Consider the following 461,373-nt stretch of genomic DNA (forward strand, 5'->3'; position numbering starts at 1 on the left):
CCGTAAAGAACTGGTATACAGTAGTAAAAATTTTAAACTTTTGTTTAATTTTTTCAGCTTTTCTTTCCAGAATTACGGTTTACTGTTTTATTTCAGTGTATATAAGGCTTAAAAACTCCGCATAAGATTTTTCTAATCCTATAATATCACCGGATTTCAGATTTAAACCGCCAATTCCGGAAGTATCGGATTTTACCCTCAACGAGGAGACCTGAAAGTATAGGTTTTCTTTATCTGATTTAGGCTGAACTTTAATTGTGGAGCCTAAAAACTTCTTTGTTGATATAATAAATACATCTCCGGAAATAATATCCCGGGTAAGGTAAGACCTTGGTGCCAGTAAATAGTCTTTTTTATTTATACTAATCTTCTGCTCTTTATCTGAAGAAGCAAAAATGTATAATTTACCCTCCTGATATTTTAATTTCCCGTTTGGGGTATAGTAAAGAGCTATCTTATAATTAGACGGATTAAAAGGCTGAGGGGTACCATCTATATTTTCAAATGGTTTAAATGAAAAAGTATTGGCCCCTATTTCTTTTGCTTTCTTATATATGAGAGAAAAAACAGCTGCATCATCTTTTGAGAATCCCTGAACCTCAATTTCTCCAAGATATTCTGCATCAGTTATGGTTTCTGCTTTTTTATAGAGAAATTTATCCGTATTGTCGTTTGTTTTCTCAACTTTTGAGAGATATACATTCTGTGCATTACATAGATGGATACAGAATATGGAAATGGCAACTGCCAGGTTCTTGATCATATTATTGCTGGGTTAGTATTTTGACAGAATCTTCGAGACTGTTTTCCCAATGTTTGGGTTCTATTTTATATACTTCTTCTATTTTATCTAAAGACATGGTGCTTCTGGCAGGTCTTTTCGCAGGGGTGGGATACTGATCCGTCGTCAAAGGGTTTAGTTTCACTGAAGAGTTTGAAAATTCAGCAATTTTTTTAGCAAATTCAAACCAGGTGGTTTCGGGGTAATTTGAGAAGTGAAAAATACCGAAGGTTTTGTTCGGGGCTTCGATAATATTCATGATTGCTTCTGCAAGATCGTTTGCATTGGTAGGCTGCCCAAACTGGTCGGCAACAATTCCAAGCTCGTCTTTTTGAGAGAACAGGCTAAGCATTGTCTTAACAAAATTTTTATTAAACTCTGAATACAGCCATGAGGTTCTTAAAATAATGGTTTTGGGATTAATTTCCAGGGCAAGTTCTTCTCCTTTTCTTTTTGATTCGCCATATACTCCGGTCGGATTGGTAAAATCGTCTTCTGAGTATGAAAGATTGGTGTCACCATCAAAGACATAGTCGGTGGAAACATGAATAAGTATACATTTATGATCTGCACAGGCCTGAGCGAGATGGGCAACTCCGTAAGCGTTTACAGCAAATGCCTTGTCTTTTTCTTTTTCGGCTAAGTCAACGGCTGTGTAAGCGGAAGCGTTGATACAGTAGTCCGGTTTGTTATCATAAAAGAAGTCATTAACCTGTTCTTCATTGGTAACGTCCAGAGTCTGGGAGTCTGTAAATATGAATTCGTAAGTATTTTCGAAATCGGGTGCAATTTTCCTGATACAGTTGCCTAACTGTCCGTTGCCTCCTATTACTGCTATTTTCTTCATATGTGATTCTTTAATTTTTTATTATGAATTTTTTGCGTTCTGAGACCTAAGGAACTTCACTCTGGACTGGAAGTCTTTCTGCTCAAGATCTACATAGAACTTATGAAATGTTTCTTTTATATCTTCGGGATGAATTTCGGATTTCCTTGTTTTAAGGTTGAAATAAATCACTGTAACCCATAGAACCGCATGTACGGTTTTTTCGTCGAGGCTTTTCATAAGTATTTCTACTTTGGCCGTCCTGTCCTGAATTTCTATTGTTTTGCTGCTGATCACAACCTGGGTATTGTATCTTACTTCTCTCAGGTAAGCAATTTCATTTTGAATGGCAATCCAGGTGCATCCCGTTTTCTTGGTATATTCTTCGTATGTGAATCCATAAAATGTTTCTACGTGGTCTTCTCTGGCGTTGAACATATAGTCCAAATATTTTACATTATTCAAATGTCCTATCGGATCACAATCGCTGAACCTTATTTTTACGGTTGTTGATACTTCTTTTTCCATAGCGCAAAAATAAAAAAACCGCCTCTAAAAGAGACGGTTAATTTATAAAACTTTGTTAATTTATTAGTTGATTCCTAATTCTTTCTTAACAGCAGCTGTAGCGTCTGCACCACCTTTGTATACAAGCGCACCAGCGTTTGCATCAAGGATGAAGTCGTAACCGTTAGCTTTAGCAACTTTCTCAATCGCGTCGTTCAGCTTTTTCTCGATAGGTCCGAAAGCTACATCCTGCTTAGCCTGAAGATCTTTCTGAGCTTTTTCCTGCATTTGCTGGATTTCTTCTCCTAATTTCTTCATTTCTGCTTCTCTAGCTGCATTTTCATCAGCTGTCTTTTTAGGAGCTTCAGTTTGATATTGCTGGAATTTAACCTGAGCAGCATCTGCTTTTTTCTTAATTTCAGCTTGTTTTGCGTCTAAGAAAGTTTTTATATCAGTGTCTGCTTTTTTCTTTTCAGGCATTGCATTAAGAACCCCCATTAAATCTACAGAAGCTAATTTTTGAGCTTTCGCCATACTTACCGATACAACCATTATTACCGCGGCAAATAATACACTTAATTTTTTCATAATTGGTAAAATAAATAATTTAATTTGTTTTTAGATTTTAATTTTAAGCAAAAGTTAATTTATATATTAATTTTTACTTTTACTGCTTGTCTTTTCTTTTTTATCAGATGGAGCAGATCCTTTTAATAAGATCGCTAATACTTTTTCTGTATAATCATATCTTGGCAGAAGGAAAAGCACATTGTTATCGGATTTATCAAGAACCGTGCCCAATCCGTTTTTCTCAGCCATTGTTTTAACGGCGGTCCAGATCTGATCCTGGAACGGTACAACCAGATTGGTTCTCAGTTTTGTAATCTCGCCATTGGCTCCAAAACGTAAGCTTGTTGTGGTCTTGATGTTTTTTTCAAGGTCCATTACTTCTTTTTCTCTAAGCTTCAGCTGGTCTCCTATCAACAATACTTTCTCACTTTCAAATGCCGATTTTTTCTTTCGTATTCTGACTGTAGGTTTTGAAGTTCTGACTGCCAGGTATCGATCTGAGAATTTAATCTTGCTTCTGCTTCTTTGTATTGAGGCAGTTTGTCTAAAATATAGCCTGTATCTACAATTCCAATTTTCTGTGCGTTTGAAAATCCGAAAAGCAGGAACAATACAAATGTGAAAATGATTTTAAGGTTCTTCATATGTGTGATTATAATGATTGGTTCATCAGGAAGTGTGTTTTCCATCCAGAAGGCTCTGTTCCGGAAACTGTTCTATCGAATCCGTAAGCAAAGTCAAATCCGATCAGACCAAATGCTCCCATATAAACTCTTACCCCAACTCCTACAGATCTTTTCAGCTGGAATGGGTTGTAGGTGCTCCATGAGTTCCATACGTTACCCCCTTCAGCAAAGGTAAGTGCATAAATTTTAGCGGTCTGGTTCATTGAGATCGGGTATCTTAATTCCAGTGTAAATCTGTTGTAGATTGTACCTCCCCCTCTTTGGGTAATGTCATCTATTTCTCCTCCATATGTTGAAGCATTTTCGTAGCCTCTCAATGGAATCAATTCACGTCCGTCATATCTACCTCCAAATAAACCTGTACCTCCTACGTAGAATCTTTCGAATGGCGGAGCTCCAAGCTTTTTGTTATATCCGTCCATGAATCCCATTTCAGCGGAAGATCTCAATACCAATTTTCCTACGACTTCGTTATACACGTCGGCTTTGAACTTGATTTTGTAGAATTCCATCCACTTATATTTGTCAACCGGCGACATTGTAGAGTAATCTTTGTTGCTGAACAATGAATATGGCGCGGTTAATTTCGCAGAAAGTTCAATATTCGAACCTGTTGTCGGGAAGATAGGGTCGATACCTGCTGAGTTTCTGCTTAAACCTAAGTTAAGACTTAAGTTGTTTGCATCTCCATAGTATTCTGTAGTATCTCCGAACTGGAATGGATAGTTACTGAATTTATAATTCTGGAACTGGATTCCTGTATATAACGAGAAATAGTCATCCGGCCAGTTCAATAGTCTGTTCAGACCCGCTGATGCGGAGAAGATATTAAGCTTCTGATCATTTCCACTGCTGTCGTTATATTTTACTCTCGAGGTGTTTACACTTACAGAAAGGGAAGTTTGTCTTGTTCCGAATAACCATGGTTCAGTAAATGAAATCCCATAATTCTGGAAATACTGTCCTGCCTGTGCCTGGATGGATAAAGTCTGGCCGTCACCCTGAGGTACCGGTTTAAAATCCTTAAATTTAAGGAAGTTCTTTAAAGAGAAGTTATTGAACGTAAGTCCTAATGTCCCGATAAAGCTGTTACCTCCGTAACCTGCCTGTAACTGTACCTGAGAAGATCCTTTTTCAACAAGACTCCAGTTTACATCTACCGTATTGTCCTGCGGGTTAGGATTAATGTCATATTTAATTTGCTGCGGATCAAAGAAAGACATCCCTGCAAGATCGAAATAGGTTCTTTTGATTTCTGTCTTTTTGAAAAGCTCTCCCGGTTTGGTTCTCAGGGCTCTAAGCACAACGTGGTCATGGGTTGTTGTATTCCCCTGCCATGTTACTTTGTTCCAGGTTGCCTGTTCTCCTTCATTAACTCTGATTTCCAGGTTTACAGCATCTCCCGATACGGATTTCTCCACAGGAGTTACATTAGAGAAAAGGTAACCGTTATTCATGTACACAGATTTGATATCTGAATCATCCTCTTTACCTCCGTCTTCTCCAACTTTTTTGTTAAACCCGACAGCATCGTAAATATCTCCTTTCTTATATCCTAATAATCTCTGTAAATATTCTGTAGAGTAAACGGTATTTCCGGTGAATGTAACGTCTCCGATATAATACTTTTTACCTTCATTAAGTTTTACGTTGATTTCGTAATTATTTCTTTTGTTTCTCCATACGGAATCTGAAACAATCTTAGCATCTCTGTAACCCAAAGAGTTATAGTAGCTGATAAGACTCTGTTTGTCTTCCTGATATTTTTCTTCAATGAATTTTGAAGATTTCAGGATTCCACCGATACCAAATCTTTTTTGTTTGGTTTCTTTGAATGCTTTTTCCTAAGCTTTGCATCTGTAACGCTTTGGTTGCCTTCAAATTCGATATGGTCAATTTTTACTCTTTTACCTTTTTCCACATTGATGGTCCAGTCTACCAAAGACGGATCGTTGGCATTTACTTTATCCTGAATGGTGATTCTGGCATCAGCATACCCTTTTTTCACATAATCCTTAGGGACTTTTGTTTTAAGGCTGGAAATAAGGTTTTGAGTAATCTTTGTTCCTGGCTTCAGATTGTTGTCTTTTGCCATCTTTTCGTTTTTAGACTTACCAATCCCTTTACCTGTGAATTTTACTTCTCCAAGTTCTTTAAGGTCTTCCAGGTAGAATCTTAAAATTACAGTCTGCCCTTCAATACTCTGAACATACACTTCAACTTCTGAAAACGATTGGGTATCCCAAAGCTTTTTCACGGCGTTGCTGATTTTTTGTCCAGGAATATCTACAGCTTCTCCTTTAGTTAATCCCGTAAATCTTAAGATCTGTGCCGGTGTATATTTTTTTACCCCATCTACAACAATGTCTTTAAGAGTGTAAGTTCCTGCTTCATTTTCTGCATGTACAGCATTATTTACTTTAGTGCTGTCCTGAGGAGTTACTTGTCCATAAAAATGTGCCGAAGCAGCAAACATGATGATGGGTAATAGTCTAAACTTCATTTTATCGAGTCTTTCTTTTCTTTAAATTTATTGGGCATTTATCTGGTCGCCAGTTAAACCGTATCTTCTTTCTTTATTCTGGTAATCTACAATACACTGGAAGAAGATATCTTTTGTAAAATCCGGCCAAAGGACATCTAAAAACTGTAATTCCGCGTAAGCAATCTGCCAAAGAAGGAAGTTGCTTATTCTGATTTCCCCGCTGGTTCTGATCAGCAGGTCTACAGGCGGAAAGTCTTTGGTATAAAGGTAATTTTCGAATAATTTTTCATCAATATTCTCAACATCAACTTTTCCTTCTTTCACATCGGAACTGATGCTTTTTACAGCGTTCAGTATTTCGTTCTGTGAGCCATAGCTTATTGCCAGTACTAAATTGCCTTTTGTGTTTTCTTTTGTAAGCTCTACTACACGTTCAAGCTGTTCTCTCACCAGGGGAGGCAGCTTTTCTAAATTCCCTATAACATGCATTCTGAGTCCTTTGCTAAAAATCTCTTCAGCTTCCAGCAAAAGGGTTTCCACCAGCAGGTTCATGAGTGTATTCACTTCGTTTGCAGGGCGGTTCCAGTTTTCTGAAGAAAATGTATACAGTGTTAGGTAAGGGATATTAATCTCATTACATGCATTAATGGCATTTCTTACTGCATCAATGGCATTCCTGTGACCGAAAGTTCTTTCTTCGCCACGTGTTTTTGCCCATCTTCCATTGCCGTCCATAATAATGGCGACGTGTTTCGGTAAATTCTGAGAATTTATTTTATCTTTAATCAACGACATATTAATTAATCACAATAACACGGAGGTCTTCCGAATGAATAGGTCAATCCTAAACTAAAAGTATTCATCCAGTCCTTAGACCTTTCATCCCCTATATTCCTTTTGCTAAGCAGCTCCTGTTCTCTTTCTTTAGAGACTGCATAATAATTTCCTGACTGCAGCAGCGAAGCACCGGTAGCAGGATCTAAAATATCTCCATTATAGCTAGACGTCAGATCTTTTGAAAGCAATCTGCTGTGATCCAGCTGATCTGTCAGTGTATATCTGAATGTAGCTTCTGCAAATATAGCCCAATTATGATTGAACTTGTATTTTAAACCTACCCCAAAAGGGATATGCATGGTTACTTTTTTTCCTAATGAGTATACCGGGGTACTTGTATAGTCAAGTTCATTAAGCGGCGCCTGTGCCACACCGTCTGCATCTCTTCTGAAATCATGTACAAGATCAGCTTTAGGGGCATCAAACATCAAAGCTCCTACACCACCAAAGATATAAGGACTTACCATGCTTACCTGCTCATTATTGACAGGGAAAAGATTGTATTCAAACATCAAACTTGCTTCGTATACATTATTTTTTCCGTATGAGTTTCTATTTACTCTATATTCTTCTTTTGCAGCCTTATCACTAAACTGGATCTGGTTATATCCTAAATCCAATCTAACGGTCTGGTGCGGGTTAAAATTAAATCTATATAATAAACCTCCATAAAACGGGAACCCCCAGTCTGACATTCTGTCTAAATCCAACGGCTTTTGTAAAATATAATTGGTCCGTCCGATATCCCCAACTAGGTTACTCATACCCAAACGAACTCCCAATTCGTTTCTTTGTGCTTTAACACTTACCATTCCCAGGAAGGCAATAAAGCTAAACAATAATTTTTTATTCATAAAAGAATATGGATTTATGGTTATTTTAAAATTTAATTTTTGCAAATATAAAACATTTTTATATTAAAGATATCCTTAATGTTTAGTTAAAAATAAACAAAAAAACATAATTTGTTATAAAGTAAACGGCAAAGTGCCAAAAATATTTCTTTATATACTATTTATACAATACAAGTAACTCCCAACATAAAAAAAACCCTCATTGGTGAGGGCTTTTTTTAATTTTCCTGAAAATTATTCTGATATTAAAAATCAAACCAGCGCGATTGTAACAGCAATTTGTTTAAATATAAAATAAAAACTGTTAGTCACTGTTTTCAAGAATAATTGTATCAGATGCAAATTCCGCTACCTAAACTGCCGCAATCCGGGCCAGAGCAAGTAACACAAATTTGTCCTGAAGGGCATCCGGCATTACTGAAACAATGTGTTGTAAGTGGCTGCAGCTGCTTCCCTCCATTAATCGTTTTTAAATCGTTTTTTGACAGTTTTTTTAGATTTTTCATGTTATTTTATTTAATTCTTTCACAAGATATAAAAAATAACATATATCACCATGTGTTGGAGTAATATTTAACAAGAAAATATTATTTCCTGTTAAATATTGCCTGTACTTTATTCCGTATTCTGATCAGGAGCGGTTCCTTATAATTCTTGTCTTCATCAAAATAACCATAGCCATATCCGTAACCATAACCGTAGCCATATCCATAGCCTTGTTTTTTATTGTAATCATTATAGATTAGCCCTAAATGATCAACCTCATGGTTGTGATATTTCTCCGTTATCATCTTCAGCATATATTTTTCAGTATACTCATGACGAACGATATAGATATTGGCATCAGAATATTTCATCAACTCATAAGAGTCAGCAACCAAACCTACCGGAGGTGAGTCTATGATAATGAAATCATACTTCTCCTTCAGTTCTTCCAGGAACCTGATGTTTCTGTCGCTCATCAAAAGCTCTGAAGGGTTCGGAGGAATCGGTCCGGAAGTAGCGACATCAAGGCCGGGAATTCTGGTTTTATTAATAATCTGGTCTATTTCTACTTCTCCGGTCAGATAATTGGAGATCCCGTATTTATTATCAATTTTAAAATCCCCGAAGATCTTAGGTTTTCTAAGGTCCATTCCAAGCAGGATTGTTTTTTTATCACTCAAGCCTATTACTGAGGCCAGGTTGATGGAAATATAGGTTTTCCCTTCACCACCAACGGAAGAGGTTATCAAAATTATTTTTCCTTTGCCATCTTCCTTATTGTTCTCCATCAGGAATCTCATATTGGCCCTGATTCCCCTGAATGCTTCTGCAACAGATGATTTAGGCTGTTCCAAAACGGTTAACATATTCTCATTGGTATTGTTCCCGATAACTCCAAGAAGCGGAATCTTCGTTGCACCCAACAGTTCTTTGATGTTTCGGATTTTGTTATCCAATGCTTCACCAATCAGGATGAATAATAATGGAAGCAGCAACAGACCGAACATAATTGCCGATTTTATTGCTTTTACATTAGGACCAATAGGGCCCTGTCCCAGATTCTTGGCAGGGTCAATTACTGTAATATCAGACTGGTTGGTAGCAACTTTCAGCTGTGCTTCATTCTGTCTTCCCAAAAGGCTGTTATAAGTAGCTTCAATCATGCTATACCCTCTTTCTGCATCAAGATATTTTCTTTCTTTTTCAGGGTATGAAGTCAGGTCATTATTGGCTTCAGCTACCTGACGGTCTATTTTATTGATCTCTTCATAATATTTTGTATAATAGTTTCTTAAAGCACCGGATGAACCCATTTTAGCCTCATTAATAAGCCTGTCTATTTCTTTCATAGGCTCGGAGTTCGGCTTATAGATGGTTGCCATCTCTCTTCTCTTCATATATAGGGCTTTAAGCTCTGTAACAGTAGCTGTAAAGAATCCGTCTTCAAAACCGGCAGCATTGGTGCTGATCATTTTATCAAAATTCTGGGCCTGAAGGGTATTTTTAATATTATTCAGTGAACTGATTTTGCTTATGATATCAGCCTTTTTTGCTTCAAGATCTTTTATTTTTTCTAAAGATTTTTCGTCTCTGTCTTTAATATTATACAGCTTCTCCGAAGTTTTAAGATAATTCAGAACCGCCGCACTTGAATCCAGTTTTTTACGGATACCGTCTATATTGGTCTGCAGATAAAGGTCTGTGTTCTTGTTAACGATATTTTTATCCGCCAGTCTTTTTTCTGAAGTTCAGCTACTGATTTATTCAGGAAGTTCACCGTGCTGTTAAGATTGAAACCTTTTTTGGAAATGATCATAATGGTTGCAATCTCTTTATCGAATTCCACTCCTATGGTAGAAACGATGTCGTTAACACTCTGATTGACCGAACTAAGATTTACAATAACATTATCAACCTTTATATTAGGAGTCGCGGTATTCTTGATAAGTCTGAAACGCAGATTGGGAGAATTATACCATTCGTTAACTCTTATCACCTTATTGGCAGGCCTGCTATACCCACTAACGGACTGAAACCCTTCTGATTCATAATTGTACAAACTGGTAGACTGCCCTTCTTCCGGAAGAATTACTTCATAAGAATCTCCCCCTTTGGAACAAGGGTAATAGGATAATTAATTTGCTGAAGGTGTTTTTTATCAATCTGAAGAAAAACCGGTGAATCGGTTTTATCAATATAGGTTGATTTGATAAGACCTTTGGTAGAATAATTAACAAACAGGTCAAGCTCTTTTACCAGAAACTCGTTATGGGATCTGGATAAAAGCATTTTTTAAGATAAACTCCGTCCTGATTTCCGCTCTGCCCCCAGATAAAGTTGATAGACTGGTTGGGTGTAAAATAACTGGACGTATTATTGGATATACTCAAAGAAAGATCTGATGCATAGATATTCTGTGCATAATATTTACTGTATACCCATGAAATAACATAGCCGATAAACAGCATGAATACAAACCAGTACCAGTTTTTGAGTATTCTTCTCAGGAAATGTTCGATATCAAATAATGCAAACGATCCATACTTTTCCTTCTGGGGTTCGTTTTTCCCTATGGTGGTGTCTTTGTCTGGAATCATGGTTAAAGGTTTTTAAGAAGCAGATAAATTGATAATGCTGTAGTAATTACCGATACCCCAGTGGTTAAAGTCTGTATAGGATCTTTTCCGAATCCGTTTAAGCTTTTTCCTCTGGTATTCAAATAGATTTCGTCACCGTTCTGTACATAATAGTACGGGGAATTCATAATATCTTCGCGGGTAAGGTCAAGTTTTGCCACTTTGATCCCTTCCGGCAATTTTCTGTGGATAACAATATTGGTACGGTCAACGGTTCTGTTCAAACCACCGTTAATAGCTAATGCTTCTGTAATAGTCAACGTATTTTTGTGAGCTACTTTTTCTCCGGAAAGACCTGTTGTTTCTACGTCTCCAAGAATGTAGTAGGTAATTCCGTCTGTATTCAGTCTTACTTCAGCTTTTCCTTCCTGGAAATTTTCGTTCACTTTTTCCTGAAGTTCCTGGGTAACATCTTCCAGTGTTCTTCCTTCAGCTTTAACATATCCTATACCGAAAACGTTGATATCTCCTTTGGAGTCCACTTTCAGACCGTTGAAATAAAAATTCATGTTCCCTCCCATTGCAGAACCTCCACTATTACCTGCTGTCAAACCAGGATTAGCAGCACCTCCTCCACTAGCTCCTCCGGAGGTATTTAAAGATGAATAAAACTGGGCCGCATCTCCCTTAGGCGTAGTTACAATATTAAGATTAAGAATATCATTCTTCGTAATTCTGTAGGTGGGAATATTGTAGGGAATAAGTCCTTCTTCATTGATTACCAGGCTCTCGCTGGGCTGTAAATATCTTACATCTTTTTTGGTGATGCAGGAAGTCATAAAAAAGGGCAGTAATAAAAATAAATATTTCAAATTCTTCATCATATTTGGGATGTTATTTGCAAAAGTAAAAATTAAATTCTTATTTTCTTATTATTTCTTAAATGATAAATAATATCTGGTAAATAAGCGCCAAAAAAGCCTAATAAAATAATTATCATTAAAAGGAGATTGATATCGATATGTCTTAAATAATAAGCCACAATGACAATCATCAGGTAATATACAATAATATAAAATGTAGATCGCCTGTGGGTAAGATTCAGCTTCAGCAGTTTGTGATGGATGTGGTTTTTATCTGCATCAAAAGGTGATTTTTTATTGCAAAGCCTGATAATGATTACGTTCAGCGTATCTACAATCGGTAAAATAAGAATGGCAACTGCTATTACCGGTGCAGACTGAAGGTGATATCTTGGAACATTAGGAAGTTCTCTGTCTATGAAAATATCAATAAAACAGATGGAAGTAAACGCCAGAAGAAACCCCAGAAGCATAGACCCCGTATCTCCCATAAATATTTTATTCGTCCTGTAATTGGATAGGTTATAGTATAAAAAGGCAAGTACAGTTCCTATGATAATAACGGAAAGAACCACGAGCGGGTAATTATATTCTCCCAGTCGGTAGTAGCTTATTCCAAAAAGGCCGCTGCAAATGACCGAGTATCCTCCGGCCAGCCCGTCTATCCCATCAATCAGATTGAATGCATTAATCAGAATAATAAAAGTAATGATGCTGAACAAAATACTCACGAAATAGCCCATTTCATAAATCCCGAATATCCCGAATAAGCTTCTGATCCTGATATCGGAACCTATTACCACCAATGAAGACACTACAATCTGTGCCACCAGTTTTTTATAAGCTCTCATGACAACAATATCATCCATCACTCCGATGTAAAGAAGAATAATTAATGAGGCAAATAAAAATTTGTACAAATCAAAAAGCTCATAGGCAAAAATCGATGCACAGATTCCTATTGAGTAAAAATGGCAATCCCTCCGAGATTAGGGATTTTCCTGAGGTGGGAACTCCTTATACCCGGCTCATCCATAAGGTTTTTCCTTCTGGATATTTTAATGATGGTAGGGATGGAGAAAAACGTAATTAAAAAAGAGAATAGAAAGCCTAATCCTATTTTCACGTAAAAAATAGAAACTCCTGATTCGCTTAAGAACAATTCAAAATTCTTCATTTTTTTTATTAAGCACATCATCAACATTCCTAAAAAAACATCGGGTTTATCTTACAAAAAGCTACCTATCAATGTTTTATATAATGACTGGAATAATTGTACTTATCATTTGTGTTACAACAATCTTCTTATCAGCTTCTTTTGTCCTGCAAAAAACAGCAGATAAAAAATCTTTTTTTCATCGGCAAAGATAAAAGATAATTCTTACCAAAACGATTATAGTTTAATATATCTCGAATTTTTATTTTTCTTTCATCCATAAAAACGGCCAGTTCAGCATCCATTTTATAAAATATTCCGCTGTCTTTTACAAAAGCCAGGTAAGCCAGAAAAGAATATACCCCTTCAAAGATCTGAAAATTTTTAAGCTCTTTCCTTTTGTGGGAATATCCTGATTTTTCAAATGCAGCTTCCACGTCTTTTACTGCTTTCAGGATATCAAGACCTTTTTCGGTATGAGTTTTTGTAATAGAATCCGTACGTTCCAGGTACTGATAATGAAAGTTCTGGGTCTGAGCCAAGACGCTACACTCCAGAAGTAACTGCGGGATCAGCTGAATATCTTCAAAATGAACTCCCTTTTTAAATCTTTTATGGTCGAAAAGCTCTTTTTTGAACAACTTATTGCAGGCAAAGTAGCTGAGATCAGAAAAAACAGAGAAGTGATCTTCCAGTTCTATTTTTTCAGACATATTGGGAATCTGGGTCAGCTTTTGGGTTACTTTCCCGTCCTGATCTACTTTCTGAATATTGCAGATGACCATTTTAGCCTGATGTTTTTCTGCCAGCTGCAGCATTTCTTCAAACATCGTTTCCGTAACGTAGTCATCACTGTCTACAAAACCGATGTAGGCGCCCGAAGCTCTTTCTATCCCAAAATTTCTGGCATCACTTAAGCCGCCGTTCTCTTTGGAAAAAGCTTTTATTTTCTCGGGAAAATTCTTTGCATATTCTTCAATAATAAGTCCTGAACGATCTTTGCTGCCGTCATCAACAACTATAATCTCAATATCCTGAAGAGTCTGGTTAACCAGGGAATCCAGGCATTTCGCCAGATAATTTTCTACGTTATACACAGGAACTATAACTGAGACCATCATTTTCTTTGTTCTAAATTAGCAATTCCGTTGGCCAGAAATTCGCTGAATTTCTGATACCCCTGTTTGTTTAAGTGCAGAGGGTCTGCATATAAGTCCCGGTTTTTATCGTAATCAGAGCTTACTTCATCAAAATTGAGCATGATTACCTTTTTATCCAGGCCGTCTTTTTTAATTCTTCGGACAGCGCATTTCTGTATTCCGGTATTTTAAATTGATTGCCTTCATTTAAAACCAGTTCAGCCCCCCTGTTGCTAAGGCTGCTGATTATATTTTTATTTTTAAAATTTTCTTCAACACCAAATTCCGGAAGGGAAACTATAACCGGCCTGATGTTATAATGAAGGAGCGTTTTAATGATCATCACCATATGATGGGTATAAAATTCAGGTCCCACATGGGTTGCGGCATCATTTACACCGGCAATTACGATACAGTAATCCGGCTTTTTTTCGATGATTTTTTTGGAGGAAAATTCTTCCGTGTCGTCTTTAAAAAGGTTTTCGTAAATCTTTTTGGTCTTAGCACCAGGATTTCCTGATGAATAGATCCCGGATTGTATACCTCTATCCAAAAGTTTTTTCTGTAAAAGCGAATCCAGATTCTGTCTTACGACCCAACTGTCGCCAATAATGCCGATCTGCAAACCATTTTCCGGTTTTGTACGGGAAGAAAAATAATCTTTCTCGCCGGCATAGGAATATTTATTCCAGAAATACACGAAGCAGAATACTCCGGCTAACAGAACAATACCAATTAATATTTTTTTTCATCTTATGTGTCGTTAAAAAGTCAGCCTGGGATTAAGCGTTCCTCTTTTTGCTTCTTCAAAATCTTTTTTAGAACATGGGATACAGTTTTCTATATTTTCATCTTCTCCAAAATACCAGAGATTGCTGAAGGTATCTCTTTTGAAAGCATACTGTTCATCATCAATCAGAACATAGAACAGTTCGTAATGCCTTTCTTTCGGATGAGACCGCTGGATATTGATCCCTTCAATCAGGTACCAGAGCATTTGTGCCAGCAGCTGGTGGTTGAGCTGGCTTTCGGAGTAAATATTATAATTAAAAATTCCGACGGATTTTAAATTCTCGCTCAGCCCTATTTCTTTCATATAGGCACATATCTCTCTCCTGTTCAGCCCATTCACCTGAGGATTCATGGAAAACGGCTCGCTGAAACTTTCAATGGCATCACAGTTTAAGGTGACCAGATCTGCTTTTCTGAAAAACGGTTCTGTTTTTTCCGTGGAATTCATCATTTCCGCCAGACGGACAATGTCAAACTGTACTTCTTTGATCAATCTTACCGAATCTGTTTCGTTCAGATGTTTCTGATAGCCCAGATGGTGATAGTTTTTGATGGAAAAATTTTTGGAACCGAGTATTTTCCCCAAAAAGGTGTGTTCATTAATTGTTTCGCCCTGCTGCAGGGAAATAATATTGCTAATCTGGGTATAGTTGATATTTTGTTTATGAAAATTCAATGTTGAGAATAGAGAAAAAGCAAAATCATTGGATCCTCCGATAATCACCGGAAGAGCTCTTTTGTAATGACATGCCGACAAAACTTCCTGAAGGATGTAATGGGAATCCTGAACGGATTTTCCGGAAACCAGATCTCCAAGGTCTACAACAGGAACTTCGAAATCAAGCTGTGAAAGCTTATAAAATTCTTTTCTCACTGCTGTAAAGTCCTGCACTTCTGCATCACCGCCCGCACCTCTGTAATCCGAGACAAAAAGAAGGACAATGCTGTCTTCCTTTATATCTTTTGTGATCCTGCTGCCGATCTGCCAGCTTTCTGCTTTGAAATTCCTTGGTGAAATGATAAAATCTTCAAAATCCATATGTAATCCGAGAACTTGAGAATACGTTAATTTATTTATTGAACAAACATACAAAAAAACCACAGCAAGTTGATATACTGCGGTATTTTTATTGATAAAAAAAGCCGTCAACACTTATGTTAACGGCTTTGTATAGTTAATTTACTCTTACTTTTTCTTGGCCACTGTCTTTTTTGCAGCGGTTGTTTTTTTAGCGGCAGGTTTCTTGGCTGCCGGCTTCTTTTTCTCTGCAAAAGCATTTTTATCCTGATCGGTAATCCATTTTTTAACCTCATCAAGGGATACTTCCTTCAGCTCTTCTGCTTCATATTTCGTATCATCTTTTTTCTTAGGGATCTTGAACATGGCTTTCCCGAATTTTACGAATGGCCCCCATCTTCCGTTTTCAATAGAGATTTTCTCTTTTTCCCATTGCTGGATGTATCGGTTGGCTTCTTTTTCAAGCTTGGCGTCAATCAGTTCATCAATATCGCTTTGGGAAAGGTTGTCGAAATTATATCTTTTCGGAACATTCACAAAAATATCTTTGTATTTGATGAACGGCCCGAATCTTCCTGTGCCTTTCGTTACAGGGTCTCCTTTATAAGTTGCGATCGGTGCATCCGCTTTTTTCTTTTCGTTGATAATTTCTTCTGCGCGTGCCTGGTTGACGGAAAGAGGATCTTCTCCTTTCGGAATGCTAATAAAGGTTTCGCCCCATTTTACATAAGGCCCGAATCTTCCGACTCCTACGGAAACCGGCTGTCCTTCAAATGCCTCAAGCTCAAATGGCAGCTTGAAAAGCTCAAGAGCTTCGGCTAAAGAGATGGTTGCAATATTCTGGCCTGCCATTAATGACGCGAAAATCGGCTTTTCCTCATCTTCCGTTTCACCGATCTGGATCATGGCACCGAATCTTCCGATTCTTGCATGAACGTTTTTACCGGTTTTGGGATCTACTCCAAGAAGCCTGTCACCGGTGGCTCTGTCTGCATTTTCTTCTACATCTTCAATTCTGGGATGGAACTTTGAGTAGAAATTGGTCATCATTTCTTTCCATTTCTGGTCTCCGTTGGCAATTTCGTCAAAGCTTTCCTCTACTCTGGCAGTAAATCCGTAGTCCAGAATTTCTTTGAAATTATCGGTCAGGAAGTCATTCACGACTTCACCGATATCTGTAGGTACAAATTTATTTTTGTCGCCCCCGAATTTTTCTTCAAGGACTTCTTTTTTGATTTTGTCTTTTGTAAGGGACATTTTCACCACTTCACGGGTCTGAGGATCAATCTCTCTTTTGTCCACATACTCTCTGTTCTGAATGGTCTGGATCGTAGGTGCGTAAGTAGACGGACGGCCAATTCCCAGCTCTTCAAGTTTTTTCACCAGACCTGCTTCCGTATATCTTGCGCTCGGTCTTGTGAATTTTTCTGAAGCAGTGATCTTTTTATAGCTTAAAATTTCACCAACACTTACTTTAGGCAGAAGCTTTTCGTTGTTTTCCTCATCATCATCTTCCGTTTTTACAATCCCGTAAGCTTTTAAGAAACCATCAAAGATGATCACCTCTCCCTGTGCTTCGAAATGTTGAGGCAATGAAGCGTTTCCGATTTCAATTACGGTCTTCTCAATTTTGGCATTAGCCATCTGTGAAGCCAGCGTTCTCCTGTATATTAACTGATATAATCTGTTTAATTGGGCATCACCGATGCTTTTTACTGCAAAATCAGTCGGACGGATCGCTTCGTGAGCTTCCTGTGCAGAGGCAGATTTTGTGGTATAATTTCTTGGTGATGAATATTCCGCTCCGTATTCTGAAACGATTTGTTTTTTTGCTCCTTCAATGGCTTCCTGCGAAAGGTTTACAGAGTCCGTTCTCATATAGGTAATATACCCTTCTTCATACAGTCTCTGTGCAAGACGCATGGTATTGGTTACATTGTATCCTAATCTGGAAGAGGCTTCCTGCTGCAGGGTAGAAGTAGTAAAAGGCGCAGAGGCAGAACGTGTTCCCGGTTTAGTCTCAACATTCAGAACTTTAAATTCTGTAGTTTTTGCTTTTTCAAGGAATTTTTCTGCATCTTCTTCCTTTTCGAAGTCTTTTTTAAGCCTTGCAGCAATCTCCTGCTCGGTTTTATTCAAGAAAATACCGTCCAACTTAAAGCTTGCTTTCGGAACAAATTCACGGATCTCTTTTTCTCTCTCCACAATTAACCTTACCGCTACAGACTGTACTCTTCCTGCAGAAAGTCCCGGTTTTACTTTTTTCCAAAGTACGGGAGACATTTCAAAACCTACAATCCTGTCCAGAACTCTTCTTGCCTGCTGGGCATTGACAAGGTTCTGATCAATATCTCTCGGGTTTTCAATCGCTTTTAGAATGGCATTTTTAGTAATCTCGTGAAAAACAATTCTTTTTCTGCTTTCCGGCTTTAATTTTAATTCGTCCGCCAGGTGCCATGCAATAGCTTCTCCTTCGCGGTCTTCATCGGAAGCCAGCCATACCATTTCAGCTTTCTTTACAGCAGCTTTAAGTTCTGTTACCAGCTTCTTTTTATCAGCCGAAACCTCGTAATCTGGACTGAATGTGGCAAGGTCTATTCCCATTCCTTTCTTAGGAAGGTCACGGATGTGTCCGAAACTTGATTTTACTTCAAAATCCTTCCCTAAATATTTCTGAATAGTTTTTGCTTTTGCCGGTGACTCTACGATTACTAAATTTTTCGACATTCTAAAAATTTTTTGCAAAAGTAAAGCTTTTTTATTATATACATTTTGTTAAAACGGTTTAATTTAATTTTTAGATGGGTTTAATAGGCGTTCCTGAGGGCATTTTCAGATATACCAAGTCCTTTAGAGAGTACGGTTTAGCGTAAAGTCCATCCTGATTGAAGCAGGTGATATAGAATTTTTCATCAATGGTGATAGATGTAAAACATATATAAAAAAGCAGAACAGGAACCCTATTCTGCTTTATCTAATACTATTTTAATCCTACTGTTTAATAATCTTCACAATTTCTTCAGCATTATTAATCCTGACCAGATACACCCCTGAACTGAGTGCAGAAAGGTCTGTTTTGCCGTTTTCAAATTTTCCGGATCTCACCAGCTGTCCGGAGACATTGTAGATCTGATAGTAATAGCCATCCTTTTCCGGTGCCTTGATATACAGGATATCTTTTACCGGATTGGGAAATAAAGAAATTTTATTGTTATTTACTTTTTCCATTACTTCAGCACTGCTCAGAGCCGCTGATGCTTTTCCCGAAGCCAGAGCTGTAACCGGTAACCTTGGAATAGGACCTTCCTCATTTCCCTGGGCATCATATTTTATTCTTACGCATCGGCAGCTTGTGGCAAAATACGGATCATTATTATCATTAAAGGCAATAAAGCGGTTGGCCGTAGAAGCAGCATCAAACATTACGTTCACTGACCTTCCCAGGTAATTTGAAGCCAAACCTGCCGTCCATACCGCAGGATACTGGAAATTAATGTTATTGAATGTTCCCGTAGGAGTCTGATTGGCGATCACATTTCTATATCCCCGCATACCTGAATTCGGATAGTTACCAACTACATAAGATGGTCCTATCAACATATAGCCTATAGTAGAAGTCGTAGACGGGTTTCTAACTCTGTATCCCGAGTAATCCGTACTTACACTATAAAATGTAGCTACATTCTTGTCTTTTTTATACCAGGGCGACTGTCCAAAGTCCTGGTTAGAAATCAAGGCTACGTTGCTAAGATCAGGAATTCTCCAGCCTTCCGGACACGGGTCAAAAGGAGATTTTTCACCGCCTCTTCCCCATCGGTCAGGAGCGAGATTGGGTTCATTGGCAAGCCAGTCGGTTCCATTGGTATAGTTGGGCATACTACTATTATAGGGAGCAAAAGTGCTTGGAATCATATACGTTAAAGGATTTTTCACGGAATAAGACAGCACTTTTGCTATTTTATCTGCCGGTTTATCTGTACTTTGGGCAACCGAAGCCGCGTAAGTATTATAAGGAACTATATAATTTCCTGACATATTATTGTAAGCAGCATATGTTAAAGTAGTATAGGCAATAGTTCCGGTTGCTGATGCTGTCCCTAAAAATATACTAAACGAACCTCTGTTATCCGCATGCTGGAATGTCGGGATCGGATCTTTTCGTCCCCACTGGTAATGCATTCCTGTAGAGGCCCGTATTTGGGCAAGCTCGGCAGCAGTAGGTGTAAGTGCATTGGCAACGGTTGGAAATGCGTCTGCTGCTCCAAGATTCCGGTCCATAAATTCTGTCTGAAGTATAACATCGGCTTTATTTACATAATTTATATAGTTCACCGCTTCCGTTGCCGGAAGCTCTGTTTTATAGACATAAGATCCCAGAGGAGAGTCGGTTATCCAGATATGCCAGCTCCAATACACCGGAGCAGTAATGCTTCCGTTATGCAGGGTTACAACTGCATTTCCACTTTGATTCGGATTGATGTCTACTGATATTTTTGAATCACTGAGGCTTTGAAGTGAATTAGGGAAGGATTAATGACTGATATCCTGTTAATCAGAGCCGTATTGGTGGTCCAGAGTACATTTGCTTTCAGACTGTTAAAATTCGCTGGAACCAATATATCCTGATTATTCAAAAACTGGCTCTGCACCGAGAAAGCTTTGCTTACAGGAATCTCTACCGTAAAAAGGCTTGATTTTTTAACAGCCTGGTAGGTATTGGGGTTATCGATCCCTTCTCTGTATTCTGCCGGAGGATCAAGATATTCTGAAGGAAAATCATAGTTGTCTACAATATAAAGAGGATCTTTAATACATCTGCATCCATTGGCCTCGGAAGTATACATTCCTGACATGGGCATATAAAAATATCGTCCCTTAATATTGGGATAATTAGGATCGGGCACATCCGGCTGGCCTTTGTCGGGGATCATAAAAAGACCTCTGGTAGTTACTGCAGGAGAAGCATCAAAATGTCTGGTCATGGTTGCCGTCCATAAAGCAACATGGTGCTGATCGGTATACTGACCCTGGTGAGCTGATCTTATCAGCTGCCCCGTTCCGGGAAAAACACCCATATTATTTCCTCCTGCATTGGAAAGATCAAAACCTAAATTAGGGTAAACCTTAAATCCAGTCATAAAAGATGGCATTCCGTTATCAGTAGGTTTTATGATGTGGTATTTATTGGTTTCGAAAACACTTTTCGCCATGTTGGTTCTGACTCCGAAAGGGGAAAAATCGAGCCTTATATCATCCACATAAGTCTGAGAGGCCAGGTTGGCGACAAGCATTGACGGCATTCTCCATCCGTTCGGGCATGGATCATAAGATGATTTATCTCTGTAAGGCCTGGCACTGGTATCGTTGTTATATCCGGTACTGATGAGTCCCTGGGAATTATCCGACCAAAGATTAAGTTCGGAAAGCCTGTTATCGGGCAGATTTGCTGAACGTCCGAACCAGTTGACCTGAAGATTGAGGTTATTATTATAATATGCCTGACCGCTGTTATCATCTTTGTTCACATAGATCAGGCTAAGCGGATTCTTTATGGAAAGCCTGATATTATTGGTCACTTCAGCATTTGAAAGGAGAACATATTTCGTAAGGTTATCAATATTTACAGCACCGGTCATGTTCTTTGCGCCTCTATGCCTTACTCTTCCTATAGAGCCGGAAACCTCATAGAAATCATTTCCTCTTGTCACTAAAGGCGGGATAGGATCTTTCCTGCCCCATTGATACAGGAGTCCGCCGCTTCTGTTCCAGTCCGAAGAAGTAATAGAGCTGCTTATAGCCCCAAGATTACGGTCCATCCACCCCCAATCGGAGTCGGGAATTGGTTCGACTGTTCCATCCGCTCTCATTCTTGCCATATTATCGAAGCTTTTATATTTAGATCCGTTGGTAGGATCATCAGTTACCCATATATGCCAGCTCCAGTATATTTCACCGTTTATTTTCAGGGCAATAACGGCATTTCCTTTCTTAGCCTTGTTGATGGGAACTTTTATTTTGGCATTTTCATTGGTGCTCATGACTTCGAGTGAGTATCCGGATCCGGATTTAATAAGACCATGGGTATCTTCCCACAGGACATCGGCTGTCATTTTCCCGGAAGGAATTCCGTCACTTTTGATGTACCCGTCGTCTTTCCACATAGCGTATGCTTTTTTTACCGGAATCAACAGGCCTTCACTAGCTTGCCTAGGATCAAAAATATAGCTGTTGGGAGCTTTGGTCCAGTCGGGGACTGCTAAAATTTTATTGCTGGGGTTCGTTAAACTATCCCCTACCGTAAGCACTGATTTTCCTGTCAAGGGCTCAGGAAAGATCTTTTTTACTTCTCTACTATTCCTGGAATAGGTACAGATCGACACTAGGCAAAAAATTGCCGCAAAATTTTTAATTAAATTTTTCATATCCTTAGACTTGTGTGCTATCAAAGGAAATACAACTTTTAAGCCCTCGTTACAAATAACCAATTAATATTATAAATAATTAAATTATACATTAATTAAATTAACAATAACAAATAATTAAAAGATTATAAATACAAAAACAGCAATTTCTACTTTTCACACAAAAGTAACTGTTTTTGTTAAAATTTCTTATGATTCAGCTCAATCATAAAACTTTATAATTCCAGAAAGTCAAGAAAAAAGACAGCTCTGTGGCTGTCTTTTTAATATATGATCAGTAATAAATTAATTTTACGGAAGAATATGATTTTTATAAAGATCAATGGTAAATCGACCTACTTTAATATTTATGAAGGAGGAAAACACTACAATGTTAAAGATAACAAGCGCGATGATAAAAGTATAAATCATCTTCTTCACTCCGCTTGAAACCACATACATTGCATTGGGAATCAAAACATAAGAAAACCCGACAAATGCCCCCACAAGCCTTGACGAGAATACAGGGTTATTCCTGAAAATAAAGTAGAAACAGATCCCGACAACAGCATAGTTTCTGTGGTATTCGTAGTAGGGATATTTCTCTTTCATTTTGGTATCGAATGTAAACAGGAAGAAGGTCAGAATCATCATCATCACTTCGGGAATCCCGAAACCACCGTTCAATCTTTCTGTGGATTCATACATGTATCCGTTTAAACCGTTCACCAGAATATTGTCTGAAGCCATACCCTCCAAAAAGCTTCCAAAGACACGGTATATCTCGAACGGTGAAAGAAATACAGAAATAATGATCAGGATGAGCATTATCGTTTTGTTCAATGGAACACGGGCCAGCCAGTACATCGGGAGGAACAGGTAGCTTACCGTATGTATTCCTGATGCCAGAAATATGAAAAATAAGTAGTGCCACAGCTTCCGCTGCTTAATATACCGGATAGCGAAATAAACAATAAATGTCCCAAGATTCTGCCTGATCTGTCCACTTTCCCCAACAAAGAAGTAGGGAACAAACATGAAAAGGGTAAATGTAAAGGGATAAAAAGTATTATCTTCCGTGTATTCTATCTTAAAAAAAATAGCACAAATAGCAATAACCAAAGTAAGCACATAAAAAGGTGCATTAAAGACATTCAGCAATATCTTATTGATCAGGGTATACAGCCACTCTACCTCCAGCTGGTCGGGCCCCTGCATATGAAGCATCTTCATGAAAATACTGTAGTAGCTCTTCGTATCGGAATAAATATAGAGCCCTTTATAACTTCCGTAGTCAGGTCCCACATTATCACGGAAACCTACCAATATAACGAGATAGATTCCTAAAAACCAGAACCATTTTTTATCTACTTTTTTTCCAAAAACCTCCTGTACACTAAAGAAAAGCATGTATACAATCGCAACAAAAAAATAAGGATGTAATAGACTCATGCTAATCTAATGTGGTTTTAATTGATTGGGCATACAAAAGTAAGATGCAAACCTGTACATAAGATAATGCAGACAGCAGAAAAGGGATACCATTATAAAATAGCAATCCGTTTGTTTTTTCATCATTTTTTTCAACATATCTAAAACAGATTCTTATTTCTTTAATAAAATATTGGTTTAAAATATATTTTAAGAGGGAACTTTTGCAAAAGTAGAATATTTTTTTATTCTGCCTAGAATATTTTGTTGATTTTCAGACAAAACTTATAGCCGAAATATTTTGAACTAATACTGAAAAAATTAAATTTGCAGACTTGATTCCATACGCTAATGCATCGTTTTTTTATATTTTTATATTATCTGATTTCTAAAAACAGGATTCTTTCAGTAATTATTGCTTTAGGAATAGCTGTTATATGCGGATTTTTTGCCTCAAAAATTAACTTTGAGGAAGATATCAATCAGATTATTCCTAAAAATGAAAAATCCGATCTTACGGCAAAAGTTCTTAAACAGCTGAATTTTTCGGATAAAATCATAGTCATTATAGAAAACAAATCCAAGGAAGACGGTTTTTTGCTCTCAGAAACAGCAGATACTTTCCTTCAAAAAATTGAACCTCTGAAAAAATATATCGGTGCCGTCCAGGGAAAGGTGAACGACAGTGAAATTTCGGAAACATTTGATTTTGTAAGTCAGAACCTGCCTCTTTTCCTCGATGAAAATGATTACAAGGAAATTGAAAGGAAACTGCAAAAAGACAGCATCGCCAAACAGGTAGAGAACAATTATGTTTCCCTGGTGTCCCCTACAAGCCTTGTCACCAAGGATTTCATTAAAAAAGACCCTCTGGGAATTACTTATCTGGGAATTAAGAAATTAAATGCTTTAAACATCAGCAAAGATTTTAAGCTCGAAGACAATTACATCGTCACGAAAGACGGAAAAAACCTTTTGCTTTTCATTGATCCTAAAAATAAGAGCAATGATACCAAAGGTAATGAAGCTTTCATCAATCAGCTTAACCAGATAAAGGACGATATCAATAAGCAGTTTAAGGGTAAAACAGAACTCAACTATTTCGGTTCCCCGGTGATTGCCGTAGCCAATGCACAGCAGATCAAAAAAGACATCCAGAATACGGTAATGATCTCCATGGCGGTACTGCTGATTCTGCTGATGTACTATTTCAGGAATTTCTTTACCCCCATTATTGTATTTCTTCCGACTGCATTTTCGGTGTTGCTTGCCCTGCTGATTCTTTATTTTATAAAAGATAAAATTTCAGCTATTTCCTTAAGCGTAGGAGCTATTCTTATTGGAATCACGATAGATTATGCCCTTCACATTCTCACCCATTACAAACACAATAATAATATTGAAGAGCTTTACAAAGAAATCACCCAGCCCATTGTACTGAGCAGCGCCACTACGGCCGTTTCTTTTTTATGCCTGGTATTTGTACGCTCTGAGGCCTTGAAAGATCTCGGCCTTTTTGCAGCTATTACAGTGATTTTATCCTCCATTACTGCATTGATTATCGTTCCTCAGCTTTACCATCCTAAAGAGAAAGAGGACAAACACAATGCGAATTTTATAGACAGGATCGGCTCTTATCCTTATGAGAAAAACAAACCTTTGATCATAGGATGCTCCATCATTATTATTGCCTGCCTTTTCGGTTTCAGACATGTGGGATTCAATGAAGATATCGGGGACCTGAATTATATTCCAAAAGAATTAAAGATAAGCGAAGCGAAGCTGCAAAAGCTTTCCGACATCACGTCCAAATCTATCTACACTATTTCCTACGGAGATTCTGAAGAAAAGGCGCTGGCAAGAAACACCCAGCTAAGCAGTTTCCTTGAGAAAGAAAAGCAGGAAGGAAAAATTCTGAGCTACAATTCCCTTGGAAACGTTGTACTTTCAGAAAAGGATCAGAAACAGAGAATTGAAGTCTGGAATCAATTCTGGAATGGAGATAAAAAAAGCCGCACGGTTTCAGAGCTGGTGAGCAGCGGGAATCAGTTTGGGTTCAACAATACTGCTTTTGATAATTTCAATGAAATTTTAAATAAAAACTATACCACTTTAAGCCTTCAGGATTATCAGAAAATCAAAGCTTTGCAGATCTCTGAATTTCTGAGCAACGAAAATGGATTTTACACCGTTTCCAATGTTGTAAAAGTAGATGAAAAGAAAAGAGATGCATTCATAAAAGATGTTGAAAAGAACCACGATGCACTGGCCATTGACCGTCAGCAAATGAATGAAAACTTCCTGGGACTACTGAAAAAGGATTTCGGCACGCTCATTAACTATTCTCTTCTGGCCATCATCCTTACCATCATCGTTTTCTTTAGAAATTTCGAGCTTACCGTTCTCACCATGTTCCCTATTGTACTGACAGGAATCGTGACGGCAGGTATCCTATATTTCTTTGGATTAGAATTGAATATTTTCAGTACCGTAGTCTGCACACTGGTTTTCGGTGTGGGAGATGACTTTAGTATTTTCTTGACAAAAGCCATGCAGAAGGAGCATACAACAGGAAAAAATGAACTTCCAACCTACAGAACTTCTATTATTCTTGCTGTTTTCACCACAGTTTTATCTATCGGTTCTCTAATCTTCGCCAAACATCCGGCATTGCATTCACTGGCATTAGTCGCCTTAATCGGGATGTTCTCAGTAATCATTATCACCTCAACGCTTTATCCGTTCTGGTTTAGGCTACTGATCACAAACAGGGCAAAAAAGGGCTTTCCCCGATCACCTTCGGGTTATTTTTAAGATCCGTCCTGTCCTTCTTTTATTATGGATTGGGAGGATTTGTCTTTTCACTGATCGGAAGTATGTTTGTCAAAAGGTCAAAAGGAAAAACATTAGATATCATTAAATGGATTTTAGCTAAATTTTTAACATCAGTACTGCACACCAACCCATTTGTAAAGAAAAGAGTGATAAAAAATCCGGCGGAAGATTTCAGCAGACCTGCCGTGATCATTGCCAACCATACCTCTTTCCTGGATACGCTCGCCATTGCTATGGCCACACATAAAATCATCTATCTGGTGAACGACTGGGTGTATGAATCCCCGGTTTTCGGAAGACTGGTAAGAGCACTTGGCTTTTTTCCGGTTTCCCAGGGAATAGAGAACGGAATGGAAAAACTGAAAGAAAAAATTAACCAGGGCTATTCTCTGGTAGTTTTTCCTGAAGCAGAACGTTCTTACACCAATGATATCAAAAGATTCCACAAAGGAGCATTTTATCTGGCAGAAGAGTTCGGCCTGGATATTCTTCCGTTGTACATCCACGGAAATTCCGAAGTCCTTCCCAAAGGAGACTTTATTATTTATGATGGAAGTATCACCGTAAAAGTAGGCGAAAGGATCAGTAAAGATGATGCCAGCTTTGGAAAAAACTATTCTGAAAGGACAAAAAAGATCAATGCCTATTTCCGGGATCAATTTGCGGAACTTCGAAATAAACTGGAGGACGAGGATTATTTCAGAAAAAAACTATTTTTAAGCTATCTCTACAAAGACAGTGAAGTGGTGAAAGAAGTCAAAGATGATTTTAATGCCAACAAAGCCGTCTATTTTGAACTGAACAAACATATTCCGAAAGACGCATCAATTCTGCATATGGCAGATGATTTCGGACAGAAGGATATCCTGCTCACCCTTTACCAGGCAGAAAGAAGAATTTTTTCTTTCATTAAAGATGAAGAAAGAAGAGCAACAGCCAAACAAACCTATCTGGTAAAAAGGAGAAAACTGAACTATATTAGCAGCATCCCGGAAATCAATAAAAAGATTGACATTCTTCTGATTTCGGATAAAGATTTTGATCTCAGTACGCTGAAGGAGCTTCCCGAGACCATTATCCTGCTGAACATACCACATTATGAGCTGAAAAATTCAGATTATCAGCAGAAATTCAGTTCGCAAGCAATAAAAATACTCAAAAAACACTAAATAAATATGAAAAGCATATTTTTGTAACCGCTAAAGAATATTAATGAAAAAAAACATACTGATCATTTACTATTCGCAAACCGGCCAGCTGGAGGATATTGTGAAGAATGTGGCCCGGCCTTTCGAAGCCAGAAAGGAAGAATACGATGTTACCTATTATAATATCAGGCTGAAAGAAGACTTCCCTTTCCCATGGCCGGGAGACGTTTTCTTCAACACCTTCCCTGAATCTTATCTTCAGATCCCTAAAGAGATTTTTCCGCCTTCCGATGAGATCCTCAACAAAAAGTATGACCTCATCTTATTCGGATACCAGGTATGGTACCTTACCCCGTCCATCCCTATCATTTCTTTCCTGAAAAGCAGTTTCGCGGAAAAGATTATGAAAGACACCGATGTGGTTACCATTTCTGGCACCCGCAACATGTGGATGCTTTCCCAGGAGAAGCTGAAGGTCTATTTAAAAAATCTTGGCGCAAAATTGGTAGGGAATATTGCTCTGGTAGACAGGCATGATAATTATACGAGTGTTCTGACCATCTTACGCTGGCTGACCACCGGACAGAAAGAGAAATCAGGCCTACTGCCGGCCGCCGGAATCTCCGATGAGGAAATTGCAGGCTCAGTAAAGTATGGGAATATCATAGAAAAACATTTCAGCAGCGGAAATCTCTCAGGTCTCCAGCCTGACCTGGTAAAGAATGGGGCTGTAGAGATCCGTCCTTTTTGGTAAGAGTGGAAAAAGTAGGTAATAAGATCTTTACCGTATGGTCCAACCTCATTATCAAGAAAAAGAGAAACGTCCATTGCTGATAAAATTCTTTAAGGTATATTTGATGGCTGCGATATGGATTATTTCACCTGTCGTCTTAGTTTTACACTTACTGACAACCCCTATATTTTGGTTTAAAAGACAAAAACAAAAAACATATTTACAAGGAATTAATTTAAAATAGAATGTACGACGTATTTATAACAAAAGCATCAACATATTTACCCAACAGCCCGGTATCAAATGATGAAATGGAAACTTATCTTGGTCTGATCAACGGTGTTCCTTCTAAAGCAAAATCACTGATTTTAAGAAATAACAAGATCACCACAAGATATTATGCTTTGGACAAAGAAGGAAATCCTACCCATACCAATGCACAGCTGACAGCAAAAGCTGTAGAAGGATTATTCGATGAAAATTTCAGGAAGGAAGATATGAAGCTATTGTCCGTTGGAACTACTTCTCCAGATCAGATGCAGCCTTCGCATGCTTCTATGGTTCATGGTGAGCTGAATATCGGAAAATCTATTGAAATTAATACCGCTACAGGACTGTGTAATTCAGGAATGAATGCCCTGAACTACGGATTCCTTTCTGTAAAAGCCGGCGTGCAGGAAAATGCCGTTTGTGCAGGTTCTGAAAGAATGTCTGCATGGATGACTGCAGATAAATTCAACCACGAAGCGGAAAATTTAAAATTACTGGAAGAAAGACCTATCATTGCTTTCAAGAGAGAATTCCTGAGATGGATGCTTTCTGACGGTGCAGGTGCCTTCCTTTTGGAAAATAAACCAAGAGAAAATCAGATTTCTTTAAAGATAGAATTTATTGATTTCTACTCTTATGCCCACGAAATTGAAGCCTGTATGTATGCCGGATGCGACAAGCAGGAAGACGGAAGCCTGAAATCATGGGCAGACTACCCCTCTGATGAATGGCTGAAAGAATCTATTTTTGCGATCAAGCAGGATACAAAGATCCTGGACAAATATATCCTTGTAAAAGGAGCAGAAAGCTTAAGATCCTCTTTTGACAAACATAATCTGGACCCGGCAAAAATAGACCATGTTCTGGCCCACATTTCCTCAGGTTACTTTAAAGATGGCTTAAGAGAGGAGTTTGCTAAAAAAGGGATGGATTTCCCTGTTGAGAAATGGTTCTACAACCTTTCTGAAGTAGGAAACATCGGTGCCGGTTCTATTTTCATTGCGCTGGAAGAATTAATGAATTCCGGAACGCTGAAAAAAGGAGAAAAAGTACTGCTTTGTGTGCCTGAAAGCGGAAGATTTGCTTACTCTTGTGCCCTGTTAACGGTTTGCTAATGGAAAACAGACTGCCAACCTCTGACCAGGAATTTGTGGGAAGTCTTATTCCGCAGCGTTTTCCGTTTGTCATGGTTCATGAGCTTACGGAATATTCTGATGAGCATCTTGTATCAGGGTTTGAAATCAGGGAAGACAATATTTTCATTCAGGAGGGTGTATTTCAGGCTTCAGGCCTTATTGAGCACCAGGCACAGAGCGTTGCTTTACACACAGGTTACAAATATTACCTGCTAGGAAAAGACGCTCCCACAGGATACATTGGGGCCATTAAATCTTTTGAAGCGGAAACTTTACCTAAGACAGGAGACCGACTGGAATCTGAAGTAACCATTCTTCATGAAATGATGGGAGTAACATTGGTGGATATCGTAACGAAAGTTAATGGCGTGATCATTGCAAAATCTCAGATGAAAACTGCCGTAAAATAAACTGTAAATGGAAATCAAGGAAGAAAATATCATTAATATACACAACTTTCTGCCGCACCGCGAACCGATGCTGATGGCAGATTATATCCTGGAACTGACCAAAGAAAAAGTTGTGACTTCCTTTGAGATCAAAGAAGATAATATTTTTGTCCACAATGGAGAATTTGCAGAGGCCGGCCTGATTGAAAATCTCGCCCAGACCTGTTCCTCCATTCTCGGGCAGAGCTTCTTTGAAAATCCTGAAGCAGATACCAAAGTAATCGGCTTCATCACCAACATTAAAAAGATTGAAGTATTTGCACTTCCTAAAGTTGGAAACAAGATCATTTCAAAAGCCTCGCTGATTTCCCAGTATGAAAATATCTGTAATATTTTTTGTGAGACGTTTCATAATGATGAGATACTGATCAGAGGAGAGATTAATCTGTTTATTCAGGAGGTGAAATCTTAGAGATCATTAAATTGATTTAATTATATAGCCGCACAATTTGTGCGGTTTTTTTGTTTTTAGCCACGGATGACACAGACACAGATCTTCACGAATGATTGCGTTGTAAAATAGGTTTCGGCTAAAGCCGGATTGGATTTCTGATATTATTAAGCAAACGGGCTAAAGCCCGTTCCTATTAAATGGATATCGTATTTATTTGTGAAGAAATATTTGTTTTATTTGTGGTTAAATTCCAATTATAAATGAAAAAGCGGGACATTTCTGCCCCGCTTAAAAAATTGCTATCCTAAAGGTTAGTATCCGAAGATCTCTTCAAGAGAAACTTCCTGGAATGTTCCCATTTTATTAATAGATTCCATATCCAGGTTTTCTTTTTTACCGATAATGGCTGTATTGTACTTTACCGGCTTCACTTCTGTATCGTAGAAGTTGGTAAGCTGAGGTAATGTCAGCCCCTGGATTTCAGCATAAATATCTTTTCTGATATCGTAATCAACCCCCAGCTTTTTCAGTGCCAGCTGATTGAAGAAAATATTGGTTCTGTTGATCCTGTTGGAGGCAATCTGCTTCAGTGCAGAACCTTTTGAGTTTTCGAACTGCGCAGGAACCTGAGGCAATGACACCATAAGATCATTCATCGCGTTTACTGCCAAAGGAAGCTTATTGGCCTGGGTTCCTATATAATTGGTGATATAGTTGGCGTGTCCTTTTTCTGTTGCATTAGCGTAAGAAACATAAGCTGTATAAGCCAGTGATTTACTTTCTCTGATCTCCTGGAAAACAATAGACGAAAGGCCTCTTCCGAAATATTCATTGAAAACATTGGCTTTTCCAAAGTTACTTAGGTTCACCTCGCTTCCTTTGGCTACTTTAGCCATTTCCATCTGCACCATATCGTAGTTCGTGAAATATACTTTTCCTTCTGCAGCAGGCTCCGGGTACTCTTTAGCTTTCGCAGGCTGAACAGTGGTTTCCGTGATATAGGGCTTAACCGCTTTTTCCAGACCCGACTGATCTTGTCCGTAAAGCAACACTTCATACGGAGACTGGTTCAGTACTTTGACCTTTTTCATCAACTCCGTTGCATCAATGCTTTCAAGACGTTCTTTGGAAACAATGTCTGTCATTCTGGAATTTTTACCATATTTAGCATAATTCGAAAGCGCAGCCATAATTCTTACCTTGTCTTTTTTACCGGCAGCTCTTGCTTCCAGTATCGTCTTTACAGTTTTCGCGTAAATTTCCTTATCTGCTTTTACATTGGTCAGCCAGTGATTCATCAGCTCAGTACCTTTCTTCATATTTGCTTCAAGACCGCTTAATGTAATAATTACCTGATCGTTAGACGTTCTGAAGCTGTAAGAGATCCCGAGTTTATAGAACTCACCTTTCAGCTGTTCAGGAGTATATTTATCCGTTCCAAGATATTCAAAAGGGTTACAGCAATCGGCAGTTCCTTATCATTATCTGTTCCGAAAGGGAAAATATAACTGATCTGTGCCACATCATTATATTTGTTCTTAACGAAGCTTATCTTCTTGTCTTTGATTTGTGAAGTCTGAATCGCAGTCTTATAGTCAATGAATTCAGGTTTCGTCTCAGCTACTTTATTGTTTAAAATATCTTTAAGGAAAGGAGACTGAGCTTCTCTGTTAAGCTTGATCGGAGTAATGCCAGGATTCTGTACACGAACCAGCTTATCATTCACTCCTTTTTCTTTGTAAACCACTACATAATTATCCTTAAAGAAATCGTTGGCAAACTTTACAACATCTGCTTTTGTAATTTTTTCATACTGATTGATGTCATCCAGCTCATCCTGCCATGTTTTTTCATTGATGTAAGTATCATACAGGGTAGTTGCCAGTCCGTCTGCTGTTTCCCATGTTTTCATACGCTGTACCTTCTTGTCATTAACGATGGCTTTCAGCATCCAGTCAGGGAACTGACCTTTTTTCACTAAATCCAGCTGATCCAGTAACAGTTTTTTAGCCTCATCAAAAGATTGTCCCTCTTTAGGCGTTACAGACATGGTAAATGCACCATAAGTTTTAAAAGCCGATTCATAGGCTCCTGCTCCCAATACTTTTTGAGTCTGGTTCATATTAAGGTCAATAAGACCCGCATCTCCCCTGTTGCTCAGGATTTCTGCAACAACATCTGCTAACCTTGCATTCTGGCTTCCATTGGAATCCGATCTCCAGGCCAGGGTCATTCTTGGTGTGCTTGGACTTTTTACCGTTCTTGTGACAATATTGGCCATAGGTTCTTCGCTCACCATTTTTTTCATAGGAAGCTCCTTGTATTTGAAAGAACCGAAATACTGGTCAACAAGTTTGATTGTTTTATCAAAATCAAGATCACCTACTAAAACAACAGCCATATTATTAGGCACGTAATAGGTATCAAAATATTTACGGATAGCGACCATAGAAGGACTCTTCAGGTGTTCGGAAGTACCTATCGTCGTCTGCTGCCCGTTGGGATGTTTTGGGAAAAGGGCTTCCATCATGGCATAATTCACAAGACGGCCGTCATTATCCTGAGATCTGTTATACTCCTCGTAAACCGCTTCCAGCTCAGTATGGAAAAGACGCAGTACCAGCTCGGAAAAACGTTCTTTTTCTACTTTAAGCCATTTTTCAAGCTCGTTGGATGGGATGTTGTTCTTGTATACGGTTTCATCAAGCCATGTGTGGGCATTGGTTCCTGTAGCTCCCAATGAAGAAATGGCCTTATCGTATTCATTCGCGATCGCATATTTGGAAGCTTCCTGCGAAACCTCATCTATCTTTTTATAGAGAGCCTTTTTCTTTTCCGGATCTTTTTCTGCTTTATGCTGTTCATAAAGATCAGAAATCTGCTGCAGAAGTACCTTTTCCTTTGCCCAGTCCTGAGTTCCCAGATGTGAGGTCCCTTTGAAAACCATATGCTCCAGATAGTGAGCTAAGCCGGTATTGTCGCTAGGGTCATTATTAGATCCCGTTCTTACCGGAATATAAGTCTGAATTCTCGGTGCATCATCATTCTTCGCCAGGTAAACCTTCAGTCCGTTTTTCAAAGTATATACTCTAACACCGGACTGGTCATTCTTGACCGTTTCATAAGTATATCCCTGGCTATCCGTCATCTTTTGGGTTTCAAATTTCTGTGCCATTGCGCTCAGCATACAGAAAAGTGAAACGGAAATAAAAAATTTCTTCATAAGTTATTATTTAATTCAATTTCTAAAGTCTAATAAGTCTGTATTTGGTACATACTTGTTACAGCAAATCAGGATTATAATTTTTTGGATTAATATTTGAATTTACCTGTAAGGAACCTGTTTTTTGGCATCATAATTAATATGATTTACATATAATGTATTTTCACTATTTTAGCCAACTGATTAAAAAGAATCAAAAAGGTGAAGTATTTTTCATCTGAAATAAAAAAATAATACAGTTTACATGAAAAAACAAGACCTGCCTCAGGACGAAAGCAATCTGAAATCGGCAAACATGACCGAAGTCTTGTATGTGACCGATGAGAATGATAATTATACAACCGCCAACAGTATAGGCTGGGATGCTAAAAAAGCAGCCCTTGACGAATCTATGGAGCTTATCCATGAAAGGATTGAAGAAGCCAGACAGAATGTTGCCAATAATGTAGTAAGTCCTATCATTTATTTTATGGAACTGAATAAAATGGATATGCAGGTTCTTGCAGCCTATGTAGGCATGTGGCAATGGCGCGTAAAAAGACATGCAAAACCAAAAATATTTAAGACACTAAGCCAATCCGTACTGAAAAAATATGCCGATGCTTTCGGGATTTCAGTGGATGAATTAAAGAACTTCGACGGGAAATAATGCTAAAACATGGCATAAATAATGCCTCGGTTCATTCCGTCAATGATAAAGATAAAAGCAGCAAATGAAACTTAACTTCGAACACCATCAGACCGCACATTGCGAAAACGGTGTTGCCTCCAATCTGTTACTCAATAAAGGCTTAAAGCTCAGCGAACCCATGATCTTCGGGATCGGTTCCGGACTGTTTTTTGTCTATCTGCCCTTTTTGAAAGTGAATTTTGCACCGGGTTTCAGCTACAGACCGATGCCGGGTGCTATTTTCAGCAAAGCAGCCAAAAGATTGGGAATTAAAATCAAAAGAGAAAAGTTTTCCAATCCCAGAGACGCACAGTCTGCTCTGGAAAGAAACTTAAACCAAAACATTCCTACAGGGCTTCAGGTAGGGGTTTTTAACCTTACCTATTTTCCTGAGGAATATAAATTCCACTTCAATGCCCACAATCTTGTGGTATACGGAAAAGAAGACGGAAAATTCCTGATCAGCGATCCGGTCATGGATTATACCACTAGCCTTACAGAAGCCGAGCTGGAAAAAGTAAGATATGCCAAAGGCGCACTGCCGCCAAAAGGACATATGTACTATCCTACTTATATTCCGGAACATGTCAATCTTGAAGAGGCCATCAGAAAAGGAATTAAAGATACCTGCAAAAATATGCTGGCTCCCGTTCCGCTTATCGGAGTAAAAGCCATGCGATGGGTAGCAAAAAGCATCCCGAAATGGGCTGAAAAGAAAGGAACTAAAGTCACCAATCACTATTTGGGACAGTTGATCAGAATGCAGGAAGAAATTGGTACCGGCGGCGGCGGTTTCAGGTTTATTTACGGTGCATTCCTTCAGGAAGCGGCAGTTATTCTTAAAAATGACGAATTAAAAGAGCTTTCGAAAGAAATCACAGCTATTGGTGACCTTTGGAGAGACTTTGCCGTGGATATTGCCCGTGTGTACAAAAACAGGAATTCAAAAAGCGATATCTACAACAACCTTTCCAAATCCATGCTTCATATTGCTGATCTGGAAGAAGCTTTTTACAAAAAACTGAGAAAAGCGATCTGATATGGCAGAGAATATGATTGAGATTAAAAATCTTTATAAAAAGTATAAGAATGCCGAAGACTTCTCCGTCAACGATATTTCATTGGATATAGAGAAAAATGAGATCTATGGAATTCTCGGACCGAACGGAGCTGGAAAAACCACCCTGATCTCTATGCTTTCCGGATTGATCAAACCGACTTCAGGACAATTCAAAATCAATGGATTATCTCCTCAGAAAGACGGTTTCAAATTAAGACAGATCATTGGAATCGTTCCGCAGGAATATGCCTTATACCCTACTTTAACAGCCAGGGAAAATTTAATGTTTTTTGGAAGCCTGTACGGATTAAGCCATAAAAAATTAAAAAATCCATTGACGAATCCCTGGAAATCATGGGATTATCAAAATTTGCAGATAAACAGGTCGGACAGTTCTCCGGAGGGATGAAACGCCGCTGCAACCTTATTGCAGGAACTCTTCACAATCCAAAGGTTCTGTTTTTGGATGAGCCGACTGTGGGTGTTGATGTTCAATCTAAAAAAGTGATCATCGATTTCTTACAGGAACTGAATAAAAATGGAACGTGTATTATTTACACTTCCCATCACCTTTCCGAGGCGGAAGAGTTCTGTACAAAAATTGCCATTATCGACAGGGGAAGAATCCATGCGGTAGGAACACCGGAAGAATTGGTAGCGCAGATTGCCAATGCTGAAAACCTGGAAGACGTTTTCATTTCATTAACAGGAAAAGAATTAAGAGATGTTGTTGTATAAACTTTGGAGAAGCTTTGTAAAAGAGATCCTTCTTCTGAAGAGGGATATCGGGGGAATCGTGATTATTTTCGTCATGCCGTTACTGCTGATAGTAACCATTACCTTGATCCAGGATTCTACCTTTAAAAACCTTGAAGGCTCAAAGATCCCGATCATTTTTATTGATAATGACCGATCTGAGGTCTCAAAAAACATAAAACACGAGCTGGAAGCCAGTAAAACATTCCAGCTGCTGACCAATTATAATGAAAAATCTGCTCAGGATGCCGTATTTTCAGGAGATTACCAGATGGCTATTGTCATTCCTCAAAATTTAACGAAAGACCTGAATGCCAATATTGACTCCAAAGTTCAGACAATCGTAAGTTCGTTTGGTCTTGAGGGTGATTCTGCAAAGGTTAAAAAAGTGGCTCCAAAAGCAAAAGAAATTCACCTGTACTTTGATCCCGCTACCAATGCAGGATTTAAAAATTCAGTCATGAATTCCGTAAATAAAATGGTCTTTGAGATTGAAAATAAAAAGATCTACAAAGCATTCCAGGAACAGCTGGGAACTGAAGAAAACCTTGAAGAGAACAAAAACCTCATCAGTTTCAAAGAAATCACCCCAAAAAAGGAGCCATGGAAGTCATGCCGAATTCCGTTCAGCATAACGTTCCTGCATGGACACTTTTTGCGATATTTTTTATCGTGGTTCCTTTGTCTATCAATTTAGTTAAAGAAAAAAGCCAGGGTACAAGTGTAAGAGCCAGAATTAGTCCGACACCGTATTTCGTTCATATTTTAGGAAAAACATTTACTTACCTGATCATCTGTATCATTCAGTTCTTACTGATGGTAGCTGTAGGAATCTATCTTTTCCCGTATATGGACCTTCCGGCATTTGATGTTTCAGGAAAAATGTTCCAGCTTCTTGTCGTGACCTTATTTTCCGGTCTTGCGGCTATCGGGTTTGGGGTTTTACTGGGAACCATTGCCGATACACAGGAACAGTCTGCCCCTTTTGGTGCAACTTCTGTGGTGGTTTTGGCCGCCATCGGTGGAATATGGGTTCCTGTATTCTTAATGCCTGAATTCATGCAGACCATAGCCAAATTCTCTCCTATGAACTGGGGACTGAATGCCTATTACGATATTATTTTAAGGAACAGCGGAATCACAGGAATTGCCAAAGAACTTGCCCTACTGTTCGCATTCTATATTGCCATGGTAGCTATTTCTATTTTTTACGAAAGAAAACAAAATGCAGTCTAAAGAAAACATATTAACCTGTACCGAAGAAGTAAGGGTAAGATTCAATGAAACAGATCCGCTGGGAATTGTCTGGCACGGTCATTATATTGTTTATTTTGAAGACGGAAGAGAAGCCTTCGGAAGACAGCATGGACTTACCTATCTTGACATTCAGAATGCCGGATATGTAACGCCTATCGTAAAAAGTACCTGCGAGCATTTTCTTCCTTTAAAATATGGAGAAACATTCAGGATCGTTACCACTTTTGTGAATTCCGTATCTGCCAAACTGATCTATACTTACGAGCTTTTCAATCAGGATAATCAATTGGTTTGCAGTGGAGAAACTATCCAGGTATTCTTGGACAGCAGTGGAAATTTATGCCTTTATAACCCTGATTTTTTCAGGCATGGAAAGATAAAATGGGACTATAATGAAGAAGGAAATCTATATTACAGACTACAACTGCGTCACGCCTTTAGGGTTTGATGTTTCCTCCAACTGGAATAATCTGGTCAAGGGAAATTCAGGTGTAGCCCTCCATAAAGTAATTGAAAACCAGGAAGCCTTTTATGCTTCAATGATTGATACTGAAAAACTTGATAAAGAATTCAACGATAATTTTGAAAATCAGGATTTTACCAGATTGGAGAAAATGTTTCTTCTAAGCTTAAAACCTCTTGTTGAAAAGCACCCAATTACAGAAGAAACTGCCTTTATATTATCCACGACCAAAGGAAACATAAGTTTATTAAAAAACCAGACCGGATTACCGGAAGGCGTTTATCTTTCCAGTTTAGCCCAGAAAATTGCTGATTATTTCGGATTTAAAACAAAACCCATCGTGGTTTCCAATGCCTGCGTTTCAGGGGTAATGGCCATTGCCGTTGCTAAAAATATGATCCTTGCAGGAAAATATGAAGATGCTTTCGTCATTGCAGGCGATGAAGTTTCCGAGTTTGTTATTTCGGGATTCAATTCTTTCCAGGCCATTGGCACGGGACCTTGCAAACCTTACGATAAAAACAGAAACGGGATCAATATCGGGGAAGCTGCGGCGGCGATGTATATCACTTCAGGTCATTTCGAAGGACGAAGTGATGAAGCAATCTCACAAAACGAAAAATTCAGGTTCAAAATCCTTGGAGACTCTGCAGTTAATGATGCCAATCATATTTCCGGACCTTCCAGAACAGGGGACGGACTTTTTGCCAGCATCAAAACCGCCATGACAGAAGCTAATGTTATCCCCGAACAGGTTGATTTTATTTCTGCCCACGGAACTGCCACATTATATAACGACGAAATGGAAGCCATTGCTTTCAACAGAATGGAACTTCAGAATGTTCCGTTGAACAGTATGAAAGGATATTACGGCCATTGCTTAGGCGCTTCCGGACTTCTGGAAAGTATTATATCCATGGAAAGTGCCCGTCATGAAGTGCTTATCCCTTCCAAAAATTTTGAAGAAGAAGGCATTTCCCAGCCATTGAATATCATTAAAGAAAATCAGCCCGCAAAGATTAAATATATTTTAAAAACAGCGTCAGGCTTTGGCGGATGCAATGCGGCGGTTGTTCTGGAAAAATGTTAAATTGAAAATGATGAAGAAAACAGACAGCTGCACCATAGAACACTCAAAAATAACCGTTAACGATGCCCTTATTTTTGAAAGCCAAAGCGAAACATTTCATGACTTTGCCAAAGAAGCATATAAAAGCCTGGAAATCAGCTATCCTAAATTCCACAAAATGGATAACCTGAGCAAACTGGCTTTTCTGGCCGCAGAAATGATCCTAAAAGATGAAGATCACAACAGGACAGCAGTGGTTTTTGCCAACAGATCATCAAGCCTTGATACGGATTTTAAATACCAGGAAAGTATCAATTCGCAGGAAAATTATTTCCCGAGTCCTGCCGTATTTGTGTATACCTTACCGAACATATGTGTAGGCGAGATCAGCATCAAACACAAAATGCAGACGGAAAATGCTTTTTTCGTTTTGGATGAATTTGACGAAAATTTTTTAAACAATTATGCAGAACAAATCCTGCTGTCCGGAAAAGCGGAAAAAGTTCTCTGCGGCTGGACAGAACTTTATCAGGATAATTATAAAGCTTTTGTATATTTGCTAACCTTATAAAAATGTAACAATATAACAGTGTAATAATGTAACAATACTAAATTGGTAAACCGATACATTAATACATTGGTAAATTAAATACTTATGGAAAACCTAAAAACAGAATTGAAGCACAAAATTATTGAAGTCCTTAACCTTGAAGACGTTTCTGTAGAAGAGATCAAAGATACAGATCCGTTATTCGGCGGAGGTCTTGGCCTTGATTCTATCGACGCTTTGGAACTTATTGTTCTTCTTGATAAAGATTATGGAATAAAATTAGCTGACCCGAAAAAAGGAAAGGAAATTTTCCAGTCTATCGATACAATGGCTGCGTTCATTGAAGAAAACAGAACGAAATAAATTAATATACTAATTTAACAGTGTACCAATTGTCAGATTGATACACTGTTACATTATTAAAAACCATGAGCCGAAAAATTGCCATAACAGGAATGGGGATCATTTCTTCCATAGGACATAATGTGGAAGAAAATCTTATTTCGCTGAAAACCGGAAAACACGGAATTTCAGACATTGAAATGTTTGAAACCCGCCATGCCGGATCTATAAAAACAGGCGAAATAAAAAGATCTAATGAAGAACTTGTCCGCCAGCTTCAGCTGCCTGAAGATAATAATGTGACAAGAACCTCTTTATTAGGGATGGTTGCCGCCAAAGAAGCTGTAGAATCTGCCGGGATTACAGATATTAATGCCTATAAAACCGGGTTGATTTCCTCTACCAGCGTAGGCGGAATGGACATCACGGAAAAATATTTCTACTCTTACGAAGACTTTCCTGAAAAGCAAAAATACATCGACTCCCACGATGCCGGCAATTCCTCGCTGGCTATCGCCGATTATCTTGGGCTGAAAGGCATGGTTTCTACCATCAGCACAGCCTGTTCTTCAGCAGCCAATGCTATTATGATGGGGGCAAAGCTCATCAAAAACGGAGTTTTGGACCGAGTTATCGTTGGCGGAACAGATTCTCTTTCAAAATTTACATTGAACGGGTTCAATACGCTGATGATCCTTACAGATTCTTATAACACTCCTTTTGACAATGACAGAAAAGGCTTGAATTTAGGAGAAGCCGCAGCCTACATCGTTCTGGAATCTGATGAGGTGGTAAAAAAAGAAAATAAAAAAGTCCTCGCTTATCTTTCCGGCTATGGTAACGCAAACGATGCCCATCATCAGACCGCTTCGTCAGAAAACGGGCAAGGCGCTTATTTAGCTATGGAGCAGGCATTTAAAGTATCCGGACTGGCAAAAGATGACATCGATTATATCAACGTTCACGGAACGGCTACGCCCAATAATGATTTATCAGAAGGAATTGCCATGATCAGGATCTTTGGTGAAGATCAGGTTCCTGAATTCAGTTCTACCAAAGCTTTTACAGGCCATACTTTGGCAGCAGCGGCTGGAATTGAAGCTGTATTTTCCATTCTGGCCATGCAGCACGGCCTTATTTTCCCCAACCTGAATTTCAAAACAAAAATGCAGGAGTTTGATCTGATTCCTGTTACTGAGCTGAAAGAGAAAAGCATTAACCATGTTCTTTCCAATTCATTCGGTTTCGGAGGCAATTGTTCTACTTTAATTTTTTCAAAATCATGAGTGCGGTATACATCAACAGTGCATCCTGCATCTCTGCACAGGACACTTTAAAAGAGAATTTTTTTCAGGATCTGGTGGTCAAAAACACTGCTCAGATCTTAAAAGCTATAGAACCGAACTATAAAGAATTCATTCCGCCTGCCATGAGCAGAAGAATGTCTAAAACAGTAAAAATGAGTTCCGTAGCTTCCCATTATGCTTTAAAGGAAGCCGGAATTGAACAGCCGGATGCCATTATCGTAGGAACAGGAATGGGATGCTCACAGGATTCAGAAAAGTTCCTGAAAAACGTGATCGATAACAATGAAGAGTTTTTAACTCCTACATTCTTTATTCAATCTACTCACAATACCGTGGCAGGACAGATTGCTTTGGGCCTTCAATGCCATGCGTACAATTTCACATATGTCAACACCTCTTCATCACTGGAATTCTCGTTCCTTGATGCTAAACTACAGATCAATGATGGTGAAGCTGAAAATGTTCTTGCAGGTGCAGCAGATGAGCAGACCGACAGAACTATGGAGCTGTACCGCCTTAACCATACCATCAAAAAAGAAGAAAATCTTCCCGTCAATTATCTGCATTCGGAAACGAATGGGGTGATCTGGGGCGAAGCAGCAGCATTTTTTGTTTTAGGGAAAGATAAAACTGAAAATTCTTACGCAAAACTTAAAGATATTCAAATCATTAACAGACTGGATCTGGAAAAAACACAGTCATTTGTGACGGATTTCCTTGCTAAAAATAATCTGACCAACGAAAACATTGACGCTGTAATCTTAGGTTTCAGCGGAGATGCAAAATCTGATGTGTATTATAACAAAGCAATGGATCTTTTCCAAAATTCAGCTTTACTGTATTACAAACATCTGAGCGGTGAATTCAATACAGCGAGTGGCTTTTCAACTTTTATGGCCTGTCATATCCTGAAAGAACAGCAAATCCCTGAAATTATGATGATTAACTCAGAAAAAAAGACTGAAATTAAAAACATTCTTCTTTATAACAATCTGGCAGGTAGTGATCACAGTTTAGTGTTGCTGGAGAGAGCTTTTTAAGCGTAAAGGGACAAAATGGCAAAAAAGTAAAAAGGCTGAATGGCTAAACAGCTAAGAGGCTAAATTGTTGATTGAAAAACGGCTAAAATTTCCAAAGATGAAACATTATCCATTTATTTTATTTTATCTTTTCTGTAACGTTTTTATTTATGCGTTTCATGGCAGTTTTTGGGTCTATATCGCTTGTTTCCTGGCTTTTTCTGCTGTAGTGGTCTGGGGTTCTTTCGATATCGGCCTTGGCTATTTCGTGAACAGCACTACTCACAAAAGAACAAAAATCAATGAGGTCGCCCTGACTTTTGATGACGGACCTACTGAATTTACACCCCAATTTTTAGATTTACTTAAAGAACATCAGGTAAAAGCCACTTTTTTCTGCATCGGGAAACAGATCGAAAAATATCCTGAAACCTTTCAGAGGATTATTGCAGAAGGCCACACTGTTGGAAACCATACCTATTCACATTCCAATAATACAGGTTTTTTGTCTGCTTCAAAAATGACAGAGGAAATCAGGAAATGTGACGAAGTAATGTTGACAACAGGTAATATACAAAATAGCCTGTACCGTCCTCCTTTCGGGGTTACCAATCCAAGTATTGCCAAAGCTATCAAAAGAACTCATAAAAAAAGCATCGGCTGGAATGTCCGTTCGCTCGATACCATTACAGACGACGAAAAAAGATTTTTAAGAGAGTAACTACAGATCCGAAAAAAGGCAGCATCATCCTTCTTCACGATACCTCTGAAAAGACGTATAACGTATTGGTAGATTTATTGCTATTTTTGAAGGAGAAAAAATACTCGACATTTACAGTCGATTCAATTCTAAAATCAAAGAAAAATGATTAAAAATATTGCTTTTGGAGCATTTTTATTAGTTTCCGGCTTCATTTCTGCACAAATGACGGCGATGTCAGGAGCAGAAGCAAAAGCATTTGTGGCTAAAGTTTCTTCTGAAACCCAGGAGATCAAAACGCTGCAGAGTGATTTTACCCAGACCAAAAAGATGGATTTTCTGGACAAAAATATTGTTACTTACGGTAAAATGTCGCTAAAAACACCCAATATGCTGAGCTGGAGATATACAAAGCCTTACCAGTACAGCATTGTTTTCAAGGACAACAAAATTTTCATTAACGATCAGGGAAAAAAATCTTCTGTGGATGCGAAAAGCAAAACCTTTGAGAAGATTAATAAGCTGATCGTAGGAAGTTCGAACGGGAAAATGTTCAGCGATCCTGAATTTTCCGTTTCCTACTTCAAAAACGGGAACTTCAATGTGGCAAAATTCACCCCGAAATCTGCCCAGCTGCTGAAATATATCAAGCAGATTGAGCTTCATTTCCCTAAGAACCAGTCGACGGTTTCACAAGTGAATATGACGGAAGCTTCAGGTGATACTACCAATATTGTTTTCAAAAATACCAAGATCAATGCCGCAATTGCTGCTTCGGAATTTAGCTTATAGCCTTGTTTTTGTGCTGTTTGTTTCCTGTAAGACCTATAAGCTTACAGATGCAAAACCGGTTCAAAACTCTGAAAAAACAGTAGAAAATCTCTATTTTTCTTCCGGAGAAGACTATGTTTATAAATGCCAGATGGATATTTATAAAAATCACGTCAGCGGAATTCTGATCATCAAAAAGCTGAACGAAACGACTCACCGCGTAGCCATGACCTCAGATTTCGGAAACAAACTGATTGATTTCGAGATTTCTGAGAATGATTTTAAACTGAATTATGTTCTTCCGGATCTGGATAAAAAGATTGTGATTAATTTTTTAAAAACGATTTCCAGCAGCTGCTGAAAAGACAATATCCTGTGAATGAATCTTTTGAAAACGATCATTCTAAAATTTACCTGTCAAAGATTGATAATAAAGCCTATTACCTGTTTTTCAATAAGGAAAACAATCTTCTGAAAGAGATTATTTATACCAGAAACAATAAGGAAAAAATCGATTTTACTTTTGAGGCAAAAAAACATATCTTCGCGGATAGCTTAAACCTGCAACATAAGGACTTTAAGATCAATATAAAACTATTTCAGATAACCGAAAACGAACAGAATTAACATGAAAAAGCCTCTTTCTTATCACAGTCCCTTTATTATACATTTAACATGAAAAAATAGCATTATGCAAACCATTCTTACAGACTTTTACACTTTAGAATCTTATGAAAAGGGAGAAAACGGAAGTTTCACTGCCCATATTCATCTGAATAAGGATCATGATATTTTTAAAGGCCACTTTCCGGGAAATCCGGTAACGCCGGGAGTCTGTATGATGCAGATTGTAAAGGAACTTACAGAAGAGTTTACAGGTTCCAAACTATTCCTGAAAACAGCTTCCAATGTAAAATTCATGGCGATTATCAATCCTTTCGAGACCCCGGACCTGAAACTCCAACTGGATATTACTGAAAATGAAGAAGATGTTAAAGTAAAAAATACAACTTCTTTTGGCGAGACTATTGCATTAAAAATGTCAGTAAGCTATAAAAAATAATTTATGAAACTTTTCCTATCCCTCATCACCGCTTTTATTTTTTTCTTTCAAAGTGATTTAGAAGCCTTAAGAAACAGCTATGCAAAGGCCAATTCGTCCAATGCCAACACTGAAGCCTTTATTAACCTTGCTGAAAAGCAGTCGGGCTCGGATGCTGTAACAACAGGCTATAAGGCAGCAGCTAAAATCATGGAAGCCAAGATTGCCAAAAAGGACAGGAAAGCACTTGTAAAAAGCGGAGCCACCAGCCTTGAGAGTATTATCAAAAGTAATCCGAATAACATAGAGCTGAGAGTAATCAGATTAAGTGTTCAGGAAAATATTCCGAAAATAGTCGGATACAGAAGCAGTATGAAAGATGATAAAGCATTCCTGATCAATAACTACAGCAAGCAGAATTCAGCCCTGAAAAGCTATGTGAAAAAATTCGCAATGCAGTCCAAATCCTTTACAGATACAGAAAGAGCTTCCCTAAAATAAAACCATGACCCTTCCTGAAGTACAAAATGCAATTTCTGAAAAGAAGATCTGCGTTTTAATACCGACCTATAATAATGAAAAAACTCTGAAAAGAGTGATAGACGGCGTGCTGGACTACACCGGAAGCATTATTGTAGTCAATGATGGTTCTACAGATTCCACTCTGCAAATATTATCCCAATATGACCGGATAACGGTGATCTCCCTGCCTGAGAACAAAGGCAAAGGTAACGGGCTTAAAATCGGCTTCAGAAAGGCTAAGGAACTGGGTTATCACTATGCGATTACCATTGATTCCGACGGGCAGCATTATCCCGATGATATTCCTGTATTCGTAGAAGCACTGCTCCAGGAAAAAGAGGATGTACTGCTTATCGGAAACCGGAACATGTCACAGGACGGAATCCCGAAAAAAGCAGCTTTGGAAACAGGTTTTCCAACTTCTGGTTCTGGTTCGAGACCGGAATAAAACTTGAAGATACCCAATCCGGTTACAGATTGTATCCTCTGCTGAGAATTCCTAAGAAATATTTTACTCCAAAATTTGAATTTGAGATTGAGATTATTGTAAGAACAGCCTGGAGGCACGTTCCTGTAAAGAATGTCCCGGTAAAGGTTTTGTATGATCCGGCAGAGAGGGTTTCCCATTTCAGGCCGTTCAAAGATTTTACACGGATCAGCATTCTGAATACGATTTTGGTGACCATCACTCTGCTCTATATTATTCCGAGAAACTTCGTGAATAATTTCAAAAAAAAAGCTTTAAAAGGTTCATAAAGGAAGACGTACTGGAAAGTGATGGCAGCAACCGTACAAAGGCTTTTTCAATAGCCCTCGGCGTTTTTATAGGGCTTTCTCCTTTCTGGGGATTCCATACCTTGCTTGTTATCTCGTTATCTGTCCTTTTTAAGCTGAATAAAGTGCTGGCGTTTATTGCGTCCAACGTAAGTCTTCCACCTTTCATTCCTTTCGTCATTGCGGCATCCCTGTTTCTGGGCTCTCCTTTTGTACATGGCGACAGTAATATTTTAAACAGTGAACTGAATTTTGAGCTGATTAAAAATAATCTTCTTCAGTACGTGATTGGGAGTGCTATTCTGGCTACTTCAATGTCTGCCCTTTGTGGAATAGCAACCTTTCTTTTCCTGAATAAACTAAACCCGGAGAACAATTAACCGGAACGAAAATACTCCTGTTTTTTAATAAGAAATCATTACTTAAAGACAACATCCGAAAAAGATAACGGACTCATAACCATGGTCACAAATATGGCAAGAATGACTAAAACCAATTGATACTGATAGTAGGTTTTTGCTTCATCTTCTTCTTTTGTCTCAAAGGTAAATTTGATCTTCTCCGGCTTCCTTATAATAAGCCAGATAAAAGCTAAAATGATAAGGTTCAATACAACAGGAGCAAAAAGAAACAATTTGCTTCCAAACCCATCATTCTTTCCTCCGTATCCATGGATGGGAATGATATCAGGAATGGAACTGTATCTTGTAAACAGATAAGCAGTGTAAGCGATAATGATTATAAAAGGAACGCAGAATAGCAGTTTTACATGTTTGGGGATCATTTTAATTTCTTTAGCGTTTTTTTAAGGTACTTTTCCACATTCTGCCTGTCCGGAACGGTGGTAATTTCTTTTGTAAGAGCCTTTTCAAACTCAGTTTTGGCTTTCGCAAATTCATTTATTCCAAAGTAATATCTCCCGGCCTGATAATAGACCAGCCAGAAATCCGGATTCATTGATTGATAATAGGAAATAAAATCATCTTTTAATACGATATTCTTATGATCGATGGCATTATTCACTTCCGCCCCCAGTTTTTTGGATATTTCATAATGATGGTATTCCTCTGAATCTGCAAAGGGATCTCTGCCGATATTAAGTGCCGTTTTTGCCTGTAAACTTTCCTCTGCTTTTTTGTCCGAAAAGATCTCATTCAGATCATAACACACAAATTCTCCCAGCTGATAGGGATTTGAGGAAACCCAAACCAGTCTTTTTTCAGGAGAAAAAATAACCGCATGATGGGCCAGCAGCTGATTGATCGCTTTTTCATTTCCGTATCCTATTTTTTCACCTTTCAAACCTGATTTATCACGTAAAATGGCAGCCATTTTTTCAGGGTTCAGTTTTTTATTCTCCTGAAGAAGTTCCTGGAGCTTTTCATAACGGTATTGGGAATGACTTTCTATAATGTGCTTTTGGTTCCTTTTATCATCTTTGTAAGCTTCGGACTGAAAATGATTGGTACAGAAAACCCGGCTGGTATTTTCCACTTTATACACTCCGAAGTTTTTAGGCGAAACTTCAATAATTACAGCATTTTTATCTTGTGCACTGCCCACCAGAATAGATTCCGAGACGAAAACTTTTCTTTTTTTAGCAATTGCAATGGCTTCGTCAATATTCTTTGCATACTGCAGAATTTCCCGTGTTACCAGAGAAATCGGGGTTTTGGCAGTCAAAGGAATTTTAGATTTCCCGGCATTGATCGTTACGGTAATTCCTTCTTTATTCATCCCGGAAACTACACCGATCATTCCTGGCCAGCTTACAGACATATAGGGAATTCCGGTTTCCGGTTCTACAAATTCGACCAGCTTATTTTTAGCAAAATCGTCTCCAACATAGAAATCGAAATTTCTTCCGATGAGGAGATCCCCGTCTTCCGTATTTTCATTCCAGACAGCCAGCGAAGTACATCCTACCATAGCAAGATCCTGCATAGCATGCCCAATATCGTGAGCTCCGTGAAGATAAAGGCTCCGAAGGTATTTTGGAGCAATAAAATTGTACTTATCTGAGGAATATTGGGACAGTCCGTATAGTTCCGCCTGGTAATCTTCCCTAACGTTCAGGTACATTTTCCTGTTATACCATTTCAGGAACCCGCGAAGCAGTTTCTGTTTAAATTTTGAAGGAACAAAACCTTCCACTTTTGAGAAGAATATTTCTTCCTGTTTCTGCATCAGGTTTTGGGTTAAAGCTCCGTTGTTATATCCAAGCTGTAAAGGATTTCCTTTGATATAAAGCTCCCAGATCTGCTGCTTATTTTTGGTTAAATAATTCCGGTTGAAACTGAATGTAGAATCGTTGATCCTGTTCACTTCCGGAGTTTCCAGAGCATATGTGCTGGTATCGGGAATATGATGGATGGATTTTGAGACTCCACATGAAACAAGGGAAAGGATAAGGAAAAACTGAATTCCCCGGAACAAGGCGGTAAGTCTGTTATTTTTTCTCATGAGTATTGATCATTTGTTTCAAACGGCCGTCTATCAGTTCTTTTCCCAGGATTTCCGCACAGGTATTGAAAGCTCCGATCGTTACTCCCAGAATTCCATGCATATTCACAGATTGGCCTGTCAGAAACAGGTTATCAATTTTTGTCCTTGGAGAAACCATCGTTTTCAGCGGATTATCTGAGTTTTTCATGTAACCGTACATATTTCCTTCAAAGCTGCCGATATAATCCCTGTAAGACAGTGGCGATGAAGTATAAATGCTTTTTATGGAATGTCTGAGGTTGGGAATTTTCCTTTCCAGAGCGGTAATCATTTTTTCTGCCTTTTCTAACTTGAACTGTTCATATTTTAACCCTCTTTCATGCTCATCGGCAACGGTATTTACAGTTTCTTCCCAGGCTTTCACCTCTTCAAAATCCATATAAGAGATCGCTGTAAGACTTTCAGCATAATCGGGATGGTATTTTGATGGCGTGGAGGAAAGCATGTAGGTTTCCGGCCAGTTTTCCTTGCTGTAGCGGAATGCCTTCCATATCATTTCTTCTGACGAATAGTGGTAAATATTATAATTGAAGTTCGGGAATGATTGTGGTTTCAGGACCAGATAAACACTGAAGCACGATGAAACGGGTTCCCAGCTCAAGACCCTGTTCAGAAAGGATTTCCTAAGCTTTTCTTCACCGATTAACTTAATAAAGGAACGTATTTCTATATTGGAAATGAATTTTTTCGCTGTATATTCCTTTCCTTCTTTTGTTTTTACGGAAGATAAGACTCCGGTTTCATTGAAAATAAATTCAGAAACCTCGGAATGCTTATGTACCTCTGCGCTATGCTCACGAAGCTTTTTAATGAGCAGTTTTGTGATCTGGCTTCCTCCTTTTACACATTTGTAAGCACTTTGAATATAAGAATTTACCGTCAGTGCGTGAACGTAAAACGGAATATTTTCAGAGTCGCCACCATATAAAAAATTGGAGCCCAGCAATACTGCCTGCAGCTTTTTGTCCTGGGTAACAGATTCTATAAATCTTTTGGTATTCAGGTGGAGAATTTCTTCATTGTAGCTTTCTTTCCCGACTACCTGATATCTTGGAAACTGGGCACATACATACTGGATTTCTTCACAATAGCTTTCTAAATTTTGTCTTTCGTTAGGGAAATGGGCCGCCAGCTGCTCTACAAAATTTTCATAGCCCTGCGCATGAGGATATTCAATGTTTTCATCACCAAAAGAGATCTTATCGTAGCTGTCTTCATCCATTTTATGCAGCTTCAGATCGTCCATAATTCCGAGATACGAAAAGAACTGATGAAGATTCTGTCCTTTTGAAAGACCACCCAGATAATGAACTCCGGTATCAAAGATGAGCTTCTCTCTTGAAAATGTCTGGAGATTTCCGCCGTACTGGTTGTTTTTTTCCAGGACACAGACTTTCAGGCCTTCTTTGGCCAAAATAAGAGCCGAAACAAGACCTCCCAATCCGCTGCCGATCACAAGTATGTCGTATTCTTTTTTCAAAAGAGGAAAAGTGTGTGTGTTTTTATTTTTACCGGAAATTCAGGTTTGGGAAAACGGTGCAAACCGTATCACATTTTCTGAATTGCCGGATGATTTGAGTTTATTAATTAGTTTTCGTTGTTAAAATTAGAAAAATTAATCAATATCATCCCAAAAATCAAAATAATTGAACCATTGAAGCGGATATTTTCTGATCATGGTTTCAAGATTCTGTACGTAGGAATTGAGAAGTCCCTGAGAATCACGATTTTTAATATTTTTCGCCACTCTTGCGTATAAGTGGTAATGCAGATTCTTTTCTTTCATCACATACACATAGACCACGGGAACGCCAAGTCGTGAGGCAATGAGGAAAGGACCGGCCGGAAATCTGGCACTTTTGCCCAAAAGGTCCGCTTCAAGATATTTTGAACCTTCAAAATAACGGTCTCCTGTAAAGCAGATCAGCTCATTATTGGACAAAGCCTGATTGATCTCAAAAATATGGGACATATCATCTTTGACGTAAATGAATTTGATATTGCTCTGTTTTATGGCAACACTTTCCAGGTATTCTTTGATTACGGTTACTTCCTGATCTGTGGTCACCAGATTGATCTGGCAGTCGAAATCGATATCTGCAAAGAAATGTTCTGCGATTTCAAAATTCCCGATGTGGGCGCTGATAAGCACTCCGCCTTTTTTTCAGCGAGAAGGCTGGTAAGGTTTTCAACACCATCAAATTCGTAGGTGTATTTTTCCCTTAAGCCGGCAGAAATTGCAGTTTTATCAATCAGTATTTTTCCGAAGGTAAAATAGCTTTTGAAGACGGAAGCCTTTGATTTCCAATATCCATAGCCCAGTCTTTTCTGAAAATAATAAAAGATGTAGCGGTTGCTTTTTTTAAGGAATAAAAAATAATAGGAAGCTACAAAATACAGGACAAAATATGAACTGCGTATGCCGATATTTCTAATGCACCAAACGAATATTTTATATCCCGTTATGGTTCCTTTAGATTTACCTTTCCACTTGTTCATAAGTACAGTTTACCAATTTATCAGTGTACCAGTATGACAATAACTTAGTTTATTGTTATACTGGTACATTGTTCTATTGTTACATTATTAAAAAATAAAGTTCAATCGATAGTTATGCGTTTTTTTCAGCAATTTTATTTTCAATAGTAGTGTAGAAATCATCAAATGTTACCATTTTTTTGAAATCTGCCTCGCCTAATTTCACCCCGAAATTAGATTCAATAACTACGACCATATCAATATAGTCCAGACTGTCCAGCCCGAGTGTTTTTTTCAGGTTGGCATCATTGCTGATCTCATCGCCATCCACTTCGAATTCGTTTACTAAGAAATCATTAACGATGTCAACAATTTTTTCCCTTTCCATGTTTTTAATCAAATTTTTTAACTATTAATGCGGAGTTGGTTCCCCCAAATCCGAAAGAATTCGACAAAAATACGTCAATTTTTTGATTTTTCGTTTTTGAGACCAAATTTATCTTTTTCGCCTCATCGTCAGGGTTTTCCAGATTGATATTCGGAGCTATGAAATCGTTCTGCATCATCAGAATGGAGTATACCACTTCACTTGCTCCTGCCATCCAGCATTCATGGCCGGTCATAGATTTTGTAGAGCTTACAGGAACTTCGCTTCCGAAAATTTCATGGATCGCTTTAGCTTCATTGGCATCACCAATTGGCGTAGAAGTCGCATGAGCATTGATATAATCGATATCTTCCGCTTTTAATCCTGATTGTTTCAGGGCTCTGTCCATGGCTAAGGCCGGTCCGTCAACATTTGGCGTAGAGATATGCCCTCCGTTTGAAGAAAAACCATAGCCTACAATTTCTGCAAGAATAGTAGCCCCTCTTTTCTGTGCAGATTCAAGGCTTTCTACAATAAGGCTAGCGGCGCCTCCGCTTGGGATAAGGCCGTCTCTTCCGGCATCAAAAGGTCTGGATGCTTTTGTGGGCTCATCTTCTCTTACGGAGAAAACGCCAAGTCCGTCAAAACTCGCCATTGAATATTTGTTGGTTTCCTGTGCTCCTCCACAGATAATCATATCCTGGAATCCGTTTTTGATCATCATGTAAGCAAGTCCCAAAGAATGGGAACCGCTCGCACAGGCTGCACTGATGGTAAGGTTGATCCCTTTCAGCTTAAAAATCGTTGAAAGGTTCATGGTTACCGTTGAGTTCATTGATTTGAAGATCGCTCCGGATCCCATCAATGTTGTATCTTTTTTCTCCCTGGCAATGTCGATAGATTCTACAACTGCCTGAGAAACACTGTCGTTTCCGTATAAAATTCCCACTTCGTGAGCATCCAGGAAATCCTGGTCTATTCCTGCCTGTTTCAGGGCATCTGTGGTAGCAAGATAAGCATATTCGCTTTCCTCTCCCATGCTTACACGCTGGCGTCTGTTCAGCAGGTTTTTAAGATCAGGCTTAGGCACTACTCCTGTAAGACCGGACCTGAACCCGAATTCTTTTCTTTCCTGTACTAAAGCAATACCGGATTTTCCTTGATATAGGGATTCTCTGACCTCTTCCAGAGAGGTCCCGATGCAAGAATAAATTCCCATTCCGGTAATTACAACCCTATTTTCCATTTATAATTAAGATTTTAGATGGCAGGTTACAGGTGGCAGCTCTTTACTGCGACCTTTTATCTGCTACCTGATTTATGAATAAATTCCCCCGTTGATGTTCACTACTTCCCCAGTAATATATGAAGCTTTCCTCGAAGCCAGAAAGGCTACAAGATCTGCCACTTCTTCGGCCTCTCCAAATCTGTTGGCAGGGATCATGGCTTTCATTTCGCTTTCATTAAAATCCTGGGTCATATCTGTTCTGATAAATCCGGGAGCTACTGCATTTACCGTGATATTTCTCTTGGCAACTTCCTGGGCCAGTGCTTTTGTAGCACCTACCAAAGCTGCTTTTGCTGCCGAATAATTTGTTTGTCCTGCAGTTCCTTTTACCCCGGAAACAGAGACCATATTGATGATTCTCCCATATTTGTTACGTAGAAGTTTCTGGATAAAGAAGTTAGTTACATTAAAAAATCCGTTAAGGCTTGTGCTGATCACACTGTTCCAGTCTTCACTCTGCATCCACATGAATAATCCGTCTCTTGTAATACCGGCATTGTTTACGATCACTTCAACAATGGCATCAGGTTTTTTGTCCTGCCATTCCGTTAAAACATTCAGGGTTTCTTCAGCATTGGCCACATCGAATTTAAGGATCTCTCCTGTGGCTCCAAGCTCTTCTACTTTAGCCAAAGTTTCCTTTGCCGCGGTTTCGTTAGAAGCGTAGTTGATGAGTATATGATAGTTTTTTCTTCCGCCAGTTTTATACAGACAGCTCTTCCAATTCCCCTGGAGCCGCCTGTGACAATTGCACATTTCATGTGTTAGTGTTTATTTAGGTTTAGTTTTTTTAAGTTAAATTCTGTTCTTCCTGTATGACAATTCATTATCACTGATAATTACATTGCCTTTTAAATATTTCTTTACTTCTTCCAGATACGGGTACATTACCATATCATCTGAGAACGCAGGAATGATCTTTCTTATTTCGTCATACAGCTCCCTGGTAGAAGACGACACTTTATCCTGAAAACCAAGGTATTCAACAGCCTGAATGATCGTGATGGCTTCAATCGCCAATACTTCAAATGCATTTTCAATCACTTTCCGGCAGATTACTGCAGCATTGGTTCCCATGCTCACAATATCCTGATTATCATTATTATTAGGTATACTGTGAACATACATGGAGTTCGACAGCATCTGACTTTCCGCAGTAGTAGAAGTCGCTGTAAACTGTACTCCCTGCATTCCGAAATTAAAGCCTAATTTACCTAAATTTACGAAAGGTGGCAAAATTTCGTTGATCTTTGCATTTAAGAGGTAATTCAGCTGTCTTTCAGCCAGCATAGTGAGCTTGGTTACAACGATCTTCAGCTTATCCATTTCCAGCGAAATATAGTCTCCGTGGAAGTTTCCGCCATGATATACATGTTTGTCCTCTACATTAATGATTGGGTTGTCATTGGCTGAATTGATCTCGTTTTCAAGAACATTTTCAGTGTATTCCAATGTATCTAAAACAGGTCCCAGGATCTGAGGAACACATCTTAATGAATAATATTCCTGAACTTTTTCCTTAAATACTTTTTCCTGCTCTTCAAAATGAGTATAAAGATGGTCTTCTCTTTTTCTGATCAGCTTACTGTCGGCCAAATGCTTACGCATTTTTTCTGCTACTTTCTGCTGGCCGTAATGTTTTTTGGTTCCGTTTAAAGCTTCGGAAAGGTGATCATCATAAGCCTGAACAATCTCGTTAATGGCACAGGAAAGCCTGATGGAAATATCCGTTAACTGATTCGCTTTGTATGCGTTAACAATTCCTATTCCGGACATAACAGAAGTTCCGTTCATCAAAGCCAGACCTTCACGGATCTCTACTTTAATCGGTTCCAACCCTTCTGCTTCAAAAACTTCTTTTGTGGCTTTTCTTTCACCTTTATAGAAAACCTCGCCTTCTCCGATCAGAACTAAAGCAAGATGGGCAAGCTGTACCAAATCGCCACTTGCGCCTACTCCTCCGTGCTCAAAGATCAACGGCGTAACATCTCTGTTGATCAACTCTTTAAGCAAATGAATAACAGACTGATGAACTCCGGAATTTCCAAGTGAAAGGGTATTCAATCTGGCCAGCATACATGCTTTTACTTCCTGGGCAGGCAGTGGGTTCCCGATTCCTGAAGAGTGGCTTCTGATCAGGTTATACTGAAGCTGATGGGTATCTTCATCACTGATCTTGAACTGGGCCATTGGTCCGAAACCTGTATTGACTCCGTATATTACTTTATTTTTCGAAAATTCCTTCAAAAACTGAAAACTTGTTTCTACTCTATCCAAAAGTGATTCGTCCAGTTCAATTTTTCCGTTCTCAATGATAATTTTTTGAAAATCCTTCAGTTCTAAAAAGTTATTTATTTTCATCAATTAAAAGTAATAGTTGCTAATTTTGTAAAATATTAATTAATTGTCACTAATTTAGCGGCAAAGATAGAAGTTATTATTAAAATAAAAAATCAAGATGAGCAAAGAATTTGTTGACGTTCTCGTAATCGGTGCTGGACCTTCCGGATGCGTATCTTCTTCATACTTAAAGAAGAACAATGTCAACGTAAAGGTTGTTGAAAAGACAAAGTTCCCAAGACTGGTCGTTGGCGAAAGCTTAATTCCCAGGGTAATGGATCATTTTGATGAAGCAGGTCTTTTTCCGGCTCTGGATAAAATGGGCTTCGAAAAAAGCTGGGAGCACGGTTTTTAAGAGGCAATGAAGTCTGCATTTTTGATTTCAGCGACAAGTTCGGTGAAGGCTGGGACTGGACCTGGCAGGTTCCCAGAGCTGATTTTGATAATACGCTTGCCCAGGAAGTAATCAACAAGGGAATTGATCTCGAGTTTGAAACAGAAGTCATAGATATCCGGTTCAATGGTACAGATTCTGTAACAACGGTGAGGAATAAAGATGGTGAAACGAAAGAGATCCATTCTAAGTTCGTGATCGATTCAAGCGGGTACGGACGAGTGCTTCCCAGGTTGCTTGATCTTGAAAAGCCTTCTAAACTGTCGCCTCATTCTGCCATTTTTTCCCATGTAGAAGATATTAACAGGGAGGAAGGCGAAGAAGGTACTCTTATTTCTTTTGATATTATTGAAACTGAAGTATGGCTTTGGGTAATCCCTTTTTCCAACGGAAATACGAGTGTGGGAATTGTAGGGCCTACAGAATATATTGAAAAGCTGTCTGAAAACGATGATACGACAGAGGCATTAAGAAAAGCCATTTCTCTTTCCGACTATTATGTAAAACGTTTTGGCAATGTGGATTTTCTTTTTGAACCAAGACATCTGAAAGATTATTCCTGCTCGGTAAAACAGCTGTTTGGGGACGGATATGCCCTGACCGGCAATGCTTCTGAATTCCTTGATCCTGTTTTTTCATCGGGAATGGCATTTGCCACGGAATCAGGAATGCTTGCCGCGAAATTGGCTTTAAGACAGCTTAATGGTGAGAAGATCGACTGGCAGAAAGAGTACACAGATTATATTCTTTATGGCGTGGATGTTTTCACTACTTATGTGAAGGAATGGTATACGGGAAATCTTCAGGAGTTATTTTTCCACAGACCTGAAAATGAAGATGTAAAGAGAAAAATATGCGCAGTTTTAGCCGGCTATGTCTGGAATAAGGACAATCCTTTTGTAAGAAAACACGATACTGTTATTAAGAATCTTGCCAACCTCATTAAAATGGAGAAACAGCAGGAACAATCATAAAAAAACGGTCTGAATATTTTCAGACCGTTTTTGTTTTTACTGAAGTGCTTTTTTTATTTCCGCCCCGAGTTTTTTACCGGTAACTTCATAAGCTCCTGCAATTCTTCCGTATTCCCAGGCAAAATCTTTATTCATCTTTTTCCCCTGGATTTTATCGGCCTGTAACCTCATCACCACATTTGAAGGATTATCTGTCTCTACAAACGTCAGGTCAGCGGTTAATTTTGCTTCCTGTGAACCGATCATTCCGCCGTACCAGCCTGCATAGATCCATTTTGCATCAATGATCAGGGTATATTTTGCTTTGGCATCGTTTTTAAAAGTTACTTTTTTTGATTTGCTGCTGACTCCTTTAAAGAAATAATTCAAATATTCTGAAGTTTTAAACTGCCCCCACTGATGTTCCCAGTTTTTCCAGACTGCTTCACTTTTTTTAGCTGTAATATCTGCTTTCCTGTTTTCAATATATTGTGCTTCTGTAAAGTTTTTCTCCTGATAAACAGCATTATCGAACTTCAACTGAACATTCACTTCGGTCTGGTCTTTTAAGAAATCGAAATTTCCGGATTCGAAGTTGATTTGATTTTGGGCAAAAGCCACTGTCGTCATTGCTACGAATAATAGCAATAATAATTTTTTCATGGTTATAAGTTTCTAAAAATTAAGTTTCAAATATATTATAAATATTGATCTGCTGAAACTGCTGTTACTTTTTTCTTTGTAATGATTTACCTTGAGCCAGCACTTTTTTCATGGTTTGTGATGTGTTTTTATCTTAAATCTATGAAGGTAATGGGTTTTCTGCTGTTTGGGTTGAAAACTGTTTTGGACAGAATATCAAAATCTATGATCTCAATTTTAGGACTTACCCTTAGCTTAGCCCGGAAGTGATCTCGAACTTCATTCACAAAAGTTTCATGATCCTGTTCTGTGCTCAGCTTGATAATAATTTCATCCAACCCTATTTCATTAGACTGGATAACAATCTGATAACATAAAATAGTATTGAAATCATTCAAAATATCATTCATAGCAGGTGGATAAAGCGTCGTTCCTTTGTATTTGATCATCTGCTGTTTTCTTCCGACAACCGGGCCCAGCCTCATCGTGTTTCTTCCACATTGGCACGGTTCATAATGAGCCTTTACAATATCTCCGGTTTTAAAGCGAAGCAAAGGAATAGCTTCTACCCCTAAAGTAGTGATGGTCAGCTCCCCGTTTTCTCCTTCCTGAACAGGAATTTCGTTATCATCAAGGATTTCTGTGATGATGAGTTCCGGGTGATGATGACCGCCGTTCTGGAATTCACATTCTGTAAAGGCAGTACTCATTTCCGTGGAGGCATAGGTTGAAAATAATTTAATATTCCATTTTTCCTTGATCTTCTGCGAAAGAATATTGTCGGTAAAATCCTGGTTTTTGATGCTTTCCCCAATACATACCGCTCCATAAACACTTGAGTTTTTATAATCCAGCCCGTTCTTTTCAGCATAATCTATCATTTTCAGAAGAAAAGACGGCACTGTGATCAGGTATTTGGGCTTATATCTGAAAATAGAATCCCACTGAAGCTCGGGAATACTGGGTCCCATTCTTACCACACTTGCCCCCATTTTCCTTAATCCCAGAAAATAGGCAAGGCCTGCCATAAATCTTTTGTCGATGGTAGTAATCATCTGAACGACATCTCCTTTCTGAATTCCGGCACAGGCAAAAGAAATGGATTCGTTGTAGGCCAGCCTTTCAAGATCATTGTCGGATAATCCAAAAGTGACCGGATCACCCAAAGTTCCTGAAGTGGTACTGTAATCTACAATTTTGTCTTGTGAAATACAGAAAAAATCATGATTATACTGTTGCAGATCATTCTTTGTTGTTGTCGGAATCTTTTGCAGATCTTCCAACGTCCGGATATCTGCAGGATTGATATTATTTTCTTTGAATAATTTCTGATAAAAAGGTGAATGAGTCTCAAGATAAGCCAGAAGCTCCTGAAGCTTTTGCTCCTGAAACTTTTTAATTTCCTGAATACCTGATTTTTCGATGGCCGGATAGAATTCCAATGATTTTATTTTTAAAAGACAAATTTATTTATTTAAAATTAAAAGATTGAATGATTAAAAGATTTAACAGAGGTTGTTTAAACTTTTATATTTAACCACTTAAGTTTTTTGGAACCAGGCTTTATGCATAATAAGTACACTTAAGTTTTATGAAAATCTTTGATTTTCATCTTATGTGAACTTTTCTTCTGAATCATATTAAACTTACTTAGGTGAACTAAATTGTTTAAAATGAAAACTTTTGTGACTTTTGTGGTTTTTTAAGTTTAAACAACTTTACAATTACTAACCGTTATTATTTACCGTTGGAAGGTAAAAGTTTGTGTATTGGTATTTCCTGCCGTATTGGTTGTTGTTACTTTTAAGACATGTGAACCAGAGCCTTTGGGACACTTTTCATCGAAAACATAGACAAAATCATCTTTTACGCGGGCAAAACGGAGCCATTTCCCGTCCAGTTCCGCCCGGAATGAAGCAATATCACCCACTTTAGCTGCTCCTTTCAACCGTAAAGAACTGCTGTTTATAAGGGTTCCTTCTTTCCAGTTCGCAGAAACAGAAGGCAAACTTTCATCCAGCAGCAGAACTGCCGTCCCGAGTCTGTTAAATTCTGCCTCCGCCCGGTCTCCGTTCCATTTTGCTTTTACAGCATCCGTATCACTTCCGTAATCAAACAGTATGACCAGTTTATTCTTTTCTTCATTTGATAATTTCCTGTTGGGCTTTATTTTCAGTGTAAAATAATCATGAACCGGAATGTACGGGGTCTGTAGAACAACAGTATTGGAAATTGCAGCCGGATGAGAGGCCGGTTTTTCATACATTTTAAAGTTCACTGCATCATACACTGCATTTTTACTAAGATTTATTGCCGCATTTTCGATACTTACTGTTTTTGCTTCATCCGGCTTCACCAATTGATCCGAAGGACTTACCTGCTGCGAATTTACAGCATAACGAACTTTTGTGACCAGCTTACTGGTGTTTCCGTTAACGTCCTTTAAAACAATTTCAATATTGTGAACACTATCATCCTCAAGGTGAATAATTCCTGTTTTACCGGATGAATTGTAATTTTTCAGTTTCATTCCCGGTAATTCAGATAAATGCTGGATGCTCATTTTATCTCTTGAAAACTTTGTGTAATCTATGCATCCATTAAGATAACGGGTATCGTCATAGCTTACTTTATCAATAGAAAAACTATAGATTAGCTGACCGTCCATCAACAGTTCGGCCTGATAAATCCCAAGATTAAATCCCTGATTGGCTTTATCCACAGCCTTAACGGCAAAGCTTATTTCCGGTGAAGTAACCTGGATAATATCTGTTGTATATCCATTTCCTGCCTTTTTAACCGGAATTCCATTTGCTCCGGGCTCATAGGTGCTGAAGCGGCGATCATACCAATAAAGTCCGCTAATCGTAGGCACAACACGGTCCGGAATATTAAAGCCAAAAAGCAAAGGATTGATGCATTCTTCCGTTTTAGTATCCCTGATTTCAAAATGTAAATGCGGTCCTGCCGAACCTCCTGTATTCCCGCTTAAAGCGATAACCTGGCCTTTAGTTACGGAAAACTGCCCGGGAGAAAAAGTGATATCCTGCTCCCATTTTTCGTCTTTGTACTGTCTTTCTTTTACATATCCATCCAGCTGGTCAAAATATTTATTGAGATGCGCATAAACTGTAGTATAGCCATTGGGATGGGTGATATAAACCGCATTTCCAAAACCGTAGCGTTCTACTTTTATCCTGCTTACATAACCGTCAGCCGCCGCAACAACCGGTAAATTTTCCTGGCTGTTCGTTCTGAGATCCAAGCCCATATGAAAATGGTTGGAACGGACGGCACCAAAATTGGCAGCCAGCTGCATGGGAATATTCATCGGGCTCCTGAAATAGTTTTGCGGATAATTATTCTGGGCTGATGTGGCAAAATAATTTAGAAAATAAACAACGAAGATGAGTTTACAGAAACTTTTCATACGCATTGGTTTGGGATCTATTGAAATTTACAAAATTTTATATTATTAGCAAATAGAATATGGATTTAAGTTCGCGTGAAAGGGTTTTGATTTAGCCACAGACTACACGAATTTACCCAGATGATGCTGTGAAAAATATGCCATTTATGAAAAGACATGATTTTAATTTAAAATTTGGCTAAAGCCTGATGAATATACTCCATTTTTAAAGCGGGCTAAAGCCCGCTCCTATTGAATAAAACAACCGTGAAAAATAGGGTAAACCGCAAGAAAAATTCACCTATTCACTCTTCACTATTCACCTTCAAACTTCATTCTGCATTTATATTTCTGAAATTGAACTTTTTAATAGATATAACCTAAATAAAACATATCTTATAAACCGACAAAAATCACTAAATTTGCAGACTTAATTAATCAACGATATTGAGATATTTACAATGAGCCAATTTAAAGAATACAAAAACCTCAACCTTATTGACATAGCCGAGAATGTATCGGAGTTTTGGAAACAGAATAAAACGTTCAGTAAAAGTGTTGAGATTCGCGAGGGTAACGCCGAGTTTGTTTTTTATGAAGGTCCGCCTTCAGCAAACGGTATGCCCGGAATTCACCACGTTATGGCCAGAGCATTAAAGGATATTTTCTGTCGTTTCCAGACGCAGAACGGGAAGCAGGTTTTCCGTAAAGCGGGCTGGGATACACACGGACTTCCTGTGGAACTGGGCGTAGAAAAGGAATTAGGAATTACGAAAGAAGATATTGGCAAAAAAATCTCTATTGAAGACTACAACAAGGCCTGCCGTGAAGCGGTAATGCGATATACTGACGTATGGAATAACCTTACGGAGAAAATCGGATACTGGGTAGACCTTGATGATCCTTATATCACCTACAAGTCCAAATATATGGAAACCGTTTGGTGGCTGCTGAAACAATTGTATGATAAAGAATTATTGTACAAAGGATACACAATCCAGCCCTATTCACCAAAAGCAGGAACAGGACTTTCTTCCCACGAGCTTAACCAGCCGGGAACGTATCGTGATGTCTCGGATACTACGGTGGTGGCACAGTTCAAAGCAAAGAAAGAAACTTCTGACCTGTTTAATGAGGTGGATGGAGATGTGCATGTTTTAGCATGGACCACTACTCCATGGACTTTGCCTTCCAACACAGCTTTGGCAGTAGGAAGAGATATTGAATATGTATTGGTTAAAACATTCAACCAATATACATTTGAGCCTATCACCATTGTATTGGCAAGGGTTCTTTTACCTAAAGTGTTCGGTAAGAAATATGCGGAAGGAACTGATGAAGATTTTGCAAATTATACTGAAGCAAGCAAAGTCATTCCTTTCAAAGTTATAAAAGAATTCACCGGCGAGCAGCTTGCCGGAACTCAGTACGAGCAGCTTATCCCTTGGTTTACTCCTAACGATTCACCTGAAAAAGCTTTCAGGGTGATCATCGGGGATTTCGTAACGACTGAGGACGGTACGGGTATCGTTCACATTGCTCCTACATTTGGTGCAGATGATGCGAGAGTTGGAAAAGAGAACGGAATCCCGCCAATGTTGGTAAAAGATGAGAATGACAATCTTGTTCCTCTTGTAGACCTGCAGGGTAAATTCATCAAAGGAGAAAATGTGCCTGAAGTATTCTCAGGAAAATATATCAAGAACGAGTATTACGATGACGGAACTGCTCCTGAGAAATCATGGGATGTGGAACTGGCAATTGTTTTAAAAACTGAAAATAAAGCCTTCAAGGTTGAAAAATATGTCCACAGTTATCCGCATTGCTGGAGAACTGATAAGCCGGTATTGTATTATCCGCTGGATTCATGGTTTGTAAAAATGACTGCTGTGAAGGACAGGCTGGTTAATTTAAACAAGGAAATCAACTGGAAGCCGAAAGCTACCGGAGAAGGACGTTTTGCGAACTGGCTTGAAAATGTAAACGACTGGAATCTTTCCCGTTCAAGATACTGGGGTATTCCGTTGCCAATCTGGAGAACGGAAGATCTTAAAGAAGAAAAGATCATCGGGTCTGTAGAGGAGTTGTACAATGAGATTGAAAAATCCGTTGCTGCAGGATTCATGAAAGAAAATCCTTTCAAAGGTTTTATAATCGGAAATATGTCTGAGCAGAACTATGAACTGGTTGATCTTCATAAAAATGTAGTGGACAAAGTCGTTCTTGTTTCAGATTCAGGTAAAGCAATGAACCGTGAAAGTGACCTGATCGACGTTTGGTTCGATTCAGGATCTATGCCTTACGCTCAGCTGCATTATCCCTTTGAGAATAAGGAAATGATCGATAATAACAAGGCATTCCCTGCTGACTTTATCGCAGAAGGTGTCGACCAGACCCGTGGATGGTTCTATACGCTTCACGCGATCGGAACAGCTGTTTTTGACTCTGTTGCTTATAAAAATGTGATGAGTAACGGGCTTGTTCTGGATAAAAACGGCCAGAAAATGTCAAAACGTTTAGGAAATGCAGTAGACCCGTTCGAAACGCTTTCAGTATACGGACCGGATGCCACAAGATGGTATATGATCTCGAATGCGAATCCCTGGGAAAACCTGAAGTTTGATATCGAAGGCATTGATGAGGTGAGAAGAAAATTCTTCGGAACACTTTACAACACCTACTCATTCTTTGCATTGTATGCCAATGTGGATGGATTCAACTACACAGAAAAAGAAGTGGAAAACCGTCCGGAAATCGACCGATGGATCCTTTCCGAGCTGAACCTTTTAATCAAAGAAGTAAAAGCATTCTACGAAGATTACGAACCGACAAGAGTAGCCAGAGCCATCAGCACCTTTGTGAATGATAACCTGAGCAACTGGTACGTAAGACTGTGCAGAAGACGTTTCTGGAAGGGAGATTATTCTGATGATAAAATCTCTGCTTACCAGACTTTATATACGTGTCTTGAAACAGTGGCTAAATTATCTGCACCAATTGCTCCTTTCTTTATGGATCAATTGTATCAGGATTTAAACAAGGTGACAGGAAAAGATAAAGGTGAATCTGTACATTTAACAGATTTCCCTGTAGCTGATGAAAGCCTGATCGATCAGGATCTTGTAGAGAAAACGCATCTGGCACAGAACATCACGAGTATGGTTTTCTCTTTAAGAAAGAAAGAAAACGTAAAAGTTCGCCAGCCATTGCAGAAAGTGTTGGTGCCGGTTCTTGATTCCAAAACGGAAGAGCAGATCCTGGCCGTTGCAGAACTGATCAAGCAGGAAGTGAATGTTAAAGAATTGCAGTTGATCAATGCGGAAGAAGCATCCCATTTAATTGTAAAACAGATAAAACCTAACTTCAAAGCTCTTGGGCCGAAGTTAGGAAAAGATATGAAAACCGTAGGCGGAGCGATTGCTGAGATGAATGCGGAACAGATTGCAAGCCTTGAAAAAGAAGGAAAAATAGATATCCAGGGTTACGAAATCACCCCTGATGATGTGGAAATCTCTACAAAAGATATCCCGGGATGGACGGTAACTTCTGACGGAAAAACAACTGTGGCATTAGATTTGACGTTAACTGAAGAATTAAAATCTGAGGGTATCGCAAGAGAGTTCATCAACAGAATTCAGAACCTGCGAAAAGATAAAGACTTTGAACTGACAGACAGAATTAAGATCTCCATCGAAGAGAATTCTCCTTTCCTTGAAGATGTTAAGAAAAATGAGGAATATATTTCCTCAGAGGTCTTGTCAAATAAAATAGAAATTGTATCTTCACTTTCAAATTTTAACGAAATCGAAATAGATGAGGTTAATTTTAAGGTAAATGTTGAAAAAAATTAACATATAGTTAATGTATTTCAAATTCCATTTCATAATTTTATTAAAAAAGAGAAAAGAATATGTCAGACGAAAGAGTTAGATACAGCGATGCTGATTTACAGGAATTTAAGGCTATTATCAAAGAAAAAATAGAAAAAGCAGAAAGAGATCTTCAGCTGATCAGAGAAAGCTTCATCAACGACCAGAATAACGGTACAGATGATACGTCTCCTACATTCAAGGCTTTTGAAGAAGGTGCAGAGACTTTAAGCAAAGAGCAGAACTCTATTCTGGCCGGACGTCAGGAAAAATTCGTCCGTGATCTTAAAAATGCTTTGATCCGAATCGAAAATAAAACCTATGGTGTATGCAGAGTAACCGGAAAGCTGATTCCTAAGGAAAGACTTTTAGCCGTTCCTCATGCTACGCTGAGCATTGAAGCGAAAAATATGCAGAAATAAGCCGTAAAGGTTTGTAAAAATAATATTGGGTTTATATCGTATTCGAGGATACTTTATAAACCTAATTTTTAATGTATACCCATGAGCCAAGTATTGATTTTAGCAATTATCATTGCTGCAGTTTTACTGTTTTTCAATAGGGAGCGGATCAAAAACAGATTCTTTCCCGACAAGCATAAAAACTACACCATTGATGATCAGTTTAATTCCGACAAACGCGAAAGGGAAAAAGAAATCGACCGACTTTTGAGTAAGATGGGCAAAAACGGAATCAATGATCTCTCTGCAAAAGACAGAAAAAGACTTGACGAGCTGTCCAAAATGTAATATATAAAAACAGAAAAGAAATGGAATCTATCATAGTACATCCTAAGAATCCTATGGAACTGAGCGCACTGAAAAGTGTTTTAAAGGAAATGAACATTAAATTTGAAAAGGCTCACACCAAAAATACGTTTCATACAGAAAAAGTGGCAAAGAAAATTTTCGACAAGAAAAACCCGGAGAAACCTTCTAAACCAAAAGGACTGTAATGAAAAAGATCTTAGCTATAACATTTTTAGTATTGTTAATTGATCAGGCTTCAAAAATTTACATCAAAACCCACTTCAACCTGGACGACAGTGTTTCTGTTCTTCCCGGCTTTAAATTGACTTTCGTAGAAAACCCAGGAATGGCTTATGGTCTTCATTTCGGCGGAATCATCGGAAAATATTTCCTGGTGATTCTAAGGCTTTTCTTAATCGGTGGGATGATATATATGTTTAAAAAATGGCTGAAGCAGGGCGCTTCCAATTATCTCCTGATTCCAATGGCTATTATTTTTGCCGGTGCTATCGGAAATATTATTGACGGAATGTTTTATGGACTGATCTTCGACAGCGGAACGGTTTACGACCAGAGCATCGACCGATGGATCGGTTACGGCGGTGTTTCGAAATTTGTTCCTTTCGGACAGGGATATTCTGCCTTTATGAAGGGCTGCGTGGTAGATATGCTTCACTTTCCTCTGGTAGACTGGTATGTGCCGGACAACTGGCCAATAATCGGAGGTAAACATATTGAATTCTTCAAATATATCTTCAATGTGGCAGATTCAGCTATTACAATAGGAGCTGCTTTATTATTAATATTCAGAAAAAAGCTTTCCCTAACGGACTTGAGTTTTAAAACAGTATTCCGGATGAAAAAAGTAATTAAAAATATTTTTAAAATTTTCCTGCTTCTTTTTGTAGCGGGAATTATTTTTATAGCCTGGGCCAACTACAGCATCAGAAAAGAAAGCAGTGCTTTTGTTTCTTACAATATTTCGGATGTTCCGGAAACCAAAGTGGCCTTGCTGCTCGGGACCGGGAAAAACCTCAACAACGGTATGCCCAACGCTTATTTTTACAACAGGATACAGGCTGCCATAGACCTGTATAAAAGCGGAAAGATCAGATACATTATTGTAAGTGGCGACAACAGCACCAAAGATTACAATGAGCCGGAAGATATGCAGCTTACCCTGATGAAATATGGTATTCCAAAAGACAGGATTATAATGGATCATGCCGGGTTTCGCACATTAGATTCCGTGGTAAGGGCCAAAGAAATTTTCGGACAGAATAAACTGGTGATCATTTCACAGAAATTCCACAATGAAAGAGCGGTTTTCCTGGCAAAGAAAAACGGAATAGATGCTTTCGGATACAACGCCAATGATGTCAATAAATACGCAGGCTTAAAGACCAACCTGAGAGAGTATCTGGCCAAGACAAAGGTATACTGGGACCTCCTTTTCGGGGTACAGCCGAAATTCGGAGGAGAAAAGATTATTATTCCATAAGGGCAAAACAGCAAATAGGCAAATTAGCCATTTCGCTTTTTTGCCCAAATACTACTATCTTTTTACATTTCCACCCATTAATGATCAATTTCTAAAATTTATTCCCTAAAACCTCGTAAATTTGCAATTCATTAATTTTTAATAAATCAAAAAACAAATGTCAAGAATTCTTACCGGCATTCAAGCCACCGGAACCCCCCATCTTGGAAATCTGCTTGGGGCGATTATTCCTGCTATTGAACTTTCCAAGCAGGAAGGAAATGAATCATTTTTATTTATTGCAAATCTTCACTCTCTTACCCAGATTAAAGATGCGCAGGTTTTAAAACAAAATACCTACGAGATTGCTGCGGCTTGGCTTGCTTGTGGACTGGATACAGAAAAAACATATTTTTACAGACAGAGTGATATCCCTGAAACCTGTGAACTTTCTTGGCATTTATCATGTTTTTTTCCTTATCAGAGATTAACACTGGCCCATTCATTTAAAGATAAGGCAGACAGGCTTCAGGATGTAAACGCCGGACTGTTTACCTATCCTATTTTAATGGCGGCAGATATTTTATTATACGATGCAGAGATTGTTCCCGTAGGAAAGGATCAGCTTCAGCATCTGGAAATTGCCCGCGATGTAGCTTCAAGGTTTAATAATCAGATGGGAGAAGTTTTCGTACTGCCTCAGTCTGAACTTCAGGAAGACACGAAATATGTTCCCGGAACAGATGGCCGAAAAATGTCTAAATCCATGGGAAATATCATTAATATTTTCTTACCTGAAAAGGAACTGAAAAAGCAGGTAATGAGTATCGAGTCCGATTCTAAAACATTGGAAGAGCCTAAAGATCCTGAAACAGATAAAACATTTGCCATCTATCAATTAATTGCAACTCCGGAACAAACTGAAGCATTGAGAGCGAAATATTTAGCAGGAAACTTCGGTTATGGTCATGCGAAAAAAGAGCTTTTGGATCTGATTTTAGTAAGATTTGAAAAAGAAAGAGAATTATTCTCTTATTACATGACCAATCTTGATGAACTGGAAGCAAAACTTCAGGAAGGAGCAACAAAAACGAGAATTATTGCTACAGAAACCATTAAAAGAGTAAGAGAAAGTCTTGGACTTTAATATCTCAGTATTCAAATAAAAAATCGGCATTCATTAAAATGAGTGCCGATTTTATTTTTATGACTTCCGATTTGATGAATAAGTTTCGGCGGCACCAAAGGTGCCGCCGAAACTCTTATAAATATTCTTTAATCTGCAATAGATGGGTAATTACTTTTAAACCTTCTTCCTGTTTATTTTCTTTATAAACATCAAAGAAAATCACATCTATTCCGTAGTTCTGGGCACCTACAACGTCCGCAATCCAGTCGTCACCGATCAGGATGCTTTCCTCTTTAGCAGCTTTTGCAAGTCCTAGAGAATATTCAAAAATCTCCGGATTGGGTTTTCTCACGCCAACAGAATCGGCACTGGTAATGGTTGTAAAATATTTATCTATTCCGGACAGGATGCATTTCCTTTCTGTTACTTCCTGGAAACCGTTGGAAATAACGTGCATCGTATAATGTTTGGACTTAAGATATTCCAGAATGTATTCCGCGCCTTCTACCAGCTCGTTGTGATTAAGGATCTTGTCCAGAAAATGTTCTTCAAAATATTGCGACAACTCTTCATCATCCACTCCGAAACGCTTGAATGTATCATAAAAACGGTGCTTTCTCAGATACTCCTTACCAATGATCCCATCTCTAATTTTTTCCCAGAGACTTTCATTGATTTCATGATAAGCAGAATGAAATTCTTCAAAGTCTATATTATAGTTTAAAGTAATTTCTTGCTTTTCAAAAAGGTCCTTAATGGTAAGGTAAGCGTTCTTACGGTGATCCCAGAGCGTATTGTCCAGGTCAAAAAAATGTGCTGAATTTTCATACAGCACAAAATTACTCTTTTAATTTTTGGAAACCGGAAAATTCTTGCTCTTGGTTTTTACCAATTCAAGACTTTTTGAGTAATTCAATAAAAAATCAATTGTTTGTTTCTTAGGTTTCAAAGTTTTCACTTTTAAGGAATCATTTTTTTTCATAGGCGAAAGTATGTTTTCCTATAAACGTGAATTTTTTAAAAATATTATCCTATCGTGTCAATACAATGTTATTTTCGTCCATGATTTTTCTCAGGTTGATCAGCGCATAACGTACTCTGCCCAATGTGGTATTGATACTCATATTGGTATGATCCGCGATTTCTTTGAAGCTCAGGCCGTCAAAAAACCTTAGTTTGATAACTTCCTGCTGGTTTTGTGGCAGAAACTGTAGCATTCTCAGAAGATCTTCCTGAATCTGCAGTGTTACCAGCTGATCTTCAATATTTTCCGATGGTTCTCTGATCAGATCAAAAATAGAATATTCGTCTGTTTCAAAAGTTGTTTCCGAAACTTTCACGTTTTTTGCTTTCAGTCTGAAATGATCGATGATAAGATTGTGTGCGATTCTTTTGGCCCAAAGAATGAATTTACCTTCTTCGTTATACCGGCCTTCTTTCAGCATCAGAATGATCTTCATAAATGTATCCTGAAAAACATCATTGGCCAGATCTTCATCATTAATTTTGTAAAAAATGAATGTAAACAGTTCTCTTTGATGACGATGAATAAGGGCTGATAAGGCTTCTTCGTCTCCTTTCTGGTAAAGGGAAATTAGTAGGCTGTCCGTTTTTGATTTCATAACTCTTCTCAATAATAAAAAATTTGCAGACCAGCAATTCTCCAGATATTCTATCTGGCCTTCGCTGTAAATACAAAACAGTTTTTTAGAGTAAAGTAAAATCTATAGGCGGTACGATTATTATATGGTGTAAATATAATAATTTTTTAATAACTGTTAACCTATTATTAAATTTTTACAATAAAATTTAACAAACATCACTTAAACATATCATGAATAAAGACAGTAGGAATATTTAATGTTAAATTAACATTTAACCCTTTCAGCTCTTTTCCGTTCAAACGGGCGTCTCCGATAGGAAATGCATACCCGCCGGTAAGGTCCAAAAGCCCGAAAAGTGTAACTCCTATTTTCGGTGCAATATATTTATTGGTTCCTTCAGCCCCCAGAAGCAAGTAATAGGAATGATAGAAATCTACATTTTTTTCAAAATTAAGAAGCACATCAGCCTGCAGTTTCGGCATGATGGCAAATTTGGAATTGGCGGAACCCATGAGCGCAGATCCGCCCAGCCTGTATATCACATCATCATTCTTCAGAAAAAGCAACTTACCTCCTACTTCTCCAAAGCTCTGATTCTGGTAAGTATATCCCACAGTAACCATTTTATGCATGGTATACTGTGCCTTTGCCGCCATGCTCAGGAAACATATAAAAAGTACGATAATGGCCGATCTAAAATTCATCATCTTTAATTATTTAAGGTGTAAAATTAAAAAAAACTGCCTTATCCAAAGATAAAGCAGCCTGTTTTATTATTCTTAAGAAAAATTAAATCCCAAAAGCGGCTTTAATTTCATCTACTTTGTCAAGTTTTTCCCATGTAAAGAACTCAAGTCCTGTAAGGGTAATTTCATTTTTCTGACCTTTATTGAACGTTTTATTAGCTGTATAATGCTCTTTCCCCATGTGTCCGTAAGAAGCCGTTTCCTGATAGATAGGGTTTCTCAGTTTCAGGTTCTGCTCAATAGCATAAGGTCTTAAATCGAAGATAGAAGAAACCTTTTTAGCAATATCCCCGTCATGAAGATCTACTTTTGCTGTTCCGTAAGTATTGATGTATAAACCACAAGGCTCAGCAACACCGATTGCGTAAGAAACCTGTACCAAAACTTCGTCAGCCACTCCTGCAGCCACTAAGTTTTTAGCAATGTGTCTAGTAGCGTACGCTGCACTTCTGTCTACTTTTGAAGGGTCTTTTCCTGAGAAAGCACCACCACCGTGAGCTCCTTTTCCTCCGTAAGTATCTACAATGATTTTTCTTCCTGTAAGACCTGTATCCCCGTGAGGACCTCCGATCACAAATTTACCTGTCGGGTTGATGTGGTATTTGATCTGATCGTTGAATAACGCTTTGATTTCTTCAGTTTGTTGAGCTACTACTCTTGGTACAAGAATATTTTTGATGTCTTCACGAATCTTGTTCAGCATTTCCTCTTCAGTTCCAAAGTCATCATGCTGTGTAGAAACCACAATAGAATCAATTCTTACCGGTTTATGATCATCAGAGTACTCAATAGTTACCTGGCTTTTTGCATCCGGACGCAGGTAAGCGATTTCGTTACCTTCTCTTCTTAATGCGGAAAGCTCTTTAAGGATAGTGTGGGCAAGGTCCAGAGCAAGAGGCATATAATTAGCCGTCTCATTAGTTGCATATCCGAACATCATTCCCTGGTCACCGGCACCCTGTGCATTGGCTTTAGCTTCGAAAGATCCGTCGTTTACAGCTCTGTCTACCCCCTGGTTGATATCCGGAGACTGCTCATGGATGGCTGAGATTACCCCACAAGAATCACCGTTGAACATATATTCTCCTTTAGTATAACCAATTCCATTGATTACATCTCTTGCAATAGTCTGCACATCAAGGTAGGCATCAGACTTCACCTCTCCTGCAAGCACTACCTGGCCTGTAGTTACCAGAGTTTCACAAGCTACCTTAGAGTTTTTATCGTATGCTAGGAAGTGATCGATTAATGCATCGGAGATCTGATCGGCAATTTTATCCGGATGTCCTTCTGAAACAGATTCAGATGTGAATAGATAAGACATATTATTCTTTGTTTTTTAGATTAAAATAAGTGAAGAAAAATAAGAATAATTGCCCAGAAAAAGAATACTGTTTTAGCATTTTTTTAGAGAGGTTGCAATCAGGTCAAATTTTTCCTCGTTAATAAACGTCCGCAAATTTAAGTACTATTTTTTTAATACTAAAGGATTTTGCTTACTAATTATAATTTTCTTAAAATTAATGATTTATATCACTTTACGGCCTTCTTAGTTCATTGCGGCTTAATGCTTACAAACTCCTTTGGATTGGCATGATAGTTAAGTTTAAGCTCTAAAGAGTTTTTGATGGAATGTGACAATTCATCAATAATTTTCTGCTTAAACGTCGGCTTATAATATATGATACTGATCTCCCTGTAAGGAAAAGGTTTCTTGAATCTGAAAACATTATCCTTCTGCTCCTCAGAAAGCTGGCTCAGCGCCAATTCCGGTAAAATACTGATACCTCCTACCTTATCCACCATATGAACTAAAGTCTGGATATTAGAAGCTAAGAAATCCAGATTCTTCGGCTTTAAAGTATTTTCTTTTAGGTGACAGATATTTTCAAACTGGTTTCTTAGGCAGTTTCCTTCTTCAAGAAGCCACACTTTTTCTACATTCAATTCTTCCGGAACTACATATGAGTTCTTTTTATTGGCTTCCGTATTGGAGCTGTAGATCATCAGTTCTTCATTGAAAAGAAAATCCTGGTAGAATTCATCAGCAGAATCGTACGGTGTGGAAATAATTCCTGCATCCAGTTCGCCTGCCTTTAAGGCTTTAATAATATTATCAGTTGTCATTTCTTTTACATTCATCTGAATTTTCGGATTTTCTTCCAAAAACTTAAAGATTTCTGTTGGCAAAATGAAAGAAGAGACAGTAGGAATGATTCCTAAATTGATAGTTCCTCCCAAAATATTATTCAAAAGATTGGCTTTATTTTTCAGCTCATTGACAGATTCTATAATTACCTTTGCCTGATCAATGATCTGAAGCCCTACATCTGTAGTACGGATCGGGTGTGTAGTTCTGTCGAATACCTTCACATCCAGTTCATCCTCAAATTTTTGTATCATCGCACTTAGTGTAGGCTGCGTAATAAAGCATGCCTGAGCTGCTTTACCAAAATGTTTGTACTTATCTACAGCGATAAGATACTCCAGTTGCTGAATGTTCATCTGATTAATATTATCTATTACAAAGATAAAATGTTTTTGCTATTTGTAATCAAAAATTCAAGTAAATTTGATATTTAATACGTCTGCATAAGACAGTTTACACGGGAAATCAACCATACAAATCATAACTATATGGATTCTAAAAAATTAACGCTCAGCAATGGCGCTCCTTATTTTGAACATCAGGACTCACAGACCGTAGGTCCGAGAGGCCCTGTCCTTCTGCAGGATTTTATCCTTCAGGAGAACCTTGCACACTTCGTCAGGGAAAGAATTCCTGAAAGAATTGTACACGCCAAGGGAACCGGTGCATACGGAACATTTACCGTAACCCATGACATCAGTAAGTATACAAAGGCTAAATTATTCTCAAAAGTAGGAAACTCATGCAGAATGTTTGCCCGTTTTTCTACCGTAGGCGGAGAAAAAGGAAGTGCAGATACAGCAAGAGATCCGAGGGGCTTTGCTTTGAAATTTTATACGGAAGACGGAAACTGGGATCTTGTAGGAAACAATACACCCGTATTCTTTATTAAGGATGCCAAAAAATTCCCGGATTTTATCCACACCCAGAAAAGAGTCCCGAAAACCAACCTGAAAAGTGCCACGATGATGTGGGACTTCTGGAGCCATAATCCGGAATCCCTTCACCAGGTTCTTATTTTAATGTCAGACAGAGGAACTCCTTACGGCTACAGACATATGCACGGATTCGGTTCCCATACTTTCTCCATGATCAACGATCAGAATGAAAGAGTTTGGGTAAAGTTCCATTTTAAAACAAAACAGGGAATCAAAAACTTTACGGATGCAGAAGCTGTAAAGATGGCCGGAGAAAACCCGGATTTCGCCCAGGAAGACCTGTGCAACGCCATTGAAAACGGGAACTTCCCAAAATGGACGATGTACATCCAGGTAATGACGGAAGAGCAGGCTAAAGATTTCAGATGGAATCCTTTTGACATTACCAAAGTATGGTTTCAAAGTGACTTCCCATTAATTGAAGTGGGAGAAATGGAGCTGAATGAAGTTCCGGTCAATTATTTTGCCCATGTGGAACAATCTGCATTCTCGCCAAGCAGCCTGATTAACGGAATAAGCTTTTCTCCGGATAAAATGCTTCAGGGAAGGCTGTTCTCTTATCCGGATGCCCACAGATACAGGGTTGGGGTAAATGCTCACCAGCTGGAAGTGAACCGATGTCCTTTTGCTGTCAACAACTATCAGAGAGACGGTTTTATGGCAGACTCAAGCGGATATCAGGATAAACCGAATTATCATCCGAACAGTTTTGATGATATCAAACCGGACCCGGCCTATAAGAATTATGAATATGAACTGGACAGTGCCCATGTTGCCAGTTACAACAGAAATGAGAATGACGATGACCATTACACACAACCGGGGCTTCTCTATACAAAAGCAATGAACGTTGAAGATAGAGAGCACCTAATCAGCAACATCGTAGGAAGCATGAGAGGCATTAGCGGACCGAAAAAAGACGAGATTATCAACCGTCAGTTATGTCACTTTTTCAGGACTAATATTGAGCTTGGCATGAAAGTGGCATCTCAGCTTAATATCAATATAGATGCAAATATGATGAACCACTCAAAATAGTATTTTGAACAATTCATCAATTAAAAGGAAAAAAAATAATATTTTTTCCTTTTTTTTGCAAAAAATTCATAATTTGCAAAAAATAATATTTTATAGTGGAAAAATGAGTTACGAAAATATATTATTAGAGAAGGAAGACCAATTAGCTATTGTTACCATAAACCGCCCGCAAAGCTTAAATGCTTTAAATGCGAAAACGATTCAGGAGATCAGTTCAGCAATGGACGAACTTAATGCGGATGAATCCTGCAGGGTAATTATCATTACAGGAAGCGGTGAAAAATCGTTTGTAGCGGGAGCTGATATAAAAGAATTCAGTGATTTTGGACAGGAAAAAGCCGAAGAACTGGCCAGAAACGGGCACAATACCCTGTTCAACAAAATTGAAAATACATCTAAACCTGTTATTGCAGCCGTTAACGGTTTTGCATTAGGAGGAGGTTTAGAGCTTGCCATGGCGTGTCATATCAGATATGCATCAGAGAATGCAAAACTGGGACTTCCGGAAGTTACCCTGGGATTAATCCCCGGATACGGAGGAACGCAAAGACTTCCTAAACTTGTAGGAAAAGGCATTGCCAACGAAATGATCTTCTCTGCCAAGATGATTCCTGCTCAGAAAGCAAAGGAAATCGGACTGGTAAATGAAGTATACCCTATTGAAGAATTATTAACCAAAACAAAAGAATTAGCGAGTATTATAGCCCATAACTCACCAATGGCTATATCAAAGGCAATACAGGCCGTTAACTTGTCTGACACGGATAAAGGTTTTGAATCTGAGATCAAGTATTTCGGGGAACTTTTTGAACTGAACGACAAGAAAGAAGGAGTTTCCGCTTTTTTAGAGAAAAGAAAGCCTAACTTCTAGATTTTTAATCCAAATTATTTCGAAAAAACTAATGCTGCGGTATGAATAAGTTTGATAAAGCTTATCTAAAAATGGCCCAGGAGTGGGCAAAACTCTCCTACTGTAAGAGAAAACAGGTAGGAGCTCTTATCGTAAAAGATAGGATGATTATTTCTGATGGTTACAACGGAACTCCTTCGGGATTTGAAAACTGCTGTGAAGATGAAGAGGGCAAAACACACTGGTATGTACTTCATGCGGAAGCCAATGCGATATTGAAGCTGGCCGCTTCCACGCAGTCTGCGGAAGGCGCAACGTTATATTTAACGCTGTCGCCATGCAAAGAATGCAGCAAGCTGATTTTACAGGCAGGAATTACAAGACTTGTGTATATTAATGAGTATTCAGACGACGATGGAATAGCGTTCTTGAGAAATCATGGTATTGAAATAGAACAAATATCGGACTGTGAACTAAAAAAATAAAGCACAAATATGACTTGGGATGAAAAGATCAAAGATTTTGAAATATTTCTTCGCTTCGAAAGAAATTTTTCAGAAAACACTCTCGATGCCTATATTCGAGACATCAAAAAATTAAAAGATTACGCCGAAGTGGATCTGGAAAATGTCGGTCCGGACTCTATCGGGTACGAAAATTTACAGGAATATATCTTCAATCTTTCCAAACAGAAGTTCAGCGAAAGATCTCAGGCAAGATGGATTTCTTCCATAAAAGCTTTCTTCAAGTTCCTTCTTGAAGACGAGTACCGGGAAGATAACCCTGCTTCGCTGCTTGAAGGCCCAAAACTGGGATTATATCTTCCTGACACCTTAAGCCTGCCGGATATCAATAAGATCATCGCAGCCATTGAGGCAGATTCTGATCTCGGAAAGAGAAATCACTGTATTATTGAAGTTCTTTACGGATGCGGATTACGGGTCTCGGAACTTATTGACCTTAAAATTTCGAACATCAATTTCAAGGAACAGTATATCAAGGTAAACGGTAAAGGCAACAAAATACGCTTCGTTCCTTTAGCTGATTATACTGCTGAGCTTTTGGAAACTTACATTAAAGAAGTACGTTCGAAAAATAAGATTAATAAAAAATACGAAGACACTTTGTTTCTGAACAGCCGCGGCACATCTATGTCCAGAGTGATCGTATTTCTGATCATTAAAGAACTTACAGACAAAGCAGGCGTAAGCAAAAAAATATCTCCACACACTTTCAGACATTCTTTTGCAACACACCTTTTACAGAATGGTGCAGACCTTCGCTATATCCAGGAAATGCTTGGGCACTCCAGCATTACCACTACGGAGATCTACACCCATCTGAAGACAGAAGAACTTCGGGATGTAATTTTGAGTTACCATCCGAGGAATATTAATATTGCTCAATGAAGCGGAGTTGCATCTGACTTTTGAAAAATTAATTAGAACAGATGAAATTATTGAAATACTGCCCAAGCTGTGGCAAAGAAACCCTGCACTGGGACGGCGAGAAAAAATGGAGCTGTCCCGAATGTGGTTTCACCCTCTATAATAATGTTGCCGGCGCGGTAGCCGTTGTTATCCGATGTGGTGACGAAATCTACCTTACCAGAAGAAACCGTGATCCTAAAAAGGGAAAACTGGACCTGGCAGGTGGTTTTGTAGATCCAAAGGAAAGCGCCGAGGAAACATGTAAAAGAGAGCTTTTTGAAGAACTTCAGCTTGATGTGGATATTTCAAATTTAAAGTATTTGGCCAGTCTTCCGAACGTTTACCAGTATAAAGAAATCGATTATAATACGATTGATCTCTTTTATGAGTATAATGTTCCGGAAAAATTTGAAGTGAACCTTGAGCTTTCTGAAATATCTGAGGCCGTGTGGATTCCTTTGAATGCACTGGACATTAACGATATTGCTTTTGAGTCTCAGCAGAGATTTTTTAAGGAATATATAAAGAAATAATTTTTGTATAAACTCCCGCAGACTTTGCGGGAGTTTTTTAATAGGTTTTTGATTTCAGCATTTCTTCAAAATACTGAACCAGCAATGTTCTTTCTGCATCGGAAAGGTTAGCTTCTTTGTGATAAACAATATAGCCGGGCATTGGCATCGTCTTGTTTTGAATAGTCTGGACAGATTTGCTCAGCATGCTCTCTTTCAGTTCCTTATTATAGGTGCCCCAGACAGAAAAATTGAGGTGTTCCCTGCCTTCATTAATATGGCTTTTTACAGACCAGGAAATCGGCGCAAAGTAAGCATATTTAGGATAAACCGTTTCATTGGAATGACAGTCGTAGCAGGCTCCTTTTATCAGTCCTTTAATCTTTTCAGGGGTCTTTTTCGTATCAACAAAGTTAACAGCTTTATCAACGGGTTTGTTTACCCTGTCAATGGGAATAAACTGGATGATTGCAAAAGCGACCAGTGTCCAGAATACTACTTTTTTCAACATCTTCATACCTCTATTTTACCGGAGTCAGAACTTCATTTCCGGATTCCGACTTCACCTCTTTGCTTACTTCCTTCTGTACGGTTTCTTTTGGTGTTTCCCCGGCAGCAGGAACCTCTGAAGGTTTAGGAACATTTCCTTTAGGATTATCTAATGTTCTGGTATCTTTCAGGTCCCATTCTTCCTTGGTTTCCCATAATGGGCGTACAATAGCTTTTTTGTAGAAAACATAGGAGTCTTCAGCATAGGTTTCTTTTTCAAAATCTGCCTCGTCCCAGAATTTATTTCCATTGTTATCCACAAGGATCCGCACGATATATTCGTTTGGCTTCAGAATATCAAATTTTATACTGTTTCCTTTGGTATATCTTGAATAAATAACTTTATCCGAAGCATCAAGAAGCTGGATCCAGTAATTGGCTTCCGGAGCATTTTGAATGGTAAAGTCAAGGCTTCCGAACTGCTCCACTTTCTCTGCCTCAAAGTCAAAACGTTTGGACTGTACATTTTTAGTGTAGTAGGATGATACAGTTTCTTTCGGAATGGTAAGCTGGTATTTTTTACCCGCCACAAAGTCTGAATGGATCAAAATCTGGTAAGGATCCGTTTCAGATATTTTTGCGGTAAATTCCTGGGTTGTTAAGCTGTCACTTTTTAAAGTCCATTTCTCCGGACTGATCTTATCGATAATATATCCGGATCTTATCTTAAAATCAGAATTGGGAGCCAGGAGAGGTCCACCATTATCATTTTCAAGATCCATTGCATTTTTCTTATTGTATTTATAGAAAACGGAAACCGTATCTTGCTTGCTGCCGGTATCATAACTGAATTTAAGATTTTCAGTCACCGTCTGTCCTACATCACTTTTCACAGGATCAAACCATATTTTTACGGTATCTGATTTGGGACGGTGAGTTACCTTAATGTCCTGAAGCTTTTCGTTGATGGAAGCCACTTTTACATTCTCAGGATTACCTTCAAATGTCATGATAACTCCTCCGGGACTTTCTTTCATTTCAACATACTTGAAAGGCTTTTTGGAAGGATATACTTTTAGATTTAATCCCGAAACAGACTTTTCAACATCTACAGATTCTTTTTGAAATCCTATTTTTTCTTTTCCCGGATCATAGATGGAATTACCGTTCTCGTCCTCAAAAGCAATGATCTTATACTTTCCGGGAGTAAGATAATTAAGCTCATAATAGCCGTCATCATCCACTTTTGTAATATAGTACGGCTTCTGTTTGTAGTTGATGGTATCCTTTACCTGGTAAAGACCTACAACCAGTTTATTTTCCCCTTCTTTCTTTTTAATAGCTACCGCATCCGATATTTCACCGCTTATATAAAGGTCATCCAGTTTATCTCCCGTAGAAAATGCAAAATTGAAATAACGCAGGATATTAGATTCATTATTATCGGCAATGGAATTCCCGAAATTGAAATTGTAAGTAGTATTGGCCTGAAGGGTATCTTCCCACTGGATCATTACAAACTTATTGGCAATATTGGAAGGAAGGATCCGCTTTATATTTTTGATAGGCGGAGATATGATCAGGTTCTTATTAATATCCTTTAAGGTAATATATTCGTCAAAATCCAGTCTGAGCTCACGGATATCTCTTCTCACATTAACTCTTGTGGTGTCGATATTCGAGCTTAAAAACTTTGGAGCGATGGTATCTTTAGGACCACCGACAGGGGCTCCCACTCTTGCGCATGAATGGACAAGAAAACAGATGACGAATAATAGAAGAAGTCTTTTCATAGATGTTTAAGCAAAATTAAACATTATTCTCCAAAAACTTCATGTCCGGCATTCAAAGTATCTTTATTGTCGTTCATTACGCTGTGCAGTTTATCTTTCTGAGCAGGAAAATCCTCGAATAATCCTGATAAAGCAAGGGCTGTATATACTTTACCTGAGTATTTATTTCCAATAGCCACGATCGTTACTTTTGATTTCAGAAGATGGGCAAAAACTGAATTGGTCCCATGCCACCACCCATTGTGATAAGTAAGTTTCTCTCCATTATCAAAAATCTTCATCCTGAAACCGAGACCATAATTATTCATTCCGGCTTTTTCGTTGCTGTAGGGCGTGAAAACCATCTGCATGAGATCAGGTTTTAAAAATTCTTTCGAAAACATAGCTTTTGAGAAATTATAAAGATCTCTCGGCGTAGTATATACATTTTTATCACCATAAATAAGGTCAAGCCTGTCCAGAGGATACAGCCTGTTTCCGCCATAATAAAAGGATTGGGCAGCTGTAGGTATATCTTTTTCCTGGAAAATATAGGTATGCTCCATTTTTAATGGTTTGAAGACCATCTCCTGCATAGCCTGCGGGAACGGGGTTTTTGTGATCTTCTCTATCAGTAAAGCCAACATGGCGAAGTTGGTATTGCAATACATAAACCCCGTGTCCGTATCTCTTGCCAGCTCAGGTTTATATTTAATGATCATATTCAGAATATCCTGATTGGTAATAAAAGCCTTTGAAAGCTCTGCCGGGGCCGGTTGTATTTTGGCAATAAAATATTCGTATTTCGGAAGGCCGCTTCTCTGGTCCAGCAGGGTCTGTACAGTAACATTCGGGTATGGAAATCCTGGAAAATATTGGGTAAGGTGGTCGGTCAGCTTAATTTTTCCGGCTTCTACCAATTTCATCATGGCCATTGCCGTCAACGTCTTCGAAACGGAAGCTACATGCAGCGGCGTATTTTTATCGATCGGCATCTGGTTTCCTTCTCTACCGAAACCTCTGTAGTTTTCGTACAGGATTTCATCTCCTTTTGCAACAAGAATCCCACCGCTAAGGTCGCCTCCTTCCCAGATCTTTTTATAATACTGATCAATGTATCCCGTGAGTATCCCTTTATCTCCAAGCTGGCTGTCTTCCTTGGTGAAAACATTGCTCAGGTCTACATTTCCGTAATTCGGAAGATTGGTTGGATTTTCAGCTGAGACTTGTTTGCCTTCAGCATTTTTTTTACAGGAAATAAGGGATAAAAAAACAGTTACAATAAGTATAAAATTACGCGTCGTCATGAGTATCAAAAAATGAGTGGCAATTTAATAAAACTCAAAATAAATTCTCGGTCCGAAGCTTACATTATGAATTATTTAACATAAAAAAGTGGAAATGTAAAATAATGGGAGGGCCAAAAGGCAAAATTGCGAAAAGGCAAAGGCTGATAGGGTAGAAAAACTAAAGGGCAAATAAGCTGATTCGCTATTTTGCCCTTTTACCTTTTTGCCTTATCAACAGTATGAATCTACTATTTTATCTACAATCACCTGTGCCAGTTTTTCTTTACTTTGATGGGTCCATCCGGCGATATGCGGTGTTACAATTGCTTTGTCGGATTCCAGAAGATATTTCAGGTCTTCATTTTCTGTTTCCAGATTTTCGAAGGATGATTTTTCATATTCCAGAACGTCAAGACATGCTCCTTTTACTTTTCCGGACTTCAGAGCCTCAACTAAAAATTTAGTTTCAACGTTTTTCCCTCTTGCAGTATTCACAAAGTAAAAGTCTTTTTTCATATCTGAAATAAACTTTTGATCTATAAGATAATGAGTTTCGGAAGTCAGTGGAATATGTAAACTCAGGATGTCTGCAGATTGCTTCAATTCATCCAAACTGACTTGCGAGGCATATTCATCGGAAAGCCCGGGAAGAATATCATGAAAAATCACTTTACAGCCAAATCCTGAAAACCTTTTGGCCGTAGCCTTTCCCATGTTACCATATCCTATAAGGCCAATTGTTTTTCCAAGAAGCTCATCTCCTCTGTTTTCTTCACGAAGCCAAATTCCGTTTTTCACTTCCTGCGAAGCAATAAAGAGGCGGTTCATCAGAATCAACAGCATTCCTACCACATGTTCGGCAACTGAATCTCTGTTACCCTCAGGAGAATTGATCAACTGAATTCCTAATTTCTCTGCAACTGGAATATCAATATTTTCCATTCCGGCTCCTACTCTGGCGATAAATTTCAGGTTTTTTGCTTTTTCCAGAAAGTTTTTATCCAATGGAATCCTGCTTCTGATGATGATTCCATCATAGTTTTGAATTTTATGACATACCTCATCGTAGGAAGATGTAAAGTCCTCTTCCAGGACAAAATTTTTAGCCAAAAGCTGTTCTGTGATGAGAGGATGGTTTTTATCTAAAAGGAGAATCTTCATTTTTTTTAAACACAAATATTTTTAAACACTAATGACACTAATTACTTCACAAATGACACCAATGAAATTTTACAATGTCCCATTGATCACTCTTTTTACCCCATTTTTAAATTGCAGGGTATTAAAATTGATCAGCATTCCAAGCTTACAGTTGCTTAAACGGAGATACGTGAGAATTTGAGCAAGATGTATGTCATTTAAAGATTCCACAGACTTAATTTCTAAAACAAATTTATTTTCAATCAGAAAATCGAGTCTGTAACCTACATTCAGTTTCACCTCATCATAAACCAAAGGCATTGGTTTTTGCTTCTCTACCAATAAATCATGTTTACTAAGCTCATAAAACATGCATTCTTCGTAAGCACTCTCAAGAAGTCCTGGTCCTAAAGTTTTATGAACAAGATATCCTGCTTCATATACAATTCTTGATATCTCATTTTCTGAAACACCTGATGTTATCATTTTTTTCATTTACTTAGCACAAATCATTTGTGGAAATTTGTGCAAACATTTGTGTAATTTGTGTTTAAGCCTCTTCGCAAAGGCGAATTTACAAAAGAAAGGGATTTATTTCTTATCTTTTTTGGATTCCTTTGTTTCTTCCGGCTCCTGGAATAATTTCTTAAGCTCTACAGATTCAAGAGGTTTCATTCTGCCGGAAAGGATCAATGATAGCTCTTTTCTTCTGAAAGCAGCAGCATGTCTTAGTTTTTCTTCTTCTGTTTCCGGGATCATATCCGGGATCGGAATAGGACGGTTGAACTCGTCTACCGCTACGAAAGTATAAATTCCTTCGTTGGTATGGACTTTCTTTTGGTTGATAGGATCATCCAGCCACACGTCTACATACACTTCCATTGAAGTAGAAAATGCTCTTGAAACTTTGGATTCCAGAACTACAACTCCACCTTCAGGGATAGGATGATTGAAAGAAACGTGATTTACAGATGCTGTTACCACTCTTCTCTCGCAGTGTCTGGCCGCAGAAATGGAAGCACAACGGTCCATTTTTGCCAGAAGCTCACCTCCGAAAAGGTTTCTTAAAGAGTTGGTTTCGTTCGGAAGAACAATATTGGTCATAATGGTCAGGGATTCTGACGCTTTTTTTACTTTTGCCATTGAGTCTTAGTGTTGTTTTGAACTGCCGGATTGGATTTAATACCCTTCGCAGCAGGTTTTGACAGGGAATCTTTTTTCAGTGAATCTGAAACAGCCTCTTCGGGACTGTGAACCATTACTTTAATGGTATCCTTTACAATTCTGTGTGTAGAAGTCTGCACGGAAACATTATCAAAAGATTTCTTTCCGAACAAAAGCTCTCTTTGGGTAATTGCCAGATACAGAATTCCTAAAACAGGAATAGCCAGCAGGAAAATCCAAAGAATAGATTTTTTAAACTTATAATCTTTTTCCTTGTTTACTGTGGTGCTGACTTTTTCACCGTTATTGATATCCGAGAGCCTGATCTCTTCAAGCCCATAGAAATCCGGATGTCCTGATTCTATTCTTTTTCCTTTAAAATGGGTTTTATCATCTTCAATATGAACTGTTCCGAGATTCTGAATTTCCAGAAACTGATCTGCCTGAAGCTTCTTTTTCCAAAAATCGGTCTGAATTTTCAGATCACTTCTGGAAGCCTCTAAAGACATCTGTTTTTCTCCGGCTATAAAAGCGGCCAGATCATCAGACTGTATTTCATAATCCACGGCAAAAACAATTTCACTTGCCGGCGGAAGGATACTTCCATTCTCGGAATTGATAATTGCCTTGGAATTTTTAAGCGAAAACACACCGAAGCCCGGAACCGTCACAGTTCCAAATTGTTTCAGATATTCTAAAATGTAAGCCGAAATATTCATTTGGCAGCAAATTTATAATTTTTTCGCGACTTTTGGAGACATTTATCAGATATAAAAAAGACCGCCGGAACAGTCTTTTGATTATTCCACATCAAAACGGGAATAGTATTATTTAAACTTTGGCGAAAAAGCGAAAAGGCTAAACAGCCAAACTGAATAAGCCAAGAATGCTGAGAAAGCAAAGAAAGGTAATTTGCGATTTTATTCTTCTACCTTTTAGTAATTTGCTCTTCCGCATTTTAGCCTTTTTGCTTTTTTGCCATCTTAGCATTTATTGAATTTTCCAGCTGATCCCAAACATAAAATTAGTTCCTGCCTGTGAAAAATAGTATGGATCTCCACCGTAAACAGCTCCATTGTTGACATATTTTTTATTAAAGAGATTATTCACCAGCAATTTTAAAGCGATATCATTATGGGCAATGGTAAACTGATACTGGGCATTGAAATCCGTCAGGAAATAATCTTTTAGCTGCAGATTTTTATCACCTGTATTATTCAGATACTGTTTTCCGACATACTGATTCGTTAAAGCAAACAGGAAGCTTTTCGAAGGGTTGAACTTCAGACCCACATTGGCAATGACATTGGGAGAGAATGAAATATCGGTATCACCCAGATTTTGAAGGGTTCCATTATTTTTAATCTTAAAATCAAGATTTCTGTTCTGGCTTAGGCTGACATTACCGTTTACTTCCCACTGCTTGGAAAGTTTCGCCAGCGCTCCGATTTCAATCCCTCTTCTATAGCTTTTTCCAGAGTTTGTCCTGATAAATGCTCCCACATTATTCAGTTCCCCGTTCAGTACTAACTGATTGACATAGTACATATAGTATAGATTAGCAGTTACGGCAAGAATCCCGAACTGCTTTTCTATTCCGGCTTCAAAATCGTGAAGCTTTTCAGCCTTTACCTCATTATCACTCATCAGATCATCCCTGTTCGGCTCACGGTGGGCATGCGCGTATGAAAGGAAAACTTTTCCGTTTCCGATTTTATAATTTACCCCTGCTTTTGGGTTAAAGAAAAGCCAGTTTTTATCCAGATTTCCGCCTTCTCCGTCTCCGGCGGTAAGGATCTTAGTATCATAATCGATATTTCTGACCTGGAGATCCCCGAAAAATTCGAAATGATCCCCGGTTCGCCACAAAGCTTTGGCAAAACCTGCAAGTTCGGTTTTTACTGAGCGGTTTCTGTAGTATTCATATTCGTTGATCTGAGGAAAATAGACTCCTGTAACATTTCCAAAATGTCTTCCGTAATACTGGTTGGCCACAACACCGAAATTAAGGTCAACCTGTTCCAATTTTCCGTAAAGGGTGGAAACTGCCCCATAAAAATCATTATTCAACCATTTTTTTCTGATAAAATCTGTTATATCTACAGGCGATCCGTTTACGATCGGTATCGGCAGATTATAATTGGAGTAATGGGTAGCATCCGCATCGGTTTCATCCACTCTCTTATAGTTTTCGTAATATCCTTTTCCTTTAGTGTAATGAAGTGTTGTTTCCAGATTCCAGTTATCACTGAATTTCTGTTCCCATAAAAGCTGGTAATGGTTCTGCTGATAATTATCCGTCTCATTATCATAAAATTTTTCCTCACTGGTAACCAGATCAGTATATTGCCCTGAATAGTTGAACTTTGGATTGGTTTCCCAGGTTGGCCTGTCGATCCCGTTCCATGCCTGGTAGGTTTTTTCTTTTCCCCCGAAGGCCATTAGACGAAGTCTTGTTTTACCTTCTTCAAATAATGCAGTGAAATTATAAGAATCCAGTTTGGAAAAAGCCCGGTCAATATAGCCGTCGGAATGAATGCGTGTATATCTTCCCATCACCGAAAGCCTGTCTTTCCAGAACTTTCCGGAACCTGCTTCCGCTGAATATTTATAGGTATTAAATGAACCGTAGCTGTCATCCGTCTTAAAATACATTTTCTCTTCCGGTTCTTTGGAGATTACATTAATACTTGCCCCAAACGCAGAAACCCCATTATTGGATGTTCCAACCCCTCTCTGAATGACGATCTGGGAGGCAGAACTTGTAAGATCCGGAACATTTACAAAAAAGTTCCCTGGCTTTCCGAATCGTTATACGGAACCCCGTTCATCATCACATTGATCCCCTTTCCTTCCACTCCACGGATCCTGAATCCGGTATATCCAACCCCGTTTCCGGCATCTGAAGTAGAAATAATAGAGGTTTGATTTTTCAAAAGAATCGGAAGATCCTGTCCCAGATTTCTGCTGTCTACATCTTTCTGTACATTGATAACTTCCTTAGCAACAGGCAGTCTTTTGGTAAAATTGACCGCTTCTATTTCCCTGACTTTCAGGGAATCTTTGTTTTGAGCCTGGATAAAGGCTGCAGCGCCTACAGTAAGCCCTAAAAAAATAATCCTTTCATTCTATAAATCTTTAAAATTTAATGAATAAAAGGGGCAGATTATGATGAGTTATCAGTAATTGGTAATAAGTAATATTTTGAGAACTTCTCATTACCTATTGCTCATTTTTAATTTCCCTAAACAGCATTATCCGTTCCAGGTTCATTGGGTATAATCTCAGCCTGTTAAAGCACCCCTTTATTTCAGCCGCAAAATTACAAAAAAAATGTGAGACGGGGGTTTTTGAGTTTCGGGGTATGGGTTTCGGATGTGGAGTTCGGGTTATTTAGTTGCGGGGTTGTTAGAATATTTTTATAACGATTAATCTAAATAGACCATTCTTAATGTAATTAAAGCAGTTTAAAATCGCCATTAAGCTTCAAGCTTACTGCTTATAGCCTACAGCCTTAGTACGTCTTATTTCTGGAATCAATATAATAATAATTTTTTCCGTCTTTTGTTACTTCAAACATTCTTCCCAGCTTCCAGGTAAAGTTTCTTTTTATATTGGAATATTCAAAAGGAATGATCACTTTGTTATTGACATCAATTACGCCAAATCTGTCATTATGAGAAGCTACAATCATTGGATTGGCCACATCATCACCTTCCATAATATATAAATACTGATACTGAGGATAAATCTGATAATCCCTGTAATCTGCGGCATTTACAAATCTGGATTTTTCAATAATGCCATAAAACCCGTTCAGAACATAAGCCTGGTAAAGCTGCTGTTTATAATTATCAGACTTACATTTTCCAAGGTCTGAATCTTTGAACTGATAAACTCTTTTTCCTGCCTTATTGATGCGGTAAGAAATCATATCTTTTTCCACTGTAGCATATTCATCTGTCCCGAATTTTCTTACTTTTTCGTTGGGAGAATTCAAAAGATTACAGTCTTCATAAAAAAACACGGCAATATGATATTCGGGCTTGATAATAAATTTTCCGTTCTGGTTCACATATCCGAATTTTCCGTCTTCCTTTTTGGGGATCAGCACCGGAAGCTCCTGATGGATCACCACAAGATCAGGATTCGGCTTAACTTCGGGAGAAGCCTTTTTTACAGTAGTTTTCGTTACATTTTTTATAGGTAGTTTCTTCACGGATTTCGTCTGTGAAAAAACGAAAAACGAAATAAATACACCCAAAAAATTCAGTACATTTTTCATATTCATCATTTGCCTGCAAAATTACGGCCAAATATAGAAATTATCAAATTCATATTTATAAAGAATCTAAATAATTTCATCTTATAAAATACTAAATTTTCGTACTTTTGGGAACCTTTTTAATTGTTTGATAATTAACGAATATTATCTCACATTGACAAAAAAAGGGGTAGATTATACTGACTTTACTCCTCTCAATTGCTTTCGAAAATAGCATTATCGTATTGTAATAGGCTGATAAAGAAACAGTGCTAACAAAACATTTTATTAATCTACATTTTTAAATTGAAAGATTTCTATTATTATGAGTATTTATAAGGATTACATCAAAGAGATTGAAGAAAGAAAAAATCAGGGGCTTCATCCAAAGCCAATTGACAGTGCTGAATTATTAAGCGAAATTATTACACAGATTAAAGACGCCGGTAATGCAGACCGATCGGACTCTCTTAAGTTTTTCATTTACAACACACTACCCGGAACTACAAGCGCTGCAGGAGTAAAAGCTGAATTTTTAAAAGAGATCATTCTTGGTGAATCCAAAGTAGAAGAAATATCACCGGCATATGCCTTTGAACTATTATCCCACATGAAGGGAGGTCCTTCTATCAGAGTATTGTTGGATCTGGCTTTAGGTAACGACATTTCTATTGCTAAAGAAGCAGCCAATGTTCTTAAGACTCAGGTTTTCCTTTATGAAGCGGATACCAACCGTCTGAAGGAAGCATTCAACAGCGGTAACGAAATCGCAAAAGATATTATTGAAAGCTATGCAAAAGCAGAATTTTTCACTAAGCTGCCGGACGTTGCAGAAGAAATTAAAGTAGTTACGTATATTGCAGGGGAAGGAGATATCTCAACAGATTTACTTTCTCCGGGTAACCAGGCCCACTCAAGATCAGACCGTGAGCTTCATGGTAAATGTATGATCACGCCTCAGGCACAGGAAGAAATCAGAGCACTTCAGGCACAGCATCCTGATAAAAGTGTAATGCTGATTGCAGAGAAAGGTACAATGGGTGTAGGCTCATCCAGAATGTCGGGGGTAAATAACGTGGCTCTCTGGACAGGAAAACAGGCCAGTCCGTATATTCCGTTTGTAAATATTGCTCCGATTGTTGGAGGAACAAACGGCATCTCTCCGATTTTCCTTACTACTGTAGACGTAACCGGAGGTATCGGTATTGACCTTAAAAACTGGGTTAAAAAGCTTGACGAAAACGGTAATCCTCTTCGTAATGAAAATGGAGACATTGTTCTTGAAGAAGCCTATTCAGTTGCTACCGGGACTGTTCTGACAATCAATACAAAAACAAAAAAACTATATAACGGCGACCAGGAACTGATTGACATTTCAAAGGCATTCACCCCTCAGAAAATGGAGTTCATCAAAGCCGGCGGATCTTATGCTATTGTATTTGGTAAAAAATTGCAAACATTTGCAGCGAAACTTTTAGGAATTGAAACTCCTGCTGTTTTTGCCCCTTCAAAAGAAATTTCCCACGAAGGTCAAGGTCTTACGGCTGTGGAAAAAATCTTCAACAGAAATGCTGTTGGAACAACACCAGGGAAGGTTTTACATGCCGGTTCAGACGTTCGTGTACAGGTAAATATTGTTGGTTCTCAGGACACAACAGGACTTATGACTGCACAGGAACTTGAATCTATGGCAGCTACCGTAATTTCTCCAATCGTTGACGGTGCTTATCAGTCAGGTTGCCACACCGCTTCAGTATGGGATAAAAAAGCGCAGGCAAACATTCCTAAGCTGATGAAATTCATGAATGAGTTCGGTTTGATTACAGCCCGTGACCCAAAAGGCGAATACCACGCTATGACCGATGTAATTCACAAAGTTCTTAACGATATTACGATAGACGAATGGGCGATCATCATTGGTGGTGACTCCCATACAAGAATGTCCAAAGGTGTTGCTTTCGGAGCCGATTCCGGAACCGTTGCACTGGCACTGGCTACAGGTGAAGCCTCTATGCCTATTCCTGAATCTGTAAAAGTTACATTCAAAGGGAATATGAAAGAGCATATGGATTTCCGTGATGTTGTTCATGCTACACAGGCTCAGATGCTTAAGCAGTTCGGAGGAGAAAACGTATTTCAGGGAAGAATCATTGAGGTTCACATTGGAACACTTCCGGCTGACCAGGCATTTACCTTTACAGACTGGACGGCAGAAATGAAGGCTAAAGCCTCTATCAATATTTCCGAAGACAATACCTTAATTGAATCTTTAGAAATTGCCAAAAGCAGAATCCAGATCATGATTGATAAAGGTATGGATAACCATAATAAGGTTCTTCAGGGATTAATTGATAAGGCCAACAAGAGAATTGCAGAGATCAGGTCTGGTGAAAAGCCGGCTCTAACTCCGGATTCAAACGCGAAATATTACGCAGAAGTAGTTGTAGACCTTGATGCCATCGTTGAACCGATGATTGCTGACCCGGATGTAAACAACGAAGATGTTTCCAAGAGATATACCCATGATACCATCAGAGACCTTTCTTATTACGGAGGTGAGAAAAAAGTAGATCTTGGATTTGTTGGATCTTGTATGGTTCACAAAGGAGATTTAAAAATTGTTTCTCAGATGCTTAAAAATATCGAAAAACAACAAGGTAAAGTTGAGTTCAATGCTCCTCTTGTAGTAGCAGCTCCTACCTATAATATCATTGACGAATTAAAAGCTGAAGGAGACTGGGAATTTTTAGAAAAATATTCAGGTTTCGAATTTGACGACAATGCTCCTAAAGGTGAAGCACGTGTTGAATACAAAAACATGATGTACCTTGAGCGTCCCGGCTGTAACCTTTGTATGGGTAACCAGGAAAAAGCGGCAAAAGGAGACACGGTATTAGCTACCTCAACCCGTCTTTTCCAGGGAAGAGTTGTTGAAGATTCCGAACGTAAAAAAGGAGAATCTTTACTTGCTTCAACTCCTGTTGTTGTATTATCTGCAATTATCGGAAGAATTCCTAATATACATGAATACAAAGCTGCTGTTGAAGGTATTGACCTTACTAAATTTGCCCCTCCTATCAAGGAATTGGTTCAGGTTGGCCACTAACAGAACTTAAAGATAAGTCCTAGGACTATTTAAATGATATAATTGAAAGATTTTAGTCCTGCGGAATTTAAAATCTTTCAATTTTTGTTTAGAACCTTTCCATTTAAGACCTGTTAAGAATTATTTTAAATGAAAGTGGAAAAAGAAATTCCATTTTTTTCTTAACTTGATAGACGCAAAATATCCTGACTATTGATCAGAGTAATCCTTTTTACAGATCGAAGGAACAGAATTTGATGAAGTGTAAAGGACTATTTTCCGAAAGAAGAGGAAAGTATATTTAAAAGAAGAAAAATTAAATTAAGATATGACTTTTGACATTGATATGATCAAAAAAGTGTACGAGCGTTACCCTGAAAGAATTGCAGCAGCAAGACAAGTCGTGGGAAAACCGCTTACACTTTCAGAAAAAATCCTTTACACTCACCTGTGGGAAGGAAATGCTACACAGGCACATGAGAGAGGAAACTCTTACGTAGACTTTGCACCGGACAGAGTGGCCATGCAGGATGCTACTGCGCAGATGGCGCTTTTACAATTCATGCAGGCAGGAAAAGCTAAAGTAGCTGTTCCGTCCACTGCTCACGCCGATCACCTGATTCAGGCAAGAGTGGGTGCTGAAGCAGATTTACAGGAAGGTATCAACAAAAACTCGGAAGTATTCAACTTCCTGAGCTCCGTTTGTGATAAATATGGAATCGGTTTCTGGAAACCGGGAGCCGGAATTATTCACCAGGTTGTACTGGAGAACTATGCATTCCCTGGAGGTATGATGATCGGTACCGACTCTCATACGGTAAACGCGGGTGGTCTGGGAATGGTAGCTATCGGTGTCGGTGGTGCTGATGCAGTAGATGTAATGGCCGGAATGGCCTGGGAGCTTAAAATGCCCAAACTTATCGGAGTAAAATTAACCGGTAGAATGAACGGATGGACCTCTGCAAAAGACGTCATCCTGAAAGTAGCAGGAATCCTTACCGTAAAAGGCGGAACAGGATGCATCGTGGAATACTTCGGAGAAGGAGCAGAATCTCTTTCCGCAACAGGTAAAGGAACCATCTGTAACATGGGTGCTGAAATCGGAGCTACAACTTCCACTTTCGGATATGATGATTCCATGAGAAGATATCTGGCTGCAACAGGAAGACAGGATGTAGTAGATGCTGCCGACAAAATCGCAGAACATTTAACAGGTGATGCTGAAGTATATGCAAATCCTGAACAATATTTTGATCAATTAATAGAAATCAACCTTTCTGAACTTACTCCACACTTAAACGGACCTTTTACTCCGGACCTTGCTACTCCTGTAGCAGAATTCAGAGCAAAAGCTGAAGCCAACGGATGGCCACTTGAGGTAGAATGGGCATTGATCGGGTCTTGTACCAACTCTTCCTACGAAGATTTATCAAGAGCTGCTTCCATTGTTGAAGATGCCGTTGCAAAAGGAGTGAAGCCTAAAGCAATATTAGGGATCAACCCTGGCTCAGAACAGGTAAAATTCACAGCAGAAAGAGACGGGTTCTTAAATTCTTTCAGAAAATTTGAAAATGCAAGAATCTTTACCAATGCCTGCGGACCTTGTATCGGACAATGGGACAGAGAAGGCGCGGATAAAGGAGAGAAAAACTCTATCATTCACTCTTTCAACAGAAACTTTGCCAAAAGAGCTGACGGTAACCCAAATACACATGCTTTCGTAGCTTCTCCTGAAATGGTAGCGGCTGTTGCTATTTCCGGAAGATTGGATTTTAACCCGATTACAGATACTTTAACAGCTGAAAATGGAGAACAGGTAAAATTAGATGAGCCTAAAGGTTCTGAACTTCCTGCAAGAGGCTTCGCAGTAGACGACAACGGATACCAGGCTCCATCTGAAGACGGATCTTCAGTGGTAGTAAACGTAAACCCAACTTCGGACAGACTTCAATTACTGGAAGAATTCCCTGCATGGGACGGTAAAAACATTGAGGGAGCTAAGGTACTGATCAAGGCCTTCGGAAAATGTACAACCGACCATATTTCTATGGCAGGACCATGGCTGAAATACAGAGGTCATCTTGATAATATTTCAAACAATATGCTGATCGGCGCCGTAAACGCTTACAACATGGAAACCAACCACGTTAAAAACGAATTAACGGGTGAATATGGTGAAGTACCGGCTGTACAGAGAGCTTACAAGGCTGCCGGAATTCCTACAATTGTTGTCGGAGACCAAAACTACGGTGAAGGTTCTTCAAGAGAGCATGCAGCGATGGAACCAAGACATTTAGGAGTAAAAGCAGTATTGGTAAAATCATTCGCGAGAATCCACGAAACCAACCTTAAAAAACAAGGAATGCTGGGGATCACTTTCGCTAATGAAGCAGACTATGATAAAATCCAGGAAGATGACACCGTTAACTTCTTAGATCTTGACCAGTTTGCTCCAGGAAAACAACTGACTTTAGAATTCGTTCACGCTGACGGAACTAAAGACATCATAATGGCCAACCATACTTACAACGATCAGCAGATCGATTGGTTTAAGGCTGGTTCTGCCCTTAACCTGATTAAAAAACAACAGAATTAATTGTTAGAATAATTAATCATAGAAAAGCGGCTTCCTTCGGAAGCCGCTTTTTATTTTATACGATTTTATTCAGAAGGTTGCTTCGGTAACTTTCCCCGATCGGGATTTCCTGTCCTGACACCAAAACAATTTTCTTTATACTGATATTTTTAGTTTTGTCGAGATTAACGATAAAGGATTTATGAACGCGGACAAATCTGCCGGAAAGCTGGTTCTCCAGGGATTTAAGCGTATCCAGCACAATATACTCTTCATGGGAGGTCCTGATGTTCACATAATCTTTGATACTTTCAATATAAAGTATATCAATGAAATTAATACGGTGCTGCTGACCGGAAGATTTCACGAAAAAGTAGGATTCTCCACTTTCAGAAGAAGAAAAACGTTCCTGAGCCTTTAATGCACTTTTATAAAATCTTTCAAAAGAAACAGGCTTCAGAAGATAATCAATGACATTATGTTCGTAACCTTCCAGAGCGTATTCTGAATAAGCCGTCGTTAAAATATACTTTTTCTTTTCCCCAACAATCTTCATAAAATTGATTCCTGTAAGTTCCGGCATCTGAATATCCAGAAAAATCAGGTCAGCTTCATGGTTCTGTAAATATTCCAAAGCCAGGATCGGGTTTTCTGCAGAAAAAACCAGTTCCAGAAAAGGAATTTTTCTGACATAATTTTCCAGAAGGGATATTGCCAGAGGCTCGTCATCCACAATGATACATTTAATGGGTTTCATCAGATAAAGTTATTTTCAAATTTACAATAAACTCAGTTTCCAGGTCTTTTATATTCAGCTCATGTTTTTTTGGATATAGAATTTCCAGTCTCTTTCTGACATTTTCAATACCGATTCCGGAAGCTGTATCTTTTATTTTCTGATTTTTAAAATTATGAAGATAAAAATGCAGTACATTCTTTTCATCCGAAACTTTGAGTATAAAGCCCTTATTTCTGAAATCTCCGTGTTTGAAAGCATTTTCTACAAAAGGAACCAGAAGCATCGGAGAAATTTCCAGTTTTGGATTTGAAATATTTTTTTCGAAGACCAGCATTTCAGGGTTTTTGATCCTTAATTTTTCAAGCCCGATAAGACTTTCGATATAACCTATTTCCTGATCAAGACCAATGGCATCTTTTTCCAGGTCCTTCGTACTGTACCTCAGCAGTTCGCTCAGCTTTTCTATCGCAGGAAGCGACTTTTCCGAGTTTTGATAAACAAGAGAATAGATATTGTTTAACGAATTAAAGATAAAATGCGGATTGATCTGGGTTTTCAGAGCCTGAAGCTGGGCATGTTTTCTTTCTTCAATAAGTCTTGTACGTTCCGCTTCAATTTTAGAATAATATTTAAAAAACCAGAGATTTGTACTTACAAAAACCGTTAAGCTGGAATAGTATATATTGTCATAAAAATAGTACAGGAATGTAGTTCCTTCCTTATAATTCCTACGGCCGGTAAGTGCCGGCAGCAATACCTCTTCTATTGAGTACCGGAAGAAAACGAAAATGAATACCCCTATAAAAAAACCGATAATCATCATGTAAAATCTTTTGGGATCAAAAAACCTTGGGGCAATGAAAAAGTAATTCACATAGAAGCCAAGGAAATTGGCGAAAAATATGGTAACACTCAGGATATCCAGGCTTCTTGTATTGTATACCAATATTCCTACGATTCCGTTGAAAATGATCAGCAGCCAGTAAAAAAAGTGCAGGAGAATAATTTGTTTTTGCTTCATGTTCAAATGTAAGGCTCAGGACATTTAAATTCCTAAAGATTTCCGACGAAACCCCTTTTTTTTCCGATGAAAATATTTTGAGCGGATTAATCTACCCTGAAATCTAAATGATATTTCACAAAAAGAAGTTTGAAAATACCTTTGGAGCAAGATTTTAAACTATGAAACTGAAATACATTGTGATCATCGGCCTTTTTTCAACAACGATATCGGCACAGATTAAAAAAGACAGCATCCGGGAAGTGGAGCAGATCAACATTCTGGTAAAGAAAAAACTTCTGGAAAGAAAAGCAGACCGCCTTATTTTCAATGTGGAAGCATCTGTAGCTTCCCAGGGTATGGACGCTTCCGAAACCCTTGCCAATGTTCCTATGCTGAAAGTAGACGAAAACATGGGTTTGATCTCTATCACCGGAAAAAGTACGGTAAGTGTGATGATCAACGGAAGAATGCTGAATCTTTCCGGCAATGCCCTTTTAAACTACCTGAAATCCATCCGCTCGGAAAACATTGCAAAAATAGAAGTAATTACCACGCCTCCTTCGAAATATGAAGCGCAGGGCAACAGTGGTATCATCAATATTATCCTGAAAAAGAATCCCAACTTAGGTTTTAGCGGAAATATCAATACCAATCTGATCCAGAGAACTTATTCCGGTTTCAGTTCAAACGGCTCGCTTAGCTATCAGACGGAAAAATTCAGCAGCAGCCTTAAACTGACCTATTATGACTCAGCCAAACGTTCTGATGAAAATTACACCATTCTGGGGACATCCCAAAACTACAGCAATTCAGTACGACGCGATATGTGGAAGGAACTGACTCCGACTCTTAATCTTTCCTATAAAATCAGTAAAAATGCAGAGATCGGGATGGAATACATCTATGCCCATCAGAAATCCGGGATGGATATTGTTAATACAACGAAAAATATTGCTTCAGATCTTAGTGAAGAAAACCTTTTGACTAACACTTTTAACCGTGAAAAGCTTCCTACCCACACTTTAAGCGCTTACTACGATCTCAAACTGGATTCCCTTGGAAAAAAGCTGAGCATTGCCGGAAATTTTTATAAAAACAATTCTGATACTGAGGTCAGTTTTTCTACACTGAAGTCCTCAGATCAATCTGTACAGGATGTGAGAACGACTTCTTTGATTTCCCCTCAGATTTTTTCCGCTCAGGCAGACCTGGAGCTTCCGTTTTCTTTTGGGACGATCGAAACCGGAATAAAATTCAATCAGTTTAAAAACCGTTCGGATCAGAGATATTTCAATGTGAATGCAGGACAATATGTGGAAGATCTTTTAAGAGCCAATATTTTCGAATATCAGGAAGAAAACTATGCCGCCTACATCAGTTATGCGAAGTCTTTCGGGGAGCATTGGGAAATGAAGGCAGGCCTTCGCTATGAAAACACGAATGCAGAAAGCTATACCCCTTCTTCCGATTCGGGAAACCAATATAATTACGGACAATGGTTTCCATCTGCTTATGTATCCTATAAAGAAGGTAAAAATGTGTTCAGCTTTTCTTATTCCAGAAGGATCAACCGGCCAAGTATGGGCAACCTTAACCCTTTCCGCTGGTATTCGAATCCGTACTCTTATTCTTCGGGAAATCCTTTGCTGACTCCGGCTTATATCAACAACTGGGAGCTGGGATATACTTTCAACAGTAAATTTTCTGCCAGCATTTATTATCTGATGATGAAAAATGCCTTCGGACAGATCTCATATATAGATGGACTTTCACAGATCGGTACATATCTGAATTACTATAACAATAATTTCTGGGGATTGAATGCTTCTTATACGGATACTTTTTTCAAATTTTGGGAAGCCAGCATTTCGATCAATGCTTCTCTTCAGAATTCAACGGTATTCAATATTCAGGCAGAAACACAGAAAGGAAGCTCATTCAGCTACTCGATCAGCAATACGTTTACTCTGAATAAAAATAAGACTCTTGCCTTATTCCTGAATTATGATCATAGCCTTCCCTACAGAAATGTAAACTCTTATTTCTATTCTTTTCCGGAACTGACTTCAGGATTGAAAATTTCCCTTATGGAAAAGAAACTTCAGATCAATGCAACGGTTACCAACATTTTTGCCCAGAGATACCGGGGTGACAAGTATTTTACCGACAGCAGCCAGCATATGGATAATTACTGGGATGGCAGAAGCTTCCGTTTGAGTGTGAATTATACCTTCGGAGGCAGTAAAAAGAAGATCAGTAAGAAAAACATCAATTTCGAGGAAAAAGACAGAGCACAATAATTATTTAAACCATTAAGGTATAATAAGTTGTTAAGAGAATTAAGAGTTTATATCAAATTTTTACCTCTTCTTAATGGTTTAAAAACAAAAAACAGAGAATTAGTCTCTGTTTTTTTGTTTTCTCTTTCTATTACTTTAAAATTTAAATTCCACTCTTGCAAAAAGGAAACGCCCTCCAATCCCGTACTGGGAAACCTGTCTGGAATACACAAACTGATTATCCGCTGTCAAAGAGCTGATATTCGGACTTTTCGACGGAAGAATATTGAAGATATTATTACTTCCTATTGTTGATGAGATATTTTTATTAAAATCATAACCTACGGAAAGATCCGTTACAAAACGTTCATTCAGAACAAAATGCTCTCTGCTTTCGGTAACTCCGTCAAAATTGGCATCCAGCACATCAGCATCCGTCACTTTTCCGAAGTAGGAATTTCTAAGGGAAACGGTAAGGGCTGCAAGCCTCAATGTATTGGCAAGCGTAGCTTTTATACGGGGTACAGCTTCTTCAAAATACACTCGGTTAGGTTCAGAAAAATAATTATTGATCTGGCTTACCAGTTTAGGAGAAGCATGAATATCGCCGATTCTTCTGGTTTGGTTAAGATTAAGCCCAAGGTTATTTTCCAGAGATACCCCTTCCGAAATTCTTGAATTCTGAGAAATCGTAATATCTAATCCTTTTGTCTGTGAATCCACTGCATTAGCAAAGAAGTTGGCAGCGCTGGCCCTTGCAAGGTCAAATGCACTTTGCAATACCTGATCATCAGGAGTATTAACTGTTTCCGGACGGTAGAATAAATCCGTAAGCACTACTCTGTCCTTGATCTTTATGAGATAAGCATCCGCTGTAAACACCAGGCTCAAAGACGGAATCTTCCACGTAATTCCTGTACTGTACGATTGTGAAGTTTCCTGTTTCAGTTTTGGAATTCCCAAAGCTTGGGCTGCTTCGGAATTATTCCTGAAAGTTCCTACTTGTGTTGTTTGTCCCTTCTGTATCAATGTAGATGTCGAACTGTAGTAGATCTGCGCAAGAGAAGGTGCCCTGAATCCTGTGGAAACCGCTCCTCTCCAATTGAAATTTTTAGCCAGCTTCACATTGGTGGCCAGCTTATAATTAAAAGTAGAACCGAAATCTGAATAATTCTCGAAACGTACTGCTCCTTCCAACAGCCACCAGTCGGTGGGCTCAATTTCCACATCGGCGTAGGCCGCCAGACTGTTTCTGCTTCCGGAAACAGCATTATCAGGACTAAACCCTGGAAAAACCTGTGATCCGGCAGGTCTTACAGCACCGAAGAAGTCCGTTACCTTTTCATTGTCGGGAGTGGCGGCTGTTACTACACGGCCATTGATATCATAAGAAACATAGGAATTTTCGTTTCCTGCATTTACTTTATAGTTTTCATAACGGTATTCTCCTCCAAAAGCCACATTCAGGCCGTGAAGCACATCATATTTTTTGGAGAAATCAAGATTTAAAGTATTTTGTAAGAATTCTGAGCCACCTGCTTCAAATGTTCTTGGGGAATTCTCTCCCAATGAGGCATTAAATGTATTCACCACCCCAAAATTAAAGGCATTCTTTCCGAAAGTATTACTCAGATCCACATTCCAGCCATTCCATTTTCCTTTGATTCCTCCGGCTAAGGAATAATCATTCACACTGGCTTCAATTTGTGGAAGATATCCATTAGGAGTAACAGCATTGATGTTTCTTTCTGTGTTGGGCAGACGGTAAAATCCTCCGGCATTTCCTAAACGGTAGCTGTAACCTCCGAATGAATATACTTTCCAGTCTTCATTGACGGGAATTTCAGAATTGAAAAAAGCTGTGCGGACTGCAATTTAGACTGCCCTGCTCTCAGACTGAAATCTTTTCTTTCCAACCCCCGGTATTTAAGCTCGTGATCCGTAAAATCCTGGCCTAATAAGCCTTGTAATGCTGAAATACTGTTCGCTCCAGCTATCTGGTTTTTGAAATCCTGTGAAAAATAATCAACCTGTGATGCATACTGCTTAACGGTATTAATGATTTGCTGGGTATTGGGAGTATTGGTAATATTTTTATACAGTCCATCAATATTGACTCCATTCTGCAATGCCCTGTAATTAATCGCATTATAGGCATTAAAAATATTTCCCTGACGGACGCCAGCTCTTGAATAAGGATCTCTGTACTGTACGGAACCCGTTACATTAATGAAACCCTTCTCCCCGATTTTCGCCCCATAGTTAAGATCTGCAGAAATGGTCTGCCCGTCGATCCCTCCTGAGAAGTTATTGGCCACTGGCGAAGCATATCCTCCTAAAAATACCTGTCCTGAAAGTCCAAGCCTTTTCTTTAACCCTAAATTCACGACTCCTGCAATAGCGTCGGAACCATATTGGGCAGAAGCCCCGTCTCTCAGAACTTCTATTTTCTCTAAAGCAAAAGCCGGAATTGCGTTAAGATCCGTTCCTACCGAACCTCTTCCCGGAGTCAGGGTAACATTGATCAGGGATGACTGGTATCTTCTTTTCCCGTTAAGCAAAACCAGCACCTGATCCGGACCAAGTCCTCTTAAAAGAGCGGGATCTACGAAATCGGTTCCGTCATTTACCGTATGCGAGGTGGAAGAAAATGAAGGCACTACATAATTAAGCGCCTGGCTTATATTATTTACGGGACTTTGTCTCAGAATTTTAGAAATATTGATGATATCTACCGGAACCGGAGTTTCTGTAAGGGATCTTCCAGCCCCTCTGGACCCAAGGATCACCACATCATCGATCTTTTTGGAAGATACAGAATCCGTCTGCCCGAAATAAAATGCTGAAATAAAAGTTGCTGATGCTATGATTGTTTTTTTGTTGAAATTGTACATGTGTTTTTCTATTTTTTTGATTACTGATTGTTGGTTGATTTCAGGTAGTAAGATTCCTGTAACCTCTATTTGAGGTTACGATCAAAAGCCTGAATGATTGAATTATTTTTTAAAGAAGTCTAGAAACAACAACACATGCACATGTGGGTATGGCATGAGAACAGGTCAGAATAACGAAGCGGAACTTCATGATCTGAGAAACGAAATTTTAAATTGGTCTTGTGGTTTCCCTTGTCTTTAAACATTGATTTTATTTTTAAAACAAAAATGTCAAGATGGGAAGAAAATAGAGAATAAACATTTTTTCCGGGCATACCGGCTTATCTATTTTAGCACCTTGCTTGTTTTTGCAGGTTGCTATCCCATCTATGAGATTCTTGATAATTACGTGGCAAAGATATAATTATTTCGGAAATAAAAAAATAAATGCTCAAAATTTTAACTTTTCGCAAATTTCACCGTAACAAATGAGTTTTTTTACGTCTAACTGAATAGTAGTAAAAAACATTATGAAAAAAACTATATTCACGCTGTCTTTGCTGGCGTCTTTTTTTGCCTATTCACAGGAAAAAACCAATACCGGCACAGACAAGGAGAAACAGATTGAAGGCGTAGTCATTACCAAAACTAAAAAAGCCGTTGAACAGAAAGCGGACCGTACCATTTTTGATTTTTCCGAGCAGCCGCAGCTTAATAACGGGAATGTTCTGGAAGGTATCAAAAAACTTCCGGGACTGGTTTCCACCGATATCGCCGGAATGATGTACCAGGGAAAAATCCTGGATGTTTATCTGAACGGAAGACCTTTAAATATTACTTCAAACGAACTGAATTCTTTTCTTGAAGGGATGCCTGCCAACTCGGTAGACAGAATAGAAGTGATCACCCAGCCGGGAGCAGAATATCCAGCTACCTCAGGAGGTGCCATCATGAATATCATTACCAATAAGAACGCCAATAAGTATCTAACAGCAACCTATTCGGGAAATTATTCTTTTAGCAATTACGACAAATTCAGAAGCCGAACCACCAATTCTTTAAATCTGAATGCAAGAAATAAACTTTTCGGATGGCAGCTGAATGTAGGCCAGAATTACCGTGAAAGTATGCTGAATGGCGATCAGGATGTGCTTCTGCATAACAATACGGACAGAATCGGACGTGGATATTTTGCAAAATCAGGATTGACTTTTGATCTTGGGCAGGACAGATTATTGCTGAACTACGATATTTACCACAACAATAATGGCAATTATACAGCCAGTACAGGACTTGCCGACATTCCTGTAAGCCTTAATCCTCTCCAGTACCGGGAAGCTAATTATGAAGCATCCGATGTGGCTCATACCAATAACCTGAGACAGGAAGCTGTTGTAACGTATCAGAAGCGTTTCAGTGACAAGTCTCAAAAACTGGATTTCCAGTTCGGATATACCAAAGCCTCTTCTAAATTTTCCCAGGATAATTTCTTCCAGAGAGGCTTTTATACAGACCCTTGGCAGCCTTTCCTGAATGTAGGCGGAGAAAATGTACTTGATAATAAGTCGGATATGAGGGTAGCTAACTTCAAGGTAGATTATTCGCAGCCGATCAAGCTTCTGGACGGTGGAAAAGTAAGTTTAGGCGGTTTGTATGAAAGACAGGATTATGATACGGAAAGTAAAGGCCTGACCAACCTGGAATACCAGAGACAGACAGCATCTACCTACCTTGAATTTCAGGCAAAACTGAAAAAGTTTGATTTTACCTTAGGAGCAAGAGCAGAAAACTATGATATTTATGGAATTACACGAATTATAAAGGATAATGCTGTTGTAGAAAGAGATTTAACCCCTTTCAATAAATTCAAGCTTTTCCCGAATGCAAGCGTACAGTATAGCCTGATGAACCAGGTATATGTTGCAGCGAACTACAATAAAAAGATTACGCTGCCAAGCATTTCTGCCCTAAACCCGAACAACGTCATTTTTGCCAGCCCGAATACGGAAGTTACCGGTAACCCGGATCTTCAGCCTACGATCTTTGACAATTATGAATTGAAAGTTTCAGCATTTGATTATGCTTTCATCGGATACAGTGTAAGTTCTGCAAAGGATCAGGTAGCACAGATCATCATGAAAAACGGCAAAAACCTTTACAATAGGCAGGTGAATATTTCGAATATGAAAATCCACAACTTTAATGTAGGTCTTCCTATCCCTTTTATGATTTTCAGCAAGCCGATGAGCGAGATCATGAAGTTCAATTTTAATCCTGACAAGATTAATTTCATGTATCTGTATGCAGGTTATCAGAAACACGATATTGATAATTTAAACAATAAAGGATTCTGGATCTTTAATATCATGACCCAATTGCTTTTACCGAAGGATATCAAGCTGACGGCCAATTACAGCTATTTAACACCGAAAGCCGGGTATTTCTATTTTACAGCAGATAAACCATTCAATAATAACCTGGATATTACACTGACAAAAAAGTTCATGAACAACCGTCTTACCGTTTCTGTTTTCGCGAATGATATTTTCAACGGACAGGTAATGCAGGTGTATTCCAATCCGCCTGAAGGGCAGCCTGTAATGATCAGAAGTAAGTATGATACGAGAAACTTTGGAATTTCAATCAATTATAAAATTCCTACGAAGAATAAACTGGCCAAGGAAGATCCAAACATCCTGAACCAGACTAAGAAAGAAGATAGCAGCGTGATGCAGAATCCGCAGTAGTTTTCTATCCTCAATCCTAAAAATAAGGCAGTAAAAATATTTTTACTGCCTTATTTGTTTAAACAATATAATTAAAAACCGATAGTCTGGAATTTCCAGCTCAAAGTATCGATAAGGGTAAGCTGATCCGTTTGTAAAGGAAGCCCGGTGATCATTTTCAGAGCCTGCATGGCCATCATGCTTCCTACAATGCCCGGAAGTGCTCCCAAAACTCCAAGACTGTCACAGTCCGGGATATTTTCTTCAGAAGGCGGTTCGGGGAAAAGATCTCTGAGGTTCTTGCTTCCTTTGTAATTAAAAATAGCAACCTGTCCTGAAAAACCAAGTATACTTCCGTAGACTAAGGGTTTTCCTAATTCCGTACAGGTATCATTGATTAAATATCTTGTGGTAAAATTATCAGAACCGTCTACAATAATATCATACTGTGAAAGGATCTCTTCTGCATTGGAAGGGTTAATTTTTTGATCAATCCCGGTAAAATTCACCTGATGATTAAGATTTTTTACAAAAAGCTCCGCGCTTTTGACTTTTGAGATTCCAACTGTATTTTCAGCGTGAATGATCTGGCGGTTGAGATTATGAAGTTCAACCTCATCAAAATCGGCAACGCCAATATTTCCAACGCCTGCAGCCGCAAGATATTGGATGACCGGGCTACCCAAGCCTCCTGCTCCGATCACAAGAACTTTGGAATTGATGATCTTCCGCTGCCCTTCCAAACCAATTTCTTCAATAAAAATCTGCCGGCTGTATCTTGCAAAAATATCTTTGCTCATCTTATAATTGTTTTGAACCATTAAGGTTTTTTAAGGTGTTGAGAACATTAAGGTGCGCTTTGCTTTAAGATTTAAAATCTATTGATTTTTCTTAATTAAACTTAATAGCTTCAATATTCTTAATGGTTTAATTTTTCACTCCCGCTATATGTAGAGTCCCAATCTTTCATTACAGGATCATAGCCGGCTTTTCTGATAACATTTTTTACATCTTCCATGCTGCGTTCGTCGCTGGTTTCAAATTGCTCCAAAGATTCAACATCTACAGCGTAACCTCCCGGATTGGTTTTGGAAGCTGCACTCATCGTTGTAGCTCCCAGCGATATGATATTGTCTCTGAATTTTTCATTTTCCCTTGTGGATATTGAGATTTCGAGATCTTCATTCCAAATTCTGTAGGCACAGATCAATTGAAGAAGATCCTTGTCTTCCATGATAAAATTAGGCTCAATGATTCCTTCTGCCGGCCTCAGGCGTGGAAAGGAAACTGAAAATTTACTTTTCCAGTACTGTTTTTGAAGATAATCGATGTGGAGGGCATTGAAAAAACTGTCTACGCGCCAGTCTTCAAGCCCGAGCAAAACACCCAATCCGATTTTATGAATTCCCGCTCTTCCTATCCTGTCCGGTGTATCCAGCCTGAAATGGAAGTTCGATTTTTTCCTTTGGGATGATATTCTTTATAAACTTCCTGATGATAGGTTTCCTGGTAGACCAAAACCGAATAAACGCCTTCCTGATGCAGCTGCAGATATTCTTCTTCGGATAAAGGCTGTACTTCAACTGAAATATTGGCAAAATGAGGCCTCAGCAGGCGGACAGCGTTTAAAAAGTAAGAAATTCCCACTGTTTTGTTGGCTTCCCCACTCACCAAAAGTACATGATTAACTCCCATTGATTTTAAAACCGAGGCTTCAATCATCAGCTCTGTATCAGAAAGAGTTTTCCGTCTTACATTATTATCAAGGCTGAATCCACAGTAGGTACAGATATTCTGGCATTCATTGCTGAGGTACATCGGTGCATACAGCTGGATGGTTTTACCAAAGCGTTTCTGGGTAATCTGGCGGGTCATTCTGGCCATCAGTTCAAGTTCTTTTGCTGCGGCAGGGGAAATCAGGTTCAGGAAGTCGTCCAGATTTTTATGTTTTTTCTGAAGACTGTTCAGGACTTCGGAGTGGGTCACTTTCTCCAGCCGGTTTTTTACGTCTTCCCAATGATAGCGTTCAAAAACATCTTTAAAGCTGTTCATTACTTCTGTTTTATGATTCAAATAAAAAGGAGGTCAAAGGACTTGATGCTTCGGCATGATCAGCTATTACGCCCAAACCGGATTCGTATGCCCTTCTTCCGGCAATAACTCCTTCTTTAAAGGCTAAAGCCATATTCACAGGATTCTGTGCGACAGCAATGGCGGTATTAACCAGGACAGCATCTGCTCCCATTTCCATCGCTTTTGCAGCATCTGAAGGCGCTCCTATTCCGGCATCTACCACTACAGGAACGTTACTTTGACTGATAATAATTTCCAGGAAATCAAGCGTTCTCAGACCTTTATTGGTTCCAATCGGTGCTCCCAAGGGCATTACGACAGCGGTTCCTGCATCTTCGAGGCGCTTGCACAAAACAGGATCGGCATGGATGTACGGCATCACGATAAATCCGAGTCTGGCTAACTCTTCTGTGGCATATAAAGTTTCAATAGGGTCCGGAAGGAGATATTTCGGATCGGGATGAATCTCCAGTTTCACCCAGTTTGTTTCCAGGGCCTCTCTTGCAAGCTGCGCTGCCAATACCGCTTCTTTGGCTGTTCTTGCACCTGAAGTATTGGGTAAAAGATGAACTTGTGCAGGTTTTATAGCTTCCAGCAAACCATCTTCCGAAGATCCGGAATCTATTCTTTTTAAGGCCATGGTCACCATTTCACTTCCTGAAGCGATAATGGAATCGGTCATTTCCGAAAGGCTTCCGAATTTTCCTGTTCCTAAAAATAATCTGGATTCAAAAATCCGGTCTGCTATTATTAATTTCTGATTGTTCATATCATTGCTTTTTTAAATTCACTGATGACGGCCGGGCGGCTGGTGATTTCTCCCGAAACTGCAGCCCCATATATTCCAATTTGCTGAAGAAGTTCAATATCTTCAAGGACAACACCTCCTATTGCGTAGATTTTTGGAATGTCGATTGATTGTGCTTTTAAACTTTCAATAATATCCCGGTAACCTTCAAAACCAAGGATCGGGCTCAGCTGTTCCTTGGTGGAAGTGAACCTCAACGGCCCCAAACCGATATAATCACACGGCTCATTTATTCTTTGCAGGACATCTGAAGTAGTATTAGCTGTTCCTCCGATGATTTTATGGTTCCCCAGAATATCTCTCGCAATGTCAACAGGCCAATCTTTTAATCCTAAATGAACTCCGTCCGCATCAATATCTTTTGCCATCTGTACATGATCATTAATAATGTAAACGGCCTCATATTCTGAGCAAAGCTGCTTTGAAATTTCACAGAGGCAAAAAAATTCAGCTTCACCAGCATTTTTCCAACGGACCTGCACCCACTGTATGCCATGGTCCAGGGCTTTACGGATGTTGTTTTCCTGTTCTGCTTTTGTGCGTCCCTGAGATATGTATTGTAGTTTTTCCATGATTAAGTTGAATGAAAACCCAGTAAAGAAGGGTTACTTTTTAAAAATCTTTCTATATATAATTTTCCTTTCCTGCAGGCTGTTTCAAGGGTTTCTCCTTTAGCAAGGTGAGCTGTAATGGCCGAAGATAACACACATCCTGAACCGTGTTTGGGATAAAAATCAGAAGAAGCATGTGGATCTGGTTCCAATGAAATTTCTTTTCCCTGACAGATCAGAATATCTGTTCCTATTTTATCATTTCTATGGCCTCCTTTAACCAACACAGCGCAGGAACTCCCGGATGTATTGAAAAGGTCATGTTTCTGTAAAACATTATATTCATCATAATTGGGGGTAATCAGGTCAATCTTCTTTATAACATTGGTTAAAAGCGGTAAACTTTCAAGGTCAAAAAAGAAAACTCTGAAGTACTTTTTAATACCGGATCCCAAATGATCTTTATTTCTGCAGGATGCGATCGTATCTTTTCTACAATCTTTGTCAGAAACAATGCATCTTTTACTATTCCGATTTTTACGGCTTCAACAGGGTAATCTTTCATCAAAACATCTATAGCCGTTATGATCTCGTCCAAAGGCCTCCATTCTATGCTTAAACACAGGGATTCCGTCTGAACGGTCATCGCCGTGCAAACACTCAGTCCCATGACACCAAGCTGCTCAAATGTTTTAACATCAGCCAAAACACCTGCGCCACCTGAGGGATCAAATCCCGCAATACTCATCACGAAAGGGCGTTCTTTCTGCATTTTTTAAATGTATTTAATGGTTGGTTGCTATTCCAAACCGCACCTAACAGTGCTGCTCCGTCTGCTCCGTTTTCGAACACTTCACAGATGTTGTTTTCGTTAATTCCTCCCAACGCAATTAATTTTACTTCCTGGTTATTTCTATATTTCAGTTCTTCTATTAATGTTGAATCTTTCCCATAACCTTTTTTGGAGATGCTTGGAAAAACCGGACTGAAAAATGAATATTCCCATTCTTTTCCCAACTCATCATACGTTTTCATATCATGAACCGAAGTGGAAAGAATGTTTTTCCCTACATAAGACTTATAAATCCCGGCATTCCGGTCTGCTTCCCTGAAATGAAACCGGGAAATATGATGATCCTTCCCCAAATCACCATATCCGTGTAGTACCAACTGAGGATAAAACTCCTTATCGATACGATACAGGAAATTTTTCATTTCTTCCCGGCTTATCTTGGGCTTTCTTATATGAAGCAGATCCAATCCTTCCCGAAACATTTGGTTGATGACCTCTGGCTCGTTTTGAACCATTGTTTCGGGAGTGATAACGAGGATCATATATAAATTTCTTTTCCTTTTTCTATAAATTCCTGGGATTTATCCAGCATTCCTTTTTCTGCAGAATCGCGGATCTCCTGGGTAATTTTCATAGAGCAGAATTTCGGACCGCACATGGAACAGAAGTGGGCAATTTTAGCACCTTCCGCCGGAAGTGTTTCGTCATGATAAGCTCTGGCCGTATCAGGATCCAGCGAAAGGTTGAACTGGTCTTCCCAACGGAATTCAAACCTGGCTTTGCTTAATGCATTATCCCGGTATTGTGCTCCGGGATGGCCTTTTGCCAGATCTGCAGCATGGGCAGCTAATTTATAAGTGATCACCCCTACTTTTACATCTTCTTTATTGGGAAGTCCTAAATGTTCTTTCGGGGTTACATAGCAAAGCATTGCGCATCCGAACCAGCCGATCATCGCCGCTCCTATTCCGGAAGTAATATGGTCGTAACCCGGCGCAATATCTGTCGTTAAAGGCCCTAAAGTGTAAAATGGTGCTTCGTGGCATTCTTCCAGCTGCTTATCCATATTTTCCTTGATCATATGCATCGGTACATGACCGGGACCTTCGATCATCACCTGTACGTTGTGTTTCCAGGCAATTTTGGTCAGCTCACCTAAGGTTTCCAGTTCTGCAAACTGGGCAGCATCATTGGCATCTGCAATAGATCCCGGACGGAGGCCGTCTCCCAGAGAAAAAGCCACATCATATTTCTTCATGATCTCGCAAATCTCTTCGAAATGGGTGTACAGAAAGTTTTCCTTATGATGGTAAAGACACCATTTAGCCATGATGGAACCTCCTCTTGAAACAATTCCAGTTACCCTTTTAGCCGTAAGGTGAATGTATCTTAATAAAACTCCCGCATGAATGGTAAAGTAAGATACTCCCTGCTCTGCCTGTTCGATCAATGTATCTTTAAAAACTTCCCAGGTAAGATCTTCGGGAACGCCTTTTACTTTTTCCAGAGCCTGGTAGATGGGAACGGTACCAATAGGAACCGGACTGTTCCTGATGATCCACTCTCTTGTTTCGTGAATATTTTTCCCTGTGGATAGATCCATAATGGTATCTGCTCCCCAACGGCACGCCCAAACTGCTTTTTCCACTTCTTCTTCAATACTGGATGAAACGGCACTATTCCCGATATTGGCATTAATTTTAACCAGGAAATTTCTTCCGATGATCATCGGTTCACTTTCCGGATGATTAATGTTATTCGGAATAATCGCTCTTCCGGCAGCAATTTCATCCCTTACAAATTCCGGGGTGATTTTACTTTTTGGGGTATTGGCTCCAAAACTGTTTCCGGGATGCTGACATGCCATTTCACTGGAAACGGATTCCAGCTGCTCAATCCTCTGGTTTTCCCTGATCGCTACATATTCCATTTCAGCAGTGATGATTCCCTGTTTTGCATAATAGAGCTGCGTAAGTTCAGATCCTTCTTTTGCTACTTTGGGTTTGTGATCGTAGGCAAAACGCAGATCATCCAGACGCGGATCTGCGAGGCGGGCCTTTCCGTATTCTGACGTGATTCCGTTCAGGATATCCACATCTTTTCTGTCCAGGATCCATTGCTCCCTGATTCTCGGAAGTCCTTTCATGATGTCAATAGATGCATTTTCGTCTGTGTAGGGACCTGAAGTATCATAAATGGTTACCGGAGGATTATTTTCCAAAGTTCCATTGCTAAGCCTGGTAGGGCTGAGATGAATCTCACGCATTGCTACGCTGACAGGATGTATTTTTCCTTCAACATAAATTTTCCTGGCGTTCGGAAATGGCGAACAGGTGATTGAATGAGCCATAAGTTTTTGTTTTGTTAATGAGAATTATCCACCCTGAGTGGCGGTAATGATTAAAACTGAATCTTTGTCTTTAAGGAGTGTTTCTGCCCAGGCGGACAGTGGAATAATACGGTTGTTGAGAGCTACAGCAATCCCTTTTCTCTTTCCGGGTATTTCCATAGCCATCAGTGCTTCCAGATTGTCGGGAAGTACTTCAAATGTTTTCGTTGTGTGGTTGATTGTAAGTTCCATTCCTAATTTTTTATATCCTTTAGGAATGGCCCTTATTGTACAATAGAATGTACAGCAAAAGTCATTTACTTTTCCCTACGCTGGTATAATCCAGATCAGGTTCAAAGGGTAAAGTCTCAGTCTGCAGATTTGCAGACACCCCTAAAGTTGTGACGAAGTTAGACATTTTTTCAGAATGGGCAAAATTAAGTTTCAAAAAAACGAAAGCCCGGAATTGTCAACAAAATTTATATAAAAAAAGTCCTGCAAAAAATTGCAGGACCATTTTATTCTTCACAAGCTCTCCAGATCGCATCATTCTGCGGGACCGGGGCTATAATTTCAATACTTTCTTTAGTAACGGGATGAATAAATTCCAGTTTCCGCGCGTGAAGGTTGATTCCTCCATCGGGATTGGAGCGGGGAGCTCCGTATTTCAGATCTCCTTTTATCGGAACTCCGGTTTTCGACAGCTGGGCACGGATCTGGTGATGCCTTCCGGTTTCAAGATCAATTTCAAGAAGCAGATAATTATCAAGCGTTTTAATCACATGATAAGTCAGGATTGCTTCTTTTGCTCCTTCTGTTGCTTTAGGAAAAACAATGGCTTTATTATTCTTTTCATTTTTCTTCAGGTAATGAACAAGCCTTTGACTTTGAGGAATCATTTCTTTTCCTACAACAGCCCAGTATGTTTTCTTAACCTCCCTGTTCTTTACCATCTGTGTAAGACGGGAAAGCGCTTTGGAAGTTTTAGCATAAATAACCAGTCCTGAAGTAGGCCGGTCTATACGGTGAACCAGGCCGAGAAAAACATTTCCAGGCTTGGCATCTCTTTTTTTATAAAATTTTTAATGGACTCCAGTAAAGATTCATCACCGGTTTTGTCGCCCTGAACAAGCTGTCCTACTTTTTTGTTGACTACCAAAAGATGGTTGTCTTCATATACAATCTGCTCCTCCATATCTTATGAACGCCTTGGCCTGTTGGTAAGGGAAATAGCTACTCCTACAAAAAGACCAATTGTTTTAAGCATTACAAATTTAGAATCTTCCGGCAAAAATGCACCTCCTACACAGAGTACAGCTGTCCCATACATAGCATACATGAAGTTTTTATTGATAAGCATAGGGGCCTGAACGAAAAAACTCGCTCCGATTAACACATAAAAAACTTTTTTGTAAAGAAGGTTATTGATCTCCGGAGAAAATAAATTAAACCAGCCAATCACCATACATATAATGGCTGCAATTGATAAAATCCCCTGAATAGTCTGTTGATTCTGCATCAATTAGTAGCTTTCATTTTCATTAGGGAACTCCACACTTTTTACATCTTTTACGTATTGGGCTACAGCTCCTGTAATCTCCGTGTACAGGTCAAGATATCTTCTTAAAAATTTCGGACTGAAACCTTTGTTCATTCCAACCATGTCGTGATATACAAGAACCTGTCCGTCACAGTCGGGGCCAGCTCCGATTCCAATAGTCGGGATAGAAATGCTTTCAGATACTTTTTTAGCCAGATCAGCAGGAATTTTCTCCAGAACTACTGCAAAACAGCCTAATTCTTCTAAAAGCTGCGCATCAGAAATTAATTTCTCAGCTTCCGCTTCGTCTTTGGCTCTTACTTTATAGGTTCCGAATTTATAGATCGACTGTGGCGTCAACCCTAAATGTCCCATAACAGGAATTCCGGCGTTGATGATTTTTTTAATAGATTTAGAAATTTCTTTTCCTCCTTCAATTTTTACAGCATGTGCTCCTCCTTCTTTCATCATTCTCACTGCAGACTCCAATGCTTTCTCAGGATTACTCTGGTAGGTTCCGAATGGAAGATCGGCTACGACAAGAGCTCTGTCCGTTCCTCTTACCACACTTTGAGAATGGTAGATCATCTGGTCTAATGTGATGGGCAATGTAGTTTCAAAGCCCGCCATAACATTGGCCGCAGAATCTCCGATCAGAATGGCATCAACTCCTCCTGCATCCACCATCTTGGCAGTGGTAAAATCGTATGCAGTAAGCATTGTTATCTTTTCCTTGTCGAATTTCATTTTTCGCAAGGTTTCAGTCGTAACTTTTTTAATTTCAGAGTGAACAGACATAATTTATCTATTTTTTAAAAGTTAAAAAGTCGGCTTTCGCCGACTTAAGTTGTTGTATGATGTTTATAAAACTACGTGACCTAGTTTCATCAGTTTGTCGTGGTTCAATATTTTGATGTTTCTTCCGTCCACTTCTATGAGACTGTCCTGTTTGAATTCGGAGATTAAACGGATGGCACTTTCGGTGGCGGTACCAATAATGTTGGCAATTTCTTCCCTGGTGAGCGAAATTTTAATAAAGCCCTCAGGATCTACGCCTAATTTCTGTTCCAGAAGAATTAGGATTTCTGCCAGTCTTTCTCTTACTGTTTTCTGTGCAAGGAAAGTAATGGTATTGGATGATTCTCCCAATTCGTAGGAAATCTTCTGAAGCATTGCAAAAGAAAGCTGCGGGTCTACCTCCAGAAGGTACATGAAAACATCTGCCGGAAGGAAAATGCATTCAATGTCTGTCATAGCCTCAGCCTTTGCCTGGAAATTTTCCCCGCAAAGTAATGAACGATAGCCGATAATATCCCCCTCTTTGATAAATCTTAAGATCTGGTCTTTTCCAAAAGCTCCGGACTTTGAAAGCTTTGCGGCTCCTTTTTCTAAAACGTATACTCCTTTTGGCGTTTCCCCGTCCTCGAAAATGGTGTCGTGCTTTTGAAAACTTAGTTTTTTCTTACTGCTAATATATTTTTCAAAATCAGTGCTAGAAAGTCTTTCCTTAAATGATTTATCATTAAAAACTCTGGCGAACCTCTCTTCAATTGCAATCTGTTGTTCCTGCGACATTTTATATGACATTTATCACAAAAATAGAACATTTTAACGCGATAAACAAAAAAATTTGTTATAATTTTGTAGTTCAATATTTTATGGTGGTGAGCGAGAACTGTTTTCATTGTGGTCAAGGTATAGAAAAGGAGCGGATTTTATTCGATGAAAAGACTTTCTGTTGCAACGGCTGCAAGTCTGTTTACGAAATTCTGAATATCAATAATTTAACCAATTTCTACGAACTTAATAAAAGGGCAGGAATTCGTCCAAGTGATGAAAACTCTTCCCAGTTCGACTATCTTGACACTCCGGAAATCTTTGAAAAGATTACGGATTTCTCAGAAGGAAACACCAGTCTCGTTACTTTCAAAATACCCGTAATACATTGTTCTTCATGCATATGGCTTTTGGAAAGTCTTCACACCCTGAATGAACACATCAAGTATTCGCAGGTGAATTTCACCAGAAAAACCCTGCAGATTTCTTTCAACCATAATGATCTGAAATTAAGCGAACTAGCTAATTTCTTAACCAATCTTGGTTACAAACCTGTTATCAGCCTTGAAACAGCCGATAAAAATGTAGATCACCTCGATAAATCCCTTCTCATCAAATTTGCCATTGCCGGATTCGCATTCGGAAACGGAATGTTCCTTGCTTTCCCTGAATATGTAGGTGGCGAAGATTACTGGATGGAGCATTATAAGGGACTTTTCAGAACGCTGATGTTCCTTCTGGCGTGCCCTGTCGTATTTTATTCTGCTTCAGATTATTATAAATCGGCGTGGTATGGACTAAAAAACAAGATTGTTAACATAGATGTTCCTATTGTTCTGGGAATTTTCGTTCTTTTCGGACGAAGTATCTATGAAGTGGCTACAGATTATGGACCTGGATATTTTGACACACTGTGTGGTCTTCTGTTCTTCATGCTGATGGGGAAAATTTTCCAGAAAAGAACCTACAGCGCTCTATCTTATGACAGAGACTACAAATCGTTTTACCCTATTGCAGTTACCAAAGTAGACTTTGAAGGAAAACAGGATAACATCCTCCTTTCTGAAATCAAAGTTGGAGACAGAATTTTGGTAAGAAACCAGGAAATCATTCCGGTGGATGCTATTTTGATCAACGGAGAAGGAAATATTGACAACAGTTTTATTACAGGAGAAAGTGAAAGCATCAGCAAACAGCCTGGTGACAAGATATTCGCCGGAGGAAAGCAAATCGGCTCTTCACTGGAACTGGAAGTCATCAAAGATGTTGACCAGAGTTACCTTACCCAGCTCTGGAATAAGGAAGCCTTTAAGAAACACGAAACAGGCCTTGATACATTAACGAACAATGTCAGCAAATATTTCACATTCATTATTTTAGGCATTGCGTTGGTTTCGGGGATTTACTGGGCTTTTATTGATCTGAAAATCATGTTCCAGGTGATTTCGGCTATTCTTATCATCGCCTGCCCATGCGCCCTGGCACTTTCCGCACCGTTTACGTTCGGGCACATTATGAGAATCCTGGGCCGGAATAAGTTTTATGTAAAAGATACTTTAACGATTGAGAAGATTGCAAAACTGGATACAATAGTTTTTGACAAAACGGGAACCATTACGCACAGAAAAAAATCGAATATCAGATATGAAGGTTCCGAAATTAATGAATTTGATGAACTGAATATCAAAACATTATTAAAAAACTCCAACCACCCGCTATCCAAGTCTCTTTATGAATTCATAGAGGTTACCGACAACTATTTCCCTGTTGAACATTTCCGGGAAATTTCCGGGAAAGGATATGAGGCAAGCATAAGAGGAAGTGTTTACAAGATCGGTTCTGCCCGTTACAACGATCAGGAGCCTAAAAATCTTGAAACAGCGGTTTACATCAGTAGAAATGGTGAATTCCTGGGTAAATTTATTTTTAAGAATGAATACCGCCCTAAATTAAAGGAACTGTTTACAAAGCTTACCAGCTACAAAATATTCATCCTGAGCGGGGACAATTCTTCTGAAGAGAACCAGCTTAAGGAACTTATCCCGAACTACAAAGGAATGGCGTTTAACCAGAGCCCGGAAGACAAGCTTAATTACATCAAAAGCCTTCAGGATCAGAATATGAAAGTCGCTATGCTTGGTGACGGACTGAATGATGCAGGCGCGCTGAAACAAAGTAATGTGGGAATTGCTATCGCAGACGACACCAACAGCTTCACTCCTTCTTCCGATGTGATCATGAACGGCGATAAAGTAGTTACCCTGGACAATTACCTGAATGTTTGCAAAGGCTCGATCACTATTGTAAAAATGACATTCATAATCAGTTTTCTATACAATATCGTCGGTTTAAGTTACGCAGTTACAGGCCATATGCATCCGCTCTTCGCAGCAATCATCATGCCAATCAGTTCCATAACGGTAGTTACATTCACTACACTTTCGACCTGGATTCTGGGCCGGAAATATTTCAAAAAACAGGCGTAAAGGCCCTTATTTAGACTGATTTTAAATTAGCTGAAATCGGCATTTATTGATGAATGTCATTATTTTTCACTAAATTTGAACCCCGAAAATAGGTTAATTTTGTTGTCCAATGGATATTCTATATTTAATGATCCTCTGCAGTGTTTCTTTGGCTGCGATTTTCCTGGTCGTATTTATAGTGTATGCCCGAAAAGGACAGTTTGAAGATGACGAATCTCCGGCTGTCAGAATCCTTTTTGATAATGGAGAAATCAAGGAAAAGGAGGAAAGCGGCGACAAAGATAAAGACGATAAAAAGATAGGAGAGAATAATAAAATTGAAGAAAAAAGTGAATAGTTGATATGGAAACACAAAAGTTTAGTTATGACAACAGTATTGTCCGTGCGTTCCTTTATGCGACCTTAGTTTTCGGTCTTATAGGATTTACGTTCGGGCTTACGGCGGCATTAATGCTTTTCTACCCGGAATTGCCGGAATTTTTATTCGGTACAGATGATACAACCATCAAAAGCCTTGCATCAGGCAATATTCAAGGGTTAATAAACACTCATGGTGCATTTGGTTTTGGTAGAATCAGAATGCTTCATACCAATACCGTGATCTGGGCATTTGTATGTAATATCGTTTATACCGGTATTTATTACTCATTGCAGAGATTATTAAAAACAAGAATGTACAGCGATACATTATCATGGTTACATTTCTGGACTTGGCAGTTTATGATCGTTGCTACGTTCGTTACGTTCTTTATGGGGATCAATACTTCAAAAGAATATGCTGAGCACGAGTGGCCGATCGATATATTGATTGCATTCTCTTGGATTATTTTCGGGATCAACATGTTCATGACCATTGCAAAAAGAAGGGTAAGACACCTTTATGTAGCGATCTGGTTCTACATCGGAACATGGATTGCAGTGGCAATGCTTCACATCTTCAATAACCTTGAAGTTCCTTTATCTTTCGCAGGCTGGAAATCTTATTCGGCATATGCAGGGGTAAAAGATGCTATTGTACAGTGGTGGTACGGTCACAATGCGGTTGCATTCGTACTGACAACTCCGGTTCTTGGTTTAATGTATTACTTCTTACCGAAGGCAGCAGACAGACCGGTATTCTCCTATAAACTGTCTATTATTCACTTCTGGTCATTAATTTTTGTATATATCTGGGCTGGTCCTCACCACCTTCAGTATACAGCTCTTCCTGCATGGGCGCAGGCTGTGGGAACTGGTTTCTCTATCATGCTTATCGCACCGTCATGGGGAGGGATGCTTAACGGACTTCTTACCCTGAGAGGAGCATGGGATAAGGTAAGAGAAAATCCTATCCTGAAGTTCTTCGTGGTAGCTGTTACCTGCTATGGTATGGCAACATTTGAAGGACCGCTTTTAGCAACAAAAAACATCAACAAAATTGGTCACTTTACAGACTGGGTTATCGGTCACGTACACTTAGGAGCTCTTGGATGGAATGGTTTCATGGCATTCGGGGTTATCTATTACCTGGTACCAATTATGTGGAGAACCAAAATTTGGTCTGTAAAATTAGCTAACTGGCATTTCTGGTTAGGAACTTTAGGAATTATTTTCTATGCAGTACCAATGTATATTTCAGGATTTACACAAGGTTTAATGTGGAAGCAGTTCAACCCGGACGGTACTTTGATGTACAAAAACTGGTTGGATACCGTAACTGCAATCATTCCTTACTTCAAAATGAGATTCTTAGGAGGTGCATTCTACATTTCCGGAGCTATCCTGATGATCGTTAACGTAATTGCTACGGTAAGAAAAGGTTCTTTCCAGAAAGAAGTTCCAGCTGAAGCGCCTGCATTGGCCAACATCGGAAACAAACGTAAAGAAGGAGAAGGTACTCACTTATGGCTTGAAAGAATGCCAGTATTATTAGGTATTCTATCTTTCTTCACGATTTCCATCGGTAGTTCGGTTGAAATTATCCCTACCTTATCTCTAAAGAAAAGTGTACCAACAATTTCAGCTGTAAAACCATATTCACCGCTTGAACTTGAAGGTAGAGATATTTATATCCGTGAAGGATGTAATGCTTGTCACTCTCAAATGATCAGACCTTTCCGTGATGAAATTACCAGATTCAACGGTAAAAACGGACAGTATTCTAAAGCGGGAGAATTCGTTTATGACAGACCATTCTTATGGGGTTCTAAAAGAACAGGACCGGATTTGCACAGAGAAGGAGGGAAAAATCCAAGTTCTTGGCATTACAAGCACATGTATAACCCAAGATCTACTTCTGCAGGTTCTATCATGCCTCGTTATCCTTGGTTAATTGCTACCAACCTGGACAGATCCAAAATGGTAGACAAAATGAAGCTGATGAAGAACACGTTTGAGGTTCCTTATACCAAAGCTGAAATAGATTCTGCCAATTCATGGGCAGACAACCAATCGAAGAAAATTGTAAAAGATATCTTCTCTGAAGCCAATGACCTTAAAGTGGCCTACGCTAAGAGACCTCAGGGAGAACTTGAGAAAAAAGAGATTGTAGCTCTTATTTCTTTCCTTCAGAGATTAGGAACAGATATCAAGACGACAGAAATAAAAACAGCAAGTACTAACTAAACATTAAAAGGTTCACATGATTCCTCAGAACTTTAAAGATATATTATCCAATACAGAAAACGCTGGTTTTTACCAGACGCTGGCTCTGATTTTCTTTATGTTGTTCTTCGTAGCTCTTGTAGTGTATGTTTTTACCAGACCTAAAAAATATTACAAAGAGGAAGAAGAAGCTCCGCTTGGGGATGATGAGGATGACGATTTTAATTTAAAAAATTAAACTATTTATTATGAAACAAAGAACACCTGTTGTTGTAAACATCTTAATAATAACCGGACTTTTAATAGTTTTTTATTATTTGTTTGTACAGAGTTATTCGTTCCTAGCTTCGCCTTATTTCTGGGGAACTGTGGTGATCAGTGCTATCTTGGCCTACATCCACAGCGCCATCGGAGATTTGATTGAAAACAATAAATTCAAAAAACTATCTCCGGAAGAAAAAGCAGCTTACCTGGCAGAAAAGAAAATTCCTTTCTTAAGAAGAATGTATGACAGTGCATTCAAAAAACAGTCTGCTACAGAAGAAAAAGATATCCTTATCGATCATGGTTTTGATGGGATTATGGAGCTAGACAATCAATTACCGAAATGGTGGGTAGGTTTATTCTATTTTGGGACTGCTTTTTGTATTGTATATATTGCAGCCTACTCTTTCACAGATTTCGCACACCCGTTGAGCGAATATGAAAAAGAATATAAAGAACAGATGGCAAGTATTGCAGCATACGAAGCAAGCCAGCCTCCTGTAACTATAGAAACAGCAAAATACTCTGCTGACAATATCGCGGAAGGAAAAGAACTATTCAAAACCAACTGTGCATCTTGTCACAAAGAAGACGGAAGCGGTGGTATTGGTCCGAACCTTACGGATAACTACTGGATCAACCAGCCTGAGAAAACTTTATTCAAAAATGTTTTCCACATGGACTGGAACGGTTCTCCTACCAACCCTGCGATGAGACCATTCGGTAAAAACGGAGAGGTTTCAGGAGCAGAGATTGAAAAGATTGCAGCGTATGTATATCACATCAATCAGGAACAACCGCCAGTGACGCCGGCTCAGGGAGGAGCAGCTCCTCAGGGAACCGAAGCGCATTGGGAAAAAGAATAATTTTAAAAAAATTAGAAACATATGAAAAAAACATAATTTGTTATTAGATTAAAATAGTAACGAATTATGTTTTTTCTTTTTAAATATATTACAATATGTCAGACATAGAAGAAATAGAAGTACGCGGCGGACAGGGACAGGTTCTGGACCCTGAAACTTACAGAGATTCTATAGGGACAATGGAGCAATCCGGTAAGAGAAAATGGGTATTCCCAAGGAAACCAAAAGGGAAATACACCAACTATAGAAACATTGTAAGCTATATTTTATTGATTATTTATTTTACGGTACCATTTCTGAAAATTAATGGCAACCCGTTCTTTTTATTTAATGTTATTGATAGGGAGTTTTTCATTTTCGGACAGCCTTTCTATCCACAGGACTTTTTTATCCTAACTTTAGGTGCTATCGCCTCTTTAATATTTATTATCATTTTTACGATTGCGTTCGGAAGAATTTTCTGCGGATGGATATGTCCTCAGACAATTTTTATGGAATCTATCTTCCGTAAAATTGAATATCTTATTGAAGGTGACCGAAACAAGCAAATGAAACTGGACAGACAGGAGTGGAACAGCGAGAAGATCTGGAAACGAAGCCTTAAATGGACGGTTTATATAATTATTTCATTAATCATTACCCACTTTATGCTGATGTATATCGTCGGGTATAAAGAAATATTCAGAATTATATCAGAAGGGCCGTTTGCCCACCCTACCAATTTCATCGTAATGGTGCTTTTCACTGCTGCATTCTACTTTGTATTTGCATGGTTCAGAGAGCAGGTTTGTACGCTCGTTTGCCCATACGGAAGATTACAGGGGTTTTGATTGACAAAGATACCATCAACGTTTTCTACGATTTTAAAAGAGGGGAAAACAGATCAAAATGGAGAAAAGGAGAAGACCGTAAGGCAGCCGGAAAAGGAGATTGTATCGACTGTCATCAGTGCGTGGTAGTATGTCCTACAGGAATTGACATCAGAGACGGGCAGCAGCTGGAATGTGTAAACTGTACAGCATGTATCGATGCGTGTGATGAAGTAATGGACAAAGTAGGCCTTCCAAGAGGATTGATCAGATATGCATCCGAAAACGAAATTGAAAACCAAACTCAGTTTAAGTTTACGGGAAGAATGAAAGGCTTTGCTGTAGTTCTGGTTCTGTTGGTAGGATTCTTAGGATTCCTTCTTTACAACCGTGGAGAAATGGAAGCAAAATTCATTAAACCGGCAGGAAGTACATTCTTTGTAAGAGACGGAAAAATTACCAATACTTACAATTATACCTTCCTGAACAAGACCAACGACAAAAAAATCGTTACGATAAAAGTTATTGAGCCGGCTCACGGAGAGATCACTTACAGTGCATCCAGCAAAATACAGGTAGACAGAGACAAAATTTCGAAAGGAACTATCAACATCAGCTTCCCTGAAAATGATATGAAACTTTCAAAACAGAATATAACCATCGGGGTATACGATATGAAAGGTAAGCTTGTAGATTCTTACCAGACGTACTTCGAGGGGCCATTCAAACTGCAATTTTAATTTAAAGAAGAAATGAAAAACTTTAGTTGGGGACACGGTGTTGTAATTGCATTATTTGCATTTATTGTTTTCATATTATCCATGCTGTTTCTTTTCCCGAACGGGCAGAAGAATTCTGAAATGGTAACCGATAATTATTACGAAGAGGAGCTTAAGTATCAGGATGTAATTGATGCTAAAAAAAGAGCAGACGACCTGCAGGAAAAACCGGTATACAGCCAGGAAAAAAGCGGAATTAAAATCACCTTTCCAAAGGAATACAACAATACCAATACTACGGTAAAATTTGTTTTAAACAGAACCGACGACCAGAATTTAGATATCAAAAAATCTGTAAAGCTTGATGCTTCACAATCTTTTATAGTACCTGCACAGGTATTAAAAGTAGGAAATTATACCTTAAGACTGATGTGGACAAAAGACAAAACAGACTATAGAATGGATTATGATGTGATATGGAAATAGGGCTTATTTTATCGGCTATTGCATTAGGATTTGCCTCCGGTTTTCACTGTATCGGAATGTGCGGCCCTATTGCTTTATCGATGGGATTGACTAAAAAACAGGCTACGAATTTTTATCTTCAGAATTTAACTTATCAATTTGGCAGGATAGTTACCTATTCATTATTGGGTGCCATTCTGGGAATTGTAGGGGAAGGTTTTGAGATGGCAGGCTTTCAGCAGTATCTTACCATCATTGCGGGAATCCTTCTGATCATCATGGCTTTGTTTTCATTTGGCGGAAAAGACTTCGCTTCCAGAATCCCTTTTCTTTCTAAATTTTTGTTTTCAGTAAAATCAAATTTAGGAAGATTACTTCAGAAAGCAGATTACCGCTCAAGATTTACAACCGGACTTCTTAACGGATTTCTTCCGTGCGGAATGGTTTACATGGCTCTTACAGCCAGCCTTGCCGCAGGAGGAGTATGGCAGGGAGCTTCATATATGGCTTTATTCGGGCTTGGGACTCTTCCCTTCATGTTTGCGGTAGTTTTAGCCGGAAACCTTATGAATCAGGCTTTCAGAATTAAAATTTTAAAAGCAGTTCCTGTTATTATGATTATCCTGGGCGGATTATTTATTCTGAGAGGTCTTGAACTGGGAATTCCTTATATCTCACCCAGAGCCGAAGCGATGACGATTTCTAAAGATCATAACGGTGCCAATTGCCATATTGAAGGGCACGACCACAGTTCAAGCAACTGCCATTAATACAGGAATACCGATAAAAATTATTATCGGTACAGAATAAAAAAACGGACTGAAATTTCAGTCCGTTTTCGGTTGGTATCTGTTTTGTAATACATAAGATAACACTAAAAATTTTCAGTAATGATTAAACAGATAAATTTTTTATGGGCTGCTATTTTCGCTATAGTTCTCCAGTCCTGCTCTATCAATACAGAAACTACCTATTACAAAGATTCTGCAACCAGCATGCAGTCGAATATCCTCATGGATAAAAGTGTAATGGGAATGATGAGCATGATGGGTTCTGATCCGAAGAAACTGAGCGACCTGGATAAACTGCCTACTGACTGGACAAGTCTTTATAATGTTCAGAAGCACGGAAAAATAACTCTTAATGAGGATTCGGTGAAAGTGCTGAAAAAAGTCTACATGAAAGTGGACAAAGATAAAAACGAGATCGTAGGTCTTTCCCTGAAATATGATAAACTTATGCCAACAGAAATCACCCAGCTTCTGGCCAGCGACAAACGTCTGAAAAAATTCCTTTGCAGGATATTGCCGTTTGGGATGGTAAATCACTCACAATTAATACAGATAAATTCAATTCCGATGGTATTCTTAAAATGCTGGAAGAAAAGGAAACGGAGGAAAAAACAGTTCCTAAGACCAAAAGTGATTCCATTGAGGCCTATGGTAAACAAATGGCTTCCGGAATGGCAGGAATGCTGAGAATGTTCAACCTTACATTTTCCAACAGGCTTAAATTTCAGAAACCCATCAAAAGTATTGAAGGTAAACATGATTTCGTAAAACAGATCGATAACAAAACGGTTGAAATCGTTGTAAGATCCAATGACCTTGTAGACGGCAAAAATCTTGTCAATAAAGATAAGAAAGTGATTATTACAACGGAATAGTTTTTCTTTAAAACCAATATAAAATCCCCTTCCAAAACTGAAAGGGGATTCTTTATTATAGTGATATACTATTTTTAGTTGATCAGATCGAATCTTGCATATTCCGCAATTTTCTTAGGAATTCTGATTCCTTCAGCGGTCTGGTTGTTTTCAAGCAATGCAGCCATAATTCTTGGAAGGGCCATTGCAGAACCGTTCAGCGTATGAACCAGCTGAGATTTTCCTTCTGTCTTGAAACGGCATTTCAGACGGTTCGCCTGGAAAGTTTCAAAATTAGATACAGAGCTTACTTCCAGCCACATTTCCTGAGCAGCACTCCATACTTCAAAATCGTAGGTCATTGCTGATGTGAATCCCATATCACCACCACAAAGTCTCAAGACTCTGAACGGAAGTTCAAGGTCGGTAAGAATTTCCTTGATATGCTCTACCATTTCTTCCAAAGCAGCATAAGAGTTTTCAGGCTTTTCAAGTCTTACAATCTCTACTTTTTCGAACTGGTGAAGACGGTTCAGACCTCTTACGTGAGCTCCGTAGCTTCCGGCCTCTCTTCTGTAGCACTGAGAGAAAGCCGTATTTTTAATAGGAAGATCCTTTTCTTCAAGCAATACATCGCGGTAAAGGTTCGTTACAGGAACTTCTGCCGTTGGGATCAGATAAAGATCATCCAAACCAATGTGGTACATCTGCCCTTCTTTGTCAGGAAGCTGTCCCGTTCCGTATCCTGAAGCCTCATTGACCACATGAGGAGGATTCACCTCCATATACCCCTTTTCAACATTTTTATCAAGGAAATACTGAACCAAAGCTCTCTGAAGCCTTGCTCCTTTTCCTAAATAAACAGGGAAACCTGCACCTGCGATCTTTACCCCAAGTTCAAAATCGATCAGGTTATATTTTTTGGCCAGTTCCCAGTGAGGAATAGCTCCTTCTCCAAGGCCTTCCACATCGTGAGACTGGTAAATATTTTCATTATCTTCCGCAGAAGCTCCGCTTTTTACCGCTTCATACGGAATGTTTGGAATCTGGTATAAAATATCCAGCAAAGCCTTCTCCGTTACATCCAACTGGGACTGCAATTCTTTACTCGACTCTTTAAATTGTGCTGTTTTAGATTTTGCAGACTCCGCCTCTTCTTTCTTTCCTTCTTTCATCAAAAGCCCGATTTCTTTGGAAATTTTGTTGATCTCGGAAAGCTGGGAATCTAATTCAAACTGGATTCTTTTTCTTTCGTCGTCGGTAGCAATAGCATCGTCTACCAACCCAAGATTCTTGAATTGTCTTTTTTGAAGACCTTCTAAAACGCGTTCTTTATTGTCGCGCAAAAAATTGACTTGTAACATTTTATTGAGATGTTAAATATTAGATGTTAAACTTAAATACTAAGCTAACAGTTTTGCAAATTTAAAATTATTTTATGATAGTAATGGTATTTATAGCATTGGGTGCATCCGCAGCTTTGGTAAATACTACCTGATTATTGTAAAGAACCTCAGAAATTTGAAATACCGAGGGCGTCCAGCGGTATCTGATCTCCATAGAGTCAATAGTGGTTTCAACAACGTTATTGACCGTCCTTCTCAATGCAAATGCCATTTTGGAATGGTAAGTCCTGTTATCAGGTCCCAGAGAATCCATTGTCAGCCTTTTTGCTCCTCTTATATACTCAAAGTAGTATAAGGAATCGGTGGTCACTTTAAGCGGTACAGATACCGGAGCAACGTCAGTAGCCCCAAAAGCGTCGTTCACTGCATAGGAAGAGTAGGAACCGTTTTTTTAGCATTCAAAAGGTCCTGTCCCGCACTGTTTCTTATATAAATATTCATGATCTGGTCGATTCTCTGTAAAGAATCTTCATCGCTTCCACATGAAACCGTTAAAAACAGGATCGCTGTAAGTTGAAATAGTAAAATATGATTGAGCTTGAATTTCATCTTCCGTTAATTTTCAATAATCTTTTTTATGCAAATGTATAATTATATATTTGTTCTCGTAATATTTTACCATGTTTTTAAACAAACTCAAAAGATTAAACAGCAGCCACATCACCACTATCTTTAAAGGAAATTTTATTTCCAAGTTCGTTTTGGTGATCGGCGGGCTTCTGCTGGCAAAATATTACGGCTCCTCCGAATATGGTATTTTCAGCATTTACCTGAGCGTTATGAGCATATTTACAGTAGTTTTAGGGCTCGCTCAGGAACATATGATCATGCTGGAAGGTAATGAGCAGGATGTGAATAATAATTTCAGTGCGGCCGGGATTATTTCAGCAACTGTTATGTTTCTGGCTTTCCTGCTGGTTTTTATACCTTTCGATATTCCGAAGAATATTTTATTTCTGGGGATATTTACAGGCTTCATCTATTTATTTACAAACAATGCAAAATTTCTTTTAGCCAAGAAAAAATTATTCAAGCTGGTATCTGTATTAACCATTATAGATTCTGTGGTAAGTTTTCTGTTTCAGGTGTTATTTGTATTTATTAAGATCGAAAATGGGCTTGTTATCGGTAGCCTGATTGGATATATTGCTGCTTTTCTTGCCGCTTTATACTATTCAAGGAAATATATTGTAAAACCTGATTTCAAAAGATATATTGCTAATGCTAAAAAGCGTCCCGAACTTTTTAAATACTCTTACCCTTCTACGCTGATCAATGCTTTAGGCAATAATATCATGCCGATTCTGATATCGCTTTATTTTGCAGATTCGCTGTTGGGAGAATATTCGTTAGCGGTAAAAATAATGTCTGTTCCCCTTCTTCTGATCTCATCATCCATTGCAACGGTTTATTATCCGAAAGCAGCGGAGATCAATAACAGCGGTAGAAGCAGAAATGAATTGTTTGCCTACACAAAGAAAATGAGCCTGATGAATTTCTATATCATTTTCGCGCTTTATGTACTCATTAATGTGATCGGGATTCCTGTTCTGGAAATGTTCTTCAACAAAAACTGGGAACATCTTGGACTTTTTATTTTCCTGATGTCCTTCGGATATCTTACCCGCAGCCTGATCAACCCTATTTCAGATATCCTGACGATCCTTAAACGTAATAATGTAGCCCTGGTTTTCAATATCTATCTTTTCCTGGCTAATATTGCCGCGATCTTCATCGGAAAAGAAATGGGAATCAGCTATCTGGTGGGGATTTTTTCCGGTTTCTTGTTTATCGGCTATGGATTTTTGTATTTTTACATCATGTTTATTCTGAAGAAAAATGAATCCGATTAAAAAATTTATTGAATACCAGATTTTCCATAGAATTAATAATTTTTTCTATCCCGAATATTACCGTCAGAAGTATGATTATATGCTTCCGCATGTTCTTTTTTTCATTATCTGGTTCCTCAAAAAATTTTAAGAATTAACGGAAGTGTTCCGTGGCCTGTCCATTTTACTTCAGTGATCAGAAACCATCCAAAAATAAAAAAAGGAATTCTTTGTGATCCGGGGGATAATCCCAATATTTATATTCAGGCCAATAATGGCATTATCATAGGAAATAATGTAGGTTTCGGGGCAGGAACTTCCCTGATTTCTGCGAACCATAATCACAATGATCACAGTATTCATGATGAATGCGGCCCGATCGTTATTGGAAATAATGTTTTTGTGGGAACCAATTCGGTAATCCTTCCCGGAGTAAAAATAGGTGACAACGTGGTCATCGGGGCAGGTTCTATTGTGGCTAAAGATATTCCATCCAACTCCATTGCCGTAGGAAATCCATGTAAGGTGATCAAACAAAAAGAACCTTACATTGAAGACTTTACCAAGACTGTTTTCAACCGAAAACTGCCTGAAGGCTTCAATCTAAAGTTCTGATTGGTTATTTTATAATTGTTTAGGCAATGCCCGCAGCCCAGCTTTTTTCCAATGGCAGCAAAAAGTGGCTTAAAAAGTCCAGGTAGGTATTTTTAGAAAAATCAAAAACCTGGATATCTTTTGGCAGTTCGCCGTTTCTCAACTGAGATTTAAAGTCCTGCAGTTTCAGGGTTTTGATCTGTCCGTCCTGTACAAAGCTTGCTTTCATTCTGTCGAAAAGTCCAAGCTGGTATTGTTCATCTATTTCACGCATTACCTTCCCCAGGGCATCAATGCTGCATCCTGAAGCCATTTCCTTCTCTTCATCTACACACACCACGATAAACTGATTTTTTTCAATCTTAAAAGATGAAGCAAGCGGTTTTCCATGGGCGGCCCATGTCGCCAGGAAATCGAATAGCTTTTCTGTGATAGCTTTGGCCTCTTTGGTTTCAAAAGATCTTGATGCAGGGTATATAATAACTCTGTAGTCGCTGGTTTCTACTATATTGGATTCTTCAATTTTCATATCCTGTCGGTTTTAAAGTATAAAATTAAGAAATATTCCTGAGTTTATGATAAAGAAAAACCCAGACCTAAGCCTGAGTTTTTGTCTATTTTTAATGTAGATTTTACAAATCTTCTGCTTCTGCAAGAAGTTCTACAATATCTTTTACGGCTACTTCCGTGTTCTTGTTAAAGTGTTTTACACCATCCGTCATCATTGTGTTACAGAAAGGGCATCCTGTAGCAATCACTTTAGGCTCAAAAGACAATGCTTCTTCCGTTCTTTCGATATTGATGTCTTTATTTCCTTTTTCCGGTTCTTTGAACATCTGTGCACCTCCTGCTCCACAGCATAAACCGTTGGTTTTGCAACGCTTCATTTCCACAAGTTCTGCATCCAGCTTTTCAAGAAGCATTCTTGGAGCTTCATATTCGTCGTTGGCTCTTCCGAGGTAACATGGGTCATGGAAAGTGATCTTTTTCCCTCTGAATGCACCACCTTCTATCTTCAGTCTTCCTTCTTCCATCAAAGTTTTAAGGAACTGGGTATGGTGAACTACTTCAAAGTGGCCTCCAAGGCTTGGATACTCATTTTTCAGGGTATTGAAACAGTGAGGGCAGGCAGTAACGATCTTTTTCACTTCATAGGCATTCAGGACCTCAATATTGGTAAGGGCCATCATCTGGAAAACGAATTCGTTCCCGGCTCTTTTTGCAGGATCTCCGGTACAGCTTTCTTCCTGTCCCAGAACGGCAAATTCAACTCCTATTTTGTTTAATATCTTGCAAAATGCTTTTGTAATTTTTTTGGCACGGTCGTCGAAACTTCCGGCACATCCTACCCAAAATAAAACTTCCGGGGCTTTTCCTTCGGCAGCGTATTCTGCCATTGTTTTTATACTGAAATCCATTCTTTTCAATTTGAAAATGTGAGAATTTGGAAATTTGAAAATGAATTAAAAGTATAATTTTCAAATCCTCAAATTGATTAATTATCTAATTTTCATTGGCCCAATTCAGACGGTCTGCCTGGTTATACTGCCATGGAGCAGCATTGTTTTCCACATTCGTCATCATCAGATTCAGTTCCTGAGGAGCAGCAGACTGTTCCATCACAAGGAATCTTCTCATTTCGAAAATGATAGAAAGCGGATCCAGCAATACCGGACATGCTTCTGTACATGCATTACATGTAGTACAAGCCCAAAGTTCTTCTTTGGTAATATAATCGTTCAGAAGTTTCTTGCCGTCGTCTACGAATTTTCCGTTTTTGTCGATATTTCTTCCTACTTCTTCCAGCCTGTCTCTTGTTTTCATCAGGATGAGTCTCGGAGAAAGTTTTTTACCTGTGATATTGGCAGGACATACGGAAGTACATCTTCCGCATTCTGTACATGAATAAGCATTAAGCAATTGGACCTGGTTAAGGTCGAATATATCTTCTGCACCAAATTTAGACGGAACATCTGCAGCATCTCCCTCAGCCGGAGCGGCATAAGGATCTGCGTTAGGATCCATCATTAATTTGATTTCCTTTGTTACTGAATCCAGATTATTGAATTTTCCTTTTTTATCAAGATTAGCAAACCACGTGCTTGGGAAAGCTAAAATAATATGAAGGTGTTTTGAGTAATACAGATAATTCATAAAGAAAAGAATTCCCACAAAGTGGAACCACCATGCACTTCTTTCAACAAAAACCAAAAAGCCATTGTCAAAGCTGAATACATTTAAGAACGGAACAAAAAGCATTTCACTTACCGGAAAAGAACCTATATGATGAAAACCTTCTACATTTCTTGCCTGCAAAACAGATTCTGAAGCATTCATGCTAAAGAACGCTACCATCAGTGCGAACTCTATGACCAGAATCCAGTTGGCATCGTTTTTAGGCCAGCCGAAAAGCTCTTTCATATTGAGTCTTTTTACACCATAGAAATTCCTTCTGATAAAGAAAATAACAACCCCGATGATGACTAAAAGAGCCAGCACCTCCAATGTTGCTGTAAAGAAACTGTAGAAAGTATCTCCAAAAACGGAAGCCAGGAATCTGTGGGTTCCGAAAATTCCGTCAACAATAATTTCTATCAGTTCAATATTGATAATAACAAAACCTACGTATACAAAAAGGTGAAGGACACCTGCCACAGGACGTTTCCCCATTTTGCTCTGGCCCATTGCCACTGTGGCCATGGTTTCCCAGCGTTCGGCTTTCCTGTCGCTTCTGTTGATTTCTCTTCCTAACCTGATATTTCTGTAAATCTTTTGCAGGCTTTTTGCAAACAGCCAGAATCCTGCAATTAATAAGATCAGAAAAATAATGTTATCGATGTATTGCATAAGGTGATTAGTCTTTATTGTTCTTACCGAAAACCGAGAAATTGATGTATCTCTTAGGGTTTGCTTTCATGTCTTCAATCAAAGAATTCAGGTTAGTGGAAGCAGAATTCAGGTTATTGTAAAGCTGTTCATCCTTCATTAATTTTCCTAAGCTTCCCTGTCCGTTATCGACTCCAGCTATTACCTGATTAAGTTTTCCTACTGTAGCGTCTAAACTTGCGATTGTTGCATTCAGTTTTTTAGTATCAATGCTTTCAGCAAGGTTACCGTATTTATCCAATGTTACTTTTCCGCTCTGCATGGTAAGACTGGCATCATCAAGTACTTTTTGTAATTTCGGATCGTTATGTCCTACAAGGGTATTTACGCTTCCTGCTGTCGTTTGTAAAGCGCCTACTGTTTTGTTAAGATTGGCTAACAAAGCTTTGATCTCCGCTCTGTTTTGCCCGTCTACCAATTGATTGGCATTGGCCATCAGTGAGTCTACACGGTGTAAAACAGTTTGCAGTTGATCCTTAACCGGACCTACCTGAGAGGAAAGGCTTCCTAAAGTCCCCAGTTTGAAAGCGCCCTGTAAGGTATCTCCGTCTTTTGCAGTAGGACCTCCGTACACAAGGTTTACTCTCATTTCTTTTCCTGACATCAGGCCAGGTTCAAAGATTTCAAGGGTTGAATTTTTGGAAAACTCAAATTTGTTATCCACAGTAATTTTTACCACAAAACTGATTTTCCCGTCTTTTGCTGTTCTGGGAATGATCTTATCCACCTGCCCAACTTTCAGACCATTGATGGAAACTGCGGATGACTGTGCAAGCCCTTCCACATTATCGTATTTTGCGTAAAATATATTGTCGGTAGTAAAAAGACTTCTGCCTTTCATGAATTGAAACAACACCACAAAGCCTACAATAGCTATAAGTGCAATCACACCAGCTTTTAATTCTTTACTCAACTTCACTTGCTAAATTTTTTCTAATGAGCAAATATAACACATTTTAAATTAATCTTTTTCTTTATTGTTCTGCGTTAAATACAAAAAAGCGGCAGAAAATTCTGCCGCTTTTATATCTGTAAAAATTAATCTCTTACTATTGCTGATTTCCCAGCTTGTTCCAGATCTCGATTCTGTAATCTTTGATATCTGCATTGTCCTGAAGGCTCTTCATCCAAGCCTGTCCGAACATTCCTGCATTTCTCTGGGTAATAGATTCCGTAAACTGCTTAAGGTCACCCGGCTGCTTGTTAACAGTTTCTGATTTTTTGATTAAAACATAAACTCCTGTACCTCCTTCGATAGGATTGGAAAGTTTTCCTTTGGCAACACCAAAAGCAGCTCCTGCAACTTTAGGTTCCATAGCCCCTGCTACTGAAGGGTTAAGCATATTAACCTGAGCAGCCTGTTTTGTTGAAGCAAACATTTTAGCAATCTGATCTAAGCTTGAAGCTTTAGCTCCGGCAATTTTATCAGAGATCTGCTTAGCCGCCAGTTTATTTTTAACGATCACTTCAATCTGATCTCTTACAGATTCAGGATCTGCAAGACCAGCTTCCTGTTTTCCGTTAAGATAAGCTACAATTTTATCTCCTGTACCTTCTACGGTAAAGAATTCCGTATCTCCTTTTGATCTTTTCTTGTCGAAAGCCCAAGCCAGGATTTCACCGTCTTTATCTGTACCAAGTCCCTGAAGCTGGCCATCAAATCTTTTGGCTGCTTTAGGATTGGAGAACTGATAGTTTCCTTTTTTGGCAATATTCACGAAATCGTTGAAAGATTTCCCTTGTACCTGCTGGATGAATCTTCTTGCTTTTTTATCAGATTCAGCTTCTGTAGCATCTGAAGGCTTCACTTCTTTTACAAGATTAGCTACCTTATAGCTCATAGCTCCGGCTTTTTTATCTTCAATATTGATAATATGGTATCCGAACTGCGTTTCTACTACTCCTGTAGCTCCTTTAGGGTTATTAGCCAGATAAGTAAGGAACTCAGGAACGAAAGGTGTTTCCGGAGTGGTCCATCCTAAGCTTCCGCCTTGTGCTGCAGAGTTAGGATCGTTAGAAAGTTTCAGGAACTCTGTAAATCTGGCAGGGGTAGCTTTTACAATAGCTCCGATAGAGTCTGCTAATTTTTTAGCCTGCTCTTTCGATCTTGTTACCCCTTCTCCTGCAGGGCTTCCTTTGAAAGCAATCAGGATATGTCTTGATAATGTGGAATCTGAAGTCTTTTTATCTAAAAGTTTTGAAACCACATAGAAATTCTGCTCTTTATAAGGTCCGAAAGTCTGTCCTATAGCCGCAGTGGCAATCTGTCCTTTAATAGTCTGAGGCAATTGGGCAGGCGATAAATACTGGTTGTTAAACGGCATATCAGAATTTGCCATTACGAACATTGAGTCGTTCTTTGTATTCTGGAAGTTTTCTGTACCTCCGCTTGCATCCGTACCTGCTGAAAACAGTTTATTGATCTCCTTCTGAGTTGCTGCATCATCTGCAGGACTCGGTGTAGAAGGAAATATACAATTCCGATGTTTCTGCTTGGTTCAGCTTTGAACATTACAGGATGCTGCTTGATATAATTTTCAAGATCTGCTGTTGTCACATTAATCTTCGTCTTCTGAAGGTAAGCCGCATAGTCGATCTTTACAAAATCGATATCAGCTAACTGGTCTCTCTGCTTCATCAGCTCTTCAGCTTCTTTCTTACCAGTAGTGATCCCCGCAGAAATATTAGTGAACACCTGTCTAGCCATCAGTCTGTACTCCACAGTTTTTCTGGTTTTCAACCACTGGTTGTACCCTTCAGGGCTGGTGCTCTTTAATGTTTCAATTTCTTTTTTAAGCTCTTGAGTTTTAAAATTACCTTTCTCATCAAAGAACTGTTTGTTCTGGGCAAACATCTGATCATACTGGATCTGACTCCAGAAATAATCATCCGTCATTTCAAAGCCTAGTTTTTCAAACTGTTGCTTGATAAGTTTAGATTGTACAAGTAACTGCCAGGCCTGCTCTTCAAGTCCCGTTTTTGGACGGCCTTGCTGTTCAGCCTGCTGCTGCAGTACGAAAAGCTGATCATTGAACTCTTCGCGGGTGATTTTCTCACCGTTTACTTTTCCTAAAACATCAGGATTTTTTCCAAAAACCTTGTCGATGCTATCGGGGTTTACCAAAAACGCTAAAAGCGCCAATGCAATCACTCCCATCAAAAGCCAAGGCTTACTCCTAATCTGTCCTAAAATTGCCATTTTATATATTATAGTTTTTTATCAGTTTGCGAAAATACACATTTTTAAGAAATTAGAGAAGCGGAAGTCCTTTATTTTAATTTTTAAAATGAAAGATTATTAAAAAAGGAAATTTTGGCCATATTTTTTAGCAAAAAACAAATGGCATAGGTATTGTGCAATTTAGAGAACTATAATATGCCACACGTTTTCAGCGCATATTATAAGATTTCATTTTAACGATTTAAAACGAAAATGACAATTTGTCATTTTATATAAGTATGACAGAATTTGAAGATATGAGTTTAGAGGAAATGATCGGCGATGGATTTGACATTGTGGCGGAAGAGATCAATCTTTCAGACTTTTCGGAAACCGATAAGAATTCCGAACAGAGAATATTCCCTATACTTCCTGTAAGAAATATGGTCATGTTTCCCAATGTGGTAATTCCTATTACTGCCGGAAGAAAAACATCGATACAACTTCTTGAAGAGGCACAGAAACATGGTGATTTCATAGGAATCGTAAGCCAGAAAAATTCAGATCTGGAACAGCCGGGCGAGAAAGATATGTACCAGACCGGTACGCTTGCCAAGATCATCAAGATCATCAAACTTCCTGAAGGTAATATTACTGCTATCACTAAAGGTTTCCACAGATTCAAGATCAAAAAGATTGTAGAAAGCCAGCCTTATTTTAAAGCGGAAATCAGCAAACTAAAAGATTCGCAGCCGAAAAATAAGGAAGAATATGAAGCTTTGCTTGAAAATATCAAAGAATTAGCTTTGAAAATCATTGAGCTTGATCCTAATATTCCGAATGCAGCCAATTTTGCGATCAAAAACATCAATAACAATGATGATCTGTTGAATTTCATCTGTACCAATGCCAGCTTCCCTTCTCCATCAAAGCAAAAACTGCTTGAAGAGAAGAGCCTTATGGAAAGAGCCAACAAGTGCTACGAGATGATGCATGAGGACTTCAGAAAGCTGGAACTGAGAAACCAGATCCACCAGAAAACCTCAAAAGACCTTGATAAACAGCAGAGAGAATACTTCCTGAACCAGCAGATCAGAACCATCCAGGATGAGCTTGGAGGCGGTCCGGAAAGTGATGTGGAGGATCTTATCAATAAAGCAAAAGCTAAAAAATGGAGCAAAGAAGTGGAGGAACATTTCCAAAAGGAGATCAACAGGCTGCAACGCCAGAATCCCAATGCTCCGGATTACAATGTTCAGAGAAATTATCTGGATTTCTTTACGGATCTTCCGTGGGAAACCTATACAAAAGATACCTTTGATATTGCCAAAGCTGAAAAGATTTTAGACAAAGCTCATTTCGGGCTTGAAGATATCAAAAAAGAATCCTGGAACACATGGCTGTTTTGAAATTAAAAAACAACATGAAATCCCCTATCCTATTGCTTGTAGGGCCTCCGGGAGTAGGAAAAACTTCTTTAGGAAAATCCGTTGCTGATGCTTTGGGAAGAAAATATGTAAGATTATCCCTTGGTGGACTTCATGACGAAAGTGAAATCCGCGGGCACAGAAAAACGTATATTGGTGCAATGGCCGGGAGAATCCTGCAGTCTATTAAGAAATCTGGTACTTCCAATCCTGTGATTGTGCTTGATGAGATCGATAAGATCGGGCAAGGCCTTCATGGTGACCCAAGCTCCGCTCTTTTGGAAGTTCTTGATCCTGAGCAGAATAAAGCATTTTATGATAATTTCCTGGAAATGGGTTATGATTTGTCTAAAGTGATGTTTATTGCAACCGCCAATTCACTTTCCACGATCCAGACTCCTCTTCTGGACAGAACTGAGATCATTCAGATTGCCGGATATACCATGGAGGAAAAAACAGAGATCGCGAAAAGGCACCTTATAAAAAAACAGCAGGAAGAAAACGGTCTGGATAGCAAATCCTTCAAACTTGGAAATCCTGAACTTAAGCATATCATTGAAGCACACACTTCAGAAAGCGGGGTAAGAACCCTTGAAAAAAGGATTGCTTCCATTGCAAGATGGGTAGCTCTTCAGACCGCTCTCATGAAGGAATACGATCCGAAGATTACCGTTGAAAAAATAGATGAGATCCTGGGAGTTCCAAGACCGAAAAGCCTGTCTGAAATCACCGGAGTCCCTGGTGTTGTGACAGGACTTGCCTGGACAAGTGTGGGCGGAGATATTTTGTATATCGAAAGTATCCTGAGCAACGGAAAAGGCAGTCTTACAATGACCGGAAACCTGGGAACTGTGATGAAAGAATCTGCAACCATCGCCCTGGAATATATTAAGGCTAAACACGATGAACTTGGAATACCTCAGGAAGATCTGGACAAAAAGAACATTCACGTTCACGTTCCGGAAGGTGCCACACCAAAGGATGGACCTTCGGCCGGTATTGCTATGCTGACCTCCATGGTTTCATCGTTTAAGAATAAAAAGTAAAACCTCATCTTGCGATGACGGGAGAAATAACTTTAAGAGGTAAAGTATTGCCTGTAGGCGGAATCAAAGAAAAGCTTCTTGCCGCAACCAGAGCAGGAATCAAAGAAGTAATCCTGTGCGAAGCTAACAGAAAAGATGTAGAGGAGATCAAAAAAGATTATCTGAAAAACCTCACAGTGCATTATGTCAACAGAATGGAAGAGGTCATCGACTTTGCCATCGAAAAATAAAACATATCAACTCTCAATAAGGAAACGCGTCTCAGATTTTTGGGACGCGTTTTTTTATTATTAATTTCAAAAAAATGAAGGTGGCAATAGCTGTAATTATTAACAAACACATACCACACTGCCGGACTACGGCATTTATTTTGTTAAAAGAATTATGTTAATTAAACCAAAAAGACCTTTCAAATGGAAGGCTTTTCTTATTTTTATACAACAGATTTGAAAAAAATATGAATTTTCTTAGACTCCCTTTTCTTGTTAATCTCACACTTGTCGTAATTTCCATTATCGGCCTTGGATATCTTCTGGCACTCGGACAGAGTATCTTAGCTCCTTTTTTCCTGGCTTTTTTAATGGCAATGCTGTTTCTGCCTGCTGCCACTTTTATGGAAAGAAGGCTGAGATTTCCGAGATCCATCTCAACAATGACTTCAGTATTCATTATGCTGGCCATTTTATCGGGGCTTATCTATTTTTTCGGATCACAGCTTTCTGATTTCAGCAAAGACCTTCCGCATCTCAGGGTGCAGATGACCACAGTTTTTAGTGATCTGCAACACTGGATTTCGAAAACATTCAATGTAAAAATAGATGAACAGCTTGATTATATTAATCAGGGGCTCAATAAATTATTATCCTCTTCAGGGGTAATCCTAGGCTTTACTTTCGGAATATTCTCCAGCGGTTTTGGCTTCATTGTATTCTTCACGCTGTTTTTTATTTTTATTCTGAACTACAGAAGAGTTCTCAATAATTTCATTGTAACCGTTTTCAATGAAAAACATAAGGCAAGTGTACAGGAAGTAGTTACCGAAATCCGGGTGATGACGAAGAAATATATTTTCGGGCTTTGTCTGCAGGTTCTGATTGTATCCATTCTTTGCTCCATCCTCCTTACCGTTCTTGGGGTAAAATACGCCATACTTCTGGCTGTTCTTACAGGTTTACTGAATGTAATTCCTTATCTGGGAATCTGTATTTCTCTTTTAATATCATGCTTTATTGCGTTCGCAACGGGCACACCTTCCACCTGCATCTATGTAGCTATCGGATATATTGGTGTACATATTATTGACGGAAATATTGTGCTGCCGTTTGTTGTAGGCTCAAAAGTAAAGATCAATGCTTTATTTTCTTTTATCGGAATTATTTTAGGAGAGCATCTTTGGGGAATTGCAGGAATGTTTCTCTGTATTCCGGCTATTGCCATCATTAAAATTATTTTCGAGAGAGTGGATGGTTTAAAACCCTGGGGTAAACTGCTCGGTGAAGAGGAAAAACCTGATAAAAAGAAGAAAAGCTATAAGATTTCCAAGAATATTACCATTAAAGAAATGGACTGATTATTAGTAATGAGCAATAAATAATTAGTAATAAAATATAAAAGGCTGTCTCAGTTATTGAGAGCAGCCTTTAATTTTATAATGCACAGAATGGACTCATTCCGCTTGGGCATATCTGGTCGCATGGAATATAAGACTGGTTGTCCGGACAGTATCCCAGGTTATCTCCCGGATTAGTGCCGCCGCCTCCACCTCCCAGACAAGGGTCTCCCGGTGGAATTATGCAAGGACAGCCTACAGGCACAATATCACAGATGGGCTCTCTTCCGCCTCCATTAATTTTTTTAAATTTTCACGATCCAGTTTTTGAAGATTTTTCAGCATAATACTTTGTTTAGTTTGATTGGTAAAACAAATATATTAATTCATAATACAATAATACATGACATCATAGGATAAACTAAAAATATCAACAAAATTATTCACAAATAATTCAATGAATACTATTTTTATAGTACATTTGATGTAAAATCAACAATTATGAAAATCGTTAAATTTATCTTTGCCCTGCTTTTCGGTCTTATGTTTATCAATGCCGGATTAAACAAATTCTTTAATTATATGCCAATGGAAAAGCCAACGCCTGAGCAAATGAAACTTTTTGCAGCATTTGGAGAAATTCACTGGCTGATGCCTCTGGTAGGAATTGTAGAAGTTGTTGGCGGGCTATTATTTATTTTCCCAAAAACAAGAGCATTAGGAGCCATTGTCATTTTACCTGTAATGGTGGGAATTGTAGTTCATGTATTCACAATGGACAAATCTACTATGGGAATGTCCATCGCAGGAGCTCTGTTCCTGATTAATCTTTGGATGATTATTGATAACAGAGAGAAGTATAAAGCTTTAATCAGTTAAAAGATTTTAGATGACAGGTGACAGGTAGTGCAGCGCATATCACCTGATACCTGCCATCTGCAACCTGCTACCTTTTATACAAATGCACTGAATCCCGTTATTGATCTTCCTACAATCAGGGAATTGATCTCTTTTGTGCCTTCGTATGAGTAGATGGCTTCGGCATCTGCCACAAATCTTGCCACATCATATTCAAGCAGAATACCGTTACCTCCCATTACCTCTCTGGCTCTGGATACGATATCCCTGGTTCTCAAGGTACAGAAAACTTTGGCCAGTGAAGCGTGTTCATCCTTCAAAATTCCTTCATCCTGCATCTCAGACAGCCGGAAAACCATAGTCTGCATCGCAGTAAGGTTGGAAAGCATTTCCACTAGATGCCCCTGAATCATCTGGAAAGAGGCAATAGGTTTCCCAAACTGTTCCCTGGTTCTGGTATATTGCAAAGCACTTTCATAAGCACCCCTTGCACAACCGGTTGCCATCCAGGCTACTCCCGCCCTGGTCATCCGTAAAACTTTTCCGGTATCTTTAAATGAATTGGCGTTCTGCAGACGGTTTTCTTCGGTTACAAGACAGTCTTTTAAAGTAATCAGTCCGTTTTGAACGATTCTCAATGCCATTTTTCCTTTGATTTTTTCAACGGAATAGCCGGGATTATCTTTTTCTACAATAAATCCTTTTACTTCTCCGCTATCAAGATCTCTTGCCCAGATAATAACCAGGTCGGCAAATGTTGCGTTCCCGATCCATTTTTTCTGACCGTTCAGGATCCAGCCTTCCGGTGTTTTCTTACAGGTTACGGTTAAGCCTCCTGCTGCCCCGGATCCTACTTCGGGTTCTGTAAGTCCAAAAGCTCCGATTTTTTCAAATTTCTGCATCTGGGGAAGCCATTTCTGCTTCTGCTCTTCCGATCCGCAGATATAGATAGAACCCATGGCAAGCCCGGACTGTACCCCGAAAAAGGTAGCTATAGAAGCATCAATTCTTGCCATTTCCATAGCAATGACTCCTTCCATCAGAAAAGGCATTCCGGGACAGCCGTATCCTTCATAAGTTACTCCACAGATATTTAGTTTCTGGAATTTCGGAATCAGTTCAAAAGGAAATTCGTCCCTTAGCCAGTAATGATTCACCAAAGGCTTCACTTCTTTTTCCATAAAAGCTCTCACTTTTAGCTGTATTTCACGCTGTTCCGGGGTCAAAGTATGGTAGATATCATAAAAATCACCATCAATGGGAGGAAGTTCCCGCTTTTTCTTGTTGGGATCAAGCATTTTCATCATTCCGTTTAGCTGCTTATCATCAAGTTTGGAAAAATTCTGCATCAGTTTCGGCAGATCAACTTTTTGAGAAATGGCACTCAACTGATCAAAATCGATGGATCTGAATAATTCTATTGCGTTTCTGATTTTAGAAAAGGTATTTGACATAGTAATGTTTATGGGATTGGTTTGTAAAAGTTAAGCAAAAACTGCTCCGAAAACAAGTCATCTCACACCCATCTATTTTACAAAACACACATTTACAGATCATTAAAACCGAAATATTTCTTTACAAACTTTTTACGGCCGATTTTCAAACGTTACAAAAGATCCTGCCGGAACTTTGGCTTAAAGAAACCCACGAAAAATCAACACTATGAAAACGACTTACATTAAATTATCTCTGTCAGCAGTTCTTTTATTAGGAATTTATTCATGTAAAAAAGGCGAGATAGCTAATACTGAACGGGCAGATTACGGTAGTACAGATTCTGCAGCTGTAGCTGTATCAGACAGTGTATCATCCGCAGCAAGCATGACCGTAAAAGATAAACAGTTCATTAAAACAGCTGATGTGAACATGGAGGTAAAAGATGTTTACGAAGCAACAATTTCTATTGAAAAAATGGTTCAGGATCTGGGAGGATTTGTAACGCACAGCAATCTCCATAGCAACGTAATTTCGGAGGACACTTACAATACGTCCGGTGATGAAGCCATGCTGATCAAAAAATACCAGACCGAAAATGCAATGCAGGTACGGGTTCCTACAGAAAGATTAGGAGAACTCCTTACCCTGATTAATGATAAAAAACTTTTTCTGAATTTCAGGAATATCAATGCTGAAGATGTCACCTCAAACATCAGGTATGCAGAAATGGAAGGAAAAAGAATAAAAAAGACCAGTGAAAATATCGACCAGCTGAAAACCAATAAGGACAAAGTAAAGCTTGATAATGATAATATGGCAGAAGGCAACCTGCAGCAACTTGCCAACATGGATACTGCAGACAATATAAAATACAGTACTGTAGATATTTATATTAAAGAACCGAAGCTTCGCATTGCAGAAATTGCAGTAACCAATACCCGGAATATTGATCATAAATATAAATTCAATTTTATCTATGATGCTAAAAATGCTTTTGTAGAAGGATTTTACCTGATCCAAAAGATTGCTGTAGGATTGATTACCGTTTGGCCTCTTATATTAATCTTAGGCATCATATTCTACTTTTTGAGAAAAAGAAAACCGGCCCAGCCAGCACACGCAAAGACCACTGAACAATAAGCTATCCTAACCTATTGGTTATCATCATAATTTTAGATTTTACAGACCTCCTTTTTTGGGAGGTTTTTTATTTTTTTGAAAAAAAACTGTAACGTTGATAGCACCTGCCTTACCTACTGTTTAAAGAATAGAAAAAATCAAAAAACAAACCATATGAAAAACTTAGTACAATTGGGATTCGCTGCATTATTATCTTTAAATATAATAACTCTAGAGGCACAGAATAAAAATACTGAAAGCAGTACCCTTTGGGAGATCTCAGGCAACGGACTTACAAAATCTTCCTATCTTGCAGGAACCTTCCATATCATGTGCAGTCAGGATTTTGAAATAAAACCGAAAGTAATGAAAGCTCTGGAAAAATCTGATAATTTCGTGATGGAAATCAATTATACAGACCCTTCTGAAATGGCCGCCATGCAGAAAATGTTCAAGGGAGATAAGAAACTTTCGGACCAGCTTGGTTCAGAGGAAGCAAAAGAACTGGATAATATCCTTATTACCGGTTATGGGACCGATCTTAAGAAAATGGATAATTCAAGCTCACAAGGCCTGTATGCATTGATCTCAATGAAAGCCATTCCATGTCCTCAGACCGAAATAAAGATGTATGAAATAGAACTTCTTCAAAATGCCATTAAAAATAAAAAGAAAGTTTACGGTCTTGAAAAGGTTGAGGATCAGATGGCGTCCATTAGTAAAGCATATAACCTGAAAGCGGTAATCGGACAGCTGAAAATGGGAAAACATTATGAAAAATTACTCAGAGAAATGATCACAGCATTCAAAAAAGAAGATCTGCAATCCGTCTACACCCTTTTTAAAGACAATAAAATAATGAATGCAGAGCAGGAAAAAGCAATGCTGACTGACCGGAATAAAAACTGGGCAGAAAAAATGCCAGATATGATGAAAAAGAAAGCTCTTTCTTTGCTGTGGGAGGCGCCCACCTTATGGGCGAAAACGGAGTGATCCAGCTTTTGAGATCAAAAGGATACACGGTAAAGCCGGTGTCAGGCTTATAAACTAACCAAACCATGAAATTATCGTGAGCAGTCAGACTGAAACCGAATTTTTAAAGCTTGTCAACCAGCACAAAGGTATTTTATACAAGACCTCCCGTATCTATGCGGATTCGTTGGAAGACCGGGAAGATCTTCAGCAGGAAATCCTCATTCAGCTCTGGAAGTCTTACCGGAATTTCAAGGGCAACAGTGAATTTTCCACATGGATGTACCGGGTTGCCATCAATACCGCCATTACCTATCTGAAAAAGAGAAGCAGCGGACAAGCAATCAAACGGAGGTTCCCCAACATTTTGAAATCCAGAATGAAGACTACAACCCTTCAAAGGACAGGCAGCTGGAAATTTTCTACAGCGCAGTCCAGCAGCTGAAGCCCCTTGAAAAAGCAGTGATCTTCTATTTCATGGAAGGAATGTCCCACAGGGAAATTGGCGACAATTTAGGACTGAGCGAAGGAAACGCCCGTGTAAAACTGAACAGAACCAAAGAAAAAATACAGCAAATCATAAAAAAATCAGGTTATGAATTTTGATCAACTAAAAGAACAGTGGAATAATGAGGATAGTAGCAGCGTCCACATTCCCAACACCATAGAACAGCTAAAGAAAAGCAAACATCCTATTGAAAAGATCCAGAAAAGCATGAGAGCAGAATTTCCGATGCAGATTATTGCCATAATTTTCATCGCATTTTTTCCGCAGCAATTAGGATTCCCTACGTCACAATACGTAATTTATTACACTTCGTATGCCGTGATGGTGGTTATATCTTCTTACTATCTGTTTGGCTTTTATCAGTTTTATAAGCAGACTGAGCTCTATTCAGGAAATACAAAAAACAGCCTTTGGAAGATTTATCACGAACTGAAACTCAATATGGAAAGATATCAGTCTTTCGGATTTCTTCTTATCCCTCACGTTTTGATTACTTTAGGGCTGGCATTCTATAATGTAATGATAAAAAAAGGTGAATCCTTAGAAAACATTTCAGATTCTTTTCAACACACTTTGATCATAAGTGTTCTGCTGGGAACTACAGCAATGGTAGCCGGCATTGTTTTATGGACGAAATATATCTACGGAAGAAATGCCAAAAACCTTGAAAATATCCTGAACGAAACAGACGAATAATTTTCTTAACTACTTCCACTAAACAATAACCATGAAACCTCAGACTTGTTCCGGGGTTTTCTTTTTTAAAAAATTGTTATTTATATCGCTCAAATTGATCTGAGGTTTTATTTTTCCTTAAATTTGCAGATCAGAAATAAATGATATGGATTTTGAATTTTTCTGATCCGCTGTTATCTTCTGAATCAACATAATTCTAAAAATATGCTATCAAAAATAAATCCTATACATACCAACAGCTGGAAAGCTCTTGACGAACATTTTGCAGGCAACGACTTTGATATGAGAAGTCTTTTCCAGTACAATCCAAATCGTTTTAATGAATTTTCTCTAAAGAGAGATAACTTCCTTTTTGATTATTCTAAAAATCTTATCGATTCCAGAACCAAAGAGCTGTTGCTCAATCTGGCCAATGAGTGCCAGCTGAAAGATGCTATCTCCAAAATGTTTTCCGGTGATAAAATCAATGAAACGGAAGGAAGAGCTGTTTTACATACAGCTTTAAGGGATTTTTCAGATAAAGAGATCATCGTGGACGGTGAAAACATAAAGCCTCAGATCAAAAGAGTTCTTGACCATATGAAAGCTTTCTCTGAAAAAATTATTTCAGGAGAACATAAAGGTTTCAGCGGAAAAGAAATTACTGATGTGGTTAATATCGGGATCGGAGGTTCAGATCTTGGACCGGTGATGGTTGTTTCAGCTTTAAAGCATTTTAAAACAAGATTAAACGTTCATTTCGTTTCAAATGTTGACGGAAATCACATTGCTGAAACGGTTAAAACCCTTAATCCTGAAACCACACTATTCATCATTGCTTCCAAAACCTTTACCACCCAGGAAACCATGACCAATGCCAATTCGGCAAAAGACTGGTTCCTGAAAGCAGGAAAAGAAGAAGATGTGGCCAAACATTTCGTAGCCTTGTCCACTAACGTTGCAGCAGTTAAACAATTCGGAATTGCAGAAGAAAATATCTTTGAATTCTGGGACTGGGTTGGAGGAAGATACTCACTCTGGAGCGCTATCGGCCTGAGCATTGTTCTCGCAGTAGGCTATGATAATTTCGAGCAGCTTTTAAAAGGAGCCCATGATACTGACCAGCATTTTCAGACAGCAGATTTTTCTGAAAATATCCCGGTTTTAATGGGACTTTTAGGCATATGGTACCGTAATTTCTATGCTGCAACTACCTATGCAATTCTTCCTTATTCACAATACCTGGACAGGTTTGCCGCCTATCTTCAGCAGGGAGATATGGAAAGCAACGGAAAATGTGTTGACAGAAACGGTGAATTCGTCGAATATGAAACAGGCCCTATCATTTGGGGAGAACCCGGAACAAACGGACAGCATGCCTTCTACCAGCTTATCCATCAGGGAACAGAACTTATTCCTGCAGATTTTATCGCTTATGTAAAAAGCAGCAATGCAGTTTCTGATCATCAGCCGAAACTTTTAGCCAACTTTTTTGCCCAGACTGAAGCGCTTGCCTTCGGAAAATCTGAAGAAGAAGTAGAACAGGAATTAAGAAATGAAGGAAAAAGTGAGGAAGAAATCGACAGGCTTCTAAATTACAAAGTCTTTCACGGGAATACACCTACCAACTCTATATTATTCAATGAATTAACTCCTTTTTCATTAGGACAGTTAATCGCATTATACGAACATAAGATCTTCGTTCAAGGAGTGATCTGGAACATTTTCAGTTTCGACCAGTTCGGGGTGGAATTGGGGAAAGTTTTAGCCAATAAAATCCTTCCGGAACTTGAAAATGGTGAGACCATCAATTCTCACGACAGCTCTACGAACGGACTGATCAATTATTATAAAGGAAATAAATAGCAGATGTCCGCATTAAGGTCATATTATTATAAACTTCCTCCCAGTCTGAGGCTTTTGGGGAGAAAGATCTATTATTTCCCGATAGACCTCTACGACGGGCTTACCGGAAAAAGATCCAAAAACGAGCCTAAAAAAGGAGATATTTATGTGGGCGGAAGCGACTTCATTCCCCATGGTATCCGGCAGGTAAATGCCCTTAAAAAATATATCGGACTGCAAAATACGGATCGTGTTCTGGACGTGGGGTGCGGGATCGGAAGAACGGCAGTAGCCCTTACAGAAGTTCTGGACAAAGGAACCTATGACGGCTTTGACGCGGTGGAAAAAGGAATTAACTGGTGTAAAAAAACATCGGCAATAAGTACCCGAATTTTAAATTCAAGTTCACCCCGATTTACAATGACCTGTACAATACGTTCAGCCAGAAAGCAGAGAATTTTACATTTCCGTATGAGGATGCGAAGTTTGACAAAGTATTTCTGTTCTCGGTGTTTACCCATATGCAGATACCCGAGATCAAAAGATACCTTAGCGAAATCAGCAGGGTTTTAAAAAGTGAAGGCCAGTGCCTGGCCACATTTTTTCTGTATGATGAAACTAAAAGGAATTCGGCACCATGCCGTTTCCCCACCAGTATGAAGGCTACAGGCTGATGGACGATAAGGTAACCGCGGCCAATATTGCCGTAAGTATTCCTTTGCTGAATCAGATGGCTGCCGAAGCCGGATTAAAAGTAACCACCATAAAAGGAGGATTCTGGAGAACCGATGTAGAAAAGGAAGGTGCGGATGAGTTCCAGGATATTGTTGTATTCAATAAAATCTAAATAAAAGTAAAAAAGTAAAAATGGCAGAAATTCTTGACGGGCTTAAAGTGTCCAAAGAAATAAAAGCAGAGATTAAGGCTGAAGTGGAAAAAATCCTTGAAGGCAGGAAAAGAGCACCGCACCTGGTAGCTATTCTTGTAGGAAACAACGGAGCAAGCAAAGCCTATGTGAACAGCAAAGTAAAAGATTGTGAAGAAGTAGGATTCCGTTCTTCCCTTTTAAAATTTCCAAGCACTGTTTCCGAATCTGAACTGCTGGAAAAAATTGATGAGCTGAATAAATCCAAAGAGGTAGACGGTTTCATCGTTCAGCTTCCTTTACCGGATCAGATCGATCAGGAAAAAATCATTATGGCTATTGACCCAAGAAAAGACGTAGATGGTTTCCACCCTGAAAATTTCGGAAAAATGGCTTTGGAAATGGATACTTTCCTTCCTGCTACTCCTTTCGGAATTTTGACATTATTGGAAAGATATAACATTGAAACCAAAGGAAAAGACTGTGTGATTATCGGAAGAAGTAAGATCGTAGGAAGACCTATGAGCATCCTGATGGGAAGAAAAGACTTCCCGGGGAACTCTACTGTGACTTTAACACACTCTTATACCAAAGATATTGAAGAATACACTAAAAAAGCAGATATAGTTATTACCGCTTTGGGAGATCCTCACTTCTTAAAAGGAGATATGATCAAAGACGGAGCAGTAATCGTAGATGTAGGAATTACAAGGGTAGATGATGACTCACCAAAAGGCTATTACCTTGCCGGCGATGTGGATTTTGACAGCTGCGCAGCCAAAGCAAGCTGGATTACACCGGTACCGGGAGGAGTAGGCCCAATGACCAGAGCCATGCTGATGAAAAACACCATCATCGCATACAAAACTTCGGTCTATAACGACTAATTTTAAAATGAACAAAGAAGAAGATATTTTATTAAAAGAAGGTAAAATGCTCCCTGTGATGGAGCATTTTTACACTTTACAGGGAGAAGGCGCACACACCGGAAAAGCATCCTATTTCATCAGATTGGGAGGCTGCGATGTGGGATGCCACTGGTGTGATGTAAAAGAAAGCTGGGATCCCAACTTACATCCGCTGATGAATGCAGAGGAAATTGCCGAAACCGCAGCAAAACACTGTAAGACAATTGTTTTAACAGGAGGAGAACCATTGATGTGGAATCTTGATATCCTGACCGGAAAATTAAAAGAACTGGGATGTACCATCCATATTGAAACCTCAGGAGCCTATCCGATGAGCGGGCAGATCGACTGGATCACTCTTTCACCAAAAAAAACAGGACTTCCTAAAGAAGAAATCTATCAGAAAGCAAGTGAGCTTAAAGTGATCATATTCAATCAGCATGATTTTACTTTTGCACAGGAGCAGGCGGCAAAAGTTTCTGCCGGCTGTAAACTTTATATGCAGAGCGAATGGAGCAAACGCGATGAAATGTATCCAAAAATCACTGATTTTATTCTGGCCCACCCGGAATGGCAGGCTTCGGTGCAGACTCACAAGTACCTGAATATTCCGTAGGTCATTTTTTATCACAAAATGCCGGATCAGTATATTTTTTATTCATATGATTGTTTTTTTGTCTTAAATACTTAAGTAGCAGAGCAAAAGTTTATAATATTCATAGAATCACGAAATATACCGTAAAAATTATGTACATTAGCTCTTCGTATCCGTTATAACACCGATAGATGCAGAGAATTCGATACTCTAGATACCTGAAATCGATTATTATTTTGCTTGACCTTTTGGTTATTGCATCTATCTTTATATTCTTTTTTATAAGCCGGAACGAGCATTTAAAATACCATGAAGAAACCTGGTATCAGAATATTTTTTCCCTGATATTGCTGTTTTTGTTCTGGATGCTGCTGAGCGGCAGGACAAAAATTTATAATGTTCAGAGGAATCTTACCTATACCCTGTTTCTGGAACGCCTTCTCATTCATTTCCTCACTTTTATATTCGGCGTTCTGCTTATTGGGAAAGTGAGTAAAAATGTATTTTTCAATTCGGATATTTACTGGCTTTCGTTTTATCTTTTTTCTTTATTTTCCTTTCCAAATCGGTCATTTATTTTACTATAAAATATTTCCGTTCGCTGGGGATCAATTATAGAAATGTAATGTTTCTGGGAGAAACGGGATCTACAGAGATTTTAAAGACGATATTCCAGGACAGGAAGGATTACGGATACAAAATATTTGAGTATGATAAATCCGAGATCAGTCCGAATGAGCTGGTGGGCTTTTGGAAGAAAAATGGGATTCACACCCTGTTTTTATCTACAGAGAACCATTTTACTGAAAGCATAGAAACTGAGATCTTCCGCCTTGCCGAAGACAATAAAGTTCATGTCTCATTGATCCCCAGCATTACACAAAGCGATTTTTTCTGTACGATCTGGGATATATTCAGACGCAGCCGGTTCTCAGCCAGGCAAAATATCCTCTGGATTATTACTCCAATTTTCTGGTTAAGAGAAGTTTTGATATCGTTTTTTCAATTACCATATTGGTTTTAGTATGCTCGTGGCTGTTTCCCCTCATTGCTTTGTTAATAAAAACAACGTCAAAAGGGCCTGTTTTCTTTGTTCAAAAAAGGTATGGCTTCCATGAAGAAGTATTTTCATGTCTGAAATTCAGAACGATGATCGTTAATAATGAATCGGCAACAAAAACGACAGCGGAAAATGATGTGCGGATCACAAAAATCGGAAAATTCTTAAGAAAAACCAGCCTCGATGAACTTCCTCAATTCATTAATGTTCTGAAAGGCGAAATGTCTATCGTAGGTCCACGGCCTCATATGCTTGCCGTCGACAATTTTTACAAACCTAAAATCGGAAGGTACAGTTTAAGAAGCATGGTATCGCCGGGAATCACGGGACTTGCGCAGGTAAGTGGACTTCGTGGGGATTATGGTGATGTGGAGGTAGAAATGAAGAAACGTATCCTGGCAGACACCTTCTATGTAAGGAACTGGAGCTTTGTTCTGGATCTGGTTATTATTTTAAAAACCTTTTTCCTCGTTATCGGCGGCGATAAAAATGCAAAATAACGGAAACAAGGCATAAAGAAGATGATTGAGGAATCATATTTGCTTCTAAGGTTAAATAAACCTCAGGCATTCCACTGAGCCTTAACCTTAATTAAATAAAAAAGTCTAATTTAGCAGCATGTTAAAAAAGTTTTTCACAGCAGTAGGAGAATACATTATCCTTCTAGGTAAATCCTTGCAGAAGCCCCAGAAAATGAGGGTTTTTTGGAAGCTGTTCATGAGAGAAATCAATGATCTTGGGGTCAATTCTTTTGGATTAGTCATCTTTACTTCCATATTTGTGGGAGCTGTAGTCGCGATCCAGATGTTCAATAACTTTGATTCTTCCTCTTTCCCTATTCCACCTTCGTTTGTAGGATATGCTACAAAAGCGGTTTTGGTTCTGGAATTCTCACCCACCATCATCAGTCTTATCCTGGCAGGTAAAGTAGGATCATATATCGCATCAAGTATAGGAACCATGAGGGTTTCCGAGCAAATCGACGCACTGGATATTATGGGGGTGAATTCTCCCAATTTCCTGATATTTCCTAAAATCATTGCCTGCATTATTTTCAATCCCCTGCTTATTGCCATCAGTATCGTATTCGGTATCGGGGGCGGATATCTTGCAGGTGTCCTGACAGGTAACTGGACGGAGAATGACTATATTGTAGGTATCCAGATGTATATGCCGAATTTATTTGTGTATTACGCATTTATAAAAACCATAGTATTTGCTTTTATTATTGCCACAGTTCCTTCTTATTTCGGATATAATGTAAAAGGAGGATCGCTGGAAGTGGGTAGAGCCAGTACACAGGCTGTAGTGTGGACGATGGTATTTATTATCATTTCGGAATTAATTTTAACCCAATTAATATTAAGCTGATGATTGAGGTAAAAGATCTTAAGAAGAGTTTTGATGAAGTTGAAGTACTTAAGGGAATTTCAACATCATTTGATAAGGGAAAGGTAAACCTGATCATTGGGCAGAGTGGATCCGGGAAAACGGTTTTCCTGAAAAGCTTACTGAATGTGTATCAGCCTTCATCAGGAGAAATCCTTTTTGACGGAAGAGATATTAATACAATGACCAGGGACGAAAAACAGCACCTCCGTTCTGAGATCGGGACGGTATTCCAGGGTAGTGCACTTTTTGATTCCCTTACGGTGGAAGAGAACATTATGTTCCCGCTGGACATGTTTACCAACCTTACTTTCAGGGAGAAAAAGAAAAGGGTATTTGAAGTAATAGGCAGGGTACACCTTGATAAAGCAGGCAGAAAATTCCCTTCTGAAATTTCCGGGGAATGCAGAAACGGGTTGCCATTGCAAGAGCTATCGTGAACAACCCGAAGTACCTTTTCTGTGATGAACCGAATTCCGGGCTGGATCCTTATACATCCAATGTAATTGATGATCTTCTTCTCGAAATCACCAAAGAATACAACACGACAACCATCATCAACACCCACGATATGAATTCCGTGATGACCATTGGTGAGAAAATTGTGTACCTGAGGTTAGGAATTAAAGAATGGGAAGGGAATAAGGATATTCTGATTACTGCGGGCAATAAAAATCTTATTGACTTCGTTTATTCTTCAGAACTGTTTAAAGAACTGAGAGAATATTTACTTGAAAATAATAAAACGATTGAAAATACAATCACTAAAATAGATGATAATGAAAAAGGTACTTAGTATAGCATTAATCGGTTTTTCAATGTTTGCTTCCGCGCAGATTTCTCTGGCAGGAAAAGCTAACCTGATATTCCCGACAGGCTCTCCTTCCTGGAAAAACATTAAAGGAACGGTAAATGATGCCATTGAAGGAACAGGAAAGAACAATGCAGGTTTTAATGTAGGGCTTTCACTAAAAGTGGGGCTTCCGGGTTCATTATATGTAATGCCTGAATTATACTACACGCATTTCAAAAATGAATTCACTACGGAAAATACTACTTTTGATGTAAAAAGCAACCGTCTTGATATGCCCGTTTTGTTAGGCTACAATCTTTTGGGAGATATGCTTGGCGTTTTTGTAGGACCTGTTGCCAGCTATAATCTGAGCAAGGACAATACTTACAACGACTTTAAGGAAAATGCTAAAAACGATTTCACAGTAGGATACCAGTTCGGTGCTCAACTTGAAATCAAAAAGCTGATCATTAATGCCCGATATGAAGGAGCCTTCAGCAAAGACGAAAGAAACTTCATCAATAAGGTTTCCGGTTCGGAAATCAGATATGACAACAGACCTAACCTGTTCTTAGTAGGAGTAGGCTATAAGTTTAAATAATTTGAAAATAACACTATAAAAAAGCCCTCAAAGTTCTAAATTTGAGGGTTTTGATTTTTTTGAAGTTCTGCTTCGCGTCTGGCAATTTCTGCCGCCTGCTTTTCCAGCTCTTCTTTTTCTTTCTGTAATTGTTTGAATTCTCTTTTTTCTCTTCAGCCTTTATTGCACTTCCTTTACTTACATACCCTACCATTCCGCCAATAATAAGACCAATTCCCACTCCGGCCATTACTCCCATCATATGTGAGATGGTAATTCCTCCTACCGTAAAGTCAGTGGTCAGATAAAAAAGCAATGCCGAAACGGCAAGCAGTATAAGTCCGGTAATTGATAAACTTTTCATAAATATTGTGTTTAAGTGGTTATATTGAAAAAAGCCTTACCCAATTTAGTGAAAAATTAAATAAGGCTTTATACAAGATTAAATTTCTGAATAATTATATCTTCCCTCCTGCAGCTTTATAATATTCCAAAGCTTTCGGAAGGTTTTTATTGATATCTGATATCCTGGTTTCCGGATTAGGGTGGGTAGAAAGGAATTCAGGCTGTCTTGCTCCTGATGAGGCCGCTTCCATCCTGTTCCAGAAAGGGATTGCTTCTCTTGGATCGTATCCTGCCATAGACATAAGATACAGCCCCATCTGATCTGCTTCCGACTCCTGGTTTCTTCCATATTTCAACAGGGCAACCTGTGATCCGATAGGATACACTTTTTCGAAAATACCGGCCCACTGTGAATTGGAAATGGTTCCGCCCAAAATAGAGCCTCCATATTGCGCTACCATAGCCTGTGAAATTCTTTCATTACCATGTCCGGCCAAAGCGTGAGACACCTCATGCCCCATTACTACTGCAAGACCGTTATCATTTTTTGTAACCGGAAGAATTCCTGTATAAACAGCTACTTTTCCGCCAGGCATACACCAGGCATTCAACTCACTGCTTTGTATAAGATTGAATTCCCAGTTGTAATTGGCAAGATCTGCGGATCTTCCTATGCTTTGATAGTATCTTTCTGCTGCACTTTTTATTCTGCTTCCTACACTCGTTACTCTTTTTGCATCTGCAGTTCCTGTGATGATCTTAGATTTAGACAATGTCGTTTTATATTCCTGTGCAGACATCGTCAAGATTTCCGAATTATTGGCAATCTGTAATGAAGATCTGCCCGTAATCGGGTTGGTAGTACAAGCTACAGTTGAGAGGGCAACTGCTCCTATTCCTAATAGATGTGTAAATTTCATAGTTGTTTGAGTGTTAATAATTCAACATTTACAATTTTTATTCCAAAATGGTTCAGAAGGAATATATTTGCATACAATTTGCTATTTAAATTTAACAATTATTACGGTTATGAAAAAGTATATTTCACTTATATTTATTTTTGGATTTCTTTTTTATTCCAAAGCTGTTCCTCACAGGCTTCATTAGATTCCAAAACGGTTGATGCACTTGTAAGTTCCGATGAATTTACTTTTCATGCACAACATGCAAATCCTATGAACTATGATGTAATTAATGTAATGGGATCTATACAGAATGCACCGTCTACAAGAATGCTTCAGCTTGATGGCGAAAACTATACGATAGAGCTTAAAAAAATAATATGGAAGTGGTTCTTCCCTATTTCGGAAGACAGTTCAATCCTTCATACAATACCGCTGATAACAGCTACCGTTTTACCTCCAAAGATTTCACAATCAGCAAATCCCAGAACAAAAAAGGAAACTGGGTTTTAAAGATCAAACCTAATGACAGACGAAACGTTGACGAAATTATTGTAGAAGTTTTTAAAAGCGGAAAAGCATTTGTTTCTATGAGAAGTAATGACAGACAGCCTATTACGTATGACGGATATATTTCGAAAAATGAAGAATCCCCAAAAGAAAAGGATAAATTTTAGTCTTTAGACAAAAATTTTTCAACAAATAATTTTGCTTCAGTGCTGGGATTAGAAACCATTTCTGAAGCATTTTTTTTGTGCTGTATATAAGCTGCCTCTACGGAATCGCTTCTTTTCATCATGGCAAGAATATACTCCTGAACCCAATATTCAAAGCGTTTTTCTGCCTGCAGGGTACGGACTTCATTAAAGCGCCCTTTCTTCTTTTTAAGTTCTATAAACTCATCAATGCTACGGTAAATTTCTCCCAGTCCTTCATTGTGAAGCGCAGAACCTAATAGTACCGGAATTTTCCAGCCTTTTTCTTTGGGAGGAATGAAATCCAACGCCCGTTTCAGCTCCAGTCTTGTATTTTTTGCTTTCTGCAGATTGTCCTGATCCACTTTATTGATGAAGATAAGGTCCACCATTTCCATAATTCCGCGTTTGATACCCTGCAGCTCGTCTCCGCCTCCAATAATTTTCAGGAATAAAAATACATCGGTAATATCGGCTACCAGAACCTCGGATTGCCCTACTCCCACTGTCTCGATCAGGATATAATCGTAACCAGCGGCTTCGCAGATCATCATCGTTTCAAAAGTGGTGTTGGCAACGCCTCCCAGGAACCCGGAGCTCGGGGAAGGACGGATAAAGGCATTTTCTTCTTTGGCAAGTTCCTCCATCCTTGTTTTGTCTCCCAGAATACTCCCTTTGTTGATCGAGGAGCTTGGATCAATAGCCAGAACAGCTACTTTTTTACCTTTAGCAATAGCAAGTCTCCCGAAATTTTCAATGAATGTGGACTTTCCTGCGCCGGGAACCCCGGTAATTCCTATTCTTACGGAATTCCCTGTAAAAGGCATTATTTTCTTCAGAAGGTCTTCTGCCTGGGTTCTGTGCTCGGATTTTTTGCTTTCAACTAATGTAATAGCTTTCCCGATCAGGCGTTTGTTGCCTGACTGTATTCCATCGATGAGTTCTTCTGTAGAAAATTTCATTGATTCAAAAATATAAAAATAACCTTCAAACTCCCCTACAAACGGGCATTAATTTTATTTCTTCTAAATTAAAACTAAAGGCTGCTTTATCAACAGGAGAGGGAAATTCCTACATTTGTTATCAATCAAAATTTAAGAAACATGAAAAAAATATCCGCGGCTGCATTATTTACCTGCATTTTACTGGCTTCCTGTACTCCCAAAGCCTCTACAGCAGGACCTGTAGGACCAGCCGTATCTACTGCAGAGCAAATAGCACAGGGAAAAACAATCTTTGAAAATTCCTGCGCAAGATGCCATAAACTGCCGGATCCTGCATCGCATACTTCTGTACAGTGGGTCGGAATTATGAATTCAATGGCACCGAAGGCAAAACTTACGGACGAGCAGCATCAATGGGTATATGATTATATTGTTTCTGTAAAAAAATAACCAAAAAGTCAAGATATGGATATGAAAAAAGTAATTCTAAGCATGATCGCAGGTGCAGCATTCATGGTATCCTGCGGACCTAAAAGTACCGCTGTAACAGGGCCAAAGTACACTGCATCTGAAAAGCTGGTTCAGGGTAAAACCATTTTTGAAAATTCATGCGCCAAATGCCACAAACTTCCGGATCCTGCCAAGCATGATGATCAGGGATGGATTAAAACTTTAAGCAGAATGGCCCCTAAAGCTAAATTAAGCACTGATCAGCACCAGATGGTGTATGATTACCTTATTTCTGTGAATAAAAAATAGGGTTTCCAAAGTTAAAAAACAGAAAATTGAGGGTATAAGCAGCAAAAGCTTATACCTCAACTTTTTTGGGCTATTTTAAGACAATTCCCAATCCCGGTTTTCCGGACAGAATTATTTTCCCGTTCTCTACAAAACTTCCTGAGGCATAATCATTGGAGATCAGGTTGGCGCCGTCCAGATCGGCAAAATCAGTGAGTCCTGCAAGCAGGCAGGCAGCGGAGATTCCAACCGTAGATTCGGTCATACAGCCGATCATAATTTTATATTCCAGTTCTTTTGCCTTTGCGATCATTGCCAGTGCAGGGGTCAATCCGCCACATTTCATGAGCTTTATATTAACGCTTTTATAATAAGGGATTAATTCTTCCAGTGAATCTATATTCTGGCAGTCCTCATCCGCCATCCAGTTGGCAAAACCTTCCTTTTTTAAAATTTTATATTGGTCCACCGGCCGCGGCTGTTCCAGGTACGAAAACTTCTGAACTTCACTGTTTTCCTGGAGCCAGACACAGTCTTCCTCTGTGAAGCTGGCATTGGAATCTAATGCAATATTATGATTTGACCTCAACAATTTTTCAATATTGTCTTTATTCAGTCCTTTACATTTTACTTTAAATTTGTTCCAGCTGCTTTTTTCAATCTTTTTAATCTGCTCGTCCACATTTCCGACTGATATGGTGATGGAGCTTTGGACCAGATTTCCCAAAGGAATACTGTTCAGTTCAGTAAAGCTTTTATTTTCAAGTTTTCCAAATAAGTCCCAGTAGGCGCAATCTAAGGCAGAAACCAGGAACGGATGCAGATCCAGCCCTGACAGAAAACGGAAAAATTCTTCCGGATGAACGACAGATTGTTTCTCAAGTAAAGGCTGTATTTCTTTTAATCTGCTGATCAGGCTTTTCAGATCAATCTGATAATAATCTATGGCAACGCATTCGCCGTATCCTTTGCAGTTTAAATAAGATAATTCAATCAGCAGGGCTTCTCTCGTGTCATAATTTCCATAGGCAATTGAGAAAGTTTCTTTTAGCTGAAGTGTTTTTATTGTATAATTTATTCTCATATCCTAGCTAATCCAATTCTGAAGCGCTTTAACTTCAACCCATTTTCCATTGATCTTTTTATAAACGACTGTATATCCGCTTCCATTTAAATAGCCACAGGAAGTTGAGCTTTGCACAATACACATTGTTTTATCTTTATTAAAGAAAGGCACTGAGAAACTTCGAATGCAGGTACTTCCAAATTTTTTATTAAACTCAGTCCAAAAATCACTTTTTCTATTTTCATCCAGTTTATGAAGCTCTTCATCAGTTACATACCGCAGTTTTTCGTGAATTTTAGTTTTATCAAGTCTAAAATCAGCTACTATTTTTTCCTGATTTTTATAGTAGGCAGAATCATTTTTCGAAAAAACCGAGTCATATTCCAGAACAAATCCCAACGGTCTGGGCTCATCATTATTTTCATCCTTATTAAGATAAACTGTTCTTAATGTACTAACAAGGATGTAAGAGTTCTTTTCAAATGATAAACTATCGTTATCAATTAATTGATTTAAAACTTCATATCTTAAATTAAGGTCTTGATCTTTTGGTTTAACCGTCAGTTTTGAATCATTTTTTTTGCATGAAATAATGATCAGCAGGAAGAAGATAATATAGGGCTTCATAAGTTAAAGCTACAAAAAAAGAGACCAAAAATGGTCTCTTCCACGATTTTATACCTCATTAATTTATCTTACAATGAGTTTTTCAGTCTGAATTTTTTCACCCTGCTTGATGTGAACCATATACACTCCTTTTTGGAATCCTTTGGTAGAAATTGCTTTCTTGGATTGAGGATCTCTGGCATCTGAAAAGACTAATTTTCCGGACATATCAAACATTTTTATCTGTACATCCTGAGAAGACCCATCTAAATTCCCAACAAAGAATTCATCATAGGTCGGGTTTGGAAATACAATAAATTTATGATCTGCTGTTTTCACATCCTGAGTAGATAATGCCGCATTACATTCCGCTGGAACAGTAAAATCTTCCACCTGATCATTGGCGGTTGCCTTAACTCCTGCTGAAGCATTAACGCCAAGTCCTCTTTTCGCAAATGTTTTCCAGATCATACATTTGTCAAGCCCTCCGTTTCCTACGGCATCTGCCTGAAGTATGGCATCTCTCCCATCAATGAATGTAGGGCTGCAGGCCTGTAACTTAAGACCGTCCACAACCAGCTGCAGAACTTTTGCATTTCCGGAAGTTGTGCTTGCCAGTACATCACTGTTATATCCATATTTTTCTACGTATTTCCACGTTAAATCCCAAAGCATGGTCGCCCATATAAATCCTATGGCATGAGGACCTGAAACGGTATTTGTTCTTCCATAGGTATAATTATTGATCCCAAAATCAGGAGAATATTTGGCAAGCCTGATTCCGCCTCCAGTTGTTGGCTGGTCTGCCGAATAGGTTGACATTCCTCTGGCCAAAGCTGAAGTATCGCCCGGTCTTGTCGTAAGCATTAATGCAAAGAAATCGGACCATCCTTCACCCATCTGTTCTGCACTGTTGGTTGTAGAAAGACAGCTGTATCCCTGCCCTGTTAACCTGTTTGAAATACCATGTCCATATTCATGGGCTATGATACCGTTATCAAGGCTGGAATGTTTGAATCCATTGAAATCATTTCCTAATGTCAAATTGATCGTATTTCCATTTCCAAGCTCCGTCACCATATACAATCCTTCTGTTTTTCCGATGTTGATGGCAGGAATGTTCACCTGGCTTCCTGAAGCTCCTGCTCCCATGCTGACAGGGGTATCCGTAGAAGGCCTGTAAACGATGGCGCCTATTGCCCCGGCATTCTGTGCATTCAATACTTTAAGTCCATATTCACAGGTTACACTTGTTATCACTGCAATTTTACCGGTAAGGCTTCCGGCTGCAGGTGGGGTACAGGCATCTGCAGGTACTGAAACAGCAAGATCGCCTGTCACAGTCTGCCCATCAAACAAAAGAGGTCCGAAAGATGCGCTTCCGGTCATTACTTTTGGTCTGCTTACCGCTGTTGAAGGGGAATTATACTGATATCTGGAGATAGGATCTGCAGTAGTCTGCGCCCTGTCCCAAAGATACATCTGCATCCTTGGAGCCTGAAGATAGGTTACACCTGATATGATGGTTTCATATCCCGAACTGAAATTGGCATTGTTCAGGCCGCTTCCATCAAAAGCTTCAGCATTTACAGCATCATTCCCCATTCCCCCGTTCCCGAAGTTGTTGGTCTGATAATTTCTTGCCGACTCTGTAAACCCGAATTTATAAAAGACGTCATGCATCTTATTATTCATATAGAACAAATTGGTGATGGCAGCATCTCTATGGGTAAAAGGATTGATGTACCTCCCTTCTGCATACGGGAAATCGAAATTTAAAGTAGCTCCGCCACTTGGTGAATAACCTGCAGTATTGGAATTTGTCTGATCCGAATAGGCATAAACATTATTTCCTCTGGTATTGGTGTAATTATTGGTTCCGTCAGAATGCCATCCCTGCGGAGATACCGTTATATCCCATGGATTATTAATAATTGCACGGGGTCCAAATGTAGGTGCTTCCACAGGAAGCGGAAAAACATTATAAGAAGCATTAGTGGGCACCAAAAGATTGCCTGACAAAGGCTGATTCATTGCCCCTGCAACTGTTTCTTCTGATACCAGATACTGCTCTGCATTTATTTCCGAACCATGATCCGAACTATCTGTATGAGTAAAATTGCAGTCCAGGGTTAAATTATCTTTCGTAAGAATTTCGCCTGTCTCTGCATCAGCAATGACATGCCATACATCGGATGATTTCTTATCTGAAACAAATAATTCTTTAGCCAAAACATAGACTCCGTTTTTTTCAAAATATACATCAGGAAGATAATCTACCTTGGAAATTTCATTCAGATTCAGTTTTTGCTTAAGAAGATCTTCTGAGAAGCGTTCTTTAGCTTTTCCCTGGCTGGCAACAGAAATATTCTTTTTAAAATCATTTTTTTCGGAGATCACCTTATTTTCTTTGATCATCACTTTTCCCAGAGCATTATACACTCTAAGCCCGTCAAAGGTCTGCTGAACATTTACGATATTTACGCCCAGACTTTTAGAAGGATCTTCATTCAGAATAATGACGCCGGCTTTACTGCTGGTGCCATTTTTCTGGGCTAGCTGCCCGCTTTTCTGATAATAATCCTGAATAAGCCGGTCCGAATTTTGTGCATTTATTTTGCCAAAAGCAAAGAACACGGCCACCGACACCGGCCATAAAAATAATTTTTTATCCATAACGTTGTTTTTCCCGTACTAAAGTTATGATTTTTTTATGATAAAAGATACATTACCTCCCATTTTTAATAAAAATGGTATTTAATTATTTTTTAGCTTTTTTTCCAGGTTTTTTCTCCATTTTATTCTTTATAAACCTGGCTCTGTTTTTCAAAAAGTCTAACATTGCCTGGTTATAACTGTATTTTCTCGCCTCTTTTAATGGTTCCAGCGATTTTTTATACTCTAATCGGATTTCATACAACAGCGATTTTTGTATCAATATTCTTGCTTTGTTTATTCCTTTTATTTCTAATGCATAACCAATCAGTTTTTCAGCTTCGTCAAGATCTTCATTATCCAGAAGGCATTTTATATAATGCTGGGGTGTATTGAGATTGGTTATATTGCATTGCATAGCTTCTTCGAAATAGATTTTTGCTCTTTCGTAATCGGCAAGCATTTCACTGTGAATTCTACCCATCAGGCAGAGGCTGTCTGCATCTTCAGGATCATAGGACAAGGCATAGTTCAGCGCTTCCAGGCAATCTGGAAGGCTGTACGGATAATTGTCCAGTGCTTCGAAATAATATTTACTTTTAGTTAAGGTCATGTCTATTGTTTTTAAGTTCTTTTTTCAGGATATTTCTTTGTTTTTTGAATGATTTATCCTGATGGTTCTTTTTGAAATCTGTTCCGGAAAATGTACGGACCGGGTTTCCTCTCTGCACCTGCAGGTGGTTGTTCCAGGTATCCTGCATTCTTTTTCAAGATGTTTGATATAAAGTCCGGTCACTTTTTCTTTCAGTCTCATAACAGCCAGCTTCTTATTCTCCAGCTGCGAACGTGAATCCTGTGCAAATACACTTTCCTTTGTGGGTATATGAACCGCGCGAACAGCTGTATTGACTTTGTTCACATTCTGGCCTCCGCTTCCCTGGCTTCTTGTAGTCTGAAACTGAATATCTTTTTCGCTAAAATGGATCTGTTCGAGTCCTTCCAGCTCGAAAACACCGATAAACCAATTGCTTCTTTTGTGCAACTTTCTGAATGTACTTTTCCCGATCCAGCATATGCTTCCCAGCCATGTTTTTAAAAACTCCGTCAGGTCTTTTGCTTTTAAAAGAATGGTTACGGATTTCAGGGTCAGATTTTCATCACCATTTTCCCGGTGGATGATTTCATAATCTATTTTATTATTTTTTATTTCTTCAAGGAAGACCTTAAGAACTTTTGCAGTTACCCACTGACATTCCAAAGGCCCTCTTCCTGAAGTTATTTGTATAAGTTTTTCCATTTTTTAATTTAATTTTGGCATTGCGCTTAACGCAGGATGTCCTACAGGATCAATGCCTTTCTGTAATAATTCTTTGGCAGCCATGACGGCCCAGCATTTGTCGCTGGAATGAATATTCCTGTAAAATGTCAGCAAGAGTTCCGGTTTAACCACAGTAAAGCCATTGATTTCAAAAGTTTCCAAATCATTTCTTTCAAAAAAATCGATGGTAATCCTGTGAGGCTTTCCGTTTTCGGGCTCTATTGTTTTCTCGTATCTGCGGAAATTTTCGTCACTCTGCAAATGATCATACCGTGTCCATACTTTCTGAAATCCTTCCTGCTGAAGGATCATCACAGCTTGCGCTGCATTTTCTTTTCTTACAAAAACATCAATATCCTTGTGATCATGGGCATGTTTATATTCCGTATGCCCTTCTTCTGACATAAAATGCCAGGCCCAGCCACCTGATATAATGACTTTATCTTTTAATTTATTCAAAATTTCAAGTCCGTGCAGGATTCTGAATTCCGGCCAGACTTCTCCGTATCTTTTTATGTTATGAGGTGCTCCCATTTTTTTAATTTTAAAATAATTCTTTATTAAACCTTATAGGTTTTTGAAACCTATAAGGTTGTAAAGTTTAAGATTCATTATTTGTCCATTCTCACAATTCTGGGTTGAAATGTTCCAAGAATATCTACCAGATCACTCTGTGCATTCATTACTTCATGAATGTCTTTGTAAGCCATTGGTGCTTCTTCTGTATTTCCTCCCATCAGAGTAACTTTCTTCAGCTTCAGCTCTTTTTTGATATCATTCTGGGTGAAAAGGCTTCTGCATTCTCCTCTTGAGTAGGCTCTTCCCGCTCCATGTGATGCTGAATTCAGTGAATCCGGATTTCCTTTTCCACGAACGATAAAGCCTTTAGCCGTCATAGAACCCGGAATCATTCCCAGTTCATTTACATTAGCCGGAGTAGCTCCTTTCCTGTGAACAATCACTTCTTTTCCATTATGAATCTCTTTCCATGCAAAATTGTGATGGTTTTCAATTCTTGCCTTTACTCTTCCGCCAACCGCTTTTACCAATCTTCTGTGAATGTCATCATGACAGGCAGAGGCATAATCTCCGGCAAGATTCATCGCAGTCCAATATTCCAGGCCGAGATGAGTACTGAGATCCAGCCAAGCAAACTGCTGAGCTTCTTTGGGCAGCGGACACTGGTCTGCAGCTACTCTTGAATAATACTGAGCAATTTCTGCCCCTAATCCCCTGGAACCGCTGTGTGAGAGGATTCCCAGGTATTTTCCTTTCGGTAATCCGATCTGGTCATCTTCTTCCGTGATTTCCACTTCCCCGAATTCTACGAAATGATTTCCGCCTCCGGAAGATCCCATCTGTTTAATGGCTTTTCCTTTTAATCTTCTCAAAACCGGGATCATATCGAAGGTATCCCTCTCAAAGATTTCATGATCTATATGAGATTTATGGGTTTCGTACATCCCGAATTTGGTGTGCTCTGCAAGGGCTTTTTCATATTTGTCCCTTGCTCCATCAAGATATGAAACCGGTATATCCAGAATACTGAGACTCATTCTGCAGCCAATATCCATTCCCACTCCATAGGGGATTACTGCATTTTCTACTGCGAGAACACCTCCTATCGGAAGTCCGTAACCGCTGTGGGCATCTGGCATTAAAGCACCTTGTGTTGAGATTGGCAGCTTTAAAGCAGTGTACAGCTGGTTTTTTGCTTCTTCAGAAATGTTGTTTCCAAAGATCCGGAAGGAAGCACGCTGGGTATTGAGTATTCTTTTTTCTGTTTTTCTGGATGAGAGCAGCGATTCTGCAATCTGTCCGAAAGTCAGGTCTTTTTCAAAGTTTTCAGGGTTCAGGAGGATTTCTTTTAAAATAGATTTTACATGATGAATATTCTTCGTTGCAAAATTTCTTTTCATTACCTCCAGAGCCACATTGACGCTTTGATTATTCGGATAACCGAGTTTTAATATATCTTTTCCTTTTAGTTTTAAATTTCCCATTGTTTTTATTTTAAGACATAAGATACCAGACACAGGATTCAAAATTTTGATCTGTGCATGTTCTTTTTATCAACTAAAATATTAGTTGAATGATTTTAATGAGGAACAATAGATTGAATTCTAAAAAATCCAATGCTTCTGTTCTTCTGATATTGAAAAAATTCCGGGAAAACTTGAGTTTAAGTATTGCGCAATAAAAAACCCGAAATCTTTGCGACTCCGGGTTTTGATATTTCGTTGTACTATTATTCTAAGAGTATACCAAACCACGAAGCCTTACCACTGTAAGCGGTAATCCAACTGTAGAATTCTGATTAAATCTGAACATTTGCTTCGTTGTTTTTAATGGGTTAAACTTGATTTTCAAGTGCAAATATATTAATTTTTTTGAATATCCAAATTTTTAATAAAAAAAGCCCGGATTATTTTATCCGGGCCTTATATTTTTGAGAGATTAATCTTTCGATCCTAAGCTGTCCATCTCATCATCCATTCCTTTAACTTCATTGGAGTGATATACTCTTTCTGATCCAAGAAAGTAAATGTTATGTCTTGCTTTGGCGATTATCCCGTTATATTCCTGCTCTGTCATCCCTTCAGGAATGGTATCGCGGGGTTCTGACGGTCTCCGATAGACTTCAAGTGCACCGTTTTCATTTAAAACAGACTTGGCTACTTTTGCCCGCTCGAGGTCATCCGTGTACACAATAACATTGCTTCTTCCTATACTATGTTTGCGATAGGCCTCCAACATTTCTGCATCGTGCGCAAAGACATAGTCGAAAAACCCTTTCGTCTGCTCGTCTTCCTGATGATCAGTTGACATTCCACTTTCTACTCTGGACTTTGAGATAATAATATCTGCTTCGTCAAATCCTTTTTCTTTTAAATCTTTTTTAATTTCCTCTGTATCTACAGTCACCGGAAATACTGAAACTACTGTATAAGCCATAATGAAATTTTTCATTAAACTATACAAAAGCCATGCAATTTATCCTTTATAAGAATGTTAATTTAGAAATTTTTCAAGAATTTCCACGGCACATTTAGGAAGATTGGTTCCGGGACCGAAGATAAAATCTGCACCGTTGGCGTACAGAAATTCATAATCCTGCTGCGGAATAACACCTCCTACCACAATAGTTACATCATCTGCACCCAGCTTCTTCAGCTCTTCCACGACCTGCGGAACAAGGGTTTTATGACCTGCTGCGAGAGAAGATACCCCAAGGATGTGGATGTCGTTTTCTACAGCCTGTTTGGCTACTTCTTCCGGGGTCTGGAATAATGGGGCCACATCGACATCAAATCCCATATCTGCAAATGCGGTAGCTACTACTTTTGCTCCTCTGTCGTGCCCGTCCTGCCCCATTTTGGCAACCATAAGCCTTGGGCGGCGTCCTTCTTCTTCTTCAAATTTCTGTGTGAGATGAAGGGCTTTTTCAAAATATTCGTTTTTCCCTGCGTTCATGGCATATACTCCAGAAATGGTTTTAATATTGGCTTTATATCTCCCGAATGTTTCCTCCATGGCATCGCTCATTTCACCAAGGGTAACTCTTCTTCTGGCTGCTTCTATGCATAATGCAAGAAGGTTTCCTTTTCCTGTCTTTGCACTTTCGCGGATATCATTCAGAATTTCTGCGACAGCTTCAGGATTTCTTTCTGCTTTTATTTTTTCCAGTCTTTCGATCTGCTTTCTGCGGACTTCTGTGTTATCGATATCCAGAATTTCAATACCATCCTGTTTCAGTGCTGTTCTGAATGAGTTTACTCCGATGATAAATTCTTCCCCACTGTCGATTTTAGCCTGCTTTTTAGCGGCCGCTTCTTCGATCCTCATTTTTGGAATTCCGGCTTCGATGGCTTTGGTCATTCCTCCTTCCTGCTCTACCTCATCGATGTATTTCATAGCCTCTTCGATCATCTGCTGGGTAAGGCTTTCTACAAGGTTACTTCCGCCCATAGCATCTACCACATCGCAAATTCCGCTTTCCTGCTGAAGAATAATCTGGGTATTTCTGGCAATTTTCGCTGAATAGTCGGTTGGAAGCGCGATGGCCTCATCAAGGGCATTGGTATGCAGCGACTGTGTTCCGCCTAAAGCTGAGGAAAGGGCTTCGATGGCCGTTCTCGTAATATTATTAAAAGGTTCCTGTTCTGTAAGGGACCATCCTGAGGTCTGGGAATGCGTTCTTAAGGCCAAAGATTTCTGATTCTGCGGATTGAACTGTTGCAAAAGAGTAGCCCAGATATATCTTGCGGCACGCATTTTTGCAATTTCCATAAAGTGATTCATTCCAATGGCCCAGAAAAAGGATAATCTCGGGGCAAAATCATCAACATTCATTCCTGCTTTAATTCCTGTTCTTACATATTCCAAACCGTCTGCAAGGGTATAAGCCATTTCCAGTACCGGGGTGGCTCCTGCTTCCTGCATGTGGTATCCTGAAATAGAAATTGAGTTGAATTTCGGGATGTTCTGGGCTGTATATTCAAAGATATCTGCAATGATTTTCATGGATGGAGCCGGCGGATAGATATAGGTATTCCTTACCATGAATTCTTTCAAAATATCATTCTGAATGGTTCCGGAAAGAAGTTCCTGCTTCACGCCCTGCTCTTCCGCAGCAACGATATAGAAAGACAAAATAGGAAGTACGGCGCCATTCATGGTCATGGATACCGAGATCTGATCTAATGGAATTTCATTGAAAAGGATTTTCATGTCTTCCACAGAATCGATGGCTACTCCTGCTTTACCAACGTCTCCTACTACCCTGGAGTGATCGGAATCATATCCCCGGTGGGTAGCAAGGTCAAAAGCTACGGAAAGTCCTTTCTGTCCTGCGGCAAGGTTTCTCCTGTAAAATGCATTGGACTCTTCTGCTGTGGAAAATCCTGCGTACTGCCTAATCGTCCACGGCTTTTGTACATACATGGTGGAATACGGACCTCTGAGATAAGGAGCAATTCCCGGAGAAGTCTGTGTTAAGGATTCATTCTTAACATCTTTGGGGGTATAAGATGATTTTAACTCCAGACCGTCTTTTTCAAAATTATAAACCTCTCTTTCCTGAGGTTCTACATTAAAATCCGGTTTTTTCACAGAAATTGTCTTTCGCATTCCAATAATTTTTGTCTGCGTAAAGTTAATTTTTTTGAACGAAACATGAAACTTATGTTAACTCACAGTTTTACTGAAGTTTAGTATATAAAAAAGACCGGACAATTGCCCGGTCTATCTTATTGATGCACTTCCTTATTATTTTTTGATAAGTTTGGTATTGTAAGTGTTTTTATCATCTTTAATTGTGATTACGTACACTCCTTTTACAAGCTGTGCCACATTAATTCTCTGACCATCAATCTGACCCTGCTGAACGATTCTACCGTCTGCACTGTAAATGCTGTAATCTGCTTTTCCTTTCAGGTTTTTAACTTCTACGAAAGTATCTGCAGGATTTGGATAGATCGATATTTCTGATGTTTTTACTGTGTTTACATCGTTTACAGCCAATCCGCTTGTGATTTTCACAGAAAGATCCATAACACTTCCTGCCTGGTTGGTATTTCCGCAAGCATTGCTCAACGCACTGTTGAAATTTCCTGCCACTCTCATTCTGAGAAGCTTATCTCCGCTGTATGCAGTTGCCGGAACGGTAAATGTTGCTGTCTCCGTTCTGGTTCCTGTTGCAGAAGCAGAAGTCATTACTTTTTCTGTTGCTTCAAAAACACCGTTTCTGTTATAATCGATCCAGGCATTTACGGTAAACGGATATTGAGCATAGCTGGAAGAGCTTCCTGCCAGTACAGAAATGGTGTATTGGGTTCCTTTTGTAAGGTTTACTACCTGTGCCGAGTTTTCACTTACGTCTTTGTATGATCTGAAAGTTCCGTCGGTATAGTTAACATTGGCAAGCTGAACACGTGCAATAGTTCCTAACTGATTGATTCCTGTAGTCAGCAAGCAGTAATCTATACCGGTTTTTAACCCTTTTGTTTTAAAGGCATAATTGTTTGAGAAGGCTCCCGGTACACTGTTTACCACAGCTGCAACCTGTACTTCAAAATTGGTTTCGTCTTCTAAACCGGTCAGAACTACAGAATTCACTGTACTTGTTGTATTGGACCAGTTGGCATCGCCTACTTTTCTATAATTTACAGAATAGGTAGCAGCTCCCGGAACACTGTTCCACGAAACCCTTGCAGTGGTTTTAAACACTTCCGTATCTAACACGGAAACTCCCGTTGGTGCTGCTGAGGTAGATGTTGGCGCAGCTCCTACATTAACTGCCGGAGAAACAGCGTAGAATATATTCCCTATTGCAGATATCCTTAGTTTAACAGCTCCTGTTAAACTTGCCGGCATCTGGGCAGTATAACTTCCGGTGTTTGGTACTGAAGCTGCCAGATCTGTCCAGGTAACTCCGTTATCTGTGGTGTAATCTATTTTAACATTAGCGACATTATAAGGAGCGGCTGTCGTATTGGCTACATCCCACTGTATTGTGTTTGATGCATTATTGTATAAAACCGAGGAAGTGGTAAGACCGTTAAATTTAAACGGACCGTCATTTCCTACAACGACTGTAGTTTCAAGGGAAGAAACCATTGGTCTTGTAGGGTTTGCATCTCTTAATGTTACAGCATATTTTAAAGTTCTCGGAATATAACTTACCGTTTCCCAGTTTGTTTTATCCGTAAGCTTTCCGTCCATTACTGCAGCAAAACTTGGGAAATATCTTCTTCCACCCGCTGTACCAAAATATGATCTTGCTATGCTTCCTTCAGTGTTGTATCCCCATCCACTGTCTCCTGAAATGGTATTATTGGCTCCAACACTGTCATACTGCTCCCATGTGTAAGTAAACGGATCTCCCTGGGCATCTGTTGCAGAAGCATCCAGGTAATAAGCCGTTCCTTTCGGGATATTTTTTGATGTAAGCGGTGAAATCACCGGGGCTGTATTGGTTGTAATATCTGCAGAAGTTCCGCAGGCTGTTTTTGAATCAAGACTTGTTAATATCTGATTGATAGAGGAATAGTGGAAATAAGCATCAGAATTCATCTGTACATTATCTCCTGTAATTCCTGCATAGGCCATGATGGTAGTTCCTCCTCCGGGTTCTATATTTACTCCGGAATTTTCTGATGAATGGGAGAATGTATGGTTTCCACCAAGCTGGTGTCCCATTTCGTGGGCTACATAATCAATATCAAAAAGGTCTCCTACCGGGTTTGTATTTTGTGTAAATGCGGATCCTTTTGCTAAATTCGTCGAGCTCGTAGGATCTTTACATGTAGAACCGATAGAACCTGCATTTCCGTTTCCTCCGGCTGCATTAAATACGTGTCCCATATCGTAATTGGCATTCCCTACCACGGAGGTCAGAGTCTGCTGCAGATTCAGATTCAGGTTTCCGGTATAAGGATCTGAAGTAGGATCTGTATATATGATCGCCGGGATATCCTGAATAATGGCTTTAATCCCAAATTCCTTTTCAAATACGCCGTTCACACGGGTCATGGTGGCGTTCATCTGGATTACTGTATTGGTAGTTCCTCCGGCAGGATCGAATTTTTTGGTGTATTCTCCTGTGGTGGAAAGGGCAAGTCTGTAGGTTCTGTATTTTGTAATGGAAGGTCTGCTGGTAATGCCTACGTTAGAAAGATTATTTCTTCCATGAATTTCCAGTGACTTAATATCTTTAGCATTCTTTTCTTCCGTAGTACATTCAAAGCCATTATCACTTGCTGTTCTTTTGGTTTTATAGAAAACACCATAGGTTTGTTTGTCCGTAGTGATAGGCTCAATAAACTGAAATACTCCGTTTTTGATAATCATGGATTGAATTTCGGTAGGAGCAGTACTGAATCTTACATATTTGGAAGGGTCATCAACCCCCACTCCTACATATGACCCCAGCTGATAACGGTCTGCCATAGATTTTTCTACAACAGGATCGCTGTATACCGCAAATTTTTCAATTTTTCCTTCTGCTGTCGGAAGAGAAATAATTACAGGTTTTGCATCTTTACCTGTTTCTACCGCATCTTTCAGAATATTTCTGAGAGATGCCAAATCTACTCTGTAAGAGTACTGAACTTCAACTTCTTTCCTGATTTGAGAAGTTTTCTGGGACGCAGGTTCCCACCTTTGTGCAGTAACAGACGCCAGACCGGCAGACAGTGCACAAACCAGTAAAATTTTCTTTTTCATAATTACAGTGATTTCGAAAAATTATTAAGCATTTTTACAAAAATAGAAATTAAAACATAAATATTAGCATTAAAAAAGTTTATTTAATGTTAAATATTAAAATTAACAATATGATATATAAAATCTGGAGGGCACACACCAGGATATTAAATAAAAAAAGACCGGGCAAATGCCCGGTCTCATTATTAATATAGTTACTTATTATTTTTTGATAAGCTTAGTATTGTATGTGTTATTATCATCTTTAATAGTGATCACATACATTCCTTTAGCCAAACTAGCTACGTTAATGATCTGATCATTAAGGTCTCCACTTTGAACCAATCTTCCGTCTGCGCTATAGATTTTGTAATCTGCTTTGCCTTTAAGGTTTCTAACACCAACAAAAGTATCAGCAGGATTTGGATAAATCTCAACTTCAGATTTTGTTGCTTTAGTTTCTTCTACCGCAAGTGCGCTTCCGAAAATTTTCACTGAGAAATCCATTACGCTTCCTGCTCCACTTGGAATAGTTCCATTAGTACCGCAAGCATTATTTAATGCAGTAGAATAGTTAGATGCCACTCTCATTCCCACTACTCTGTTTCCAACGACAGCTGAAGCCGGAACCGTAAAGTTACCTGATACATTTCCTACTCCTACACCACCTGAAACCTGGCTGTAGTTTGTTGCAGGGCTTGTATATACTTTCTCAGTGGACTCATACACTCCGTTTCTGTTATAATCAATCCACACGTTATAAGTCATAGGAGCTCCCTGTGTATAAAGACCGAAAATAGTGATAGGATAAGAGTTTCCTCTGATAAGGTTAATCACTTTTGCAGGGTCCTCACTTACATCTTTGTACGATCTGATATTTGTATCAATATGATTCACATTGGAAAGCTGCACTCTTGCAATGTTTCCTACTGCATTGTAACCTGTATTTAAGATACAGTAATTAACTCCTGTTGCCAGTGGTTTTGTTTTGAAAACATAGTTTGAAGAGAAAGCTCCCGGTACGCTGTTTACAACAGCTGCTACCTGTACATCATAAGCCATTTCGTCTTCAAGGCTGCTTAATAAGATTGAATTGGTTGTACTTGTTGCATTAGTCCATGCTGAAGTTCCTGTTTTTCTGTAATTTACAGAGTAAGAGGCTGCTCCCGGCACACTGTTCCAAGATACAATTGCAGAATTTTTAAGTACATCTGCTGCTGTAGTAGATACTCCTGTTGGTGCTGCTGTAGTTGAAGTAGGCGCAGCTCCAATTGTTACTGCAGGAGATACTGCATAGAATATGTTATTGATAGCAGATATTCTGAATTTAACAGCACCAGTTAAGCTTGCCGGCATCTGTGCAGTATAAGTACCTGTGTTTGGCGTAGAAGCTACCAGTTCTGTCCAGGTTGTCCCGTTGTCAGCTGTATAATCTATTTTTACGTTCGCAACATTGTAAGGAGCAGCATTTGTATTGGCTACAGCCCACTTAATTGTGTTGGATGCATTGTTATATAAAGTTGTAGATGATGTAAGACCGTTAAATTTAAATGGTCCGTCATTTCCTACATTCACTGTTGTTTCTAAAGAAGAAAGCATTGGTCTCTGAGGATTCTCATCTCTTACAGTCACTGCGTAATGCAATAATCTTGGAACATAAGAAACAGTTTCCCAGCTAGGCTTTGTATTATTTGGTAGGCTTGCTTTATTGGTCAGAATTCCGTTCATAACCAAAGGTAAACTTGGGAAGTATCTTCTTCCGCTTGTGGTTCCGAAATAAGATCTTGTTAATGCTCCCTGTGTATTGTAGCCCCATCCGGCATCTCCGGAAATCGTAGCATCCTCGTCTACACTGTCATATTGTTCCCAAGTATATTTTACAGGATCTGTATCTGTTGCTGTAGCCTCTAAATAATAGGCTGTTCCTTTAGGAATGCTGTATGCTGGAAGCGGAGAAATAACAGGTGCTGTATTGGTTGTAATGGTTTGCGAAACACCACAGGTTGGCTTAGCATCAAGGTTGTTAAGAATCTGGTTAACAGAAGCATAGTGGAAATAAGCATCAGAATTCATCTGTACATTATCCGCTGTGATTCCGGCATATCCCATAATTGTAGTACCCCCTCCCGGCTCTATGTTTACACCAGAACCTTCTGTGTTGTTGGAGAAAGTATGGTTTCCTCCTAACTGGTGTCCTAATTCATGGGCTACATAATCGATATCAAAAGAGTCTCCTGATGGAATTCCATTGGCAGGAGAAGTAAACCCAGAACCTTTGTAAGCTACCGGAGATCCCTGATCCAATGTCATATCATCACTACAGATACAACCGATACATCCGGCATTACCACCTCCTCCATCGGCACCAAATAAATGTCCGATATCGAAATTGACTTCTCCTACGTTGTTGTGAAGAGTATTCATCAATTCTGCATTCCATGCTCCATCACCTACACCCACATCTGAGTCTGAATAAGGATCCGTAGCAGCATTGGTATAAATAACATTCTGATAATCCTGAACAAGAAGTTTAATCCCGAAATCTTTTTCGAAGACTCCGTTTACTCTCGTCATCGTAGTGTTTATCTGTGCAACAGCTTGCGGAACACCTCCGAAATAATTGGTATATTCCGCAGTAGTTGACATTACCAGTCTGTAAGTTCTGTACTTTGTACTTGCAGGTCTGTTTGTAATTCCTACATTAGAAAGCTTTTTTTACCGTTCTCTTTAAGGAACTGGATATCTTTGCTATTCTTTTCGTCTGTTCCGCACTCGAATCCCTGCTCGCTGCTTGTTCTTTTTGTCTTATAGAATACTCCGTAAGTCTGCTTGTCTGTAGTGATCGGCTCAATGAACTGGAATTCTCCGTTCTTGATGATCATAGACTGCATTTCTGTAGGAGATGTACTGAATCTTACATATTTAGAAGGGTCATCAACACCTACTCCCACATATGATCCCAGCTGATATCTGTCTGCCATAGACTTTTCCATTACCGGATTGCTGTATACCGCAAATTTTTCAATTTTCCCTTCTACTGTAGGAAGTGAAATAATAACGGGCTTAGCATCCTTACCTGTCTCTACTGCATCTTTTAAAATGCTTCTAAGCGATGCCAGATCTACCCGGTAAGAGTATTTTACATCAACTTCTTTTCTGATTTGGGATGTCCTCTGCGATGCAGGTTCCCATCTCTGTGCATTAAAACTGGCAACACCAGCAGCTAATGCACAAACTAGTAAAATTCTTTTTTTCATAATGATCTACAAGAATAGAATTAATAAATTTTAAATATCCATAGCAAAAATAACAATTTAACGCATAACACCACCAAAAAAAATAAGTAAATTCAATTAAATTGACTATTTTTTTTATTTTATGACATTAGTTAGCCATTTAATTATTTTCGTTTCATATGCATAAAATGATATAAAATTTACATCTTTATCAATTTCTTGTTTAATTGATTATTTTCACTTTGTGATCCCTGTTCTTAATTTTAAACAACGATCTACATGCTATCTTATAACAAGTATCGGCCGCTCTTCGAGCGGCCGATACTTTATTTTAATTCAAATTCAATTATTTCAGTTTTGTTATTCCCATTTCATAAAGGGCAAAAGAAATAAGATCTGCATTTTCACTGATTACCTGATCGGTTGCTCTTCCTGCACCATGACCGGCATTTTTTTCAATTCTTAATAAAATTGGGTTTTTACAGCTCTGCTTTTCCTGAAGCTCTGCACCGAATTTGAAAGAATGTGCAGGAACTACCCTGTCGTCATGATCGCTTGTAATGATCATTGTGGAAGGATAGCATATTCCTTTTTTCACATTATGTACCGGAGAATAGGATTTAAGATATTCAAACATTTCTTTGCTGTCTTCTGCTGTTCCGTAGTCATATGACCATCCTGCTCCTGCTGTGAATTTATTGTATCGCAGCATATCCAGAACGCCTACCCCGGGAAAGCAACTCTTGCAAGGTCGGGACGCATTGTTATAGTGGCTCCTACAAGCAGTCCGCCGTTCGATCTTCCGGATAATGCCATATATTCTTTTGATGTGTATCCTTTGCTTTGCAGATATTCTCCTGCAGCGATGAAGTCTTCAAAAACGTTTTTCTTTTGCATTTTCGTTCCCGCATCATGCCATTTTTTACCGTATTCACCACCTCCGCGGATGTTCGGTACAGCATAAATTCCTCCGTTTTCCATCCAGATGGCATTAACTACAGAGAATGAAGGCTGAAGGCTGATGTTGAACCCTCCATAAGAATAGAGAATCGTAGGGTTCTTACCGTCCAGTTTTGTTCCTTTTTTATAATTGATCATCATTGGAATCTTAGTTCCGTCTTTTGACGTGTAAAAAACCTGTTCAGAAACGTAATCCTCTAGATTGAATTTCACTTTTGGTTTTTGATAAACTTCGGATTTCCCGGAATCTGCATTAAATTTATATGTTGTTCCCGGTGTAATATAGTTGCTGAAAGAGAAGTAAAGCTCTTTTTCTTCTTTTTTCCTCCAAAGCCGCTTACATTTCCTTTTCCCGGAAGAGCAATTTCTCTGATCAGTTTTCCTGTTTTGTCAAACTGCTTTACCTGATCAATGGCATCAACCATATAAGTCGCAAAGAAATATCCGCCTCCGGTAGATATTCCCAGTACATTTTCTGTCTGTGGGATCACATCTTTCCAGGTTTCCGGTGAAGGATTGGCAATGCTGGTTTTTACAAGTCGCATATTCGGGGCATCCTTATCGGTAAAGATGAAAAGGTCGTCGCCCTGAGTATCTACAATACTGACATTAATATCAAATCCTTTATTGATCTGCACAAAATCACCTCCTTTCTTTAAATCTTTGATATACAATTCGTTCCCATTGGTTGCATTGGCAGCAGAAATGATCAGGTATCTCTGGTCTTCGGAAACTCCGGCTCCAAGATACCTTCTCGGTGTCTGATCACCTCCGAAGATCAGTTTATCTTCAGACTGCTTTGTTCCCAATTTATGAAAATACACTTTGTGTTTGTCGGTCATTCCGGAAAGTACGGTTCCTTCTTTCGGCTTATCATAGCTCGAATAGTAGAATCCTTCATCACCCTGCCATGAAATTCCGCTGAATTTTACATCGATCAATGTTTCATCAATCTGTTTTTTGGTAATAGCATCGATGATGATGATCTTATTCCAGTCGCTTCCGCCTTCAGAAATGGAATATGCAGCAAGATTTCCTTTTTTGTTGAATGACAGATTGGAAAGAGAGGTAGTTCCTTTGTCTGAAAATTTGTTCGGATCTAAAAATATTTCCGTGGCCTTGGTCTTATTATTTGTTCTGTATAAAACAGACTGTGCCTGAAGACCATCGTTTTTATAATAGTAGGTATAATCTCCTTCTTTGGATGGTGCTGAAATTTTCTCATAATTCCAGATTTCTGTCAGCTGGTTTTTGATTTCGTTTCTGAACGGGATTTTCGAAAGATAATTCTGGCTGAATGCCACTTCATCATCTACCCATTTTTTGGTGGCCTGGGAATCATTTTCAAGGTCTCTGAATGGGTCTGCCACAGCATTACCAAAGTAAGTATCGGTCTGATTTCCTTTTACGGCTTTAGGATAATTCATTTTTTGAGAATAAAAAGTTGCTGAAAACAGAACTCCAGCGGTTAATAAGATAGGCTTAAAATTCATAAACAAGGGTTTTCTCAAAAATACGCAAAGTATATGGAATAAAAAAAGCCCTGAAAACAGAGCCTTTATTTAATTATTTTTAAGATCATTATTTAGATCCGAAACTTTCAAAATAAAAATCAGTCAGTCCCGAAACAATTTCATCCGGGCTGCCATTCCAGTAATATATTTTTCCATCTTCATTAAGTTGGTATAACCTGAAATTCTGCTCCGTTTCTACAGTTTTATCTGCATTTTTAAAATTCTGTACACTCTGAACCAGATATTTCTTAAGGTCTTCCGGCTTAACTTTCTGGATATCTCCAGCCGGTACATCGGGAAGCTTTGCAGGAACTTTGAAGCTTACGACATAGGTAACCTCAGCAATTTTCTGGTCTTCAATATATTCATTCTGAACAATTTTTACTTCTTTAACGGAAAGTTTACCGTTTTTAAAATTTTCCATCATAGCCGTAAAATATTCTTCAGCTTCTTTTCTGCAGGCATCTGCCGTGGGCTTGGAAAAAGCGGAAAGAAAATTATCTGTACTTTCTTTCATCATATCCTGGGAAACGGTTTTAAAATCTACCTGATAGGCATTTTCTCCTTCCACAGTCGGCTTTAGATAATCATTCAGCTTAGAAAGCGCAACATTGTCATTTTTCACAAAGGTTCCGAAGTACATTTCAAAAACCTCAGAGGGCTTTTTTACCTCCGTCTGTGCCAGCAGGTTTTGGCTGATTAACGCCAGCATCAGTAAGACAATGATTTTAATATTTTTCATATTTATATTGAGTAATTTAATTTTGTGCTAGTTAAAACTTTTAAAATAGGAATCGTTCAGCTTCCATACCAATTCCTGAGGACCTCCGTTCCAGTAATAAGTATTTCCTTCTTTTTTACCTGATACAATCTGTAAGCCTGCTGCAGGGTAACTTCCTTTTTACGCCCTGAAAAAGCCTTTGTCTGCTTTCTTAAATAATTCTTCAGCTCACCGGCAGTCATTTTCTTTATATTGACCGTTTTCAGTTCAGCAGGGTTTTCAGGAACATTGAAAATAAGATCTACGCTGAGCTCCGTTACAAAGCTGTTTTCTGCAAATTCATTTTTTACTTCCTGTATGCTTTTTAATGTGTACCGGGTATTTTTCAAGTTATTTAAAAGCGCTTGATAATATTCATTGGCTTCCTGTTGACAAGCATCGGCTTTCTCTTTCGGAAGATCTGCAAGAAATAATCCTGTAAGATTCTGAACTTCCTGCTGGTCAGATTTCTTCAGATCCATTTTATAGGTATTTTCAGCACCAAGGAATGGGATCAGATAGCTATTAAGCCGGTTAAGTGCCTGCTCATCCTGTTTCACAAAAGTATCAAAGTACAACCCAAATACCTGCTCAGGCTGCAATGCCTTCGTCTGGGCAAAAAAGTTTTGAGCAAAAAACAGGGTCATCAGGAATAAAATTCGCATTATTTTTCTCATGGTCAGTTTAAATTCAATGATTTTTAAGCAAAAAAAGCTCCTGAAATCCAAGAGCTTATTGATTTATTTATTTTAGTAATTTTCTTCTTCTCCTTTCATCTTTTCTGCATTTTCTGCCATGATGACTGCATCTATCATTTCAGAAATATCTCCGTTCATATAAGCGTCCAGATTGTACATAGATTTGTTGATTCTGTGGTCTGTAACCCTTCCCTGAGGATAGTTGTAGGTTTTGATCTTGGCAGAACGGTCTCCCGTGGAAACCATGGTCTTCCTCTGCGCTGCAATATCTCCCTGAACCTCCTGAAGCTTAATATCATATAGTTTTGCACGAAGCATTTCCATTGCCAGCTCACGGTTAGCCAGCTGAGAACGGGCCTGCTGACATACGACCACCAAACCTGAAGGCTTGTGGGTCAGCTGTACTTTAGTCTCTACCTTGTTAACGTTCTGTCCTCCGGCACCTCCTGAACGGGAGGTCTGCATTTCAATATCTGCAGGATTGATCTCTACATCCACTTCTTCAGCTTCCGGAAGCACTGCTATGGTAATGGCAGAAGTGTGAACTCTTCCCTGAGATTCTGTTTCCGGAACACGCTGTACACGGTGAACCCCGGATTCGAATTTCATGATTCCGTAAACACCTTCACCTTCCACCTTCATGATCAGTTCTTTGTAGCCTTTTGCCGCTTCATTAGAATCCGTCACTTCATGTCTCCATCCTTTTGATTTGAAATACATGGTGTACATTCTGTAGATATCTTCCACAAAAATAGCTGCTTCATCACCTCCTGTTCCGGCACGTAATTCCACAATGATGTTTTTGTCGTCTGCAGGATCTTTAGGAATCAGTAAAACTTTCAATTCTTCTTCCAGTCCTGGAATTTTAGCCTGGGCTTCCAGTTTTTCCTCTTTTGCAAGGTCTACAAGATCCCTGTCTGAACCATCAGCAATAATTTCATCAGATTCTTCAATGGCATCAAGAGCACCTTTGTACTGATCGTAAACTTTCACAATCTTACCCAAATCACTGTATTCTTTATTCAGAGAAGAATATTTTTTTGATCTGAAATAACATCAGGCTGTATAATAAGGTCTGCAACCTCATTATATCTTTGTTTAATAGCTTCTAGTTTTGGAATTAATGATTTAGACATTCTGCAATTTTTGAGAGTGCAAAGATAAGAATTTATTACTTCAAATTAAAATTCCTTTGATCTCTAATTTTCTGATCATTAAGACCTATAAAGGTTAAGAACAACAAAACTTAAACTATTCTGCAGTCTTTTTAAAAAATTTCCTGTCAATAACATACAAAACCAGTCCGAAAACCACAATTCCAAGTCCTATAATACTTTCTTTAGGATTATGGATAAGGGTAAAATAGAGGATATAAATGCTGAAAAGCAGGAAAACAGCAGGGAAAATGTAGAATATATTGGATTTGAATATTTTCCGCTGAGATTTTTTAAGAAAAAAACGGTGGAAATGGAAAGACTGGCAAACAGCTGAAGAATAAAGGCTGTATACACAAAAATCTCCTTAAAGCTTCCCGTTAAAATAATTACAGAAGCAATGACGGCATGAGCAAAGATGGCCCTTACAGGAATTCCTTTCTTGTTGTTCACGGCAAGCGGCCTCCATAAATGATTTTCTTTCGCAAAAGCCTGGGTTAGTCTTGAACCTACCCACAAATAGCCGCTGATGGTGGCAATAAGCTGTAAAGCAATGAAAACATTGACCATCTTTCCAAAGCCTGCCCCAAGCATATTACGCGCTGCTTCTCCCATAACATCTTCTTTACCTGCCAGCTGGCTTACAGGAGTATGTTTCAGCATGATAAAATTTACCAAAAGATAGCTTACTGTCACGAAAACGGTTCCTATAATTAAAGCCTTGGGAAGGTTTTTCTGGACGTCTTTTATTTCCCCCGCAATGTAAGAGGCAGAATTCCAGCCGGTATAGGAATAGGTAACAAAAACCAGCGAGGTGGCAAATGCAGGAAGCATGATCTCGTCCTGCCAGCTACTGCTGAATTCTAAACTATTTCCCGCATCCGATCCCGAGAGTCCCACCCCCAGAATGACAAGCACAATAATAAATGTGATCTTGATAAAGGTAAAAAAATTATGAAACCTGCTTGATGCTTTAAGACTGAATGACAAGGCTGCCGCCACAATGAAAATGACAGCAGTGGCAAAGCCGTTCCCAAAAGTATAATTAAAAGCCGAAAGGTATTTTGACATCGCAAGTGCAGCCAAAGCTACCGGTGCAGAAAACCCTATAATCAGGGAAATCCAGCTGACGAGGTATCCGAATACAGGATGGTAGGTTTCCTTCAGGTAAATATAATCTCCTCCGTTCCCTTTAAAGTAAGATCCCAGCTCGGCATAGCAGAAAGCCCCGAACAGTGCGAGAATCCCGCCGATGATCCACAGCAGGAAAATACTGTAGGTGTTGGTAATATCAGACAGCTGAAAGCCTAAAGTAGTGAATATCCCCGTGCCTATCATATTGGAGACCACGATAGCGGCAGCGGTTTTCCAGCCGATCTGGTGTGTAGCAGTACTCATTAAACGTTAAAAATTAAAATTAAGCCTTCCGAAGAAATAGTTCCCCAGTGTTCCCATCTGAACCGGCGCATATTTAAATACTCCATAATATGAATTTTCATAGATCTGACGATCCGGGAAAACATCAAAGACATTATTGGCTCCTATCGTCAGGTTGATACTTTTCGTAATATCATAGCCTACACTTACATCGGTAACAACTTTTGGAGAAAAGTTTTGAACTTTCCCAAAGGGATACCCATCCCGTATGACCTGACCAAAATACGTATTTCTTACCATGAAATTGAATTTCCCAACGGCATAATTAAGACCAAGAGAGGCTTTTGTCTTAGGGGAAAGGGTTTCAATGATATTCACCTGATCCGGTCCGAAATATTCATCCTGTGAAGGAACCAGGTTTTCCGGAAAATGAAAATCCGTAATCTTAGTTTCTGTGTAATTTCCTGCCAGGCTGATATTTAAATTTCCGCCACCAATTTTCCAGTCGTAGGTAACAACAACATCCACCCCCTTAGTTTCAGTATCTATAGCATTGGCGAAAAATCTTCCGCTTTCCACATTATATTGAGCCAGCCTTGGGTCTTCAATATTACTGGTGATCACGATTCTGTCTTTTACCCTGATCCAATAGCCATCTACCGTGATAAACAAACGGCTGGCAGGTTTCAAAGTAAATCCTGCACTTGCATTGACGGAAGTTTCCTGTTTTAACTTATCAAATCCCAGGGCTCTGGCCGCATCACTGTCGTTCCTGAAAATTCCTTTGGTGACGATTCCTAATCCGGAAGTGGAGATATCCGCATAGGAATTATTAAAGTACTGCTGTTGAAGGGATGGGGCTCTGAAACCGGTTCCTACAGCTGCCCGTATTGCATAGTCTTTTATGAATTCGTACCTCACTGCCAGCTTGCCGTTCAAGGTATTTCCGAAATCTGAATAATTTTCAAATCTTCCTGCAAGGTCTATATTTAATTTTTTAGCTAAATCATAGGAAACATCTGCATAAACGGCTGTAGAATGTCTTGATTTTTTCAGTGCATTATCCGGCGAAAAACCAATAAAAGATTGTGAGCCTCCGTTTCCCTCCACTTCAGATCCCGGAACTGCAGGATTTCCATTGATATCATAGCGGGTGTAAGAGGCTTCATCTCCCGGTTTGATCTGATACTGTTCAAAACGGAATTCTCCTCCAAAGGCTACATTAAACTGATTGATATTCTTAGAAACATCAAGATTAATAGTATTTTGAAGGAAACTGTGTGCTCCTGCATAAAAACTTGTAGGAGATTTTACCCCCAATGAAGCATTGTTGGTATGGTCTACATTATAATTGAAGGTATTGCTTCCGAATGTATTGCTTAAATCGAGCAGCCAATTGTTGACATTATATTTGGCTCCCACGGCATAAGAAAAATCGTACACCTGCGATCCCAGAACAGGCTGAAAACCATTTGGGTAAATAGCAGCCACCACATTATCTGTTTCTCCCGGCAACCTCCTGAAACCGAAGCCTTTTCCTTCTTTAATGCTGAAACCTCCGAAGGAATACAGTTTAAAGCTATCACTGAACGGATATTCGGAGTTAAAAAACAATTGGGCCTGCCTGATCTGTGCGTCTCCGATCTGGAAATTAAAATCATCCCGGTTGAGCCCTCTTTCTTTTATAATCCTGTCGTCTTCTGCTCTTGCTGCCTTCGGATCATCTGCAAACTCATACGCAAAATTACTTCCGAAGATATCAAGATCGTGGTTTTGGGTTCTGGTGGTTTTTCCTCTGTGGCTTAATTGTAATGAAAGATTCACATAGCTGTCTTTCTTTCCGAGGGAAGATCCGTAGTTGATTCCGGCCTGGTAGGTTTCCCCGTCATTTCTTCCGCTGATTCCGTAGGATGCTGTTGCCGAAGCTCCGATATCTTTTTTAAGGATGATATTTACCACTCCCGCAATGGCATCGGAACCATATTGTGCAGCGGCTCCGTCTCTTAGCACTTCAATCCTGTCAATAGCAATTACCGGAATCGTGCTGAGGTCTGTCCCGACAGATCCGTTCCCTACTGTATTCTGATAATTGACCAGTGAAGTGGTATGTCTTCTTTTTCCATTGACGAGCACCAATACCTGATCAGGGCCCATTCCTCTCAAAGTCACCGGATCAATATGTTCTGTTCCGTCGGAAGCTGACTGTCTTACGGAATTGAAGGAAGGAATCACATAATTCAGAAGATCCTGAACTGTCGTCTGCGGGGCAGATTTCTGTAGTTTTTCTATATTGATAACATCTACGGGAACCGGTGTTTCCAGTTTGGTTCTTTTGGCATTCCGGTTTCCTACAATAATTACATCTTCGATCTGGGTTCCTTTTTCCTGCTCCTGGGCATTAACCAAAACAGCTCCCAGCAGGATAACAGACAGGCTTAATTTTTTCATCTTTGTCCTTGTAAATTAATCATAAATATTTCCCACGGACCTCATCCGCAGCTATAAAAGACTTCAAGAAATGGAATTACTGTCAGAATATTGACTTTTCTCATCTTCCCCATACCGGGTTGGAATTAGCACCTTTACACTTTTTAGAGCCGTGCAGGTTGCTAAGGTTTCATAGGGCCAAATCCCTCCACCTTTCTTGATAAATCTACTGCAAAAGTAGACTAATATTTTTAATTTTCAAAAAAGAGGTTTATATTTTCTATGCTGTCAATAAAAAAGAGGGACAATCTATCATTATCCCTCTTTTTTTATTTGATGATCATCTTCTGGATGGCCATGCCTGTTTCAGACCTCAGATGAACCAGGTAGGTTCCCGGAGGATAACTGGCTTTCAGTTCATAGGTTCCACTTTCATTATTAAGCTTGAACGAATCTATTTTCTTCCCGCTCATATCAAAAATGGAAATTTCCCCATTTTTAACTTTGTGATAAACGAGTTTTGCCAAACCGTTCTTTACAGGATTATCTGCAATCTGAAGGGATAGTTTGTTAGCCGCATTCACATCAGATGTTGACAAGGCTCCTGCATAATTTCCAAAAATACGGAACTCACCCGGCTGCAGTGTAATAGGAGCAGTGGTAGAGGCAACAGTGGAAACAGAGTTATCCATCAGATTCTGCCATTGTCCTGTATAAGGAAAATAAGGAACTACATTCTGTGCAGAAGTAGTATAATTGCCCAAAACAACGATGTTCTTCACGCCTGCTATTGAATTGTCATATACATAAATCCTTGTAATTAAACCTTCAGGATCATTCGCAAGGTTATTCGATTCTACACTATATGTTTTTGATTTGAAAACAGGATAAGTATTTCTGATATTGATAATTTTGGCCCAGGTATCATACACTGATTTTCTGTTCGCATTGGTATCATATCCTAAAGTAAAGGCAACAGGCTTTTCATCGGTTCTGCATCCGCTGCTGATCGTACCGTCTGCACATCGGTTGATACTGAATTCATAGCCAAGCTCTCCAAACTGCCAGATCATTTTCGGACCGGGAATCGTAAAGAATGTGGCTCCGAAAGTTTTCATTCTTTCAAGGGCCGTATTCAGGTTAGTTACATTGTAAGCTCCGTTAGAAGCACCATACGCAAGGTTTTTAAACATTAATCTTTCTTCATCATGACTTTCTCCATAACCCACCGCAGACATATTAGTGAAGCCGTGAAGGGTATGATTCATCCTGTCGTAGTTGCTGTTTTCCTTGTAGCCCATTGTGTTTTGGTTGTAAGGATCAGTCTGTTTGTTCCAAAGCATTACTCCTTTTCCTTCGGCAATTCTGTAATTCGCCCACTGCTGTTCTTCTGCATCTGTTCCTAAATGCTCGAAAATCATGTAGGAATTCGGGTCTATTGCCCACTGCTTGTCAGCATAATTCTTCATAATATCTACCCTGTCCTGCTGGTAAGCATTGGTACAGGTTTCATCGTTTTCAGAGCAGCTTTGGGTAAATCCTTTGGTAAGGTCCCAACGGAATCCGTCGATATGATATTCCGTCAGCCATTGCTGAAGGCTTCTTTCAACATAATATTGTGTAGCCGGACTGGTATGGTTAAAGTCATTAAATACGTTATAAGAATGCTTCGGAACCTGGTTAAAATAAGGGTTATTGGCAGCAATATCACCATAACCGTCACCATCCGGATCAATATTCCAGAGTCTTGCTAACGGCGAACGTCCTGTTGCATGGTTAAACGCAATATCTAAAATAACGGCTATTCCGTTCTGATGGCACAGATCAACAAATTCTTTGAATTTCTCGGGAGTTCCGTAAGCTTTATCCAGCGCATAGTGGAAAGAAGTATTGTATCCCCATGAAAGATTACCTTCGAATTCCATAATAGGAAGAAGCTCAATGGCATTGATATTTAAGTTTTTTAAGTAGGAAATCTTATTGATCAGTGACTGCCAGTTTTTTTCCTGGGTAAAGTCTCTCAGCAATAATTCATACACAACAAGATCTGCCTTGGCCGGTCTTTGAAAATTGGTTACCTGCCAGTTGTAAGGAACCTGTCCTGTTTTAAACATTGATACTTCAAAATTCTGTCCGGCCGGGAAAGGAGGCAAATTCGGATAAGTAGTGCTTGAAATCCACTGGTCATCATAAGAAGATAAAATTTGAGGAGAGAATGGATCTGCAACAATTCTCATGTCATTTGTTCTGTACTGGAAGGTATACAACTGTTGTGGAGTCAGCCCGTTCAGCTCAATCCAATAAAGATCAGGGTTTGTCGTATCCCTTTTCATCAGGTAAGTATCATTCACCGTCCAGTTATTAAAGCTTCCGATGACATGTACAAAGTTTTTATAAGGAGCATACAGGGCAAGGCCTACTTTGGTCGGGTCTGTAGGGCTGTAATTAATTCCCTGTCTTATCCAGCCCGGAATGGCTTCAGAAACTACATTTCTCGGAACCTGCAGCATGAACGTGGCATTCTTGGTATTTGAATTGGCTGTTGCAATCAGTTCCATATTGGCATCCTGAGTTACCGTATAGCTAAAACTGTAAGACTGTGAAGGTACAGAAGTAGAATTTACCACTGTTCCGTTCGCTTTAAGCTGAAATGTTGCCGCAACATTCGTTGTTGCAGTAATATTAATGGAGTTTCCGGCCGGAACAGAAGTTAAGCTGTTGGCTGCCGGGTTCGTCATGCTTAAATTTAGAACCCCAACATTTACAAAGGTGTCCGAAGTCTGGTGAGACCCGGTTTTATCCTTCAATAAAAAGCCAAATCTTCCGATTCCTGTTCTTCCATAAAAAGTAGTTGGAGTAAAGGTTATGGAATACGTATCGGTTCCTGAATTGTAAGTAAGTTTATTCAGTTCATTGGAATTATTCCAGCTGCCATTGGTAGGGCAATCCTGACTATTCTGGTAATTGGTATCCAGAGACCACGACCAGATATAAACGGCATTGTTCGAAATGCCCCAAGCTGCTTCATCAACCTGGTCACCTGGCACCGTTAACGTAATAACATCTGTTTCATTAAATGGATTCGGAGCAATCGTATAATTGACTTGCCCAAAAACAAACGCTGTAATAAACAGGTAAATAAGGGAATATAATTTTTTCATTTATCTTATTTTTTATCGAATATAGGATTTATTTTTCTTTATATCCTTCATTTTTTTATTTACAGAAAAAGACCCGTGGATGTTTTCACGGGTCTTTGCAGGAAAAGTAATTGTAATGAACTATCCTTTAAAATAAACTAATCAGGAAATCCTGCAACAAAAGGTTTATAAAAAGCCCTTGTTGATCAACCCAACGGAGGTGGACTTAGTTTTTAATAATTTTCTTAGAAAAAACCTGGCCGCTCTTTAATTTTAATTCTACAATATAAATTCCATTCGGAAGTCCGTTCATATTGATTTGATTATTAACAAACTGTACATTAGTAAGTCTTTGCCCTGCCATATTAATCACATTTATAGTCTCAATCAGTGAATCTGCCTTGATATTAAGAATCCCATTGGTCGGGTTAGGATATATTCCCACTGTTCCTGTATTTTTTATGATATCAGATGTCCCAAGTGCAGAAGCGGTCTTTATACATCTTACCGCTGATCCCTGTCCTCTCATTGCTCCCGAAGAAGGGTTGGCAATGGTAGAACCTATGTATAAATATTTACCTCCTGAATTGGATGTATCCGAACTCCAGAAATATCCTCTCTGCCCTACAAATGTAAGCGCTCCGCTGGAAGAGCTTCTGTATCCGGATGCGGGAAGTTTCAAGTGACTGTTGTAAGCGGTTCCCGGATTGGCAATATTTTCTGCATTCACAATACCTGCCCATTCTGCCTGCGATGGCATTTTCCAACCTGTTCCTACAGCCCGGCAGGGATCTGCTCCTACATATTTGGATACATTTGCAGGATCTGAGGCTGTCCATTTATCGGTAGCCTCAAACGTTCCCCACCATGAAGGTGAGCCAATGATAAAAGCATTCATGCCGGCTAATCCGTCCGGTGAATTTGGTGATGCCGGAGCTGCTGTTGCTGAATTTCTAAGCTGGTGCCCGTCATCCCATCTTCCCCATTGGAAAAGGTCTCCATATGAATTCTCGTCACCCATGGCAGAGGCAATCTGGGAGCTTCCCAGGTTTTGCTGCAGCCATATATTTCCGTCACCTCCTCTTACTGTTGCGTAGGTCACCTGCTGTCCGCGATAATTAAAAGTAACGCATCCTGTGTCTCCCGCATTGCTTCCCGGATCTGTATTGGTACAACCCGGCGGAACACCATCCAACGGAATTCTTTTTACTCTGGTAACATTGTCAGCGTAAGCCAGAACCAAGTAATTATTCGCCCTGTCTATAGCAAGGTCATTATATTTCGCCTGCCCATCAGAAATAAAATTTCCGCCTAAAGTCACCCAATCCTGGATAGCAGCATCAAATTTATACACCGTATTTCTTAAAAGATCATCATTTTCAAAGCGGCTGGCGACCACATACGGCTGTCCGGACTGAGTAACCGCTATAGCTACGTGCTGCACCTTTCCGCTGGAAAAATTAGCCTGCCCAAGCTGCACCCATGCATTCCCTTCAAATTTCTTGACATTCAGTTTCTGTCCGTTAGCCGAACTTGATACATAAGCCACATACAAATTGTTATTTCCGTCTATAGCAATATCCGAGGTGTATTGTTCCGAAGACGAAGCGGCATCCACAATACTTCCTCCAACCAGACTCCAGGCATCTGTAGCTGCGGCAGAAGTATTATTCTGATATACTCTTACCCCGCCGGATATACTGCAGGTGTACACTTTCTGATCAGATCCTATAACCATTTCCGCAAATGTTGCTCCATTGGAAAATCCTGTATTTCCTACCTGTTCCCAGGCTCCGTTTACATAACGATGTACTGTTCCTGAATCCTGACCTCCAAACGTAAAAAGCACGTTGGAAGGAGAAACGGCAGAAGCGTGGTAGTTGGCCGCTGACGTTGTAACATTCGGAAGCGACGACCATGATGTTCCGTTAAACTGCTGTGCTGCAATTCCCGAACCCGGATAACCGATCTGACTGGTATAAAAAATATTCCCGGAACCGTCTAACGACAGAGAGTTAAATGTTGCCGTTCCTTCGGTAATTCCCGGCGAACCTCCTACATATGCCCATGAAGTTCCGTTGAATTTCTGCACAGAGCCTTTACCTACAGAAGTATCATAATAAGAAAGGTAATAATTGCCCGCCTGATCAACAGCCAGGTTATTATAACTGCTGCCGGCTGCCGAAACTCCCGCTGCACTTCCAACATCTTCCCATTGCTGGGCATATAGATAACCGCCTGCGATAGTCAACAAAGCTAAACCTGTCCTTATTTTACGCATCACAGAATGTAAATTTTGAAACATATTTAATATTATTTTTAATTATTCTAAATTTAATTTAATTTTGCGCAAAATTACTTTTCATTCTTAACCCTGAGTTATCATTTTCAAACTTTTTGTTATCCGGTGTCAGGGTTTTGCTTCAAAAAATATATCATCACGTAAATCATTGTGTATGAAGAATTCCTCGAAAAACGGATTGCTTTTCAGCTCCGACCACATCAAGATGATCATGCAGGAAGACGACCGGCCTGAAAAGTTTTCAAGATTACATATGATTGAAAGCCAATCGAGTTTTAGTCTTCTTTTTTTCTGAGCCCTAATATTACACTGGAAGCGAATGACTGTGAAACAAAGCTCATGTTCAGAAAAAACCAGTATATCCTCCATTATTCTTCTCAGGAAAGCACAGCCGAACTTTGGACGGAAAGCCAGGAAATTATAAAGTATATCCAGATACAGATCAACTACCAGTATATTTTTAACCTTATTGATCCCGAATCGAGCAGAGAGAATGCTGAGATTCTGGAAAATATGATCCGGAACAATTATATTTTTCTTCACAAAAAAACTCCTCCTTCCATGACCGTGGAAATGCACATGATTTTAAATGAACTGATCAGCTATTCAAAGAAAGGAATGATGCAAAGGTTATTTGTTGAAGCCAAAATTATTAAGCTTCTCATTCTTATTTTTGAACAGTTCAATGAAAAAAGCAAGGCCCAGGAAGAGCCGGGTATTTCTTTTACCGTTAAGAAGTTCATTGATGAGAATTATCACAAAAATATAAGAGCAGAAGATATCGGAAAGCTGACAGGCATCAGCCAGAACAAGATCAGAAAAGAATTCAAACACCAGTATAATATGACCGTAACGGATTATATTTCGGAACTGAGAATGCTTAAGGCAAAGAAAATGATCATCGACAAGAATATTATGATCAAGGAAATTGCCATTGAATGCGGCTATGAATACGTTCAGAATTTTACCCGGGCATTCAGGAAAAAATTCGGGGTTTCTCCTGAAAAGCTGAGAAACGGGTAATAAAAATAAAAAACCGCTTAAAAAATTAAGCGGTTTGTATATGTTGTTTTGCTTTGATATTACTTTTTCAGAATTCAGGTGAAAAAGCAATGACAATCAATTAATGATGATGTCCGTGATCGTGGATGAAAGGTCCGTTTCCTTTAGGATTGCTGAAGATTACTTCTACACCTTCCTGTTCGTTAACTTGTTTTCTTCTGATATCTTCAGGGTCGAAAGGTTTTACTTTTCCGAAATATTCTTTCAGACCTTCAGTTAACCACATTGGGATTACCAGACCGAAGAACATAAAGATACACCAGAACCCTACTAGGAACATCGTTACAAAGAATATAGTCCAAAGGAACTGGTAGAACGGCCAAAATGCTGATAAAATCGTTATCATTCTCTTAAAGATTTTAGGCAAAAATAGGACTTTTTTGTTTTGTACACAAAAGATAGAAGCCCTATTTTATAATTTATTTTGATTTTAAACTAATTAATGGGCGAGATTGGCAAAGAAATCGTTGCCTTTATCGTCCGTAATGATGAATGCAGGGAAATCTTTCACTTCAATCTTTCTTACTGCTTCCATCCCCAGTTCCGGAAAATCTACCACATCTACAGACACAATATTGTCTTTGGCAAGGATAGCGGCAGGACCACCGATAGAACCAAGATAGAATCCTCCGTACTTGGCACATGCATTGGTAACATCCTTGCTTCTGTTTCCTTTGGCCAGCATGATCATACTTCCGCCATGGCTCTGGAATTCATCAACGTACACATCCATTCTTCCGGCAGTGGTTGGTCCGAAACTTCCTGAGGCCATTCCTTCCGGAGTTTTTGCAGGTCCTGCGTAATAGATCGGGTGATTCTTGAAATATTCAGGCATTGGTTTTCCACTGTCGATGATCTCTTTGATTTTTGCATGGGCAATATCTCTTGCAACGATCAGGGTACCGTTTAGTTTCAGTCTTGTTTTAATAGGATATTTAGACAGCTCAGCCAGGATTTCAGGCATTGGCTTATTTAAATCTATTTCAACAGCTTCTTCCAAATGTGGCGGAGTTGCGGGTAAGAATCTTTTCGGATCCTGTTCAAGCTGTTCAAGGAAAATACCGTCTTTTGTAATTTTCCCTTTGATATTTCGGTCTGCGGAACATGAAACTCCCATCCCAACAGGACACGAAGCAGCGTGACGAGGAAGTCTGATTACTCTTACATCATGAGTAAGGTATTTTCCTCCGAACTGAGCCCCGATAGCACTTTCCTGGCATATTTTCTGAACTTTGGCCTCCCATTCAAGGTCTCTGAAAGCCTGTCCGGCTTCGTTCCCTTCTGTAGGAAGATGGTCGTAATATTTTGCAGATGCTTTTTTCACGGCAGCCAGGTTCGCTTCAGCAGAAGTTCCCCCGATGACAAGTGCCAAATGGTATGGCGGGCACGCTGCCGTACCCAGATCAGAAATTCTTTCTTTAACGAATTCTTCAAGAGATTTTTCGTTAAGTAATGATTTGGTCTTCTGATAAAGGAATGTTTTGTTGGCTGAACCTCCTCCTTTTGTTAAAAATAAAAATTCGTAATAATCTCCTTTTTTAGCATAGATATCAATCTGTGCAGGAAGGTTTGACCCTGAATTTTTTTCTTCAAACATGGTTAAAGGAACTACCTGGGAATATCTGAGGTTTCTTTTTTGGTAGGTGTTGTAAATTCCTTTGCTTAAATATTCGCCGTCATCAACGCCGGTATATACATTTTCTCCTTTTTTCCCCATTACAATCGCCGTACCCGTATCCTGGCATGAAGGAAGCGCACCTTCAACGGCAACCGCAGCATTCTGCAACAGGTTATAGGCAACGAATCTGTCGTTATCAGTAGCTTCCGGATCGTCGATGATTCTTCTCAGGCTTTCAAGGTGTGAAGAGCGGAGCATAAAAGAAACATCTGCCATTGCTTCTTCAGCCAGAAGTTCAAGACCTTTAGGATCAATGGTCAAAATTTCTCTTTCTCCTAATTTTTCAACCTTTACGTAATCTGATGTAAGCTTTTTGTACACCGTATCGTCTTTCTGGATCGGATACGGATCCTGATATCTAAAATCCATTCAATTTTTGTTTGTGCAAAAATACGGCATCCTCAAAAAAGCATGAGTAAAATCAGTCATCTGTATTGATATTTATAATGATTATAAATTGCGTGATTCTGCGTTTATGATTAACTTTATAAAAATTTCAATTACAATGAATTACAGAATCGAAAAGGATACTATGGGAGAGGTTCAGGTGCCCGCAGATAAGTTTTGGGGAGCGCAGACTGAACGTTCAAGAAATAATTTTAAGATCGGGCCGGAAGGTTCCATGCCCCACGAAATCATTGAAGCTTTTGCCTATTTAAAGAAAGCAGCCGCCTATACTAATACTGATCTTGGAGTTCTTTCCGCAGAGAAAAGGGATATGATTGCCCAAGTATGTGACGAAATCCTAGAAGGGAAACTGAATGATCAGTTCCCATTGGTAATCTGGCAGACGGGCTCAGGAACACAATCGAATATGAACGTTAATGAAGTGATTTCCAACAGGGCCCATGTTAACAATGGAGGAACTTTAGGAGAAAAATCTGAAATTCATCCGAATGATGACGTAAATAAATCCCAGTCTTCCAATGACACCTACCCTACTGCCATGCATATCGCCGCCTATAAAAAAGTGGTAGAGATAACGATTCCGGCAGTTGAAAAATTAAAAAATACCCTTGCTGAAAAGGCAGAGGCTTTCAAAGATATTGTCAAAATCGGGAGAACCCACCTTATGGATGCTACTCCTCTTACCCTTGGACAGGAGTTTTCAGGCTACAAAGCTCAGCTTGAATTCGGATTAAAGGCTTTAAAAAACACGCTTCCCCATCTTTCTGAGCTTGCTTTAGGAGGAACAGCCGTAGGAACAGGATTGAATACCCCGAGCGGTTACGATGTAAAGGTGGCGGAATATATTGCGAAGTTTACCAATCATCCGTTTATTACTGCTGAAAACAAGTTTGAAGCATTGGCCGCACACGATGCTATTGTAGAGGCTCACGGAGCTTTAAAGCAGCTGGCTGTTTCTTTGTTTAAAATAGCCCAGGACATCCGTTTACTGGCTTCGGGTCCGCGTTCGGGAATCGGGGAAATTCATATTCCTGAAAACGAGCCGGGATCTTCTATCATGCCGGGGAAAGTGAATCCTACACAGAATGAAGCAATGACAATGGTTTGCGCCCAGGTTCTCGGAAACGACACTACGATTTCTTTTGCAGGAACGCAGGGGAATTATGAACTGAATGTATTTAAGCCTGTGATGGCCTACAATTTTCTTCAATCTGCCCAGTTAATTGCCGATGCCTGCATCTCTTTCAACGACCATTGTGCAGAAGGTATTGAACCGAATCATGAGAGAATTAAAGAACTGGTAGATAAATCATTAATGCTTGTTACTGCACTGAATACCCATATCGGTTATGAAAATGCAGCAAAAATTGCAAAAACAGCCCACAAAAACGGCACTACTTTAAAAGAAGAAGCTGTAAACCTTGGTCTTTTGACAGCAGAGCAGTTTGACGAATGGGTGAAGCCTGAAGATATGGTAGGAAGCCTGAAATAAATTTTAGAATTATAGATTAAATAGTTTAAAAGCCTCAGAAATTCTGAGGCTTTTATATGTTTGTTTCTTTTGAAATAGCTAAACTGCTGAAGGTGAAGCCACCTGATCTGCAAAATACTGTTCCAGATCACGTAATGTCTCAGGATTGGTTTTAATATCTTTCACAAGTTGTCCTTTGTTCACCACAACGATTCTGTTGCAGACTTCCGTAGTATGGGAAAGGTCATGGCTTGAGATCAGGAAAGTAACGCCTTCCTGCTTTGAAAGTTCTTTGATCAGGTTTTTCAGTTTAATCTGGGTAGAAGGATCTAGGTTAGCAAAAGGTTCGTCCAGGATAATGATTTCCGGATTTCCGATAACAGCTCCTACAATTCCCACTTTTTTCTGGTTTCCTTTGGATAGATCGCGAACGTATTTTCCTGAGTTCAGGATCTCTCCGTTAAAAAAATCATGAAAAGGTTTCAGAAACTCATCGATGGAGGCTTTATTTTGTCCTCTCAGTTCGCCGATGAAATAAAAATATTCCTCCGGAGTAAGATAACCGATCAGGAAAGTATCATCTACAAAAGCAGATACTTTATTTTTCCAGGCTTCGGACTCATTGACCTTGATATCTTCAATGCTCACAAAACCGGTGGTCGGCTGTATGAGGTCGAGCATAAGACTGAAAAGAGTAGTTTTTCCTGCCCCGTTATTTCCTACAAGCCCGAATGTTTCTCCGTTAGGAATTTCAAGGTGATCAATATTAAGAACCGTTGCAGTTCCGTATGTTTTGGATAAATTATTGATAGTAATCATAGGTTAGCCTTTATTTTTGAATGCGTCCAGCGTACTGTACTTTTCGCTTTTGTATTGTTTAACGATGATATCGAATATTTTTTCTCTGAATAAAAATCCTGCAAGTCCTAAAATTGCAATACTCACAACCCCGGCCGTAATTCCAAAGAAATATTTTGTAACGGCAAAAACACCCATCGGAAGAAGCATTTTAGGAATCAGAAGGAGCATAGATTTGAGATTAAAACTGCCTTTCTGGCCTATTCTTTTTTCCTTTGAATTCAGATCGATCTGGGTTTTATTGTAGGCTCCCGACCAAAGGGTCAGCTGGGAATTTACCCCGATATTATAAAGCCCTGCCGCAAAAAAGGTGACATAAACTTCCCATCCGAAATAGGCATAAAATAATGCAATAACCACTGAAGCTGCCGTCACAATATTAATCAGCCACCATTTTGCCTTAAGATATTCTTTGTACGGAACATTCAGTGTCATCATTAAAGGATAATATGAACTGTCGAAGGCGGGTACTCTCTGCCCGAAAAGAAACTGAAAACCTCCTGTAACAAACAATCCCATGAACATCATCATGGCAGGCGTCTTATATGCTGTGGACGTATACATGAGCATTCCGTAAAAAAGAAAGAAAAAGCTTCCAAGCAGAATACCTTTGGTTACTTTATTGCGTCTCAGCATTTTAATATCATTATTGATAAATGTTCCGATAACACCATATTTGTTTAAAAACGCAATATTTTCTGTTTTCCCGAATTGTTTCTTGGCTTCCAGTCCCTGATCAAGGTAAAATTCCTTATGGACATAGTTGAAAACTATTTTCCACAGTCCGAAGAACAGAACAGCCGGAATTGCAATTAAGTAAGGACTATGATAAAAGCCGTATACAAATTTCTCCGAATAAGAAAGCACAGGCACAATATTATAATAGCCTAGACCGGCAACAGCAGCCAATATACACCCTATGATAATAACAACGGTTTCTTTATCATTGAACAGAATATTGATAAAGTTATTAAGATAGAAGAGCAAAGAAATCCCGATAAACCAGGTGAGAACCCCAATAACACTATACCCGTTGAATAAAGCAATGATGGAGAATGTGATGAAAAACAGGGAATTCAGCCAGCTCAGGGGCGAAAGAAAGGTTTTCACCAGCATATAATTCACCAGTGTATTCTTCGGAATATTCAGCGTCAGGAATGGCTTGATATTCTGGGTGGGCATTTCCTGCCAGATGTACTTTAAGATCAGATCTACACCCCATGCTACAATTAAAAGTTTTGAAATCACGATCAAAGGGTCCTGATGCATTTCATTCCTCACATAGAAGAATGCTGCAAAAGCACCTCCCGCCAGACATGCCATAAAATAGAGTATCGCTATAAAGCGCAGAATCTTCATGAAAAGGTTTACGCCTACAGAAGTACCACGGAAAAAGCTTTTAATTTCAAGCCTTAGGAACTTTAGAAACATATTTTAGTTTTTATATTAGTAAATATAATGTAAAATATGTTACAGTTTTTTTAGCCGATTAATTCTTTTGCCTGTGCCAGCGCTGCCTCAGTAATCTTGCTTCCGGAAAGAAGCTGGGCAATTTCATTAAGTTTTTCTTCGTTGTTAAGAGGGATAATCGTGGATTGGGTTTTGCCGGAAATATCGCGTTTTACAACTTTATAATTATCGTTTCCTTTAGCAGCAACCTGTGCTAAGTGAGAGATAACGATAAGCTGCATATCTGAAGCCATTTCTCTCATCAGATTTCCGATCTCTTCTGCTACCTTCCCGGAAACTCCGGTATCAATTTCATCAAGGATCAAAGTTGGAAGTTCATCACTTTCTGCAATGATCTTCTTCACCGCCAGCATTACCCTGGATCTTTCACCACCGGAAATAGCGGTCTGAATCGGCTTTAACGGAAATCCTGAGTTAGCCTGGAAAAGCAACTGGATATTTTCTTTCCCGAATGCATTAAATTCAGATACACCCTGAAGCTCGATATCAACTCTGGCTTTTTCAAGACCTAATTTTTTGAGAAGTCCCTCAGCTTTTTTAATAAAAACAGGAATTGATTTTTTCCTGTTCTTTGAAAGTTTTTCTGCGAGATCCAAGAGTGTTTTCTCTTTTTTAGAAATATTGTCCTCAATCTCGGCAATATGGTCCTCAAGTTCTGAAGCTCCTTTCTGTTCACCAGCCAACTGGTCTCTCAGCTCTTTCAGCTCAGTAATATCAGAAACATTATGCTTTAGAAATAAGGAATTGATCTTATTATTAAGCTCAATAAGGATAGCAAGGTTAGCCGGGTTGATCTCTATTTTTTCGGATTCGTTTTCGAGTTCGGAAATAATGTCTTTCAGCTCTACGAAAGAGGTTTCAAGCCTTTCATCTAGCTCAGAAAAACCATTGGAAACTTCTGCTATTTTTGAAAGTTTACTTTTCGCTTCATGGAAGAAAGAAAGTATCCCTACTTCTTCCTGATGAAATCTTGAAAGGATCTGTACAAGATTTTCAGAGATCATTTCTGCATTTTCCTGAATGGAAAGCTGGTTCTGCAGATCTTCATAATCTACATCGTCAAGTTTCAGCTCTTCCAGCTCGTTCAGTAAAAACTCTTTGTAATCACTTTCTTTTCTGTTTTCCGAAAGCTGGGTCTGGAGTTTTTTTAGCTGTATTTTTAAGCTCTGGAAATCTGAAAACTCATTCTGATAGTCTTCAATCGTTTTTTTATTTTCAGAAAGTCCGTCAATAATTTTAAACTGATATTCCGACGTGAAAAGGTTTGAGGTTTCAAACTGGGAGTGGATATCAATCAGTTTTGAAGACAGTTCTTTAAGCACATCCAGCGTTACGGGTACATCATTGATAAATGCCCTGGATTTTCCGGAAGGAAGAATCTCACGTCTGATGATGGTATGGTGCTCGTAATCGAGATCATTCTCAACGAAGAATTTTTTGAATTGATTATTTAAGTCGAATTCTGTTTCTACAATGCTTTTTTCTTCTGATTGGGCAATAGATTTTGTTTCTGCCCTTTCGCCGAGGATCAGTCTTAAAGCCCCTAAAATAATTGATTTTCCTGCTCCGGTTTCTCCGGTAATTACCTGCAGGCCGTTATTCAATGATACTTCCAGGGTATCAATCAAGGCAAAATTTTTAATATAAATTCTCGAAAGCATGGATAATAGCTGATTACTTTAGGTAATGCAAATATAGAATTAAGTATTCAATAACTTAAAGCGAAGGGTCTTTATTTCCACTTACTCCACTTATTCTCCGAATATTTAGGCGTGAAAATCATCATCAGCTGTTTAAGATCATTCATCACAAGTCCTCCATTATTTCCTGAATTGAAAATATTGAAGATCTCATCACTTTTATTATCAAGAAACAGATTGAAATAATAGGATTGCTGGAAAGAGTTTTCATACCTTTTCAGCTGCATAAGAGCATCAAAGATCACTTTTTTAGCGGCAGTCTGATCCTGGTTGAATAAATTATCCAGTCCCGCTCTGTGATAGGTGTACATGGTGGAACGCAACTGGCTCCAGTTCGGGTTGATAATTTCGTTGATCAGTATGGTACGGCTTCTTGGTTCATTGATGACGTTCCAGCCTTCATAGTTTCTGTTCTGAGAGTTCTGGGCAATCTGCTGGGCTTTTGCAAACCATGGTGTACCGCCCAAAGACTGGAAGCTGTCTGCATCATAGCCTAAGATGACGTAAACATAAAAGCTTATCACATCAATCAGGTTTTTGCCGGAGAACTGTCTTTCATTGAATACAAGATTCTCATTTTCAACATATTCGAAAGAAAACCTCTGGTCCTGAAGGTTGATAAGCGGAGATTCGTAGGTGGTACTGAATACCGGGCGAACAGCCTGTATCACAATGCTTCCCTTGAAACGGTTTCCGTCTCTTTCAGCGATAACAACGGCAAAATTACATTTGATCTTTTCGAAATTCTGAAGTTTCTTCCCTGTCCAGCTGGTATTATTGATAAAGTCTCTAAGGCTTTTTTCCAGAGCTTTATAGGCCTGCTGGTTACTTCCTCCCAGCTGCTGGGAGTTGATCTGTACAGTGGCAAGCAGTTCCTGGGAAAAACTCAGATTGTATATAAAAAGCAGTAAGAATAGGCTTATGATTTTTTTCATTATCTAATTAAAAATTGAGAACGGAAATTTATTAAAATTATTCTTAGTATTACGATAAAAACATACAGAATTAATTTAAATCCATGAACCAGTCATTAACTGGTCAAAATTAATAACTCAAACCGAAGTTAATGAATTTATAAGCTCTAATAAATATAAGTACATTGTGAAAGAAAGGAATTATCGATGCTTTGCAATGAATAAAACTTAAAAGCAACAAACTTAATATCAATGTAATGTGTAAATTTGGATGTTAGATATCATTGTAAAACAAAACTATCAATGAAAAAAGACGACTTAATTGCTTTTGGAAATTACAAATGGCAAATACTTGACATTAAAGAAAATAAAGCTCTAATAATAACCGAAAAAATAATTGAATTACGTTGGTACAATGATGAGTTTTTAGATATAACTTGGGAAAACTGCTCATTAAGAAAATATCTTAACCATGATTTTCTCAAAACTTTCAACAAAACTGAAAGAGCAGAAATAATTACGGTAAAAAACAATAATCACGATAACCCTTGGTTTAAAACGAAAGGGGAAATGAAACCATTGACAATATTTTTTTGTTAAGTCTCGAGGAAGTTTGTAAATACTTCGGTGACAGCAGCGAAAATTTATCTCGAAAGGACAAACAAAAATGGTTAATAAACGATGAAAATAATCAAAAGCGACAAGCAAAATTTGGAAAAGAAAACCATTGGTGGAGACTTCGCTCACCGGGATATTACTCCCGAACCTCTGCAAGTGTCAATTCAAAAGGTAATGTTTATGTCCGTGGCAACGGTGTTTATGGAAGTCCTAAAGACGGAGGTGGAATTCGCCCTGCATTATGGCTAAAAATAAAAATTGAGTTTTAGCTCGACGAACAAAAAACAAAGACAAATTAGTCATTAATTTGGCAAAGTGCAGGTTGAAGAACTAAAACTCAATTTTTTGGGTTTCTATTCCTCCATACAGTTCCGTTATAAATCACCCTAAAAGTTGAGCCTCAACAAAATCCAGGATATCCCGGGCTACTTCATCTTTGGATTTCAGATCGAATTCCGTCTTTCCTGTTTTGGTAAATATCTTGATTTTATTGGTATCGTTTTTAAAGCCTGCCCCTTCATCACGCAAGGAATTCAGCACAATCATATCGAGGTTTTTCTTTTCCAGTTTTCCCCTGGCATTTTCTTCTTCATTCTGAGTTTCGAGAGCAAATCCTACAAGAAACTGGTGGGTTTTCTTTTCGCCCATTGTTTTAAGAATATCAGGGTTTTTAACCAGTTCAATAGTTAAGCTGTCATCATTCTTTTTAATTTTCTCTTTGGCTACTTCTTTTGGAGCATAATCGGCCACTGCAGCGCTGGCAATACCAATATCCACGCGGTCATAAAATTCAAAAACTTTATTCAGCATTTCTTTGGCAGAGGTTACTTTATGGAGCTCAATATTTTTATCGTCAGTTGCCTGAGAACTCGGGCCGGAGATCAGAATAACCTTAGCGCCCCTCTTTGAAGCTTCTTCAGCAAGTGAAAACCCCATTTTCCCGGAAGAATGATTTCCTATAAACCTCACAGGATCAATGGCTTCATAGGTAGGTCCGGCAGTGATCAGTACCGTTTTTCCTTCCAAACTTCTGTTTTGATTTATTCCGGAAGTAAAGAATTTTTCAACGGTTTTAAAGATGGTTTCAGGTTCTGCCATCCTTCCCTGTCCTACCAGGCCGCTGGCCAGTTCACCGGTTTCAGCAGGAATAATGATATGTCCGTAATCTTCTGCCAGCTCAATGTTCTGTCTGGTGGAAGGGTGTGCGTACATATCAAGATCCATTGCCGGAGCAATGAATACAGGACATTTTGCAGACATATAGGTCGCAATTACCAGATTGTCACACATGCCATGAACCATCTTGGCTAATGTATTGGCTGTACAAGGGGCAATGATCATTACATCGGCCCACAGGGCCATTTCCACATGGCTGTTCCAGGTACCGTTATCGCTATAAAAATCTGAATATACAGGTTTTTTGGAAAGGGTTGAAAGACTTAATTTGGTAACAAACTGTTCTGCATCGGGGGTCATGATCACCTGGACATCGGCTCCTTTTTTCACAAAATCCCGGATCAGGAAATGGATTTTATAGGCTGCAATTCCACCGGAAACAGCGATAAGTATCTTTTTACCGGAAACACTCATTTAGTTTTAATTTTTTGAAATACTAAATTACTTCTTTTTGCATAAAGACGGTTATAAACAGACAAAGGTCATAAAAGAAACGGATTCCTTTATGACCTTCATATATAAAAAACACAAATGTTTATTTTCTGTCTTCTGTTTTTCTGAAATAGATATCTTCATTCAGCCATTCTTCGATTGCGATAGAAGTAGGCTTAGGAAGTTTTTCGTAATGTTTTGAGATTTCAATCTGTTCTCTGTTTTCGAAAACTTCTTCCAATGTAGAATTGTGCACAGCAAATTCGTCCAGTTTATTGTGAAGCTCCGTACGGATCTCCGCATTGATCTGCTCTGCTCTCTTTCCCATGATAACAATAGCTTCATAGATTGAACCTACTTTATCTTCAATCTTGTCTTTATCGTAAGTAATAGTATTTACTTCTGCTTTTGTATCTTTTACACTCATTTTGAGAAAATTATTTTATTTTAAGATGGCAAATTTACGAATTATCTTTGAATTTTGAAAGTGGCTGCCGGCGGAGGGGTCTGAAGTGCCGCACTATCCCTCTGGATCTGCATTGCCTTCTTTTCATTGCTGATCTGATCTTTCACCTGCTGGTCCGCTTTATTCTTTTCTGCGATCTTATCCGCTTCTTTTTTCTGTCTTGCCGTTAATGCTGCAATTCTGGCTTCTGTCTGTTTTTTTACGACTGCAAAATTTTCTTTTTCCTTCATCAGCTTTGTTCTAAGATCTACAGCTGTTTTGGAATATTCTGTATTAGGAAGTTCTTTTTCTACGAGTCTTGTATAAGCCAGCGCACTTTCTATACGCTCGTCTTTAAGATCGTATACAGATTTTAAAGCCAGTTCATAACGAGATTTCATGATGTAATCATAAATCTTCGGACGAAGTTTTGTACTTGGGAAATCTTCCAGTACGTTATCAAAAGCTACGTTGGCAGCTTTGTATTCAGCCATTTTGAAGTACTGTTTTGCATTTTCATAGGCTTTGAATTCTAATTTATAAGACAACTCATCAATCAGCTGGCTGATATTTTTAGATCTTTCAGAATTCGGATAATTCGTCAGGAAGTCCTGAAGTTCATTGATTGCTGTTTCTGTAGTAGACTGGTCAAGATTATAATCCATAGAGCCTTCATAGTAACATAATGCGGACATATAAGCTGCTTCTTCTGCTCTTGGATCTTTAGGGAAACTTACGGCAAAGTTTTTAAACTGGTGTCCTGCCAGCTTATAACTTTTGTCATAATAGTTGGCATAAGCTGTATTGAAACCTACATTAGGAAAATCATCTGTTCCTGCAACAAGGTTAGTAAGCCTGTCATATAGAGCCAATGCATTCTTCCATTTCTTTTTGGCAAAATTTTCATTGGCTGCCTTTAAGATAAAATTCTTGTCAGCACTCTTCATTGCTCTTTCCTGCTGGCTTACGCATGAGGAAACAACTGCCACTGCAAAAAGACCTAAAATATATTTTTTCATATAAAAAATTCAACAGTTTCCGGGTTTTTCCGATCTACTAATTTGCAAAAATATAACTTTTTTGCCAATACATTTCTTTTTATGATTATTTAACGTATTTTAGTTGATATTGCCTACCAAATTATTAATTGGTAAAAATTATCTTATAACATTTTTATTTTACAGGTTCTCTTAGAATCGTCCTTAATTTTTCAGGAGCGGTTTTTCTAAAGTCGGAAAGATAAATTTCATGATGTATGCCATTTCTGGACAGTCCGTTGTTATCCATAAAAACACTGATTTTTTTCAACGATTCCGGTTCTGTGGAAAATGGTCCTAAATGCATGATTTGAACCGATCGCCCTTCCTCCAGCGTAAACCATTCAACGGATGTGGCTTTTTGTATATTCTTTTCACCGGAAATTTTTTCTATTGCCTGAGAGAGGTCTTCAGGGGTAACAAATTCAGGCATACGGATCATCAGCCGATATTCCCATTCACTTCTGGGAACTTCAACCGGGCTATTATCAATGGTTTTTCCAGAGTATTTTTTTCATCAAACCACCAAAGCCCTTCCAGCTTTGAGACTACAAAATCCTGATTCTTTTCCTTGTAGCTGAATTTTAGATTATAAGCAATAGAATACAGTGCCTCAATATTCTTTTTAAAAGGTTCTCCGGACGGATCCCCTTTACCGCAAATTGAAATAAAAGATGCTTTTTCAATCTGCACCAGCTGCGGCTGGGCTTTAGCTGTATAATACGTTTTGTATTTCTTCGTAAGATCCAGTTTTTCCATATTAATTATTTTAAGTGTTTTAAATTTTCGGTGTATCCCGATCTAATTAATATGCAAAGTATATTTTTTTCACTAACGGATTTTGAGATTTATAATCATTTAACGCATTTTAAGACTGCACCTCCTAAATCTTAATCGGCAGCGTATCCCAAAATGGCAAAAACACTGAGTAAAAGATTCATTCTTACTTTTTTCTCGGCTTCTTTTGCATAGGCTTCTTCATTTTTGCTCGGCACATACAGCTCATAGAAGTTTTTATTCCTGATTACGAATAATGTAGAACCAATGATCATAGTAAGGATATCTTCAGGCTTCGGTGTAAAGGTGAATACTCCTGAAGCAACTCCTTTTTTGATGACATCATCCAGTTTCTTTACAAACAGCTGATAGAAATCCAGCAGTTCATCCTTTAAGTTTTCCGTATGTCTCAGCTCCTGGGTGACGAATCCGTGGAAATAGTTGTATTTGAATAGTTGAGAAACAATGTATTTGATGATCTCTCTCAGCTGCATCTCAGGTTTGCCATCCTTGATAGTATCTGCAAACTCGGAAAAATTTTCTCTGGTTTTCAGAACACGGTACTGATAGAGATAAGACATCATTTTCTCCTTGGACCCGAAGTAATAGGAAATCATCGCTACATTAATGTTTGCCTTGGAGCAGATGTCCCTCACAGAGGTTCCATCGTACCCTTTTTGGCAATAAGCTCCTCAGCAATATCCAGAATATGGATCTGTTTTTCTGTAAATTTTTTCTCATGAAGTGCACTTTGAGTAAAGTTAAGAAATTTTTAACAAATTTATAAACGTTCGTTTAATAATTTTAAATTAAATCTGAAAAACGCTATTTTTGAATATGGAATTTTTTGATTTTCACCATCATAAAAAATATATCAGAAACGGAATTTATAATCTTGAGAAAGGAATTCCACCTGATTTCCCTTATTCTATAGGAATTCATCCCAATGATATTGATGTTAACAACCTGGAGCAGCAATTTTCATGGATGAGGAGTATGATGTTTCAAAACTGTTTTGCCATTGGAGAGTGCGGTCTGGATTCTTTGGTTCCCGTGGATCAGAAAATTCAGGAAGAAGTTTTCTTAAGGCAGATCATGATTGCCAATGAAGTAAAAAACCCATTATTATTCATTGTGTAAGAAAATTTTATGAAGTTATTTCTTTCAGGAAAAAATCCGGGCAGCCCATGATTATTCATGGTTTCAACAAAAAAAACAGATTGCTGAAGATCTTCTGGCTCATAATTTTTATCTGAGTTTTGGAAAAGCTGTTTTGTATCATTTATCTTTGCAGGATATTGTAAGGAATACACCTTTGGACAGGATGTTTTTAGAAACTGACAATGAAGCTTTTAATATTGAAGAACTGTATTTAAAAGTTTCGGAATTAAAGGATATTTCTTTGGAAAAACTGAACGAACAGATTTTAGAAAATTTAGACACGATAAAGAATGGATAAGTATTGGCTGGAGAGAACGGAACTTCTGATCAAAGAGAAAGGACTGGAAAAACTGAATAAAGCAAAGGTATTGGTAATAGGCTTAGGCGGCGTAGGATCTTTTGCTGCAGAGTTTCTGGCCAGAGCGGGTGTAGGAAATATGACGATCGTAGACGGCGATACGGTAGATATCACTAACATCAACCGACAGCTCCCTGCCCTGCATTCTACTGTAGGTAAGCATAAAGTGGAAGTGGTTGCGGAAAGGCTTCTTGACATTAACCCTGAAATTAATTTAGTCAAGATCAATGAGTTCCTCAATCCGGAAAGAATGGATGAAGTTCTTGATTCTGATAAGTTTGATTATGTTCTGGACTGCATCGACAGCGTTACGCCAAAACTTTGTTTAATCAAGGCTGCCAGAAAAAGAAAAGTAAAACTGATAAGCTCTATGGGAGCAGGGGGAAAAACTGATCCCAGCAAAGTAATGGTCAGGGATATCAGCAAAACTCAAAACTGCTATCTTGCCAAACAAATACGAAAAAGACTTAAGAAGGAAAAGATCAATAAGGGTTTCAGATGTGTATTTTCTAATGAACTTCAGCAGGAAGAAAGCCTTAAAATGACTGACGGAACCAACTATAAAAGATCCTTTTACGGCACCATCAGCTATATTCCGGCGATCTTCGGCTTATATGCTGCAGCTGAAGTGATCAATTATTTAGTGAAACAAGATTAATGCAGAACTTTACCTACTCCAGACAAGAAAAACTCAAGAAAAACACTGAGATTGCTTTACTTTTCGATAAAGGTAAATGGAGAAGCTGTGGAAATCTGAGAATTATCATCTTAAAAGACAAACCCAACCTACCTGTGGAAAGCCAGAAGTTTGGGGTTTCCGTTTCTAAAAGGTATTTCAAGAAGGCGATACACAGAAACCGTGTGAAAAGACTTCTAAGGGAGTGTTATCGTCTGAATAAGGATCTATTTAAAGAAGCTTTTGGAGAAAAGACCCTGGCCATGATGTTTTGGGTATCTTCTGAAATGCCTGCCGGATTTCAGGAAGTGGAGGAGCAGTTTATTAAGCTTTGCCAGATGCAGAAGAAATCTTAATAATGTAATAATCTATCAATGTAACAGTTTACCAATTAATTTCTTGTGTAAATTGGCATAAAGTTGATTTTTTCGGCCACAGATGGCACAGATTTTCACAAATGACCGTGAAAAGTTGTTGTTATTAATTTCTGTGTACATTTAAATTCTTTACAAAATCTTGCATAGTTTTTGTAATTTTAGGGGAAACAATAAATCTGAAAATTAAAATGTTAGATCATGTTCCCTATTTTTCTTACATCCTGAGTGCCTTTATCGGTATAGGATTGGCTGCTGCGACAGGCTTCAGGGTTTTTCTGCCCATGTTTGCAGTAAGCCTTGCCTCTTATTTCCACTGGATTCCAATGAGTGAGAATTTTGAGTGGCTTTCGGGGCTTCCCGCCCTTATTACCACCGGAATTGCTACTGTTGCTGAAATTTTAGCCTACTATATTCCGTTTGTGGATCATCTCCTGGATACGATCTCAGTCCCTTTAGCTACTGTGGCGGGCTCGGTATTATTTGCCAGTCAGTTTGCAGATCTGGGAACTTTTCCACAGTGGGCGCTTGCCTTAATTGCGGGAGGAGGAACAGCGGCTACGATCAGTTCCGGCTTTGCAGGGATCCGGGCGGCTTCTACTGCTACTACGGGTGGATTGGGTAATTCTGTCGTAGGAACCACTGAAACTGCAGGAGCAGGAGTTATGTCTATCCTGGCAATGGCAGCGCCAGTGATTGCAGCTGTTTTTGCCATCATCCTGATTATTCTTGTCGTTATTTTCGGACGGAAAGCGTGGCGGAAACTGCGGGGCAGTAAAAATGCTGCTGATAATATATAAAACAAAGGCTGGACACTTCTGTGCTCAGCCTTTTTTATATCTTTTAAACCCGTTAGCTTTTACTTCTGAAATCTTTTATTTCCTGTATTCTGGATTGGAAATATTCCTTTTTCTCAGGGTTTTTATTGATCAGAATTTCAAATGCCTTGATGGCTTTGGTGTAAAGTTTCTGCTCGAAGTAAAGATTGGCCAGTGTTTCGGTCATCAGATGGGAAATATCGTCATTCTTTTCTTTGACAACGTAGGTACTTTCGTCTTTTAACTGGCTGATTTTCGGATTATTTTCAATGAAAGCCTCAATCACTTTCTCCTGAACGGGGATTTTATCTTTTTTAACGGGCTCTTCTGCCGGTCTGTCGATCTTAAGCCAGCTCTGCCAGGTATTGATAAATCCGGGAACATTGCTGTCTGCAGGAGTCTGCTTTGAATTTTCAGCTTTAATTTCCTCTACAGGCTCTTCTTTTCCCGTTTTATCTACTGCCAGACTGGAAATATCCGTACCAAAGAAAGAAACATTCATAACCGGAACTTCTTCTTTAGATTCTTTTGCTTCAATGATTTCTTCTGAATTTTCAACTTCTTCATTTTCCTCTTCTGCAATTTCAGGTATTTCTATTTCAGCTGCCGGAAGTTTTTCTTCCGAAACTGTTTCAGTTTCTTTTTGTGGCTCTTCAACCATTTGTGGAGCTACTTCTTCCCGTTTTTCTTCTATAGCAGGAATTTCTTCCTGTTTTGGAGCTTCCTGATCAGATGCGGGAATTTTAGTTTCCTTGCTGATCATAGAATCGGGCAAATGAGAGTCCAGACTCATAGGCTTCCATGCAGAAACCGGCTGTACAACAGGTTCTTTATCTTCTTGTTTCTCCTGAACTTCTGGAACAGGCTCTTCGTGGCTGATCGGTTGTTCTGCTGTATCTTTTACGATTTCAGCTACAGGTTCTTCAGCAGTAATTTTCGGTTCCTCTTTTTCAGTGGACCAGAAGTGGAAGCTTTGGGTTTCTGCAAAACTGATCTCATGGTCAGCCGCTTCAGGCTCTTCTTTTTCTTCCTGTGGAGCGGGCTGCGCTTCTTTCATTTTTTCTCCACTTCTTCGATGAGACGTCTCATTTCTTCCTCATGCTTATTAACATTTGGCTTAGAAATTTCAGGTACTACAGTTTCGTTATCGGTATTTCCCTGAATCTTAACATCCGGCATAAACTCATCCATTCCGTGGAAACTAATCTCTGCATGGGGTTCGCTTATAGCTTCATCTTCATTCTTTATTTCGGAGCCAGCCTGATTTTCTGCAACTACAGGTTCTTCAACAGTACTATTTTCTTCTGTTTCCTGAGGTTCTTCTGTTTCCGGAGTTAATGTTTCCACTTCATGGAAGCTTACTTCACTTTCTTTGTTGATAGTCTGCTCTTCTGTGGGACTGTCTATTTTATTTTCTTCAACAATCACTTCCGGGGTGAATGCTACTCCAGCCTCTGAATTTTCCTGTTGCTCATTGTTCTGATCTTCTGTTGTATCAGCTGTATCAACACTTTCCTGATCAGGAACGGCGGTAATGGATTCGGCTTTTTGAGTTACTATCACTCCTGATTCCAGGGTAGATTCAAGATCAATTACTTCGGTGTTGGTTTCATCAAGGAAGTTTTCTTCACCTTCAAACAGAATTCTGTTTCTTTCTCCATTGACGTGAATATGTTTGATTTCCTGTACAGGCTCTATCATACTTGCCGCTTCTTCATATTTTTCCTGCCTATTTCCGGAAGACTCTTCTCTTTTTATAGGGAAAGCCTTACTCTTGTAGGAATATTTTACTGGCTTTTCGAGTGCTTTAGAAGGCTGCTTATCTTCTGTAATTTCCGGTTTGGATTCCCCTTTACCATTAATCAGCTGATAAAGAAGCTTTTTATCGGTGGTATAAGCTGCAGTTGTGGAAAGCTCCTTCTGATAGTTTTCTTTATCATAAAGGTGTACCCCAAACAAATGAAGCGCCCTGATGTTCTGAACATAGGGAAAAGCATTGATTTCCTCTTTCAAAAGACCAAGGTCTTCTGACTGTATATTTTTAGGGCTCTTTAATAATTCTAAAACTCTGGGATTCATCTTACCAATTGGCTACAATATCGTTAAATATCTTATTAATAATTCTGTCTGTCACAAGCTTCACCTGGGAAGTTTCTATCTGACTCTGGCTCAGGTCGTTGTTGTAAACCGCTTCATCCGTATAAGTTCTGTCAAAGCTGGAATCCGGATGTATTTTGTTCTCATAGTGTACCTTTACACTGATCGTCAGCTTGCCCTGTGCCTGCTGCACCACCCCTCCTGAAGGATTCGTCAGTGTATTGGAGCTGATGGTGGCAGATGAGAAACTATAATCGGAAATTTCACCTTCTATAAGAATATCAGGGTTTGATTTTGTTCCTTTTAATGTGGTTCTCTGCAGGAATCTGTTCTGGATATCAGTAGAAAACTGCTGGGAAAGGGTAGGATTCACAAGCGCTGCGTTATTCGGAAATTCATTGATCTGGACGGTTTTTTCATCCGTCAATGACGATCCGGTAAAGGAATAGCACTGATGAAAAAGTGAAAGGATTACCAATCCAAATATTATTTTTAATTTACTCATACCTTTTTTTAATTTACAGACTGATGTCTCTTACAAGCCCTACCTTAATCCTCTAAGTTATATTGTTTTATTTTCCTGTAAAGGGTTCTCTGCGAAATCCCAAGCTCGTCTGCCGCTCTGTTCCTGCGTCCCTTATACTTCTCTAATGCCTTGATTATCAAATCTTTTTCATTATTTTGAAGTGACAGGGATTCCGGACGGTTTTCTTCTATTTCTATATCCTCAATATCTTCGTAACTGTCATCCGAATTTGAAATAATCGTTGGGGAAGACTGTACCACCGGGGATTTATCTTCAAAATACAGTAAAGAATTCTGGCTAACAGGCTGCGTTTGTTCTGCAGAATAGATCCTGTTGATCAGATTTTTTCCTGATTGCTTAAATCTGCCGTTCCTCTGTTTTTAATAAGCTCTGAAGTTAAAGATTTTAAATCATTGATATCACTTCTCATATCAAAGAGAATTTTATACATAATTTCTCTTTCGCTTCCGAAATCATTTTGCTTCTGGGCGCTCTGATTATTCACAACCATCGGAAGATGGCTTTCCATAGGAATATATTCGGCAAGTTTTTCAACGGTAATATGCCTGTTTCTTTCCACAACGGTCATCTGTTCTACAAGGTTTCTCAGCTGGCGGATATTTCCGGGAAAACTATAATTTTCGATATAATGAACGGCACTTGGATCCAGCTCCAGTTCCGGCATTCTGTATTTTTCTGCAAAATCTATTGAGAATTTTCTGAACAGCAAATGGATATCTCCTTTTCTCTCTCTCAAAGGAGGCATATCGATCTGAACGGTATTCAGACGATAATAAAGGTCCTCACGGAATCTGCCGTCCTGAATGGCTTTCATCATGTTGACATTGGTAGCTGCCACAATTCTCACATTGGTTTTCTGAACCTGAGAGGAACCTACTTTCATGAATTCTCCACTTTCCAGAACTCTCAGAAGACGTACCTGGGTCTGCAGGGGAAGTTCTCCAACCTCATCAAGGAAGATCGTTCCTCCGTCTGCTACCTCGAAGTATCCTTTTCTGGTTGCTGTAGCTCCGGTAAATGCTCCTTTTTCGTGACCGAAAAGCTCAGAATCGATAGTTCCTTCGGGAATTGCGCCACAATTGACCACGATATAGGGCTGATGCTTTCTTTTGGATTCGGAATGGATGATTTTTGGAATAAATTCTTTTCCGACCCCACTTTCTCCTATGACCAGAACGGAAATATCCGTTGGTGCCACCTGGATTGCTTTTTCTAAAGCCCTGTTGAGTGCCGGGAAATTCCCGATAATTCCAAAGCGGTTTTTTATGTTTTGTAAGTCGTTGCTCATAAGTAAATTTTTGATTATTGATTTAATAATCTACAGCTCCTCGATCTGTTTTCTGTAGATTTTGTTGAAGTGATGGGTGTAGACATCTTTCATGGTCTTTCCTTCATCATAAGTCATTAATGCTAACTTTTTTAAATCCAAATAATCTTTGTTTCTGATTTTAGAAACTTTACTTTTAAAATATATATTCTCGGCAAAGTTGTTCTCTTTGCTCTGCTTTTCGAAATTTTCTAAGGCTTTGTCGTATTTGCCCAGCTCAAAATAGGTGACTCCCAGCTGGTAATGGTCATATATCCCTTTAAAATAACCTTTGGATGCCAAAAGGTTTTCAATGATGCCGACTGCTTTTTCTTTCTGCCCTAACGCACTGTAAGACATGGCTCTCACCACATCCAGATGATAGTCTCCGTTTAAAGATCTTCCCAGGTCATCAGGATAATACTTTTTTAATTCTTCTAAATCCCTGATAGCTCCTTTATAATCTCTCAAAAACGGGAACTTACACCACCCTCTGTAGCCTAAATGCATTTTAGGATCTACAGCCACAGCTTTATCTATAAGTATTTTCCAGGTCAGGAAATCTCCGTTTTTAAGATAGGGAACGGCTTTCTCCATATAGGAATTGGAGAAATCGGGACAAAGACCAATCGCTTTGTCAAAAGCTTCCTGGGATTCCCGGCTGCCTTGTCTGTCCGAAGCCCAGTTGTACTGCTCACAAGCTTTTTGCAGTTCTCACCCTCTACTGCATTACAGTTGACCTGTGCAATAGTATTGGTGTAAACGATAAGCAATAAAAAGCTAAGGTAATACCTCTGAAACTTTTCCATCTTCAATTTTATAGGTTAAATACTGATAATAGTCTGCTTTAAACCTTTTTATCTCTTTAGGAATCCAGCCGTCCAGCGATTCTGTAAACCGCAGAAGCTTTTCTTCCAGTTCTTTATCCAGTTCTGTTTCCCTGAGATCAGCATCCATCTGCTGAACTCTGAACAGTCCTGTTTTTCCTTCACAATTTACTAAAAATCTTACGGTAATATAACCGTTCATTTTACTTTCGGAAGATATTTTTTCTTTCTGGAGTTTTTCTATAATGGCCAATTTCTCTCCTTTATAGTCAAATCCATTCTTTCCCTGATAGTATTGAATACTGATCATTTTTTCGGGAGTACATTTTTTAAACGCAGGATCATCCAGCTTTTCATTGAATTCAATGTCTCCTACTGTTGCGGGATATTTGCTTATTCCTTTCTCCGTCTGACAAACCATCAGCCCGAAAGAAAAGAATGCAAAAAAACAAACCGCTTTAATCAACTTATAATTATTCGGCTGTTCTCCCTAAAAGTGTGCCCTGGGTATTATCATAGACAAATACGTCCACAATGTCACCAATTTTCTGCCCTTCAAGCATATCAAAGACACAAACTGCATTCTGGGAATTTCTTCCTTTCCACTGGTTTTTATTCTTTTTAGAGGTTCCTTCAATCAGAACCTGATGGATTCTTCCTACATAAGACTGCATTCTTTTTCTGGAAAGCTCTCCCTGAAGCGCAATTACCTCAGCCAGACGTCTTTGCTTTACCTCAGCAGGAATATTATCCTCCATTTTTTTATGAGCCGGTGTTCCGGGCCTTTCGGAATAGGCAAACATATAACCGTAGTCATATTCTACTTCTTTCATCAGACTCAGAGTATCCTGATGATCTTCTTCTGTTTCATTACAGAAACCAATGATCATATCCTGTGAAAAAGCAATATCAGGAACGATTTCTTTTGCTTTTTTAATTAAATCGAGGTATTCTTCGCGGGTATGCTGTCTGTTCATTGCTTCCAGCATGTTGTTGCTTCCACTTTGTACCGGAAGGTGAACATATTTACAGATATTATCATGCTTCGCAATCATTCTGAATACATCAAGACTCATATCCTGAGGGTTTGATGTGGAGAATCTGATCCTCATTTCAGGAACTGCTTTAGCCACAAGATCAAGAAGCTGGGCAAAATTAACGGCTGTAGCCTTCTGCATTTCGGAAGCTTTGGCAAAATCTTTTTTAGGACCTCCGCCATACCACAGGTAAGAGTCTACATTCTGTCCTAAAAGGGTAATTTCTTTATATCCGTTGTTTAAAAGGTCCTTACATTCCTGAATAATAGAATGCGGATCGCGGCTTCTTTCTCTTCCTCTGGTAAAAGGAACTACGCAGAAAGTACACATATTGTCGCAGCCTCTGGTAATGGTTACATAAGCCGTTACCCCGTTTCCTCCCAAACGCACAGGATTGATATCTGCATACGTTTCTTCTTTTGAAAGGATAACATTAATAGCATCTCTTCCGTCTTCGGTTTCTTTCAGAAGGTTAGGAAGGTCTCTGTAAGCATCAGGACCTACTACAAGATCTACCAGCTGTTCTTCTTCCAGGAATTTGGTTTTTAACCTTTCCGCCATACATCCCAACACTCCAACCGTCATGTTCGGTCTTTCTTTTTTCAGGTTTTTAAACTGGGAAAGACGCATTCTTACGGTTTGTTCCGCTTTTTCACGGATGGAACATGTATTTAAAAGGATAAGGTCTGCTTCTTCTACTTTCAGGGTGGTATTGTACCCCTGTTCATTAAGGATAGAGGCAACAATTTCAGAATCAGAAAAGTTCATCTGACAGCCGTAGCTTTCCAAAAAGAGTTTTTTAGAATTCTCAGGCCTTTCAGCGATAGCAAAAGCTTCTCCCTGTTTTGTTTCGTCTATATATTTTTCCTGCACAATAGTCGTTTTAAAGTTCAATGCCCGGCATTTAAATTCAAAGCATGGTAATGAATTTTAAATCCCAAACAGATTAGTCTGCAAAGATACAAAATATTGTGACAGAATGGCAGGAGATTATTGCGGAGGATAAAAAGTCATCGGAAGCCTGAAAAAAGATTCTACAGCTTCTCCGTTTTTACTGGCAGGGGTCCATTTTTTCTTTCTGATTCTTTTGATTCCGTCGAGAATTCTTTGATCAAATTCAGCATTTCCGGAGGACTCTTCCAGCTTTATATTTTCCATTTTTCCTTCCTTGCTTACTACAAAGTCACAACCAATTTAAAAGGCTCATTCCAGACAAAATCACTAAGATCAACCTGCTTTGCTACTTCTGCCCTAAAACTATTGATCCCTCCGGGCATGGCACGCTCGGATTCCTGCGCTGATACATTCAAAGAAATACAGTCAGTACAATAAAAAATATTCTAATCATGGTTTTCTACAGTTATAGATCTGTAGCTATGGAGGAGAAATTCATTTTCAGTTTGATCCGTGAGGTAACCGGTTTCCCGTCACATGAAGCTGGAATCCAGTTTTTTTGATGCGTCTTACCACATATTTCATATCATCAAAAAAGTAAGTACTGTTGGCTACTTTAGGACTTCCTTCAATATTAGTGACTTTTCCGGTTTCATCAACGGTAAGGGTGAATGTAAAATCACCGTTAAGAACATAGAAGTCAGAATTGAGGTAATCGTACATGAATTTCTGAAGGGTTTGCTTATAAACTGCCACACCGCCCTCAAATGCAGCCGCTTTGAAATCATTACAGTTTTTCACGGCAACCTGCAAAAGGGGTTCCCTGATATCTATTTTTAAGAGGTTTTTATTGGTTTCAGTGATCTGATTATCATCTCTTTCTTCAATATCCTGGGCAAATGCAAAATTTGCTATAAAAAGTGCTATAAATAAAGTAAAAACTTTCATAGGCCGGTTCATTGTTTATTAAAATTGCTTTAACAAAGTTAGTTATTTAAATGCTTTACAAAAAAGAAAAAACTTCAGGCTGTAACCTGAAGTCTTAATCATATTTTGAAATCTATTTTTATGCATTTGAAGTCTGAAGCTGGGCTTTGCTTCCTGTTTCTCTTAACATCAAAGAAATCAGAACTGCCAATACAATTCCTGCGATCCAAAATAATATGGAATGCTGAAAATGCATCTCTCCTGAGGAAGCTTCCAGGTTTTTGCCGAACCATCTGCTGAATAACGGGCTTACCAATGTAGTCACTCCAAAGGTGATAAAATTAATGGCACCGGTTGCACTTCCTTTTACATAATCCGGATTGGTCTCTTTAATAATAGAATAAGGTATCATCGCAGCTCCGGACCCAAGCCCGAAAATGAACATACTTACTTTAGCAGAATACAGTTCCGGCAGATAGATAAGCTGTAGAAAACTTAGGATCATCAGGACTGCCCCTCCGATCAGAACAGGTTTCCTTCTTCCCAGTTTATCTGTAATAAAACCTAAAAGCGGACATCCGAAAACCCAGCCGAAAGCCACCATTGCACTTGTAATAGCCGCATCATGAAACATAAATCCTTTATCTTTTTCAAAGAAAGCTACTCCCCAAGTCATTGCAAATATAGTGGTTGGTGCGAACAGCAGGCCGGAAATAAGACCACACAGCCAGGATTGGGGATTTTTAAAAACAATTTTATAGGGTTCTAAATAACCTACTTTTTTAGCGGTTTCTCCAGACTGTACTTCCGACTGTTTTTCCCCGGGAATAACCAGGAAGAGACAAAATGCTGTAATAACGGTAATGATACCTGACCAAAGCCAGAAAGTATCTATATTGACTCCTTCTTCCACCCACGGTCCTACAACAAACTGCCCTGCCGTTCCGCCAAGCATTCCGATACATTGGGTAAACCCAACAGCAGTAGCCAGAGATTTTGAAGAAAAACCTTTGCTTGCGAGATAAACACATCCCGGAAATGCAAAAGCACATCCTGCACCCTGCAGCAATCTTCCCGCCACACCTCCTGAATAAGCGGACGCCAGAAATAACAGACAACCGATCCCGAGAATTAATGCACCCGCAAAAAGTGATCTTTTCCCGCCAAACTTATCCAGGGCAATTCCGGCAATAAGGCTGCAGGTAGAATAGGTATAATAATAGGTTCCGATAAGGCTGACAAGCTTCAGTTCAGTAGTACTGAAATTGCTGACGAGCTCTGGAATCATTACGGCGGGTGCAGATCGGACCACATAATCCAGAAAATAAAATACGAGCCCAAATAACCATGCTATTATATAAAACCTTTTTAAGGAAACACTCATTACAGAAGTCCTTTAATATGTTTATAGTTTGTTTTTACGGTCTCCAGTACTTCTTCCATCTTACCGCCAAGCATCAGCTGGGCCATAGATTTTGTCATTCCCATCACCTGGTCGAAGTCAATTTTCGGAGGAAGAGCCAACGCGTTCGGATTGGTAAATATATTCAGAAGGTAAGGTCCGTTATAGGCCAGACATTCTTTAATGGCATCTTCTACTTCTTCAGGCTTATGGACATTTTTCCCGGGATAACCCATCGCATGGGCCACCATGGCGAAATCAGGATTAATCATATCGGTCTGGTTATCAGGCATACCACCTACTTCCATTTCCAGCTTTACCATTCCAAGGGTTCTGTTGTTAAATACAATCAGCTTCACCGGCAGTTTGTACTGAAAGATCGTTGCCATATCTCCCAAAAGCATAGAAAGACCTCCGTCACCGCACATCGCAATGACTTCTCTACCCGGATGGGCCAAAGAAGCTCCTATGGCCATTGGCATAGCATTAGCCATCGATCCGTGGTTGAATGAGCCTAGCATTTTTCTTTCTCCTGTTCCGGTAATAAATCTTGCCCCCCACACACAGCACATTCCTGTATCTACCGTGAAAATAGCATCTTTTTTTGCCAACCGGTCCAAAGTATGGGCAACATATTCCGGCTGAATGGCATTTTCTTTTCCAAAATCCTTCACATAAGCAAACTGGCTTTCTTTCACTTTCTCATAAAATGCCAATTGCTCATTAAGAAAATGAACATCTTTTTTCTTCCAGCAAAGGCAAGAGTGCTTTGATAGTTTCTTTTACATCTCCTGCCAGTCCCATCTCCAGCTTCGCCCTTCTTCCAAGCCGTTCCGGAGCTTCGTCTATCTGGACAATTTTATTTTTTACCGGCATGAATTTCTGATAAGGAAAATCGGTTCCCAAAAGAATGACAAGATCCGCTTCGTGCATTGCATGATAGGCTGAAGGAAATCCAAGCAGTCCGGTAAGCCCCACTTCGTTAGGATTGTTAGGCTGAATAGCCATTTTTCCGCGGAAAGAGTACCCTACAGGAGCTTTTAAAAATTTTGACAATTCTATTACCTCAGCGTTTGCTTCTCCTGCACCAATTCCACAATAGAGGGTTACTTTCTTACTTTCATTAATCAAGCCTGCCAATTGCTTCAATTCATCATCGGAGGGTCTTATGACAGGGTTGGTCCTGAATATTTGGGCAGAAGTTGATCCTTCTTCGGCATCAAGCTCTGACACATCTCCCGGAAGTCCTATTACCGCTACCCCTTTCTTCGAAATAGCGTGCTGGATGGCCGTCTGTAATGTTCTCTGTACCTGTTCGGGTCTCGTGATCATCTGGTTATAGTGACTGCAGTCATCAAACAGTTTGATGGTATTCGTTTCCTGGAAATAATCCATTCCCATTTCATCGCTGGGGATGGTAGAAGCAATCACAAGCATCGGAACGTGAGATTTGTGCGCTTCATATACTCCATTAATCAGGTGAACGTGACCCGGGCCGCAACTTCCTGCACATACTGCAAAACCGTCAAGTTCTGCTTCTGCCGCTGCTGCGTAGGCTCCTACTTCTTCATGCCTTACATGAATCCATTCGATGCTGCTTTTTTAACGGCAATATTAAGGTGGTTAAGGCTGTCACCGGTTACTGCATAAATTCTTTTCACATTGGCATTTTCGAGCATCTCAACAATCTGCTCTGCTATGTTTTTGGCCATAATTACTCTGTTTTGGTTGATTTTAGGTGAAAAATAGGATTTAAAAAGGATAATAATTTTCCTATTCCTATCAAATTTAGCTAATAAAATTGGAACCTCCACCCGGATCCAGTGTTAAAAATTGGTAATTTATCCTGAGTTCTTTTCCTTTTTAAACCTCACAGGTTTTAAAAACCTATGAGGTTTAGCACATCAATAAATCCTAAACAAAACAGCCACCCAAAAGGTGGCTGTTACTATACTATCTTCAAAACTTTACATGACTATTTCGATCTGGTTTCTCAGAAGATCTTCAAATTCATCTCTTTTACGGATCAGGTGTGCCTTTCCGTCTAAGAACAATACCTCAGCCGGTTTTAATCTTGAATTGAAATTCGAACTCATTTCAAAACCGTAAGCTCCGGCATTGTGGAAAACCAGGATATCACCTTCTCTTACTTCGTTCAGTTTTCTGTCCCAGGCAAATGTATCCGTTTCGCAGATGTTTCCTACTACGGTATAAATTCTTTCAGCACCTTTAGGGTTCGACAGGTTTTCGATCATATGGTAAGAATCATAGAACATCGGACGGATCAAATGGTTGAATCCTGAATTGACACCTACAAAAACAGTAGCTGTTGTCTGCTTGATCACATTGGCTTTTACTAAAAGGTAACCGCTTTTTCCTACCAGGAATTTTCCAGGTTCAAACCACAATTCGAATTTTTTCCCTGTGGATTTTGAAAACTCAGAAATTACTTTTTCTACTTTTTTACCTAATGTTTTCACATCTGTTTCTTCTTCGGTGTCCTGGTAAGGGATTTTGAAACCGCTTCCCATATCCAGGTACTTAAGGTTAGGGAAATGCTCGGAAAGCTCAAGCATGATATCCAATGCCTGAAGGAAAACATCCGGATCCTTGATCTCGCTCCCTGTATGCATGTGAAGACCTTCCACATTCAGGTTGGTACTTTTCATCACTCTTTCGATATGGCGAACCTGGTGAATGGAAATCCCGAACTTGCTGTCGATATGCCCCGTTGAAATTTTATAATTTCCTCCTGCAAAAATATGTGGATTGATCCTTACAAGAATAGGATAGGTATTTCCGTATTTATTCCCGAACTGTTCAAGAATAGAAATGTTATCAATGTTAATATGAACTCCGAAAGTCATTGCTTCCTCTATTTCAGCAAGGTCTACACAATTGGGAGTAAACAAGATTCTTTCTTTAGGAAATCCTGCCTTTAACCCAAGTTTGACTTCATTAATAGATACGCAATCCAAAGAGGCACCCAGGTTCTTGACATACTTAAGGATATTGATATTCGTCAATGCCTTAGCTGCATAGAAAAACTTGGTGTGTTTTAAAAAAGAAGATGTAAGTTTCTCGTATTGAGTTTTAATAGATTCAGCGTCATAAACGTACACCGGTGTGCCAAACTCATTGGCGATCTTTAATAATTCTTTTGAATTCATAATTTCATTTTAACATAAAAAAAGGCAGATTCTTCAAAAAAGAGCCTGCCACATTAATTATTTTTTATGCAAGACAAGTCTTTTAAATATTCCAAACCTTAGAGAACTTTACAGCTCCCTTTTTACCAGTTTTTATTTGTTTAAAATTTTGCATTGCTTATTTTTATTTTTGCAAAAATACTATTTATTTTTTTATTCTGAGAAAAATGATTTGAAAAGCAGATTCTTATGAAATCTGTACAATATAAATTCCTGTTATTTTGGTAACGGCAGCGTCTCGAAATCACCGCGAAGCAGTGCAAGCTGAAGATCATTATGCAAATCCGTAGAAGGAAGAGGCAGATCGATTTTGAGTTTCGAAAGCTTACTGAGAGTCTGAATCTGGGTAAACAGCTCATAGAAACCATAAGAGGCTACTTTTCCGTTTTCAATGATCAAAAACAGTTTCTCACCCAGCTTTCTCCCTGGCCGAGCCAAAGCTCATTCCTTTTTCTGAAATCTATTTTTTTGATAAAAGCATTGATATCATTGAACTCTTCCTGCAACCCTATAAACTGTACCGCTTTTGTTCCCTGGGTAAACGACCTGAACTTAAGGATAGGCCTTTCGGTCTTATTCAGCTTATTTTTTTCAACGATATATTTATTGTTCCTGAAATAAAGTCCAAAAGGAAATACTTCTCTTTTCTTGATGTTCTTGGAATTCAGGATCAGTTTTGCAATAATATCCGTTCCTGTAAGTTCATAATTGATCTGTTCAACGTCATTCTGTATCTGTTCCCATTTTTTTGACTTGGAATTGAACACTTTTTTGGAGAACTTATTGATATCCTGAACATAGTCTGATAAAATAATTTTCCCTGCTTCGTTCTGGAAATAAACAAACCCTTTTTCGTTCGGAAGATCCTGGGTCAGAACCTTGATCTTGTTGATATAGGTTTTCGCATTGGTTTCATCATGCTGTTTCTGGATGATCTCATTTTCAGTATCTTTTGATATTAAAAGCTTGAACAGCTCCAGCGTTGCCCTTGCATCCCCTTCGGCCCTGTGATGATTCGTTAAAGGAATTCCCAGCGATTTCACCAGCTTTCCCAATGAATAGCTGACTTCATCCGGGATCATTTTTTTGCTAAAGGAATGGTATCTAAAGTATTGATCTGAAAGTCGTAACCCAGCCTTTTAAAAGACTGGCGCAGCATCCTGTAATCAAAATCAATATTGTGACCCACCAAAGTGGTATTTTGGGTAATTTCAATGACTCTTTTTGCTATTTCATGGAATTTAGGAGCTGTTTTCACCATTTTAGGGGTGATGCTTGTCAGCTTCTGTACGAAAGGAGTGATATCACTTTCGGGGTTAACGAGAGATATAAACTGGTCAGTAATTTTCTGACCATCATACCTGTAGATGGCTATATCTATAATGCATTCATTCCTGTAACCTGCACCATTACTTTCTATATCAATAATCGAATACATTGAATTCTGGTTATACTCCTGTTTTTATCATTACTATTTAATCAACTGCTGAAAACCTAATGTTATGAGGCTTAATACATAACCTGTGCCATAGGTTTTTAAAGACTGTACTGCATCAGTGTTATCCTGTTTCGGATAAAGGCAGCTTTGCGAAAATAACAAAAAATATATCAAAAAAAGTAAAAACAGCTTTTATATCACCCGTTTCCAGATTAAAAACAGCCGGCTGGAGGCAATAAAAAGCTGACACTCTTTACATAACAAAATATTTTGCAGAAATTTAATTCACTTCTTACCTTCTTCTTCCGCCCAGCCCAAACATTCCGAGAAGAGCTTTTGCTCCCTCCCGCATCAAAGTACTGGTAAAAGTCCTTCCTGCTTTACTTTGAAGCACCTGCTCAAACATTCCCGGTTCTTCTTTCACCGGTTTTGTTTTCTGTGAAGGCGCCGGATTCTGAGCGGCCTGCTCCATTCTGCTGGTCAGAATTTCATAAGCAGACTCCTTATCAACAGGCTGTTCATATTTAGCTACTAAAGAAGAATTTCCTGTCAGTTCTGAAATTTCTGCATCATTCAGTACATCCATTCTTGATTCCGGAGAAATCAGATAGGTATGAACAAGCGGTGTAGGAATCCCTTTTTCGTCCAAAGCAGTGACAAAAGCTTCTCCGATCCCGAGATTCTGGATCAGAGTGGCTGCATCGTAAAATTCGGTTGTAGGATAGTTTTCTACCGCTTTAGTAATTTCTTTTTTATCTTTTGCGGTAAAGCCTCTCAAAGCATGCTGTATTTTCAGACCAAGCTGGGACAGTACATTTTCCGGAACATCGCCGGGAATCTGTGTAATAAAATAAATTCCCACTCCTTTGGAACGGATCAGCTTTACCATGGTTTCTATCTGTGACAACAAAGCTTTTGACGATTCATCGAATATCAGGTGGGCTTCGTCTATGAAAAGAACCAGTTTAGGTTTCCCGCTGTCACCTTCTTCCGGGAAGGTCATATAAATTTCGGCAAAAAGCGAAAGCATAAACGTTGAAAACAGCTGCGGCTTATTCTGAATTTCCGCTACCCTTAAGATATTGACCACTCCTTTTCCGTCCCTTGTTTCAAGAAGGTCATGAACATCAAAGCTTAATTCACCAAAAAAATCAGCGGCGCCCTGCTGTTCCAGAGCCACAATAGATCTCAGGATCGCTCCCAGAGAAGCTGGTGCAATGGATCCGTAGTTGGCAGCCAGTTCAGCTTTTCCCTGTGCATTATCCGTTACATACTGCAAGACTTTCTTTAAATCATTAAGGTCAATTAACGGAAGACCCTTATCATCACAGTATTTAAATACGATAGACATAATACTCTGCTGAGTATCATTCAGTTCCAGGATCTTGCTTAATAATACAGGGCCGAATTCTGTAACGGTAGCTCTTAATTTTACTCCTTTCCCGCCTGATATGGTCATCAGCTCTACAGGAAAAGCCTGTGGATTATACGGAAGCTGGGTTTTTGCATACCTTTCTTCAATCACCGGATTCATCTGGCCGGCTTCTGCAATTCCGGAAAAATCCCCTTTGATATCCAAAACCAATGAAGGAATTCCTGCATGGGAAAGCTGTTCTGCAAATACCTGAAGCGTTTTTGTTTTACCTGTCCCCGTGGCACCCGCAATAAGGCCGTGCCGGTTAATTGTTTTTAAAGGAATGGTAACATTAACTTCCGGTACCACTTCCCCGTCCAGCATTCCTTTTCCGAGTATAATATGTTCTCCTTTAGGAGTGTATTTTGCGTTAAGTTCTTCAATAAATTGTGTTTTATCTGCCATCTGATCTTTTTTTAAACTTATAAATATAAAATTTTTTATAAAATATTGGACCACTAAAGTAATAATACAAAATAATATTACAGCAACCGCGTAGATATCAGTACTACATAATTATTTCCGTTTTTTAAACATGATAAAAAACATTCATTAAAATCTGTGCCCTTTACTTCCCGTATTTTATTCGGAAATAAAGGGTTTCATAGCTCATCACCCATGAATATTGAAAGAAACTATCGTCCGAATTTAACAATTCGTTTACATTTCATCTAATACTTCGTATCTTTATCTAAAATTTAAAAAAGACCCAATGAAAATTGAACAAATATATACGGGCTGTCTGGCTCAGGGTGCCTATTATATTGTATCAGAAAATGAAGCTGCCATTATTGATCCGCTGAGAGAGGTAAAACCTTATCTGGATCGCCTTGAAAAAGACAACGTCACTTTAAAATATATTTTTGAGACCCACTTCCATGCTGATTTTGTTTCAGGACATTTGGATCTAAGTGAAAAAACAGGAGCTCCTATTGTTTACGGACCCACTGCCCAGCCTGCATTCGAGGCTATTATTGCGGAAGATAACCAGATCTTTGAGATCGGAAAAATAAAAATAAAAGCACTGCATACTCCCGGGCATACCATGGAGAGCACCACCTACCTTTTAATTGACGAAAACGGCACCGAAACTGCTATTTTTACCGGTGACACTCTATTTTTAGGGGACGTAGGAAGACCTGATTTAGCACAGAAAGCAACCAATCTTACCCAGGAAGACCTTGCAGGAATTCTTTACGACAGTCTTCAGAACAAGATTATGCCGCTGGACGACAGTATAACGGTTTATCCCGCTCATGGTGCCGGTTCTGCCTGTGGAAAAAATATGCAGAAAGAAACAGTGGATATATTGGGGAACCAGAAAAGAACCAATTACGCACTGAATCAGCCGGATAAGGAATCTTTCATCAGAGAGGTTCTTGATGGCCTTACCGCTCCTCCGAAATATTTCGGAATGAATGTAGCCATGAACAAAGGCGGATACGAAAGCCTTGATGTCGTAATGAACAAAGGACTGAATCCAATTGCTGCAGAAGATTTCGAAGCTTTGGCGGAAGAAACAGGGGCTTTAATTTTAGATACAAGAAGCCCGGCAGAATTCCACAAAGGATTTATTCCGAACTCTATCAATATAGGACTTAAGGGAGATTTTGCCCCGTGGGTAGGAAATATGATCGTAGATGTAAAGTACCCTCTTTTGCTGGTGACCGATGAAGGCACTGAAGAGGAAGTAATTACAAGATTAAGCAGAGTCGGTTTCGATAATGTTTTAGGATATTTGAACGGTAGTTTTGCTGCTTGGAAAAATGCAGGTAAAGAAACGGATGAGATCAAAAGAATTTCCCCTGCTGAATTTGCTGAACAATTCACGGAAAATGCTATGGTAATCGATGTAAGAAAGTTAAGCGAGTATTCTGCCGAGCATATTGACAATGCATTTAACAAGCCGCTGGACACGATCAGCGACTGGGTAAAAACCATTGATGATTCTGAACATTTCTTTCTTCACTGTGCAGGAGGATACAGAAGCATGATTGCAGCAAGCGTTCTTAACTCACACGGAATCAGAAACTTTACTGAAATAGAAGGAGGATTCAACGGGATTAAAAAGATAGAAAAACTACCTACAACGGATTTCGTCTGCCAGTCAAAAACATTGTAGGATGCTGAAAAGAACAATTTCCGGATACATTTTAGTATCAGTTTTAGCTTTAACATCCTGTAAAACAGCAGGTACAGCTGTTATACCAAAGCCAAACATAAAAGAAGTTGTGAACAGCGGAGATGTAACCCTGGTAGATGTAAGAATTCCGGAGCAGTATGAGGCAGGAACAGCAAAAGGAGCGGTCAATATTCCTTTGGCCGAGCTTCAGAGTAATATCGGTTCGCTTCAAGGCAAAAAGGTTGTGGTATTCTGTAATAAAGGGATTCAGGCTGATCAGGCTATGGAAATCTTAAAGAAAAACGATGTGGAAGCCTATGACGGTACAACCTGGAAAAATGTGAAAGCAATCCAGGATGAAAAACAGTCAGGAAAATAAAAATATTATACTGCTAAAGCTGATGAATAAATCTTAGCAGTTTCAATAAAACCAAAAATTATGTCACAAAAATTTCAAGAAATCATCAATTCGGAAAGACCGGTACTTATTGATTTTTTTGCCACCTGGTGCCAGCCGTGTAAGGTACAGTCCTCTGTTTTAAATACAGTAAAGGAAAATGTAGGTGAAGGGGCAAGAATCATTAAAGTAGATGTAGACCAGTATCCTGCTCTGGCAGCGCAATATGGGGTAAGGGGTGTTCCTACACTCGCGGTCTTCAAAAACGGAGAACTTTTATGGAAAGAAAGCGGAGTCCATGATGTGAATACGCTCACGGAACTGCTTCAACAATATTCTTAGACTGTGATTTTTTCACAGTTTTTTTATTTTTACATTCCACAGATTTCACGGATTTACACAGATAATTGAGAATAGAATCCGTATCGATTCGTGAAATCCATGGAATTTTTATACAAATTATTAGTATTTAAGGACAATTTTTCTCATACTCTTTTATGATTCCAATGTAAATTTCAGCCTGCCTGTTTTGTATTTTATCTCCAACGATATAAAATAATTTTTTGGTTTGCTCCCTGTCCTTTTTTACTTCTTGTAAAGTTGTTTTATAAATTTCCTGATATTCTTTTTGTAAGGTTTTATCCAAATGCTTTTCCTGCATCATTTCTTTCTCAAAAGTATTTAAATACTGATTAAATGAGCTACAATTTCCGGCAATCGCTCTGAAAGCATCAACGATATTTTCAATAGATGATCCCATCTTAGAATTGAACTGACTCTTTTGTTTTACGGCCAAAACCGTGTACGGTTCACCACTTTTTTGGATATAAAAGTTTGAATGGGTATAATAGCAGGCATTCAACCCCATACATTCAAATACATTAGAACTGTATAATTTAATTTTTCCGTCATAGAGCAAGTATTCAAACGTTTCGGCTGTATCATTTGAAAGGTTTCCTTTCTTATCTACCGTTTTTACTTTAATTTTTTCTTGAATTTGAGAAATTTCATCACCATTATAATAAATAATCTTTCTCACCTCTTTAGAGTTTATTTCTTTCGTCTTCTCACCTGCCTGTGGTGTATATTGAAATGCAGATATTCTGTTGTGGACTATTATTTGTCCCATATTAATAGTTTTAGTAACTGCATTAACAGAGTTTGCTTTGAATGAAGATCCATCTTCCAACTGAAATTCAGCAAAATCATTTTCTTGATTACGCTTATTTTCCTGAGCGTTTATAACCAAATTCAAAATACAGAAGACAATAAACAGTAATTTTTTATTCATATATTATTCTTTCTAATTATAGGCTTAAAATTAAAAAAAATACAATATACTTTTAAAAAAGAATAAAATATCTCAAAACAATTATAAAAATTCAAAAAATATTAAAATCTTAATTTCCGAATTATTTAATTTTAATCTGAAAATCATCTCTGTCATTCAGGAACTGGAAATGCTGCCTGAAATCTTTCAGTTCGTCCATATTCAGCTCCGCGGAAACAATATTTCCGTCCTTTTGTGAAATTTCTGTTCCATCTGCAAAAAAGCAACGCGAGCTTTCCTGATAAAAAAGGCCATTTCCATCTGTTCCGATCCTGTTTAAACCAAAAACAAACGAAAGGTTTTCTATTGCCCTGGCTTTTAACAGATGTTCCCAGGCTCCAACTCTTTTTTCCGGCCAGTTGGCCACATATAAAATAGCATCATAATCATCATTATTTCTTGCAAAAACAGGGAACCGAAGGTCGTAGCACACCTGTAACAGAATCCTGAATCCTTTATAATTTACAATAACCCTCTTATCTCCGGGAGTATACACTTTATCTTCTCCTGAAAAAGAGAACAGGTGCCTTTTATCATAAAAGACAGGCTCTGAGTCGGGCTGAACGAAATACATTCTGTTATAAAACTTTCCGTCCTGCTCTACCGGAGCACTTCCGCAAACAGCGGCATTTTTTTCTTTTGAGATTTTCTTCAGGAACTCAAGGGATTCTTCATGTCTGTCTGAAACTTCATTGGCATCCATACAGAAGCCGGTAGAAAACATTTCAGGAAGCAGGAAAATATCTGCTTCGAGATTTTTAAACTGTTCTTCGATGAATTGGAAATTCTTTTCTTTGTTTTTCCAGACAATATCTAAATTAAGTCCTGTAATTTTCATAAACTTTGTTAAAAAACTTCAATAAAAATACGATTTTCCATTGATTTCGGTTCTATTTTTGATGAGGATATTTCCATTATCAATTTAAAAAGTAAAATTATGAAGAATTTGTTTTTGGTGCTGATGATCGCTTTTTTCGGAACGATAGCCAATGCACAGGCGTACACAGGTAAGGGCGACCAGAAAGTTCAGGCGGGATTAAGTGCCTGGGGATACGGAACAGGAATTACGGGAACCTATGATTACGGATTGAATAAACTTATATCTGTAGGAGCCGGACTTAATGTTTATTTTGATAATTATAAAGATCATGACAAAGACAACCTTATTTTTGCTTTCGGAAGATTGAATTTCCACCTTAATGAAGCGCTTGACTTACCTGCAAAATGGGACATCTACCCTGGCGTTGACGTTGGTGTTCTTGGGAAGGATTTCGGAATCGGAGCCCATATCGGAGCACGCTACTTCTTTACCGAGAAAGTGGGTGTTTTTGCAGAAGTAGGCAACAACGGCAGCATCGGTGTTTCTTTCAACCTGTAGAATTCACGAAATATATGACAAAGCTTCTCATTTAGAGGGGCTTTTTTATTTGGCATAGTTTTGATAATTGTTACCTTTGCAAATTAAAATCTAAAATTTATTAATGGAATTAGCAATCAAGATTTTCCAGTTCATACTAAGTATTTCTATTTTAGTAGTTCTTCATGAGCTTGGACACTTTTTACCGGCAAAATGGTTTAAGACCAGGGCTGAGAAATTCTTCCTGTTTTTCGATCCGTGGTTTTCAATCTTTTCAATGAAGAAAATCAACGGAAAATGGCAATATAAATTTCTTTCCAAAAACCTTCCGGATACGGAAACTATCGTAGTAGACGGAAAAGAAACGGAAGTTCCCATCGATACTTCAAAACTTCCGGACAGCGACTGGAGAAAGCATCCTGAGCAAACGAAATACGGAATCGGATGGCTTCCTTTCGGAGGTTATGTGAAAATCGCAGGAATGATCGATGAAAGCATGGATAAAGAGCAGATGAAAAAACCTGCACAGCCATGGGAATTCAGATCTAAACCGGCCTGGCAGAGGTTAATCATCATGCTGGGAGGGGTTACGGTGAACTTTTTCCTTGCGTGGATCATTTTCGGATGTCTTTCTTACTTTAATGGTGAGAGTTCTTTCGATACCACCAAAGTGGAAACTCCTATGCATTATACCAATGTTGCCAAGGCAATGGGTTTTAAAGATGGTGATAAGATCTTAAAAGTAGACGGAAAGGTTCAGAATAACCTGGATAAGCTGTCTTTGGATATTTTATTAAGTGACCAGGTAACGGTTTTAAGAAACGGACAGGAGCTTACTTTTAATACGAATGATGACGGGAAGGCACTCGCTTTTAAAGATGAGAATCCAAGAGCATTCCTTACCCCAAGATATGCTGCTGTAATTGATACAATCGTAAATCCTAAAACTGCTGAGGCGGGATTAAAAACAGGTGATCAGGTCGTTTCAGTAAACGGGCAGAAGATTAATTATTATGACGAGCTGCAGGGTACTGTTGTAAAAAACGCAGGCAAAACCATTAATGTAGAAGTATTACGAGCAGGAGCCATACAGCCGCTAAGCCTTCAGGTTTCTAAAGAAGGAACATTAGGAATAGCTTCTTATAAGCAGCTTGAAAAGTTTGCCAGCACAAAGCATTTTACTCTTATTGAATCTATCGGAAGAGGGTTTACAAGAAGTATTGAAAGCTTAACTTACCAGGTTAAACAGTTTAAACTGGTCTTCAATAAAAAAGTACAAGGTTATAAGAAAGTGGGAGGTCCACTGGCCATTATTAAGAATATGCCGGTAGAAAAGTCTAAAGACGGGGCTGTATCCGTAAACTGGAGCCTATTCTGGAGCTTTACGGCAATGTTCTCCGTTTGGCTGGCATTCCTGAACCTTATTCCTATTCCGGGGCTTGACGGAGGTCACGTTTTGTTTACTTTATGGGAAGTAGTTACAGGGAAGCCTGTTCCTCAAAAAGTACTGGAAAATGCACAGATGATCGGGGTTATCTTCCTGTTAGGATTGATGTTACTGATCTTTGGAAGCGATATCTTTAAGGCGCTTACAGGCAGTTTATAATTTTTTTGAATTTTTTCTGAAAAATATTTGTACGGTATAAATATTCGTCCTATATTTGCACCACTTAAAACAAAGGACATTCCTCCTTAGCTCAGTTGGTTAGAGCATCTGACTGTTAATCAGAGGGTCGCTGGTTCGAGCCCAGCAGGAGGAGCCAAGAAAAGACTTACATTTTGTAAGTCTTTTTTATTTTCTATACATTTTGTTTATTCGATCTGGATTAAAGGAACAGGATATCATTCGCTATAAAGATTTTCTACCCATCAATTAAACTTTATTTTCGGCATTTATTTCATAGCCGCCTGATTAATTGAAAATCTGATGAAATATTTCTCGCTGAAATTCAACATTTTTAGTTAAAAACATCCGTTAATTGGGGATAAAATTTGCCTGATATGAATATTCCTTTTATATTTGCAACACCTTAAACAAAGGAAAATTCCTCCTTAGCTCAGTTGGTTAGAGCATCTGACTGTTAATCAGAGGGTCGCTGGTTCGAGCCCAGCAGGAGGAGCCAAAAGACTTACAGAAATGTGAGTCTTTTTTGTATCCAATGTAATCAAGTACTTAAAGTCTTTTTCTTAACACACTACCAATTGTTACCATTCTTTTATATTATACTCAAATACATTAAAAACGAGTCTTTATTTACAAGCTGAAGAAAATCCGTATATTTATTGTCTAAAACGACTGATTACCAATCAAATAAAGTATCACTGTAAAGTTCTTAACCAGCAGAAGCTACCAAGCAATATTACAGCAGAAGTAAACAAAATGAAAGTCATTGAGTACAAACCAACAAAAACACTGGAACCTTTTGTAAAGGCTATCAAAATTATTGAAAGCCAAGAGGAAATACAAAACAGGGTGCTGCCAGGAACTTCAATCGCAATAGCTTTTTGTTTTAGTGGTCAAAACTCATACACTATAAACTCGGATCAGATCGTATTGCCCGGAGCAATAATTTCAGGGCTTCGAAAATCAGTCCGGCTCATCAATTATTCCCAGAATACTTCTACGCTAATTGTATTATTTACAGAAAGCGGAGCTGCCGCATTTTTAAAGAACCTCTTTACGGTTTATTTGAGAAAAGCATTTTGCTTGATCATATTGTGAATCCTAGTGATGTTAGAAACGTCGAGGAAATGCTATGTGAAGCAAAAAACAACTTTCAAAGAATAAAAATTGTGGAGCAGTTCTTATTAAAAAGATTAATCAATCCAGATCCTGACCGCATTATATCAAATGCTGTTGCTCAAATTCAAGAAGCAAAAGGTCAGATTAAAATAAATGAATTAGCAGATAGTCTACACATAAGCAACGATGCCTTTGAGAAACGGTTCAGGAAAAGCATAGGTTCATCCCCAAAAAAGTTCGCATCCATTGTCAGGATGTCCGCTATTATCCCTCTAAAAGCAAACGTTCGGCTTTTGGACACTGCTTTTGATGCAGGATTCTACGATCAAGCCCATTTCAATAAAGATTTCAAACTTTTTACCGGACAAACACCAACTGAGTTTTATAAATCTGCCGCCTTTTGGTAAATCAATGAATTTTTACAATGATTTGAAGAGACCAATCTTGAAATTTGTATCATTAAATTACTTTAACAATGAGCACAAAATTCAAAATAATTCTGACATCTGTTTTGTTATCAACTCAAATTCTTTTGTTCTCTCAAAGCAAATCATTTAAAAATTCCCAACCAATGAACAGTGCCAAAAACAAAGAAACCATAAGACTTCTCTACAACTCTATATTTAATACCAGACAATTTGAAAAATTACCGGTTTTAATATCAGATAACTACACAAATTCTATTGGAGCAAAGGGTATAGCCGCTTTCCAAAAGTCAATTACTGAATTAGCCAACGCTTTTCCTGATGCCCGGTGGAAAGTTGAGGATATCATTGCTGAAGACAATAAAGTTATCGTCAAACAAACATTTACAGGCACCCATAAACTTAGGTTTCAAGACATCAATCCCACCCACAAAATGGTTTCTGTAAAAGGAATTGCAACTTACCTATTTAAAAATGGAAAAATTGTTTTTAGTGAAATTGAGACAAACCGTTTTAGCTTTTTACAACAATTAGGAGCTTTACCAAATCCGCCGGAACAACGTGATAATTCTAATATTGTTTTTCTAATTGATCAATTCTTTATCCCGAAATCTTCCATTGCAGAATTTAAAGAAAAGATGGATTATAATAGAGCTTTTATTAAAAGTCTTTCAGGATTTATTCGTGATAAAGTTTTGGAAAACCATGATGATAATGGAAATCTGATCATCATTACTATTGCAGAATGGCAAAATCAACATAAGCTGGATGAAGCAAAGATTTCTGTACAGGAAGAATATAAAAGAATCGGATTTAATCCAAAAGATTTTTACGAAAGGTTGAATATAAAAATAGAACGTGGGCAGTATCAAACTTTTCAGGAATAGAACATCAAGTACCGGTCTCATTGTTTTAAAGAAAATCAAGACTTACAGAAATGTGAGTCTTTTTTTGTGCCTTCAAAATACTTTATTCACAATTGAATCTCAATCTGCAGGATTCTCTTTTTCTAATTATCCACAATAAACCAAAAGTGTTAGTAATTCTTTCATCATCCATGATGAGAAGAAGGCATCATAAATGATCATATTGCTGTGGAAAAAAATGGGTTTTATCAATAACTGACTTATATTAAACAAAATACAATGTTAATAACCTGTGGAAAAACTACCAGTAAGCTATTAACAAGGTTATGAAAAACATTTATAATTCCGTGAATAACTTATGGATAAACCCTTAACAACATCTTGAAAACCTATTAACAATGCATTTGAAGTTGTGGAAAAACTGTGAAAAAGCTGTTAGTTTCAATATTTTAATCCAACTTATTCACAATCTCATTTCCATATCAAAACCTGTTATGATTAACTCATTAAATATCATAATCTTTTACTGTTATTTTCATTACATTTGTAGTTTTATGAATTTTTGCATAAAACGTTAAAAAATATGAACTTTTTTGAAGAAACTGCACGCTTTTTGTTTGTGCTAATTGCTTGAAGAACCAAATGATGTTAAACAACAACTCTAAATACTATAATCTCTTTTTTCTGTTCTTTATATCCTGCCTGGCATATGCCCAAAATACAGTGAACGGAAAAATTGTAGACGCAAAAACCAATAAAGAAATTTCCGGAGTGGATATCTTTATTAATGATAAAACTGAGCCTTTTCTGAAGACCACCCTGGGAAGTTTTAGCGTTCAGTCCGATACTATTATTTATAAACTAAGGTTTTCGAAAAAGAGCTACTCCACCGAAACCGTTACGATTACTCCTGAAAACGCGGCCAATGTTTTTGTGCAGCTTTCACAGGAAAAGGTAAGCAACATCGGTGAAATCGTCATCCACAACGAAAAACCCAAATACAAGAATAAAAAAGAAAATCCTGCTTATGCTATTATGCAGGAGGTATGGAAAAGGAAACGAAATAACGGCCTTGAGAAATTCGATACCTATACTTATAAAGAATATGAGAAGATCCAGTTTGACGCAAACAATCTGGACAGCGCTTTTATGAGTAAAAAAATCTTCAATAAACTGGATTTTATTTTTGATTATGCAGACTCTACAGCGAGCGGAAAGATAGGACTTCCCATCTTCCTGAATGAATCCGTGTACGAAAATTACGGAGAAAACAAACCCGGGAAAAAGACAAAAAGATTACTTGTTGCCCAAAAAACATCAGGATTTCAGGATAACCAGGTAATTACCATCACCGCGAAAAATCTTTACCGGGATATTAATATTTACGACAATACTTTAAATTATTTCGATATAGGATTTCCAAGCCCCGTGGGGACAAACGGGTTCAGTACCTATGATTATAATCTGACAGACACCATTTCTATCCATGGTGAGAACGCTTACAAAATAAGATATCAGCCTAAAAGAAAGGATGTTTTAGCGTTTCAGGGCTATCTTTATATAGACACGGATAACTATGCCGTTTTAGGAGCCACATTAAAGTCTACACAGAAGATTAACGTCAACTTCATCAACAGCATTTCCACAGAGCTGGAATATGACAATCCTGATGAGAATACGTTTCTCCCTAAAAAATTCATTACAGAAATAGAGCTTACGCCTTTTGCAAAGAAAAGGACGTCTAAAAGTATTATTGCCAAAAGGACGGTCGATTATTCCCAATATGATTTCAACAAACCTCTTGATGATAAAGTTTTCACACGAAAACAGGAAGAATATGATGACAAATTTGTAGATAAAGATGATGCTTACTGGCTAAAAGCAAGACCAGACTCATTATCCAAATCAGAACAGGGCGTTTATGAAATGCTTGACAGGCTTCAGCAGACACCAAAATTCAACCGTATCGTTAAAATCTATGAAACACTTGCATCAGGATATTATAATGCATTTAAAGGCATTGATATCGGTCCTATTTTCTCAATTTACGGTAAGAATGAAGTGGAAGGTGACAGAATAAGATTAGGAGCAAGAACTTACTTTGGGCAAAATGACCCTTGGAGACTTCAGTTCTATACTGCATATGGATTCAAAGATCAGCAGGTTAAATATGGTGCGGAAGGCCGCTACATGTTCAATAGAGTCAACAGATTTATGATCGGTGCCGGTACGAAGAGGGATATTGAGCAGCTGGGTGTGCAACTTACCACTGATGACGGAATTATGGCCCGTACCTTTGCTTCATCCACTCTTTTTGCAAGGGGAGAAAACGCTTCTTTGAGTTCCATCAATAAAACCAATATTTTCGCTTCCATTGAACCATGGAAAAACTTCCAGGTTCGTGTAGACGGGACATTACAAAGCATAAAATCAGCAAATCCTGATAAATTCAGCCTAATGTATTACCGGAATGGTGATCTGAGAAAAACACTTAACGACTCTCACGTTACTTTAAGCTTAATTGCAAGGCCGGGAGCAAAGTTCTCCCAGACAGGAGTTGACCGCTACGAACACGGAACACTGGCCCCTACCATTATCCTTAAATACACGAGAGGTATCGAAGGTCTTTTTAACGGAGATTTCAACTATAACAGACTCCAGTTTATGTTCTATAAACCGATACTAATCGGAAGCTGGGGGAAAACCATCGTAAACTTTGAAGCCGGAAAAACTTTTGATACAGTTCCTCTGGCTCTGCAGAATGTAATTCCCGGAAACCAGTCATATAGCCTGGCACAGAATACATTTTCACAACTTAACTATTATGAGTTTGTAGCAGACACTTATACGACATTACATCTTGAGCATCATTTCAACGGAAAAATACTTTCTTTTATTCCTTTGATCAAAAAACTTAAGCTTAGAGAAATCGCTTTCATCAGAAGCGCTTACGGAACTTTAAGTGATGCTTCCAAGGCCATTAATGTAGATGGATTCAAATATTCAGCACCAAGTGAGCAGATCTATTTTGAATACGGATTCGGAATTGAAAATATTGGAATCGGAAACCTTAGGATATTCAGGGTTGATTTTAACTGGAGAGGTAATTATCTCGACAGGCCGGATATTTCAACATTTGGAATAAAAGCAGGGTTCCAGGTCGGATTTTAAAATATAAGCTCCTTATCGATATGATAAGGAGCTTTTTAATCCAAATGATTAGACTACTATATCAGTCACTCTAGAAAAATTATCATATTTAAAACTGCTTAAGAGTCCATTAAATTTTAATATATAACTGTATACAGATTTGTGTACTCTAAAACGAAGCAAATCTGACTCATAATGCCTAATATAAAATCCCTGGCAATAACCAGGGATTTCTTTTTCAATAACTTATTTATCTAACATTAGCATCCGCATGGATCCGGATCTATGATCATATTGGGACATCTTAATCTCTGCTGTGCAGTCCAGGAGCACCATTCTCCACAAGTGGTTGCAGGAGGAGGACATGCTAATGCACCACCATCGATAGTCTTCAGTTCTTTTTTTGACAGTTTTCTCAAATTTTTCATAGTATTTTGTTTTAGTTTTTGCCTACTCTTATGCTTTTCGGCTTCCGCAAAATAATTTATTATATGGTTACAAAACAAATATATAAATATTTCACTACAATTAGAATATTTACGAAATATTTTTCTATGAATCGACTGAATGGATAATTTTGAAAACATTGATTAATATAAGGAAGAATAATATTCAGATATTGGATTAATATCAGCAGAAGCGTAAGCTTAAACAAGGTGGGACTAAGACAAAAGATCCAATCCGTTTGTTTCAATACATCAAGATACCTGGTCATTTTGAACAGTATATTAATGCTCTCGCAGATTGGGCAGATCAAGCAGATGTTTAGTAAAGTTTGTTTTTAATATTTATAGAGAAAGAAGCCCGTATGAAGGTAAAGACAGCTAAAAGAATTAGTTTTCACACAGATCACTCAGATGGCACAGATCCGTTATTGAAAAAAGTATTCGGAGCAGCCTGGAAGTAGTTTAAGTTTTGGCTAAGCCTTCTATTTGTTTCTGTTGTTGTAAAGGGAAAATAAACAGCTCGCCCCTACAGGGCTGGTAAATAAATCTAAAATATTCATATCATATCAATCATATCATATCATCTATTAACCGATCGCTCCTACGGAGCTCACCGTCTTTGAATTGCTTATTGCTTATGGCAGGGTTTAGGGTTTAGGGTTTAGGGAAAATTACACAGATTAATTGTATCATTTTTCATCTATTACTCATTACCCATTACTTATCACTCATCACTCATCATTTATAGGATGGTGTATATAACAAAAAAAAGTCTCACACAAAACTGTATGAGACTTTAAATAAAAACTGGCGGCGGCCTACTCTCCCGCTTGTCGCAGTACCATCGGCGCTGGTGGGCTTAACTTCTGTGTTCGGAATGGGAACAGGTGAGCCCCACCGCTAAAACCACCCTAAAGAAGGTATATAAGGTCGCAGGTTATTGGTAAGAGGTTGCAGGTTTTCCCTGCTACCTGATAGCTACCATCTGCTACCTGATTTTATCGATAAAAACTTTCACAAAGACAAAACCTTGTCTGCGCACAAAAGAACTTGTTGTATTTTTTAATCATTAAATTTCTTAATCATTAAATAATTATATAGCAACCATAGGCTATAAATCTACGGGTAATTAGTACTACTCGGCTATGCTGTTACCAGCTTTACACCTGTAGCCTATCAACGTCGTCATCTCCAACGACCCTTAAAAGATGTCTCATCTTGAGGCGAGTTTCGCACTTATATGCTTTCAGTGCTTATCTCTTCCAAACGTAGCTACTCAGCGGTGCACCTGGCGGTACAACTGATACACCAGAGGTTTGTTCAATTCGGTCCTCTCGTACTAGAATCAAGCCCTCTCAAACATCTAACGCCCGCAATAGATAGAGACCGAACTGTCTCACGACGTTCTGAACCCAGCTCGCGTGCCACTTTAATGGGCGAACAGCCCAACCCTTGGGACCTTCTCCAGCCCCAGGATGTGACGAGCCGACATCGAGGTGCCGAACCTCCCCGTCGATGTGAGCTCTTGGGGGAGACTAGCCTGTTATCCCCGGAGTACCTTTTATCCTATGAGCGATGGCCCTTCCATACGGAACCACCGGATCACTATGTCCTGCTTTCGCACCTGATCGACTTGTAGGTCTCACAGTCAAGCACCCTTATGCCATTACACTCTACGCACGGTTACCAAGCGTGCTGAGGGTACCTTTGAAAGCCTCCGTTACTCTTTTGGAGGCGACCACCCCAGTCAAACTACCCACCACGCAATGTCCTTCTAAAAAGAAGTTAGGCTCCAAGTAAGTAAAGGGTGGTATTTCAACGTTGGCTCCACCAACACTAGCGTGCCGGCTTCAAAGCCTCCCACCTATCCTACACATTACTTACTCAAAGTCAATACGAAGTTATAGTAAAGGTTCACAGGGTCTTTTCGTCCCATTGCGGGTAATCGGCATCTTCACCGATACTACAATTTCACCGAGCTCGTGGCTGAGACAGTGCCCAGATCGTTACACCATTCGTGCAGGTCGGAACTTACCCGACAAGGAATTTCGCTACCTTAGGACCGTTATAGTTACGGCCGCCGTTTACTGGGGCTTCAGTTAATGCCTTCGCTTACGCTAAGCACCTTCCTTAACCTTCCAGCACCGGGCAGGTGTCAGACCCTATACAGCATCTTTCGATTTAGCAGAGTCCTGTGTTTTTGATAAACAGTCGCCTGGGCCTCTTCACTGCGGCCACCATTGCTGATGGCGTCTCTTCTTCCGAAGTTACGAGACTATTTTGCCTAGTTCCTTAGCCACGACTCACTCGAGCACCTTAGGATTCTCTCCTCGACTACCTGTGTCGGTTTTGGTACGGGTTGCTTCACTTCGGCTTTTCTTGGAAGCGAGTTCACTACAGCAGCTTCGCCCGAAGGCTAGGCCTTGACTATTCCGTCAGTCTCCAGTAGCTACGTCACTCCGTCCCCTTTTTAGTGTGAGCAAGTATGGGAATATTAACCCATTGTCCATCCACTACCCCTTTCGGGTTCGCGTTAGGTCCCGACTAACCCTCAGCTGATTAGCATGGCTGAGGAAACCTTAGTCTTTCGGTGAGGGGGTTTCTCGCCCCCTTTATCGTTACTTATGCCTACATTTTCTTTTCTGTCCGCTCCACAATACCTCACGATACTGCTTCGGCGCAAACAGAATGCTCTCCTACCAGATATACCCCTAAGGTATAAATCCATAGCTTCGGTAATATGTTTATGCCCGATTATTATCCATGCCGGACCGCTCGACTAGTGAGCTGTTACGCACTCTTTAAATGAATGGCTGCTTCCAAGCCAACATCCTAGCTGTCAATGCAGTCCAACCGCGTTGCTTCAACTTAACATATATTTGGGGACCTTAGCTGTTGGTCTGGGTTCTTTCCCTCTCGGACATGGACCTTAGCACCCATGCCCTCACTGCCGCAGAACATTTATTAGCATTCGGAGTTTGTCAGGAATTGGTAGGCGGTGAAACCCCCGCATCCAATCAGTAGCTCTACCTCTAATAAACTCATTTGCGACGCTGCACCTAAATGCATTTCGGAGAGTACGAGCTATCTCCCAGTTTGATTGGCCTTTCACCCCTACCCACAGGTCATCCGAAGACTTTTCAACGTCAACCGGTTCGGTCCTCCACTCTGTGTTACCAGAGCTTCAACCTGCCCATGGGTAGATCACAAGGTTTCGCGTCTAATACTACTAACTAAGCGCCCTATTCAGACTCGCTTTCGCTCCGGCTCCGGACCTGAAGTCCTTAACCTCGCTAGTAACATTAACTCGTAGGCTCATTATGCAAAAGGCACGCCGTCACCCAACTTGTGGGCTCCGACCGCTTGTAGGCGTACGGTTTCAGGTTCTATTTCACCCTTCTATTCGAAGTGCTTTTCACCTTTCCTTCACAGTACTTGTTCACTATCGGTCTTTCAGGAGTATTTAGCCTTGGAGGATGGTCCCCCCATATTCAGACAGGATTTCACGTGTCCCGCCCTACTCATTTATCACTCAAATATGCCTTTCATATACGGGGCTATCACCCTCTATGGCTGCACTTTCCAGTACATTCTATTAAACATATAAAAGCTTTTGGGCTAATCCGCTTTCGCTCGCCGCTACTTACGGAATCTCTTCGATTTCTTTTCCTCCGGGTACTTAGATGTTTCAGTTCTCCGGGTTTGCTTCCCCTAAGGGATGACATGTCTTCAACATGACGGGTTGCCCCATTCGGATATCTGCGGATCTATTCGTGTGTGCCGATCCCCGCAGCTTTTCGCAGCTTACCGCGTCCTTCTTCGCCTCTGAAAGCCTAGGCATCCGCCATACGCCCTTAACGATTTCTTTCCTATTTTTGGTTACTCAAGCGCTTTTATGCGCTCGGTTTTCTCTTTGTGATGTCTTTACCGTTAATGTCAATGATCTTAATATCTTCTGTATTATTGTACATCGTATTTATGTATTAATGATGGCTCTCATCATTATGAGCATACATACTTCCAATATACCAATACAAACTGTGGAGAATAAGGGAGTCGAACCCTTGACCTTCCCGATGAATCGGGACGCTCTAGCCCCTAACGGCTATAATCCTTTGATCTTATGTATAAATATCTTCTATTCTTGTTATATTTCTATAACTTGGTGGAGAATAAGGGAGTCGAACCCTTGACCTCCTGCGTGCAAGGCAGGCGCTCTAGCCAGCTGAGCTAATTCCCCTCTAGTCAGACTAAGAGATTCAAGATGCTAGATTCAAGACTTTCAATTCGTTGTCTTGGCTCTTGGCTCTTTTATCTTCCCGTCTTTTCAATTAGTAGTCTCGGGCAGGCTCGAACTGCCGACCTCTACATTATCAGTGTAGCGCTCTAACCAGCTGAGCTACGAGACTGTCTTGTGGACTTTCAGATCCAAGATGCTAGATACAAGACTTTCATTCGTCTTGGTTCTTGGCTCTCGGCTCTTGTATCTCTTTCCCTGTACTAATTTCTAGTGGGTGTGTATTTTTTTAATATAAATCAACCAAATAAAAAACTAAAGCTTGAACTTTAAGATAAGTCAATGGTACCGAAGTACCTAATTTTGTTTAACGTTCTTCAACGCTCTAAAATGAGATGTTCCAGCCGCACCTTCCGGTACGGCTACCTTGTTACGACTTAGCCCTAGTTACCTGTTTTACCCTAGGCAGCTCCTGTTACGGTCACCGACTTCAGGTACCCCAGACTTCCATGGCTTGACGGGCGGTGTGTACAAGGCCCGGGAACGTATTCACCGCGCCATGGCTGATGCGCGATTACTAGCGATTCCAGCTTCATAGAGTCGAGTTGCAGACTCCAATCCGAACTGAGACCGGCTTTCGAGATTTGCATCACATCGCTGTGTAGCTGCCCTCTGTACCGGCCATTGTATTACGTGTGTGGCCCAAGGCGTAAGGGCCGTGATGATTTGACGTCATCCCCACCTTCCTCTCTACTTGCGTAGGCAGTCTCACTAGAGTCCCCAACTGAATGATGGCAACTAGTGACAGGGGTTGCGCTCGTTGCAGGACTTAACCTAACACCTCACGGCACGAGCTGACGACAACCATGCAGCACCTTGAAAAATGTCCGAAGAAAAGCCTATTTCTAAGCCTGTCATTTCCCATTTAAGCCTTGGTAAGGTTCCTCGCGTATCATCGAATTAAACCACATAATCCACCGCTTGTGCGGGCCCCCGTCAATTCCTTTGAGTTTCATTCTTGCGAACGTACTCCCCAGGTGGCTAACTTATCACTTTCGCTTAGTCTCTGAATCTTAAAAACCCAAAAACGAGTTAGCATCGTTTACGGCGTGGACTACCAGGGTATCTAATCCTGTTCGCTCCCCACGCTTTCGTCCATCAGCGTCAGTTGTTGCTTAGTAACCTGCCTTCGCAATTGGTGTTCTAAGTAATATCTATGCATTTCACCGCTACACTACTTATTCCAGCTACTTCAACAACACTCAAGACATGCAGTATCAATGGCAGTTTCACAGTTAAGCTGTGAGATTTCACCACTGACTTACACATCAGCCTACGGACCCTTTAAACCCAATAAATCCGGATAACGCTTGCACCCTCCGTATTACCGCGGCTGCTGGCACGGAGTTAGCCGGTGCTTATTCGTATAGTACCTTCAGCTACTCTCACGAGAGTAGGTTTATCCCTATACAAAAGAAGTTTACAACCCATAGGGCCGTCGTCCTTCACGCGGGATGGCTGGATCAGGCTCTCACCCATTGTCCAATATTCCTCACTGCTGCCTCCCGTAGGAGTCTGGTCCGTGTCTCAGTACCAGTGTGGGGGATCACCCTCTCAGGCCCCCTAAAGATCGCAGACTTGGTGAGCCGTTACCTCACCAACTATCTAATCTTGCGCGTGCCCATCTCTATCCACCGGAGTTTTCAATGTCGAATGATGCCATTCAACATATTATGGGGTATTAATCTTCCTTTCGAAAGGCTATCCCCCAGATAAAGGCAGGTTGCACACGTGTTCCGCACCCGTGCGCCGCTCTCAAGTCCCCGAAGGAACTCTACCGCTCGGCTTGCATGTGTTAGGCCTCCCGCTAGCGTTCATCCTGAGCCAGGATCAAACTCTCCATTGTATGTTTTTCCTGACCCTCTCAAAGTTATTTAACGCTTTAGTTTTTTTCCTTACTTGGTTGTTATATTGTATGTCAATGATCTTTTTTCTTTCCGCTTTTATAAAGAACTTTTTTCTGTCGTTCTGCTCCTTATTTGCGGTTGCAAAAGTAATTATTTATTTCTAAATGACCAAATGTTTTTCAAAGAAAATTTAAAGTTTTTTAAGTAACCTTAACCTCTTTACTAAACCTTAATCGCTATCGCTTCTGCTCCCCGTTTAACCGGACTGCAAAGATAGGAAAATTTTTAAACCCGGCAACTTTTATTTCTAAAAATTTAAGGCTATCCTTTCTTATCCTCTTAAAGCTTTTTTAAATACTTAATGCTTATCTAAAAGCTCTTCTGCGCTTACTGTCTACTCTCGTTTTCAGTGGGGCAAAGATACATCCTTAACACCACACAAAACAAAATCTATTTAACATAAAGTTTAATTCCAGTTCATATTAAACCGTAAAGAACTGGTATACAGTAGTAAAAATTTTAAACTTTTGTTTAATTTTTTCAGCTTTTCTTTCCAGAATTAAGGTTTACTATCTATTTTAGTATATATAAGGCTTAAAAACTCTGCATAAGATTTTTCTAATCCGACAATGTCACCGGATTTTAAATTTAAACCGCCAACTCCGGAAGTATCCGATTTTACCCTCAACGACGATACCTGAAAGTATAGGCTTTTTATATTCTAACATATTGATCTTATTGGGACGGGACAAAACAAAAAAACCTCAGCAAATGCCGAGGTTTAATTTATAAAACGCTTAAATAATTATGCGTTTGGCTCTACAGATACAAAAGATCTGTTGTTTGCTTTCTTTCTGAAAACTACTTTACCGTCTACTAATGCAAACAAAGTATGGTCTTTACCAATTCCCACGTTTTCACCTGGGTGGTGTTGCGTACCTCTCTGTCTGATAATAATATTTCCGGCAATAGCATCTTGTCCTCCGAAAATCTTCACACCTAATCTTTTAGAGTGAGATTCTCTACCGTTCTTGGAACTACCGACTCCTTTCTTGTGTGCCATTTTATTACTGGATTATTTGTTAAGTGCTTTAAATTGATCGATGTTCTTAATGATAGCAGCATCTACTTCTTCATGAGTAAGAACAGTTTTTTCTAATTCAACTTTAACCGCTTTACCTAAAGTAATTAAAGTTTCTCTGTTTTCTTTAGACTGAGACAGGTTGTTTTTCTTCAAGTGATAGTTCAGTTCGTGATCTTCACCAAAGTTAACCGTAGCGTTGTCTGAAAGAACTTCAGCTTTCACAGTTTCTTTTTTAGCAGCTTTCTTTGTACTTCCGTCAAAACCAGTGATACCAGTGATTTTAATTTGAGTTAAAGATTGTCTGTGACCGTTTTTCACCTGATAACCTTTTCTTCTTTTCTTTTTGAAAACGATTACTTTATCAGCTTTTACGTGGTCTAGGATCTCTGCATCTACAGTGATTCCGCTTACAGCTGGGGCGCCTACAGTGATTGAACCATTTACAGTAAGAAGAATTTTATCAAAAGAAACTTTGTCTCCTTTTTCTCCTTTTAAACGGTTTACAAACAACTTCTGGTCTTGCTCAACTTTGTATTGAAGCCCTGCTATTTCTACAATTGCAAACATTGTTTATAAAATTTTTAGTTATTTCGAGGTGCAAATATATGAATATTTTCTAAATACCTTACAATCAGTTCTGTATTTTTTTGTAAAAAACTAAATAAAAAATCATTTCACTAAATTTTGAATAATTTTTTACATAAAGTGCTCATACATAACAGATAATTTTATACCTTCGTTATCACCAAAAAATATTTTATATGAAAAGAAACTTTAAATTCTGCTTATTAGCAGGAGCCATTGCCGCTTTTTCATTATCAGCGTGCCGTGATGACAAAATGGAAGAATCTGTACTTCCGGAATCTCAATCTGCCAGCGCCAAGATCGAACAGCCCGGAGATCTTGAAAAAGCTGTTCCTATGTAGACCAATACTGGAGCTCAACAGCTGTTCTTAAAACAGGACTTCAGTACGCAGCAGATACCAATTTTATGAATGCGCAGATGACTAAAATTGCCAGCCTTTGGGGAAGAAGCAACCCAACCTTACGATTTGTAGATGATCCTTCTAATTTTGGTTCTACCTACAATGCAATTTCCTATTCCACAGGAAAAATCTACTATGGCTACGCCATTTATGCAGATGCAAAAAATAAAGGAGGCGATATTGTGAATGCGATGATCCTTGCTCACGAATACGGGCACCAGCTACAGTACATTTTCGGACTTCCTAGTGTAAGTGAAAACACGGCAAGACCTAATGAGCTCGAAGCAGACGGTTTCGCAGGTTATTACTTGAGAAGACCAAATGGCTACAACAAAACCAATTTCTCAGAAATTGCCGCAGCCTATGAGTTTGCACAAAGCATCGGAGATTACCAGACGTCAAGTGCGAACCACCACGGAACTCCTCCTCAAAGAAGATCTGCAGTACGTTTAGGATTCCTTCTTGGACAGTATGATCTTACTGCTGCCAATTTTGATTACAACTTCTTCTACTATTATCAGGGAGTATTGAACGGCACTTATAAAATGGGCAAAAATTCTGTAAATCCAGAAATCGATGCCTATATGAGCAAATATATGGATGAACTTAGAAAGATCCAGACCGGAGAAATCACTGAGGAACAATTTAAGCAACTTAAATAAACATTCATTTTTAGCATATTTAACAAAGGAGGCAGGCAGCAATGTCCTGTCTCTTTTTAGTTTATTTGATAAATATCCCAAAGTTTATTTACTTTTGAACCATATCCTATAATAATGAACAGAGACCTCTACATTGATTTTGCCAAGGGAATGGCAACACTTTCTATCATATTTATCCATACCGCTTTCTGGTCGGGGCAATTTTACATTCCCGCAGAAGTAAGGGTATTTTCCCTGGTTTTTGATGTAGCTCTCTTTTATGCCTTAAGCGGAATCACCTCAGGTTCGAATATCGAAAAAACATTTTACAGATTGCTAAAGCTTCAGATCACTTATATGATCTTTGTAACATTCCTGTTCTTCCTGGATTATTTTTTTAAAGTCTTTGGATTAACGTTTTTCTCTATGGAATGGCTTCAGAGCTTTTACTCAACATTTGGGTCTAAATATGCAGCTACCGGTGTTTCGGATGTTCCACAATGGCAGAATCTCGGCAACTGGTATCTTCACCAATATACGAATGCTGATACATTCCCCGTTGTGATGGGAAGCTTCTGGTATCTGAAAGTCTATTTCATTCTGGCCGTTTTCGGAGTCTTAATACTCAGGTTTTTCCCAAAACATATCGACTGGTTTATAGGGCTATGTCTGGTATTAACTTTAATATTTAATGTTTTTCCGGAGTATTACCCTGGCGGACAAGTCGGTTATGTTGCCTTTTATCTTGCCATATTCTTAATAGCCAACAGAATGCGCGGAAAGAAAATTCCAACCCAAATTATTCCTGTCCTGTATGCGGTAGTGGCAACAGCTTTAATGTGGATGTTCTGGTATTACGGCAATGAAATTTTTTATAAGATCAATAAAAATAAATTCCCTCCGAAGATTCCTTATATAATATGGTCTCTGTTTTCATTGACCACACTATTTGTACTTTACAACAGATTAAAAATTACAAAAGAAAACTTTGTAACCCACATCGGAAAGAATGCTATCTTTTTTTACTTTGCGCAGGGGATAAGTTCGTCGTTAGTGTATTTTATCGTTGTCTCTCTACAGGAAAATATGCCTTGGTGGCTGCTTATGATCCTCATTTACGTAATTAATATAATCCTTGCCTTCATAATTGCATCGGGATTAAAAAAGTAGATGATCTGGGTTGGAAAATTCTTGAGTTTTTACGAAAAAAGACTTCAATAAATTAATCTTTTTTTGAGCCTCTTGTTAAAAGAATAATAATGATAAGAAGCAGAGCAACCCCAATAATAATATACACCGGGTTGGTATACCATTCCGTGGTCGTGGTGCTTGTACTTGTTGAATTGACAGTCTTATCAGCTGTTACCGTACCGTTGTCGTTATTCTGCGCAAATGACATTGCAGACATAAAGATCATAACTAAAAAAGCTAACCCTGTGTTAAGCTTATTCTTTAATGTTGTAAGTGTTTCCATTGTTTAGATTTTTAATTATAAATATAGAATATCAAAAAAAATACCAATATTTCAATTCATTTTTATTAAAAAACAATTAAACCTTTTTTTAAATTTTAATAAAACTTCTTACTTCTCGCAATTTATTTTAATTTTACAAAAAATTCAAAACATGTTTAAGTTGAAACTTCCTACCGATCCAAGGTGGGCAAATATTGCAGAGGAAAACATTGAGGAAATTTTAACGGATCATGCATGGTGCGAGCAGAAAGCCGCAACCAATGCCATCGGCTTAATTACCATGCTTCCTGAATATCCCGGGATTGTCACAGAACTTCTGGCCATTGCGCAAGAAGAGCTGGATCATTTCAATCAGGTTCATGAGATCATTAAAAAAAGAGGATATGCATTTGGCAGACCTAGAAAGGATGATTACGTAAATGAGCTGGCCAAATTCATTATCCAGGGAAGCAGAGAAGATCTGATTGTGGATAAAATGCTGTTTGCCGCCATGATTGAAGCCAGAAGCTGCGAAAGGTTCAAAGTTCTTACTGAAAATATTAAAGATGAAGAACTGAAAAGATTCTATAAAGAGCTGATGATCTCTGAGGCCAATCATTACACCACCTTCATAGGATTTGCAAGACAGCTCGGAGACCCTGAAAAAGTAAACAAACGCTGGGATGCATGGCTGGAATACGAAGCCAGCATTATAAAATCATACGGAAACAAAGAAACCATCCACGGATAAAATAAAAAGTAAAAAGACCACGTTGAAAAAACCGACCTTCGAAAATATCACCAATTTTTTTCTGAAAAATTTTTTCAGGGACTGGTTATTATTGGGCCTATCGGGCTTACGATCTTTGTGATCTGGTATATTGTAAGTGCTATTGACAACATTATTCCTTCCGTCGCAAAAGAGATTCCCGGACTGGTTTTTATTTCAACCATACTGATGACTGCTGTTCTGGGTTATCTCGGAAATAAGTTTGTGGTTGGAAAATTCTTTTTCGACACAATGGACCGGTTTCTTGAAAAAACTCCGGGAGTAAAACATATCTACACCCCTACAAAAGACGTCATGTCATCGTTTGTGGGTGATAAGAAAAAATTCAATGATCCTGTATGGGTAAAAACCAATGAAAATCCGGAAATCTGGAGAATCGGTTTTCTTACCCAAAAAGAAATGTCGGACGTTGACAAGCACAATTACGTTGCGGTATATCTGCCCCACTCCTATGCTATTTCAGGATGGGTAATTGTTACTGAAGAAAAAACATCAAACCCGTAGTGGGAATGACTGCAGCTTCGGCCATGAAGTTTGCGGTAAGCGGCGGTGTAGCCGGTTTCCATTCGGATGATAATATATTTAAAGCACCGGAGTAACTTCTTCCGCTCCTTTTTAAATATATATTGATGAATTTGAATTTATTTCAAACAAATTTTCTTTACAAACAATCTAATAAAATATTTTAACGCATGAAATTACCGTACGCGGAACCCTTCCGTATCAAAATGGTGGAAGAAATCCGCCAGTCTACAAGAGAAGAAAGAGAGCAGTGGCTTAAAGAAGCAAATTATAACCTTTTTAACCTTAAATCATCACAGGTTTTCATTGATCTCCTTACCGACTCAGGAACAGGAGCCATGTCTGACAGACAATGGGGCGCCCTGATGACCGGAGATGAAAGCTATGCAGGGTCACGTTCTTTTGAACAGCTTCAGAACACCGTTGAGAAAATCACCGGATTTAAATATTTACTGCCTACCCACCAGGGAAGAGCTGCTGAAAACGTCCTTTTTTCCGTTCTCGTAAAAGAAGGTGACGTAGTGCCCGGAAACTCTCATTTCGATACGACCAAGGGGCACATCGAATTCAGAAAAGCACACGCTATTGACTGTACTATTGATGAAGCTTTTGACATCAATGATCTTCACCCGTTTAAAGGGAACATCAATTTAGAAAAACTGGAAGAGGTTTACAAAAGCCATCCGAAAGAAAATATTCCTTTCTGCCTGATTACCATTACGTGTAATTCTTCAGGAGGCCAACCCGTTTCTCTGGAAAACATGAGAGCTGTAAAAGAATTATCAGACCGTTATGGAATTCCTGTTTTCTTCGACTCAGCAAGATTCGCAGAAAATGCTTATTTCATCAAAAAAAGAGAGCAGGGCCAGGAAAACCGAAGCATCAAAGAAATCTGTAAAGAGATCTTCTCTTACGGGGACGGAATGACGATGAGTTCTAAAAAAGACGGATTGGTCAATATCGGAGGATTTATAGCTTTAAACAATGAAGAAGTTTTCAGAAAAGCTTCCAATTTTACCATTATCTATGAAGGCTTCATCACTTATGGAGGAATGGCCGGAAGAGATATGGCTGCTTTAGCCGTAGGACTAGACGAGGCAACTGAATTCGCTTATCTTGAAAGCAGAATTTCACAGGTAGAATACCTTGGTAATAAACTGATCGAATACGGAATCCCTGTTCAGAAGCCGATTGGCGGCCACGCTGTTTTTATTGATTCCCTGAATTTCCTACCAAAAGTATCCAGAGCAGAATATCCGGCACAAACCTTAGGGTTGGAGATTTACAAGGAGGCAGGAATCAGAACTGTAGAGATCGGTACATTACTGGCAGACAGGGATCCTGAAACTAGAGAAAACCGTTATCCGAAACTGGAACTTGTACGCCTTGCTATTCCGAGAAGAACCTACACGAATAACCATATGGATTACATTGCAGCAGCAATCAAAAACGTTTATGAAAGACGTGAAGAGATCTCCAAAGGATATAAAATAACCTGGGAGCCTGATCTGTTAAGGCACTTTACAGTTCAGCTTGAAGAAGCATAAAATTGAAACCGGGATTTATTTCCCGGTTTTTTGATGTATCAGCTTTAAATAACTCCACTTTTCCATAAAAGCAACATAATGCTATGCTTTTCATTTTATTTTCAAATAATTTTAAATCATATTCAATTATTTTTTTCAATTAATGAATGTTTTTAATTTACATTTGCACTTATCAAATAAATAGTTTACAGGACGTAAGCTGAAACACTAACTGAAAAAATCCATTATTCCGAGATGAACAAAATTGCTGTCGTGGGCGCCGGCATCTCCGGCTTAAGCATAGCGAATTACTTAGAAAAACACCAATTAGATTACCATATTTACGAAAGGAGAAAGAAAGATGATCTTACCGGTCATGGCTTTCTGCTTCCGAAAGAAGGAATAGAATATCTTTCACAGATCATTGATCCGTCTGTACTTTTTAAACGAGGTAACTTTTTAAAAAAATATATCCGGTATTCCCATACAGGAAAAATACTTGCAGAAAAGGAGCTGCAGGATGTCTTTGTTATTGCCAGAAGCTCCCTGATTGAGATCCTTACCCGGAATATTCCGGCTGGAAAAATTACCTACGATGAAACAATAGCTCCATGTGATGCCCAAAAAGGAAAACTGAAAAAGCAGGACGGAACCTACATAGGCGCTGATCTGGCGATTGTGTCGGATGGTTCTAAAAGCCGTATCAGGAGACAAATATTTGAGGACGAAGTGATGCGATCCGTACAGGAAAGCGAAATTGTCAATATCATCCAGAACAGGGATATTGCCGACCGCCTGGATAATAATTTCATGAAATACCACCATGAAGACGGCGGACTGACATTTGGAATCCTTAAACTTTCCGAGGACACAGTACTTTGGTATTCACAGTTCGACAATGAGAAATATAAGATCAGCGAGCAATGCTCTGTTGACAACCTTAAAAACTATATGTTTGAAGTTTTTGATGACTGGGATCCCATGGTGTCTTCTATCGTTAAGGAATCCGATTACAAAAATGTACATTTGTGGAGGGTTTATGAGCTGGAAAAACTCAATCCTTTTTATAAGGACAATATTGTTTTCATCGGTGACGCCGCTCATCCGCTTATTCCCTTCACGAGCCAGGGGTAACCTCAGCATTAAAGGATTCTTTTGCACTGACTCAACATCTGGTTTCAGAAAAAGATCCCGCTGAAGCATTCAGAAAGTATGAAGCTGAAAGAAAACCGGAAATAGAAATCCACATCAGGAACGGAAGGATTCTGCTGGATCAGTTTTTAAAACCGCTTCACGAGCAGACAGAAAATATTTTACCCATATCATATAAATAAAGAAATGTTTACCAATAACGATATCAATTTTGATGCTTTAAAGAGGAAAGCCTATAACGGAAGATGGGCAACTATAGAAGAAGGGGTCATCCCTCTTACTGCCGCTGACCCGGACTTCAGAACCGCTCCGGAAATAGAGCAGGGAATTATTGAGTATATAAAAGACGGCTATTTGAGCTACGGACCATTCTCCGGACTTCCGGAGTTCAAAAAAACGTTGCCGAACATTTTAACACAGAAAAACACGGCAACTTTACCCCGGAAAATGTACTTGCCGTCAACAGTGCCGCGCAGGGAATGTTCCTGATCGCATCCTATGTTTTAAAGCCGGGAGAGGAGGCTATTATCTTAGATCCCGTAGACTTCCTGTTTAAAAGATCCGTGGAAGCAGCCGGCGGAACCGTAAGATTATGCCCGGTAGATCATATAACGGGAGCTATAGATTTTGAAAAACTTATAGAGCTCATCAATCCAAGAACAAAACTGATCAGCATCTGCAACCCCCACAATCCACTGGGAAAAGTATATTCCAAGGAAGTGCTGAAAAAGATATCAGAAATTGCGTCCGCCCATGACCTTTGGGTAATGAGTGATGAGATATGGAGTGATATTATTTATGATGATAAAGAATTCTATACCTATTCTTCGGTTTCAGAAGAGGCGAAGAAAAAGAGCTTTACGGTATATGGATTTTCAAAATCATTTGGAATTGCGGGGTTGAGAATCGGTGCCGTTTTGTGCAACGACCAGGAAATCCTTGATGATTTTACAGAAAAATCCAATTTTAATTCTACGATAGAAGGAGTTTCAACACTTTCACAGATTGCAGGAAGTGTGGCTTTGGAAAAGGCAAAACCCTGGTATAAAGAATTCTTGACCCACCTTCAGCACAATAGAGACCTTGCTTTTGGTATCCTGAACCGTTCAGAAATCCTTAGCCCCAATTTACCTGAAGCTACTTTTGTATTATTTCCGAAAATTAAAAATAATTTAACCAGCGATGAGTTCACCCGCCATGTATTACAGCATGGAAAGGTAGCCGTGGTTCCAGGATCAGAAAGATGGTTCGGAAAAGGAGCGGAAGGACATATCAGAATCTGCTTTTCCACGTCCCGGGAAATTTTAGAAGAAGGACTTGATCGAATAATCAGAAGTTTTTAAAGTTAAAAATTTTCTTTATTTCAATGTTTTAAGTTTATATTTTTCTTTATTTAATGAAAATTTAACTTCATTTAAATAATTCTTACACAATAGCGTATTTTCATATTGATTTAATAGTAAAATTCAATATTTTTGATATAATCACTAACTTAAATATGAAATATGAGATTGAAGTACACGAGCATTCTTTTTTAGGAACGGCATCAATGCTGTATTCCCAAAATACTAATGACACCATTTCCAAAGAGTCAAAAATAGAGGAAGTCTCCATTACCGGAAGCCGGAATAAAAAGAGAACCGTTACCAATACCCCTGTTCCTGTTGACGTCATTGACATCAAGCAGGTAAGCCAGTCAACGGGGCAGATAGAAGTCAACCAGCTTCTTCAGTTCAGTGCACCTTCATTCAATTCCAATAAACAGTCCGGATCGGATGGAGCCGACGCGACGGATCCGGCAACATTACGCGGACTTGGACCGGACCAGACCCTTCTTTTACTGAACGGAAAAAGGTACCACCAATCTTCCCTGATCAACGTTTTCGGAACAAAAGGAAGGGGAAATACAGGTTCGGACATGAATACCATCCCCATCGGGGCTATAAAAAGGATTGAAGTACTCCGTGACGGAGCTTCCGCACAATATGGTTCTGATGCAATTGCCGGGGTTATCAACGTTATTCTTAATGACCGCAATCATGGCTTTGAAGGCAATGCTTTTTATGGAATGAACCTTTTTAAAAGTCCGGGAAACAATGATGTTGTTTCGGATCATAAAGTAGACGGAACAACCTTCGATTTCAGCGGAAATTTAGGAACAAGAATAGGAAACAATGGTGGTTTTGGTAACTTCACCGTTGAATTTGTCAATAAAGACCGTACCATAAGAAATGCCAACCCTGAAAAGGGCTATGAGTCTCCAAGAGAAAAATTTGGTGATGCAAAATCCCAGAATGTTTATTTCTTCGGAAACGTAGAACTGCCTTTGTCTGATGGCTTAAAGTTCTATTCCCGACAAGGGTTTTCTTACCGTAAAACCAATGCCTATGCATGGACAAGGACACCGGATGCGGACGGAAATATTCCTGAAATATATCCTAACGGTTTTAACCCGATAGAGGATACCAGCATTACGGATTTCACGTTCGATAACGGTCTAAAATTTAAAGTAGCCAATTGGGACGTTGATTTTTACAATGCATTCGGAAGCAACAGGTTTACTTATCAGATAGACAATACCATTAATGCTACCCTGGGAGTAAAGTCACCGACGAGTTTCAATGCCGGCGGACATGCTCTTTTACAGAATACAACCGGATTTAATGCTTCAAAACAGTTTAAAGTACTGGAAGGTTTAAACGTTGCTTTCGGATCTGAATTCAGGTACGAACAGTTTGAGCTCATCAAGGGAGAAGAAGCTTCTTATGCCATGTATGACATCAATGGAAATGTGGTAACCGCTGATACTCCGGAAGCTTTGTTAGTGACCAATCCGCTTTCCGGTGATGTTCGTCCTGGTGGTTCACAAGGTTTTCCCGGATATTCCCAGGAATTTAAAAAAACAGGAACAATTTTGCCGCTTATGTAGATACCGAACTGGATATTACCAAGAAATGGATGGTCAGCGTAGCCGGAAGGTTTGAAAACTATAATGATTTCGGAAGCACTTTGAATGGTAAATTTGCGACACGATATGCATTTACCCCACAGTTTGCCTTCAGAGGATCCGTTTCTACCGGGTTCAGAGCTCCTTCTTTAGCACAGAAATATTACAGCCTTCAGTTTACGAATTTCCAGGGAGGAAATCTTGTTACTATTCAGCTGGCTTCCAATGACAGTGATCTTGCGCAGCAATCAGGAATTTCCCAGCTAAAGCAGGAAACCTCATTGAATGGAAGCGCCGGATTTACATTTAATACTGCAAAATTTACAGCAACAATAGATGGTTACTATATTAAAGTAAAAGACAGAATCGTACTGACCGGTAACTTCTCCCGAGACGATCTTCCGCAGGAAGTTCAGCTTAAATATCCTTTTATTGACCAGGCACAGTTCTTTTCCAATGCCATAGATACCAGAACAAAAGGGGTTGATATTATTTTAAGCTATACCGATGATCTGGGCCCGGGGAAACTTACCGCTACTTTAGCCGGAAACTATAACGATATGGAGATCACCAAAGTAAATGCTCCAGATAAGCTAAAAGGCAAAGAAGACATCTTCTTGAGCGCAAGGGAAAAAGCATTTATTTTAGCTTCCGCTCCTAAAACAAAGGTTAATCTGAACTTAAACTACAAAATTAATAAGTTTAATGCCAATGTTCAGCTTGTAAGGTTTGACAAAGTGAAATTAATCGGGTACGGGGATGCAGATGATTACCAGCTTTATGGCGCAAAGGTAACTACCGATATTTCTTTTGGGTATGAATTCTCCAAAAACCTCAACCTGACTATTGGAAGCAAGAACTTATTCAACCGTTATCCTACGTTGCAAACCGCTGCTGTAGATGGTAATACGGAATCAGGAGGAATTTTTGACCCTGTCCAGATGGGATTTGCCGGCAGACAGGCTTTTGCAAGACTTAATTTTAAGTTTTAAATATTATTTTTTTATGAAAGAGACTGTACCAGATCATAACTGTAATACAGTCTCTTTATCTTTATTATTTTTTAGAAATTTTATATAATTTCCCACTGTCTGTCACGGCATACAGATTGCCATCCATCCCATCCAGAACATCTCTGAAACGCTCTTTTTGATCAGCAAGCAGCCGCTCTTCTCCTACTACTTTATTATCTTTCATCACAATCCTGTTAATATGTTCACCGCTAAGACATCCGATGATTAGATTTCCCTTCCATTCCTCAATATTTCCGGTATAGAAAGTAACTCCGCTTGGAGAAATTACAGGATCCCAGTAATAAACAGGCTGTTCTGTACCTTCTTTTTGAGTAATTCCGTCTCCTACTTTAGCTCCGGAGTATTCAATTCCATAGGTTACATCTCCCCAGCCATAGTTTTTTCCGGGCTGTATCAGGTTGATTTCATCTCCTCCCCTTGGACCCATCTCAACATCCCAGAGTGTTCCGTTCGGATCTATTGCCATTCCCTGTGGATTTCTTATTCCATAAGCATAAATTTCAGGTTTAAATCCTTGTTTTCCGATAAATGGATTTCCGGGAGCTGGCTTACCATCTTTTGTGATCTTCAGTATTTTTCCCAGGTAATTATCTGTTCTTTGAGCATACACTCTTGTTTCCTTGTCAGATCTTTCCCCGGTACTTACAAACAGGTTTCCGTCTTTGTCAAATGCCAGCCTGCTTCCATAATGTTTGTCTCCATCATAGGAAGGTTCAGCACGGAAAATAACCTTAACTTCCGATATATTTTTAAGATCCGCTGAAAGCTTTCCTTTTGCCACAGAGGTCAGGTTTCCTTTTCCAAACGGTTCAGAGAAACTGAAATAAATAATCTGATTGGTTTTAAAATCCGGATCAAGAGCCACATCCAGCATTCCTCCCTGTCCTTTTGCATCTACTTTTGGGAATCCTTCAATTTTTGAGACCTGCTTCCCATCTGCAGAAACCACATTCATATAACCGTTTTTATCAGTAATAAGAAACTTTCCGTCGGGCAGGTTAATGATTCCCCAGGGCCGGCCAAGGTCCTTATTAAGAACTTCCACTTTATAAGCGGTTGTTGTTTTTACAGCTTTAATCCGGGTTTGCCCCTTAAAAGCCGGTTGGTAGTTTGTGTTCGGTTTTCCGGTTTCTACGCTACCATCGTTTCCTGTCTGCTGGGCATTCGCATTATTCTTTTTACACGAAGATAAAAGTAAGAATACACTGAGTGCCGGTACATAAAATTGATTGAATTTCATAGCATTATGATTTGGTGTAAAAAGATAAATAGAAAAATAATGCCATAAAAATTTATACTTATAAATTTTATAAATAAAGAAAAATGTTACCTATGTAGCGTTTTATTTGGTTCACAAAAGAGGCGATGAAAAAATTTCCATCAAAACAGTCATTTTCAAATACTTTATGAAGGCTAAAATTTTCTTTCGTATTTTTGTTGTATACATCATTTCCTATGAAATTTAATCTTCAATCAGAATATAAACCTACAGGCGATCAGCCACAAGCCATTGAAAAGCTTACCGAAGGCATTGAGATCGGCGAAAAATACCAGACTCTTCTTGGGGTAACAGGTTCCGGGAAAACCTTTACCATAGCAAATGTTGTACAGAATGTACAGAAGCCTACTCTGGTTCTTGCCCACAACAAAACCCTGGCAGCACAGCTATTCATGGAATTTAAAGAATTTTTTCCTGATAACGCCGTTGAATATTTTGTAAGCTACTACGACTACTATCAGCCGGAAGCTTATATTGCCACAACCGGAACATATATCGAGAAAGATCTCAGCATCAATGAAGAGGTGGAAAAACTTCGTCTTTCTGCAACAGCCAGCCTTCTTTCCGGAAGAAGGGATGTACTGATCGTAGCTTCCGTTTCGTGCATCTACGGTATCGGGAACCCTTCAGAATTCCATAAGTCACTTATTTCACTGGCTATCGGGGAAAAAGTGACCAGAACAGCCCTGCTTCATTCATTAGTTAATGCATTATATTCCAGAACCTTGGGAGACTTCCAAAGAGGTACATTCAGGGTAAAAGGAGATGTTATTGATGTCTTTCCGGCTTATGCTGATAATGCAGTAAGGATTCAGTTTTTTGGGGATGAAATTGAAAAGATCCAAAGTTTTGATCCTGTGGGCGGCAATGTTGAATCTAATTTTGACCAGATCCAGATTTACCCTGCCAATCTTTTTGTAACATCAAAAGAAACTCTCAACGGAGCGATCAGAAATATCCAGGATGATATGGTAAAGCAGGTGGATTTTTTCAACTCCATCGAGAAGCCTCTCGAAGCTAAACGACTTCAGGAAAGAACAGAACTGGATCTTGAAATGATCAAGGAATTAGGCTACTGTTCAGGAATCGAGAATTATTCAAGATATCTTGACGGAAGACTTCCGGGTTCAAGGCCATTCTGCCTGATCGATTATTTTCCCAAGGACTTCCTGATGGTTATCGACGAAAGCCACGTTACCGTTCCTCAGGTTCATGCGATGTACGGAGGCGACCGCAGCAGAAAGGAATCATTGGTGGAATACGGTTTCAGGCTTCCTGCCGCGATGGATAACAGGCCTCTTAAATTTGAAGAGTTTGAAGCCATGCAGAACCAGGTAATTTATGTTTCTGCAACACCGGCAGATTATGAACTGGAGAAAACCGGCGGAGCTTATATTGAGCAGATCATCCGTCCGACAGGTCTTTTGGATCCGGTAATTGAGGTCAGACCGAGCATCAACCAGATTGATGATTTAATGGAAGAAATCCAAAAGAGAGCGGATGCTGATGAAAGGGTTCTGGTAACTACCTTAACGAAGAAAATGGCCGAGGAGCTGACTAAATATTTTACGAAATTCGGGATCAGAACAAGATATATCCACTCGGATGTAGAAACTCTTGAGCGTATCCAGATTATGCAGGATCTTCGTTTGGGGCTTTTTGATGTATTAATCGGAGTTAACCTCTTAAGAGAAGGGCTTGACCTTCCTGAAGTGTCCCTGGTAGCCATTCTGGATGCCGATAAAGAGGGAATGCTCAGAAGCAGAAGATCCATGATACAGACTGTAGGGCGTGCTGCAAGGAACATCAATGGTAAAGCCATCATGTATGCGGATAAGATCACCAAATCCATGCAGGCTACTTTGGATGAGACAGAATACCGCCGCAGTAAGCAGATACAGCACAATGAGGCGAACGGACTTGTTCCCCAGGCTTTAAATAAAAAGATCTCAGAAAATCTCGTAGGAAGAAGCAAAGACTTCCCGGATCCGAAATACACCCAAAAAGAGATCCTTCAAAAAGCTGCTGAAACCAAAGCAAGCTACGGTGGTAAGGACATTGAAAAAATTATCAGCCAAAAGCAGAAAGAAATGGAAGCGGCAGCCAAAAACCTCGACTTTATAAAAGCTGCCAAGCTTAGGGATGAAATTGCAGCATTAAGAGAATAACCCATCCTATGACAAAAATTCCGAGGCGGCATCTTCGATGCCGCCCCGGAATTTATATTTTCTAGTTGTCAGAAAATTCAGTTTCTATTTTATAGAAGCCCTGATCGGAATCAGAAGGTCCATTAATCCGTTCAACTTAATTTCGTAAACGGTCGAAAGCTGCATTCCCAATTTACCTTTAGGCATTCCTTTCCTGTTAAACCATTCCAGATAGCTTACCGGAAGATCGGCCAGAATAGTCCCTTCATACTTTCCGAAAGGCATCTTCACGATACAGATCTCTTTTAATATTTCCGAATTTACTCCTTCCACTTTTTATACAATTAAATTAATTTTTCCTTCCTGATCATCGTCTGCATCCGGTAGTTTGAGCTCAGGAGGTGTATCTTCGTCTGAAAATTCATTTCTGTAAACCTGAATCAGAAGTAAGGTAAACGAAATAAGGATCGGTCCGAAAATTAACCCCATAAAACCAAATAAATTCATCCCCATGATAATTCCGAATACGGTATTGAGCGGATGAATATTTTCGAGTTTCTTCAGGAGGGTAAAACGAAGCAGGTTATCCGTAAGCCCGACCACGACTAAACAATAGGCAGCCAAACCAAGTCCCTGACCTGTATTGCCTTCCGCAATCATGAATATACATACCGGAATATAAACAATAGCCGCTCCTACAACCGGAATCATGGAAGCAGCAGCCGTTAAGGCAAAAAGAAGGACCGGGCTCGGAGCACCGAAAATAAAGTACCCTACAAGACCAACAATCCCCTGCCCTAAAGCTACAACCGGAATTCCGATGGCATTGGCCATGATCAGTTTTCTAAGCTTATCGCCGATTAAGGAAATATTCGCTCTTTTCAGTGGAGCGGAAGAACTTAGAATTTTTTCAAACAGCCTTGGCCTTTCCAGCATAAAATAAAGGATAAAATACATGGACATCACCACAGTAAGGGTATTAAATGTCCCGCTGAGTGCTGAAGTGGAAAACTTCCCGGCAGAACTCTTCACTTTATCCATATTCTCCTTGCTGAGAATATCAAAACCTGTTTTTGAATAGATATATGCATGTATTTTGTCCAGAAATACATTAAATTTTGTCATGTAAACCTGAGCATTTCCCAGTTTCTCTATGAGAAGATCGGCAATGAAATACACCGGAAGAATAAGAATGATAAGACTGGCCAGCATCAGCACAAGTGATGAGAGCCAGGGCTTCCACTTTTTTCTTCCTGCAGATAGAAATTGTATTTTCTGCAGACCACATAAATAGTGATTGCTCCAAGTACTGATGGTATAAACAATGAAAGATTAAAACAGATTAATGCGGTCAGCACCAGAATGATGGCGAGGAGGGCAACTTGTTTTATCGCAATATTACTTATCTGTTTATCTTTATTCATTCTTTTTCTGTCTTCTTATTTTATTTACTTATATGCAATTTGTCTTGGCTTACCTAGAAAAGCACAATATGCAGAATACATCACGACCATCATGAAAGGAGCCGTTAAAATAACCCCGATTCCGCATAAAATAACTCCGGCAATAGAGATTAATGCTCCCAATACGGTTGTACCAAGAAACGTTCCGTAATTTTCTTTGGCAATATTGAAAGACTTTCCTAAAGCTTCAGTAGCTGATGCATTTTCGAATAATAAAATAGGATAACCCAACAGAAGTAAAGGATAAACAAAAATAACCGGGAAGAAACAAAGCATCATGGCAACGCTTGAAATAATCCCTGAAAGAATACTGTAGATAAGGATATTCACAAAATTCTGCTTGTATCCTATAAACAGATCTGCAAAATCAATCTGGCTTTTGGTATTGTATTTATTAACAATGTAAATTAAACCTACATATAAAGGGGCAAGCAAAATTCCCAAAAGACCTGAAAGTGAAAGATACAGCGAAAAACCGGGAGCATTCCAGTAGCTGAAGTTTGAGTAATCCCCTCCCGCATCTCTCATTTCCTCCATCATCGATGCAGAATTGAATCCGCTTACGGTCTGAATGATGAAACCTCCTATAATATAAATCACCATAGCGACAACTCCATAAAGAAAAACTCCTTTATACATTTCAAAAGCATGGGAAATAATGGATCCTGTATCCCTGTTTGGAACCGAACCCTGTTGATCAAATTCGTTAAATTCTGACATAGTTTAATATTTAATGGTTTCACCAAATTTAACTTTTTTGGCATAAAAACACATTAAACCTACTTAAAATTTAACTTTTTTCGGAGAAAATCGTTTTATACAGAGAGTAAATCATTGCATTCCAAAAAGGAAAGGTAAATAAACCGCCTACAAAAAACAGGGCAAACCCAACATATTTAAAGATAACCGCAGCAATGACACATACAAGGATTTCCAGAAAGTAAGTTCTTAAGGCCTGCAGGTTTAGCGGAATAGCTTCAAAGATTCTCTTATTGGTAAAAAACATCAGCGGTGCCACTAATAGGGTGACAAATATCCAGATAATAGCAAGAATAATAGTCTGAAAAGTATAGATATAAACAAATAACCAGAAAATATAGTACCCGATGTATTTGAAAAAATTAATCCCATTGTAACCTGCGAGAAGATCTCCAAGCTCAAGTTTTTCGTTAAGGTCAATTTTCCTGTAAATCTGGTAAAACCCAATGTTAAGAGGGTAAAGAAATACGGAAGTCCCGATAATAGCCCACGAAAAATATAGAAAACCCGGGTTCGACTGTATTTTCAGGATTTGTGTGGAATAAGCCTCCAGGCCGTCTTTCGCATATTTGGCAGCTTCTGCATACTGGGCCAAAATACCGTACTTCCCTTCAAGGAAGAAAATCACAGTAAAAAAAATTCCAAAATAAAAGATTGAAAATATTAACTGAAAGAAAAGAGTCTTGCTCCAGTAGAAAAAAGCCTGCTTCAGTATAAAATCTATTCCCGGTTTCTGAGGATATCTGCTCTGCATTGAAAAAAATTTCTGCAAAAGTAATCATCAATAATTATTTTTGCAGGATGTTTTCAATGAATCATCAAAAATTTCTGGAAATGGACGAACTTTCTCTTCAGAATGTTCCCTATTTCTTCATGATCGATTTCCTTTCGGAAAATGTAGAAATCTATAAAGAAAATGAAATTGAAAAATCAGGTTTATTAATTGATTTCCAGGGATTTTCAAACACTAAACAAAGCTACGAACTTAACAAAAAAGTGGAATGGAAACCGTTTCCGGAAACCCTCGAAAGTTTTAAAGAAGGTTTTGACAAGGTTCAGAAAAATATCCGTCTTGGAAATTCCTATCTTACCAATTATACCCGGAAGACCGAAGTTCAGACCAATTTAAGCCTTAAAGAAATTTTTTATCACTCAATTGCGAAGTATAAAGTATTTTATAAAGATTTTTTTGTATTTTTTTCTCCTGAAACTTTTGTAAAGATTATAGACGGCAAAATTTTGACGTATCCCATGAAAGGCACTATTGACGCCTCTCTGGAAAACGCGGCTGAAGTTTTGAAAAACGATAAAAAAGAAAAAGCTGAGCATTATACAGTAGTAGATCTTCTGCGGAATGACCTCAGCATGGTAGCAGACAATGTGAAAGTTGATCAGTTCCAGCATATAGACCTCATCAGGACACAGCAAAAAGACCTGTATGCCATGAGTTCTGAAATTTCAGGGACAGTAAAGCCTGAATTTGCAGGAAAGGTAGGCAGCATTATGAAAAAACTACTTCCTGCGGGATCAATTCTCGGAGCACCAAAGCCTAAAACGCTGGAAATAATCTTGGATGCAGAAGGATACGACAGGGGATATTATACCGGAGTATGCGGCTGGTTTGACGGTGAAAACGTTGACAGCTGTGTCATGATCCGCTTTATTGAAAAGGAAGGAGACAAACTCTATTTTAAAAGCGGCGGCGGTATCACCCACATGAGCAGGTTAGAAGACGAATATCAGGAAATGAAAAATAAAATCTATGTCCCAATTCATTGAAAGCATAAAAGTAGAAGACCAGGAAATTTTTCTTTTGGAACTACATCAGAAACGTGTTAACCAGACTTTTTCCCACTTCGGGAAGGAAGGCTCTATTGATCTCGCCAAAATCTTCAAAAATCTTGAGCATGATGAAGATGGTCTTTTTAAACTTAGACTTTCCTATGATCTGGATAAGAGAGTACGCACCATGATGATTCCCTACGCTATTCCTGAAATACAAAGTTTCCAGCTGGTAGAAAACAACAGTTTCGACTACTCTTTCAAGTTTGAGGACCGTAAGGAACTTGATAAAATGAAAATGAAGTCAAAGGCTGAAGAGATCATTATTGTCAAAAACAATCATATTACCGATACTTCTTTTTCCAATATTCTTTTCCTTAAAGGTAAGGACTGGTTTACGCCGGCTACTTATCTCCTGAACGGAGTGCAGAGACAGAACCTTCTGAAACACAAGAAGATCAAAGAAACAGAAATCACCCTTCAGAACATCAAGCAGTTTTCTCATTTTCAACTGATTAATGCCCTGAATGACTTTGATGATATGTTTATTTATCCCATCGACAGAATTACCAATCTGCCGGGGAATGAAGAGTATCTGGATCTTTAGTTCCCTTTCATGAATTCGAAGTAAGCTTTCTGTACATCCGCACTGTTCTTACCATACGTATTCACTTCCAGTATTTTAGGCTGTAAATCCGGTTTGAAGAAATTCTCCAGAACCCGGTCAAGGGTAGGCTCATCCTCCACTTTGATATAGGCAAAGCCAAAATGTTTGGCTAAATGCTCTGCATGCTTACGATGTTTTGTAGCAATAAATTCATCCAGTGTATTCGGGTTGGCATTACCCGGCCCCGGAATAATTTTAAAGATATTCCCTTCACCGTTATTGAAAATAATAATTCTTACAAATGGCGGAATATACTGGTTCCAAAGACCGTTGATGTCGTAGAAGAATCCCAGATCTCCTGTAATAAGCAGTGTCGGATTCGCATTTTTAATAGCAAAGCCCATGGCTGTAGAGGTAGAGCCATCTATGCCACTGGTTCCTCTGTTACAGTACATTCTTCTTTTTCCAAAATCAAACAGCTGGGCGTATCTGATCGCCGAGGAATTACTGAAATGGATATTATAATTCTCCGGAATGGTCTGCGAAGCTTTATTAAAGAAATAAAAATCCGAAAATTCAACCATGTTCAGGAATTGTTCATGTCTGGCATCTTTTTTATCCCTTAAAACATCCCAAAGGTTAAAATAAGGCCTTGGTTCAAGGTTGATAAATTTCAGAAGCTTGGAAAAGAATACTTCCGGCTTCACCTCTACCTTTTCTGTAAGAGAGAAATAAGTATCCGGCTGCCATACCTCATCCAGGTGCCAGTGCTGCTTCGGGCGTGCATTCCTTAAGAATTGTTTTACCTTTTTGGAAACCACGTTCTGCCCTACTGTGATCAAAAGGTCAGGAGCATAGGTTTTATAATCTTCTTCAGTGAAATTAAAGATATAACGGTCAATATGTCTGAAAAACTTTTCGTGATAGAGATTGGAATTGGCTTCACTCAATACGACAACAGAATGGTTTTTAACCAGCTGGGTCAGCTGGCTTTCCAGTTCCGGGCTGTAATCTTTTGTTCCCACCAGAATCATAATCCTTTGGGAGGTATGCCAGTCTGCAATCAGGTTGGAAGGAATCTCATATTCTTTATGCCTGATCGTTTTTTCAACAGTAGGGAAAGACGGAAGCTCTGAAACCAGCTCATATAATGGTTCCTCTAGCGGAATATTGATATGCACCGGCCCCTGCTTTTCAAAACACAGCTCGATGGCTTTTTTAATAATGTCAAAATTAACGTCTTCAGCATTTTCTTTACTGTCTTCCAAAAGCTGGAAGTCACCATAAGAATGCTGGTGAAAAATATCTTTCTGCCTGATCGTCTGTCCGTCAAAAATATCGACAAAATCTGTAGGTCTGTCGGCAGTCAGGATCAAAAGCGGAACATTCTGATAAAAAGCTTCAGTAACTGCCGGATAATAATTGGCTACAGCAGAACCGCTGGTACAGGTTATTGCCACAGGCTTCTTCTCACTTTTAGCCATTCCCATTCCTACAAAAGCAGCGCTTCTTTCATCTACAATACTGTAACAGTTGAACGCATCAGTTTCAGAAAAATGAATGGCCAGGGAGCATTTCTGGACCCCGGGGAAATGATAATATCTGAAATTCCGTACTGCTGAAGAAGATGGGCAAGTATCTGAATACTTCTCTTAGAAGAATATTTTTTCATACAGCAAATTTAACTGATAAATACTTATTTTAGAATTATTTCATTTAAAAAAAATGTAATTTTGTAATTCGTAAATTTCTAAAAATGGATAAAATACCTAGTGTAGACCTGCGTGATTTCCTTTCGGACAACCCGGAACGCAAACAGAAATTTGTAAATGAAATCGGAAAAGCTTATGAAGAAATTGGTTTTGTAGCCTTAAAAGGCCATTTTCTTGATGACAAACTAGTAGATGAACTCTACGGAGAGGTTAAAAACTTTTTTGACCTGCCTGTAGAAACGAAGCAGAAGTATGAAATTCCAGGAATCGGCGGCCAGAGAGGTTACGTAGGATTCGGTAAAGAAACCGCAAAAGGTTTCAAAAAAGGTGATTTAAAAGAATTTTGGCATTTCGGACAGTATGTGTCTGATGATTCAAAATATAAATCCGAATATCCTGACAACGTAATCGTTGAAGAGCTGCCAAAATTCAACGAAGTAGGTAAAGAAGCCTACCAGATGCTTGAAAAAACAGGACAGTATGTATTAAGAGCTCTGGCTCTGTATCTTGGTCTGGATGAGTTTTATTTTGACAACAAGATTGCTGAAGGAAACTCTATTTTAAGACCTATCCACTACCCTCCAATTACCCAGGAGCCTGATGACGCGGTAAGAGCTGCAGCACACGGGGACATCAATCTGATTACCCTTCTGATGGGGTCTCAGGAAAAGGTCTTCAGGTACAGAACCACAACGGAGAGTGGATCGATGCGATTGCAGAACCGGATGAACTGATGATCAACGTTGGCGATATGTTATCGAGACATACCAACAACAAGCTGAAATCTACCATCCACAGAGTGGTTAACCCGCCAAGAGAGTTATGGGGAACATCAAGATACTCCATCCCTTTCTTTATGCATCCGGTGAGTGAAATGTCACTGAATGCTCTTGAAAACTGTATTGATGAAAACAATCCGAAACTGTATGAAGATACTACAGCAGGAGAGTTTTTACATGAAAGGTTGATAGAATTAGGACTTATCAAAAAGTAACATAAAAAAGTCAATAATTGATCTGTTTATGATTGACCGCCTATGGTGGGCAATGCTCAGGATTAATTATTGACTTTTATTTTGATGTATTAAAAAAATTAATTCGATTCTACCACATTTTGTTTTAGTTAAAAATATTTTAATTATCTTTACTTTACTATCAAATTTTTAATTAAAACAATATGAAAAATTTAAAAAAACTAAACAACAGCCAGTTAAAAAGTATCTCCGGAGCAGGAGGAATTAAACTTCCGGAACCTGAATTTTGCATGTATTACTGCAATGGCACCGTAGTTTGTGCTACATGCAGCGATGATTTCCAATGCCCGGATAACACGATCTAAGGTTGACAATCACAACAAATAAGAAAACCGCGCCTTCAGGTGCGGTTTTTTGTTTTTATATTTTGGCTGAAGCCATTGGAATTTTTATTTTTATTGTGAATGGGCTAAAGCCCATTCCTATTGAATTTTACAAAAAATTTATAAATTTCTGTTATTAATCAAACAACCTCAGCTGCTGATCTTTCGCCCCGGTAAAATTCGCTGTAGAAAGTTTGGGAAATTCTCTTCCCTCAAAATATTTCTTTCTGCCGATCTTAAATGTATTATGAATCATTTCAGCGATATTCCCCTCTCCTCTCTGTCTTTCAAAATATCTTTTATCACCCAGCTTTCCGCCACGCATGGAACGGATGAGATTTAAAACCTTTTGTGCCCTGTCCGGAAAATGAGCTTCAATCCAATTGACAAAAACAGGCTCTACCGTATCATTCAGTCTTACCAATGTATATCCGAAACTTAAAGCTCCGGCGTCTGAAATAGCCTTTAAAATCGTAAGCGGCTCATCACTGTTCAGTCCGGGAATAATGGGCGCCACCATAACATGTACGGGGATTTTGTTTTCTGTGAGAATTTCTACCGCCTTTAATTTATTCGGAGCCGAACTTGTCCTCGGCTCCATTTTTCGCCTGAGATCTTCATTAATTGTAGGAATGCTCAGGGATACGGAAACAAGGTTCTGCTCCGCCATAGGCTTTAATATATCCAGATCTCTCAGAACAAGGGCATTTTTTGTCAGAATATTGACAGGATGTCTGTAGTCCAGGCACACCTGAAGCATTTTCCGGGTGATCTCAAACTGTCTTTCTGCCGGCTGGTAGCAGTCGGTATTCCCGGAAAGAAGAATAGGCGCAGGTTTATAGCCTCTTTTCTGAAAAAATTTCTCCAACAGTTCCGGGGCATTCTTTTTCACCATGATCTTTCTTTCAAAATCAATTCCGGCACTGTAGCCCCAATATTCATGGGTGGGTCTCGCAAAGCAGTAAGAACATCCATGTTCACAACCCTGATACGGATTCATGGAATATTCCATGGGAAGATCCTCACTTTTCACCTGATTTACAATGGTTTTCGGAAAAACTTCGGTAAAGGAGGTTTTTACCGTTTCGAAATCTTCATCTTCAGGCTCATAGGTATACCTGTCGAAACGGTTGATTACGTTTCGCTGAGCTCCCTGTCCTTTTATGAATTTTTCGTTCTGCATGATGATGTAAAATTAGAATGGATTTTTTATAAAATAATGAGTTTTAACACTAAGTTATCCACAAAAAAATCCGGCCTCTTCAAAGGGACCGGATTTAAACATAATTAAATATATTCTTTTACTACTTCAGCGCATAAAATTCCACTCCGTGATATTCATCGTCGTGGTTTTTTCCATCAAAATGTCTGTGATAATCCGAATAAGTATCACTATATGCTTTATCTTTTTTTGTCAATATCTTTTTTAATCCAATAAAACCTAATACTGCCAAAAGACCAACTCCTCCTGCCAGTAAAACGCCAACTTCTTTTTTCATATTTTGTCCGATTTATTAATGTTGTTATTGCAAAAAGTATACCCATTTTATTTTTTACAATTATAAATTTTGTTAACATTAAGCTTTATGTCAATGAAAGATGCAATTGGCTTTTTTATTTAAATTTACTCTATCAATGGTTTAATTATTGTACTCATCTTAAAAAATAATATTATGGATAATTCAGAAAATACAGACCGCATGACCACCCTGAGCCAGGTTATGAATACTTTATCGGAAAGAGGTATACAGAGAGAATTCAGAATGAATGAGGCCTGTGAAATGAAATTTGAGAATTCAGAAAAAGTGTATCAGCCTTCCGAACTTACTATTTTAAAAACATACCGTTTTGAGGGCGACAGCAATCCTGATGATAATGCCGTATTGTATGTGGTAAAGGACAATGCCGGAAACCGCGGAATGATCATAGACTCTTATGGTGCAGACAGCAACTATCCAGGGGAAGAATTCGACAAATTTTTAAGAGATATCCCTATTCAGGAAAGTGATGAATTTAATTTTTAACAGCTTTACCCCTTAAGATATATCCCGGAATTATTCAGTTCCGGGTTTTTCTTTTTCTTGAAAACACCTTTCAGAAAGCCTTTCTTTTCCTTTTTCTGCTCCTGCGGCTTAGACTCTTTATTTGCTTTGATATCCTGTTTCAGCTCTTTTACCGTCTGTTTCACTTCTTTTACAGATGAAACGGCATTTTTTACGGTTTTCTCCGTTTTATCGACATTCACTCCTATTAAAGTTTTCTTCAGTCCCTGCTCAATTCCTTTCCAGAAAAGATTAAAAAACGATTTTGTAGGATCTCTTTCAACATTTTCCACCGCAACCGCCTCCGGAAACTTCCCGGAATCTGAGCGGATAAAAAGATTGGCAACAGCCGTCAGAACTCCTTTTTTCTCATGATTGTCTTTATTTAAAACAGCAATTTTAAGATCCTTATGCTTCAGGTTGAAGGTTCCGTTCAATCCGGAAGGATTACCTTTAAAATTAAAAAGCATTTCCTGGATGGTTCCGGAAGTAGTCGTCACATGAAGATAAGGCCTGATAAACGGATTAATGCCATTGGCCGGAAGATTGGCTGTTCTTCCTGAAATTGCAAACCTGTCATTCTGGTCCGCCACATCAAAATTCCAGTTGACGGAAAGCGGGGCCAGGTTCATGAATGAGCAGTCGATCTTGATGTCCACTCTTGTAGGCTTTCCTTTTGTTTTGGCAGAATTCAGGTTCTTAACATTCATATTAAAGTTACTGAACGTAAGCTTGCCCGGTCCTGCACTTTCCGGAGTATCTTCTTCGTATACCAAAACTGAATTCTTCAGGTCAAGATGATTAACCGTCATTGGAATTTTTATAGACCGGAGCAGTTTAGAATACAAAGGCTTTATTTTAGGATCATCTTTAGGAATTTTACTTCTGAAAATATTGGCATCAGCGGAAAGAACCGTTACATTGGATGCATTAATCGATTTGCTGTCCGAGAAGAGATCCCAGGTTCCGTCTGCCGCTATCTGTGACACCTTAATATCGTAGAGATCACGCTCCACAGGTATCATTCTGATAAACTGGGCTCTCGAAACGAGAGGCTTCATGGCAAAATTATTAACCTGAATCTTATTTTTATTTAATTTTAAAAGTCCGGCGTTCAGATGATAGAATTGTGTTTTATAGGCAAAATTCCGGGTGGTCAGGAAATAGTCTTTAATTTTAAAAGAAAGTCCCTGATTATTGGGCTTTGGTCCCAGCTCAATACCATTAACCGTTGCGTTAAGATCATGAAATGCCAATGGCTGCATTCCTTTATCATATACTATATCAGAATTTTTCACAGACATTTTGCGCACAATCACCGACTGAATGATTCCAGGACCGGAATTCACTTTCGGCTTATTGGCTCCGGCCTTCACAGTTCCATTTACATTTTCGACAAGGAGATCTTTAAGATCCAGATTAAGCTTTCTGTTAACAAATTCAAACTTGTTGATATTAAATGCAATATGATCGGTTTTCAGATCCATAGAACCTTTTCCGGCCTCAGGTATTCCCGGGGATAGTATCAGATTCCTGATTTCACCGCTTTTAGGGTTTAAGGCAACACTTTCAACTGTAAAATTCTGATGATTGGAATACTGTATATCTTTTCCTGAAAAATGAAAGTCTTTGTATCCGACAGGAATAACCTCTTCTGCAGTGACCTTATCAAATTTCAGCTGATTAACTTTTATATTCAGTGTTTTTGCAGAAAGCAGCCTGGTTCCGTCAGGTTTATTAATGATTACTGCAGCATTATTGAGGTTTATATCCTCTAAATTAACCTCAAAATTCAGTTTTTTTCTGCTTTTACAGGTTTTATTCCAGTATTGTAAACCGTTAGAGCAGGATTTTGGAAATCAGCATTCGCCAGGGTAATTTTATTTTTTGCCAAAACAATGTCTGTGAATTCCATTTTAGGGATAGAAAATTCAAACAGTTTTGTTTTTTGGGATAAAACCTTTTAAACTGGTTAAAATTTAAAAGAGGAATCAGGCGGAAATTCCCAACCGACATCTGCCCATTTGCTGTAGTGATTGTTCTGATGGTAATGGCATACACATTATCCGGCCGGAAGAAAAAGTTCTTTCCTTTAATATCATACTTATCAAAAACCACCGGAAGTTTATCTTCTACAGATTCTTCAGTCATCTGAAGGTTTTCTACAAAAAGATCAAGTTCCTGAACGGACAAAAACTTCTGCTTGGTATGCTTGAAAATATTGATCGTTCCTTTATTGACCCTGATATTTTCAAACAGGACAGGATTTCTTTTTTCCCGGTCCTGCGGTCTACAGGCCTGGCAAGAATAATATTCAAATTGGGCTTAGCCAGCAGGAGATCAGATGAGCTGATCCTTTTATTGAAAATAGCATCATAAATCCCGAACCGGCTGATCTTTAATGTATCTATGGTACCTTGAAGACCAATGACATTGGTATTCTGTGGATTTTTGCTGTTAACTGTTATTCCCGATGCAAAAATATTTCCGGATCCAAGATCCACATCCAGATTTTTATAGGAAACTTTATAGTCTGTATTTTTCTTTATATAACCAGGAAGCTGGGTTTTAAGCCATACATTCAGCCCGAAATTTGCCGCAAGAAGAATAAGCAGAAGAATTCCCAGGCCTATCAATAACTTTTTAACCCATCTTTTCATATATGTGTGTGATTTTTTGTAATTTTAAATATAAGGTTAATTTTTTATATTTAACTCAATTACATAACCTTCGTGTCCTCTTACATTCATAAAGTTCCCTCCTTCAAAACTGAGATATTGTCCTTTAATCCCTCTAAGCTTACCGGTAAATTCAGGTTTTTTGTCCAAAGTAAATGAAGTTATTTTTTCAGGTTTATCAAAAGGATAATCGAATTTCCATAAATTTTCTCCTTCGCTGTAGAACTTCTGGAAATCCTCAGGAAAATATTGTTTAATCTTCTGTTGGAAATCGGCAAGATCTACTTCGCCTTCCAAATCATCCTGAAGCATTTTCTTCCAGTTTGTTTTGTCCGGAAGATGTTCCTTTAGGGCAACTTCTATCATTCCTGCTTCGTAGCGGTTCTCTGTCCGGGCAATCGGAAGGGCAAAAGTGGCTCCCTGATCGATCCATCTTGTCGGGATCTGGGTATTTCTTGTTACCCCAACTTTTACATCTCCGGTATAGGCCAGATATACGGTGTGAGGCTGAAGCTGGATTTGTTTTTCTACTTCAAGATCACGTTCAGCAATGTCCAGATGGGCTGTGGAAAGTTCGGGACGAATAATGGTATCACTAGCATAAGGACTTTCAAAAAAACAGTTTTTGCAGAATCCCATCCTGTAAACAGGCTTGTTTTCTCCACAATTCACACATTGAAATCCTGTATGTTTTATCGTTAATTCCCTTCCAAACAATTCATTCATGTGGATCAGATCTCCCGAAAGATTCAGATAATACTGAATGGGTTGATCATCGAAGCTTGTCATCTTTAAAATTTGCCCTTGAAACTGCATACTGTTTATATTACTTTTTTAAGTAAATTTAATGATTATATTTTTCAAAAAGTAAATTTATATTTTTGTGCCATTAAAAAACCACAAATGACTTATCTTGTAACTGGAGGAAGCGGCTTTATCGGATCTCATTTAATAGAGCGATTATTAAGAAATGGACATTCTGTCATAAACGTTGACAATTTTGATGATTTCTACAATTATCAGATCAAAATTAAAAATACATTAGAGTCTATTGATAAAATTCCGGATTTTGAATTTTCGGACAAAGAGACCGATATTGAACGTCTGGTCACTTTTTCACAGTCGGATAAATACCAATTATATTACCAGGATATCCGGGATAAAAAGGGCCTTGAAGTTATTTTTAAAACCCACAGAATAGACCTTGTCATCCATCTTGCAGCCCTTGCAGGAGTACGTCCCTCTATTGAAAGACCTTTGGAATATGAAGAAGTTAATGTACGCGGAACCATGAATCTGTGGGAACTCTGCAGGGAGTTTAACGTTAGCAAATTCATATGCGCCTCTTCATCAAGTGTTTACGGCAACAATGAGAAAATCCCTTTTGCAGAAACAGATAATGTAGACAATCCGATATCACCTTATGCCGCAACTAAAAAAAGCTGCGAAGTTTTAGGCCATGTTTACCATAATCTATATCATATAGACATTATCCAGCTCCGTTTTTTTACAGTATATGGGCCAAGACAGAGGCCGGATCTGGCAATCCATAAATTTACAAAACTGATCTCCGAAGATAAAGAAATACCTTTTTATGGGGACGGAAATACGGCCAGAGATTATACTTATATTGACGATATCATTGATGGAATCACGAAATCAATCCTCTATCTGGAGACCCATTCCGGAGTTTATGAAATCATCAACCTTGGAGAAAGTGAGGTCATTACTTTATCTGAAATGCTGGGCACCATAGAAACTACCCTGGGAATTTCTGCCATCAGAAAAAATCTGCCAATGCAGCCGGGAGATGTCCGGAAAACCAATGCAGATATCACAAAAGCGAAGACATTAATTGGCTACAAACCAGACACAGACTTCCAAAATGGCATAAAAAAATTTGTGGAATGGTTTTTGAGAAAATGACAGCATGTAAGTTGTTGACACTGCTGTAATGCAGCTCATGAAGGACAATGAACAAAAATTAATCAAAAAGAATTGAAAATCAAGTATAAAAAAGCGTATAATATAAGCTAATTTTATACTTTTGCAAAAAAATCAGAAAATTATGTACTGGACATTAGAATTAGCCTCATACCTAAGTGACGCACCTTGGCCAATGACAAAAGCAGAACTTATTGACTATGCAATCAGAACTGGTGCACCAATGGAAGTAGTGGAAAACCTTCAGGCAATTGAAGACGAAGGAGAAATCTATGAATCTATCGAAGAGGTTTGGAGTGATTATCCTACCGACGAGGATTTCCTTTGGAACGAAGACGAATATTAATGAAAGCAATAAGCTTTGAGCATTAGCTTAGAGCTTATTTGCCCTTTTTTATATACACAATTCACACGTTAAGCGTGTCAGTAAAACGCTTAAAGCATATTGTTTTAAGCATAAAGCAAAAAATTTATGAGTTTTTTAAACAAAGTTCTTAAAGGGTTTTTGGGAGACAAAAAAGCGCAGGACCTAAAAGAAGTAAAAAAGTTGTAACAAAAATCAAAGCTGTAGAACCAGCCATTCAGCAGTTGACTGATGATGGGCTGAGAGAAAAAACTGCTGAATTTAAAGAGAACATAAAATCTTCAACCAGCAAAATAACAGCGCAGATAGAACAGATAAAAGAGCAGATAAAAAATTCAGCTAATGTAGATGAAAAAGAAGCTCTTTTCTCAAAGATTGAATCTCTGAAAAAAGAATCTTACGAAATTGAAGAGAAAGTTCTGGCACAGATCCTTCCTGAAGCTTTTGCCCTGGTAAAAGAAACGGCAAGAAGATGGGCTCAGAACGGAGAGATCCGCATTAAGGCAAGCGACTGGGACAGACAATTGGCTGCAGCGGGTAAAGATTTCGTAGAGATCCAGGGAGATACTGCAATCTGGAAAAACTCATGGGATGCTGCCGGAACTCCTGTAGTTTGGGATATGGTCCACTATGATGTTCAGTTTATCGGAGGAGTTATTCTTCACAGTGGTAAAATTGCCGAAATGGCAACCGGTGAAGGTAAAACTTTGGTAGGAACATTACCTATTTACTTAAATTCACTTCCTGGGAGAGGAGTTCACGTAGTAACCGTGAATGACTATCTTGCCAAAAGAGACTCGGCATGGATGGGACCTCTTTACCAGTTCCACGGAATGAGCATCGACTGTATCGACAATCACCAGCCGAACTCGGACGGAAGAAGAAAAGCATACAACTCGGATATTACTTACGGAACGAATAACGAATTCGGTTTCGATTACCTGAGAGATAACATGGTGACTTCACCTTCAGAGCTTGTACAGAGAGAACTGAACTTTGCTATCGTGGATGAGGTTGACTCCGTATTGGTAGATGATGCCAGAACACCGTTAATTATTTCCGGCCCGGTTCCACAGGGAGACAGACAGGAATTTGATGTCCTTAAGCCTTCTATCGACAGAATCGTTGAAGTTCAGAAGAAAACAGTTTCTGCGATCTTTAACGAGGCTAAAAAATTAATCGCGGCAGGCAATACAAAAGAAGGAGGATTCAAATTGCTTCAGGCTTACAGAGGTCTTCCTAAAAACAGACAATTAATTAAATTCTTATCGGAAAGCGGAAACCGTGCATTGCTTCAAAAAGTGGAAGCTCAATACATGCAGGACAACAACCGTGATATGCCGATCGTAGATAAGGATCTTTACTTCGTAATCGAAGAGAAAAACAATCAGGTTGATCTTACCGATAAAGGGGTAGAATATATGTCTCAGGGGAATTCCGATCCAAACTTCTTCGTACTTCCGGATATCGGAACAGAAATCGCTGAAGTGGAGGCTAAGAACCTATCCAAAGAAGAAGAATTTGAAGCTAAAGAAAAGCTTTTCTCTGAATTTGCTGAAAAATCTGAACGTGTACACACGATGAGCCAGCTGTTGAAAGCCTACACATTATTCGAAAAAGATGATGAGTATGTGGTTATTGACGGTGAAGTAAAGATCGTTGACGAGCAGACAGGCCGTATCATGGAAGGAAGACGTTATTCAGACGGTCTTCACCAAGCAATTGAAGCTAAGGAGAACGTAAAAATTGAAGCAGCTACACAGACTTTTGCTACCGTAACGCTTCAGAACTATTTCCGTATGTACAACAAGCTTGCGGGAATGACGGGTACTGCTGAAACGGAAGCAGGCGAGCTTTGGGAGATCTACAAACTTGATGTTGTGGTGATTCCTACAAACCGTCCTATTTTAAGACATGACAAACAGGATTTAGTTTTCAAAACTAATCGTGAAAAATACAATGCCGTAATTGAAGAGATTGAAAAATTAACAGCAGCACAAAGACCTGTACTTGTAGGTACTACTTCTGTTGAGATCTCTCAGTTGCTTTCAAAGGCATTACAATTAAGAAAAATTCCTCACCAGGTACTGAACGCGAAGCTTCACAAGAAAGAAGCAGAGATTGTTGCCGGAGCCGGACAGCCGGGAGTTGTAACTATTGCAACGAACATGGCAGGTCGTGGTACGGATATCAAGCTTTCCAAAGAAGTAAAAGAAGCCGGAGGTTTAGCCATTATCGGTACCGAAAGACACGACTCAAGACGTGTAGACAGACAGCTAAGAGGTAGAGCGGGACGTCAGGGAGACCCTGGTAGCTCTCAGTTCTACGTATCTCTTGAAGATAACCTGATGCGTTTATTCGGTTCTGAAAGAATCGCGAAAATGATGGATAGAATGGGTCACAAGGAAGGTGAAGTTATTCAGCATTCTATGATCAGCAAGTCTATCGAAAGAGCTCAGAAGAAAGTGGAGGAAAACAACTTCGGAATCAGAAAGAGACTTCTTGAATATGATGATGTAATGAACAAGCAGCGTGACGTGATCTATAAGAGAAGAAAGAATGCTCTTTTCGGGGATCACCTGAAGTATGACATTACGAACATGATCTTTGATGTTGCCAATTCAATTGCTGCTAAAGGAAAAGCTACCGGAAACTATAAAGATTTCGAATTCGATATCATTAAGTTCTTCACGATGGAATCTCCTGTTTCTGAAAATGAATTCAAGAGCAAGCAGGTGGCAGAATTAACGGACATTGTATTCAAGGCAGCTCAGGAAGATTATAAAATGAAGCTGAACTTACTGAAAGAGAAGTCATTCCCTATCATTGAGAATGTATATCAGAATCAGGGTTCAATGTTCAAAATGATCCAGGTTCCTTTTACAGACGGCCACAAAACAATGACTATTGTTGCTGACCTTAAAGAAGCTTACGATACTCAATGTGAAAGCCTTATCAATGATTTTGAAAAGAACATCACCTTATCCATCATCGATGAGAACTGGAAACTTCACCTTCGTGAAATGGATGACCTGAGAAGATCTTCTCAAGGTGCCGTGTATGAGCAGAAAGATCCGTTGGTGATCTACAAACAGGAATCATTCCACTTATTCAGTGAAATGGTTGACAAAATGAACAAAGAAATTATTTCTTTCTTATACAAAGGAGAAATTCCGGCTTAAGAAATCAATAATAAAATCTTATAAAAACCCCGCTTCAGCTACGCTGAAGCGGGGTTTTACTATTCATCACCTAATAAATTTATGACAAAAATCAATTTTATTATTTATTTAGAACAATTAAAAACAATATATTTGCAGAAAATTTGAGTTATTCATGAAAAATGTACTGATCTGCGCCTCAATGTTGGGCTCTATGATGGTTTTATCCCAACAAAAAGATACTATTAAATCTAACGATATTGAGGAAGTTGTTGTCAACGGAAGATATTATCAAAAATATAAACTCAATGAAGTTTCCGGATCATTAAGACTGCAAACCCCTCTTATTGAGCTGCCACAGAACGTACAATCCATAAGTGGGCAGGTTCTGGCCGATCAGATTACATTAAACATGTCCGAAGGAATTGTCCGTAATGTAAGTGGAGCCAGAAAAGTAGAACACTGGGACAATGTTTACTCCAATGTTTTCATGAGAGGAGCTAGTATAGCCACTTATATGAACGGAATGAATGTTTCTTCCACATGGGGGCCTATCAATCCAGACGCATCTATTATCGACAGAATAGAATTCGTAAAAGGACCAGCCGGTTTTATGGGATCTATGGGTGATCCTGCCGGATTTTACAACGTGGTAACAAAAAAACCAACCGGAAAATTTGCCAACAGCGTAAGATTTACAACAGGAAGCTATAATCTTTTCAGAGGAGAGGCAGACCTTGATGGAGTTCTTGTTAAAAATGGTGTGCTGGACTACCGTTTAAATTTAATGAGAAGCTCCAACAAATCCTGGACAGAAAATGATAAAACCAGTAAAATAATCATAGCACCGTCTATTACTTTCAGACCTACAAAAACAACAACATTTACCGCACAGTATAACTATCAGTTTTTAAAATTCAATCAGCCGGGAGCTTATCTAATGTCTAAGGACGGCTATGCTTCATTAGATGTTCATACTAATTTTAATGATCCTAACTTCAAAAAAACAGAAGTGAAAGATCAGAGCTTATTCTTAAGCTTAGATCAGAAATTATTTAAAGACTGGGTTTGGAGTACACAGTATGCTTATATGGATATGAATTATGACGGTGGCTCATGGTGGGGCGGTTATTATGGTTCTGACCCAAATATCCTTAGCAGATCTTTAAGCAATTGGCAGGCTCTAGGGAAAAATAATATATTCCAGACTTATGTGAGAGGAAGTTTACTAACAGGTAATATTACTCATAAAATTATTGCCGGATTCGATTACGGAAATAGAAAATACCAGGCTGATTTCTCTTATTTAGGAGATGGAGGATCTATTGATGTTCATCATATTGTTTACGGTGTAAATCCAAGCACACTCCCTTCTGAAAGCGCTTATTATCTGAACAGAAATGCTGATTACTACAATGATCAGGGTGTGAAATACACCTCTTATTACGCTCAGGATCAAATAGAAATGCTGAATAATAAGCTACGCATTACACTTGCAGGAAGATATACCAGTGGTACAACATTCTCTGGATATCCTAATTTAGATCCTATAAAAGCTGATCAGGCCGGAGAATTTACTCCAAGAGTTGGCGCCAGCTACTCCATTAAAGATGACTTTTCAGTATATGGAGTTTTTGATAAAACATTTGTTCCTCAATCAGTAGCAAGCTACACCAATACAAGTATTTCTGCTCCTTTAAAAGGCCAGAATATTGAATTCGGACTAAAAAAGGACTGGTTTAACGGAAAATGGAACTCTACTTTTGCAGTTTATGAAATTAAAAGAAAAAATATAAGTGTAGAAGATAAAGAACACGGCGTACTAAATCCTGACGGTATCACCTATAATTTCCCATACAGGTTGGCAATTGGAGAACAAAGAGCAAGAGGATTTGAAGCAGATATCAAAGGGGAAATTGTACGAGGATTAAACGTTGTGATTAACTATGCATATACAGATGCTGTAGTAACAGAAGATACTGATCTTTCAAGAATAGGATCGCCTGCTCCCGGAAATGCGAAAAACGTACAGAATACCTGGCTAAGCTACAGGTTTGAACAGGGAAATTTAAAAGGATTCGGTATTTCAGCAGGATATCAGTATCAGGGAGGAAGACAGTCGTGGTTCGGAACAACAGCAAAATATGATCAGAGCCTTAAAGATTATTTTGATACCAACATCGGGATTTCTTATGTTGCTAAAAAATTCGATGTCAATCTATTGCTGAATAACGTTCTGAACAGAAAGCTTTACAGCGGGTACAGATCAGACGACGGTTCGTATGCTTGGATATACAATGCTCCGCGTAACTGGAGACTTTCAATAGGATATAAATTTTAATAAATAAAAGCTAGCCTCTCCGGAGGTTAACTTTTTCTATGAAAAAGAAGCACCACCATAAAAAGAAACCTTCTTTTACAAAGAAATGGTCTGCCAAACTGCATCTGTGGTTTGGTTTATCCGTTGGTGTCATTATTTTCATCGTTTCTCTAACGGGGACCATGTATGTTTTCAAAGATGAGATTCAGAACATTCTCAGAAAAGATGCTATTTATGTAAAGACGAAAACCATTCAACAAAATCCACTTTCCATTGAAGTTCTTAGAGAAAAGGTTTCTCTGGAAATGAATGAAAAATACCCTGTCAGTTCCATTGAAATTTCTTTAGATAAAAGCAAGTCCTACGAATTTCTTTATTACGAAAAAAATAAGAAAGCATGGAATTACTTTGATGAAGTGCTCATCAATAAACTAGTGTACGTAAATCAGTACACCGGAGAAATTACAGGAATTTATAATGAAAAATATGACATTTTTCCTATTTTAAAAGCTATCCATTGGAGCTTACTGCTAAAATCGGATTGGGGAAAATATGTAGTGGGAATTCCAACAGTTCTGTTCATCATTATGCTGATCACAGGAATCATCCTCTGGTGGCCTAAAAACAAAAAAGCAAGGAAAGGACGTTTCTGGTTCAGCTGGGAAAATGTAAAGACCTGGAAACGTAAAAACTATGATCTTCATAATGTGTTAGGGTTTTATGCTTCGTTTTTAGCGCTCATAATGAGTGTTACAGGAATCTATTTTGCCTATCCGTATGTGAAGAATGCCTTCAATTTTACATTATCAGGTTCACTTGAACTGCCAAAAGAAAAAGAAATCAAGTCTCCCGATTCCCTGATGCAAAAGAACAGTTCGGTTTTTGACATCGCTGCCGGACAGACCGAAAAACTTTATGCCTCATCTTCCAGTTTCAGAATTCCATTGAACGGAAAAAACAAAAAAGGAAAAGAATTAAAAAATATACCGGTTACCATCTACGGAAAAGATGGACGTTTCAGCGAAAGAAATACACTGGTTTTCGATAAATATTCAGGAAAACTGCTGGCAGAAAAACCTCATCAGACACTGAACAATGCAGAAAAATATGCCAACACCAACTATGATATCCATACCGGATCCTATTTCGGGCTGTTCGGAAAAATTCTCTGGTTTATTACCGGGCTCATCTGTACTTCGCTTCCTGTCACCGGATTTTTGGTGTGGTGGGGAAAACAAAAAAACTAGGAAAGAAAATATAATGAAAAAAGCGCTTTTATCAGCCGCATGTTTAGGCTCTGTATCTGTTTTTGCACAGGTTAAGGATAGTTTGCAGACCAATAATGTAGATGAAGTCGTAATGACTGCTTCCAGAAAAAAGAAAACATTAAAGAAATTCCAAGCTCGGTAACGATCGTTGCTGAAAAACAAATTCAATCGCAGCTGACCGTCAATTCCGATATCACCAGCATTCTTCAGTATACAGTTCCCAGTTTGGGAACCAATTCCGGACAGACTTCCAATACAGGTCAGACCCTGCGAGGAAGACAGGTGCTTGTCCTTATTGACGGAATTCCGCAATCCACACCGTTAAGAAACGGAGCAAGAGACATCAGAAGCATTGATCCTTCTGTAATTGAAAGGATTGAAGTGATCAAAGGAGCCTCATCTATCTATGGAAACGGTGCAGATGGTGGGATTATCAATTATATCACCAGAAGAAGCCAGACTGATAAAAAAATTGCCGGAATTACCCAGGTAGGCTTTACAGGTCAGCCGTATGGCGGAACTTTAGGAGTAAGAGCCAGCCAGCTGCTATCCGGAAAGATCAATAAATTTGATTATGTCTTGTCTTTAGCCTATGAAAGAACCGGATATATGAAAGATGCCGACGGTGTATATCTTACCCCAACCTACAGCACAGCAAAGATGGATAATTATAACGGAATGCTTAAAATAGGTTATAATATCAATAGCGACCAGAGAATTGAAGCTTCTTACATTGGATATTCTTCCAGATCAGATCTTAACTTAGGTTTAAAAACCGGTAAATATGGAATAACCCCAACCATTGGTGAAGGACAAGGAAAAGGTCTTGAAACCACACCACAGGGAACACCGAGAAACCATAATTTCAGGATCAATTACGACAACCAGAATCTTTTCGGGGGAACCACATCACTGAATTTCAATGCATACATGCAGGATTTCAGAACCGTTTACGGATACAGCGATACATTTTTGGGAGGAGGACAATCTAATGTCATTTCCAAAAAATATGGCGCGAGATTCAATTTTGATACAAAACTTTGGAATGCTATAAATTCCCAGGGTGAAATCATGTACGGAATGGATATCCTTAACGATCAGACCGTTCAGAAACTTGAAGACGGCCGCTACTGGACTCCTGACATGAATATGACCAACCTTGCTCCTTTTGTTTTGGTTAAAATCGATTTACTGAAAAAACTGACCATCAAAGGAGGTCTCCGTTACGAAAACATGAGCGTTAAAGTTGGAGATTTCAATACTCTTTCTTCTATTAAAAGTGACGGAACTTTTACAACAAGCATCTTTGTTACCGGTGGAAAGCTGAAATACAACGCTTTAGTGGCCAATTTAGGAGTACGATACAATATTGAGCCTTTCATTAACCTGTTCGGTAGTTTTTCACAATCCTACTCTATCAACGAGCTGGGAAGAATTCTGAGAACATCTACCCAGGGAACCATCCAAAACCTTGAAACGAAACCGATCATCGTTAACAATTATGAGTTGGGAGCAACGGGGCAGATTTCAAAATGGATCAATTATGAGATTACCTCTTATGTAAGTACCTCAAAGCTTGGGGCTTCATTCGTACAAAGCGCAGACAGAGCCTTAACCATACAAAGATCACCGGAAATTGTTTACGGTGTGGAAGGATTTCTCCATTTTACCCCTGCAAGATGGATCAGTTTCGGAGGAAGCTATAGCTGGATGGAAGGAATTACCTCGATTAAAGATGACGGAGATTATTCCGCAAAAATCAACAACAGCAGGATTTCTGCTCCAAAAGTACTGGCGTATGTTCAGGTAAAGCCCATCCCGACTTTATCCATAGGTTTTGACATGCTGCATGCCTTCCAGCAGGACAGGTTCCAACCCAATGCAAAAACAGGAATGTTCGTATACGGAGAAGGCTATGTTCCGGAATACACCGTTTTCAATTTCAAATCCGGATATGAAATCAATAAAAACTGGAAAGTGTCTCTGGGAATTGAGAATATATTCAATACCATGTACCAGCCTGCCATTGCCTGGTGGTCTGCCCGTGACAGCGAATTCGTGAATTCACCGGGAACAAGAGGAACTTTGATGCTGGAATATAAATTTTAATTAAACTAAATAAAAGTTAACCTATCTTTGCAAGACTTTGACCTTCAATATGAAGAAAAAACATCATCATAAAAAAAAACCAGGATTTTTAAAAAATGGACTGCCAGACTGCATTTGTGGCTGGGTTTAAGCATTGGCTTTCTGATCTTTATCATTTCCATTACAGGAGCACTTTATGTGTTTAAGGATGAAATAGAAAACGTTACCCGAAAAGATGTTATTTACCACAATGAACAGAATATAGAACAGAAACACGTTCTTCCTATCCGGGTAATAGAAAAATCTGTTGCAGAGCAGGTAAAAGAAAAATACCCCATCCATTGGGTCAATATTCCGATCGATAAAAAAATGTCCTACGTTTTTTACTGGTATGAACACGATACAAGCGCCTGGAATTATTTTGATGAATTTCCTATTTACAAAGCAGCCTATGTAAACCCTTACACAGGAAAAGTTCTCAGAACCTATGATGAAAAGAACGGTTTTTTCAATATTGTAAAGATGATCCACTGGAGCTTTTTATTAAAGCAGGACTGGGGAACTTATGTGGTGGGAATCCCAGTTATTATTTTCGTTATCATGCTTATTACCGGAATTGTTCTCTGGTGGCCTAAAAATAAAGCAGCAAGGAAACAGCGTTTCTCTTTCAAATGGAAAAACATCAAAAGCTGGAAAAGGAAAAATTACGACCTTCATAATGTACTGGGCTTTTATGCCTCCATTTTTGCCCTGATCTTCTCCATTACCGGTTTGTTTTATGCATTTTTTGTAGTACAGGCAATGATTTATGTGATCTTTTCCGGCGGAGAAACAAAATATCCGGATTTTTCCCACATTAAAACCAAAGCCCCGATAGAAGTAAGAACGGAAGGTACGCTGGACAAGATCATTGCTACCGTTAATCAGAAATACCCGGATTCTTTCGGTTTTGCGATCGACCTTGGCCATGAACATATGGATGACCACGAGCATCCTAATTTTGAAGTATATGTAAAACATCTTTCCTATTCTTATCATAAAAGCAGCAGCTTAATTTTTGATGAAAACTCAGGAGAACTGCTCCATACCCATGACCCGAAAGACAAAAATTTTGGTGAAAAAACGGTCAGTGCTAACTACGATATTCACGTCGGAGCTATTTTAGGCCTTCCTACAAAAATTATCGCATTCATTGTCAGCCTTATATGCGCATCGCTTCCTGTAACAGGATTTCTGATCTGGTGGGGAAGAAGAAAAAAGAAAACGGCCAAACCGGCTTAAAAGTTTTTTAAATAAAAGTTTTGTTAATAATCTATTAATACAATCTTTTTTATATTTTTAACCCTTTAGAATTTATAATTAAATGTCATTAATAGATTTATCAAAACAAGTTGCTCTCGGAATTGATATCGGCGGAACGAATACAAAGTTCGGAGTGGTAAACCACCGCGGTGAAGTTCTGGAAAAAGGAAGCCTGAAAACCGACGAGTACGAGAAAGTGGAAGACTTTATCGACGCCCTGTACGAAAAGGTTCAGCCTTTGATCGAAAAATACGGTGCCGAAAAAAACTTTGACGGAATCGGGGTAGGCGCTCCCAATGCCAACTATTATAAAGGAACTATAGAACAGGCTCCAAATTTACCCTGGAAGGGCCTGGTCCCTTTCAGCCAGCTGATGAAAGCCAAATTCAACCTGCCTTGTACCATTACCAATGATGCTAATGCTGCAGCCCTTGGGGAAATGCTTTTCGGCGCTGCACGCGGTATGAAAGATTTTATCATGATTACCCTTGGAACAGGTGTTGGAAGCGGAATTATTTCTAACGGAAGCCTTATATACGGCCACGATGGTTTTGCCGGAGAGCTTGGACATACTATTGTAAAGCCGGGCGGAAGAAAGCACTGGAGCACAGGATCCGAAGGAAGCCTTGAAGCCTATGCCTCAGCAACAGGAATAGCCATTACCGCTAAGAAGATGAGGGCTGAATTCCCTGAGTCCCTTTTAAATCAATACCCGGAAGAATCCATCAACTCGAAAACAGTTCATGAATGTGCGCTGAAAGGAGATCCAATCTCTATTGAGGTATTCAGATACACAGGTCAGAAACTGGGTGAAGCCCTGGCGAATTTCGTTATGTTTTCTTCACCTGAAGCCATTCTTTTATTTGGCGGTGTAATCAAAGCCGGTGATTTTATTTTAAAGCCCGCCAAACTGCATATGGAGAGAAACCTTCTCCCGATCTTCAGAAATAAAGTGAAACTTGTTTTCAGTGAGCTTGACGAAGCGGATGCTGCCATTCTTGGAGCAAGCGCCTTGGTTTGGGAAAAATAACTGAAATTATTTTAAATAACAGAAGCATCCTTTAGGGTGCTTTTTTTGTTTTAAACCGGCTGCTGATCTTTATGTAAATGAATTTCCCACAGATCCCACAGATTTCACAGAATCTTGTATATAATTTTTAAATTCGAAGTTCTTATCTGATTTGTTTTAAATAAAGAGTTTTATTTCTTAAAGAATGATTCGTGTACATCTGTGAAATCCGTGGGAAATAAAAAATACATTCCAGTCAATTTTATAATTGCATTTCTATATCCCCAGCAATAAAAAAAGGTAATATCAATTATGCTTTAAATCATTTGATTTCTCTTAGCAAATGAAAAACTTTTTCATATTTTTGATTGGTTTTTTACTCAATTTTATGCAATTTCAAGAGAAAAGCCGGTAAATAAAATAATTAAAGAATAATGGATAATAATAATTTAGAGCAGGTCACTTTCGGGGGCGGATGCTTCTGGTGTGTGGAAAGCTGCTTCAATATGCTTAAGGGTGTTCATTCTGCCATTTCAGGCTATTCAGGAGGGCACAAGGATAATCCTACTTATGAAGAAGTTTGTACAGGAGAAACGGGACATGCCGAAGTGGTACAGATTACCTTTGATCCGAAGATCATTTCCTACGCACAGTTAATGGATGTATTTTTCTTCCTTCATGATCCTACCCAGCTGAACAGACAGGGCAACGACATCGGAACCCAGTACCGTTCCGTAATTTACTATAAAGACGAAGCGGAAAAGGCCAAAGCTGAAGAGGCTCTTAAAAAATCCGAAGCATCGGGAAAATGGCCTGGAACATACGTAACGGAAATCACCCAATTTGAGAAGTTCTGGCCTGCAGAACAATATCACCAGGGTTATTATAACGAAAACCCTACACAGCCCTACTGCAGCGCGGTAGTAGGACCTAAGATCCAGAAGTTTAAAAAACATTTTGGAGAACTGGGAATGCTGAATGAGGCTTAAAAAAGAAAAAAGCGAATATCTATAGGATGTTCGCTTTTTTTATATAAGTCACTCTTCCGTTTCTATTGAGTCTTTTTGCTTACCAGCATATTTGTAAATAATAAAAGATGTTGATTTCCTTAATTCCCTACCATTGTCCGGATCTATTCCATCGTCTGTAAAAAATTCAACTTCGCTATTGTATTTGGAATACCATGTTCTTCCAAGAGCATTTACATCTGTCAGAGTATCTTTTCTCATAATTTTTTTGAAATGCAGAAATTGATGTTCATTCATAGCCTTTATTTCAAGCCCCGGCCTAATATAACTACTATCCGTTGCAATATATCTTTCCCCATTCCAATACATATATTTCTTTTCAATAGCAGGTTTTGCGTCTGACATTAAGCTCATAGTGAATGAAGGCTGATTATTAATTTTCTTATTATTAGAAAATACAACATTTCCTGTAACAAGACATATAAGCAAAGCAATTTCCATAATACCTAATCCATTTTGTTTTAAAAAATCAGGCATTTTGAAATGCTGCTCGTTAGTGATATTAATATGTAGTTTCGAGAATTTTTCAGACAATGTCTCCTCATCTTCATCTACTTTTATTTTGACAGTTGTTTTATTAGCCGTTTCATCTTTTTTAACAAAAGTTCTGGAAAAATCTGTAAAGTCTTTATAGTTCAAATACTGACTTAATTTATTAAGAGTATCTGTATCTATATTGATCTCCTTATCATCCCGTATATAACCATCAAAATATCGGATAAGAGTCTTGTCTGAAATCCTATAGGAAAGATAATCTTCAAAATAAGACCATAAGTAAACGGCTATTGCACTTTTAGTTTCTTTGCCAGATTCCTGTCTACCTTTTTCAAATACCTCACGAATTAATAGTTTTTTCTTGGACATATTTAGTTTTTAAAGACAATTACAAAATAGGTGATTTTCGACCGTGTCGCATTACGGATTCCCATAATGAAATTCCTGTCCATTTCCTGTCTATCGATGTCCATGTTTTGTCTAACACCTGCCTCATCATTTGTTGGATATTTGTTCCAGAAATCAGTGACAAACAAAACATTAGAAAAACAAAAGTACGAAACTGATTTCAAAATCACCAGATAAAACGGAGGAAAACTCCGGGTTGGGAAGCAGATGTTTCTCCTCCGTTTTTGAAGGTTTACTTCCCAAAAATTTAAGAAGCGCTTCAAATTTTTTAACCGTGTAACACTGCTTACGATCTGTTTCGTGGGGAAGAACACCAGTGCCAAATTTTAAATTTTTAAACCAATGTTAGAATTAATATTGATGCTACTGGGATTAGCATTTTCAAATAACAACGCCAATACGACATCATGTAATAACAACCAAACGCAAACAACAGTGCAGCTGGCCGATCCGGGAGAAGGACTGGATCCGGGAGATGGAGGCGGAAATGGTAATGGTCACGGAAATGGAGGAAACACAGGGGGAAATACCGGCCAGACACCGCCTTCTCCATAATTGAGTATTTCATTTTTAAGGAACAGATTGTATAATCTGTTCTTTTTTTTATTTTGTAAGAAAAAACAATACTCATGAAAAAAATATTTCTCATCATTTTATCAATACTTCTTTTTTCATGCAATAAGAAAAGTTCCGAAAAAATTTTTATCGCAAAAGCATATGTTGATAAAGCAAAAAAAGATACCACGGGCTCTTCTTTCTATTATTTCAATCTGGCCAAAAACTCATATTTTGAAGCGAAAGACTCTGTAGAAGCAGCCAGATCATTAGTAAATATGGCTATTATTCAGGAAAGTAAAGGCGATTACTATGGAAGTATCGAAACTTCTCTTGAAGCAAATCGTTGTCTGGAAAAAAACAAGATAGCCTAAGCCGCAGAATATTAGCTTCCAGCTTTAATAACATGGCAATTTGCTCTTCTTATCTATATAACTTTGATGAAACTATTAGATATTATAAAAAAGCTATTCAATATTCAGATGATATTGAAAATAAATATATGTATCACAATAATCTTGGCGCAGCATTAATAACATTAGGAAAATATGCAGAAGCCCAGAAAAATATACAACTGTCATTATCAACTAAAGACAGTTTAAAGTATGCAATGTTCATCAATAATATGGCAAGGGCAAAGAATTACGAAGACAAAAGCTACGATCCTTTACCCGAGTTTTATAAAGCTCTGAAAATACGTGAAAGAATTGGAAAAGATGAAAACTCCAGTTATGCAGCTTTATCTAACTATTTTTTCTATATAGATAAAAGTAAAGCTCTGTACTATGCAAATAAAATGCTGAATACTGCGAAAAAAAACTCAAGTTCAGAAGATCAATTACAGGCATTGCAAAAAATAATAAACTTAGATCCAGATAATTACTTAAAATATTTTGAACAGTTTCAAGCACTTAATGATAGCGTACAAGTTTCACGAAGCAAAGCAAAAAACCAATTTGCCACCATCAGATATGATGTAGAGAAAAAAATGCTGATAATCAAAAATTAAAAGCTGACAATTCAAAAAAGGGGAACAATATCCTAATCCTCTTAATAGCCTTGGTCTTAGCTTTTATAACTCTTTTATGGTATAGAAAAAGACAAATCACTCTTAAACAAGAGAATGAAATTAAATTAAAAAACGATCAATTAAGGATATCCAAAAAGGTCCATGACGTTGTCGCCAATGGCATCTACCAGGTCATGACAAAAATAGAAAACCAGGAAAATTTTGATAAAGAAAAGGCATTGGATGAGCTGGAATTTGTATATGAAAAATCCAGAGATATCTCTTACGAAAAGACCGATCCTGAAAATGACATTAAGGACTGGAAAGAGAAAACTTCTAACCTTATTGCTTCTTTTAAAAACGAAAAAACAGAAACCTATACGGTAGGAAATGAATCCGATATTTGGTCAGGCATTTCTACGTCTACTTTTGAAGATATCTACCAGGTTATCCGTGAGCTCCTTGTTAATATGAAAAAGCATAGTCAGGCTTCCCGGGTTGTTTTTAAATTTGAAAGAATTAATAACTTAATCAAAATCCAGTATACAGACAATGGAATCGGAATTCCGGGAGATATGCTTTACAAAAACGGATTGACAAATACGGGAACCCGTATTGATGGTATCCACGGAGAAATTATTTTTGACAATAAATCTGAAAAGGGATTGAAGGTCAACATTTCATTTCCTGTTTCTTAAAAGCCTCAAAAGAATGTTTAAAAAAATTTTAATAGCCGAAGATCACGAAAGCAGCAGTATTTCTGTTCAGAAAACCCTCGAAGACCTTAATATATCCAACGCCGATTATGCATATTACTGTGATGATGCGTTAGCCAAAGTAAAAAAATCCATCCGGGAAAATAACCTTTATGATTTGCTCATTACAGACCTTTCTTTTGATGAAGATCACCACAAACAGGATATCAAAGATGGAAAAGAGTTAATCCTCAAAATACGGGAACTGATCCCCAATCTGAAAGTCATTGTTTTTTCCGGAGAGCATAAATCCGGAATTATAGATTCTCTTTTTAATGAATATCAGATCAATGGTTTTGTCCGAAAAGCCAGAAATGATTCCAAAGAACTGAAAAGAGCCATTGCTTCTGTTCATATCAATGAAAACTATCTGTCTCTTGACCTGAAGCAGGAAGTAAAGAAATTGAATAATTACGAATTTACATCGTTTGATATTACCCTTGTTTCTCTTCTCTCCCAGGGAGTATTGCAAAAAAACATTCCTACTTATCTGCAGAATAACAACATTAAGCCAAACAGCCTGAGTAGTGTAGAAAAAAGGCTGAATAGCTTAAAAGAAAACCTCAATGTAGCAAGCAACGAACAACTTGTGGCTTTTTGTAAAGACCTGGGGATTATTTAATTCTGTTTTAATGTTTTACATAGACCTTTCAATTTTTTTGAGAGGTTTTTTGTTTTACGGAATCCCGTAAGGAAAACTCTTTTTCCCGGTATAATTTTGAAAAAGAAATTTAAACATAACCGACCTATGGATCTCAAATTAAAATTAGAACAGCTGCATCAGAAAGTCGCTGCATTAAAAGATCAGATTAACACTGAAGAAGCCACAAAAAATGCCTTTGTCATGCCTTTTATACAGATTTTAGGCTACGATATTTTCAATCCTACGGAAGTCATTCCTGAACATATCTGTGATATTGGAACTAAAAAAGGAGAAAAGGTAGATTATGTTATCCGAAAAAATGATGATCCCATCCTTATTATTGAATGTAAACACTGGAAAGAAAGTGCAGATGCTCACAATTCCCAGCTACACCGTTACTTTCATGTTTCAAAATCAAGATTTGGAATTTTGACGAATGGAATTGTTTATAATTTCTATACAGATCTCGAAAAACCGAATATTATGGATGAGAAACCTTTCTTCACCATTAATATTGAAGATCTGAAAGACAGTTCCATCAAAATACTGGAAAGCTTCACAAAAAACGGCTACAATTTAGAAAGTATTCTCGATTCTGCAGAAGCCTTAAAATATATAAAAGCAATCAGAAAAGAATTCGAAAAGGAAATTGAAAATCCTTCCGACGAGATGGTGAAACTTCTGGTAAGCAGATTTTTCGAAAAATCCCTCACTGCAAGTAGGATGACTCCTTTTAAAGAGTATACAAAAAAAGCACTTACCATTTCAATCAATGAATCTATCAGCTTCAGACTAAAATCTGCTCTAAGCATTAATGAAGAGATTGAAAAGCAGGAAGAAACTGTAAAAACGTCTCCTCCCATTGACGACAACAATGAATCTGGAATTGTAACTACAGAAGAAGAACTTGAAGCATTCCAAATTGCAAAAGCTATTTTAAGAGAAAAAGTTCCGTCTAACAGAATTGCTCATCGGGACACCTTATCTTACTTTGGAGTTTTGCTTGATGATAACAATAGAAAACCACTTTGCAGGTTTCATTTCAATACGGCCAATAAGTATATCGAAACTTTCCAGAATGGAAAAGATGCCGGTGAAAAGATATTGCTTAGCAACCTGGATGAGATATATAATTTCAGAGAACAACTTTTGAAAACCCTGGAAAACTATTCTTAAAACATTTTTCCAAATGAAGAGTTGTGAAAGCAGGTTGTAACTATTGCCTTGATATCAAATAACTAAAAACAAATAAAATGAATTTAAAACAATTTTTAAACGAAGAGCAAGACCCGAGAGCTGTAGAAAAGCTTTTGGAAAAAATAAACAGCCTTCTTACTTCTCAGGAATTTGTAGAATATATTGCTGTTCAAAAAAACCCGCAGTTAATTTCTCTCCAGACTGTATCGCCCTTACCAACAGAAGAATTATTTTCTGTCGCCCTAAAAATTTTGGACTTTCGATGGAATTTCAGGATTACAGCTGGGTTGATATTGCCGACTGTCATATAAAGGAAGGAATATTCGGGGCTACGTTCACCATGAAAACAGTAAGAAACCTTATCAACATGATGGATTATCTCCCAAAAGCACAAGCCAGAAAACTTTATCAGTTCGCCCAGGAAATGGAAGAGCAAATGAAAGGTTTAAGAAGAGAAAAAGATCTGGAAACCAGAAGAGCATCCGCAGGTGGAGTTACGGTAAACAATGCGACTCCCATTATTGCACAGCCTCAGCAATTTCATCAACAGAAACCACAGCTGATAGAAAATGAAGACCCATTCAGCCTTTTGCAGAAATTGAAAGGCTTAATGGAAACCGGAATTATTTCACCGGAGGAGTTTGAGGAAAAAAAGAATGAAATTTTATCTAGAGTCTAGTCATATGAAATCGAAATTTACTGCCGTCATGTTAACCTTGTTTTTAGGTGGGCTCGGCATCCACCGTTTTTATCTGGGACAAAATATAATGGGAATTTTTTACTTTTTGTTCTGCTGGACATTTATTCCTTTGCTGGTTTCCATCGTTGATTTTTTTGCTTTCATTTTTATGTCTGAAGATCAGTTTAATTACAGATATAATTCCCGGACAGGATTTTAAAACACTTATAATACCTTATATACATATGAGAAACCTATTATTCACAACCCTAATCAGTATAGGCTTACTTCTCCCGGTAACCTTTACAGCAACATCAAACACCATAGTTTCCAAAACAGAATTATCATCTAAAAAACAAAAGAAAAAAACGAAGACAAAAAGGAGCAAAAGCAAGACTAGCAGCAGCTATAGTTCTAGAAGATCAAACTACTACTCATCAGACAAAGGATGTACTTATAACGGAAACAAATTATATGTTGGAAAAAGAGGAGGCTGCTATTATTATTCAGGAAACAGCAAACAATATGTAGACAGATCATACTGCTCGGGATGCAACTGATACAATCAAAAACTAAAAACATTCAACATAAATAAAAAAGCGAAGATTTCTCTTCGCTTTTTCTATTTTCTGATCATTTCCGTATGTGGAATATCATCCTCCAGATATTTCTTTCCTGTATCTACAAATCCGAATCCGGAATAAAATCTCAATAAATAATCCTGCGCCGAGATTTTAATTTCAGAAGTATGAAAACGGTTTTCAATAGTTTCTACAGCATATTGGATAAGCTGCCTTCCAAGATTTTTTCCCCTTGCCTGTTCTGTGGTAAGCACCCTTCCCAGAGAAGTTTCATCATATTTGATTCCTTTGTCAAAAACCCTGCAGTAAGCTAAGATTTCTCCATCTTCTTCCGCCCAGATATGGACAGCCTTCTGATCGTAATTATCCAGATCAGAATAAGGACAATTCTGTTCAATGACAAAAACATCAATACGGGCTTTTAGGATCGCATACAGTTCAGGAACCGTAAACTCATCAAAGGTTTTAATTTTCCAGATTATATTACTCATCAAAACTTACGCTGTTGTTTTTTAAAAAATCATTTGTTTTCTTAATAAAGTTCAGGATTTCATCGCCTCCTGTTTTCTTTTCCGCAGAAGTTACATACATTTCAGGCAGGTCTTCCCACGTCTTATGCAGCTCATTCTTATAGTTTTCTACATTCTGAATGGCAACGTTCGGTTTCAGTTTATCTGCCTTCGTGAAAACAATCGAAAAAGGAATTCCGCTTTCCCCGCACCATTGGATAAATTCCATATCTATTTTTTGTGGAGTATGCCGGGAATCTACCAGAACAAAAAGGTTCACCAGGTTTCTTCTGTTCAGAATATAATTCGTGATCAACTTCTCGAAATCCTTTCTGATAGATTTTGAGACCTTAGCATACCCATAGCCCGGTAAATCCGTAAGATACCATTCTTCATTAACTAAAAAATGATTGATAAGCTGCGTTTTCCCCGGAGTTCCGGAAGTTTTAGCCAGATCCTTATGATTCATCATCGCATTGATCAATGATGATTTTCCAACATTAGACCTTCCGATAAAAGCATATTCCGGCATCGTAGGTTCAGGACAGTCCTGCCATTTTCCGCTACTTTTCACAAAACTTGCTGTTTTAATAACCATCTTTCGAATATTTTTTAGAAAAACAAACCATTAAGAGCTTTCTTAATGGTTTATTATTATTTGTTTTAAACTTTATCTTTTAACCAGTTGTAGAGAATTTCATTAAACTCATCCGGCTTTTCCATCATCGCAGCATGCCCGCATTTGTCTATCCAGAACAAATCCGAATTGGGAATAAATTTATGCATATCCTCAGCCACTTCAGGAGGCGTTACATTATCCTGCCTTCCCCAGATCAGACACGTAGGAGTCAATATCTTAGGAAGATCATTCAGCATATTATGTTTAATGGCGCTTCTTGCCAGCATTACCGTCTTTATTCCTTTCATCCTGTCGTTTACTACAGAAAAAACCTCGTCTACAAGATCTTCTGTGGCAACAGCCGGGTCATAAAAAACCTCTTCTGTCTTCTTCCTTATATAAGAGCGGTCGTTTTTTCTCGGGAAACTATCCCCGAAAGTTCTTTCATACAGTCCTGAACTTCCGGTTAATACAAGATTCTTTACCAGATCCGGTCTTGCCAAAGTCATGATAAGCCCTACATGCCCACCCATAGAGTTTCCTACAATGGTAACAGGTCCGGAGATATGACTTTCTATAAACTTGATAATATATTTTGCAAGAGTGGTAAGATTAGTATTAAGTACCGGTAGATCGTAAATAGGTAACTGAGGAACGTATACCTTGAACCCCTTTTCCGAAAAAAAATCTACCATTTTATCGAAATTACTCAAACCACCCATTAAACCGTGCAACAGCACCAATGGATGTCCTTCTCCCGCCTCTACAAAAGTATATTTCTTTCCTTTTTTTGTACTAAATATCATAAAATGCCTTAATAAAGCTTTGCAAAAATACAAATTAAACCTCAAAAAAATTTTGATTACCCTAATTTAAAGTAAAAATAATATAATATCACCCTTTTTCTTTACTTTTTTCAAAACCCCGTTATTATGGGCCAAATAACAGTTTTTACAACAGGCATTATATCAACCACTTACCCTGTTTAAATTCAATCCTTAATAAAACTTATTAACATTAAGTCAAAAAGTGGGAAAAAGTGGGAAATTTTGGAAATTATTATATAAATTTGTCCCAAATGAAAAGTTTCATTGGAACATATGAGTGTAAAATTGACGACAAAGGCCGTTTAAAAGTTCCCTCCTCCCTGATCAAACAGATGGAAAACTTCGACGATAAGGCGTTTGTAGTCAAGAGATCTGTGTTCCAGCCTTGCCTCGAAGTCTATCCCATGAATGCCTGGGACAAACTGATGGGCAAAATAAATAAACTGAACAGATTCATTAAAAAGAATGCTGATTTCATTAGAATGTTTACGGCAGGGGTAAAAACAGTAGAGCTGGACAATGCAGGAAGACTTCAGATCTCAAAAGATCTGGTTCATTTTGCAAACCTTCAGAAAGATACCGTGATTACCAGCGCAGGAGAGCTTTTTGAAATTTGGGATAAAGAAGCCTACGAAAAGGTAATCTCAACCAATGAAGCTGATTTTGCGAACCTGGCCGAAGATGTAATGGGATCTTTTGAAGAAGAATAAACCACACTTGCCGTAAAAGCAGGTAAAAACACAATTAAGTATGTACCACAACCCCGTTTTATTGAAGCAGAGCGTTGATGATTTGGTGACGAATCCTGACGGAATATACGTGGACTGCACTTTTGGAGGAGGAGGCCATTCAAGAGAAATCCTGAGCAGACTTTCAGAGAAAGGAAAACTTTTCAGTTTTGACCAGGATCTGGATGCCCTTAAAAATACAATTGATGACCCAAGGTTTACACTGGTTAATCAGAATTTCAGGTTTTTGGAAAATTCCATGCTGATGTACGGCTTTTCCCAGATCGATGGAGTGCTGGCAGACCTTGGAGTATCATCTCATCAGTTTGATGAAGCAGAAAGAGGTTTTTCAACAAGAAATAACGCTCCTCTGGATATGAGAATGAATGTGATGCAGAATCTTGATGCCAAGAGAGTCATTAATGAATATGAAGAAAGCGAACTTGCTGATATCTTTTATCATTATGGTGAGCTGAGAGAAGCAAGAAAACTGGCAAGAGATATTGTTCATCACAGAAAAACAAAAGCCATTACAACCACTGAAGATCTGAAAAAGCTTTTCAACTATCTTCCGCCTCATAAAGTCAATAAGTTCTACGCACAGCTTTTCCAGGCGATAAGGATAGAAGTTAACCAGGAGCTCGAAGCGTTGAAAGAAATGCTGGTTCAGGCACTCAATATTTTAAAACCCGGAGGAAGGCTCGTGGTCATCTCTTACCACTCACTGGAAGACCGCCTGGTAAAAAGATTCCTGAAAAACGGAATGTTTGAAGGCGAACAGGAAAGAGACATCTACGGAAACTATAAAAAAGTATTTGAATTGCTCAAAAGTAAAGCGATTATCCCCGATGACAAGGAAATTGAAGAAAACTCCAGAGCAAGAAGTGCAAAAATGAGAACAGGAATTAAAGTGTAAAGGTGAATGAGTGAATGGTGAAGAGTTAATTTTAAAAATTGACTATTGACAACAAAAGAAAATTCACTGCAAAGCAAATTGAGATAAAAGATTTTGGCAAAAAGAACAACAAACCGCCCTCAGAAAAAGCTCACTTTTATAGATATCATAAAAGGAAACTTTCTGAACCGTGATGAGATCAAAACTCATTACAAGTATTTTTTACTGTTGTTTGTTCTGATGATGGCAATGATTTACAGCAATCACTTAGTCAACAAAAAGATCAAAATTGTCAATGCATTAAAAGAAGAAACAGAAGAATATAAATCAAGAAACGCTTACGCCCAGAGTAAGCTGATCAAAGTAAAAATGGAATCGCAACTGGGGAAGGAAGTCGCCAAAGACTCGCTGATGACTTTGGAAAATCATCCTCACAAACTGCTCATAAAACTAGACAGTACAGATGCAAAAACAAAATGAATACGATAACAAGCGTAAAAAAACGTTAAGGTGGGGCTATCTCTTCGCAGTGGGAGTTCTGTGCGTATTTGTGATGTTTCTTGCCAGGATAGTAATCCTGCAAAACACTAATGTTCAGGAGATTAAAGACGATTACATTAATAAAAATTACCGTGAGGCCACTTTGAAGGCCGCCCGCGGAAACCTGTTTGCCTCGGACGGATCCATTCTTGCCACAACCGTGATGCGCTACGATATCTATCTTGATTTCAAAACCATGAAAGATACGATCTACAGCAACAATATTGGTGCGCTGACGGATTCCTTAAGCAAGATGTTCGGAAAACCCAGAGCAGAATTCAGACAAAAATTTGACGAACAGAAGAGAAAGAAAAATCAATACTATACTTTGGTAAAAGGCCTTGATTTCGATCAGTATGACCGTATCAGAAACTTTCCGATCTTCAAAAAAGGAAAAAATAAAGGAGGTTTTATCGTAGACAGGAATTATAAAAGAGAATTGGCCACCTCAGAGATCGGGGCCGGAACTATCGGCATGGATAATGGTGAAGTTAAAGCCGGACTGGAAGGCGCTTTCTCAAAATACCTTACCGGAACCGATGGTAAAAGATTAGAGCAGAGAATCAACTCTTCCCAATGGAAACCGATCGATTACTGGAAAGTAAAAGAACCGGTAGACGGAGAGGATGTTTACACCACCTTAGACCTTAGAATTCAGGATATTGCCCACTCTGCTTTAGAGAAGCAGCTGATCAATTTTGAAGCAAAACACGGAACGGTGATCGTCATGGAAACGGAAACCGGGAAAGTAAAAGCGATGGTTAATCTGAGGAGAACAGAAGATGGAGAATATGAAGATTCTTACAACTATGCTATAAAAGATAATATTGAGCCGGGTTCCACCTTTAAAACCATTTCACTTTTAGCCGCGATGGACGATGGCTTCATCGATGAAAATACTACCGTGAACGTAGGAGGCGGAGTCTGGACCTATGCTAAACAAAGAATTTCAGATGGCCACGGCGGAGGAACTTACGACATAAGTGATGTTTTGGCAAAATCAAGTAACGTGGGAACGGCAAAACTGATCACCAAATATTATGCAGACAAACCGCAGATTTTTCTTGATCACCTGAAAAGATGGAAATTATTCGATAAAATGGATATCGAGCTTCCGGGAATCACAAAACCGAAGATCGTAACGCCGGAAAATAAGAGATGGAACGCTGCTACATTAGCCTCTATTTCTTACGGATACTCCTCAAATATTAACTTATTGCAGCTAACAACCTTCTATAATGGCGTTGCCAATGGCGGTAAAATGCTTAAACCTCTCTTCATCGACAAAATCATGAAAGACGGCAAAGTAATCTATAGCGCCAAACCAGAGGTGATGGTTAATAAAATGGCCTCAGAAAAAGCCATTAAAATGATGACCAGCGCCTTGACTAAAGCCGTAGAAAAAGGAACCGGACGAAGCATCTTTACCCCTAACCTGAAAATGGCAGGGAAAACAGGTACCGCAAGATTTGAATACTGGCTTCCGGGCCCTATGAAGTACCGCGCTTCATTTGCCGGATTCTACCCTGCAGATCATCCAAAGTATACCTGTTACGTAATGATCAGCGAACCGAATACCGCAAAAGGCTTTTATGGCGGATCCGTTTCAGCACCGGTATTTAAAGAAATTGCAGGAAAAACATTCCTGAAAACACCGCAGAATATAGAAAAAGAAATGCTGGTAGACAGAAAAGTGAACCTGAATAAAATGGTAGAGCCTAATGTTAAAATAGCTGTCAATAATAAACAAATGCCAAGCGTAGTCGGATTGATTGGGAAAAACATCATTCCACAGCTGGAAAACTTAGGGTACAGAGTTGATTACAAAGGCGTTGGAAGGATTAAGGAGCAATTTCCTCTGGAAGGTACTATAATCAGCAAGAACCAGAGAATTTATTTGTCTCTGCAGAATTAAAATAAGAAAAACCAGTCCGAAAGGACGATTTAACAAGAATAGGATAAAGTCCTATTGATAAAAATGATAATAACAGAATTATTAAAAAGAATCCCAGTTTTAGAAATTCACGGTGACGATACCCGTGAGGTTTCAGAATTGGTTTTCGACAGCAGAAAGGTTACGGAAAACTCGCTCTATGTAGCAGTGAGGGGAACCGTTGCAGACGGACATTCATACATTGCATCATCTGTTGAAAAAGGTGCAAAAGTAGTAGTGTGCGAAGAATTCCCTGAAACATTGAATGAAAATGTAACCTATATCAGGGTGAAAGATTCATCCAAAGCTTTGGGACATCTGGCTTCTAACTTTTACGGAAACCCATCTCAGAAGCTTAAGTTAATCGGAGTTACCGGAACCAATGGAAAGACTTCGGTATCTACCCTTCTTTTTGATGTATTCAAAAATTTAGGCTATGATTCAGCACTGCTTTCCACAGTGGAAATCAGGATTGGGGAAAAAATTATTCCTGCAACCCACACCACTCCGGATGTTATTACCATCAATAAAATTTTAGCTCAGGCTGTTGAGGAAGGCTGTGAATATGCTTTCATGGAAGTAAGCTCTCACGGAATTGCCCAGAACAGAATCGAAGGGCTGCATTTCAAAGTGGCCGGTTTCACCAATCTTACCCACGATCATTTAGATTATCATAAAACCTTTGATGATTATCTGAAAACAAAGAAAAGATTCTTCGATGAACTGGAAGATACAGCCATAGCCATCACCAATGTGGATGATAAAAACGGAATGGTAATGCTTCAGAATACAAAGGCAAAGAAAAAATCTTACGCCATGAAGACCATGGCAGATTACCACGGGAAATCTTTAGAAATTGATTTCAACGGAATGCTGCTGAATTTCAATGGAAAAGAATTCTGGACAACATTGACAGGAAAATTCAACATTTATAATTTACTGCTGGTTTTCGGAATTGCTTCCGAGCTTGATTTTGAACAGGATGAAATTCTGCAGGCGATCAGCAAGCTAAATAGAGTTTCCGGAAGATTCGAAACCTTCAAATCAGACGGCGGAATCTTCTTTATTGTAGATTATGCCCACACTCCGGACGCTTTGGAAAATATTCTGGACAGCATCAATGATATCAGGACAAAAAATGAAAGGCTGATCACCGTTTTCGGATGCGGAGGCGACAGGGATCACTCGAAAAGACCTGAAATGGGGAATATTGCCACCAAAAAATCGACTCTGGCAATCATCACCTCAGACAACCCGAGAACAGAAGATCCTGCCCAGATCATCAAGGAAATTGAAGCAGGCGTTGAACCTCAGAACTTCAGCAAATACACTTCAATCCCGGACAGAAAAGAAGCTATAAAAATGGCAATCAGGTTCGCAGAACCAAAAGATATAGTGTTGGTAGCCGGAAAAGGCCACGAAAACTATCAGGACATTAATGGTGTGAAACATCATTTTGACGACAAAGAAACGATCAACGAACTTTGGAAGTTAATGAGCAAATAAATGATTTGGATTAAAAAATTTAGAAATTCAGAGATTAAAAAACACAACCCGAATTTCTAAATGCTTAATCTCTTAATCTTTAAATAAAAAGGAACATGTTATACTATCTATACGAATATCTAACCAGTCAGGGAATCCATATACCGGGATTGGGAATGCTGAGATACATTTCTTTCCGTGCCGGTATTGCCGTACTGTTTTCTCTTGTCATTGCCCTTGTTTATGGTAAGAGGATTATCAACTATCTGCGGGCAAGACAGATGGGCGAATTGGTACGTGACCTTGGATTAGACGGGCAGAAGCAGAAAGAAGGGACCCCTACCATGGGAGGACTCATCATCATTATTGCGACGATTATTCCCGTACTGCTGTTTACCCGGATCACCAATGTGTATATCGTATTGCTGCTGGTTTCCATGTTATGGATGGGTGCCATAGGGTTCCTGGATGATTATTTAAAGAAAATCAAGAAAAATAAAGACGGCCTGAGCGGAAAATTTAAAATTGTAGGCCAGGTCGGATTAGGGCTAATCGTCGGAATTACAATGTATTTCCATCCGGACATCACCGTTAAAAGAAAATATGCAGATGCAAAAGTAGTGAACCGAAACAATGTAGAGCAGAACTTTATGCCTACGGAAAAAATTACCGTTTCTACCGTACCGTTTGCCAAGAACAACGAATTCGACTACAGTGGAATTCTGTTTTGGATGAATGATAAAGATGCCCACGAATGGGCATGGATTGTCTTTATACCCATCGTTATTTTCATCGTAACGGCTGTATCAAACGGTGCCAATATTACAGACGGAATTGATGGGCTTGCCGCAGGAACCAGCGCAGTCATACTGCTTACCCTTGCCCTGTTTGCCTACCTTTCCGGGAACATCATCTTTGCAGATTACCTCAATATCATGTTCCTTCCGAACATGGGGAAACCACCATCTTTGCCGTGGCCATGGTAGGTGCCGTTATCGGTTTCTTCTGGTACAATACCTATCCGGCACAGGTATTCATGGGAGACACCGGAAGTTTAATGCTTGGAGGAGTGATTGCCGTTTTAGCCATCATTTTGAGAAAAGAACTTCTGATTCCTGTTCTATGCGGGATCTTCCTGATTGAAAATATATCTGTCATGCTGCAGGTTGTAGTTTTCAAATACAGAAAAAGAAAATACGGGCTGGAATATGCTCAGAATAATAGATTTTTTAGAATGTCACCATTACACCACCACTATCAGAAAGGAGGTTTCCATGAGAGCAAGATCGTGAACAGAATGATCATCATTGGGGTAATGCTGGCTATTGTATGCCTGATCACATTAAAAATGAGATAAAAATTTTGTGTAAAGTATGAAGTATTAAAACAAAGCCAAATTACATTAATACAATTTACATTATACATTTTACAAAAGAATAAATATGAAAATAGTTGTTTTAGGAGGTGGAGAGAGCGGATGCGGAGCTGCTTATTTAGCTAAAAAACAGGGTCTGGAAGTTTTTCTTTCAGACAAAGGAGCTATTAAGGATAACTATAAGCAGTTTTTAGCCGAAAATGAAATTGAATTTGAAGAAGGAAACCACAACGAAGAAAGAATTTTAAATGCTGACTGGATTGTAAAAAGCCCTGGAATTCCGAAAAAGGCAGAAATCGTTCATAAAATTCATGAAAAAGGAATAAGACTTTCCTCTGAAATTGAATTTGCATCAGAATTTACCGATGCAAAGATCATCGCCATTACAGGAAGCAATGGAAAGACAACAACAACTTCCCTGATCTACTACATCCTGAAAAACGACGGACTGAATGTAGGACTGGGAGGAAATATAGGATACAGCTTTGCCAAGCAGGTGGCCGATGAAAACCATGAATATTATGTTCTGGAAGTAAGCTCTTTCCAGCTGGATGATATTCAGAACTTCAGACCGTATATTTCTCTATTGTTGAACCTGTCGCAGGACCATTTGGACCAATATAACTACAATTATGAAGAATATGCTTTAGCCAAATTCAGAATTGCGGAAAATCAGGAAAATGATAACTTCTTCATCTACAACAAAGATGATGAAATGAGCAAAAATATCCTTGAAAAGCTGGAAATAAAAGCGAAGATGATTCCTTTCTCAACCAAGGAAAAATTATCTGAAGGAGGTTTTATTAACGATGATGAGATTGTGGTAAAAATGAAGGACGAGTTCTCAATGAAAATTGACAAGCTTTCCCTTCTTGGAAACCATAATGTAGCCAATAGCTTAGCCGCTTCAATAGCCGGTAAAATATTGGAAATCAACAATGAAAGTATCAGAAACTCTCTAATGACTTTCCAGGCGGTAGAGCACAGACTGGAGTTTGTAACCGAAATCAACGGTGTAAAATACATCAACGATAGTAAGGCAACGAATGTAAATGCCACCTATTACGCCCTGGAAAGTATGAAAAACCCTACAGTCTGGATCGTTGGAGGCCTGGACAAAGGAAATGATTATACAGAAATTGAGGATCTTGTTAAAAGAAAAGTAAAGGCAATTGTCTGCTTAGGAATAGATAACACGAAGATTATAGAATTCTTTAAAGACAAAAAAGAATTTATTTATAACACGTCAAGCATGGAAGAAGCCGTGAAAATATCAAAATCACTTGCAAAAAGCGGTGATACGGTGTTGCTTTCACCATGCTGCGCAAGTTTCGACCTTTTCAAAAGCTATGAAGACAGGGGAAAACAGTTTAAAGAGCAGGTATTAAAGGAAATGTAAAAAAGTATTGAAGTACTCATGTAGTAATGATTTAGATTCATAAATACATTTTATATGAATACAACAATACAGAATATAATATGGACGAACAGAACACAGAAAACAGAATTGAATTGCTAAAGGGCGATAAAGTACTTTGGATGGTCATCCTTGTGATCTCCATTTTCTCTATTTTCCCCGTATACTCAGCAAGTTCAAATCTTGAATATATTGTTAATAACGGGACCACAACAGGTCACGTCATCAAGCATATGTTCTTTGTAGTCTTAGGTCTGGTGATTATGAGAGTCGTTGGAATGATCAAATATGAGTACATCGGAAAGCTCAGCAGCATCCTGCTTGGGCTCATGATTGTTTTGCTCATCGTTACCATGTTTACGGGTCAGACCATTGACGGAGCCAGTGCTTCAAGATGGCTGAAAATTCCCGGAACGCCCATTTCATTCCAGCCTTCATCATTTGCTTTCCTCATGCTCATCATTTACCTCTGCAGGTATCTGACCAAAAAAATAACAAGGGAAAGGCTTCCGATAGAGAACATTATGTATATTTTCGGGCCTATCCTGCTGGTTTTTGTACTGGTTGCAAAAGATAACGGCTCCACAGCATTGATGATTCTGATGGTTTCTGTAATTGTCCTCATTATCGGACAGCTTCACTGGAAATATATTGCAGGATTTATCTCCTCATCCTTTATAGCCATTATATTATTTCTGATCATTGCTCTGAATACCAACCTCATCGGCGGAAACCGTGTACATACCTGGATGAGCCGTATCGAAACATTTACCTCCAGCAAAGCAAAAACAGCTGATGTGGATGATGAGAGTGTAAAAGCAAAAAACTATCAGGTCATGCAGGCCAAAGCAGCCATCGTACATGGCGGAATTACAGGAATGGGGCCAGGGAAAAGCGCATTAAAACAAATGCTCCCACAATCTGCCTCCGACTTTATTTTTGCAGTGATTGTAGAAGAATACGGACTAATCGGGGCAGCCTTCCTTATCAGCCTGTATCTCATCATGATGATCCGGATTGTAATGATCGCAAGCAAAATGCCCGCCTTTTTCGGTTCCCTGCTCGTGCTCAGCCTCGGGGTGATGATTTTTGTCCAGCTTGCTGTGAACATCGCTGTAGCCATCAACCTGATCCCGGTAACAGGACAGCCATTACCGCTGATAAGCTATGGAGGAACCTCCATGCTGGTTACCTATCTCCAGCTTGGAATTATTTTAAATATAAGCTCAAGAATCCAGATATATGATGAAGAAGGAATGGGCAAAAAACAAAGTGTAGCAGAAATTAATGATATCGCTTAGGTATCAGTAACAAAATAAAGATGAACAAAAAACTGAAAGTAATATTATCCGGCGGTGGAACAGGAGGACATATCTTCCCGGCTATTGCCATTGCAGATGAGATCAGAAAAAGATTTCCGGATACAGAATTTTTGTTCATAGGAGCCAACGGGAAAATGGAAATGGAAAAAGTTCCACAGGCCGGTTATAAAATTGAAGGTATTGATATCGCCGGAATTGACAGGGGAAATATGCTTTCTAACTTAGGTCTGCCTTTCAAAATTCTGAAAAGCCTTTCTAAATCAAAGAAGATCATAAAGAACTTCGCACCGGATTTTGCAATAGGAACAGGAGGTTTTGCCAGTGGACCTGCTTTATATGAAGCCAGCAGGCTGGGAATTCCGATCTTTATTCAGGAGCAGAATGCCCATGCAGGCGTAACCAATAAGATATTGAGCAAAAAAGCTCAGGCCGTTTTCACAGCATATCCGAAAGTAGACGGTTTTCCTGCTGAAAAATAAAATTCCTGGGAAATCCTATTCGTGAGAATATCGTTACAGGAATGTCAGAAACAGCCCTGGCCAAAGAAAAAATGGGTCTTGATAAAGACAAACTTACCATTCTTTCTGTAGGCGGCTCTTTGGGTTCCAGAACATTAAACAATGCCTGGAAAGCTAACCTGGAAAACCTGAAAGAAAAAGAATATCAGTTGATTTGGCAAACCGGAAAACTGGATTACAATGAATTAAGCAACGAATCCCTGATCTCGGATCTCGGATCTCAGATTCAGTTGAGAGAATTCATCAAAGATATGGAACTGGCCTACTCTGCAGCCGATGTTATCGTGTCAAGAGCCGGAGCCATTGCCATTTCAGAGCTGGCAGTAGCTAGAAAGCCCGTTCTCCTGGTGCCTTTCCCGTTTGCAGCGGAAGATCATCAGACCAAAAATGCCATGAACCTGGTTGAAAAAATGCAGCCCGAATGGTAAAAGACTCTGAAATGCAGGAAAAATTCTGGAATACACTGGAAGAAATCTGCAGCAGTGAAAGTGTAAGAAACGAAATGTCTCAAAACCTGGAATATTTTGCCAAGCCAGACGCAGCAAAAGAAATTGTGGATGAGATATTTAAAACTGTAAAAAGTACAAAGTAAAATGTATTAATGACAAAACATACATGAATACATTTTACAAAAATACATTAATACAAAAAGAATGAAGATTTTAGAAACATATCAAAATTATTACTTCGTAGGAATCGGAGGTATCGGGATGAGTGCTTTGGCACGCTATTTCAATGCTTCCGGTAAAAAAGTGCTGGGTTATGATAAAACCAACACCAAGCTTACGGAACAGCTGATGAAAGAAGGAATTGATATTGTTTTTGAAGACCTCATTGATGAAAGAATAACCCAACTTCAAAAAGAAGATACTCTGGTAATCTATACCCCTGCTATCAAAACTTTAGGAATTCTGGATTACTTTAATCAAAATCAGTTTGAAGTTTTAAAACGGGCAAAAGTTCTTGGTTTAATTACTGAAAATACAGACTGTATTGCCGTAGCAGGAACTCACGGAAAGACAACCACTTCCACTTTGGTTTCTCATCTTTGTAAAGAGGCAAACCTTCCGTTTTCATGCTTTTTAGGTGGTATTTCTGAAAATTTCAGATCCAACTTCCTGTATAACGGGACAAAATACTCCGTTGTGGAAGCAGATGAGTATGACAGAAGCTTTCTAAACCTTTCCCCGGACTGGGCAGTAGTAACTTCTACCGATGCAGACCACCTGGATATTTATGGTGACAAAAACCATATTGAAGAAGGCTTCAAACAGTTTGCAGCCCTTGTTCCTGATGATAAACAGCTATTTGTAAGAAAAGGCCTGGATATCGGCAGGGACCATAAAACATATGCCGTAAATGAGGTAGCAGATTACTATTCGGATAACCTGCGTATGGATCATGATAAGATTTATTTTGATTTCCATACTCCGGCAGAAACCGTAAAAGATTTTGTTTGGGAAATTCCGGGAATTCACAATGTGGAAAATGCTACTGCTGCACTGGCTATCCTCCACAATTTAGGCGTAGATTTTGAAACGCTGAAAAAGGCTATTGCCAACTTTAAAGGAATTAAAAGAAGATATACCAAACATATTTATCCGAACGGTAAAATTTACATTGATGATTATGCCCACCACCCTACAGAAATCAATGCAGTAGTGGACTCCATCAAAACTTTTTATCCGGATAAAAAACTTCTCGTTGTTTTCCAACCGCACCTTTTCAGCAGAACAAGAGATTTTGCCGATGGTTTTGCTGAAAGCTTAAGTAAAGCAGACGAGCTGATCCTTCTCGACATTTATCCTGCAAGAGAACTTCAGGAAAACTTTGAAGGAATAACCTCTGACTGGTTATTGGAAAAAGTGAATTTAGATAAAAAAGAAAAATCGGACCTGTCCGGTGCTTTCGGAAAAATAAAAGAAAAAGATTTTGACATTCTACTTACCGTAGGCGCAGGAAACATCGATACCCTGTACGATCCTATTTGTGAATGGGTTGAAAAAATGTAAAAAGTAGTAAGGTATTTAAGTATTCATGAATTTACAAACACAAAACCATGAATACATTTTACACCACTACATGAATACAATTAAAGTATGAAAAATAAATACAGAATATCAAAAATTGCTGTCACAGTGATCATCCTTGGATTACTGCTGAGTTTCTCATTGAAGAGATTCAGCGGCCAGAAGATTACGGACAATAAGATTTCTGTAAAAATGAACGAAAAAACACCCGTATACTTCATTGATGAGAAAGATATCCGGGAAATTGTAAAAAAAGAAAACCCTTCAGGAAAAGTCGGGGACCTGAATATTCCAGTGCTTGAAAAGAAGATCAATGCCCTTCCCGCAGTAGACAGCGCCAATGTCTACTTAAACCTTAACGGGAAGCTTTACCTGGATATCAAGCAGAGAGTGCCGGTTTTCAGGTTGAATAAAGAAGGAAGGGATTTTTATGTGGATGAAAAAGGAATCGAGTTTCCTATTTCAAAGACCTATTCCCATCCCTGCATGCTGGTAACGGGAAATGTGAAGCCCGATGAGTACAAAAAGCTGGCTGAGCTGGTTGAAAAGATTGATAAAGATGAGTTCAGCAAAAAATTCTTTATCGGAATTTCGAAAAGCAAGGACGATTATAACCTTCTGACCAGTGACGGAAATTATAAAGTAGAAATAGGAGATCTGGATAATATTGAATTTAAAGTAAAAGGCTTAAAAACCTTTGTGGAAAAATACCTCGTATTCCAGGATCCGCAAAAGTACAGTATGGTGTCTGTAAAATATCAGAATCAGATCGTAACCACTTTAAATCCATATTTTAAAGAAAACGACAGTATTCTGAAAGCAGGAAACAAAGAGCTCGCTAACGCTCCGGTTCTTGCAGCCGTAAAAAAACCGGAAATACTGCCCAAAACAACCGAAGCTAAAAAAACAAGAACAACTTCAGCAAAGCCGAAGGAAAAAATAAAACCAAAAGCGACAACCCAACCAAAGGAAACCAAAAAGACAGAGAAAAAACCGGCCGGAACAAAGCCGAAAGCTAAAGTAAAAATAGAATAGAAAGAGTCCGGATGGACAAATAAACATAAAATTGGATAAGTCCAATTGTAAGAAAAAGTAGAAAAAAATCAAATCGACATAAAATGGAAAATCAAGAGTATTCAGTAGGTCTGGACATCGGAACAACAAAGATTGTTGCGATTGTCGGAAGGAGGAATGCACACGGGAAGATAGAAGTTCTCGGCGTTGGAAAGGCCAAAAGTCTTGGAGTTCATAAAGGGATTGTGAATAACATTTCACAAACCATCAACTCCATCAAGGCTGCCGTTTCTGAAGCACAGTCCAGCGCAGGAGTTCCTATCCGTAAAGTTACAGTAGGTATTGCAGGAAAACATATCCGTTCCCTTCAGCACTCGGACTATATCATGCGTGAGCATCCGGACAAATTTATTACAGACGACGACATCGAGGCACTTAAAGATCAGGTAAAAAAGCTGGTCATGCTCCCGGGTGAAGAAATTATCCATGTTCTTCCCCAGGAATATAAAGTGGATTCCGAAGGTGAAATTCAGGAGCCTGTAGGAATGCACGGTAAACGCCTGGAGGCTAATTTCCATGTGGTGGTAGGACAAATGGGCAGCATCCGGAACATCGCAAGATGTGTAAGAGAAGCCGGCCTTGAAATGGAAGCCCTTACCCTGGAACCTTTGGCATCTTCAGAAGCTGTTTTAACCAAAGAAGAAAAAGAAGCCGGCGTTGCTATTGTAGACATAGGCGGCGGTACTACAGATATTGCGATCTTCAAAGACAATATCATCCGTCATACCTGCGTGATTCCTTACGGAGGCGGGATCATTACGGAAGATATCAAAGAAGGCTGCTCAATTATTGAAAAGCATGCAGAACAGCTGAAAGTAAAATTCGGTTCTGCAGTTCCGGAACTGGAAAAAGACAGTACATTTGTTACCATTCCCGGACTTCACGGAAGACCGGACAAGGAAATTTCCTTAAAACCCTGGCGCAGATTATCAACGCCAGAGTAGAAGAAATCCTGGAAATGGTGAATACAGAATTAAAAGCTTACGGAGCATTTGAACAAAAGAAAAAACTAATTGCCGGGATCGTTCTTACAGGAGGCGGATCCAACCTTAAGCATCTTCGTCAGCTGGCCAACTATACGACAGGTTTTGACAGCAGAATCGGTTTTGCCAACGAATATATTGCCAACGATAAAAACCAGTACCTGAAAGGCCCGGAATTTGCTACATCAATCGGCTTGCTGATGGAAAGTTTAAAGATCCGTGACAAAAAGCAGGGAGCCGAAGCAGAACAGGTGGTTGAAGAAAAGCCCGCCAAAGCAGAAGCTGCTGTAACACAGACAGAAACAGTTCAGCCCGTTCAGCCGGCAGCCATAGTTCAGGAGCAAACCATTGCCAGCGAGCAACAGGAAAACAGAAGAGCAAAACTGACTTTCGGGCAGTCGCTTATGGAAAAAGTTAAAAAATTCTTTGAAGAAGTAGAGTAAAGCATAAACGATGAATGATAATTGATCAATGATGTTACCTTATCAATTATTATTTATCAATTATCAATTATAAAAAGCATAGTTATGGAAAACATAGATACACAAGGATTTTCATTTGATTTGCCAAAAGGAAATTCATCCATTATAAAAGTAATCGGTGTAGGTGGCGGTGGAAACAACGCTCTGAAGCACATGTACGAGAAAGGTATTTACGGGGTAGATTTCGTGATCTGTAATACCGATGCCCAAACTCTGGATAACAACCCTGTTGCCAATAAAGTACAGCTGGGAACAACCATCACAGAAGGTCTTGGTGCGGGAGCAGATCCCGAAGTAGGAGAAAAATCGGCTATCGAAAGTATCGAAGAGATCAAAGCAGCAATGGGCCAGAATACCAAAATGGTGTTCATCACTGCCGGAATGGGTGGTGGTACCGGTACCGGAGCAGCTCCTGTCATTGCCAAAGTTGCCAAAGATATGGGCATCCTTACCGTAGGTATCGTTACCGTTCCTTTCAGCTTTGAAGGGAAAAGAAGACTTGAGCAGGCAGAAAACGGTCTTGAAAAACTAAGAAATAACGTTGATTCACTTATTGTGATCAATAATGATAAATTAAGACAGCAGTTCGGAAACCTTGGATTCAAGCAGGGATTCTCGAAGGCCGATGAAGTTTTAACCAATGCCGCAAAAGGGATGGCAGAAGTTATTACAGGTTACTTTGATGTAAACATTGACTTTAGAGATGCCAAATCCGTACTTCAGAACTCAGGGACTGCATTGATGTCTACAGGTATTGCTTCAGGTGAAAATAAAGCAGAAGAAGCCGTTAAAAAAGCCCTTGACTCTCCGTTGTTGAATGACAACAAGATCACAGGTGCTAAAAACGTCCTTCTATTGATCAGAAGTGGTGCTGAAGAAGTAACCATGGATGAGATCGGGGTAATTATGGACCATATCCAGAAAGAAGCCGGAAATACAGCCGATATTATCTTCGGGGTAGGGGCAGATGAGGAATTGGGAGATTCTGTAAGCGTTCTTGTAATCGCTACCGGTTTTTCAAATGACAGCAAAAAATTTGCAGGTCCTACAGAAAAAATCAGAATTAGTCTTAATGACAGCCTTGAAGCTCCAAAAGCATCGCCTTTCAAAACCAGAGAGGAAAGAGAAACTACGTCTGAAACAACGCATGATTTTGGAGGAAAACATACTTTCAGACTCGATGATGAAGACAGCGATATCCCTCAGTTCGGATTGAAGTCTTCTGAAAAAAATGATTATTGAGGAAGAAGAGATCAAAACAGAAATAAGATTCTTTGATAAAGAGGAAGATGTACAGAGCAATCCTGCTAACAGCTGGAGAAATGAAGAAGAGCAGCAGGAAGAATCCTACAGTCTTTTCTCTTATGATGAAGAAGGAGAAGACCCTAATGATCTGGAAATCGAATCTTTTAAATTTGATTTTGATGCCAAAAAAGATGACACTCCGTCTACACCGGCAACCCGTGTTTTTTCAGATGAAAAGCCGGTTGAATTCAGTTTCTTTGTCAATAATCAGCCATCATCCAATGAGCCTAAAACAGATTACGGACAGCCAAAGGCAGAGTTTACAACATCTTCGGCAGTAACTGAAATTCCGGTTCAGGCAGCTGAAACCATCTTCCAGACAAGACAGGAAGAGCCAAAAGCGGAAACAAAACCTGCTTTTGAGGAAAAAACAGAAACGGAAGCTCCAAAACCTGCAGAATCTGAATTCACGTTTGTGAACAAGGCTGTGGATCAGGAAAGAATTCTGGAGAGAAGAAATAAATTAAAAGAGTTCAACTCACGCTATCAAAGCTTTGACAGCACCAGTGAATTCGAGTCCGTACCGGCTTTTAAAAGAAAGAATATCTCCATTGACGGAACCAATGCATCAGATCAGAACATCAACACCTATCTGTCTGACAACAATGGATCTATGCAGGTGAGAGAAAACAGATTTTTAAATAAAGACGTTGACTAAATTGCTATAAGCAATAAGCAGTAAGCTGCAGGCTTATCTTATCCGGAAGCCAGTTTAAAGCCTACTGCTTATTGCCTAAAGCTTAAAGCAAAAAAAATGAGTTTAGAAAATACTATAAGTGAAGCTATTAAAACAGCAATGAGAGAGAAGGACAGAGTTGCTCTGGACTCTCTGAGAGCTGTAAAAGCACAAATTTTACTTCTACAGACTGAAGCAAGAGGCACTGAAGTTACTCCCGAGCAGGAAATTGCCATTCTGCAGAGAATGATCAAGCAGCGTAAAGATTCTTTCGAACAGTTTTCAGCACAGGGAAGAAATGACCTTGCTGAAGTGGAGGAAGCCCAAATGAAAGTAATTGAAAAATTCTTGCCAAAACAGCTTAGTCCGGAAGAATTGGAAGCGGAAATAAGGAATATTATTTCACAAACCGGAGCAGAGTCTGCAAAAGACCTGGGAAAGGTAATGGGAGCCGCTTCAAAAGCATTAGCAGGAAAGTCAGACGGAAAAAGTATTTCCGAAATGGCTAAGAAACTGCTTTCATAATTACAGGAGACGCGTTTCAGAATTCGGACCATTCAACTCCGGAACACGAAACACAGATCCCAAAACAGGATATCCAACCTTTGCATATCGATTTGATTAAAGAATCCGGGAACGCTGGCGTTCCCGGATTCATTTTTGGATATTCATAATTATTAATTCAGTTATCATTATTTAAAACTGAATGAGAGCATCTGCTTTAACCGCTGAAAATCAGGTTGTGTTAAATAATTTGAGTGCTCGAGGGAAAGCGGTAAATGTTTTTTTCATGGTCAGTTGTTTTAGAATCATTTCAAATTTAATAAATATTTATCATTATTCATAGTTTTATTTCATCTTTTTTGGATATTATTGAAATATTAATATTGCATTAATTTTTTATGACTAAAGCGTTGATAGTTTTTATATATTGATGAAACGCAAAGAATTGTTTAACTTTGTACTGATAAAAACAAAAAAATATGTATCCAACAGATTTGGTAATGCCTATGAAGGCAGAACTTACAGATAAAGGTTTCGAAGACTTAACAACTCCTGCACAGGTAGAAGAGGCTCTAAAGCAGCCCGGAACTACCCTGCTGGTTATTAATTCAGTATGCGGATGTGCAGCAGGAGCAGCAAGACCCGGAGTTGTATATTCCCTTACAGGAGACAAGAAACCTGATCATTTAACAACTGTTTTTGCAGGATTCGATACAGAAGCTGTAGCAGAAGCAAGAAAACACCTTGCTCCATTCCCGCCAAGCTCACCTTGTGTAGCTCTTTTCAAGGACGGAGAACTGGTTCACATGCTTGAAAGACACCATATTGAAGGGAACCCTGCAGGAGCTATTGCAGCAAATCTTCAGGCTGCCTTTGATGAGTATTGTTAAGAAACAATAAGTCTAAATATAAAACCGTTACATAATTTGTAGCGGTTTTTTTATTTAACACGATAAAAATTCTCTGAAAATCCAAATATTATTATATTTGTTGGAATGGCAACAAAGGCACTTTTCAATACGGTCGTCAACTGGTTTATCCGTCAAAGGATAGATCAGATTCAGAATTTCATGGACCATCCCATTGAAACCCAGAAAGGTATACTCTTTTCCCAGCTCTTTCATGCTGAAGATACTGAATACGGCAAGGCATATGGTTTTAATTCCATTTCCAGTTACCAGGACTTTAAAAATAAGGTTCCGATCGTTACTTATGAAGATTTTGAACCTTTTATTGAAAAAGCCAGACAAGGGCACAAGGATGTAAGCTGGCCCGGCTACATCAAGCATTTTGCAAAATCATCAGGAACCACGAACGCGAAAAGCAAATTCATCCCGATATCTACGGAAAGCCTTGAATACTGCCATATGAAGGCAGGAAAGGACATGGTTTCCATCTACGCCAACAATCATCCGGAAAATCAGCTCTTCACGAATAAAAACCTTCGACTGGGGGAAGCTCTGAACTTCACGCTGATTTTAACACCAAATTCGGGGATCTTTCAGCGATTTTAATAGACAACCTTCCGTTCTGGGTAGAAATCACCACAACTCCAAGTAAAAAAGTCTCCCTGATGTCCGAATGGGAAAGCAAGCTCAAAGCCATCACCTCGGAAGTAAAGAATGAAGACGTAGGAAGTATTCTTGGAGTGCCGAGCTGGATGATGGTTCTTCTTCAGAGGGTACTAAAGGAAACCGGAAGCGGGAGTATTTCTGAGCTGTGGCCTAATTTAGAGGTCTTTTTTCACGGTGGAATCAGTTTTAAGCCCTACAGGGACCAATACAGACAGATCATCGGAAAAAACATCAATTACTACGAAATTTATAATGCCTCCGAAGGCTTCTTCGGAATACAGGACCGTTCGGACAGCGATGAAATGCTTCTGATGCTGGATTACGGTATTTTCTATGAATTCATTCCGATGGATCAGTTCCATTTTTCCAATCCGAAGGTCGTCAACCTGGAAGATGTTGAAGTGGGAAAAAACTACGCAATGGTGATCACCACGAACGGCGGATTATGGAGATACCTGATCGGAGATACCGTTGTTTTTACCTCAACCAATCCTTTCAGAATAAAAATTACGGGAAGAACAAAACATTATATCAATGCGTTTGGGGAAGAACTTATGATTACCAACGTGGAATCTGCCCTTTCCAAGGCCTGTGAAGCTACGGGAGCAAGCATTACCGATTTTACCGGAGCGCCTGTTTTCATGAAAGAAAATGAAAGCGGAGCTCATGAATGGATCTTTGAATTCAGCCGGTATCCGGATGACCTTGAACGTTTTACCGACGCCTTTGACCGTCATTTAAAAACAATTAATTCTGATTACGAGGCCAAAAGGTACAATAACCTTACCCTTAAAAGGCCGATCGTACATATTGCCAAACCCCGATTATTCTATCGGTGGCTGGAATCTAAAGGTAAACTCGGCGGGCAGAATAAAGTTCCCAGACTGAGCAATGACAGGGAATATATTGACCCTTTGCTGGAGCTTAACAAGGCAGGCTCAGAAAGAGAGTCAGAAGTTGAAAGATAGAAGGTATTTTGACACTAAAAAACAGTCATTAAAAATGCATAAAAAAACGCAGCTGAAATTCCAGCTGCGTTTCTATATTTTAGTATTTTACTACTTTCTTAAATCCTCCTTCAGTTTTTTGGCTCCTTCTTCTACTTTTGAAGCTCCTTTTGCGGCGGCGTCTTTAACATCTTTGCTCACCTCCTGAGCTCCCTTTTTAATGTCACTGCCTACTTTATTGGCTCCTTCCTTAATATCGCTTCCTGCTTTATTAATGCCTTCTTTTGTTTTCTGTGCAGCATCATCTATTTTGTTTCCTGCAGCATCAACTTTGGCTTTTACATCTTCTTTTGCTTTATCTATCTTAGCAGTATCTACAGATACAGCCGGAGATTCCGAAACTGTAGTGGTAGTTGTTGTTAAGGATCCGTCAGCATTTTCAACCTGCTCCGTTTTAGTCGTTGATTTTGTACACGATACAGCGAATAGCGCTATGGCAGCAGCTGCGAAAATTTGTTTTTTCATATTGTAATTTTTTAAAATGTTTTTCTGTTGATTTATTCTGTTTTTGTTCCGGCGGCCGGCGCAGCGTCAGAATTTTTCTGCTTTTTCTCTGCTTCTGTTTTTTTCTTTTCCTCTTCCAGCTTCTTTTTGTTTTCTTTTTCAAGTTCTTCTTTCAGCTTCTGTTCTTCTTTCTGAAGTTTCAGAGCTTCTTTTACAGAATCCTGGTATTTCTGGGAAGACATTCTGATCTGGCGCACAATATCGATTGAAGTGGCACCCGCTGAAAATGAATCAACTGCTGCTGTATCATAGTGAACCTTCATTTCCTGTTCATTTCCGAAACCGGGCGTTTCTTTCTTTGAACAGGCTGCCAGCAAAAGTGACACCATAAAAAGGGCAGACAGTAAATTTTTCATGGAACTAATTTAGCAGAAATTCTGCAATTACAGGATAATGATCCGATAATTTTACAGATTGGTCCACTTTATAGCTTAAAGGAATAATAGATTTGGAGGTAAAGATATAGTCGATTCTCAATGGAACCTTATAATCGTGAAAGCTCGTGGAAGCGCCGTTTCCTACCGTAAGGAAGGCATCCTGAAGATCTTTTCCAAGATTGTAATATTCGTAAGAATTGGGTACAGAATTAAAATCACCCGCAAGGATTACCGGATAAGGTGAAAAATCGATCACCTTCCTGATTTTTTTGATCTGATCTTCATGCGCCTTAAAAGTAGGGGTCATATGAGAAAGCAGCGTGGCAATTTTCCCTCCTTCTTTTGCAAAACCGTCAAATTTAAGCATCGATTTATGAAGTCTGAACGGTTCAAGATAAACATTGACCACTCTTATAATTTTTCCGTTGATATCTATATCCGCATAAAAGGAATTCCCTCTTGCCTCGTCTTCAATCAGAGATTCCTGTCTTAAAATGGTATGCTTGGTTTTTAAAATGACGGATGGATATTTAATCATATCCTTTCTTATAGCGCGGTTGGTATCTTTTTCCTGAACAAGAATGATATCTGCATTCTGGTCTGTAATGTATTTTTTTACTTTGTCCCAGCCGAAATCACCATATTTTACATTAAAAGTAAGAACTTTAATATCTCTGATCGATTTTAAATTTTCTGTTTTGGGAGAAAAATTAACCCAGCGTCTTACGGGATTATAAAAAGAAGCGCTCCAAGTGCAAAAGCAATTGCAACTTTTTTTCTTTTGATTACCCAGACAAGAGTGAGCAGAATGTAAACGATAATAAGATATGGGAAGCCCAGAGACAGTAGGTTGAGGGCACCTAAGAAGTTAGGTGGTATCCATGCATTACCCAGTGTGCATAGCAGCAACACGGCAACAACGATATGTATAAATAGCAGTAATTGACTCAGCTTCATGGAATACAGACTTGGGTACTCTATTCCATTCATCAAAAATCCTACCAAGCAGAAAGATTTTAACTAATTTTATGATAATTAGTTATTTATTGAAAACGTTCCGATGACAGGATAATGATCTGAAAGCTTTATGCTTCGGTCAACTTCATAACTAACCGGCTGTATGGTTTTTGAGGTAAAAATATAATCGATTCTGATAGGAAATTTGTAATCATGGAAGCTTGTGGCACTCCCTTTCCCGGCTTTTACAAAAGCATCCTGCAATCCATCCAACAGATGATAATATTCATAGGAATTGGGTACGGAATTCAGGTCTCCCATTACAATCACAGGATAAGGTGAGTTTTCAATTCCTTCTTTGATACTTTCTATCTGATCCTGATGTTTTTTGAAAACAGGAATAAGCCTTTTAACAATATTCTTCAGTTTTTGCTCATCTTCTTCTTTTACCCCGTCCATTTTTACCATTCCTTTTTCAAATTTGAAAGGCTCCAGATAAATATTGATAAAGCGGTATACTTTTCCCCGGATTTCAATATCTGCCTGGGAAGCATAAGCGTTATTGCTATCATAATTGCTATTGATAAGCTCTTTGGAGTTGATGATTTTATGTTTTGTAAAAACCTTGGTAATCCCATTATTATCAATAACCAGCATTCCTTTTACAGAAACTTTCTTTCCGGCTTCCTGCAGCATTACCACATCAGCATTGGCATTGGTGAGATAATTTTCGATTTCAGAAGCTCCCATCAAACCGGCTTTCACATTAAAAGTGACTACCTTAAGATCTGCTGTTTCTTTTGCACCGGAAGAAAAATTCACCCATCTCTGTACAGGAACCATAAAAATAAGCCCGGCCAGCATAAATATAAAGGTTCTCTTTTTCAAACTAAAAAGCCAGAAAATAGTGAATAGTATGTAGATAACAATAAGGACGGGAAACCCTAAGGAAAGCAGGTTGAACCACGGAAATATTTTAGGCGGAACATATGCATTCATTAAAGTACCCAGCAAGAGGAAAAAGACACCTACATGCAGGATTAATATGACAAGACGGAAAACTTTCACAGAATTTTAATTGAATCTATACAGATGTTTTCTCCAGATCCTTGCAAGAATCCAGCCAACTAATGCTCCACCAACGTGAGCCAGATGGGCAATACCCCCTCCGTTTCCTGAAACGCCCAGATATATGGAAACTAAAATAACGATAGGCATCAGATATTTTACCTTCATAGGAACAGGGATAAACATCATCATGATCTTTGAATCCGGATAAAGTGTTGCAAAAGCAGCTACAACTCCGAAAATAGCTCCGGAAGCACCAACCATAGGCGTTGTTACAATATTCTTTACATTCTCCAGCAAACCTCTTTGTGTGGCAATAGATTCTGCTGTTCCGGTGAATTCAACATTGGCGCCTGACAGATAAGCATTAACATTAAATCCAAGCTGTTGTAACTCACGGGTAAACTGCTGAACTTCTATAAAATTCCATAAATTAAAAAGGAAAAAAGCTCCCAATCCGCTTAAGAAATACAATATCAGGTACTTTTTATCACCCAATGACTGCTCCAGAATAGGCCCAAAGCTGTATAACGTCAGCATATTAAACAAAATATGCATTATACTTCCATGCATAAACATGTGCGTAATAACCTGCCATGAATGGAAAAAGGGCGAAAAAGGATAAAACCCCGCAAGATATTCGATTGCCTTACTTCCTAAAAAATAAGAGGCAACAAATACGATAACATTGATAATGATAAGGTTTCTGGTGATCGGCGGTATATTGTTGAACATTTTTTAAAATTTGTTTTTAAAGTCATTAAACGGAACTTCATAAAAGCATCTTTTGCCATCCGGTAAAAATTCCGGGAAGCCTAAAGCGGTGAAATCTTTGATCATCTGTTCCGCATCTTTTTTATAGATGAAATCAAATCTTGATTTGGACTGCATTTTATTCCACTGGTTGAGATAGAACTGCATAAATTCTTCTTCTGTCTTGTAATCCAGGATCTCAAAAAGGTTTTCCAGGAACTTCATCGCCTGGGTTTCTTTCAGACCTTCCGGAAGGGCGTCTATTCTCAGCACGCTTTCATGTGCAATTTTCATGTCAAACCCGAGTTCAGGAAGAAATTTTTTGAAAGAATTGTATTTATTCTTCTCTATTTCGTTCATATGGTACTCTAAAGAAAAGAGCAGCGTATGACTGTTTGGGTTAACGTTGGGTTTCTTCGACGTCTTATTATTTTCGGAAACAACCAGCCTGTGCATTCTTCCAAGATCCAGCATCAGGGTTACATCTCCTTTATTGAACAGCCAATAACCATTCGGCAACCTCATCAGATCCTCATCAAAATCTTCGTCTTCAAATAAATTGATCTTGGAAGGTTCTGCTGTAATATTAATATTCTGATGGTACATTTCCGTAAGATTCTGGATTTCTTCGGGACGTACATTTCTTTCTTCAACAAATGGGTTATAGTCTTTATCTACGATAATTTCCGGCATCCTGATGACTCCCCCGCTGCTGTTTCCTTTACTTGGGAAAGGTTTATTCATCATGGCATCCATTTCAGGGTCTTTGTCAAAATCAAGGCTTGGCGAAACATTGTAAATTCCCAGCGATCTTTTAATAGTGGAACGAAGAAGAGCGAAAATCAGGTGCTCATCTTCAAATTTCACTTCTGTTTTCTGGGGATGGATATTTACATCTATTTTTTCCGGATCTAATTCAAGATAAAGGAAAAATGTAGGAACATAACCCGGTAAAAGCAATCCTTCGAAAGCTTCCTGAACTGCTTTATTGAAATACGGACTTTTGAAGTATCTTCCGTTCACGAAAAGAAACTGTTCTCCCTGGATTTTTTAGCTCCTTCCGGTTTTGCAACGAATCCGTGAAGCTTACACCAGATGATATCTTCTTTGATAGGAATCAGCTGCGGCTGCAGCTTACGTCCGAAAACATCTACAATACGCTGCATCTGGCTGCCCTTTCTCAGTCTGAAAACAGCTTCATCATCATGAAATAAGGAAAATTCGAGGTTTTCATGAGCTAAGGCAACGCGCTGAAATTCATCAATAACGTGTCTGAATTCAACATTATTATTTTTAAGGAATTTTCTTCTGGCCGGAACATTGTAGAACAGGTTTTTCACCAAGAAATTGGATCCGTCGGCAGTCTGTATCGGGTCCTGAAACTGAAATACACCGCCTTCAATGTAGATATTGGTTCCAATTTTGGCATCCTTCTGCTTCGTTCTCAGTTCAACCTGCGAAACAGCAGCAATAGAAGCCAATGCCTCCCCACGAAATCCTTTTGTGGCAATCTTGAAAATATCTTCTGTTGCTTTGATCTTTGACGTAGCATGTCTTTCAAACGCCATCCGGGCATCTGTTTCAGACATTCCTTTGCCATCATCCACCACCTGGATCAGGTTTTTTCCGGCATCCCTGATAATCAGTTCTATCTTGGATGCACCCGCATCAATAGCATTTTCCAAAAGTTCCTTCACAATGGACGCAGGCCTCTGCACCACTTCTCCTGCCGCAATTTGGTTGGCTACATGATCCGGTAAAAGCTGAATAATATCTGACATAAAACGTATAATCAACTTACAAAAATAGGCAATGGAAACCGGAATTAAAACATTAAAACCGTGAATTAAATTTTAATTATCAACATTTTAATCACATTTCCTTTATCCTGTCTGGTTTTTAATACTTCTGCAAAGTTGGGAAATGAAAGAGGGAAAAGAGCTTTGTGAATAGTTCTGTTGTTTTTTAACGCAAAGTTTTATTTTAAGAGCTTATGATTTAGAGCAGAGCAAAGGATGCGGCAAAGCCGCTGATTAAGCGGGAGGGTATGCATTCGCTTAATCAGATCAATCTCTGATTGATCATTACTTTTTAAACTTAAAAATGAGCGGTGTCAAAAATAAAACTTTGCGTTAAAAAATTAGGAGCTCCCTTAGCAAACAGGATTAAATACCCATTTGAATGAATAAAAAAACACCCCTTTTCTACCATCGAAAAGGAGTGCTTCACAGCTAGTTTACACAAAAATAATATTGATATTTATTTATTTTATTCATCAAAGACAAGTGTTCTTTTTTCTTTCCTTTTGGGGATCCCGTGAACTTTATCATACAAATAAGCCAGTACATTGGGTTTTTTATAAATTTTGCTGTAGCGGTATTTGGTATTGAAGTGCCTGATATGGATTTTATAGGCATCATACCCGATCACAATCAAAAGACACAGACTGATCACATAAAATACCCTGAATTCAAGATAATAATACGTGAGCCCCGAGAATACAGCTCCCAATACATAGGCAACCATAATACTCATAAGCAGTTTTGCCCTTCCTATCAGCTCACCATTCTTCCTGTATTTTTTCTGGGTAAACATGGAAAACAGAATCCCAAGATCGGTGGTTGTACCTGTAAGGTGAGTGGTTTTCACTGAGAAATTGGAGATACTGGCCGTAAGACCGTTCTGAAGTCCTGTTGCAAAAAGCATCAGCGCAACCAGATATTCCGTTTCCTCCAATGTTTTCTGATAATAAAACTGACCGTAAATTCCCACAAAAAGCAAACATATGATTTCCAGCACAATCGGCATTGCATGGGCAAAATATTTACTTTTCTTATTAAAGTTGATCACGATGAAGTTGGACAAAAAGCTTCCGAAGAAGAACAAAAAGATCCAGGCTCCAACCACAGCTACCTGCGTCCAGTTTCCTTTGCTGATTTCCGCAGCCAAGATGGCATAATGCCCCGTTACGTTTGACGTGAAGGAGAGAAATATTAACAGAGAGGCAATATTTATAGTACCTGCAGTAAATGCAGTCAGCGTCCCCAATCTGATATTGTCTCCCAACGTTCGGCTGTTACTATAATTTCTTAACATTTTTTTATTCTTTTAATATTGTGTTTATCTATTTTTTTAGGCTTCAACAAAGATTTCAGCCAATTTTCCTCTTTCAGGAAGTCTTTCAGGAATTTCAACTTTAATTTCCTGAACCTTAATATCTTTGCACTTTCTGATGTAAGGAGCAATATCAAACTTCCCTTTTCCTTTACTCTTAATAGATGGGGAGTAATAGGCTTCCTCAATATTTTCCGCTTTCACATAATTGTTGAATGTTCTCTGAAAGCTTCCTGTGAAAATATCGCAGACGATCTTATTGACCAGATGAGGATACTTATTTTTGATGATTCCATAGGCGTCACAGAATTCCTGCGGCCTGATTTTATTAAAAATAGTGCTTTTCGTATTGAACAGAAGGTCCCTGATAGAATCTCCCAGCTCATATCCTGAAACCAAAAGAATGTTATACTGATTCTGGTCTTCTGATGCTTCTTTCTCTTTCAGTACTTTTTTAATATGTTCAGTGACTCAAGAGAGTAATCCGTGGCAATTAAAATGGTTTTGGTCATATCTTTTAGATTTAGGTTTGTGTTTTCTTATTTTGATGTTACAAAACTAAAACGGCAAGATTAGAAGTCTTTTGGAATGGAATTAAAATGTGATTAAAGAGATTAGAATGAGATTAGAATATTGTTAATGCCAGTTAACATAAGGAAAATAAGGCAAGACTTCAGATGTCAGATATCAGACATGAGACTTTTAGGCTGAGATTAAGAAAATGAATGATGAGTTTAAGTTATAAGAAACAAGAGCCAAGAATCAAGATGCAAATCGATAGATATGAACTCAAACCCTAAAACACTCCGACTCTCAAACCCATACCTTGCATCCCGTACCCCGTATCCGGTCCATTAACTTTCCGGTCGCGTACTATAGAAATTAGGAAAACGCATCTGTACTGTGGTTCCCTGGTTTTCGTGGGAACTTACGATCAGTTCGCCCTGGTGCATCCTTACGATGTTTCTGGCCAATGGAAGCCCGATTCCGTAGCCTTCGTAGTTTTTGGTATTGGAAGCCCTGAAGAACGGGTCATAGATTTTATTCATCTCAACTTCCGGAATTCCAATCCCGAAATCTTTTACGATAATATATACATCGGTGTCCGTAGCTCCCAGCGAAACTTTTACCTGCTGGAAATTGGAATATTTACAACCGTTGTTGATGATATTAGCCACCGCTAGGTGCAGCAGCTGTTCATTTCCCTGAACCTTTAATTTTTTAGGATTGTCCGGAAGCATACTGATATCCAGATAGATATTGTTCCTGGAATCGATTTTCCTGAGAGTTTCAATCACATCCCAAAGCAGCTGATCGATCCTCACCTTATCCATTTTCTGAATCTTTCCATCGAAACCGGTCTGGGCGATCATTAATAATGCCTTGATCTTTTTATCCAGTTTTTCTGCTTCGTCGAGGATAATTTCTAAGGTTTCCTTGTATTCATCGGCGGTTCTGCTGATAGAAAGCGCAACATCTGCTTCACCCATAATGGATGTCAATGGTGTTCTAAGTTCATGGGAAACGTTTCCGATCAGGTGGTTTTGGGTCTCAAATGAGGTTTCTATACGGTTCAGCATTCCGTTGAAGGTATCTACAAGCTCATTCAATTCTTTATTGTCCGGTTGTGGCTCCAGTCTGAGGTGAAGATTCTCAGAGCTAATCTCTTTTACTTTCCCGGTAATCTTTAAGATAGGTTTGAATAAGGTTTTAGACAAATAAAAAGAAAAGATCATGCTGAAAAACAGCGAAAGGACGATACAGGTGATCAGCGTTCTTTTTAAAAACCCAAGATAGTAGATTACATAATGATTTTTGGCAGAAGCAATGGCAATATAGTCCTTGTTCTCATACCTGAAGGTCTGCCCGATGTAGTAAAACTCTTTATCATTATAATTGGCCTCCCCTTTTTTAACGATGCTTTTGAAAAAATAATCGGGAATATGAACTTCCTGTGAAATTTTTCTGAAATTGGAATCCGTAGGAACCGCAAACACATAGTCTCTTTCCATAGGAAGTTCCTCGTCATTCAGGCTGTTGAGGATATAATTTTCGGGAAGGTCAAGGTGATCTTTGCTTTTTTCGATCTGAACAATGGTTGCCGTACGGATTTTCAGCAGCTCATAAAATCTCTGGTGCGAAAAGTTGACAATTGAAAAGTAAACCAAACCACTGAACAACAGAATGATAGCAGTAAACACCAACATTAAGAGCACCATCGTTTTGGTCTGATTTGTGACAACTTTTTTAGACATTCATTAAGATTTTTTCAGCACATACCCCATTCCTATTACGGTGTGGATCAGTTTATTATCATCCTGGTTATCCAGTTTTTTCCTTAAATAGTTTACATAAACATCTACCACATTCGTTCCCAGCTCATAATTTACGCCCCAGACTGCATCCAGAATTTCAGCTCTTGAAATTACTTTTTCAGGATTATTCAGGAAGTAGAGCAGAAGTTTGTATTCTGTAGAAGTTAAAGAAATTTCATCTCCCCCACGGGTCACTTTTTTGTATAATCATTAACGACCAGATCTGAAAACCTGAAAACATGCTCGCTATCCGGTTCCGGTTCAGCAATTTCCTGGGAGCTTACTCCATTGCTTCTTCTTAACAGGGATTTCACACGGGCGACCAGCTCAATGAACTTGAATGGTTTTACAAGATAATCATCACCTCCGCTTTCCAGGCCCAGCACTATATTTTCGGAGGTTCCCAAAGCTGTTAAAAACAGGATCGGAACATGCTGATTGGTTTTCCTGATTTCTTTGCAGACGTCCAGACCGTTCATTTCCGGAAGCATAATGTCCAGAATTACCATATCGAAATCATTGGCCTGTACCAGCTGTACTCCTGTACGCCCGTCGAAGGCAACAGAAACTTCATAGCCGTTTTCCTGAAGTCCTTTCTTTATAAAAGATACAACACTGGTTTCGTCTTCGATGAGGATAATCTTTTTCATTGAAATAAGGAATTTCACAAAAATAGGGAAAAAGAGCGAATAGGGAAAAAGGGGAATAATTTAAGGACTGAGAGGCAAAAGGGCAGAAAGGCGAAATGGCTAAAAGGTAAAGGGTTAAAATGCTAGAAGGATGAGGGTGCCTTACGGTTTGGGTAGCTGCTGTAAGAGTAAAAAGATACCGGTGCGGGCATTTCTATTCCATTCCGATATCTTTTTTATTTAAATATTGAATTCCAGAAGCATCTGCGTATCACAACGTTCATAAGCAGAATCTGATACTGGCATATGCTTAAAACCAAGCTTTTCATACAGTCTGATGGCTGGCACCAGGATGGAATTGGTCTCCAGGAAAATACTTTCCGCTCCTGATTCTTTAGCTTTTTCTATTAGGGCCTTTCCTACCAGATAACCTATTTTCTTTCCCTGTGCTTCAGGGCTTACCGCCATCTTTGACAGTTCAAATTTAAGCGGCAGGTCTGACATTTTTACCAAAGCACAGGTTCCTACCGGTTTATTATTTAGTAAGGCAAAAACAATATGCCCGCCCTTGTTAATAATATGCTCTTCAGGATTGTCTAAGAGTTTATAATCCCCTGCCTCCATTGTGAAAAAGGTTTTGATCCATTCTTCATTTAATGCTTTGAAAGCTTCTTTATACTGAGGATCATAGCTTATAATTTTTACTTCACTATTTGTATCATTCATTGTTTATAAGGTTTAGTTAAATTCTTTTTTTCACCATTTTTGCCAGTTTTTCAAGGTCACTTTCCACCCTGTCTGTCCATTCCAGGGCATAGTTAAGGCGCATACAGTTCTGATATTGGTTATATTGGGAAAACATTCTTCCCGGGGCAAAGTTTATTTTCTGGCTCATGGCTTCGTCATAAAGATCTTCCGTGCATATCCTTTTATCCAGCTCCAGCCATAGCATAAAGCCCCCTTTAGGTTCCGAAACCTTGGTATTGTCCGGGAAATACTCCCCCACCGATTTCTGAATCTGAAGATAATTCGCATACAGTTTTTTCCTGAACATTCTCAAATGGTGGTCATAACGGCCGTGTTCCAGAAAATCAGCAATCACATCCGGGTAAAGAGATGGGCTGCAAACAGTCTGCACGAGTTTCTGGCGGATCACTTTTTCCTTGAATTTTCCGGGAGCAACCCAACCGACCCGGTAACCGGGAGCAAGGGTTTTGGAAACCGATCCTATCCACATCACAAGCCCTGCTTCATCATAAAATTTACAAGGTTTCGGTCTTTCCGCTCCGAAGTACAGATTCCCGTAAATATCATCTTCAATTAAAGGAACATTATAATGAGTAATAAGTCTTACAAGTTCTTTTTTGTTCTCATCAGGCATCTGGAAACCCAGCGGATTATTGAAATTGGTCACAAAACAGCACGCAGAAAGCGTAGGCAGAACTTTTTCAAGGCATCAAGGTCTACTCCGTAAACCGGATGGGTTGGAATTTCCACTACCTTTAATCCCAGCTGCTTGATCGCCTGAAGCACACCAAAATACACCGGGCTTTCCACTGCAACGGAATCCCCGGGCTTGGTTACCGCCATGAGACAGGTATAGACTGCATTCATTGCTCCTGAAGTGATTACCAAATCATCTTCCGTGATTTTCCCTTCCAGAACCATAGCCCATTTAGCCGTTTCCCTGCGTAGATGCTCGTTTCCCTGTACCGGTTCATAATCTGTCCCGCTGTCATTCTTCCTTTTAATCACATTAATCATAGATTTCTTCAGCTTCGCCAAAGGAAGAAAACTTTTCCCCGGAATACCTAAAGCAAACTGGGTAACATCAGTCCCGTCAATGGTTCCGAATACCTTATCAATAAGATCTTCGGGGCAGTTTTTCCTTTCTGCATCTTTCATTGGAGCTACGGAAGGTAATGCCAGCTTTCTCTGGGAGGTCTGGCTTACAAAATAGCCATATTTGGGACGGGATTCAACTAAAGAACGGCTTTCCAGCTCCATATACGCCTGCTTGACGGTATTGAGGCTAACATTATATAGTTTCTGGGCACTCCTGAGTGAAGGCAATCTGTCTCCAAACTGCAGGGTATCACTTTTGATCTGTTCGGTGACTGATTTTGCTATTTTAAGATAGAGAACATCTTTTGACATAAGGCCTGAGTTTTAAGTAAATGTACAAATTCATTTCAGGTTTATCCTACGCTCAGCCAGCCGGTCATTCTTTCGATACTGCTTTTCAGCTGATCTGCATTCCTGAAATTTCCCGAATTATTCTGTTTAAAATAACGTTCTGCACGAAGATTAAAATTCTTTTTTCTGAATCTGAAAGTTCATTTTTCCCATATATGGTAAATGAAATTTCTCCTTTTCCATTCATAATAAGGCTTGCAAATCCTGCTATCTGATTATTTTTCTTCACCAAAAGAAAAGGAACACCAAATTCTTTAGTAAGCTTGGAAGAATTCTGTACCTGCAGAAAAATATTTTTAAAAACGGTATATCTGAAATATAAACCTCAGCATACTGAAGCTGGTGTTGGTTGCGAATAACAGTTTCCATAATATTCTGTTTTAGTATAACAAAATTATGGGGTATTCATTTAAGGATACAGATACAGAAGTTAATATTATTTTGGGTACAGATTGAGTTCAAAAACATTAATCTTATCGTTTTATATTTAAGCAGAGCTGAATTTTTTTAACGCAAAGTCTAATTTTAATGCTGGGTAGGTTTAAGGATGCAAAGGGAGGAATCAATCTTTGATTGATTTAATTAAGCAGCTGTTTTACTGAATGTTTTTTACTGTGATATAAAAATAAAAAACTCTCCATTGAAATTCAATAGAGAGTTTTCTTATGGTGCGGATGAAGGGACTCGAACCCCCACGCCTCACGGCACCAGATCCTAAGTCTGGCGTGGCTACCAATTACACCACATCCGCTGGTTGTTTATTCTTTTATGTAAAGAGCTGTATCTTTTTTGTGGCTACAAATATAAAACATTTTGCTTTAAAATAATAACCCGAAGATATAAAAACGTACAAAAAACTGAATAAATAAACAGTTCTCACAAACCTTTTAAAACTAAAAAACTCTCCGTTGAGATCAACAGAGAGTTTTAGTACCCCGGGCGGGACTTGAACCCGCACGCCAAAAGAGGCACAGGATTTTAAGTCCTGCGTGTCTACCAGTTCCACCACCAGGGCATGGTGTGGAGCGAAAAACGGGATTCGAACCCGCGACCCCAACCTTGGCAAGGTTGTGCTCTACCAGCTGAGCTATTTTCGCATAGTGCGGATGAAGGGACTCGAACCCCCACGCCTCACGGCACCAGATCCTAAGTCTGGCGTGGCTACCAATTACACCACATCCGCTGGTTTGTTGTTTATTTTAAAGAGCTTGCTTCGTTTTTGTGAGTGCAAATATAGGACTTTTTCCCTTCTCTCCAAACTTTTGAGAAAAAAAATTAAAATTCACACATTTTTTTTCCGCTCCTTCTATTATTACATTTCATTTTCTTACTTTTACAACGTTAACAATTACAATATGGAATTACAAGGAACGGTAAAGAAACTTTTTGATGCTCAGACATTTGCAAGCGGCTTTCAAAAGAGAGAAATGGTTATTTTGACTCAGGAACAGTATCCACAGCCGATAAACATAGAATTTTTGTCTGATAAGATCAGTTTATTAGATAACCTTAGAGAAGGTGAGACTGTAAAGGTGGGAATCAACATCAGAGGAAGAGAATGGGTATCTCCGCAGGGTGAAACCAAATATTTCAATTCTATTACAGGATGGAGAGTAGAAAAGGTTATGGATAACGGATCTGAGCCTACACAAGCTTCTCCGTCTCAATCTGCTTCCCCGGTATCCAACGAGAATCCTTTCGCTGGAGATGATGATGACGATTTACCTTTTTAATTAAAAAATAAGATCCAATATAAATCCTGCTTTCTCAAGTGGGATTTTTTTCCAAAAAATGGTCCGATTAGACGAAAACGAGATTTCATTCCCCGATCCTGAGCTTTATGACGGTCATGAAGGACTGGTTGCCTTTGGAGGTGATCTATCCATAGAACGCATTTGGTTTGCCTATCAGCTGGGAATTTTTCCATGGTATAATCCGGGAGAGGAAATATTATGGTGGTGTCCGGACCCAAGATTCGTCCTGTTTCCTGATGAAATAAAAGTTTCCAAATCGATGCGGAAAATACTTAACAGAGGTATTTTTACTTTTTCAGAGAACAAGAATTTCAGGGAGGTTATCCTGAATTGCCAGCAGGCAAGCAGAAAAGGACAGACGGGAACCTGGCTTTCGGATGAGCTGATGGAATCTTTTATCAGGCTTCACGAATATGGTTTAGCCAAAAGTATTGAAGTGTGGCAGGACGGAGAATTAGTCGGCGGGTTTTACGGTCTTCAGATTGGAAATGTTTTCTGCGGGGAAAGTATGTTTGCCAAAGTAAGCAATGCTTCCAAAGCCGGCTTTATTCAATTTGTAGAAAAAAACAAAAACACCTTAGATCTTATTGATTGTCAGTCTCATACCGAACACCTGGAAAGTCTGGGCGCCAAAATGATTCCCAAAAAGAATTTTTAAAAATCCTACACAAAAACAATGAACGCCAATAAAGAAAAATGGATCCTCCTGATTGTATTAACCCTGATCTGGGGATCTTCTTTTATTCTGATCAAAAAGTCTCTTGAGCATTTCAGTCCCTATCAGGTGGGAGCGCTAAGGGTGCTGATTGCCGGTATTATTCTGATGCCTGTTGCGGTTTCAAAATATAAGCTTTTCCCTAAAAAGCATTTGAAATGGCTTATTCTGGCTGCATTTACAGGAAATTTTATTCCTATGTTCCTGTTTCCGATTGCAGAAACGGAAGTGAGCAGCAGCATTGCGGGAATCATCAATTCTATGATGCCGATTTTTGTCATTATTGTGGGCGCACTGGTGTGGAAGTTTGAAACAACAAAGAAACAGATCGTTGGCACGTTAATAAGCTTTGCTGGCGTTTGTTTACTGGCTTTTGGCGGTGACGGCGAGGGCGGAAAATTCAAACTGATTCCTATATTACTGCTGTTATTGGCTACGTTGTGTTATGCAATGAGTACTACAACTGTGAAATCTAAACTGATGGAGGTTTCCTCTACGATTTTATCAGCATTTGTTTTCTCATTTGTTTTATTTTTCCCTTCCCTTATTGCTTTGGCATTCACAGGATTCTTTTCAACCTTTTCTTTCAATGAAGATAATATGCTGGGACTGATGTTTGTAAGTCTGTTATCCATCTTTGGAACAGGACTGGCTATGACGCTGAATTATCGTTTATTAAAGGTATCTACTCCGCTGTTTGCCTCAACAGTAACCTTGCTGATGCCTATCGTTGCTATTATCTGGGGATTTCTGGATGGTGAAAAGCTGAGTTTTTTACAGTTTGTAGGAGCGGGAGTTATTATTGGAGGGTTAATTTTCCTAAGAACCAAACCAGGCACTATAAATAAGTAAATTATATTAAAACTGATATCAACTAAAAATCCTGCATTGCTGCAGGATTTTTTATTTATGATCGTAATTAAATCATTTAAGAATTCTTCTTTTTTACTTTTGCTTTCACTTTTTTCACCTCATCCTTAATGAACGGATATTTTTTCTGCATATCCGTAGCAAGAGAAGAATCGATGTTTAAAGCTTTCTGAAGAGATTCTGCGCCTTTTTCCGGATTTCTCAGGTTGAAATAGCAGTTGCTTAGCTGATAATAAAGCTCTGCCCTGTTGTGTACCTTGATGGCTTTATCCAGAATAGTGACTGCCTCTTCATATTCTCCCAGAAGCATCAATACTTCCGAATAGGCATACCAGTTGTAAAATCTTGAAGGCTCCGCATCTACCAGTTTTTTAAGACAGCTAAGGCTTTCTTCAAATTTTCCGGAATCGATGAACAGGAAGGCCAGTCTTTTCTGATAGTCAAGGTTGCTGTCATTAAGCTGGGTGGCTTCTTTTGCAAAATGCAGGGCTTCTTTCATACCGCCCATCTCTTCATAAAGATAAGACTGCTCCATCATGGACAGATAAAACTGAGGATCTTCTCTCAGGGATTTCTGAAATGCATTCAGGGCCATTATGGACTGTTTCTGTGCTTTGTAGCACAATCCTATCTTATAAAATGTAAATGCCTTGGTATATTCCAGCTCAAGCATTTCCTCATATACTTCCACGGCTTTCTGGTACTGCCCAAGGGCTTCGTAACAGGCTGCTTTATTGGCATATACTCCTACAGAACTTGAATTGATCGCCAATAAGTAATCATATCCTTTTATGGCTTCTTCATAGTTCTTTCTGTTGAAGTAAAACTGCCCGTACTCGAACCATGCGGTTTCGGAATAGGCAAATTCATCTAAATATTCATTAAGAAAGGCAATAGCCTCCTCGCTCTTATTCAGGTCGCTGAAGCAGATCATACAGTTTTCAAGCGAATATTCGTCTGTAGGATCTTCTTTCAGGGCTTTTCTGTAGTGCTTAAGAGCGTTAAAGGGATCTCCCAAGTTTACATATTCGTCTGCAATAAAGTTGTGAAGGAAGTTCTCTTCTTCTTTCAGTTCTAGTGCTTTCTTGCAGATGTCAATGGCTTTTCTGGGATTTCCCAGGTTCGAATAATACTTCGCGTAGCAGACCATAAAGTCTGTATTTTCCATAGATGAACCTTTCAGTTCGTCTATGAGTTCTTTTGCGGTATTATAATCTTCCCATTCCAGAAGAATCTCAAGTCTTTTGATCTTGATATCCAATGAATTCGGGTGAAGCTTAAGGCCATAATTAACAGCATTGTCTGCGTAGTTAAAATCTCCCAGCTCCAAATAATAAACAATAATATCTTCCAGCTCTTCGGTATCGAAGTAGAATTCATCATTGTTTTCCATCATTTCCTCGAACTTTTTTACAAGTTCATTTCCAAAATACTCTTCCAATAGTGTCGTCTTCGTCGGCCAGATGTCTGAATATACATTACAAACCTCGGCAAACTTTTTAATTAATAATAACTTCTGAAACTGAAATTCAAATGTTTATGCAAAGTTGCAACTTTTTTTGAATTAATTTTTCATAAATTTCTATATTAAAGATAGTAAAAAAAGAAAAGAGATAAAAGGATTGTGGATAAAAAAGTCAAATTGTGGTTAAATAGTCAGAACAAGTCTTTTTCCAGCCGGAATTTCGGTGTTCCACAGCGCTTCTACGTTTTTAATGTCCGCTGTTTGTGTATCTATTTTAATATTACCGGCTACTGCTGCCTGAAACATTTCGGGAATAATTTCTGTAAAAAGCAGATGGGTTTCTTCTTTTGTCCAGCTTCCCAATCCGGAACCTGAAATCTGAATATCTGTTCCTCTCAGAATCTGCGAAGACAGCTGAATGATATCCCCGCTCATTCCTCCTACAGAAACCAATCTGGTTTTGTGAGAAAATGTTCCGTTTCCTTTCAAAGCATTCAGCATCATCTCTACAGAATGCCCCCAAAGGTAGTCCAAAATAATATCAACAGGGGTTTCGCTGTGAATTTCTTTAATTTTTGTTTTAAAATCTTCATCGGATTGTTTTAAAGAAATTACCTCATCTGCACCCAACGTAAGAAGTAATTGTAAAGATTCTTCGTTTCTGCCTGTGGCAATAATTTTTTTGGCGCCATATAATTTGGCTACCTGAACTGCAATTTTTCCTGTAACCCCGGTTGCTCCATTAATCAAAACGGTATCGCCAGGTTTCATCCCTGCTTTGAACTTCAGCCCCATCGCCGATCCCATTACTGCATTGGGCAATGCCGCGGCGGTAATAAAATCCAGCTCTTCCGGTACGGGAATAATAAATCCTTTTTCAGCATTGACCTTCCCGGCTGCGGTTCCTTTCTTACTGAAAAAATATACTTTCTGCCCATTGTCAAGGTACCCGGCTCCGTCTGTTCCTATAATTTTGGGCTGATGTTTCTCGCTGCTGACGGAATAATGGCTTCCGCCTGCAATAGCTCTGTCAAGATTCTTGATCGATGCTGCCTTTACTGTTACCTGCACTTCATTTTCCCCAGGTGTTCCCGGATCCGGAAAATCTGCATATTGAGGAATACTTCCTTTTTCAAATACAACTGCTGCTTTCATTATTTAAATTTTTATACAAAATTAGGATGAGGATAGTCTGCAGTGCAATAACATTTGTTATCAGTTGTTGGTTAAAGCATCCTCTTTTAAGATGGCACTCTTGATACGGCTAAGATGTACCGTGGTAATCCCCAGGTAGGAAGCAATATAGTGCTGCGGGATTCTTCTTATGATTTCCGGACGTTCTTTGGCAAGACTGAGGTAGCGTTGTTTTGGGGTATCCTTTATAAATGAGAAAAAATGCTTCATATAGTCGAATATCCTTTCAAAAAGAGCATCCATGAATTGGGTTCTCAGCTCGGGATCTTCGTATACCTCAGCTAAAATAGCTTCTGCATCTTCTTTTTTGATCTTCCATAAAATGCAGGGCTCTATGGTTTCGAAGGAGACCATGCTTGGAAAGCCTTTCCTGAAGCTCTCAAGGGATGAGAACATGGTATTTTCCATAAAGAACTGAAAGGTCACATCTTTCCCGTCATTGTTGTACCAGGCCCTTGCAATTCCTTTTTCAATATAGTAAGCACTGTCTGAAATTTCATTTTCCTTTAAAAGCAAAGTTCTGGCAGGAACTTCCATGCGCTCAAAGCAGCTAAGAAATTTCCGCCATTTTCCTTTAGGGAAGTGAAACCTGTTCTGTATATGCTCAAACATCTGTAAGAAAAAGAACGGAACATTTCTGCTCCGTTCCTGCTTTATTTTAGATTAAACTTTTAATTTTAGCAATCATATCATCTCCCAGTTTATCAGCTTCTTCCTGTGAATGGGCTTCAGTATAAATTCTGATGATCGGTTCCGTATTTGATTTTCTCAGGTGAACCCAGTTCTTTTCGAAATCGATTTTCACTCCATCTACAGTTGAAACTTCTTCATTCTGGTATTCTTTTTCCATTTTGGCTAAGATATCATCTACATTGATCTCCGGCGTTAATTCTATTTTCTTTTTACCCATGAAATATTCCGGATATCCGGCTCTTAATTCGGAAACGGTTTTGTTTTCTTTGGCCAAATGGGTTAAGAATAAAGCCGCTCCTACCAAAGAGTCTCTTCCGTAATGAAGATCAGGATAGATAATTCCTCCGTTTCCTTCACCGCCGATTACTGCATTTTTCTCTTTCATCAGGTTGACAACGTTTACTTCTCCCACAGCACTTGCAAAGTATTCCGAATCGTGATTTCTTGCAACATCCCTTAAGGCACGGCTTGAAGAAAGATTGGAAATTGCAGTTCCTTTTTTGTGTTTTAGCAAATAATCTGCTACTGCAACCAAGGTATATTCTTCTCCGAACATCTCCCCTTTTTCATCAATTAATGCCAATCTGTCAACATCCGGATCCACAACGATTCCCAAATCTGCATTTTCTTTTTTTACAAGCTCACAGATGTCTCCCAAATGCTCTTTTAAAGGTTCAGGATTATGCGGAAACTGTCCGTTGGGCTCGCAGTATAATTTTATTGTTTCGCAGCCCAGTTTATCCAGAAGCATTGGGATTGCTATTCCTCCTGTAGAATTGACAGCGTCCAGAACTATTTTGAATTTTTTAGCTTTAATGGCTTCAACATCTACCATCGGCAAATCAAGGATCTGCTGGATATGAATGTCAAATCCATCTTCTCTTGTTTCGTACTTTCCAAGATCGTCCACTTCAGCATAATTGAAATCTTCGCTTTCTGCCAGGGCCAATACTTCAGCTCCGTTTTCTCCACTTATGAACTCACCTTTACCATTCAATAGTTTAAGGGCATTCCATTGTTTAGGGTTGTGAGAGGCTGTCAGGATAATTCCTCCGTCTGCTTTAAGCTCAGGAACCATTATTTCCACCGTTGGCGTTGTAGAAAGCCCGAGGTCCACTACATTAATTCCCAGTCCCTGAAGAGTGGCTGTAACAAGCGAAGAAACCATTTCCCCGGAAATTCTGGCGTCTCTTCCTATAACCAGGGTTAAATTCTTTTTATTTTGTGTATTCTGAAGCCAGGTTCCGAATGCGGAAGCAAATTTCACCACATCCAAAGGGGTCAAGTTATCATTTACTTTTCCTCCTATTGTCCCTCTGATCCCTGAGATAGATTTAATTAATGACATTCTGATATTATTATTTTAATTGGTTGTATTCCCGGCAAAGATACTCAAAAGACCTTATAAGTTATAAGATCGGAATTTTTTCCTGAATTTTGTCATAATTTCTTTCCACTACTTTTGGCGGCGGAAAACGATAGCCTATGTAAAGCAATCCGAATATATTATTATTCTGCACATTCTGGTTATTTTTCTCGTTATAGGCATATGCAGTAACATTGAATTTCCCTCCAAACAGAAATCTGTCGGTATTATATCCTATATGAAGTCCTGTCGCAAACCTGAGGGTTAAATATTGTGTATTGACTTTATTGGCTTTGGATCCGTTTTCAAGAATATCCCAGCTGCTGGAGAACATTCCGCCAAATCCCAGAGAAACATTAGGTGCAATATTGACTCTTTTTCTGGCTCCGGGAACCCAGTTGTAAAAGTAGCCCATACTTGCCCCGAAACTGTACTGGGTTTCTTTACTTTTTTGCCCGTTTAAGATATCCCTGAACACCGAAAGATCATAGTCCAGAATGGGAACCCAGCTTCCACGGCTTTCTTTCTGCCATTCTCCCTGGGTATAAATACTTTTCAGGGAAAAATTATCTTTCAGAACATAGGCTGTGGATCCTCCAAAGCTTTGCACTCTCAGATCGGGGAACTGAATGTACGGATCTCTTCCTTCTTTCCAGTCCGGGAAAAAATCGCTCATATTTTCCATGTAAAATCCTTTTACATTTTTATAATAAACGGTCTGGATAAATTTTTTCGGGAAAAACCGGAATCTCAGATCAGTATATGAACTGGTCCCTTTAAGCTGGTCATCATTATTCCCGGGAAGGAAGCCTGGTGTGAATGAAATGGTGGCACTGATAATTCTGTAATCAATGGAAAAAGAGGTCCTGATTTTATTATTTATTGTAAAAATGGTTTCCAGGGGTTTGTCTTCCGGACCTTCTGTAAAAATATAGTTCTCAATATTGGTATCAAGGTTAACGCGGACCATTACCTGATCTGCATAGGATTTGATTTTGGTGGTATCTGCCTGGGCTTTTACCAGAACTATGGAAAGAAAAAATAATAAGGCAACTGATAATTTAAGATTCAATTTGAAATAGTTTTAGTTTCTAAAAATGAAAATACTACTATTTTTTCAATTATAAACTTAAAAATATAATCAGGAACATCCGCAATCCTTGTCGCAGTTGGTTCTTTTGGAGCTGAATTTTTTCGGTGCAAAGTTTTTTCTGAGTACTTTAAATAAAGAGTAACAGGCAAATGCAACGATCAATATAATGATTACGTACTGAAAAATTAATGAGGTATCCATTATTTTAAAATCTGATAAGCTATTAACGACACAAAATATGCCAAACCGGTCATCATTGCCACCTGAAAGCCGGTCCATTTCCAGCTTTTGGTTTCTCTGTAGACTACTGCAAGTGTGGAAACACACTGCATTGCAAATGCGTAGAATAAAAGGACAGAAATACCTGTGGCAAAGCTGAATACTTTTTCGCCATTAGGTTTTACGTCTCTTCTCATTTTATCGATTACTTTTACTTCGGGTGCATCATCTTCCAGGCTGTACAGGGTAGACATTGTTCCTACGAAGACTTCTCTTGCAACAAAGCTGGTTAGAATCCCCACTCCCATCTTCCAGTCGTAACCTAGAGGCTCAATAAGCGGCTCAATTCCTTTGCCCATTTTAGCAAGATAGGAATGGTCGAGTTCTACATTGGTAGCCACCAACTGATCAGGCTTTTGTTTTGGGCCAAAGTAACTTAAAAACCATACAATGATGCTTACAATAAAAATGATCTTTCCTGCTCCTGTAACGAATTCCCACACTTTGCCCAGAACCATTTTAAGGTCGTAACCGAAAAGCGGTTTTTTATAGGTAGGCAAATCCATTACCAGGTAAGTCTTTTCTTTATTTTTGATAAATTTCTTAAGAACAGATGCTGAAAACAATGCCACAAGAAACCCTAAAAGGTACATTCCCATCAATACCAGCGCTTTGTATTTAATTCCGAGGAATGATCCGTCTGAAATAATAAGCCCGATAATAATACTATACACCGGAAGCCTTGCAGAACAGGTCATGAAAGGAGTAACCAATATAGTTAATAGTCTTTCTTTTACATTTTCGATATTTCTTGTAGAGATCACGGCAGGAATGGCGCAGGCGGTTCCGGATACAAGAGGGACTATACTTTTTCCGTTCAGTCCGAAAGGGCGCAGCAGCCTGTCCATCAGGAATACAACTCTTGCCATATATCCTGAATCTTCCAGCAAGTATAAGAAATATAATAAAATACCAATTTGTGGTGCAAATACTACAATTCCACCTATCCCGGGGATAATTCCGCTTGAAACCAATGAATTAATGGGTCCTTCCGGAAGATGTTCCCCTGTAAATGCAGCCAGCCATGAAAAGGTATCGTCGATCCAGTTCATCGGATATTCCGCCAGGAAGAAAACGCTTTGGAAAATAATTAAAAGAATCACGAGAAAAACGACATAGCCCCAGAATTTGTGAACCAGTACTTTATCCAGTTTTTCTGTCAGAAGTTCTTTGAACTGTGCTTTTTTAGAGATTACATCTGCCAGTATTTTATCTACGTTCTGATATCTTCTTACCGTTTCCTGAACCTGAAGCCGTTTCGGAACCAGACTTTTGGTTTCCGGTTCGTTCAGCAGGTCTTTTATTGAATCTATTTTTCCCAAATCGGAACCTAATGAAAGGCTCATCCAGGCTTTATACTCGTTGTCGAGGCCTTTATGAACTGCTATTTTTTGTATAAAAGCTTTATGCTCGTTCGGGGTTTCAAATGAGATCTTACCGGCTTTTTGGAATCCGTTATTCAGGACCGCCTCTTTGATCTTGTCTATTCCAATCTGCTCTTTGGCATTGGTCTGGATAATTTTGATACCTAAAGCATCAGAAAATTTTTGGATATCAATGCTGATTCCTCTTCTTTCCGCCTGGTCTATCTGGTTAACGACCAGAATCATCGGTATGCCAAGGTCCTGAATCTGCTGAAAGAGAAGCAGCCCTCTTTTTAAGCTTAATGCTTCAAGGATATAGATGACCCCTTCATAGTTTTTCTGCTCATCAATAAGAAATTTGGAGAAAATAGCCTCATCTTCGGAACTTGGATATACACTGTATGAACCCGGAAGATCGATTACTTCAACTTCTTCGTTTTTATAAATATAATTTCCTGAATGGCTTGCAACGGTAACTCCTGCATAATTCCCGGTCTTTTGTTTTTTATTGCACAGTGCATTGAAAACGGTGGATTTTCCTACATTAGGGTTCCCGACCAAGAGGACCTGTTTTTTCTTATTTTCCTGCATTAATTCAATTCTTCAACAATAATATACTCTCCCTCTTCTTCACGAAGAGCGATGCGGCTCTTTTCCTCTCCAAACTCAACATACATGGGACCCTTGAACGGAGCCTGGTACAAAACCCTGAAAATAGTTTCGGGCAGAAGGCCCATTTCTATAATTTTGTTGGGCATTCTCAGCTGATCATTATCATAACCCAAAATTTTCCCCATTTTATTTTTAGGGAATCCACTTAATTTATGTAAGTTAATCTCTTCCAAAGCCAGATTTTTTGTAAGGGCAAATATACGCTATTTAAATTTAATCTAAATAACAAAAGAGATGAAAGAAATCAACCCAAACACATTGCTGTATCCGGGTTGATTTAATAATATAATTTAGTTGATATGAATGCTTATTTTTTCTTCTTCTCCTGAGCTTGTGATGAAATTTCGATCGGATTATCATTGGCATTAAAGAAATCTTTTGCCTGCTTTTCCTGTTTCTTCGCAAATTCGCCAATAGTAAGGTCTGAACCCGGCATTTTCATACTCATCATTTCAGGTGTTACTTTCTGACGAAACTCAGCCATCGGATCTTGTTTAAAGCTTGCGTAAGCTTTTTCAAATTTTTCCTTAGTGGTAGGCGTTATCGTTTGAGGAATTCCATATTTTGCATTTATTTTGTCGGAATAAGACATCTCATCGTAATTAGAGATTTTCTTATTTCCGCTTAGCTTCCAGGAGTAGTTTTTCTCGGAATCTTCGATCTTAACAATTAAGCCCGGAAGACCGTAAAATTTGTAAGGTCCATCCTGAAAAGGAATATCAGTACTGAACCAGGCTGTCCATTTTCTTCCTCCAAATTCTGTAGTGGCTTTCTGTGTATTATATTCACCTACTTTTTCTTTTTCCGGTAAAATGTTCCAGTTGAATTTAATGTCATCATCGTATCCAAACAGGTTCATACTTACTCTGTCGATATACTGCTCCTTCATTTCAGGATAAGTTTTTACGATTTTGTATGAGAACTTAGGCATTTTAATAAGCTTGGTTACATCTTTCCAGCTTTTTGTCTTTTCCATTTCTTCCACAGCTACTTTAATAATGGAATCCTGAGCGGGAATTGTATAATCCTGATAGATGGATTTTTTACTTGTAATGTCCAGAATAGCCACTACTTTATCCATCTTGGTGGAATCTTTCTTCGGTTTAAAAGTAAGTTCGTAAAAGAACCTGTTTGCTGTTTCTTTGGACTCTTTGGAATCCTGTGCCGATGCAAAAGCAAAAAGGGCAATAAAGAATACAGAAAATAGTTTTTTCATTGTAATAATGTTTACTTAATTAGTTATCAAATACTGAAATATGTTACAGTTTTTTTTCAAAAATTCACCTTAATAGATATAAAAACCTATAAATCAAAACATTACATTCTTTTCGAAACTAATCAGAAATAAAATTATGATTTCTTTAAAACTTCTGATCTTTAAAAGCCTTATCTTTAAGTACTTAAAAAAACAAAATATTATGGACACTTTATCTCAATTAAAATCCGAACTGGAGGGAGAATTCCAAACCACAAAAAAATTTATTGAACTATTCCCCGAAGGAAAAAACGATTATGCTCCTCATGAAAAAAGCATGAAAATGATGCCTCTTGCCACCCATCTCGTAGAAGTTTTTGAATGGCCGAACACTATTTTGAAAACTTCTGAGCTGGATTTTGGTAAAGGCGATTACAAACCGACTGTTCTTTCTACAAAAGATGATCTTATGAAAAAGCTGGAAGACGATTATCAGTCGGCAAAAACAGCATTGGAAAATAGCACAGAAGACGATCTTAATCCCAGCTGGACAATTAAAAATGACGGCCACGAACTGGCAAGCTGGAGCAAATATGGCGCGATTCGTCATGCTTTGAATCAGATCACTCACCACAGAGCTCAACTTGGTGTTTATTACAGACTCAACAACATTCCTCTGCCGGGAAGCTATGGCCCTTCTGCGGATTATCAAGGTTTTTAGAAGACAAAATATATTTTAAACAAAAAACCAATCTCGTTGAGATTGGTTTTTTTATTTAATTATGCTTTCTATTTAAAGTTGAATTTTACGGTAAACATGACCTGGCTTGGGCGAAGCTGTACTCTCGTATATGCAACACTGTTTGTCATCTGGTTGATATTATAAGTTTCAAAAACTTTTCTATTGGCAATATTCATCCACTTCAATTCAAAATCAATTTTCTTTTTAGCCCATGTGAACTGATAAGACACATCATAAAAAGCGTTGTTATATTTATTCTGGCCGTCACTTGTATTTACCTGATCCCAATTGAATCCTATTGTATGATTTTCTACAGGATAGAAAAATGCACCTAAATTATGATTAAAGCCTGTATTGATCCCTAATCTTCCTCCTTTATCGTTCAGTCCTATATTGTCTTGTTTGTTTCTGGAAAAATTAAGATTATAATCTATGCTCATCCAGCTGAAATAAGTATTATTTAGTTTAAACCCATAAGACTGGGTATTATTTTTACTTAAATACTGAATATTATCAAGGAATGCATCCGATTTAGACAAGGTATTGCTATAGCTTACAGAAGCATTTGTTTTAAATTTCGGAAAATATTTACCTACTTCTATGCCCAACCTGTTGTTCTTTGCATGGTTTTCCTGTTCTCTGTACTGAATCAATGTAAATCCTGTATTGATGTCAAGGATCGGGGAAGCCAAGAGATTTTTCTTACTGTCACTTAAGGAGTAATTTACATTGAAAAACAAATTATTCAGAGGGTTTCTGTACTCAATTCTTGCCCCAGCGCTCTTTGAATTGGTTTGCGGAATAGGGTTATTAGGATCCATTACACTAAATCCTCCCGGGCTTTGCAACATATATCCGGCATATGCAGACTGTACATCGCCGAAATTATTGCTGATATTCCCATTCAGACTTGCTTTCCAGAAAGAGGCGAAGGAGTACTGAACAAATAGATTTGGGGTAAATGTTGTTTTATTAAGCGATTTATGAACGTTTCTTAATTCATCCTCAGCTTTGATACTATTGAAGTTTACCGGAGCATTAGCAAAAAGACTCCATGCTTCGGATTTATAATTTATTCCTAAAGATGCGTTAGGGTTAAATTCCGTAAACCTCAGATCATTTTGATAGGCTGGTCCGTCAAAACTTGGAGCCACATCATTCGGAATATCCGGATTAGGAATGGCAGTTCCGTTAAAACGGGTATTAAGGTTTTTTGATGAGAAATCAAATCCTACCTGAGGGGTAAAGGTCCAGCCTTTCTTGGAAAAACTGATGTTGGCAGAATGGGACGTCTCCAAAGTCTTCAGCCTGAAATTCTGGATTACAGATGTTCCCGGAGCAAAATTGATTGCCGTAGCAGAATCTGCTACAGGATTTTTATATAAAATCTGAAGATAGTTGGCAGGTGAAACCTCAAGGGTCTGCTTGTCGTCCTGATAACTGATATATGATTTAAAATTAACCATCTTTTCTTTCCACGGAATGATGGTACTTAATGAGTTCTGGAAAGAAGATGTTGGAGATTCTACAGCCTCATTTCCAATTCTTCCCACTCTTGTGGCCACCGCCCTGTCTGCATTCCAGAACTGGCTGAAACTTGTTGTGTTTTTAAAGAAGCCCTTCTTTGCGTTTTTAGTAAAGATAAGTTCTCCTTTCACCTTATCTGTATAAAAGTTGTTTCTGGTGCTTGTCATTATTGTAGATCCCGGCTTATTATTTCTTGGGCTGTACACGGTTTCTACAATATCTTCTCTTTCCACCGCATTATTAGTATAATTGGCATTAGCCTTAAGCTCCCATTCTTTCTTTTTATCAATATTGGTAAGATAATTGGCTGACAGATAATGTACATTGTTCATTAAATATCTTTTTACAGGAAGATTGGGAGTGCTGGCATTTTCTACATTCAGCCAGTCGTTTTGAGCGGCATTGATTCTTTTTCCTTCCCATCCGCTTCCGAATGCCAGGATATTTCCTTCATTTTCCACCTGCTCACCCATGTTGTTGGTTTTATAGTTGACCACCCACTGGCTTTTCTGCCCGAAAAACATAGGCGTCAGTTTGACGTTCCAGAGCCATGGATCTCCAAAACCGGTTCCCACTTCCCTCTTCCGGTCATGGTAACGGAATTTTTTAACTTGATATTGATAGCCGCCTGATCGGAAGGCACTTTATCCTGAAGGATCTTTACCGGCTGGTGGTTTTCAAGGACTTCCACTTTCTGTACGGCGTCTTTCGGAAGCGAGTTGTTGATGGTTCCGTAACCTCCTTCCATGAGGTCTTTTCCGTTGACGTAAAATTTATTGATGGCATTTCCCTGGTAAAGAATACTTCCGTCTTTATTGACTTCTATTCCAGGAATTTTTCTCATCACATCAGCAAGCGTCCTGTCATTTTTACTGTCAAATGCTTTAAGGTCATACGCAATGGTATCTCCTCTTGCGGTAATCATCTTGGTTTTTAGCTGGACTTCTTTTATTTCTGTTGCTTCAGACTGCATTTTGAATGTCAGGGTCTGGTCGCTGTTGCTGATCTGTTTGGTCAGAGGTTTTTGGTTGAATGCTTTCACTTTCAGGTCTACATTGGGCTCTGAAGAAGTGAAAGTCACTTTATATTCCCCTTTGGAATTGGTGATCCCGTAGGCCAGAATGGCATCCTTTCCCGGTTCTTCTATGGTAACGCTGGCACTGGGAATAGCGGATCCGTCTTCATCGGTAATTTTCCCTGACACTGTTTTCTGTGCAAAAGTGAGCACGGTGAAAAAAAGCATCAGAAATAAAGAAATCTTTCCTTTCATAATTTATTATTTGCCTAATTAGTTTGCTGGTCGTGTTTTTTGTTACACTTCTATAAAGATGTGTTTTATAGATAAAGGTTAAATTTATATCACTACAAATATAGTTATATTTTTCATTTACTAATGTTCTGACGGTCATTTTTATCAAAATGATATGTAAATTTTATTTTAATCCCTCGTTTGGTATGCAAAATCCTTAAATTTATCCTGCAAAAAATAAATTCTGAATATTTATTTTCTTATCACTGATATTTCTTTCATAAAAGAAAAATGATTCATTATAAAGGGAAAATTGAAATAATTTCAGGTCTTATTTATTTTTTTAATTTTTAATTTAGTCTAAATAGTTAAAAATGATTTGAATCATAGATTAAAAAAAACTTAAACACTGATTCATATATATTTATTTAATAATTTTGTAACATAAAATTTATAGAATGGGAATTATTTTAAAGCCTATAGATGTTGTAGATGATATTTCCAAAGAAGATTTCTACGAAAAGTATCTTAAGGCGAGAAGGCCCGTTGTCATTAAAAATATGGCAAAAAAATGGCCTGCTTATCAGAAATGGACAATGGAATATATGAAGGAGACGGTAGGAGATGTTACGGTTCCTTTATATGACAGTTCAAAAGCTGATCCCGCAGCTCCAATCAATACTCCAACGGCTGAAATGAAGTTCGGGGATTATATTGATCTGATTCAGAGAGAGCCTACCGATCTTAGGATTTTCTTCTTCGATCCGATAAAGCATGCTAAAAATTTATTACAGGATTATATTTCTCCCAAGGATCTTATGGGAGGTTTTCTGGATAAATATCCGTCCATGTTTTTTGGTGGCAAAGGTTCTGTAACCTTCCTTCACTATGATATTGACATGGCTCATATTTTCCATACGCATTTTAACGGAAGAAAGCATGTGCTTCTTTTCGATTATAAATGGAAAGAAAGACTCTATCAGCTTCCTTATGCTACCTATGCCCTGGAAGATTATGACATAGAAAACCCGGATTTTACTAAATTCCCGGCCCTTGACGGTGTAGAAGGAATTGAGTGTTTCCTTGAACACGGGGATACCCTTTTATGCCTACCGGATGGTGGCACTGGATGAAATACCTGGACGGAAGTTTCTCTATCTCTCTGAGAGCATGGGACAAATCCTGGGCAGTAAAGGCTCATTCTTTATGGAACCTTACCGTACAGCGTAAGTTTGATGATATCATGAAGGCCAATTTCAAGAAAAAATATATGGACTGGAAAGAAAAAGTAGCCGTTAAAAGAGCAGAACTAGCTTTGAAAAGAGGTTTACCGAAATAAATATAAAAAGACGTTTCATTTGAAGCGTCTTTTTTATTGTTGTATGTTCAGCAGAAGCTCTTCCATATTCCTTGTCACTTCATTGCATGAGAAGCAGGCTTCTTTTCCATCCTGGGAGAACCATCTGCATTGCGACCGGATGGGGCAAAAGAAAAGCTCGGTTTCTTTATGGTTATCCAGATTCTGCACTTTCCGGGAAAGAGAACATCTGGATTCTTCTTTATTCCATTGTGCACATCCTTTTTCAACACATTTACCGGTAAAGCGGAAACGTTGCTCAAGGTTGTTCTTATCTTTATTCTGATCGATAAAGTCTTCTGTGACGGTGAGAGGGGTAATGAACCGTACCTTCCCGTCTTTGCTGACCACTCCAAAAAGCTGTGCCCCAACTTTTCCTATATAGCTGGGACACTTCTTTGAAGTATTGGAATTAGCCTCCATAATTTTTTATTTGAGACTGAATGTCTTTCACCTGGCTCTGAATGTCGATTCCTGGTTTGAAAATAATGATGCCCCAAGGGAACCAGTCTTTTATTTTCAGTGGTCTTATAAGTCCTTTGAAATCCCTGTGAGCTCCAAAAGCCTGAGTATTATCAATTTTTGAAAGTTCGGAGAGAACTACATTCTGAATTCCTCTGTCAATGTTTTTCAACTGCTCGTCTGAAAGGTCTACGCCTTCCAATGAAACGAAAAAATGCTTTTTAGTTGCCATAACTATAGTTTTTATTGGTTTTATAAAGCAAAGTTCGTTTGAACAGAACAAAAAAAGGCAGGAAAAACACCCTAATTACATAGGGCGAAAACCTGTAAATTAATTTCTGATTATCAATTATTTAAATCAAATAATTATTCTCTATAAGATTCTATAAACCGGATATTGTCTGAATGTTTTTTCCTCGAAGTACGGAGAATTCCTGTAGATCCAATCGAGCTGTGCAGTTCCATCTTCTGCAAACTTTTTATCTGCTGATTTTTTGGCTTCAAATGCATCTTTTAATTTTCTATCGGTCTTTAATAGTTCCGAAGCGGTGTCTTCAAAAATGTAAGCGGAATAATATTCTTTCTGTGCTAAAATCCCGTCAAAAAAATTCCAGTTAAAAAAAGAGTCTAAAGCCTCAGGTTCAAGTGTTTCTACGATGTATTTCACACCAGGATGACCGGTCGGAATTAAATAATCTCCAGCTGAAAAAGTGAGTTTTTTTCTTCTATTTCCACGCTTGTATCGTAGTGAAGATAGTGTCCTTCGTAAGGGTTTTTAACAGTTTTAAAATCTTTAATCTTATAAGACTGAACAGCTGCCATACTGTCTTTCTGAAGCCTAGTCATCTGGATTCTGTTTCTTTTCAGTTCTTCAATCACCCGATACTGGGATTGCGGAACCACATAATATTTCGGAATGGTAATATATCCGGTAGGAACTGCTGTGGTAAAAAGCTTTATCTTTTTTGTAAAAGGCTTGTTTCTGTCGTAATACAATCTTGGCTTGCCGGAAATATCACTGGGCTTGTATTTTCCTTCATATCCTTTGAAATCCATGGTAGAGAATTGTGCAGAGTCAATTTTCCAGCGGATTCCATACTGCATTCCGGCTTTATACTGTTTCAAATTCTCGACACGAAGCTGTTTTATTTTCTGATAATCCTTCTCTATATTCTGAAGGTTCACCAGCATATACTTATAGGTTGCATCCACTCTTTTATCATAAGGTTTCAGCATATGCGTTTCAGGAACGGTTCCCAGGGAGTTAAATAACGATGTATATCCTGTGGAATACCTCGGAGAGTCTTCAAAAGCAGCAAACCCTTCATCCGGTACATCCCCGTGAATATTGACATAAGGGGTACTTTCGTAGCCCTGTTTTTTCATATCCTCCAGGTTTTTAGCCTGATAATCATTGTAAAAATAATTTCCTAGGGTATTTCCAAGCCGTTCTTTAAAGGTGGAAATATAGGTGAAAATATACTGATAATCAGCTCCGTTACTCACATGATTGTCTATAAAAACATCCGGCTGCAGCCACTGATATATTTCCTGGAAACTTCTGGCGTTTCTGGAATCTGCTTTAATAAAATCCCTGTTCAGGTCATAATTTCTTACATTCCCCCTGAAGCCGTATTCTTCCGGCCCGTTCTGATTGGCTCTTGAATGGGAACCTCTGTTCAGCATTCCACTGACATTGTAAGCTGAGATTGCCGCAACGATAAAGTTTTTGGGTGTTTTTACTTTCCCGGTTGCCAGATCACGGATCAGCATCATTGTAGCGTCTATTCCGTCCGGCTCACCCGGGTGGATCCCGTTGTTGACGAAGAGAATCGCTTTATCTTTTCTCAGTTTTTCGATATCTTTTTCCGGAAAGGGGTTATAAATGACCACATAGATCGGTTTTCCGTTGTCGTCTTCCCCTTTTTTAAGGTACTGGACCGTATTAAAGTTTTTAGAAAGTTCCTGGTAGTAGGCATTCATTTCTTCATAGGTAACGGTTTGGTTTCTGTTTCCCTTTTCAAAAGGGGTTTGAAATGAATTTTGGGCGAATAGCCAGGAGGAGCTCAGGAAGATCAGGAGGTATTTCAGTTTCATTGAAGCAGTTTTTGATCTTTCAAAATTACTTAATGATTTTGTTTAAGCTTTTATTTTTAACTATAAAAAGACACAATTTTTTGAAATAAACCGGGAGATTGACTGTTTTCTAAAAGTTATTGTGGCTCATTTCTTTTTTTCTCGCTGATTTTGCAGATTGCGCAGATTTTTTTAATCCTTGTTTTTTAAAGGACTTATGTACCTATGATGTCAGTATTCCGGCCCTTTTCGTTGGGATATAAGGATGGAAGCGGATCGCTCTGCCAGAATTCCCTGGTATTGATATCCATTATCGAGAGGGAACCTGTGAAGGCGGCTCCGGTATCCATATTCCAGATATTCGCCTTATTCACCGGATGATTAATTCCTATATCCAATGTCGGTGTGTGTCCTATAAATATTTCATCATACAGAAGTAATCTTTTCGGATAAAGCTTAGAATCTTTCCTTAACTTTTTGTCCATGGCAACGGCTGTTTCCCAAAGGGTCCTGTCCCACCGGTAATTGCTTGAATAGACTTCTTTTTCAGGGCCATGCATTGATGAATAACCGGCATGAATAAACAAGCGGTTTTTCTGATCTGTATGGTAGTTTTTCATTCTCTGAAAGAATTCAAGGTGAAGCTGCAGGTCTTCCAGCGAATAGTCATTATAACTTTCTACAGTACTTTTGCCTCCATTGAAAAGCCATTTATCCGGCTGGCTTCCGGATGACAGCCAGTCTTCACACCAGGCATCGTGGTTTCCTTTAATAAAAATACACGGCTGTTTTTCTGACAGATCTACGAGAAAACTGATGACCTCAGCAGATTGGCTCCAACCATCCACATAGTCTCCCAGGAAAATAAGATGGTCATTATCTGTAACTTCCGCTCTTTCGAAAACCTGTTTCAGAGCTTTGAAACCTCCATGAATATCTCCTACGACTAATGTTCTGCCCATCTTACTTTGAAATATATCTGGAATCTACAAAATCTGTCAGCCAGACTCCGTTTGCTGAAAGATAGAAAGGTATTCCATTATCGTACATTTCCTTTGTCCTGATCGTCAGAATAACAGGTTTTCCGTGACGCATTCCTACTTTGGTGGCCGTTTCCTTATCTGCGCTCAGGTGAACATGCTGACGGTTTCTTTTTTCAATTCCTTTTTCAAGAATGGAAGAAATATTGGAATCCGCAGTTCCATGATACAGGAAGTCAGGCGGCTGGGCGGCTTTTAAAGCCAGATCTATATCGATGGAATGCCCCTGGCTGGCTCTGATCCTGGTTTTATCTTCATTAAATGCAAAACGTTTTTTATTATTGGTTTCCACTACTTCTTCAAGGTCTTCAAAACTGAAGTGCATTCTGCCCTTTGCGGCTTTTGCAATCAGTTCACTGACGTCTGCCCATCCGTTTTCATCAAGTTTCAGCTGAATGGTTTCAGGCTGATGTCTCAGAATAAGGCTTAGAAATTTGCTTATTCTTTTGTTTTCTATTTCATTCATTGTCTGTGTGTTTATTTCATTAATTTCTTGTGAAGCTTTTCACATAAAGCTTCAATATCATTTTTTCTTACCAGCTCATTGACCCATTCTTCCAGAATATTTTCAAACCCATAATAGATTCCTGCAAGTCCTCCGGTGATGGCTCCGGTTGTATCTGTATCTTCTCCTAAATTTACAGCTTTTAAAACAGCCTCGGCATAGGTTTCTGAATTCAGGAAGCACCATAAAGAGGCTTCTAAACTGTGGAGAACATAGCCGCCTGAGCTTATTGTATACTCTTCAAATTTTGAAATATCATTTTTTAAAACCCTTTCAAAAAGCTGTATCTCTTTTGGGTTAAAACCTTGATTATCTGCAAATTTCAGGACTAATTCCTGAGTATGCTTATAGGCATCCTGTTTATCTTTCCCTTTAATTAATTCAATTGCAAAAATCACATAGATAAAACAGGCAAAAACAGAACGGAAATGTCCGTGAGTAATTGAAGAAACTTCTTTTACCGTTTGATATAATGACTCAATATTTTCTTCATTTTTAAGGTAAAAAGCCAAGGGAAGGATTCTCATCAAAGAACCATTCCCGTTGTCTTCTTCGAATATGTTTCCGGAGAATTTCGCACTTTCTCCTTTGATTAGTCTTGCAATGGAATGTCTCGTGGTTCCTCCAATATCAAAAAGCCTTCCGTGAGCGGTCCAATGGCCGTATTTATTCCACTTTACAAAGCTTTGCCCTATCTTCTCTAAATTATATCCTTTTGTGAGTTCTTCCGCAAGGCAAAGCGTTAGAGAACTGTCATCACTCCATGTTCCTTTCGGCTGATTCCAGGATCCAAACTCCTGCATTTTTACAACCGGAAAATTTTTCAAGGTTTCTCTGCTCTTGAATTCTACAGGAACACCCAGCGCATCTCCGACACACACTCCAAAAATTCCTGCTTTTACCCCATTTTCCATTATGCAAGATCTATTAATTTATCAAACAGCAGCTGCATTCCCCGGGTTGCTGATTCTTTCATGACAACAGCCCTTTTCCCGTAGCCAAATCCTGTTTCGTTGGGATTGATCACCACCAACAGACAGTCATCTTTGATTTCATGGATCAATCCGGCTGCCGGATAGACCTGAAGAGAGGTTCCGATAACCACCAGGATATCCGCATCCTTTACCTTTTCCTGTGCTTCCTTATATAATGGAACATCTTCTCCGAACCATACGATGAAAGGTCTCAGTTGAGCGCCGTCTTCTGCCTTATCTCCGATCCGGATGTCTCCTTTTTGTTCATAGATCAGGTTTTTATTATTGCATGAGCAGGATTTAAACAATTCGCCGTGAATGTGAAGAATATTGGTAGATCCGGCTCTTTCATGAAGATCATCTATATTTTGAGTAATAATCTGAACATCAAAATGCTTTTCCAGTTCGGCTAACAATTTGTGAGCCTCATTGGGCTGTACCTCATGAAGCTGCCTTCTTCTCTGGTTATAGAACTCGAGTACCAGTTCCCTGTCTTTTCTCCAGCCTTCCGGACTGGCTACGTCTGTTATATTATGGTTTTCCCAGAGACCATCCCCGTCTCTGAAAGTTTTTATTCCGCTTTCGGCACTGATGCCGGCGCCGCTTAATATGGTTAGTTTTTTCATTGGTTTGTTTCTTCTTTATAAGAATTTATTAAACTAATAAAGTCTGGGTCAGTTTTGTAATTATCCCAATCACTATCGTTAGCAACATAATCAACATTTATTAACTTTCTCTCTAATGTTTCTTTTAAATATATTAAAGCATTTTTTTTATCTCCTAACATTGAATATATACATGATAGATTATAAGGATTACTTCCTAAAAGATATCCCTTTTCAGCTTTTTCTAGAGCCTCTAATAAAACTTTGATACTATCTTCATAACTCAATGTATTAGAGTATTTCATAAGTCCTACTATCCAATGTTCATAGGCAAGCATATTATTCGGATTTAATTCCAAGGCTTTTTCAAAATTTTGAAAGCTATCCCAAAACAAAAGCTCATTCCCATCAACAATTGCAGCACGTAAAAATGACATTGCTAAGCGATTGCAGATTTCATCGTTCATGGGATCTAACTTGTGAGCTTCTTTAAATACCTTTGTACTGCTCAGAAACAGATTGCTATTATCTTCTATTTCTGCTAACATATACAAAGAACTTCCCCAATTAAAGAATACGTTACTATTTTTATCATTAATTTTTATTGATTCTTCAAAATATTTAAAACTTTCTATGAATAAACTATTATCGTTTTTTTCTTTTGCAATTGTTGATTGTACGATACCACAGTTATTATAAATATTATCATCAGTAGGATTTTGCTCTATATTTTTTTGAAGATTTTTAGACTTTCCATTAAAAGATTTATATCTTTTTTCTTCTTTCCATATTCATAAAGTGACAGACCTAAACCATTTAAAACTATTTTATTTTCAGGAAATATTTGTACTGCTTTTCTAAAAATATTATTACATTCTTCAAATAATTTATCATCATTTTCTAGAATTGCTAAATTTTTTAAAGCAGTTCCAAGATGATTTAATACTTCTATATCTCTCTCATCAAATGATAAGGCTTTTTTATACATTGAAATACTTTCAGCTAATACTGTATTATCATTATTCATTTTTGAAAACTCATCTAAAGAACGTCCCCAATTAAAATAAACTTCCTTATAATTTGGATCAAAATTTATAGCCATATTAAACTTTGAAAAGGAGTCTTTGAAATATTTCTCTTCTTTAGTTATTTCTCCTACATGAGCTAATGCTGTTCCCCAGTTGTAGTATAATCTAGGGTTTGATTCTAGTTTTGCTGCTTTATCAAATAAATCGAAAACTTCATCAAACACAAAAAAATCTCCTTTAAACATAATTTCCTCACAAATAATAATTGCAAGATTAGAATACATAAGAGGATTTGTAGGATTAAACTTTAATCCTTTTCTTAAATTTGCAATTCCGTATTCTAAATCTGCTTTATTTTTATTTTGTCTAAAATCCCTTCCTTTTTCTATTCCCCATTCTCCATAGTAATTTCCTAAAGTTAGTTTAGCCTTATGATAATTATTCTTTTCTATTTGATCCTCAAAGATGATTGCATCCTTAACTGAAAAGTCATGTTTAATAGCCTTCTCGATTATTCGTTGAATTAATTGCTCCTCACTTTCTTTATTTTCAATAATACTTATTGCTTCTGATACTTGGCTTTTACTAATCTCCATTCTTTCTTGAATTCCTTCAAACAAACTTTTATGCTCGCTATTTTTATCAAATTGAACATCGCGAACCGTTTTCAGCATTGCTTTTAAAAAAGAAAATGGTTTATTAAAGATTTCAGGAGTTTGTAAGCCTAATTCCGAGTGTATTTTTAAAAAGAACGAATCAGAATCATATCCTTTTATATGATAAGCATTTGTTCGAGAATTAGTAAATAGCTTTTCTTGAACTTTATTTGAAATAGCATTGTCGTTATATCCAATCCAATATAGCTCATTTTCAAAACTTCCTACATTTGCAATTTCATCTAAAATCTCATCCTCTCCACTGTAGCCGACAACAATCCACGTTCTATTATGGCAAATTCTTTCAAAAATTTTTGGTATAGACTCTTTTACTTTTATCAATTCTCCTTCTGCATTTAACAACCATTGTCCATGATGCTGTCCGTGAAGATAAGTAATTGATTTTTCCAAAAATGTTGTCGTTGTAAAATCATTTAGTATCGACACATCATAGACAGGAGGAATAAAATTAAACATTGCACAAGCCTTGAGCATTAAGTCATCAAAGTTTACAGTAAGCACATAATCAATAAGTCCTTCTTTCAACATCTGAGCCAAATATATATGTGTTACATTTAGTCTTACTTTTTCATTATTTATGTAATTATAGAAAAGACTTCGTCTTTCTTGAGCTGATAATGCAGACATTAATTTATAGTAATCAGTTTTATCTTCGCTTTTTAGTCTTTTAATTGAGGGTTTATCAATATGTATTTCAAGAATATCTTTTATTATTTCTCCAACTAAAGGTATTCCTGCAGATGCCGAAGCTCCTGCACCTAAAAATACAATCGGCTTATTTTCTTTTTTATTTTTTGCTTGTCTTATTAAATAAGCTATATCTTCTATTGTTCTATTGCTTTCCATCAAAATGTGTTATTTAGTTATTCAAAATCATAAACATACACTGAAACATTATTTGTAAGTAATGTTTTCTGAATAATTGGTTCAATTTTTTCCCATTTCCCTCCTGCCAATCCGCAACCAATCCTCGGCATATGTACTTCTGCATTAAGCTGTAAAGCTGCATGAGACAATTTTTCCAGACATTTTTCTACTGCATCATATTTTATCGGCGGAACTTCAACTGAATGTGTAACAGTTTTATGCTGTCCAATCATATTGCAAATCCAGATATCCGATTCAACCTCAACAATCTGAATTTCTCCAAGATTAAAGCTCTCTTTGCTTTTAAACCATTTTCGATATTCTTTTTCAGGTTGCTTCCATTTTTTAGAAATTGCTACAACAAAGCCCTTTCCCCAGCCTCCAATATCGTTGCAGATGTGAGCAATAATTTTATTTCCTTTTGTCGAAGGATTTGTTGCATCTCCTTTCAGGTAGTTTATCCTTTTTATCTTTCCTGCATCTTTACAATAAGCTTATTAATTTCAGTATTTCCAGATCTTTTAAAATCTTTTCCCACAAATACCCTGATCACCTCAATCTCTCCCACAATTGCATCATTAAAATCATCCAGTTCTTCAGACGGAATCCACAATTCATTGTGATTTCTGGCCCCAACGTTCTGTGCCGGATACTGATTGATTGTTTCTTGCTTTACATTAAACTTTGTGACAAAACCCAGATAATTCCCGGCTTCATCCCTTGCGTTCCATTTTTCAGCAATTTCTGAAGCGTAGCTTTCGTCCAGGACGGGATAAAAAATAGGTTGCCATTCCAGTCTTGGCGGAAATTTTTTATAACCATTTTCTGCAATCAGGATCATTTCTTTTTCACCTACCGGTCTGTATAATGTTTTTGTCTTCATGGTTTAATGTATCGGCTCTATCAAATATAAGCCATTATTTGATTAAAAAATTGGTTTAAAATCTTTTGAATATGGGGAATATGAACCGTAAATTCTGTCGAATTCCTGTTTTATATTTTCTGGTTTAAACTGTTCATCGATCTGATCCAGGCAAGTTATAACCAGGTTCTTTTTGGTCGTGGTTACGTAAGCTCCGTCCAAAAGAAGGGCATAATTCAGTAAATCATAATCCAGATCTCCCAACCTGAAGTCTTTCTGATATTCATTAAAAATACAGGTTTCCTCTTCATTATTCTTCAGTTTCAGTTCCTTCTCATTGCTCATCCAGCCGCTTCCGTGACGGGTAGAATAGATCCGGGTCACATAAAACATTTCAATGTCTTCTATTTTCAGAAGCCTGCAGATTTCGTATGCATTTTTAGAGGTAGTATTGGCATAAGTCACATTGGGAAATACACCATGATCCATATCCAGAAGAATTCCCTGGCTTCCTTCAAAAATGAGGTTTTCGAATTTGTTCAGATAGTTATAGTCACTTATTTTCCAGTCAATTTCATCTATTGCTTTCAGAAAATCACTCAAAGCCTCATCTACATGTTCTTTATCCATAAAACCATAGTAATAGGCGATTCCCTTCAATTTCTCAATCAGCATTGTTCTTGGTGCTATTAAATCGGCTGCAAATAGCTTATAAGGGCTTTCCTGTCTTTTCATGGTGGCACCAATGCCTTTTCCGCAGGTTCCGTGATCCAGATTTCTTGTATCGGTCCTGTTTTGCCAGACATCAAACGGAGTGGTCACTTTGGCTAAAGGGTGAATATGCAACTCTACATTTCCGTTTTTTTGCATTAATTCCTTTCTTTCATTTAAAAGAAAAACAGGGTGAATGGTGCAATGCTCTGTAAAATAAGACGGTAATCCCCGAAGTGTTCCGCTTCCAAAGCTGGAATGAATATGCTTTTTATCATCAATCATTACCGTGTGCGCCGCCTGCTGTCCTCCGGAAAACCTGATGACCACAGATTCCGGGTGTTGCTGTGCCAGAAAATCTGTTGTGATTCCCTTTCCTTCATCACCGAAACCCAACCCTATTACTATCTGTGCCTTTTTCATGACTTAAAACATTTGAATATGATCGAATCCTATATTACCTGCTGTTCCTGAACCTCCATTTTTAAAAGTCTCACAAATGATTCCTTTAATAACGTCCGGAATTTCCCTGTGATCAGTTATTGAAAGACAATTCCTTCCCAGCAATTCCTTCCAGCCTCTATCTGCCCTCATTGCCTGTTCTGAATGAAGAACGCTGATGTGGTAAACCTCATACCTTTTCCTCGCTTCTTCCAGTAGCTCATAATGAGTGTAGGTATGCTGTCCTGCCCCCATAATTTCCCTGATCGCTGATGCAGGAAGTGTTTTTAAGCAAGGTTCGTCTCCTACTGTAAAGAGAATTCCTTTCTGGTTCCTTTTTTCAAAAGCATCGGTTCTGGTATGAAAAGCGGCAAAATACCACGCCAGAAGATAACTTTCCCCTGCATTTCCACCACCACCGGATTCAATGTATGTTCGGGTAAGCCACATATCCAGTTCTTCGTCGCCGGACTCAAACTGGCCAACCTGCAGAGGATAATTATCACATTCATGATCCCCGATTCCAAGAAATAAGAGTGCCGGATCCGGAACGCCGCCCTGGATAATTCCGCCCATTAATTTGGGAAGGCCTTCTTTTATAAGTTCGTGAGGAATATGCCCCATACTGCCTGTTACATCCAGTCCTAAAATAATGGGAACGGAGTTCGGATGCACCTCAGAATCTCTGGATTCCCTGAAAGAAATACCTTTTGGGTTCATAGATTCATGAGCTCTTCCCAATGCATTCTGAGTGAAAATTTCACCTGCGGATTTAAAACCGTAACCTGCTTTTCTTGCTCTGTCAAAACGAGCATCCATATCGTATCTTGTACTTCCCATAACTAAAATATTTTACCGAATAAATATTCAAATCTTTTTACTGCCACTTCCAGCTGAATATTTAAATTTCTGATTGTTAATAATAATTCTATGTCTTTCTGAACAAATGCCTCCGGCTGAAAATCCGCAAAAGTTAAACTGTTCCTGTCTAAAGGACTGATATCAATAAGTCCTTCCTGCTCCCGTTCCAGTCTTTTTATTTTAAGCCCGATGTCTTCTATCCTGCGCCTGTAAATCAATTCGGAATCTGCTCCGATGGTACGGGCCCGGTCTTCTCTGATCTGGTCATTATTTCTCTGTAATGACTCGATAAATCTTGGTTTTAACTCGTCTTCCATCTTTAAACTTATTTATTTGTGTTGTTTTTACGCTAAATAAAACTGACATAGTAATGCCTATTTCTGTAAAGGATTTTACTTATTGGAATACATTACATCGGTTCTCAAAACATATTTCATTCCGCTGATCAGGGTTTTTCCTTCATGCCTTAACGGATGGTAGAATACTAATGCTGACCCCTTTTTTGGAGCTACAGTGAACAGGTTTTCGAATTCTGTCTCTCCTCCTTCAAAATCATCATTTAGATAAATCATAAACGTGTAAAAACTCTTCTCATGTTCGTTTCTGATATAGCTTCCGTCTCGGTGCATTTTAAACCGCTGTCCGGGAGAATATTTATAGACTCTGAACATTTCATTAAAATTCAACAGTTTATAATTTTCATGCTCCTGAGGAAGAAATTCAGATGCTTTTTCAAAAAGGCTTGCTGCCATATCATTATCGAAAACCATCAATCTGTCATTATTTCTGATTCCCTTACTCATCATTTGCCTTCCATGCATATTGATTTTAGCTTCTTCAAATACTTTTTCCTCTGCCATCGCTATATAACTTTCACATGCTTGCGAAGTAAGGAAATCTTCGATGAGGAATATCTGCGGGTGTAATTCTGTCTTTTCCATGATTGATATTGTGTTTGGTAATTATAATTTATTTTCTTAATTCATCTCTAACGTCCATTAAGGCAAAACCCAACAGGTTTTCCCCGTCCCATAAAGCCGGATTCACTGCTCTTGAATCTGATTCCAACATCCCTATTCCCCATATTTTATCGTAAGGGCTCGCTTCAACAAGCACTTGATCATTAGTAGACAATAAAAAATTTTTAAATTTAGGGTTTTGTGAAAATTTAAGAAGATTCGCTTGTTTTACTATCTCATATTTATTCTCATCCCAAATTTTCGGATCAAAATTCTCAACTCTTCTTCCTAAGCTCTTTGCCTGATTTGGTGTTTCAGATCTTATTATTTTCTCTAAAGCCTTTTCATCATTAAATAATCTTGCTTTTCCGGCCATCATATAATGTTCTGCCGTTTTATAGATCACACCGTTTTCTTCAAACTGAATGGGAAACCATTGACTGAAACAAGCCTTGGTGATCTCATCTTTTACGGTATGTCCCCAGAAAAACAGAAATTCTAGTTTGTTTCCTTTTTGAAATCTTTCAATGATATTTTGTAAAGTGTATTTCATGATTGCGTTATTATTACACAAATGTAAAACAATATCATTTTATAAAACAAATTTATTTGCGTTAATTTTACGCTATTCATTTAATGCTCTGATTATCAGTATATAAATTTTATTATCTTGATGTTAAAAAGTGCACAAATGATACAAAGTAACAATTAAACTCTATTTCAAGTTTAATATTAATTCAGAAAAGATTGGATGAAAAGTTATTTAATCTCGAAATAGAAGCCTTCTTTTTCTAGCTCTTCATATTTTTCCTTGTTAAAAGTAAAGAGCTTTCCAGGTCTGCCGCTGCCTTCTTTTTTCACATTATTGGTTTCATTGAGCAAGTCGTAGCTCATGATCTTTTTACGGAAGTTTCTGCGGTCTATTTCACGGCCGATAATGGTCCTGTAGAGATTTTCGAGATCTGAAAACGGGAATTCTTCATTCAGGAGATTAAAGCCGATGGGTTGATACTGAAGCTTGGTGCGGAGTCTCTTTAACGCAATATCGATTATTGATTTATGGTCAAAAGCAAGTGACGGAAGTTTATTAACACTGAACCATTGGGCATCTTCTGCATCAGAGTCTGCAAAGAGTTCATGATAGGACGGGTTCACAAGGCCCAGATAAGCCACAGAAACCACCCTGTTTCTTGGGTCACGGCCTACGTTACCAAAAGTATAAAGTTGTTCCAAAAAATCAGGCTTTATGCCCGCCTCTTCATAGAGCTCTCTTTTCACCGCATCATCCAGGTTTTCATCATCCAGAACCAGCCCACCGGGAAGTGCCCAGCCTCCTTTGAACGGATCAATTTTTCTTTTAATCAATAGAATCTGAAGATCCTGTTTATCAAAATACCCGAAAATAACGGCATCAACAGCTACTTTTATATCCTGAATTTTTTTGGAGATCCCATTTTTAGTTTGCGTTACGAATACACAAAGGTACAATTTATAAATGAAACAACTTCTGCAAAAAGTCAAAGAAATAAAAACAAGTGGAATCACTTATCCTAAAACGGTGTTTTTCCTTATTGATTTCCTGACAGATATACTCAACTTTGGGATAAGAAATAAAATTACACCATCATGAAAACATTATTAAGAGCCTTTATTGTGGTCATTATCATCATAGGAGGAGTTTTGATCATTGTCGTAGGGAAAAAGCCTTTCCCTGAACCTGAATGTCTCGTATGCGGGATCAATCTTGTAAGAACATTGGGAATTGCTGAAGTCATTCTCGGCATCGGAGCACTGGCAATACAGGCGAATCTGACTGAGAAGCAGCGTAATTTCTGAAAAATAAAAGACCGGTAAATTACCGGTCTTTTTTATATTTAATCGTTTAGTTTCAATACTGCCATGAATGCAGACTGCGGGACTTCTACCCTTCCGATCTGTTTCATTTTCTTTTTACCTTCTTTCTGCTTTTCAAGAAGTTTACGTTTTCTGGAAATATCTCCTCCGTAACATTTTGCGGTAACATCTTTTCTCAAAGCTTTGATGGTTTCCCTTGCGATAACCTTCGTTCCTAATGCGGCCTGAACAGCGATATCAAACTGCTGTCTCGGAATCAGCTCACGAAGCTTTTCACACATCTTTTTCCCGATATAATATGCATTACTATCGTGGATCAGTGAGGAAAGGGCATCTACCATATCCCCGTTGATCAGGATATCCATTTTTACAAGCTTGGAAGCTCTGAATCCGATCGGATGATAATCGAAAGATGCATAACCTTTGGAGATCGATTTCAATCTGTCATAGAAGTCGAAAACCACTTCTGCCAACGGCATATTGAAGACCAGCTCTACTCTTTCTGAAGTTAAATAACTCTGGTTAACAATTTCTCCTCTTTTTTCAATACATAGGGTCATTACTGCTCCTACGAAATCGGATTTTGTAATAATGGAAGCTTTGATAAACGGTTCCTCTACTCTATCCATGATGGAAGGATCCATCATTTCTGAAGGGTTATTGATCAGGATCGGAGTTTCAGGATCTTTTTTGGAATATCCAAAATAAGATACGTTCGGTACCGTAGTGATCACGTTCATATTAAACTCTCTGTCAAGACGCTCCTGAACGATTTCCATGTGAAGCATTCCAAGGAATCCGCAACGGAAACCGAATCCTAAAGCAGCTGAACTTTCCGGTTCAAATACCAGTGAAGCATCATTCAGTCTTAATTTTTCAAGAGAGAATCTCAATTCTTCAAAATCTTCGGAATCAATAGGATAAATTCCGGCAAAAACCATCGGCTTTACTTCTTCAAATCCTTCAATAGGCCCTGATGCCGGTTTCTCAAAAGAAGTGATCGTATCTCCTACTTTTACTTCTCTTGCATCTTTAATTCCGGAAACCAGATATCCCACATCCCCACATCCGATTGTTTTTTTAGGTACCTGCTTTAATTTCAGTGTTCCTACTTCATCAGCTCCGTATTCTTTACCGGTAGCAAAGAATTTAATCTTTTCATTTTTGGAAATGCTTCCGTTTACTACTTTGAAGTAGGCCTCAATCCCTCTGAACGGGTTATAAACTGAGTCAAAAACCAAAGCCTGAAGCGGTGCGTCCGGATCTCCTACCGGTGCAGGAATTCTTTCTACAATTTTTTCAAGCAGATCATGAACCCCTTCTCCTGTTTTCCCAGAAACTCTTAAAACATCATCGTAGTCGCATCCGATGAGATTCATGATCTCGTCAGTTACTTCCTCTGGGTTTGCAGACGGAAGGTCAATTTTATTAAGAATCGGAATAATCGTAAGATCATTTTCCAAAGCCAGGTACAGGTTACTGATGGTTTGAGCCTGAATACTTTGAGCAGCATCTACAATAAGAAGTGCGCCTTCACAAGCGGCAATAGAACGGGAAACTTCGTAAGAGAAGTCTACGTGTCCCGGGGTATCAATAAGATTTAAGATATATTTTTCTCCTTTATACTCATAATCCATCTGAATAGCGTGAGATTTAATCGTAATCCCACGTTCTTTCTCCAGATCCATATCATCCAGGGTCTGAGACTGCAGCTCTCTTTGGGTAACGGTATTGGTATACTCCAAAAGACGGTCTGCCAAAGTACTTTTACCGTGGTCAATATGAGCGATTATGCAAAAATTTCGTATGTTTTTCATTTAAGAACGTTGTAATTTGCAAAGATAAAAAAAGCAGGCAGATTATCTCTGCTTAATTTTCAGTGTATCATTTATTTTTCAAAGATATAGGCACCAGTTAAAGAATCTAAGTAAACATTGGATTCCTGAGTAGATTTAAAACCAATTCCATTCATTGCTCCAGCATTGGAATTGGACCCGGAATCAATAGCTGCTCCAATTAGTGCACCAACTATACCTCCGGCTACTGCTCCTACAAAAGCTCCTCCTGTTTTAGCTTCAGCAAAGAGATTTGCTCTGGAAGTATAGATGTAAAATCCTTTCGAATCTTTCTGAAGCATATCGAAACCTACAGGGGTAAGTTTATAAGCCTTTCCTCCTTCTACATAACAGTACATTTCAGAAAAAGAAGTCTGAAGGTCTCCCTTTACCAGCCTGGTAACTCTTCCTTTTTTATTTTTGTCAACAGAATAACCGGGGTTTGGCTCCTGATTAAGAAATCCTTTAAAATCATTATAGACACCATCTTTAAGCTCTGAATTAGTATATACCTTATAATTATCTCTCAAATATTGATCATAATTATTAATTTCATTTTCAGGAATAAACGAACCAGAAACAACACCAGAATAGGAATTTTTAATGAATTCGGCTATAATATCAGATATCAAAGAAGCCAGATAGTGTTGTGGATGAGCTACCTTTTTTGGATTGCAGACAATTACATTATTAAAACGATTAATAAAATAATATCTATCTTTTCTCTTTATAAAACTTGAAATCTTTATTTTTGCTTTGGCATAAGGATATTCTTTACCTCCATCTTGCTCGTCATATACTTTCAATTCTTCCAACATCAGAACAATATCCATATTTCCCAATTTTTTATTGTTCTCTAAAAACCAGTTTTCAAAGTATCCCTTCAAATCCTCCTTCTTAAACTTTACTTCTGCAGTTTCTTTCTTATCAGTAACAGTACCAATTATTTTATCAGTACGATTATCTATTAAAGTTAATGATTGGACTAGTCCCTTTTTATCTTTTATATTTTGTTTAAGCTCAATAATTTCAGTTCTCTGAGCAAATAAAGATAAAGACAATAACATTAAAATAAAGAAGAAGATTTTTTTCATATTGAATTTTCCGCAAAACTAAGAATTCATTTCAAAATTAAACGGCTCTCACAGAATAAATCTGTAAGAGCCATTATTTTTATTCCTCTGAAAAATCATATTCTCCGGTCAGCGAATCAATATAAACTTTTCCAACATCTCCATTCTTCATTTTCTTCTGTCTTGCTCCCTGCTCTATTGCTCCGGCAACTCCACCAATTAAACCAAACATTCCATATGTACTGTTCATTTGTACAGGGAAAAGATGCCCACGATTGGCAGTAACATAGAAGCCTTTTTCATCTTTATCAAGATCAAGGAAGCCTGAGAATGTCATTTTATGGGCTTTCCCTTTTTCTACATAGGCAAACATTTTATAGGCAGGAATTTTAGTTTTCTTTCCATTTTCTTCTTTCACTGCTCTTGTAATATCTCCTTTATTATTGAGCTCAAAAGTATAGCTTCCGGACTCAGGGGTTTGGTTGAAGAATGAAATATAATTCAGATAAATTCCGTCTTTTAGCTGGCCTTCTTTTAAAGCAGCATAGCTATTGTTTACATAATTACTGTAATCTCCTAACTCGCTAAACGACAACGAATTTCCCACCGGATTCAATGAATAAGATTTTTTGATAAATACTGAAAAAATAGTAGGAATATTTTTCACCATCAGTTCAGAAATCTCCTTATCATAAAAAGTAAAGACTGTATCTTTTTTATAGAGAAACTGATACTTATCTCCTTTTTTTGCGAAAGTCTGAGCAGAAAAATCTATTTTCCCCTCTGTCTTTTTGCCATCAGAATCTCCCGTTGAAAGCTTTAGCCTTTTTAAGACCATAACAAACTCGTTTGATGCACCCGTTTGATTACTCTTTAAATACCATGCACTAAAATCGTTATCGGGCGTTGTAGGAAAAACAACTTCTCTCATTTCTTTTTGTTCTCCGAAAGGCAGCGTTCCAATTTGTTTATCTTCTCTCTGGTCAATTACTTTAAAGGATTTATAGGTATTTTCAGTGTAATTTAAAATGTTGCCTTTGAACTTTATTACTTCTTTTGTTTGTGAAAAAGAAATGATAGCTGCAAAAGTAAACAGCAACTGCATCAGTTTTCTCATTATATTTTTTGTGCAAAAATAGTAATTCATAAATATTAAACGGCTCTCACAGAATAAATCTGTAAGAGCCGTCCAACATTAAAAAAATAAACTATTATGGGTTTTGTTTGGGCCTTGCCATATTATTGTACCCGGAATGAGGCTTTCTTTCATTCATTTTATCTCTCATCATTCCTTCAGTCTGGAATAGCTTTAATACTTTCTGGCAGGGAATTACCTGCTGCATCTTGTCAGCATATTTCTTCCTGTTATCCAGCAGCTTCTGTCCCACCTCGAAGCTCTGCTGAAGTTTTGCTTTGGCTTCCTCATCAGATAAGGTTTCCGGATTAAAATTAGAATTAAACTGGCTTTTTATCTGTTTCTGATTATCTAAATACTCATTATAAAGCTGAGTAAATTCTGTTTTATCGCTGGGATCAATATCGAGATTTTCCAGCACCATATTATTCCTGAACTTTTTAAGAAGTTCTTTTCTCTCCTCGGGAGAAAGATTGTTTATTACCTCTTTTCGTTGTTTAGGGTCCATTTTTTCCAGTCGTAATCTGTCGTCTGCCCATTTTGCGCATTCAGACCAAAACCATAAATAATAAAAAGTGTAAATAATATCTTTTTCATCTTTCTTTTAATTATATAAATCTAAATAAACGTCCTGCGTGGAATTACTTGCCAGTTCTGATATTTCAGAATTGGAAAACGTATCCAGATATTCATTCATTTTAACTTCCTCTTGTTTAGTGACTGCTTTTGCAGGTTGTGAAGTTGTTTTATGGTCAACTTCCTTCACCGGGTTGCTTGCTATAGTTTTATTTTCCTGATTTACAACTATTTGATTATTATTTTCAACAGAAGTTAAATCTGCTTCCAGTGTTTCATAAGCTCGTTCACTTTCTGTTTTAGGCTTCTGGTTATTCTCGACTAATGTTTTTGAATTCAACACATTTTCTGCCGTATCATGATCAGAATTGAAAACATACGTTGCTCCAAATATCAAAGCCAATGATGCCGCAGCAGCATACATCCAGTTTAATTTAAAAATGGGTGCCTTTTTATTCGCTTTCACTTCGTTCATTACATTATTCTGGATATTTTCAAATAAATGGTCCGGAACTTTGTAAATGTTTTTTCGTTCTAGTTTTTCTATGTCGAACTCTTTCATCTCTGTTGGTTCAAAAATTATCTTTCGTAATTTTCTTTAATATATTCTTCTATTTTCTGTTTGGCATAATGATAATTCGTTTTTAAAGTCCCTACGGACATATCTACAATTTTAGATATCTCTTCATAGGGCAGATCATCATAATACCGCATCATAAATACCAGTTTCTGCTTTTCGGGCAGGCTTTGTATAGCGTTCTGGAGCAGTACCTGTATTTCTTCTGCATCTCCGTCTGTATTGTCGGCCACCAGGTTCTGCATATAATACTCCGGATCTTCATCCGTTTTCTGCATTTTCTTCATCTTATTTACCTGCTGTAGTGCTTCGTTGGTAGCGATCCTGTACAACCAGGTATACAGCTGGCTGTCATTTTTAAACTGGTGAAAATTCTGATAGGCTTTAATAAAAGTCTCCTGCAGCGTATCCTGGGCCAGGTCCCCATCCACAATAATCCTTCTGATGTGCCAGTACAATCTGCTCTGATAAGCATCCATCAAGGCACGTACCCCTTTTTCCTGGGTCCGTGGATTCTGCATCAACGAAATAATTTCCGCGTCCTTAATCTTCATAAGATGCTTTCACTGTTTTGGATTACAAAAATAGCCGAAAGTTAAATTACTTATTCAATTTTCAGTCCAAATATTTAAAATAATATCAGATCCTTATATGGTGAGCCTTAAGCAATAGGCTAAGGAAGTGTTCATCATAAAACTTCCGGCGCTCTTTCTCTGTCTTCCTTTAAAATCTTATCTTTGTTAGATGCAAATTGTAATTATAGGCTCCGGAAATGTAGCTTACCATCTGGCAAAAGCTTTTAGACTGAAAGGTATTCCATTATCACAGATTTTTGGAAGAAACAGGGAAGAACTGGGAAAAATTTCTGAGGAATTGAATATTCCTTTCTCTACGGAACGTCTCCAGGATGCAGATCTGTACATCATTTGTGTAAGTGATAATTCTGTGGAAAATGTTTCTCAGCTTATCACTAAAAAAGACTGTCTGGTTGCCCACACTTCAGGATCTCTTCCCAAGGAAATTTTAACAGGGGAGTATAGAAAATCAAGCTTTTATCCTCTACAGACGTTTTCAAAATCAAAAGAACTGGATTATGAAAAAATTCCATTCTTTATTGAAGCTGAAAATGATCAGGACCAGCAGATTCTTACTGAGCTGGCTTCCAAAATTTCTGAAAACGTGATGGAAAGCAGCTATGAAAAGAGAAAATATATTCATCTGACTGCTGTTTTTGCCTGCAATTTTGTAAATCATCTTTTCGCAAGAGCTAAAGAAATCTCGGATTCACAGGAAATTCCGTTTGATTATTTCCTGCCGCTAATTAATGAAACGGTACAGAAAATCTATGAAATAGACCCGAAAGCTGCCCAGACCGGACCTGCCGTAAGGAATGATGTGAGAGTTCTGGAATTACATGAGCAGCTATTAAAAGACGAAAGTCTCGAAATTTATAAGACAATGAATCATTCTATTCAAAAAATGTATGAGCTATAAAGAGAAATTAAAAGATATTAAGGCGTTTGTATTTGATGTGGACGGAGTTTTTACAGACGGAAGCGTCTATCTGCTTCCGGGCGGGAATATGTGCAGGGTAATGAATGTCCTGGACGGTTATGCAGTAGTTAAAGCATTGAAAAACAATTATCTGATTGGGGTAATCACTGGTGGAAACGATGAAATGGTGAAGCACAGGATCAATTACCTGGGAATAGAAGACTACTACCCGAAATCCCACAACAAAATGGCTGATTTTGAAGATTTTAAAAAGAAATATAACCTTAGCAACGAAGAGATTCTGACAATGGGAGATGACCTTCCAGATATTCATATCATGGAAAACTCAGCTATTGCAGCATGTCCTGAAAATGCTGTTCCTGAAGTGAAAGGAATCTCCGACTATATTTCTGAAAAAAGGTGGAAGCGGGGCAGTACGGGACGTGATAGAGCAGGTGATGAAAGTTCAGGGGAAATGGCATGACGATAATACCCAATCTGTATAAAACGGCTTATGAAATTACTTTTAGCATCCCAGTCACCGAGAAGAAAAGAACTGCTTTCGAGCCTAGGCTTTGATTTTGAAGTGGTAAAAATAGACTGTGAGGAAATTCTTCCGGAAGGCATTAAAATAAAAGAAGCTGCAGCTTATCTGTCAGAACTAAAAGCAAAGGCTTTCAGGGAATTAACAGCGGATGAAGTCCTGATAACTGCCGATACCGTAGTTGCCGTAGAAGACCAGATCCTCGGAAAGCCAAAAGATGAGCATGAAGCTCAACAGATGCTTCGTTTGCTGTCAGGTAAGACCCATCAGGTATATACCGGAATTACTATAAAATCCGATAGTAAAACAATTACTGAAACTGATGTGGCGGATGTAGAACTGGATGAAATGACGGATGATGAAATAGAATATTACATTCAAAATTATAAGCCTTTCGACAAAGCAGGCAGCTATGGCATCCAGGAATGGCTGGGAATGGCAAAAATCAGCAGGATGAACGGAAGCTTCTATACGATTATGGGACTTCCTACCCATTTGGTTTATAAAATTTTGAAAGAAATATAAATATTATTCATTACAAAATTTTGTTATTTTTACAAAATCATCAACTGCTCATAATAAAAAGCAGATAAGAGAGTTATATTGAATAATGAAAAAGAATATATTATTCCTTTTAATCATGTGTATCGTTGCTTCCTGTGCTACCAAGACGAAAAAGCCGGAACAGCGATCCAAATTTTTAAAAGGATTCAACACTTACTATAATACCCTTTTTAATGCGAAAGACGCGTTAAACAGTGAATTTACGAGCAGAGATAAGGGACATAAAGATAATTTTTATGCTCCTTATATTCCTATTCTTACGTTCGAGGATCAGCCTTTGGGAAGTGATCTTGGCCAGTCTGAAGCATTTGCGGAAAATTCCATGAAAATGGGTGAAATCAACCGGGGTTCTGAAAGGGGAGCACCGGGAATGCCTCCTTCAATGCCGAACGCAAAAGGAAATGCAACTCCGGCAATGCCTGATGAGCTTCAGAATAAAGGGGCAACCACTTTAGAAATTGCTGAAGCAAAAGCTCAAAAAGCCATCAATAAATACTCCGTTATCAGAAGCGGTGAAGAAAAAAATAAGAAGATTTTTGATGCCTATATGATCCTCGTACAGTCCAGGATTTATCAGAATAAAGCTGTACAGGCACTGGATGCCCTGAACTATGTTTTTACCCATATGAAGGATGATAAAAGGCTTCCGCTGGCAAGAATTTATCAGGGTGTAGCGTATGCACAGATCAAGGATTATCATAAAGCCAATGAAACTTTTGCCAAACTGCAAGGAGAGGATATCAATAAGAGCTATGCAAAACTGTTGAGCATTTACCATTCTGAGGCTCTTCTGGATGCAGGGAAATTAAATGAAGCCGTAGTGGAGCTTGACAGGGCTTTTGAGCTGAATTCCGACAGAAAACTGAAAAGCAGAATTGCTTACCTGAGAGGGCAGGTTGCTGAAAACCTGGGCCAGAATGATAAGGCCCGTGAAAGCTATACACAAGCTTATAAATATGCCAATGATTTTGAGTTTGAAGTAAAATCCCAGATTGCAATCGCTAAAACTTTCAATGGAAAAGGTGACTATAATGGTGCTAAAAATTATCTTGAAGGAATCAGTAAAAAAGGAACTTACGGCTCAAGAAAGAATGAATTTTACTATGCTTTAGGCTTAATGGCTAATAAAGCCGGAAAAAAGGATGAAGCGCAGGAATTCTTTAAAAAATCATTGTTTGAGAAAGTGTCTGATCCGCAGGTGAGAGGCCTTACCTATTATGAAATAGGGAAGAGCTATCTTGAAAAAAATGATTACATAGGAGCCGGAACATACTACGATTCTGCCCTTACGGTAATGACTTACGAGCCTTCCAAAGTCCTTTTAAAAGACCAGTCGGAATATATCAAGAAGATCTCTAAAAATTATTATCTGATCAAGAAGAATGACAGTATTCTTGCATTGGCAAAGATGAGCGATGCCCAGAAAACAGACTTTTTCTCAAAATATATTGCCAAACTTAAAGTCAAAGAAGAAAAGGAAGAGCAGGAGAGAAGACGTGCAGAAAGGAACAAAGGCTTTGATACCGGGGATTACAATGCCAATTCAATATTTGCCAACAATGCCAATTCGTTTGAAGATTTTGGGGTAACTACCAAAGGTTTTTATTTCAGTAATACGGGAACAGTAAGCAAGGGAAGTTCTTCATTTAAGCAGATCTGGGGAGACCGTGCATTAGCTGATAACTGGCGTTATTCTAAAAAAATGGCTACCATTGAAGATATGAAAAACGAAGCTCTGGGAGTGACTTCAGCGCCTAATCCAAGACGTTTTGAGCCTACTTACTATATTGAACAGATCCCGACAGATCAGGAAAAACTGGGGCAGCTTAAAAAGGATAGAGATACTGCTTCTTTAGGACTGGGCGTGATGTACCAGAATTACTTTACCAATACTCCTTTGGCAACGAAAACGCTCTATGATCTTGTTGATGTGAAACCGGAAGAAAAAGTAATGCTTCAGGCCTTGTATGAAATATTTGCGATGAACTACCAAAAGAATCCACAGGCCGCAGAAAAGGCAAAACAGATCCTTTTAAAAGACTATCCTTATACTTCTTACGCAGAATTTGCAAGAAATCCTAAGAACAATTCATTTGTAAAATCATCAGAAGATGTTGAGAACGAATACAAAAAAGCTTATGCCCTTTATGAATCTGAAAAGTTTACAGAAAGCCGGGATGTGATTGATCAGACGATCCAGAAATATCCTAAAGACGCCCTTGTTCCGAAGTTCCAGCTGCTGAATGCATTCAACACCGGAAAAACAAGCGGAAAAGAGGTGATGATCCTGCAGCTTGAACAGATCGCACTGAATTATTCCAAAACCCCTGAAGGCATAAGGGCGAAAGAAATGCTGAATTATCTGAAAAGTGAGCTTTCTTTCCAGGCGACCGATAATAAAGGGAATTCTATTTCCCAGCAGCCGGAAATGCCTGCACAGCCTACCCAGAATATGAATAATGGTATTCCAGTAAATCCAGCTGGAAATGATAAGAATGCCCAGCTTCAGCAATTTATACAGGATGCCAATACTGACCCTAAAAAACCTAAACAGAAGCTAAAGAAGGATAAGAGTAAGGAAAATAATCCTGATGCAATTCCTGAAATGCCTCATTAAAATAAAAAAAGCGAAGATTAAGTCTTCGCTTTTTTAGTCTATTTTTTAAAGTCAATTAGAATCTGATGAATTCTTTTTCTTTACTCCATGGAAATCCTTGAGATAAAAAGGTTCAAAATAGGCAATATCTTCAAATTCTTTCCGGCTGATCTTTTCTATGGTCTTTTTGATAAGAAACTGAGAAGAAGGATAAGCATCATCTTTAAATTCCGCATCAGGAAGATCCAGGATATCTTTTGCTTTCTTTGCGCCGTCTCCTACAAAGATCACTTTTTTATCTTTAAACTCCTGGAAAGAAGCTTCATCTAAAATCTTAGCCTCGGTCGGCGAAAGTTCCTGTCCCGTCACGCCGTCATAAACGGCCGTATATACCTCCATTCTCCTTGCATCGATTAATGGCACTATATAATCATAGTTTTTGCCTAAAAAAGGCTCTATCATCGTTTCTAAAGAATTTACAGCAATTAAGGGCACTTTAAGTCCGTAGCAGAATCCTTTTGCAGAAGCAGCTCCGATTCTTAATCCTGTATAAGAACCAGGCCCTTTTCCCAAGGATACGGCTTCAATATCTTTCATTGCGATGCCTGCACCTTCCAAAGCCCATTCTACATAAGTATGGAGGCTTTCGGATTGTTTATAGTTTTCGGAAACTTCCTCACAAAGGCACAGGAGCTTTTCATCATCTGAAACAGCTACAGAACAGTTTTTGGAAGAGGTTTCCAGATATAGAATTTTCATCTCTTTTATTTTAAGCTAATGTCGAAATTACGGAAGACTGGATGACCTCCGGATCTTCTGCAAATTTATGCGTTTATTTTGAGACTATTTTCTGTAAATGGTTCTCGGTTCGCTCTGGGCACTCGGATAAATAGTCATATCTGAAACCATCACATGTTTTGGGGCGTTGATACAGTAAGCGATAGCGTCTGCAATATCTTCCGCTTTTAAGGCTTCATAACCGGCATATACGGTAGCAGCTCTCTCGCTGTCACCTTTGAATCTTACAAGCGAAAAATCTGTTTCTACAGCACCTGGCTGAATATTGGTTACTTTGATCCCGAATTCAGTAAGTTCCAGACGCATTCCTTCAGAAATTACATCAACTGCTTTTTTAGTTGCACAGTACACTGTACCGTTCGCATAAGTTTGTCTTGCCGCCACTGAACTAATGTTTACAATATGTCCGGAATTACGGCTTTTCATTGATGGGATAATCATTTTGGACACATATAGGAGACCTTTTACATTACCGTCTATCATGGAATCCCAATCATCTGTGTTTCCGGAAGAAAGAGGTTCCAAACCATGGGCATTGCCTGCATTATTGATTAGAACATCGATATTTTTCCACTCTTCAGGCAGGGAATTTATAGCTTTCTCAACTTCTTCAAGATTTCTTACATCAAACTTTAAACTAAATATTTCGGTATATTGAGAAAATTCGGTTTTCAAAGATTCTAAAACTTCATTTCTTCTCCCGCAGATAATAATTCTGTTGCCTTGTCTGGCAAGAAGCTCTGCTGTAGATTTTCCTATTCCGGAAGTGGCTCCGGTGATGAGTATTGTTTTCATAAAAAATGTAAATTTTAATGTACCAATCTAATAACATAGCAGTACAACAATTGATAATCTGCTACATTTTTCCAGAATACTATCCTTTATTAGTTGGTAACAAATGTTTAGATTCCTGTATTTCTCCATTTCCGAATGACCAGTCTTCCTGAATATTGTTTTCAAGTAACACAATAACAATATTGTTTTTTGTGACTGAAGTAGATTTTGATATTTCTTCTGCAATAGAAGAATATAACCTTCTCTTCTTTTCCAGGTCCCTTCCTTTTCCTGCAATAATCTGAATGTAAATAATTGTCTCTGTATGTGAAACTCCAAGATAATTCTGAGGAAATTTAATCTGATGTGAATCTAATTCTTCAATAACATGAAAGTAATCATCAACAGGGATATTAAACTCTTTAATTAAAGACTGATGAATAGAAATAGAAATTTGGTTTTTCTCTTCCAGACTCAGTGTTTTGGGCAAACTAATTCTTACAAATGGCATATATAAATTTTGATTAACGGTTTGATTTATTAATATTCAATTAGCATCAAATGCTTCGAAAGCATCCGTTATATGTTCAATAATTAAGTTTTTCTTTTCATCAGGCAGAACAGAAATAATATCAAACCTCACTTCTTGATCTTTATTAAATTTTTCCAGATAATGATTGGCCGCAGCCACTATAGATTTGATCTTTGTTTTGGTTACAGCTTCCTGAGGCAACATAAAAGCATCTGTAGAACGGGCTTTCACTTCTGCAATAATGATCAGGTTATCTTTTTCAGCAATAATATCAATTTCAGCTTTCTGAAACCGGAAATTTCTCACAAGGATTTTGTAGCCGTTTTTCTGCAAGTATTCTGCTGCTACATCTTCTGCCTGCTTCCCAAAGTCATTGTGAGTTGCCATTATTTAAAAGATAATTTATAGTTTTTTGATATCCAGACCTCTTTACTTTTACAATCCCAGTAAAAACGTTTTGATAAATCGAATTTATTTTTTTCTGAGGGTGTGAAGATGGTATCATCTATTTTATAAAAATCAATATTTTCAAGCTTGCTGATTGTAAAGCCCATTCTATTTTTGATTTTAAATGTTTTAAGATCAGGATCACCAGCGTATTTTTTTCCTTCCCAAATATTTCCTCTTTGATCATACTGGGAAAGAGCGTATTCAGTATTACAGGGACATGTCTCGGTATACTCAAGTTTTAATCTTTTATCAAAAAAGAGAAAATATGATAATACTGTAGCCAAAAAAATAATATACAGCATGCTTTTTACAAGATTCGGAGTCATTTTTACAGGCTCAAAATTCTCAGTAAACTTCATATAATTCTTCTGATTTTAAAACTCAATCTTCACCTTATCCTTAACCTGTACTTTCACATTTCCTCCGATAATCAGAGGTCTGTTGTCTTTAATATGCCCGTTCGGAAAGCCGAAAACAACCGGGAATTTATATTTTGAGATTCTTTCTGAAATCAATTTGTAAGCGAATTCATCGAAGCTTTCCTCATAGCTTTTATTTTCTTTTTCGTCGCCCATATTGGTCATCCCGCCAATGATAAGTCCTTTTATTTTCCCGAAAACACCGGCAAGCTCCAGGCTCATGATCATTCTGTCCAGAGCATAGAAATTTTCACCAATATCTTCAATGAATAAAATTTTATCCCTGAAATCAAAAGAATATTTGGTTCCCAAAAGGGCATAGATCAGGGCTAAATTGCCTCCGACCAGTTCGCCTTCAATATTCCCCTGCTTATTCAATTCATGAGATTTTAAGGCATATTTAGGCATTTTGCCTTTTAATACATCAAAGATCATATCGTAACTCTCATCAGTAACTCCAAAACTGGATGTTTTGATGGTTTGCCCATGGATTGATGCAAATCCTTTATTCAATAAATAACTTTGAATAACGGTATTATCTGAGTAGCCGATGTACCATTTCGGATTTTCTGTGAATTTTTTAAGTTTCAAATGCTGAACCAGATGCTGGCATCCGTAACCACCTCTGGAAGCCCAGACTGCAGAAATGCTGTCATCATTGAAAGCCTGGTTGATATCGCTCAGCCTTTCACTTTCTGTGCCTGCATAATTATATCCGTTTGAAAATTTAGTGTAAAGATGTTCACCAAGAACAGGCTCAAACCCTCTGTTTTTAATCATTTCTATCCCTTTTTCAAGCTGAGCGGCATCTACTGCTCCGGCAGGGGAAATAACGGCTATTCTGGCTCCTTTTTTAAGAGGTTTGGGAAATATTATTTTTTTCATTCTGTTTTTTGATACTTTATTTCTTTTTTCTCAGCTTCTTCCAATCGCCTGTCGAACTGATTAAATTTCTTAAAGCTCTGCAGGAAAATAAAGAAACTGAAAACAATAAGAATCCCGCCAACGATTCTTCTGATCTGGTTGGCAAGTTTCTGGGTAAGTTTATCGTGAAATTGTTTCGCAAGGAATATTTTAGCAAGATCAATACACAAGTACGTTCCGATAACGATGCTTATGTACAAAATAAAGCTGCTGGTATCAGGATACTGGTTTCTTACGGAGATTACCGTAACCAGCCAGAAAAGTATCACCCCTACATTTAAAAGATTAAAGAAAAAACCATTGAAAAACGTTTTAAAATAGTTCTGGCCAATGATTTTTTCTTCCCCGGGCATATGCATTTTGGTCTTGGTGACCATCATAACGATCCCGTACACGAAAATAAGTATGGAAGTGATCCTGTAAAATCCGGGATGCTTATCTATCAAAGTAACAATGTCCGCGCTTGCATAATAGGCAGCAACGATGCATAACAAATCCGCCGTAATGACACCAAGATCCAGTGCCAGAGCATGTCTGGGTCCTCTGGTGAAGCTGGTTTCAATTAAAAGGAAAAAAATAGGTCCTATAAAAACCAGGCTCAGCATAAATCCTAAGACAATGGCAGAAAGTACAAGTTCAAACATTCAATAGTATTTTAAAATGAAAAAAAATTCATCCCATTTATACAAAGTTAGACTTTATGATTTAATTAATCAACAATCTTAAAGTCCAACTGTTTCTGAATAAGGTTTGCTTTTACTACTTTGATCCTCACTTCATCGCCCAGCTGATATTTTTTACCGGTTCTGTTTCCATATACTGCATGGGTTTTAGCGTCATAAGAATAGGAATCGTCTACAAGATCTCTTAATTTGATGAGTCCTTCGGCACCGTTTTCAGGGATTTCAACCCAGAAACCGAATTCCGCAACACCGGAGATGACACCACTGAAGGTTTCTCCAAGATGTTTTTCCATAAACTTCACCTGCATAAACTTAATAGAATCTCTCTCTGCATCGGCAGCCAGTCTTTCCATCGCACTGCAGTGTTTGGCCTTCTCTTCAAGTTCTCCTTTGCTTGGAGATTTTCCTCCATCCAGGTAATGCTGCAGCAAACGGTGGGCAAGAAGGTCGGGATAACGTCTGATAGGAGAGGTGAAGTGGCTGTAGTATTCAAAACCTAAACCGTAGTGGCCGATAGGTTCTGTAGAATATACCGCTTTGCTCATACTTCTCATTGCCAGGGTTTCGATCATATTTTCTTCGCCTTTCCCTTTCACATCATGAAGAAGGTTATTCAATGATTCTGCAACTTTTTTGGTATTGTCAAGGTTCATTTTATAACCGAAAGTAGATACAAAATCTCTCAATGCTTCCAGTTTTGCAGGATCCGGATCATCATGCACCCTGTATATAAAGGTATTATTTGTAACACCGCCTTTATGGGTTAATGATACAAATTCGGACACCTTTTTATTGGCCAGCAGCATGAATTCTTCGATCAGGTGATTGGAATCCTTGCTTATTTTAAAGTAAACCCCTACAGGCTCACTGTTTTCATCCAGATTGAATCTTACTTCGCTTCTGTCGAATGTAATGGCTCCGTTTTTAATACGCTGGTCACGCATAATTTTCGCCAGCCTGTCCAGTGTATTGATTTCTTCTGCAAGATCTCCTTCTCCTGTCTCTATACGTTCCTGGGCCTCTTCATAGGTGAACCTTCTGTCTGAATGGATCACCGTTCTTCCGAACCACTGTTTCTGGATTTCCGCTTTATCATTCAGCTGGAAAACTGCTGAGAAAGTATATTTATCTTCATTCGGACGCAGGGAACATACGTCATTACTTAAAACTTCCGGAAGCATCGGAACCACGCGGTCTACAAGATAAACCGAAGTTGCCCTGTTGTAGGCTTCATCATCCAGGATAGTCCCGGGAACCACGTAATGGGAAACGTCTGCAATGTGAACACCGATCTCCCAGAATCCGTTTTCCAGTTTTCTGATCGAAAGCGCATCATCAAAGTCTTTCGCATCTTTAGGGTCGATGGTGAATGTACATATATCACGCATATCCCAACGTTTTGCTACTTCCTCATCTGTAATTCTGCGATCTATTTTATCGGCATCCAGTTCCACTTCCTCTGGGAATTCGTAAGGTAGTCCGTATTCTGCAAGAATAGAGTGGATCTCTGTTTCGTGCTCGCCCGGGGCTCCAAGGACCTGGATAATTTCTCCTTCCGGATTTTTATCTCCTGGTTTCCATTCTGTCATTTTAACGATGACTTTATCACCGTTTTCAGCTCCTCCGAATTTTGTTCTCGGAATAAAAATATCTGTATTGATCGTTTTTTTATCACAAACCACGAATCCAAAATCTTTATGGGCAACGAGCTGGAATGTTCCTACAAACTCAGTTCTTGCTCTCTCCAGAACTTCCAGAACGGAGCCTTCCAGTTTTTTTCCTTTGAAATGATAAGTGATGATCAGAACTTTATCACCCTGTAATGCATCTTTTACATTTTTGGAGTGAATAAAAATATCATCTTCCACGCCTTCTACACTTACGTAGGCGTTACCGGACTGATTGAAATCGATGATACCTGTTAAAGTTCCTGCGATCTTCAGGTTGACGATATATTTTCCTTTTTCCACTTCTTTGATCTTCTCAGACCCCTGAAGCTTATGAAGAGCCTGGATTACCTGCTCTCTCTGTCGTGGATTTTTATAATCTATTCCGTCTGCGATCTGTTTATAGTTATAGATCTTTGACGAATTGGTATTCATGAAACGCAGGATCTGTCTTCCGATCTCTATGAGTTTCTGTTCGTTTTTATGGCTTATATATTTACCTTTTCTTGGCATTTTCTTAATGTTATTTAATTGTTATTAACTGTAATAATCTGGTTGGAATTTAAGAGTTTTAAAATCCTTATTTCCTAAGGAATATTTTATCCGGAATTTTATTGTATTACCTTATACTATCTAAATTCAGTTTCCGGAAATCCTCTCAGAATGAATATTACATCTTTATTTTATTTTGCAGCTATTATTTTTCTGTCTGCATTTATCAACTATTTATCGGCACTGTATGAAAATAAGATTCATTTCTTATTAATTATACAGCATCAATTTTCCTTCCAATTTATTTATAAAGGAAACTTTAATCTGTATAAAATTACTACAAATATGGAGAAGAGGGGAGAAAAACCTTTGATTAAATATCTTTTAATATGCAGGCCCTGTATGGAAATAATAGAGTGGTAATTCTCTATTAGCTGGTACAAATATACAAAATAAATAATAAATAAGGCCTGTAAATCAAATTACAGGCCTTTATATTTTTAGCAAACAGCAATTTTATCAACTCTGTTCTGGTGTCTTCCCCTTCAAAGTCCGTGGAAAGAAATTTGTCTGCAATTTCTATCGCCAGCTCTTTAGAGATAAATCTGGCCGGGATAGAGATCATATTTGCATCATTATGCTGTCTCGCCAGCACTGCAATCTCCGGCATCCAGCAAAGGGCACATCTGATCTTCTGGTGTTTGTTTGCTGTGATCTGAACTCCGTTTCCGCTTCCGCAGAATAAAATTCCCAATTCATTCTCCCCGTTTTCAACCGAAGTTGCAGCAGGGTGTACAAAGTCCGGATAATCCACACTGTCTGTGGAAAACGTGCCAAAATCCTGAACATCAAACTTTTCTGAGAGATAGTTCTTAACAATCTCCTTGTATTCATAGCCCGCATGGTCTGCAGCAATAGCTATTTTTCTTTTCATAATACTCTTATTAGGTCTTTTTAGATTTTATTTCAATACAAAGGTAAGAATAATAACAAAGTCTGTGAATTGTTCGGGAGTAAATTGTGAAAAGCGGTGTGAGTAACTGTGGAAAACTTTTCTCAACTTTCTATTTTTAAAGATGAATTTATTTCGTAATGGAAAATGTAATTGAAAAATTTAATCACAATTTCAAAAATGTTTTCTTCACACAATCCGAAGTTTTTCCAGAATAAAATTACTAATAATGGTTTCGCGGGGAAGTTACTAACAGATGTGAATAAGTATGTGAAAAAGCAGATTTACAAGAGATTATAATGTGAATTAAATATGAATTGAATAAAAACTATTTGTTATCAAATATTTCAGTAAAACTTATCCCCGAAACTAACAATACTCAACAACAACTACATTATTTCTTTTTTAAAGAGAAAAAAATTGTTGATTAATGGATGATTGGGGTTGGGGAAAGTTTTCCAAAACTTTTGTTTTAATGGTTCCGTTGAAAATGTTTAAAAGCTTACATTTGTGAAAAAGAAAATTCAAAGATATTTATGAAAACAATCAATGATTTCAATTTTAAAGATAAGAAGGCTCTGGTAAGAGTGGATTTCAATGTTCCGCAGGACGATCAGCTGAAGGTGACAGACAATACAAGAATAGCAGCTGTAAAACCTACGGTTGAGAAAATTCTTAATGACGGAGGTTCTGTCATTCTTATGACGCATCTTGGAAGACCGAAAGGTGAGGTGAAGGATGAATTTTCTCTTAAGCATATCGTAGATGAAGTTTCAACTGTTCTTGGGCATGAAGTTAAGTTTGTGGATGAATGTATCGGAGACAAGGCTGAAAAGGCTGCTTCTGAGCTTCAGCCGGGAGAAATCTTATTATTGGAGAACCTTCGTTTTCATAATGAAGAAGAGAAAGGAGATGAAGAATTTGCCGGGAAGCTTGCCAAACTTGGAGATGCGTATGTAAATGATGCATTCGGTACAGCTCACAGAGCGCATGCTTCTACAGCAGTTATTGCCCAGTATTTTAAGTCAACTAAATTTTTCGGTTTACTGATGGCTAAAGAGCTGGAGGCGATTGAAAAAGTATTGAAGAAGGGAGAAAAGCCTGTAACTGCCATACTTGGAGGATCTAAGGTTTCAACTAAAATTACCATTATAGAAAATATACTACCGGCTATTGATAATCTGATTATCGGAGGAGGTATGGCATTCACATTTATCAAAGCTTTAGGAGGAAAGATAGGAAACTCTTTAGTAGAAGAGGATAAGCTTCCTTTGGCTCTTGAGATTTTAGGAAAAGCTAAAGAGAATAAAGTAAAAGTATATCTTCCTTCTGATGTAATTATTGCGGAAGCCTTCAATAATGATGCTGAAATGAAAGAAGTAGATATTTATGCAATTCCTGAAGGATGGATGGGGCTTGATGCCGGCAATAAATCAAGAGATCAGTTCAATGATGTTCTTTTAAATTCAAGAACAATTCTTTGGAATGGCCCGATCGGGGTTTTTGAAATGTCAAACTTTGCAGGTGGAACTGTTGCTCTTGGTGACAGTATCGCTGAAGCTACAAAACTGGGAGCTTTCTCTTTAGTAGGAGGAGGAGACAGTGTTGCTTTTGTGAAGCAGTTCGGTTATGATGATAAAGTGAGCTATGTTTCTACAGGTGGCGGTGCGATGCTTGAAAGTCTGGAAGGACTGGAGCTTCCGGGAGTTGCTGCGATTAATAAATAATTTAAAATATTCTATCTCTATAGAAGACCGTCCAAGTGACGGTCTTTTTTATTTATGCATCTAATTTTTATGTTTGATATGAAATTTTGCAATAAAGTCATGATTTCAGAAAATCACCTACTATTTTCCGTTTTTGTTAAAAAGATGTGGATATCTGTAATTTTTAACAAAATATAATTTTTAAGTAGAAAAGGAAAATTTAGAAATTTCAATTTCTCTACTGGTCAGTATCAAACTTAATTTTAATTTTTTCAATCGAAGAGATTATCTTCTTAAGTTTTTTTGACTTTAATTTTTTCCCCCTCAGTTTTATAAATCTCAATATGTATATTTTTTAAAGTTAAATATTTGGAGTAGGGGAGTTTTTAGTTTTAAAATTCCACGATGTTATGAATTGTATTAAAAAATAAAATCCGGAAAATTCTCCGGATTTTTATTTTTTATGCTTAAATGGGTGAAAATTGACCTTCAGAAATGGCTCAAAAATCGATTTTCTACTTTTTTTCGATAATGTATATCAAACTTGAAAATTCGCTCGAAAAAAGCGCCTTTACGTTAGAAATCGTTCCGTAGATGACCGCTTTTAGCCAAAATAGGGGTGATTTTTTGTACTTTTCGCTCAACATCGAAATATAAAATGAGTCCAGGACCAAAGGTTTGATTTTTCTCATTTTCCAATTCGGTTTTTTGGAAATTAAATTTTCCATACCGTTTTTGGAGAAATGATAAATATGTCTTGGTACATCATACGCTGCCCAATATTCTTTGTAATGTTTTGCATCATAAGAAGTGGGGTTGGGAACAGCAATAATCAACAGGCCTTTCTCTTTCAATTTCCCGTGAAATATTTCCATCATTTCATCCTGGTTTTCTATATGTTCAAATACATGCCATAATGTGATGGCATCCAAACTGTTGTCGGGAATGGTTTGAATATTATCAAGTATTGTAGCTTTGGATATTTTACTGAGCGCAGCTTTTCTGGCATCTGCATCAGGTTCAAAACCAAAGGTTTCAAAATCGTTTTCTATATACTTCACAAATTCTCCGGCACCGCAACCATAATCCAGAACTTTTGATCCTTTTTTAATTCTGTCTGCAAGAATATTTCTTTTGTACTGAAGATTAAAAGACTGCAGAAATTTATAAAGCTTTTCTTTTAAGCTTCCTGAATCCTGGTGATGGGAAATATAATCTTCGCTTTCGTAATATCTGGAAATATTGGATGGAATAGGGGAGGTCTTAAAAACTCCTTTTGTTTCCGTTTCTTTAATTTCAAATATTTCCTGTGAAAGAAAATGATCTTTTATTCTCATGAAATGATATCTTGATATTTTAAAACAAGGGCATTTAGATTATAAATCCATAAACACCCTTATTTTTGCTTTTAATTTAGAAATGTTTCACGTGAAACATTTTTTATTTAACGTCCTAAATAGACCAGTAAAACGTTTATATCAGCCGGAGAAACACCACTGATTCTGCCTGCCTGTGCAATAGTTTTCGGTCTTACATTGGACATTTTCTGTTTTGCTTCGGAAGAAAGGCTTGAAAGGCTTTTATAATCAAAGTCTTCAGGAATTTTTATATTTTCCAGGCGGTTAAGCTTGGCAACATTTTCTTTTTCCTTTTCAATATAGCCTTTATATTTGATATTGATTTCTGCCTGTTCTCTTACCTCTTCATCATATTGGGAAGAGAATTCTTTAATGGTATCAATTTCATCCAGTTTTTCTAAAGTAATATTAGGTCTGGTTAGGAATTGTGCAGCTTTATAAGCCTGGTCTACAGGATTGCTTTCCGATTTTTCAAGAATAGGATTGATGATGCCTGGTTTTAAAGAAGTTTCTCGTAAAAACTCTTCAAGTTCCTGACTTTTAGATACTTTGGTTTCAACTTTTCTTAATCTGTCTTCTTTTGCAAGTCCTAAGTCAAATGCCTTTTTAGTAAGCCTGATATCAGCATTATCCTGTCTCAGTAAAAGCCTGTATTCTGCACGGGAAGTAAACATTCTGTAAGGTTCTTCCGTTCCTTTCGTGATAAGATCATCAATCAGTACGCCAATATAAGCTTCATCCCTGTTTAGAATAAAATCTTCTTTTTCGTGTACTTTATTGTGAGCGTTGATACCTGCAATTAAACCCTGTCCTGCTGCTTCTTCATATCCTGTAGTACCATTGATCTGGCCTGCAAAATATAAATTGCCAATCAATTTGGTTTCTAAGGTATGCTTTAACTGGGTAGGAGGGAAGTAGTCATATTCAATAGCATAGCCCGGACGGAAAACTTTTACGTTTTCAAATCCTGGAATCTGCTTCATTGCTTTTATTTGTACATCCTCCGGAAGTGACGAGCTGAATCCGTTTACATAGATTTCAACGGTTTTCCAACCTTCCGGTTCTACAAAAAGCTGGTGTCTCGTTCTTTCTGCAAAACGATTGATCTTATCTTCAATACTTGGGCAGTATCTTGGCCCTAAACTTTGAATGGTTCCATTAAACATAGGGCTCCTATCGAAACCTTCACGTAAAATATCATGTACCGTTTCGTTGGTATAAACGATATGACAGCTTAATTGTTTTGTTAATTTAGGCGTATCCATATAGCTGAACTTTTGAGGATTTTCATCTCCTTTCTGTTCTTCCATTTTGGAATAATCAAGGCTTCTTCCGTCCACTCGGGGAGGGGTTCCTGTTTTCATTCTTCCGGCTTCAAAACCTAAACTTACAAGCTGCTCTGTAATTCCGAAAGCTCTGGGTTCGCCCATTCTTCCTCCGCCTAATTGCTTATCTCCAACATGGATCAAACCATTTAAGAAAGTTCCGTTGGTAAGAACTACAGATTTAGCTTTTATTTCAATTCCCAAAGAAGTAATAACTCCGGTTACCTTATTATTTTCTACAATAAGCTGTTTCACCATATCCTGGAAAAAATCAAGATTAGGTGTATTTTCTAATGCCAATCTCCATTCTTCTGCAAAAAGCATTCTGTCATTTTGCGTTCTTGGAGACCACATTGCGGGACCTTTTGAAAGGTTCAGCATTTTGAACTGGATGGCAGATTTATCGGCTACAATTCCGGAGTATCCTCCCATAGCATCAATCTCTCTTACGATCTGTCCTTTTGCGATTCCTCCCATGGCCGGGTTGCAGCTCATCTGCCCGATGGTCTGCATATTCATTGTAATAAGCAGGGTCTTTGAACCTAGGTTCGCAGCCGCGGCTGCAGCTTCACATCCTGCATGTCCGGCACCTACTACAATTACGTCGTATATTTCTGAAATCATTTTTATATTGCTTATTTAAAGCTCTTATTTTTTTACTATTTTCCATGAATGTTTCACGTGAAACATTTTTGAAGAATGCGCTCCAGATGAGCTTTTATACTAGCTATAATTGAATGCTTTACGGATTGTTCTTTAAGTAATTCTTCAATTTATTAAGGATTTGTTTCCTTAAACTTAGCCAGATATAAATCTTCCATTCTTCGCATCTCTTTCTCTTCTTCTTCCGTCTTATCCTTGTATCCTGCCAGGTGAAGGATTCCATGGGCGAGGACTCTTTTTAGTTCTTCCTCGTAATCTCTGGAAAGGGTAGAAGCGTTGTCCGAAATTCGCTGCAAAGATACGAAAATCTCTCCGCTTATTGTTTTGCCTTTTACATAATCGAAAGTGATGATATCGGTATAGTAATCATGCTGCAAATAATCCTGATTAATCTTCAGCAAATATTCATCATCGCAGAAAATATAATTGATTTCACCCGGTTTTTTTCTTCTGAAAGAATAATATCTTCCAGCCATTTTTTGTAATCTGTACTCACAGATTCTTCTAAGTTTTCGTAAAAGAATTGTATCATTGTATTAAAACCAGTGTCCTAAAATAACACTGAATATGCCTTTTTGATTGTTTTTAAGTGAATGGCTAAAATTAATTTTGATCTGCCCGAACGGAGATTTGTATCCAGCCGTAAGTCCTACTGAGCTATAATTTACTTTAACTGTATCTTCGAAGTTGATATCGTCCGAAAGGTTAGCAAAGCTGAAATTTCCACTCAGGAAATAGTTTTTGTTGAATTTAAACTGAATATCATTGGAGATAAGGATGACATTGTTGGTATTAAGCTGTGCAAAATAAAACCCTCCGAAACTCTTGAAGTTGATTATATTCTGTTCAAAAATTCCTCCAAGTCTGTATTGGTAAAATTCCGACAGATTGTCACCAATTGTAATTCCTCCGTAAAGGTTAAGACGGTAGGAAAACTGCTTGGAAATTGGAACATTTAGCCTTATATCGGCTTTAACCTGGATAATTCTCTTCTCCACTTCAGATTTCAAAAGGTCGACTACTTTTCCTTCAGCATTGATGTAAATACCTCTGGAAGGGAAATCTTTATCATTCTGGGTATCGCTTTTCAGGAAGACATAAGGATTTAAAAACCTCATATATCTTTCATGCTCGCCATTTATCTCTGCTCCGAAATAATCGTGACTGATCCCGCCCCCGATGGCAAATTTATCTTTCCATACAGACTGTATAAAAGCTTCATTCCTGAACCATTCCCATTTATCAACAATATTATTGTCCACGTTTTTCAGGTCAAAGCTCATTCCGGAAGAATAAATACCGAAGCCCGGAATGTATCCGTTGTCTATAAAGTAATTCAGATAATATCTTGGTTTATCGCCTACCACCACATCCAGTGAAAGATTTGAATTCTTAAATAAAAGACGTTTTCCCGAATAATTCATAAGGAGACCGGTCTTGAATACTTCATCATAATGCAGTCCTACTTTCAGGAAATGGCGGGCTTCATCTTCGGTAACGTATAGTTTCAGATAATTGGCATCATTTTCCGGGATGATGTCATAATTGATAAAACGGTAGTTATTGGTGGCAACCAGTTTATCTATTTTTTTGTTAATAGAGCCGTAGGTCTGCATGGAAGGGAGGCGGAGACCCATTTTTCCCAGAACATAGTTTTTACCGTAAATACGGCCCCCATCCAGGGAAATGCTGTCAATCTTGTATACATTGGAATATATTGGATTTACGCGCTCCCTGAGGCGGTCAAACTGGCGCTTTGGAAGCTGATCAAGTATCTCAGCATATTTTTTCCTTCCGCATACCCGCTGTCAAGAATTTTTTCTTCTCATCATAACTTGTTGCGGTCATGCCTTTCAAGTCTGGCTTGATATTAATATCTGTGTATTTGTACTGCCTTTTCGTATCTCTTTTGATTCCGAAATCAATAACCTGGTTCAGAATTGAAATAATGTTGTTTAAATCCTCTCTTTTCGATAGATCCTGGTTAAGGTCCACACCAATCACGATATCGATTCCTTTGTCCTTTAATGGCTTCGAAGGATAATTAACCGTCATAGCTCCATCTATGTAAATACTGTCGCCAATTTTAACGGGATCCATAAGCGATGGAAATGCTGAACTCGCCATGATGGACTGTACAAGATCTCCTTTTTCGAAAATCTCCATATTCCCGCTTTCCAGATTGGTGGCAACACACATGAAAGGGATGGGTAATTTGGAGAAATCATCAATATTCGAAACGTTTTTGAAAAGTTCCTTCAGAAGATATACATTTCTCTGGCCGGAGCTTATGGAGGAGGGAAGGGATATTTTTCCGTTCTTTAACGGAATAGATAGAAGGTATTTATCTACGGATTTATTGAAGAAAGAAGATTCCTGCCTGGATTTCGGATCCATGATAAGAGAATAGAAATCCGTATCCATTACAATTTTTTCTATTTCTTTCCCAGAATATCCTGAAGCATATAACCCACCTACGATGGCCCCCATACTGGTCCCGGAGATGTAATCGACCTTTACTCCCAACGAATCTAACACTTTCAGTACTCCGACATGTGAAAATCCTTTGGCACCGCCACCCGCAAGTGAAAGACCTATTTTTGGATTTTTTGGTATGACCAGATCCTTTTTCACCTGGGAATGGATCATAAGAAGTTGAAATACGAAGAGAAGGATCAGGAGTTTTCTCATAACTAGTCTTTTATATAAATCCGTTTCACCCGCGGCGAAATGGAGGTTAACACTTCATAGGTTATAGTTTTGCAGTAGCCTGCGAATTCTTTTAAACTTGGTTTTGCATTAAAAACGGTAACGGTGTCACCTTCCTTTACATTAGGGATCTGGTCTACATTGATCATCATCATATCCATACAGATATTTCCGACTATAGGAGCCAGTATTTTGTGGACGCCTACATTTCCCATCTGGTTCCCGATCAGTCTTGGGATTCCGTCTGCATATCCTACAGGAATAGTGGCAATCTTAGTGGCATGATCAGGCTTATATTTTCTGCTGTACCCTACAGACTCTCCAGTGTCAACTGTTGAGATCTGTGAAATTACGGTTTTAAAACTTACTACAGACTGAAGCTGTTTTTGTATTTCACTATCCGGTGATTCTCCAAGCATTCCGATCCCTATTCGTACCATGTCATACTGGTGGTCCGTGTAGCTTGTTATTCCTGAGGAATTAAGAATATGGCGGATAGGAGTGTAGCCCAGCTTTTCAATCAGGTAAGAGGAATTTTTTCGAAGACTTCCAATTGGTTGTAGGTAAATTCCTTCTCCTCAGGCATATCAGAAGATGATAAATGACTGAATAGACTCTGAACTTTTACGTTTTTATGGCTTAAAGTTTCGCTTAGTTGATCCAATTCAAAATCTTTAAAACCAAGACGGTGCATGCCGGTCTCCAGTTTAATGTGAATAGGGTATTTTTTATCATAGCCGGATTTCTGTACTGCTTCGTAGAATAATTCCAAAACCCTGAAACTGTAAATTTCCGGTTCCAGGTTATATTCAATAATGGCTTCGTAGCTGTGCTGTTCAGGGTTCATAACCACAATAGGAGTGGTGATCCCTTTTTTACGAAGTTCTACACCTTCATCAGCATAAGCAACCCCAAAATAATCAATATGGTGATGCTGCAGGAATTCAGAAATCTCATAGCTTCCTAATCCATAAGCATTTGCTTTTACCATGGCCATCATTTTGGTTCCCGGCTTCAGCAGGGATTTATGATAGTTGATATTGTGAAGAATAGCATTCAGGTTGACTTCCAGAACAGTGTCATGCTTTCTGAGTTCAAGGATATCTTTAAGCTTTTCAATCTCAAATTTCCTTGCTCCTTTGAGGAGAATAATCTGGTTTTCAATTTCTGTAAGTCTTCTACTTTCAATTAGTTCCTGAGTACTGACAAAAGTGGAGGTTTTAGCTTTAAATAATTCACTGAATTTTGATATTTCATCACCGATCAGGAATACAGAGTCAAAATTCTGGTCATTCACCAGCTCAGAAACTTCCTCGTACAATTCTTTGGAATTTGAATTTACCCCGACAATATCCGTCAGTACCAAAGATTTTTTAGGTTTATTGTATTCATTCAGAAATTGGAGGGCGGTTTTCAGGGAATCCAGGTCCAGGTTAAATGAATCGTTGATGACGATGTTATTTTTAATTCCTTCAATAGCTTCCAGACGCATCTCTACAGCTTTTAAAGAATTGATCTTTTCAATAATTTTCAGATTATCAATCTTCAGCTCCTTTAAAACGGTAATCAATGCCAGGGCATTGGTAAGTGTGGCTTCATCTCTCTGGTGAACAGGGAAGGAGATCTCTTCGTTAAAATAAACAACCGTTATTTTTTCATCCTTAGAAACATCTTCTTTAATGAAAACCTGATTGTCTTTCTTAAGACCGTAAGATATTAATTTTTTGGTTGAATATAATTCATTTATCTTTTTGCTGACCAATGAATTATCGCCATTGTAAATAATGACCTCAGAAGCTTTAAAAAGCTTTATTTTTTCGTCTATCAGTTCATCTTCAGATTGAAAATTGGCTGCATGGGCATTCCCAATATGGGTTAGAAGGCCGATTTGTGGATGGAATATGCTTTCCAGCTTTTCCATCTCGTGAGGCTTTGAAATTCCTACTTCAAAAATTCCAAGCTCATAAGAGTTGTTGATCTGCAGCAGGGAAAGCGGAAGGCCGATCTGGGAATTGAAACTTTTTGGACTTTTTACAGTAGGGAATTCATTCCACAGGCATTGGTAAAGCCATTCCTTTAAGATGGTTTTTCCGTTGCTTCCGGTAATTCCGATAGATTTCAGGTGAGAATGCTCGAAATGATATTGAGCCAGTTTTTGAAGAAAATCTATCGAATTGTCAACTATAATCCATGTAACATGTTCAAACCTGGCATCCTGATGTTCGGAAATAATTACATCGATACCGCGGTCCACTGCAGATTCAATGAATTTTTCACCGGAATTCTTATGCGTATTGATCGCAATAAATGCCGTATTTTTCGTTGAATAGATAATCCTGCTGTCGAATGCTATATTTCTGATCAACAGGTTTCCGTCTCCAATGATTTGCGCATTGGTGATCTCTGCAATTTGTTTTACTGTATAGTTCATTGGTGCCCCTTCTGCTTTATATTTTAGCGAATGTCAAAAGGTAAAATAGTAAAAGGATGTTTTCCTTGTTAAGTATTTTACGGTCTGGCTTTTTCGCTTTTCTTTTATATTAAATAGCCACTTTTATATTTTGCTGTTTTTACAGCTATTTTCTTTTGAAAGTACTTCATCTATAAAAACGCGGCGGCTTACCGCTTCATAGCTTTCGGTTTCGCCAAGCTCTACCAGATCATTTCCCTGTGAAGTCCTCATCGAATAATTGGCCAGATTACCCGTTCTCTTGCAAATAGCATGCACTTTTGTAACATATTCTGCAGTCGCCATCAGATTGGGCATGGGCCCGAACGGTCGTCCCAGGAAGTCCATATCGAGGCCTGCAATCACTACTCTTATGCCGCTGTTGGCAAGCTGATTGGCAATATCAACAATGCTTTCATCAAAAAACTGTGCTTCATCTATTCCTACCACATCGCAGTTGGAAGCCAGGAGGAGAATTTCATTGGGATTATCTACTGCCGTACTCCGGATTTTGTTCTGATTGTGAGAAACAACGTCATCTTCGGAATATCGTATATCCAGTCTCGGTTTAAAAATCTCCACGTTCTGTCCTGCCATTTCTGCTCTGCGTAATCTCCGGATCAACTCTTCGGTTTTTCCGGAAAACATAGAGCCACAAATAACTTCCATCCAACCACTTTGTTTGGAATGATTAATTGTATTTTCTAAAAACATTTGTTAAATTAGCCGTATATTTTTAAGATCAAAAGTAAGCAATTTTAATAAGATTCTTATTATGCAGAACATCCAAGATTTAAAGGAAAAAATTTTTTTGAATCCAAAAATATCATTGATATTTTGGAGAAAATAAACAATGTAGACGAATTACTTTCCAAGCAGGATCTTGTAGATGAGCTTGCGAACAGGATCTCTTTTTAAGGCTTCTGGAAAAAAACATTGAGTATTTTATAACAGATCATCCACAGCAGAATGTAGAGAATCAGCATGTTTCTTTAAGTTCGGATGATGTACATGAATCTCATCATGAAGTGACGGAAGAAGAGGCCATTTTTAATAATGAATTTAATGAAATTGATGAAAACGAGAATGAAAATTATTCAGGAACATCAGCAGATGAAGAGGAAAAATTCAATCATCAGCTCGATGAGATCGTAGAAAATGAATTCCATGAAAACATGGTGAGTTTTGTGGAAGAAAACTATGGTCAGGAAACGGCTGTTCAGGAAAAGACTCCTCACAACAGCATTACGGAAGAAGAAGCGGTTTTCAATAACCAGCTGAATGAAATTGATGAAAACGAAACTTTCAATGCCAGTGAAAAAGTCTTCAGTTTTATAGACGAAGAAAGAGTTCTTGCAGATGCGAAACCTGATAATGATGAAGATCTGAATGAAGATTTATTTATTAATGAATTGACAGAAGAAGAGGCGGTTTTTAACAATCAACTCAATGAAATTGATGAAGATGAAGAGATAGTTTCACATGAAACAATTGCTTCAGATGACCTGCTGAAAGAAGAACCAACGCATAAAGAAACTGCAGATAAAGCCAGAGAACAGGCAGAAAGAATCCCAAGCATATTCGATCCGGAAATGATGGAAGATGAAATCCTGATTGAGGAAAATGAAGAACAGTTCCTGGTGAACAGCGCTGGTATTGACCAGGGTGAAATGCTTACGGAAACATCCAATGTAGAGGGAATTCTGAGTGAAATAAAACATGACGTTCCTTCCGAAGAAAAAGAAGAGACGATTCTGGCAGAAGTGTACGACAGAAGAAAAATCGTTGAAATAGATAAACCTCTTTCGGAAAAAGAAAAACATGCTTCCGATGAAAGCTTCGAAGATCTGGATGCTTATCAGCGGGAGAAAAAATAAAACTCGCCAACATCAAAGGTCTGAAGGTAGTACAGAGCCTTTTTGATGACGATCCTCTTGAAAGAGAGGTCCCTAAGGAAAAACCTGTACCCGAAGTAAAGGAAGATACAGGAAGCATCCTTAAAACCAACATTCCTACCAATTTTATGGAAGCTGATAAGGTAAAACCTGAGTTCAGACTGGATCTGAATGACAGGATTGCTTTTTCAAAAATGCTGTTTGGGGAAGCCAGTCGGATCTTAACGAAACGGTGACCCGCCTGAACGGATTTAGAAATCTGGAAGAAGCAAAAGAATATCTCAGCGATCTTTATTACGAAAGAAAGTGGAGTAAGGTAGATGAATATGCCCAGAGACTCTGGATATTGGTAGAAAATAAATTCTTATAATTTTGAGCGGAATCTTATATTTTGTTCCCACACCCGTCGGGAACTTAGAAGATATGACCTTCAGGGCGATAAAAGTCCTTAAGGAAGTTGATTATATTTTGTGTGAAGACACTAGGACATCAGGAATACTTTTAAAGCATTTCGAGATCTCCAAACCTTTAAAATCCTATCACCTTCATAACGAACATCAGGCCACCGAAAAAGTGATCGGTGATCTTAAAAACGGGCAGAACATTGCCATTATTACAGACGCAGGAACTCCCGGAATTTCAGATCCGGGCTATCTTCTGGCCAAAGCAGGATCCGATAACAATATCGAAATGATCTGCCTTCCCGGAGCAACAGCCTTAATTCCGGCACTTGTGGTTTCAGGACTTCCGAACAATGAATTTCTTTTTGCAGGGTTTCTTCCTCAGAAAAAGGGAGACAGACCAAGCTTAAACAGCTTGCAGAAGAAAAAAAGACGATTGTTTTGTACGAAAGCCCACATAAGATCAATACTACTCTGGAGCAGATCAGAGAATTCTTCGGCGAAGAAACAAAAGCAAGCCTGAGCAGGGAAATTTCCAAAAAGTTTGAAGAAACCAAACGCGGAACAATCGGTGAATTAATAGAATTTTCCAAAAGTAAAACTTTAAAAGGAGAGATTGTTCTTATTGTAAATAACTCTATTTAAAACCATTGAAAAACTTAGTTTTTGCACTGTGCTCATCAGTGTGTATGGCCCAGACCAATCAGTATACCAAGATTCTTTTGTCCAAAAAGATCGGAAAGGAAGTAGGTTCCTATTCAGGAGGATATGGAACCGTATATGATCCCGGAACAAAAACAGAAGGTATTGTAGACTCACTGGGAAATATAACCTTTGAATCCCGGAACAACATTTCACATATCTTTAAAAACAGGTTCATCCTTACTTCTCAGGAATCCGGCAGAAGAAAATCAACTGTTATTGATGAAAAAGGAAATCAGCTCCTTCCTTTAGATGAACAGACATTCAATACGCCTTGGCTTAGCGATGAACGTATCATTTCTTCAAAAGGAGGAAAAGAAGCGGTTTATGACTATAATGGAAAGCAGATCATCCCTTATTCAGACAGAATTCAGTTTTCAGGGGAAGACCGTTTTTTTGTTCTGAAAGATAAGCAGTGGTTTCTTTATGACCATGAAGGGAAACAAGTCAGCAACAGAGGTTTTAAATCGGATTTTCACTTCGAGAACGGAAGAGCTTTGATCATCAATGAAGCCAATGAAAGCGAAATCATAGGAAAAGATGGGCAAACCCTGCACAAATTTTCCAGACAGGTTTACAATTCAGATGCTTACCCTTACCTGATTACCAAAAACAAAGCAACGGGCAAGTACGGCCTTGTTGATACTGAAGAAAACATTCTTGCTGAGGAGGTTTTTGATGAGGCTTCCCGGAATATTTTGGAGAGAAAAAATATATTTATCTGAGAAAAAAGGGAAAGCTACCATTTTCAGTAAGGAAGACCGGAAGCTTTATCCAGCGGATTTCAAATACCTGACCCCATTGTTTGGGCACCTTTTCAGTGTTTACAATGATAAGACACGTAAAACCGGAATCGTTAATCTGCAGGGAGAAATTATTTATCCTCAGGAATATGATTTCATCCAGAATTTCAGCATTTCAGGCAAAGATTTTATTTACCTTAAAAAAGCAGAACAAGAACAGCTCCTGGATAAAGATCTGAAGAATATTCTGGAAGAAAATACCCGGATTATTGCTTTTTATCCGGACCGGCTGATCATTAAAAAACAAGAAAATTATTATCAGTTTTCTGTATTGGACAAGTCTGCTTCTGTATTGAAAGATATTGTTTTCATCAAAGAACAGCTTCCAGATTTTTTCAATATTTTCAATCTCTACTCGAAACCTGTTGTCTGCAGAAACAGCAGTGGTATGTATGGAATAATAGATGAAGAAGGGAAGGAGATTGTTCCTTTTATGTATGACGATATTATTGCCTTTGAAAATTCTGAGAACGAATTTGTCGTAAAGAAACAGAATAAATACGGGGTTTTGAACTTTCAGAATGAACCTTTGAAGGATATTGTTTATGACAAATACGACTGGCAGAAAGAAGTATTGAGGCTGGATAAGGATAAAAAAACCGATATTCTTTATTTCACAAGATTCAAGAATAAAGGGAACCGTCTTTGAAATATGACAAAAAACAGAGAAAAAAATTCACTAATTTGATGATTTCAAATGTATTGAATAACAAATTATAATATCTTTGCGGACTGATTAATTTGTATAAAATTAAATATGCTAAATTGCCGTTTTTTAAAGACGGAAGTATTTACCAAGAATATAATTATCAAGAGATATGATGAAACTATTAGAAGGAAAAGTAGCACTAATTACCGGAGCTACAAGAGGAATCGGAAAGAAAATCGCTGAAATGTACGCTGAACAGGGTGCAAAAGTAGCATTTACTTATGCCGGCTCTGTAGAAAAAGCCAAGGAATTGGAAGCAGCTTTAAGTTCTGTAACCCAGATCAAAGGATATCAGTCTGACGCATCAGATTACGATGCAGCTCAAAAGTTAATCGATGATGTAATGGAAGAGTTCGGAAAAATTGATATTCTGATCAACAACGCAGGGATCACAAGAGACAACCTGCTGTTGAGAATGACCAAAGAGGACTGGGACAAAGTAATGAGAATCAATTTGGATTCGGTATTTAACCTTACAAAAGCGGTGATCAAACCAATGATGAAAGCTAAATCAGGATCTATCATCAATATGACTTCCGTAGTTGGGATCAGCGGAAACGCCGGACAATCCAATTATGCAGCTTCTAAAGCCGGAGTGATAGGGTTTACAAAATCTATCGCACTGGAGTTAGGATCGAGAAATATCAGATGTAATGCTGTTGCACCTGGATTCACTGAAACTGAAATGACTGCCGATCTGGATGAAAAAACACTTCAGGCCTGGAGAGACAGAATTCCGATGAAGAGAGCCGGGCAGACAACCGACGTAGCCAATGCCTGTGTATTCTTAGGAAGCGATATGGCTTCTTACATTACAGGACAAACCCTGAACGTAGACGGCGGAATGCTGACTTAAAAATAAAACAAAGTAAAACAAAACCGGCTGTACATCACTTGTACAGCCGGTTTTATTTCTGCCAAATTAAAAAAATCTGCGCAATCTGCAAAATCAGCGAGAGCCTGATTTACTCTAAGATATCAATCTTTAAATATCTGGTTCTCCTGCTCCTGAACCCTGATAAAAGTAGTCCTCTTAGACAATTCTTTCAGTTTGGAAGCTCCTACATAAGTACAGGTAGAACGCACTCCGCCCAAAATATCTTTTACCGTTTCCGAAACAGGACCTTTATAAGCTGCCTTCACCGTTTTCCCTTCCGAAGCACGGTATTCTGCCACGCCTCCCGAATGTTTATCCATTGCTGTTTTTGAACTCATTCCATAGAACAAACGGTATTTTTTACCATTTTCTTCTATGATTTCACCGCCGCTTTCATCATGTCCGGCAAACATTCCGCCCAGCATTACAAAATCAGCGCCTCCACCGAAAGCTTTGGCCACATCCCCGGGAACTTTACAGCCTCCGTCAGCAATAATATGTCCTCCAAGGCCATGGGCTGCATCAGAACATTCTATAATTGCAGAAAGCTGCGGATAACCTACTCCTGTTTTCACCCTTGTTGTACATACTGAACCAGGTCCGATGCCGACTTTAATAATATCAGCACCTACCAGAAGAAGCTCTTCCACCATTTCCCCGGTAACCACATTCCCAGCCATGATAATCTTATCAGGAAAATTAGCCCTTGCCTTCTTCACAAATCCAACGAAATGCTCGGAGTACCCATTGGCTACATCTATGCAGAGAAACTCGATTTTTGGGTGCTTTTCGAGGATCGTTTTAAGTTTTTCTTCATCAGCCTGGCCGGTACCGGTACTCAGTGCAATATACTGGTAAATACTTTCGGGCTGGCTGTCCAGAAACCGGCTCCATTCTTCCGGTGTATAATGCTTGTGAACGGCTGTAATGATTTTGTCTTTGGCAAGTTCTACGGCCATCTCAAAAGTTCCTACCGTGTCCATATTGGCTGCAATCAGGGGAACACCGTTCCATTTCTTTTTGGTATGTCTGAAAGTGAACTCCCTTTCGAGGCTTACTTCCGAACGGGATTTTAAAGTAGAACGCTTTGGTCTGAACATCACATCTTTAAAACCTAGTTTTATATCATTTTCTATTCGCATTTTGATGAATTTGTTTGTTGTTTAAAAATTAAAATTAGTAATTTACCTTAAATATACTACTTTTGATAGGATGGATTTCCCTGTTACTTTTCAGATTTTTGGTAAAACGGTTCTTGCACATCCCGTATTTGAGACGCTGGGGATTTTTCTCGGGATGCGTTTTTATTTTTACTTAAAAAGGCAATCTACCGAAAAACTGTCTTTCAATACTTCCGCAGCGGTACTTATCGGGGCAACGGCAGGAGCTTTAATCGGTTCAAAACTTATTGGAAACCTGGAAAACCCTTATGTATTATTCGAAAATTTCAGCTTTAAAAGATTTTGGACCAACAACACCATTGTGGGCGGTCTGGCATTTGGACTGATCGGGGTTGAACTGGCTAAAAAGATAGTAGGCCACAAAGAAAGTACCGGGGATTTGATTGTTTACCCTTTGATATTAGCCATGATCATCGGCAGAATCGGCTGTTTTCTTACCGGAGTCCACGAAGAAACTTATGGTTTGCCCACTACATCAATATTCGGAATGCATCTTGGTGATGAATACTTACGACATCCGGTAGCGCTTTATGAAATTGCTTTTCTGATTATTTTATGGATCTGTTTAAAAAGGATAGAGAACAAAAGAAAATATCCTTCGGGCTTTATTTTTCAGGTATTCATGCTGAGTTATTTTACATTCAGGTTCTTTTTGGATTTTATTAAACCTAAAATCGGGATCATCGGAAATTTGGGAACCATTCAACTGGTATCTCTTTCGGTGATTATTTATTACATTTATAAAATTAAAAACACCATACAATTAAATTATGAAAATGCTGACACTTCTGGAAGTTGGTAACCTTGGCGGTCTGGTCGTCATGATTATCGGGATAATCATCGTGGTTGCTTTAGCTATTTCGCTGGTTGTAACCCTGGTCGCAAAAGTTATTTATGAGTGGAATAACGACAGGAAATTTACAAAAAAACAATTCTGGCAGACGATGCTGATCTCTTTGTTGATTTGTGGCCTGATCAGCGGTTTTATTTGTGGAGGAATGTAAAAATGAAATTATGCCGGTAAGAAATTATACCTATTACGATTATACCATCAGTCTTTGTCCCGAATGCCTGAAAAGGGTTGGAGCGAAGATCATTATTGAGGATGAAGCAGTCTTTATGACCAAAAGATGCCCTGATCACGGTTTCTTTAAGACCATGATTGCTTCAGATGTTCAGTATTACAAAAATATCAGGAACTATAATAAAGCTTCTGAAATGCCCGTTCATTTCGGAACCGATGTGGAATATGGCTGTCCGTACGATTGTGGTTTGTGCGTAGATCATGAGCAGCACAGCTGTCTTTCTATTGTGGAAGTTACCGACCGCTGTAATTTGACGTGTCCTACCTGTTATGCAATGTCTTCACCGCATTATGGAAGTCACAGAACTTTAGAGCAGATAGAAGCCATGTTCGATACCATTGTTAAAAACGAAGGCGAGCCGGATGTTGTACAGATCAGTGGGGGCGAGCCTACGATTCATCCCGAGTTTTTTAAGATTATGGATATCGCCAAATCGAAACCGATCAAACATTTGATGCTCAATACCAACGGTATCCGTATTGCCAATGATCCCGGTTTTGCAGAGAAACTGGCAACTTATGCCCCGGAATTTGAAATATATCTTCAGTTTGATTCTTTTAAACCAGAAGTTTTGCAAGATTTCAGAGGAAAAGATTTAACGGATGTCCGGATGAAAGCTTTGGAAAAATTAAATGAATTAAATCTTTCCACAACCTTGGTTATCGTGCTTCAGAAAGGAAAAAACATCGACGAAATTGGAAAATTAATAGATTTTGCTTTAAAACAGAAGTGCGTGCGCGGGATTACCTTCCAGCCGGTTGAGGTAGCCGGAAGAAATAGGGAGGATTCTGCCCACGAGAAAATTACTTTGACAGAAGTAAGGCAGGAAATTTTAAATCAGTTTCCACTTCTGAGCGCCGATGATATTATCCCCGTTCCGTGTAATCCGGATGCTTTGGCAATGGGCTATATTTTGAAACTCGAAGGTGAAACCATTCCTCTTACCAGATACATCAACCCTGCCGATTTGCTGAATAATGAAACAAGAAATACTATTGTTTACGAACAGGATACAGGATTGCAAATGCAGCTTTTAGATATTTTCAGCACCGGAATTTCTGTGGATAAAGTTCAGCCTAAAGTGAACCAGTTATTGTGCTGTCTACCTGAAGTTTCAGCTCCTAATTTAGATTATGACAACCTCTTTAGAATTATCATCATGAATTTTATGGATGCCCACGATTTTGATGTGCGTGCCATCAAAAAATCTTGTGTACACATTGTCAATAAAGATTTAAAAATGATTCCTTTCGAGACCATGAATTTGTTTTACAGGGATGATAAAATTAAATATCTTGAGGAATTGAGAAAAGAGGATAAAATTTTGTTTTAAAAGTGATTTCCCACAGATCTCTCAGATCGCACAGGTTTTTATGCTCAATCATCTGTAAAATTTGTGAGATCTGTGGGAAAATAAAATAGGATAGCACTTATAATAAAAAAGAGCGGGAAAATTACCTTTTCACGCCCCACAAGTTTATTTTTCCTCTGTGCATAAAGCCAAGCTTTTCATAGAGTATTTTAGCCCCTGTATTGCTTTCTGCCACATGCAGGAAAGGTGTTTTTCCATCCTCAAAGATCTTTCCGGAAACAAAAGCCACCAGCTGTTTCGCCAGGCCTTTTCCCAGGTGATCCGTATCTGTAATCACAGCACTTACCTCCGTCATATCATTCATCTGCATCCTTTCGCCTGTTACAGCCACTAATTGGCTATCTTTAAAAATGCCGAAATAGCGTCCTAATTCAGGAGTTCTTGCTTTAAAGTAGTAAGGATAAAACTTCATCACAAATGCCAGAAGTTCACCATGATTTTCTTCTTTCAGCTCAATAATTTCCTCTGTGAAATCAATATTAATCGGGTTCTCCAGAACATACTGATCACATACAAGTTGTGACAGATCCGTTTTTGAGTTCCCCAAATCAGGTTTTGCCCCGAAAATCAGAAAATCGTCACAGATCTTTGCATATTCTGTAATGTCTTCTGCTCTTGAAACCATTGCTGCACCGCCAAAAGAGGCTACTTCAGGGTCATAAAATTTAGTGTCCCCGAAGTTTAAGCAGAACTTTTCGTGATATTCATTAAGTGAATGATAAACAGGGTTGTCTAGTTTGCTGTACATCAGTTGAAATTCATTACCTCTTCAAGGGTTTTCATGTATTCATAGGCTGTAAGATCAAACTTCACAGGAACAATTGAAATATATCCGTTCGCCAATGCCGTTTCATCAGCATCTTCAGAATCATCCATATTGTTGAAATATCCTGTCAGCCAGTAATATTTCTTTCCGTGGGGATTCACCCTTTCGTCAAAACTTTCTTCCCATTTTGCATTGGCCTGCTTGCAGACTTTGATGCCTTTTATTTCAGCGGCTGTAAGCTTAGGAATATTAACGTTCAGAACAATTCCTTTTGGCATTGGGTTTTCCAGGGTTCTTCTTACAATATTCTGGATATGTTCTTTTGCCTGGGTAAAATCTGCTTCCCAGCTGAAATCAAGAAGGGAGAATCCTATAGCAGGAATTCCTTCCACACCTGCTTCTACGGCCGCAGACATGGTTCCGGAATAAATGACATTAATAGATGAGTTAGCTCCGTGGTTGATTCCTGACACGACAATATCCGGTCTTCTTGTAAGAATTTTGTCAAGAGCCATTTTTACACAGTCTACAGGTGTTCCACTGCATGAAAAATCTGTCTGAGGCCCTTCAAGGGTTACTTCTTCATAGCTTAAAGTAGAATTGATGGTAATAGCGTGGCCTTTTCCACTTTGGGGAGAGTTGGGAGCAACAACAACAACATCTCCTATTTCGTTCATGAATTGTATAAGGTTTCTGATACCGGGTGCGGTGATTCCATCATCATTAGTAACCAGAATAAGTGGTCTTTCCATAAAAAAATTTAATTTTAACAAAAATACTTAAAACTATCCGATAATTATAAATAAGGTATTAAATTTGATAGTTTGTAACAGCGAATTAATTGCTGCTACTAATTGTAGTATAAATTTTAAAAAAAATTAATAAAAAGACAGTTTATGTGGAAAAATTTCAAACTGAATAAATTTTTACTCTTAATTCCATTGACAAGTCTAATGTTTTGTTTCAACTCGCCAAAGAATGACGATGAAAAGATGCAGACGATTATGGTGAGCGTAAAGAATACACTTTCTTATTTACATTACAGCCCGAAACCCATCAATGATGCCTATTCCAAGGACGTTTATAAACATTATTTCGAACTGGTAGATCCTGCAAAAAGATACTTTCTGCAGTCGGATATGGACGAATTCAGCAAGCATGAGACCAAGCTTGATGATTATATCGGCCAGGGTGACCTTACATTCTACAAGCTGACGATCGACAGACTTTATCAGAGAGTGGACGAGATCGATAAGATTACTCAGGATATTTTCAACAAACCTATCAACCTTCAGGAAGATGAATCGCTGACCCTTGAGCCTAAGCTTAAAAAGTGCCTGCCAGCAAACAGGAACAGTATAACGAATGGAGAAAGTATATTAAATACAACATTCTTCAGGAGATCGAGTCTATGAACAGCAAGGAAGAAGCCCAGAAAGAAAAGAAAGATTCTGTTCAGAAGTATAAGCTCAAAGACACCATCAAATATCAGCCGCTTAACCAGGATCAGAAGATCAAAAAAGCAACTGATGAGGTGAAAGATCTGGTAAAAGATACCTTTACAAGATTCAAAAAGAGAAAGAAAATGGATTGGTTTACCGTGTATATGAATGCCTATACCGAAGTATTCGATCCGCACACCAACTATTATTCTCCAAAAGATAAAGAAGATTTTGATACTCAGTTTACCGGAAAAGTGATCGGTATCGGAGCTCTGATCCAGGAGAAAAAAGGAAATCTTTTCCTTGGAGCTTTAACGATCGGGGCACCGGCCTGGAAATCCAAACAGCTTTCAGAAGGAGATAAAATCCTGAAAGTAAGATCAAAACCGAAAGAAGATGCCGTAAATGTAGTGGGAATGCTTTCTGATGAAGCTGTAAGACTTATCAGAGGTGAAAAAGGAACACCGGTAACACTGACGGTTCAGAAAAAAGACGGAACGATTAAGGACGTAACGATGATCCGTGAAGAAGTAGCTATTGAAGATACATTCGCGAGAAGTATCGTAGTGAATTCTCCAAACGGAAAGAAATATGGATTCATTAACCTTCCAAGCTTTAATGCTGATTTTGAGGATGCTAAAGGAAGAAATGCTTCTGACGACATCAAAAATGAGATCATCAAGCTTAAGCAACAGAACATCGAAGGAATCGTTCTTGACCTTAGAAACAATGGTGGGGGATCATTAACCGAAGTAGGGGATATCATGGGACTTTTCATGGATGCAGGACCATACGTACAGGTGAAAGACGGAAACGGAAAAATCCAGACTCTGAAGAACAAAAACGAAACTCCGATCTGGACAGGTCCTTTAGTGATCATGCAGAACGAACTTTCCGCTTCGGCTTCTGAGATCTTAGCCGGTGTGATGCAGGATTACGGAAGAGCAATGATCATCGGCTCTCCACAGTCTTTCGGGAAAGGAACAGTACAGACTTTTGTAGACCTGAACAGATTCCTGAATACAGAAGATGATTTCGGATCTTTAAAACTGACGATCCAGAAATTCTACAGAATCACAGGAGAATCTACCCAGAGAAAAGGAATTGTTTCCGATATCCAGATGAAAGACTTCTTTACGTATGCTGAGGTAGGTGAGCGATATGATGATTATGCTTTGGCCTGGGATAAAATTCCAAGCACAAACTTCCAGAAACTGAACTATTTCAATATTCAGGCACTTGAAAAAGCAAGCGCAGACAGAATGGCTAAAAACAGTAACTACCAGTTATTGCTTGAATCTGCACAGTGGAGAGAAAAGCTGGATAAAGAAGAGACCATCACTCTTAACATCAACAAATTCAATGAACTGATGAAGCAGAGAAAAGCTCAGATCGAGAAATTCAAAGCGTTAAGCAAGTTTGAAAACGGTCTGAAGTTTATGATGTATCCAAGTGAAGTGGAAAGAGAGAAAAAGACGAAGCATTTAAGAAGAAATCTGAAATGTGGATCAAAAATCTGAAAAAAGACCCATACTTACAGGAAGCTATGAACATCGTTTCCGATATGGGAGCTAAATCATAAAAACAAAAAAACCGCTGATGAAGATCAGCGGTTTTTTTTATGAATAATAAAGAATTATTTAATTTCTACACATCCCACTCTTCCGCCTGCGTTTCCGGTAGGCTGAGTATGGAAATCATCTGCTGCTGCATGTACAATAAGCCCTTTCCCAATGATGTTTTTAGACTCATCTGCACAGCCCAGGCACCATTTGGTTGTTTTGAAGGTAAGGACAGCTTTTCCGCTTGCGTCAGCAGTAAGGTTTCCTATATCTCCCATGTGGAAATGCTCGGCACCCCATTTTCCGTGGTCGTCTTTAGCGGGGTTCCAGTGTCCGCCTGTAGAAGTTCCATCGGCTGCAGAGCAGTCTCCTTTCTCGTGAATATGCACCGCATGAATACCTGGAGTAAGATTGGTAACTTCAAGTTTCATGGTCACTTCTTCCCCTTTCTGGGTAAACTTGGCTGTTCCGCCCGTCTGAGTTCCGCTCTTAGCGTTAACCGTGTACGTTTTTGTCGTGCAGCATGAAGCCGCTAAAAATGCACACCCCGCCAGTAATGCTAATGTTTGTCCTTTCATTTTTAAATGATTTAAAGTGATTTTAACGATAAATTTAAAAAACATTTTCCAAAGCACTTTATGATTTCAGCCCTTTTTTTCGAAAACAGCAATATCTGACAAGCGAAACAGGATGGATCTTAATATCTTTACTGATCAGTATTTTTAAATGGAAGAGCACAAAAAAAGAATCATTAAGGCAATTGCATACATTGATAATAATCTGGATGCGGATTTATCCCTGGAAAAAATGGCAGGCATTGCCATGTATTCTTCCTTCCATTTTCACAGGATTTTTAAGCTCATTACCGGCGAAACCCTCCAAAATTATATCATTAGAAAGAAAATAGAAAAAAGCGCTTTTTACCTGGCTGTAAAGAAGGATATTGAAATCAAAGACCTCTATCTGGATCTCGGATTTTCCAATCATTCCGTTTTCAGCAAGACCTTTAAAAAATATTATGGAATATCGCCGACTGCCTTCAGGAATTCCGCACCCGAAACTTTTCACAAGATTTTACAGATACAGAGCAAGAACGGACAAATGGATACGGTTTTCAGCCAATACATTTGCAGTATAGAAACCTGTTAAACTGGACCAGAATGAATTTAAAAATCGAAGTAAAAGAATTGCCGGAAATGAATCTGGCTGCCATAATGAGTTTAGGAATTGCCAATGTGGAACCTTCTTATGACGTTCTCGTAGACTGGGCAAAAAAGAAGCAGTTGTTTCCCCGTGAGAACGTTAAAATGATCTCCGTTTATCATGACAGCTTTAAAGTAACTCCGCCGGACAAGGTGAGAATCCATGCATGTATGCTTCTGGATAAAAATCTTGAGAAACAGGAAGGGCTGGTATTTCCGGAAACCATACATGCCGGAAAGTTTATTGTAGGAAGCGGGAAGTGACCCTTCACGACTTTGAGCAGTGCTGGGTTTCTCTTTTTTTATGGATGAATGAGCACCATTATTCCATAAGAAAAGCATTTCCGTTTGAGATCTATCATTCCAACTTCAAGGAGCACCCGGAAGGCAAGATGATCGTGGATTTTTGCATCCCGGTTCATTAATTTCCCATTCAGAAGCCAAACTATGCCTTTCAGTAAGAATTATTTTAAAGAAAGGCATATTCCGTATTATTTTTGATCCGAAAATTAACTCCATGAAAACACTAGGAAATAAACTTTTACTGCTGGTTGCTTTTCTATCCTTCATCGCAGGATATTCGCAGATCAGGATCTCAGGAAAAGTGACGTTTAAAAGTAAAGGCATTGGCGAAATAAATGTCACGTTAAAAGACACTTATGACGGTGCCACAACAGATGCTCAAGGGAATTTTTCCTTTGAAACTTCGGAAAAAGGAAACCACATCCTGACTTTTACCCATCCGAAATACCAGCAGGTAGAAAAAGCTGTTGTTATTGATAATCAGGATATTTCAGTCAATACAGAACTTAAAGAGCAGATCAGTGAGATTGATGCTGTGGTGGTTTCCGCAGGATCTATTGAAGCCAGCGATAAAAAAAGAGCCACAGCCCTGCTGACGCCTATTGATATTTATACTACGGCAGGAGCGGACGGACAGATTTCTTCAGCTTTAAATTACCTTCCGGGCGTTCAGAAGGTTGGGGAAACCGAAGGCCTTTTCATCAGGGGAGGTACAGGAACAGAATCCAAGATCTTTATGGACGGTAGCCTGATCAACAATTATTTCTCGAATTCAGTTCCGGGAATTGCAGGAAGAGACCGTTTCAACACCTCTCTTTTTAAAGGGAATATCTTTTCAAGCGGCGGATATTCTGCATTATACGGTCAGGCACTTTCAGGAGCTCTGATGCTTGAAAGTGTTGATCTTCCGGACCAAAGCTCTTATGACTTTGGGATATCACCTATCTTTCTGAGTGCAGGATTTCAGAAGCTGGGAGAAGATAAAAACCATTCTTTCGGAGCTACTTTAGGCTACTCACTTTTAAGCGCTATGCAGAAAGTTTTTAATTTCAATACAGATTTCATTGATGCCCCTCAGGGCTTAAACGGCGATTTTAACTTTAGAATTAAAACAAAATCCGGCGGATTCCTGAAATATTATGGAATGTACGATTCCAATAAAATGGGGGTAAGAACTGAAAGCCTGGAACCGGAATACGATTTTGCACTGGTAAGACTGAAAGGGAAAAACACCTACCATAACCTGTCTTTTAAACAGAAATTCGGGAAATATCTTCTGAATGCAGGAACCTCTTACTCCTACAACAGATCCGATCTTAATTTTTCTACGGAAACCAATGATTCAGAATCAGGCAGAACTGAGCTTTTAACGGACGGAAACTACATCAACTTTAAAGCGGTTCTTGAAAGAAAAATCAATAAGATCAGTGCAGTGAGAGCCGGTTTTGAATTGAATAATACCAATGAGAACCTGAATTTCGGAGAAGTACAGAAAAATTATAAAGATCTTATCTCATCTGTGTTTGCAGAAACCGATCTGGGATTCAGCAATGCGCTGTCTGCCAAAATAGGAGTGAGGGCTGAAAACTCTTCTTATTTAGGAAAAAGCAATATTGCACCCCGTTTCGCACTGGCTTACCGCCTGGCAAAAGACTGGACGACCTCCTTTGCCTACGGATTATTTTATCAGAATCCTGAAAGTAAATATATCAACTGGCCTGCAGATCTTGATTTTCAGAAATCCCAGCATTATATTTTTCAGGTCCAGAGAGCATCAGAGGGAAGAAGCCTTCGTTTTGAGGCCTTTTACAAAAAATACGACCAGCTGATCAAAACATTCAATATCACACCGGATAAAGAGCAGAACCAGCAGGTACAGACCGCTTTGAATAATAACGGCTATGGTTATGCAAAAGGACTTGAGCTGTTCTGGAGGGATAAAAAGACCTTTGAAAACATAGATTACTGGATCAGCTACTCCTTCCTGGATTCAAAGAGAGATTTTATCAACTATCCCGTGAGCCTGAAACCGAATTTTGCTTCCGCACATACCCTTTCTGCGGTAGCTAAAAGATTTATCCCGGAATGGAAATTAGGAGTCAATTTATCTTATACCTATTCCAAAGGACGGCCTTATTATGATATTGCTACAAAAACTGAAAATAACAACGCCGTCAATTATATCAGGAATGAAGGAAGACTGAAAGATTATAATGCCTTAAACATCAGCTTTAATTATCTTCCGAATCTTGGAAAAAAGACGCTAAAGCTTTCACCGTATTTGTATTGAGTGTTTCCAATGTTTTGGGTTCAAAAAATGTGTATGGATATAATTTTTCCATGGACGGATCCAGAAGTTCGGCAGTCGTTCCACCGGTCAATACCTTTGTATTCATAGGGGCGTTCATCAGCTTTGGTGTCGACAAAACGCAGGATGCCATCAACAATAATTTATAAAAAAGTAATAACGGAGATCATAGATAATGACAAAATACATAACTTCGGACAACAAATTAACTAACAAGAAAAATTGATATAATGAAAAAATACCTTTTAAGTTTTGCTTTAGCTTTTATGAGTTTAACAGCTTTTGCACAGGCAGATTACGAAAAAGTAATGGCTGAAAAAATCGCTAAAATAGAAACCTGTAAAACCCCTGAAGAATTCCAGACTCTGGCTAATGATTTCCAGAGAATCGGAAGTAAGGAGAGCTCAAAATGGCTTCCTCCATACTATGCAGCCTTCTCCCAGATCCAGAAAGGAAGACTGATGATGAGAAACGGGAATATGCAGGCTCTGGATGAAACTGCCGAACAGGCAGACAAATATCTGGCATCTGCCCAGAATCTTGCAGGCGCTGACAATGCAGAGATCCATTTGCTGAAAAAAATGGTTGCCTCTTTAAGAATGATGGTGAACCCGGCACAGCGTTATATGACGGACGGCGCCAAAGCTACGGAAGAAATGGGAATTGCAGAAAAGCTGGACCCTTCAAACCCGAGAATTGCTCTTATCAAGGCAGAAGACACTTATTTTACTCCTGAACAATACGGAGGAAGCAAAACTAAAGGATTGGAAATGTTTAAACAGGCCATTACCAAGTTTGATGCTTACAAACCCAAGACAGCTTTAGACCCGAACTGGGGCAGAGCAGAAGCGGAATATTTCATCAATATGCCTAAGGCAGAATAATAAAAGAAACCCTAAACCTTCCTTACACGGAAGGTTTTTTTATGCCGTTCAGGAAACAAAATCTGCCCTTCGGTAAAAAATAATTTCAGATACCTTTATTAAAGATTAATTTTGAGCTAAGAAAACGGATCATGAAACGCAAATACTTTATTTCATTACTTTGGATATCATTGGGAACAGCGCTGTTCTTCTTTTTGTTCTTTAATGAAAGGACTTTAAAGAGCTTTATAATGACACTGCTGCTTTCCACGATGTATTCCTTTGTACTGGGAGTAGGAAACGGCCTGATTAATGATTTCCTCAATAAAAAGTTTCCCTGGTCCGAAACAACGCGAACAAGAGCTATTTTGAGTATTATTTCCATTATTATCGGGAATTTTATCCTCGTGTATTTCTGTAATTATATGAATTATGTTGTGATTCAGAAAGTGGCAACTACAGAAGAGTTCTTTTCCAAAAAATATGGCGTTACCAATTGGTTCATGATTAATATCGCCCTTCTTATTTCCGCATTTCTTCATGCAAAAGGCTTTATGGAAGAGCTGAAGAAGACTTCACGGAAAGAAGTGGTAGAGCAGAAACTCATCGCAAAATCTGCCAATGCCCAGTTTGAAAGCCTGAAAAACCAGCTGGATCCTCACTTTCTCTTTAATTCCCTGAATGTACTGAGCTCACTTATTGATGAAAATCCCGCTCAGGCTCAGAAGTTTACCGCTTCAATGTCAAAGATTTACCGTTATGTGCTGGAGCAGAAAGATAAAGAGCTGGTTACTGTAGAAGATGAGATAGAATTCGCAAAAACCTACTGTGATCTTTTAAAAACCAGATTCGAGGATAGTGTGGACTTTATTTTTGATGTTAAAAAAGAAGATTACAGGAGATATGTAGTTCCGCTTTCCCTTCAGCTTTTACTGGAAAACTGTATCAAGCATAATTTTGCCACCTCTTCAAAACCTTTGGTGATTAAAATATTTTCGGATAATGATATGCTTTGTATTGAAAACAACCTTCAGGCAAGGGAGCAGATGAAAGAGAGCGCCGGGATTGGTCTGGCCAATATTGTTCAGCGTTATGCTCTGCTTACCAAGAAAAATGTTTTTATTGAAAAATCGGAGGATTATTTTAAAGTAAAAGTTCCGATACTTGTCAGTAAGCCGAACAGTACCAGCGTAAAGAGCGAAGATGAAAATGGATCTTACGAGAAAGCCAGGAAAAGGGTAAAAGAGCTGAAAAGCTTTTATGCCAATTTAATTTCCTACTGTACAGTGATCCCTTTTTTAATTATTATCAACCTTGTGACTTCATCCAAAGATCTGTGGTTCTACTATCCGATGCTGGGATGGGGTATCGGCCTCGCTTCTCATGCATTCCGTGTATTTGGGGTCGGAGAATCCTGGAAAGAAAGGAAGATCCGGGAAATTATGAACAAACAAAAAAACAGTGACCATGAAAGATTATGATGAAAATGATATCCGGTACCAGCAGGCAAAAAGGCAGGTAGAACGGTTAAGCAGATTTTACAGGCACCTGTTCATCTATATTGTTGTAAATATTTTGATTGTTTTCTATAATTGTAAACATTTAGATCCCGGGGAGAGCTATTTCCAGTTCAAAAACTTCTTTACAGCCACCTTTTGGGGGATTGGACTGGTAGCTCATGCAATAAGCGTTTTTCTGCCCAATGTCGGCTTTGTCAGAAATTGGGAAGAGAAAAGGATTAGGAAGGAGATGAAGAAGAATAAGGAGTAATTAGGCGAAAAAGCTGAAGGGTAAAAAGGCTAAATTGCCTATGTCCTGAGAAAAATAAGAAGTTTTTTCCATCTGATAATAATTTTAATGCGGTCAGAAGTATAAGGACCAGATAAGCCCTTTTACCTTTTCACCCTTTCGCTATTTTACCATTTGCCCATTTACCAAAAAACTAAAAAATGAATCCACTACAAATTTTGTTCACCGTTTCAATGGTCGCCTGGTTTCTCACCGAGATCCTCTACAAGAATATCCTGAAATCCGGAAAAGGAGACAGTAAGGATAAAGACAAATCAACCCTGAATATTCTATGGATTGCTATTCCATTTTCCATTGCAGCTTCAGTTACAGTTTCTTATGTGACCAGATTTCCGATCGCTGAAGGCGAATGGATTTTATACTTAGGGGAAGCTTTTATCCTTATTGGGATTATCTTCCGGTTTATCATCATCAGATCTTTAGGGAAATACTTTACAGTGGATGTGACGATAAAACAGGATCACCAAATCAAAAAAGAAGGATTTTACAAATATTTAAGGCATCCTTCCTATGCATTTTCCTTGTTAACTTCTTTAGGATTAGGATTATACCTTAATAACTGGATTTCTTTGATATTGGCTGTTCTGCCACCGTTTTTAGCCTTCATTTACAGGATTAAAATTGAAGAGCAGGCCCTTATAGAAAAATTCGGAGAAGAGTATCTGGAATACAGGAGAACTACAAAAAAACTGATACCGTTCATTTACTGATCAGGTGTAATAAGAGGCATTTAATCCCGCTTTTTACCATTCAGTAATCATATTCTACCATTCGGTCATATAAAGTTGATAAGAGCCTTGTTTCTGACCTACCTTTGATTCAACAAAAACAGCAAACCAATCTTTAAATTAAAAATTATGGAAACAATAGGATACACAAAAGAAACATTAGCTTACGAAAAAGCAGCAAAAAGAGTAAAAGAACTGAAAGGGTTCTACGGAAACCTTACTTCATATTGTTTGGTCATTCCATTCCTGCTTGCCCTGAATCTTCTTACTTCTCCCCAACATTTATGGTTTTACTGGCCGATGCTGGGATGGGGAATCGGGATCGTAGCTCATGCAGTCAATGTTTTCGGAATAGGGAAAGAATGGGAAGAAAGAAAGATCCAGGAACTGATGAAACAGGAGAAAAACAATACAAAAACATTATAATAACCTTTAAATTTTAATAATCATGGATTACAATAACGCATACGAAAGAGTCAGCCAATTAAAAAATTCTATAAAAACCTGTTTTGGTTTGGAATAGTAACCGGGTTTATTTTTCTTGATGATATTTTTGAAAGCGGGACCATTAATTTCTCTTTATTCGACGGATCTGTCATCCTTTTGATATGGGGAATCGTTTTAATGGTAAAAGCAGTAAAACTATTCCTTTTGGATACAGAATGGGAAAACGATATCATAGAAAAAGAAATGAAAAAGAGCAAAAAGAATATTGACTTTTAATCTTTCCGTTTTTTATCTAATTTTATCCCTGCTAAAACAATAACCATGATCAAGACTGTCATTATTGAAGATGAAAAACCCGCCTCAAGGAAGCTGGAAAGAATGCTCAGCAGTTTCCCTGAAATAGAAGTGGTTGCCAAAATAGAATCGGTAGAAGAAGGAATAGCCTGGTTTTTCGAAAATGAACATCCACAGCTTATTTTTTCCGACATCGTTCTTGGAGACGGTTTATCCTTTGATATCTTTGAAAAAATACCCACCAAAGGGTTTATCATTTATACCACAGCTTTTGATCAGTATACCCTGAAAGCATTTAAGCTGAACAGCATCGATTATCTTTTGAAACCTATCCTGGAAGAAGATCTTTCCGGAGCGGTAGAAAAGTTCAAATCATTCATACCGGCAAGCAATACAACAGGTTCCGAAGATATCAAGCAGTTGATCAGGAAAGAAAAATCTACCCTGTCCAGGGTTCTGGTGAAAATAGGGTATAACCTGAAAATTGTTCAGACCCATGAAATAAGCTGTTTTTTCAGTGAAAATAAGATTGTGTATCTTCAGACAGCAGAACGCGTTTATCCCTCAGATTTCACACTGGATGAGCTGGAAGATATTCTGGATGAGAAAAAATTTTTCAGGGTAAACAGGCAGTTTATTATCAATTCGGATTACATAAAAAACATTCATACCTCTCCTTATTACAAAGTAGATATGGAATTTCAGCCTCAGGAAGAGATCACCGTCAGCCGGGACAGGGTAAAAGATTTTAAGGAATGGCTGGTAGGCTAGAAGATAGATATTAGATTTAAGACATCAGATATCAGATGTCAGATGTCAGATCTTAATAACCACAGCTATAATATCTCATAACTTTAGACCTTAGACCTTAGACTATAAACCCTAAACTTTAAAACCCCGAATCCCGTACCCCGCACCGTATCTACCTGTAATCTATCCTGTTAGATTCAGTATCTTCAAGTTGTTTAACAATGGATTCCGGGATTTCATCACTGTCAATCGGAAAGCTGATAGAGTCTGCAATAAAGGTCTTTCTGTCTGCTTTCTGAAATATTTCAAACAGGGCAATAGGCTCCTGGTTAAAACTGATACACGTACTTATAAAATGCAACTCATGGAGCTTATATTCTGGATTTTTGAGCTTTTCCTTGATATCTTTTATCCTTGAGATAAAATGTCTCTGGCGGATGAAGGTATTACTGTTCATGATAATGAATACATAATCAGAATAGGCCGTCACCTTCCCGAAATACTTATGGTGATCTCCGCCGCTTCGCTCAATATAGTATTCCCCGAAGTCTCGGATTTGTAGATTTCCATTGCTGAACGCCATATACGGTCGTCCTTTGCTTCCGATGGATTATCTGGCAAATTCCTGTTGTAAGAGTACCAGCAGCCCACCAGACGGTCCAGAAGGACAGTATTCTGCTTCACATTATCCATATCAATTCTCAGATCGTTAAAATTGAAAGTTCCTGTGTGGGAATTGATAAAATCAATATAATTTGAATATCCCAGGACTTTAACGATAAGACTTAATTTCGCCAGATTTGGCTTGCTTAAAATCGAATTTTCGTTGTGGTAATATTTCTTTAGTTTGTTAATAATCAGGTGTTCATAAAGGTAATTCGAACCCAGGACATCAGCTGCTTTTTTATACCTTTCTCCTCATTGTCGCTGACGATGAGGTCATTAATTTCTGCCACGATATAGGACCATTCCGTTTTCGTAACATCTTCCCAATGATTCTTCTTTAAAAAATGCAGACTGAGAAAATTCATCAGTTTCTCAAGATGCAGAATGTCTTCCTTTTTCATAAGGCTAATGTAAGATTTTTTTAAAACTAAAAAATACTATTGCAAGACTTTTATATTTTAAAATCCATGAAAATTTGAATACAAAACGAAAATAAATATCATGGAAGTAGAAAACATCTTACAGTCGCCCTGGTTGATCCCGGGAGGTATCATTATCGCAAGTCTTTTATTTTATAAATTCATTTTACGGGTCTTTTTCGGGCTGGTTATTATTCCCGAAGATAAAATAGGACTTGTCACCAAAAAATTTGTACTGTTGGGAAAGCAGGAATTACCGGAAGGCAGAATCATTGCCACAAACGGAGAAGCTGGATTTCAGGCCCAGACCTTGGCTCCGGGAATTTATTTCTGGAAATGGATCTGGCAGTATTCCATCCACTTTCAGCCTTTCACCATTATTCCGACAGGAAAAATAGGATTGGTATTGGCAAAAGACGGTAAAGAGCTGGAAACAGGAAGAATTCTGGCCAGAAAAGTGGAATGTGATTCCTTTCAGGATGCAGAAGCATTTTTGAAAAACGGAGGAAGAAAAGGCAGGCAGACTGGAGTCATCGCACCGGGATCATACAGGATCAATACCTTTTTATTTGAAGTTTCTTTATCGGATATGACTCAAATTCCGGATAATGCCGTGGGAATTATCACAACATTGGAAGGAAAACCATTGGAAGAAGGACAGATTGCAGGAAAAATAATAGAAGAGCATAATAAATTTCAGGATGTAGATGCTTTTTTGAATAACGGAGGTTATAAAGGCTTACAGGAGCAGGTGATTTTAGCCGGCTCCTATTTTTTGAACCCTTGGTTTGTTATCCTGGAAATGGTAAAAATGACAGAAATCCCGATCGGTTCCGTAGGCGTTGTGATCAGCTATGTAGGAAATGAAGGAAAAGACCTGAGCGGAATAGAGTTTAAGCACGGAAATATTGTGGAAAGAGGCTGTAAAGGAGTCTGGGCGGAAGCATTGGGGCCGGGCAAATATCCTATCAATCCTTACATTATGAAAACAGAGCTGGTTCCTACGACCAACCTTGTGCTAAACTGGGCATCGGCCAGAAGCGAAGCCCATCAGCTGGACAAAAACCTTTCAACCATTACAGTACGGAGTAAAGACGGTTTCCCTTTCAACCTGGATGTTTCCCAGATCATTCACATTCCTTCCAATGAAGCGCCTAAAGTGATTGCCCGTTTCGGGAATATGATGAACCTTGTGGGACAGGTTTTGGAGCCTACCATCGGGAATTACTTCAGGAATTCAGCCCAGGACAGTGATGTAATCGCTTTTCTCGGAACCCGTAAAGAGCGCCAGCAATCGGCAAGGGAACACATCAGCAATGTCCTGGAACAGTATAATGTTTCAGCAGTCGATACGCTGATCGGGGATATCGTTCCGCCTGAAACCCTGATGAAAACCTTGACAGACAGGAAGATAGCAGAAGAACAAAAGACCACATTTGAAGTCCAGAAACTGGCGCAGGAAACCCGCCAAAGCCTTGAAAAGGAAACTGCAGTCGCAGATATCCAAAAAGAAATAGTGACAGCCGACCAGGGAGTATTGATTGCAGAAAGGGTTGCCGCTGCTGCTGTGAAAAAGCCAATGGGGAAGCGGAAAAAACAAGGTTATTGGCCAAAGCCAATTCTGAACAGATCTCTTTAATGGGTAAAGCCGAGGCAGAAAAGATCCTGGCCATCGGGAAATCCAATGCAGAAGCTTATAAGCTCTCGGTAGAGGCAATGGGAGAAGATAATTTTACCCAGCTGAAAGTGATGGAATCTATTGCTAGCCAGAACGTTAAAATAATGCCGGATGTGCTCATCGGAGGAAGCGGAGATTCTGCAAACGGAGGCATCAGCGGGTTGCTTGGGCTGAAGCTTTTAGAACAATTAGATGCAAAGAAGCCGGTAAAAAGACCGGAAAAAAGAAATTTTGATGACACCTCCCAGGATTAGTTATTCTTATGTAATGAATTGATAATCAAATCAAAATAGATAATTAAAAAACAATTCAAAATGAACACCATCACCTTAAAACAAGATCAGGAGCTATGGCAAAGGATTAAAGACTTTTCCATTGACAAACCGGAGGCAGCGTTTCCGTTTTCCAGAAAATTGGCAAAAGAAGAAAACTGGACTCTGGATTTCACCAAGAAAGCAATAGAAGAATATAAAAAGTTCGTTTATCTGTGCTGTATTTTACCAAACGGAGCATCACCGAGCGAAACCGTGGATAAAGTATGGCATATGCACCTTATTTACACTCAAAATTATTGGGAAGAGTTTTGCCCTGAGGTTTTAAAAAGAAAACTTCATCACTATCCTTCCAACGGAGGCGTTTCGGAGAACATCAGGCACCGGAACTGGTTTTCAGAAACTTTGAAAAGTTACCGGGAGATTTTCCAGAGTGAAGCGCCAAAAGACATTTGGTACGAAAAAGAATCTCCAAAAATAACTAAGATTTGGTTGAAAAAGCTTAGGATCATTTCATTACTACTGGCTTTATTTATGCTGTCATCCTGTCTTGGAGAAGTTTTAAGCACTATAGGAACAATTGTTCTGTCCTTCGCAGGCATTATGGTTTTTGGTTTATTCCTTTCCTTATTTGGGAGTGTTAACGCGGAGATTAACGGGAAAAAGAAAGATGACGGAAGCATTGGAGGCGGTAGCGATGGAGGCGGCTCCAGTTGCAGTGGTGGAAGCAGCGGATGTGGAAGTGGCTGCGGTGGAGGTTGTGGAGGTTGTGGCGGCGGATGTGGCGGTTAAAAAATCAGAAACTATGAAAAAAATGATCATTCATTCAGTACCCGTTGGGATTAGCTTTATCGGACTTGAAATTTTCAGGCATACACTAAACCCTATTGTTTTGAAAGGACCGGATTTTTTAAAGTTTTATTTTAGCTTGGTTTTAGGATTTTATATTTCCGTGTTTTGTTTAAAATTCTTTAAAGAAAAGCTTTCAAAAATAACTCTGTGTTTTATGATTTTTATTTTCCTTTTGGGCGTGGTCAAATTAGTCAGGGGATTGAGCTTAGACCGTCCGGTTGGAATTTTATTCAGTGTCTTGGCCGCGGAAGTTATTGTCATTGTATCTTTTATGTCGACTGAAATCAAGCATAAGATGAAGTAGGTAAAGAGGATAACTGATTACAAAAAGAAACCCGAAACAAAAAATGCTTCGGGATTTTACAGAGACCAATAAAAGGTCTTTTTTATTTTTTATTTATCCAATAACGCCGCTTCCGATGAGTTCTTCACCAATATACCAGGCGGCAAACTGTCCTTCGGCGATCGCAGACTGTGGCTCATCAAATTCAATATAGGATGCATTTTCAAACTGATAAAGAGTAGCTTTTTGTAAAGGCTGTCTGTATCTGAACCTCGCCATTACTTCCATAGAACCGCCGTTTTCCAGCTTCATATCCTCACGAACCCAATGTACTTCTGATTGATCTATTTTTAATGCTTTTTTATGAAGTCCCGGGAAGCTGTGGCTTTCACCTACAAAAATAATATTGTTTTCCATATCTCTGGAAACTACAAAACAGCTCTCTTTGTGACCGCCAATACCAAGTCCTTTGCTTTGCCCGATTGTAAAAAACTGGGCACCCTGGTGCTTTCCGATCACTTTACCGTCGGATTTTTTATAATTGATTTTCCGAGACAGATATTGCAGTTCTTCTTCTTTTGAAGAAAATTCAGGTTTTTCTACCGAAAATAAAGGTGAATCTTTGAAAATCTCAACAATTTCCCCTTCTTTAGGAATCAGTTGCTGCTGCAAAAACTGCGGAAGGCTTACCTTTCCGATAAAGCACAATCCCTGGGAGTCTTTTTTATCTGCTGTAACAAGCCCGATCTCTTTAGCAATTTCCCTTACCTGAGGCTTTGTCAGTTCTCCGATCGGAAAAAGGGCTTTAGAAAGCTGTTCCTGGCTCAATTGGCACAGGAAATAAGACTGGTCTTTATTGTTATCCTTACCGGCCAAAAGATGAAAAATTTCCTTTCCGTTTTCATCGAAAGTTGAATTTACCTGCGCATAATGCCCTGTAGCTACTTTATCGGCACCTAAAGACATCGCGGTCTTCATAAAAACATCAAATTTAACTTCTCTGTTGCACAGAACATCAGGATTCGGGGTTCTCCCTTTCTGGTATTCATCAAACATATAATCAACGATGCGCTCTTTGTAAAGCTCACTCATATCGATCACCTGAAAAGGAATTCCCAGCTTCTGGGCAACCATCAGGGCATCATTACTGTCTTCAATCCATGGACATTCATCCTCAAGGGTCACAGAAGCGTCGTTCCAGTTTCTCATAAACAGGGCAACCACATCATGCCCCTGCTGCTGTAGAAGATATGCTGTAACGCTGGAATCTACACCTCCGGATAATCCTACTACTACTTTCATTGTATTTCAATTTTACGAAACTCTTAACGGGAGTTCTTAGTTTGACGGGGCAAAAATACAACTAAATAAATTCGTAAAAAAACCATAATTTTAAACATTGATAAAAACGATATTAATATGAAAAAATTTATTATTCCTCTGATGCTGGTGATATCAGGATCATTATTTTCCCAGGTTTCAATAGATACAGGTTCACAACAAAATAACAGATGGACCTTCGGTGGCGGAATTGGTGTGGGATTTGGAAGTAACAGCGCATTTTATCTTCAGGCTTCCCCAAGGGTAGGATACAAAATTACTGACGACCTTGAAGGCGGAATTGTGGGAAGCGTTTCCTAGCAGACCTCCGATTATTATAAATCTACCATGTTCGGGGTGGGGCCTTTTGTCAACTATTACATTGCCAGGTCTTTTTATGTGGGAGCGAATCTTCAGCAGTATTTCATCAATTATAAAGATAAATTTTACGACTATAAAGAGAATGAGCAGGAAACTGCTTTATATCTTGGCGGGGGGTATATGCAAAGGATAGGAGGGAACTCTTTTATGCAGCTGGGGCTGATGTATAATGTGCTTTGGAAAGAAAATTCAAGTGTATTCTCCAGTGGACTTGTCCCGAATATAGGTTTCGTTATAGGGCTTTAATGTTTTCTAAAGGTTGAATCTCCCGAAAATTAATTTGTTACGTATAATTTTAGCCACGAATTCACGAATTTATACTAATAATCAAATGCCTATTAAAAACGCTTTAAGAGTTTTATTGCTTATTTTATGAAAAAAAGAGTTGTAGAAGTAGGCTACAAGCATCTGTTTTTAAATTCGTGAATTCGTGGCCAGATAAAAATTAAATTATCAATAGCTTAATCCAGTTTAGCTAAAACCTATTAAAAACAAAAAAGCACCGGATTTTCCGGTGCTTTTCTATATAATTATAGTAATCAATTACGATTGGGAAGACTTTTCAGTTGTCTTTTTGGTTTTTGGAGCTTTTCCAATTAACGCATCTTTTGTATCGTTAAGATCCAGGATTACTGTTTCTCCTTCAGATAATTGCTTGTTCACCAGCATTTCTGCCAATAAGTCTTCAATGTATTTCTGAATGGCACGTTTCAATGGTCTTGCACCAAAATCTTTATCCCATCCTTTTTCAGAAATGAAATCTTTCGCTTCGTCAGTTAGCTCTACTTTGTAGCCTAATTTTTCAAGTCTGCCATAAAGTTTGCTCAGTTCAAGGTCAATAATTTTCTTGATATCGTCCTGTACAAGAGAGTTAAAGATCACAATATCATCAATTCTGTTTAGGAATTCAGGGGCAAATGCTTTTTTAAGGGCATTTTCAATAGTGCTTCTTGCTCTTGTATCTGAAGTTGTTTTCTTGGCAGAAGTTCCAAATCCTACACCGTCTCCGAAATCTTTAAGATCTCTTGTTCCGATGTTTGAAGTAAGGATAATGATAGTATTTCTAAAATCAATTTTTCTTCCTAAACTGTCAGTTACGTGGCCTTCATCAAGGATTTGCAGAAGGATATTGAATACATCAGGGTGAGCTTTTTCAATCTCATCCAGAAGAACCACAGCATAAGGTTTTCTTCTTACAGCTTCAGTTAACTGACCACCTTCTTCGTATCCAACGTATCCCGGAGGCGCTCCCACTAATCTTGAAACTGCGAATTTCTCCATGTATTCACTCATGTCGATACGGATCAGAGATTCATCAGATTCGAAAAGTTCTCTTGCCATTACTTTGGCAAGCTCGGTTTTACCAACCCCGGTTGTACCAAGGAAGATAAAGGTACCGATAGGACGGTTCGGATCTTTAAGACCTGCTCTGTTTCTCTGGATGGCCTTAACAACCTTTTTCACAGCATCTTCCTGACCGATTACTTTTCCGTTCAGTTTTTCATCCATCTGAGCCAGTTTATCAAGCTCATTTTTACCCACTTTGGTTACCGGAACGCCACTCATCATAGAAACCACTTCGGCTACATTTTCCTCTGTTACGGTTTCTTTTTCTCTTTTACATCTTTGTCCCATTTTTCCTGAGCCACATTCAGTTCCATCTGAAGACGTTCTTCTTCATCCTTAAGCTTTCTGGCTTCAAGATAATCCTGAGCTTTTACAGCTTTCTGCTTCATTTCCTTGATGTCTTCAATTTTCTTTTCAAAATCAATGATCTCGGTAGGAACTTTCATATTTTTGATGTACACACGTGAACCTGCTTCATCCATGGCATCAATAGCCTTATCCGGTAAGAAGCGGTCTGTAATATATCTCGATGTCAGATTGACACACGCTAAAATAGCTTCCGGAGTATACACTACATTATGGTGTTCTTCATATTTATCTTTGATCTGATTCAGAATCTGAATGGTCTCATCAATGGAAGTAGGTTCTACCATTACTTTCTGGAATCTTCTTTCCAAAGCTCCGTCTTTTTCAATATACTGACGGTACTCATCCAGAGTCGTAGCCCCGATGCATTGGATTTCACCTCTTGCCAAAGCAGGTTTGAACATATTGGAAGCATCAAGACTTCCTGTAGAACTTCCTGCGCCCACAATTGTGTGAAGCTCATCGATGAATAAGATGACATCCCTGTTTTTCTCCAGCTCGGTCATGATGGCCTTCATTCTTTCTTCAAACTGGCCACGGTATTTTGTTCCGGCTACTAAACTTGCCAGATCCAGCGTGATCACACGTTTTCCGTAAAGAACCCTGGATACTTTCTTCTGCTGAATTCTCAAAGCCAGTCCTTCTGCAATAGCAGATTTACCAACTCCGGGCTCACCAATAAGAAGCGGGTTGTTTTTCTTTCTTCGTGATAAAATCTGAGAAACCCTCTCAATTTCTTTTTCACGGCCGATGACAGGGTCTAATTTTCCATCTCTTGCCAAAGAAGTAAGGTCTCTACCAAAGTTGTCCAGTGTAGGCGTTTTACTTTTTGCAGAGCCTAAATTTCCTGTAGGCTTTCTCATCTGCTCAAATTCCTCTCTTTCATCATCGTCATCATAAGCACTCATTTGTGGTGACTGCCCGGAATTTTTAAGCATAGTCTGGTATTCTCTTGAAACTCCTTCATAATCAATGTCGTAAGCTCCCAGAATATTTGAAGTAGGGTCCTCATATTTGTAAAGAATGCCTAAAAGCAAATGAACGGTATTAATTTCATTGCTCTTGTATTGTCTGCATTCCAGTTCAGCACGTTTGATAGCATGATCTGCCATCTTGGTGAAAGAAATATTAGTAACCTCCTCAGAAATAGGATTAAGACTTGCTGTATTTAGAGTTTCAATTTTTCTTCTGATTTGTGTTAAATCCGCATTAAGGTTTTGAAGGATTTCTTTTGCAGAGTTTTCTGTTTTTATAATACCTAAAAGTAGATGTTCTGTATTAAGAAATTCACTTTTGAGCCTCTTCGCTTCGCTCTTGCTTTGTTTGAACACCTGGCTCAAACCTTGTGAAAACTTATAATCCATAATATATCTCATTAGAATAACGGCAGCGTTGCCATTTATTCATTATCTAAATTACAAATATTTTACCAAAAATCAATTAATGACTTTATGGCAGAAAAAATTTTATTATCTTATTGAAAATGATTAAGTTTGTGATCCTTTAAAATTTCCCCATGAATCCCGAAATTACTACATATATCGGTTATTCTGCATCAATATTCATAGTGCTGAGCTTCATATTAAAAGATGTAAGAAAAATCAGAGTTGTCAACATGATAGGCTGCATCTGCTTTGTCATTTATGGCATTTTTAACGGAATGCTTTGGCCTGTCATTATTCCAAACGGGCTGATCTGCTTTATCCAGGTTTATCATTTGCTGGCTGGAAATAGAAAGGAATGAAAAAAAGTAATTACTTCTGCTTTCAGTAATCTGTACACGGATCAGCGTATAGAGAAGGTATGCAGAACTTTATATGAAGCGGGTTATCAGGTAGAACTTATCGGAAATGACTGGAAGGGTGCAGAACATATGGAACGTCCCTATCCGTTTTCCCGGATCCATTTGGATTCAAAAAGTCTTAAAACGGCTTACTTTGAGTTCAACTGGAAATTATACCGGCAGTTAAAGAAAAAGCGGATCAGAATACCATTCTTCATGCCAATGATCTGGATGCATTGCTGCCCAATTATCTTATTGCCAGAAAAATGAATATTCCACTGATTTTTGACAGTCATGAAATTTTTTCAGAAATGCCTGCAATTCAGGGCAAAATGTCACAAAAAATCTGGCGGTATCTTGAAAAAAAGTCATTCCCAACCTTAAATTCATGATCACAGCCAGTGGAAGCTATGCAAAATGGTTCCGCGAAAAATACGGAATTGATCCGGTTGTCATCCAGAATGCTCCGAAAAAGGTTGATTTTACAATGGAAATTCCTGAAAATGATCCTAAAATACTTTTGTACCAGGGAGCTATCAATCCTTTTCGTGGTATTGACAAGGCTATTCTGGCGATGCACCATCTTGATGGAGTGATTTTCAAAATAGCAGGTGACGGCCCCAGAAAAAAGAATATGAAGACCTTGTCCATAAAGAAAAGCTTCAGCATAAAGTTCAGTTTTTAGGGAAATTAAAACCGGAAAACTTAAGAAAGATCACGGTAACAGCTGATGTGGGAATGAGTATTGAGGAAAATGGGGGTGAGAGTTACCTGTATTCATTGCCGAACAAGGTTCTGGACTGTATTCAGTCACGGGTACCGCTGGTGCTTTCGAATCTTCCTGAAATGCAGAATATCAAAAACATGTTTGATGTAGGAGAAATTATTAAAGATCACAAGCCCGAAAATATTGCTGCTGCCATTCAGAAAATTCTTGATAAAGGAAGGAAAAGCTATCAGCCTGAACTAGAAAAGGCTTCTGAAATTTTCTGCTGGGAAAATGAAGAAATCAAACTATTGAACGTTTTTGAAAAAGCATCAGAATAAATAATCTTTATAAAAATGGTATCTTTGCATTAAAATTTGTTAACAAAATGACCATTAAACAAAAACAGCAGGAAATAATCGACGAATTTGCATTTCTGGATGACTGGGAACAAAAATATGAATATATTATTGATCTTGGAAAAGAGCTGAAAGGGCTGCCGGAGGATCGCAAAACGGATGATAATTTAATTAAAGGCTGTCAGAGTAAGGTGTGGATTGATGCTGAGTTTAAAGATGGTAAACTTTTTTTCAATGCGGATTCCGACGGAATTCTTCCAAAAGGGATTGTTTCTCTCCTGGTCAGCATTTACAGCGGGCATTCCACCCAGGAAATCTTAGATTCTGATTTTGAATTCATTTCAGAAATCGGGCTTCAGGAGTTTCTATCGCCGTCCAGAGCAAATGGATTAATGGCAATGACAAAACAGATCAAATTTTACGCAGTTGCCTATCAGCTAAAATCGTAACCGTGACCAGAATTTTAGCATATCGTTTTTCTGCTTTTGGCGATGTCGCGATGACGGCGCCTGTCTTTAGGGAATTCCTGGAACAGAATCCGGATGTGGAAATCATCATGGTTTCCAGAAAAAATTTTGAAAGCTTATTTGCTGATATTCCGAATGTTACATTTAAGGGAATCAATCTTGATGAATATAAAGGAATTTTTGGATTAAGAAGGCTGGCGAATGAACTGGCCAAAGAATTTAATCCTGATTTTATAGCGAATCTTCATGATGTGATAAGAACCAAAATCCTTGATAGAATTTTCAGAAGAAAAGGATTTAAGGTTTTCAAAATAAATAAAGGCAAAGAAGAAAAAGAAGAGCTTACAGATGTCTGGAACCTGAATAAAGTTCAGTTGAAAAAGACAGTTGAGCGCTATGCTGATGTTTTCCGTGCTATGGGTTTTAAGGTTGAGCTTTCTCATAAGCTTAGACCAACACAGGGGCAGAAATCAGGAATAGGACTGGCTCCTTTTGCACAGCACAGGGGGAAAATGCTTCCTTTGGAAAAATCTTATGAGCTGGCAAAAATTTTGGCCCAAAAACACCCTATCTATTTCTTTGGAGGTGGTAAAAAAGAAACAGAAACCCTTGAAAAATGGGAAAGCGAGATTCCCAATACCAAAAGCCTTTCAGGGAAATTAAGTCTTTCAGAAGAGCTTCAGAAGATTTCTGAACTGGAGCTGATGATTTCTATGGATTCTGCCAATATGCACCTTGCAAGCCTTGTGGGGACCCGTTGCATCTCAGTTTGGGGTTCAACTCATCCTTATGCAGGTTTTTTAGGCTTCGGACAAAGCGAAGATGATGTGATTCAAGTAAAAGATCTTACCTGCAGACCTTGTTCTGTTTTTGGAGATAAAGAGTGTTACCGCGGCGATTGGGCTTGCCTGGAAGAGCTTAATATTCAGAAAATAGTAAAAGCGGTCAATCTTTAAAAATAATTTTACTCATTTCCTCTGCTTTAGCGTTATCAGAATAGTCTTTTTCCAGAATGTCTTTTCTGGTTTCATACTCATTATAATCCTGTCCTGCCGTTTCAATGATCTGCTGCCGAATCTCATCCGAAGTGGAACACAAACGGCACAAACTCATCAGGGCTTTATCGTCTGTAATATTTTGGTTGATAATCACAAACCTGCTGTTGTACAATGCGTTAAACAGTTTTACCTTCGTTCCGGAATTCTGATAGGAAAGCAGAATATTGGCATGAGCGTGCTCAAAAAGCTGGTGGAGATTTTCACTGGTTTCAATGGGGACAAGGCTTATGTTTTCAATGCTACTGATCTTCTTTTTAAATCATCACCGGCACGGTCGGACGCCACTACAAGTTTGTACTGGGGAAGAGTTTTAAACATCATAATGGTTTCTTCAAGCGCCCGCTTATTGTCTGAAATGCTTAAATCCCCGTGAAAAAGAAAATAGTCTCCTTTTTACTCAGAGCCTTTACAGTAGTGTTGCCGTGAAAAATATGAATAAGCTGCGCATTTTCTGAATAACGTTCTACTTCATTGAATTCCTTCTCCGAAAGACAGAATATAGCTTCAAATTCCTTAAGAAGTTTTTTCTGATAATCGACAAATTTTAAAGCTTCTATCCGGTAAATGATCTTTTTGAAAATGTTTTTTTCTGAAGAAGAAAGTCCTTTGTAATACTCGGATTCATTGTTGTGAAACCTCAGATAAAGGCTATAGCCTCTGTCTTTGAGCCTGCTGACGATTGGTGTGGTTTGCAGCCCTTCAAACAAAATGGGTGCCTTTACGCTCATCAGGTTTTCAAAAAGAGCGTTGGAAGTCCTTATAGAGGCCGCAAAAGGAACCTTTGAAAAGTAATAGAAGGGATTTTTCTTTTTTTATAGAAGAAAACAGTTTCCGTAATACTTTTAACTTCCTGATCGATAATTTCCGGAACACGGTCTACAAAACAGTGAAGATGGATCTTTACACCGGTTTCCGCTAAGGCTTTGATCTTATAATACACATCAATAATACCGCCGTAAGAAGGAGGGTAGGGGTAGTTGAATGATATAAGATGGAGCTCCTTCAAAAAATGGTTATTTAAGACTTTACACAAAGATAAGAATATCAGGAATGTTTAAAACAAAAAAATCTCTCAGGAAACTGAGAGATTTCCAGAGAAATTCAATTGATGTCTTATTTTAATATCTTATAAGTAGTATAATCTTTTATGGTTTTCAGCTCATAAATTTCTTGCTTATCAGCATCTATAATTCTGATATTATCTAAAGGGACATTTTGACAATGGATAAAATTGATAAATTGATGAGCATTAAACCACCCTTTTACAATAATATCAAATCCTTTTTCTGTCTCTAAAGAACTATACCACTCCCAGTCTTTTATCTCAAAAAAATTATCAATACTTGAATGTATTCTATATAAAAGTTCATCGTACTTAAAATCATCATCATTTAGCTGCTTGATTTTACTAACTATTCCTTGTGGTAATAACTGCTCCCATTTTGGGTCTTCATCACTTAAATCCTTGTTTTTTAAGATGGTTAGAACTGCATTCTTAAAGTTATCTAATACCTCTTTTGAGTGGGCTACATTTCTCACTCTAACTATCTGATAGCCTTTTGAAGGTTTTTCTCCTTTTGTATTGTATTGTATATTTCCTTGTTCTGTCATCTTTTGTTTTTTAAGTAAAATATCTGATAATAAAAACCATTCTCTCTGTAATTCAAGAATGGTTTTTGTTTAGAAATATTAATTATTTTATTTTAAGATCTTATAAGATGTATAATCTTTTATGGTTTTTAACTCATAAAATTCTTGTTTATCAGCATCTATAATTCTGATATTATCTAAAGGAACATTTTGACAGTGAATAAAACTAATGAATTGGCAAGCATTAAATTTGCCTTTTACAATAATATCAAATCCTTTTTTTATTTTCAAAGAACTATACCATTCCCATTTTTTAATATCTTGAAAGTTATAGATAGTCATATCTATATCATCTAATAGTTCATCATATTTATAGTCATCATCACTCAATTGCTTGATTTTGCTTACAATTCCCTGTGGAAGCAGTTTCTCCCATTTTGGATCTTCATAGTGAAGAGTTTTATTATTTAAGAATATTAATACAGCATTTTTGAAATTATCTAATACCTCTTTAGCATTGGCTATATCTCTTACTCTAACAATCTGATAGCCTTTTAAAGGTTTCTCTCCCCTTATGTTAAATTGTATATTTCCTTGTTCTGTCATCATTTATTTTTTACACTAAAATGTCAAAAACTATTCTCTACTATAGTTTAAGAATGGTTTAGTTTAGAAATATTAGGTTTGTTATTCCTCTATTGGGAAAATTTGTTTGATGAATTTTAAAAGTTCATCAATAGTCTTAAATTCTTTCTCTACAGGAATTTGACCAATAAAGTAGACAAAAAACATCTTATTATCAATTTGTTCTACTCTAGAATATGATTCTTTTTTAGGTTCTCCTTTTTCATCAATCCAAATAGCTAATGAGTTAATACTCATATGGAGTTGCGTAGAATATCCCTTTTTCTCTAATTCTGTTGATATTGTTTTAAAATCCATAATTATTTAATTCTAAATTTATTAGCACCACCTCTTAACCAAACTTTTGAAAATTCTTCAAGATCTACAATAGCTTCTACACCATTTTCTTTTCCAATTCCCTCCAATGGCCACGGGTCTTTTATATATACTTTGTTATCAATTACTTTCTCAATAATGACTGCGTGTTTTTTTCCTCCAATAGGATGGATGTTTCCAATCCAACTACCATCTTTAGAAATATGAGTAACTATTTCAGGCATTAACTCATCAGAGTTTTTTACATAAGTTATGGCTTCAATTGTCTTGTCCTTGAAAACATCACCTAATGCTAATTCTACACCTAAATCAGTAGTTCCAAAATCCTCAGTAGTTCCAGCCAATTTTCTTATAGCAGATTCAGTCATTTCTATTCCATTATCTTTAGCTAATTGCCTGATACATGCAGCAGCACAAGACATACTATGCTCCTGAGCAACCATATTTCTGGAAAGAACTTCAAGATACTTTAAAATTCCACCTGTTCCAGTTCCTATTCTAGGTTTCAGAATCTTATTCCAGAAAACATTAACCTCTTTAAAATCACCTTTGAAGATAGGTTTTTCTCTCCATTTCAGAAGATAACCATCTGCTTTAGCCAGAATTTCAATACCAAGCTTTTTAAAGCCTATTCTTGCACTGGCAAGGATGTTGAAAATGCTCTGTGCTTTCTTTCCCTGTAACACAATTTCTTCAATCTCCTCAGCTGTCATGGCTAAATCCTCTGCCTTAGCACCATTCTTAACACCTTGCAATAATTCTTCAATGAATCTGGTAAAACCAGTAAATCCCTTAGCACAAGCTTTCCCAAATCTAACAATAAATCTTGAAAGAAAAGCCAGCAAATCTGTAATCCCAAGTGTTGCTACAGAAACAGTTTCCCTTGCCAGAACCTTTAATAAACTTGCTACTTTTTGTACATAAGTAGCTCCTTTTACTACATTCCCTGCACCTTCTGTAAAGATAAGAAGGAGAATGTTTATGAGAAGTTCAAAAGCAAAAATACCTACGTAAAAAGCTGCCGTATAGCGTGAAATGTTTCCAAAGTATTCTTTCATCTTATCCAGTATTCCTTCCATATCAGACTTTGAAATGCTTCCACTGGCTTTGAATAGGTCTTTGACTCCTTGTAAGAACTTAGGAACATTCTCTGTTACCCAATCCAATACATCTTCTGCTTTTTCCATTAAATCTCTTCTTTCAAGATACTGCTGATAGGAAAAAGTAGTTGTAGGCTGTAAAAAAACTCTAAAATATACAGTAAACATTGGATAAGACTAGTCAATCCACTGTTAACACCACAATAAAAGGCATTAGCTAATTTAAGAACTTCTACTCCCTGTTTTACCATTTCATTTAGGTCATCTTTTACATCGGTAAGAAAAGATTTAATATCATTAATGGCACTTGTAATCTTATTAACCAGATTTTTAAAAGCATCGGGAAGGTGTTCTATAGAGGCATTTTTAACCTTACTTGCAGCCTGTTTTACCAAAGACCAGACCTTTGAAAAAGCAACTTCAGCACCCTGAACGAAAGGATTGTCTCCCAGGTTTTCAAAGAATTGTGCTGCCTTGTTCAAATTAGCTCCTCCTATGATGGGTATTAAGGGGGAATAATCTTTAGTTTCAGGATTGTAATTTTTCTCTGTAGGTTTAAAAGCGTCTAACTTTTCAGCACACCATCCAATAGCATCAGCAGGAATAGATGAGATATTTCCTATGATTTCTTCAAACCTTCTGTCTCCTGTATAAAATTGATACTCTCTCATTAAGGCCTGATGAACAAGAGCGGCATTAATTTTATCTTTTTCAAGAGTATAGGCTAATTGTGTTAGATAAGCCGCTTCATCTTCCATAGAAGTTATATTCCTGAAAAACTGACCATTTACACTGGAGGGTAATGGTTCTGGAAACCTCTTGAAGAGTTGTACAAAGTAATCACCCATTTTGGCAATATAGAAATCTCCAGAGAAGTTTGATTTGTTGGGATTAGGTTTCTCATAGAACAAAAATAGAGCCTGTTCCTTTCTGGCATTGGCCTGATAACTTCCATATACCTGTGAACCTGTTTCACAGGGAAGTACTTCTGCATAATATTCATATCCTTTTTCTCCTTCCTCATTGACTCCTGTTGAAGCAAATACAGATACGGGTTTATCTGTCAGATAAGAATAACCTAAAGGAGTATTTCTGTAGTCATGGAATGGGCTTCTGTAATCAGGAGAATTATCTTTATTGATTATGATATCTCCCAAAGCACTCTTATTCCGCACAAATTCATTGTTTAAATCTTCTATTGGAATGATCTTGAATTCAGAGAGGCCATCATTCCACTCATCATCAAATAATTTCTTCATAAGCTTGTGTTTTAGTAATTAATATTTTGTTTTAATGTTACTAAAGCAAAGCTAATCCTTACCTGCGCCAGAACTTGACGTGATAAAATATTATCCTGATTGTAATATAAAATCAAGAAAGGGAAGATGGAAAACTTGAAAAAGGTAAATCTAAAGAGTTTTAGACATAAAAAAATCTCTCAGGAAACTGAGAGATTTTGTGGGCCCTGAGGGATTCGAACCCCCGACCCTCTGGGTGTAAACCAGATGCTCTGAACCAACTGAGCTAAGAGCCCTGAAATTTTTTGAAAGGCTTCAGTTTCCTTTTTGTGGGTCCTGAGGGATTCGAACCCCCGACCCTCTGGGTGTAAACCAGATGCTCTGAACCAACTGAGCTAAGAACCCTCTATACTTGTATCCTCGTTTAGAGTGGTGCAAATATACGACTTATTCGGAAATCTCCAAATTTTTTTCTAAAAATTCTCCCACAACAAAATTACTTCCGCCTATAAAAATCATTTCTTCTTTTGTACAGCGCTCTTTTGCAGAAAGATACGCCTCCTGTACAGAATTGAAAATTTTATAGGAAATTTTTGCCTCCTGCAAAAGATTTTCGTAGTCTTCGGGATGTCTACCTCGGTTGATGGATGGTTTTGCAAAATAAAACTCTGAATTTTCAGGAAGAAGAGCCATTACTTCATCTATTTTTTTATCATTGACAAAACCCAGGATAACATGTTTGTGGCGGTCAATAGAATTCAGCTGGGAAAATACATATTCCAGCCCGGCCTGATTATGTCCCGTGTCACAGATCGTAAGCGGATCTTTTGAGAATTCGAACCAGCGGCCGATAAAACCGGTGTTCTGATGAACATTTTGTAGTCCTTTCTTAATATTTTCCCCGGAAACAAAAATGTTTATTTTTTTTAATTCTTCTATTAGAGCAAGAACTACCCTGATGTTTTTCTTTTGGTAATTTCCTTTTAAATCGGAGGTTAAATCAGATTGTATCGACGTTGCATCAATAAACGGAGCATTTTCCTTTTCAGCTTTCTGCCTGATGATGTTTTTAACAGCTGCGTTTTCATCCCCTGAAATAACCGGAATGCCGCTTTTGATAATCCCTGCTTTTTCTGCCGCTATCTCTTCAATGGTATCTCCTAAAATATTCTGGTGATCGAGCTGTACATTCGTAATGGCGGCAACCAAAGGTTTAATGATATTCGTGGAATCCAGCCTTCCGCCAAGCCCTACCTCAATAATGGCAAAATCTACCTTTTGCTGGTAAAAATATTCAAAAGCCATAATGGTTGTAAATTCAAAAAACGAAGGAAGGATATCTTGGGGAAGTGTTTTAAGTTTTTGGATAAAATCATAGACAAACTCTTTATCGCAGTTCCTGCCGTTTACCTTAATGCGTTCCGTGAAATCAATAAGGTGTGGGGAATTGTATAATCCCACTTTATATCCTGCTTCCTGCAGAACTGAGGCCAGCATATTGCTTGAGGATCCTTTTCCGTTTGTTCCCCCGATATGGATGCATTGTAATTTTTCCTGCGGATTGCCAAAGAAAGCACAAAGTTTTGTGATGTTGTCTAGTCCCGGTTTATAGGCTTTAAGGCCGTCAATCTGGTAGTTGGGAGCCTGTACGAAAAGCCAGTCGACAGATTCCTGATATTGTTCGGTTGTCATGATACAAAATTCTCAAAAGTTTTATTAAAAAGAAACAATAATTTTTTTAAACTGTAACTTTTTTATATTTGGCTCGTCTAATTGGGAAAATTATTAATATGAAAAAAGTTTGGATTATCGTTTTCGGATTAAGTTGTCTGGGGCTGAGTGCTCAGAAGAAATGGTCCTTAAGAGAATGTGTGGACTATGCCGTGGAACATAATCTTCAGGTTATCCAAAATCAATATTCTAAACAGATCCAGGATTCCAATCTTAAAATGGCTAAAAAAGAATACCTGCCTTCTGTATCAGCGGGAATGTCCAATTCAGTGAGTTTCGGACAGCTTCCATTGGGTACGGGAAGTATCAGGAATGACAGGTTCAACAACAGTGCGAACCTGGGTGCGGATGTTCTGCTTTACAATAATGGCAGATTGGAGAAAAACATCAGAAAAATACAGTTTGATGTAGAAGCCAGCCAATACGATGTAGAAACGATCAAAAACGATATTTCCCTCCAGATCGCTCAGCAGTACCTTACAGTTCTTCTGAATAAAGAGATTGTGAAGATCTCCCAAAGCGCTGTGGAAAATGCCCAGAAGCAATATGACAGAGCGAAAATAACGACCCAGGTAGGAACTACTGCACAAACAGTTCTTGCAGAGGCTGAAGCAGCACTTGCCAGAGAAAAGCAAAACCTGAAAACGGCAGAAATAAATGTAGGAAGGGCATTATTTGCCATTGTTCAGCTTTTACAGCTTCCTGATTACAAAGGTTTTGATGTAGAAGATGTCACGGTCTCAGATACGCTTCCTTCCCAGCTAAAATCTGTCGATGATGTTCTTGCGACGGCTTATGAGAATCAGCCTCAGATAAAAGCGGCAGAAAGCAGGATTAAATCTGCTGAAGCACAGACGGAAGTTACCAGAACAGGTTTTTGGCCGACACTGACCGCAAGTGCCGGTATTTCCTCGTTCTATAATAATATGTTAAGCAAAAACTATGACCAGCTTGGGAACATTGTTAATGATCCATCTTTTTTCAAGCAGTATAAGGATAACTTTGGTCAGAATGTAGGTCTCTCTCTAAACATTCCTATTTTCAATAAAGGAATTACCAGATTGCAGGTAGAACAATCTGTAATTAATCAGAGTGTTGCTAAAAATACTCTTGAACAGCAGAAACAAACTGTGAGACAGAATGTACAGAAAGCTCAGTTTGATGCTGATGCCAATTACGAAACATTCCTTGCAGCAGTAGAAACGGAGAAAAGTACAAAATTAGCCCTGGAGTTTGCAGATAAAAGCTATGCGGCAGGAAGATCTACTATTTACGATGTGAACGTGGCCAGAAATAACTATGCCAATGCACAGGGATCGGTTGCACAGGCAAAATATAATTATCTTTTCAGTCTTAAACTGCTGAACTTCTATTCAGGAATTCCATTAACTTTGTAAAATGTCTATCCAGTCATTAGAAAAATATTTACCACAAAACACCCATAAATTTTTAAGAATCTGGTTTGCAGATTACTATATCCATATAAAAGTGACGCGGGGCCGGAATTCCAAACTGGGAGATTACAGAAAACTTCCGGATAATTCTCATGAAATAACGGTTAATTCTACCCTGACGCCGCCACTTTTTTCTTTGTCCTTACCCATGAACTGGCTCATCTGATCGCCTTTGAAAAGTACGGACGAAGAATATCACCGCACGGAAATGAGTGGAAAGAAACATTTAGAAATATGCTTCTTGAAAGCCTTGAGGTATATGATGAAGACCTGAGACCCATCATTGTGAGGTTTTCGAAATCTCCGAAAGCCAATTTCATGGCCAGCCCGGACCTTGTAAGATATTTTCATACTGAAAAACAAGATGATAGGCTGCATTTCATTGAAGAACTTCAAAAAGGAGAATTTTTTATATACCGGAACGAAAAGTATTTGTTAGAAGGTCTGATTAAAAAAAACTATCTTTGTAAGAATCTGGCTACGGGAAGGAAGTATTCTTTCAAGCCTCTGGCTAGGGTTGAAAAATGTAGGCAAGAATGTTAAAATCAGATAGATACTGTGTGATCATGGCGGGAGGAATCGGGAGCCGGTTCTGGCCCATGAGTACACATAAATTTCCGAAACAGTTTCAGGATATTTTAGGAACAGGGCGTACCATGATTCAGCAGACTTATGACAGAATCAGCCGCATCATTCCTAAAGAACAGATATTCGTGATTACGAATAAAGAGTATGTTGCGCTTTCCCACCAGCAGCTTCCGGAAATTCCTGAAGAGAATATTGTGGGAGAACCTCTGATGAAAAATACAGCGGCATGTAACCTGTACATGGCCAATAAGATTGCTGAAATTAACCCGGATGCAACGATGATCGTGCTTCCGGCGGATCATCTGATCCTGAAAGAAGAGATATTCCTGGAGAAAGTAGAGCTGGCTTTTGACCTTGCAGCCAGTCATGATTACCTGGTGACGCTGGGAATCACACCAACAAGACCCGATACCGGCTACGGATATATCCAGTTTGTGGAAAAGAAAGGCTCCGATTATTTTAAAGTAAAAACCTTTACAGAAAAGCCTATTCTGGAAATTGCCCAGAGCTTTTTGGAAAGTGGTGATTTTCTTTGGAATGCCGGGATTTTTATCTGGAACGTAAAAAGCATTCACCATGCGTTTGAACTGTATCTTCCTGAAATGATGCAGCATTTCATGGCCTGTGAATATAATTCGGCAAAAGAAAACAGCTGTATTGAAACCATTTACCCGAAAGTTCAGAAAATTTCTATCGATAACGGTATCCTGGAAAAAGCAAAAAATGTTTATGTAATTCCGTCGGATCTTGGATGGAGTGATCTGGGAACATGGACTTCCGTATATGAGAATACAGAAAAGGATGAGAACGAAAATGCTGTAAACCTGAAACATTTTCTGAACTATAATTCCAAAGGAAACATTATCCGTCTCAAAAACAATAACAAAGCCGTGATTATTGACGGATTGGAAAATTTTATTGTGGTAGATACGGATAAAGCACTGCTGATCTGCCCAAGGGACAATGATCAGCTGATCAAAGACTATGTCCTTGATCTGAAAAGTTTTAAGAAAGGCGATAAATTCATGTAATTTGGGTATATTTCTACGGATTTTTTGAATTATGATAAAAACCGCAACACGATCAACAGCCATTGTATTTCTGCTTTTGGGATTTTTAGGATATTCCCAGAACAAGAAGAACTTTTCTGGTATCCCGAATATTCTGCAGCAGATTATCCCGAATGACAGAGTAGATTCCTGGGTCCTGGTTTATAACAACTACGGAAAAAACCAGGAAATCAAAACATCAGGTGGAAAAACAGATTATACACCTCAGTTTTCTGGGTTCAATTTGTTTCCTGAAGAAGACAGCTTTTATTATATTGCCTATAATGCAGGCGGAAAAACAAATTATATAACAGATCTTGAAGGTCTGAAGAAGTTTGCCGGGAAAATAGACAATGCAGAAGAGGCAGCCATTATACTGACGGCCGACGGATATATGGTAGACGAAGAATTTAAAGATGTAGCAGGAAATTATTACGAAGATCCGGGCCACTATTATCTGGATATGGGAAAACTTACCTCAAAAGAATGCCCGTATCAGAAAACGCACTATACTTTAACGGTAAACAAGTCTTCCGGAGCAGTTTCCAATGTAAAGGATAATGGTACCTATATTGAACTTTACAATAAGAAATGCGCCAATAACCCGAGACTTTTAAAAATCCAGAAAAAAGAAGAACCCAAAGATGAGCCTAAAAAATCAACCAAACGGAAATAACGTTTACGAAACGGAAAGACTGATCCTTCGGCCAATGTCTCTGGAGGATAAAGAATTTATTTTTGATCTTTACAACCAGCCCAGCTTTATCAGGTTTATTGGTGACCGCAATATTAAAACGGTTGCTGATGCAGAAAACTATATCCGGGACAGATTTCTTCCGCAATTTGAAAAATTAGGTTTTGGAAACTACTTGGCCATTACCAAAGATAAAGGTGAAAAAATTGGCGGTGTAGGGATCTTTGAAAGGGAAGGGCTGGATGTGGTGGATATAGGATTTTCCCTGCTGGAAGAATTCGAAGGCAAAGGATACGCCTATGAGGCTGCCCAAAAGGTAAAATCTATCGGGATGGATGAACATGGTTTGAAGAAAATTTCAGCGATCACCTCAAAAGATAACTTTTCTTCTCAGAAGCTGATCAAAAAACTGGGGCTTGAATTCAAAAATTACGTAACGCTTCCGAATGACGATGAAGAGCTGATGTATTTTGAAACGAAATAGATTTCAATGTCTGGGAAATTTGAAGCTGGAAGAAGGAAGCCATTGAAAGCCTGAAAACATAACTGTAACGCAAGCTTATTGTTTTTAAATCTACGTTATCATAGTCTATGGTGACCATTAAAATAATGCCCGATAGTACTTCCATCATCCCTCTTCCAGCTTCCAATCTCTTCACTTATCCCTCCAGAATCTGTTCTGCCGCCGTTTTAGAAGTTACCTTTTCTATCACTCTTGTGCAAATACCTTTTTTATCAAATATAAAAGTGGTTCTCACAATGCCCATATAGGTTTTTCCAAATGTTTTCTTTTCCTGCCAAACGCCGAATTTCTCTATAACATCATGGCTTTCATCAGCAATAAGGTCATAAGGAAATGCAAATTTGTTATGGAAATTCTTCTGCTTCTTTACACTGTCTCCACTTACTCCAAGCAATTGGTAACCGGCTTTTTCAAGCTTTGAATAATTATCGCTCAAATTACAGGCTTCTACAGTACAGGTAGGAGTATTGGCTTGAGGATAAAAGAAAACAACTAACTTTTTTCCGGTTAATTTCGATGAGGTTATGGTCTCTCCATCCTGATTTGTTCCTTCAAATTCAGGTAATTTATCTCCTACTTTCAACATAATGAATTAATTTTGTTCAAATTTAATGGTTACATGACAAAAAAGCAAAGAGCTGAGCTTGTTCAGAGAGAACTGGATAAATTATATCCCACAACACCGATTCCTTTAGATCATACCGATCCTTATACGCTAATGGTTGCTGTAGCGCTTTCTGCACAGACCACGGATAAAAAGGTCAATCAGGTAACGCCCCATCTTTTTGAAGTCGCCGGCACCCCGCAAAGGATGGCCAAACTGGAAGAATACCAGATCAAGGAACTGATCAAAGAAATAGGGCTGTCCAATACCAAAGCCAAAAATCTTAAAAGAATGGCGGAACTTCTACTCGAAAGACACAACGGTATCGTTCCCCAAACCTACGAAGAACTGGAAGCCCTTCCGGGAGTAGGTCACAAAACCGCTTCTGTGGTCATGAGCCAGGGCTTCGGATTTCCTGCTTTTCCTGTTGATACGCACATCCACAGACTGATGACGCAATGGAAGCTCACTTCAGGTAAAAACGTGGTAGAAACGGAAAAAGACGCAAAAGCCTTATTTCCGGAAGAAGTGTGGAACAAACTCCACCTGCAGATTATTTATTACGGCAGAGAATATTCTCCCGCCAGAGGAAAAGGAGAGAAAGATTTCATTACGAAAATGATGTTCGAAAAATAAACGATATTTCCGGCTCCACCATTCCCCTTCCCTGAAGGGGTGGATTTTTGCATAGCAAAAAGACGGGGTAGTTAACAGGTATTAAATATCCAGCAGCCTTCTGTGATAATTGATCTGTCCCAAATGATAATCCAGATGCGTAATCAGATGAATAAGAAAATACCCAGTTGTCATTTTATCTCCGAAAACAACCAAAGGATACTCTTTTTCCAGATCTTCAGGAGTTAATTGGCTGAGTACTTGATCTACCGTGTCTGCTGTGGCTGTCACTTTCTCAATAAGTTCTGCCTGGGGAATGTCTTTTAATGAAAATTCCAGCTCCCTGTTCCTGATATAGCCGGTTTTACCAAGCTCTGCTCCTATGAAATGATTGATGTTGCCAACCAGATGCAGGCAGAGGTTTCCAGCGGAATTTGAAATGTTTTTATCGGTTTTCCAGATGGCGGTTTCATTCCGGTAAGATTCTATTTCTGCTTTTAATTTGTTTAAATCTCTGTTGTAGAGAGATTTCAGGCTTTCTATGATCATATTTTATAATTTTGTCCAATGTTGATTTAATTTCATTTCTACCAGAATATCGTAAAGCTTTTTTAAGCCTCTCGTTCCCATTAATCCATAATCACGGATTGTTTTAGTTTTTAAATTATCATAAGTAATTGTCAAATATCCTGTATGAGAATCCGAATACGAGACATTATATTCATCATTTAAATTTTCAAAATCAATGTAATTTACAAAGTCGATAAGTTCTTTAAAATCTTTTTCTGAAAGTTTTGATGTATAAACGCCAGAGGGTATGAAACCATCATCTTTGGTAGTCCATGTTGCATCTTTGTTTGATACGATTTCCATCTCGAAAGTATAATGATTCCAATGAGATCCTGAAGTTCTAAATTTTATTTCCAGGATATTATGTTTTTTCGGAGACAGGTTTTCTTCAATAAATTCTCCATTTTTATAAATAAGGTTTTCTTTGATTAAATTGCTTAAAAATCCATATCTATCGAGAATTTTTATGCTGTAATATTCTATCTTATTATCTTTTACAGATGAAAATGAACATTCCTCATAAAGTTTTCCCTTACTAAGGTTTTTTGATTCAAAATGAGTTCCTTTATCTAATATGTAAATGGTTTTAGGGCCATCAGAGCTATTACCTGTTACCAAAAGATCTGTCAGTCCGTTATTATCAAAATCTGCTTTTTCCCAGTTCTGCTTTAATTTCAGACTATCTCCAATTGAAGAGCAATGCGAACCATATTTTATTTTGTCTTCAACATTTAGGTAATAGTTTATTTTATTGTCCTTATGTTCAATAAACTTTTGAATATCTTTTGCTGAGGTTAATGAATCAATCCTGTTAAAAATCTTTTGATTTTGGCTGTAAAAAAAGGACAGACAAAATAAAGTAGTTATCAAAGAGAAATTTTTTTTCATGGCCATGTGTAAAATAAAAAGACGAAGCAGTTTACTAAACTGCTTCGTCAAAATTATTGATTTTTATATCTCTTTAAAAAAATTATTTCTGTTTCTTCGCCCAAAGTTCCATCTTTCTGTTCAGAACATCAAGCGGAAGGCATCCCTGGCTTAGGATCTCATCATGGAAGCTGGCAAGATTAAACTTCTTTCCTAGCTCTTTCTGGTACTGTTCTCTAAGCTCACGGATGCGAAGCGATCCGATTTTGTAGCCTAAAGCCTGTCCCGGCATGGCCATATATCTTTCCACTTCCGCAGTAGCGCCGGCTTCATCATAAGAAATATTGCTCAGGAAATACTTAATGGCCTCTTCTCTGCTCATGGTGCCGGTGTGTATTCCTGTATCTACAACCAGTCTTACCGCTCTCAGCATCTGGTCGCTCAGATATCCCATTTTCTGGTAAGGATCTGTGTAAAGTCCAAACTCTGGGCCTAAAGTTTCACAATAATGCGCCCAGCCTTCTCCATAAGCCCCGAACCATCCGAATCTCATGAACTTAGGAAGTTTTGTATTTTCCTGCTGGAGCGAAACCTGATAATGGTGTCCCGGAATAGCTTCATGAAGGAAAAGCGATTCCATTCCGGAAGTTACATTGAACTTGGAAGGATCCGGGAGCGGAATATAGAATATTCCCGGTCTTTTTCCGTCAGGGGTTCCCTGAATGTATTCCGCACTTGCGCTGGCTTCCCTGAATTTTTCCGTCTGTCTGATTTCGAACTTCGTTTTAGGGGTTACACCGAACATAGTTTTCAGTTTCGGGGTGATCTTCGCTAAAATATCATTAAATCCCTTCAGAACCTCTTTAGAAGTCTTGTAAGGCATTGCTTTAGGATCCGTTTTCACAAAATTGATGAATTCTTCCAGCGTTCCTGTAAAACCTACCTGCTGCTTTACTTTTTCCATTTCCGCACGGAGCATGGCTACCTGCTGCAATCCTATTTTGTTGATCTCTTCAGGTGTTTTCTTGGTTGTAGTCCAGCTTTTCGTATAATACCTGTAAATTTCCTTTCCGTTCGGCAGGCTGTTGTATCCATCAGTATCACGGGCTTTAGGAAGGTATTCCTTCTCCAGAAACGTACCCATCTTGGTATAAGCCGGAATGATTTTTTTGGTAATCGCATCAGCATACAGAGCAGAATATTTATCTTTCTGGGCTTTTGTAAAGCTTTTTGGGAAATTTCTGATAGGTCCGTAAAAAATATTTTTGGCCATGTCAGTTGTTGTGATCTCTTCAGCTTTCATCTGGGGAATCATTTTGATAACCAGTTTTTTAGGAAGAACAATCTTATTATTGATTCCTTCTCGGAAGTTATCTGTCGCTGCATTCATCCAGTCCGGGAATTTTTCCATTCTTTTCAGCCAGTCGCTGTAGTCTTTTTCTGTTTTAAAAGGCTGGCTTCCTTCTCCGCTTCCATAGAGAGGGAAGTTGAGGGGAAGTCCTCCAAACTGGGTAAAAGGAATGTATTCCGGATGGTAGGCATATGCCTCAATTTTATCTTTTAAAGTATAGTCCAGAACGTCATAAACCACCTTTTCTTCATCAGAAAGATTCTTATAATCAACATTTTCCAGCTGCTTCTGAACCGAGTTGTAGAAGGCCACCTCACCGGAAATAAAATCCCTGTCGATATTGATAGGAAGCTGGTCATTATACCTTGTATCTCCCTGAGAGGTAGCCTCCAAAGGATATAATTTAAGATACTGCTCATAATAATTGGATGCAATAGAATCCATATTCGTAGGAGTCACCTTCGTCAGCGGAGAATCAGATTTTTTGCAGGATGCCAGGCTGATTACCAGTCCAAGCCCTAAAATACCTTTTGATAAAATGTTTTTCATTTTCAGAATCTTTATGAGACAAAAGTAAGTATTATTGGCATATACGGAATACTCAATCATAATGATTTAAAAAAATAATTTTCAAAATATTTTCAACATTGAATCAATTTTTTATCTTTGTCTAAAACATTTAACAATCATATTATTACAGCTCTTTTTTAAGAAATAATGAAAGGGATTTTAAAAATTTACCATCCGGAGGAAACCCTAAAATACAATATTAGAAATACTTATTGTAAAGCGGTCTACAGCAACCAGCAGCATTTTCTAGAGGTTGAAATTATAACGGATGACAGTTTGGATCATGTAGATGATGATTCATTACAGTACAACTTTCCGCAGCTTTCACTTGAAATTTTTGATTTTCCGATTGAATCGAAAGAGATTGAGGGAAAAACAATCAAAATCAATGATTCTGATGAAGAAACCTATACAGAAGTAGATCTGTTCGATGACGAAGAGGCCTTTATCTACGATAACGAGCTCCTGTTTGAGAAAAATGAGGAGGACGAGCTTCAGGTCATCTGGAAAGGGACTATCGACGATTTCTATACAGGATCAGGGACACCGATCCCATTCCGCTTAAAATGCGAATTCAAGCAGGACGATATTAATATAGACGAAGACTAACCGTTTTCTCATTATTTTTTAAAACAAATTTCTTTTCAAATTTTCTTTTGGAAAGAAATTTGCTGTTTTCCAGTCATAACAAATTTTAAGTTGTTTTTAAGCAATTTTTAAGAGAGCAATTCATAATATTCCACTACATTTGTCGTTAAATTTTTATAAAAATTCACATTAATGCTGTTAACGGAACTTACTCAGATTTTATTTGCACAGATTACTGCTCCTGCAGTTGCAACAGACGATTTAGAATTTTCATTTTGGAAGATCATGTTCCACGGAGGGGCTTTCGCTAAAATAGTGATGGTTACCGTTTTGGCTTTGGGTGTATTTTCGCTGTACCTGTTTTTTGAGCGATTTTTCTTTATCAAAAGGATGACTTCGAAAACAGATGCTAACTTCATGGATAATATTGAAGATTTTATCAAAGAAGGTAAAATAGAATCTGCCGCAGATTACTGTAAAAGACAGAACTCTCCTGAAGGCAGAATCCTGGAAAAAGGAATTTCAAGGCTTGGACGCCCTGTTTCAGATATTGTAAGTGCCATGGAATCCCAGGCCCAGGTAGAGGTAGCCAATATGGAGAAAAACCTGAATCTTTTGGCTGTAGTGCCAAGTATTGCTCCAATGTTAGGTCTTTTGGGAACGGTTATCGGGATGATTATTGCCTTTTTCAACCTTTCCCATGCAACGGGATCATTCTCGCCTAAAACATTGTCTGAAGGTATCTATACGGCTTTGGGACAAACGGCAGTAGGTTTGGCTGTAGCTATCCCTGCTAACTTTTTCTACAATATTCTTCTGACCAGAATTGATAAGTTTGTACTGAAAGCACAGAATATGTCAGGGGAATTTTTAGACCTTATCAACAAACCTTTATAAATCTTCGTTATGAAAATTCAGAGAAGAAATAAAGCGAATCCCGAATTCAGTTTGGCAGCGATGACCGATGTTATCTTGCTGATGCTGATATTCTTTATGATCACTTCATCAGCCGCCAATCAAAGTGCGATTGATGTAAAGTTGCCAAAAGCCGGGGCCGTGGAAGATAATATTCCTAATCCTTTGACAGTGAGTATCAAACCGGATGGATCTTATTTTGTAGATGACAGCCCGGTGACGAGAGATCAGCTTGAATCGTTGATTGTCAGCAAACTAACAGGTCAGACCAACAAATCTTTTACCATACGGGCAGATGAAAATACCATGCATAAAGATGTTGTTTTTGTAATGGAAATTGCTGAAAAGAATAAATTTAATATTGCGATTGCAACCGTTAAAGATAAATAATGCCTCCGGCCAGCCGGAAAGAACCATTTGAAATGAGAGGTTATACAGTAAACAAAGACGAGCAAAACAAAGACAGGATAAAAAGTGCCTTACTTTCTATCTTTATCTGGTCTGCAATTTTACTTTTTGTTTTTCTTTATAAATTGAAGCCGGAGCTGGATAAGCAGAAAGATGAAGTGATCACAACAATGCTTGTTAACTTCGGAGACAACAGGAATGGAAACGGTATTGAAGAACCTGCCGATCAGCCGGGAAGTTTAGCTGCTGCTACGGAAGAAGTAACCCCTGAGCCGGCAGAAACCCCTGTTCCGGAAACAAAAACGGTCATAAAACCAGAACCGGCACCAGAACCAAAAAAACTGAGGTAAAGGAAAAAGTGCTGACAGGGAACAATTCAAAAGTAAGCGTTCCTAAGAAAGAAGAATCAAAAAAGACAGATAAAAAGACTTCAACAAGTTCAAGCGCTTCAAAAACTACTAAAAAATCGGGCGCAACAACAGCTAATTCCAAAACTGGAAATGGCGACGGAAAAGGAAATGCCGCCATCGGAAACCTGATCAGAGGGCGAGGAACAAAAGCAGGAAGCCAGGGTACGGGAACCGGTATAGGAAATGCCGGAGATCCTTTAGGAGGTGACGGAAACGGAGACAGCAAAGTGGGTATTGACAGAAAACTGGTAGGATACATTCCCGGAACTATGGGAAGAGGAGGAGAACAGCCTGCAAACAGCTGTAAATCAAGCGGTACAATTACAGTTGCTTACACTGTGGATAAAGCCGGAAATGTAGTTTCAGCGAAAAGGTCAGGCGGAACATCCGATCCCTGCATTACATCGAATGCGATAGCATGGGTTAAGAAATATGTGAAAGCCGAAAAAGCAAGCACATCCTCCACAGGAACTTATAAAATAACCTTCTAAAAATACAAAAGCACTTTACTCAAGTGCTTTTTTTATTTCATTGATCCTGTTGATCACCGGTAGTGCGAAAATACCGCTCGTCTGCAGATACAATTCGTAGAACGTTTTTGCTTTGTCTAAAAACTCATTATTAGCATCCTGTTTGCCTTTAAAATAGAAAAGGTTACCCAGCATTTCGTAATAATCTTTGTGATCTCTTTCCTGTCTCTCATTAACGATTTCTATAATTTCTTCTTTTGTTTTTGCTGAAAGTACAGTAAAATCAAATTTGAAAATATCCCTCATCAAAGAATCAAAATCTAATTCTTTCTGCATTAAACTTTCTTCAGGCTTGTCTAAAATAAGTTTTTCCAGTGCTTGAGTTAACTGGCGTATTAATCTTAATGTGAATTCTTTATCTGTGATCATAATTGATTTTTGTATTTAAAGTAACGGTGGCTTCGAGAGCCTCAGCCACCTATCTGTGTTTGTCGTTAGTTATTTTGTGATACTTATTCCTAAATATTTTGATTGGAAAATATTTGCGACGGCTATTCCTGGGTGGCTGAGGCACTCGAAGCCACCATTCCTTAAGCAAAAAACAAATAAGCCAGTGCAATTGAAACAATAACACCCACTAAATCTGCCAGAAGCATGGCAATTACCGTGTATCTGGTATTCTTTACGGCTACAGCCCCGAAATAAACAGCAATTACGTAAAACGTCGTATCTGAGCTTCCCTGAAGAACTGCTGCAAGTTTACCCTGGAAACTATCCGCTCCGAAAGTTGACATCGTATCTACCATCATCCCTCTGGCTCCGGAACCCGAAAGAGGTTTGATTAATGCCGTTGGAAGGCCGTCCACAAACCTTGGGTCAAAACCAGCTGTGTTGGCTACCCATTTCATGCCGTCTATGATGACATCGAAAACGCCGGAAGTTCTTAAAAGAGATATTGCGATTAGCATTCCAACCAGATAAGGAATAATTTTGACGCAGGTGGTAAAACCTTCTTTTGCTCCTTCAATGAAAGCATCAAAAACGTTGATTTTCTTGTAAACAGCTCCCAGCACTATGGCGAGGAAGATGAAGAGAATCAAACCATTACTTAAAACTTTACTGAAAGTATCCAGTTCGTCTTTGCTTAACTGAACAAGATAGACGACCAGAAGCGCAATAACAGCTGAAATTCCGCCTACGTAAGCAAGAACGACAGGTTTTAATAAATTGATTTTCTGGTATAAAGAAACAATGATCATCGCTGCCAATGTTGCTGCAAAAGTAGCAATCATACATGGCAGGAAGATATCAGTCGGGGTTTTAGAGCCCATTGAAGCCCTTATGGCAATAATGGAGACCGGGATCAGTGTCATTCCTCCTGCGTGGAGACACAAAAACATAATCTGCGAATTGCTGGCCGTATCTTTATTGGGATTTAAAGTCTGGAGACTTTCCATCGCTTTTAAGCCAAATGGAGTAGCAGCGTTATCCAGCCCCAGGAGATTGGCACTGAAATTCATCAGCATATGTCCGAAAGCCGGGTGGTTTTTAGGAATATCGGGGAACAGTTTTGAGAAAAAGGGCTGTATAAAACGGCTTAGAAGATTAATCCCGCCTGCTTTTTCAGCAATACTCATGAATCCCATGAACAAGGTCATAATTCCGATCAGACCAATACAGATCTTTACTGCTGTTTCGGAAGTTCCTATTACTCCATCTGCTTCCTGAACGCGGTAAACTTTTGCTTCTTGTTTTAAAGAATCGGTTTTGTAATGGATCCTGCTGTCTGCAAAATCATTTTTTTCATCAGACTGTCCCTTACAACAGGGAGAGCGTATTCATGGGCTGGGAAGCGATCTGAACCGTATCACCACCTTTTCCTACCACCATGTCATTGAAGATGGTTTTGTAGTGGTCTGACGAAATGTATTTAATACCGGCTATGGCAATGGCAATAATAATGAAAGCCGACCAAATTCTGCTGAGGACCATTCGTTTAAATTAAAATTTTAGAAAAGATAATAAATTTAATGTAAAACCTGAAAAAACTTTTATTGTAGGGAAGTCTTTATTTTATTTTTAATCCTTTAGATAAACCAGATGCCCTTCAAAATCATCATCAAGGCTTTTCAAAACTTTTGCATCTGCCATCTTCTTTTCCAGGCTGTCGATAAAAAATCCTTTTTCAAAAAACTGTCTGTGAATTCCTGGTAACAATTCCATGAAATAATCCATCCCGAATTTGTTGTTGTGAAGGTCCATTTTGGTTTCCAAAGGCTCATTGGGGAAGAGTTCCTCATGCATATCCGTTAATCTTTTACAGAAATCCAATGCTTTTTTGGGTGAGGAAACCTTGCAGCAGTACATCATAATGAAGCAGCACCATAATGCATGTCTGTAAGCATTCCCGATACCATTATTAGAGGCTGTTTTCGGGAATTTTTTCTGAGCAATGCTAAAGGTTTGTACCGTTGCATAGAAGCTTAATATAGCAAAAATGGGATGGGGAAGAAGGAGCGATAAAAGACGCATGATCTTTTTCAGGCTCATGCTGCGGATGGCATTAAAAAATATCTTGAAAGTCCTCATAAATAAAAATCTCTCCCTAATTAGAGAGAGATTGTATAGTGTTTGTTACAGATCTTAAGCATTTACAGCTAATAAATTAACTGTTTTGGCTACCGTATCTTTAATTTCTGTTCTTTTTACAATGAAATCTACAAATCCTTTTTCCTGTAAGAATTCAGAAGTCTGGAAACCTTCAGGAAGATCTCTTCCGATCGTTTCACGGATTACTCTTGGGCCTGCAAAACCAATCAGTGCTCCCGGTTCAGCCATGATAATATCCGCTGTCATAGCGAAAGAAGCTGTAATTCCTCCAAAAGTAGGATCACACAGGTAAGCGATGTATAAAAGTCCTGCTTCTGAAAGCTGGGCAAGCTTAGCCTGAACTTTGGCAAGCTGCATCAGGGAGTAGGTTGCTTCCTGCATCCTTGCTCCTCCGGACTGGCAGATGATCATGTACGGAAGCTTGTTGGCGATACAGTAATCTACCGCTCTTCTGATCTTTTCACCCATTACGGAACCCAAAGATCCGCCGATAAAAGCAAAATCCATACAGGAAACCACCATTTCAGTTCCTTTTACAGTTCCTACTGCGTTTCTGATGGAATCGGTAAGCTTTGTCTTTGCTTTTACTTCTTTTAAACGGTCTTTATAAGGTTTTGTATCCTTGAAATTTAAGATGTCAATACTTTCAACATTGGCATCCAGTTCAGTGAACTTACCTTCGTCAAAAAGGATGTCAAAAAATTCTGCACTTCCTATTCTTACATGAAATCCGTCTTCAGGAGAAACATAGTTGTTTCTTCTCAGTTCATCATGCTCCACTATTTTTCCTGATGGAGTCTGATGCCAAAGGCCTTTGGGAACATCCTTTTTTCATCAGTAGAGGTGGTAATGTTTTTTGCTTTTCTTTTAAACCAGTCGAATGCCATTTTGATTGTATTAGGGTATAAATGTAAAATGTATTAATGTAAACTGCATCCATTCATGAATACTTTTTACATTAATACAAATGTACAGTTCTTATTTTAAAGTATTTACGTTATTTAAGTCTTCAAACGCTTTAACCAGTCTTGTAGAGAAAGTTTCCTCACCTTTTCTTACCCAAACTCTCGGGTCATAGAATTTTTTGTTTGGTTTTTCTTCTCCTTCTGGGTTTCCGATCTGAGATCTTAAATAATCAATATTGTTAACCATATAGTCTCTAACTCCTTCTGTGTAAGCGAACTGAAGGTCAGTGTCAATATTCATTTTAATAACTCCATAGTCGATCGCTTCTCTGATCTCTTCCAAAGTAGATCCTGAACCTCCGTGGAATACAAAGTTTACCGGCTTAGCCGCTGTTCCGAATTTCTCCTGAACGTATTTCTGAGAATTGTCAAGAATTTTTGGCGTAAGAACTACGTTTCCTGGCTTGTAAACTCCGTGTACGTTACCAAATGCTGCTGCAATAGTAAAATTGTCAGAAATCGCTTTTAGCTTTTCGTAAGTGTAAGCGATATCTTCAGGCTGAGTGTATAATTTAGAGTTATCAACGTCAGAATTATCTACACCATCTTCCTCACCACCTGTAACACCGATTTCTACTTCTAAAGTCATCTGCATTTTAGCCATTCTTTCGAAATATTTGGTAGAGATTTCAAGGTTTTCTTCCAGAGACTCTTCAGAAAGATCCAGCATGTGAGAAGAATAAAGAGACTTTCCGGTCTGCTTATAATGCTCTTCACTTGCATCTAATAACCCGTCGATCCAAGGCAATAATTTCTTTGCACAGTGGTCCGTATGTAAAATTACAGTAGCTCCGTAAGCTTCTGCAAGAGTATGAATATGTTTAGCCCCGGCAATAGATCCTAAAATCGCTGCTTTCTGACCGTCATTGCTTAATCCTTTTCCTGCGTTAAAAGCAGCTCCGCCGTTTGAAAACTGGATGATGACAGGAGAGTTTAATTTCGCTGCGGTTTCCATAACAGCATTTACATTGCTTGAACCAATTACGTTTACTGCAGGCAGTGCAAATTTGTTTTCTTTGGCATACTGAAAAATATCAGTAACTAATTGACCTGTGGCAACTCCTGCCGGAAAAATTCTGCTCATGTTTTACTTTTTATTTTAAATTATTAGGCGTTTTTAAAATTCCTGTAAAGGTAATCATTTTTGAGGAATTACTAATTTCTTTTGTCCCTGCCCCAAAGCAGCTTCTGGCGGATCGTTTCGTAGAAGCTTAAATGGTTCGGCTGTACCAGAAGAATCTGAAAAGCGGCCTTTTTGATGATAATTTCTTTGTCGGTTTCTATATGGACTAGTCGTGAGTCCAGGGAAAGAGAATATTGTGGCACTCTGCTTTCTACTTTAAATTTTATTTCTACCCTGTCATTGACAACCAATGGCCGTACATTCAGGTTGTGCGGAGCGATGGGAGTAATGACAAAGTTTTCGTTGTTCGGAGAGATAATCGGTCCGCCGCAGCTTAAAGAATAGGCCGTGGAACCCGTAGGTGTGGAAACAATTACTCCATCTCCCCAGAATACATTCAAAAATTCGTCATTGATGTAGGAATCCACCGTGATCATGGAAGTGGTTTCTTTCCTGGAGACGGTAACATCATTCAGGGCATACGGAAAAAAATCACCGGATTTCGGAGAAACAACTTCAATTACAGCACGGCGGCTTGTTTTAACATCACCTTTCAGGATAGCATCAAGTTCTTTGAAGGCTTCTTCTTTGGTAAAGCTGGCCAAAAAACCTAATCTTCCGGTATTCACCCCTACGATAGGAATTTCAAGATCTTCAATGAAGGTTAATGAATTCACGATCGTTCCATCGCCTCCGAAGGTAAAAAAAGGTCTACTTCTTTGTCCAGAAGGTCCTGCTTGCTGTTGAATGTTTCAAATATCTTTGAGAACTGAAGGGCTTCAGCCATTTCGTCATACAGAACAGATTTTACGCCTCTGGTTTCAAGTTCTGAGATAAACTTGCTTAAATATAAAAAAGTATCGAGGTCTTTTTTCTGAGAATATATGGCTGCCTTCATGTTATATTTCTATGAATTTTTGGAAAAACCCAAATCTGTCCTTAAACAGATCCGATTTTTCATCAGAATAGTATTTTTCAACAATTCTGTAATCGTAGCGGTCAAAAGTAGCGTCTATCGAAGACAGGTTTTCATTGCTGATCTTAATGGTTACCTGGATTACTTCATCGGACATTAAAGTGATGAATCCACCATAGAATTTCGAGTTGTTGCTTTCCACAATATTGGCGATTTCCGTCATCGAATACTTTCTGGCCGGAGTTTCTATGGTAAGAATAGCCCCCGTTTCTGAAAACAGAGGATACCGGGAAAGATTCTGAAAAATATCCTCACAGGTGATATACCCGAGATATTTTTCGTTCTTATTGATTACCGGAATCACATTGGCATTGAAAGTATAGAACAGACGGATGCTGTCCATAATATTGTTGTCTTCCAGAATGGCAAAGCGCTCGATCTGATGCTCAAGATCCTTCAGTATCCCGTCATCTTCATAAAGAAAATCTTCCGCAATAGCTCCGTAGAAGTGATGGGATTTTTTAATGAAAATATGGGAATATCCAAAATCCTCTAACATATTTCTTGCTGATTCTATTGAGTCAGTAAGGCTAAAACACGGAAAGTCTTTTGAGATATAATCCTTGATAAACATTGTGCTAATTTATAAAAAATTAAATGAAACTTTTTCTCAAAACATCACTTTTTTTCAGGAAAAATAAAAAAAATGGTGTTAAAATTTGTTTGTAAAGAAAAAAAGGTACCTTTGTCGCCTTTCATTTTTACTTTTTATTAGATTTATTTCAAACTGCACTGTCTTTTAAGGACATATGCAGTTTTTTTATTTTAGGGCTTTTGCGAATTCCCACATCACGATTCCGCCGCATACGCTTACGTTCAGAGAGTGCTTGGTTCCAAGCTGAGGAATTTCAAGAAAGGTATCAATATTCGGCAGCGCTTCATCGCTTATTCCTTCCACCTCATTTCCTAAGATCAGGGCATATTTTTTAGATTTATCAATCTTGAAATCCGTAATCATGACGCTATCCGTTGTCTGCTCAATTCCTATGATTTCATAGCCACGGCTTTTATAATCACTGATTGCGGTATTGATGTCGCTTTCGTGTCCCCAATCCACACTTTCCGTAGCTCCAAGCGCAGCTTTATGAATCTCACGGTGTGGCGGCTGCGGGGTAATGCCGCAGAGAATTATTTTTTCGATCAGAAAAGCATCCGCCGTTCTGAAAGAGGCTCCCACATTGTGCATACTTCTGAGATTGTCTAAAATAATGACCAATGGAATTTTCTCAACTTTTTTAAATGTTTCCACATCTATTCTGTTGAGCTCTTCCAGTTTTAGTTTCTGTACCAATTGTTTTATTTTGTTGAGATTAATTTTCCGTCTTTGTAGACCTCTGTCTTTTCGATGCTACCGTCTTCACGGTAATGAACCCGGGTTCCATTCCATTTATCGTTGGCAAATTCTGTTTCACGCTGTACCTTTCCTGATGGGTAAAGCGCTTTCCATTTTCCTACAGCCAGGCCGTTTTCATACTGCCCGATCTGTTTTACAGATTTTCCATCTTCATGGAACAGTTTGGTTTCACCATTCAGTTTTCCTAATCTGTAATTGGAAACTTCAGTTATTTTGCCGGCCGGAGAGTAAAAAGTAGCAGTAGAACTGTCATCATATATGTTTTTTTCACCGTTTCTGAAAACCTCTTTGGAGGTAAGGACACCGTTTTTGTCATAATAGGACCATTCTTTTACTTTATAGCCCTTTTTATTTTCTCCTTTGGCCTGTACTTTTCCGTTGTCGTAATAATAAACGGCCTCACCGTCTATTTTACCTTTTTTCCATTCCACTACCTGTTTTACCTGGCCGTTTTCGTAGAAATCTTTACAGGATCCTTCCTGCAGCCCGTCTTTGAATCCGCATGGTTTTTGTGCTGTAGCCCACGATGACGCGGCCATTAACAGCAAAAAAAGTATTTCATAGATATTTTTATTTCAAAAATAGCAAAATACTTATATTTGATTTAAATTATTAACATGAAAAAAATACTCACTTTACTGCTGCCGGTATTTGCTTTTATAGGTTTACAGGCACAGAACACCTATTATCCGCAGGCCTTTTTTGATAAAAAGATGGCCCGTGAAATGCTTAGCTTTGGAAATTCTACGATAGAAGGAGTGGCCTCCACCAAACAGAAAAACAATTGGGGGATCAAGCCTCTTCTTGGCGCAAAACATTATGCTCCAAAGGGAACTGTTGTCATGCTTTTTCCTGTGACTCCTTATTTTGATGAGTTTTACAGCATGAGAAGAAAGTATGAGAATAAGAAAACGACCGTATACATGTCGGAAGAGGCTTTTAAATACAGACTGGAGGCTTTAACCGATGATTACGGAAGGTTTAAATTCGAAAAACTGAAGCCGGGAAAATATTACCTCGAAACCATCGTTAATTTTACTGCAACAGCAAGTTATCAGCAGCAAACAGGGACATCGGATGCTTATAATGCCTATGGAGGTTATCTGTATTCCACGCCGATATACCAGACTTTTTTCTATGGTTATTCCGCTGCCAACCGCGAAAGTAAATTTGTGGAAATAAAAGAAGACGGCGAGCTGAAAGAAATCAATCTTTAAGATCTTTTCTTACTTTAAACCCATGATCTGATGGACGCTTTTCTCAATATTTTGGGCCAGAGCTTCCATAGGAATGTCATTTTCATCATTATTGAAAGGATCTTCAATTTCCTCAGCGATCAGCTCGAGGCTCATCAGAACGTAATAAACGAAAACCGTAAGCGGAATCATCAGAAGTCCGATTGTGATGACGTAGGCAACCGGTAATGCCAGGACATATAAAATGATAAACTTTTTAACAAATGAGGAATAAGAGTAAGGAATAGGAGTATTTTTAATTCTTTCACAACCGCCGCAGACATCTAAAAAACCGGAAAGCTGAGTATCCAGATACAGCATTTCAACCTCTGATATTTTTCCTTCTTTTTTCAGTTGATTCAGCTTATGGGTCAAAAGAATGACAATTTCGCTGGGACCATGGTGCTTCAGCGATTTTTCTATTTCAGAATAATCTTCATCCAAGGCCAGTCTTGTAGATTCCTTGGAAAGATGCTTGGCAAGGAAATGCGGGAAATATTTTAAATATCTCGAGATCTGTTCTGCATCCTGACGGTTCTCATCTAAAATGGCATTGATCTTTACCGCAAAATTCCGGGTGTCATTCACCAGCTTTCCCCACAGCTTTCTGCCTTCCCACCATCTGTCGTAGGCCGTATTCGTTCTGAAAACAAGTAAAAGAGAAAGTACAAAACCGAGCAGCGAATGGATCATTCCCACGTTGCTGACCCCTGATTTTGCAGTAAGATGAAGATATTCCACTTCCAGATACTGAATGCCCCACGAGTAAAGCCCCACCAGGATCATTGTAGGAAAAAGGATCTTCATAGTATCGCTTTTGTGCATGCTGAAAAGGATTTTCAGGAAATGCTTGGTATTGTAGACTCTCATAAACTCTCTTGGTCTTACAAAGATAATTTTTTTCGTTTTATCCGCTATTTACTAAATTAACCTGAGTTCGGGATAGGAATTTCAGGTTAAAAGGTTGGAAGCTGGAAGCGCGAGGATGGAAGTTATTATTAGACAACGATATTTAAACATCAACCCCTCAATTTGTTGAACCGGATTAAAAAAATAATACAAACTACGGAATTTTTTTTGCCTATGGGCTTCAATAACTTCCCTCTTCTGGCTTCAAACTTCCTGATCTTATTATACAAACAAAAATGTCTTAACTGAACTCAGGTTAAATTAGTGAGTAAAATTAGTTAGGTTAAACTTTTATTTTTTCTTCTGCAGATTTTTACAGATTTCAAAAAAACACTATTTTTATTTCGCATTAAACAACAAAACAAGATGATCCTCGAAAACGTAGATGTAGTCAACGATATCAGTAAAGAAGATTTTCAGAAGAATTATTTCAAGAAGCATAAGCCGCTCCTGATCAAGAATTTTGCGAGCCGGTGGGATGCTTTCGACAAATGGAATCTGGCTTACATCCGGGAAAAAGCAGGCGATCAGGATGTTCCGCTGTATGACAATAAGCCGGCTGATGCGTCCAAAAGTTCCGATGCACCGGTGACGCATATGAAGATGAAGGATTATATTGATACTATAAAAAGCAAGCCTTCAGATCTGCGCATCTTCTTCTATATTATTACAGACAGGCTTCCTGAGCTGTTGAAAAACTTTACCTATCCGGATTTGGGAATCAAATTCTTCAAAAGGCTTCCCACTCTTTTTTCGGTGGAAGTGAAGCTCATGTGTTGATGCATTATGATGTGGATCTCGGGGATTTCCTTCACATTCATTTTGAAGGAAAAAAAGGATACTTCTGTTTGATCAGGAACAATCGGACTTTCTATATAAAGTTCCGCTTTCCGTACATACCGTTTACGATATAGATTATGAAAATCCTGATTATGAGAAGTTTCCGGCTTTACAATATGCCAAAGGTTACGAAATTTTCATGGAACACGGTGATGCTCTTTTCATTCCGGGAGCATTCTGGCATTTCAACAGGTATCTGGAACCGGGATTTTCACTGTCACTCAGAGCGCTGCCTAACAAGCCGAATGTTTTTGCCAATATGCTATACCATGTTTTTATCATGAGGTATACCGACAAACTTCTTCGTAAACTTTTTAAAGCTAAGTGGGTGAATTACAAGCAGAAATGGGCGTATGAGAAGGGGATGGAAGCATTTGAAAAACAGCAAAAATCGGGGAGATAAGGCTGGAGGTTTGAAGAGGGAGGCTGGGAGTTACTGTTTCTCCTGATACTTCTTGTTACGATTGTCATTCAAGAAGGGTAATACCGGAAAATAAGTGCTACAAAAGTTAATTAAGAAAATGTTTAGTGGTTCCACGGACTTCAGAAACATCCATCTTCCGGCATCTGTCTTCCATCTACTCATTAATAAGCCCAAAAATTTTAGCATCTACAAACCTTCCTTTTTCAAAAAAGTAATCACGGAGAATTCCTTCGTCTTTAAAATTTAGAGATTGCAGGAGCTTTTCGGAAGAAATATTGGCAGGATCAGTGAATGCATCCACACGGTGAAGCCTCATGCTTTCGAATCCAAACGTAAGGATAGGGAGGATCGCTTCTTTCATATAGGATTTTCGCCAGTACTTTGGGTTGAGCTCATAGCCAATCTCAGCACGGAAATGATCGCGGTACCAGTTGTGATAGCCACATGTTCCTATGACCTTCTTTTCGGATTTTAATTCCAAAGCCCACCGGAACCCTTTTCCTTTTTCAAATTCACCATTAAAATACCGGATAATATTCCGGGCATCCTCCGGCGTTTTGAAAACTTCCAGGTCATAATATTCCATGACCTCTTGTAAAGAAAAATACTCAAAAAGGTCCTCTGCATCATCAGGAGTAAGTTGTCTTAAAAGCAGTCTTTCAGTTTCCAGAACAGGATACATCATAGAATTTATTTTACTGAAAAATACAATAAATATTTTATTCTGAAATACATAAGCGGCTTTTTTGATCCCGATTAAGAGATTAATTCTACACTAATTTCAATCCCTGAATTTATTTTATTTAAATTTGGGGCTCATTTTTTATTATGGCAAAAACGAAGAAGGAAACCCCGCTTATGACGCAGTACAATACCATCAAGGCAAAATACCCTGATGCGCTGCTGTTGTTCCGGGTTGGGGACTTTTACGAAACGTTCGGACAGGATGCTGTAAAGACATCCCAGATCTTAGGTATTGTTCTTACTAAAAGAGCCAATGGGGAAGGGCATATCGAGCTGGCAGGATTTCCACACCACTCGGTAGATTCTTATCTTCCCAAACTGGTAAGAGCCGGAATGAGAGTGGCGATTTGCGATCAGCTGGAGGATCCGAAAATGGTCAAAGGAATTGTGAAAAGAGGCGTTACAGAGCTTGTAACACCGGGAGTAACTTTTAATGACCAGGTTCTGAATTCAAAAAGAACAACTTCCTGCTTTCCCTTCATAAAGAAAAAGAAAAATACGGAATTGCCATGGTGGATGTTTCTACCGGAGAATTTCTGGTAAGTGAGGGAAATCTTGAAAAGATCCTTCACATTATCAATACTTTTGATCCTAGTGAAATTGTTTTCCAGAGAAGCGTTCAGCTCCCGGAACAGCTAAAAAACAAAAGTGCCTTTAAACTTGAAGACTGGGCGTTCCAGTATAATTTTGCCTACGAAAAACTGACTTCTCATTTTAAAACAAATTCCTTAAAAGGTTTTGGAGTTGAAAATTTTCCGCTCGGAATTACAGCGGCAGGAGCCATTTTTGCCTATCTTGTGGAAGATACTCACCACAACCTGCTTGCCCATATCACAAAACTTCAGATCATCCCGCAGGAAGACTATCTGATGATGGATAATTTTACCTTAAGGAACCTTGAAATCGTTTATCCGAGCAATCCACAGGGGAAATCTTTGCTGGATATTATCGATAAAACATCTACCCCGATGGGGGAAGATTATTGAGGAGAAGAATCATTCTACCTTTAAAATCTGTGGACGAAATCATGAGGAGGCTTTCCCTGATCGATTTCCTGAATGAAAATGATCAGCTGAAATATGAAATCTGCCAGCTGCTGAAATCTATCTCGGATCTGGATCGGTTGATGGGAAAACTGGCGGCAGAAAAAATTTCACCAAAAGAACTGGGCTATTTACGTCAGAGTTTGGTTAATATTCATCATATCAAAGCATTACTTCATCCGCATGCCGATGTACTTGCCTGGCTGGAACCGCTGTTTGATATGGAAGAGCTTATTAAGTTTTTGCAGAATCATCTTAATGAAGAACTTCCGGTGAACCTTTCCAAAGGAAATATCATTAAAGAAGGTATTTCGGAAGAACTCGACAGGCTGAGAAACCTTCAAAGCAAAGGACGTGGCTTCCTGGATGAAATGTGCCAGAGAGAAATAGAAAGAACAGGAATTTCAAGCCTTAAAATAGATTTCAATAATGTTTTCGGATACTATATAGAAGTAAGGAATGCCCATAAAGATAAAGTTCCTTCCGACTGGCTGAGAAAGCAGACTCTGGTAAATGCGGAACGCTATATTACCGAAGAGCTGAAAGAATACGAAAGCCAGATCCTCGGTGCCGAAGAAAAGATAAGCGTACTGGAAAACGAGCTGTACAGAAACGTATGCTCTGAAACAATGGTTTATATGGACCAGATCCAGGGCAACTCCAATATTATTGCACAGCTGGACGTGGCAACAGGCCTTTCCGAACTGGCTGTTTCCGAAAGCTATACAAAACCTGTTCTGAATCAGGGCTATGCCATTGACCTTAAAGAAGCAAGGCACCCGATCATAGAAAATGCACTTCCGCTGGGAGAAAAATACATCCCGAACGATATCTTTTTAGATAAAGATTCCCAGCAGATCATTATGGTCACAGGACCGAACATGGCCGGTAAATCTGCAATCCTTCGCCAGACGGCTATTGTATGCCTTTTGGCCCAGATTGGAAGTTTTGTTCCTGCAAAACATGCTGAAATAGGGATTTTAGATAAAATTTTCACAAGGGTAGGAGCTACCGACAATATTTCTGCCGGAGAATCTACTTTTATGGTGGAAATGAATGAAGCTGCCAATATTCTGAACAATATCTCCGAGCGAAGTCTTATTCTGCTGGACGAGATAGGCCGCGGAACGTCCACCTATGACGGGGTTTCTATTGCATGGGCTATTGCAGAATACCTCCACCAGCATCCTACACAGGCAAAAACTTTATTTGCCACCCATTACCATGAGCTGAACGAAATGACGGTGAATTTTGAAAGAGTGAAAAACTTCCATGTTTCCATTCAGGAAAATAAAGGGAATATCATTTTCTTAAGGAAGCTGATTCCGGGAGGAAGTGAACACAGTTTCGGGATTCATGTTGCCAAACTGGCGGGAATGCCTTCAAAAGTGGTTAACAGAGCCAATGAAATCCTGAAAACCCTTGAAGCAAGCCGTACCCAGACTACAAGCACTACCGAAAGCATTAAAAGAGTAACGGAAGAAAATATGCAACTCTCTTTTTTCCAGCTTGACGATCCTGTTTTGGAGAATATCCGTGAAGAACTTACGAAAATAGACATCAATACTTTAACACCGATTGAAGCACTGATGAAACTGAATTCAATAAAAAAGATGATCGGAGGGTAATCCAATCATCCTTTCTTTTAATAGAGTGTAAATACGATTTTCCAAAAAAAGAGAGCCTTAAGCTCTCTTTTTTATAAATGATTATATTCGTAGGTATTGATTTCTGTGCTGGTAACAGTAGTTCCCGTTTTATCGTAATATTTTCTGGTATCTTTTATAGGATAGTTACTTGCATTGTATTCATAAGTAGGCTTAATTATGGTCCACTCTCCTCCGGCAGTACCGGAATATTGAAGTACACTGTTGTAATCCAGGATATTGTGTGTTGATCCGTTCTCTTCTTCCTGATCTATTATTTTCAAGTACCCTGTAATATTTTTAAAGGGAGCATTTTTTGTATCATATACAATAGGTTTTAGGGTTCCGTTACCAGTATATGTAGGGGCTGTAACTGTTTCCGTCCAGCTGCTAAGTGAGCCATCTGCATTTAGTGTGGCATTCCTTGTATAGGTGGTTACATTCGAAGACCCTGTTGAAGAAGAAGTAACTACCATTTTTACGCTATTACTTCCTGTATAAGTGTAATTGACTTCATAGGTTGCTGAAAGTCCGGGAGCAGTATGTACGGATTTTTTTTTGCTTAATCTGTTGCTTCCGTCATAAGTGTATGTCGTAGTAAATGTAGAGCCTGAGGAAGAGGTTACCGTTTGGGTAATCAAATCCCCTGTATAAGTATAATTGGTAACACTTCCGTCAGTAAGGTTTTTGGATTGAGAAATTTTGGCTCCGCTATACGTAAAAGTTGAGATGTCTCCATCAGAAACCATTTTGGTTACCAGTACGGGGCTGGTGTCGTTACCATTTCCGTTGTTGTTTGGAGTGTCGGTCTCATTATCACTACTTGAGCATGAAGCCAAAAAGAATATTGGCAAGAGTAAATAAATTTTTTCATTATCAATTGGTTTTTTTAAACAATGCGTAAAAATAGAAAAAAAATGAATTGATATTAAAAAAATTAAAGGATAATTCTAGGCCCATTTTTATAAAGATACGGCACAGAATAATAGATCAACTTCGTATAGTCTGAACATAAAATATATTATATAAAAATGACCGGAAACGATCCGGTCATTCCTTTTTGTATTGTACTGCGAGATTAGCAGCAATATCCGTCATTACCTCTCGGTCCGATTATAATGAAGTGACTTACGCCTCTAAGCTTACATTCGCCTACTGCACACGAGCCGGCACCACCGTTGATTGCCTTTAGCTCCGTTTTGGTAAGCTTTCTGGTCTGAATTTTTGAAAGTTTCATATTGTTTTGATTTTAGTATTAATTAAATTCTTAACAACAATATCCGTCCTGAACGCCATAAACGCCATATAGCTCTATCCCGGTATCAGGGTCAGTGCAGCTTATCACTCTTGGGCAAACTGGTCTTGCCCCTTTAATCTCTTTCAACTCATTTTTTGAAAGTCTTTTTTCTGGAAATTTGATTTTTTCATAATAAATTTTGATTTGATTGTATGCTAATTTACATTTTTATTTCATTTAATTCAATGTGATGTGATAAAATATAAAGAAAATTTTAAAACACTTAACAAAGTTTAACAGATTGATATTTAGAGAAAAGGAAAGCATTCACTAATTTTAAGCATGAAAAATTTACTAAGCCTGTTGATTCTTTGTTTTTGCTTTTCTGCTTTCCGGGCCCAGCAGACAGAAGTACGCTCTGTGAAGTATGAAGAGCTTGAAAAAAGGATACAGGAAGAAGGTGATAAACTGCTGGTAGTCAATTTCTGGGCAACAACCTGTGCTCCATGTGTAAAAGAACTCCCCATTTCATGGAGATCAATAATAAGTTTAAGGATGATCCTCAGTTCAAAATGATCCTGGTCTCCCTGGACAGGCTTGCAGATAAAGAAAAGGTCATCCGGTTTATCAAAAATAAAAACCTAACTGCTGAGGTAATTCTTGTGGATGATATCAAAAGAATGAATACCTGGATTCCGAAGTTTGAAAAAACTGGGATGGAAATATTCCGGTAACCATTCTTTATAAAAACGGAGAAAAGATACATTTCAACGATGGAGAAATGAGTAAAGAAGATCTCGAAAAAACCATTAACGATCACTTAAAATAAAAAGAATAGATATGAAAAACCTGAAAATTGTAATGGCGGCATTGATTACCGGGCTTGGACTGCTGAGCTTTACCACACCGGATCATGGGAAAAGCAATGTTGCTCCAATACATTCACCAACTCCTGCAAAAGGATATGAAGTAGGTGATGAGGCAGCAGATTTTAAGCTGAAAAATATTGATGGAAAAATGGTCTCTTTAAGCGATTTCAAAGCCGCGAAAGGATTCATTGTGGTTTTCACCTGCAACCATTGCCCTTATGCAAAGAAATATGAAGACAGGATTGTGGAGCTCGATAGGACTTTTAAAGACCAGGGCTATCCGGTAATTGCCATCAATCCCAACGACCCGACTGTACAGCCGGAAGACGGTTATAATCAAATGATAGAAAGGGCTAAGGAAAAAGGCTTTACTTTTCCTTATCTGGTAGATGAAGGACAGAAAATCTATCCGCTTTATGGAGCGACAAAAACACCGCATGTTTTTGTATTACAGAAAGAAAACGGAAAGAATATTGTAAAATATATCGGCGCTATTGATAACAACTACGAAAATCCCAAAGATGTTTCTGAATATTACGTTAAGGACGCCGTAAACGCTCTGATCAAAGGAGATGCGATTACCATGACAAAAACAGTAGCAATAGGCTGTACAATAAAGACAAAGACAAAAAAATAATATATTTGTCTGATAGTTCAATAGATCGGTGTTCCTGGAATACCGATTTTTTATGACTAAAAATTGAATTATGTTGTATCATCCATTAGGGGCGGGCTTTAGCCCGCTTAACTAATAATCAGCCATCAAAGGCTTTAGCCGAAACCTAAAACACATGAAATTTAAATTCAGCCTTACCTATCTTCTTCTCACCATCTTGCTTTTCCTGACAGAAGTCCTGATTGCCACAAAGCTGGCAGACATTTTCTTTGTAAGAGCCTATCTCGGTGATGTTATTGTAGTGATGCTTCTGTACACCCTGGTTAAAACCTTCGTGAAGATGAATAACGAACGGCTGATTCTTGGAATTCTGGTCTTTTCCTGCATTATAGAATTTGCACAATACTTCACCATTGCAGAAAAACTAGGCTTCCGCCCTGGAAGCCTGATGTATATTGTCATAGGAAATTCTTTCTCCTGGATCGACATTCTTTGTTATGCCGCAGGATGCCTATTGTTGTTCTTTTGGGTAAAACTGAATCCGGAAAAAGACAGGCAGACTATTGCAGGTTGAATACCAACGGCTGTCTCATCAGGTTTCTGACCTTTTTGCCATCCTGCTCGGCAGGAATCCATTTGGTCTTTACCATTTTCAGTGCTCTTAGAAATTCATCCCTTACTATTTTGTATTCATAGGATTCTATTTTGATATCAATCATATTTCCTTCGGTATCAACAATAAAAGTTGCAACCGCTTTTGCGCTCATAATTTCAGCTTTAACCATTGGGGTGGTCTGGAAATATTGCAGAATTTCTGCCACAAAAGCCCGGTGACCACCCGGGAATTCGGCAGCTTTTATTGATACAGCTTCTGCGGAAGTCATTGGTTTAGATCCCGGAACTGCCATGGAATCTTTTTGTGCAGCAACGGAAACAGCCAGGAATACCAGAAGAAAAAGCAAATATTTTTTCATGATTTCCAATTATCTTCCGAAACTGTCATATTTATCCTCAGCGTACTTAATAAAACGGTTCAATAAGGCAACATTTTCTTTTTCCATAGGAGAAAGTTCTTTGTCTACGTTATTGGAAACAGGAATATACCAGTCTGTCTGCTCAAAGAAGTAGCGGTAGGTTTCCTTTTTGAAAGAATAGCCGTGTCTTGCGAAAACAGAATTCTTAATAATTTCAAGGTCTATTTTCCTTAAATTTTTAAGCTCTTTTTCAGTCAGTTTCTGTTTGGAGGCATTCAGCTCAAAAATAGCTTCAGAAGCAACCCTGTTTTTGGAGGTGGTATAACTTTCCGTTTTGCCGGTTTCTTCATCGGTATATTTTTCTACAAAATCCTTCGGATTAGACCAGTCTACCAGATCGGAATCCTTATCGAGCATAAAATTCGGATTGTAAACAAATTCTTTTTTAGAAAGTTTAATTGTTTTTAAAGGTGATTTTACAGCTGTTTTATTGAATGCATTCCATTTTCCGGTAATACTGTCGCCGTTTAGTTTTACTTCAAACCTGCCGTCGGTTTTATCATTTCCGGGCTCATCCAGGACAAAAGATTTCGTACTTTCATTAAAGATCCCTCTGAACGGTCGCTGGTTTCCATTCACAATACTTTGGCCGTAAACACTGTCCCTGGTAATTCTGTTGATCTTCAGAGAAAGCCTTTTATTAACATAATCCTCATATTCTTCACCATCTTCGGCTTTAATCATTTCTTTTCCTGCAAAATTTCCGGTGTAAATTCCGTAATATTCTTTATAGATTTCAGGAACTACAGCAGAATCCTTTTTGCGATCACAGAATCTTTTCCTGTTTCGTTTATTTTTCCATCTTTTTTACAGCTTATCAGAGAAATGGCAAGCAAAGAGACTAATGTGTAATTTAGAATTTTCATATATGTTTTTTTGTGATTAAATATTCAATTAAAAGGATATTGGGTATCCAGCCCAGCCATGCAATAATCTGGTAAACATCCATAGGATTGGGATGGAATAAATATACAATAATTACTTTCCAGATGCGTAAGGTGAGCGCAGATAAAGTCAGGGCAAAACTTCGCCACATCCACTGCTTATGTTCTTTAAACCTTTTCTGTTTTGCGGATTGATAGGCTTTATAGGTTGTTAGCCACCACAAAGAACCTAAAATAACAAACGATATCTTTGAAAAGAATCCTCCGTTGGCAAAAAATCCCATGTAAATTCCTGATGGAGCAGCCAGGATCAGAATCAAAAAAATATAGATCTTACCCATATTTTTATGAAAGTTTCTAAAGCCAAAATCCTTTCTGAGGATAGTCAGAAAACCTGAAAACAGCACAAAAATACTGGTGTAAACGTGGGTATAGAAAAAATAAAGATATTCCGGCCTGTCCTGAACTTCCGTCTGCTTAATCATCAGAAAGCTCACATTTGGGTTGAAAGGAATGTATTCCAGCGTGATGTTTAGCATGAGCCAAAAGAAATATCCAAATCCCGCTATTAGAAGAGATTTTAGGAAAAAAGAAATATGTTTTTTGGCTGTAAGCATTATTGGTTACTATAGATTATTTAAATGTTGTGAAATAAGCCACGCCTCACTCCAGCATGCCTGGAAATTAAAGCCTCCTGTTACCGCATCAATATTCAAAACTTCTCCGGAGATGTAAAAATTCGGGAGCAGTTTGGAAGACATATTTTTAAAGTTAATTTCCTTTAAATCAACACCTCCTGCGGTTACAAACTCATCTTTGAAAGTCGATTTTCCTGTCACTTTCAACTTCTTTCGGCAAAGGTTTTCAAGGATTTTCTGCATTTCTTTTGCAGAAATATTAGAAATCTGTTTATTGAGATCAACCTGTGAAACCTCTACGATTTTTTGCCAGAAACGGTTCGTAATGTCAAAGATTTTTGCCTGTCCGATTGTCTTCTTAGGATTAGATTGCTTAAAATTCTGAAAATCCTCTTCAGCTTCGTCCATGGATCTTGAAATAAAGTTTACTTCAATTTCAAACTGATATTTTGATTTTGCCAGGCTTATCGCTTCCCAGGCAGAAATCTTCAGGACAGCCGGCCCCGAAAGGCCCCAGTGGGTGATCAGTAAAGGTCCGCTTTCTTCTGTTTTTAAAGCGGGAATTGAAATTTCGGCATTCTCAAAACTTGTTCCAGGAAGGTCTTTAAGCAGGTCATCCTTTATATTGAATGTAAAAAGGGATGGAGCAAGATCAATGATTTTATGCCCCAGATTTTCAACAATTTTCAATGATTTCGGAGAGCTTCCGGTTGCATAAACAATATAATCTGCCTGGAAATCACCTAAGCTTGTTTTTACAAGATACTTTTCTCCCTGTTTTTCAATTTCCTTAACGGAACACTTTGTTTTAACCTCCACATTCTTTTTCCGGATTTCGTTCAGAAAAGTATTGATAATGGTCTGTGAAGAATTGCTTTCCGGAAAAACCCGGTTATCATTTTCAATTTTTAAAGACACATTGCGCTGGTCAAACCAATCCATGGTATCTCCCGGCTGAAATTTGGTAAAAACACTGAGCAGCTCCTTATTTCCTCTTGGATAGAACTGGACCAGTTCTCTGGGATCAAAACAGGCGTGTGTGACATTGCAGCGTCCGCCTCCTGAAATTTTCACTTTCTGAAGGACATCGGAATTCTGTTCCAGGATGGTAATCTTATATTTTTTTCGTCAAGGTTGGATGCGCAGAAAAAGCCTGCCGCACCGCCTCCGATAATGATGATCTGTTTCATGTATTGGCAATCCTATGCTGAAGATTATTTTTTCAAAAGTACAATTTTTATAAACCATCTTATTTGAGTAATTTTGAAGAATATAATTTAATCATATTAAAAACGACTTTTACATGATTTTTTACCATAAATTCGAAGTACGCTGGAGTGATCTGGATGCCAATAAACACTTAGCCAACTCATCATACGTGCAGTATTGCGCTCAAGCCAGAATGGCTTTTATGACCAAAGAAAAAATGGGCGTTACCCAGCTGAGCAGATGGGGAATCGGCCCGGTGATCCTGCACGAAAGATATTCTTTCTTTAAAGAGATCTATGCAGACCAGACGGTTGTTGTGAGCCTTGAAATCGACGGATGTTCAGAGGATTCTTCCATCTACCGATTTGTTCATAAATTCTATACGCCGGACGGTGTACATTGTGCCACCGCAGAAGCTACGGGAGTATGGATCGATATGATGCTCAGAAAAATGACTACACCGCCGGATGATGTGGTAGAAGCAATGAACAAATACAAAAGCCCGGAAACTGTTGTAATGAGCAGAGAAGATTTCAAAAAACTTCCTTTTCATCCCACCAATGTGGACCCATCAGAAATTAATATATAAATGATGAATGATGATTGATCAATGATGTCGATGAAAATATTGTATTCTTGATACATCTATTATCATTTATCAATAATCACTTATAAACAAAAAATATGTTTGAAGATAAATCACAGGAACTAACCCCGATCTCCAAATTAGGAGAATTTGGTCTTATAAAGCACTTGACAGAGTATTTCCCGCTGGCTAATGAGTCTTCTGAACTTGGAGTGGGTGATGATGCTGCCGTAATTAATCCCGGTGGCAAAAAAGTGGTTCTTACTACTGATGTTCTGGCAGAAGGAGTTCATTTTAACTTAGGCTATGTACCTTTAAAGCATTTAGGCTACAAAGCTGTGGTGGTGAACCTGAGCGACATTGCCGCGATGAATGCTGTGCCAACCCAGATTCTGGTTTCTCTGGCAGTTTCCAACCGTTTTCCGGTGGAGGCTTTGGAGGAGATCTATTCCGGAATTCAGGCGGCATGTACAAGATATAAAGTAGATCTTATAGGAGGAGATACTACAAGTTCTAATTCAGGATTGGTGATGAGTATCACTGCCGTAGGGATTGAAAACGAGGAAAATATAGTAAAAAGAAGCGGAGCAAAGCCAAATGATCTTCTTGTAGTAACAGGAGATCTGGGTGGGGCGTACATGGGTTTGCAGATCCTTGAAAGAGAGCATGCCGTGTTCCTTGCAGATCCTAATATGCAACCGGAAATGGAAGGTTATGATTATATTCTGGAAAGGCAGCTTAAGCCGGAAGCCAGAACGGATGTCAAAGGGATTCTGGAAGAACTGGATATCAAACCGACTTCAATGATTGATATTTCTGATGGACTGGCTTCAGAGATCCTTCATCTTTCTGACCAGTCTAAAACCGGTTTCAGATTGTATGAAGAGAAAATCCCGATGGACAGCCTTACGATTTCCACAGCGGATGAAATGAACCTTAATCCGGTAATGACTGCATTGAGTGGTGGTGAAGATTATGAACTTCTGTTTACTATTTCACCTAATGACTTTGATAAAATTAAAAACCATCCTGATTTCACTATTATCGGTCATGCGGTAGATAAGGAGGACGGAAATTATATGGTAGCAAGAGGTTCCAATCAGTTAATCCCGCTTACAGCACAAGGTTGGGATGCTTTTTTAGGGAATCAGCAGAATGGATAAAATTCACATTTTAACCTGAAGATTATAAAAACCACAGCGGAAATGCTGTGGTTTTTTTAGGTAGTAATTTCTTCGATCTTATAGATTTTATTTTTTTCCAGTAATTGAATATAATAGGATGGAGTCATTTTGGCTCTGTTTTTAAAAGCATTGATGAAGGTAGAGGCGCTTTTATAACCAATTTCTTCAGATATTGTTTTAATAGTATATTTCCGGAGTTTAGGATTTTCACTTAGTTCTTTCAAAATATAAGTGATCCGCAAATCATTTACATATTCTGAAAATGACATTCCTTTATGCTGATTTATTATTTGAGACAAATAAGTGGTGTTCGTGTTTACCTGCTTTGCAATATGGGATAACTTGAAATCATTAGACAGGAATTTTTTATCTACCTCCATTAAGGTAATTTTTTTAAGAATCCGTCTGACCAGTTCATCTTCTATGATCAAAGGAACTTCTTCTTTTTGAGCCATAACAGAATAAATACCGGAATTATTAATGGTATCGATCTTTTTGGGTAATTCTGAAAAGATGATTTTTTTCTTTTATTATTTCTATAAGTGATGTAAAGTATAATTATGGAGAATATCAAGACGATTAAAGCGATTGATATGAAGCTATACTTTGTATTTTCTTTTATCATTTCTTCGGATAAAGCCTTTATTTCCTCCTGTTCATGCATTATCATGAAAGTATGTCCTGAAGTATCCCAGTTTTTTTCTTTTCCATTTCAGCCAGGCTGAGTTTTGCAAACTTATAGGCATTTTTATGATTTCCGGTGTTTTCATAGTTAATGCTCAGTAAATGATACATTTTTAATTTGCTTTCATAGGTATTTATTTTATTTAGCTTATTGATGTAGTAAAATGCGGAGTCCGGTTTATTAAGAAATGTATATATTTCTGCTTTTCCAAGCCAGATTGCCTCGCTTGAAAAATTTTCTTTCATAAGTACTGAGTCCTTTTCACATGTATTGTAGAGTGATAATGAATAACGGTATTGTTTTTTCAGCAAAGCAATATTGGCCAGATGGTCAATAAGTGCAGTTTTGGAATATTGGGAGTAGATTGGTGAGCTTCTCAGTACATTATAAGCTTTTTCATAATTAACTTTGGAAGAATCCAGATATGTTTTTTTGCCAGTATCTTTAAACCATTTAATAAATGCGTCTCCCTTTGCATTGTAAGTAACAGCAATCTCTTCCGGCTTAGAAAAATGGCTATAAAGAATATTTTCTGTATCCAGCCGGATGTCATTTAGCCGAAGATTTAGCGCTTGAATTCCTTTTTTGTAGTTTCCTAATTCTGTATTCGCAACAGCAAAAAATAGTCTTTCTTTTTTCTTCTGTACAGGATTCATTCCTTTAGAAAAAGATTGAAGATATTTTAATCCTTGTGAAACGTTTCCTAGTGCCTTTTCAATATAAAACAGTTCTGATATGACAATATATTTCAGACTTTCATAATCTGTAGATGTAAGCTGGGGTTTATTGTTTTCAATTTTTTTCAGTACGGTTAAATAAGCTTTTTTTGCATTCAGATATTCACCTTTTTTATATAAAGCAGAGGCAGAATCAAGTTTAATCAGTAAATCATACCGCAATGGATATTCAGAAAGGCGTTTGAATTTTATATTTTCATGATTCAGTTTGAAATGCACCAAATCCATCTTATCTTTTTTGATTAAGTCCTCTATTTCTGCTGAGAATTTTTGATCCGTACTTTGAGAAAATATCTTTAGACCTATAAGAAAAATATGTACAATTAGTACTCTTTTTATTGAAATCATTTGTGCGCGTGTTTGTATTTCAAATTTATTCAAAAATCATATTCAATCCATATAATTAGGACACTTTTTGGTGATAAAAGCCATGGTGTTTTAGTGTAATTGCCTGAAATTCAATATTTTAATTATGAACAAATTTATAAATTCATTCAATGGATTTATAAATTCACTGTATATTTAGTTTTATAGAATTTAAAGTTTGAATAGTTTTACTCAGATATATTATTTAAAAATTCTAAACAAAGTGAAAAATTTAAATAAATAATAGTTTATAACCATCTATAACTTAAATAAAGCTTTATGAGAAAATCTTTATCAATTTTGGGCTTAGTCATCTTTGGCTCCCTTTTTTCCCAGAACATTGCTTTTGACAAATTGTATAGCAACTCAGATCCAACACATTATTATTTAGGACATTATCCTGTGCCCAGCTCAGATGGATTAGATATCAACTGGTATGGAGGGATTAAGCTTCAGACATCTGCAGGGGTAGGGATTCAGCTTTTAAATAATGGTAACGTAGGAGTAGGGACAAGTGACCCCTCATCGAAACTAACGGTACATCATGATGGAATCCCAGGAACTAGTCAATTAGAATTAAGAACAAGCCACTTAAGAAATCCCAACAGATATTTTATGAAAAATACAATATTCGGAACGGGAACCGAAGATGTGACCTTCTCATTAAGGCATGACGGACAAATGTTTGTAGGGGAAATGTGGGAGTTAAAACAGATCCTCACCCTGATATAGCCTTTAAAGTAAATGGAAGAACTCAGGTTATAACAGATATAGACAGCGATACTTTTTATGTTGGGAACACGGGCTCGAATATTGGCAGCGGATCATCCCTTGTTTTTTTAAGATATGGTCAGTACCAGCCTAATAATCCCGGAGTTTTGGATGTTGCCGGATGGCCAACTTCCAGTGCTTATGAACTGATGTTCTCACTTAAAGCAAACGGCAAACTTTTTTAGGAACTTCCAGTAATATTTCTTGTTCAGACTGTAATGATTACAGACTATTTGTAAAGAACGGAATAAGAACTGAAAAAATAAAAGTAGATATAGCCTCTGCAAACGGCTGGGCAGATTATGTATTCAACAAAGATTATAAACTCAACAGCCTGGAATATGTTGAAAAGCATATTGAAGAAAAAGGTCACTTACCCAATATCCCTTCTGCTAAAGAAGTAGTGGAAAACGGAATTAATCTGGGTGAAATGAATGCCAAACTTCTGGAAAAAATAGAAGAGCTCACATTATATGTTATTAAGCTTAACAAGGATTTTAAAAAGCTGGAGGAAGAGAATAACAAACTCAGAAACAACGGTACTCTTAATCAATAAATTATCATTAAAAATAATAATCATATGTGGCTATAAAAGTTAACATAATAAAACCAAGAACATCTTATGAAAAAAATTCTATTATTTGCTTTAGTGTCCTTCTCGAATTTTTATTTTTCTCAATCTTGGAATATTCAGGGAAATGCAGGCACCAATCCTGCAACTGACTTTATCGGGACAACAGATAATAAAGATTTGGTATTCAGGACAAATAACGCCGAACGATTCAAAATTGCTGACGGCAGAATGTTTTTCAATATCAATACAATCGATGGGGATGGAATTGATATTATTGATAATACCCCAAATAAGAACAGCGGAACAGATGTGGTATGGATTAAAAGTGTTCATCCTCAGTCTAATGATGTTGGGCTTTTAACCATATCTACTTCCAACTGGCTGTATCCCATATTTTCAGCAAGAGAAAATGGAAAAATTCTGATGGGTGTTAATGCTTACAATGTTTCTTTGTCTTCTTGCTCAGACTGTAACAATTACAGACTGTTTGTAAAAGATGGGATTAAGGCTGAAAAAGTAAAAGTAGATGTTGCCTCTGCAAACGGCTGGGCAGATTATGTATTCAAAAAAGATTATAAACTTAACAGTTTAGAGTCGGTTGAAAAACATATTGAAGAAAAAGGTCACTTACCCAATATCCCTTCTGCTAAAGAAGTAAAAGAAAACGGAATCAATTTAGGGGAAATGGATGCTAAGCTTCTTGAAAAAATAGAAGAGTTAACTCTGTATGTTATCCAGCTTAATAAAGATGTAAAACAGTTAGGTGACGAAAACAAGGAGCTTAAAAAAACAATAGAATCACTGAGCAAGTAGAACTGGAGAAAGGAGATCAGACTTTTCTCAAAAAATATTTGTAAAAGCCTTTAATAACAAAGGTTAAGGCTGCTTCCTTTCTTTTATAAACAAACACACACTAAACTTTTCCACATGCAGAAAATCTACCATAAATCTATATTAGGGATTGCTGTAATGTTCTTTTTTTCATCCTATGGACAGATCAGGGATGAAGTAAAAACAGACCCGAAGGAACGTGAAATCCAGGCTTTTCAGAAAAAAGTACAAGATTATACGCAAAAGCAAAAAAATGAAATTCAAAGGCTTAAAGGCTTGGGGCATAAAGAATTCATTTCTGAAAATGTGAATGAAAAACAGCTTATAGGAGCTGACGAAAGCGGAAGGCCAATGTATTACACCACTCTTAATGCCGGAGCTGCAAAAATGACGAAGGCAGATAATTTATATCCGGGTGGTGGAATCGGATTGAATATAACCGGGAACAATATGGTTATTGGCCAATGGGATTATTCCAAGCCCAGAATAACCCATCAGTTATTAACCGGAAAAATCAATACTTACGATAGCTCACAAAATCAAACGATTTCCCGGCATAGTACGAATATAGCAGGGACATTGGCAGGAAATAATGGAGAGGCCGAGGCCAGGGGAATTGCTTACGAGGCAAAAATAAATGCCTATGACTGGGTAAATGACGTTCAGGAAATGCTTTCAGAAGCTTATAACGGGACAACAGGAATATTAGTGGCCAATAACAGCTATGGTTTCGATCCTATGTACCTTCAAACCTATCAGTTCGGGAAATATAATCTTACCGCCCAGTCCTGGGATAATCTGATGTATCTGAAGCCTTATCTGCAAATTGTAAAAGCAGCGGGAAATGCAAGAGAAATAGATCCCGGTATTGTTCCGCAGGTTTCTGCTAAAAACGGATACGATTTACTCGAAGGAGCGGGAATTGCCAAAAATGTTCTGGTGGTAGCCTCTGCAAAGAAGAATATCAATATGAGTTCTGATGAAGCGTTTGATATTTCAGCATTCAGCAGTTACGGACCGACGGATGACGGAAGGATAAAGCCAGACATCTGTGCTCCCGGAGAAAATATATATTCATCCATTGAAACATATGACGCAGCATATGGCACCTACAGGGGAACCTCTTCAGCGGCGGCTGTTGTTTCCGGCATTATTACACTCCTTCAGCAATACTATAAATCCGTAAGCCCTTCACAAAAGTATATGCTTTCTTCTACAGTAAGGGCATTGCTGGCCCATACTGCAAACGATAAAGGAACTGAAGGGCCGGATTACATATACGGCTGGGGACTGGCGGATGCAAGAAGAGCGTCAGAAGCCATTTATAATAACATTGAGGGAATTATTAATAATGAGAAAAAGTCAACATTAATAAAAGAAGTGACTTTAAACCAGGGGAATAAGTATACCCTGTATGTAGTTCCCTATGAAACTACCCAGCCATTGTCTGCTACAATTTCATGGACAGACCCTCAGGGGAATACAGTGAGTAATGTGGTAGATCTCAGCAGTCCGAATGTCATTAATGATTTGGATTTAAAAATTGTAAAAATAAACCCTGACGGAACGGAAAGTACCTACTATCCGTGGAAATTAGGCGGAATGAGTAACCTTACAGGCGCTGCAACGAATATATCAACAAATGATGTAGACACCATAGAAAGGGTTGATATTAAAAACCCTCAGAAAGTAACCTACAAAATCATTGTTTCTCCAAAAACAAATACAACTCCTTTATTACCAGGCGGAAACCAGACATTCTCAATCGTAGTTTCGAATGTAGATTTCTGTTATAAAGAAGATCTGAAAACCCTGGTAAGCCCTGCAGATGACATTACAACAACCCAAACAATATTAGCCAAACAGATCGTTGCAAGCAATAAAGTCATTGCTCCGGTTCAGGGTGTTGAATATATTGCGTCCAGGGATATCCTTTTGCAGCCAGGATTTCAGGTTGAGCAGGGAGTCGGGTTTACTGCTTTTATAACACCATGTTTTGATATTATTTCTGCTTTAAGATATGTGGCGCAGCAAAGAGTTGATGCAGGAGCTCTTTCCACAACCGCAAGCGCTGTGGCACCTGAGCATTTTACCCTGTTCCCAAATCCGGCAAAAGAAGAAGTAAATATCAGATTTTTCTTACAGAGCGAATCTGCAATCAAAATTTCAGTATATGATGCTTCAGGTAAGCTGGTATCAACGGATCAGAGCTCAACGAAATTTCCAAAAGGAGAATTCATAAAGACAATAGATACAAGATCTTTTTCTCAGGGGATCTATATGGTTTCTATAGAAACTGCCGAATATAAGGAAACAAAAAAACTGATAATAAAATAAAAACGCTTTACATGAAAAAAATACTTACGGTTCTCAGCGTTTTACTTGTCTGTATTTCGAATGCCCAGTCTCCCGGAGGAGTAGGGGGTACAAGTGTCTGGTATAAAACCAACTCGCTTCAGACTCCCTCCCTGATGTATCAGGATTATAGCGGCAACCAGCATCAGATACAAGCTTTAACAGGAGCCAATAAACCGGCCTATTCATTACTTAATTATAATGAATGTTTAAATTTTGATGGAACAGATGATTTTTTGAAGTTTCCTTTTGTGATAGAAACAATGGATAAACTGACTTTCTTCACGGCTTATCAGAACAATAATCCCACACAGGAATCAGCTTTGTTTACTACAGATAATACGGATGAGAAAGAACTGTTTTACAGTACCAAGAATATTTTCAGATATAATAATGATCAGATTAATTTCATTAATACCAGTACAATAGATACGCTGGCTTCTTTCAGTCTGTACTCAAAGTTTGGAAACCCTTCTGCTAAAATCACTAAAGTTATAGGCAAAACCGGGCTTTCATCAATGTACATCGGAAAAGATGAAGGGAGCCATCAGTGGCAGAACTTTAAAGGAAAGCTTCCTGAGTTTTTTGCCTACGGAAAGATTCTTACTCTTAATGAAAGAAACAGGGTGAATTCCTATTTGGCTGTAAAATACGCTATTACCATGCCTTATACGGAATACCTGAGTTCCAAAAATAAAAAAATCTGGAGACAGGCCGATTTTAATGATTATCCTGCCCGGATCACGGGTATTGCAAGAGACGGATATTCAGATCTTTATCAAAAACAGGCAACCAGCTCATCAGAACCCAAAAGGCTGATTATTGCAGCAAAGAAATTAGCCGCAGATAACAGGTCAAATGATGCCCAATTTGCAGATCAGAGTTTTTTGATCTGGGGAGATAATAAAAAGCCTCTCGAGCTGGATAATGATACTTTCGGATATCAGTTGTTGAAAAGAAAATGGAAAGCGAGATTTACCTCTGAAAATTCACAGACAATTCCAACGGAAGTGGTATTTTCCATTAAAGATATTATTCAGCAAATTCCTGCGGATAAAAAACTTTGGCTTTTAGTGGATAGAACAGGACAGGGAAATTTTAATTCCTTCAATATTGAAGCCTATCCGATGGACCATATTGACAATGATCAGGGCGTGCATTTTAAAGATGTTGTTTTTGATCAGGACTTATCAGGAACGGATGTTTTCTCCTTTGCTTTAGGAAATAAGATTTTATCTGTTTATGAGATTACCCAGCCTACATGTACCGTTACAAACGGAACGCTTAATTTGAATATTAAAGGCGGAAAAGCACCATTTAATGTTGCTCTTACCGGTAACGGAACTACACAGAATATTACTGTTCAGACTTCGCAGGTATCGTTTCCGAACCTGGCAATCGGTAATTATCACCTGGTCATTAAGGATGCTGATAATAATGTAACGTCCTACGACTTTTCAGTCAGCGATTTCAGTACTATTAATTTAGACCTTGGTCCGGATGTGTCAATTTCTTCAGGAAATGCGGCTCAGTTTAATGCATCCACACACATTACAGATCCTCATGCTGTATATTCATGGACTTCTGATAACGGATTTACAAGCAACTCTCCGGAAATTAGTGTTTATGAACCGGGCGAATACACTGTAATGGTAACAACATCAGACGGATGTATTAAAAAAGATACGGTAAAAGTGACAAGAAAACGTGAAAACGGAATTGTCATTTACCCAAATCCTGTACCTAAAGGGCAACAATTTACCATCAGAATTATTTCAGATAAAATAGAAACGGTAGATATAAAAATCCATGACGGATCCGGCAGGCTGGTAAAAACTATACAGGACAAAGGCAAGGATTATTATGAAATAAAAGATACGCTTCCGACAGAAGGGGTTTACTTAATTATTGTTAAGACTTCGTCTGAAATCAAAGTATTCAAGCTAATTGTACAAAATTAATACCCATATCCGGGGGCACTTCCATAAAAACAGAAGTTCCCCGGATGAAAAAATATATATAAAAGAATGAAAAGGTCTTTATTAAGCGTCTTAAGAACGAATACGAAACTTCTTAATTCAATTATATTTTTCACTTGCTGGTCCCAGGTTCATGCCCATGCTAATTCATATTATCTGAGTAAGCAGGAAAGCGTGGTGGCCATAATGAAAATTGATGATGCATTAAGAAACAATACAAATAAAGAGATTTCCGGTGATAACGTTGCTGAAGAAAATAAAGAAGATTCTAAAGGATCCGATAATATCCCGGAAAGTAGTTTTGATGGAAAGAATAAGAATTCAGCCAACAGAATGCTTGTTCCTGTCACTAAAACCATCACTAATAAGGCATCTGTATCTGTATCCAATGAAAAAAGGTACTACACCTCTGATATCAGAGAAGGGATAATAGGAACGAATGCAGAACATCCTATTGATCAGATCTATGATAATATCTTTACGATTTCTGTGGATGAAAAAATAAATCCTGCCTATCAGTATACTTTAGAATATGATTTATACGGCGTCGACAGTTATAAACAGGTCAGTAAAGTCATCAATGATGATCTGGCAGTGGGAGGCAAGAATGTCGGGAAAAACTCTGATTGGGCACATCAATCAGAGCCTATTGCAAACCAGTCTGTCAGACAGGGAAAGAATACGGTCATTTTTACATTGCCTCACCTGTCTGATTACAGTTATAAAGTAAGAAACCTTAGGATAGGAATTTCCAATAAGAAGAATCTTGAAAATACAATTGAAGCAAAATACAATGCCCAATCTGTTTCAAAATTTGTTGGAAGTATAGGCAGTGCCGAAAAGCTTAGTCTAAGTTCAGCTGAATTAAACATTCCGCAAGGAGCTCTTAAAAGCGCAGAAGTCTTCTCAATTACTGCGCTTAGAGACATAGATATGCCTGCACTTACTCCGGAAATGGTCAATGTAACCTCAGATAATGCAGGGTACCGATTTCTTCCTCATGGGGATCATTTTTCGGCTCCTGCAAAAGTATCTTTAGGGTACGACAAAAAGAAAATACCTACCGGATATACGGAACAGGATATCAAAGCCTTTTATTTTGACACAACAGAGAAAAAGTGGATTGCTTTAGATAAAGACAGTGTCAATGTACAGCAGAATATTTTAGTGTCAAAAACCACCCACTTTACCGATATGGTAAACGGAATTTTAAAAGTTCCTGAATCTCCGGAAACAGGAAGCTATGCTCCGAA

407 protein-coding genes, 11 tRNA genes, 3 rRNA genes, 60 pseudogenes and 3 riboswitches (1 of these 484 only partly in view) are annotated in these 461,373 nt (G+C 38.5%); of the genes and pseudogenes, 220 read left to right on the forward strand and 261 right to left on the reverse strand.

Features of this window, described 5'->3' with window-relative positions; all coding sequences use genetic code 11:
* Positions 1-79 precede the first annotated feature (79 nt).
* From N4G44_RS00040 to N4G44_RS00140, 21 genes and pseudogenes are all read right to left on the reverse strand, one after another.
* A complete protein-coding gene (locus N4G44_RS00040; protein ID WP_474924053.1) occupies positions 80-763 on the reverse strand; it encodes a hypothetical protein in 684 nt (227 codons plus the stop codon).
* Position 764: 1 nt separating this feature from the next.
* The gene (rfbD, locus tag N4G44_RS00045; protein ID WP_474924054.1) at positions 765-1,628 is read right to left on the reverse strand and encodes a dTDP-4-dehydrorhamnose reductase; all 864 of its coding nucleotides are present in this window, start codon (positions 1,626-1,628) and stop codon (positions 765-767) included.
* A gap of 21 nt (positions 1,629-1,649) precedes the next feature.
* The gene (locus N4G44_RS00050) at positions 1,650-2,135 is read right to left on the reverse strand and encodes an acyl-CoA thioesterase (RefSeq protein ID WP_474924056.1); all 486 of its coding nucleotides are present in this window, start codon (positions 2,133-2,135) and stop codon (positions 1,650-1,652) included.
* 63 nt (positions 2,136-2,198) lie between these two features.
* Positions 2,199-2,702 carry an OmpH/Skp family outer membrane protein gene (locus N4G44_RS00055; protein WP_048500842.1) on the reverse strand — a complete coding sequence of 168 codons (504 nt, stop codon included), beginning with the start codon at positions 2,700-2,702 and terminating at the stop codon, positions 2,199-2,201.
* 66 nt (positions 2,703-2,768) lie between these two features.
* A pseudogene (locus tag N4G44_RS00060) lies at positions 2,769-3,373 on the reverse strand (OmpH/Skp family outer membrane protein).
* A pseudogene (gene bamA / locus N4G44_RS00065) lies at positions 3,337-5,873 on the reverse strand (outer membrane protein assembly factor BamA). The pseudogenes N4G44_RS00060 and bamA overlap by 37 nt, the downstream one beginning before the upstream one ends.
* Before the next feature lie 27 nt (positions 5,874-5,900).
* Positions 5,901-6,650, reverse strand: a complete 750-nt coding sequence (locus N4G44_RS00070; RefSeq protein WP_474924058.1) for an isoprenyl transferase — start codon at positions 6,648-6,650, stop codon at positions 5,901-5,903.
* A gap of 5 nt (positions 6,651-6,655) precedes the next feature.
* Entirely contained in the window at positions 6,656-7,546 is an 891-nt protein-coding gene (gene porG, locus N4G44_RS00075; protein ID WP_474924060.1) for a type IX secretion system protein PorG, read from the reverse strand.
* Positions 7,547-7,878: 332 nt separating this feature from the next.
* Positions 7,879-8,052, reverse strand: a complete 174-nt coding sequence (locus N4G44_RS00080; RefSeq protein WP_474924061.1) for a bacteriocin-like protein — start codon at positions 8,050-8,052, stop codon at positions 7,879-7,881.
* A gap of 81 nt (positions 8,053-8,133) precedes the next feature.
* Positions 8,134-10,629, reverse strand: a pseudogene (locus tag N4G44_RS00085) (polysaccharide biosynthesis tyrosine autokinase).
* Between the two features lie 2 nt (positions 10,630-10,631).
* Positions 10,632-11,492: a polysaccharide biosynthesis/export family protein gene (locus tag N4G44_RS00090; RefSeq protein ID WP_474924063.1), complete on the reverse strand. Its 861-nt coding sequence runs from the start codon at positions 11,490-11,492 to the stop codon at positions 10,632-10,634.
* Positions 11,493-11,521: 29 nt separating this feature from the next.
* Entirely contained in the window at positions 11,522-12,391 is an 870-nt protein-coding gene (locus N4G44_RS00095) for an MraY family glycosyltransferase (protein ID WP_474924067.1), read from the reverse strand.
* 38 nt (positions 12,392-12,429) lie between these two features.
* The gene (locus N4G44_RS00100) at positions 12,430-12,648 is read right to left on the reverse strand and encodes a hypothetical protein (protein ID WP_474924070.1); all 219 of its coding nucleotides are present in this window, start codon (positions 12,646-12,648) and stop codon (positions 12,430-12,432) included.
* A gap of 114 nt (positions 12,649-12,762) precedes the next feature.
* Positions 12,763-13,748: pseudogene (locus tag N4G44_RS00105) on the reverse strand (glycosyltransferase family 2 protein).
* Positions 13,745-13,888, reverse strand: coding sequence for a hypothetical protein (locus tag N4G44_RS00110; RefSeq protein WP_474924072.1), 144 nt, complete (start codon positions 13,886-13,888; stop codon positions 13,745-13,747). The pseudogene N4G44_RS00105 and the gene N4G44_RS00110 overlap by 4 nt, the downstream one beginning before the upstream one ends.
* A 2-nt stretch (positions 13,889-13,890) precedes the next feature.
* Positions 13,891-14,466 (reverse strand): hypothetical protein, encoded by a 576-nt coding sequence (locus N4G44_RS00115; protein ID WP_474924074.1) that lies wholly within the window; start codon positions 14,464-14,466, stop codon positions 13,891-13,893.
* A gap of 63 nt (positions 14,467-14,529) precedes the next feature.
* Positions 14,530-15,597 (reverse strand): formimidoylglutamase, encoded by a 1,068-nt coding sequence (locus N4G44_RS00120; protein WP_042280039.1) that lies wholly within the window; start codon positions 15,595-15,597, stop codon positions 14,530-14,532.
* 147 nt (positions 15,598-15,744) lie between these two features.
* Entirely contained in the window at positions 15,745-18,303 is a 2,559-nt protein-coding gene (gene topA, locus N4G44_RS00125; protein ID WP_474924077.1) for a type I DNA topoisomerase, read from the reverse strand.
* A gap of 264 nt (positions 18,304-18,567) precedes the next feature.
* The gene (locus N4G44_RS00130; RefSeq protein ID WP_474924079.1) at positions 18,568-19,992 is read right to left on the reverse strand and encodes a T9SS type A sorting domain-containing protein; all 1,425 of its coding nucleotides are present in this window, start codon (positions 19,990-19,992) and stop codon (positions 18,568-18,570) included.
* Between the two features lie 65 nt (positions 19,993-20,057).
* Positions 20,058-21,998, reverse strand: coding sequence for a hypothetical protein (locus N4G44_RS00135; RefSeq protein ID WP_474924082.1), 1,941 nt, complete (start codon positions 21,996-21,998; stop codon positions 20,058-20,060).
* A gap of 291 nt (positions 21,999-22,289) precedes the next feature.
* Positions 22,290-23,429 (reverse strand): EpsG family protein, encoded by a 1,140-nt coding sequence (locus N4G44_RS00140; protein WP_474924084.1) that lies wholly within the window; start codon positions 23,427-23,429, stop codon positions 22,290-22,292.
* A gap of 330 nt (positions 23,430-23,759) precedes the next feature.
* Here N4G44_RS00140 and N4G44_RS00145 point away from each other — a divergent pair, with 330 nt between their 5' ends.
* The 6 genes from N4G44_RS00145 to N4G44_RS00170 all read left to right on the forward strand — a co-directional run bounded on the left by N4G44_RS00145 (position 23,760) and on the right by N4G44_RS00170 (position 30,391).
* Positions 23,760-26,222 (forward strand): MMPL family transporter, encoded by a 2,463-nt coding sequence (locus N4G44_RS00145; protein WP_474924085.1) that lies wholly within the window; start codon positions 23,760-23,762, stop codon positions 26,220-26,222.
* Positions 26,223-26,284: 62 nt separating this feature from the next.
* Positions 26,285-27,412, forward strand: a complete 1,128-nt coding sequence (locus tag N4G44_RS00150; RefSeq protein WP_474924087.1) for a lysophospholipid acyltransferase family protein — start codon at positions 26,285-26,287, stop codon at positions 27,410-27,412.
* Between the two features lie 43 nt (positions 27,413-27,455).
* Complete coding sequence (locus N4G44_RS00155) at positions 27,456-28,145, forward strand: dialkylrecorsinol condensing enzyme DarA (protein WP_474924090.1); 690 nt, start codon at positions 27,456-27,458, stop codon at positions 28,143-28,145.
* Between the two features lie 224 nt (positions 28,146-28,369).
* Positions 28,370-29,509, forward strand: coding sequence for a dialkylresorcinol biosynthesis protein DarB (gene darB / locus N4G44_RS00160; protein WP_474924092.1), 1,140 nt, complete (start codon positions 28,370-28,372; stop codon positions 29,507-29,509).
* Complete coding sequence (locus tag N4G44_RS00165; RefSeq protein WP_474924094.1) at positions 29,509-29,940, forward strand: hotdog family protein; 432 nt, start codon at positions 29,509-29,511, stop codon at positions 29,938-29,940. Before darB ends, N4G44_RS00165 begins: the two co-directional genes overlap by 1 nt.
* Before the next feature lie 7 nt (positions 29,941-29,947).
* The gene (locus N4G44_RS00170) at positions 29,948-30,391 is read left to right on the forward strand and encodes a hotdog family protein (protein ID WP_474924095.1); all 444 of its coding nucleotides are present in this window, start codon (positions 29,948-29,950) and stop codon (positions 30,389-30,391) included.
* A gap of 293 nt (positions 30,392-30,684) precedes the next feature.
* Here N4G44_RS00170 and N4G44_RS00175 read toward each other — a convergent pair.
* Positions 30,685-33,596, reverse strand: a pseudogene (locus tag N4G44_RS00175) (M16 family metallopeptidase).
* A 244-nt stretch (positions 33,597-33,840) separates the two neighbouring features.
* On the opposite strand from N4G44_RS00175, the gene DarG reads away from it, so the two are divergent.
* The 17 genes and pseudogenes from DarG (at position 33,841) to N4G44_RS00260 (ending at position 46,278) form a co-directional block, all read left to right on the forward strand.
* Positions 33,841-34,245, forward strand: a complete 405-nt coding sequence (DarG, locus tag N4G44_RS00180; protein WP_474924097.1) for a flexirubin biosynthesis protein DarG — start codon at positions 33,841-33,843, stop codon at positions 34,243-34,245.
* A 64-nt stretch (positions 34,246-34,309) separates the two neighbouring features.
* The gene (gene darH / locus N4G44_RS00185) at positions 34,310-35,305 is read left to right on the forward strand and encodes a BtrH-related acyltransferase DarH (protein WP_474924098.1); all 996 of its coding nucleotides are present in this window, start codon (positions 34,310-34,312) and stop codon (positions 35,303-35,305) included.
* Position 35,306: 1 nt separating this feature from the next.
* Positions 35,307-36,064 (forward strand): annotated as a pseudogene (locus tag N4G44_RS00190) (ABC transporter ATP-binding protein).
* The gene (locus N4G44_RS00195; protein WP_474924100.1) at positions 36,051-36,779 is read left to right on the forward strand and encodes an ABC transporter permease; all 729 of its coding nucleotides are present in this window, start codon (positions 36,051-36,053) and stop codon (positions 36,777-36,779) included. Before N4G44_RS00190 ends, N4G44_RS00195 begins: the two are co-directional and overlap by 14 nt.
* Entirely contained in the window at positions 36,695-37,318 is a 624-nt protein-coding gene (locus tag N4G44_RS00200; protein ID WP_474924102.1) for an ABC transporter permease, read from the forward strand. The genes N4G44_RS00195 and N4G44_RS00200 overlap by 85 nt, the downstream gene beginning before the upstream one ends.
* Positions 37,308-37,732: pseudogene (locus N4G44_RS00205) on the forward strand (acyl-CoA thioesterase). The gene N4G44_RS00200 and the pseudogene N4G44_RS00205 overlap by 11 nt, the downstream one beginning before the upstream one ends.
* Complete coding sequence (locus tag N4G44_RS00210) at positions 37,732-38,892, forward strand: beta-ketoacyl synthase N-terminal-like domain-containing protein (RefSeq protein WP_474924104.1); 1,161 nt, start codon at positions 37,732-37,734, stop codon at positions 38,890-38,892. The pseudogene N4G44_RS00205 and the gene N4G44_RS00210 overlap by 1 nt, the downstream one beginning before the upstream one ends.
* A 7-nt stretch (positions 38,893-38,899) precedes the next feature.
* A complete protein-coding gene (locus N4G44_RS00215; RefSeq protein WP_474924107.1) occupies positions 38,900-39,442 on the forward strand; it encodes a 3-oxoacyl-ACP synthase in 543 nt (180 codons plus the stop codon).
* An 84-nt stretch (positions 39,443-39,526) separates the two neighbouring features.
* The gene (locus tag N4G44_RS00220; protein ID WP_111958661.1) at positions 39,527-39,784 is read left to right on the forward strand and encodes a phosphopantetheine-binding protein; all 258 of its coding nucleotides are present in this window, start codon (positions 39,527-39,529) and stop codon (positions 39,782-39,784) included.
* Positions 39,785-39,849: 65 nt separating this feature from the next.
* A complete protein-coding gene (locus tag N4G44_RS00225; protein WP_474924109.1) occupies positions 39,850-41,049 on the forward strand; it encodes a beta-ketoacyl-[acyl-carrier-protein] synthase family protein in 1,200 nt (399 codons plus the stop codon).
* Positions 41,046-42,110, forward strand: a complete 1,065-nt coding sequence (locus tag N4G44_RS00230; RefSeq protein ID WP_474924111.1) for a beta-ketoacyl synthase N-terminal-like domain-containing protein — start codon at positions 41,046-41,048, stop codon at positions 42,108-42,110. Before N4G44_RS00225 ends, N4G44_RS00230 begins: the two co-directional genes overlap by 4 nt.
* A 97-nt stretch (positions 42,111-42,207) precedes the next feature.
* A complete protein-coding gene (locus tag N4G44_RS00235; protein ID WP_474924113.1) occupies positions 42,208-42,810 on the forward strand; it encodes a polysaccharide deacetylase family protein in 603 nt (200 codons plus the stop codon).
* 144 nt (positions 42,811-42,954) lie between these two features.
* Positions 42,955-43,581: a flexirubin biosynthesis/transport protein LolA2 gene (gene lolA2 / locus N4G44_RS00240; protein WP_474924115.1), complete on the forward strand. Its 627-nt coding sequence runs from the start codon at positions 42,955-42,957 to the stop codon at positions 43,579-43,581.
* A pseudogene (gene lolB2, locus N4G44_RS00245) lies at positions 43,547-44,187 on the forward strand (flexirubin biosynthesis protein LolB2). Before lolA2 ends, lolB2 begins: the two are co-directional and overlap by 35 nt.
* A 64-nt stretch (positions 44,188-44,251) precedes the next feature.
* Positions 44,252-44,623: an ApeI family dehydratase gene (locus N4G44_RS00250; protein WP_474924116.1), complete on the forward strand. Its 372-nt coding sequence runs from the start codon at positions 44,252-44,254 to the stop codon at positions 44,621-44,623.
* A 3-nt stretch (positions 44,624-44,626) separates the two neighbouring features.
* A complete protein-coding gene (locus tag N4G44_RS00255) occupies positions 44,627-45,103 on the forward strand; it encodes a hypothetical protein (RefSeq protein WP_474924118.1) in 477 nt (158 codons plus the stop codon).
* Positions 45,104-45,107: 4 nt separating this feature from the next.
* A pseudogene (locus N4G44_RS00260) lies at positions 45,108-46,278 on the forward strand (DUF2062 domain-containing protein).
* A gap of 38 nt (positions 46,279-46,316) precedes the next feature.
* On the opposite strand, the gene N4G44_RS00265 reads toward N4G44_RS00260, so the two are convergent.
* From N4G44_RS00265 to flxA, 8 genes and pseudogenes are all read right to left on the reverse strand, one after another.
* Positions 46,317-46,682 (reverse strand): DUF1648 domain-containing protein, encoded by a 366-nt coding sequence (locus N4G44_RS00265; RefSeq protein ID WP_474924119.1) that lies wholly within the window; start codon positions 46,680-46,682, stop codon positions 46,317-46,319.
* Positions 46,679-48,361, reverse strand: a complete 1,683-nt coding sequence (locus tag N4G44_RS00270) for a C45 family autoproteolytic acyltransferase/hydolase (protein ID WP_474924121.1) — start codon at positions 48,359-48,361, stop codon at positions 46,679-46,681. The genes N4G44_RS00265 and N4G44_RS00270 overlap by 4 nt, the downstream gene beginning before the upstream one ends.
* Entirely contained in the window at positions 48,348-49,883 is a 1,536-nt protein-coding gene (locus N4G44_RS00275; protein WP_474924123.1) for a phytoene desaturase family protein, read from the reverse strand. The genes N4G44_RS00270 and N4G44_RS00275 overlap by 14 nt, the downstream gene beginning before the upstream one ends.
* 135 nt (positions 49,884-50,018) lie before the next feature.
* Positions 50,019-50,902, reverse strand: a pseudogene (locus N4G44_RS00280) (LpxL/LpxP family acyltransferase).
* A gap of 112 nt (positions 50,903-51,014) precedes the next feature.
* Complete coding sequence (locus N4G44_RS00285; protein WP_040999465.1) at positions 51,015-51,269, reverse strand: acyl carrier protein; 255 nt, start codon at positions 51,267-51,269, stop codon at positions 51,015-51,017.
* A gap of 4 nt (positions 51,270-51,273) precedes the next feature.
* A complete protein-coding gene (locus N4G44_RS00290; protein ID WP_265132561.1) occupies positions 51,274-52,494 on the reverse strand; it encodes a beta-ketoacyl-[acyl-carrier-protein] synthase family protein in 1,221 nt (406 codons plus the stop codon).
* 72 nt (positions 52,495-52,566) lie between these two features.
* Positions 52,567-53,297: pseudogene (flxB, locus tag N4G44_RS00295) on the reverse strand (flexirubin biosynthesis SDR family reductase FlxB).
* Between the two features lie 34 nt (positions 53,298-53,331).
* Positions 53,332-54,897, reverse strand: coding sequence for a flexirubin biosynthesis tyrosine ammonia-lyase FlxA (gene flxA, locus N4G44_RS00300; RefSeq protein ID WP_474924125.1), 1,566 nt, complete (start codon positions 54,895-54,897; stop codon positions 53,332-53,334).
* Between the two features lie 97 nt (positions 54,898-54,994).
* Here flxA and N4G44_RS00305 point away from each other — a divergent pair.
* Positions 54,995-56,244, forward strand: a pseudogene (locus N4G44_RS00305) (NAD(P)/FAD-dependent oxidoreductase).
* Positions 56,245-56,280: 36 nt separating this feature from the next.
* Here N4G44_RS00305 and N4G44_RS00310 read toward each other — a convergent pair.
* The 3 genes from N4G44_RS00310 to N4G44_RS00320 form a co-directional block, all read right to left on the reverse strand.
* A complete protein-coding gene (locus tag N4G44_RS00310; RefSeq protein ID WP_474924127.1) occupies positions 56,281-56,886 on the reverse strand; it encodes a hypothetical protein in 606 nt (201 codons plus the stop codon).
* 128 nt (positions 56,887-57,014) lie between these two features.
* A complete protein-coding gene (gene flxY, locus N4G44_RS00315) occupies positions 57,015-58,307 on the reverse strand; it encodes a flexirubin biosynthesis putative acyl-CoA ligase FlxY (RefSeq protein WP_474924128.1) in 1,293 nt (430 codons plus the stop codon).
* Between the two features lie 299 nt (positions 58,308-58,606).
* Complete coding sequence (locus N4G44_RS00320; RefSeq protein ID WP_474924130.1) at positions 58,607-60,295, reverse strand: M23 family metallopeptidase; 1,689 nt, start codon at positions 60,293-60,295, stop codon at positions 58,607-58,609.
* 440 nt (positions 60,296-60,735) lie between these two features.
* Here N4G44_RS00320 and ileS point away from each other — a divergent pair, with 440 nt between their 5' ends.
* The 7 genes and pseudogenes from ileS to trpS all read left to right on the forward strand — a co-directional run bounded on the left by ileS (position 60,736) and on the right by trpS (position 67,519).
* On the forward strand, positions 60,736-64,125 hold the full coding sequence (ileS, locus tag N4G44_RS00325) for an isoleucine--tRNA ligase (protein WP_474924132.1): 3,390 nt from the start codon (positions 60,736-60,738) through the stop codon (positions 64,123-64,125).
* A 59-nt stretch (positions 64,126-64,184) separates the two neighbouring features.
* Entirely contained in the window at positions 64,185-64,565 is a 381-nt protein-coding gene (locus N4G44_RS00330; RefSeq protein ID WP_034726982.1) for a TraR/DksA family transcriptional regulator, read from the forward strand.
* 81 nt (positions 64,566-64,646) lie between these two features.
* The gene (locus tag N4G44_RS00335) at positions 64,647-64,892 is read left to right on the forward strand and encodes a DUF6576 domain-containing protein (RefSeq protein WP_474924134.1); all 246 of its coding nucleotides are present in this window, start codon (positions 64,647-64,649) and stop codon (positions 64,890-64,892) included.
* Between the two features lie 20 nt (positions 64,893-64,912).
* Positions 64,913-65,098, forward strand: a complete 186-nt coding sequence (locus tag N4G44_RS00340) for a DUF2683 family protein (protein ID WP_040999377.1) — start codon at positions 64,913-64,915, stop codon at positions 65,096-65,098.
* A pseudogene (locus N4G44_RS00345) lies at positions 65,098-65,735 on the forward strand (lipoprotein signal peptidase). Before N4G44_RS00340 ends, N4G44_RS00345 begins: the two are co-directional and overlap by 1 nt.
* Positions 65,736-65,748: 13 nt before the next feature.
* Positions 65,749-66,393 carry a SanA/YdcF family protein gene (locus N4G44_RS00350; RefSeq protein WP_474924138.1) on the forward strand — a complete coding sequence of 215 codons (645 nt, stop codon included), beginning with the start codon at positions 65,749-65,751 and terminating at the stop codon, positions 66,391-66,393.
* A 157-nt stretch (positions 66,394-66,550) separates the two neighbouring features.
* The gene (trpS, locus tag N4G44_RS00355) at positions 66,551-67,519 is read left to right on the forward strand and encodes a tryptophan--tRNA ligase (RefSeq protein ID WP_474924142.1); all 969 of its coding nucleotides are present in this window, start codon (positions 66,551-66,553) and stop codon (positions 67,517-67,519) included.
* A gap of 115 nt (positions 67,520-67,634) precedes the next feature.
* Here the strand turns inward: trpS and N4G44_RS00360 are convergent.
* The 5 genes and pseudogenes from N4G44_RS00360 to N4G44_RS00380 form a co-directional block, all read right to left on the reverse strand.
* Positions 67,635-68,329 (reverse strand): annotated as a pseudogene (locus N4G44_RS00360) (YjjG family noncanonical pyrimidine nucleotidase).
* Positions 68,330-68,532: 203 nt separating this feature from the next.
* Complete coding sequence (locus N4G44_RS00365) at positions 68,533-69,123, reverse strand: RNA polymerase sigma factor (protein WP_034726967.1); 591 nt, start codon at positions 69,121-69,123, stop codon at positions 68,533-68,535.
* Positions 69,124-69,320: 197 nt separating this feature from the next.
* Positions 69,321-69,812 (reverse strand): hypothetical protein, encoded by a 492-nt coding sequence (locus N4G44_RS00370; protein ID WP_474924144.1) that lies wholly within the window; start codon positions 69,810-69,812, stop codon positions 69,321-69,323.
* Between the two features lie 82 nt (positions 69,813-69,894).
* Entirely contained in the window at positions 69,895-71,175 is a 1,281-nt protein-coding gene (metK, locus tag N4G44_RS00375; RefSeq protein ID WP_474924147.1) for a methionine adenosyltransferase, read from the reverse strand.
* Between the two features lie 230 nt (positions 71,176-71,405).
* Positions 71,406-72,356, reverse strand: a complete 951-nt coding sequence (locus tag N4G44_RS00380) for a LysR substrate-binding domain-containing protein (protein WP_048500894.1) — start codon at positions 72,354-72,356, stop codon at positions 71,406-71,408.
* A gap of 132 nt (positions 72,357-72,488) precedes the next feature.
* On the opposite strand from N4G44_RS00380, the gene N4G44_RS00385 reads away from it, so the two are divergent.
* From N4G44_RS00385 to N4G44_RS00405, 5 genes are all read left to right on the forward strand, one after another.
* Complete coding sequence (locus N4G44_RS00385) at positions 72,489-73,976, forward strand: catalase (protein ID WP_474924150.1); 1,488 nt, start codon at positions 72,489-72,491, stop codon at positions 73,974-73,976.
* 103 nt (positions 73,977-74,079) lie between these two features.
* Positions 74,080-74,847: an enoyl-CoA hydratase-related protein gene (locus N4G44_RS00390; RefSeq protein ID WP_474924152.1), complete on the forward strand. Its 768-nt coding sequence runs from the start codon at positions 74,080-74,082 to the stop codon at positions 74,845-74,847.
* Positions 74,848-74,888: 41 nt separating this feature from the next.
* Positions 74,889-75,311 (forward strand): deoxycytidylate deaminase, encoded by a 423-nt coding sequence (locus N4G44_RS00395; protein WP_048500897.1) that lies wholly within the window; start codon positions 74,889-74,891, stop codon positions 75,309-75,311.
* A gap of 9 nt (positions 75,312-75,320) precedes the next feature.
* The gene (gene xerD, locus N4G44_RS00400) at positions 75,321-76,235 is read left to right on the forward strand and encodes a site-specific tyrosine recombinase XerD (protein WP_474924155.1); all 915 of its coding nucleotides are present in this window, start codon (positions 75,321-75,323) and stop codon (positions 76,233-76,235) included.
* A gap of 41 nt (positions 76,236-76,276) precedes the next feature.
* Positions 76,277-76,789, forward strand: coding sequence for an NUDIX hydrolase (locus N4G44_RS00405; RefSeq protein WP_474924159.1), 513 nt, complete (start codon positions 76,277-76,279; stop codon positions 76,787-76,789).
* 37 nt (positions 76,790-76,826) lie between these two features.
* On the opposite strand, the gene N4G44_RS00410 is transcribed toward N4G44_RS00405, so the two are convergent.
* From N4G44_RS00410 to N4G44_RS00455, 10 genes are all read right to left on the reverse strand, one after another.
* Complete coding sequence (locus N4G44_RS00410; RefSeq protein WP_474924164.1) at positions 76,827-77,285, reverse strand: heme-binding domain-containing protein; 459 nt, start codon at positions 77,283-77,285, stop codon at positions 76,827-76,829.
* Between the two features lie 4 nt (positions 77,286-77,289).
* Entirely contained in the window at positions 77,290-79,050 is a 1,761-nt protein-coding gene (locus N4G44_RS00415; RefSeq protein WP_474924166.1) for an Ig-like domain-containing domain, read from the reverse strand.
* 23 nt (positions 79,051-79,073) lie between these two features.
* The gene (locus N4G44_RS00420) at positions 79,074-80,336 is read right to left on the reverse strand and encodes a serine hydrolase domain-containing protein (RefSeq protein ID WP_474924169.1); all 1,263 of its coding nucleotides are present in this window, start codon (positions 80,334-80,336) and stop codon (positions 79,074-79,076) included.
* A gap of 213 nt (positions 80,337-80,549) precedes the next feature.
* On the reverse strand, positions 80,550-81,479 hold the full coding sequence (locus N4G44_RS00425) for a 2-hydroxyacid dehydrogenase (protein WP_474924171.1): 930 nt from the start codon (positions 81,477-81,479) through the stop codon (positions 80,550-80,552).
* A 69-nt stretch (positions 81,480-81,548) separates the two neighbouring features.
* Positions 81,549-81,944, reverse strand: a complete 396-nt coding sequence (locus N4G44_RS00430) for a GxxExxY protein (protein WP_474924173.1) — start codon at positions 81,942-81,944, stop codon at positions 81,549-81,551.
* Between the two features lie 105 nt (positions 81,945-82,049).
* A complete protein-coding gene (locus N4G44_RS00435; protein WP_048500903.1) occupies positions 82,050-82,601 on the reverse strand; it encodes an acyl-CoA thioesterase in 552 nt (183 codons plus the stop codon).
* Positions 82,589-83,341 carry an HU domain-containing protein gene (locus N4G44_RS00440; protein WP_073066026.1) on the reverse strand — a complete coding sequence of 251 codons (753 nt, stop codon included), beginning with the start codon at positions 83,339-83,341 and terminating at the stop codon, positions 82,589-82,591. The genes N4G44_RS00435 and N4G44_RS00440 overlap by 13 nt, the downstream gene beginning before the upstream one ends.
* 271 nt (positions 83,342-83,612) lie before the next feature.
* Positions 83,613-85,277 (reverse strand): TonB-dependent receptor, encoded by a 1,665-nt coding sequence (locus N4G44_RS00445; protein ID WP_474924176.1) that lies wholly within the window; start codon positions 85,275-85,277, stop codon positions 83,613-83,615.
* Between the two features lie 125 nt (positions 85,278-85,402).
* On the reverse strand, positions 85,403-85,741 hold the full coding sequence (locus N4G44_RS00450; protein WP_474925003.1) for a TonB-dependent receptor plug domain-containing protein: 339 nt from the start codon (positions 85,739-85,741) through the stop codon (positions 85,403-85,405).
* 395 nt (positions 85,742-86,136) lie between these two features.
* Positions 86,137-86,907 (reverse strand): WG repeat-containing protein, encoded by a 771-nt coding sequence (locus N4G44_RS00455; protein WP_474924178.1) that lies wholly within the window; start codon positions 86,905-86,907, stop codon positions 86,137-86,139.
* A gap of 304 nt (positions 86,908-87,211) precedes the next feature.
* Here N4G44_RS00455 and N4G44_RS00460 point away from each other — a divergent pair, with 304 nt between their 5' ends.
* Both N4G44_RS00460 and N4G44_RS00465 read left to right on the forward strand, forming a co-directional pair.
* A complete protein-coding gene (locus N4G44_RS00460) occupies positions 87,212-89,992 on the forward strand; it encodes a bifunctional aconitate hydratase 2/2-methylisocitrate dehydratase (RefSeq protein ID WP_474924180.1) in 2,781 nt (926 codons plus the stop codon).
* Between the two features lie 307 nt (positions 89,993-90,299).
* The gene (locus tag N4G44_RS00465; protein ID WP_474924182.1) at positions 90,300-92,567 is read left to right on the forward strand and encodes an aconitate hydratase; all 2,268 of its coding nucleotides are present in this window, start codon (positions 90,300-90,302) and stop codon (positions 92,565-92,567) included.
* A 55-nt stretch (positions 92,568-92,622) separates the two neighbouring features.
* Here the strand turns inward: N4G44_RS00465 and N4G44_RS00470 are convergent, their stop codons facing one another.
* Positions 92,623-93,303 carry a LytR/AlgR family response regulator transcription factor gene (locus N4G44_RS00470; protein WP_474924184.1) on the reverse strand — a complete coding sequence of 227 codons (681 nt, stop codon included), beginning with the start codon at positions 93,301-93,303 and terminating at the stop codon, positions 92,623-92,625.
* Positions 93,290-94,306: a sensor histidine kinase gene (locus tag N4G44_RS00475; RefSeq protein WP_474924186.1), complete on the reverse strand. Its 1,017-nt coding sequence runs from the start codon at positions 94,304-94,306 to the stop codon at positions 93,290-93,292. Before N4G44_RS00475 ends, N4G44_RS00470 begins: the two co-directional genes overlap by 14 nt.
* Before the next feature lie 161 nt (positions 94,307-94,467).
* On the opposite strand from N4G44_RS00475, the gene N4G44_RS00480 reads away from it, so the two are divergent.
* Positions 94,468-96,588, forward strand: coding sequence for a TonB-dependent receptor domain-containing protein (locus N4G44_RS00480; RefSeq protein WP_474924188.1), 2,121 nt, complete (start codon positions 94,468-94,470; stop codon positions 96,586-96,588).
* A gap of 135 nt (positions 96,589-96,723) precedes the next feature.
* On the opposite strand, the pseudogene N4G44_RS00485 reads toward N4G44_RS00480, so the two are convergent.
* Positions 96,724-99,461: pseudogene (locus N4G44_RS00485) on the reverse strand (TonB-dependent receptor plug domain-containing protein).
* 290 nt (positions 99,462-99,751) lie between these two features.
* Positions 99,752-99,850, reverse strand: a riboswitch (SAM-I-IV-variant riboswitch).
* 120 nt (positions 99,851-99,970) lie between these two features.
* On the opposite strand from N4G44_RS00485, the gene N4G44_RS00490 reads away from it, so the two are divergent.
* Positions 99,971-102,187 (forward strand): outer membrane beta-barrel protein, encoded by a 2,217-nt coding sequence (locus tag N4G44_RS00490; protein ID WP_474924190.1) that lies wholly within the window; start codon positions 99,971-99,973, stop codon positions 102,185-102,187.
* Between the two features lie 71 nt (positions 102,188-102,258).
* Here N4G44_RS00490 and N4G44_RS00495 read toward each other — a convergent pair whose 3' ends face one another.
* From N4G44_RS00495 to N4G44_RS00555, 13 genes and pseudogenes are all read right to left on the reverse strand, one after another.
* On the reverse strand, positions 102,259-102,966 hold the full coding sequence (locus tag N4G44_RS00495; protein ID WP_474924192.1) for a HesA/MoeB/ThiF family protein: 708 nt from the start codon (positions 102,964-102,966) through the stop codon (positions 102,259-102,261).
* Between the two features lie 119 nt (positions 102,967-103,085).
* Positions 103,086-104,218: pseudogene (gene thiH, locus N4G44_RS00500) on the reverse strand (2-iminoacetate synthase ThiH).
* Positions 104,219-104,228: 10 nt separating this feature from the next.
* A complete protein-coding gene (locus N4G44_RS00505) occupies positions 104,229-105,008 on the reverse strand; it encodes a thiazole synthase (RefSeq protein WP_474924196.1) in 780 nt (259 codons plus the stop codon).
* Positions 105,005-105,619, reverse strand: coding sequence for a thiamine phosphate synthase (locus N4G44_RS00510; protein WP_474924198.1), 615 nt, complete (start codon positions 105,617-105,619; stop codon positions 105,005-105,007). The genes N4G44_RS00505 and N4G44_RS00510 overlap by 4 nt, the downstream gene beginning before the upstream one ends.
* 2 nt (positions 105,620-105,621) lie before the next feature.
* Positions 105,622-106,053, reverse strand: coding sequence for a bifunctional hydroxymethylpyrimidine kinase/phosphomethylpyrimidine kinase (locus tag N4G44_RS00515; protein WP_474924200.1), 432 nt, complete (start codon positions 106,051-106,053; stop codon positions 105,622-105,624).
* Positions 105,987-106,370 carry a bifunctional hydroxymethylpyrimidine kinase/phosphomethylpyrimidine kinase gene (locus N4G44_RS00520; RefSeq protein WP_474924202.1) on the reverse strand — a complete coding sequence of 128 codons (384 nt, stop codon included), beginning with the start codon at positions 106,368-106,370 and terminating at the stop codon, positions 105,987-105,989. The genes N4G44_RS00515 and N4G44_RS00520 overlap by 67 nt, the downstream gene beginning before the upstream one ends.
* Positions 106,346-106,933, reverse strand: a complete 588-nt coding sequence (locus tag N4G44_RS00525; protein WP_474924204.1) for a thiamine phosphate synthase — start codon at positions 106,931-106,933, stop codon at positions 106,346-106,348. The genes N4G44_RS00520 and N4G44_RS00525 overlap by 25 nt, the downstream gene beginning before the upstream one ends.
* A complete protein-coding gene (gene thiC, locus N4G44_RS00530; RefSeq protein WP_474924206.1) occupies positions 106,930-108,741 on the reverse strand; it encodes a phosphomethylpyrimidine synthase ThiC in 1,812 nt (603 codons plus the stop codon). The genes N4G44_RS00525 and thiC overlap by 4 nt, the downstream gene beginning before the upstream one ends.
* A gap of 24 nt (positions 108,742-108,765) precedes the next feature.
* A complete protein-coding gene (gene thiS / locus N4G44_RS00535) occupies positions 108,766-108,972 on the reverse strand; it encodes a sulfur carrier protein ThiS (RefSeq protein ID WP_474924207.1) in 207 nt (68 codons plus the stop codon).
* A 55-nt stretch (positions 108,973-109,027) separates the two neighbouring features.
* Positions 109,028-109,125: riboswitch (TPP riboswitch) on the reverse strand.
* A gap of 113 nt (positions 109,126-109,238) precedes the next feature.
* Positions 109,239-109,915 (reverse strand): annotated as a pseudogene (locus tag N4G44_RS00540) (RluA family pseudouridine synthase).
* Positions 109,916-109,918: 3 nt separating this feature from the next.
* The gene (locus N4G44_RS00545; RefSeq protein WP_474924208.1) at positions 109,919-110,239 is read right to left on the reverse strand and encodes a hypothetical protein; all 321 of its coding nucleotides are present in this window, start codon (positions 110,237-110,239) and stop codon (positions 109,919-109,921) included.
* A gap of 3 nt (positions 110,240-110,242) precedes the next feature.
* The gene (gene panB / locus N4G44_RS00550; protein ID WP_040999307.1) at positions 110,243-111,058 is read right to left on the reverse strand and encodes a 3-methyl-2-oxobutanoate hydroxymethyltransferase; all 816 of its coding nucleotides are present in this window, start codon (positions 111,056-111,058) and stop codon (positions 110,243-110,245) included.
* Positions 111,059-111,121: 63 nt separating this feature from the next.
* Positions 111,122-111,835, reverse strand: coding sequence for a Crp/Fnr family transcriptional regulator (locus tag N4G44_RS00555; protein ID WP_048500919.1), 714 nt, complete (start codon positions 111,833-111,835; stop codon positions 111,122-111,124).
* Positions 111,836-111,924: 89 nt separating this feature from the next.
* Here N4G44_RS00555 and N4G44_RS00560 point away from each other — a divergent pair, with 89 nt between their 5' ends.
* The 10 genes and pseudogenes from N4G44_RS00560 to N4G44_RS00605 all read left to right on the forward strand — a co-directional run bounded on the left by N4G44_RS00560 (position 111,925) and on the right by N4G44_RS00605 (position 121,675).
* Positions 111,925-114,303, forward strand: coding sequence for a heavy metal translocating P-type ATPase (locus N4G44_RS00560; protein WP_474924209.1), 2,379 nt, complete (start codon positions 111,925-111,927; stop codon positions 114,301-114,303).
* Positions 114,304-114,412: 109 nt separating this feature from the next.
* Positions 114,413-114,640, forward strand: coding sequence for a cbb3-type cytochrome oxidase assembly protein CcoS (gene ccoS, locus N4G44_RS00565; RefSeq protein WP_073065979.1), 228 nt, complete (start codon positions 114,413-114,415; stop codon positions 114,638-114,640).
* A gap of 5 nt (positions 114,641-114,645) precedes the next feature.
* Complete coding sequence (ccoN, locus tag N4G44_RS00570) at positions 114,646-116,907, forward strand: cytochrome-c oxidase, cbb3-type subunit I (RefSeq protein ID WP_040999301.1); 2,262 nt, start codon at positions 114,646-114,648, stop codon at positions 116,905-116,907.
* Between the two features lie 16 nt (positions 116,908-116,923).
* On the forward strand, positions 116,924-117,124 hold the full coding sequence (locus N4G44_RS00575) for a cbb3-type cytochrome c oxidase subunit 3 (protein ID WP_040999299.1): 201 nt from the start codon (positions 116,924-116,926) through the stop codon (positions 117,122-117,124).
* Positions 117,125-117,134: 10 nt separating this feature from the next.
* A complete protein-coding gene (locus N4G44_RS00580) occupies positions 117,135-118,016 on the forward strand; it encodes a cbb3-type cytochrome c oxidase N-terminal domain-containing protein (protein WP_474924210.1) in 882 nt (293 codons plus the stop codon).
* Between the two features lie 95 nt (positions 118,017-118,111).
* Positions 118,112-119,565: pseudogene (ccoG, locus tag N4G44_RS00585) on the forward strand (cytochrome c oxidase accessory protein CcoG).
* A gap of 12 nt (positions 119,566-119,577) precedes the next feature.
* Positions 119,578-120,030, forward strand: a complete 453-nt coding sequence (locus N4G44_RS00590; RefSeq protein WP_048500924.1) for a FixH family protein — start codon at positions 119,578-119,580, stop codon at positions 120,028-120,030.
* A complete protein-coding gene (locus N4G44_RS00595) occupies positions 120,021-120,779 on the forward strand; it encodes a sulfite exporter TauE/SafE family protein (protein ID WP_474924211.1) in 759 nt (252 codons plus the stop codon). The genes N4G44_RS00590 and N4G44_RS00595 overlap by 10 nt, the downstream gene beginning before the upstream one ends.
* Positions 120,780-120,899: 120 nt before the next feature.
* Complete coding sequence (locus N4G44_RS00600; protein ID WP_474924212.1) at positions 120,900-121,487, forward strand: hypothetical protein; 588 nt, start codon at positions 120,900-120,902, stop codon at positions 121,485-121,487.
* Positions 121,460-121,675, forward strand: a complete 216-nt coding sequence (locus N4G44_RS00605; RefSeq protein WP_474924213.1) for a hypothetical protein — start codon at positions 121,460-121,462, stop codon at positions 121,673-121,675. The genes N4G44_RS00600 and N4G44_RS00605 overlap by 28 nt, the downstream gene beginning before the upstream one ends.
* A 74-nt stretch (positions 121,676-121,749) precedes the next feature.
* Here the strand turns inward: N4G44_RS00605 and serS are convergent, their stop codons facing one another.
* From serS to N4G44_RS00620, 3 genes are all read right to left on the reverse strand, one after another.
* Positions 121,750-123,018, reverse strand: a complete 1,269-nt coding sequence (gene serS, locus N4G44_RS00610) for a serine--tRNA ligase (RefSeq protein WP_073065960.1) — start codon at positions 123,016-123,018, stop codon at positions 121,750-121,752.
* A gap of 67 nt (positions 123,019-123,085) precedes the next feature.
* Positions 123,086-123,424, reverse strand: coding sequence for a hypothetical protein (locus tag N4G44_RS00615; protein WP_474924214.1), 339 nt, complete (start codon positions 123,422-123,424; stop codon positions 123,086-123,088).
* On the reverse strand, positions 123,421-123,609 hold the full coding sequence (locus tag N4G44_RS00620) for a hypothetical protein (protein ID WP_474924215.1): 189 nt from the start codon (positions 123,607-123,609) through the stop codon (positions 123,421-123,423). Before N4G44_RS00620 ends, N4G44_RS00615 begins: the two co-directional genes overlap by 4 nt.
* Positions 123,610-123,680: 71 nt before the next feature.
* Here N4G44_RS00620 and N4G44_RS00625 point away from each other — a divergent pair, with 71 nt between their 5' ends.
* Positions 123,681-124,913 carry a lipopolysaccharide biosynthesis protein gene (locus N4G44_RS00625; protein WP_474924216.1) on the forward strand — a complete coding sequence of 411 codons (1,233 nt, stop codon included), beginning with the start codon at positions 123,681-123,683 and terminating at the stop codon, positions 124,911-124,913.
* 171 nt (positions 124,914-125,084) lie between these two features.
* A complete protein-coding gene (locus tag N4G44_RS00630) occupies positions 125,085-125,507 on the forward strand; it encodes an acyltransferase (protein WP_474924217.1) in 423 nt (140 codons plus the stop codon).
* 19 nt (positions 125,508-125,526) lie between these two features.
* On the opposite strand, the gene N4G44_RS00635 is transcribed toward N4G44_RS00630, so the two are convergent.
* From N4G44_RS00635 to N4G44_RS00655, 5 genes and pseudogenes are all read right to left on the reverse strand, one after another.
* Positions 125,527-126,015, reverse strand: a complete 489-nt coding sequence (locus N4G44_RS00635; protein ID WP_474924218.1) for a hypothetical protein — start codon at positions 126,013-126,015, stop codon at positions 125,527-125,529.
* Between the two features lie 103 nt (positions 126,016-126,118).
* Positions 126,119-126,904: a (Fe-S)-binding protein gene (locus N4G44_RS00640; protein ID WP_040999499.1), complete on the reverse strand. Its 786-nt coding sequence runs from the start codon at positions 126,902-126,904 to the stop codon at positions 126,119-126,121.
* An 85-nt stretch (positions 126,905-126,989) separates the two neighbouring features.
* Positions 126,990-128,333 (reverse strand): 4Fe-4S dicluster domain-containing protein, encoded by a 1,344-nt coding sequence (locus N4G44_RS00645; RefSeq protein ID WP_474924219.1) that lies wholly within the window; start codon positions 128,331-128,333, stop codon positions 126,990-126,992.
* 7 nt (positions 128,334-128,340) lie between these two features.
* A complete protein-coding gene (locus N4G44_RS00650) occupies positions 128,341-129,291 on the reverse strand; it encodes an MlaD family protein (RefSeq protein WP_474924220.1) in 951 nt (316 codons plus the stop codon).
* Positions 129,292-129,421: 130 nt separating this feature from the next.
* Positions 129,422-131,571 (reverse strand): annotated as a pseudogene (locus tag N4G44_RS00655) (peptidylprolyl isomerase).
* Between the two features lie 260 nt (positions 131,572-131,831).
* On the opposite strand from N4G44_RS00655, the pseudogene lon reads away from it, so the two are divergent.
* Together lon and N4G44_RS00665 are read left to right on the forward strand one after the other, a co-directional pair.
* Positions 131,832-134,235 (forward strand): annotated as a pseudogene (gene lon, locus N4G44_RS00660) (endopeptidase La).
* Positions 134,236-134,462: 227 nt separating this feature from the next.
* Positions 134,463-135,575 carry an AI-2E family transporter gene (locus tag N4G44_RS00665; RefSeq protein WP_474924221.1) on the forward strand — a complete coding sequence of 371 codons (1,113 nt, stop codon included), beginning with the start codon at positions 134,463-134,465 and terminating at the stop codon, positions 135,573-135,575.
* A gap of 76 nt (positions 135,576-135,651) precedes the next feature.
* Here N4G44_RS00665 and N4G44_RS00670 read toward each other — a convergent pair whose 3' ends face one another.
* Positions 135,652-135,819, reverse strand: coding sequence for a hypothetical protein (locus N4G44_RS00670; RefSeq protein WP_474924222.1), 168 nt, complete (start codon positions 135,817-135,819; stop codon positions 135,652-135,654).
* Between the two features lie 236 nt (positions 135,820-136,055).
* On the opposite strand from N4G44_RS00670, the gene N4G44_RS00675 reads away from it, so the two are divergent.
* Positions 136,056-136,433 (forward strand): DoxX family protein, encoded by a 378-nt coding sequence (locus N4G44_RS00675; protein ID WP_474924223.1) that lies wholly within the window; start codon positions 136,056-136,058, stop codon positions 136,431-136,433.
* 74 nt (positions 136,434-136,507) lie between these two features.
* Here N4G44_RS00675 and N4G44_RS00680 read toward each other — a convergent pair whose 3' ends face one another.
* Entirely contained in the window at positions 136,508-137,866 is a 1,359-nt protein-coding gene (locus N4G44_RS00680) for an acyl-CoA dehydrogenase family protein (protein WP_073065936.1), read from the reverse strand.
* Positions 137,867-138,074: 208 nt separating this feature from the next.
* Between N4G44_RS00680 and N4G44_RS00685 the strand changes: the two genes are divergently transcribed.
* From N4G44_RS00685 to N4G44_RS00755, 15 genes and pseudogenes are all read left to right on the forward strand, one after another.
* On the forward strand, positions 138,075-138,989 hold the full coding sequence (locus N4G44_RS00685; protein WP_474924224.1) for a DUF4349 domain-containing protein: 915 nt from the start codon (positions 138,075-138,077) through the stop codon (positions 138,987-138,989).
* 153 nt (positions 138,990-139,142) lie between these two features.
* Positions 139,143-140,014 (forward strand): annotated as a pseudogene (locus tag N4G44_RS00690) (TraB/GumN family protein).
* Positions 140,015-140,037: 23 nt separating this feature from the next.
* Positions 140,038-140,546, forward strand: a pseudogene (locus N4G44_RS00695) (RNA polymerase sigma factor).
* A complete protein-coding gene (locus tag N4G44_RS00700; RefSeq protein ID WP_474924225.1) occupies positions 140,536-141,144 on the forward strand; it encodes a hypothetical protein in 609 nt (202 codons plus the stop codon). The pseudogene N4G44_RS00695 and the gene N4G44_RS00700 overlap by 11 nt, the downstream one beginning before the upstream one ends.
* A 204-nt stretch (positions 141,145-141,348) precedes the next feature.
* Positions 141,349-142,989 carry a glucose-6-phosphate isomerase gene (gene pgi, locus N4G44_RS00705; RefSeq protein ID WP_474924226.1) on the forward strand — a complete coding sequence of 547 codons (1,641 nt, stop codon included), beginning with the start codon at positions 141,349-141,351 and terminating at the stop codon, positions 142,987-142,989.
* A gap of 3 nt (positions 142,990-142,992) precedes the next feature.
* Positions 142,993-143,541, forward strand: coding sequence for a hypothetical protein (locus N4G44_RS00710; RefSeq protein WP_474924227.1), 549 nt, complete (start codon positions 142,993-142,995; stop codon positions 143,539-143,541).
* On the forward strand, positions 143,469-143,642 hold the full coding sequence (locus tag N4G44_RS00715) for a hypothetical protein (RefSeq protein ID WP_474925004.1): 174 nt from the start codon (positions 143,469-143,471) through the stop codon (positions 143,640-143,642). Before N4G44_RS00710 ends, N4G44_RS00715 begins: the two co-directional genes overlap by 73 nt.
* Positions 143,606-143,815, forward strand: a complete 210-nt coding sequence (locus tag N4G44_RS00720; RefSeq protein WP_474924228.1) for a hypothetical protein — start codon at positions 143,606-143,608, stop codon at positions 143,813-143,815. The genes N4G44_RS00715 and N4G44_RS00720 overlap by 37 nt, the downstream gene beginning before the upstream one ends.
* 20 nt (positions 143,816-143,835) lie before the next feature.
* Complete coding sequence (locus tag N4G44_RS00725) at positions 143,836-144,720, forward strand: bifunctional 5,10-methylenetetrahydrofolate dehydrogenase/5,10-methenyltetrahydrofolate cyclohydrolase (protein ID WP_040999522.1); 885 nt, start codon at positions 143,836-143,838, stop codon at positions 144,718-144,720.
* A 7-nt stretch (positions 144,721-144,727) separates the two neighbouring features.
* Positions 144,728-145,357, forward strand: coding sequence for a 7-carboxy-7-deazaguanine synthase QueE (locus N4G44_RS00730; protein WP_343612422.1), 630 nt, complete (start codon positions 144,728-144,730; stop codon positions 145,355-145,357).
* A gap of 604 nt (positions 145,358-145,961) precedes the next feature.
* Entirely contained in the window at positions 145,962-146,360 is a 399-nt protein-coding gene (locus N4G44_RS00735) for a hypothetical protein (protein ID WP_474924229.1), read from the forward strand.
* Entirely contained in the window at positions 146,351-146,896 is a 546-nt protein-coding gene (locus tag N4G44_RS00740) for a sugar transferase (RefSeq protein ID WP_474924230.1), read from the forward strand. Before N4G44_RS00735 ends, N4G44_RS00740 begins: the two co-directional genes overlap by 10 nt.
* Positions 146,897-147,014: 118 nt before the next feature.
* Entirely contained in the window at positions 147,015-147,767 is a 753-nt protein-coding gene (locus tag N4G44_RS00745; RefSeq protein WP_040999526.1) for an MlaE family ABC transporter permease, read from the forward strand.
* Positions 147,767-148,581, forward strand: a pseudogene (locus N4G44_RS00750) (ABC transporter ATP-binding protein). Before N4G44_RS00745 ends, N4G44_RS00750 begins: the two are co-directional and overlap by 1 nt.
* Positions 148,565-149,179 (forward strand): outer membrane beta-barrel protein, encoded by a 615-nt coding sequence (locus N4G44_RS00755; RefSeq protein ID WP_474924231.1) that lies wholly within the window; start codon positions 148,565-148,567, stop codon positions 149,177-149,179. The pseudogene N4G44_RS00750 and the gene N4G44_RS00755 overlap by 17 nt, the downstream one beginning before the upstream one ends.
* A 13-nt stretch (positions 149,180-149,192) precedes the next feature.
* Here N4G44_RS00755 and N4G44_RS00760 read toward each other — a convergent pair whose 3' ends face one another.
* Positions 149,193-149,522, reverse strand: a complete 330-nt coding sequence (locus N4G44_RS00760) for a hypothetical protein (protein ID WP_474924232.1) — start codon at positions 149,520-149,522, stop codon at positions 149,193-149,195.
* Between the two features lie 94 nt (positions 149,523-149,616).
* The gene (locus N4G44_RS00765) at positions 149,617-150,423 is read right to left on the reverse strand and encodes a M48 family metallopeptidase (protein ID WP_474924233.1); all 807 of its coding nucleotides are present in this window, start codon (positions 150,421-150,423) and stop codon (positions 149,617-149,619) included.
* A 362-nt stretch (positions 150,424-150,785) separates the two neighbouring features.
* Here N4G44_RS00765 and N4G44_RS00770 point away from each other — a divergent pair, with 362 nt between their 5' ends.
* Entirely contained in the window at positions 150,786-151,082 is a 297-nt protein-coding gene (locus N4G44_RS00770; protein ID WP_474924234.1) for a DUF4251 domain-containing protein, read from the forward strand.
* Here the strand turns inward: N4G44_RS00770 and meaB are convergent.
* The gene (meaB, locus tag N4G44_RS00775; protein WP_474924235.1) at positions 151,079-152,062 is read right to left on the reverse strand and encodes a methylmalonyl Co-A mutase-associated GTPase MeaB; all 984 of its coding nucleotides are present in this window, start codon (positions 152,060-152,062) and stop codon (positions 151,079-151,081) included. The two genes, N4G44_RS00770 and meaB, sit on opposite strands and share 4 nt — an antisense overlap.
* Positions 152,063-152,203: 141 nt before the next feature.
* On the opposite strand from meaB, the gene N4G44_RS00780 reads away from it, so the two are divergent.
* Both N4G44_RS00780 and N4G44_RS00785 read left to right on the forward strand, forming a co-directional pair.
* Complete coding sequence (locus N4G44_RS00780; RefSeq protein WP_474924236.1) at positions 152,204-152,494, forward strand: c-type cytochrome; 291 nt, start codon at positions 152,204-152,206, stop codon at positions 152,492-152,494.
* Between the two features lie 21 nt (positions 152,495-152,515).
* On the forward strand, positions 152,516-152,803 hold the full coding sequence (locus tag N4G44_RS00785) for a c-type cytochrome (RefSeq protein WP_040999647.1): 288 nt from the start codon (positions 152,516-152,518) through the stop codon (positions 152,801-152,803).
* Positions 152,804-152,873: 70 nt separating this feature from the next.
* Here the strand turns inward: N4G44_RS00785 and N4G44_RS00790 are convergent, their stop codons facing one another.
* From N4G44_RS00790 to N4G44_RS00885, 20 genes and pseudogenes are all read right to left on the reverse strand, one after another.
* Positions 152,874-153,866 (reverse strand): enolase C-terminal domain-like protein, encoded by a 993-nt coding sequence (locus N4G44_RS00790; RefSeq protein ID WP_474924237.1) that lies wholly within the window; start codon positions 153,864-153,866, stop codon positions 152,874-152,876.
* 3 nt (positions 153,867-153,869) lie between these two features.
* Complete coding sequence (locus tag N4G44_RS00795) at positions 153,870-154,475, reverse strand: hypothetical protein (protein ID WP_474924238.1); 606 nt, start codon at positions 154,473-154,475, stop codon at positions 153,870-153,872.
* 63 nt (positions 154,476-154,538) lie between these two features.
* On the reverse strand, positions 154,539-157,130 hold the full coding sequence (locus N4G44_RS00800) for a T9SS-dependent M36 family metallopeptidase (protein WP_474924239.1): 2,592 nt from the start codon (positions 157,128-157,130) through the stop codon (positions 154,539-154,541).
* 85 nt (positions 157,131-157,215) lie between these two features.
* Positions 157,216-157,722 (reverse strand): tetratricopeptide repeat protein, encoded by a 507-nt coding sequence (locus N4G44_RS00805; protein WP_474924240.1) that lies wholly within the window; start codon positions 157,720-157,722, stop codon positions 157,216-157,218.
* Positions 157,709-158,406 (reverse strand): annotated as a pseudogene (gene prfH, locus N4G44_RS00810) (peptide chain release factor H). The gene N4G44_RS00805 and the pseudogene prfH overlap by 14 nt, the downstream one beginning before the upstream one ends.
* A 3-nt stretch (positions 158,407-158,409) precedes the next feature.
* Entirely contained in the window at positions 158,410-158,961 is a 552-nt protein-coding gene (locus N4G44_RS00815) for a hypothetical protein (protein ID WP_474924241.1), read from the reverse strand.
* A 77-nt stretch (positions 158,962-159,038) separates the two neighbouring features.
* Positions 159,039-160,430, reverse strand: coding sequence for an RtcB family protein (locus tag N4G44_RS00820; RefSeq protein WP_474924242.1), 1,392 nt, complete (start codon positions 160,428-160,430; stop codon positions 159,039-159,041).
* Between the two features lie 454 nt (positions 160,431-160,884).
* Positions 160,885-161,382: a hypothetical protein gene (locus N4G44_RS00825; RefSeq protein ID WP_265132654.1), complete on the reverse strand. Its 498-nt coding sequence runs from the start codon at positions 161,380-161,382 to the stop codon at positions 160,885-160,887.
* 57 nt (positions 161,383-161,439) lie between these two features.
* Complete coding sequence (gene scpA / locus N4G44_RS00830; protein ID WP_474924243.1) at positions 161,440-163,557, reverse strand: methylmalonyl-CoA mutase; 2,118 nt, start codon at positions 163,555-163,557, stop codon at positions 161,440-161,442.
* Positions 163,558-163,695: 138 nt separating this feature from the next.
* On the reverse strand, positions 163,696-166,653 hold the full coding sequence (locus N4G44_RS00835; RefSeq protein ID WP_474924244.1) for a reprolysin-like metallopeptidase: 2,958 nt from the start codon (positions 166,651-166,653) through the stop codon (positions 163,696-163,698).
* 201 nt (positions 166,654-166,854) lie between these two features.
* Positions 166,855-169,326 (reverse strand): reprolysin-like metallopeptidase, encoded by a 2,472-nt coding sequence (locus N4G44_RS00840; RefSeq protein ID WP_474925005.1) that lies wholly within the window; start codon positions 169,324-169,326, stop codon positions 166,855-166,857.
* Between the two features lie 2 nt (positions 169,327-169,328).
* Positions 169,329-169,889: a hypothetical protein gene (locus tag N4G44_RS00845; protein WP_474924245.1), complete on the reverse strand. Its 561-nt coding sequence runs from the start codon at positions 169,887-169,889 to the stop codon at positions 169,329-169,331.
* Positions 169,890-170,214: 325 nt separating this feature from the next.
* Positions 170,215-172,321, reverse strand: a pseudogene (locus tag N4G44_RS00850) (prolyl oligopeptidase family serine peptidase).
* An 88-nt stretch (positions 172,322-172,409) separates the two neighbouring features.
* Positions 172,410-173,084 (reverse strand): hypothetical protein, encoded by a 675-nt coding sequence (locus N4G44_RS00855; protein ID WP_474924246.1) that lies wholly within the window; start codon positions 173,082-173,084, stop codon positions 172,410-172,412.
* A gap of 56 nt (positions 173,085-173,140) precedes the next feature.
* Entirely contained in the window at positions 173,141-173,767 is a 627-nt protein-coding gene (locus tag N4G44_RS00860) for a hypothetical protein (RefSeq protein ID WP_474924247.1), read from the reverse strand.
* Positions 173,768-173,851: 84 nt separating this feature from the next.
* Positions 173,852-174,936 (reverse strand): annotated as a pseudogene (prfA, locus tag N4G44_RS00865) (peptide chain release factor 1).
* A gap of 189 nt (positions 174,937-175,125) precedes the next feature.
* Complete coding sequence (locus N4G44_RS00870) at positions 175,126-176,352, reverse strand: APC family permease (protein WP_474924248.1); 1,227 nt, start codon at positions 176,350-176,352, stop codon at positions 175,126-175,128.
* A 6-nt stretch (positions 176,353-176,358) separates the two neighbouring features.
* On the reverse strand, positions 176,359-178,779 hold the full coding sequence (locus N4G44_RS00875) for a TonB-dependent receptor plug domain-containing protein (RefSeq protein ID WP_474924249.1): 2,421 nt from the start codon (positions 178,777-178,779) through the stop codon (positions 176,359-176,361).
* A 97-nt stretch (positions 178,780-178,876) separates the two neighbouring features.
* Positions 178,877-178,985: riboswitch (SAM riboswitch) on the reverse strand.
* A 102-nt stretch (positions 178,986-179,087) separates the two neighbouring features.
* Entirely contained in the window at positions 179,088-181,919 is a 2,832-nt protein-coding gene (locus N4G44_RS00880; protein WP_474924250.1) for an alpha-amylase family glycosyl hydrolase, read from the reverse strand.
* Positions 181,920-182,124: 205 nt separating this feature from the next.
* Positions 182,125-184,203, reverse strand: coding sequence for a T9SS type A sorting domain-containing protein (locus tag N4G44_RS00885; RefSeq protein ID WP_474924251.1), 2,079 nt, complete (start codon positions 184,201-184,203; stop codon positions 182,125-182,127).
* Positions 184,204-184,354: 151 nt separating this feature from the next.
* On the opposite strand from N4G44_RS00885, the gene N4G44_RS00890 reads away from it, so the two are divergent.
* A complete protein-coding gene (locus tag N4G44_RS00890; protein WP_474924252.1) occupies positions 184,355-184,495 on the forward strand; it encodes a hypothetical protein in 141 nt (46 codons plus the stop codon).
* A gap of 44 nt (positions 184,496-184,539) precedes the next feature.
* On the forward strand, positions 184,540-185,223 hold the full coding sequence (locus N4G44_RS00895) for a helix-turn-helix domain-containing protein (protein ID WP_474924253.1): 684 nt from the start codon (positions 184,540-184,542) through the stop codon (positions 185,221-185,223).
* Positions 185,224-185,323: 100 nt separating this feature from the next.
* On the opposite strand, the gene N4G44_RS00900 is transcribed toward N4G44_RS00895, so the two are convergent.
* Both N4G44_RS00900 and N4G44_RS00905 read right to left on the reverse strand, forming a co-directional pair.
* Positions 185,324-185,608, reverse strand: a complete 285-nt coding sequence (locus N4G44_RS00900; RefSeq protein WP_175547515.1) for a hypothetical protein — start codon at positions 185,606-185,608, stop codon at positions 185,324-185,326.
* Between the two features lie 93 nt (positions 185,609-185,701).
* Complete coding sequence (locus N4G44_RS00905) at positions 185,702-187,309, reverse strand: fumarate hydratase (RefSeq protein ID WP_073065865.1); 1,608 nt, start codon at positions 187,307-187,309, stop codon at positions 185,702-185,704.
* 136 nt (positions 187,310-187,445) lie between these two features.
* Between N4G44_RS00905 and fumC the strand changes: the two genes are divergently transcribed.
* Positions 187,446-188,840, forward strand: a complete 1,395-nt coding sequence (gene fumC, locus N4G44_RS00910; protein ID WP_474924254.1) for a class II fumarate hydratase — start codon at positions 187,446-187,448, stop codon at positions 188,838-188,840.
* 78 nt (positions 188,841-188,918) lie between these two features.
* Here fumC and N4G44_RS00915 read toward each other — a convergent pair whose 3' ends face one another.
* From N4G44_RS00915 to porD, 4 genes are all read right to left on the reverse strand, one after another.
* Entirely contained in the window at positions 188,919-189,638 is a 720-nt protein-coding gene (locus N4G44_RS00915) for an ABC transporter ATP-binding protein (RefSeq protein WP_474924255.1), read from the reverse strand.
* A 3-nt stretch (positions 189,639-189,641) separates the two neighbouring features.
* Positions 189,642-191,108 carry a DUF5687 family protein gene (locus N4G44_RS00920; RefSeq protein ID WP_474924256.1) on the reverse strand — a complete coding sequence of 489 codons (1,467 nt, stop codon included), beginning with the start codon at positions 191,106-191,108 and terminating at the stop codon, positions 189,642-189,644.
* Positions 191,109-191,158: 50 nt separating this feature from the next.
* On the reverse strand, positions 191,159-192,808 hold the full coding sequence (locus N4G44_RS00925) for a DNA repair protein RecN (protein ID WP_474924257.1): 1,650 nt from the start codon (positions 192,806-192,808) through the stop codon (positions 191,159-191,161).
* Between the two features lie 71 nt (positions 192,809-192,879).
* A complete protein-coding gene (gene porD, locus N4G44_RS00930; protein WP_048500978.1) occupies positions 192,880-193,782 on the reverse strand; it encodes a type IX secretion system protein PorD in 903 nt (300 codons plus the stop codon).
* A 282-nt stretch (positions 193,783-194,064) separates the two neighbouring features.
* Between porD and N4G44_RS00935 the strand changes: the two genes are divergently transcribed.
* Complete coding sequence (locus N4G44_RS00935) at positions 194,065-194,361, forward strand: DUF6273 domain-containing protein (protein ID WP_474924258.1); 297 nt, start codon at positions 194,065-194,067, stop codon at positions 194,359-194,361.
* Positions 194,355-194,648 carry a DUF6273 domain-containing protein gene (locus N4G44_RS00940; protein ID WP_474924259.1) on the forward strand — a complete coding sequence of 98 codons (294 nt, stop codon included), beginning with the start codon at positions 194,355-194,357 and terminating at the stop codon, positions 194,646-194,648. The genes N4G44_RS00935 and N4G44_RS00940 overlap by 7 nt, the downstream gene beginning before the upstream one ends.
* 112 nt (positions 194,649-194,760) lie before the next feature.
* Here the strand turns inward: N4G44_RS00940 and coaBC are convergent, their stop codons facing one another.
* From coaBC to N4G44_RS00970, 6 genes are all read right to left on the reverse strand, one after another.
* Positions 194,761-195,969, reverse strand: coding sequence for a bifunctional phosphopantothenoylcysteine decarboxylase/phosphopantothenate--cysteine ligase CoaBC (coaBC, locus tag N4G44_RS00945; RefSeq protein WP_474924260.1), 1,209 nt, complete (start codon positions 195,967-195,969; stop codon positions 194,761-194,763).
* A 121-nt stretch (positions 195,970-196,090) separates the two neighbouring features.
* Positions 196,091-196,414 (reverse strand): DNA-directed RNA polymerase subunit omega, encoded by a 324-nt coding sequence (locus tag N4G44_RS00950; RefSeq protein ID WP_027372958.1) that lies wholly within the window; start codon positions 196,412-196,414, stop codon positions 196,091-196,093.
* Positions 196,415-196,455: 41 nt separating this feature from the next.
* The gene (locus N4G44_RS00955) at positions 196,456-197,451 is read right to left on the reverse strand and encodes an outer membrane protein assembly factor BamD (RefSeq protein ID WP_040999578.1); all 996 of its coding nucleotides are present in this window, start codon (positions 197,449-197,451) and stop codon (positions 196,456-196,458) included.
* A 154-nt stretch (positions 197,452-197,605) separates the two neighbouring features.
* Positions 197,606-197,911 (reverse strand): GyrI-like domain-containing protein, encoded by a 306-nt coding sequence (locus N4G44_RS00960; protein WP_474924261.1) that lies wholly within the window; start codon positions 197,909-197,911, stop codon positions 197,606-197,608.
* Positions 197,911-198,228, reverse strand: a complete 318-nt coding sequence (locus tag N4G44_RS00965; protein WP_474924262.1) for a hypothetical protein — start codon at positions 198,226-198,228, stop codon at positions 197,911-197,913. Before N4G44_RS00965 ends, N4G44_RS00960 begins: the two co-directional genes overlap by 1 nt.
* A 131-nt stretch (positions 198,229-198,359) precedes the next feature.
* Entirely contained in the window at positions 198,360-198,902 is a 543-nt protein-coding gene (locus tag N4G44_RS00970; protein WP_474924263.1) for a TetR/AcrR family transcriptional regulator, read from the reverse strand.
* Positions 198,903-199,083: 181 nt separating this feature from the next.
* On the opposite strand from N4G44_RS00970, the gene N4G44_RS00975 reads away from it, so the two are divergent.
* The 5 genes from N4G44_RS00975 to N4G44_RS00995 all read left to right on the forward strand — a co-directional run bounded on the left by N4G44_RS00975 (position 199,084) and on the right by N4G44_RS00995 (position 201,615).
* Positions 199,084-199,386 (forward strand): TatD family hydrolase, encoded by a 303-nt coding sequence (locus N4G44_RS00975; RefSeq protein WP_474924264.1) that lies wholly within the window; start codon positions 199,084-199,086, stop codon positions 199,384-199,386.
* Positions 199,387-199,498: 112 nt separating this feature from the next.
* A complete protein-coding gene (locus N4G44_RS00980) occupies positions 199,499-199,705 on the forward strand; it encodes a hypothetical protein (RefSeq protein ID WP_474925007.1) in 207 nt (68 codons plus the stop codon).
* Positions 199,698-200,423, forward strand: a complete 726-nt coding sequence (locus N4G44_RS00985) for a tRNA threonylcarbamoyladenosine dehydratase (protein WP_474924265.1) — start codon at positions 199,698-199,700, stop codon at positions 200,421-200,423. Before N4G44_RS00980 ends, N4G44_RS00985 begins: the two co-directional genes overlap by 8 nt.
* On the forward strand, positions 200,423-200,797 hold the full coding sequence (gene rnpA, locus N4G44_RS00990; protein WP_474924266.1) for a ribonuclease P protein component: 375 nt from the start codon (positions 200,423-200,425) through the stop codon (positions 200,795-200,797). Before N4G44_RS00985 ends, rnpA begins: the two co-directional genes overlap by 1 nt.
* A 209-nt stretch (positions 200,798-201,006) precedes the next feature.
* Positions 201,007-201,615 (forward strand): DUF4126 domain-containing protein, encoded by a 609-nt coding sequence (locus tag N4G44_RS00995; RefSeq protein ID WP_474924267.1) that lies wholly within the window; start codon positions 201,007-201,009, stop codon positions 201,613-201,615.
* A 52-nt stretch (positions 201,616-201,667) separates the two neighbouring features.
* Here the strand turns inward: N4G44_RS00995 and N4G44_RS01000 are convergent, their stop codons facing one another.
* The 15 genes and pseudogenes from N4G44_RS01000 to N4G44_RS01070 all read right to left on the reverse strand — a co-directional run bounded on the left by N4G44_RS01000 (position 201,668) and on the right by N4G44_RS01070 (position 217,136).
* Positions 201,668-202,690 carry a hypothetical protein gene (locus N4G44_RS01000; protein ID WP_474924268.1) on the reverse strand — a complete coding sequence of 341 codons (1,023 nt, stop codon included), beginning with the start codon at positions 202,688-202,690 and terminating at the stop codon, positions 201,668-201,670.
* Positions 202,687-203,712 (reverse strand): hypothetical protein, encoded by a 1,026-nt coding sequence (locus N4G44_RS01005; RefSeq protein ID WP_474924269.1) that lies wholly within the window; start codon positions 203,710-203,712, stop codon positions 202,687-202,689. The genes N4G44_RS01000 and N4G44_RS01005 overlap by 4 nt, the downstream gene beginning before the upstream one ends.
* 1 nt (position 203,713) lies before the next feature.
* Entirely contained in the window at positions 203,714-204,235 is a 522-nt protein-coding gene (gene lptE / locus N4G44_RS01010) for an LPS assembly lipoprotein LptE (RefSeq protein WP_474924270.1), read from the reverse strand.
* Between the two features lie 44 nt (positions 204,236-204,279).
* Positions 204,280-205,565 (reverse strand): annotated as a pseudogene (locus N4G44_RS01015) (sigma-54 interaction domain-containing protein).
* 30 nt (positions 205,566-205,595) lie between these two features.
* Entirely contained in the window at positions 205,596-206,180 is a 585-nt protein-coding gene (locus N4G44_RS01020) for a tetratricopeptide repeat protein (RefSeq protein WP_474924271.1), read from the reverse strand.
* The gene (locus N4G44_RS01025) at positions 206,138-206,392 is read right to left on the reverse strand and encodes a hypothetical protein (protein WP_474924272.1); all 255 of its coding nucleotides are present in this window, start codon (positions 206,390-206,392) and stop codon (positions 206,138-206,140) included. The genes N4G44_RS01020 and N4G44_RS01025 overlap by 43 nt, the downstream gene beginning before the upstream one ends.
* Positions 206,364-206,876 carry a hypothetical protein gene (locus tag N4G44_RS01030; protein WP_474924273.1) on the reverse strand — a complete coding sequence of 171 codons (513 nt, stop codon included), beginning with the start codon at positions 206,874-206,876 and terminating at the stop codon, positions 206,364-206,366. The genes N4G44_RS01025 and N4G44_RS01030 overlap by 29 nt, the downstream gene beginning before the upstream one ends.
* A 7-nt stretch (positions 206,877-206,883) precedes the next feature.
* On the reverse strand, positions 206,884-208,320 hold the full coding sequence (miaB, locus tag N4G44_RS01035) for a tRNA (N6-isopentenyl adenosine(37)-C2)-methylthiotransferase MiaB (protein ID WP_474925009.1): 1,437 nt from the start codon (positions 208,318-208,320) through the stop codon (positions 206,884-206,886).
* Positions 208,321-208,437: 117 nt separating this feature from the next.
* Complete coding sequence (locus tag N4G44_RS01040) at positions 208,438-208,641, reverse strand: energy transducer TonB (RefSeq protein ID WP_474925011.1); 204 nt, start codon at positions 208,639-208,641, stop codon at positions 208,438-208,440.
* Between the two features lie 201 nt (positions 208,642-208,842).
* On the reverse strand, positions 208,843-209,289 hold the full coding sequence (locus N4G44_RS01045) for a hypothetical protein (protein ID WP_474924274.1): 447 nt from the start codon (positions 209,287-209,289) through the stop codon (positions 208,843-208,845).
* A 118-nt stretch (positions 209,290-209,407) separates the two neighbouring features.
* Positions 209,408-210,652 (reverse strand): MFS transporter, encoded by a 1,245-nt coding sequence (locus tag N4G44_RS01050; RefSeq protein ID WP_474924275.1) that lies wholly within the window; start codon positions 210,650-210,652, stop codon positions 209,408-209,410.
* A pseudogene (locus N4G44_RS01055) lies at positions 210,652-212,382 on the reverse strand (thiamine pyrophosphate-dependent enzyme). Before N4G44_RS01055 ends, N4G44_RS01050 begins: the two are co-directional and overlap by 1 nt.
* Before the next feature lie 255 nt (positions 212,383-212,637).
* Complete coding sequence (gene lysA / locus N4G44_RS01060; protein WP_474924276.1) at positions 212,638-213,840, reverse strand: diaminopimelate decarboxylase; 1,203 nt, start codon at positions 213,838-213,840, stop codon at positions 212,638-212,640.
* 255 nt (positions 213,841-214,095) lie between these two features.
* Positions 214,096-215,317: pseudogene (locus N4G44_RS01065) on the reverse strand (3'-5' exonuclease).
* A 292-nt stretch (positions 215,318-215,609) separates the two neighbouring features.
* On the reverse strand, positions 215,610-217,136 hold the full coding sequence (locus N4G44_RS01070; protein ID WP_474924277.1) for a helicase HerA-like domain-containing protein: 1,527 nt from the start codon (positions 217,134-217,136) through the stop codon (positions 215,610-215,612).
* Between the two features lie 307 nt (positions 217,137-217,443).
* Here N4G44_RS01070 and N4G44_RS01075 point away from each other — a divergent pair, with 307 nt between their 5' ends.
* The 3 genes from N4G44_RS01075 to N4G44_RS01085 are packed head-to-tail and all read left to right on the forward strand — an operon-like array spanning position 217,444 to position 219,592.
* Positions 217,444-218,853 carry an MBL fold metallo-hydrolase gene (locus N4G44_RS01075; protein WP_474924278.1) on the forward strand — a complete coding sequence of 470 codons (1,410 nt, stop codon included), beginning with the start codon at positions 217,444-217,446 and terminating at the stop codon, positions 218,851-218,853.
* Position 218,854: 1 nt separating this feature from the next.
* Positions 218,855-219,232 carry a rhodanese-like domain-containing protein gene (locus N4G44_RS01080; protein ID WP_474924279.1) on the forward strand — a complete coding sequence of 126 codons (378 nt, stop codon included), beginning with the start codon at positions 218,855-218,857 and terminating at the stop codon, positions 219,230-219,232.
* A gap of 60 nt (positions 219,233-219,292) precedes the next feature.
* A complete protein-coding gene (locus tag N4G44_RS01085; RefSeq protein WP_048501000.1) occupies positions 219,293-219,592 on the forward strand; it encodes a thioredoxin family protein in 300 nt (99 codons plus the stop codon).
* Positions 219,593-219,719: 127 nt separating this feature from the next.
* Here N4G44_RS01085 and N4G44_RS01090 read toward each other — a convergent pair whose 3' ends face one another.
* Complete coding sequence (locus N4G44_RS01090; RefSeq protein ID WP_474924280.1) at positions 219,720-220,541, reverse strand: hypothetical protein; 822 nt, start codon at positions 220,539-220,541, stop codon at positions 219,720-219,722.
* Positions 220,542-220,662: 121 nt separating this feature from the next.
* The gene (locus N4G44_RS01095; protein ID WP_474924281.1) at positions 220,663-221,418 is read right to left on the reverse strand and encodes a nitrilase family protein; all 756 of its coding nucleotides are present in this window, start codon (positions 221,416-221,418) and stop codon (positions 220,663-220,665) included.
* A gap of 99 nt (positions 221,419-221,517) precedes the next feature.
* Here N4G44_RS01095 and N4G44_RS01100 point away from each other — a divergent pair, with 99 nt between their 5' ends.
* The 8 genes from N4G44_RS01100 to N4G44_RS01135 all read left to right on the forward strand — a co-directional run bounded on the left by N4G44_RS01100 (position 221,518) and on the right by N4G44_RS01135 (position 229,142).
* On the forward strand, positions 221,518-221,958 hold the full coding sequence (locus N4G44_RS01100) for a DUF6646 family protein (RefSeq protein WP_474924282.1): 441 nt from the start codon (positions 221,518-221,520) through the stop codon (positions 221,956-221,958).
* A 103-nt stretch (positions 221,959-222,061) separates the two neighbouring features.
* Positions 222,062-223,543 (forward strand): RIP metalloprotease RseP, encoded by a 1,482-nt coding sequence (gene rseP / locus N4G44_RS01105; RefSeq protein ID WP_474924283.1) that lies wholly within the window; start codon positions 222,062-222,064, stop codon positions 223,541-223,543.
* Positions 223,544-223,623: 80 nt separating this feature from the next.
* A tRNA-Asn gene (locus N4G44_RS01110) sits at positions 223,624-223,700 on the forward strand.
* A gap of 283 nt (positions 223,701-223,983) precedes the next feature.
* A tRNA-Asn gene (locus N4G44_RS01115) sits at positions 223,984-224,060 on the forward strand.
* Between the two features lie 257 nt (positions 224,061-224,317).
* Entirely contained in the window at positions 224,318-224,659 is a 342-nt protein-coding gene (locus N4G44_RS01120; RefSeq protein WP_474924284.1) for a DUF6597 domain-containing transcriptional factor, read from the forward strand.
* On the forward strand, positions 224,641-225,087 hold the full coding sequence (locus tag N4G44_RS01125) for a helix-turn-helix domain-containing protein (RefSeq protein ID WP_474924285.1): 447 nt from the start codon (positions 224,641-224,643) through the stop codon (positions 225,085-225,087). Before N4G44_RS01120 ends, N4G44_RS01125 begins: the two co-directional genes overlap by 19 nt.
* A 164-nt stretch (positions 225,088-225,251) precedes the next feature.
* Positions 225,252-225,992, forward strand: coding sequence for an ester cyclase (locus N4G44_RS01130; RefSeq protein ID WP_474924286.1), 741 nt, complete (start codon positions 225,252-225,254; stop codon positions 225,990-225,992).
* A 621-nt stretch (positions 225,993-226,613) separates the two neighbouring features.
* On the forward strand, positions 226,614-229,142 hold the full coding sequence (locus N4G44_RS01135; RefSeq protein WP_474924287.1) for a DUF5686 family protein: 2,529 nt from the start codon (positions 226,614-226,616) through the stop codon (positions 229,140-229,142).
* 239 nt (positions 229,143-229,381) lie between these two features.
* On the opposite strand, the gene N4G44_RS01140 is transcribed toward N4G44_RS01135, so the two are convergent.
* The 9 genes from N4G44_RS01140 to rplU form a co-directional block, all read right to left on the reverse strand.
* Positions 229,382-229,549 (reverse strand): bacteriocin-like protein, encoded by a 168-nt coding sequence (locus tag N4G44_RS01140; RefSeq protein ID WP_474924288.1) that lies wholly within the window; start codon positions 229,547-229,549, stop codon positions 229,382-229,384.
* Between the two features lie 823 nt (positions 229,550-230,372).
* Positions 230,373-230,481: ribosomal RNA gene (rrf, locus tag N4G44_RS01145) — 5S ribosomal RNA — on the reverse strand.
* Positions 230,482-230,676: 195 nt separating this feature from the next.
* Positions 230,677-233,435, reverse strand: a 23S ribosomal RNA gene (locus N4G44_RS01150).
* A gap of 173 nt (positions 233,436-233,608) precedes the next feature.
* Positions 233,609-233,681, reverse strand: a tRNA-OTHER gene (locus N4G44_RS01155).
* Between the two features lie 49 nt (positions 233,682-233,730).
* Positions 233,731-233,807: transfer RNA gene (locus N4G44_RS01160), tRNA-Ala, on the reverse strand.
* 95 nt (positions 233,808-233,902) lie between these two features.
* Positions 233,903-233,976 (reverse strand) — tRNA-Ile (locus tag N4G44_RS01165).
* A 216-nt stretch (positions 233,977-234,192) separates the two neighbouring features.
* Positions 234,193-235,710 (reverse strand): 16S ribosomal RNA (locus tag N4G44_RS01170).
* Together the 16S, 23S and 5S rRNA genes with 3 tRNA genes alongside form the textbook arrangement of a ribosomal RNA operon.
* A gap of 806 nt (positions 235,711-236,516) precedes the next feature.
* Entirely contained in the window at positions 236,517-236,774 is a 258-nt protein-coding gene (gene rpmA, locus N4G44_RS01175; RefSeq protein WP_027383144.1) for a 50S ribosomal protein L27, read from the reverse strand.
* A gap of 12 nt (positions 236,775-236,786) precedes the next feature.
* On the reverse strand, positions 236,787-237,362 hold the full coding sequence (rplU, locus tag N4G44_RS01180) for a 50S ribosomal protein L21 (RefSeq protein WP_073062670.1): 576 nt from the start codon (positions 237,360-237,362) through the stop codon (positions 236,787-236,789).
* A gap of 194 nt (positions 237,363-237,556) precedes the next feature.
* Between rplU and N4G44_RS01185 the strand changes: the two genes are divergently transcribed.
* From N4G44_RS01185 to N4G44_RS01195, 3 genes and pseudogenes are all read left to right on the forward strand, one after another.
* Positions 237,557-237,721: a hypothetical protein gene (locus tag N4G44_RS01185; protein WP_474924289.1), complete on the forward strand. Its 165-nt coding sequence runs from the start codon at positions 237,557-237,559 to the stop codon at positions 237,719-237,721.
* 65 nt (positions 237,722-237,786) lie between these two features.
* Positions 237,787-238,443: a neutral zinc metallopeptidase gene (locus tag N4G44_RS01190; RefSeq protein ID WP_474924290.1), complete on the forward strand. Its 657-nt coding sequence runs from the start codon at positions 237,787-237,789 to the stop codon at positions 238,441-238,443.
* A 114-nt stretch (positions 238,444-238,557) separates the two neighbouring features.
* Positions 238,558-239,648, forward strand: a pseudogene (locus N4G44_RS01195) (acyltransferase family protein).
* On the opposite strand, the gene N4G44_RS01200 reads toward N4G44_RS01195, so the two are convergent.
* The gene (locus N4G44_RS01200) at positions 239,645-239,896 is read right to left on the reverse strand and encodes a hypothetical protein (protein ID WP_474924291.1); all 252 of its coding nucleotides are present in this window, start codon (positions 239,894-239,896) and stop codon (positions 239,645-239,647) included. The pseudogene N4G44_RS01195 and the gene N4G44_RS01200 overlap by 4 nt on opposite strands.
* Before the next feature lie 151 nt (positions 239,897-240,047).
* Between N4G44_RS01200 and N4G44_RS01205 the strand changes: the two genes are divergently transcribed.
* The 7 genes and pseudogenes from N4G44_RS01205 to N4G44_RS01235 all read left to right on the forward strand — a co-directional run bounded on the left by N4G44_RS01205 (position 240,048) and on the right by N4G44_RS01235 (position 247,804).
* Complete coding sequence (locus tag N4G44_RS01205; RefSeq protein ID WP_474924292.1) at positions 240,048-240,626, forward strand: MiaE family protein; 579 nt, start codon at positions 240,048-240,050, stop codon at positions 240,624-240,626.
* Positions 240,627-240,707: 81 nt separating this feature from the next.
* Positions 240,708-241,264: pseudogene (locus N4G44_RS01210) on the forward strand (DUF502 domain-containing protein).
* A gap of 93 nt (positions 241,265-241,357) precedes the next feature.
* Positions 241,358-242,734 (forward strand): tryptophanase, encoded by a 1,377-nt coding sequence (locus tag N4G44_RS01215; protein ID WP_474924293.1) that lies wholly within the window; start codon positions 241,358-241,360, stop codon positions 242,732-242,734.
* Between the two features lie 234 nt (positions 242,735-242,968).
* On the forward strand, positions 242,969-243,847 hold the full coding sequence (locus N4G44_RS01220; protein WP_474924294.1) for an FAD-dependent monooxygenase: 879 nt from the start codon (positions 242,969-242,971) through the stop codon (positions 243,845-243,847).
* A 386-nt stretch (positions 243,848-244,233) separates the two neighbouring features.
* Entirely contained in the window at positions 244,234-245,208 is a 975-nt protein-coding gene (locus N4G44_RS01225; protein WP_474925012.1) for a pyridoxal phosphate-dependent aminotransferase, read from the forward strand.
* Positions 245,209-245,363: 155 nt separating this feature from the next.
* Positions 245,364-246,794, forward strand: coding sequence for a TonB-dependent receptor plug domain-containing protein (locus tag N4G44_RS01230; protein WP_474924295.1), 1,431 nt, complete (start codon positions 245,364-245,366; stop codon positions 246,792-246,794).
* Between the two features lie 29 nt (positions 246,795-246,823).
* A complete protein-coding gene (locus N4G44_RS01235) occupies positions 246,824-247,804 on the forward strand; it encodes a TonB-dependent receptor plug domain-containing protein (protein ID WP_474924296.1) in 981 nt (326 codons plus the stop codon).
* A 64-nt stretch (positions 247,805-247,868) separates the two neighbouring features.
* On the opposite strand, the gene N4G44_RS01240 is transcribed toward N4G44_RS01235, so the two are convergent.
* Positions 247,869-249,086 carry a PQQ-dependent sugar dehydrogenase gene (locus N4G44_RS01240; protein WP_474924297.1) on the reverse strand — a complete coding sequence of 406 codons (1,218 nt, stop codon included), beginning with the start codon at positions 249,084-249,086 and terminating at the stop codon, positions 247,869-247,871.
* Between the two features lie 215 nt (positions 249,087-249,301).
* On the opposite strand from N4G44_RS01240, the gene uvrB reads away from it, so the two are divergent.
* The gene (gene uvrB / locus N4G44_RS01245) at positions 249,302-251,293 is read left to right on the forward strand and encodes an excinuclease ABC subunit UvrB (RefSeq protein WP_474924298.1); all 1,992 of its coding nucleotides are present in this window, start codon (positions 249,302-249,304) and stop codon (positions 251,291-251,293) included.
* An 84-nt stretch (positions 251,294-251,377) separates the two neighbouring features.
* Here the strand turns inward: uvrB and N4G44_RS01250 are convergent, their stop codons facing one another.
* The 4 genes and pseudogenes from N4G44_RS01250 to N4G44_RS01265 all read right to left on the reverse strand — a co-directional run bounded on the left by N4G44_RS01250 (position 251,378) and on the right by N4G44_RS01265 (position 254,248).
* Entirely contained in the window at positions 251,378-251,605 is a 228-nt protein-coding gene (locus N4G44_RS01250) for a DUF3820 family protein (RefSeq protein WP_474924299.1), read from the reverse strand.
* 3 nt (positions 251,606-251,608) lie between these two features.
* Positions 251,609-252,696: pseudogene (locus tag N4G44_RS01255) on the reverse strand (AI-2E family transporter).
* A 24-nt stretch (positions 252,697-252,720) separates the two neighbouring features.
* Positions 252,721-253,455, reverse strand: a complete 735-nt coding sequence (locus tag N4G44_RS01260) for a beta-carotene 15,15'-monooxygenase (protein ID WP_474924300.1) — start codon at positions 253,453-253,455, stop codon at positions 252,721-252,723.
* Between the two features lie 70 nt (positions 253,456-253,525).
* Complete coding sequence (locus N4G44_RS01265; RefSeq protein ID WP_474924301.1) at positions 253,526-254,248, reverse strand: hypothetical protein; 723 nt, start codon at positions 254,246-254,248, stop codon at positions 253,526-253,528.
* Positions 254,249-254,295: 47 nt separating this feature from the next.
* Between N4G44_RS01265 and N4G44_RS01270 the strand changes: the two genes are divergently transcribed.
* Both N4G44_RS01270 and N4G44_RS01275 read left to right on the forward strand, forming a co-directional pair.
* Positions 254,296-255,273 carry an aminodeoxychorismate synthase component I gene (locus N4G44_RS01270; RefSeq protein WP_474925016.1) on the forward strand — a complete coding sequence of 326 codons (978 nt, stop codon included), beginning with the start codon at positions 254,296-254,298 and terminating at the stop codon, positions 255,271-255,273.
* Positions 255,257-255,883 carry an aminotransferase class IV gene (locus N4G44_RS01275; protein WP_474924302.1) on the forward strand — a complete coding sequence of 209 codons (627 nt, stop codon included), beginning with the start codon at positions 255,257-255,259 and terminating at the stop codon, positions 255,881-255,883. The genes N4G44_RS01270 and N4G44_RS01275 overlap by 17 nt, the downstream gene beginning before the upstream one ends.
* On the opposite strand, the pseudogene menD reads toward N4G44_RS01275, so the two are convergent.
* Positions 255,880-257,555, reverse strand: a pseudogene (gene menD, locus N4G44_RS01280) (2-succinyl-5-enolpyruvyl-6-hydroxy-3-cyclohexene-1-carboxylic-acid synthase). The gene N4G44_RS01275 and the pseudogene menD sit on opposite strands and share 4 nt — an antisense overlap.
* A gap of 84 nt (positions 257,556-257,639) precedes the next feature.
* Between menD and N4G44_RS01285 the strand changes: the two are divergent.
* A pseudogene (locus N4G44_RS01285) lies at positions 257,640-258,589 on the forward strand (isopenicillin N synthase family dioxygenase).
* Between the two features lie 182 nt (positions 258,590-258,771).
* Positions 258,772-258,933, forward strand: coding sequence for a hypothetical protein (locus N4G44_RS01290; protein ID WP_175547496.1), 162 nt, complete (start codon positions 258,772-258,774; stop codon positions 258,931-258,933).
* 154 nt (positions 258,934-259,087) lie between these two features.
* On the opposite strand, the gene N4G44_RS01295 is transcribed toward N4G44_RS01290, so the two are convergent.
* On the reverse strand, positions 259,088-260,134 hold the full coding sequence (locus tag N4G44_RS01295; protein ID WP_474924303.1) for a PA0069 family radical SAM protein: 1,047 nt from the start codon (positions 260,132-260,134) through the stop codon (positions 259,088-259,090).
* 121 nt (positions 260,135-260,255) lie between these two features.
* Complete coding sequence (locus tag N4G44_RS01300; protein WP_048501642.1) at positions 260,256-260,450, reverse strand: hypothetical protein; 195 nt, start codon at positions 260,448-260,450, stop codon at positions 260,256-260,258.
* 174 nt (positions 260,451-260,624) lie between these two features.
* Here N4G44_RS01300 and N4G44_RS01305 point away from each other — a divergent pair, with 174 nt between their 5' ends.
* On the forward strand, positions 260,625-260,975 hold the full coding sequence (locus tag N4G44_RS01305) for a hypothetical protein (protein WP_048501743.1): 351 nt from the start codon (positions 260,625-260,627) through the stop codon (positions 260,973-260,975).
* 5 nt (positions 260,976-260,980) lie between these two features.
* Here the strand turns inward: N4G44_RS01305 and N4G44_RS01310 are convergent, their stop codons facing one another.
* The 4 genes from N4G44_RS01310 to N4G44_RS01325 form a co-directional block, all read right to left on the reverse strand.
* Positions 260,981-262,480: a hypothetical protein gene (locus N4G44_RS01310; protein WP_474924304.1), complete on the reverse strand. Its 1,500-nt coding sequence runs from the start codon at positions 262,478-262,480 to the stop codon at positions 260,981-260,983.
* Positions 262,481-262,832: 352 nt separating this feature from the next.
* Entirely contained in the window at positions 262,833-263,186 is a 354-nt protein-coding gene (locus N4G44_RS01315) for a hypothetical protein (protein ID WP_474924305.1), read from the reverse strand.
* On the reverse strand, positions 263,156-263,653 hold the full coding sequence (locus N4G44_RS01320; RefSeq protein WP_474924306.1) for a hypothetical protein: 498 nt from the start codon (positions 263,651-263,653) through the stop codon (positions 263,156-263,158). The genes N4G44_RS01315 and N4G44_RS01320 overlap by 31 nt, the downstream gene beginning before the upstream one ends.
* Positions 263,654-263,689: 36 nt before the next feature.
* On the reverse strand, positions 263,690-264,487 hold the full coding sequence (locus N4G44_RS01325) for a DUF2797 domain-containing protein (RefSeq protein WP_474924307.1): 798 nt from the start codon (positions 264,485-264,487) through the stop codon (positions 263,690-263,692).
* An 87-nt stretch (positions 264,488-264,574) separates the two neighbouring features.
* Here N4G44_RS01325 and N4G44_RS01330 point away from each other — a divergent pair, with 87 nt between their 5' ends.
* The 10 genes and pseudogenes from N4G44_RS01330 (at position 264,575) to msrA (ending at position 278,116) form a co-directional block, all read left to right on the forward strand.
* Positions 264,575-265,597, forward strand: coding sequence for a GDP-mannose 4,6-dehydratase (locus tag N4G44_RS01330; RefSeq protein ID WP_474924308.1), 1,023 nt, complete (start codon positions 264,575-264,577; stop codon positions 265,595-265,597).
* A 142-nt stretch (positions 265,598-265,739) separates the two neighbouring features.
* Entirely contained in the window at positions 265,740-265,961 is a 222-nt protein-coding gene (locus N4G44_RS01335) for a DUF2795 domain-containing protein (protein WP_002662059.1), read from the forward strand.
* A gap of 126 nt (positions 265,962-266,087) precedes the next feature.
* Positions 266,088-269,161, forward strand: a pseudogene (secA, locus tag N4G44_RS01340) (preprotein translocase subunit SecA).
* Positions 269,162-269,315: 154 nt separating this feature from the next.
* Positions 269,316-271,481 carry a TonB-dependent siderophore receptor gene (locus tag N4G44_RS01345; protein WP_474924309.1) on the forward strand — a complete coding sequence of 722 codons (2,166 nt, stop codon included), beginning with the start codon at positions 269,316-269,318 and terminating at the stop codon, positions 271,479-271,481.
* Positions 271,482-271,519: 38 nt separating this feature from the next.
* The gene (locus tag N4G44_RS01350) at positions 271,520-272,707 is read left to right on the forward strand and encodes a PepSY-associated TM helix domain-containing protein (RefSeq protein WP_474924310.1); all 1,188 of its coding nucleotides are present in this window, start codon (positions 271,520-271,522) and stop codon (positions 272,705-272,707) included.
* Positions 272,708-272,720: 13 nt separating this feature from the next.
* Positions 272,721-272,870: a hypothetical protein gene (locus N4G44_RS01355; protein ID WP_474924311.1), complete on the forward strand. Its 150-nt coding sequence runs from the start codon at positions 272,721-272,723 to the stop codon at positions 272,868-272,870.
* Between the two features lie 32 nt (positions 272,871-272,902).
* Positions 272,903-274,837 carry a TonB-dependent receptor gene (locus tag N4G44_RS01360; RefSeq protein ID WP_474925018.1) on the forward strand — a complete coding sequence of 645 codons (1,935 nt, stop codon included), beginning with the start codon at positions 272,903-272,905 and terminating at the stop codon, positions 274,835-274,837.
* A 49-nt stretch (positions 274,838-274,886) separates the two neighbouring features.
* A pseudogene (locus N4G44_RS01365) lies at positions 274,887-276,097 on the forward strand (PepSY-associated TM helix domain-containing protein).
* Between the two features lie 82 nt (positions 276,098-276,179).
* Complete coding sequence (locus tag N4G44_RS01370) at positions 276,180-277,148, forward strand: ROK family protein (protein ID WP_040992816.1); 969 nt, start codon at positions 276,180-276,182, stop codon at positions 277,146-277,148.
* Positions 277,149-277,561: 413 nt separating this feature from the next.
* Positions 277,562-278,116 (forward strand): peptide-methionine (S)-S-oxide reductase MsrA, encoded by a 555-nt coding sequence (msrA, locus tag N4G44_RS01375; RefSeq protein WP_474924312.1) that lies wholly within the window; start codon positions 277,562-277,564, stop codon positions 278,114-278,116.
* A 48-nt stretch (positions 278,117-278,164) separates the two neighbouring features.
* Here msrA and N4G44_RS01380 read toward each other — a convergent pair whose 3' ends face one another.
* Positions 278,165-279,019, reverse strand: coding sequence for a hypothetical protein (locus N4G44_RS01380; RefSeq protein WP_474924313.1), 855 nt, complete (start codon positions 279,017-279,019; stop codon positions 278,165-278,167).
* Positions 279,020-279,400: 381 nt separating this feature from the next.
* On the opposite strand from N4G44_RS01380, the gene N4G44_RS01385 reads away from it, so the two are divergent.
* The 10 genes from N4G44_RS01385 (at position 279,401) to N4G44_RS01430 (ending at position 284,456) form a co-directional block, all read left to right on the forward strand.
* A complete protein-coding gene (locus N4G44_RS01385; protein WP_474924314.1) occupies positions 279,401-279,613 on the forward strand; it encodes a hypothetical protein in 213 nt (70 codons plus the stop codon).
* Positions 279,614-279,687: 74 nt separating this feature from the next.
* Positions 279,688-279,987, forward strand: a complete 300-nt coding sequence (locus N4G44_RS01390) for a hypothetical protein (protein ID WP_474924315.1) — start codon at positions 279,688-279,690, stop codon at positions 279,985-279,987.
* Positions 279,960-280,622: a hypothetical protein gene (locus N4G44_RS01395; protein WP_474924316.1), complete on the forward strand. Its 663-nt coding sequence runs from the start codon at positions 279,960-279,962 to the stop codon at positions 280,620-280,622. The genes N4G44_RS01390 and N4G44_RS01395 overlap by 28 nt, the downstream gene beginning before the upstream one ends.
* Before the next feature lie 194 nt (positions 280,623-280,816).
* Positions 280,817-281,320, forward strand: coding sequence for a sensor histidine kinase (locus N4G44_RS01400; protein ID WP_474924317.1), 504 nt, complete (start codon positions 280,817-280,819; stop codon positions 281,318-281,320).
* A gap of 13 nt (positions 281,321-281,333) precedes the next feature.
* Positions 281,334-281,999, forward strand: coding sequence for a response regulator (locus N4G44_RS01405; protein WP_474924318.1), 666 nt, complete (start codon positions 281,334-281,336; stop codon positions 281,997-281,999).
* A gap of 126 nt (positions 282,000-282,125) precedes the next feature.
* The gene (locus N4G44_RS01410) at positions 282,126-283,196 is read left to right on the forward strand and encodes a type I restriction endonuclease (RefSeq protein ID WP_474924319.1); all 1,071 of its coding nucleotides are present in this window, start codon (positions 282,126-282,128) and stop codon (positions 283,194-283,196) included.
* Positions 283,197-283,273: 77 nt separating this feature from the next.
* Positions 283,274-283,528 carry a hypothetical protein gene (locus tag N4G44_RS01415; RefSeq protein ID WP_474924320.1) on the forward strand — a complete coding sequence of 85 codons (255 nt, stop codon included), beginning with the start codon at positions 283,274-283,276 and terminating at the stop codon, positions 283,526-283,528.
* The gene (locus tag N4G44_RS01420) at positions 283,423-283,896 is read left to right on the forward strand and encodes a PH domain-containing protein (RefSeq protein ID WP_474925019.1); all 474 of its coding nucleotides are present in this window, start codon (positions 283,423-283,425) and stop codon (positions 283,894-283,896) included. The genes N4G44_RS01415 and N4G44_RS01420 overlap by 106 nt, the downstream gene beginning before the upstream one ends.
* 4 nt (positions 283,897-283,900) lie before the next feature.
* A complete protein-coding gene (locus N4G44_RS01425) occupies positions 283,901-284,116 on the forward strand; it encodes a TM2 domain-containing protein (protein ID WP_474924321.1) in 216 nt (71 codons plus the stop codon).
* 25 nt (positions 284,117-284,141) lie between these two features.
* Positions 284,142-284,456 carry a hypothetical protein gene (locus N4G44_RS01430; protein WP_474924322.1) on the forward strand — a complete coding sequence of 105 codons (315 nt, stop codon included), beginning with the start codon at positions 284,142-284,144 and terminating at the stop codon, positions 284,454-284,456.
* A gap of 62 nt (positions 284,457-284,518) precedes the next feature.
* Here N4G44_RS01430 and N4G44_RS01435 read toward each other — a convergent pair whose 3' ends face one another.
* From N4G44_RS01435 to N4G44_RS01445, 3 genes are all read right to left on the reverse strand, one after another.
* On the reverse strand, positions 284,519-284,968 hold the full coding sequence (locus N4G44_RS01435) for a GNAT family N-acetyltransferase (protein WP_474924323.1): 450 nt from the start codon (positions 284,966-284,968) through the stop codon (positions 284,519-284,521).
* Positions 284,961-285,584 (reverse strand): ribosome biogenesis GTP-binding protein YihA/YsxC, encoded by a 624-nt coding sequence (yihA, locus tag N4G44_RS01440; protein WP_474924324.1) that lies wholly within the window; start codon positions 285,582-285,584, stop codon positions 284,961-284,963. The genes N4G44_RS01435 and yihA overlap by 8 nt, the downstream gene beginning before the upstream one ends.
* A 65-nt stretch (positions 285,585-285,649) precedes the next feature.
* Positions 285,650-286,411: an alpha/beta fold hydrolase gene (locus tag N4G44_RS01445; protein WP_474924325.1), complete on the reverse strand. Its 762-nt coding sequence runs from the start codon at positions 286,409-286,411 to the stop codon at positions 285,650-285,652.
* Between the two features lie 272 nt (positions 286,412-286,683).
* Here N4G44_RS01445 and mraZ point away from each other — a divergent pair, with 272 nt between their 5' ends.
* The 16 genes and pseudogenes from mraZ (at position 286,684) to N4G44_RS01525 (ending at position 306,241) form a co-directional block, all read left to right on the forward strand.
* Positions 286,684-287,142, forward strand: coding sequence for a division/cell wall cluster transcriptional repressor MraZ (mraZ, locus tag N4G44_RS01450; protein ID WP_474924326.1), 459 nt, complete (start codon positions 286,684-286,686; stop codon positions 287,140-287,142).
* Positions 287,143-287,182: 40 nt separating this feature from the next.
* On the forward strand, positions 287,183-288,076 hold the full coding sequence (gene rsmH / locus N4G44_RS01455; RefSeq protein ID WP_474924327.1) for a 16S rRNA (cytosine(1402)-N(4))-methyltransferase RsmH: 894 nt from the start codon (positions 287,183-287,185) through the stop codon (positions 288,074-288,076).
* Between the two features lie 93 nt (positions 288,077-288,169).
* Positions 288,170-288,535 (forward strand): FtsL-like putative cell division protein, encoded by a 366-nt coding sequence (locus N4G44_RS01460; protein ID WP_040992842.1) that lies wholly within the window; start codon positions 288,170-288,172, stop codon positions 288,533-288,535.
* Positions 288,519-290,510: a penicillin-binding transpeptidase domain-containing protein gene (locus N4G44_RS01465; protein ID WP_474924328.1), complete on the forward strand. Its 1,992-nt coding sequence runs from the start codon at positions 288,519-288,521 to the stop codon at positions 290,508-290,510. Before N4G44_RS01460 ends, N4G44_RS01465 begins: the two co-directional genes overlap by 17 nt.
* Before the next feature lie 63 nt (positions 290,511-290,573).
* Positions 290,574-292,034, forward strand: a complete 1,461-nt coding sequence (locus N4G44_RS01470) for a UDP-N-acetylmuramoyl-L-alanyl-D-glutamate--2,6-diaminopimelate ligase (RefSeq protein WP_474924329.1) — start codon at positions 290,574-290,576, stop codon at positions 292,032-292,034.
* A gap of 95 nt (positions 292,035-292,129) precedes the next feature.
* Positions 292,130-293,370, forward strand: a pseudogene (mraY, locus tag N4G44_RS01475) (phospho-N-acetylmuramoyl-pentapeptide-transferase).
* Positions 293,371-293,455: 85 nt separating this feature from the next.
* Positions 293,456-294,787, forward strand: coding sequence for a UDP-N-acetylmuramoyl-L-alanine--D-glutamate ligase (murD, locus tag N4G44_RS01480; RefSeq protein ID WP_474924330.1), 1,332 nt, complete (start codon positions 293,456-293,458; stop codon positions 294,785-294,787).
* An 80-nt stretch (positions 294,788-294,867) separates the two neighbouring features.
* Entirely contained in the window at positions 294,868-296,106 is a 1,239-nt protein-coding gene (locus tag N4G44_RS01485; RefSeq protein WP_474924331.1) for an FtsW/RodA/SpoVE family cell cycle protein, read from the forward strand.
* Positions 296,107-296,126: 20 nt separating this feature from the next.
* Positions 296,127-297,237 (forward strand): annotated as a pseudogene (gene murG, locus N4G44_RS01490) (undecaprenyldiphospho-muramoylpentapeptide beta-N-acetylglucosaminyltransferase).
* Positions 297,238-297,298: 61 nt separating this feature from the next.
* Positions 297,299-298,657 carry a UDP-N-acetylmuramate--L-alanine ligase gene (gene murC / locus N4G44_RS01495; protein ID WP_474924332.1) on the forward strand — a complete coding sequence of 453 codons (1,359 nt, stop codon included), beginning with the start codon at positions 297,299-297,301 and terminating at the stop codon, positions 298,655-298,657.
* An 87-nt stretch (positions 298,658-298,744) separates the two neighbouring features.
* Positions 298,745-299,710 (forward strand): cell division protein FtsQ/DivIB, encoded by a 966-nt coding sequence (locus N4G44_RS01500; protein WP_474924333.1) that lies wholly within the window; start codon positions 298,745-298,747, stop codon positions 299,708-299,710.
* A gap of 83 nt (positions 299,711-299,793) precedes the next feature.
* A pseudogene (gene ftsA, locus N4G44_RS01505) lies at positions 299,794-301,175 on the forward strand (cell division protein FtsA).
* An 84-nt stretch (positions 301,176-301,259) separates the two neighbouring features.
* Positions 301,260-303,177, forward strand: a pseudogene (gene ftsZ, locus N4G44_RS01510) (cell division protein FtsZ).
* A gap of 96 nt (positions 303,178-303,273) precedes the next feature.
* Entirely contained in the window at positions 303,274-303,720 is a 447-nt protein-coding gene (locus N4G44_RS01515; protein WP_474924334.1) for a GatB/YqeY domain-containing protein, read from the forward strand.
* 458 nt (positions 303,721-304,178) lie between these two features.
* Entirely contained in the window at positions 304,179-304,589 is a 411-nt protein-coding gene (locus tag N4G44_RS01520) for a BrxA/BrxB family bacilliredoxin (RefSeq protein ID WP_048501608.1), read from the forward strand.
* A 105-nt stretch (positions 304,590-304,694) separates the two neighbouring features.
* Positions 304,695-306,241: pseudogene (locus N4G44_RS01525) on the forward strand (GH3 auxin-responsive promoter family protein).
* A gap of 90 nt (positions 306,242-306,331) precedes the next feature.
* Here the strand turns inward: N4G44_RS01525 and N4G44_RS01530 are convergent.
* The 18 genes and pseudogenes from N4G44_RS01530 to N4G44_RS01615 form a co-directional block, all read right to left on the reverse strand.
* On the reverse strand, positions 306,332-306,745 hold the full coding sequence (locus tag N4G44_RS01530; protein ID WP_474924335.1) for a hypothetical protein: 414 nt from the start codon (positions 306,743-306,745) through the stop codon (positions 306,332-306,334).
* Between the two features lie 32 nt (positions 306,746-306,777).
* Positions 306,778-307,140 carry a hypothetical protein gene (locus N4G44_RS01535; RefSeq protein WP_474924336.1) on the reverse strand — a complete coding sequence of 121 codons (363 nt, stop codon included), beginning with the start codon at positions 307,138-307,140 and terminating at the stop codon, positions 306,778-306,780.
* Positions 307,141-307,144: 4 nt separating this feature from the next.
* The gene (locus tag N4G44_RS01540) at positions 307,145-307,990 is read right to left on the reverse strand and encodes an endonuclease/exonuclease/phosphatase family protein (protein WP_474925021.1); all 846 of its coding nucleotides are present in this window, start codon (positions 307,988-307,990) and stop codon (positions 307,145-307,147) included.
* A gap of 206 nt (positions 307,991-308,196) precedes the next feature.
* A complete protein-coding gene (locus N4G44_RS01545) occupies positions 308,197-309,186 on the reverse strand; it encodes an endonuclease/exonuclease/phosphatase family protein (RefSeq protein WP_474924337.1) in 990 nt (329 codons plus the stop codon).
* A gap of 6 nt (positions 309,187-309,192) precedes the next feature.
* Positions 309,193-309,921 carry a rhomboid family intramembrane serine protease gene (locus N4G44_RS01550; RefSeq protein ID WP_073062548.1) on the reverse strand — a complete coding sequence of 243 codons (729 nt, stop codon included), beginning with the start codon at positions 309,919-309,921 and terminating at the stop codon, positions 309,193-309,195.
* Between the two features lie 3 nt (positions 309,922-309,924).
* Positions 309,925-311,720: pseudogene (mutL, locus tag N4G44_RS01555) on the reverse strand (DNA mismatch repair endonuclease MutL).
* 487 nt (positions 311,721-312,207) lie between these two features.
* Complete coding sequence (locus N4G44_RS01560; RefSeq protein WP_474924338.1) at positions 312,208-313,035, reverse strand: YoaK family protein; 828 nt, start codon at positions 313,033-313,035, stop codon at positions 312,208-312,210.
* Positions 313,036-313,071: 36 nt separating this feature from the next.
* Positions 313,072-313,452 carry a hypothetical protein gene (locus N4G44_RS01565; RefSeq protein ID WP_474924339.1) on the reverse strand — a complete coding sequence of 127 codons (381 nt, stop codon included), beginning with the start codon at positions 313,450-313,452 and terminating at the stop codon, positions 313,072-313,074.
* 455 nt (positions 313,453-313,907) lie between these two features.
* Entirely contained in the window at positions 313,908-315,308 is a 1,401-nt protein-coding gene (locus tag N4G44_RS01570; protein WP_474924340.1) for a sensor histidine kinase, read from the reverse strand.
* Positions 315,309-315,311: 3 nt separating this feature from the next.
* Positions 315,312-316,018: pseudogene (locus tag N4G44_RS01575) on the reverse strand (response regulator transcription factor).
* Positions 316,019-316,237: 219 nt separating this feature from the next.
* On the reverse strand, positions 316,238-316,723 hold the full coding sequence (locus N4G44_RS01580) for a GNAT family N-acetyltransferase (RefSeq protein ID WP_474924341.1): 486 nt from the start codon (positions 316,721-316,723) through the stop codon (positions 316,238-316,240).
* Positions 316,724-316,739: 16 nt separating this feature from the next.
* Positions 316,740-317,411: an aminotransferase-like domain-containing protein gene (locus N4G44_RS01585; protein ID WP_474924342.1), complete on the reverse strand. Its 672-nt coding sequence runs from the start codon at positions 317,409-317,411 to the stop codon at positions 316,740-316,742.
* Positions 317,408-318,154, reverse strand: coding sequence for an aminotransferase-like domain-containing protein (locus N4G44_RS01590; protein WP_474924343.1), 747 nt, complete (start codon positions 318,152-318,154; stop codon positions 317,408-317,410). The genes N4G44_RS01585 and N4G44_RS01590 overlap by 4 nt, the downstream gene beginning before the upstream one ends.
* A gap of 85 nt (positions 318,155-318,239) precedes the next feature.
* Complete coding sequence (locus N4G44_RS01595) at positions 318,240-318,422, reverse strand: hypothetical protein (protein WP_474924344.1); 183 nt, start codon at positions 318,420-318,422, stop codon at positions 318,240-318,242.
* 437 nt (positions 318,423-318,859) lie between these two features.
* A tRNA-Leu gene (locus N4G44_RS01600) sits at positions 318,860-318,944 on the reverse strand.
* A gap of 180 nt (positions 318,945-319,124) precedes the next feature.
* A tRNA-Leu gene (locus N4G44_RS01605) sits at positions 319,125-319,208 on the reverse strand.
* Between the two features lie 6 nt (positions 319,209-319,214).
* Positions 319,215-319,290, reverse strand: a tRNA-Gly gene (locus N4G44_RS01610).
* A 4-nt stretch (positions 319,291-319,294) separates the two neighbouring features.
* Positions 319,295-319,376, reverse strand: a tRNA-Leu gene (locus N4G44_RS01615).
* Positions 319,377-319,548: 172 nt separating this feature from the next.
* Here N4G44_RS01615 and N4G44_RS01620 point away from each other — a divergent pair.
* The 3 genes from N4G44_RS01620 to N4G44_RS01630 are packed head-to-tail and all read left to right on the forward strand — an operon-like array spanning position 319,549 to position 321,514.
* Complete coding sequence (locus N4G44_RS01620; RefSeq protein ID WP_040992893.1) at positions 319,549-319,926, forward strand: DUF3127 domain-containing protein; 378 nt, start codon at positions 319,549-319,551, stop codon at positions 319,924-319,926.
* Between the two features lie 58 nt (positions 319,927-319,984).
* On the forward strand, positions 319,985-320,605 hold the full coding sequence (aat, locus tag N4G44_RS01625; protein ID WP_474924345.1) for a leucyl/phenylalanyl-tRNA--protein transferase: 621 nt from the start codon (positions 319,985-319,987) through the stop codon (positions 320,603-320,605).
* 18 nt (positions 320,606-320,623) lie between these two features.
* The gene (locus N4G44_RS01630) at positions 320,624-321,514 is read left to right on the forward strand and encodes a DMT family transporter (protein ID WP_474924346.1); all 891 of its coding nucleotides are present in this window, start codon (positions 320,624-320,626) and stop codon (positions 321,512-321,514) included.
* Between the two features lie 76 nt (positions 321,515-321,590).
* Here the strand turns inward: N4G44_RS01630 and N4G44_RS01635 are convergent, their stop codons facing one another.
* From N4G44_RS01635 to N4G44_RS01670, 8 genes are all read right to left on the reverse strand, one after another.
* Positions 321,591-322,973, reverse strand: a complete 1,383-nt coding sequence (locus tag N4G44_RS01635) for a tetratricopeptide repeat protein (RefSeq protein WP_474924347.1) — start codon at positions 322,971-322,973, stop codon at positions 321,591-321,593.
* A 207-nt stretch (positions 322,974-323,180) separates the two neighbouring features.
* Complete coding sequence (locus N4G44_RS01640; protein ID WP_474924348.1) at positions 323,181-324,152, reverse strand: quinone oxidoreductase family protein; 972 nt, start codon at positions 324,150-324,152, stop codon at positions 323,181-323,183.
* 60 nt (positions 324,153-324,212) lie between these two features.
* Positions 324,213-324,803, reverse strand: a complete 591-nt coding sequence (locus N4G44_RS01645) for a Crp/Fnr family transcriptional regulator (protein ID WP_474924349.1) — start codon at positions 324,801-324,803, stop codon at positions 324,213-324,215.
* Positions 324,804-324,849: 46 nt separating this feature from the next.
* Positions 324,850-326,232, reverse strand: a complete 1,383-nt coding sequence (gene glmM, locus N4G44_RS01650; protein ID WP_474924350.1) for a phosphoglucosamine mutase — start codon at positions 326,230-326,232, stop codon at positions 324,850-324,852.
* A 61-nt stretch (positions 326,233-326,293) separates the two neighbouring features.
* Entirely contained in the window at positions 326,294-327,322 is a 1,029-nt protein-coding gene (locus tag N4G44_RS01655) for a DUF4421 family protein (protein ID WP_474924351.1), read from the reverse strand.
* A gap of 221 nt (positions 327,323-327,543) precedes the next feature.
* Positions 327,544-329,577, reverse strand: a complete 2,034-nt coding sequence (gene feoB, locus N4G44_RS01660; protein ID WP_474924352.1) for a ferrous iron transport protein B — start codon at positions 329,575-329,577, stop codon at positions 327,544-327,546.
* On the reverse strand, positions 329,577-329,831 hold the full coding sequence (locus tag N4G44_RS01665) for a FeoA family protein (protein ID WP_081780125.1): 255 nt from the start codon (positions 329,829-329,831) through the stop codon (positions 329,577-329,579). The genes feoB and N4G44_RS01665 overlap by 1 nt, the downstream gene beginning before the upstream one ends.
* 134 nt (positions 329,832-329,965) lie before the next feature.
* A complete protein-coding gene (locus tag N4G44_RS01670) occupies positions 329,966-330,874 on the reverse strand; it encodes a GLPGLI family protein (protein ID WP_474924353.1) in 909 nt (302 codons plus the stop codon).
* A gap of 202 nt (positions 330,875-331,076) precedes the next feature.
* On the opposite strand from N4G44_RS01670, the gene N4G44_RS01675 reads away from it, so the two are divergent.
* Complete coding sequence (locus N4G44_RS01675) at positions 331,077-331,574, forward strand: DinB family protein (RefSeq protein ID WP_474924354.1); 498 nt, start codon at positions 331,077-331,079, stop codon at positions 331,572-331,574.
* A gap of 68 nt (positions 331,575-331,642) precedes the next feature.
* Here the strand turns inward: N4G44_RS01675 and N4G44_RS01680 are convergent.
* Positions 331,643-334,392, reverse strand: a pseudogene (locus tag N4G44_RS01680) (hypothetical protein).
* 437 nt (positions 334,393-334,829) lie between these two features.
* Between N4G44_RS01680 and N4G44_RS01685 the strand changes: the two are divergent.
* Positions 334,830-335,710: pseudogene (locus tag N4G44_RS01685) on the forward strand (cupin-like domain-containing protein).
* 33 nt (positions 335,711-335,743) lie between these two features.
* Here N4G44_RS01685 and N4G44_RS01690 read toward each other — a convergent pair.
* The 17 genes and pseudogenes from N4G44_RS01690 to N4G44_RS01770 all read right to left on the reverse strand — a co-directional run bounded on the left by N4G44_RS01690 (position 335,744) and on the right by N4G44_RS01770 (position 349,233).
* Positions 335,744-336,151 carry a hypothetical protein gene (locus N4G44_RS01690; protein WP_474924355.1) on the reverse strand — a complete coding sequence of 136 codons (408 nt, stop codon included), beginning with the start codon at positions 336,149-336,151 and terminating at the stop codon, positions 335,744-335,746.
* On the reverse strand, positions 336,141-336,422 hold the full coding sequence (locus tag N4G44_RS01695) for a hypothetical protein (RefSeq protein WP_474924356.1): 282 nt from the start codon (positions 336,420-336,422) through the stop codon (positions 336,141-336,143). Before N4G44_RS01695 ends, N4G44_RS01690 begins: the two co-directional genes overlap by 11 nt.
* 141 nt (positions 336,423-336,563) lie before the next feature.
* A pseudogene (locus tag N4G44_RS01700) lies at positions 336,564-338,287 on the reverse strand (M14 family metallopeptidase).
* Positions 338,288-338,481: 194 nt separating this feature from the next.
* A complete protein-coding gene (locus N4G44_RS01705; protein ID WP_474924357.1) occupies positions 338,482-339,228 on the reverse strand; it encodes a metallophosphoesterase family protein in 747 nt (248 codons plus the stop codon).
* 1 nt (position 339,229) lies between these two features.
* Complete coding sequence (locus N4G44_RS01710) at positions 339,230-339,772, reverse strand: RNA 2'-phosphotransferase (RefSeq protein WP_474924358.1); 543 nt, start codon at positions 339,770-339,772, stop codon at positions 339,230-339,232.
* A gap of 11 nt (positions 339,773-339,783) precedes the next feature.
* Positions 339,784-340,725: an ADP-ribosylglycohydrolase family protein gene (locus tag N4G44_RS01715; RefSeq protein WP_474924359.1), complete on the reverse strand. Its 942-nt coding sequence runs from the start codon at positions 340,723-340,725 to the stop codon at positions 339,784-339,786.
* Positions 340,725-341,411, reverse strand: a complete 687-nt coding sequence (locus tag N4G44_RS01720; protein WP_474924360.1) for an SIR2 family NAD-dependent protein deacylase — start codon at positions 341,409-341,411, stop codon at positions 340,725-340,727. Before N4G44_RS01720 ends, N4G44_RS01715 begins: the two co-directional genes overlap by 1 nt.
* Positions 341,408-341,938: a TPR end-of-group domain-containing protein gene (locus N4G44_RS01725; protein ID WP_474924361.1), complete on the reverse strand. Its 531-nt coding sequence runs from the start codon at positions 341,936-341,938 to the stop codon at positions 341,408-341,410. The genes N4G44_RS01720 and N4G44_RS01725 overlap by 4 nt, the downstream gene beginning before the upstream one ends.
* Positions 341,939-342,114: 176 nt before the next feature.
* Positions 342,115-343,941 carry an SIR2 family protein gene (locus N4G44_RS01730; protein WP_474925022.1) on the reverse strand — a complete coding sequence of 609 codons (1,827 nt, stop codon included), beginning with the start codon at positions 343,939-343,941 and terminating at the stop codon, positions 342,115-342,117.
* 17 nt (positions 343,942-343,958) lie between these two features.
* Positions 343,959-344,432, reverse strand: a complete 474-nt coding sequence (locus N4G44_RS01735; protein ID WP_474925024.1) for a macro domain-containing protein — start codon at positions 344,430-344,432, stop codon at positions 343,959-343,961.
* Positions 344,429-344,845: an ADP-ribosylation/crystallin J1 gene (locus N4G44_RS01740; protein WP_474924362.1), complete on the reverse strand. Its 417-nt coding sequence runs from the start codon at positions 344,843-344,845 to the stop codon at positions 344,429-344,431. Before N4G44_RS01740 ends, N4G44_RS01735 begins: the two co-directional genes overlap by 4 nt.
* 42 nt (positions 344,846-344,887) lie before the next feature.
* Complete coding sequence (locus tag N4G44_RS01745) at positions 344,888-345,958, reverse strand: adenylosuccinate synthetase (RefSeq protein ID WP_474924363.1); 1,071 nt, start codon at positions 345,956-345,958, stop codon at positions 344,888-344,890.
* Between the two features lie 3 nt (positions 345,959-345,961).
* Entirely contained in the window at positions 345,962-346,816 is an 855-nt protein-coding gene (locus N4G44_RS01750) for a hypothetical protein (protein ID WP_474924364.1), read from the reverse strand.
* 2 nt (positions 346,817-346,818) lie between these two features.
* Entirely contained in the window at positions 346,819-347,154 is a 336-nt protein-coding gene (locus N4G44_RS01755; RefSeq protein ID WP_474924365.1) for a hypothetical protein, read from the reverse strand.
* A gap of 75 nt (positions 347,155-347,229) precedes the next feature.
* The gene (locus tag N4G44_RS01760) at positions 347,230-347,778 is read right to left on the reverse strand and encodes a prolyl hydroxylase family protein (protein WP_474924366.1); all 549 of its coding nucleotides are present in this window, start codon (positions 347,776-347,778) and stop codon (positions 347,230-347,232) included.
* Positions 347,779-347,806: 28 nt separating this feature from the next.
* Positions 347,807-348,349, reverse strand: coding sequence for an NADAR family protein (locus N4G44_RS01765; protein ID WP_474924367.1), 543 nt, complete (start codon positions 348,347-348,349; stop codon positions 347,807-347,809).
* A 206-nt stretch (positions 348,350-348,555) separates the two neighbouring features.
* The gene (locus tag N4G44_RS01770) at positions 348,556-349,233 is read right to left on the reverse strand and encodes an NUDIX hydrolase (protein ID WP_474925027.1); all 678 of its coding nucleotides are present in this window, start codon (positions 349,231-349,233) and stop codon (positions 348,556-348,558) included.
* Positions 349,234-349,422: 189 nt separating this feature from the next.
* Between N4G44_RS01770 and N4G44_RS01775 the strand changes: the two genes are divergently transcribed.
* Entirely contained in the window at positions 349,423-349,632 is a 210-nt protein-coding gene (locus N4G44_RS01775) for a hypothetical protein (protein WP_474924368.1), read from the forward strand.
* Positions 349,633-349,670: 38 nt separating this feature from the next.
* Here N4G44_RS01775 and lepA read toward each other — a convergent pair whose 3' ends face one another.
* The 6 genes from lepA to N4G44_RS01805 form a co-directional block, all read right to left on the reverse strand.
* Entirely contained in the window at positions 349,671-351,467 is a 1,797-nt protein-coding gene (gene lepA / locus N4G44_RS01780; protein ID WP_040992948.1) for a translation elongation factor 4, read from the reverse strand.
* 71 nt (positions 351,468-351,538) lie between these two features.
* The gene (locus tag N4G44_RS01785) at positions 351,539-352,579 is read right to left on the reverse strand and encodes a glycine zipper 2TM domain-containing protein (RefSeq protein ID WP_474924369.1); all 1,041 of its coding nucleotides are present in this window, start codon (positions 352,577-352,579) and stop codon (positions 351,539-351,541) included.
* A gap of 79 nt (positions 352,580-352,658) precedes the next feature.
* Entirely contained in the window at positions 352,659-353,675 is a 1,017-nt protein-coding gene (locus tag N4G44_RS01790) for a hypothetical protein (RefSeq protein WP_474924370.1), read from the reverse strand.
* Between the two features lie 94 nt (positions 353,676-353,769).
* Positions 353,770-354,201: a hypothetical protein gene (locus tag N4G44_RS01795; protein ID WP_474924371.1), complete on the reverse strand. Its 432-nt coding sequence runs from the start codon at positions 354,199-354,201 to the stop codon at positions 353,770-353,772.
* Positions 354,202-354,297: 96 nt separating this feature from the next.
* A complete protein-coding gene (locus tag N4G44_RS01800; protein WP_474924372.1) occupies positions 354,298-354,831 on the reverse strand; it encodes a hypothetical protein in 534 nt (177 codons plus the stop codon).
* Positions 354,832-354,848: 17 nt separating this feature from the next.
* Positions 354,849-355,400 carry an RNA polymerase sigma factor gene (locus N4G44_RS01805; RefSeq protein WP_048501565.1) on the reverse strand — a complete coding sequence of 184 codons (552 nt, stop codon included), beginning with the start codon at positions 355,398-355,400 and terminating at the stop codon, positions 354,849-354,851.
* A 190-nt stretch (positions 355,401-355,590) separates the two neighbouring features.
* Between N4G44_RS01805 and N4G44_RS01810 the strand changes: the two genes are divergently transcribed.
* The 4 genes and pseudogenes from N4G44_RS01810 (at position 355,591) to porW (ending at position 360,065) form a co-directional block, all read left to right on the forward strand.
* Complete coding sequence (locus N4G44_RS01810; RefSeq protein WP_474924373.1) at positions 355,591-356,340, forward strand: Rossmann-like and DUF2520 domain-containing protein; 750 nt, start codon at positions 355,591-355,593, stop codon at positions 356,338-356,340.
* A pseudogene (locus N4G44_RS01815) lies at positions 356,330-356,846 on the forward strand (KdsC family phosphatase). Before N4G44_RS01810 ends, N4G44_RS01815 begins: the two are co-directional and overlap by 11 nt.
* A gap of 8 nt (positions 356,847-356,854) precedes the next feature.
* A complete protein-coding gene (locus N4G44_RS01820) occupies positions 356,855-357,409 on the forward strand; it encodes a Maf family protein (RefSeq protein WP_474924374.1) in 555 nt (184 codons plus the stop codon).
* Between the two features lie 85 nt (positions 357,410-357,494).
* On the forward strand, positions 357,495-360,065 hold the full coding sequence (gene porW / locus N4G44_RS01825; protein ID WP_474924375.1) for a type IX secretion system periplasmic lipoprotein PorW/SprE: 2,571 nt from the start codon (positions 357,495-357,497) through the stop codon (positions 360,063-360,065).
* Between the two features lie 51 nt (positions 360,066-360,116).
* Here porW and tsaB read toward each other — a convergent pair whose 3' ends face one another.
* From tsaB to rpiB, 9 genes and pseudogenes are all read right to left on the reverse strand, one after another.
* Positions 360,117-360,803 (reverse strand): tRNA (adenosine(37)-N6)-threonylcarbamoyltransferase complex dimerization subunit type 1 TsaB, encoded by a 687-nt coding sequence (gene tsaB, locus N4G44_RS01830; RefSeq protein WP_474924376.1) that lies wholly within the window; start codon positions 360,801-360,803, stop codon positions 360,117-360,119.
* An 84-nt stretch (positions 360,804-360,887) separates the two neighbouring features.
* Complete coding sequence (locus N4G44_RS01835) at positions 360,888-361,637, reverse strand: SDR family NAD(P)-dependent oxidoreductase (protein WP_474924377.1); 750 nt, start codon at positions 361,635-361,637, stop codon at positions 360,888-360,890.
* Positions 361,638-361,716: 79 nt separating this feature from the next.
* Positions 361,717-362,127 (reverse strand): tautomerase family protein, encoded by a 411-nt coding sequence (locus tag N4G44_RS01840; RefSeq protein WP_474924378.1) that lies wholly within the window; start codon positions 362,125-362,127, stop codon positions 361,717-361,719.
* Between the two features lie 36 nt (positions 362,128-362,163).
* Positions 362,164-362,535: a YraN family protein gene (locus N4G44_RS01845; RefSeq protein WP_073062430.1), complete on the reverse strand. Its 372-nt coding sequence runs from the start codon at positions 362,533-362,535 to the stop codon at positions 362,164-362,166.
* Positions 362,535-362,924, reverse strand: coding sequence for a hypothetical protein (locus N4G44_RS01850; protein WP_474924379.1), 390 nt, complete (start codon positions 362,922-362,924; stop codon positions 362,535-362,537). The genes N4G44_RS01845 and N4G44_RS01850 overlap by 1 nt, the downstream gene beginning before the upstream one ends.
* Before the next feature lie 48 nt (positions 362,925-362,972).
* Positions 362,973-363,902 (reverse strand): S66 peptidase family protein, encoded by a 930-nt coding sequence (locus N4G44_RS01855; RefSeq protein WP_474924380.1) that lies wholly within the window; start codon positions 363,900-363,902, stop codon positions 362,973-362,975.
* Complete coding sequence (locus N4G44_RS01860) at positions 363,899-364,585, reverse strand: LysE family translocator (protein WP_040992974.1); 687 nt, start codon at positions 364,583-364,585, stop codon at positions 363,899-363,901. The genes N4G44_RS01855 and N4G44_RS01860 overlap by 4 nt, the downstream gene beginning before the upstream one ends.
* Positions 364,586-364,650: 65 nt before the next feature.
* Entirely contained in the window at positions 364,651-366,804 is a 2,154-nt protein-coding gene (gene rnr, locus N4G44_RS01865; protein WP_474924381.1) for a ribonuclease R, read from the reverse strand.
* Positions 366,805-367,283: 479 nt separating this feature from the next.
* Positions 367,284-367,717: pseudogene (rpiB, locus tag N4G44_RS01870) on the reverse strand (ribose 5-phosphate isomerase B).
* 554 nt (positions 367,718-368,271) lie between these two features.
* Here rpiB and N4G44_RS01875 point away from each other — a divergent pair.
* A complete protein-coding gene (locus N4G44_RS01875) occupies positions 368,272-369,462 on the forward strand; it encodes a phosphoglycerate kinase (protein ID WP_474924382.1) in 1,191 nt (396 codons plus the stop codon).
* A gap of 494 nt (positions 369,463-369,956) precedes the next feature.
* Here the strand turns inward: N4G44_RS01875 and N4G44_RS01880 are convergent, their stop codons facing one another.
* The 7 genes and pseudogenes from N4G44_RS01880 to N4G44_RS01910 all read right to left on the reverse strand — a co-directional run bounded on the left by N4G44_RS01880 (position 369,957) and on the right by N4G44_RS01910 (position 378,659).
* Positions 369,957-370,778, reverse strand: coding sequence for a class I SAM-dependent methyltransferase (locus tag N4G44_RS01880; RefSeq protein WP_474924383.1), 822 nt, complete (start codon positions 370,776-370,778; stop codon positions 369,957-369,959).
* A gap of 107 nt (positions 370,779-370,885) precedes the next feature.
* Positions 370,886-372,748, reverse strand: a complete 1,863-nt coding sequence (gene mnmG / locus N4G44_RS01885) for a tRNA uridine-5-carboxymethylaminomethyl(34) synthesis enzyme MnmG (protein WP_474924384.1) — start codon at positions 372,746-372,748, stop codon at positions 370,886-370,888.
* A gap of 152 nt (positions 372,749-372,900) precedes the next feature.
* Positions 372,901-373,319: pseudogene (gene ybeY, locus N4G44_RS01890) on the reverse strand (rRNA maturation RNase YbeY).
* 4 nt (positions 373,320-373,323) lie between these two features.
* Positions 373,324-374,424, reverse strand: a complete 1,101-nt coding sequence (locus tag N4G44_RS01895) for a hypothetical protein (protein WP_474924385.1) — start codon at positions 374,422-374,424, stop codon at positions 373,324-373,326.
* A gap of 139 nt (positions 374,425-374,563) precedes the next feature.
* Positions 374,564-375,478, reverse strand: coding sequence for a patatin-like phospholipase family protein (locus N4G44_RS01900; RefSeq protein ID WP_474924386.1), 915 nt, complete (start codon positions 375,476-375,478; stop codon positions 374,564-374,566).
* Between the two features lie 2 nt (positions 375,479-375,480).
* A pseudogene (locus N4G44_RS01905) lies at positions 375,481-377,927 on the reverse strand (bifunctional UDP-N-acetylmuramoyl-tripeptide:D-alanyl-D-alanine ligase/alanine racemase).
* A gap of 123 nt (positions 377,928-378,050) precedes the next feature.
* On the reverse strand, positions 378,051-378,659 hold the full coding sequence (locus tag N4G44_RS01910; RefSeq protein WP_474924387.1) for a thymidine kinase: 609 nt from the start codon (positions 378,657-378,659) through the stop codon (positions 378,051-378,053).
* Between the two features lie 314 nt (positions 378,660-378,973).
* Between N4G44_RS01910 and N4G44_RS01915 the strand changes: the two genes are divergently transcribed.
* From N4G44_RS01915 to fabG, 6 genes and pseudogenes are all read left to right on the forward strand, one after another.
* The gene (locus N4G44_RS01915; RefSeq protein WP_474924388.1) at positions 378,974-379,822 is read left to right on the forward strand and encodes a hypothetical protein; all 849 of its coding nucleotides are present in this window, start codon (positions 378,974-378,976) and stop codon (positions 379,820-379,822) included.
* Positions 379,823-380,072: 250 nt separating this feature from the next.
* A complete protein-coding gene (locus N4G44_RS01920) occupies positions 380,073-380,210 on the forward strand; it encodes a hypothetical protein (RefSeq protein WP_474924389.1) in 138 nt (45 codons plus the stop codon).
* 2 nt (positions 380,211-380,212) lie between these two features.
* A pseudogene (rsmI, locus tag N4G44_RS01925) lies at positions 380,213-380,886 on the forward strand (16S rRNA (cytidine(1402)-2'-O)-methyltransferase).
* A gap of 5 nt (positions 380,887-380,891) precedes the next feature.
* Positions 380,892-381,668 (forward strand): hypothetical protein, encoded by a 777-nt coding sequence (locus N4G44_RS01930; RefSeq protein WP_474924390.1) that lies wholly within the window; start codon positions 380,892-380,894, stop codon positions 381,666-381,668.
* Complete coding sequence (locus N4G44_RS01935) at positions 381,604-382,395, forward strand: WG repeat-containing protein (RefSeq protein WP_474924391.1); 792 nt, start codon at positions 381,604-381,606, stop codon at positions 382,393-382,395. Before N4G44_RS01930 ends, N4G44_RS01935 begins: the two co-directional genes overlap by 65 nt.
* 172 nt (positions 382,396-382,567) lie before the next feature.
* Positions 382,568-383,311 carry a 3-oxoacyl-[acyl-carrier-protein] reductase gene (fabG, locus tag N4G44_RS01940; RefSeq protein WP_474925028.1) on the forward strand — a complete coding sequence of 248 codons (744 nt, stop codon included), beginning with the start codon at positions 382,568-382,570 and terminating at the stop codon, positions 383,309-383,311.
* A gap of 122 nt (positions 383,312-383,433) precedes the next feature.
* On the opposite strand, the gene N4G44_RS01945 is transcribed toward fabG, so the two are convergent.
* Entirely contained in the window at positions 383,434-384,474 is a 1,041-nt protein-coding gene (locus N4G44_RS01945; RefSeq protein WP_474924392.1) for a GMP reductase, read from the reverse strand.
* A 70-nt stretch (positions 384,475-384,544) separates the two neighbouring features.
* Between N4G44_RS01945 and N4G44_RS01950 the strand changes: the two genes are divergently transcribed.
* From N4G44_RS01950 to N4G44_RS01960, 3 genes are read left to right on the forward strand one after another with little or no spacing between them, the layout of a single operon-like run.
* Positions 384,545-385,315 (forward strand): prolipoprotein diacylglyceryl transferase, encoded by a 771-nt coding sequence (locus tag N4G44_RS01950; protein ID WP_474924393.1) that lies wholly within the window; start codon positions 384,545-384,547, stop codon positions 385,313-385,315.
* The gene (locus N4G44_RS01955; RefSeq protein WP_474924394.1) at positions 385,290-385,517 is read left to right on the forward strand and encodes a hypothetical protein; all 228 of its coding nucleotides are present in this window, start codon (positions 385,290-385,292) and stop codon (positions 385,515-385,517) included. Before N4G44_RS01950 ends, N4G44_RS01955 begins: the two co-directional genes overlap by 26 nt.
* A 10-nt stretch (positions 385,518-385,527) precedes the next feature.
* Positions 385,528-386,931 carry a radical SAM protein gene (locus tag N4G44_RS01960; RefSeq protein ID WP_474924395.1) on the forward strand — a complete coding sequence of 468 codons (1,404 nt, stop codon included), beginning with the start codon at positions 385,528-385,530 and terminating at the stop codon, positions 386,929-386,931.
* Between the two features lie 121 nt (positions 386,932-387,052).
* Here N4G44_RS01960 and N4G44_RS01965 read toward each other — a convergent pair whose 3' ends face one another.
* Positions 387,053-387,718 carry a GNAT family N-acetyltransferase gene (locus tag N4G44_RS01965; RefSeq protein ID WP_474924396.1) on the reverse strand — a complete coding sequence of 222 codons (666 nt, stop codon included), beginning with the start codon at positions 387,716-387,718 and terminating at the stop codon, positions 387,053-387,055.
* Positions 387,718-388,488 carry a 5'/3'-nucleotidase SurE gene (gene surE, locus N4G44_RS01970; RefSeq protein ID WP_343611221.1) on the reverse strand — a complete coding sequence of 257 codons (771 nt, stop codon included), beginning with the start codon at positions 388,486-388,488 and terminating at the stop codon, positions 387,718-387,720. The genes N4G44_RS01965 and surE overlap by 1 nt, the downstream gene beginning before the upstream one ends.
* A 144-nt stretch (positions 388,489-388,632) precedes the next feature.
* Here surE and N4G44_RS01975 point away from each other — a divergent pair, with 144 nt between their 5' ends.
* A complete protein-coding gene (locus tag N4G44_RS01975; RefSeq protein WP_474924397.1) occupies positions 388,633-389,151 on the forward strand; it encodes a hypothetical protein in 519 nt (172 codons plus the stop codon).
* Positions 389,070-390,760 (forward strand): annotated as a pseudogene (locus N4G44_RS01980) (carboxy terminal-processing peptidase). The gene N4G44_RS01975 and the pseudogene N4G44_RS01980 overlap by 82 nt, the downstream one beginning before the upstream one ends.
* Before the next feature lie 54 nt (positions 390,761-390,814).
* Here N4G44_RS01980 and N4G44_RS01985 read toward each other — a convergent pair.
* Complete coding sequence (locus tag N4G44_RS01985; RefSeq protein ID WP_474924398.1) at positions 390,815-391,318, reverse strand: superoxide dismutase family protein; 504 nt, start codon at positions 391,316-391,318, stop codon at positions 390,815-390,817.
* Positions 391,319-391,466: 148 nt separating this feature from the next.
* Between N4G44_RS01985 and N4G44_RS01990 the strand changes: the two genes are divergently transcribed.
* The 12 genes from N4G44_RS01990 (at position 391,467) to N4G44_RS02045 (ending at position 399,465) form a co-directional block, all read left to right on the forward strand.
* On the forward strand, positions 391,467-391,889 hold the full coding sequence (locus N4G44_RS01990; protein ID WP_474924399.1) for a helix-turn-helix domain-containing protein: 423 nt from the start codon (positions 391,467-391,469) through the stop codon (positions 391,887-391,889).
* Positions 391,890-391,900: 11 nt separating this feature from the next.
* Positions 391,901-392,206: a GyrI-like domain-containing protein gene (locus tag N4G44_RS01995; protein WP_474924400.1), complete on the forward strand. Its 306-nt coding sequence runs from the start codon at positions 391,901-391,903 to the stop codon at positions 392,204-392,206.
* The gene (locus N4G44_RS02000) at positions 392,203-392,367 is read left to right on the forward strand and encodes a GyrI-like domain-containing protein (RefSeq protein WP_474924401.1); all 165 of its coding nucleotides are present in this window, start codon (positions 392,203-392,205) and stop codon (positions 392,365-392,367) included. Before N4G44_RS01995 ends, N4G44_RS02000 begins: the two co-directional genes overlap by 4 nt.
* A 92-nt stretch (positions 392,368-392,459) precedes the next feature.
* Positions 392,460-394,535, forward strand: coding sequence for a TonB-dependent receptor (locus N4G44_RS02005; RefSeq protein WP_474924402.1), 2,076 nt, complete (start codon positions 392,460-392,462; stop codon positions 394,533-394,535).
* 29 nt (positions 394,536-394,564) lie between these two features.
* Positions 394,565-394,702, forward strand: coding sequence for a hypothetical protein (locus tag N4G44_RS02010; protein ID WP_474924403.1), 138 nt, complete (start codon positions 394,565-394,567; stop codon positions 394,700-394,702).
* An 81-nt stretch (positions 394,703-394,783) separates the two neighbouring features.
* Complete coding sequence (locus tag N4G44_RS02015; RefSeq protein WP_474924404.1) at positions 394,784-395,437, forward strand: hypothetical protein; 654 nt, start codon at positions 394,784-394,786, stop codon at positions 395,435-395,437.
* 131 nt (positions 395,438-395,568) lie between these two features.
* Entirely contained in the window at positions 395,569-396,897 is a 1,329-nt protein-coding gene (locus N4G44_RS02020; RefSeq protein WP_474924405.1) for a 2TM domain-containing protein, read from the forward strand.
* Positions 396,884-397,186: a 2TM domain-containing protein gene (locus N4G44_RS02025; protein WP_474924406.1), complete on the forward strand. Its 303-nt coding sequence runs from the start codon at positions 396,884-396,886 to the stop codon at positions 397,184-397,186. The genes N4G44_RS02020 and N4G44_RS02025 overlap by 14 nt, the downstream gene beginning before the upstream one ends.
* 179 nt (positions 397,187-397,365) lie before the next feature.
* Positions 397,366-397,935: a methyltransferase family protein gene (locus N4G44_RS02030; RefSeq protein ID WP_474924407.1), complete on the forward strand. Its 570-nt coding sequence runs from the start codon at positions 397,366-397,368 to the stop codon at positions 397,933-397,935.
* A 147-nt stretch (positions 397,936-398,082) separates the two neighbouring features.
* Positions 398,083-398,379, forward strand: a complete 297-nt coding sequence (locus tag N4G44_RS02035; protein WP_040993027.1) for a 2TM domain-containing protein — start codon at positions 398,083-398,085, stop codon at positions 398,377-398,379.
* Positions 398,380-398,436: 57 nt separating this feature from the next.
* Positions 398,437-398,676 (forward strand): 2TM domain-containing protein, encoded by a 240-nt coding sequence (locus N4G44_RS02040; RefSeq protein ID WP_474925030.1) that lies wholly within the window; start codon positions 398,437-398,439, stop codon positions 398,674-398,676.
* A 45-nt stretch (positions 398,677-398,721) separates the two neighbouring features.
* Positions 398,722-399,465 carry a LytR/AlgR family response regulator transcription factor gene (locus tag N4G44_RS02045; protein ID WP_474924408.1) on the forward strand — a complete coding sequence of 248 codons (744 nt, stop codon included), beginning with the start codon at positions 398,722-398,724 and terminating at the stop codon, positions 399,463-399,465.
* Positions 399,466-399,616: 151 nt separating this feature from the next.
* Here N4G44_RS02045 and N4G44_RS02050 read toward each other — a convergent pair whose 3' ends face one another.
* Both N4G44_RS02050 and N4G44_RS02055 read right to left on the reverse strand, forming a co-directional pair.
* Positions 399,617-400,027 (reverse strand): hypothetical protein, encoded by a 411-nt coding sequence (locus N4G44_RS02050; protein WP_474924409.1) that lies wholly within the window; start codon positions 400,025-400,027, stop codon positions 399,617-399,619.
* A 274-nt stretch (positions 400,028-400,301) separates the two neighbouring features.
* Positions 400,302-400,511, reverse strand: a complete 210-nt coding sequence (locus N4G44_RS02055; protein WP_474924410.1) for a hypothetical protein — start codon at positions 400,509-400,511, stop codon at positions 400,302-400,304.
* 100 nt (positions 400,512-400,611) lie between these two features.
* On the opposite strand from N4G44_RS02055, the gene N4G44_RS02060 reads away from it, so the two are divergent.
* Genes N4G44_RS02060 through N4G44_RS02075 form a run of 4 tightly spaced genes read left to right on the forward strand, consistent with a single transcriptional unit; the run spans position 400,612 to position 403,635 of the window.
* Complete coding sequence (locus N4G44_RS02060) at positions 400,612-402,168, forward strand: SPFH domain-containing protein (protein ID WP_474924411.1); 1,557 nt, start codon at positions 400,612-400,614, stop codon at positions 402,166-402,168.
* Positions 402,135-402,461 carry a hypothetical protein gene (locus N4G44_RS02065; RefSeq protein WP_474924412.1) on the forward strand — a complete coding sequence of 109 codons (327 nt, stop codon included), beginning with the start codon at positions 402,135-402,137 and terminating at the stop codon, positions 402,459-402,461. The genes N4G44_RS02060 and N4G44_RS02065 overlap by 34 nt, the downstream gene beginning before the upstream one ends.
* A gap of 60 nt (positions 402,462-402,521) precedes the next feature.
* A complete protein-coding gene (locus tag N4G44_RS02070; RefSeq protein WP_474924413.1) occupies positions 402,522-403,271 on the forward strand; it encodes a glycine-rich domain-containing protein in 750 nt (249 codons plus the stop codon).
* Positions 403,201-403,635, forward strand: coding sequence for a hypothetical protein (locus tag N4G44_RS02075; RefSeq protein ID WP_474924414.1), 435 nt, complete (start codon positions 403,201-403,203; stop codon positions 403,633-403,635). Before N4G44_RS02070 ends, N4G44_RS02075 begins: the two co-directional genes overlap by 71 nt.
* A gap of 93 nt (positions 403,636-403,728) precedes the next feature.
* On the opposite strand, the gene mnmA is transcribed toward N4G44_RS02075, so the two are convergent.
* Positions 403,729-404,916, reverse strand: coding sequence for a tRNA 2-thiouridine(34) synthase MnmA (mnmA, locus tag N4G44_RS02080; protein ID WP_474924415.1), 1,188 nt, complete (start codon positions 404,914-404,916; stop codon positions 403,729-403,731).
* A 117-nt stretch (positions 404,917-405,033) separates the two neighbouring features.
* Here mnmA and N4G44_RS02085 point away from each other — a divergent pair, with 117 nt between their 5' ends.
* Positions 405,034-405,255, forward strand: a complete 222-nt coding sequence (locus N4G44_RS02085; RefSeq protein WP_474924416.1) for a hypothetical protein — start codon at positions 405,034-405,036, stop codon at positions 405,253-405,255.
* A 36-nt stretch (positions 405,256-405,291) separates the two neighbouring features.
* The gene (locus N4G44_RS02090; protein ID WP_474924417.1) at positions 405,292-405,561 is read left to right on the forward strand and encodes a hypothetical protein; all 270 of its coding nucleotides are present in this window, start codon (positions 405,292-405,294) and stop codon (positions 405,559-405,561) included.
* Between the two features lie 297 nt (positions 405,562-405,858).
* Here N4G44_RS02090 and N4G44_RS02095 read toward each other — a convergent pair.
* Positions 405,859-408,392, reverse strand: a pseudogene (locus N4G44_RS02095) (ATP-dependent Clp protease ATP-binding subunit).
* Between the two features lie 152 nt (positions 408,393-408,544).
* On the opposite strand from N4G44_RS02095, the gene N4G44_RS02100 reads away from it, so the two are divergent.
* From N4G44_RS02100 to N4G44_RS02120, 5 genes and pseudogenes are all read left to right on the forward strand, one after another.
* On the forward strand, positions 408,545-408,772 hold the full coding sequence (locus N4G44_RS02100; protein WP_474924418.1) for a uroporphyrinogen decarboxylase: 228 nt from the start codon (positions 408,545-408,547) through the stop codon (positions 408,770-408,772).
* Positions 408,773-409,199: 427 nt separating this feature from the next.
* Positions 409,200-409,496, forward strand: a complete 297-nt coding sequence (locus tag N4G44_RS02105) for a hypothetical protein (protein WP_474924419.1) — start codon at positions 409,200-409,202, stop codon at positions 409,494-409,496.
* Positions 409,490-409,858, forward strand: a pseudogene (locus N4G44_RS02110) (glycosyl transferase family 1); the annotation flags it as partial. The gene N4G44_RS02105 and the pseudogene N4G44_RS02110, both read left to right, overlap by 7 nt.
* Before the next feature lie 47 nt (positions 409,859-409,905).
* Entirely contained in the window at positions 409,906-410,325 is a 420-nt protein-coding gene (locus N4G44_RS02115; RefSeq protein WP_040993040.1) for a SufE family protein, read from the forward strand.
* A 2-nt stretch (positions 410,326-410,327) separates the two neighbouring features.
* Positions 410,328-411,299 (forward strand): glycosyltransferase family 9 protein, encoded by a 972-nt coding sequence (locus N4G44_RS02120; RefSeq protein ID WP_474924420.1) that lies wholly within the window; start codon positions 410,328-410,330, stop codon positions 411,297-411,299.
* Here N4G44_RS02120 and N4G44_RS02125 read toward each other — a convergent pair.
* The 11 genes from N4G44_RS02125 to N4G44_RS02175 all read right to left on the reverse strand — a co-directional run bounded on the left by N4G44_RS02125 (position 411,289) and on the right by N4G44_RS02175 (position 417,981).
* Positions 411,289-411,495: a hypothetical protein gene (locus N4G44_RS02125; RefSeq protein WP_474924421.1), complete on the reverse strand. Its 207-nt coding sequence runs from the start codon at positions 411,493-411,495 to the stop codon at positions 411,289-411,291. The genes N4G44_RS02120 and N4G44_RS02125 overlap by 11 nt on opposite strands.
* Positions 411,496-411,760: 265 nt before the next feature.
* Complete coding sequence (locus N4G44_RS02130; protein ID WP_474924422.1) at positions 411,761-412,129, reverse strand: hypothetical protein; 369 nt, start codon at positions 412,127-412,129, stop codon at positions 411,761-411,763.
* Positions 412,130-412,158: 29 nt separating this feature from the next.
* Positions 412,159-412,407 (reverse strand): hypothetical protein, encoded by a 249-nt coding sequence (locus N4G44_RS02135; protein ID WP_474924423.1) that lies wholly within the window; start codon positions 412,405-412,407, stop codon positions 412,159-412,161.
* Between the two features lie 107 nt (positions 412,408-412,514).
* The gene (locus N4G44_RS02140) at positions 412,515-413,012 is read right to left on the reverse strand and encodes a hypothetical protein (RefSeq protein ID WP_474924424.1); all 498 of its coding nucleotides are present in this window, start codon (positions 413,010-413,012) and stop codon (positions 412,515-412,517) included.
* Between the two features lie 87 nt (positions 413,013-413,099).
* Positions 413,100-413,600 carry a hypothetical protein gene (locus N4G44_RS02145; protein WP_474924425.1) on the reverse strand — a complete coding sequence of 167 codons (501 nt, stop codon included), beginning with the start codon at positions 413,598-413,600 and terminating at the stop codon, positions 413,100-413,102.
* A gap of 78 nt (positions 413,601-413,678) precedes the next feature.
* Entirely contained in the window at positions 413,679-413,933 is a 255-nt protein-coding gene (locus tag N4G44_RS02150) for a hypothetical protein (RefSeq protein ID WP_474924426.1), read from the reverse strand.
* Between the two features lie 2 nt (positions 413,934-413,935).
* Positions 413,936-415,138 carry a cysteine peptidase family C39 domain-containing protein gene (locus tag N4G44_RS02155; protein WP_474924427.1) on the reverse strand — a complete coding sequence of 401 codons (1,203 nt, stop codon included), beginning with the start codon at positions 415,136-415,138 and terminating at the stop codon, positions 413,936-413,938.
* A complete protein-coding gene (locus N4G44_RS02160) occupies positions 415,138-416,310 on the reverse strand; it encodes a hypothetical protein (RefSeq protein WP_474924428.1) in 1,173 nt (390 codons plus the stop codon). The genes N4G44_RS02155 and N4G44_RS02160 overlap by 1 nt, the downstream gene beginning before the upstream one ends.
* Before the next feature lie 200 nt (positions 416,311-416,510).
* Positions 416,511-416,585: transfer RNA gene (locus N4G44_RS02165), tRNA-Val, on the reverse strand.
* A 34-nt stretch (positions 416,586-416,619) separates the two neighbouring features.
* Positions 416,620-416,694, reverse strand: a tRNA-Val gene (locus N4G44_RS02170).
* Positions 416,695-416,736: 42 nt separating this feature from the next.
* A complete protein-coding gene (locus tag N4G44_RS02175; RefSeq protein ID WP_474924429.1) occupies positions 416,737-417,981 on the reverse strand; it encodes a bifunctional folylpolyglutamate synthase/dihydrofolate synthase in 1,245 nt (414 codons plus the stop codon).
* A 98-nt stretch (positions 417,982-418,079) separates the two neighbouring features.
* On the opposite strand from N4G44_RS02175, the gene N4G44_RS02180 reads away from it, so the two are divergent.
* The 6 genes from N4G44_RS02180 (at position 418,080) to N4G44_RS02205 (ending at position 422,289) form a co-directional block, all read left to right on the forward strand.
* Positions 418,080-419,417: a TolC family protein gene (locus N4G44_RS02180; protein ID WP_474924430.1), complete on the forward strand. Its 1,338-nt coding sequence runs from the start codon at positions 418,080-418,082 to the stop codon at positions 419,415-419,417.
* Position 419,418: 1 nt separating this feature from the next.
* On the forward strand, positions 419,419-419,640 hold the full coding sequence (locus tag N4G44_RS02185) for a hypothetical protein (protein ID WP_474924431.1): 222 nt from the start codon (positions 419,419-419,421) through the stop codon (positions 419,638-419,640).
* A 68-nt stretch (positions 419,641-419,708) separates the two neighbouring features.
* Complete coding sequence (locus N4G44_RS02190; RefSeq protein WP_474924432.1) at positions 419,709-420,017, forward strand: hypothetical protein; 309 nt, start codon at positions 419,709-419,711, stop codon at positions 420,015-420,017.
* A complete protein-coding gene (locus tag N4G44_RS02195) occupies positions 420,011-421,093 on the forward strand; it encodes a mannose-1-phosphate guanylyltransferase (RefSeq protein WP_474924433.1) in 1,083 nt (360 codons plus the stop codon). The genes N4G44_RS02190 and N4G44_RS02195 overlap by 7 nt, the downstream gene beginning before the upstream one ends.
* Positions 421,094-421,124: 31 nt before the next feature.
* Positions 421,125-421,787, forward strand: coding sequence for a hypothetical protein (locus N4G44_RS02200; RefSeq protein ID WP_474924434.1), 663 nt, complete (start codon positions 421,125-421,127; stop codon positions 421,785-421,787).
* Positions 421,756-422,289, forward strand: coding sequence for a GNAT family N-acetyltransferase (locus N4G44_RS02205; protein ID WP_474924435.1), 534 nt, complete (start codon positions 421,756-421,758; stop codon positions 422,287-422,289). The genes N4G44_RS02200 and N4G44_RS02205 overlap by 32 nt, the downstream gene beginning before the upstream one ends.
* Before the next feature lie 175 nt (positions 422,290-422,464).
* Here the strand turns inward: N4G44_RS02205 and bcp are convergent, their stop codons facing one another.
* On the reverse strand, positions 422,465-422,914 hold the full coding sequence (bcp, locus tag N4G44_RS02210; protein ID WP_474924436.1) for a thioredoxin-dependent thiol peroxidase: 450 nt from the start codon (positions 422,912-422,914) through the stop codon (positions 422,465-422,467).
* A gap of 33 nt (positions 422,915-422,947) precedes the next feature.
* Here bcp and N4G44_RS02215 point away from each other — a divergent pair, with 33 nt between their 5' ends.
* Positions 422,948-423,568: an endonuclease III domain-containing protein gene (locus N4G44_RS02215; RefSeq protein WP_265132016.1), complete on the forward strand. Its 621-nt coding sequence runs from the start codon at positions 422,948-422,950 to the stop codon at positions 423,566-423,568.
* Positions 423,569-423,649: 81 nt separating this feature from the next.
* Here the strand turns inward: N4G44_RS02215 and N4G44_RS02220 are convergent, their stop codons facing one another.
* The 3 genes from N4G44_RS02220 to N4G44_RS02230 all read right to left on the reverse strand — a co-directional run bounded on the left by N4G44_RS02220 (position 423,650) and on the right by N4G44_RS02230 (position 426,884).
* Positions 423,650-424,096, reverse strand: coding sequence for a DinB family protein (locus N4G44_RS02220; protein WP_474924437.1), 447 nt, complete (start codon positions 424,094-424,096; stop codon positions 423,650-423,652).
* A gap of 3 nt (positions 424,097-424,099) precedes the next feature.
* Positions 424,100-424,987 (reverse strand): DUF6438 domain-containing protein, encoded by an 888-nt coding sequence (locus N4G44_RS02225; protein ID WP_474924438.1) that lies wholly within the window; start codon positions 424,985-424,987, stop codon positions 424,100-424,102.
* Positions 424,988-425,087: 100 nt separating this feature from the next.
* Entirely contained in the window at positions 425,088-426,884 is a 1,797-nt protein-coding gene (locus tag N4G44_RS02230) for a DUF885 domain-containing protein (RefSeq protein ID WP_474924439.1), read from the reverse strand.
* A gap of 168 nt (positions 426,885-427,052) precedes the next feature.
* On the opposite strand from N4G44_RS02230, the gene N4G44_RS02235 reads away from it, so the two are divergent.
* The 5 genes from N4G44_RS02235 to N4G44_RS02255 all read left to right on the forward strand — a co-directional run bounded on the left by N4G44_RS02235 (position 427,053) and on the right by N4G44_RS02255 (position 429,717).
* Positions 427,053-427,514: a hypothetical protein gene (locus N4G44_RS02235; RefSeq protein WP_048501512.1), complete on the forward strand. Its 462-nt coding sequence runs from the start codon at positions 427,053-427,055 to the stop codon at positions 427,512-427,514.
* Between the two features lie 171 nt (positions 427,515-427,685).
* Positions 427,686-428,390, forward strand: a complete 705-nt coding sequence (locus tag N4G44_RS02240) for a MotA/TolQ/ExbB proton channel family protein (protein WP_474924440.1) — start codon at positions 427,686-427,688, stop codon at positions 428,388-428,390.
* A 9-nt stretch (positions 428,391-428,399) separates the two neighbouring features.
* Positions 428,400-428,798, forward strand: coding sequence for an ExbD/TolR family protein (locus N4G44_RS02245; RefSeq protein WP_073062335.1), 399 nt, complete (start codon positions 428,400-428,402; stop codon positions 428,796-428,798).
* 32 nt (positions 428,799-428,830) lie between these two features.
* A complete protein-coding gene (locus tag N4G44_RS02250; protein ID WP_474924441.1) occupies positions 428,831-429,166 on the forward strand; it encodes a hypothetical protein in 336 nt (111 codons plus the stop codon).
* Between the two features lie 8 nt (positions 429,167-429,174).
* The gene (locus N4G44_RS02255) at positions 429,175-429,717 is read left to right on the forward strand and encodes a ferric siderophore ABC transporter substrate-binding protein (RefSeq protein ID WP_474924442.1); all 543 of its coding nucleotides are present in this window, start codon (positions 429,175-429,177) and stop codon (positions 429,715-429,717) included.
* 15 nt (positions 429,718-429,732) lie between these two features.
* On the opposite strand, the gene N4G44_RS02260 is transcribed toward N4G44_RS02255, so the two are convergent.
* From N4G44_RS02260 to N4G44_RS02300, 9 genes and pseudogenes are all read right to left on the reverse strand, one after another.
* Positions 429,733-430,125 (reverse strand): hypothetical protein, encoded by a 393-nt coding sequence (locus N4G44_RS02260; RefSeq protein WP_474924443.1) that lies wholly within the window; start codon positions 430,123-430,125, stop codon positions 429,733-429,735.
* A gap of 161 nt (positions 430,126-430,286) precedes the next feature.
* Positions 430,287-431,688: pseudogene (locus tag N4G44_RS02265) on the reverse strand (nucleoside recognition domain-containing protein).
* An 87-nt stretch (positions 431,689-431,775) separates the two neighbouring features.
* On the reverse strand, positions 431,776-432,285 hold the full coding sequence (locus N4G44_RS02270; protein WP_474924444.1) for a DUF6973 domain-containing protein: 510 nt from the start codon (positions 432,283-432,285) through the stop codon (positions 431,776-431,778).
* A 54-nt stretch (positions 432,286-432,339) separates the two neighbouring features.
* A pseudogene (gene accD / locus N4G44_RS02275) lies at positions 432,340-433,193 on the reverse strand (acetyl-CoA carboxylase, carboxyltransferase subunit beta).
* Between the two features lie 91 nt (positions 433,194-433,284).
* The gene (gene fbaA, locus N4G44_RS02280; protein WP_040993081.1) at positions 433,285-434,355 is read right to left on the reverse strand and encodes a class II fructose-bisphosphate aldolase; all 1,071 of its coding nucleotides are present in this window, start codon (positions 434,353-434,355) and stop codon (positions 433,285-433,287) included.
* A gap of 71 nt (positions 434,356-434,426) precedes the next feature.
* Positions 434,427-435,292, reverse strand: a pseudogene (locus tag N4G44_RS02285) (NAD kinase).
* Position 435,293: 1 nt separating this feature from the next.
* On the reverse strand, positions 435,294-435,869 hold the full coding sequence (locus N4G44_RS02290; RefSeq protein WP_228374738.1) for a CBS domain-containing protein: 576 nt from the start codon (positions 435,867-435,869) through the stop codon (positions 435,294-435,296).
* Positions 435,870-436,130: 261 nt separating this feature from the next.
* Complete coding sequence (locus N4G44_RS02295) at positions 436,131-436,661, reverse strand: RNA methyltransferase (protein WP_474924445.1); 531 nt, start codon at positions 436,659-436,661, stop codon at positions 436,131-436,133.
* A 5-nt stretch (positions 436,662-436,666) separates the two neighbouring features.
* A complete protein-coding gene (locus N4G44_RS02300; protein WP_474924446.1) occupies positions 436,667-437,263 on the reverse strand; it encodes a toxin-antitoxin system YwqK family antitoxin in 597 nt (198 codons plus the stop codon).
* A 78-nt stretch (positions 437,264-437,341) separates the two neighbouring features.
* Here N4G44_RS02300 and N4G44_RS02305 point away from each other — a divergent pair, with 78 nt between their 5' ends.
* A complete protein-coding gene (locus N4G44_RS02305) occupies positions 437,342-437,941 on the forward strand; it encodes a hypothetical protein (protein WP_474924447.1) in 600 nt (199 codons plus the stop codon).
* A gap of 9 nt (positions 437,942-437,950) precedes the next feature.
* Here N4G44_RS02305 and N4G44_RS02310 read toward each other — a convergent pair whose 3' ends face one another.
* Positions 437,951-438,829 carry a bestrophin family protein gene (locus N4G44_RS02310; RefSeq protein WP_474924448.1) on the reverse strand — a complete coding sequence of 293 codons (879 nt, stop codon included), beginning with the start codon at positions 438,827-438,829 and terminating at the stop codon, positions 437,951-437,953.
* A 405-nt stretch (positions 438,830-439,234) separates the two neighbouring features.
* Here N4G44_RS02310 and N4G44_RS02315 point away from each other — a divergent pair, with 405 nt between their 5' ends.
* The 3 genes and pseudogenes from N4G44_RS02315 to N4G44_RS02325 all read left to right on the forward strand — a co-directional run bounded on the left by N4G44_RS02315 (position 439,235) and on the right by N4G44_RS02325 (position 440,111).
* Positions 439,235-439,648, forward strand: a complete 414-nt coding sequence (locus tag N4G44_RS02315; protein WP_474924449.1) for a cupin-like domain-containing protein — start codon at positions 439,235-439,237, stop codon at positions 439,646-439,648.
* A gap of 64 nt (positions 439,649-439,712) precedes the next feature.
* Positions 439,713-439,835: pseudogene (locus N4G44_RS02320) on the forward strand (cupin-like domain-containing protein); the annotation flags it as partial.
* Positions 439,836-439,847: 12 nt separating this feature from the next.
* A complete protein-coding gene (locus N4G44_RS02325; protein WP_474924450.1) occupies positions 439,848-440,111 on the forward strand; it encodes a hypothetical protein in 264 nt (87 codons plus the stop codon).
* Between the two features lie 175 nt (positions 440,112-440,286).
* Here the strand turns inward: N4G44_RS02325 and N4G44_RS02330 are convergent, their stop codons facing one another.
* A complete protein-coding gene (locus tag N4G44_RS02330; RefSeq protein WP_474924451.1) occupies positions 440,287-440,817 on the reverse strand; it encodes a GNAT family N-acetyltransferase in 531 nt (176 codons plus the stop codon).
* A gap of 143 nt (positions 440,818-440,960) precedes the next feature.
* Here N4G44_RS02330 and mutS point away from each other — a divergent pair.
* A pseudogene (mutS, locus tag N4G44_RS02335) lies at positions 440,961-443,547 on the forward strand (DNA mismatch repair protein MutS).
* A 71-nt stretch (positions 443,548-443,618) separates the two neighbouring features.
* Here mutS and N4G44_RS02340 read toward each other — a convergent pair.
* The gene (locus N4G44_RS02340; protein ID WP_474924452.1) at positions 443,619-444,419 is read right to left on the reverse strand and encodes a hypothetical protein; all 801 of its coding nucleotides are present in this window, start codon (positions 444,417-444,419) and stop codon (positions 443,619-443,621) included.
* A 224-nt stretch (positions 444,420-444,643) separates the two neighbouring features.
* Complete coding sequence (locus tag N4G44_RS02345; protein WP_474924453.1) at positions 444,644-444,802, reverse strand: bacteriocin; 159 nt, start codon at positions 444,800-444,802, stop codon at positions 444,644-444,646.
* A gap of 506 nt (positions 444,803-445,308) precedes the next feature.
* Between N4G44_RS02345 and N4G44_RS02350 the strand changes: the two genes are divergently transcribed.
* From N4G44_RS02350 to N4G44_RS02360, 3 genes are all read left to right on the forward strand, one after another.
* A complete protein-coding gene (locus N4G44_RS02350) occupies positions 445,309-445,536 on the forward strand; it encodes a hypothetical protein (RefSeq protein WP_474924454.1) in 228 nt (75 codons plus the stop codon).
* Between the two features lie 106 nt (positions 445,537-445,642).
* Positions 445,643-446,308, forward strand: a complete 666-nt coding sequence (locus N4G44_RS02355) for a thioredoxin family protein (RefSeq protein WP_474924455.1) — start codon at positions 445,643-445,645, stop codon at positions 446,306-446,308.
* Positions 446,309-446,462: 154 nt separating this feature from the next.
* A complete protein-coding gene (locus tag N4G44_RS02360) occupies positions 446,463-446,861 on the forward strand; it encodes a ribosomal maturation YjgA family protein (protein WP_474924456.1) in 399 nt (132 codons plus the stop codon).
* On the opposite strand, the gene N4G44_RS02365 is transcribed toward N4G44_RS02360, so the two are convergent.
* The 5 genes and pseudogenes from N4G44_RS02365 to N4G44_RS02385 all read right to left on the reverse strand — a co-directional run bounded on the left by N4G44_RS02365 (position 446,848) and on the right by N4G44_RS02385 (position 450,033).
* Positions 446,848-447,261, reverse strand: a complete 414-nt coding sequence (locus N4G44_RS02365; protein ID WP_474924457.1) for an energy transducer TonB — start codon at positions 447,259-447,261, stop codon at positions 446,848-446,850. The genes N4G44_RS02360 and N4G44_RS02365 overlap by 14 nt on opposite strands.
* A 9-nt stretch (positions 447,262-447,270) precedes the next feature.
* The gene (locus N4G44_RS02370) at positions 447,271-448,005 is read right to left on the reverse strand and encodes a YARHG domain-containing protein (protein WP_474924458.1); all 735 of its coding nucleotides are present in this window, start codon (positions 448,003-448,005) and stop codon (positions 447,271-447,273) included.
* A 59-nt stretch (positions 448,006-448,064) separates the two neighbouring features.
* On the reverse strand, positions 448,065-448,187 hold the full coding sequence (locus N4G44_RS02375) for a hypothetical protein (RefSeq protein WP_474924459.1): 123 nt from the start codon (positions 448,185-448,187) through the stop codon (positions 448,065-448,067).
* Positions 448,184-448,822 carry a DUF2306 domain-containing protein gene (locus tag N4G44_RS02380; RefSeq protein ID WP_474924460.1) on the reverse strand — a complete coding sequence of 213 codons (639 nt, stop codon included), beginning with the start codon at positions 448,820-448,822 and terminating at the stop codon, positions 448,184-448,186. The genes N4G44_RS02375 and N4G44_RS02380 overlap by 4 nt, the downstream gene beginning before the upstream one ends.
* A gap of 9 nt (positions 448,823-448,831) precedes the next feature.
* Positions 448,832-450,033, reverse strand: a pseudogene (locus N4G44_RS02385) (BaiN/RdsA family NAD(P)/FAD-dependent oxidoreductase).
* A 113-nt stretch (positions 450,034-450,146) separates the two neighbouring features.
* Here N4G44_RS02385 and N4G44_RS02390 point away from each other — a divergent pair.
* Entirely contained in the window at positions 450,147-450,641 is a 495-nt protein-coding gene (locus N4G44_RS02390; RefSeq protein ID WP_474924461.1) for an acyl-CoA thioesterase, read from the forward strand.
* A 95-nt stretch (positions 450,642-450,736) separates the two neighbouring features.
* Positions 450,737-451,801, forward strand: coding sequence for a thiamine-phosphate kinase (gene thiL, locus N4G44_RS02395; protein WP_474924462.1), 1,065 nt, complete (start codon positions 450,737-450,739; stop codon positions 451,799-451,801).
* A 56-nt stretch (positions 451,802-451,857) separates the two neighbouring features.
* Here thiL and N4G44_RS02400 read toward each other — a convergent pair whose 3' ends face one another.
* Positions 451,858-452,277: a helix-turn-helix domain-containing protein gene (locus N4G44_RS02400; protein WP_474924463.1), complete on the reverse strand. Its 420-nt coding sequence runs from the start codon at positions 452,275-452,277 to the stop codon at positions 451,858-451,860.
* Between the two features lie 211 nt (positions 452,278-452,488).
* Complete coding sequence (locus tag N4G44_RS02405) at positions 452,489-453,472, reverse strand: hypothetical protein (RefSeq protein ID WP_474924464.1); 984 nt, start codon at positions 453,470-453,472, stop codon at positions 452,489-452,491.
* Positions 453,473-454,012: 540 nt separating this feature from the next.
* Here N4G44_RS02405 and N4G44_RS02410 point away from each other — a divergent pair.
* From N4G44_RS02410 to N4G44_RS02440, 7 genes are all read left to right on the forward strand, one after another.
* Positions 454,013-454,342 (forward strand): hypothetical protein, encoded by a 330-nt coding sequence (locus tag N4G44_RS02410; RefSeq protein WP_474924465.1) that lies wholly within the window; start codon positions 454,013-454,015, stop codon positions 454,340-454,342.
* On the forward strand, positions 454,309-454,566 hold the full coding sequence (locus tag N4G44_RS02415) for a hypothetical protein (RefSeq protein ID WP_474924466.1): 258 nt from the start codon (positions 454,309-454,311) through the stop codon (positions 454,564-454,566). Before N4G44_RS02410 ends, N4G44_RS02415 begins: the two co-directional genes overlap by 34 nt.
* A gap of 218 nt (positions 454,567-454,784) precedes the next feature.
* A complete protein-coding gene (locus N4G44_RS02420) occupies positions 454,785-454,937 on the forward strand; it encodes a hypothetical protein (protein ID WP_474924467.1) in 153 nt (50 codons plus the stop codon).
* Between the two features lie 66 nt (positions 454,938-455,003).
* A complete protein-coding gene (locus N4G44_RS02425) occupies positions 455,004-455,768 on the forward strand; it encodes a cell wall anchor protein (protein WP_474924468.1) in 765 nt (254 codons plus the stop codon).
* A gap of 114 nt (positions 455,769-455,882) precedes the next feature.
* Complete coding sequence (locus tag N4G44_RS02430; RefSeq protein ID WP_474924469.1) at positions 455,883-458,123, forward strand: S8 family serine peptidase; 2,241 nt, start codon at positions 455,883-455,885, stop codon at positions 458,121-458,123.
* A gap of 11 nt (positions 458,124-458,134) precedes the next feature.
* The gene (locus N4G44_RS02435; RefSeq protein ID WP_474924470.1) at positions 458,135-460,102 is read left to right on the forward strand and encodes a DUF8202 domain-containing protein; all 1,968 of its coding nucleotides are present in this window, start codon (positions 458,135-458,137) and stop codon (positions 460,100-460,102) included.
* A gap of 66 nt (positions 460,103-460,168) precedes the next feature.
* Positions 460,169-461,373 carry the 5' end (the start) of a SpvB/TcaC N-terminal domain-containing protein gene (locus N4G44_RS02440; RefSeq protein WP_474924471.1) on the forward strand. Its footprint extends 4,996 nt past the window's final position, so the window shows 1,205 of its 6,201 coding nt (coding positions 1-1,205); it begins with the start codon at positions 460,169-460,171; its stop codon lies off the right edge, out of view.

Source organism: Chryseobacterium sp. GTID13 (genome assembly GCF_056172655.1).

Excerpts from the sequence above, each read along its gene's own strand:
- N4G44_RS00040 (WP_474924053.1), bottom strand. The coding sequence starts at position 763 with ATGATCAAGAACCTGGCAGTTGCCATTTCCATATTCTGTATCCATCTA.
- rfbD (WP_474924054.1), bottom strand. The coding sequence starts at position 1,628 with ATGAAGAAAATAGCAGTAATAGGAGGCAACGGACAGTTAGGCAACTGT.
- N4G44_RS00050 (WP_474924056.1), bottom strand. The coding sequence starts at position 2,135 with ATGGAAAAAGAAGTATCAACAACCGTAAAAATAAGGTTCAGCGATTGT.
- N4G44_RS00055 (WP_048500842.1), bottom strand. The coding sequence starts at position 2,702 with ATGAAAAAATTAAGTGTATTATTTGCCGCGGTAATAATGGTTGTATCG.
- N4G44_RS00070 (WP_474924058.1), bottom strand. The coding sequence starts at position 6,650 with ATGTCGTTGATTAAAGATAAAATAAATTCTCAGAATTTACCGAAACAC.
- porG (WP_474924060.1), bottom strand. The coding sequence starts at position 7,546 with ATGAATAAAAAATTATTGTTTAGCTTTATTGCCTTCCTGGGAATGGTA.
- N4G44_RS00080 (WP_474924061.1), bottom strand. The coding sequence starts at position 8,052 with ATGAAAAATCTAAAAAAACTGTCAAAAAACGATTTAAAAACGATTAAT.
- N4G44_RS00090 (WP_474924063.1), bottom strand. The coding sequence starts at position 11,492 with ATGATGAAGAATTTGAAATATTTATTTTTATTACTGCCCTTTTTTATG.
- N4G44_RS00100 (WP_474924070.1), bottom strand. The coding sequence starts at position 12,648 with ATGAAGAATTTTGAATTGTTCTTAAGCGAATCAGGAGTTTCTATTTTT.
- N4G44_RS00110 (WP_474924072.1), bottom strand. The coding sequence starts at position 13,888 with ATGCTCAATTTTGATGAAGTAAGCTCTGATTACGATAAAAACCGGGAC.
- N4G44_RS00120 (WP_042280039.1), bottom strand. The coding sequence starts at position 15,597 with ATGGATTTTGAAGATTTTATCATTTCACCAAGGAATTTCAAAGCAGAA.
- topA (WP_474924077.1), bottom strand. The coding sequence starts at position 18,303 with ATGTCGAAAAATTTAGTAATCGTAGAGTCACCGGCAAAAGCAAAAACT.
- N4G44_RS00135 (WP_474924082.1), bottom strand. The coding sequence starts at position 21,998 with ATGAAAAATTTAATTAAAAATTTTGCGGCAATTTTTTGCCTAGTGTCG.
- N4G44_RS00140 (WP_474924084.1), bottom strand. The coding sequence starts at position 23,429 with ATGAGTCTATTACATCCTTATTTTTTTGTTGCGATTGTATACATGCTT.
- N4G44_RS00145 (WP_474924085.1), top strand. The coding sequence starts at position 23,760 with ATGCATCGTTTTTTTATATTTTTATATTATCTGATTTCTAAAAACAGG.
- N4G44_RS00150 (WP_474924087.1), top strand. The coding sequence starts at position 26,285 with ATGTTTGTCAAAAGGTCAAAAGGAAAAACATTAGATATCATTAAATGG.
- N4G44_RS00155 (WP_474924090.1), top strand. The coding sequence starts at position 27,456 with ATGAAAAAAAACATACTGATCATTTACTATTCGCAAACCGGCCAGCTG.
- darB (WP_474924092.1), top strand. The coding sequence starts at position 28,370 with ATGTACGACGTATTTATAACAAAAGCATCAACATATTTACCCAACAGC.
- N4G44_RS00165 (WP_474924094.1), top strand. The coding sequence starts at position 29,509 with ATGGAAAACAGACTGCCAACCTCTGACCAGGAATTTGTGGGAAGTCTT.
- N4G44_RS00170 (WP_474924095.1), top strand. The coding sequence starts at position 29,948 with ATGGAAATCAAGGAAGAAAATATCATTAATATACACAACTTTCTGCCG.
- DarG (WP_474924097.1), top strand. The coding sequence starts at position 33,841 with ATGAAAAAACAAGACCTGCCTCAGGACGAAAGCAATCTGAAATCGGCA.
- darH (WP_474924098.1), top strand. The coding sequence starts at position 34,310 with ATGAAACTTAACTTCGAACACCATCAGACCGCACATTGCGAAAACGGT.
- N4G44_RS00195 (WP_474924100.1), top strand. The coding sequence starts at position 36,051 with ATGTTGTTGTATAAACTTTGGAGAAGCTTTGTAAAAGAGATCCTTCTT.
- N4G44_RS00200 (WP_474924102.1), top strand. The coding sequence starts at position 36,695 with ATGCCGAATTCCGTTCAGCATAACGTTCCTGCATGGACACTTTTTGCG.
- N4G44_RS00210 (WP_474924104.1), top strand. The coding sequence starts at position 37,732 with ATGAAGAAGGAAATCTATATTACAGACTACAACTGCGTCACGCCTTTA.
- N4G44_RS00215 (WP_474924107.1), top strand. The coding sequence starts at position 38,900 with ATGATGAAGAAAACAGACAGCTGCACCATAGAACACTCAAAAATAACC.
- N4G44_RS00220 (WP_111958661.1), top strand. The coding sequence starts at position 39,527 with ATGGAAAACCTAAAAACAGAATTGAAGCACAAAATTATTGAAGTCCTT.
- N4G44_RS00225 (WP_474924109.1), top strand. The coding sequence starts at position 39,850 with ATGAGCCGAAAAATTGCCATAACAGGAATGGGGATCATTTCTTCCATA.
- N4G44_RS00230 (WP_474924111.1), top strand. The coding sequence starts at position 41,046 with ATGAGTGCGGTATACATCAACAGTGCATCCTGCATCTCTGCACAGGAC.
- N4G44_RS00235 (WP_474924113.1), top strand. The coding sequence starts at position 42,208 with ATGAAACATTATCCATTTATTTTATTTTATCTTTTCTGTAACGTTTTT.
- lolA2 (WP_474924115.1), top strand. The coding sequence starts at position 42,955 with ATGATTAAAAATATTGCTTTTGGAGCATTTTTATTAGTTTCCGGCTTC.
- N4G44_RS00250 (WP_474924116.1), top strand. The coding sequence starts at position 44,252 with ATGCAAACCATTCTTACAGACTTTTACACTTTAGAATCTTATGAAAAG.
- N4G44_RS00255 (WP_474924118.1), top strand. The coding sequence starts at position 44,627 with ATGAAACTTTTCCTATCCCTCATCACCGCTTTTATTTTTTTCTTTCAA.
- N4G44_RS00265 (WP_474924119.1), bottom strand. The coding sequence starts at position 46,682 with ATGATCCCCAAACATGTAAAACTGCTATTCTGCGTTCCTTTTATAATC.
- N4G44_RS00270 (WP_474924121.1), bottom strand. The coding sequence starts at position 48,361 with ATGAGAAAAAATAACAGACTTACCGCCTTGTTCCGGGGAATTCAGTTT.
- N4G44_RS00285 (WP_040999465.1), bottom strand. The coding sequence starts at position 51,269 with ATGGAAAGGGAAAAAATTGTTGACATCGTTAATGATTTCTTAGTAAAC.
- N4G44_RS00290 (WP_265132561.1), bottom strand. The coding sequence starts at position 52,494 with ATGGAAAATAGGGTTGTAATTACCGGAATGGGAATTTATTCTTGCATC.
- flxA (WP_474924125.1), bottom strand. The coding sequence starts at position 54,897 with ATGAAAATAAATAACTTTTTAGAACTGAAGGATTTTCAAAAAATTATC.
- N4G44_RS00310 (WP_474924127.1), bottom strand. The coding sequence starts at position 56,886 with ATGAAAAAATTATTATTGCTATTATTCGTAGCAATGACGACAGTGGCT.
- N4G44_RS00320 (WP_474924130.1), bottom strand. The coding sequence starts at position 60,295 with ATGAAAAGTTTCTGTAAACTCATCTTCGTTGTTTATTTTCTAAATTAT.
- ileS (WP_474924132.1), top strand. The coding sequence starts at position 60,736 with ATGAGCCAATTTAAAGAATACAAAAACCTCAACCTTATTGACATAGCC.
- N4G44_RS00330 (WP_034726982.1), top strand. The coding sequence starts at position 64,185 with ATGTCAGACGAAAGAGTTAGATACAGCGATGCTGATTTACAGGAATTT.
- N4G44_RS00335 (WP_474924134.1), top strand. The coding sequence starts at position 64,647 with ATGAGCCAAGTATTGATTTTAGCAATTATCATTGCTGCAGTTTTACTG.
- N4G44_RS00340 (WP_040999377.1), top strand. The coding sequence starts at position 64,913 with ATGGAATCTATCATAGTACATCCTAAGAATCCTATGGAACTGAGCGCA.
- N4G44_RS00350 (WP_474924138.1), top strand. The coding sequence starts at position 65,749 with ATGAAAAAAGTAATTAAAAATATTTTTAAAATTTTCCTGCTTCTTTTT.
- trpS (WP_474924142.1), top strand. The coding sequence starts at position 66,551 with ATGTCAAGAATTCTTACCGGCATTCAAGCCACCGGAACCCCCCATCTT.
- N4G44_RS00365 (WP_034726967.1), bottom strand. The coding sequence starts at position 69,123 with ATGAAATCAAAAACGGACAGCCTACTAATTTCCCTTTACCAGAAAGGA.
- N4G44_RS00370 (WP_474924144.1), bottom strand. The coding sequence starts at position 69,812 with ATGATGAATTTTAGATCGGCCATTATCGTACTTTTTATATGTTTCCTG.
- metK (WP_474924147.1), bottom strand. The coding sequence starts at position 71,175 with ATGTCTTATCTATTCACATCTGAATCTGTTTCAGAAGGACATCCGGAT.
- N4G44_RS00380 (WP_048500894.1), bottom strand. The coding sequence starts at position 72,356 with ATGAACATTCAGCAACTGGAGTATCTTATCGCTGTAGATAAGTACAAA.
- N4G44_RS00385 (WP_474924150.1), top strand. The coding sequence starts at position 72,489 with ATGGATTCTAAAAAATTAACGCTCAGCAATGGCGCTCCTTATTTTGAA.
- N4G44_RS00390 (WP_474924152.1), top strand. The coding sequence starts at position 74,080 with ATGAGTTACGAAAATATATTATTAGAGAAGGAAGACCAATTAGCTATT.
- N4G44_RS00395 (WP_048500897.1), top strand. The coding sequence starts at position 74,889 with ATGAATAAGTTTGATAAAGCTTATCTAAAAATGGCCCAGGAGTGGGCA.
- xerD (WP_474924155.1), top strand. The coding sequence starts at position 75,321 with ATGACTTGGGATGAAAAGATCAAAGATTTTGAAATATTTCTTCGCTTC.
- N4G44_RS00405 (WP_474924159.1), top strand. The coding sequence starts at position 76,277 with ATGAAATTATTGAAATACTGCCCAAGCTGTGGCAAAGAAACCCTGCAC.
- N4G44_RS00410 (WP_474924164.1), bottom strand. The coding sequence starts at position 77,285 with ATGAAGATGTTGAAAAAAGTAGTATTCTGGACACTGGTCGCTTTTGCA.
- N4G44_RS00415 (WP_474924166.1), bottom strand. The coding sequence starts at position 79,050 with ATGAAAAGACTTCTTCTATTATTCGTCATCTGTTTTCTTGTCCATTCA.
- N4G44_RS00420 (WP_474924169.1), bottom strand. The coding sequence starts at position 80,336 with ATGACGACGCGTAATTTTATACTTATTGTAACTGTTTTTTTATCCCTT.
- N4G44_RS00425 (WP_474924171.1), bottom strand. The coding sequence starts at position 81,479 with ATGAAGATTCTCCTTTTAGATAAAAACCATCCTCTCATCACAGAACAG.
- N4G44_RS00430 (WP_474924173.1), bottom strand. The coding sequence starts at position 81,944 with ATGATAACATCAGGTGTTTCAGAAAATGAGATATCAAGAATTGTATAT.
- N4G44_RS00435 (WP_048500903.1), bottom strand. The coding sequence starts at position 82,601 with ATGGCAAAAGTAAAAAAAGCGTCAGAATCCCTGACCATTATGACCAAT.
- N4G44_RS00440 (WP_073066026.1), bottom strand. The coding sequence starts at position 83,341 with ATGAATATTTCGGCTTACATTTTAGAATATCTGAAACAATTTGGAACT.
- N4G44_RS00445 (WP_474924176.1), bottom strand. The coding sequence starts at position 85,277 with ATGTATTTTAAGACGGATGACAGCTACGGTTCATTTAATACCTATAAA.
- N4G44_RS00455 (WP_474924178.1), bottom strand. The coding sequence starts at position 86,907 with ATGAAAAATGTACTGAATTTTTTGGGTGTATTTATTTCGTTTTTCGTT.
- N4G44_RS00460 (WP_474924180.1), top strand. The coding sequence starts at position 87,212 with ATGAGTATTTATAAGGATTACATCAAAGAGATTGAAGAAAGAAAAAAT.
- N4G44_RS00465 (WP_474924182.1), top strand. The coding sequence starts at position 90,300 with ATGACTTTTGACATTGATATGATCAAAAAAGTGTACGAGCGTTACCCT.
- N4G44_RS00470 (WP_474924184.1), bottom strand. The coding sequence starts at position 93,303 with ATGAAACCCATTAAATGTATCATTGTGGATGACGAGCCTCTGGCAATA.
- N4G44_RS00475 (WP_474924186.1), bottom strand. The coding sequence starts at position 94,306 with ATGAAGCAAAAACAAATTATTCTCCTGCACTTTTTTTACTGGCTGCTG.
- N4G44_RS00480 (WP_474924188.1), top strand. The coding sequence starts at position 94,468 with ATGAAACTGAAATACATTGTGATCATCGGCCTTTTTTCAACAACGATA.
- N4G44_RS00490 (WP_474924190.1), top strand. The coding sequence starts at position 99,971 with ATGAAAAAAACTATATTCACGCTGTCTTTGCTGGCGTCTTTTTTTGCC.
- N4G44_RS00495 (WP_474924192.1), bottom strand. The coding sequence starts at position 102,966 with ATGAGCAAAGATATTTTTGCAAGATACAGCCGGCAGATTTTTATTGAA.
- N4G44_RS00505 (WP_474924196.1), bottom strand. The coding sequence starts at position 105,008 with ATGAACAATCAGAAATTAATAATAGCAGACCGGATTTTTGAATCCAGA.
- N4G44_RS00510 (WP_474924198.1), bottom strand. The coding sequence starts at position 105,619 with ATGGAAAAACTACAATACATATCTCAGGGACGCACAAAAGCAGAACAG.
- N4G44_RS00520 (WP_474924202.1), bottom strand. The coding sequence starts at position 106,370 with ATGCAGAAAGAACGCCCTTTCGTGATGAGTATTGCGGGATTTGATCCC.
- N4G44_RS00525 (WP_474924204.1), bottom strand. The coding sequence starts at position 106,933 with ATGATCCTCGTTATCACTCCCGAAACAATGGTTCAAAACGAGCCAGAG.
- thiC (WP_474924206.1), bottom strand. The coding sequence starts at position 108,741 with ATGGCTCATTCAATCACCTGTTCGCCATTTCCGAACGCCAGGAAAATT.
- thiS (WP_474924207.1), bottom strand. The coding sequence starts at position 108,972 with ATGGAACTTACAATCAACCACACAACGAAAACATTTGAAGTACTTCCC.
- N4G44_RS00545 (WP_474924208.1), bottom strand. The coding sequence starts at position 110,239 with ATGCAGAATCAACAGACTATTCAGGGGATTTTATCAATTGCAGCCATT.
- panB (WP_040999307.1), bottom strand. The coding sequence starts at position 111,058 with ATGTCTGTTCACTCTGAAATTAAAAAAGTTACGACTGAAACCTTGCGA.
- N4G44_RS00555 (WP_048500919.1), bottom strand. The coding sequence starts at position 111,835 with ATGTCGCAGGAACAACAGATTGCAATTGAAGAGAGGTTCGCCAGAGTT.
- ccoS (WP_073065979.1), top strand. The coding sequence starts at position 114,413 with ATGGATATTCTATATTTAATGATCCTCTGCAGTGTTTCTTTGGCTGCG.
- ccoN (WP_040999301.1), top strand. The coding sequence starts at position 114,646 with ATGGAAACACAAAAGTTTAGTTATGACAACAGTATTGTCCGTGCGTTC.
- N4G44_RS00575 (WP_040999299.1), top strand. The coding sequence starts at position 116,924 with ATGATTCCTCAGAACTTTAAAGATATATTATCCAATACAGAAAACGCT.
- N4G44_RS00580 (WP_474924210.1), top strand. The coding sequence starts at position 117,135 with ATGAAACAAAGAACACCTGTTGTTGTAAACATCTTAATAATAACCGGA.
- N4G44_RS00590 (WP_048500924.1), top strand. The coding sequence starts at position 119,578 with ATGAAAAACTTTAGTTGGGGACACGGTGTTGTAATTGCATTATTTGCA.
- N4G44_RS00595 (WP_474924211.1), top strand. The coding sequence starts at position 120,021 with ATGGAAATAGGGCTTATTTTATCGGCTATTGCATTAGGATTTGCCTCC.
- N4G44_RS00600 (WP_474924212.1), top strand. The coding sequence starts at position 120,900 with ATGATTAAACAGATAAATTTTTTATGGGCTGCTATTTTCGCTATAGTT.
- N4G44_RS00605 (WP_474924213.1), top strand. The coding sequence starts at position 121,460 with ATGGCTTCCGGAATGGCAGGAATGCTGAGAATGTTCAACCTTACATTT.
- serS (WP_073065960.1), bottom strand. The coding sequence starts at position 123,018 with ATGTTACAAGTCAATTTTTTGCGCGACAATAAAGAACGCGTTTTAGAA.
- N4G44_RS00620 (WP_474924215.1), bottom strand. The coding sequence starts at position 123,609 with ATGAAATTCAAGCTCAATCATATTTTACTATTTCAACTTACAGCGATC.
- N4G44_RS00625 (WP_474924216.1), top strand. The coding sequence starts at position 123,681 with ATGTTTTTAAACAAACTCAAAAGATTAAACAGCAGCCACATCACCACT.
- N4G44_RS00635 (WP_474924218.1), bottom strand. The coding sequence starts at position 126,015 with ATGAAAATTGAAGAATCCAATATAGTAGAAACCAGCGACTACAGAGTT.
- N4G44_RS00640 (WP_040999499.1), bottom strand. The coding sequence starts at position 126,904 with ATGGATTTCAGTATAAAAACAATGGCAGAATACGCTGCCGAAGGAAAA.
- N4G44_RS00645 (WP_474924219.1), bottom strand. The coding sequence starts at position 128,333 with ATGCAATACATCGATAACATTATTTTTCTGATCTTATTAATTGCAGGA.
- N4G44_RS00665 (WP_474924221.1), top strand. The coding sequence starts at position 134,463 with ATGAATTTTCTTAGACTCCCTTTTCTTGTTAATCTCACACTTGTCGTA.
- N4G44_RS00675 (WP_474924223.1), top strand. The coding sequence starts at position 136,056 with ATGAAAATCGTTAAATTTATCTTTGCCCTGCTTTTCGGTCTTATGTTT.
- N4G44_RS00680 (WP_073065936.1), bottom strand. The coding sequence starts at position 137,866 with ATGTCAAATACCTTTTCTAAAATCAGAAACGCAATAGAATTATTCAGA.
- N4G44_RS00685 (WP_474924224.1), top strand. The coding sequence starts at position 138,075 with ATGAAAACGACTTACATTAAATTATCTCTGTCAGCAGTTCTTTTATTA.
- N4G44_RS00700 (WP_474924225.1), top strand. The coding sequence starts at position 140,536 with ATGAATTTTGATCAACTAAAAGAACAGTGGAATAATGAGGATAGTAGC.
- pgi (WP_474924226.1), top strand. The coding sequence starts at position 141,349 with ATGCTATCAAAAATAAATCCTATACATACCAACAGCTGGAAAGCTCTT.
- N4G44_RS00710 (WP_474924227.1), top strand. The coding sequence starts at position 142,993 with ATGTCCGCATTAAGGTCATATTATTATAAACTTCCTCCCAGTCTGAGG.
- N4G44_RS00720 (WP_474924228.1), top strand. The coding sequence starts at position 143,606 with ATGCCGTTTCCCCACCAGTATGAAGGCTACAGGCTGATGGACGATAAG.
- N4G44_RS00725 (WP_040999522.1), top strand. The coding sequence starts at position 143,836 with ATGGCAGAAATTCTTGACGGGCTTAAAGTGTCCAAAGAAATAAAAGCA.
- N4G44_RS00730 (WP_343612422.1), top strand. The coding sequence starts at position 144,728 with ATGAACAAAGAAGAAGATATTTTATTAAAAGAAGGTAAAATGCTCCCT.
- N4G44_RS00735 (WP_474924229.1), top strand. The coding sequence starts at position 145,962 with ATGTTTCTGGGAGAAACGGGATCTACAGAGATTTTAAAGACGATATTC.
- N4G44_RS00745 (WP_040999526.1), top strand. The coding sequence starts at position 147,015 with ATGTTAAAAAAGTTTTTCACAGCAGTAGGAGAATACATTATCCTTCTA.
- N4G44_RS00755 (WP_474924231.1), top strand. The coding sequence starts at position 148,565 with ATGAAAAAGGTACTTAGTATAGCATTAATCGGTTTTTCAATGTTTGCT.
- N4G44_RS00760 (WP_474924232.1), bottom strand. The coding sequence starts at position 149,522 with ATGAAAAGTTTATCAATTACCGGACTTATACTGCTTGCCGTTTCGGCA.
- N4G44_RS00765 (WP_474924233.1), bottom strand. The coding sequence starts at position 150,423 with ATGAAATTTACACATCTATTAGGAATAGGAGCAGTTGCCCTCTCAACT.
- N4G44_RS00770 (WP_474924234.1), top strand. The coding sequence starts at position 150,786 with ATGGAAGTGGTTCTTCCCTATTTCGGAAGACAGTTCAATCCTTCATAC.
- meaB (WP_474924235.1), bottom strand. The coding sequence starts at position 152,062 with ATGAAATTTTCTACAGAAGAACTCATCGATGGAATACAGTCAGGCAAC.
- N4G44_RS00780 (WP_474924236.1), top strand. The coding sequence starts at position 152,204 with ATGAAAAAAATATCCGCGGCTGCATTATTTACCTGCATTTTACTGGCT.
- N4G44_RS00785 (WP_040999647.1), top strand. The coding sequence starts at position 152,516 with ATGAAAAAAGTAATTCTAAGCATGATCGCAGGTGCAGCATTCATGGTA.
- N4G44_RS00790 (WP_474924237.1), bottom strand. The coding sequence starts at position 153,866 with ATGAGAATAAATTATACAATAAAAACACTTCAGCTAAAAGAAACTTTC.
- N4G44_RS00795 (WP_474924238.1), bottom strand. The coding sequence starts at position 154,475 with ATGAAGCCCTATATTATCTTCTTCCTGCTGATCATTATTTCATGCAAA.
- N4G44_RS00800 (WP_474924239.1), bottom strand. The coding sequence starts at position 157,130 with ATGGATAAAAAATTATTTTTATGGCCGGTGTCGGTGGCCGTGTTCTTT.
- N4G44_RS00805 (WP_474924240.1), bottom strand. The coding sequence starts at position 157,722 with ATGACCTTAACTAAAAGTAAATATTATTTCGAAGCACTGGACAATTAT.
- N4G44_RS00815 (WP_474924241.1), bottom strand. The coding sequence starts at position 158,961 with ATGGGAGCACCTCATAACATAAAAAGATACGGAGAAGTCTGGCCGGAA.
- N4G44_RS00820 (WP_474924242.1), bottom strand. The coding sequence starts at position 160,430 with ATGGGAAATTTAAAACTAAAAGGAAAAGATATATTAAAACTCGGTTAT.
- N4G44_RS00825 (WP_265132654.1), bottom strand. The coding sequence starts at position 161,382 with ATGGCTTATACAGTAGTTTCAGTATTTCCGGTGACTGTAGATACAGAG.
- scpA (WP_474924243.1), bottom strand. The coding sequence starts at position 163,557 with ATGCGAAAGACAATTTCTGTGAAAAAACCGGATTTTAATGTAGAACCT.
- N4G44_RS00835 (WP_474924244.1), bottom strand. The coding sequence starts at position 166,653 with ATGAAAAAGAAAATTTTACTGGTTTGTGCACTGTCTGCCGGTCTGGCG.
- N4G44_RS00845 (WP_474924245.1), bottom strand. The coding sequence starts at position 169,889 with ATGAAAAAAAGAATTTTACTAGTTTGTGCATTAGCTGCTGGTGTTGCC.
- N4G44_RS00855 (WP_474924246.1), bottom strand. The coding sequence starts at position 173,084 with ATGAAAAATATTAAAATCATTGTCTTACTGATGCTGGCGTTAATCAGC.
- N4G44_RS00860 (WP_474924247.1), bottom strand. The coding sequence starts at position 173,767 with ATGCGAATTTTATTCCTGATGACCCTGTTTTTTGCTCAAAACTTTTTT.
- N4G44_RS00870 (WP_474924248.1), bottom strand. The coding sequence starts at position 176,352 with ATGAGTACTGCTACACACCAGATCGGCTGGAAAACCGCTGCCGCTATC.
- N4G44_RS00875 (WP_474924249.1), bottom strand. The coding sequence starts at position 178,779 with ATGAAAAAATTAAGCCTGTCTGTTATCCTGCTGGGAGCTGTTTTGGTT.
- N4G44_RS00880 (WP_474924250.1), bottom strand. The coding sequence starts at position 181,919 with ATGAAAAAATTATATTCCCTTATTTACCTGTTTATTACAGCGTTTGTT.
- N4G44_RS00885 (WP_474924251.1), bottom strand. The coding sequence starts at position 184,203 with ATGTTTCAAAATTTACATTCTGTGATGCGTAAAATAAGGACAGGTTTA.
- N4G44_RS00890 (WP_474924252.1), top strand. The coding sequence starts at position 184,355 with ATGAAGAATTCCTCGAAAAACGGATTGCTTTTCAGCTCCGACCACATC.
- N4G44_RS00895 (WP_474924253.1), top strand. The coding sequence starts at position 184,540 with ATGTTCAGAAAAAACCAGTATATCCTCCATTATTCTTCTCAGGAAAGC.
- N4G44_RS00900 (WP_175547515.1), bottom strand. The coding sequence starts at position 185,608 with ATGATAACGATTTTATCAGCATTTTGGCCGTTCTACCAGTTCCTTTGG.
- N4G44_RS00905 (WP_073065865.1), bottom strand. The coding sequence starts at position 187,309 with ATGGATTTTAGATATCAGGATCCGTATCCGATCCAGAAAGACGATACG.
- fumC (WP_474924254.1), top strand. The coding sequence starts at position 187,446 with ATGAATTACAGAATCGAAAAGGATACTATGGGAGAGGTTCAGGTGCCC.
- N4G44_RS00915 (WP_474924255.1), bottom strand. The coding sequence starts at position 189,638 with ATGATTACTATCAATAATTTATCCAAAACATACGGAACTGCAACGGTT.
- N4G44_RS00920 (WP_474924256.1), bottom strand. The coding sequence starts at position 191,108 with ATGTTTCTAAAGTTCCTAAGGCTTGAAATTAAAAGCTTTTTCCGTGGT.
- N4G44_RS00925 (WP_474924257.1), bottom strand. The coding sequence starts at position 192,808 with ATGCTTTCGAGAATTTATATTAAAAATTTTGCCTTGATTGATACCCTG.
- porD (WP_048500978.1), bottom strand. The coding sequence starts at position 193,782 with ATGAAAAAAATCATAAGCCTATTCTTACTGCTTTTTATATACAATCTG.
- N4G44_RS00935 (WP_474924258.1), top strand. The coding sequence starts at position 194,065 with ATGAAAAAAGACGACTTAATTGCTTTTGGAAATTACAAATGGCAAATA.
- coaBC (WP_474924260.1), bottom strand. The coding sequence starts at position 195,969 with ATGAGTGTTTCCGGTAAAAAGATACTTATCGCTGTTTCCGGTGGAATT.
- N4G44_RS00950 (WP_027372958.1), bottom strand. The coding sequence starts at position 196,414 with ATGAGTGTAAAAGATACAAAAGCAGAAGTAAATACTATTACTTACGAT.
- N4G44_RS00955 (WP_040999578.1), bottom strand. The coding sequence starts at position 197,451 with ATGAAAAAATATATTTTAGGTCTTTTTGCAGTGGCAGTTGTTTCCTCA.
- N4G44_RS00960 (WP_474924261.1), bottom strand. The coding sequence starts at position 197,911 with ATGATCCGTATGCCTGAATTTGTTACCCCTGAAGACCTCTCTCAGGCA.
- N4G44_RS00965 (WP_474924262.1), bottom strand. The coding sequence starts at position 198,228 with ATGGAAAAACTGGATCTTACGAAGAAATACAAAACGTATTATACAGCT.
- N4G44_RS00975 (WP_474924264.1), top strand. The coding sequence starts at position 199,084 with ATGGAATTTTTTGATTTTCACCATCATAAAAAATATATCAGAAACGGA.
- N4G44_RS00985 (WP_474924265.1), top strand. The coding sequence starts at position 199,698 with ATGGATAAGTATTGGCTGGAGAGAACGGAACTTCTGATCAAAGAGAAA.
- rnpA (WP_474924266.1), top strand. The coding sequence starts at position 200,423 with ATGCAGAACTTTACCTACTCCAGACAAGAAAAACTCAAGAAAAACACT.
- N4G44_RS00995 (WP_474924267.1), top strand. The coding sequence starts at position 201,007 with ATGTTAGATCATGTTCCCTATTTTTCTTACATCCTGAGTGCCTTTATC.
- N4G44_RS01000 (WP_474924268.1), bottom strand. The coding sequence starts at position 202,690 with ATGAAAGAAGCGCAGCCCGCTCCACAGGAAGAAAAAGAAGAGCCTGAA.
- N4G44_RS01005 (WP_474924269.1), bottom strand. The coding sequence starts at position 203,712 with ATGAATCCCAGAGTTTTAGAATTATTAAAGAGCCCTAAAAATATACAG.
- lptE (WP_474924270.1), bottom strand. The coding sequence starts at position 204,235 with ATGAGTAAATTAAAAATAATATTTGGATTGGTAATCCTTTCACTTTTT.
- N4G44_RS01020 (WP_474924271.1), bottom strand. The coding sequence starts at position 206,180 with ATGGAGAAAGCCGTTCCCTATCTTAAAAACGGAGATTTCCTGACCTGG.
- N4G44_RS01025 (WP_474924272.1), bottom strand. The coding sequence starts at position 206,392 with ATGGAAAAGTTTCAGAGGTATTACCTTAGCTTTTTATTGCTTATCGTT.
- N4G44_RS01045 (WP_474924274.1), bottom strand. The coding sequence starts at position 209,289 with ATGAAAGTTTTTACTTTATTTATAGCACTTTTTATAGCAAATTTTGCA.
- N4G44_RS01050 (WP_474924275.1), bottom strand. The coding sequence starts at position 210,652 with ATGAGTGTTTCCTTAAAAAGGTTTTATATAATAGCATGGTTATTTGGG.
- lysA (WP_474924276.1), bottom strand. The coding sequence starts at position 213,840 with ATGAATTCAAAAGAATTATTAAAGATCGCCAATGAGTTTGGCACACCG.
- N4G44_RS01070 (WP_474924277.1), bottom strand. The coding sequence starts at position 217,136 with ATGGCAGATAAAACACAATTTATTGAAGAACTTAACGCAAAATACACT.
- N4G44_RS01075 (WP_474924278.1), top strand. The coding sequence starts at position 217,444 with ATGAAAATTGAACAAATATATACGGGCTGTCTGGCTCAGGGTGCCTAT.
- N4G44_RS01080 (WP_474924279.1), top strand. The coding sequence starts at position 218,855 with ATGCTGAAAAGAACAATTTCCGGATACATTTTAGTATCAGTTTTAGCT.
- N4G44_RS01085 (WP_048501000.1), top strand. The coding sequence starts at position 219,293 with ATGTCACAAAAATTTCAAGAAATCATCAATTCGGAAAGACCGGTACTT.
- N4G44_RS01090 (WP_474924280.1), bottom strand. The coding sequence starts at position 220,541 with ATGAATAAAAAATTACTGTTTATTGTCTTCTGTATTTTGAATTTGGTT.
- N4G44_RS01095 (WP_474924281.1), bottom strand. The coding sequence starts at position 221,418 with ATGAAAATTACAGGACTTAATTTAGATATTGTCTGGAAAAACAAAGAA.
- N4G44_RS01100 (WP_474924282.1), top strand. The coding sequence starts at position 221,518 with ATGAAGAATTTGTTTTTGGTGCTGATGATCGCTTTTTTCGGAACGATA.
- rseP (WP_474924283.1), top strand. The coding sequence starts at position 222,062 with ATGGAATTAGCAATCAAGATTTTCCAGTTCATACTAAGTATTTCTATT.
- N4G44_RS01120 (WP_474924284.1), top strand. The coding sequence starts at position 224,318 with ATGAAAGTCATTGAGTACAAACCAACAAAAACACTGGAACCTTTTGTA.
- N4G44_RS01130 (WP_474924286.1), top strand. The coding sequence starts at position 225,252 with ATGAACAGTGCCAAAAACAAAGAAACCATAAGACTTCTCTACAACTCT.
- N4G44_RS01135 (WP_474924287.1), top strand. The coding sequence starts at position 226,614 with ATGATGTTAAACAACAACTCTAAATACTATAATCTCTTTTTTCTGTTC.
- N4G44_RS01140 (WP_474924288.1), bottom strand. The coding sequence starts at position 229,549 with ATGAAAAATTTGAGAAAACTGTCAAAAAAAGAACTGAAGACTATCGAT.
- rpmA (WP_027383144.1), bottom strand. The coding sequence starts at position 236,774 with ATGGCACACAAGAAAGGAGTCGGTAGTTCCAAGAACGGTAGAGAATCT.
- rplU (WP_073062670.1), bottom strand. The coding sequence starts at position 237,362 with ATGTTTGCAATTGTAGAAATAGCAGGGCTTCAATACAAAGTTGAGCAA.
- N4G44_RS01185 (WP_474924289.1), top strand. The coding sequence starts at position 237,557 with ATGAAAAGAAACTTTAAATTCTGCTTATTAGCAGGAGCCATTGCCGCT.
- N4G44_RS01190 (WP_474924290.1), top strand. The coding sequence starts at position 237,787 with ATGAATGCGCAGATGACTAAAATTGCCAGCCTTTGGGGAAGAAGCAAC.
- N4G44_RS01200 (WP_474924291.1), bottom strand. The coding sequence starts at position 239,896 with ATGGAAACACTTACAACATTAAAGAATAAGCTTAACACAGGGTTAGCT.
- N4G44_RS01205 (WP_474924292.1), top strand. The coding sequence starts at position 240,048 with ATGTTTAAGTTGAAACTTCCTACCGATCCAAGGTGGGCAAATATTGCA.
- N4G44_RS01215 (WP_474924293.1), top strand. The coding sequence starts at position 241,358 with ATGAAATTACCGTACGCGGAACCCTTCCGTATCAAAATGGTGGAAGAA.
- N4G44_RS01220 (WP_474924294.1), top strand. The coding sequence starts at position 242,969 with ATGAACAAAATTGCTGTCGTGGGCGCCGGCATCTCCGGCTTAAGCATA.
- N4G44_RS01230 (WP_474924295.1), top strand. The coding sequence starts at position 245,364 with ATGAAATATGAGATTGAAGTACACGAGCATTCTTTTTTAGGAACGGCA.
- N4G44_RS01235 (WP_474924296.1), top strand. The coding sequence starts at position 246,824 with ATGGTCAGCGTAGCCGGAAGGTTTGAAAACTATAATGATTTCGGAAGC.
- N4G44_RS01240 (WP_474924297.1), bottom strand. The coding sequence starts at position 249,086 with ATGAAATTCAATCAATTTTATGTACCGGCACTCAGTGTATTCTTACTT.
- uvrB (WP_474924298.1), top strand. The coding sequence starts at position 249,302 with ATGAAATTTAATCTTCAATCAGAATATAAACCTACAGGCGATCAGCCA.
- N4G44_RS01260 (WP_474924300.1), bottom strand. The coding sequence starts at position 253,455 with ATGTCAGAATTTAACGAATTTGATCAACAGGGTTCGGTTCCAAACAGG.
- N4G44_RS01265 (WP_474924301.1), bottom strand. The coding sequence starts at position 254,248 with ATGCAGAGCAGATATCCTCAGAAACCGGGAATAGATTTTATACTGAAG.
- N4G44_RS01270 (WP_474925016.1), top strand. The coding sequence starts at position 254,296 with ATGTTTTCAATGAATCATCAAAAATTTCTGGAAATGGACGAACTTTCT.
- N4G44_RS01275 (WP_474924302.1), top strand. The coding sequence starts at position 255,257 with ATGTCCCAATTCATTGAAAGCATAAAAGTAGAAGACCAGGAAATTTTT.
- N4G44_RS01290 (WP_175547496.1), top strand. The coding sequence starts at position 258,772 with ATGAAAAATTTAAAAAAACTAAACAACAGCCAGTTAAAAAGTATCTCC.
- N4G44_RS01295 (WP_474924303.1), bottom strand. The coding sequence starts at position 260,134 with ATGCAGAACGAAAAATTCATAAAAGGACAGGGAGCTCAGCGAAACGTA.
- N4G44_RS01300 (WP_048501642.1), bottom strand. The coding sequence starts at position 260,450 with ATGAAAAAAGAAGTTGGCGTTTTACTGGCAGGAGGAGTTGGTCTTTTG.
- N4G44_RS01305 (WP_048501743.1), top strand. The coding sequence starts at position 260,625 with ATGGATAATTCAGAAAATACAGACCGCATGACCACCCTGAGCCAGGTT.
- N4G44_RS01310 (WP_474924304.1), bottom strand. The coding sequence starts at position 262,480 with ATGGATCTGAAAACCGATCATATTGCATTTAATATCAACAAGTTTGAA.
- N4G44_RS01320 (WP_474924306.1), bottom strand. The coding sequence starts at position 263,653 with ATGAAAAGATGGGTTAAAAAGTTATTGATAGGCCTGGGAATTCTTCTG.
- N4G44_RS01325 (WP_474924307.1), bottom strand. The coding sequence starts at position 264,487 with ATGCAGTTTCAAGGGCAAATTTTAAAGATGACAAGCTTCGATGATCAA.
- N4G44_RS01330 (WP_474924308.1), top strand. The coding sequence starts at position 264,575 with ATGACTTATCTTGTAACTGGAGGAAGCGGCTTTATCGGATCTCATTTA.
- N4G44_RS01335 (WP_002662059.1), top strand. The coding sequence starts at position 265,740 with ATGTACTGGACATTAGAATTAGCCTCATACCTAAGTGACGCACCTTGG.
- N4G44_RS01345 (WP_474924309.1), top strand. The coding sequence starts at position 269,316 with ATGAAAAATGTACTGATCTGCGCCTCAATGTTGGGCTCTATGATGGTT.
- N4G44_RS01350 (WP_474924310.1), top strand. The coding sequence starts at position 271,520 with ATGAAAAAGAAGCACCACCATAAAAAGAAACCTTCTTTTACAAAGAAA.
- N4G44_RS01355 (WP_474924311.1), top strand. The coding sequence starts at position 272,721 with ATGAAAAAAGCGCTTTTATCAGCCGCATGTTTAGGCTCTGTATCTGTT.
- N4G44_RS01370 (WP_040992816.1), top strand. The coding sequence starts at position 276,180 with ATGTCATTAATAGATTTATCAAAACAAGTTGCTCTCGGAATTGATATC.
- msrA (WP_474924312.1), top strand. The coding sequence starts at position 277,562 with ATGGATAATAATAATTTAGAGCAGGTCACTTTCGGGGGCGGATGCTTC.
- N4G44_RS01380 (WP_474924313.1), bottom strand. The coding sequence starts at position 279,019 with ATGTCCAAGAAAAAACTATTAATTCGTGAGGTATTTGAAAAAGGTAGA.
- N4G44_RS01385 (WP_474924314.1), top strand. The coding sequence starts at position 279,401 with ATGTTAGAATTAATATTGATGCTACTGGGATTAGCATTTTCAAATAAC.
- N4G44_RS01390 (WP_474924315.1), top strand. The coding sequence starts at position 279,688 with ATGAAAAAAATATTTCTCATCATTTTATCAATACTTCTTTTTTCATGC.
- N4G44_RS01400 (WP_474924317.1), top strand. The coding sequence starts at position 280,817 with ATGACAAAAATAGAAAACCAGGAAAATTTTGATAAAGAAAAGGCATTG.
- N4G44_RS01405 (WP_474924318.1), top strand. The coding sequence starts at position 281,334 with ATGTTTAAAAAAATTTTAATAGCCGAAGATCACGAAAGCAGCAGTATT.
- N4G44_RS01410 (WP_474924319.1), top strand. The coding sequence starts at position 282,126 with ATGGATCTCAAATTAAAATTAGAACAGCTGCATCAGAAAGTCGCTGCA.
- N4G44_RS01415 (WP_474924320.1), top strand. The coding sequence starts at position 283,274 with ATGAATTTAAAACAATTTTTAAACGAAGAGCAAGACCCGAGAGCTGTA.
- N4G44_RS01425 (WP_474924321.1), top strand. The coding sequence starts at position 283,901 with ATGAAATCGAAATTTACTGCCGTCATGTTAACCTTGTTTTTAGGTGGG.
- N4G44_RS01430 (WP_474924322.1), top strand. The coding sequence starts at position 284,142 with ATGAGAAACCTATTATTCACAACCCTAATCAGTATAGGCTTACTTCTC.
- N4G44_RS01435 (WP_474924323.1), bottom strand. The coding sequence starts at position 284,968 with ATGAGTAATATAATCTGGAAAATTAAAACCTTTGATGAGTTTACGGTT.
- yihA (WP_474924324.1), bottom strand. The coding sequence starts at position 285,584 with ATGGTTATTAAAACAGCAAGTTTTGTGAAAAGTAGCGGAAAATGGCAG.
- N4G44_RS01445 (WP_474924325.1), bottom strand. The coding sequence starts at position 286,411 with ATGATATTTAGTACAAAAAAAGGAAAGAAATATACTTTTGTAGAGGCG.
- mraZ (WP_474924326.1), top strand. The coding sequence starts at position 286,684 with ATGAAAAGTTTCATTGGAACATATGAGTGTAAAATTGACGACAAAGGC.
- rsmH (WP_474924327.1), top strand. The coding sequence starts at position 287,183 with ATGTACCACAACCCCGTTTTATTGAAGCAGAGCGTTGATGATTTGGTG.
- N4G44_RS01465 (WP_474924328.1), top strand. The coding sequence starts at position 288,519 with ATGCAAAAACAAAATGAATACGATAACAAGCGTAAAAAAACGTTAAGG.
- N4G44_RS01470 (WP_474924329.1), top strand. The coding sequence starts at position 290,574 with ATGATAATAACAGAATTATTAAAAAGAATCCCAGTTTTAGAAATTCAC.
- murD (WP_474924330.1), top strand. The coding sequence starts at position 293,456 with ATGAAAATAGTTGTTTTAGGAGGTGGAGAGAGCGGATGCGGAGCTGCT.
- N4G44_RS01485 (WP_474924331.1), top strand. The coding sequence starts at position 294,868 with ATGGACGAACAGAACACAGAAAACAGAATTGAATTGCTAAAGGGCGAT.
- murC (WP_474924332.1), top strand. The coding sequence starts at position 297,299 with ATGAAGATTTTAGAAACATATCAAAATTATTACTTCGTAGGAATCGGA.
- N4G44_RS01500 (WP_474924333.1), top strand. The coding sequence starts at position 298,745 with ATGAAAAATAAATACAGAATATCAAAAATTGCTGTCACAGTGATCATC.
- N4G44_RS01515 (WP_474924334.1), top strand. The coding sequence starts at position 303,274 with ATGAGTTTAGAAAATACTATAAGTGAAGCTATTAAAACAGCAATGAGA.
- N4G44_RS01520 (WP_048501608.1), top strand. The coding sequence starts at position 304,179 with ATGTATCCAACAGATTTGGTAATGCCTATGAAGGCAGAACTTACAGAT.
- N4G44_RS01530 (WP_474924335.1), bottom strand. The coding sequence starts at position 306,745 with ATGAAAAAACAAATTTTCGCAGCTGCTGCCATAGCGCTATTCGCTGTA.
- N4G44_RS01535 (WP_474924336.1), bottom strand. The coding sequence starts at position 307,140 with ATGAAAAATTTACTGTCTGCCCTTTTTATGGTGTCACTTTTGCTGGCA.
- N4G44_RS01550 (WP_073062548.1), bottom strand. The coding sequence starts at position 309,921 with ATGTTCAACAATATACCGCCGATCACCAGAAACCTTATCATTATCAAT.
- N4G44_RS01560 (WP_474924338.1), bottom strand. The coding sequence starts at position 313,035 with ATGTTAAGAAATTATAGTAACAGCCGAACGTTGGGAGACAATATCAGA.
- N4G44_RS01570 (WP_474924340.1), bottom strand. The coding sequence starts at position 315,308 with ATGTCTAAAAAAGTTGTCACAAATCAGACCAAAACGATGGTGCTCTTA.
- N4G44_RS01580 (WP_474924341.1), bottom strand. The coding sequence starts at position 316,723 with ATGAATGATACAAATAGTGAAGTAAAAATTATAAGCTATGATCCTCAG.
- N4G44_RS01590 (WP_474924343.1), bottom strand. The coding sequence starts at position 318,154 with ATGTCAAAAGATGTTCTCTATCTTAAAATAGCAAAATCAGTCACCGAA.
- N4G44_RS01620 (WP_040992893.1), top strand. The coding sequence starts at position 319,549 with ATGGAATTACAAGGAACGGTAAAGAAACTTTTTGATGCTCAGACATTT.
- aat (WP_474924345.1), top strand. The coding sequence starts at position 319,985 with ATGGTCCGATTAGACGAAAACGAGATTTCATTCCCCGATCCTGAGCTT.
- N4G44_RS01630 (WP_474924346.1), top strand. The coding sequence starts at position 320,624 with ATGAACGCCAATAAAGAAAAATGGATCCTCCTGATTGTATTAACCCTG.
- N4G44_RS01640 (WP_474924348.1), bottom strand. The coding sequence starts at position 324,152 with ATGAAAGCAGCAGTTGTATTTGAAAAAGGAAGTATTCCTCAATATGCA.
- N4G44_RS01645 (WP_474924349.1), bottom strand. The coding sequence starts at position 324,803 with ATGTTTGAGCATATACAGAACAGGTTTCACTTCCCTAAAGGAAAATGG.
- glmM (WP_474924350.1), bottom strand. The coding sequence starts at position 326,232 with ATGTCATTAATTAAATCTATCTCAGGGATCAGAGGGACAATAGGAGGA.
- feoB (WP_474924352.1), bottom strand. The coding sequence starts at position 329,577 with ATGCAGGAAAATAAGAAAAAACAGGTCCTCTTGGTCGGGAACCCTAAT.
- N4G44_RS01670 (WP_474924353.1), bottom strand. The coding sequence starts at position 330,874 with ATGAAAAAACTATTTTCTGTATTCTTTATTGCCCTTTTTGCTTTTGCA.
- N4G44_RS01675 (WP_474924354.1), top strand. The coding sequence starts at position 331,077 with ATGGACACTTTATCTCAATTAAAATCCGAACTGGAGGGAGAATTCCAA.
- N4G44_RS01690 (WP_474924355.1), bottom strand. The coding sequence starts at position 336,151 with ATGGAGGCTAATTCCAATACTTCAAAGAAGTGTCCCAGCTATATAGGA.
- N4G44_RS01695 (WP_474924356.1), bottom strand. The coding sequence starts at position 336,422 with ATGGCAACTAAAAAGCATTTTTTCGTTTCATTGGAAGGCGTAGACCTT.
- N4G44_RS01705 (WP_474924357.1), bottom strand. The coding sequence starts at position 339,228 with ATGGGCAGAACATTAGTCGTAGGAGATATTCATGGAGGTTTCAAAGCT.
- N4G44_RS01710 (WP_474924358.1), bottom strand. The coding sequence starts at position 339,772 with ATGAATGAAATAGAAAACAAAAGAATAAGCAAATTTCTAAGCCTTATT.
- N4G44_RS01715 (WP_474924359.1), bottom strand. The coding sequence starts at position 340,725 with ATGGAAAATGGGGTAAAAGCAGGAATTTTTGGAGTGTGTGTCGGAGAT.
- N4G44_RS01720 (WP_474924360.1), bottom strand. The coding sequence starts at position 341,411 with ATGAAAAAACTAACCATATTAAGCGGCGCCGGCATCAGTGCCGAAAGC.
- N4G44_RS01725 (WP_474924361.1), bottom strand. The coding sequence starts at position 341,938 with ATGTTAGCAGAAATAGAAGATAATAGCAATCTGTTTCTGAGCAGTACA.
- N4G44_RS01730 (WP_474925022.1), bottom strand. The coding sequence starts at position 343,941 with ATGGAAAGCAATAGAACAATAGAAGATATAGCTTATTTAATAAGACAA.
- N4G44_RS01740 (WP_474924362.1), bottom strand. The coding sequence starts at position 344,845 with ATGAAGACAAAAACATTATACAGACCGGTAGGTGAAAAAGAAATGATC.
- N4G44_RS01745 (WP_474924363.1), bottom strand. The coding sequence starts at position 345,958 with ATGAAAAAGGCACAGATAGTAATAGGGTTGGGTTTCGGTGATGAAGGA.
- N4G44_RS01750 (WP_474924364.1), bottom strand. The coding sequence starts at position 346,816 with ATGGGAAGTACAAGATACGATATGGATGCTCGTTTTGACAGAGCAAGA.
- N4G44_RS01755 (WP_474924365.1), bottom strand. The coding sequence starts at position 347,154 with ATGGAAGACGAGTTAAAACCAAGATTTATCGAGTCATTACAGAGAAAT.
- N4G44_RS01760 (WP_474924366.1), bottom strand. The coding sequence starts at position 347,778 with ATGGAAAAGACAGAATTACACCCGCAGATATTCCTCATCGAAGATTTC.
- N4G44_RS01765 (WP_474924367.1), bottom strand. The coding sequence starts at position 348,349 with ATGAAATACACTTTACAAAATATCATTGAAAGATTTCAAAAAGGAAAC.
- N4G44_RS01775 (WP_474924368.1), top strand. The coding sequence starts at position 349,423 with ATGAAAACATTATTAAGAGCCTTTATTGTGGTCATTATCATCATAGGA.
- lepA (WP_040992948.1), bottom strand. The coding sequence starts at position 351,467 with ATGAAAAACATACGAAATTTTTGCATAATCGCTCATATTGACCACGGT.
- N4G44_RS01785 (WP_474924369.1), bottom strand. The coding sequence starts at position 352,579 with ATGAAAAAAATCTTCTTCTTTATTTTAATGTTATTGTCTTTATCTTTA.
- N4G44_RS01790 (WP_474924370.1), bottom strand. The coding sequence starts at position 353,675 with ATGAGAAAACTGATGCAGTTGCTGTTTACTTTTGCAGCTATCATTTCT.
- N4G44_RS01795 (WP_474924371.1), bottom strand. The coding sequence starts at position 354,201 with ATGGACCCTAAACAACGAAAAGAGGTAATAAACAATCTTTCTCCCGAG.
- N4G44_RS01800 (WP_474924372.1), bottom strand. The coding sequence starts at position 354,831 with ATGAAAGAGTTCGACATAGAAAAACTAGAACGAAAAAACATTTACAAA.
- N4G44_RS01805 (WP_048501565.1), bottom strand. The coding sequence starts at position 355,400 with ATGAAGATTAAGGACGCGGAAATTATTTCGTTGATGCAGAATCCACGG.
- N4G44_RS01810 (WP_474924373.1), top strand. The coding sequence starts at position 355,591 with ATGCAAATTGTAATTATAGGCTCCGGAAATGTAGCTTACCATCTGGCA.
- N4G44_RS01820 (WP_474924374.1), top strand. The coding sequence starts at position 356,855 with ATGAAATTACTTTTAGCATCCCAGTCACCGAGAAGAAAAGAACTGCTT.
- porW (WP_474924375.1), top strand. The coding sequence starts at position 357,495 with ATGAAAAAGAATATATTATTCCTTTTAATCATGTGTATCGTTGCTTCC.
- tsaB (WP_474924376.1), bottom strand. The coding sequence starts at position 360,803 with ATGAAAATTCTATATCTGGAAACCTCTTCCAAAAACTGTTCTGTAGCT.
- N4G44_RS01835 (WP_474924377.1), bottom strand. The coding sequence starts at position 361,637 with ATGAAAACAATACTCATCACCGGAGCCACTTCCGGAATAGGAAAATCT.
- N4G44_RS01840 (WP_474924378.1), bottom strand. The coding sequence starts at position 362,127 with ATGCCATTTGTAAGAATTAGTTTGCCCAAAACACTGAGTCTGGAAGAG.
- N4G44_RS01845 (WP_073062430.1), bottom strand. The coding sequence starts at position 362,535 with ATGGCAACTCACAATGACTTTGGGAAGCAGGCAGAAGATGTAGCAGCA.
- N4G44_RS01850 (WP_474924379.1), bottom strand. The coding sequence starts at position 362,924 with ATGACTCCGAATCTTGTAAAAAGCATGCTGTATATTATTTTTTTGGCT.
- N4G44_RS01855 (WP_474924380.1), bottom strand. The coding sequence starts at position 363,902 with ATGAAAAAAATAATATTTCCCAAACCTCTTAAAAAAGGAGCCAGAATA.
- N4G44_RS01860 (WP_040992974.1), bottom strand. The coding sequence starts at position 364,585 with ATGTTTGAACTTGTACTTTCTGCCATTGTCTTAGGATTTATGCTGAGC.
- rnr (WP_474924381.1), bottom strand. The coding sequence starts at position 366,804 with ATGCCAAGAAAAGGTAAATATATAAGCCATAAAAACGAACAGAAACTC.
- N4G44_RS01875 (WP_474924382.1), top strand. The coding sequence starts at position 368,272 with ATGAAAACAATCAATGATTTCAATTTTAAAGATAAGAAGGCTCTGGTA.
- N4G44_RS01880 (WP_474924383.1), bottom strand. The coding sequence starts at position 370,778 with ATGAGAATAAAAGATCATTTTCTTTCACAGGAAATATTTGAAATTAAA.
- mnmG (WP_474924384.1), bottom strand. The coding sequence starts at position 372,748 with ATGATTTCAGAAATATACGACGTAATTGTAGTAGGTGCCGGACATGCA.
- N4G44_RS01895 (WP_474924385.1), bottom strand. The coding sequence starts at position 374,424 with ATGGGTCTCCGCCTCCCTTCCATGCAGACCTACGGCTCTATTAACAAA.
- N4G44_RS01900 (WP_474924386.1), bottom strand. The coding sequence starts at position 375,478 with ATGAGAAAACTCCTGATCCTTCTCTTCGTATTTCAACTTCTTATGATC.
- N4G44_RS01910 (WP_474924387.1), bottom strand. The coding sequence starts at position 378,659 with ATGTTTTTAGAAAATACAATTAATCATTCCAAACAAAGTGGTTGGATG.
- fabG (WP_474925028.1), top strand. The coding sequence starts at position 382,568 with ATGAAACTATTAGAAGGAAAAGTAGCACTAATTACCGGAGCTACAAGA.
- N4G44_RS01945 (WP_474924392.1), bottom strand. The coding sequence starts at position 384,474 with ATGCGAATAGAAAATGATATAAAACTAGGTTTTAAAGATGTGATGTTC.
- N4G44_RS01950 (WP_474924393.1), top strand. The coding sequence starts at position 384,545 with ATGGATTTCCCTGTTACTTTTCAGATTTTTGGTAAAACGGTTCTTGCA.
- N4G44_RS01955 (WP_474924394.1), top strand. The coding sequence starts at position 385,290 with ATGCTGACACTTCTGGAAGTTGGTAACCTTGGCGGTCTGGTCGTCATG.
- N4G44_RS01960 (WP_474924395.1), top strand. The coding sequence starts at position 385,528 with ATGCCGGTAAGAAATTATACCTATTACGATTATACCATCAGTCTTTGT.
- N4G44_RS01965 (WP_474924396.1), bottom strand. The coding sequence starts at position 387,718 with ATGTACAGCAAACTAGACAACCCTGTTTATCATTCACTTAATGAATAT.
- surE (WP_343611221.1), bottom strand. The coding sequence starts at position 388,488 with ATGGAAAGACCACTTATTCTGGTTACTAATGATGATGGAATCACCGCA.
- N4G44_RS01975 (WP_474924397.1), top strand. The coding sequence starts at position 388,633 with ATGTGGAAAAATTTCAAACTGAATAAATTTTTACTCTTAATTCCATTG.
- N4G44_RS01985 (WP_474924398.1), bottom strand. The coding sequence starts at position 391,318 with ATGAAAGGACAAACATTAGCATTACTGGCGGGGTGTGCATTTTTAGCG.
- N4G44_RS01990 (WP_474924399.1), top strand. The coding sequence starts at position 391,467 with ATGGAAGAGCACAAAAAAAGAATCATTAAGGCAATTGCATACATTGAT.
- N4G44_RS01995 (WP_474924400.1), top strand. The coding sequence starts at position 391,901 with ATGAATTTAAAAATCGAAGTAAAAGAATTGCCGGAAATGAATCTGGCT.
- N4G44_RS02005 (WP_474924402.1), top strand. The coding sequence starts at position 392,460 with ATGAAAACACTAGGAAATAAACTTTTACTGCTGGTTGCTTTTCTATCC.
- N4G44_RS02015 (WP_474924404.1), top strand. The coding sequence starts at position 394,784 with ATGAAAAAATACCTTTTAAGTTTTGCTTTAGCTTTTATGAGTTTAACA.
- N4G44_RS02020 (WP_474924405.1), top strand. The coding sequence starts at position 395,569 with ATGAAACGCAAATACTTTATTTCATTACTTTGGATATCATTGGGAACA.
- N4G44_RS02025 (WP_474924406.1), top strand. The coding sequence starts at position 396,884 with ATGAAAGATTATGATGAAAATGATATCCGGTACCAGCAGGCAAAAAGG.
- N4G44_RS02030 (WP_474924407.1), top strand. The coding sequence starts at position 397,366 with ATGAATCCACTACAAATTTTGTTCACCGTTTCAATGGTCGCCTGGTTT.
- N4G44_RS02035 (WP_040993027.1), top strand. The coding sequence starts at position 398,083 with ATGGAAACAATAGGATACACAAAAGAAACATTAGCTTACGAAAAAGCA.
- N4G44_RS02045 (WP_474924408.1), top strand. The coding sequence starts at position 398,722 with ATGATCAAGACTGTCATTATTGAAGATGAAAAACCCGCCTCAAGGAAG.
- N4G44_RS02050 (WP_474924409.1), bottom strand. The coding sequence starts at position 400,027 with ATGGCGTTCAGCAATGGAAATCTACAAATCCGAGACTTCGGGGAATAC.
- N4G44_RS02055 (WP_474924410.1), bottom strand. The coding sequence starts at position 400,511 with ATGAAAAAGGAAGACATTCTGCATCTTGAGAAACTGATGAATTTTCTC.
- N4G44_RS02060 (WP_474924411.1), top strand. The coding sequence starts at position 400,612 with ATGGAAGTAGAAAACATCTTACAGTCGCCCTGGTTGATCCCGGGAGGT.
- N4G44_RS02070 (WP_474924413.1), top strand. The coding sequence starts at position 402,522 with ATGAACACCATCACCTTAAAACAAGATCAGGAGCTATGGCAAAGGATT.
- mnmA (WP_474924415.1), bottom strand. The coding sequence starts at position 404,916 with ATGAAAGTAGTAGTAGGATTATCCGGAGGTGTAGATTCCAGCGTTACA.
- N4G44_RS02085 (WP_474924416.1), top strand. The coding sequence starts at position 405,034 with ATGAAAAAATTTATTATTCCTCTGATGCTGGTGATATCAGGATCATTA.
- N4G44_RS02100 (WP_474924418.1), top strand. The coding sequence starts at position 408,545 with ATGAATCCCGAAATTACTACATATATCGGTTATTCTGCATCAATATTC.
- N4G44_RS02105 (WP_474924419.1), top strand. The coding sequence starts at position 409,200 with ATGATCACAGCCAGTGGAAGCTATGCAAAATGGTTCCGCGAAAAATAC.
- N4G44_RS02115 (WP_040993040.1), top strand. The coding sequence starts at position 409,906 with ATGACCATTAAACAAAAACAGCAGGAAATAATCGACGAATTTGCATTT.
- N4G44_RS02130 (WP_474924422.1), bottom strand. The coding sequence starts at position 412,129 with ATGAGCGTAAAGGCACCCATTTTGTTTGAAGGGCTGCAAACCACACCA.
- N4G44_RS02140 (WP_474924424.1), bottom strand. The coding sequence starts at position 413,012 with ATGACAGAACAAGGAAATATACAATACAATACAAAAGGAGAAAAACCT.
- N4G44_RS02145 (WP_474924425.1), bottom strand. The coding sequence starts at position 413,600 with ATGATGACAGAACAAGGAAATATACAATTTAACATAAGGGGAGAGAAA.
- N4G44_RS02150 (WP_474924426.1), bottom strand. The coding sequence starts at position 413,933 with ATGGATTTTAAAACAATATCAACAGAATTAGAGAAAAAGGGATATTCT.
- N4G44_RS02155 (WP_474924427.1), bottom strand. The coding sequence starts at position 415,138 with ATGGAAAAAGCAGAAGATGTATTGGATTGGGTAACAGAGAATGTTCCT.
- N4G44_RS02160 (WP_474924428.1), bottom strand. The coding sequence starts at position 416,310 with ATGAAGAAATTATTTGATGATGAGTGGAATGATGGCCTCTCTGAATTC.
- N4G44_RS02175 (WP_474924429.1), bottom strand. The coding sequence starts at position 417,981 with ATGACAACCGAACAATATCAGGAATCTGTCGACTGGCTTTTCGTACAG.
- N4G44_RS02180 (WP_474924430.1), top strand. The coding sequence starts at position 418,080 with ATGAAAAAAGTTTGGATTATCGTTTTCGGATTAAGTTGTCTGGGGCTG.
- N4G44_RS02185 (WP_474924431.1), top strand. The coding sequence starts at position 419,419 with ATGTCTATCCAGTCATTAGAAAAATATTTACCACAAAACACCCATAAA.
- N4G44_RS02190 (WP_474924432.1), top strand. The coding sequence starts at position 419,709 with ATGCTTCTTGAAAGCCTTGAGGTATATGATGAAGACCTGAGACCCATC.
- N4G44_RS02195 (WP_474924433.1), top strand. The coding sequence starts at position 420,011 with ATGTTAAAATCAGATAGATACTGTGTGATCATGGCGGGAGGAATCGGG.
- N4G44_RS02200 (WP_474924434.1), top strand. The coding sequence starts at position 421,125 with ATGATAAAAACCGCAACACGATCAACAGCCATTGTATTTCTGCTTTTG.
- N4G44_RS02205 (WP_474924435.1), top strand. The coding sequence starts at position 421,756 with ATGAGCCTAAAAAATCAACCAAACGGAAATAACGTTTACGAAACGGAA.
- bcp (WP_474924436.1), bottom strand. The coding sequence starts at position 422,914 with ATGTTGAAAGTAGGAGATAAATTACCTGAATTTGAAGGAACAAATCAG.
- N4G44_RS02215 (WP_265132016.1), top strand. The coding sequence starts at position 422,948 with ATGACAAAAAAGCAAAGAGCTGAGCTTGTTCAGAGAGAACTGGATAAA.
- N4G44_RS02220 (WP_474924437.1), bottom strand. The coding sequence starts at position 424,096 with ATGATCATAGAAAGCCTGAAATCTCTCTACAACAGAGATTTAAACAAA.
- N4G44_RS02230 (WP_474924439.1), bottom strand. The coding sequence starts at position 426,884 with ATGAAAAACATTTTATCAAAAGGTATTTTAGGGCTTGGACTGGTAATC.
- N4G44_RS02235 (WP_048501512.1), top strand. The coding sequence starts at position 427,053 with ATGAAAGGGATTTTAAAAATTTACCATCCGGAGGAAACCCTAAAATAC.
- N4G44_RS02240 (WP_474924440.1), top strand. The coding sequence starts at position 427,686 with ATGCTGTTAACGGAACTTACTCAGATTTTATTTGCACAGATTACTGCT.
- N4G44_RS02245 (WP_073062335.1), top strand. The coding sequence starts at position 428,400 with ATGAAAATTCAGAGAAGAAATAAAGCGAATCCCGAATTCAGTTTGGCA.
- N4G44_RS02250 (WP_474924441.1), top strand. The coding sequence starts at position 428,831 with ATGAGAGGTTATACAGTAAACAAAGACGAGCAAAACAAAGACAGGATA.
- N4G44_RS02260 (WP_474924443.1), bottom strand. The coding sequence starts at position 430,125 with ATGATCACAGATAAAGAATTCACATTAAGATTAATACGCCAGTTAACT.
- N4G44_RS02270 (WP_474924444.1), bottom strand. The coding sequence starts at position 432,285 with ATGAGGACTTTCAAGATATTTTTTAATGCCATCCGCAGCATGAGCCTG.
- fbaA (WP_040993081.1), bottom strand. The coding sequence starts at position 434,355 with ATGAGCAGAATTTTTCCGGCAGGAGTTGCCACAGGTCAATTAGTTACT.
- N4G44_RS02290 (WP_228374738.1), bottom strand. The coding sequence starts at position 435,869 with ATGTTAGAGGATTTTGGATATTCCCATATTTTCATTAAAAAATCCCAT.
- N4G44_RS02300 (WP_474924446.1), bottom strand. The coding sequence starts at position 437,263 with ATGGCCGCGTCATCGTGGGCTACAGCACAAAAACCATGCGGATTCAAA.
- N4G44_RS02305 (WP_474924447.1), top strand. The coding sequence starts at position 437,342 with ATGAAAAAAATACTCACTTTACTGCTGCCGGTATTTGCTTTTATAGGT.
- N4G44_RS02310 (WP_474924448.1), bottom strand. The coding sequence starts at position 438,829 with ATGAGAGTCTACAATACCAAGCATTTCCTGAAAATCCTTTTCAGCATG.
- N4G44_RS02315 (WP_474924449.1), top strand. The coding sequence starts at position 439,235 with ATGATCCTCGAAAACGTAGATGTAGTCAACGATATCAGTAAAGAAGAT.
- N4G44_RS02325 (WP_474924450.1), top strand. The coding sequence starts at position 439,848 with ATGGAACACGGTGATGCTCTTTTCATTCCGGGAGCATTCTGGCATTTC.
- N4G44_RS02330 (WP_474924451.1), bottom strand. The coding sequence starts at position 440,817 with ATGATGTATCCTGTTCTGGAAACTGAAAGACTGCTTTTAAGACAACTT.
- N4G44_RS02345 (WP_474924453.1), bottom strand. The coding sequence starts at position 444,802 with ATGAAACTTTCAAAAATTCAGACCAGAAAGCTTACCAAAACGGAGCTA.
- N4G44_RS02350 (WP_474924454.1), top strand. The coding sequence starts at position 445,309 with ATGTGTAAAAGAACTCCCCATTTCATGGAGATCAATAATAAGTTTAAG.
- N4G44_RS02355 (WP_474924455.1), top strand. The coding sequence starts at position 445,643 with ATGAAAAACCTGAAAATTGTAATGGCGGCATTGATTACCGGGCTTGGA.
- N4G44_RS02360 (WP_474924456.1), top strand. The coding sequence starts at position 446,463 with ATGAAATTTAAATTCAGCCTTACCTATCTTCTTCTCACCATCTTGCTT.
- N4G44_RS02365 (WP_474924457.1), bottom strand. The coding sequence starts at position 447,261 with ATGAAAAAATATTTGCTTTTTCTTCTGGTATTCCTGGCTGTTTCCGTT.
- N4G44_RS02370 (WP_474924458.1), bottom strand. The coding sequence starts at position 448,005 with ATGATTAAAGCCGAAGATGGTGAAGAATATGAGGATTATGTTAATAAA.
- N4G44_RS02375 (WP_474924459.1), bottom strand. The coding sequence starts at position 448,187 with ATGAAAATTCTAAATTACACATTAGTCTCTTTGCTTGCCATTTCTCTG.
- N4G44_RS02380 (WP_474924460.1), bottom strand. The coding sequence starts at position 448,822 with ATGCTTACAGCCAAAAAACATATTTCTTTTTTCCTAAAATCTCTTCTA.
- N4G44_RS02390 (WP_474924461.1), top strand. The coding sequence starts at position 450,147 with ATGATTTTTTACCATAAATTCGAAGTACGCTGGAGTGATCTGGATGCC.
- thiL (WP_474924462.1), top strand. The coding sequence starts at position 450,737 with ATGTTTGAAGATAAATCACAGGAACTAACCCCGATCTCCAAATTAGGA.
- N4G44_RS02400 (WP_474924463.1), bottom strand. The coding sequence starts at position 452,277 with ATGGCTCAAAAAGAAGAAGTTCCTTTGATCATAGAAGATGAACTGGTC.
- N4G44_RS02405 (WP_474924464.1), bottom strand. The coding sequence starts at position 453,472 with ATGGATTTGGTGCATTTCAAACTGAATCATGAAAATATAAAATTCAAA.
- N4G44_RS02425 (WP_474924468.1), top strand. The coding sequence starts at position 455,004 with ATGAAAAAAATTCTATTATTTGCTTTAGTGTCCTTCTCGAATTTTTAT.
- N4G44_RS02430 (WP_474924469.1), top strand. The coding sequence starts at position 455,883 with ATGCAGAAAATCTACCATAAATCTATATTAGGGATTGCTGTAATGTTC.
- N4G44_RS02435 (WP_474924470.1), top strand. The coding sequence starts at position 458,135 with ATGAAAAAAATACTTACGGTTCTCAGCGTTTTACTTGTCTGTATTTCG.